Source organism: Brevundimonas sp. ZS04 (assembly GCF_001956865.1).
Taxonomy (GTDB): Bacteria; Pseudomonadota; Alphaproteobacteria; order Caulobacterales; family Caulobacteraceae; genus Brevundimonas; species Brevundimonas diminuta.
On the sequence record NZ_MTHE01000001.1, the window covers coordinates 55,454 to 504,768 of the forward strand.

General features: G+C 66.2%; 436 protein-coding genes, 9 tRNA genes, 1 other RNA gene and 3 pseudogenes (2 of these 449 running past the window's edge). 196 read left to right on the forward strand and 253 right to left on the reverse strand.

Annotated elements, in window-relative coordinates; genetic code table 11:
• Both BJP32_RS00275 and BJP32_RS16960 read left to right on the forward strand, forming a co-directional pair.
• On the forward strand, positions 1-189 hold the 3' end of the coding sequence (locus BJP32_RS00275; RefSeq protein WP_083673829.1) for a site-specific integrase. 1,302 nt of this gene lie to the left of the window's left edge; the window shows 189 of its 1,491 coding nt (coding positions 1,303-1,491); the start codon falls outside the window, past its left edge; it ends in the stop codon at positions 187-189.
• Positions 179-2,488, forward strand: a complete 2,310-nt coding sequence (locus tag BJP32_RS16960; RefSeq protein WP_143255394.1) for a hypothetical protein — start codon at positions 179-181, stop codon at positions 2,486-2,488. The genes BJP32_RS00275 and BJP32_RS16960 overlap by 11 nt, the downstream gene beginning before the upstream one ends.
• Positions 2,489-2,918: 430 nt before the next feature.
• Here BJP32_RS16960 and BJP32_RS00280 read toward each other — a convergent pair whose 3' ends face one another.
• On the reverse strand, positions 2,919-3,170 hold the full coding sequence (locus tag BJP32_RS00280; RefSeq protein WP_076222464.1) for a helix-turn-helix domain-containing protein: 252 nt from the start codon (positions 3,168-3,170) through the stop codon (positions 2,919-2,921).
• Positions 3,171-3,226: 56 nt separating this feature from the next.
• Between BJP32_RS00280 and BJP32_RS16965 the strand changes: the two genes are divergently transcribed.
• The 9 genes from BJP32_RS16965 to BJP32_RS00325 all read left to right on the forward strand — a co-directional run bounded on the left by BJP32_RS16965 (position 3,227) and on the right by BJP32_RS00325 (position 14,815).
• Complete coding sequence (locus tag BJP32_RS16965) at positions 3,227-4,039, forward strand: hypothetical protein (RefSeq protein ID WP_143255395.1); 813 nt, start codon at positions 3,227-3,229, stop codon at positions 4,037-4,039.
• Between the two features lie 603 nt (positions 4,040-4,642).
• Complete coding sequence (locus tag BJP32_RS00285) at positions 4,643-5,419, forward strand: hypothetical protein (protein WP_076222466.1); 777 nt, start codon at positions 4,643-4,645, stop codon at positions 5,417-5,419.
• Entirely contained in the window at positions 5,416-6,003 is a 588-nt protein-coding gene (locus BJP32_RS00290) for a hypothetical protein (RefSeq protein WP_076222468.1), read from the forward strand. The genes BJP32_RS00285 and BJP32_RS00290 overlap by 4 nt, the downstream gene beginning before the upstream one ends.
• A 4-nt stretch (positions 6,004-6,007) precedes the next feature.
• The gene (locus tag BJP32_RS00295) at positions 6,008-9,412 is read left to right on the forward strand and encodes an ATP-dependent helicase (RefSeq protein ID WP_076222469.1); all 3,405 of its coding nucleotides are present in this window, start codon (positions 6,008-6,010) and stop codon (positions 9,410-9,412) included.
• 84 nt (positions 9,413-9,496) lie between these two features.
• Positions 9,497-10,249 carry a multiubiquitin domain-containing protein gene (locus tag BJP32_RS00300; RefSeq protein WP_076222471.1) on the forward strand — a complete coding sequence of 251 codons (753 nt, stop codon included), beginning with the start codon at positions 9,497-9,499 and terminating at the stop codon, positions 10,247-10,249.
• Positions 10,188-11,399 carry a ThiF family adenylyltransferase gene (locus BJP32_RS00305; protein WP_233126685.1) on the forward strand — a complete coding sequence of 404 codons (1,212 nt, stop codon included), beginning with the start codon at positions 10,188-10,190 and terminating at the stop codon, positions 11,397-11,399. The genes BJP32_RS00300 and BJP32_RS00305 overlap by 62 nt, the downstream gene beginning before the upstream one ends.
• A complete protein-coding gene (locus tag BJP32_RS00310; protein WP_076222474.1) occupies positions 11,396-11,863 on the forward strand; it encodes a DUF6527 family protein in 468 nt (155 codons plus the stop codon). The genes BJP32_RS00305 and BJP32_RS00310 overlap by 4 nt, the downstream gene beginning before the upstream one ends.
• A 124-nt stretch (positions 11,864-11,987) precedes the next feature.
• Positions 11,988-13,097: a hypothetical protein gene (locus BJP32_RS00315; protein WP_076222476.1), complete on the forward strand. Its 1,110-nt coding sequence runs from the start codon at positions 11,988-11,990 to the stop codon at positions 13,095-13,097.
• A gap of 554 nt (positions 13,098-13,651) precedes the next feature.
• Positions 13,652-14,815, forward strand: coding sequence for a hypothetical protein (locus tag BJP32_RS00325; protein ID WP_076222479.1), 1,164 nt, complete (start codon positions 13,652-13,654; stop codon positions 14,813-14,815).
• A 274-nt stretch (positions 14,816-15,089) separates the two neighbouring features.
• On the opposite strand, the gene BJP32_RS00330 is transcribed toward BJP32_RS00325, so the two are convergent.
• Positions 15,090-15,332: a hypothetical protein gene (locus BJP32_RS00330; RefSeq protein ID WP_141258330.1), complete on the reverse strand. Its 243-nt coding sequence runs from the start codon at positions 15,330-15,332 to the stop codon at positions 15,090-15,092.
• Between the two features lie 97 nt (positions 15,333-15,429).
• On the opposite strand from BJP32_RS00330, the gene BJP32_RS16845 reads away from it, so the two are divergent.
• The gene (locus BJP32_RS16845; RefSeq protein WP_143255396.1) at positions 15,430-16,722 is read left to right on the forward strand and encodes a phospholipase D family protein; all 1,293 of its coding nucleotides are present in this window, start codon (positions 15,430-15,432) and stop codon (positions 16,720-16,722) included.
• 459 nt (positions 16,723-17,181) lie between these two features.
• Positions 17,182-18,369 (forward strand): hypothetical protein, encoded by a 1,188-nt coding sequence (locus BJP32_RS00340; RefSeq protein WP_083673832.1) that lies wholly within the window; start codon positions 17,182-17,184, stop codon positions 18,367-18,369.
• Between the two features lie 735 nt (positions 18,370-19,104).
• On the opposite strand, the gene BJP32_RS00345 is transcribed toward BJP32_RS00340, so the two are convergent.
• Positions 19,105-20,667 carry an LA2681 family HEPN domain-containing protein gene (locus BJP32_RS00345; protein WP_076222483.1) on the reverse strand — a complete coding sequence of 521 codons (1,563 nt, stop codon included), beginning with the start codon at positions 20,665-20,667 and terminating at the stop codon, positions 19,105-19,107.
• 710 nt (positions 20,668-21,377) lie between these two features.
• Here BJP32_RS00345 and BJP32_RS00350 point away from each other — a divergent pair.
• Positions 21,378-21,833 (forward strand): DsrE family protein, encoded by a 456-nt coding sequence (locus BJP32_RS00350; protein WP_233126643.1) that lies wholly within the window; start codon positions 21,378-21,380, stop codon positions 21,831-21,833.
• Positions 21,834-21,858: 25 nt separating this feature from the next.
• Here the strand turns inward: BJP32_RS00350 and BJP32_RS00355 are convergent, their stop codons facing one another.
• From BJP32_RS00355 to BJP32_RS00375, 5 genes are read right to left on the reverse strand one after another with little or no spacing between them, the layout of a single operon-like run.
• Positions 21,859-22,668, reverse strand: coding sequence for an MBL fold metallo-hydrolase (locus tag BJP32_RS00355; RefSeq protein ID WP_046654020.1), 810 nt, complete (start codon positions 22,666-22,668; stop codon positions 21,859-21,861).
• Positions 22,665-23,450 carry a TatD family hydrolase gene (locus BJP32_RS00360; RefSeq protein WP_003164886.1) on the reverse strand — a complete coding sequence of 262 codons (786 nt, stop codon included), beginning with the start codon at positions 23,448-23,450 and terminating at the stop codon, positions 22,665-22,667. The genes BJP32_RS00355 and BJP32_RS00360 overlap by 4 nt, the downstream gene beginning before the upstream one ends.
• Before the next feature lies 1 nt (position 23,451).
• On the reverse strand, positions 23,452-24,432 hold the full coding sequence (locus BJP32_RS00365) for a DNA polymerase III subunit delta' (RefSeq protein WP_003164887.1): 981 nt from the start codon (positions 24,430-24,432) through the stop codon (positions 23,452-23,454).
• Positions 24,429-25,055, reverse strand: a complete 627-nt coding sequence (gene tmk, locus BJP32_RS00370; protein ID WP_003164888.1) for a dTMP kinase — start codon at positions 25,053-25,055, stop codon at positions 24,429-24,431. Before tmk ends, BJP32_RS00365 begins: the two co-directional genes overlap by 4 nt.
• A 40-nt stretch (positions 25,056-25,095) precedes the next feature.
• Positions 25,096-25,983: a septal ring lytic transglycosylase RlpA family protein gene (locus BJP32_RS00375; protein ID WP_003164889.1), complete on the reverse strand. Its 888-nt coding sequence runs from the start codon at positions 25,981-25,983 to the stop codon at positions 25,096-25,098.
• 133 nt (positions 25,984-26,116) lie between these two features.
• On the opposite strand from BJP32_RS00375, the gene BJP32_RS00380 reads away from it, so the two are divergent.
• Together BJP32_RS00380 and BJP32_RS00385 are read left to right on the forward strand one after the other, a co-directional pair.
• A complete protein-coding gene (locus BJP32_RS00380) occupies positions 26,117-27,055 on the forward strand; it encodes a DMT family transporter (RefSeq protein WP_046654022.1) in 939 nt (312 codons plus the stop codon).
• 65 nt (positions 27,056-27,120) lie between these two features.
• Positions 27,121-27,210, forward strand: a tRNA-Ser gene (locus BJP32_RS00385).
• A 683-nt stretch (positions 27,211-27,893) separates the two neighbouring features.
• Here the strand turns inward: BJP32_RS00385 and BJP32_RS00395 are convergent.
• The 6 genes from BJP32_RS00395 to BJP32_RS00420 form a co-directional block, all read right to left on the reverse strand.
• The gene (locus BJP32_RS00395) at positions 27,894-29,021 is read right to left on the reverse strand and encodes a PepSY domain-containing protein (RefSeq protein WP_076222489.1); all 1,128 of its coding nucleotides are present in this window, start codon (positions 29,019-29,021) and stop codon (positions 27,894-27,896) included.
• Positions 29,021-29,875: a TonB-dependent receptor domain-containing protein gene (locus BJP32_RS00400; RefSeq protein WP_233126644.1), complete on the reverse strand. Its 855-nt coding sequence runs from the start codon at positions 29,873-29,875 to the stop codon at positions 29,021-29,023. Before BJP32_RS00400 ends, BJP32_RS00395 begins: the two co-directional genes overlap by 1 nt.
• Before the next feature lie 392 nt (positions 29,876-30,267).
• Entirely contained in the window at positions 30,268-30,957 is a 690-nt protein-coding gene (locus BJP32_RS00405) for a hypothetical protein (protein WP_233126645.1), read from the reverse strand.
• A gap of 268 nt (positions 30,958-31,225) precedes the next feature.
• On the reverse strand, positions 31,226-31,816 hold the full coding sequence (locus tag BJP32_RS00410) for an SOS response-associated peptidase family protein (RefSeq protein ID WP_076222491.1): 591 nt from the start codon (positions 31,814-31,816) through the stop codon (positions 31,226-31,228).
• Between the two features lie 59 nt (positions 31,817-31,875).
• Positions 31,876-32,190 carry a hypothetical protein gene (locus BJP32_RS00415; RefSeq protein WP_003164928.1) on the reverse strand — a complete coding sequence of 105 codons (315 nt, stop codon included), beginning with the start codon at positions 32,188-32,190 and terminating at the stop codon, positions 31,876-31,878.
• A gap of 6 nt (positions 32,191-32,196) precedes the next feature.
• Positions 32,197-32,445, reverse strand: coding sequence for a hypothetical protein (locus BJP32_RS00420; RefSeq protein ID WP_128116097.1), 249 nt, complete (start codon positions 32,443-32,445; stop codon positions 32,197-32,199).
• A 225-nt stretch (positions 32,446-32,670) separates the two neighbouring features.
• Here BJP32_RS00420 and BJP32_RS00425 point away from each other — a divergent pair, with 225 nt between their 5' ends.
• From BJP32_RS00425 to BJP32_RS00435, 3 genes are all read left to right on the forward strand, one after another.
• Positions 32,671-33,723 carry an extracellular solute-binding protein gene (locus BJP32_RS00425; protein ID WP_233126646.1) on the forward strand — a complete coding sequence of 351 codons (1,053 nt, stop codon included), beginning with the start codon at positions 32,671-32,673 and terminating at the stop codon, positions 33,721-33,723.
• A gap of 71 nt (positions 33,724-33,794) precedes the next feature.
• Positions 33,795-35,336, forward strand: a complete 1,542-nt coding sequence (locus BJP32_RS00430; RefSeq protein WP_046654045.1) for an iron ABC transporter permease — start codon at positions 33,795-33,797, stop codon at positions 35,334-35,336.
• Complete coding sequence (locus BJP32_RS00435; protein ID WP_046654027.1) at positions 35,333-36,370, forward strand: ABC transporter ATP-binding protein; 1,038 nt, start codon at positions 35,333-35,335, stop codon at positions 36,368-36,370. Before BJP32_RS00430 ends, BJP32_RS00435 begins: the two co-directional genes overlap by 4 nt.
• 141 nt (positions 36,371-36,511) lie before the next feature.
• Here the strand turns inward: BJP32_RS00435 and BJP32_RS00440 are convergent, their stop codons facing one another.
• From BJP32_RS00440 to BJP32_RS00475, 8 genes are all read right to left on the reverse strand, one after another.
• Positions 36,512-37,768, reverse strand: a complete 1,257-nt coding sequence (locus BJP32_RS00440; RefSeq protein WP_003164932.1) for a DUF3363 domain-containing protein — start codon at positions 37,766-37,768, stop codon at positions 36,512-36,514.
• Between the two features lie 317 nt (positions 37,769-38,085).
• The gene (locus tag BJP32_RS00445; RefSeq protein WP_076222493.1) at positions 38,086-39,033 is read right to left on the reverse strand and encodes a DUF2493 domain-containing protein; all 948 of its coding nucleotides are present in this window, start codon (positions 39,031-39,033) and stop codon (positions 38,086-38,088) included.
• 309 nt (positions 39,034-39,342) lie between these two features.
• A complete protein-coding gene (locus BJP32_RS00450; protein ID WP_003164934.1) occupies positions 39,343-39,798 on the reverse strand; it encodes a GcrA family cell cycle regulator in 456 nt (151 codons plus the stop codon).
• A gap of 149 nt (positions 39,799-39,947) precedes the next feature.
• Entirely contained in the window at positions 39,948-40,367 is a 420-nt protein-coding gene (locus BJP32_RS00455; protein WP_076222495.1) for a single-stranded DNA-binding protein, read from the reverse strand.
• Between the two features lie 31 nt (positions 40,368-40,398).
• A complete protein-coding gene (locus BJP32_RS00460) occupies positions 40,399-40,749 on the reverse strand; it encodes a hypothetical protein (protein WP_003164936.1) in 351 nt (116 codons plus the stop codon).
• Positions 40,750-40,883: 134 nt separating this feature from the next.
• A complete protein-coding gene (locus BJP32_RS00465) occupies positions 40,884-43,121 on the reverse strand; it encodes a ParB N-terminal domain-containing protein (protein WP_076222497.1) in 2,238 nt (745 codons plus the stop codon).
• 27 nt (positions 43,122-43,148) lie between these two features.
• Positions 43,149-44,084, reverse strand: coding sequence for a toprim domain-containing protein (locus BJP32_RS00470; protein WP_046654030.1), 936 nt, complete (start codon positions 44,082-44,084; stop codon positions 43,149-43,151).
• A 7-nt stretch (positions 44,085-44,091) separates the two neighbouring features.
• On the reverse strand, positions 44,092-44,757 hold the full coding sequence (locus BJP32_RS00475) for a RadC family protein (protein WP_076222499.1): 666 nt from the start codon (positions 44,755-44,757) through the stop codon (positions 44,092-44,094).
• Positions 44,758-44,953: 196 nt separating this feature from the next.
• Here BJP32_RS00475 and BJP32_RS00480 point away from each other — a divergent pair, with 196 nt between their 5' ends.
• Entirely contained in the window at positions 44,954-45,409 is a 456-nt protein-coding gene (locus BJP32_RS00480; protein ID WP_225910420.1) for a thermonuclease family protein, read from the forward strand.
• Positions 45,410-45,957: 548 nt separating this feature from the next.
• Complete coding sequence (locus BJP32_RS00485; protein WP_040345387.1) at positions 45,958-47,235, forward strand: hypothetical protein; 1,278 nt, start codon at positions 45,958-45,960, stop codon at positions 47,233-47,235.
• Between the two features lie 288 nt (positions 47,236-47,523).
• Here the strand turns inward: BJP32_RS00485 and BJP32_RS00490 are convergent, their stop codons facing one another.
• The 4 genes from BJP32_RS00490 to BJP32_RS17870 form a co-directional block, all read right to left on the reverse strand.
• Complete coding sequence (locus BJP32_RS00490; protein ID WP_076222503.1) at positions 47,524-48,024, reverse strand: pyridoxamine 5'-phosphate oxidase family protein; 501 nt, start codon at positions 48,022-48,024, stop codon at positions 47,524-47,526.
• A gap of 82 nt (positions 48,025-48,106) precedes the next feature.
• A complete protein-coding gene (locus tag BJP32_RS00495) occupies positions 48,107-48,562 on the reverse strand; it encodes a DUF305 domain-containing protein (protein WP_198935240.1) in 456 nt (151 codons plus the stop codon).
• A gap of 450 nt (positions 48,563-49,012) precedes the next feature.
• Positions 49,013-49,519, reverse strand: coding sequence for an acetate kinase (locus BJP32_RS16850; protein ID WP_233126647.1), 507 nt, complete (start codon positions 49,517-49,519; stop codon positions 49,013-49,015).
• Complete coding sequence (locus BJP32_RS17870) at positions 49,408-50,172, reverse strand: hypothetical protein (protein WP_143255397.1); 765 nt, start codon at positions 50,170-50,172, stop codon at positions 49,408-49,410. Before BJP32_RS17870 ends, BJP32_RS16850 begins: the two co-directional genes overlap by 112 nt.
• A 155-nt stretch (positions 50,173-50,327) precedes the next feature.
• Between BJP32_RS17870 and BJP32_RS00505 the strand changes: the two genes are divergently transcribed.
• The 4 genes from BJP32_RS00505 to BJP32_RS00520 all read left to right on the forward strand — a co-directional run bounded on the left by BJP32_RS00505 (position 50,328) and on the right by BJP32_RS00520 (position 54,970).
• The gene (locus tag BJP32_RS00505; protein WP_050796666.1) at positions 50,328-50,567 is read left to right on the forward strand and encodes a DUF2933 domain-containing protein; all 240 of its coding nucleotides are present in this window, start codon (positions 50,328-50,330) and stop codon (positions 50,565-50,567) included.
• Positions 50,568-50,569: 2 nt separating this feature from the next.
• On the forward strand, positions 50,570-51,205 hold the full coding sequence (locus tag BJP32_RS00510) for an isoprenylcysteine carboxylmethyltransferase family protein (protein ID WP_076222505.1): 636 nt from the start codon (positions 50,570-50,572) through the stop codon (positions 51,203-51,205).
• Positions 51,206-51,260: 55 nt separating this feature from the next.
• Entirely contained in the window at positions 51,261-53,636 is a 2,376-nt protein-coding gene (locus BJP32_RS00515; RefSeq protein WP_003164947.1) for a cation-translocating P-type ATPase, read from the forward strand.
• A gap of 263 nt (positions 53,637-53,899) precedes the next feature.
• Positions 53,900-54,970: a type II glyceraldehyde-3-phosphate dehydrogenase gene (locus tag BJP32_RS00520; RefSeq protein WP_076222506.1), complete on the forward strand. Its 1,071-nt coding sequence runs from the start codon at positions 53,900-53,902 to the stop codon at positions 54,968-54,970.
• A 148-nt stretch (positions 54,971-55,118) separates the two neighbouring features.
• On the opposite strand, the gene BJP32_RS00525 is transcribed toward BJP32_RS00520, so the two are convergent.
• On the reverse strand, positions 55,119-55,319 hold the full coding sequence (locus BJP32_RS00525) for a metal-sensitive transcriptional regulator (RefSeq protein WP_369822375.1): 201 nt from the start codon (positions 55,317-55,319) through the stop codon (positions 55,119-55,121).
• Between the two features lie 176 nt (positions 55,320-55,495).
• On the opposite strand from BJP32_RS00525, the gene BJP32_RS00530 reads away from it, so the two are divergent.
• The gene (locus BJP32_RS00530) at positions 55,496-57,862 is read left to right on the forward strand and encodes a heavy metal translocating P-type ATPase (RefSeq protein WP_040345397.1); all 2,367 of its coding nucleotides are present in this window, start codon (positions 55,496-55,498) and stop codon (positions 57,860-57,862) included.
• Here BJP32_RS00530 and BJP32_RS00535 read toward each other — a convergent pair.
• The 5 genes from BJP32_RS00535 to ppsA form a co-directional block, all read right to left on the reverse strand.
• Positions 57,859-58,356 (reverse strand): SRPBCC family protein, encoded by a 498-nt coding sequence (locus BJP32_RS00535; RefSeq protein ID WP_003164953.1) that lies wholly within the window; start codon positions 58,354-58,356, stop codon positions 57,859-57,861. The two genes, BJP32_RS00530 and BJP32_RS00535, sit on opposite strands and share 4 nt — an antisense overlap.
• Positions 58,353-59,396 (reverse strand): hydroxyacid dehydrogenase, encoded by a 1,044-nt coding sequence (locus BJP32_RS00540; RefSeq protein WP_076222510.1) that lies wholly within the window; start codon positions 59,394-59,396, stop codon positions 58,353-58,355. The genes BJP32_RS00535 and BJP32_RS00540 overlap by 4 nt, the downstream gene beginning before the upstream one ends.
• An 11-nt stretch (positions 59,397-59,407) precedes the next feature.
• Positions 59,408-60,310, reverse strand: a complete 903-nt coding sequence (locus BJP32_RS00545) for a universal stress protein (RefSeq protein ID WP_076222511.1) — start codon at positions 60,308-60,310, stop codon at positions 59,408-59,410.
• Complete coding sequence (locus BJP32_RS00550) at positions 60,307-63,237, reverse strand: beta-phosphoglucomutase family hydrolase (protein ID WP_076222513.1); 2,931 nt, start codon at positions 63,235-63,237, stop codon at positions 60,307-60,309. Before BJP32_RS00550 ends, BJP32_RS00545 begins: the two co-directional genes overlap by 4 nt.
• Positions 63,238-63,740: 503 nt before the next feature.
• Positions 63,741-66,056, reverse strand: a complete 2,316-nt coding sequence (ppsA, locus tag BJP32_RS00555) for a phosphoenolpyruvate synthase (RefSeq protein WP_233126648.1) — start codon at positions 66,054-66,056, stop codon at positions 63,741-63,743.
• Between the two features lie 417 nt (positions 66,057-66,473).
• Here ppsA and BJP32_RS00560 point away from each other — a divergent pair, with 417 nt between their 5' ends.
• Entirely contained in the window at positions 66,474-67,172 is a 699-nt protein-coding gene (locus BJP32_RS00560; protein ID WP_076222515.1) for an RNA polymerase sigma factor, read from the forward strand.
• Here the strand turns inward: BJP32_RS00560 and BJP32_RS00565 are convergent.
• Genes BJP32_RS00565 through BJP32_RS00575 form a run of 3 tightly spaced genes read right to left on the reverse strand, consistent with a single transcriptional unit; the run spans position 67,130 to position 72,377 of the window.
• Positions 67,130-68,647, reverse strand: coding sequence for a thymidine phosphorylase family protein (locus BJP32_RS00565; RefSeq protein WP_076222777.1), 1,518 nt, complete (start codon positions 68,645-68,647; stop codon positions 67,130-67,132). The genes BJP32_RS00560 and BJP32_RS00565 overlap by 43 nt on opposite strands.
• Before the next feature lie 2 nt (positions 68,648-68,649).
• Positions 68,650-70,008, reverse strand: coding sequence for an MBL fold metallo-hydrolase RNA specificity domain-containing protein (locus tag BJP32_RS00570; RefSeq protein WP_076222516.1), 1,359 nt, complete (start codon positions 70,006-70,008; stop codon positions 68,650-68,652).
• Entirely contained in the window at positions 70,005-72,377 is a 2,373-nt protein-coding gene (locus BJP32_RS00575) for a xylulose 5-phosphate 3-epimerase (protein ID WP_076222518.1), read from the reverse strand. Before BJP32_RS00575 ends, BJP32_RS00570 begins: the two co-directional genes overlap by 4 nt.
• A gap of 158 nt (positions 72,378-72,535) precedes the next feature.
• On the opposite strand from BJP32_RS00575, the gene BJP32_RS00580 reads away from it, so the two are divergent.
• Positions 72,536-73,207, forward strand: coding sequence for a DUF6629 family protein (locus BJP32_RS00580; protein WP_076222520.1), 672 nt, complete (start codon positions 72,536-72,538; stop codon positions 73,205-73,207).
• An 81-nt stretch (positions 73,208-73,288) separates the two neighbouring features.
• Positions 73,289-74,296, forward strand: coding sequence for a ribose-phosphate pyrophosphokinase (locus BJP32_RS00585; RefSeq protein WP_223850722.1), 1,008 nt, complete (start codon positions 73,289-73,291; stop codon positions 74,294-74,296).
• 93 nt (positions 74,297-74,389) lie between these two features.
• Here the strand turns inward: BJP32_RS00585 and BJP32_RS17550 are convergent, their stop codons facing one another.
• From BJP32_RS17550 to BJP32_RS00600, 3 genes are all read right to left on the reverse strand, one after another.
• The gene (locus BJP32_RS17550; RefSeq protein ID WP_233126651.1) at positions 74,390-75,928 is read right to left on the reverse strand and encodes a copper resistance protein B; all 1,539 of its coding nucleotides are present in this window, start codon (positions 75,926-75,928) and stop codon (positions 74,390-74,392) included.
• A complete protein-coding gene (locus BJP32_RS00595; protein ID WP_003164957.1) occupies positions 75,925-77,697 on the reverse strand; it encodes a copper resistance system multicopper oxidase in 1,773 nt (590 codons plus the stop codon). Before BJP32_RS00595 ends, BJP32_RS17550 begins: the two co-directional genes overlap by 4 nt.
• A 253-nt stretch (positions 77,698-77,950) precedes the next feature.
• A complete protein-coding gene (locus BJP32_RS00600) occupies positions 77,951-78,397 on the reverse strand; it encodes a DUF305 domain-containing protein (protein WP_003164958.1) in 447 nt (148 codons plus the stop codon).
• Positions 78,398-78,587: 190 nt separating this feature from the next.
• Here BJP32_RS00600 and BJP32_RS00605 point away from each other — a divergent pair, with 190 nt between their 5' ends.
• The 4 genes from BJP32_RS00605 to BJP32_RS00625 all read left to right on the forward strand — a co-directional run bounded on the left by BJP32_RS00605 (position 78,588) and on the right by BJP32_RS00625 (position 83,909).
• Positions 78,588-78,779, forward strand: a complete 192-nt coding sequence (locus BJP32_RS00605) for a heavy-metal-associated domain-containing protein (protein WP_233126653.1) — start codon at positions 78,588-78,590, stop codon at positions 78,777-78,779.
• Between the two features lie 2 nt (positions 78,780-78,781).
• Positions 78,782-79,267 (forward strand): DUF411 domain-containing protein, encoded by a 486-nt coding sequence (locus BJP32_RS00610; RefSeq protein ID WP_003164960.1) that lies wholly within the window; start codon positions 78,782-78,784, stop codon positions 79,265-79,267.
• 732 nt (positions 79,268-79,999) lie between these two features.
• Positions 80,000-82,987 carry a TonB-dependent receptor domain-containing protein gene (locus BJP32_RS00620; RefSeq protein WP_076222523.1) on the forward strand — a complete coding sequence of 996 codons (2,988 nt, stop codon included), beginning with the start codon at positions 80,000-80,002 and terminating at the stop codon, positions 82,985-82,987.
• Positions 82,988-83,093: 106 nt separating this feature from the next.
• Complete coding sequence (locus BJP32_RS00625) at positions 83,094-83,909, forward strand: DUF4198 domain-containing protein (RefSeq protein ID WP_040345406.1); 816 nt, start codon at positions 83,094-83,096, stop codon at positions 83,907-83,909.
• A 539-nt stretch (positions 83,910-84,448) separates the two neighbouring features.
• On the opposite strand, the gene BJP32_RS00630 is transcribed toward BJP32_RS00625, so the two are convergent.
• The 11 genes from BJP32_RS00630 to BJP32_RS00680 form a co-directional block, all read right to left on the reverse strand.
• A complete protein-coding gene (locus BJP32_RS00630; RefSeq protein WP_046652884.1) occupies positions 84,449-84,823 on the reverse strand; it encodes a copper-binding protein in 375 nt (124 codons plus the stop codon).
• Positions 84,820-87,969 (reverse strand): efflux RND transporter permease subunit, encoded by a 3,150-nt coding sequence (locus BJP32_RS00635; protein WP_076222525.1) that lies wholly within the window; start codon positions 87,967-87,969, stop codon positions 84,820-84,822. The genes BJP32_RS00630 and BJP32_RS00635 overlap by 4 nt, the downstream gene beginning before the upstream one ends.
• Complete coding sequence (locus tag BJP32_RS00640) at positions 87,966-89,252, reverse strand: efflux RND transporter periplasmic adaptor subunit (protein ID WP_003164967.1); 1,287 nt, start codon at positions 89,250-89,252, stop codon at positions 87,966-87,968. The genes BJP32_RS00635 and BJP32_RS00640 overlap by 4 nt, the downstream gene beginning before the upstream one ends.
• Positions 89,249-90,502 (reverse strand): TolC family protein, encoded by a 1,254-nt coding sequence (locus BJP32_RS00645; protein ID WP_076222527.1) that lies wholly within the window; start codon positions 90,500-90,502, stop codon positions 89,249-89,251. Before BJP32_RS00645 ends, BJP32_RS00640 begins: the two co-directional genes overlap by 4 nt.
• A 116-nt stretch (positions 90,503-90,618) precedes the next feature.
• The gene (locus tag BJP32_RS00650) at positions 90,619-90,984 is read right to left on the reverse strand and encodes a hypothetical protein (RefSeq protein ID WP_003164969.1); all 366 of its coding nucleotides are present in this window, start codon (positions 90,982-90,984) and stop codon (positions 90,619-90,621) included.
• A gap of 107 nt (positions 90,985-91,091) precedes the next feature.
• A complete protein-coding gene (locus BJP32_RS00655; RefSeq protein WP_040345414.1) occupies positions 91,092-91,487 on the reverse strand; it encodes a copper resistance CopC family protein in 396 nt (131 codons plus the stop codon).
• Between the two features lie 420 nt (positions 91,488-91,907).
• Positions 91,908-93,308 carry a copper resistance protein B gene (locus BJP32_RS16860; RefSeq protein ID WP_223850724.1) on the reverse strand — a complete coding sequence of 467 codons (1,401 nt, stop codon included), beginning with the start codon at positions 93,306-93,308 and terminating at the stop codon, positions 91,908-91,910.
• Entirely contained in the window at positions 93,305-95,137 is a 1,833-nt protein-coding gene (locus BJP32_RS00665; RefSeq protein ID WP_076222529.1) for a copper resistance system multicopper oxidase, read from the reverse strand. The genes BJP32_RS16860 and BJP32_RS00665 overlap by 4 nt, the downstream gene beginning before the upstream one ends.
• A gap of 137 nt (positions 95,138-95,274) precedes the next feature.
• Complete coding sequence (locus BJP32_RS00670) at positions 95,275-95,784, reverse strand: RNA polymerase sigma factor (RefSeq protein ID WP_233126655.1); 510 nt, start codon at positions 95,782-95,784, stop codon at positions 95,275-95,277.
• Positions 95,785-95,837: 53 nt separating this feature from the next.
• Entirely contained in the window at positions 95,838-96,281 is a 444-nt protein-coding gene (locus tag BJP32_RS00675) for a periplasmic heavy metal sensor (RefSeq protein ID WP_003164973.1), read from the reverse strand.
• Entirely contained in the window at positions 96,281-96,550 is a 270-nt protein-coding gene (locus BJP32_RS00680) for a hypothetical protein (protein WP_003164974.1), read from the reverse strand. The genes BJP32_RS00675 and BJP32_RS00680 overlap by 1 nt, the downstream gene beginning before the upstream one ends.
• Positions 96,551-96,794: 244 nt before the next feature.
• On the opposite strand from BJP32_RS00680, the gene BJP32_RS00685 reads away from it, so the two are divergent.
• The 3 genes from BJP32_RS00685 (at position 96,795) to petA (ending at position 99,156) form a co-directional block, all read left to right on the forward strand.
• A complete protein-coding gene (locus BJP32_RS00685; protein WP_040345415.1) occupies positions 96,795-97,952 on the forward strand; it encodes an acyltransferase in 1,158 nt (385 codons plus the stop codon).
• Entirely contained in the window at positions 97,949-98,428 is a 480-nt protein-coding gene (locus BJP32_RS00690) for a nuclear transport factor 2 family protein (protein ID WP_143255398.1), read from the forward strand. Before BJP32_RS00685 ends, BJP32_RS00690 begins: the two co-directional genes overlap by 4 nt.
• 182 nt (positions 98,429-98,610) lie before the next feature.
• Entirely contained in the window at positions 98,611-99,156 is a 546-nt protein-coding gene (gene petA / locus BJP32_RS00695) for a ubiquinol-cytochrome c reductase iron-sulfur subunit (RefSeq protein WP_076222531.1), read from the forward strand.
• Positions 99,157-99,249: 93 nt separating this feature from the next.
• Here petA and copD (BJP32_RS00700) read toward each other — a convergent pair whose 3' ends face one another.
• The 3 genes from copD (BJP32_RS00700) to BJP32_RS00710 all read right to left on the reverse strand — a co-directional run bounded on the left by copD (BJP32_RS00700) (position 99,250) and on the right by BJP32_RS00710 (position 102,992).
• Positions 99,250-100,176, reverse strand: a complete 927-nt coding sequence (gene copD, locus BJP32_RS00700; protein WP_076222533.1) for a copper homeostasis membrane protein CopD — start codon at positions 100,174-100,176, stop codon at positions 99,250-99,252.
• Positions 100,177-100,179: 3 nt separating this feature from the next.
• Positions 100,180-100,575: a copper homeostasis periplasmic binding protein CopC gene (gene copC, locus BJP32_RS00705; protein ID WP_083673839.1), complete on the reverse strand. Its 396-nt coding sequence runs from the start codon at positions 100,573-100,575 to the stop codon at positions 100,180-100,182.
• Positions 100,576-100,646: 71 nt separating this feature from the next.
• Positions 100,647-102,992: a heavy metal translocating P-type ATPase gene (locus BJP32_RS00710; protein WP_255370620.1), complete on the reverse strand. Its 2,346-nt coding sequence runs from the start codon at positions 102,990-102,992 to the stop codon at positions 100,647-100,649.
• A 206-nt stretch (positions 102,993-103,198) separates the two neighbouring features.
• Here BJP32_RS00710 and BJP32_RS00715 point away from each other — a divergent pair, with 206 nt between their 5' ends.
• The 8 genes from BJP32_RS00715 (at position 103,199) to BJP32_RS00750 (ending at position 112,332) form a co-directional block, all read left to right on the forward strand.
• A complete protein-coding gene (locus tag BJP32_RS00715; RefSeq protein ID WP_003164978.1) occupies positions 103,199-103,474 on the forward strand; it encodes a metal/formaldehyde-sensitive transcriptional repressor in 276 nt (91 codons plus the stop codon).
• A 9-nt stretch (positions 103,475-103,483) separates the two neighbouring features.
• On the forward strand, positions 103,484-104,425 hold the full coding sequence (dmeF, locus tag BJP32_RS00720; protein WP_040345421.1) for a CDF family Co(II)/Ni(II) efflux transporter DmeF: 942 nt from the start codon (positions 103,484-103,486) through the stop codon (positions 104,423-104,425).
• A 235-nt stretch (positions 104,426-104,660) separates the two neighbouring features.
• A complete protein-coding gene (locus BJP32_RS00725; protein WP_076222782.1) occupies positions 104,661-105,023 on the forward strand; it encodes a hypothetical protein in 363 nt (120 codons plus the stop codon).
• 61 nt (positions 105,024-105,084) lie between these two features.
• On the forward strand, positions 105,085-106,383 hold the full coding sequence (locus tag BJP32_RS00730) for a TolC family protein (protein ID WP_076222537.1): 1,299 nt from the start codon (positions 105,085-105,087) through the stop codon (positions 106,381-106,383).
• Positions 106,380-107,642: an efflux RND transporter periplasmic adaptor subunit gene (locus tag BJP32_RS00735; protein WP_046652901.1), complete on the forward strand. Its 1,263-nt coding sequence runs from the start codon at positions 106,380-106,382 to the stop codon at positions 107,640-107,642. Before BJP32_RS00730 ends, BJP32_RS00735 begins: the two co-directional genes overlap by 4 nt.
• Positions 107,643-107,656: 14 nt before the next feature.
• Positions 107,657-110,860, forward strand: coding sequence for an efflux RND transporter permease subunit (locus BJP32_RS00740; protein WP_076222539.1), 3,204 nt, complete (start codon positions 107,657-107,659; stop codon positions 110,858-110,860).
• A 77-nt stretch (positions 110,861-110,937) separates the two neighbouring features.
• Positions 110,938-111,669, forward strand: a complete 732-nt coding sequence (locus BJP32_RS00745) for a HupE/UreJ family protein (RefSeq protein WP_003164980.1) — start codon at positions 110,938-110,940, stop codon at positions 111,667-111,669.
• Positions 111,670-111,684: 15 nt separating this feature from the next.
• Complete coding sequence (locus tag BJP32_RS00750) at positions 111,685-112,332, forward strand: hypothetical protein (protein ID WP_003164981.1); 648 nt, start codon at positions 111,685-111,687, stop codon at positions 112,330-112,332.
• Positions 112,333-112,793: 461 nt separating this feature from the next.
• On the opposite strand, the gene BJP32_RS00760 is transcribed toward BJP32_RS00750, so the two are convergent.
• Complete coding sequence (locus BJP32_RS00760; protein WP_003164983.1) at positions 112,794-113,237, reverse strand: helix-turn-helix domain-containing protein; 444 nt, start codon at positions 113,235-113,237, stop codon at positions 112,794-112,796.
• Between the two features lie 74 nt (positions 113,238-113,311).
• On the opposite strand from BJP32_RS00760, the gene BJP32_RS00765 reads away from it, so the two are divergent.
• The 3 genes from BJP32_RS00765 to merA all read left to right on the forward strand — a co-directional run bounded on the left by BJP32_RS00765 (position 113,312) and on the right by merA (position 115,659).
• The gene (locus BJP32_RS00765; RefSeq protein WP_003164984.1) at positions 113,312-113,722 is read left to right on the forward strand and encodes a mercuric transporter MerT family protein; all 411 of its coding nucleotides are present in this window, start codon (positions 113,312-113,314) and stop codon (positions 113,720-113,722) included.
• Between the two features lie 19 nt (positions 113,723-113,741).
• On the forward strand, positions 113,742-114,044 hold the full coding sequence (locus tag BJP32_RS00770; protein ID WP_223850727.1) for a heavy-metal-associated domain-containing protein: 303 nt from the start codon (positions 113,742-113,744) through the stop codon (positions 114,042-114,044).
• Positions 114,045-114,282: 238 nt separating this feature from the next.
• Positions 114,283-115,659, forward strand: coding sequence for a mercury(II) reductase (merA, locus tag BJP32_RS00775; protein WP_280523757.1), 1,377 nt, complete (start codon positions 114,283-114,285; stop codon positions 115,657-115,659).
• Positions 115,660-115,713: 54 nt separating this feature from the next.
• On the opposite strand, the pseudogene BJP32_RS00780 reads toward merA, so the two are convergent.
• Positions 115,714-116,385 (reverse strand): annotated as a pseudogene (locus tag BJP32_RS00780) (NAD(P)/FAD-dependent oxidoreductase); the annotation flags it as partial.
• Between the two features lie 69 nt (positions 116,386-116,454).
• Between BJP32_RS00780 and BJP32_RS00785 the strand changes: the two are divergent.
• On the forward strand, positions 116,455-116,877 hold the full coding sequence (locus BJP32_RS00785) for a helix-turn-helix domain-containing protein (protein WP_076222541.1): 423 nt from the start codon (positions 116,455-116,457) through the stop codon (positions 116,875-116,877).
• 61 nt (positions 116,878-116,938) lie between these two features.
• Here BJP32_RS00785 and BJP32_RS00790 read toward each other — a convergent pair whose 3' ends face one another.
• On the reverse strand, positions 116,939-117,289 hold the full coding sequence (locus BJP32_RS00790) for a DUF3147 family protein (RefSeq protein WP_076222542.1): 351 nt from the start codon (positions 117,287-117,289) through the stop codon (positions 116,939-116,941).
• A 122-nt stretch (positions 117,290-117,411) separates the two neighbouring features.
• Positions 117,412-118,344 (reverse strand): HEPN domain-containing protein, encoded by a 933-nt coding sequence (locus BJP32_RS00795; protein ID WP_076222544.1) that lies wholly within the window; start codon positions 118,342-118,344, stop codon positions 117,412-117,414.
• Positions 118,345-118,716: 372 nt separating this feature from the next.
• Here BJP32_RS00795 and BJP32_RS17555 point away from each other — a divergent pair, with 372 nt between their 5' ends.
• Both BJP32_RS17555 and BJP32_RS00805 read left to right on the forward strand, forming a co-directional pair.
• Positions 118,717-119,310 carry a helix-turn-helix transcriptional regulator gene (locus BJP32_RS17555; protein WP_225910408.1) on the forward strand — a complete coding sequence of 198 codons (594 nt, stop codon included), beginning with the start codon at positions 118,717-118,719 and terminating at the stop codon, positions 119,308-119,310.
• On the forward strand, positions 119,303-120,622 hold the full coding sequence (locus BJP32_RS00805; RefSeq protein WP_076222546.1) for a HipA domain-containing protein: 1,320 nt from the start codon (positions 119,303-119,305) through the stop codon (positions 120,620-120,622). Before BJP32_RS17555 ends, BJP32_RS00805 begins: the two co-directional genes overlap by 8 nt.
• A 48-nt stretch (positions 120,623-120,670) precedes the next feature.
• On the opposite strand, the gene BJP32_RS17770 is transcribed toward BJP32_RS00805, so the two are convergent.
• From BJP32_RS17770 to BJP32_RS17455, 3 genes are all read right to left on the reverse strand, one after another.
• A complete protein-coding gene (locus BJP32_RS17770; protein ID WP_255370621.1) occupies positions 120,671-120,799 on the reverse strand; it encodes a hypothetical protein in 129 nt (42 codons plus the stop codon).
• Positions 120,800-121,094: 295 nt separating this feature from the next.
• A complete protein-coding gene (locus BJP32_RS00810; protein WP_076222548.1) occupies positions 121,095-121,757 on the reverse strand; it encodes an isoprenylcysteine carboxylmethyltransferase family protein in 663 nt (220 codons plus the stop codon).
• Between the two features lie 176 nt (positions 121,758-121,933).
• On the reverse strand, positions 121,934-122,107 hold the full coding sequence (locus BJP32_RS17455; protein ID WP_198935252.1) for a hypothetical protein: 174 nt from the start codon (positions 122,105-122,107) through the stop codon (positions 121,934-121,936).
• Between BJP32_RS17455 and BJP32_RS00815 the strand changes: the two genes are divergently transcribed.
• Positions 122,106-123,263 carry an MFS transporter gene (locus tag BJP32_RS00815; protein WP_233126657.1) on the forward strand — a complete coding sequence of 386 codons (1,158 nt, stop codon included), beginning with the start codon at positions 122,106-122,108 and terminating at the stop codon, positions 123,261-123,263. The two genes, BJP32_RS17455 and BJP32_RS00815, sit on opposite strands and share 2 nt — an antisense overlap.
• A 47-nt stretch (positions 123,264-123,310) precedes the next feature.
• On the opposite strand, the gene BJP32_RS00820 is transcribed toward BJP32_RS00815, so the two are convergent.
• Positions 123,311-123,745, reverse strand: a complete 435-nt coding sequence (locus BJP32_RS00820; RefSeq protein WP_076222552.1) for a CBS domain-containing protein — start codon at positions 123,743-123,745, stop codon at positions 123,311-123,313.
• Positions 123,746-124,027: 282 nt separating this feature from the next.
• Between BJP32_RS00820 and BJP32_RS00825 the strand changes: the two genes are divergently transcribed.
• From BJP32_RS00825 to arsH, 5 genes are read left to right on the forward strand one after another with little or no spacing between them, the layout of a single operon-like run.
• Positions 124,028-124,363 carry a helix-turn-helix transcriptional regulator gene (locus BJP32_RS00825; protein WP_076222553.1) on the forward strand — a complete coding sequence of 112 codons (336 nt, stop codon included), beginning with the start codon at positions 124,028-124,030 and terminating at the stop codon, positions 124,361-124,363.
• A 7-nt stretch (positions 124,364-124,370) separates the two neighbouring features.
• Positions 124,371-124,793 carry an arsenate reductase (glutaredoxin) gene (arsC, locus tag BJP32_RS00830; RefSeq protein ID WP_076222555.1) on the forward strand — a complete coding sequence of 141 codons (423 nt, stop codon included), beginning with the start codon at positions 124,371-124,373 and terminating at the stop codon, positions 124,791-124,793.
• On the forward strand, positions 124,793-125,878 hold the full coding sequence (gene arsB / locus BJP32_RS00835) for an ACR3 family arsenite efflux transporter (protein ID WP_003164992.1): 1,086 nt from the start codon (positions 124,793-124,795) through the stop codon (positions 125,876-125,878). The genes arsC and arsB overlap by 1 nt, the downstream gene beginning before the upstream one ends.
• Positions 125,878-126,318 carry an arsenic resistance N-acetyltransferase ArsN2 gene (arsN2, locus tag BJP32_RS00840; RefSeq protein WP_003164993.1) on the forward strand — a complete coding sequence of 147 codons (441 nt, stop codon included), beginning with the start codon at positions 125,878-125,880 and terminating at the stop codon, positions 126,316-126,318. The genes arsB and arsN2 overlap by 1 nt, the downstream gene beginning before the upstream one ends.
• Positions 126,315-127,061 (forward strand): arsenical resistance protein ArsH, encoded by a 747-nt coding sequence (gene arsH, locus BJP32_RS00845; RefSeq protein ID WP_040345443.1) that lies wholly within the window; start codon positions 126,315-126,317, stop codon positions 127,059-127,061. Before arsN2 ends, arsH begins: the two co-directional genes overlap by 4 nt.
• A 189-nt stretch (positions 127,062-127,250) precedes the next feature.
• Here the strand turns inward: arsH and BJP32_RS00850 are convergent, their stop codons facing one another.
• The 3 genes from BJP32_RS00850 to BJP32_RS00860 all read right to left on the reverse strand — a co-directional run bounded on the left by BJP32_RS00850 (position 127,251) and on the right by BJP32_RS00860 (position 130,414).
• Positions 127,251-128,300 (reverse strand): macro domain-containing protein, encoded by a 1,050-nt coding sequence (locus BJP32_RS00850; protein ID WP_076222557.1) that lies wholly within the window; start codon positions 128,298-128,300, stop codon positions 127,251-127,253.
• Positions 128,301-128,310: 10 nt separating this feature from the next.
• Positions 128,311-128,913: a DUF4433 domain-containing protein gene (locus BJP32_RS00855; protein ID WP_081461864.1), complete on the reverse strand. Its 603-nt coding sequence runs from the start codon at positions 128,911-128,913 to the stop codon at positions 128,311-128,313.
• Between the two features lie 286 nt (positions 128,914-129,199).
• Positions 129,200-130,414, reverse strand: a complete 1,215-nt coding sequence (locus tag BJP32_RS00860; RefSeq protein ID WP_076222559.1) for a Swt1 family HEPN domain-containing protein — start codon at positions 130,412-130,414, stop codon at positions 129,200-129,202.
• A 450-nt stretch (positions 130,415-130,864) separates the two neighbouring features.
• Between BJP32_RS00860 and BJP32_RS17270 the strand changes: the two genes are divergently transcribed.
• On the forward strand, positions 130,865-131,164 hold the full coding sequence (locus BJP32_RS17270) for a hypothetical protein (protein ID WP_076222561.1): 300 nt from the start codon (positions 130,865-130,867) through the stop codon (positions 131,162-131,164).
• Here BJP32_RS17270 and radC read toward each other — a convergent pair.
• Together radC and BJP32_RS00875 are read right to left on the reverse strand one after the other, a co-directional pair.
• Positions 131,157-131,840, reverse strand: a complete 684-nt coding sequence (radC, locus tag BJP32_RS00870; RefSeq protein WP_076222785.1) for a DNA repair protein RadC — start codon at positions 131,838-131,840, stop codon at positions 131,157-131,159. The two genes, BJP32_RS17270 and radC, sit on opposite strands and share 8 nt — an antisense overlap.
• A gap of 139 nt (positions 131,841-131,979) precedes the next feature.
• Positions 131,980-132,597, reverse strand: coding sequence for a cation transporter (locus BJP32_RS00875; protein WP_003165001.1), 618 nt, complete (start codon positions 132,595-132,597; stop codon positions 131,980-131,982).
• A 399-nt stretch (positions 132,598-132,996) separates the two neighbouring features.
• Between BJP32_RS00875 and lspA the strand changes: the two genes are divergently transcribed.
• The 4 genes from lspA (at position 132,997) to BJP32_RS00895 (ending at position 136,556) form a co-directional block, all read left to right on the forward strand.
• A complete protein-coding gene (lspA, locus tag BJP32_RS00880) occupies positions 132,997-133,524 on the forward strand; it encodes a signal peptidase II (protein ID WP_081461867.1) in 528 nt (175 codons plus the stop codon).
• 53 nt (positions 133,525-133,577) lie between these two features.
• Positions 133,578-134,063, forward strand: coding sequence for an MAPEG family protein (locus BJP32_RS00885; protein WP_003165005.1), 486 nt, complete (start codon positions 133,578-133,580; stop codon positions 134,061-134,063).
• A gap of 66 nt (positions 134,064-134,129) precedes the next feature.
• Positions 134,130-134,564, forward strand: coding sequence for a helix-turn-helix domain-containing protein (locus BJP32_RS00890; protein ID WP_046652906.1), 435 nt, complete (start codon positions 134,130-134,132; stop codon positions 134,562-134,564).
• A 57-nt stretch (positions 134,565-134,621) separates the two neighbouring features.
• Complete coding sequence (locus tag BJP32_RS00895; protein ID WP_076222562.1) at positions 134,622-136,556, forward strand: cytochrome c/FTR1 family iron permease; 1,935 nt, start codon at positions 134,622-134,624, stop codon at positions 136,554-136,556.
• Between the two features lie 478 nt (positions 136,557-137,034).
• On the opposite strand, the gene BJP32_RS00900 is transcribed toward BJP32_RS00895, so the two are convergent.
• The 5 genes from BJP32_RS00900 to BJP32_RS00920 all read right to left on the reverse strand — a co-directional run bounded on the left by BJP32_RS00900 (position 137,035) and on the right by BJP32_RS00920 (position 145,387).
• Positions 137,035-140,256 (reverse strand): efflux RND transporter permease subunit, encoded by a 3,222-nt coding sequence (locus tag BJP32_RS00900; RefSeq protein ID WP_003165009.1) that lies wholly within the window; start codon positions 140,254-140,256, stop codon positions 137,035-137,037.
• A gap of 12 nt (positions 140,257-140,268) precedes the next feature.
• Positions 140,269-141,450 (reverse strand): efflux RND transporter periplasmic adaptor subunit, encoded by a 1,182-nt coding sequence (locus tag BJP32_RS00905; protein WP_003165011.1) that lies wholly within the window; start codon positions 141,448-141,450, stop codon positions 140,269-140,271.
• Complete coding sequence (locus BJP32_RS00910; RefSeq protein ID WP_003165012.1) at positions 141,447-142,700, reverse strand: TolC family protein; 1,254 nt, start codon at positions 142,698-142,700, stop codon at positions 141,447-141,449. Before BJP32_RS00910 ends, BJP32_RS00905 begins: the two co-directional genes overlap by 4 nt.
• Before the next feature lie 53 nt (positions 142,701-142,753).
• Complete coding sequence (locus BJP32_RS16985) at positions 142,754-143,110, reverse strand: hypothetical protein (RefSeq protein ID WP_076222564.1); 357 nt, start codon at positions 143,108-143,110, stop codon at positions 142,754-142,756.
• Positions 143,111-143,245: 135 nt separating this feature from the next.
• On the reverse strand, positions 143,246-145,387 hold the full coding sequence (locus BJP32_RS00920) for a heavy metal translocating P-type ATPase (protein ID WP_076222566.1): 2,142 nt from the start codon (positions 145,385-145,387) through the stop codon (positions 143,246-143,248).
• A gap of 74 nt (positions 145,388-145,461) precedes the next feature.
• Between BJP32_RS00920 and BJP32_RS00925 the strand changes: the two genes are divergently transcribed.
• The gene (locus BJP32_RS00925) at positions 145,462-145,884 is read left to right on the forward strand and encodes a helix-turn-helix domain-containing protein (protein ID WP_003165015.1); all 423 of its coding nucleotides are present in this window, start codon (positions 145,462-145,464) and stop codon (positions 145,882-145,884) included.
• Positions 145,885-146,118: 234 nt separating this feature from the next.
• On the opposite strand, the gene BJP32_RS00930 is transcribed toward BJP32_RS00925, so the two are convergent.
• On the reverse strand, positions 146,119-146,337 hold the full coding sequence (locus BJP32_RS00930; RefSeq protein ID WP_003165016.1) for a GDCCVxC domain-containing (seleno)protein: 219 nt from the start codon (positions 146,335-146,337) through the stop codon (positions 146,119-146,121).
• On the reverse strand, positions 146,334-146,720 hold the full coding sequence (locus BJP32_RS00935; protein ID WP_003165017.1) for a hypothetical protein: 387 nt from the start codon (positions 146,718-146,720) through the stop codon (positions 146,334-146,336). The genes BJP32_RS00930 and BJP32_RS00935 overlap by 4 nt, the downstream gene beginning before the upstream one ends.
• Positions 146,721-146,781: 61 nt before the next feature.
• Between BJP32_RS00935 and BJP32_RS00940 the strand changes: the two genes are divergently transcribed.
• The gene (locus BJP32_RS00940) at positions 146,782-147,186 is read left to right on the forward strand and encodes a helix-turn-helix domain-containing protein (RefSeq protein WP_003165018.1); all 405 of its coding nucleotides are present in this window, start codon (positions 146,782-146,784) and stop codon (positions 147,184-147,186) included.
• Positions 147,187-147,287: 101 nt separating this feature from the next.
• On the opposite strand, the gene BJP32_RS00945 is transcribed toward BJP32_RS00940, so the two are convergent.
• Positions 147,288-148,478: a site-specific integrase gene (locus BJP32_RS00945; RefSeq protein ID WP_076222568.1), complete on the reverse strand. Its 1,191-nt coding sequence runs from the start codon at positions 148,476-148,478 to the stop codon at positions 147,288-147,290.
• Between the two features lie 355 nt (positions 148,479-148,833).
• On the opposite strand from BJP32_RS00945, the gene copC (BJP32_RS00950) reads away from it, so the two are divergent.
• The 8 genes from copC (BJP32_RS00950) (at position 148,834) to BJP32_RS00985 (ending at position 155,201) form a co-directional block, all read left to right on the forward strand.
• The gene (gene copC / locus BJP32_RS00950; RefSeq protein ID WP_046652909.1) at positions 148,834-149,196 is read left to right on the forward strand and encodes a copper homeostasis periplasmic binding protein CopC; all 363 of its coding nucleotides are present in this window, start codon (positions 148,834-148,836) and stop codon (positions 149,194-149,196) included.
• A 1-nt stretch (position 149,197) separates the two neighbouring features.
• Positions 149,198-150,103 (forward strand): copper homeostasis membrane protein CopD, encoded by a 906-nt coding sequence (copD, locus tag BJP32_RS00955; RefSeq protein ID WP_046652910.1) that lies wholly within the window; start codon positions 149,198-149,200, stop codon positions 150,101-150,103.
• Positions 150,104-150,266: 163 nt separating this feature from the next.
• Positions 150,267-150,536 carry a hypothetical protein gene (locus BJP32_RS00960; protein WP_233126659.1) on the forward strand — a complete coding sequence of 90 codons (270 nt, stop codon included), beginning with the start codon at positions 150,267-150,269 and terminating at the stop codon, positions 150,534-150,536.
• Complete coding sequence (locus BJP32_RS00965; protein WP_046652912.1) at positions 150,533-150,973, forward strand: Spy/CpxP family protein refolding chaperone; 441 nt, start codon at positions 150,533-150,535, stop codon at positions 150,971-150,973. The genes BJP32_RS00960 and BJP32_RS00965 overlap by 4 nt, the downstream gene beginning before the upstream one ends.
• A gap of 7 nt (positions 150,974-150,980) precedes the next feature.
• Positions 150,981-151,535, forward strand: coding sequence for an RNA polymerase sigma factor (locus BJP32_RS00970; protein ID WP_046652913.1), 555 nt, complete (start codon positions 150,981-150,983; stop codon positions 151,533-151,535).
• A gap of 128 nt (positions 151,536-151,663) precedes the next feature.
• The gene (locus BJP32_RS00975; protein WP_076222789.1) at positions 151,664-153,448 is read left to right on the forward strand and encodes a copper resistance system multicopper oxidase; all 1,785 of its coding nucleotides are present in this window, start codon (positions 151,664-151,666) and stop codon (positions 153,446-153,448) included.
• Positions 153,445-154,794 (forward strand): copper resistance protein B, encoded by a 1,350-nt coding sequence (locus BJP32_RS17560; protein WP_233126661.1) that lies wholly within the window; start codon positions 153,445-153,447, stop codon positions 154,792-154,794. Before BJP32_RS00975 ends, BJP32_RS17560 begins: the two co-directional genes overlap by 4 nt.
• 20 nt (positions 154,795-154,814) lie before the next feature.
• On the forward strand, positions 154,815-155,201 hold the full coding sequence (locus BJP32_RS00985; protein ID WP_040346721.1) for a copper resistance CopC family protein: 387 nt from the start codon (positions 154,815-154,817) through the stop codon (positions 155,199-155,201).
• Positions 155,202-155,267: 66 nt separating this feature from the next.
• Here BJP32_RS00985 and BJP32_RS00990 read toward each other — a convergent pair whose 3' ends face one another.
• The 7 genes from BJP32_RS00990 to BJP32_RS17275 are packed head-to-tail and all read right to left on the reverse strand — an operon-like array spanning position 155,268 to position 163,911.
• On the reverse strand, positions 155,268-155,954 hold the full coding sequence (locus tag BJP32_RS00990; protein WP_076222569.1) for a winged helix-turn-helix domain-containing protein: 687 nt from the start codon (positions 155,952-155,954) through the stop codon (positions 155,268-155,270).
• A 10-nt stretch (positions 155,955-155,964) separates the two neighbouring features.
• Positions 155,965-158,634, reverse strand: a complete 2,670-nt coding sequence (locus tag BJP32_RS00995; RefSeq protein ID WP_076222571.1) for a sensor histidine kinase KdpD — start codon at positions 158,632-158,634, stop codon at positions 155,965-155,967.
• On the reverse strand, positions 158,631-159,221 hold the full coding sequence (gene kdpC / locus BJP32_RS01000) for a potassium-transporting ATPase subunit KdpC (RefSeq protein WP_076222573.1): 591 nt from the start codon (positions 159,219-159,221) through the stop codon (positions 158,631-158,633). The genes BJP32_RS00995 and kdpC overlap by 4 nt, the downstream gene beginning before the upstream one ends.
• Complete coding sequence (locus BJP32_RS01005; protein ID WP_076222574.1) at positions 159,221-159,979, reverse strand: TorF family putative porin; 759 nt, start codon at positions 159,977-159,979, stop codon at positions 159,221-159,223. The genes kdpC and BJP32_RS01005 overlap by 1 nt, the downstream gene beginning before the upstream one ends.
• 30 nt (positions 159,980-160,009) lie before the next feature.
• On the reverse strand, positions 160,010-162,076 hold the full coding sequence (kdpB, locus tag BJP32_RS01010) for a potassium-transporting ATPase subunit KdpB (protein WP_076222576.1): 2,067 nt from the start codon (positions 162,074-162,076) through the stop codon (positions 160,010-160,012).
• A 13-nt stretch (positions 162,077-162,089) separates the two neighbouring features.
• On the reverse strand, positions 162,090-163,802 hold the full coding sequence (gene kdpA / locus BJP32_RS01015; protein ID WP_076222578.1) for a potassium-transporting ATPase subunit KdpA: 1,713 nt from the start codon (positions 163,800-163,802) through the stop codon (positions 162,090-162,092).
• A 16-nt stretch (positions 163,803-163,818) separates the two neighbouring features.
• Positions 163,819-163,911 carry a potassium-transporting ATPase subunit F gene (locus BJP32_RS17275; protein ID WP_157677928.1) on the reverse strand — a complete coding sequence of 31 codons (93 nt, stop codon included), beginning with the start codon at positions 163,909-163,911 and terminating at the stop codon, positions 163,819-163,821.
• A gap of 309 nt (positions 163,912-164,220) precedes the next feature.
• Here BJP32_RS17275 and BJP32_RS01020 point away from each other — a divergent pair, with 309 nt between their 5' ends.
• The 3 genes from BJP32_RS01020 to BJP32_RS01030 are packed head-to-tail and all read left to right on the forward strand — an operon-like array spanning position 164,221 to position 167,698.
• Positions 164,221-164,694 (forward strand): MaoC/PaaZ C-terminal domain-containing protein, encoded by a 474-nt coding sequence (locus BJP32_RS01020; protein ID WP_076222580.1) that lies wholly within the window; start codon positions 164,221-164,223, stop codon positions 164,692-164,694.
• Positions 164,694-166,328 carry a class I adenylate-forming enzyme family protein gene (locus BJP32_RS01025; RefSeq protein ID WP_076222582.1) on the forward strand — a complete coding sequence of 545 codons (1,635 nt, stop codon included), beginning with the start codon at positions 164,694-164,696 and terminating at the stop codon, positions 166,326-166,328. Before BJP32_RS01020 ends, BJP32_RS01025 begins: the two co-directional genes overlap by 1 nt.
• Positions 166,328-167,698, forward strand: coding sequence for an MFS transporter (locus BJP32_RS01030; RefSeq protein WP_076222584.1), 1,371 nt, complete (start codon positions 166,328-166,330; stop codon positions 167,696-167,698). Before BJP32_RS01025 ends, BJP32_RS01030 begins: the two co-directional genes overlap by 1 nt.
• Here BJP32_RS01030 and BJP32_RS01035 read toward each other — a convergent pair.
• The 4 genes from BJP32_RS01035 to BJP32_RS01050 form a co-directional block, all read right to left on the reverse strand.
• Positions 167,695-168,429: a TetR/AcrR family transcriptional regulator gene (locus tag BJP32_RS01035; RefSeq protein ID WP_076222586.1), complete on the reverse strand. Its 735-nt coding sequence runs from the start codon at positions 168,427-168,429 to the stop codon at positions 167,695-167,697. The two genes, BJP32_RS01030 and BJP32_RS01035, sit on opposite strands and share 4 nt — an antisense overlap.
• A gap of 98 nt (positions 168,430-168,527) precedes the next feature.
• Positions 168,528-170,771 carry a TonB-dependent receptor gene (locus BJP32_RS01040; RefSeq protein WP_076222588.1) on the reverse strand — a complete coding sequence of 748 codons (2,244 nt, stop codon included), beginning with the start codon at positions 170,769-170,771 and terminating at the stop codon, positions 168,528-168,530.
• Between the two features lie 243 nt (positions 170,772-171,014).
• Positions 171,015-172,472 (reverse strand): amidohydrolase family protein, encoded by a 1,458-nt coding sequence (locus BJP32_RS01045; RefSeq protein WP_076222590.1) that lies wholly within the window; start codon positions 172,470-172,472, stop codon positions 171,015-171,017.
• 203 nt (positions 172,473-172,675) lie between these two features.
• Positions 172,676-172,749: transfer RNA gene (locus BJP32_RS01050), tRNA-Gln, on the reverse strand.
• A gap of 219 nt (positions 172,750-172,968) precedes the next feature.
• Here BJP32_RS01050 and BJP32_RS01055 point away from each other — a divergent pair.
• From BJP32_RS01055 to BJP32_RS01080, 6 genes are all read left to right on the forward strand, one after another.
• Positions 172,969-173,045: transfer RNA gene (locus BJP32_RS01055), tRNA-Pro, on the forward strand.
• Positions 173,046-173,118: 73 nt separating this feature from the next.
• Positions 173,119-173,667, forward strand: coding sequence for a DUF924 family protein (locus BJP32_RS01060; protein WP_076222592.1), 549 nt, complete (start codon positions 173,119-173,121; stop codon positions 173,665-173,667).
• Between the two features lie 78 nt (positions 173,668-173,745).
• On the forward strand, positions 173,746-175,053 hold the full coding sequence (locus BJP32_RS01065; RefSeq protein ID WP_076222593.1) for an SH3 domain-containing protein: 1,308 nt from the start codon (positions 173,746-173,748) through the stop codon (positions 175,051-175,053).
• 124 nt (positions 175,054-175,177) lie between these two features.
• On the forward strand, positions 175,178-176,035 hold the full coding sequence (locus BJP32_RS01070) for a thymidylate synthase (protein WP_076222595.1): 858 nt from the start codon (positions 175,178-175,180) through the stop codon (positions 176,033-176,035).
• Positions 176,036-176,051: 16 nt separating this feature from the next.
• A complete protein-coding gene (locus BJP32_RS01075) occupies positions 176,052-176,351 on the forward strand; it encodes a phosphoribosyl-ATP pyrophosphohydrolase (RefSeq protein ID WP_003165109.1) in 300 nt (99 codons plus the stop codon).
• A 91-nt stretch (positions 176,352-176,442) separates the two neighbouring features.
• Positions 176,443-177,114: an aquaporin gene (locus BJP32_RS01080; protein ID WP_076222596.1), complete on the forward strand. Its 672-nt coding sequence runs from the start codon at positions 176,443-176,445 to the stop codon at positions 177,112-177,114.
• Here the strand turns inward: BJP32_RS01080 and BJP32_RS01085 are convergent, their stop codons facing one another.
• Positions 177,115-177,714 carry a hypothetical protein gene (locus tag BJP32_RS01085; RefSeq protein ID WP_076222598.1) on the reverse strand — a complete coding sequence of 200 codons (600 nt, stop codon included), beginning with the start codon at positions 177,712-177,714 and terminating at the stop codon, positions 177,115-177,117.
• A 54-nt stretch (positions 177,715-177,768) separates the two neighbouring features.
• On the opposite strand from BJP32_RS01085, the gene BJP32_RS01090 reads away from it, so the two are divergent.
• Positions 177,769-178,296: a dihydrofolate reductase gene (locus BJP32_RS01090; RefSeq protein WP_076222599.1), complete on the forward strand. Its 528-nt coding sequence runs from the start codon at positions 177,769-177,771 to the stop codon at positions 178,294-178,296.
• 15 nt (positions 178,297-178,311) lie between these two features.
• The gene (locus BJP32_RS01095) at positions 178,312-178,632 is read left to right on the forward strand and encodes a YbjQ family protein (RefSeq protein WP_003165113.1); all 321 of its coding nucleotides are present in this window, start codon (positions 178,312-178,314) and stop codon (positions 178,630-178,632) included.
• A 2-nt stretch (positions 178,633-178,634) separates the two neighbouring features.
• On the opposite strand, the gene BJP32_RS17775 is transcribed toward BJP32_RS01095, so the two are convergent.
• Genes BJP32_RS17775 through BJP32_RS01105 form a run of 3 tightly spaced genes read right to left on the reverse strand, consistent with a single transcriptional unit; the run spans position 178,635 to position 180,129 of the window.
• Positions 178,635-178,883, reverse strand: coding sequence for a universal stress protein (locus BJP32_RS17775; RefSeq protein ID WP_369822376.1), 249 nt, complete (start codon positions 178,881-178,883; stop codon positions 178,635-178,637).
• Positions 178,859-179,050 (reverse strand): universal stress protein, encoded by a 192-nt coding sequence (locus tag BJP32_RS17780; RefSeq protein WP_255370623.1) that lies wholly within the window; start codon positions 179,048-179,050, stop codon positions 178,859-178,861. The genes BJP32_RS17775 and BJP32_RS17780 overlap by 25 nt, the downstream gene beginning before the upstream one ends.
• An 11-nt stretch (positions 179,051-179,061) precedes the next feature.
• Complete coding sequence (locus tag BJP32_RS01105; protein ID WP_046652930.1) at positions 179,062-180,129, reverse strand: Mrp/NBP35 family ATP-binding protein; 1,068 nt, start codon at positions 180,127-180,129, stop codon at positions 179,062-179,064.
• A gap of 86 nt (positions 180,130-180,215) precedes the next feature.
• Between BJP32_RS01105 and miaA the strand changes: the two genes are divergently transcribed.
• The 4 genes from miaA to BJP32_RS01125 all read left to right on the forward strand — a co-directional run bounded on the left by miaA (position 180,216) and on the right by BJP32_RS01125 (position 182,689).
• Entirely contained in the window at positions 180,216-181,097 is an 882-nt protein-coding gene (miaA, locus tag BJP32_RS01110) for a tRNA (adenosine(37)-N6)-dimethylallyltransferase MiaA (RefSeq protein WP_046652931.1), read from the forward strand.
• 13 nt (positions 181,098-181,110) lie between these two features.
• Positions 181,111-181,479, forward strand: a transfer-messenger RNA (tmRNA) gene (ssrA, locus tag BJP32_RS01115).
• A gap of 133 nt (positions 181,480-181,612) precedes the next feature.
• Positions 181,613-182,110, forward strand: a complete 498-nt coding sequence (locus BJP32_RS01120) for an SspB family protein (RefSeq protein WP_046652932.1) — start codon at positions 181,613-181,615, stop codon at positions 182,108-182,110.
• An 87-nt stretch (positions 182,111-182,197) separates the two neighbouring features.
• A complete protein-coding gene (locus BJP32_RS01125; RefSeq protein WP_046652933.1) occupies positions 182,198-182,689 on the forward strand; it encodes a hypothetical protein in 492 nt (163 codons plus the stop codon).
• Positions 182,690-182,750: 61 nt separating this feature from the next.
• On the opposite strand, the gene BJP32_RS01130 is transcribed toward BJP32_RS01125, so the two are convergent.
• Positions 182,751-183,101: a RusA family crossover junction endodeoxyribonuclease gene (locus BJP32_RS01130; protein ID WP_046652934.1), complete on the reverse strand. Its 351-nt coding sequence runs from the start codon at positions 183,099-183,101 to the stop codon at positions 182,751-182,753.
• A gap of 105 nt (positions 183,102-183,206) precedes the next feature.
• Between BJP32_RS01130 and fumC the strand changes: the two genes are divergently transcribed.
• Positions 183,207-184,598 carry a class II fumarate hydratase gene (fumC, locus tag BJP32_RS01135; RefSeq protein ID WP_046652935.1) on the forward strand — a complete coding sequence of 464 codons (1,392 nt, stop codon included), beginning with the start codon at positions 183,207-183,209 and terminating at the stop codon, positions 184,596-184,598.
• A 63-nt stretch (positions 184,599-184,661) separates the two neighbouring features.
• Here fumC and BJP32_RS01140 read toward each other — a convergent pair whose 3' ends face one another.
• Both BJP32_RS01140 and BJP32_RS01145 read right to left on the reverse strand, forming a co-directional pair.
• Positions 184,662-185,057, reverse strand: a complete 396-nt coding sequence (locus BJP32_RS01140) for a YccF domain-containing protein (protein WP_046652936.1) — start codon at positions 185,055-185,057, stop codon at positions 184,662-184,664.
• A 97-nt stretch (positions 185,058-185,154) separates the two neighbouring features.
• Positions 185,155-185,388, reverse strand: coding sequence for a DUF2171 domain-containing protein (locus BJP32_RS01145; protein ID WP_003165122.1), 234 nt, complete (start codon positions 185,386-185,388; stop codon positions 185,155-185,157).
• A gap of 85 nt (positions 185,389-185,473) precedes the next feature.
• On the opposite strand from BJP32_RS01145, the gene BJP32_RS01150 reads away from it, so the two are divergent.
• Both BJP32_RS01150 and BJP32_RS01155 read left to right on the forward strand, forming a co-directional pair.
• A complete protein-coding gene (locus BJP32_RS01150; RefSeq protein WP_052748022.1) occupies positions 185,474-186,067 on the forward strand; it encodes a glutathione S-transferase family protein in 594 nt (197 codons plus the stop codon).
• Complete coding sequence (locus BJP32_RS01155; RefSeq protein ID WP_046652937.1) at positions 186,067-186,255, forward strand: DUF4169 family protein; 189 nt, start codon at positions 186,067-186,069, stop codon at positions 186,253-186,255. The genes BJP32_RS01150 and BJP32_RS01155 overlap by 1 nt, the downstream gene beginning before the upstream one ends.
• Before the next feature lie 4 nt (positions 186,256-186,259).
• On the opposite strand, the gene BJP32_RS01160 is transcribed toward BJP32_RS01155, so the two are convergent.
• A complete protein-coding gene (locus BJP32_RS01160; RefSeq protein ID WP_046652938.1) occupies positions 186,260-187,558 on the reverse strand; it encodes a diguanylate cyclase domain-containing protein in 1,299 nt (432 codons plus the stop codon).
• Positions 187,559-187,786: 228 nt separating this feature from the next.
• On the opposite strand from BJP32_RS01160, the gene BJP32_RS01165 reads away from it, so the two are divergent.
• Entirely contained in the window at positions 187,787-188,665 is an 879-nt protein-coding gene (locus BJP32_RS01165; RefSeq protein ID WP_052748026.1) for a YihY/virulence factor BrkB family protein, read from the forward strand.
• Here BJP32_RS01165 and BJP32_RS01170 read toward each other — a convergent pair.
• Together BJP32_RS01170 and BJP32_RS01175 are read right to left on the reverse strand one after the other, a co-directional pair.
• Positions 188,631-188,876, reverse strand: a complete 246-nt coding sequence (locus BJP32_RS01170) for a sulfurtransferase TusA family protein (protein ID WP_046652940.1) — start codon at positions 188,874-188,876, stop codon at positions 188,631-188,633. The genes BJP32_RS01165 and BJP32_RS01170 overlap by 35 nt on opposite strands.
• On the reverse strand, positions 188,873-189,367 hold the full coding sequence (locus tag BJP32_RS01175; RefSeq protein WP_198935243.1) for a CinA family protein: 495 nt from the start codon (positions 189,365-189,367) through the stop codon (positions 188,873-188,875). Before BJP32_RS01175 ends, BJP32_RS01170 begins: the two co-directional genes overlap by 4 nt.
• 73 nt (positions 189,368-189,440) lie before the next feature.
• Here BJP32_RS01175 and BJP32_RS01180 point away from each other — a divergent pair, with 73 nt between their 5' ends.
• Complete coding sequence (locus BJP32_RS01180) at positions 189,441-191,717, forward strand: spermidine synthase (protein WP_046652942.1); 2,277 nt, start codon at positions 189,441-189,443, stop codon at positions 191,715-191,717.
• A 10-nt stretch (positions 191,718-191,727) separates the two neighbouring features.
• Here BJP32_RS01180 and mfd read toward each other — a convergent pair whose 3' ends face one another.
• Positions 191,728-195,177 carry a transcription-repair coupling factor gene (mfd, locus tag BJP32_RS01185; protein WP_076222601.1) on the reverse strand — a complete coding sequence of 1,150 codons (3,450 nt, stop codon included), beginning with the start codon at positions 195,175-195,177 and terminating at the stop codon, positions 191,728-191,730.
• On the reverse strand, positions 195,177-195,506 hold the full coding sequence (locus BJP32_RS01190; protein ID WP_046652944.1) for a succinate dehydrogenase assembly factor 2: 330 nt from the start codon (positions 195,504-195,506) through the stop codon (positions 195,177-195,179). Before BJP32_RS01190 ends, mfd begins: the two co-directional genes overlap by 1 nt.
• An 87-nt stretch (positions 195,507-195,593) precedes the next feature.
• On the opposite strand from BJP32_RS01190, the gene recG reads away from it, so the two are divergent.
• On the forward strand, positions 195,594-197,684 hold the full coding sequence (gene recG, locus BJP32_RS01195) for an ATP-dependent DNA helicase RecG (protein ID WP_076222793.1): 2,091 nt from the start codon (positions 195,594-195,596) through the stop codon (positions 197,682-197,684).
• A 35-nt stretch (positions 197,685-197,719) separates the two neighbouring features.
• Here recG and BJP32_RS01200 read toward each other — a convergent pair whose 3' ends face one another.
• The 3 genes from BJP32_RS01200 to BJP32_RS01210 form a co-directional block, all read right to left on the reverse strand.
• Positions 197,720-198,292: a DUF2497 domain-containing protein gene (locus BJP32_RS01200; RefSeq protein WP_076222603.1), complete on the reverse strand. Its 573-nt coding sequence runs from the start codon at positions 198,290-198,292 to the stop codon at positions 197,720-197,722.
• A gap of 159 nt (positions 198,293-198,451) precedes the next feature.
• Positions 198,452-200,026, reverse strand: coding sequence for a TolC family outer membrane protein (locus tag BJP32_RS01205; RefSeq protein WP_076222605.1), 1,575 nt, complete (start codon positions 200,024-200,026; stop codon positions 198,452-198,454).
• Positions 200,027-200,163: 137 nt separating this feature from the next.
• Entirely contained in the window at positions 200,164-200,793 is a 630-nt protein-coding gene (locus BJP32_RS01210) for a protein-L-isoaspartate O-methyltransferase (protein ID WP_003165134.1), read from the reverse strand.
• A gap of 131 nt (positions 200,794-200,924) precedes the next feature.
• Here BJP32_RS01210 and BJP32_RS01215 point away from each other — a divergent pair.
• A tRNA-Cys gene (locus BJP32_RS01215) sits at positions 200,925-200,998 on the forward strand.
• A 54-nt stretch (positions 200,999-201,052) separates the two neighbouring features.
• On the opposite strand, the gene BJP32_RS01220 is transcribed toward BJP32_RS01215, so the two are convergent.
• The gene (locus tag BJP32_RS01220) at positions 201,053-201,862 is read right to left on the reverse strand and encodes an RNA methyltransferase (RefSeq protein WP_076222607.1); all 810 of its coding nucleotides are present in this window, start codon (positions 201,860-201,862) and stop codon (positions 201,053-201,055) included.
• Between the two features lie 111 nt (positions 201,863-201,973).
• Here BJP32_RS01220 and BJP32_RS01225 point away from each other — a divergent pair.
• Positions 201,974-202,048 (forward strand) — tRNA-Asn (locus BJP32_RS01225).
• On the opposite strand, the gene BJP32_RS01230 is transcribed toward BJP32_RS01225, so the two are convergent.
• The 27 genes from BJP32_RS01230 to BJP32_RS01350 form a co-directional block, all read right to left on the reverse strand.
• Positions 202,034-203,587: a recombinase family protein gene (locus tag BJP32_RS01230; RefSeq protein ID WP_223850731.1), complete on the reverse strand. Its 1,554-nt coding sequence runs from the start codon at positions 203,585-203,587 to the stop codon at positions 202,034-202,036. The genes BJP32_RS01225 and BJP32_RS01230 overlap by 15 nt on opposite strands.
• Before the next feature lie 211 nt (positions 203,588-203,798).
• On the reverse strand, positions 203,799-204,059 hold the full coding sequence (locus tag BJP32_RS17000) for a hypothetical protein (protein ID WP_128116160.1): 261 nt from the start codon (positions 204,057-204,059) through the stop codon (positions 203,799-203,801).
• Positions 204,049-204,387 carry a DUF736 domain-containing protein gene (locus BJP32_RS01235; protein WP_003165138.1) on the reverse strand — a complete coding sequence of 113 codons (339 nt, stop codon included), beginning with the start codon at positions 204,385-204,387 and terminating at the stop codon, positions 204,049-204,051. Before BJP32_RS01235 ends, BJP32_RS17000 begins: the two co-directional genes overlap by 11 nt.
• Position 204,388: 1 nt before the next feature.
• Positions 204,389-204,604, reverse strand: coding sequence for a DUF2274 domain-containing protein (locus tag BJP32_RS01240; protein ID WP_003165139.1), 216 nt, complete (start codon positions 204,602-204,604; stop codon positions 204,389-204,391).
• A gap of 13 nt (positions 204,605-204,617) precedes the next feature.
• Complete coding sequence (locus BJP32_RS01245) at positions 204,618-205,853, reverse strand: TrbI/VirB10 family protein (protein ID WP_003169328.1); 1,236 nt, start codon at positions 205,851-205,853, stop codon at positions 204,618-204,620.
• Positions 205,850-206,836, reverse strand: coding sequence for a P-type conjugative transfer protein TrbG (trbG, locus tag BJP32_RS01250; RefSeq protein ID WP_003163487.1), 987 nt, complete (start codon positions 206,834-206,836; stop codon positions 205,850-205,852). Before trbG ends, BJP32_RS01245 begins: the two co-directional genes overlap by 4 nt.
• Entirely contained in the window at positions 206,833-207,597 is a 765-nt protein-coding gene (gene trbF, locus BJP32_RS01255) for a conjugal transfer protein TrbF (protein WP_003163488.1), read from the reverse strand. Before trbF ends, trbG begins: the two co-directional genes overlap by 4 nt.
• Before the next feature lies 1 nt (position 207,598).
• Positions 207,599-208,954, reverse strand: a complete 1,356-nt coding sequence (gene trbL, locus BJP32_RS01260; protein WP_076222609.1) for a P-type conjugative transfer protein TrbL — start codon at positions 208,952-208,954, stop codon at positions 207,599-207,601.
• Positions 208,955-208,964: 10 nt separating this feature from the next.
• Positions 208,965-209,693: a P-type conjugative transfer protein TrbJ gene (gene trbJ / locus BJP32_RS01265; protein WP_003165142.1), complete on the reverse strand. Its 729-nt coding sequence runs from the start codon at positions 209,691-209,693 to the stop codon at positions 208,965-208,967.
• Positions 209,694-209,710: 17 nt separating this feature from the next.
• Positions 209,711-212,149 carry a conjugal transfer protein TrbE gene (trbE, locus tag BJP32_RS01270; RefSeq protein WP_003165143.1) on the reverse strand — a complete coding sequence of 813 codons (2,439 nt, stop codon included), beginning with the start codon at positions 212,147-212,149 and terminating at the stop codon, positions 209,711-209,713.
• Positions 212,143-212,400, reverse strand: a complete 258-nt coding sequence (locus tag BJP32_RS01275) for a VirB3 family type IV secretion system protein (protein WP_003165144.1) — start codon at positions 212,398-212,400, stop codon at positions 212,143-212,145. Before BJP32_RS01275 ends, trbE begins: the two co-directional genes overlap by 7 nt.
• Entirely contained in the window at positions 212,397-212,717 is a 321-nt protein-coding gene (locus BJP32_RS01280) for a TrbC/VirB2 family protein (RefSeq protein WP_003168646.1), read from the reverse strand. Before BJP32_RS01280 ends, BJP32_RS01275 begins: the two co-directional genes overlap by 4 nt.
• The gene (gene trbB / locus BJP32_RS01285; protein WP_003165146.1) at positions 212,714-213,679 is read right to left on the reverse strand and encodes a P-type conjugative transfer ATPase TrbB; all 966 of its coding nucleotides are present in this window, start codon (positions 213,677-213,679) and stop codon (positions 212,714-212,716) included. The genes BJP32_RS01280 and trbB overlap by 4 nt, the downstream gene beginning before the upstream one ends.
• A gap of 38 nt (positions 213,680-213,717) precedes the next feature.
• On the reverse strand, positions 213,718-214,119 hold the full coding sequence (locus tag BJP32_RS01290) for a CopG family transcriptional regulator (protein WP_076222610.1): 402 nt from the start codon (positions 214,117-214,119) through the stop codon (positions 213,718-213,720).
• 199 nt (positions 214,120-214,318) lie between these two features.
• Positions 214,319-215,353 carry a serine hydrolase gene (locus BJP32_RS01295; protein ID WP_232623933.1) on the reverse strand — a complete coding sequence of 345 codons (1,035 nt, stop codon included), beginning with the start codon at positions 215,351-215,353 and terminating at the stop codon, positions 214,319-214,321.
• Between the two features lie 158 nt (positions 215,354-215,511).
• Positions 215,512-215,787 carry an HU family DNA-binding protein gene (locus BJP32_RS01300; RefSeq protein WP_003165149.1) on the reverse strand — a complete coding sequence of 92 codons (276 nt, stop codon included), beginning with the start codon at positions 215,785-215,787 and terminating at the stop codon, positions 215,512-215,514.
• Between the two features lie 81 nt (positions 215,788-215,868).
• A complete protein-coding gene (locus tag BJP32_RS01305; protein ID WP_003165150.1) occupies positions 215,869-217,854 on the reverse strand; it encodes a conjugal transfer protein TraG in 1,986 nt (661 codons plus the stop codon).
• 172 nt (positions 217,855-218,026) lie between these two features.
• Positions 218,027-218,458, reverse strand: a complete 432-nt coding sequence (locus BJP32_RS01310; protein ID WP_003168651.1) for a hypothetical protein — start codon at positions 218,456-218,458, stop codon at positions 218,027-218,029.
• An 18-nt stretch (positions 218,459-218,476) separates the two neighbouring features.
• Positions 218,477-220,456 carry a relaxase/mobilization nuclease RlxS gene (gene rlxS / locus BJP32_RS01315; protein ID WP_003168652.1) on the reverse strand — a complete coding sequence of 660 codons (1,980 nt, stop codon included), beginning with the start codon at positions 220,454-220,456 and terminating at the stop codon, positions 218,477-218,479.
• A gap of 129 nt (positions 220,457-220,585) precedes the next feature.
• The gene (locus BJP32_RS01320; RefSeq protein WP_003165154.1) at positions 220,586-221,701 is read right to left on the reverse strand and encodes a TIR domain-containing protein; all 1,116 of its coding nucleotides are present in this window, start codon (positions 221,699-221,701) and stop codon (positions 220,586-220,588) included.
• 344 nt (positions 221,702-222,045) lie between these two features.
• Positions 222,046-222,195, reverse strand: a complete 150-nt coding sequence (locus BJP32_RS17280; protein WP_158043285.1) for a hypothetical protein — start codon at positions 222,193-222,195, stop codon at positions 222,046-222,048.
• An 80-nt stretch (positions 222,196-222,275) separates the two neighbouring features.
• A complete protein-coding gene (locus BJP32_RS17460) occupies positions 222,276-222,431 on the reverse strand; it encodes a hypothetical protein (protein ID WP_003168654.1) in 156 nt (51 codons plus the stop codon).
• Between the two features lie 237 nt (positions 222,432-222,668).
• On the reverse strand, positions 222,669-223,289 hold the full coding sequence (locus tag BJP32_RS01330) for a lytic transglycosylase domain-containing protein (RefSeq protein WP_223850733.1): 621 nt from the start codon (positions 223,287-223,289) through the stop codon (positions 222,669-222,671).
• 29 nt (positions 223,290-223,318) lie between these two features.
• Positions 223,319-223,891, reverse strand: coding sequence for a S26 family signal peptidase (locus BJP32_RS01335; protein WP_076222614.1), 573 nt, complete (start codon positions 223,889-223,891; stop codon positions 223,319-223,321).
• Positions 223,884-224,132: a helix-turn-helix domain-containing protein gene (locus BJP32_RS01340; RefSeq protein ID WP_003169778.1), complete on the reverse strand. Its 249-nt coding sequence runs from the start codon at positions 224,130-224,132 to the stop codon at positions 223,884-223,886. Before BJP32_RS01340 ends, BJP32_RS01335 begins: the two co-directional genes overlap by 8 nt.
• 174 nt (positions 224,133-224,306) lie before the next feature.
• On the reverse strand, positions 224,307-224,636 hold the full coding sequence (locus tag BJP32_RS01345; RefSeq protein WP_076222615.1) for a DUF736 family protein: 330 nt from the start codon (positions 224,634-224,636) through the stop codon (positions 224,307-224,309).
• Between the two features lie 392 nt (positions 224,637-225,028).
• On the reverse strand, positions 225,029-225,538 hold the full coding sequence (locus tag BJP32_RS01350; RefSeq protein ID WP_035285349.1) for a MucR family transcriptional regulator: 510 nt from the start codon (positions 225,536-225,538) through the stop codon (positions 225,029-225,031).
• A 409-nt stretch (positions 225,539-225,947) separates the two neighbouring features.
• Here BJP32_RS01350 and BJP32_RS01355 point away from each other — a divergent pair, with 409 nt between their 5' ends.
• Positions 225,948-226,139: a hypothetical protein gene (locus tag BJP32_RS01355; protein WP_003165159.1), complete on the forward strand. Its 192-nt coding sequence runs from the start codon at positions 225,948-225,950 to the stop codon at positions 226,137-226,139.
• Between the two features lie 102 nt (positions 226,140-226,241).
• Here the strand turns inward: BJP32_RS01355 and BJP32_RS01360 are convergent, their stop codons facing one another.
• From BJP32_RS01360 to BJP32_RS01370, 3 genes are all read right to left on the reverse strand, one after another.
• A complete protein-coding gene (locus BJP32_RS01360; protein ID WP_003165160.1) occupies positions 226,242-228,023 on the reverse strand; it encodes a ParB N-terminal domain-containing protein in 1,782 nt (593 codons plus the stop codon).
• Positions 228,024-228,115: 92 nt separating this feature from the next.
• The gene (locus tag BJP32_RS01365; protein ID WP_003165161.1) at positions 228,116-228,544 is read right to left on the reverse strand and encodes a DUF2958 domain-containing protein; all 429 of its coding nucleotides are present in this window, start codon (positions 228,542-228,544) and stop codon (positions 228,116-228,118) included.
• A complete protein-coding gene (locus BJP32_RS01370) occupies positions 228,541-229,539 on the reverse strand; it encodes an ArdC family protein (protein WP_003165162.1) in 999 nt (332 codons plus the stop codon). The genes BJP32_RS01365 and BJP32_RS01370 overlap by 4 nt, the downstream gene beginning before the upstream one ends.
• 519 nt (positions 229,540-230,058) lie before the next feature.
• On the opposite strand from BJP32_RS01370, the gene BJP32_RS01375 reads away from it, so the two are divergent.
• Positions 230,059-231,855 carry a reverse transcriptase family protein gene (locus BJP32_RS01375; protein ID WP_003165163.1) on the forward strand — a complete coding sequence of 599 codons (1,797 nt, stop codon included), beginning with the start codon at positions 230,059-230,061 and terminating at the stop codon, positions 231,853-231,855.
• Positions 231,856-232,033: 178 nt separating this feature from the next.
• On the opposite strand, the gene BJP32_RS01380 is transcribed toward BJP32_RS01375, so the two are convergent.
• From BJP32_RS01380 to BJP32_RS01405, 6 genes are all read right to left on the reverse strand, one after another.
• On the reverse strand, positions 232,034-232,411 hold the full coding sequence (locus BJP32_RS01380; RefSeq protein ID WP_003169290.1) for a DUF2200 domain-containing protein: 378 nt from the start codon (positions 232,409-232,411) through the stop codon (positions 232,034-232,036).
• Between the two features lie 724 nt (positions 232,412-233,135).
• Entirely contained in the window at positions 233,136-233,957 is an 822-nt protein-coding gene (locus tag BJP32_RS01385) for a hypothetical protein (RefSeq protein WP_003165165.1), read from the reverse strand.
• A 64-nt stretch (positions 233,958-234,021) separates the two neighbouring features.
• Positions 234,022-234,372, reverse strand: a complete 351-nt coding sequence (locus BJP32_RS01390; RefSeq protein WP_223850734.1) for a hypothetical protein — start codon at positions 234,370-234,372, stop codon at positions 234,022-234,024.
• 87 nt (positions 234,373-234,459) lie between these two features.
• The gene (locus BJP32_RS01395) at positions 234,460-235,338 is read right to left on the reverse strand and encodes a hypothetical protein (RefSeq protein WP_112999862.1); all 879 of its coding nucleotides are present in this window, start codon (positions 235,336-235,338) and stop codon (positions 234,460-234,462) included.
• A 5-nt stretch (positions 235,339-235,343) separates the two neighbouring features.
• Complete coding sequence (locus BJP32_RS01400) at positions 235,344-235,661, reverse strand: hypothetical protein (protein ID WP_003165168.1); 318 nt, start codon at positions 235,659-235,661, stop codon at positions 235,344-235,346.
• A 199-nt stretch (positions 235,662-235,860) separates the two neighbouring features.
• On the reverse strand, positions 235,861-236,529 hold the full coding sequence (locus tag BJP32_RS01405) for a DUF2285 domain-containing protein (protein ID WP_003169287.1): 669 nt from the start codon (positions 236,527-236,529) through the stop codon (positions 235,861-235,863).
• 431 nt (positions 236,530-236,960) lie between these two features.
• Between BJP32_RS01405 and BJP32_RS01410 the strand changes: the two genes are divergently transcribed.
• The 6 genes and pseudogenes from BJP32_RS01410 (at position 236,961) to BJP32_RS01430 (ending at position 238,941) form a co-directional block, all read left to right on the forward strand.
• Positions 236,961-237,362 (forward strand): helix-turn-helix domain-containing protein, encoded by a 402-nt coding sequence (locus BJP32_RS01410; RefSeq protein WP_003165170.1) that lies wholly within the window; start codon positions 236,961-236,963, stop codon positions 237,360-237,362.
• Positions 237,355-237,522 (forward strand): annotated as a pseudogene (locus BJP32_RS17875) (helix-turn-helix transcriptional regulator); the annotation flags it as partial. The gene BJP32_RS01410 and the pseudogene BJP32_RS17875, both read left to right, overlap by 8 nt.
• Positions 237,523-237,643: 121 nt before the next feature.
• Positions 237,644-237,883, forward strand: a complete 240-nt coding sequence (locus BJP32_RS01420; protein ID WP_003165171.1) for a hypothetical protein — start codon at positions 237,644-237,646, stop codon at positions 237,881-237,883.
• A gap of 17 nt (positions 237,884-237,900) precedes the next feature.
• On the forward strand, positions 237,901-238,023 hold the full coding sequence (locus tag BJP32_RS17785) for a hypothetical protein (protein ID WP_003165172.1): 123 nt from the start codon (positions 237,901-237,903) through the stop codon (positions 238,021-238,023).
• A 67-nt stretch (positions 238,024-238,090) separates the two neighbouring features.
• Positions 238,091-238,450, forward strand: coding sequence for a hypothetical protein (locus tag BJP32_RS01425; protein ID WP_003165173.1), 360 nt, complete (start codon positions 238,091-238,093; stop codon positions 238,448-238,450).
• A gap of 35 nt (positions 238,451-238,485) precedes the next feature.
• Positions 238,486-238,941, forward strand: coding sequence for a hypothetical protein (locus BJP32_RS01430; RefSeq protein ID WP_003169286.1), 456 nt, complete (start codon positions 238,486-238,488; stop codon positions 238,939-238,941).
• A 21-nt stretch (positions 238,942-238,962) separates the two neighbouring features.
• Here BJP32_RS01430 and BJP32_RS01435 read toward each other — a convergent pair whose 3' ends face one another.
• Both BJP32_RS01435 and BJP32_RS01440 read right to left on the reverse strand, forming a co-directional pair.
• Positions 238,963-240,213: a type II toxin-antitoxin system HipA family toxin gene (locus BJP32_RS01435; RefSeq protein WP_003165175.1), complete on the reverse strand. Its 1,251-nt coding sequence runs from the start codon at positions 240,211-240,213 to the stop codon at positions 238,963-238,965.
• A 2-nt stretch (positions 240,214-240,215) separates the two neighbouring features.
• A complete protein-coding gene (locus BJP32_RS01440; RefSeq protein WP_223850735.1) occupies positions 240,216-240,566 on the reverse strand; it encodes a helix-turn-helix domain-containing protein in 351 nt (116 codons plus the stop codon).
• A gap of 165 nt (positions 240,567-240,731) precedes the next feature.
• Here BJP32_RS01440 and BJP32_RS01445 point away from each other — a divergent pair, with 165 nt between their 5' ends.
• From BJP32_RS01445 to BJP32_RS01470, 6 genes are all read left to right on the forward strand, one after another.
• On the forward strand, positions 240,732-242,483 hold the full coding sequence (locus tag BJP32_RS01445; RefSeq protein ID WP_003165177.1) for an ABC transporter ATP-binding protein: 1,752 nt from the start codon (positions 240,732-240,734) through the stop codon (positions 242,481-242,483).
• 289 nt (positions 242,484-242,772) lie between these two features.
• On the forward strand, positions 242,773-243,186 hold the full coding sequence (locus tag BJP32_RS01450; protein ID WP_128116156.1) for a hypothetical protein: 414 nt from the start codon (positions 242,773-242,775) through the stop codon (positions 243,184-243,186).
• A 167-nt stretch (positions 243,187-243,353) separates the two neighbouring features.
• The gene (locus BJP32_RS01455) at positions 243,354-244,016 is read left to right on the forward strand and encodes a hypothetical protein (protein WP_233126663.1); all 663 of its coding nucleotides are present in this window, start codon (positions 243,354-243,356) and stop codon (positions 244,014-244,016) included.
• Positions 244,013-244,294, forward strand: a complete 282-nt coding sequence (locus BJP32_RS01460; RefSeq protein ID WP_003169279.1) for a hypothetical protein — start codon at positions 244,013-244,015, stop codon at positions 244,292-244,294. The genes BJP32_RS01455 and BJP32_RS01460 overlap by 4 nt, the downstream gene beginning before the upstream one ends.
• Positions 244,295-244,388: 94 nt before the next feature.
• Positions 244,389-246,521: a peptidase domain-containing ABC transporter gene (locus tag BJP32_RS01465; protein WP_003169278.1), complete on the forward strand. Its 2,133-nt coding sequence runs from the start codon at positions 244,389-244,391 to the stop codon at positions 246,519-246,521.
• On the forward strand, positions 246,518-247,762 hold the full coding sequence (locus BJP32_RS01470) for an HlyD family secretion protein (RefSeq protein WP_003165181.1): 1,245 nt from the start codon (positions 246,518-246,520) through the stop codon (positions 247,760-247,762). Before BJP32_RS01465 ends, BJP32_RS01470 begins: the two co-directional genes overlap by 4 nt.
• Positions 247,763-247,793: 31 nt before the next feature.
• Here BJP32_RS01470 and BJP32_RS01475 read toward each other — a convergent pair whose 3' ends face one another.
• Both BJP32_RS01475 and BJP32_RS01480 read right to left on the reverse strand, forming a co-directional pair.
• Complete coding sequence (locus tag BJP32_RS01475) at positions 247,794-248,735, reverse strand: FecR family protein (RefSeq protein ID WP_003165182.1); 942 nt, start codon at positions 248,733-248,735, stop codon at positions 247,794-247,796.
• Positions 248,732-249,304 carry an RNA polymerase sigma factor gene (locus tag BJP32_RS01480; protein ID WP_003165183.1) on the reverse strand — a complete coding sequence of 191 codons (573 nt, stop codon included), beginning with the start codon at positions 249,302-249,304 and terminating at the stop codon, positions 248,732-248,734. The genes BJP32_RS01475 and BJP32_RS01480 overlap by 4 nt, the downstream gene beginning before the upstream one ends.
• A 320-nt stretch (positions 249,305-249,624) precedes the next feature.
• On the opposite strand from BJP32_RS01480, the gene BJP32_RS17005 reads away from it, so the two are divergent.
• Together BJP32_RS17005 and BJP32_RS01485 are read left to right on the forward strand one after the other, a co-directional pair.
• Positions 249,625-249,753, forward strand: coding sequence for a benenodin family lasso peptide (locus tag BJP32_RS17005; RefSeq protein WP_003165184.1), 129 nt, complete (start codon positions 249,625-249,627; stop codon positions 249,751-249,753).
• A 63-nt stretch (positions 249,754-249,816) separates the two neighbouring features.
• Positions 249,817-250,476 carry a lasso peptide biosynthesis B2 protein gene (locus tag BJP32_RS01485; protein WP_040345549.1) on the forward strand — a complete coding sequence of 220 codons (660 nt, stop codon included), beginning with the start codon at positions 249,817-249,819 and terminating at the stop codon, positions 250,474-250,476.
• 248 nt (positions 250,477-250,724) lie between these two features.
• Here BJP32_RS01485 and BJP32_RS01490 read toward each other — a convergent pair whose 3' ends face one another.
• The 6 genes from BJP32_RS01490 to BJP32_RS01515 all read right to left on the reverse strand — a co-directional run bounded on the left by BJP32_RS01490 (position 250,725) and on the right by BJP32_RS01515 (position 257,977).
• Positions 250,725-252,782, reverse strand: a complete 2,058-nt coding sequence (locus BJP32_RS01490; protein ID WP_003165187.1) for an Atxe2 family lasso peptide isopeptidase — start codon at positions 252,780-252,782, stop codon at positions 250,725-250,727.
• A 66-nt stretch (positions 252,783-252,848) separates the two neighbouring features.
• Entirely contained in the window at positions 252,849-255,395 is a 2,547-nt protein-coding gene (locus BJP32_RS01495) for a TonB-dependent receptor (protein WP_003169272.1), read from the reverse strand.
• 208 nt (positions 255,396-255,603) lie between these two features.
• Positions 255,604-256,026, reverse strand: coding sequence for a type II toxin-antitoxin system VapC family toxin (locus BJP32_RS01500; RefSeq protein WP_003165189.1), 423 nt, complete (start codon positions 256,024-256,026; stop codon positions 255,604-255,606).
• Positions 256,023-256,277 (reverse strand): hypothetical protein, encoded by a 255-nt coding sequence (locus tag BJP32_RS01505; protein WP_003165190.1) that lies wholly within the window; start codon positions 256,275-256,277, stop codon positions 256,023-256,025. The genes BJP32_RS01500 and BJP32_RS01505 overlap by 4 nt, the downstream gene beginning before the upstream one ends.
• 189 nt (positions 256,278-256,466) lie before the next feature.
• Complete coding sequence (locus BJP32_RS01510) at positions 256,467-257,417, reverse strand: FecR family protein (RefSeq protein ID WP_040345555.1); 951 nt, start codon at positions 257,415-257,417, stop codon at positions 256,467-256,469.
• A complete protein-coding gene (locus BJP32_RS01515) occupies positions 257,417-257,977 on the reverse strand; it encodes an RNA polymerase sigma factor (protein ID WP_003165192.1) in 561 nt (186 codons plus the stop codon). Before BJP32_RS01515 ends, BJP32_RS01510 begins: the two co-directional genes overlap by 1 nt.
• 436 nt (positions 257,978-258,413) lie before the next feature.
• Here BJP32_RS01515 and BJP32_RS01520 point away from each other — a divergent pair, with 436 nt between their 5' ends.
• The 5 genes from BJP32_RS01520 (at position 258,414) to BJP32_RS01540 (ending at position 263,670) form a co-directional block, all read left to right on the forward strand.
• Entirely contained in the window at positions 258,414-259,346 is a 933-nt protein-coding gene (locus tag BJP32_RS01520; RefSeq protein ID WP_003165193.1) for a helix-turn-helix domain-containing protein, read from the forward strand.
• A 119-nt stretch (positions 259,347-259,465) separates the two neighbouring features.
• On the forward strand, positions 259,466-259,921 hold the full coding sequence (locus BJP32_RS01525) for a response regulator transcription factor (RefSeq protein ID WP_003169270.1): 456 nt from the start codon (positions 259,466-259,468) through the stop codon (positions 259,919-259,921).
• A gap of 44 nt (positions 259,922-259,965) precedes the next feature.
• Positions 259,966-260,610: a nucleotidyl transferase AbiEii/AbiGii toxin family protein gene (locus BJP32_RS01530; RefSeq protein WP_198935244.1), complete on the forward strand. Its 645-nt coding sequence runs from the start codon at positions 259,966-259,968 to the stop codon at positions 260,608-260,610.
• Positions 260,611-261,055: 445 nt separating this feature from the next.
• Positions 261,056-261,805, forward strand: a complete 750-nt coding sequence (locus BJP32_RS01535; RefSeq protein ID WP_076222619.1) for an IclR family transcriptional regulator — start codon at positions 261,056-261,058, stop codon at positions 261,803-261,805.
• Positions 261,806-262,890: 1,085 nt separating this feature from the next.
• Positions 262,891-263,670 (forward strand): acetoin reductase, encoded by a 780-nt coding sequence (locus BJP32_RS01540; protein WP_003165199.1) that lies wholly within the window; start codon positions 262,891-262,893, stop codon positions 263,668-263,670.
• A 440-nt stretch (positions 263,671-264,110) separates the two neighbouring features.
• On the opposite strand, the gene BJP32_RS01545 is transcribed toward BJP32_RS01540, so the two are convergent.
• The gene (locus BJP32_RS01545; protein ID WP_223851008.1) at positions 264,111-264,542 is read right to left on the reverse strand and encodes a hypothetical protein; all 432 of its coding nucleotides are present in this window, start codon (positions 264,540-264,542) and stop codon (positions 264,111-264,113) included.
• 471 nt (positions 264,543-265,013) lie between these two features.
• On the opposite strand from BJP32_RS01545, the gene BJP32_RS01555 reads away from it, so the two are divergent.
• The 10 genes from BJP32_RS01555 (at position 265,014) to BJP32_RS01600 (ending at position 276,405) form a co-directional block, all read left to right on the forward strand.
• Positions 265,014-265,319, forward strand: a complete 306-nt coding sequence (locus BJP32_RS01555) for a hypothetical protein (protein ID WP_233126665.1) — start codon at positions 265,014-265,016, stop codon at positions 265,317-265,319.
• A gap of 55 nt (positions 265,320-265,374) precedes the next feature.
• Positions 265,375-266,628 (forward strand): TolC family protein, encoded by a 1,254-nt coding sequence (locus tag BJP32_RS01560; RefSeq protein WP_035285038.1) that lies wholly within the window; start codon positions 265,375-265,377, stop codon positions 266,626-266,628.
• Positions 266,628-267,839 (forward strand): efflux RND transporter periplasmic adaptor subunit, encoded by a 1,212-nt coding sequence (locus BJP32_RS01565; RefSeq protein WP_003169264.1) that lies wholly within the window; start codon positions 266,628-266,630, stop codon positions 267,837-267,839. Before BJP32_RS01560 ends, BJP32_RS01565 begins: the two co-directional genes overlap by 1 nt.
• Before the next feature lie 11 nt (positions 267,840-267,850).
• Complete coding sequence (locus tag BJP32_RS01570) at positions 267,851-271,072, forward strand: efflux RND transporter permease subunit (RefSeq protein WP_003165203.1); 3,222 nt, start codon at positions 267,851-267,853, stop codon at positions 271,070-271,072.
• Complete coding sequence (locus BJP32_RS01575; RefSeq protein ID WP_003165204.1) at positions 271,072-271,671, forward strand: cation transporter; 600 nt, start codon at positions 271,072-271,074, stop codon at positions 271,669-271,671. Before BJP32_RS01570 ends, BJP32_RS01575 begins: the two co-directional genes overlap by 1 nt.
• Entirely contained in the window at positions 271,668-272,297 is a 630-nt protein-coding gene (locus BJP32_RS01580; protein ID WP_003165205.1) for an isoprenylcysteine carboxylmethyltransferase family protein, read from the forward strand. The genes BJP32_RS01575 and BJP32_RS01580 overlap by 4 nt, the downstream gene beginning before the upstream one ends.
• Before the next feature lie 173 nt (positions 272,298-272,470).
• On the forward strand, positions 272,471-274,981 hold the full coding sequence (locus tag BJP32_RS01585) for a heavy metal translocating P-type ATPase (RefSeq protein ID WP_035285029.1): 2,511 nt from the start codon (positions 272,471-272,473) through the stop codon (positions 274,979-274,981).
• Entirely contained in the window at positions 274,978-275,430 is a 453-nt protein-coding gene (locus tag BJP32_RS01590) for a DUF305 domain-containing protein (RefSeq protein ID WP_003169256.1), read from the forward strand. Before BJP32_RS01585 ends, BJP32_RS01590 begins: the two co-directional genes overlap by 4 nt.
• A 162-nt stretch (positions 275,431-275,592) precedes the next feature.
• Positions 275,593-275,907, forward strand: coding sequence for a hypothetical protein (locus BJP32_RS01595; RefSeq protein ID WP_003165207.1), 315 nt, complete (start codon positions 275,593-275,595; stop codon positions 275,905-275,907).
• Positions 275,908-275,973: 66 nt separating this feature from the next.
• Positions 275,974-276,405 carry a helix-turn-helix domain-containing protein gene (locus tag BJP32_RS01600; RefSeq protein ID WP_003165208.1) on the forward strand — a complete coding sequence of 144 codons (432 nt, stop codon included), beginning with the start codon at positions 275,974-275,976 and terminating at the stop codon, positions 276,403-276,405.
• A 58-nt stretch (positions 276,406-276,463) separates the two neighbouring features.
• Here BJP32_RS01600 and BJP32_RS01605 read toward each other — a convergent pair whose 3' ends face one another.
• The gene (locus BJP32_RS01605; RefSeq protein ID WP_003165209.1) at positions 276,464-277,417 is read right to left on the reverse strand and encodes a LysR family transcriptional regulator; all 954 of its coding nucleotides are present in this window, start codon (positions 277,415-277,417) and stop codon (positions 276,464-276,466) included.
• Between the two features lie 91 nt (positions 277,418-277,508).
• On the opposite strand from BJP32_RS01605, the gene BJP32_RS01610 reads away from it, so the two are divergent.
• The 4 genes from BJP32_RS01610 (at position 277,509) to BJP32_RS01625 (ending at position 282,282) form a co-directional block, all read left to right on the forward strand.
• On the forward strand, positions 277,509-278,843 hold the full coding sequence (locus BJP32_RS01610) for an acyclic terpene utilization AtuA family protein (protein ID WP_003165210.1): 1,335 nt from the start codon (positions 277,509-277,511) through the stop codon (positions 278,841-278,843).
• Positions 278,843-279,154, forward strand: a complete 312-nt coding sequence (locus tag BJP32_RS01615) for a hypothetical protein (RefSeq protein ID WP_003165211.1) — start codon at positions 278,843-278,845, stop codon at positions 279,152-279,154. Before BJP32_RS01610 ends, BJP32_RS01615 begins: the two co-directional genes overlap by 1 nt.
• Positions 279,155-279,254: 100 nt before the next feature.
• Complete coding sequence (locus tag BJP32_RS01620; protein WP_003165212.1) at positions 279,255-280,592, forward strand: CitMHS family transporter; 1,338 nt, start codon at positions 279,255-279,257, stop codon at positions 280,590-280,592.
• A 25-nt stretch (positions 280,593-280,617) separates the two neighbouring features.
• The gene (locus tag BJP32_RS01625; protein WP_081461881.1) at positions 280,618-282,282 is read left to right on the forward strand and encodes a tannase/feruloyl esterase family alpha/beta hydrolase; all 1,665 of its coding nucleotides are present in this window, start codon (positions 280,618-280,620) and stop codon (positions 282,280-282,282) included.
• A 93-nt stretch (positions 282,283-282,375) separates the two neighbouring features.
• On the opposite strand, the gene BJP32_RS01630 is transcribed toward BJP32_RS01625, so the two are convergent.
• Positions 282,376-284,442, reverse strand: a complete 2,067-nt coding sequence (locus BJP32_RS01630) for an alpha/beta hydrolase domain-containing protein (RefSeq protein ID WP_003165214.1) — start codon at positions 284,440-284,442, stop codon at positions 282,376-282,378.
• A gap of 19 nt (positions 284,443-284,461) precedes the next feature.
• A complete protein-coding gene (locus BJP32_RS01635; RefSeq protein ID WP_003165215.1) occupies positions 284,462-287,377 on the reverse strand; it encodes a TonB-dependent receptor domain-containing protein in 2,916 nt (971 codons plus the stop codon).
• 504 nt (positions 287,378-287,881) lie between these two features.
• On the opposite strand from BJP32_RS01635, the gene BJP32_RS01640 reads away from it, so the two are divergent.
• Entirely contained in the window at positions 287,882-288,928 is a 1,047-nt protein-coding gene (locus BJP32_RS01640; protein WP_003165218.1) for a proline racemase family protein, read from the forward strand.
• Positions 288,929-288,977: 49 nt separating this feature from the next.
• Complete coding sequence (locus tag BJP32_RS01645) at positions 288,978-289,589, forward strand: TetR/AcrR family transcriptional regulator (RefSeq protein WP_040345568.1); 612 nt, start codon at positions 288,978-288,980, stop codon at positions 289,587-289,589.
• 317 nt (positions 289,590-289,906) lie between these two features.
• Here BJP32_RS01645 and BJP32_RS17790 read toward each other — a convergent pair whose 3' ends face one another.
• Positions 289,907-290,029 (reverse strand): hypothetical protein, encoded by a 123-nt coding sequence (locus tag BJP32_RS17790; protein ID WP_003165222.1) that lies wholly within the window; start codon positions 290,027-290,029, stop codon positions 289,907-289,909.
• A gap of 360 nt (positions 290,030-290,389) precedes the next feature.
• Between BJP32_RS17790 and BJP32_RS01655 the strand changes: the two genes are divergently transcribed.
• A complete protein-coding gene (locus BJP32_RS01655; protein WP_143255400.1) occupies positions 290,390-290,713 on the forward strand; it encodes a hypothetical protein in 324 nt (107 codons plus the stop codon).
• A 360-nt stretch (positions 290,714-291,073) separates the two neighbouring features.
• Here the strand turns inward: BJP32_RS01655 and BJP32_RS01660 are convergent.
• Positions 291,074-291,700: pseudogene (locus tag BJP32_RS01660) on the reverse strand (IS5 family transposase); the annotation flags it as partial.
• Between the two features lie 16 nt (positions 291,701-291,716).
• On the opposite strand from BJP32_RS01660, the gene BJP32_RS01665 reads away from it, so the two are divergent.
• Positions 291,717-291,911 (forward strand): hypothetical protein, encoded by a 195-nt coding sequence (locus tag BJP32_RS01665; RefSeq protein ID WP_003165225.1) that lies wholly within the window; start codon positions 291,717-291,719, stop codon positions 291,909-291,911.
• Positions 291,912-291,928: 17 nt separating this feature from the next.
• Positions 291,929-292,765 (forward strand): alpha/beta fold hydrolase, encoded by an 837-nt coding sequence (locus tag BJP32_RS01670; protein WP_003165226.1) that lies wholly within the window; start codon positions 291,929-291,931, stop codon positions 292,763-292,765.
• A gap of 567 nt (positions 292,766-293,332) precedes the next feature.
• Here the strand turns inward: BJP32_RS01670 and BJP32_RS01675 are convergent.
• From BJP32_RS01675 to BJP32_RS01685, 3 genes are all read right to left on the reverse strand, one after another.
• Entirely contained in the window at positions 293,333-295,522 is a 2,190-nt protein-coding gene (locus BJP32_RS01675) for a TonB-dependent receptor (protein ID WP_076222620.1), read from the reverse strand.
• 183 nt (positions 295,523-295,705) lie between these two features.
• Entirely contained in the window at positions 295,706-296,182 is a 477-nt protein-coding gene (locus BJP32_RS01680; RefSeq protein WP_003165228.1) for a hypothetical protein, read from the reverse strand.
• A gap of 173 nt (positions 296,183-296,355) precedes the next feature.
• Positions 296,356-299,322 carry a TonB-dependent receptor gene (locus BJP32_RS01685; protein ID WP_003165229.1) on the reverse strand — a complete coding sequence of 989 codons (2,967 nt, stop codon included), beginning with the start codon at positions 299,320-299,322 and terminating at the stop codon, positions 296,356-296,358.
• 311 nt (positions 299,323-299,633) lie between these two features.
• On the opposite strand from BJP32_RS01685, the gene BJP32_RS01690 reads away from it, so the two are divergent.
• Both BJP32_RS01690 and BJP32_RS01695 read left to right on the forward strand, forming a co-directional pair.
• Positions 299,634-301,310, forward strand: coding sequence for an FAD-binding dehydrogenase (locus BJP32_RS01690; RefSeq protein ID WP_046654060.1), 1,677 nt, complete (start codon positions 299,634-299,636; stop codon positions 301,308-301,310).
• A gap of 45 nt (positions 301,311-301,355) precedes the next feature.
• On the forward strand, positions 301,356-302,219 hold the full coding sequence (locus BJP32_RS01695; protein ID WP_046654062.1) for a bile acid:sodium symporter family protein: 864 nt from the start codon (positions 301,356-301,358) through the stop codon (positions 302,217-302,219).
• Here BJP32_RS01695 and BJP32_RS01700 read toward each other — a convergent pair.
• From BJP32_RS01700 to BJP32_RS01725, 6 genes are all read right to left on the reverse strand, one after another.
• A complete protein-coding gene (locus BJP32_RS01700) occupies positions 302,216-303,946 on the reverse strand; it encodes an AMP-binding protein (protein WP_046654064.1) in 1,731 nt (576 codons plus the stop codon). The two genes, BJP32_RS01695 and BJP32_RS01700, sit on opposite strands and share 4 nt — an antisense overlap.
• A complete protein-coding gene (locus BJP32_RS01705; protein WP_046654066.1) occupies positions 303,943-305,229 on the reverse strand; it encodes an acetyl-CoA C-acetyltransferase in 1,287 nt (428 codons plus the stop codon). Before BJP32_RS01705 ends, BJP32_RS01700 begins: the two co-directional genes overlap by 4 nt.
• The gene (locus BJP32_RS01710; protein ID WP_046654067.1) at positions 305,229-306,101 is read right to left on the reverse strand and encodes a MaoC/PaaZ C-terminal domain-containing protein; all 873 of its coding nucleotides are present in this window, start codon (positions 306,099-306,101) and stop codon (positions 305,229-305,231) included. The genes BJP32_RS01705 and BJP32_RS01710 overlap by 1 nt, the downstream gene beginning before the upstream one ends.
• A gap of 20 nt (positions 306,102-306,121) precedes the next feature.
• Positions 306,122-307,432 (reverse strand): 3-oxoacyl-ACP reductase, encoded by a 1,311-nt coding sequence (locus BJP32_RS01715; protein WP_046654069.1) that lies wholly within the window; start codon positions 307,430-307,432, stop codon positions 306,122-306,124.
• Positions 307,432-309,804, reverse strand: a complete 2,373-nt coding sequence (locus BJP32_RS01720) for an acyl-CoA dehydrogenase (protein WP_046654070.1) — start codon at positions 309,802-309,804, stop codon at positions 307,432-307,434. Before BJP32_RS01720 ends, BJP32_RS01715 begins: the two co-directional genes overlap by 1 nt.
• Positions 309,805-309,908: 104 nt before the next feature.
• Positions 309,909-310,694, reverse strand: coding sequence for a Coq4 family protein (locus BJP32_RS01725; RefSeq protein ID WP_052748087.1), 786 nt, complete (start codon positions 310,692-310,694; stop codon positions 309,909-309,911).
• 62 nt (positions 310,695-310,756) lie between these two features.
• Here BJP32_RS01725 and BJP32_RS01730 point away from each other — a divergent pair, with 62 nt between their 5' ends.
• Complete coding sequence (locus BJP32_RS01730; RefSeq protein WP_046654071.1) at positions 310,757-311,377, forward strand: TetR/AcrR family transcriptional regulator; 621 nt, start codon at positions 310,757-310,759, stop codon at positions 311,375-311,377.
• Between the two features lie 136 nt (positions 311,378-311,513).
• Here the strand turns inward: BJP32_RS01730 and BJP32_RS01735 are convergent, their stop codons facing one another.
• Positions 311,514-312,269 (reverse strand): hypothetical protein, encoded by a 756-nt coding sequence (locus tag BJP32_RS01735; RefSeq protein WP_076222797.1) that lies wholly within the window; start codon positions 312,267-312,269, stop codon positions 311,514-311,516.
• Between the two features lie 131 nt (positions 312,270-312,400).
• On the opposite strand from BJP32_RS01735, the gene BJP32_RS01740 reads away from it, so the two are divergent.
• Together BJP32_RS01740 and BJP32_RS01745 are read left to right on the forward strand one after the other, a co-directional pair.
• Positions 312,401-313,006 carry a TIGR00730 family Rossman fold protein gene (locus BJP32_RS01740; RefSeq protein ID WP_076222622.1) on the forward strand — a complete coding sequence of 202 codons (606 nt, stop codon included), beginning with the start codon at positions 312,401-312,403 and terminating at the stop codon, positions 313,004-313,006.
• Between the two features lie 115 nt (positions 313,007-313,121).
• On the forward strand, positions 313,122-313,415 hold the full coding sequence (locus tag BJP32_RS01745; protein ID WP_046654074.1) for a hypothetical protein: 294 nt from the start codon (positions 313,122-313,124) through the stop codon (positions 313,413-313,415).
• Positions 313,416-313,490: 75 nt separating this feature from the next.
• Here BJP32_RS01745 and gltX read toward each other — a convergent pair whose 3' ends face one another.
• The 4 genes from gltX to BJP32_RS01765 all read right to left on the reverse strand — a co-directional run bounded on the left by gltX (position 313,491) and on the right by BJP32_RS01765 (position 316,565).
• A complete protein-coding gene (gene gltX / locus BJP32_RS01750) occupies positions 313,491-314,825 on the reverse strand; it encodes a glutamate--tRNA ligase (protein ID WP_076222799.1) in 1,335 nt (444 codons plus the stop codon).
• A gap of 191 nt (positions 314,826-315,016) precedes the next feature.
• Complete coding sequence (locus BJP32_RS01755) at positions 315,017-315,385, reverse strand: DUF4377 domain-containing protein (protein ID WP_040345582.1); 369 nt, start codon at positions 315,383-315,385, stop codon at positions 315,017-315,019.
• A gap of 130 nt (positions 315,386-315,515) precedes the next feature.
• A complete protein-coding gene (gene dksA / locus BJP32_RS01760; protein WP_076222624.1) occupies positions 315,516-315,950 on the reverse strand; it encodes an RNA polymerase-binding protein DksA in 435 nt (144 codons plus the stop codon).
• 186 nt (positions 315,951-316,136) lie between these two features.
• Positions 316,137-316,565 carry a flagellar assembly protein FliX gene (locus BJP32_RS01765; RefSeq protein ID WP_046654076.1) on the reverse strand — a complete coding sequence of 143 codons (429 nt, stop codon included), beginning with the start codon at positions 316,563-316,565 and terminating at the stop codon, positions 316,137-316,139.
• Between the two features lie 184 nt (positions 316,566-316,749).
• Between BJP32_RS01765 and BJP32_RS01770 the strand changes: the two genes are divergently transcribed.
• The 4 genes from BJP32_RS01770 to BJP32_RS01785 are packed head-to-tail and all read left to right on the forward strand — an operon-like array spanning position 316,750 to position 320,262.
• Positions 316,750-317,868 carry a flagellar basal body P-ring protein FlgI gene (locus tag BJP32_RS01770; protein WP_046654078.1) on the forward strand — a complete coding sequence of 373 codons (1,119 nt, stop codon included), beginning with the start codon at positions 316,750-316,752 and terminating at the stop codon, positions 317,866-317,868.
• Positions 317,868-318,176, forward strand: coding sequence for a rod-binding protein (locus BJP32_RS01775; protein ID WP_046654079.1), 309 nt, complete (start codon positions 317,868-317,870; stop codon positions 318,174-318,176). Before BJP32_RS01770 ends, BJP32_RS01775 begins: the two co-directional genes overlap by 1 nt.
• Positions 318,173-318,613, forward strand: a complete 441-nt coding sequence (locus BJP32_RS01780) for a hypothetical protein (protein WP_046654081.1) — start codon at positions 318,173-318,175, stop codon at positions 318,611-318,613. The genes BJP32_RS01775 and BJP32_RS01780 overlap by 4 nt, the downstream gene beginning before the upstream one ends.
• A gap of 47 nt (positions 318,614-318,660) precedes the next feature.
• Positions 318,661-320,262 (forward strand): EAL domain-containing protein, encoded by a 1,602-nt coding sequence (locus tag BJP32_RS01785; RefSeq protein ID WP_076222625.1) that lies wholly within the window; start codon positions 318,661-318,663, stop codon positions 320,260-320,262.
• Here BJP32_RS01785 and BJP32_RS01790 read toward each other — a convergent pair.
• Both BJP32_RS01790 and BJP32_RS17285 read right to left on the reverse strand, forming a co-directional pair.
• A complete protein-coding gene (locus BJP32_RS01790) occupies positions 320,235-321,836 on the reverse strand; it encodes an ABC-F family ATP-binding cassette domain-containing protein (protein ID WP_076222627.1) in 1,602 nt (533 codons plus the stop codon). The genes BJP32_RS01785 and BJP32_RS01790 overlap by 28 nt on opposite strands.
• Complete coding sequence (locus tag BJP32_RS17285; protein WP_158043286.1) at positions 321,802-321,939, reverse strand: hypothetical protein; 138 nt, start codon at positions 321,937-321,939, stop codon at positions 321,802-321,804. The genes BJP32_RS01790 and BJP32_RS17285 overlap by 35 nt, the downstream gene beginning before the upstream one ends.
• Positions 321,940-322,102: 163 nt before the next feature.
• Here BJP32_RS17285 and BJP32_RS01795 point away from each other — a divergent pair, with 163 nt between their 5' ends.
• Together BJP32_RS01795 and uvrA are read left to right on the forward strand one after the other, a co-directional pair.
• Positions 322,103-322,630, forward strand: coding sequence for a group III truncated hemoglobin (locus tag BJP32_RS01795; protein WP_198935245.1), 528 nt, complete (start codon positions 322,103-322,105; stop codon positions 322,628-322,630).
• 95 nt (positions 322,631-322,725) lie between these two features.
• Complete coding sequence (uvrA, locus tag BJP32_RS01800; protein WP_076222628.1) at positions 322,726-325,665, forward strand: excinuclease ABC subunit UvrA; 2,940 nt, start codon at positions 322,726-322,728, stop codon at positions 325,663-325,665.
• Between the two features lie 65 nt (positions 325,666-325,730).
• On the opposite strand, the gene BJP32_RS01805 is transcribed toward uvrA, so the two are convergent.
• Both BJP32_RS01805 and BJP32_RS01810 read right to left on the reverse strand, forming a co-directional pair.
• Positions 325,731-326,621 carry a hypothetical protein gene (locus BJP32_RS01805; RefSeq protein WP_076222630.1) on the reverse strand — a complete coding sequence of 297 codons (891 nt, stop codon included), beginning with the start codon at positions 326,619-326,621 and terminating at the stop codon, positions 325,731-325,733.
• A gap of 20 nt (positions 326,622-326,641) precedes the next feature.
• Positions 326,642-327,580: a hypothetical protein gene (locus BJP32_RS01810; protein ID WP_046654087.1), complete on the reverse strand. Its 939-nt coding sequence runs from the start codon at positions 327,578-327,580 to the stop codon at positions 326,642-326,644.
• Between the two features lie 112 nt (positions 327,581-327,692).
• Between BJP32_RS01810 and trmFO the strand changes: the two genes are divergently transcribed.
• Entirely contained in the window at positions 327,693-329,099 is a 1,407-nt protein-coding gene (gene trmFO, locus BJP32_RS01815) for a methylenetetrahydrofolate--tRNA-(uracil(54)-C(5))-methyltransferase (FADH(2)-oxidizing) TrmFO (protein WP_046654088.1), read from the forward strand.
• On the opposite strand, the gene BJP32_RS01820 is transcribed toward trmFO, so the two are convergent.
• Complete coding sequence (locus BJP32_RS01820) at positions 329,100-329,384, reverse strand: hypothetical protein (RefSeq protein ID WP_046654090.1); 285 nt, start codon at positions 329,382-329,384, stop codon at positions 329,100-329,102.
• 102 nt (positions 329,385-329,486) lie between these two features.
• Entirely contained in the window at positions 329,487-330,692 is a 1,206-nt protein-coding gene (locus BJP32_RS01825; protein ID WP_052748088.1) for an MFS transporter, read from the reverse strand.
• A gap of 64 nt (positions 330,693-330,756) precedes the next feature.
• Between BJP32_RS01825 and BJP32_RS01830 the strand changes: the two genes are divergently transcribed.
• The gene (locus BJP32_RS01830) at positions 330,757-331,248 is read left to right on the forward strand and encodes a MarR family winged helix-turn-helix transcriptional regulator (protein WP_046654092.1); all 492 of its coding nucleotides are present in this window, start codon (positions 330,757-330,759) and stop codon (positions 331,246-331,248) included.
• Here the strand turns inward: BJP32_RS01830 and BJP32_RS01835 are convergent.
• The 12 genes from BJP32_RS01835 to BJP32_RS01890 all read right to left on the reverse strand — a co-directional run bounded on the left by BJP32_RS01835 (position 331,245) and on the right by BJP32_RS01890 (position 342,153).
• Positions 331,245-331,778, reverse strand: a complete 534-nt coding sequence (locus tag BJP32_RS01835) for a rhodanese family protein (protein WP_046654094.1) — start codon at positions 331,776-331,778, stop codon at positions 331,245-331,247. The genes BJP32_RS01830 and BJP32_RS01835 overlap by 4 nt on opposite strands.
• Positions 331,779-331,806: 28 nt before the next feature.
• Positions 331,807-332,124 carry a helix-turn-helix transcriptional regulator gene (locus BJP32_RS01840; RefSeq protein WP_046654339.1) on the reverse strand — a complete coding sequence of 106 codons (318 nt, stop codon included), beginning with the start codon at positions 332,122-332,124 and terminating at the stop codon, positions 331,807-331,809.
• A 65-nt stretch (positions 332,125-332,189) separates the two neighbouring features.
• Positions 332,190-332,816 carry a squalene/phytoene synthase family protein gene (locus tag BJP32_RS01845; RefSeq protein ID WP_046654341.1) on the reverse strand — a complete coding sequence of 209 codons (627 nt, stop codon included), beginning with the start codon at positions 332,814-332,816 and terminating at the stop codon, positions 332,190-332,192.
• A gap of 106 nt (positions 332,817-332,922) precedes the next feature.
• A complete protein-coding gene (secF, locus tag BJP32_RS01850) occupies positions 332,923-333,915 on the reverse strand; it encodes a protein translocase subunit SecF (protein ID WP_003165257.1) in 993 nt (330 codons plus the stop codon).
• Positions 333,915-335,513, reverse strand: a complete 1,599-nt coding sequence (gene secD / locus BJP32_RS01855; protein ID WP_003165258.1) for a protein translocase subunit SecD — start codon at positions 335,511-335,513, stop codon at positions 333,915-333,917. Before secD ends, secF begins: the two co-directional genes overlap by 1 nt.
• A gap of 48 nt (positions 335,514-335,561) precedes the next feature.
• Entirely contained in the window at positions 335,562-335,876 is a 315-nt protein-coding gene (gene yajC / locus BJP32_RS01860) for a preprotein translocase subunit YajC (RefSeq protein WP_003165259.1), read from the reverse strand.
• A 147-nt stretch (positions 335,877-336,023) separates the two neighbouring features.
• Positions 336,024-337,124 carry a peptidoglycan DD-metalloendopeptidase family protein gene (locus BJP32_RS17795; protein WP_076222631.1) on the reverse strand — a complete coding sequence of 367 codons (1,101 nt, stop codon included), beginning with the start codon at positions 337,122-337,124 and terminating at the stop codon, positions 336,024-336,026.
• Positions 337,125-337,251: 127 nt separating this feature from the next.
• Entirely contained in the window at positions 337,252-337,896 is a 645-nt protein-coding gene (locus tag BJP32_RS01870; protein WP_003165261.1) for a protein-L-isoaspartate(D-aspartate) O-methyltransferase, read from the reverse strand.
• A complete protein-coding gene (gene surE, locus BJP32_RS01875) occupies positions 337,893-338,684 on the reverse strand; it encodes a 5'/3'-nucleotidase SurE (RefSeq protein WP_046654098.1) in 792 nt (263 codons plus the stop codon). The genes BJP32_RS01870 and surE overlap by 4 nt, the downstream gene beginning before the upstream one ends.
• Positions 338,684-339,979 (reverse strand): serine--tRNA ligase, encoded by a 1,296-nt coding sequence (gene serS, locus BJP32_RS01880; RefSeq protein ID WP_076222633.1) that lies wholly within the window; start codon positions 339,977-339,979, stop codon positions 338,684-338,686. Before serS ends, surE begins: the two co-directional genes overlap by 1 nt.
• An 86-nt stretch (positions 339,980-340,065) precedes the next feature.
• Positions 340,066-341,373 carry a YceI family protein gene (locus BJP32_RS01885; protein ID WP_076222634.1) on the reverse strand — a complete coding sequence of 436 codons (1,308 nt, stop codon included), beginning with the start codon at positions 341,371-341,373 and terminating at the stop codon, positions 340,066-340,068.
• Positions 341,374-341,448: 75 nt separating this feature from the next.
• Positions 341,449-342,153: a YceI family protein gene (locus BJP32_RS01890; protein ID WP_046654342.1), complete on the reverse strand. Its 705-nt coding sequence runs from the start codon at positions 342,151-342,153 to the stop codon at positions 341,449-341,451.
• Positions 342,154-342,366: 213 nt separating this feature from the next.
• Between BJP32_RS01890 and mutL the strand changes: the two genes are divergently transcribed.
• The 3 genes from mutL (at position 342,367) to BJP32_RS01905 (ending at position 345,257) form a co-directional block, all read left to right on the forward strand.
• Positions 342,367-344,289: a DNA mismatch repair endonuclease MutL gene (mutL, locus tag BJP32_RS01895; RefSeq protein WP_046654105.1), complete on the forward strand. Its 1,923-nt coding sequence runs from the start codon at positions 342,367-342,369 to the stop codon at positions 344,287-344,289.
• Positions 344,290-344,325: 36 nt separating this feature from the next.
• Positions 344,326-344,796, forward strand: a complete 471-nt coding sequence (locus tag BJP32_RS01900; protein WP_046654106.1) for a low molecular weight protein-tyrosine-phosphatase — start codon at positions 344,326-344,328, stop codon at positions 344,794-344,796.
• A gap of 185 nt (positions 344,797-344,981) precedes the next feature.
• Positions 344,982-345,257: a YjhX family toxin gene (locus BJP32_RS01905; protein WP_003165268.1), complete on the forward strand. Its 276-nt coding sequence runs from the start codon at positions 344,982-344,984 to the stop codon at positions 345,255-345,257.
• Here BJP32_RS01905 and rsmD read toward each other — a convergent pair.
• Complete coding sequence (gene rsmD, locus BJP32_RS01910; RefSeq protein ID WP_076222636.1) at positions 345,240-345,815, reverse strand: 16S rRNA (guanine(966)-N(2))-methyltransferase RsmD; 576 nt, start codon at positions 345,813-345,815, stop codon at positions 345,240-345,242. The genes BJP32_RS01905 and rsmD overlap by 18 nt on opposite strands.
• On the opposite strand from rsmD, the gene BJP32_RS01915 reads away from it, so the two are divergent.
• Positions 345,814-346,809 carry a CPBP family intramembrane glutamic endopeptidase gene (locus BJP32_RS01915; RefSeq protein ID WP_158043287.1) on the forward strand — a complete coding sequence of 332 codons (996 nt, stop codon included), beginning with the start codon at positions 345,814-345,816 and terminating at the stop codon, positions 346,807-346,809. The two genes, rsmD and BJP32_RS01915, sit on opposite strands and share 2 nt — an antisense overlap.
• On the opposite strand, the gene BJP32_RS01920 is transcribed toward BJP32_RS01915, so the two are convergent.
• Both BJP32_RS01920 and BJP32_RS01925 read right to left on the reverse strand, forming a co-directional pair.
• On the reverse strand, positions 346,794-347,210 hold the full coding sequence (locus tag BJP32_RS01920; protein WP_040345598.1) for a GFA family protein: 417 nt from the start codon (positions 347,208-347,210) through the stop codon (positions 346,794-346,796). The genes BJP32_RS01915 and BJP32_RS01920 overlap by 16 nt on opposite strands.
• 22 nt (positions 347,211-347,232) lie before the next feature.
• Positions 347,233-348,735 carry a pseudouridine synthase gene (locus BJP32_RS01925; protein WP_076222639.1) on the reverse strand — a complete coding sequence of 501 codons (1,503 nt, stop codon included), beginning with the start codon at positions 348,733-348,735 and terminating at the stop codon, positions 347,233-347,235.
• Positions 348,736-348,747: 12 nt separating this feature from the next.
• On the opposite strand from BJP32_RS01925, the gene tadA reads away from it, so the two are divergent.
• Together tadA and BJP32_RS01935 are read left to right on the forward strand one after the other, a co-directional pair.
• Complete coding sequence (gene tadA / locus BJP32_RS01930) at positions 348,748-349,218, forward strand: tRNA adenosine(34) deaminase TadA (protein WP_076222803.1); 471 nt, start codon at positions 348,748-348,750, stop codon at positions 349,216-349,218.
• Positions 349,219-349,248: 30 nt separating this feature from the next.
• Entirely contained in the window at positions 349,249-349,662 is a 414-nt protein-coding gene (locus BJP32_RS01935) for an MliC family protein (protein ID WP_076222641.1), read from the forward strand.
• Here the strand turns inward: BJP32_RS01935 and BJP32_RS01940 are convergent.
• Genes BJP32_RS01940 through BJP32_RS01950 form a run of 3 tightly spaced genes read right to left on the reverse strand, consistent with a single transcriptional unit; the run spans position 349,659 to position 351,915 of the window.
• Positions 349,659-350,246 (reverse strand): GNAT family N-acetyltransferase, encoded by a 588-nt coding sequence (locus BJP32_RS01940; RefSeq protein WP_076222643.1) that lies wholly within the window; start codon positions 350,244-350,246, stop codon positions 349,659-349,661. The genes BJP32_RS01935 and BJP32_RS01940 overlap by 4 nt on opposite strands.
• Entirely contained in the window at positions 350,243-351,349 is a 1,107-nt protein-coding gene (gene aroB, locus BJP32_RS01945) for a 3-dehydroquinate synthase (RefSeq protein WP_076222645.1), read from the reverse strand. The genes BJP32_RS01940 and aroB overlap by 4 nt, the downstream gene beginning before the upstream one ends.
• Complete coding sequence (locus BJP32_RS01950) at positions 351,346-351,915, reverse strand: shikimate kinase (RefSeq protein ID WP_076222646.1); 570 nt, start codon at positions 351,913-351,915, stop codon at positions 351,346-351,348. The genes aroB and BJP32_RS01950 overlap by 4 nt, the downstream gene beginning before the upstream one ends.
• A 68-nt stretch (positions 351,916-351,983) precedes the next feature.
• Here BJP32_RS01950 and BJP32_RS01955 point away from each other — a divergent pair, with 68 nt between their 5' ends.
• The 4 genes from BJP32_RS01955 to BJP32_RS01970 all read left to right on the forward strand — a co-directional run bounded on the left by BJP32_RS01955 (position 351,984) and on the right by BJP32_RS01970 (position 355,070).
• Positions 351,984-352,886, forward strand: a complete 903-nt coding sequence (locus BJP32_RS01955) for a site-specific tyrosine recombinase XerD (RefSeq protein ID WP_076222648.1) — start codon at positions 351,984-351,986, stop codon at positions 352,884-352,886.
• Between the two features lie 85 nt (positions 352,887-352,971).
• The gene (locus tag BJP32_RS01960) at positions 352,972-353,922 is read left to right on the forward strand and encodes an acetyl-CoA carboxylase carboxyltransferase subunit alpha (protein WP_003165279.1); all 951 of its coding nucleotides are present in this window, start codon (positions 352,972-352,974) and stop codon (positions 353,920-353,922) included.
• Between the two features lie 96 nt (positions 353,923-354,018).
• Entirely contained in the window at positions 354,019-354,594 is a 576-nt protein-coding gene (locus BJP32_RS01965; protein ID WP_046654117.1) for a response regulator, read from the forward strand.
• A complete protein-coding gene (locus tag BJP32_RS01970; protein ID WP_076222650.1) occupies positions 354,591-355,070 on the forward strand; it encodes a general secretion pathway protein GspK in 480 nt (159 codons plus the stop codon). Before BJP32_RS01965 ends, BJP32_RS01970 begins: the two co-directional genes overlap by 4 nt.
• Here BJP32_RS01970 and BJP32_RS01975 read toward each other — a convergent pair.
• The 6 genes from BJP32_RS01975 to BJP32_RS02000 all read right to left on the reverse strand — a co-directional run bounded on the left by BJP32_RS01975 (position 355,067) and on the right by BJP32_RS02000 (position 363,050).
• Positions 355,067-356,947, reverse strand: coding sequence for an ABC transporter ATP-binding protein/permease (locus BJP32_RS01975; RefSeq protein WP_052748090.1), 1,881 nt, complete (start codon positions 356,945-356,947; stop codon positions 355,067-355,069). The genes BJP32_RS01970 and BJP32_RS01975 overlap by 4 nt on opposite strands.
• A 50-nt stretch (positions 356,948-356,997) precedes the next feature.
• Complete coding sequence (locus BJP32_RS01980) at positions 356,998-358,014, reverse strand: low specificity L-threonine aldolase (RefSeq protein ID WP_046654120.1); 1,017 nt, start codon at positions 358,012-358,014, stop codon at positions 356,998-357,000.
• Between the two features lie 3 nt (positions 358,015-358,017).
• On the reverse strand, positions 358,018-358,992 hold the full coding sequence (locus tag BJP32_RS01985) for a mechanosensitive ion channel family protein (protein WP_076222805.1): 975 nt from the start codon (positions 358,990-358,992) through the stop codon (positions 358,018-358,020).
• Positions 358,993-359,042: 50 nt separating this feature from the next.
• Positions 359,043-360,740, reverse strand: coding sequence for a cisplatin damage response ATP-dependent DNA ligase (locus tag BJP32_RS01990; protein WP_046654122.1), 1,698 nt, complete (start codon positions 360,738-360,740; stop codon positions 359,043-359,045).
• A gap of 76 nt (positions 360,741-360,816) precedes the next feature.
• Positions 360,817-362,634 (reverse strand): response regulator, encoded by a 1,818-nt coding sequence (locus tag BJP32_RS01995; RefSeq protein ID WP_046654124.1) that lies wholly within the window; start codon positions 362,632-362,634, stop codon positions 360,817-360,819.
• Positions 362,635-362,750: 116 nt separating this feature from the next.
• Positions 362,751-363,050 carry a BolA family transcriptional regulator gene (locus tag BJP32_RS02000; RefSeq protein WP_046654126.1) on the reverse strand — a complete coding sequence of 100 codons (300 nt, stop codon included), beginning with the start codon at positions 363,048-363,050 and terminating at the stop codon, positions 362,751-362,753.
• 44 nt (positions 363,051-363,094) lie between these two features.
• On the opposite strand from BJP32_RS02000, the gene BJP32_RS02005 reads away from it, so the two are divergent.
• Entirely contained in the window at positions 363,095-363,769 is a 675-nt protein-coding gene (locus BJP32_RS02005; protein WP_003165289.1) for a J domain-containing protein, read from the forward strand.
• Here the strand turns inward: BJP32_RS02005 and BJP32_RS17015 are convergent.
• Positions 363,729-364,001, reverse strand: a complete 273-nt coding sequence (locus BJP32_RS17015; protein WP_003165290.1) for a hypothetical protein — start codon at positions 363,999-364,001, stop codon at positions 363,729-363,731. The two genes, BJP32_RS02005 and BJP32_RS17015, sit on opposite strands and share 41 nt — an antisense overlap.
• Before the next feature lie 142 nt (positions 364,002-364,143).
• Between BJP32_RS17015 and BJP32_RS02010 the strand changes: the two genes are divergently transcribed.
• Together BJP32_RS02010 and cobS are read left to right on the forward strand one after the other, a co-directional pair.
• Positions 364,144-364,572, forward strand: coding sequence for an organic hydroperoxide resistance protein (locus BJP32_RS02010; protein ID WP_076222651.1), 429 nt, complete (start codon positions 364,144-364,146; stop codon positions 364,570-364,572).
• 75 nt (positions 364,573-364,647) lie between these two features.
• Complete coding sequence (gene cobS, locus BJP32_RS02015; protein ID WP_046654129.1) at positions 364,648-365,658, forward strand: cobaltochelatase subunit CobS; 1,011 nt, start codon at positions 364,648-364,650, stop codon at positions 365,656-365,658.
• A gap of 60 nt (positions 365,659-365,718) precedes the next feature.
• On the opposite strand, the gene BJP32_RS02020 is transcribed toward cobS, so the two are convergent.
• The gene (locus BJP32_RS02020) at positions 365,719-366,774 is read right to left on the reverse strand and encodes a COX15/CtaA family protein (RefSeq protein ID WP_046654131.1); all 1,056 of its coding nucleotides are present in this window, start codon (positions 366,772-366,774) and stop codon (positions 365,719-365,721) included.
• Between the two features lie 141 nt (positions 366,775-366,915).
• On the opposite strand from BJP32_RS02020, the gene BJP32_RS02025 reads away from it, so the two are divergent.
• From BJP32_RS02025 to BJP32_RS02035, 3 genes are read left to right on the forward strand one after another with little or no spacing between them, the layout of a single operon-like run.
• Positions 366,916-367,167 (forward strand): hypothetical protein, encoded by a 252-nt coding sequence (locus BJP32_RS02025; RefSeq protein ID WP_003165294.1) that lies wholly within the window; start codon positions 366,916-366,918, stop codon positions 367,165-367,167.
• On the forward strand, positions 367,167-367,367 hold the full coding sequence (locus BJP32_RS02030) for a DUF2842 domain-containing protein (protein WP_046654132.1): 201 nt from the start codon (positions 367,167-367,169) through the stop codon (positions 367,365-367,367). The genes BJP32_RS02025 and BJP32_RS02030 overlap by 1 nt, the downstream gene beginning before the upstream one ends.
• Before the next feature lie 34 nt (positions 367,368-367,401).
• On the forward strand, positions 367,402-368,091 hold the full coding sequence (locus BJP32_RS02035; RefSeq protein ID WP_003165296.1) for a VIT family protein: 690 nt from the start codon (positions 367,402-367,404) through the stop codon (positions 368,089-368,091).
• A gap of 112 nt (positions 368,092-368,203) precedes the next feature.
• Here BJP32_RS02035 and BJP32_RS02040 read toward each other — a convergent pair whose 3' ends face one another.
• Positions 368,204-368,578, reverse strand: coding sequence for a DUF2834 domain-containing protein (locus BJP32_RS02040; protein WP_003165297.1), 375 nt, complete (start codon positions 368,576-368,578; stop codon positions 368,204-368,206).
• A 361-nt stretch (positions 368,579-368,939) separates the two neighbouring features.
• Between BJP32_RS02040 and BJP32_RS02045 the strand changes: the two genes are divergently transcribed.
• From BJP32_RS02045 to BJP32_RS02075, 7 genes are all read left to right on the forward strand, one after another.
• Positions 368,940-369,968, forward strand: coding sequence for a UDP-glucuronic acid decarboxylase family protein (locus BJP32_RS02045; protein WP_046654134.1), 1,029 nt, complete (start codon positions 368,940-368,942; stop codon positions 369,966-369,968).
• 78 nt (positions 369,969-370,046) lie between these two features.
• Positions 370,047-371,492 carry a glycosyltransferase family 2 protein gene (locus BJP32_RS02050; RefSeq protein WP_046654135.1) on the forward strand — a complete coding sequence of 482 codons (1,446 nt, stop codon included), beginning with the start codon at positions 370,047-370,049 and terminating at the stop codon, positions 371,490-371,492.
• A 10-nt stretch (positions 371,493-371,502) separates the two neighbouring features.
• Entirely contained in the window at positions 371,503-372,639 is a 1,137-nt protein-coding gene (locus BJP32_RS02055) for an NAD-dependent epimerase/dehydratase family protein (RefSeq protein WP_046654137.1), read from the forward strand.
• 92 nt (positions 372,640-372,731) lie between these two features.
• Positions 372,732-373,457 (forward strand): cellulose biosynthesis protein BcsS, encoded by a 726-nt coding sequence (gene bcsS / locus BJP32_RS02060; protein ID WP_081461886.1) that lies wholly within the window; start codon positions 372,732-372,734, stop codon positions 373,455-373,457.
• 158 nt (positions 373,458-373,615) lie between these two features.
• Complete coding sequence (locus BJP32_RS02065; RefSeq protein ID WP_046654139.1) at positions 373,616-374,743, forward strand: endo-1,4-beta-xylanase; 1,128 nt, start codon at positions 373,616-373,618, stop codon at positions 374,741-374,743.
• Positions 374,744-374,837: 94 nt separating this feature from the next.
• Positions 374,838-376,343 carry a sensor histidine kinase gene (locus BJP32_RS02070; RefSeq protein WP_233126668.1) on the forward strand — a complete coding sequence of 502 codons (1,506 nt, stop codon included), beginning with the start codon at positions 374,838-374,840 and terminating at the stop codon, positions 376,341-376,343.
• A complete protein-coding gene (locus tag BJP32_RS02075) occupies positions 376,340-376,717 on the forward strand; it encodes a response regulator (protein WP_040345610.1) in 378 nt (125 codons plus the stop codon). The genes BJP32_RS02070 and BJP32_RS02075 overlap by 4 nt, the downstream gene beginning before the upstream one ends.
• Positions 376,718-376,738: 21 nt before the next feature.
• Here the strand turns inward: BJP32_RS02075 and BJP32_RS02080 are convergent, their stop codons facing one another.
• The 4 genes from BJP32_RS02080 to kdsA are packed head-to-tail and all read right to left on the reverse strand — an operon-like array spanning position 376,739 to position 381,227.
• Positions 376,739-377,848, reverse strand: a complete 1,110-nt coding sequence (locus BJP32_RS02080) for a DUF3089 domain-containing protein (protein ID WP_076222655.1) — start codon at positions 377,846-377,848, stop codon at positions 376,739-376,741.
• Positions 377,848-378,849 (reverse strand): ADP-glyceromanno-heptose 6-epimerase, encoded by a 1,002-nt coding sequence (gene rfaD / locus BJP32_RS02085; RefSeq protein ID WP_076222656.1) that lies wholly within the window; start codon positions 378,847-378,849, stop codon positions 377,848-377,850. The genes BJP32_RS02080 and rfaD overlap by 1 nt, the downstream gene beginning before the upstream one ends.
• The gene (gene rfaE2 / locus BJP32_RS02090) at positions 378,846-380,306 is read right to left on the reverse strand and encodes a D-glycero-beta-D-manno-heptose 1-phosphate adenylyltransferase (protein WP_076222658.1); all 1,461 of its coding nucleotides are present in this window, start codon (positions 380,304-380,306) and stop codon (positions 378,846-378,848) included. The genes rfaD and rfaE2 overlap by 4 nt, the downstream gene beginning before the upstream one ends.
• 18 nt (positions 380,307-380,324) lie before the next feature.
• The gene (kdsA, locus tag BJP32_RS02095) at positions 380,325-381,227 is read right to left on the reverse strand and encodes a 3-deoxy-8-phosphooctulonate synthase (protein WP_369822372.1); all 903 of its coding nucleotides are present in this window, start codon (positions 381,225-381,227) and stop codon (positions 380,325-380,327) included.
• A 124-nt stretch (positions 381,228-381,351) separates the two neighbouring features.
• On the opposite strand from kdsA, the gene sseA reads away from it, so the two are divergent.
• Positions 381,352-382,197, forward strand: coding sequence for a 3-mercaptopyruvate sulfurtransferase (gene sseA / locus BJP32_RS02100; protein ID WP_076222660.1), 846 nt, complete (start codon positions 381,352-381,354; stop codon positions 382,195-382,197).
• Here sseA and BJP32_RS02105 read toward each other — a convergent pair whose 3' ends face one another.
• Entirely contained in the window at positions 382,198-383,142 is a 945-nt protein-coding gene (locus BJP32_RS02105; protein WP_233126670.1) for a DMT family transporter, read from the reverse strand. It abuts the gene before it with no gap.
• A 131-nt stretch (positions 383,143-383,273) separates the two neighbouring features.
• On the opposite strand from BJP32_RS02105, the gene BJP32_RS02110 reads away from it, so the two are divergent.
• Genes BJP32_RS02110 through BJP32_RS02120 form a run of 3 tightly spaced genes read left to right on the forward strand, consistent with a single transcriptional unit; the run spans position 383,274 to position 384,652 of the window.
• On the forward strand, positions 383,274-383,684 hold the full coding sequence (locus BJP32_RS02110; RefSeq protein WP_076222664.1) for a YbaY family lipoprotein: 411 nt from the start codon (positions 383,274-383,276) through the stop codon (positions 383,682-383,684).
• Positions 383,685-383,687: 3 nt separating this feature from the next.
• Entirely contained in the window at positions 383,688-383,927 is a 240-nt protein-coding gene (locus BJP32_RS02115; RefSeq protein WP_076222665.1) for a ribbon-helix-helix domain-containing protein, read from the forward strand.
• Complete coding sequence (locus tag BJP32_RS02120) at positions 383,924-384,652, forward strand: SIMPL domain-containing protein (RefSeq protein WP_076222667.1); 729 nt, start codon at positions 383,924-383,926, stop codon at positions 384,650-384,652. Before BJP32_RS02115 ends, BJP32_RS02120 begins: the two co-directional genes overlap by 4 nt.
• A gap of 24 nt (positions 384,653-384,676) precedes the next feature.
• On the opposite strand, the gene BJP32_RS02125 is transcribed toward BJP32_RS02120, so the two are convergent.
• Genes BJP32_RS02125 through BJP32_RS02135 form a run of 3 tightly spaced genes read right to left on the reverse strand, consistent with a single transcriptional unit; the run spans position 384,677 to position 385,534 of the window.
• Positions 384,677-385,024: a DUF488 domain-containing protein gene (locus BJP32_RS02125; protein ID WP_003165314.1), complete on the reverse strand. Its 348-nt coding sequence runs from the start codon at positions 385,022-385,024 to the stop codon at positions 384,677-384,679.
• A gap of 4 nt (positions 385,025-385,028) precedes the next feature.
• Complete coding sequence (locus BJP32_RS17465; RefSeq protein ID WP_076222669.1) at positions 385,029-385,340, reverse strand: hypothetical protein; 312 nt, start codon at positions 385,338-385,340, stop codon at positions 385,029-385,031.
• Positions 385,337-385,534: a hypothetical protein gene (locus BJP32_RS02135; RefSeq protein ID WP_003165316.1), complete on the reverse strand. Its 198-nt coding sequence runs from the start codon at positions 385,532-385,534 to the stop codon at positions 385,337-385,339. Before BJP32_RS02135 ends, BJP32_RS17465 begins: the two co-directional genes overlap by 4 nt.
• Before the next feature lie 173 nt (positions 385,535-385,707).
• On the opposite strand from BJP32_RS02135, the gene BJP32_RS02140 reads away from it, so the two are divergent.
• The 3 genes from BJP32_RS02140 (at position 385,708) to BJP32_RS02150 (ending at position 391,476) form a co-directional block, all read left to right on the forward strand.
• On the forward strand, positions 385,708-388,044 hold the full coding sequence (locus BJP32_RS02140; RefSeq protein WP_076222670.1) for an ATP-dependent helicase: 2,337 nt from the start codon (positions 385,708-385,710) through the stop codon (positions 388,042-388,044).
• A complete protein-coding gene (locus BJP32_RS02145) occupies positions 388,041-389,288 on the forward strand; it encodes an O-antigen ligase (protein ID WP_046654157.1) in 1,248 nt (415 codons plus the stop codon). The genes BJP32_RS02140 and BJP32_RS02145 overlap by 4 nt, the downstream gene beginning before the upstream one ends.
• An 88-nt stretch (positions 389,289-389,376) precedes the next feature.
• Positions 389,377-391,476, forward strand: coding sequence for a DNA topoisomerase IV subunit B (locus BJP32_RS02150; RefSeq protein WP_076222672.1), 2,100 nt, complete (start codon positions 389,377-389,379; stop codon positions 391,474-391,476).
• 47 nt (positions 391,477-391,523) lie between these two features.
• Here BJP32_RS02150 and BJP32_RS02155 read toward each other — a convergent pair whose 3' ends face one another.
• From BJP32_RS02155 to tig, 4 genes are all read right to left on the reverse strand, one after another.
• A complete protein-coding gene (locus tag BJP32_RS02155) occupies positions 391,524-392,066 on the reverse strand; it encodes a cytochrome b (protein WP_076222674.1) in 543 nt (180 codons plus the stop codon).
• Between the two features lie 106 nt (positions 392,067-392,172).
• Positions 392,173-392,814: an ATP-dependent Clp protease proteolytic subunit gene (locus BJP32_RS02160; protein ID WP_003165321.1), complete on the reverse strand. Its 642-nt coding sequence runs from the start codon at positions 392,812-392,814 to the stop codon at positions 392,173-392,175.
• Between the two features lie 113 nt (positions 392,815-392,927).
• On the reverse strand, positions 392,928-393,866 hold the full coding sequence (locus tag BJP32_RS02165) for a hypothetical protein (protein WP_076222676.1): 939 nt from the start codon (positions 393,864-393,866) through the stop codon (positions 392,928-392,930).
• Between the two features lie 299 nt (positions 393,867-394,165).
• On the reverse strand, positions 394,166-395,509 hold the full coding sequence (gene tig / locus BJP32_RS02170) for a trigger factor (protein WP_003165323.1): 1,344 nt from the start codon (positions 395,507-395,509) through the stop codon (positions 394,166-394,168).
• 172 nt (positions 395,510-395,681) lie between these two features.
• On the opposite strand from tig, the gene BJP32_RS02175 reads away from it, so the two are divergent.
• Entirely contained in the window at positions 395,682-396,383 is a 702-nt protein-coding gene (locus BJP32_RS02175; protein ID WP_076222677.1) for an MBL fold metallo-hydrolase, read from the forward strand.
• Between the two features lies 1 nt (position 396,384).
• On the opposite strand, the gene BJP32_RS02180 is transcribed toward BJP32_RS02175, so the two are convergent.
• On the reverse strand, positions 396,385-396,681 hold the full coding sequence (locus BJP32_RS02180; RefSeq protein ID WP_076222679.1) for a hypothetical protein: 297 nt from the start codon (positions 396,679-396,681) through the stop codon (positions 396,385-396,387).
• A 185-nt stretch (positions 396,682-396,866) separates the two neighbouring features.
• On the opposite strand from BJP32_RS02180, the gene BJP32_RS02185 reads away from it, so the two are divergent.
• The gene (locus BJP32_RS02185) at positions 396,867-397,100 is read left to right on the forward strand and encodes a general stress protein (protein WP_003165326.1); all 234 of its coding nucleotides are present in this window, start codon (positions 396,867-396,869) and stop codon (positions 397,098-397,100) included.
• Between the two features lie 77 nt (positions 397,101-397,177).
• Here BJP32_RS02185 and egtB read toward each other — a convergent pair whose 3' ends face one another.
• Positions 397,178-399,340: an ergothioneine biosynthesis protein EgtB gene (egtB, locus tag BJP32_RS02190; RefSeq protein WP_076222680.1), complete on the reverse strand. Its 2,163-nt coding sequence runs from the start codon at positions 399,338-399,340 to the stop codon at positions 397,178-397,180.
• Between the two features lie 195 nt (positions 399,341-399,535).
• Between egtB and BJP32_RS02195 the strand changes: the two genes are divergently transcribed.
• Together BJP32_RS02195 and BJP32_RS17020 are read left to right on the forward strand one after the other, a co-directional pair.
• The gene (locus BJP32_RS02195; protein WP_233126673.1) at positions 399,536-400,147 is read left to right on the forward strand and encodes a sigma-70 family RNA polymerase sigma factor; all 612 of its coding nucleotides are present in this window, start codon (positions 399,536-399,538) and stop codon (positions 400,145-400,147) included.
• A gap of 59 nt (positions 400,148-400,206) precedes the next feature.
• A complete protein-coding gene (locus BJP32_RS17020) occupies positions 400,207-400,407 on the forward strand; it encodes a hypothetical protein (protein WP_046654165.1) in 201 nt (66 codons plus the stop codon).
• A 13-nt stretch (positions 400,408-400,420) separates the two neighbouring features.
• Here the strand turns inward: BJP32_RS17020 and BJP32_RS02200 are convergent, their stop codons facing one another.
• Positions 400,421-401,623 (reverse strand): acyl-CoA dehydrogenase family protein, encoded by a 1,203-nt coding sequence (locus tag BJP32_RS02200; RefSeq protein WP_046654166.1) that lies wholly within the window; start codon positions 401,621-401,623, stop codon positions 400,421-400,423.
• A 76-nt stretch (positions 401,624-401,699) separates the two neighbouring features.
• Positions 401,700-402,005 carry an SCP2 sterol-binding domain-containing protein gene (locus BJP32_RS02205; protein ID WP_024354161.1) on the reverse strand — a complete coding sequence of 102 codons (306 nt, stop codon included), beginning with the start codon at positions 402,003-402,005 and terminating at the stop codon, positions 401,700-401,702.
• A 198-nt stretch (positions 402,006-402,203) separates the two neighbouring features.
• On the opposite strand from BJP32_RS02205, the gene BJP32_RS02210 reads away from it, so the two are divergent.
• Positions 402,204-402,386 carry a hypothetical protein gene (locus BJP32_RS02210; protein WP_046654169.1) on the forward strand — a complete coding sequence of 61 codons (183 nt, stop codon included), beginning with the start codon at positions 402,204-402,206 and terminating at the stop codon, positions 402,384-402,386.
• A 24-nt stretch (positions 402,387-402,410) separates the two neighbouring features.
• On the opposite strand, the gene BJP32_RS02215 is transcribed toward BJP32_RS02210, so the two are convergent.
• Positions 402,411-402,502 (reverse strand) — tRNA-Ser (locus BJP32_RS02215).
• A 252-nt stretch (positions 402,503-402,754) separates the two neighbouring features.
• Here BJP32_RS02215 and BJP32_RS02220 point away from each other — a divergent pair.
• The 4 genes from BJP32_RS02220 to BJP32_RS02235 are packed head-to-tail and all read left to right on the forward strand — an operon-like array spanning position 402,755 to position 407,518.
• Positions 402,755-404,185, forward strand: coding sequence for an exopolysaccharide biosynthesis polyprenyl glycosylphosphotransferase (locus tag BJP32_RS02220; protein WP_233126675.1), 1,431 nt, complete (start codon positions 402,755-402,757; stop codon positions 404,183-404,185).
• Positions 404,185-405,636 (forward strand): lipopolysaccharide biosynthesis protein, encoded by a 1,452-nt coding sequence (locus tag BJP32_RS02225; protein ID WP_076222684.1) that lies wholly within the window; start codon positions 404,185-404,187, stop codon positions 405,634-405,636. The genes BJP32_RS02220 and BJP32_RS02225 overlap by 1 nt, the downstream gene beginning before the upstream one ends.
• Positions 405,633-406,568, forward strand: a complete 936-nt coding sequence (locus BJP32_RS02230; RefSeq protein WP_046654171.1) for a glycosyltransferase family 2 protein — start codon at positions 405,633-405,635, stop codon at positions 406,566-406,568. The genes BJP32_RS02225 and BJP32_RS02230 overlap by 4 nt, the downstream gene beginning before the upstream one ends.
• On the forward strand, positions 406,565-407,518 hold the full coding sequence (locus BJP32_RS02235) for a glycosyltransferase family 2 protein (RefSeq protein WP_046654172.1): 954 nt from the start codon (positions 406,565-406,567) through the stop codon (positions 407,516-407,518). Before BJP32_RS02230 ends, BJP32_RS02235 begins: the two co-directional genes overlap by 4 nt.
• 6 nt (positions 407,519-407,524) lie before the next feature.
• Here the strand turns inward: BJP32_RS02235 and BJP32_RS02240 are convergent, their stop codons facing one another.
• Both BJP32_RS02240 and BJP32_RS02245 read right to left on the reverse strand, forming a co-directional pair.
• Positions 407,525-408,226, reverse strand: a complete 702-nt coding sequence (locus tag BJP32_RS02240) for a hfsB (RefSeq protein WP_076222686.1) — start codon at positions 408,224-408,226, stop codon at positions 407,525-407,527.
• A gap of 47 nt (positions 408,227-408,273) precedes the next feature.
• A complete protein-coding gene (locus tag BJP32_RS02245; RefSeq protein ID WP_040345626.1) occupies positions 408,274-409,716 on the reverse strand; it encodes a chain-length determining protein in 1,443 nt (480 codons plus the stop codon).
• 126 nt (positions 409,717-409,842) lie between these two features.
• Here BJP32_RS02245 and BJP32_RS02250 point away from each other — a divergent pair, with 126 nt between their 5' ends.
• Positions 409,843-410,565: a polysaccharide biosynthesis/export family protein gene (locus BJP32_RS02250; RefSeq protein ID WP_003165337.1), complete on the forward strand. Its 723-nt coding sequence runs from the start codon at positions 409,843-409,845 to the stop codon at positions 410,563-410,565.
• 323 nt (positions 410,566-410,888) lie between these two features.
• Here the strand turns inward: BJP32_RS02250 and BJP32_RS02260 are convergent.
• The 7 genes from BJP32_RS02260 to BJP32_RS02290 all read right to left on the reverse strand — a co-directional run bounded on the left by BJP32_RS02260 (position 410,889) and on the right by BJP32_RS02290 (position 415,151).
• Positions 410,889-410,965: transfer RNA gene (locus BJP32_RS02260), tRNA-Pro, on the reverse strand.
• A 67-nt stretch (positions 410,966-411,032) separates the two neighbouring features.
• Positions 411,033-411,509 (reverse strand): DUF192 domain-containing protein, encoded by a 477-nt coding sequence (locus tag BJP32_RS02265; protein ID WP_233126677.1) that lies wholly within the window; start codon positions 411,507-411,509, stop codon positions 411,033-411,035.
• 26 nt (positions 411,510-411,535) lie between these two features.
• The gene (locus BJP32_RS02270) at positions 411,536-412,057 is read right to left on the reverse strand and encodes a cold-shock protein (protein WP_003165339.1); all 522 of its coding nucleotides are present in this window, start codon (positions 412,055-412,057) and stop codon (positions 411,536-411,538) included.
• Positions 412,058-412,259: 202 nt separating this feature from the next.
• Positions 412,260-412,334, reverse strand: a tRNA-Glu gene (locus BJP32_RS02275).
• Positions 412,335-412,530: 196 nt separating this feature from the next.
• Positions 412,531-412,605, reverse strand: a tRNA-Glu gene (locus BJP32_RS02280).
• A gap of 116 nt (positions 412,606-412,721) precedes the next feature.
• Positions 412,722-414,524: a single-stranded-DNA-specific exonuclease RecJ gene (gene recJ, locus BJP32_RS02285; protein WP_076222688.1), complete on the reverse strand. Its 1,803-nt coding sequence runs from the start codon at positions 414,522-414,524 to the stop codon at positions 412,722-412,724.
• A 159-nt stretch (positions 414,525-414,683) separates the two neighbouring features.
• A complete protein-coding gene (locus BJP32_RS02290; protein ID WP_046654178.1) occupies positions 414,684-415,151 on the reverse strand; it encodes a hypothetical protein in 468 nt (155 codons plus the stop codon).
• Between the two features lie 64 nt (positions 415,152-415,215).
• Here BJP32_RS02290 and phaC point away from each other — a divergent pair, with 64 nt between their 5' ends.
• Together phaC and BJP32_RS02300 are read left to right on the forward strand one after the other, a co-directional pair.
• Complete coding sequence (gene phaC / locus BJP32_RS02295; RefSeq protein WP_046654179.1) at positions 415,216-417,195, forward strand: class I poly(R)-hydroxyalkanoic acid synthase; 1,980 nt, start codon at positions 415,216-415,218, stop codon at positions 417,193-417,195.
• Positions 417,192-417,569 (forward strand): hypothetical protein, encoded by a 378-nt coding sequence (locus BJP32_RS02300; protein WP_046654180.1) that lies wholly within the window; start codon positions 417,192-417,194, stop codon positions 417,567-417,569. The genes phaC and BJP32_RS02300 overlap by 4 nt, the downstream gene beginning before the upstream one ends.
• Positions 417,570-417,588: 19 nt before the next feature.
• On the opposite strand, the gene argC is transcribed toward BJP32_RS02300, so the two are convergent.
• From argC to BJP32_RS02360, 12 genes are all read right to left on the reverse strand, one after another.
• On the reverse strand, positions 417,589-418,524 hold the full coding sequence (gene argC / locus BJP32_RS02305) for an N-acetyl-gamma-glutamyl-phosphate reductase (RefSeq protein ID WP_095046125.1): 936 nt from the start codon (positions 418,522-418,524) through the stop codon (positions 417,589-417,591).
• A 241-nt stretch (positions 418,525-418,765) separates the two neighbouring features.
• Positions 418,766-419,254 (reverse strand): 30S ribosomal protein S9, encoded by a 489-nt coding sequence (gene rpsI / locus BJP32_RS02310; RefSeq protein WP_003165345.1) that lies wholly within the window; start codon positions 419,252-419,254, stop codon positions 418,766-418,768.
• Positions 419,255-419,256: 2 nt separating this feature from the next.
• The gene (gene rplM / locus BJP32_RS02315) at positions 419,257-419,730 is read right to left on the reverse strand and encodes a 50S ribosomal protein L13 (protein ID WP_181409293.1); all 474 of its coding nucleotides are present in this window, start codon (positions 419,728-419,730) and stop codon (positions 419,257-419,259) included.
• A gap of 205 nt (positions 419,731-419,935) precedes the next feature.
• Positions 419,936-420,367, reverse strand: a complete 432-nt coding sequence (locus tag BJP32_RS02320) for a molecular chaperone DnaJ (protein ID WP_046654183.1) — start codon at positions 420,365-420,367, stop codon at positions 419,936-419,938.
• A gap of 7 nt (positions 420,368-420,374) precedes the next feature.
• A complete protein-coding gene (locus BJP32_RS02325) occupies positions 420,375-421,208 on the reverse strand; it encodes a division plane positioning ATPase MipZ (protein WP_046654184.1) in 834 nt (277 codons plus the stop codon).
• Between the two features lie 120 nt (positions 421,209-421,328).
• On the reverse strand, positions 421,329-421,937 hold the full coding sequence (locus BJP32_RS02330; RefSeq protein ID WP_046654186.1) for an SPOR domain-containing protein: 609 nt from the start codon (positions 421,935-421,937) through the stop codon (positions 421,329-421,331).
• A gap of 83 nt (positions 421,938-422,020) precedes the next feature.
• On the reverse strand, positions 422,021-422,782 hold the full coding sequence (locus BJP32_RS02335) for a chorismate mutase (RefSeq protein WP_046654187.1): 762 nt from the start codon (positions 422,780-422,782) through the stop codon (positions 422,021-422,023).
• Positions 422,783-423,091: 309 nt separating this feature from the next.
• Positions 423,092-423,658 (reverse strand): prephenate dehydratase domain-containing protein, encoded by a 567-nt coding sequence (locus BJP32_RS02340; protein WP_046654189.1) that lies wholly within the window; start codon positions 423,656-423,658, stop codon positions 423,092-423,094.
• A complete protein-coding gene (locus BJP32_RS02345; protein ID WP_076222689.1) occupies positions 423,655-425,025 on the reverse strand; it encodes a class II 3-deoxy-7-phosphoheptulonate synthase in 1,371 nt (456 codons plus the stop codon). The genes BJP32_RS02340 and BJP32_RS02345 overlap by 4 nt, the downstream gene beginning before the upstream one ends.
• 51 nt (positions 425,026-425,076) lie before the next feature.
• On the reverse strand, positions 425,077-426,129 hold the full coding sequence (locus BJP32_RS02350; RefSeq protein WP_046654192.1) for an enoyl-CoA hydratase/isomerase family protein: 1,053 nt from the start codon (positions 426,127-426,129) through the stop codon (positions 425,077-425,079).
• A 34-nt stretch (positions 426,130-426,163) separates the two neighbouring features.
• Entirely contained in the window at positions 426,164-426,745 is a 582-nt protein-coding gene (locus BJP32_RS02355) for a hypothetical protein (RefSeq protein ID WP_046654194.1), read from the reverse strand.
• Positions 426,742-427,881, reverse strand: a complete 1,140-nt coding sequence (locus BJP32_RS02360; protein ID WP_046654195.1) for an acyl-CoA dehydrogenase family protein — start codon at positions 427,879-427,881, stop codon at positions 426,742-426,744. Before BJP32_RS02360 ends, BJP32_RS02355 begins: the two co-directional genes overlap by 4 nt.
• A gap of 154 nt (positions 427,882-428,035) precedes the next feature.
• On the opposite strand from BJP32_RS02360, the gene hemB reads away from it, so the two are divergent.
• The gene (hemB, locus tag BJP32_RS02365) at positions 428,036-429,037 is read left to right on the forward strand and encodes a porphobilinogen synthase (protein ID WP_076222690.1); all 1,002 of its coding nucleotides are present in this window, start codon (positions 428,036-428,038) and stop codon (positions 429,035-429,037) included.
• Positions 429,038-429,067: 30 nt separating this feature from the next.
• Here hemB and BJP32_RS02370 read toward each other — a convergent pair whose 3' ends face one another.
• The gene (locus BJP32_RS02370; protein WP_003165358.1) at positions 429,068-429,574 is read right to left on the reverse strand and encodes a flavin reductase family protein; all 507 of its coding nucleotides are present in this window, start codon (positions 429,572-429,574) and stop codon (positions 429,068-429,070) included.
• A gap of 128 nt (positions 429,575-429,702) precedes the next feature.
• On the opposite strand from BJP32_RS02370, the gene BJP32_RS02375 reads away from it, so the two are divergent.
• Entirely contained in the window at positions 429,703-430,605 is a 903-nt protein-coding gene (locus tag BJP32_RS02375; RefSeq protein ID WP_076222691.1) for a flagellar motor protein MotB, read from the forward strand.
• Positions 430,606-430,716: 111 nt separating this feature from the next.
• Positions 430,717-431,448 carry an arginyltransferase gene (locus tag BJP32_RS02380; protein ID WP_076222693.1) on the forward strand — a complete coding sequence of 244 codons (732 nt, stop codon included), beginning with the start codon at positions 430,717-430,719 and terminating at the stop codon, positions 431,446-431,448.
• Between the two features lie 149 nt (positions 431,449-431,597).
• Here the strand turns inward: BJP32_RS02380 and BJP32_RS02385 are convergent, their stop codons facing one another.
• The 3 genes from BJP32_RS02385 to parC form a co-directional block, all read right to left on the reverse strand.
• Positions 431,598-432,626: a M48 family metallopeptidase gene (locus BJP32_RS02385; protein ID WP_076222695.1), complete on the reverse strand. Its 1,029-nt coding sequence runs from the start codon at positions 432,624-432,626 to the stop codon at positions 431,598-431,600.
• 6 nt (positions 432,627-432,632) lie between these two features.
• Positions 432,633-433,202, reverse strand: a complete 570-nt coding sequence (locus BJP32_RS02390; RefSeq protein WP_076222697.1) for a LemA family protein — start codon at positions 433,200-433,202, stop codon at positions 432,633-432,635.
• A gap of 102 nt (positions 433,203-433,304) precedes the next feature.
• Entirely contained in the window at positions 433,305-435,518 is a 2,214-nt protein-coding gene (parC, locus tag BJP32_RS02395; protein ID WP_076222699.1) for a DNA topoisomerase IV subunit A, read from the reverse strand.
• A 103-nt stretch (positions 435,519-435,621) separates the two neighbouring features.
• Here parC and BJP32_RS02400 point away from each other — a divergent pair, with 103 nt between their 5' ends.
• Entirely contained in the window at positions 435,622-436,689 is a 1,068-nt protein-coding gene (locus tag BJP32_RS02400) for a nitronate monooxygenase family protein (RefSeq protein ID WP_046654203.1), read from the forward strand.
• Positions 436,690-436,720: 31 nt separating this feature from the next.
• On the opposite strand, the gene recO is transcribed toward BJP32_RS02400, so the two are convergent.
• Together recO and BJP32_RS02410 are read right to left on the reverse strand one after the other, a co-directional pair.
• Positions 436,721-437,452 carry a DNA repair protein RecO gene (gene recO, locus BJP32_RS02405; protein WP_046654204.1) on the reverse strand — a complete coding sequence of 244 codons (732 nt, stop codon included), beginning with the start codon at positions 437,450-437,452 and terminating at the stop codon, positions 436,721-436,723.
• Complete coding sequence (locus BJP32_RS02410; RefSeq protein ID WP_046654205.1) at positions 437,452-437,907, reverse strand: nuclear transport factor 2 family protein; 456 nt, start codon at positions 437,905-437,907, stop codon at positions 437,452-437,454. The genes recO and BJP32_RS02410 overlap by 1 nt, the downstream gene beginning before the upstream one ends.
• A 241-nt stretch (positions 437,908-438,148) precedes the next feature.
• On the opposite strand from BJP32_RS02410, the gene BJP32_RS02415 reads away from it, so the two are divergent.
• Positions 438,149-438,589: a VOC family protein gene (locus BJP32_RS02415; RefSeq protein WP_046654207.1), complete on the forward strand. Its 441-nt coding sequence runs from the start codon at positions 438,149-438,151 to the stop codon at positions 438,587-438,589.
• A 114-nt stretch (positions 438,590-438,703) separates the two neighbouring features.
• Positions 438,704-440,212: an acetyl-CoA hydrolase/transferase family protein gene (locus tag BJP32_RS02420; RefSeq protein WP_046654208.1), complete on the forward strand. Its 1,509-nt coding sequence runs from the start codon at positions 438,704-438,706 to the stop codon at positions 440,210-440,212.
• 10 nt (positions 440,213-440,222) lie between these two features.
• On the opposite strand, the gene BJP32_RS02425 is transcribed toward BJP32_RS02420, so the two are convergent.
• Complete coding sequence (locus tag BJP32_RS02425) at positions 440,223-441,095, reverse strand: DMT family transporter (protein WP_046654209.1); 873 nt, start codon at positions 441,093-441,095, stop codon at positions 440,223-440,225.
• A 133-nt stretch (positions 441,096-441,228) separates the two neighbouring features.
• Between BJP32_RS02425 and BJP32_RS02430 the strand changes: the two genes are divergently transcribed.
• Entirely contained in the window at positions 441,229-442,584 is a 1,356-nt protein-coding gene (locus BJP32_RS02430) for a PLP-dependent aminotransferase family protein (protein WP_046654211.1), read from the forward strand.
• Here BJP32_RS02430 and BJP32_RS02435 read toward each other — a convergent pair.
• The 9 genes from BJP32_RS02435 to BJP32_RS02475 all read right to left on the reverse strand — a co-directional run.
• Complete coding sequence (locus BJP32_RS02435) at positions 442,574-443,812, reverse strand: serine hydrolase (RefSeq protein WP_046654213.1); 1,239 nt, start codon at positions 443,810-443,812, stop codon at positions 442,574-442,576. The genes BJP32_RS02430 and BJP32_RS02435 overlap by 11 nt on opposite strands.
• Positions 443,813-443,816: 4 nt before the next feature.
• Positions 443,817-444,782, reverse strand: coding sequence for a GTPase Era (gene era, locus BJP32_RS02440; protein ID WP_046654214.1), 966 nt, complete (start codon positions 444,780-444,782; stop codon positions 443,817-443,819).
• Positions 444,779-445,495 carry a ribonuclease III gene (rnc, locus tag BJP32_RS02445; RefSeq protein ID WP_046654216.1) on the reverse strand — a complete coding sequence of 239 codons (717 nt, stop codon included), beginning with the start codon at positions 445,493-445,495 and terminating at the stop codon, positions 444,779-444,781. Before rnc ends, era begins: the two co-directional genes overlap by 4 nt.
• Complete coding sequence (lepB, locus tag BJP32_RS02450) at positions 445,495-446,421, reverse strand: signal peptidase I (protein ID WP_046654218.1); 927 nt, start codon at positions 446,419-446,421, stop codon at positions 445,495-445,497. The genes rnc and lepB overlap by 1 nt, the downstream gene beginning before the upstream one ends.
• 112 nt (positions 446,422-446,533) lie before the next feature.
• The gene (acpS, locus tag BJP32_RS02455; protein WP_003165381.1) at positions 446,534-446,935 is read right to left on the reverse strand and encodes a holo-ACP synthase; all 402 of its coding nucleotides are present in this window, start codon (positions 446,933-446,935) and stop codon (positions 446,534-446,536) included.
• Positions 446,932-447,678, reverse strand: a complete 747-nt coding sequence (locus BJP32_RS02460) for a pyridoxine 5'-phosphate synthase (protein ID WP_076222703.1) — start codon at positions 447,676-447,678, stop codon at positions 446,932-446,934. Before BJP32_RS02460 ends, acpS begins: the two co-directional genes overlap by 4 nt.
• A 15-nt stretch (positions 447,679-447,693) precedes the next feature.
• Positions 447,694-448,278 carry an orotate phosphoribosyltransferase gene (pyrE, locus tag BJP32_RS02465; protein WP_046654221.1) on the reverse strand — a complete coding sequence of 195 codons (585 nt, stop codon included), beginning with the start codon at positions 448,276-448,278 and terminating at the stop codon, positions 447,694-447,696.
• A gap of 45 nt (positions 448,279-448,323) precedes the next feature.
• A complete protein-coding gene (locus tag BJP32_RS02470) occupies positions 448,324-449,103 on the reverse strand; it encodes a TIGR00730 family Rossman fold protein (RefSeq protein WP_076222809.1) in 780 nt (259 codons plus the stop codon).
• Positions 449,104-449,140: 37 nt separating this feature from the next.
• On the reverse strand, positions 449,141-449,315 hold the 3' end of the coding sequence (locus BJP32_RS02475; protein ID WP_046654223.1) for a bifunctional (p)ppGpp synthetase/guanosine-3',5'-bis(diphosphate) 3'-pyrophosphohydrolase. 2,087 nt of this gene lie beyond the right edge of the window; 175 of the gene's 2,262 nt are visible here — the last part of the coding sequence; the start codon falls outside the window, past its right edge; it ends in the stop codon at positions 449,141-449,143.

Below are 449,315 nucleotides of genomic sequence, written 5' to 3' on the forward strand. Positions count from 1 at the left end.
TTCCTCCCCGTCTCTGAAGAGAGGGTTCATCGATTGCTGCTCGAGGATATGCGGGAGGTAGTGCGCAGGTTCGACCAGCCAGAGCGCATAGCCAGAGTCAGCCCAGCAATGATGCAGCTCCGCTTGACGCTAGAGGCAATTGAAGAGGTCGCCGAAATGGCTCGCGAGGGGGGCGGACATGACGATTGAGTTGGACGCATTTGTTCGAAGAGGACAGCAACTCGCGGCTGCGCATGGTCTCGCTTGGGATTTGCCTTGGGATCCCACTGATGGGGGCGTTCCGCGAGGTCAACGATGGGATCTTGCCGCGATCGCAAAAGATAGCTCGGGCCGCGCTTCCTGGCTCTCAAGCTTTGCCGCTATGGGATCAGCTGCGGAGGCGCTCCAAACACTGACGGGCGCGACAATGCCCGCCGTTATGGGGGTGGGCTGGATCGAGCTTTACAAAGCTATTGCCCTACATGACCTGCTAGTTAAAAATAACAGACCGCAGAATTTTGAAAGTAATGTCGGGCCATCATTTCGAATCTTGGCCGGATGCGCTGGCGATGTTTCGCCGGCCAATCTGGGCGCTGATCAAGTGCAGCTCGCCTTTAATGTAGCGTTGCTAGCTAGCCCCTCCGCAAAGCGCGCGTCGACGCTGAAGGCGCTAATTGCGGTCTGGTTTGACACCTATAACTTCGCCAAACACCGACCATTAGCCCAGTACTGCGAGGCTTATCCTGATGATGCCTCGCTACAAGCGCAGGCCGAACGTCTCGTACAAGTTGCTCGTCGCCAGACCGACAAAAAGCGTCCAGCAGCGCTTCGTTCCAAGCTTAGTGATCGTCATTTTGAAGAGCAGCTCCCCGACGAACGCGCGCTTGCCGAGCTCGTCCGTATCGTCTTTTCAGAGCAACCCAAAACAACCTCAGACTTGGTTCGATTTCATCAGATCCGACTTCTGATTATTACCGGCTTCCGGATCGGAGAGTTGGCATTGCTGCCTAGCTCCACTCTGATTACCCGAAGCGACGCCCTCCCCCACCCCCGTATTTATGGAGCCCCGGAGCCGGCCACGGCATTAGTCCACTTTGCGGAGAAGCAACGCCGGCCGGGAACCAGGCAAGACTTAGTGGAAGAAATCCACCACGTGCCGAGCCTGCTCGCCCCCGCAGTGCGAGACAGCGTCGCGGCGGTTTTACGCGCGACATCGACGCAACGCGCAATGTTGAAACGTCAAAAAGATGAGCAGCGCCTATTCGTGGGACTTGCGGATGAAGACTTGGTTCCTTGGACTGATGCTTACGGCCGCATGTCTGGCATGATGCAGGTGTCGCAAGAACCAGTTCCTGACGCGCTGAAAGAACGTTACCGGGCAGGCTATGATGTCAGCGCGCTGGCTGCGATCCGAGAGCATCAAGATCGTCACGTTATGAAGGTGGGGCCAAACAGGCTGGTCAGGGAGTACTTTTTAAGGGCCGAGCGGGCGCTTGGTCGGCCGCTATTGCGCCGCGCAGATGGGAGCGTGTTCAGCTTCGCGCCTAGGGAGCGAAACGACGATCGTGGTGTCTATGTGCTGGCAAAGGACATGGAAACATATGCAAAGCTTCACTTGAGGACAAAGCTGCCAGACGAACGGATCGCGCGATCCGGCGATCGTGAGCTCGGTAGTCAGGACTTCCTATTCCTTTTCGCGGGACGAGCGCTCGCTGAGGATAAGCACGACGCTGTAATCGATATTGAGCGGTATTTTTCCGTCCAGAGAGCAGATGCCGCTGACTTGGAGCGGCAGTTGGGCGGCAAGAACCCTGGAGTTATTTTCGAGAAATACGGCAGCACCCAAGAGTCCCGCTCATATTCAGTTAACCCACACTCTCTCCGTCACTATCAGACGACTGAGCTATTTAAACTCGGTGTCGCTGATACCATCATAACGAAGCGCTTTAACCGCAATACGACCGCCCAAAGCTATGCCTATGATCATCGTTCCGTATCTGAGCGACTTGAGGAAATGGATCCGGCGCAGGCAAAGCTCGCTGACGAGGTATTGGGACCTCAAGCTCGAAAGGCCTTAGACCTCATTCGAGGCCGAAAAATCCAAGGTCCAATCGTAAAGCGCTTCCTCGAGATACAAAAAGCGCACGACGACAAGAAAGCCTTTGAATATCTCAACGCGGAAGCTAACGCGCTGCACATTACGCCGTACGGGTTCTGCCTGAATAGCTTTGCAGCAAGCCCCTGCCTTAAACATCTTGAGTGCTTCAATGCCTGTTCGCATCTCGTTCGAACCGATTCTCCTGTTGAGCAGGCCAATCTGGATGAGATGAAGGGGCGGTATGAGCTTCACATCCGAAAAATTCGCGCATCACCCAGCGAAGCGCCTGGATACACAGCTCAATTGGGACATGCTGAAGCAAGGCTCGCCGGTATTGAAATGGCATTGGCACAGAAGCCTGGGGCAGTGGTGTTCCCTGACGGCAAAAATCGTTACCTAGCGCCGCAATGAAGCCGAAACCTACCGAGCAAGACTTAGCGATTATCCTCGAAGCGATGCTCGTCGCAGACGAGACCATCACGTTCAACGCAGTCTCGAGAGAGGCCCCAGCCCTATTTCCTCACGCGTCTTCCCTGACCCGTCGTCCGTCCATGGCCGATCAGGTCAAACAGGCGATGACAAGGCAGGAGGCGGTGCGGAACCACGCACTAAAGATTTCCAAATCTGGTCCGGCGACCGTGGCCGCGAGACTTCAGGCCGCAGAGGCTCGCGTTCAAGATCTCGAGGAAAAGAACCGGCTGTTAGTCGCGGGCTTGCGTGCCGCGCTCCTTTCCGTGGGTCGAATTGGAGGCATGGCGGCGTGGAAAGAATACTTCCCTGTCCATAGTGAAGCGTTCCAGCAACTCCAGGCGATGAATGGCATACCCACTGCCGAAATAGTTCAGCTGTCTAGATCGCCTTTGGAAGGCGAAGATACCAAGAGGCACCACGCCTCCACTCCCAGCCCGTCAGCCAATGCGCCGATGCTATCGATAGAAAGATTGCGCTCAGAACGTTCGACCGATCCCACATAGGTTCGATGAAGGTTGGCTGCTGCCGCCAGCGCTTCCTGGCTCATTTTTCTTTGACGTCGGAAGCGGCGCACGTTCACCGCAACAATCGTTCGAAGCTGTTGGCCCCTGCCCTCTGACATGGGCGGGAACGTCGATGGATGATGACTTTACGTCGACAGACGTTAAGTAGCATTTCATGGTTCGACTCGACGCTCTTGAATCCGACGCCTCACCTGTCTGGACAGTTCTGGTAGCCAATTCCGTCCGTGAGGAGTTGTCTGCCTTGGCACACAAAACGGGGATCCCCCTGGCCCAGTACGTGGCGGACGTGGTTGCGATGCGCGCAGCAGTCGAACTGATCGCACCGTCACCAACATGGCTGGCCATTCCGGCAGATGTGTCCGCCATCCGATTGGCACCCTCGCCTGAACTATCCGAACGCGTTGAAGCGCTCTGCCAATTATCGGGCCATCATCATGATGTCGTGGTTAGCAACCTCGCCAGCGGAGGCCCTCCCATGCCGCCGCCCCAACTACCGCTAGGCTATTTACGAACGGATCCAGGACGCGGGCGGATTTTCGGAATGTATTTTGAAATTGCAGGGTTTCAGTACTCCCTGATGCGTCATTTGGCAGGCGACGCGTTTCGTAATAGCCAAGCGCTGGATGCTGCTTTTGTGGCATTGGCGTCCCAGGCTGCGACTACAGGCAAATTCATGAACGAGCCCATCACCGATGCAGCTCGGCAGTTTGCTGCTAAAGTCGTCATGATCGCCAATCGGCGACGCCCAGCGCCTGGAGGGGTAGCTATGAAGGCGCGAAGCGAGACGACGCTCGGCGAGAAGGAAACAATCGCGTCGAAATCACGTAGAAGGCCAACAGACATCCTGGATAGCGCCGCAACGGGAGCTGTTCCGAAATCTGTGAAACAACCGCGCGAAGGAGATCCCTTCGCAACATTCAATGAATGGGACGAGGACATCGACACCAAGGCTTATGGGAAGCTGTAGCGATGCTGGTTCATGACGTCAGCTCTCATATCGCCGCACGCATGAATGCGGCGCTCGCCTCGGATGGTCCGAGTGCCGCTCTCCGATGCTTCAGGGAGGACTTGGAGAAGTTTGATCTGCTGGAGGCTGTAGCAGACACTGCCGGATTGTCGCCGCAGAGGGTTGTGAGCCTTCTCTCCAGCAAGCGAAGCCCACCCTTCGCGACCGTTGTTGCTTTATGGAAGGCAGCTGGACTTCGGCTTACGGTCGTCCCGGCAGGTAAAGATTAACGTGTCCGCCTAGGCGGTTTGAACGAAAAACATTGTTCCCTCAGGATCCGAATCCATGGCATGCGTCTGTCATGGCTGATCTGTTTTCCACTCTTGATGATGCTGTGCCCTCGGTGGCCAACTATGAGCGGGCGCTGAAGTTTATCACATAGCATCTCGACCTCAGGACGCGACCGGCTGACCCATCAATCGCCGCCATCACGGTGTGTGGTGTTGAGATTTGGCCTCCAGTGAGCTCTGCGAATTTTTCTCGATCGCCGGATGCCGGATGCGTCTTATGTGGCGATTACACTATCAGTACGAGTAATTTCGATCGCACACTTGGGAGGGCAGATTGATCGTTCCGCTTACCAAACACCGACAAGACGGGGCGCTGTATGAGCGGTCGAGCCTGGTCGAAACGCTGCTCGTGCAGTTGGCCGAGCTTTCACGTGACGACCTGGTTGCGCGCGCCGCCATCCGCAAGCGCACCGACCCAAGCTATATCCCCAGCGAATGCCTGCTCTACTTCCTCCGCACGAGCCGCCACGACAATTCGGACGCCTGGTTCGAGCGGCTCTACAAGATTCTGCAGGAACGCGTGCTGCGCGCGCTGCCGCGCGCTGGCGGCGGCGGCTCCGTCGCCCTGACCGACGAGCGGATCCGCAACGACGCCTTCGACCGCTTCGTCGAATTGGTCGCCCGCGACCGTCAGCAAGCCGACGACAGGCTGGACTTTTACGAGGTCCGCTTCGACCTTGCGATCAAGCGGCTGCGTCTCGATGCGCAGGATAAGGCCTGGCGCGAGGAGAACCGCACCCGCTCGTCCGACCAGGACGAGAACGAGCTGTCGAGCCTGGATCAGGATGAGACTGACCCTTACACGATCGATGAGGATATTTTTTCCGATCCGCGTTTCCGGGCGCGGATCTATGCGGCGATTGACACCTTGCCACCAGAACAAAGCAGGACCATGCACCTGCTTCTTCTCGGATGGCCGACCCATTCGAGCGATCCTGAAGCGACGACCATCGCCAAGGTGCTGAACTGCTCGGATCGGTCGGTGCGCAATTATCGGGAGCGAGCTATGAAGACGCTCGCGGCCCTGTTCAATCATGGGGAAGACCAATGACCTCCACCAGCCCAGCCATGACGCTCGATGGCGTGCTCGAACAGTTCATGATGGAAGACGCGCATGATGGCACGACCCTGGCGCGCTATGTGCGCGCCTATCCGCTGTTCGCCCTGCAACTCATCGACCTGTCGCGCCTGATCGCCACGCCGGACGCGCAGGATAGTGAAGAGCCTCTATCGGCGCCCGACCAGTCGCGCATCGACGCCGCCTGGATTATCCACAAGACCGCCGCCCCCGCGCCGTCGACGGACGACGACCCCTTCGCGGCGCTGACCGGCGCTCGGGGCAAGGCCGTTGCGGTCAGGTTCGGCGTTCCGCGACAAGTCATCACCGGCTTTCGTGAACATAGAGTCGATCCATCAACCGTGCCGGCCCCGATCGCACGCGTCTTCGCCGACGAGTTCGAGCTACCATTGGCGCATGTCATCGCAGCGATGCAGCGTCCAACCGCGACGCTGGTCGGTCGAAGCTTCAAAGCCGAGAACAAGCCCGGCGCCGCCGGCAAGATCAGCTTCGAGCAGTTGCTGATCGACGCCGGCATGTCCGAGGCCGATCGTGTGCGCCTGCTGGCAAACGGGTGAGCCCATGGACGCGGTCGAGCTCGGTCGCCGCCGCGCCGCCGATCTACACATAGCTGCAGTCGCGCGCGGGCTCGACCCGACCGATCCCTATCGCTTCGCGGTCGGGGAAGCGAAGCATCGCGGGCTGGAGGTTGAGACCGCCAGCCCCGGCTCCGCCCAACTCGATGGCGGCCGAGCAACCCTGATCGCAATCGACGATCTTATCCTCCATGAAAATATTGGCACGCCCTTCGAACAGGCTTTTCTCGTCGCCCATGAGATCGGCCATCACGAGCTCGGCGATGCGAGCGTTCCGTCCACCGCGCTCAGCCCCGACATGGCGCGCGCCTCCGAACCCTCGCCCACCGGCATCGACCGGGTCGTCGACTATGGCCGACGGCAACGACGCGAGGTCCAGATGGATCTGTTCGCGCGCGAATTGCTGCTGCCTCGCTCGCTGCTGCGCAGGCTTCATCTCGAGGACGGGCTCACCGCCTCCGATATCGCCAAGCGCATGCACGCCCCGTTCGACGTGGTGGTCCAGCAGTTGCTCGATGCGCTCCTCCTTCCCGTCATTGAGGCCAAGAACGAGGTACGTGTCGAGAAACCGCTGAACGACGAGCAGGCCGCCGCGGCCGACCATCGCGGCGAGGCCTATCTGCTCGAGGCCGGCCCCGGCACCGGCAAGACCCAGACGCTCACCGCGCGTGTGGTTCAGCTCCTCGATGAAGGCGTTGATCCGCGCCGTATCCTCGTCCTGACCTATTCGAACAAGGCCGCAGGCGAGATGGCCGAACGGATCGCCGCCAAGAAACCCGACCATGCCGCCGCGATGTGGATCGGCACCTTCCATGCGTTCGGGCTCGACCTCATCCGCCGGCTGAGCGACGAGTTCGGCGTTTCCGCCGATCCGCGGCTCATGGACCGGGTCGAAGCGGTCGAACTGCTCGAGAAGGAGTTTCCACGGCTCGCGCTCGATCATTATCGCGATCTCTATGATCCGACCCGGCTCATAGGCGACATCCTCGCGGTCATCTCGCGCGCCAAGGACGAGGTCGTCGGGCCTGATCGCTATGCCGAATGCGCCGAGACGATGCGGCTCGACGCTCAAGGCGTGGAGCCCCGCCATATCCGCTCGCTCCAGGCCGCCGAAATCGCGCGCATCTATTCTCTCTACGAAAAGTTGAAAAAGGAGCGCGACGCGCTCGATTTCGGCGATCTCGTCGCCCGCCCCGTCGAACTGCTCGAGGCTCGACCGGAGATCGCGTTCGCCCTTCAACAGACCTACGACCATGTCCTCGTCGATGAGTATCAGGACGTCAACCGGGCGAGTGTGCGGCTCCTGAAGGCGCTCTGCCCAAGCGGCCGAAACCTATGGGTCGTTGGCGACGCGCGCCAGTCCATCTATCGCTTCCGCGGCGCCTCGCCGGCCAGCACCTCGCGCTTCGCCAGTCATGATTTTCCCGGCGCGCTCTCCAGTCGGCTCAAGATCAACTACCGGTCCGTCGACGAGATCGTCTCGGGCTATTCGGCCTTCGCAGGGCAGATGACGGCGAGCACCAGCGACGCCTCGCTGCACGCCGCCCGCGGCCCCTGCGGCGAACCGATCGAACTACGGCTCCTCACCGGCAAGGACGAGCAGTCGGTCGCGATCGCCGATGCGATCGCCGAGTTGCACGCCGGCGGCATCGCCTATCGCGACCAGGCGGTGCTCTGCACCGGTAATGAACGGCTCGGCCAGATCGCCCGCGAGTTGGAGCGGCTTGACATCCCGGTCTTGTTCCTCGGCAGCCTGTTCGAACGGGGCGAGGTCAAGGATTTGCTGTCGCTGCTCTCGCTGCTCGGCGACCGCCGCGCCATGGGACTCGTCCGGATTGGCTGCATGCCGGACTTCTCGATGCCTCTCGCCGATGTCGCCGCGATCCTCGACCATCTGCGCGACCGCGCCGACGAACCGCTTGCCTGGCTCGCCGATCGCGTCGGTCTGTCGATATCTCCGGACGGTCGAGCCGCGCTCGACCAGCTCGCCAAGGCGCTCGATGGCTATGACGCCGACGCGTCGCCCTGGCGTGTCCTGAGCGAATTGCTGTTCGATCGCACCCGCATCGCCGCCCGGATTGCAGAGGCGACGTCGATCGGCGAGCGCAGCCAGGGCATCGCCATCTGGCAGTTGCTTAACTTTCTTCGCGTCCAGCCTCGCGCGCAGGGCCGCGCGATCCCGCGCCTGCTCGACCGCATCCGGCGTCTCGTCGCAATCGGCGACGATCGCGATCTGCGCCAGTTGCCCGACGCCGCCCAGGGCCTCGACGCCGTGCGCCTGATGACGATCCACGGATCGAAAGGTCTTGAGTTCAAGGGCGTGCATCTCCCTGGTCTCAATCGCGACACCCTGCCCGGCAACGCCAAGGCGCCCGCATGCCTCCCGCCCGAAGGCGTCATCGCAGGCGTGACCGGCGATGTGAAAACGGCATTGCTCGCTGGCGACACCGAGGAGCGCGACTGTCTCTTCTATGTTGCGACCTCCCGCGCCCGCGACCGCCTTATCCTCTATGCGGTGACGGCGAGAACGGACGGCGCCGACCGGCCGCTATCGCCTTTCCTCGATCGGCTCGGCCCCGAGCTTCGCCGTCATCGCCCCACCCTCGTCCGCAGCCTTGGCGCCCCGCCCGAAGACGCCGCTGTCGCACTCGCCATCACCGGCCCCATCTCGCTGCGCGACTCCCAGATCGGCATGCTCGACAAGGGAAAGTGCCGGCGCCGGTTCTTCTATACGCACATCCTGGGCGTCGGCGGCCGGCGTATCGAAAGCGATTTCATGCGCATGCATGAAGCAGCGCGGAGCGTCGTGCAGGCGATCGTGCAAGGCTCCCTCGATCCCGCCGACGCTGGGGCCTTGCGCGGCGCGATCGAGACAGCCTGCGACGATCATGGTCTCGAGACCGGCGGCAGCTTCGCCGCTCTGCGCGCCTATGCGCTTGAGCTGGCGACGGGCTTCGGCAGGACGCGGACCGGATATCGTCCCGAACCCCCTGCAGCGCTTGTCCTGCAGGTCGGCGCCGACGAGATCGCGTTCCGGCCTGACGACGTCCTGATCGCCGCGGACGGACGCCGCGTCTTTCGTCGCGTGCGGACCGGCGTCTACCGCAAGTCCGACACCGAGAATCTCGCGGTCGCGACTACGCTGCTCGCCATCGCCGACAATATGCCCGGCGCCGCCGCCGAGATCGTCCATCTGTCCAGCGACCAGGTCACGCCGCTGACGCTCACCTCGCTGGTGCTCGGCCGACGTCGCACCGCGCTGGAGGAAACCATGGCCGGCATTCGCGCAGGGGCCTTCCCGACCGAACCTACGCAACGCGTATGCCCCGGCTGCCCGGCCTTCTTCATCTGCGGCCCAGCGCCCTCGGGCACCCTCGAAAAAATCTTCTGAAGCGCTTTTCCGGGTCGGGTCGCAGCCTCCGATTGTCCTTTTGAAGCTGGCGCAAACCGGCCACATCAAAAAGGACTATTCCCCATGAACGACCCTGAACTCCCCGATTTCGACGATGTCGGCGAGGCTGTCCGCGACGGCCGCCCGCTGCGTGCGGCCAAGGCCTATCGCATCCGCTTCGCCCAGGACAATCTCGACTTCACCGACCTGGCGGTCGCGGACCCCGTGCCGCTCGGCCGCCAGATCCTCGCCGCCGCCGGCCTCGCGCCTGAACGCGGTTACAGCCTGTTCGCGATCCTCGCTGACGGCGACTTCGAGGACATCCGCCTCGACGAACCCTTCGACCTGCGCGGCAAGGGCGCCGAACGCTTCGTCGCCTTCCAGACCGACCGCGACTTCAAGTTCGAAGTCGAAGGCCGCGAGCTGCGCTGGGGCAAGCCGGCGATCAGCGGCCAGATCCTCGCAGCGCTCGCTGAACCCGGGTCCGACCAGGCGGTGTTCCTGGAGGTCCGGGGCGGCGCGGACCGATTGATCGAGCCCGACATGCTGATCGATCTCAATCAGCCCGGCATCGAGCGTTTCATCGTCGCGGCGCGCCCGCCGGTCGAGATTGAGATCATCGTCAACACCCGCCCGCGCCTGGTGGCCGGCCCGACCGTCAGCTTCGAGCAGATCGTCGAACTCGCCTTTCCCGGCCCGCACGACCCCAATGTCGTGTTCTCGATGACCTACCGCAAAGCGGCCTCGAAGCCGCCTGCGGGCGAGCTCGGTGCCCATGGCGTCGTCACCGTCAAGAAGGGGACCGTCTTCAATGTCACGCGCACTGTTCAGTCGTAATCCCGACCTCGCCAAGCTCCGTGAAGAGGGCTATTTCGTCGAGGTGATCGGTGCCTTCCTCGTGATGCGCGAGGTTCCCTATGTCGATGCGGACCGCAAGGTCCGCAAAGGCACGCTGATCTCGAGCCTAGCGCTCGCCGGCGACACGACCCGTCCGCCCGACACCCATGTCATCCATTTCGATGGCGACTATCCCTGCGACGCGCAAGGTCGGCCGATCATGGCGATCTCCAATCACTCGGCGCAGTTCGACTTCGGCCATGGGTTGACCGCCAAACACGCCTTCTCAAGCAAGCCCGAGGGCGGCTATGGCGACTACCACCACAAGATGACGACCTATGCCTCGATCATCGCGGGGCCGGCGGCGGTGATCGACCCCAAGGCGACGCCCCGTCCCTATCGCGCGCTCGAGGACGAGGAAGAAAGCGACAGCGTCTTCAACTATCTCGAGACGGCCTCGGACCGGGTCGGGATCGGCGCGCTGACCGCGCGCCTCGCCGACCAGCGCATCGCCATCATCGGCCTGGGCGGCTCGGGCGGCTATATCCTCGACTTCGTCGCCAAGACCCCGGTCGCCGAGATCCGGCTGTTAGACGACGACGTGTTCCTCCAGCACAACGCCTTCCGCGCGCCCGGGGCGGCCAGCCTCGAACAGTTGCGAGAGGCACCGCTCAAAGTCGATTACTTCAAGGCGGCCTATGAGCCTATGCACCGCGGCATCGTCGCCGTGCCCAAGGCGATCACGGCGGATAATCTGGACCTCCTCGACGGGATCGACGTCGCTTTCCTCAGCATGGACGCAGGCGAAGCCAAGAAGGCCCTGATCGAGCGACTGCACGAGCGCGGCGCGGTCGTCATCGACATCGGCATGGGCCTTGAGCACGGCGATAACGGGCTGAGCGGCATCCTGCGCGTCACCGCCAGCACGCCGACGGCGCGCGGTTCGGCCGACCGCATCCCGCTCGCCGGGGGCGGCGCCAATGATCTCTACACCTCCAACATCCAGGTCGCCGACCTCAATGCGCTGAACGCGGTGCTGGCGGTAATCAAATGGAAGAAGCTGTGCGGCTTCTACTGCGACCTCGAACGCGAGCATCACTCGACCTACACGCTCGACGGCAACATGCTGCTCAACGAGGATGCTGCATGATCCGGCACAATACGCTTGAACATCGCTTCGTCGACAGCTTCCCGGAACCGCTTGCGCCTGGCGTCCTCTATGTGTCGCTCGAATATGGCAGCGTGGCGCACAGCTGCTGCTGCGGATGCGGCGAGGAGGTGGTGACCCCGCTCACCCCGACTGACTGGAACATCAGTTATGACGGCGAGACGATCACGCTCCACCCCTCGGTCGGCAGTTGGACCCTAGCCTGTCGATCCCACTATGTGATCCGCCGCAACAGGGTGATCGAGGCGCCGTCCTGGAGCGACGCCGAGGTCGCCGCCGAACGCCGCCGCGACCGTCAGGCCAAAGCTCGCCATTTCGGCCTTCCGGTCCCCGACGCCGAAGCCATCGTTCACCCCGTGCCGCAGCTTGAGACCAAGGCGCAATATGCTGCGCCGCAACAAGGCTGGTGGCGGCACCTCGCGAGGTGGTGGCGCGGCGTTAACTAGGACGAGGCGGCGGTGTCTGGCGGGAGGAACATGACCCCGCCGCCTTATCTGATAGTCTATCGAGAATGACGAGAAGAAGGCGAAGGCCCTACCGTTCGCGCCCCTGCCCTTGAGACATGAGCTGATGGAACCCGCCGTCTATTTACGCACCCTAAACACCCAGCTGACCTACCTCTTCGCCTTCGCGGGCCGCATCAACGAGATCGATATCGCGGCGGCAACCTCCGCCGAGTCTCGCGGCGCGCAGAACGCCGGGTGGAACACAGCGGAGACCGCCCATCAGGTTTTCGCTGAACTGAAGACGCTAGGATCGAAGGGCGAACCTCTCAGTCGACCCGAGCTTCGACAGGTGCTCTCCTTATACGCCCAGCTTGCCGAAGCCGGAGGCGTTTACGAGGGCCTGCTGAACACGATGCTGATTGCCCAACTAAAGCCTTGGAACATGTGGCCGTTCCAAGATCTCGTGCGTGTGCGCCAAGCGCCACGGGCGGTCATCGGCCCGAACGCCAACGCCATGTTCCGGCGCCTCGCGGAAGTCGCGACGGCGATTGGGATGCCGGGCTTGGCTCGTGTGCTAGAACTGGCGTTTCGTGACGACATCCGCAACGGCATGGCCCACGCTGACTACATCCTGGCACCCAACGGACTCCGGCTGAGGCGTCGGAACGGCGGCCAGCCCATCGTGCTCAGCCTTGAGCAGGTGACAGCCGCCCTGCAGATCGCGCTCTGGTTCTTCGAACTCCTGCAGGAATTCCAGCATCGGGTGAGAGAAAGCTATCGACCTGCCAAGACAGTCATAGGTCGCTTCAGCGCCAACCCGCCTATGCCGTGGACCATCGAGTTCGCCGAGAACGGCATATTCTCGATCTCCACCGACGCCCCGGGCCCTCAAGTCGACGCCGCCTACGAGCGCCAAGCGATGATCAACGATCGCCTCGGCGGGAAAATGATGGCCGCTTACCTTAAACCCGGATCGGAGATCTCCCCCGCGCTTCAGGCGGCCATTGTCGACGCGGGGTTCGAGCCCCTAGTCGTGGCTTTCCTCGATGGTGAACAGTTCGAGGCGCTGGTCGCCGAAGTCGACGGCAATGGCCTTTGGGCGCCCCTGTCGGGTCCTGAGGCTGCTGAGGACGCGTTCCTTATGGCAACGCCGTTCGGTTTCCGGTGGATCGCGACCGCGGAGGCGTTGTCGGCATGGCTTCCTGCGGTCGACGAGATCGATATCGCGCAATAACTTAGGTTTGCCAGTGCAGGGCGTCGCCCCCATCGAGAAGCGGTTTGGATATGGATCTTGTGGCGGCGCGCCTTCGAGCATCGCGAGCGATAGCGCCGATCAAACCGGCAGACTCAGACACGACCGCACCGCGCGAACTGTTGCTCTCCGCCCAACGACTGGACGCCGGACGCTCCCTGCCGCCCTACCACCAACTCTACATGTTGGTCGTCGATCTGCTGGGGTTCCGTAACTTGGGACAGTGGGAGAAGCTTGCTTGGTCAGTCCCTCTCGACTTTAAGGGCCAAGCTTACCTTCTCGAACATCGCAAGTTCGGCGTGGGTCTCTTTGCGGTCCCCTCCCCGGAGGCCGAGGCTGGCGCCCGCGAGATCGTCCAGCGCCTGGCGAAGGGCGCAACTCTACGAACGCTTCGATTACTTCGCGGCGCAGCATGATCTGAGGTGCTCGAGGAAGGCGGACGGCTTGCCCGGGCGCGTGGCAGCACTGGACATCACCGGCTCTGCTAGGAACGGGGCAGGTTTGATTGCGGACCTGCGCACGAAAGGGCGACTGTAATGTTTGATCTGTTCTCTCCGAGGCTTCCCAAAGAAAGGCTCCACGAACATTTCCAGCTGATTTCAGCGGATCCTGAATATGCAAAGGTCCGGCCGGTCATTCAAGCTTGGGCGGCAGGTCTGCTGGATCGAAGGGGAGAGAGCCAGAAATTCGTCAACGAGTTCCAGACGACGTTCAACTCCTCGATGTGGGAGCTCTATCTGAACAGGGCGCTGAGCGATCTGGGATGCAGTGTCGACTATTCAAAGCCAGCCCCGGATTTCTCCGTCTCAGGGCCTGAAAACTATCAATTCAATATCGAGGCGGTGATCTCCGACCAAGCTCCGAGGGCGAAACCGCACAGAACCCTCGGCGACCCGGATTTCAAGGTCCGTGGTGCGCTGAAGCTTGCCGGGAAGATCAGGGACAAGCTGAACCTCTATCGAGGCACCAGTGGGAAAAAGCACTCATACTCCTCGATGAGCCACGTGCGCGATCGGCCATTTGTCATCGCGATCGCCCCCTTCGACAGCGACCTCTCGCTCACGCAAAACAACGAACTCATCAACATGGTCCTGTATGGCTTGGGGTCGCCCGTGCTGGAAGGACCGGACTTAGGAAGGCAGGACAGGCTAACCTCTCTCCTGAAGCCTTCGGGTGCACGAGTGGAGATGGGGATCTTCACCAATGAGTCCTTCAAGGAGATCAGCGCGGTGTTCTTTTCGACGGTCGGGACCTTCGGAAAGGCAGTCATTGAGAGTAGGATCGACAGGCTTGTCCGCTCTACCCGGTATAGGGTGATAGACAGAGATGGGGTTGAACCCGACTCCGAGCGTTGGCGGATTGGGACGCATCGTTTTCAGCTCGCGGAGCTGAACTACCTGCTCACACTGCGAACAAAAGGCGAGCAACAGATCAGCGGCGCTGACTTCCGCGTTCAGCACTCGTCGTGCCATCAGGAAAGCCATCTGGATGGCCTTCAAGTCTATTTCAATCCGTATGCTGAGGTGCCGTTTGATCCCGACTTCGAATGGCCCTCAGAAATCGCTCTCAACTACTACGACGTCGAAACAGAGGCGCACATCCAAGCGCATCCCGACAATGCACTTGTCTCAAGACAGACGTTTGATACCTCTGAAAAAAATCTCCGATTTCTTCTTGAAAGCTACGGCTTCGCTGTTTGAACCGCGTTGATGACTTGACGCGAGCGATCAGGCAGTTTGTTGCCTCCTCAAAGAGTATCACGGCCCTTCTGGAGCCCCGCCTTGCCTCGGCGGAGCGCTTTTCGATCGGTCTCCCTGCGGATAATCAACGCGTTCGGGATATTCTTAAGAGCCTAGCGGCTTAGTCGGGACGCTTTTCTGGAATGCGCCAACTGCGGACATTGCCCCTGTGTCGGGAACACGACGTTCAGCGATGCTGTCTGCGAAATCCGCTGTCCATCGTCCGCCCCCTCGATCAGCCCTCCCTTACAACAGGCGCGCTTTTGGGTGCGCCCGGCTTCGGAGCCTCGGCGGGCGGAGCGACGACCGGATCCGGCTCAGCGGCGACCGGCGGGGCGGATGGCGCAATGGCGGCCGGTTCATTCAGGGAAACACCGCGCGCATAAGCCTCCTTGAGGGTCACCAGCTTGCGCAGGAACTGCGGATAATCAGCGATAGGATCCAGCGGATCTCCGTCCAGCTCGAAGCGCTTCTTCATAGCGATCATCTCAGCGCGAATGCCCTCCGGGTCGAGGCACCGATCAGGTTCTTGGACATGGATTTGAGACGAGAGCAGGAAGGGCTAAGCTGTCGTCATGCAGCTACTTGACGAGACCAGCGGGCTCGAAGCTCTGAGGGCGATGTTGAGCGAGGCGGACGACGCCCGGCTTGCGGTCGCCTTCTGGGGACGCGGCGCGATCGAGGCCCTCGGACTGGACCGCCCGAACCTGAGATTGAAGCTGATGTGCAACCTGGATTCGGGTGCCTGCAATCCGGACGAACTGAGGCGGTTACTGGCCCTGCCCGCCGTGCATCTGCGGTCGCACCCGGCGCTTCACGCCAAGATCTACTGGACGCCGGACCGGGCCGTGCTGGGGTCGTCCAACGCCTCGGCCAACGGTCTTGCCGTCGAGGGCCAGACGACCGGTTGGCGCGAGGCCAATCTTCTGGTCGAGGATGCGGCCGTCGTGCGCGAGATCGGTCTCCGCTTCGAGGCGCTGTTTTCGGCCGGCTATGATGTCGAGCTCGAACATATCGACCGATGTGCGGCCTTATGGGACGCGCGGGCGCGGCTGAAGCCGACCAGCAAGAGGCTGGCGCGGACGCTGTTCGACGCTTTCGCCGCGTCTCCGGATCATGAGGCCTGGACGAGCGTGAAAGTCGTCTTTTGCCGCGACCCTCTGAACACCAGGGACGAGGATTGGCTGGCGGGCGAGATCAAGGCCGACCGTATTTCCGCAGACATGTCGGCCTATGCGGAATGGAACGACCAGATTCGGCCGGGCGATGTGGTGATCGAGTTCTGGCACGGCGGGCGCGCTGCTACCGCGCAGGGCCTGTGGCTCGCGGAAGCGTCTTACGCCGCGGAAAAAAGGGGTATGCGCCTCGTGCGCGAGGTCGAGGAGTTCCTGTTGCCGGGACTCGGCCTGTTCGCGCCGACCAAGGCCGAGCGCGCGGCGCTGGCCGGTCTTAAGGCGGTCGTCCTGAGGCTCCATTCGACCGACGGCGGTCGCAATGCGATCCTCGACCTCGGCCAGGCGATGGCCCTGCTCAACACCGCGACTTCGCGGCCGGACCCGAAGGCGTTCGACCAGGCGATGCAGCGCATCTATGACGAGGCGACGGCGTTCGGCTACCGGCCGACCTATCTCCTCAAGATGCTGGGCGAGCATGGCGGCGTCGAAGCCGCCAGACTTCTCATTCGCGGCAGCGCGACTTCCGGGTTCGACCGGTTGTGGGAGGAGAAGCGCCTGGATCTGTCGGTGGAGGCCCTGATCCTGCAGCCGGAATGGCAGGACCTGTTCAACGAGGACGACAAGAAGGCGGCGCGCCGCCGACTGCAGCAATATGGCTACCGGGTCAGCAACGCCGACACGGACCTGAGCTAGGCTGGGCGCTCCGTAGGCACCCAGGCCCGGTATGCGCATCTGGCGGATCACCCGGTTAGGGAGGCGGCTACTCGCACCGCTGGGCGGTTGGCAGCAGCATTGGGTTAGGCCTCGAAGGTCGCAGAGGCGCCAGTACCGGACATCGGCACCGCAGCGGAAACCGGACATTCCGGCCAAGACCGCCGACCGAGCTCGACTCGTTGCAGACAAGCAACGCTTCCGCGGGGCCTGAAACCTCTGAATGCAGGGGAAGGGAGGTCATGGTCTGGCTCCAACACCGTCCGCTCGACGGTGCCCTTGCCAGCCCTCCCTCGCCGCGGAGGTCTCGCGAACCTTCATGGGGTCGCAATCCCAAGATGCACAATCGAGCCGTGTAGCTCGCCCAGTGGTTCCGGGGCAGCATCCGGTATGCCTATACTCTCCGGCCGCCGATCGGGCGCCCGAGAAAAGTCGCCCGCCATGTTGACCGAAGACGTAATACAGATTTTGCTCAAGATACCGGGCGCGCGGCGCGCCGCGGTCGGCGTGCTCGTCCCGCTGCCGGAAGGCGGAGCCATGCACATTCAGGACGTTCGCAAGACCATCCCCGGCTTCTCATTCGAGGACCACGAGTTTGAGCGCATATGCTCGGTCAAGGAGGTGATCCGGCTTCGGGACCTGCGCACGCCCCATGACTACCTGTTGCGGCTCCGGGCCAATGCGCTCGTGGAGAAGCCGCGGCTGATCCGCGTCATCGACCGTCACCGCAGGGCAGTGGAAGCCAAGGGCCGTGCATGGTCGCTCAACCAGCACTACGAAAGCCTCGATCGCTCCGCCAAACGCTACATCGCCCGCACTTCCCGACAACATCAGAAGGTGATCCGCCCCGTCCCGGTCGGCCTCGCGCCTATCCAGGCACCAAACGCCCTGTGCATGCGCTCGCTCGCCGGCGACGTCATCGTCGCCTCTGAGAGTCTGCGCTTCTTCTTCTACTTCATGCTTATTGCCACCCAAGGCGGCCGATATGGCTTCAACCGCGCCGACCAGGTCGACGCCGCCCTGATCGCATTGCGGCTCATGACCGGCGCCGAAGCGTTAGACTTCGACCTAGACCCGAGAGCTGTGCTCGACCGAAAGATCGAGGCCGAGTTCCATGGGCAGACGGACTGGTTGATGGAGTTCACCTGGGGCCATGAGTACGGCCATCTCCTACTGAACCATCTGGGCTCTGAAGCGCCTGGACTCGCAGGGGCGGAACTGAAGGCCTTCGCGCATGATCAGGAGTTTGCGGCCGACCTGCATGCAATCCGAGCGGTCCAGGACCGCAATGCCGGTCAGGATCTGGCTGTGGCCGGCTTCAACATCATGCTGTTCCTGCATTTCATCGATCTGGTCGGCGAGGTGCGGTCGGACGCGCCCCGGTTCTCGATTTCCTCGACGCATCCCGGCCCGATCGACCGGCTCAGGGCGCTGCGCGGAGCCCTACCAGACAAGGGGTTGCCGGAACGCAGCGATCTCGGCCGGTGCGTAAGGGAAATGCGCCGCCTTCGCGATGACGTTCTGACCCGCATTGAGGCCAGCCAGAGGGACGACGTCCTGACCTGCTTCGGCTCCATCCATCTGGCGGGGCTGGGCGGCAAGCCGCTACGCGACCGTCTCGATTTCTGACTTACGGTCAAAACACCCCGGTGTTTCGGACGGCCGCGCTGGGACCGGACCGTCTATTGGGGAATCCCAGCGCTCGTGCGCCTTAACGTTCGGTCAGACGTGTTTAGACCGGAGCGGTTGCGCTGGCGTCTTCGGGCGTCGCTTACTGCCGCAGGTTCGCAAGTTCCTGGGTTCAACTGCACCCGCTCCTCTTTTTGTGTCTCCGACGTGCTGTGACCAACAATGTCGTCGGATCTGAACCTTTTCCGATCTCAACGGCTCATGGTCGTGAGTCCTTACCGATCCTGCCGCTGCCCGCCGGGCGGGTGGGCACATTTCTGCCGCGGCGCGCCATCCCGTGGCGGCCTACAGGGCGCGTTGGAGGGGCCTCAAGGGACAGACGCCTCCGAACTCACTGGGCTGTGGGCTGAGAAGCAGCACCACTGGAAGTGCAGGCTAACGACGCTCCAGCTCGCCTCTTAGATCCTCGCCAGCTGACACAACCCGCTTTGCTTCAGCGGGAAGGCCCTCCGCGCTGACGTTTGTGCGGCTCCGTCTCGCTGAAGCGGCGCATGCTGCGGCCGATTCCGGCCGGTTCGGGCCGCCCGGCGAAGGCTCATCCGTCGCGCAGTTCCGCGCGTGGAAACGAAGGAGGTTATGAACTGGACTGAGACGATTTCGATGGTGGGCGCGGTGGCGGGGGTGATCGCAGCGCTGGCGCGGCTTTGGTTGGTGCTACGGCTCTAGCCGCAGACACTACTGCTTCCACTCGTCATCCCAAGTATCGAACCCACCCTGAACGATGATGCCGGCCGACTTGTCCTTCGCTCGCCGTTTCTCCTCGCGGTTCATGCCGAGCGACAGATAGATGAGCGCCGCTCGGGCCAGTTTTATCAGGCGCAGCGTCTTCTCCTCGAAGTCCCCTCGGCCTATCGAATAGGCCAAGGTGTCCGTGAAGGGCCCCATGAAACGCTGGCTCTGGGTCGTTCCGGACAGCAGTATCTCGTGGACCTTGAGGTACTTGTGCTCCAGGTGGTCGCGGATTTCCTTCAAGGCCCGCGCATCGGGATCGCCGACCTCCTGGAATTCTTCCTCGAACAGGTCGAGGCTAAGCCAGTACAGCCCGCGAAATGGCAGGTTTTCGGACTGGTCGAATTCGGAGCGGATCGGTGCCCCGGGGGTGGCGCGCCAGATGCGGCTGAACGAGACGGATTTCGGCTTCATTCCGAGTTGCATGTAACTGTTCAGAAAGAACGCAATCTTGTCGAAAATCGAGTAGGCAGCTCGATAGGCGAGCTTCACCTTCTCCACCGCCAAACCGTAGGATGGGTAGTCGAGCGTGTTGTACAACAGCACGCCGCGGTCGGAGAAATGCGCCTCGTCGCCCCTGCCGGCTTCAAAGTACAGCCAACGCGCTGAAGCGTATTCCTGCTTCAGCTGATTAAAGAACCCGACCAGCATTGGCGGTTCGTCGATGGGCAGCGTGAAGCTTGGCAGCGTCAGCACGTCATGCCCGGCGATGGAATGAGCGCCCAAGTCATTCAAGGGATTCAGAAAGAGGCCGTGGTGGAGGCACCAACGCCGGTAGGACTGTTCGTCGTTCTCGTTGCCCAGCGAGTGACTGTCGAGATCGATGGTTTCCCGGAGCGTCTCGATATCGCGGTAGGCGATCACCTCGTCTTGCCACTCTTGAAACGCGGCTCTGGCGGCCGCGTGCCCCATGTGCTCGTGCTGGTCAGCGTTCGCCGATGCAGTGGCGAGGTCGTCATGCGCGAAGACCAGGAGCATGCCTTGGTGTCCCGGATCGTAGAGCTCTGCACCGTAGCGTAGCAAACCGCGCCCACGATTGCCCTGCGCCATCCAGAACTCCGGCACGAGTTCGATCGCCCGCGACCAGTAAGGGAGCGCCTCGACAAAGCGGCCGGCCGTGTTCAGCTGGTTGCCGAGATTGGTCAGAATTTGACACCGGCGGGCGACGGGAAGGTCCGCAAAGGCGTTGTTCGTCAGCGCGCGGCGCAGGTGGAAGATTTGCTTTCGCTGCTCGGGCTGTTCCCAGGCCCAGGCGACTGCCGGATCAGCATGGCGGGCGCTTTGGAGATCGCCCCAGGCATTGGCCCAGAAATAGTCGAGCTCGGCACGCTCCGATGCGCTGAGCTCGCGGCCATCTAGCGTTTCGCACCATTGCAGCGCGTGTAGTGTGCCCTCGGTTTTGCCGAGCTCATGACCAAGATCAATGAGGGTCCCCAAATGATCGAGCGCTTCCTGAGGAGGAAGATGGTTGAGGTCTGTGAGCGCAATCAGGTCATCGTAGTCGAGCATGGAGGCTTTCGGCGTCGGTGCCCTCACCGGTCGAATGGCTAAACTGCTGGCCATCAACCCGGCTCGCGCACTGCAAGGTGAGCGATTGGCCGCGGCGGTAAACCTGAACCCGGCCGTCAAACAGTAGATGCGTCGTAACAAAGCCTACCTTGGGCCGAAAACTTGGCCCGGTCGAGACGCCTCACTTCGCACTTCGATATGTGTCCAGGGTGTTCCAGACGGTTCGATCAAAAGTCGGCACAAAGGCTGTGGTTTTCATAGAGATTTTTCTCTGTTGAAGCTTTCTAGCAGCGGATTGGGTTCCGGCGCGGGGCCGAAAGCGGACGCTGCGAATGTCCGCTAAGAGTCAGAAACGGACATCCGTCTTCGCTTCTGGCGTTTATCCACAACCTATCGACGCCTAGTGTTTTCGAGCCCATCGCGCCTCTGCAGCCGCCCGAGCGCTTTCGGACTTGCAACAGAAGCGCTGTCGCCGAGTGCAACAGCCACCTCTTTCAAATTGCATTATTTTTGGTTTTAATTCAGTTATTTATGTCTGCAACAATTTCCGAACCTGTGCAGTCTGCGAAATATGCTATTGGACTTTTGATCCATAGCCTGAGCGTTCACGGCGTTGTACGGCTTGGTACGCTATGAAAAACATCTTCCTCGCGTCCGTGATCACCTCATGCGTCCTTCTTGTCTTGGGTGCCCCGGCTCAAGCCCAGGCCGTGATCGGCTATGGAGCCTTTACGCCTCTGCCTCAGGCTGGCGAACAGCCTGACCCCCAGCGCGACTATCGCGTCATCGTCGACCTGACCCAGGGCGGTCCTGACGACAAGCCGTTGAAAGGACTGGAGCGTGTCGCGCGCCTGACCAATATGCTGGCGGCGAACGGCGTCCCTGCCGAGCAGCGAAAGATCGTTGTTGTGATGCATGGCGGTGCATCTCTGGCCTCTCTGTCCGATGCAGCGTGGGCGGCGCGCGGCAAGGGCGAGACAAACCCGAACAGCGCCCTTGTTCGCGCCCTGACGGCCGCCGGGGTCCAGGTGCGGCTTTGCGGTCAGTCCATGGTCGCCAACGGCCTGACGCAAGCCGATCTGGAGCCGGGCGTGCAGGTCGATCTCGCAGCGTTGATGACGGTCATCCACCATCAGCAGGCGGGCTACGCCCTGATCATGAACTGATCGGACGCCCTTCTGAGAAAAGCGTTTAGAGGTCGAAAACGCCTCGCCAACCATCAAACGCCACTTCAACGTTTGAAGGCAAAGAGCGTGACAAGGTACTGTAATCCAAATCTATGTGAAGGTTAGTCAGCACGGCTTTGAAAACCTCTGCGCGCGCGATCCACTCCAAGGCTAGATCGACGTGAGCATGGGTTGGATGCGGCGTGTAGCGCAGCGCGTCGATGATCCACAGCTGAGCGCCGCTCACGGCTTCCAGAGCCGCGTCGTCCAGGTCTGAGACGTCGCTTGAATAGGCGACGGATCCCAAGCGGTATCCGACCGAGCGGATCGGTCCATGCATTTGGTCGAAAGTCATGACGGGGATCGGGCCGCCGGCCCCCTCCACTTCCCATGACTGGCCGTGCGGCGGGAGGTGATGAGCCTCGACGATAGCCGGATAGCCGTGGTGGCTCTCAAAGATGTAGTCGAAGCGCCGCGTCAGGGCGTGGTGAGTGGCCGCATCCATCCAGGCGGGAATGCGTCGACGCGCGTGGGCGGCGAAGACGCGAAGGTCGTCGATGCCATGTGTCTGATCCGCATGGTCGTGGGTGTAGAGAACCGCGTCGACATGGCGGACCTCGGCGGCCAGCATCTGCTGGCGGAAGTCGGGCGAGGTGTCGATCACCACGCTGGTCACGCCATCCGGGCCGTGTCGGCGCGCCAACATGGAGCAACGGGTGCGCCGATTGCGTGGTTCGGACGGGTCGCAGTCGCCCCAGTCGCCGTCGCCGCGAGGCACGCCGCCGGACGAGCCGCAGCCGAGAATGACGATTTCCAACTCGCCCTGCCCGCTCATTCGGCGGGCCTGGGAATGCGATCGAACAGGTTGAAGAAGGCGTCAGTCGTCAGCTCATCGGCTTGTTCAGGCGTCCAACCGCGTATCTCGGCCAGTCTTTCCAGCACCAGACCGACATAGGCGGGTTCATTCCGGCGGCCGCGATGTGGGATGGGCGCCAGATAGGGGCAGTCGGTTTCAACGATGATGCGATCTTCAGGCATCCGACGGATGACCTCCCTCACCTCCTCGGCCGCCTTGAAGGTGGCGATGCCTGAAACCGAGAACCAGGCGCCGAGTTCCATCGCAGTTTCAGCTAGTTCCAGGCCGCTAGTATAGCAGTGCATCAGGAATTTGAACGGCGCGCGGCGGTGTTCTTCCCGCAGGATATCGGCCATGACCTCATCGGCTTCGCGCGTGTGGATCACCAGAGGCAGGCCCGTGCGGCGCGCCGCCTCGATGTGCTGGCGGAAGACCGTCGCCTGAACATCGCGCGGGCTGAGGTCATAGTGGAAGTCCAGGCCGCATTCGCCGATGCCGATGACGCGCGGGCGATCCGCCAGTTCAACCAAACGGTCCACGGTCAGGTCGGCATAGTCCTTGGCCTCGTGCGGATGGACGCCGACCGTGCACCAGATGTCGGCGTTGTTCATCGCCAGGGCGTGCGTCGCCTCGAAGGTCGACAGCTTGTCGGAAATCTCGACCATCAGCCGCACGCCCGCCTGGCGCGCACGGTCGATCACCGCCTCGCGATCCTCGTCGAACTGGGGGGCGTGCAGGTTGACGTGACTGTCGATGAGCATATCAGGCGGCGGCTTTCGTGCGGGCGATGTCGGCCAAGGCTCCGGCCAGGACGTCTCCCTTATCAAGATTCAGCCCGATGGCGCGATCGGGCAGGTCGGACAGCCGCCCCCAAAGCTCGGCCCAGCGTGCGCCTTCGCGGCCGCCAGACTCGACGGCCCGCCGTTTCACCGCTGCGATCAGGCGATCCATCAGGGCCTCGAACCGCGCCTGCCCTTCCGCGCCGCGGAAGCCGTCGGCGATGGCCAGTTGTTCCGCGCGATCAATCTCTGGTCCATCAACCCAGGCGCGAGCGAGACGGTCGACCTCGGTCATGGCGCCCGACGCCAGCTCCAGAGCCGCGCCGGGCGAGCCGCCAGCCATGGCTGCTGCGGCCAAGGCTTCATCTTCGGACACGCCGGTGCGTTGACGCACCAGATCGGCCAGACGCGCCTCAGGCCAAACCGGGAAGGTCAGCCGCCGACAGCGAGAGCGGATGGTGGCCAACAAACGGCCCGGCGCATGGGTGACCAGGAAGAGCACGCCGCTTTCAGGCGGTTCCTCAAGAATTTTAAGCAAGGCGTTGGCGGCGTTGATATTCAGATCGTCCGCCGCATCAATGATGGCGACGCGGTGCCGGGCCTGAGATGGGCTCTTGGCGAAGAATTCCGGCAGGTCGCGAGCCTGATCGACGGAGATGGCGCGCTTCAGCTTGCCGCCCTCGACTGCGCGCTCCAGCACTAGCAGATCCGGGTGAGCCTGGGCGGACACCAGACGACTGACAGGGTCATGCGGCGCGGCGCCCAGCGGCCCGCGCGACGGGTCCGGCGCGGCGCCCAGAAGTCGACGGGCGGCGCGATAGGCGAAGCTGGCCTTGCCTGATCCCTCGACCCCGCACAACAGCCAGGCGTGGTGCAGCCGTCCTCGATTCAGCGCGTCCAGAAAAGCTTCCTCGGCCTGGATGTCGGCGATCAGGTCGAAGCGGTCGCGCGGATGCTCGCTCAAAGCAGCCGCTCCTCCACCACGGCCCACAGCCGGGCCGAGACCTCATCGACCTCGCCCGTCGCATCAAGGACGACGCAGCGTTCAGGGTGACGTTCGGCCACCTTGAGGAAGCCGTCGCGCAGTTTCTGATGGAAGGCCAGGCCCTTGGATTCGAACCGGGTCTCGAACAGGCCGCGCCCGAAGGCCCGATCCAATCCGACCTCGACCGGCAGGTCGAACACCAGGGTCAGGTCCGGCTGGTCGCCGTTGACCACGGCGTCGTCCAGCGCTTCGATCAGGCTTTCCGGCGTCCCCCCGCCAGCGCCTTGGTAGACGCGGCTGGAATCAGCGAAACGGTCACAGACCACCCAGCGCCCGGCCTCAAGCGCGGGCAGAATAGTCCGCTCCAGATGGTCCGACCGCGCCGCATACATCAGCAGGGTCTCGGTGCGCGCCGACCAGCGATCCGCCTCGCCCGACACGGCGATGTTGCGGATCTCCTCAGCCCCCGGCGATCCGCCGGGTTCGCGCGTCTGGAGTACGTCGAGGCCGCGCGCGCGCAAGCGTTCAACCAGCAGGCGCGCCTGGGTCGTCTTGCCGGCGCCCTCGCCGCCTTCGAAAGTGATGAATCTGCCTCGCTGCACCCGCGCACAATGGCGAGCGAGGCGCGGGAAGCAAGCCCGTTCAGCCGCCTATCAACAAGGCATCGTCAAAGCCGCGCGCCATAACGGCCTGACGAGCGCGTTCGGCAGCCCCAGCATTGGGCCACGGACCAACCACGACACGGAACAACGGCCGTCCGTTCCTGTCGATGTTCTGCACCACGGCCTTGTCGCCGAGGCGCCGCGCGACCTGGTCTGCGCCGCGTCGATCAGAATAGGCGCCGGCCTGGACCCAATAGGCGTTCGAGGCAGCCGGTTGCGCTGCTGTGTAGACGGGCTGCGGGGCGGGCTGGGACGGGACCGCTGTGTTCTCGTAATAGGGGCGCGGCCCCTGGGACTGCGTCTGAACCTGAGTTGCTTGGGGCTGGCGCGCGCTGTCGGCTTCTGCTCGGCGGAGGGCCGTTCCCCCGCCCTGTCGCGGCGCAGGGCCGACATAACGGACGCGCACGTCCCCCACGCCTTGCTGCAGGAGGCCCAGTTCCTCGGCGGCTCCGCGCGACAGATCGATGATGCGTCCATCGACAAACGGCCCTCGGTCATTGACGCGCAGTATGACCCGGCGCCCATTGGCGCGGTTCGTCACCTCGACCAGGCTGGGCAAGGGCAAGGTCTTATGAGCGGCGGTCAGGCCGTTCATGTCGAACCGTTCGCCGGTCGAGGTTGAACGCCCGTGATGATAGCTGCCGTACCAGGACGCCTGCCCTACCTCGTCATAGTTGGGCTGTTCCTTCGGATGGTACCAACGACCGCGGATCTGATAGGGGCGCATGGTGCCCGAAACGATCGGAGCCGGATCGGTCACGACGGGCGCGCCGATCGGCGCATCGCCCTTACCGCCCAAGCTGGCGCACGCCGCCAGGGTCGAGAAGGCGGCGGCGATCATCGCGCCCTTCAGCAGTCTCGCCCACATGTTGCTTTTACTCCGGTCGTCTATCGATTTGGCCGAAATTAACGGCGGAGGTTTCCGGTTTGGTTAACGTCCCGTTTGCGCGTATGGCCTTGCGGCAAAGCCCCTCCCCGGCTGAACGTCAGAACCGAGCGCCTTGACCCCCTCCCTGTACAAGACCCGCACTGGGGTCTTCCTTCTCGCCACCCTATGCTGTGCGCTGTGGGGCAGCGCCTTTCCGGCCGTAAAAAGCGGCTACGCTCTGCTGAAGGTCGCGCCGACCGATATCGCCAGCCAGCTGCTGTTTGCAGGGTGGCGCTTCGCCCTGGCCGGGGCGATCCTCCTGATCGTCGCCATGGCGATGAAGAAGCCTGTTCTGGCGATGAGCCGTCGTCAGGCGGGACAGGTCGCCCTGCTTGGGCTGACCCAGACGGCCATCCAATACGTCTTCTTCTATATCGGCCTGGCCCATGCATCAGGCGTCAAATCCTCGATCATGAACGCGACCAGCGTCTTCTTCAGCGTCGTGCTGGCTCATTTCATCTATGCGGACGACCGTCTGAGCGGCCGCAAGGCGCTGGGCTGCCTGATCGGCTTCATGGGCGTGGTCGTGGTCAACCTGGGCGGCGGCGCGCTCGGCTTCGACTTCACTCTGCTGGGCGAAGGCTTCATCGTGATCGCGGCTTTCATCCTGGCGGCGGCCTCCATCTACGGCAAGCGGCTGTCACGCAGCCTCGACCCCATGGTGATGACCGGCTGGCAGTTGTTTGTCGGCGGCCTGATTCTGACAGCCGCAGGCATGGGGATGGACGGAGAACTGCAAGGCTTCGACCTGACGTCCGGAGCCCTGCTGCTTTACCTGGCTCTGCTGTCCTCAGTCGCCTTTGCGGTGTGGAGCCTGCTTTTGAAGCATAACCCCGTGGGAATGATCGCCGCCTTCAACTTCCTGATCCCGGTTTTCGGCGTGTCGCTGTCGGCGCTTTTCCTAGGCGAGTCCATGTTGCGTTGGAGCTATCTGATCGCGCTGGTTTTGGTTTGCGCGGGTATCTGGCTGGTCACACGTTCGGGCGCCGTGTCGAAGGTTAGCGGCGCCTAACGCTTTCCGCTTGGGTCACGCCCGCCTTGCCGCTATGCACAGGCGAACGCGAGCCGACTCGCGTGGGACAGGTGGCCGAGTGGTTTAAGGCAGCGGTCTTGAAAACCGCCGTAGGTGGAAGCCTACCGTGGGTTCGAATCCCACCCTGTCCGCCACCGGCCGTGATTTTATTGAATTTTTCCCCACTTTGGGGCCTCACCCATCAAACCACCCATCAAGAACTTTACGCCTGAATCGCACCTGTTCACGGCTGTTCAGGTGGTCCCATGGTGTTTCAGAGACCGTGCGGCCGCGCCGCTCGCCGCTTGATCATGTCTGAGGGCTTCGCCCCCGCGCCTTCGCCTCGACGAAGCCAGGTCATGTAGAGATTGAACAGGATTCCTCCCTTGGCTACGCCCACGCGACGCGCGCGCCGGCCCTTGCCGCGATAGACTTCGAATCCTGCCAGCCGCCCGGTCCGCTTCACCATCATTCGCCTCCGACTCATTCTCGCACGAGCTTGACCCATTCTCGGGCTTCACTGAACCCACCCCCCCGTGGGGCGCCCTCCCGTCACTGGGACGATATTTGTCCGTGCCCGCCGCGCGCTGTTCCGTCGCGGAGAACGGTGGGTTTGTTCGGAGGCGACCGCGAAGCCTTTGCACGACATCTCTCTGAGATGTGACGCCAGCCGTCGAGGTGCCTCAGCCCCCCACAGCACACGCGAGGGGGTCGGACGTGTCATGTCATCCGGCCTTCAGTTTGCTTCTCATGGCTGAGGACTGCTTGGCTGAACGCCTGGAGGCGTACCTTCACTTCGAGCGAGTGTACCCTCGCCGTAGGATACCCCCCGCCCGGGTCAATCTGGCGAAGCTCTGCCCACTCCAACATCTTTGGCACGCGCACTTGGGCTTGAACGTCGCCGTTGCGGTCGCCCGCCCGGGTTGGACCAAAAAGTCACGACGGCCAGGGAGCCCAAGAGCGTCAGCACCACACCCGCGATCGCAACGACCAGTCTATAGGCCACGCCTCCTATCTTGCCCGCATGGATCGGATACTGGGCGTTGATCACCCGTAGTCCAAGCGGCAGCCCCATGGCGTCGCGCGTCCCGACAATCCGTCCGTCGGCAGGATCGAACCAGACCTGGGTCCGGCCGTTGGGCAGCCATTCCGCCGCCCGCCGCATTCGCAGGCCGATCAGGCCCCCGGGCTTGGTCGGCAGGGCGACGATGCGCGCCTCGGCGTCGGGAAAGCGGGCCTGGGCGGCGGTCATCATGGCCGGCCAGTTCAGATCGGCGGACAAGGCCCCGCCCTCGTATTCGGGTGGAGCCATGACCGCCTTCAGATCCGCTCCCGGCGACAGAGCCTTGGCCAGTCCGTCATACAGGGGCGACAGAGCCACGATCGCCCCGGTCGTCAGAACCACGGCCAGAACCGGCGCACTCCACACACCCATGTCGCGATGGTGCTTGACGATCCCCGGCCGCTTCCACGCCTTCGGCAGGACCGCAAAGACGAAGGTGCGCCGCGTCGGCCACCACAGGATCACCCCTGTGATGACAAAGCCCAGACCAGACAGGCCTGCGATACCGGCGATGGTCTTTCCCACATCGCCGATCAGCAGATAGTGGTGCAGGTCAAACAGCCACAACTCCGGCCGCGCCCACAGACTGTCCCAGCGCGCCACGACCTCGCCCGACTGGGCGGCGTAGGCGCCGCGCGCCTTGTCCTCATAGTTCAGTCGGAGGACGCCCAGACTATCAGAAGCCAGGATGACCGAACGCGGACGGTCCGGCGCCGCAAACGCCTGATCCAGCGCCCCGCCAATGACGCTCGGGTCCGAAACCCGCGCCTCAGCGGCATGGGGCAAGACCAAGCGCAGCCAGTCGTCCTTGAACACCAGGACGGTACCAGTCAGCCCGAGAACGAACAGCAGCAGGCCGATCAGCCCCCCGGTCCAGCGATGCGCCAGTCGGACCAGACGCATCAGAAGCGACGGTCCCACCCGAGGGTGAAGGACCGGCCGCGTCCCGCGAAGTAGCGCAGGTTGTCAGCCGGATTGCTGGTGTCAGAGCTGTAGGTCACATAGTCCTCGTTGAAGAGGTTCTGCACCGCCAGCGACACGCCGCCAAAGGCGAAGTCATAGCGCAGGTAGGCGTCGGCCACCGTGTAGCCTTCGAAGTTGTTGCGCGCATCGCCGCCCTCGAAATCGCGCGCCAGATAGGCCTGAACCTGCAGACGTGCCGACAGCGGGCCGTTGGCGTAGACAGCGGCGGCGTTGATACGGTCCGGCGAGATGTTGGCCCCGTCCAGATCCCGGTCCACCCGGCCGTCGTCATTGGTGTCGGTCTGACCGCGCAGGCGGGCATAGCCGGTCGAAACCGTCAGCCCCTCGATCGGGGTGCGGGCACGCAGGTTCAGCTCCAGCCCCTCGATCTCGACCGCCTGCCGCTGGACGTCATAGACGCCGTCGGCGTTGCGAACGAGGAACTGCCCCAGATCCGATGAGGACCAGAAGTAGGACGCCCCGGCTTCGAACGACCCGCGCTTCACCTCCAGCCCGATCTCCTGATCGTCCGAGACGACCGGACTGATGTCTTGGAAGCCCTCGACCTTCACCCCATCGACGTTGATCGAGCGCAGGATGCGGCCCACATCGGGCACGGTGTAGCCCTCAGCGTAGCTGACGTAGGCGCGCACGCCGTCCAGGGGTTCATAGACCACGCCGCCGTTGACCAGGGTCGCCTCGAACCTGGGCTTGCCGCCCGTCACCCGCCGCGAACCATAGGAGGCCAGGGTGGTGAAGTCGTTGATCGACAGTTCGACATTCTCCTGACGCACGCCGCCAGACGCGCGAAGCTGTGAGCGACTGGTCCGAACTGGCCGCAGCTCACGGCGTGACGAAGACAAACATCAAGTTGATCGGCGAACGCCTGGCCCGTTTCAAGTGAACCATGCGCGATGCCGGCGCGCGCGCCAACGACCGCATCGTCGACACAGAATTTTTAGGTCGGCGGGATCAGAAACCGAAGTCGATCGGCTCCGGCTGAACCGGGACGCACGCCGTGCCCCCCGGTCTCCGATGCGCCGCCGGGCGTCCGGGTCGGCGACAATCGTCGCCTGCTCCGTGATCCGACCCCTAGCGCAGGCTCGGGAAAGGTCGGCGTCCCGGCGTGCGCCCTGGAGTCACCGTGGGAGGCTCAGGCGATCGAACCAGTCTCCATGGAGCATGATCATCCGGCGGCCTGGGATTCAGGCCGGGACGTAGAAGCAGCGCGAACGAACAAGACCCGCTCGGATCTGATTTCAGGCTTCAGGTCGAAACCCGCCTCGGCAAAGGCGCGCATCTGCGGCGATGCTGACGCAGCAGCCTCCGCTCGCCACCAATCCAGATCAGAGGACGCCTTGGGCAAGAAGCCTCCCACTATCCTCTCGATATCACGAAAGGTCAGCGTCACCGCCGTCATAGGCTGCGGCTGGGCGAACGCATTCCCCGGCAACTGATATAGGACCACGCCGTCGCGCAGGATGTCGGTCCAGAAATATTCCCCCCGCGTCAGGGCCTGATTCACCTCGGCCATGGTGTGGACGATGATGTTGACCGTTCGCCCCACAGCGGGATCGCGCAGGATCTTGTCCTCGGCCACGTACCAATAGTCGGCGATGTCGGTCAGCTTCTCATGGCTGACGATCACCAGGAGATCGAAGTCCGACAAATAACCATTGTCGGGTTCGTCGACCCAGTCGGTGCGGGCGTAGGATCCGAACAGGATGATCTTCAGCACGCGGCCGTCGCGCCGCCAGGACTGGGTGCCTCCGCCGCCGCTATGGATCGCCGCGTCGAACTCGGTCAGCAGGGTCGTGCGGACCCGCTCCAGTTCACGCTGCTGCTTGGCCGGCAGGTGGTCGAGATCAGCGCGCATGGAAGCACCCCTGCGAACGTGGCGCCATCGGATCGATCTTCATGCCTGGCAGGTTCGTTCGCATCCGCGCCCCAAATCACTTCTGCAAAAGCCTACATCGCCGCCTTGAGAAGCGCCACAATGAGGGAGGGTGTCCGCCGGGCTGTTGAGAACACGAGAGCTCGCGCGCCGACGCCTTTAGCTTTCGCCTGGACATAGCGGCGGCCATCCGAGCGGACGGACCACAGTCGCCGGTCCGGCGTCATGAAGCAAGTCGAACGCCGAGGGGCTACTGGGTCATGAGGTCGGGGGACGGCCATATCTGAAGCACGGACAGGCCTTCAGCAGCGGTGGCCTTCAGCATCTCGCCCTGCGGCTTGGACATATCTAGCCACGCGATGCCGTCTCCCGGCGCCAGCACAACGACCTGCCGATCATGATAGGGCGCAACATCCACGCCCGGTTCGGTCGTCAGCATCGCGAAGGCGCCGTCGCGAACAACGCCCGCGATCCAGAACCAGGGCTCCCCCGTCATCGTGAACAGCCACTTGGTCTTGCGCTTCTGACCTGGCGGGGCGTCGGTGAACTCATAGAAGCCATCGGCAGGGATCAGGCACCGCTTCGAACCGTCGAACCGTCGCCCATCCGACCGGAAATTGAACACCGGACGGCCGCCGGGTCCCTTCCACGACCAGGTCATCATCGTCAGCTGAAGCGCGTCGTCGTCGAGCATGATGATCGGCGCGCGATCACCGATCCGGATATCATCCGTCGCGGGCAGGTTGGGCTGGCCGTCAGGAAAATGCAGCGGCCTGTCCGCCTGGCGGAAGACATCCCCGATCACGTTCACCGGGACGTGGAGGCGATAGCTGTTGCACATGGAGCCAGCCTCTCATGCGTGCGCGCTCTTGTGGAGTCGTGCAGCCGAGCCCGTGAGCTCTAGCTCGCGCCAAGCAGCACCTTGATGTCGATCGCCCTCAACGGCCAAAACAGCCCATGCTGTTCGCCCGGCGGGGTCCCCATGAAGAACATTCGCCCTGAACAACCCATCCGCCGACAGCGGCAGGTCCGGCCGAACAGCACCAGGTCCGCGCCGTTCAGGCGCGCCATCAGTTCCAGATCGATGCGGAGATCCAGCTGACAGGCTGGACACCTGGCCATCACCACCCAGCCGTCACGCAGCATGACGCTGATCGTCGCCGGCGTGGCCAGGTGATAGGCTAGGCCACGCCGCTCGGGTTTTCTATAGCCCATGGCCGATCACTGCAGAACGACGACGCCGCCCCGGTCTCCAGCGGTCAGCCGCTCGAAAAGCGCCCTGCCCTTTTCCGCTGCGCCCGGCGATACCCGCCGCAACTCCGCAGCGATGCGCGCCTGCATGTTCAGCAAGACAGGATCGTGCCGCGCCGCCTCGCCGTGCTGCCACAAGGCCATCAGCCGTCCGAGCGCGAGATCCTCGCTCGTCGGTTCACTCGCCATCGGTCCGCACCGACCTTCGTTCGTATCCATGGTTTAGCTCCAGGCCAGCTAACCGACCCGATGCCGCTCTACGGCGCCATGCCTGCCAGCCTCAAGCTAAATGTTCTTATTTTGTTCCAACCTTGTGGGCAGGTCGAGGCGCTTCTCGCCGAGCGCGGCCGGAGACTGCGGCCAGAGGTCGCGACTAGCGCCTTAGCTATTGAGAGACGTTCTCAATACAACTACCGCCAATCTGTCTTTAGCTGGAGAGGCGCCATGAACCGTCGCATCGTCACACTTGCCGCCGTCGCCCTGGGCGCCCTGGCGCTCACCGCTTGCGGTCAGAAGGACGCCCCCGTCGACAAGGCCGGCCAGGCCGGGGTGCTGAACCTCTACACCGCGCGCCACTATGACGCCGACCAGAAGCTCTATGATCTGTTCGCCGAGAAGACCGGCATCGAGGTCAAGCGCATCGAGGGCAAGCCCGACGAACTGATCGCCCGCATGAAGGCCGAGGGCGCCAACAGCCCCGCCGACATCTTCATCGCTGCCGACGCGGGCGCCCTGTGGCGCGCCCAGGACGCGGGCCTGTTCCAGACGACGAACTCCGGCACGCTCAATCAGACCATCCCCGCCAACCTGCGCGCGCCGGACGGCCAATGGTTCGGCTTCTCGCGCCGCGCCCGCGTGGTCGCCTATGACCCCGCCAAGGTGAAGCCGGAAGAGATCGACGACTACGCCAAGCTGGCGGGGCCGCGTTTCAAGGGCAAGCTCTGCGTCCGCTCAGGCGATAACGTCTACAACCTGTCGCTGGTCGGCGCCCTGATCGAGGCCTGGGGGCCTGAGCGCGCCAAGCAGTGGGTCGAGGGCGTCGTCGCCAATATGGCCCGCCCGCCCGAAGGCGGCGACCGCGACCAGATCCGCGCCGTGGCGGCCGGGGTCTGCGAAGTCGCCCTGACCAACAGCTACTACTTCATCCGCATGGCGGCCGGCGACGACGCCGGCGACCGTCAGATCGCCGAGAAGCTGACCTTGGGCTTCCCGTCGCTGGACGGCCAGGGCGCGCACGTCAACATCTCGGGCGGCGGCCTGGCGGCCCACGCGCCGAACCGCGCCAATGCGGTGAAGTTCCTGGAGTTCCTGGCCTCGCCCGAAGCCCAGGCCATCGTCACCCAATCGAACTTCGAGTTCCCGGCCGTGGCTGACGCGGCGCCCGCCGAGGCAGTCGCGCCTTACGCCGGCTTTAAGGCCAACCCGATGTCCGTCGCCCGCTATGGCGTGCATCAGGCCCAGGCCCAATCGATGATCAGCGCGGCGGGTTGGCGATAACCACGACCCCAGCCAGCCATGATCGGAAGGCCCGCCGCGCGCGTCGCGGCGGGCCTTCGCCGTTGCGCCTGATGGCCATCGGCGCGGCGGTGGTCGCCCTGGCGCCTCTGGCCGGCGTGGTCTGGGCGGCGATGCAGCCTGGCATGGCCGACATCGCCGCCAAGGACGTGGCGCGCTACGCCGCAACCTCCGGCGTTCTGGCTTTAGGCGTGGCGGCGACTACGGCGGTCGTCGGCTCTCTGGCCGCCTGGCTGACGGCCATGCATCGGTTTCCGGGACGGGACGTCTTCGCCTGGGCCCTGGCCCTGCCGCTGGCGGCGCCCGCCTTCGCCCTGGCCTATGCCTATGCCCAGTTGTTCGACGTGGCGGGGCCGTTGCGGATGTGGATGCGACCGAGCCTGGGCTGGGACCTGCCGATCCAGATGCGGTCGGTTCCGGGGGCGATCTTCGTCCTGACCTGCGCCTTCTATCCCTATGTCTTCCTGGCCATGCGAACCGCCTTCCTGAACCAGTCGGTGCATCCGCTGGAGGCCGCGCGCACCCTGGGCTGTTCGGCCTGGCAGGCCTTCGTCCAGATCGCCTTGCCTCTGGCCCGGCCGGCGCTGGCCGCCGGCATGGCCCTGGCCGTTATGGAGACCCTGGCCGACTATGGCGCGGTGCAGTTCCTCAGCGTCCAGACCCTGACCACCGGCGTGGTGCGCGCCTGGTCGGTCTATGGCTCGCCCGCCTCGGCGGCGCGGTTCGCCCTGCCCCTGCTGGCGACAGCGGCGGTGCTGTTGTGGCTGGAGCGGTGGGGCCGCCAGGGCCGGGGCTATGAGAGCAGCCACGCCCGCTATCGCCCGTTGCAATCCGAGGCCCTGACCGGCTGGCGCGCGGTCGCGGCCACGGGCTTCTGCCTGGCCGTGCTGACCCTGGCCCTGATCCTGCCGGTCGGCTTCCTGCTGGTGCGGTCGCTGGAGATCACCCCGGACTGGGCGCGGCTGCTGGCGGCGGGTGCTCGGACGCTGGGCATGGGCGGGCTGGGCGCCCTGGCGACCGTCTTCTTGGCCACACTTTTGGCGCTGGGCGCCAGCCGCCTGCCGATCACAGCGCGGATCGCCAGCCTGGGCTACGCCACGCCGGGCGCCGTCATGGCCATCGGCCTGCTCGCCCCGGCCGCCGTGTTGTGGCGGCTGTCGCCCGGCGCGACCTCGGGGATCGGCGTGGGTGTGGCGCTGCTGACCTACGCCTATGCCGCGCGCCTGATGGCGGCGGCGCTCGAACCGATCGAGGCCGGCTTCTCCAAGGTCACCCCCGCCATGATCGGCGCCGCCCGCAGCCTGGGCCGCAGCGAGACCGGCGCGGCGCTGGCGGTGCAACTGCCCATCGCGCGCGGCGCCCTGCTGACCGCCGCCCTGATCGTCTTCATCGACGTGCTGAAGGAACTGCCGGCCACCCTGATCCTGCGGCCGTTCGACTTCGACACCCTGGCCGTGCTGGCCTCCAACTACGCCAATGACGAGCGCCTGCCGCAGGCGGGTTGGCCGTCACTGATGATCATCGCCCTAGCCCTGCCCGGCGTGATCTGGCTGACGCGCAAGATCGCCGCCTCCCGCCCCGGAGCCCCGCAATGACCGCCCCAGGAAACGTTTCAGCCCTGACCGTTCGCGGCGCCACCCGCCGTTTCGGCGCTCGCCTCGCCGTCGACGGCGTCGACCTGGACCTGCACGCGGGCCGCATCACCGCCCTGCTCGGCCCGTCGGGCTGCGGCAAGAGCACCCTTTTGCGGATGATCGCCGGGCTGGAGCCGATGGACGACGGGACGATCCACGCCGAAGGCCGGATGCTGGCCGACACCACGCGGTCTACCTCGCCCGAGGCGCGCGGCGTCGGGCTGGTGTTTCAGGACTACGCCCTGTTCCCGCACCTCAACGTCGCCGACAACGTCGCCTTCGGCCTGAAGGACCGGCCGCGCGCCGAGCGCCGCCGCACCGCCCTGGAGTGGCTGGACACGGTGCACCTGGCCGACCGCGCCGACGCCTGGCCTCACATGCTGTCGGGCGGCGAGCAGCAGCGCGTGGCCTTGGTGCGCGCCTTGGCGCGGCGGCCGCACACCGTCCTGCTGGACGAGCCCTTCTCAGGGCTCGACCGTCACCTGAAGTCCGAGGTGCGCCAGACCCTGATGGGCTCCCTGCGCGCGGCAGGCGCGGCCGTTCTCATGGTCACCCACGACGCCGAGGAGGCCCTGCTGATGGCCGACGACCTCGCGCTGATGGACAAGGGCCGCATCCTCCAGACTGGAGCGCCCGACGACGCCTATCTGCAGCCCGTCTCGCCAGCCGCCGCCCGCCTGCTGGGCGAAGCCGAACTGCTCTCGGCCGAGGTTCGGGCCGGCGTGGCGACGACCGCCTTCGGCCCCCTGCCCGCGCCCGACGCGCCCGACGGGCCCGCCTGGGTGATGATCCGCCCGGGCGACGCCATCGTATCGATGGAGGGCGCGGCCGCGACCGTGGTCGCCGTGGCTTTCGGCGGCCCCTTCATCGAGGTGAACGTTCAGGCCGGGGGCCAGACCCTGAGGCTGAGAACGACGGGACCAGCCCCCTCCATCGGCGAGGCGATACGCGTGACGCTCGACGCCGATCGCGCGCGCTTCTACCCCCGCCCCTGAGCCGAGCCGCAAATCCTGGCGCGGGGCCGGTGACCGGCAGTCGGGCCATGTCAGGCCAAACGGCTTGGGTGGCAGACGGAACTCGATAGCGTGGCCATACGTCCCGATCCGGGAACCCGTTTCTCTGGTCTCGGCGAGAGATCACCCAAGTTCGACGCCCCTTCCCCGTCCGGGAATGATCTGCGCCAGGCCTGCAGCCCCGACATCGAGGCTTACGTGCTGCCCCGAAACCAGCGCCCCCGTCCCGACCGAGAGCCGGGCGTACTGCTCCACGCCTTGGCCGTCCCGCACGATGACAAAACGCCTGGCCTCCAGTTCATCGTGCGAGCCCGCCTTGACGACCTCGCCCGCCAGACGACCCGGCCGCGCAATCTGCGCGACGCGTCCGCTTTCCAAGCGCCTCTGGTTGAGAGTCCGGATGATGTCTCGCCGAACCTCGAGCTCCCGGAGCGTGGTCTCCAGATCCGGACTGATGCGAAACCGCCGTCCTTCCCGCGTCGCCAGACCAAGCTCTTCGAGCGTTCTCAGTCGTCCTCGCGTCAGGGCCGACCAGGCGTCGGTCCCGCCCACGCCGTCGTCGATACGTCCGTCTTTATCGGCCGCCGCCAGGAGCCGCCGATCCAGCGCCGTGAACCGATCGGCCTGGGTCTCCTTCCAGACCCTTCGCTCGGCATCCACGCGCGACAGGTCGCCCAATCGTTCCTGCGCCGCCTCCTGGGCGCGGGCGCGTAGGCCGTAGCCGATATAGTCGCGGGGGATGACAAGGTCGCGGCCATCCGACCGCCGCCCCCGCATCAGGACGTGCGCGTGCGGCTGGTCGGTGTCGTAGTGGCAGGTCGCGATCCATGTCAGACCGGGCTGACCCAGGTCCGCCCCGACCCTCCCCATGACGTCGCGCACATAGGTCCGGAGGTCCCGTATCCGCTCCCCGTTCTCCGGAGAGACGATCAGGCGGAAGTGGTGCCGATCACCGCCCCAATTATTGACGGCTGCGCGGGCGTCGAGGTTGTCGATTTCGCGGTCGAAGAACTCGGCTCGGTCGCCTTCGACGCCAGCGCCTTGCCGCCCCAGATAGACGACATGCGCCGCCAAGGCGGCGGCCCTGGCGGCCCCCTTCCCGAGATGGCGCGAGACCATGGCCTTGACGATCACCCGCTGACGAACATCGAGCCGAAAGGCGCGGCCGGACCGATTCTGCGCCGCCCTGAGCGCACCGACGCGGTCCCCCAGAGCGAAGTTTCTCGACGCCGCCAGACGAATGAACATGGCGGTGCGGACATCGCACTGGTCGCGTTTCAGCCTCCCGGGCAGTTGGACCCGCAAGCCGTCGTCGTCGGCCTCCGGCGCCTGCGTCAGAAGCTCCTCAAAGCGGTCACGCACCAACATCGACAGCTCCATCCACTGCCCAAGGCGACGACTGGATTCCGCGACTTGCGGCAAGTCGTGAGAGCCACGCTCCACGCCGTCTAAACCATGGAGAATATAGGCGAAAAAGGGCCTGCCAATCTCCTCCTTTTATCTTGCCCTAAGCCCCATTTCCCAGATTTCCGGACATTGCATTCAACACCGACCACATCCGATCAAACCCCGTCAAACTCGCCGCCACATTTCGCTACGAGGCCGCCGCCGCCCGCCACAGCCCTCCGGACGGCATGACGAAACCCGCCCGGCCGAAGCCGAGCGGGTCAGGTCGAACGCCATGACGTCGATGTCTCTCAGTGTGGTCGCGATCGTACCGCCAGATGCCGAACGCCCTGTTCCATCGCCTTCTGCCCGAGGTTGAGCGCCGGCCCGAACGGACGCCCGTCCGCCGCCCTCGCCTCGTCCAGGGAGCGGGCCAGAGTGAGGCAGCAGGTCGGCTCGAGCGCGATCAGGTCGTCGTTCGCCCTGAAGGGAGCCGCCTTGCCGTGGGCGTCGAAGTCCGCCCGGGCGAGGATCAGCTTCACCCCCTTCTGCTTCGACCACTGGATCGCCAGCTTCTCGGCGCCCTTCGCCCCCGTGGTCGCGAGCGCCATGTCCGGCCACTCCGCCAGGGCCCAGTTCAGGGCGTCGAAGATCCTCGCCGCATCGTCGCGGCTGTCAGCCGTCGGCGCGCCCCTGAAGGCCACCACCGGTCCGCCCGGATGGGTCTCTTCCGCTCGCCGGTTGCGGATCGCCCGGATCGCCTGTTTCGCCTCCAGCTGGGCGGCGGTCAGATGCGTGCCGCGCCGGCTTCCGCGCCAGGCGGTCCAGACCTCGCCGGTGGCGACCGTCCAGGTCTCGGCCGCGGCGTCCCGGATCATTTCGGCCGCCCTGGTCGCCGCGTCGCCGGCCCGGCCCCTGGCCGTCGCTTCCTGAAGTTCGACGTCGGCCGCCTCCGATCCGTCGAAGTCGCGATCCAGCCGGCGCATCGCATCGCGCGCCCGGTCCGCATCGCGCTCGATCCGTCCGGCCGCCGAATGGAAGGCGCCGATCAGGGCTTCTCCAAGGAGGGTCTGGAAGTCCTCCAGCGCCGTGTCGGAGATCAGGTCCAGAAGTTCAGTCATGAGGGCGTGCCCGAGCTGAACCAGGGCCTCCTCGGTCGGATGCGGGCGCATATCGCCGAGCGTGGCGGTCAGGTCGTCGAAGGCGGAGTCGGACTTCTGGGCGAAGGGCGAGGTGAAGGCGGGGTTCGAGCTGTGCATCGGATCATTTCCTGTTCTGAAATGTCGCAGCGCCCCATGCGCAACGACCCCGCTCCTGGCCACGTCGGGGCCCCCGGCGGTCACCGGAGCGGACCGCCTCTCGCGGGCCGTGGAGGGAAACGGCGAAGCCGTTGACGGCCGGGGTGACGTGACAGGATCGGAGGGCGTTGTGTGGGGGCATGTCCTCGTCCCTCTTGGGACGAGGACGCCTTTCGGCGCCGTCGCGCCGATGGGGACGATGGACAACGCACGCCCCCGACCGCGACGACGGCCGGCCGTCGTCGCCTGCACTCGCGTTCGGGATACCCATCAGTCGATGGCGACCGACCTCAGCAGACTGTCGACCGAACAGGATCGACGCTGATAGCCGACGGCGGCGTGCGCGGCGCAGAAGGCGCCGCGCGCGACCGTCCGGCCGCACAGGCCGAACCCGGCTTCGCCCGGATGGCCGTAGGGCCATCGACACTCCCCCCGTCCGACAGTGAGGACGGTGGCGGTGGCGGTCGCGGGCATGTCAGGCCGCGCATCAACGCGAGGCGAACGCAAGGACGTCTTCGGTCGATGGGCGCCCGCTCGCGACCGGACGATGGACAAGGCCGCGACCTGAGGCCCGCGCCCCAGGCCCAGTCGGTGGAGCTTGCCGAGAACGGCGCAGCGGGAGACCTCGCGCCCCAGGTCGCGGGCGATCTGGGCGGCGCTCCACCCCTGGCGCCAGAGGTCGGTCAGGCGAGCAATCCTGTCTTCGGTCCAGATGGAGGCGGTCATGACGAAACCCGTGGTCAGCGAGCCCGATCGGCTCGCCCCAGACCGCCCTTCCTCCGTCCTCCCTTCCTTCGTCCTCCCTGGCCGACACGACAATGGCCCGGCGCAGAGGCGCCGGGCCAGGACGTCAGCCTGAAAGGGCCGGATCTGGATCAGAACGGGATGTCGTCGTTCAGATCGTGAGCGGCCCCGGCCTTCTGAATGCCGCCGTCGGCGGACTGGTCTCCGTCGGTGGCGCTTTCGCGACGGTTCTTCAACCGGATGTCGTCCACGACCAGGCGGAGGTCGTAGTGTTCGACGCCGTCCTTGCCGATCCAGCTGTCATTTTCGACATGGCCCTGGATCACCACCCGGCTGCCTTTCCGGGCGAAGGGCGCAATATAGTTCTCGGTCGTCGCCTCGTTGAAGCAGATGCAGTTGAAGCCGGTCGTGCGCTCGCCCGGCGTGCCGTCCGAACGACGAAACCGCGTCGTCTCCAGCACGCGAAAGCTCGCGCGCTTCCTGCCGGAATCCTTCGCCGCGAGGATGGAAGGAGCGGCGGTGAGATAGCCTTCAAGCGTCAGGGTCTGCATGGTCAGTCTCCTTGAAATGAATGATGAGGGATCAGGCGGCCGCCTGTTCGGGAACGGCGGCCTGGCGATCCTCGGCCCAGTCGAGGACCGTCAGCCGGTTCACCACCAGTTCCTTGGCGGCGCGTTCCGTGCCGTCGCGGGCCGTATAGGCGGTGTCGATGAAGGCGCCGACGACGAGGGCTTCGCAGCCCTGGGCGAGCCCCCGGGCGATGACCTTCTCGTTCAGCCCCTTCGACCAGCTGACGCAGTTGACGCCGACGATACGGTCCTTGCCCGCAAGGTCCACGCCGCGCTTCTCGAGCAGCCGGAACACCGCCTTGGCGAAGTCCGGACTGATCTGGGGGTCGGCCGCCAGCCGGCCGGTGAACACCATGGTCTGCATCTTCAGTCTCCTGTTGATCCGAAGCGTCCAGGGAGCCGTTCTCCCTGTTCCGCCTCGCCCCTGATCCTCCCTTCCTTCGCCCTCCCCCGGACCGATCCCGCCGCGCGCCGCGCGACGGAACCGGCCCTCGACCGTCAGACGGCCTGGTTCCGCAGGACGGCTTCGCCGGCCGGCGTCACCACGAAGACTCCAACTCCATCGAGGCCGCCGTGGTCCGGATCGTCATCGCGCCCGGGTTCGTTCCCCGTCTCGCCCCCGGTCTCGTTCCCGGTATCGTCCCCGATCTCGACGTCGGCCCCGTCGCAGGCCTCGTCGCAGGCCGTCGCCTCGCCCCCTTCCGACCCAGGCTCGGCCTTCGGCCCGTCCGCCTCACCCGACGGTTCGGCGCCCTCGGTCGCGGCGTCGTCTTCCGGCGGCGCCGTCCAGGACAGGCAGGCCGGAGCCCAGTTCCGTTCGGCCGCCTGATCGGCCGTCCAGGCGACCAGTTCGGTCTTCTTCAGCCGCCCGACCTCCTCCGACGACGCGCCCATGGCCGCGAGCATGCCCAGCAACTGGTCTTTGGAGTGCGACTGAAGGAAGGGCGCGTCCGGCGTCCACACGCGCGTGACATCCGCCTCGCACAGGGCGGCCAGTTCGGCGGCCTCGGCCCGGGCCGATCCCCGGACCAGGGTCGTCCTCTCTTCACGCAGATCCAGACTGAGGGCCGTCAGTTCGGCGAGCAGGCCGAGCCGGTCATCGGCCGCCAGGCCGTGCACCCATGCGACCAGGGTCTGGCCGGACGCCTCCCAGGCGCGACGTCGATCGTCCAGACGCTCGCGCACCGCCCCATCCAGGGCCTCGATCACCCGGCCGCCGGTCGGGCTGAAGACAGAGGCGGTCACGGTCAGGGCGGATTCAGAACGGCCTATCGAGGGGCGGACCGCCAGGACGCTAAAGAGACGCGCCGTCAGGGCGGTCAGGGCGACATCGGGCGCGTCGGCCAGGGCGCGGATCAGCCCCCGCGTCGCGACGTCGGTGCGCACCGCATGGAGAGCGTGGGTCACCCCTTCGGTCTCCGGCTCCGGCGCTTCGGCGCGTGGCGGCGCATAGGCGGGCTGCGACCGCCTCCAGATCTCCGGCGCCGCCTCATCGTCGGCCTCGAAGCCGGCGTCGTCGTCGGGCTCCGCCTCGGCTGGTCCGTAGCATTCGACCTCCACCCCGATCCGAAGCGACGGCCGCAGCACCACGACGGTCGCGACACGCTCGCCCGATCCCGCCTGGTCCTGGGCGATGCGTGCGCGGATCAGGGGCTCCAGCCTAGCGACGACATCGTCCCCGACCCCTTCCGCCTCCAGGACGTCGGCGGCCGCCTGGGCGCGCTCACGGGCCTCGCGGTAGAGGGTCGCCGAAGCCTCCGAAAGCGCGCCGCCGTAGGCGTAGCCAAGTCGCTCCAGATCTTCGGCCAGGTCCGGGGACGGACCCGCGCTGAGATGGACCGTCAGGCCTTCGCTCTCCAGAAGGGCTGCGACCTCTCCCGTCCGTTTCATCCAGGCCTGCGTCAGCCGGTCGGGATCGAGCAGGACCGGCGGCCGCTCCCCGAACAGGTCGGTCTCGGTCCGGCCGCCCGCAGCCGCATAGAGGGCGGGCGTCACCAGGCCGCAACGTGGGTCGCGCGTCGTGGTCCGCCCGGCGTCGAGACGCTCCGTGATGCGCCATTCGGGCAGGCCATGGCCGTCGAGCGCGCCCTGGGCCAGTTCGGCCTGTTCGTCCGCGTCCTTGAGCCGGGCCAGGAGTCTGGCCTGGCGTAGGGTGAGCCGACCGGTCTTCAGCGCCTCGAGCGCGACGGCCGGAAGGGCCGAGAGCGCCGCCAGCCGCCGGATTTCCACTTCGCCGTATCCAAGCGCCCGGGCGATCGCGACGACCGTGAGCCGGGACTTGAGCATCCGGCCGATGGCGACCACGACGTCGGCGACATGGACCGGCACGGCCGTATTGGTCAGGACGGTCGCCGCCGCCTGGCGCGCCCGGTCGGTCTCGACGAAGACCTCGACCGGATGATCGTCGCCCAAGACGCCGGCGTCGCGCAGCAGACGCAGAGCCAGCAGCCGGCGGCGGCCGTCCAGCACCATGAAGGCCGCCTCGCGACGGCGTCCGGGTCGGACGGTCGGAAACTGCCGCAGGCCGGCGGCGGCGATGGTGTCGGCGAGTTGCGGAATCTCGTCGTCGGCGGCCTCGCCGTAGCGAAGGTTCTCGGGCGCGATGTCGAGATCGGCGAGATGGACGGTGCGCTGGCTGCGCGTCAGAACCGAGGTCGTCGGTGGCGTGGACTGCGCCTGGGCGACGTCGGATCGAGCCTCGAGGCGGTGGATACGGGTCCGGGCGTGACGGGACATGGATCTTCTCCCGCCGGCCGGCGGAGCCTATCCCCGCCGTACCGGCGCCCCGCCTCGCCCTTCCTCCCCGCCTTTCCGGGGCGCCGCCCCGGCGTCGTTCCAGTCGCCGAAAGGATGCGGCGGCAGGCGCAGGCAGACCTCGACGCCCTGCGACCGAAGTCGGCGCCGGAGGCGCGCGGCGGCCTCTTCACCCGCCGGTCCGCGATCGGCCGCAATGACCACCTTGCGCACCGTCGCCGGGGCCGACCAGCGGGCGAGATTGCCGGCCGACAGGAGCGCCCACCCTGGCAGGCCGAAGCGCGCCGAAGCCGACAGGGTCGTCATCACCCCTTCCCCGACCACCAGGACCGGACCAGGCGGCTCCAGGCACACCGCCGCGCCGGCCGGCACGAGGCCCACCGTCTTGCGCGCCAGCCGCAACCGGCGGGCGCGCTGGCCGTCCGGGTCAAGATAGGTGAGTTCGACGGCCCTCAGCCGTCCGTCCGGGGCCCGGACGGCGGCGACCAGGGCCGGACAGGTCGGCCCCCCGTCGTGAAACACCGACACCGGGGCGGCCGGGTGACGACGGAGGTCGCCCAGGCGGGCTGGCGGCGTTTCGATCCCGCGCCGCCGGAGATGGCGCGCGCACAGGTCGCCCTCGACGATCGGGATCGTCGACGCCCAGAGGCGGCGTGCCACCTCGATCCGGACCCCGGGGTCGGGAAGCGCGGTCGAGGACGCGGCCAGAGACGGGCGTGCGCCGGTCACCCGGCCTTCGACGTCAATCAGGCCGAGAGCGCGGAGGTGGTCGCGTACCGATCGCCAGTCCGCGGCGCCGAAACCATGGATCACCAGACGGTCCCCTTCCAGCAGCAGGGACACCGATCGGTCGGCCTGGCTGTGGCCGGGCGCCGGGACATTGGCGCGACGCCCGCCCTGATAGAGGTCGCCGCCCAGGGCGGCGACGATGGGGTGGAGGCTCATGGCCGGCTCAGATCAGGCCCAGGGCCCGGAAGCTCGCCGTGCCTTCACGGCCGACGATCACATGGTCATGGACCTGCAGGTTGAACAGCCGGGCCGCGTCCACGACCTGGCGCGTCATTGCGATGTCCGCCTGCGAAGGACCGGGATCGCCCGACGGGTGGTTGTGCACCAGGATCAGGGCGCTGGCGGAGAGTTCCAAGGCCCGACGGATCACTTCGCGGGGATAGACGGGGGCATGGTCTACCGTCCCGTCAGCGCGCCCTTCGTCCTTCATCAGGATGTTGCGGCGGTCGAGGTAGAGGACGCGAAACTGCTCGCGAGGCGCATGGGCCATATCTGCGCGGAGATAGGTCGTCAGGGCGGTCCATGACGACAGGACCGGTCGATGGCAGGCCTCCGCCCTCGCCATGGCCACCGCCAGCGCCCGGATCCGTAGGAGATCGGCGACCGCGGCCGTCGCGAGGCCGGCACGAAGCAGGGCGGCTTCATCAGCCGCGGCGACGTCGGCCAGCCCTCCGAAGTCCGCGATCAGATCGGCGGCGGCGGCCCGGCTGGCGGCTGGAGACTGGGTTCGCGAAAGGATCGCCGCCAGAAGGTCAAGGTCGCCGTCCTCCACGGTCGAGGCTGGCGCAGGGGCGAATTCACGGATGTTCGACGCGGGTCGGGACGACATGGCGTCCTCCTGTTTGGCGCTCCCGATCGGAGCGCTCCCAGCCGCCCTTCCTTTTCCTTCACCGGGATACCCGGCTCACGGCCCGTTCACCCATTGGCCCTAGCCTGTCTCGATGAGCTCGAAACCATCCCGTTCAACCGGCTCTCGCAAGCCATACCGGCGCAACAGTCGCTTCCTCTCCATGACGGCGACCCTCATGGCTGTCGCCTTCATCGCCGCCCTGAACTGGCCTGCGGCGGACGCCGTTGGTCACGCGTCGCCGCCCGCCACGGCCGATGCAGACGCGCTTCCATCGTCGCCGTCGGAGACGGGTTTCCGATGCAATGTGGCCTATGTGAACGACGGCGACACCCTGCGCTGCAAGGACGGTACAAAGATCAGACTCCACGCCGTGGCGGCGCGGGAGGCCGACGAAACCTGTTCGCCGGGCCATCCTTGCCCGACCGCCAGCGCCGCTTCCGCTACAGCGGAACTGAACCGGCTTGTCGCGGGCAAGACCCTTCGCTGCGAGCAGACCGGCCGAAGCTACGACCGCATCACCGCCATCTGCTGGTCGCCGTCGGGCGAAGAGATCAATTGCGCCATGATCACGAGCGGCACGACCCTGGTCTGGGAGACATTTGACCGGCGCAAGCCGCTTTGCGGGCGCTGACATTGACGACAGCAGAAGTCACCGGGAAAGCCTTCGCGGAGAAGGTGCTCCAAGTCGACGACGCGACAGCCTGTGCGTGGCCTCACCGCCCACCCGGCCGCCTGGATCGAGGAGCGCCATTCTGATTCCGACCCCGCCGAACTGGACCGTTCCACCGGCCGCGCCGACCCCGACAGCGTGATCCGCCTCATCGCCTGCCGCCGGCTCCACTGCGGCGCAGTCCGGAGCCGAAAGGGCCTGGTCATCATCCATGACCGGGCTATCGCCTCATGCAGGCTCAACGGACGCCGCGCCGGCGCCCTTCTCCACGGCCGGGCGCCGAGAAGGCGGGATTTATCGCCGGAATCTTCGGTCGTCCGGCGGGCCTTCGCCCGCAGCGACGTATCGAACCCGGGACGGCGCGGGGCCGAAACGATCCCGCCGTCGCGCACCGGCGCTCCAGAAGTCGAACGCACGCGGATTGCTTCGCAAGACGAAGCCGTCGCACAATCCGGTACGCGGCCGCTGGGACCTGACACCCTCGATCCCGGCCCGATCAAAGGAACACCATGGCGACAACCGACGATACCCGTGACGGCTCCTTCGACGCGGTGCTTAACAGGGATTGTTTCTGCATCACGCTGGACCGGACCCGTCTGAGCTCGGCGATCCGTCAGCAGGCCGGGGAGCCGGACCTTGTCTCGGCGCTGCTTGCGGATCGACCGAACCTGTTCTCCGGCGGGCCTGTGTTCCTGTCCGCCCAGGACATCGAGGCCATGCTGGTCGTCGTGGCCGCCATCGAGGCTGCGGCCAGGACCCCGGCCTATCAGGAGGCGGTACTGGGTTGGGGCCCGGCCATCGCTCGCCGGGACTTCGGCCCGCGCGGGGTCTTCATGGGCTATGATTTTCATCTGGGCGACGGCGGTCCAAAACTCATCGAGGTGAATACCAACGCCGGAGGAGCATTCCTGAATGCGTTTCTTGCTCACGCCCAGGGCGAATGCTGTCGCGAGGCCCAGGACGCCATGCGCGCGCGGGTGATGGGAGACTTCGAAGCCCTCGTCTGGCGGATGTTCCTGAACGAATGGGCGTTGCAGGGTCGCTCGGGTCAACCGCGGACAATCGCCATCGTCGATGACCGCCCGAAGGATCAGTATCTGTTCCCGGAGTTCCTGTTGGCGCAGCGGTTTTTCGAACAGCGCGGCGTTACGGCGTGGGTCGCCGATCCCTCCGAACTCCATTTCTCCCAGGGGCGACTGGAGCATGAAGGCGAGATTGTGGATCTCGTCTACAATCGCCTCGTCGACTTCTCCCTCGGTGCTGACGGGCACGAAGCCCTGCGTGACGCCTATCAGAACGGAGCCGTCGTTCTGACGCCCAGTCCGCGCAACCACGCTCTGTTCGCCGACAAGCGGAACCTGAGCCTGCTGTCAGACCCGGACATGGTCGCCGGTTGGGGACTTGCTCCGGATCATCAGAGAGGTCTTTCGGCGATCCCGAAAACCACCCTGGTGACTGCCGAGAACGCAGAGAGGCTGTGGACGACGCGCAACCGATATTTCTTCAAGCCGGCCGGCGGCCATGGTGGCAAGGCCGTCTACCGCGGCGACAAGATCACCCGGCGCGTATGGGCGGAAATTCAGCTCGGCGGCTATATCGCCCAGGAATTCGCGAAGCCCAGCGAACGTCGGATCAGGGTCGACGGCGAGATCCGTTCGCTGAAGCTCGATGTCCGTCTCTATGTCTACGACGGCGACCCGCTACTGGCGGCCGCCCGAGTCTATCAGGGCCAGACGACAAACTTCCGAACTCCGGGCGGGGGCTTTGCACCGGTTTTTGTCGTCTAGGCCCGGCGGGCGCGGGATCAGAAATCCCGGTCAATAGGCCTCACGGAGGTTGGTGTGGCGGCCGTCACGCCGAACGACACCAGCCCCGAGACGGCGCCGATCAGAACGCTCCCGGCCGTGTGGCCCGAAGCGTTCTGATCGCGCCATGGATCGGCATCAGGCCAGTCGTGCTCATAGGGGCCCAATCGCCCTGAAGACGCGACGGAGCCACCGCGCCAGCCCGGGCCACTCGATCCGGGCCACGGCAGATCCCATCTCTGGGCGACGGACGACAGTATGATCCCATGCCTATGAGGATGAAGGCGGGTTGTCCTGGCGACTGCGTGGCGCCTGATCGTCACGCAGGTCGATCAGTTCCGTCTGACCGAAGGTTCTGCTGTAGTCCAGGACCGAGACGATGGTCGGGCGCAGGCGAACCACCACCACCCCCTCCAGCACCGCCGCCGGCGCAGGACGCCCTGGTCTCGGAAATTTCCTTAAGACCAGATCAGCCACTCTCAACAGCTCCCCGGGGTCCGTAACACGCTCCGCCCTTGCCGCGAGCGAGATCGCCTGGATGTCTTTAGAAGTCTCGTGATCGGGCGTGACGGTCGCGGACACCCGGGAGTCACGGGCGATGTTTCCAATCTTCTGCGCGTGGGGCGCCGTCCCGAAATAGATGTCGAGCTCATCGTTGACGAAACTCACAACCGTTGCATGCGGCCAACCGTCTTCACGCACCGTCGCCACGGTCAGGGTGTCGGCGCGGCCGAGAATGGAGAGGATCAGCTGCCTCTGCTCAAGTTCCAACCCAAATCCTCCAGCCTGGCAAGGAGCACGGACGGCGACGGACAGAGCATGATCAGGCCCCGCCGTGCCGCCCTCGTTACAATCAGCCGGGATGACGCTCAAGCCAGGATTCGAGCTCTGCGATTTCTCTCGTCTGCGCGTCGATGACCGCCTGAGCCATGCGACGGACCTCAACGTCTGTCGCATCACTTCCAAGCAGAGCCTGCGCCATAGCGACAGCCCCTCTATGGTGGGCGATCATCTTCCTCGCCCAGGTCCGCTGGGTGTTCACATCGGTCGCCATCATCATGGCGCGGTGCATGCTCATCTCGGCCTCAGAAAAGGGTGTCCGAGCCATGTTCATTCCCGGCGGCATCTGCATGCCGCCCATCATGCCGGAGCCCTGGGCCGCATGCGGCGCCTGCATGCCGCCCATAGGTCGATCCGGGGGCGCCGTACCTGAGGCAGGCGCGCTGGCGCACCCGGCGGCGGCGAGCAGGGAAAGTGTTGACAGGGCGATGGCCGTCCGCCTGACGGGCCGTTGGGCGAAGTTGGTCATGGATGTGAATCCTCTGGATCAAGCCATCTGCCAACGGGATGTCCGCGACATGACGGCTGCGGCCGTGCTTGACCCTGATCTGAACGAACGTCGGCATCCTTGGTTCAGTTCACCAGGCGAAGTACGCCCTGACCGGTGCAGCGGCGCTGGTCAGGGATCCGGCGCAAACCGAGGCTGAGCAAGACGCCGATCCCGGTCGCTACGGAAGCTCGTTCCAGACCCGCGCCGCACCGTCTTCCGGCGCCTGCGATGGATCACCTAGCGACGTCACGGGATTCTCCCGGGGTTTCGGTGGACGCAGCGCTTCCGGGTCGCAGTCCCCGGCGACGCGGGCGCCGCCGGCCGCCTCCCGCGGCCCTGGTCGGGTCATCGCCGGCCTCCTTACAAGAGCCCACCGGTCCCCGTCGCAGCGGCCGGTGAACGCCGTCCGCGCCCCCTGCCCCCGGCGCTTCATTCCGCCAGATCAAGCAGCGCCGCCGTCTGGCGCGCGATCACAACCTCCTCGTCTGTCGGTATCATCCAGACCGCCACGGCGCTGTCGGCCGCATTCAGACGGCCGGCGCCGCGCTCGTTCGCGGCGGCGTCGAGCCTGACCCCGAGCCAGCCGAGGCGCGCGCAGATCTCGGCTCGGATCCGCGGCGCGTTCTCGCGGACACCCGCCGTGAAGACCAGGCCGTCCAGCCCTCCGAGGCTGGCCGCCAGCGCCGCCATCTCGCGCGCGGCGCGATGGACGTAAAGATCCAGAGCCTCGCGCGCCGCCGGTTCGCGGCTCTCGAGCAGGTCGCGCATGTCGCCGCTGAGGCCAGAGACGCCGAGCAGTCCCGACTGGCGATAGAGCAGATCGGTCAGGCCGTCGGCGTCCAGTCCCCCCTCGCGCAACAGATAGAGCACCGCGCCCGCGTCCAGACTGCCGCAGCGCGTGGCCATGACCAGACCGTCGAGCGGCGTGGCGCCCATGGTGGTGTCAATGCTGCGCCCGTCGCGGAGGGCGCACAGACTGGCTCCCCGCCGAGGTGGGCCGCGACCACACGGCCGGCGGCCGTGGGAGGGTCGAGCGCCGCCAGACGTCCGGCGAGATACTCATAGGACAGGCCGTGAAACCCGTAGCGGCGAAGACCCCGCGCCTCCCAGACCCTCGGCAGAGCGAAACGGTCAACCACGGGATCATGGCCCGCGTGGAAGGCGGTGTCGAAGCACAGGACCTGCGGCAGCCCCGGCCGCGCGGCGCGAAGGGCGGACGCCCCCGCCAGCGACTGGGACTGGTGCAGGGGGGCGAGCGGCGCGAGCGCCGCCACGGCCGCGAGGACCGCCTCCGTGACAAGCGTCGCCGCGCAGAAACGCGGCCCGCCATGAACCACCCGATGGCCCACGGCGGCGATCGGTCCGGGCAGGCGCATCTCAAGCCACCCGAGGAGGTCCGGCGCCGAAGTCCGAGGCCAGGGCTCGTCTGAAAGAACCGCCCCGGCCGGGTCATAACTCAGCAGTCGGGGCGCCTCGCCGTGCATTTCGATCCGGCCGCGCAGACAGGGCGCCAGTCCGCCCGGCCCCTGATCGAAAACGCCGAACTTGCAGGTCGAGGACCCGCTGTTGAGAGCAAGAATGAACGGCATGCCCGACTGCACTCCCCACCTGACCGCGACCCAGCTGTCCACGTCTGACGCTGACGACGGGCGGCTCTTACGATCGTCGACGCCACGCGTCCGTAATGTTTGGCCGGGTGGGGCGTCAGACGACGGGATGGTGTTCAGCACGGAAGGCGCCTCGCATGACCTCCAAATCCCCGGCCGCCGGCCGGGTCTTCAGGCTTCTGACCCTGGGCGCCTTCGCGGCGGGGCTGGCCTATCTGCTGATCGGCGAGCACCGGGTTCACCTGCTCGGCTGGGCGCCGTTCCTGCTGTTGCTGCTCTGTCCCCTGCTGCACATGACCATGCATGGCGGCCATGGCGGGGGGCACGGCCCCGACCACCCGGGCGACCGCGCCCGTCCCCCAGCTCCGGAGGCCTGATCATGGCGGAACCGCAAACGTACGGGCTCTGGTCGCTGGTGGCCCTCAACTCCATCCTGTTCATCTTTTTCGCCTTCACCTTCTTCAAGCCGAAGACGGCGAGGGACTGGCGCGCCTTCGGCGCCTTCAGCGCCTTCCTGATCGCCTTCTTCACCGAGATGTACGGTTTCCCGCTGACGATCTTTCTGTTGGCCGGTTGGTTACAGAGCCGCTTTCCCGGCGTGGACTGGTGGTCCCATGACGCCGGACACCTGCTTGAGATGATGTTCGGCTGGCGAGCGCACCCGCACTTCGGGCCCTTCCATATTCTCAGCTTGGTTCTCGTTGGCGGCGGGTTCTGGCTCCTCTCCGCGGCATGGCCGGTGCTCTATAGCGCGCAACGAGAAGGCCGGCTGGCGACGACCGGTCCCTACCGGTCAATCCGCCAGCCGCAGTATGCCGGTTTCGTGCTGATCATGATCGGCTTTTTGCTTCAATGGCCGACGCTGCTCACCCTGGCGATGTTCCCGGCGCTGGTCATCCTGTACTGGCGCCTCGCCATGGCGGAGGAGCGAGAGACCGCCGCCCGCTTCGGCCCGGCCTGGAGCGCTTACCGGCAGGCTACGCCCGCGTTCGTTCCCCGCCTACGCCCCCTGTAGGGCGCGGAATCCCACCGACCTCAAGACTGAACTGCTTTCGACTGGAATTTCCTTCATGCATACTACTACCGTCGATGTTTCCGGTTTCAGCACGCCGCTGGATTCACTGGTGATCGAGAAGCACCTGCGGGGCCTGAAGGGCGTGCTGGAAGCCGCCGCCAACTTCGGCTCGGCGACCGCGACGATCCGATATGACGAAGCCCTGGTCAGCCAGGTCGAACTGGAACAGGCGGTGCGGGATTGCGGCTTCCACTGCCGCGGCGAGGTCGTGCCGCGTCACATCTGCGTCCCGCATGAGGAGGTCGTGGACGCCCGGTCGCACCTCCAGCATCCCGCAGCTCCGGCGGCCGCCCATGAGGGCCACGCGCCCTCTGCTCATCCTGCCCAAGCCGGCGCCGACGACATGGCCGAGATGGGGCACGGCCCCGGCATGGACATGCAGGCCATGGCCCGGGACATGCGCAACCGCTTCCTCTTCGCCGTCGCCTTCACCCTCCCGATCTTCCTGCTCGCCCCGATGGGCATGGACTTCATGCGAGTGGAGCCGCCGTTCGGCCTGCCGCTGAAGCCCCTGCTGTTCGTCCTGGCCAGCGCCGCCATCCTCTATCCGGGCTGGCCCTTCTACATCGCCGCCGTCCGGGCCCTGCGACGCGGTGTGCTCAACATGGCGGTGCTGGTCCTGCTCAGCGTCGGCACCGGCTACCTGTTCAGCGTCGGCGCCACCTTCTTCTACGACGCGCCCGACTTCTACGAAGCCTCGGCCCTGCTGCTGGTCTTCATCCTGATGGGCCACTGGCTGGAGATGCGGGCGCGGGCCGGCGCCTCGGACGCCATCCGCAGGCTGATGGACCTGGCGCCGCCCACCGCCCGGGTGCTGCGCGACGGCGTCGAGGTCGAGGTCGCGACCTCCGCCGTGCTGGTGGGCGACCGGGTGGTCGTCCGGCCGGGCGGCCGCATCCCCGTGGACGGCGTGATCGAGGACGGCGGCTCCGAGGTCGACGAATCCATGCTGACCGGAGAATCCCTGCCCGTGACCAAGGGCGCCGGCGATTCCGTGACCGGCGGCGCGATCAACAAGACCGGCGCCTTCCGCTATCGGGCGACGCGGGTAGGCGCCGACACCGCCCTGGCGCAGATCGTCAAGCTGGTGCAGGAGGCGCAGAACTCCAAGGCCCCGGCCCAGTTGCTCGCGGACCGCGCCTCCCAGTGGCTTGTGCTGGCCGCTGTCGTCATCGGCCTGCTCACCTTCGGCGTCTGGTTCTGGGCCCTGGGCCAGACCCTGCTGTTCGCCCTGACCCTGACCATCACCGTCTTCGTCATCGCCTGCCCCGACGCTCTTGGCCTGGCCACGCCCATGGCGATCATGGTGGGCACGGGGCTGGGGGCGCGCCACGGCGTGCTGATCAAGAACGCCGCCGCTCTCGAGCATGCCGTCAAGCTGGACGTCATCGTCTTCGACAAGACCGGCACCCTGACCCTGGGCGCGCCGAAAGTGGTCCAGGTCACCCCCGCCGCCGGAGTGGACGAGACCGACCTGCTGACCACGGCCGCGGCCCTGGAGCGAGGATCCGAACACCACATCGCCAAGGCCGTGCTGGAGCGGACGAAGGACCTCCCCGAACTGGCCGCTGCCGGCTTCGAATCCTTCGGGGGCAAGGGACTTCGGGCGACCGTGGCCGGGCGGACCGTCCTCTCCGGCAACCGCATGCTCATGGCCGACAACGGCGTCGAGCTCGGCGAGCTGGCGACGGAATCCGAACGGCTGCAGGGCGCCGGCCGCACCGTAGTCCATATCGCCCGCGACGGGCGGGTCATCGGTCTGATCGCCGTGGCCGACGCCGTCCGCCCCACCGCGGCGGCGACCATCCGGCGACTGCAGGCCCTGGGCGTCAAGGTGGCCATGATGACCGGCGACAACCTCGGCACCGCACGGCGTATCGCCGGTGAACTGGGGATCGACATCGTGCTGGCGGAGGTCCTGCCCGGCGACAAGGCGCTCAAGGTGAAGGAACTCCAGGCCGCGGGCCACAGGGTCGGCATGGTTGGCGACGGGGTCAACGACGCCCCGGCCCTGACCCAGGCCGACGTCGGCTTCGCCATCGGCGCCGGCACCGACGTCGCCATAGAGAGCGCCGACGTGGTGCTGATGCGCAGCGACCCCGCCGACGTGGTCAAGGCCATCGAGCTGTCGCGCGCCACCCTGCGCAAGATGCATCAGAACCTGTGGTGGGCGGTCGGCTACAATCTCATCGCCTTTCCCCTGGCCGCGGGAGTCCTCTATCCCTTCACCCTCAGCCCCGAGATCGCCGCCCTGTCGATGTCCGGCAGTTCGGTGCTGGTGGCGGTCAACGCCCTGATGCTCAAGCGTCTGCGGCTGGGCGCCGGCATGGACGTCCAGCCGCCGTCGCGGTCAGCCGTAACGCAGGCGTAGCGTCGCCCCCTGCGGCATGGTCCGCCCGGCGCCGCAGGCCTGTCGTTCGCCTATGCAGACGAGGGGTCCTCCGCCGCTCCGGGATACGCAAGCGGTCCGGCGGCGTGCGATAAGGTCGCCGCCTCGCCTGTAATCCCGCGGCGGGGGCTGCGTCCTCATAAGGAGAACACACGCGCGCAGCGAGGGGTCGCCGTCCTCCTGCGCCGATGGGGAAATCACCACGGCTGGCCAGAGCCCATGCCCAACGGACGAGGACAGCGATCATGGTTCACTCGGATATTATCCGCGTCGGGGTCAATGGATACGGCGTGATCGGCAAGCGCGTGGCCGCCGCCGTCAGACAGCAGGACGACATGATCCTCGTGGGCGTCGCCGACGTCAGCGCCGACTGGCGCCTGCGTCTTGCGGCCCGGATGGGTTTCTCCCTCTACGGCGCCGCCCCCGGGGCCGCCCTGACGATGCAACGGGCCGGTCTCCCTGTGGCGGGCGATCTGGACGACCTGATCGCGTCGGTCGATGTCATGGTGGACTGCACGCCCAAGGGGATCGGCGCCGCCAACGCGGAGGTCTACCGGCGCAAGGACAAGCCCTTCATCGTCCAGGGCGGCGAGAAGCACGAAGTCGCCGGTCACTCCTTCGTGGCCGAGTCGAGCTACGCAGGCGCGCTCGGACGGCCGGCGACCAGGGTTGTCTCGTGCAACACCACCTCGATCGTGCGCACTCTCACCGCGCTCAAACAGGCGGGATTGCTGCGCCGGGCGCGGGGGACGCTGCTGCGGCGGGCCACCGATCCCTGGGAGAGCGACCGGGGCGGCATCATGAACACGCTGGCGCCCGAGCCCCAGATTCCGAGCCACCAGGGCCCCGATGCGCAGAGCGTCGATCCCGACCTGGATGTCGTGACCATGGCGGTCAAGGTCCCCGAGACGATCGCTCATCTGCATTACTGGTCGGTGCAGATGACCCGTGCGGCGGACAAGGCGGAGGTGGTCGCGGCCTTCCTCGCCTCCTCGCGCATCGCGGCGCTCCGGATGGATGACGGCTTGACGGCGCTCAACAGCGTCAAGGAACTGATGGCCGACCTCGGCCGCCCGCATGACAATCTCTATGAAGTGGCGCTCTGGACCGACATGCTCCGCGTCCAGGGCGACGAGCTCTTCTACGCCTACATGGTCGACAACCAGGCCATCGTCATTCCCGAGACCATCGACGCCATCCGGGCCCTCTCCGGCCGGATCGCCGCGCCGGCCGTGTCGATCGCCAGGACCGACTCCAGCCTCGGCATCGGCGCTCTCGACCGGTTGGGTCCGCCGGACCAGGTCGGGGACTCATAAGCTCCGAGCCGGCGCAGCGGCCAGGGCGATGAGAATAGAGGAGCGAATATCCGGATCTCCAGATGGAGAAGGTCGCACCAGCAATGACCCGCGCGCCCGCGGACATTACGCACGACACGGCAAGGTCCGGCCCGACGTCTTTCCGCGGCTAGGTCAGGGCCCGATCCAGCACAGCCATGAGTTCGGCGGCCTTGGCCCGCCGCTCCGCCTCGTTCCCATCCACCAGCGCGCCGGTCACACAGTGATCCAGGTGGTCCTTGAGGATTTCGGTTTCCACCCGCCGAAGCGCCGCGCGTACGGCCTGCAGCTGGGTGAGGACGTCGATGCAGTAGCGGTCCTCGTCGACCATGCGGGCGATGCCCCGCACCTGCCCTTCGATGCGGCTGAGGCGGTTGAGCAGCTTCGGCCTGTCGTTATGGTCCAAGAGCGTCCTCCCTTGCCCGCGCGAGCATACCCCCTCGGGGTATTGGAAAATATACCGCGAGGGGTATATCAGATTACCACACGCTGTGGAGTTCTCCGGCCATGTCGAACGCCCCTTCCCACCCCGATCACCACCACGCCCACGCTTCTCACGCGGGCCATGGCGAGCCCCCTCCCGCCGGCAAGGTCCTCGACCCGGTCTGCGGCATGACCGTGGATCCGGAGACGACCGCGCACCGCGCCGAGTTCGACGGCAAGCCCTTCTTCTTCTGCTCGGCCGGCTGCCGGACCAAGTTCGTCGCCGAGCCGGCCCGCTATCTCGACGGCGGCAAGACCGAGGCGCCCGTAGCGCCGGCCGGGACCGTCTACACCTGCCCCATGCACCCGGAGATCCGCCAGGTCGGGCCGGGCTCCTGCCCGATCTGCGGCATGGCGCTCGAACCCGAACTGGTCACCGCCGCCAGCGCCCCGAACCCGGAGCTCACGGACTTCACGCGCCGGTTCTGGATCGGGCTGGCGCTGTCCGTTCCGGTGTTGGCCCTGGAGATGGGCGGCCACCTCACCGGGCTGATGATGAGCATGAGCGGCCAGACCTCGGCCTGGATCCAGTTCGCGCTCGCCACCCCGGTCGTGCTCTGGTCCGGCTGGCCCTTCTTCGAACGCGGCGCCAGGTCGCTGGTCACCCGCCATCTGAACATGTTCACCCTGATCGCCATGGGCGTCGGCGTGGCCTGGATCTACAGCGTCGTGGCGACCGTCGCGCCCCATCTGTTCCCGCCCGCCTTCCGCCGCGCCGACGGCAGCGTGCCGATCTATTTCGAGGCCGCGGCCGTCATCACTGTGCTGGTGCTGCTGGGCCAGGTCCTGGAACTGCGCGCGCGTGAGCAGACGTCCGGGGCCATCAGGGCCCTGCTGGATCTTGCGCCCAAGACCGCGCGTCGGGTCCGCGCCGACCGGACCGACGAGGAGGTCGGGCTCGACCAGATCCTGGTGGGCGACAACCTGCGCGTCCGCCCCGGCGAGAAGGTCCCGGTCGACGGCGAACTCGTCGAGGGCCGGGTGGCGATCGACGAGTCCATGGTCACAGGCGAGTCCATGCCGGTGACCAAGGAGCCCGGCGACAAGGTGATCGGGGGCGCCATCAACAAGACCGGCTCCTTCGTCATGCGGGCCGAGAAGGTCGGCGCCGACACCCTGCTCTCCCAGATCGTGCAGATGGTCGCCCAGGCCCAGCGGAGCCGGGCCCCCATCCAGCGCATGGCCGACCTGGTCTCCGGCTGGTTCGTGCCCGCGGTGATCCTGGTGGCGGCGATCGCGTTTGCGGTCTGGGCGAGCGTCGGACCGGAGCCGCGCTTCGCCTTCGCCCTGGTCGCGGCGGTATCGGTGCTGATCATCGCCTGCCCCTGCGCGCTGGGCCTCGCCACGCCGCTGTCGATCATGGTCGGCGTGGGCCGCGGCGCCCAGGCCGGGGTGCTGATCAAGAACGCCGAGGCGCTGGAGCGTTTCGAGAAGATCGACACCATCGTCATCGACAAGACCGGCACCCTGACCGAGGGCCGTCCGGCCGTGATCGCCATACACCCGGCGGCCGGCTTCAAGGAGGCCGAACTGCTACGGCTGGCCGCCAGCCTGGAGCGCGGCAGCGAGCATCCCCTGGCCGACGCCATCCTGCGCGCCGCGACCGAACGCAAGCTCGCCCTCGTCGAGCCGATGGACTTCGATTCTCCGGTCGGCAAGGGGGTTCTGGGCCGGATTGACGGCCGCCGCGTGAGCCTGGGCTCGGGCAAGTTCATGGCCGAGCAGGGCGTCGACACCTCCACCCTGGACGCGGAGGCCGAGAGCCTTCGCGCCGACGGCGCCACGGCGATCTTCGCGGCGGTCGACGGCGCCCTGGCCGGCGTCTTCGCCATCGCCGATCCGATCAAGGCCACCACGCTTCGGGCCGTTCAGGCCCTGCAGGCCGAAGGCGTGCGGCTGGTGATGATGACCGGAGACAACCGCACCACGGCGCTGGCCGTCGCCCGCCAGCTCGGGATCACCGAGGTCGAGGCCGAGGTGCTGCCGCAGGACAAGGCCGCTGTCGTCCAGCGGCTGCGGGCCGAGGGGCGCAAGGTCGCTATGGCCGGAGACGGGGTGAACGACGCCCCCGCCCTGGCCGCCGCCGAGGTGGGCGTCGCCATGGGCGCCGGATCCGACGTCGCCATCGAAAGCGCCGGGGTCACCCTGCTGAAGGGGGACCTGCAGGGGCTGGTCAAGGCGCGGCGGCTGTCGCACGCGGTGATGAGCAATATCCGCCAGAACCTGTTCTTCGCCTTCGCCTACAACGTGGCGGGCGTGCCGATCGCGGCCGGGTTGCTCTATCCGGTGTTCGGATGGCTGCTGTCGCCCGCCATCGCCGCCGGCGCCATGGCCCTGTCCAGCGTCAGCGTGGTGACCAATGCACTCAGGCTCAGGGGCGTCCGGCTCTAGCCGGCGCTCGCGGACACCGCGCCGAAGGCGCGGCGGGCGTCACCCACCATGCGTTCCACGCACCAACGGGCGTAGGCGTCCGCCAGGCCGGGGACGAGGCGCCCGGGGCCGCGGGGCGCAGGGTCGTAGTCGATCCAGACCCGCAATCCGGCCCCGCCACGGATCGGCGTGGTCTGGAAGCCCATCTCGTAGTCGCCGATGATTATCAGCCGCGGCCGGCCCACGGTGCGCCAGACCTTGCGCCGCGGCGGCGCGCGCTCGGTCACCACCTCGTCGACGAAGAGCCCGAGACCGAACGCCCGGCCGCCCATCCGGATATGCGAGCCGACCGCCTGTCCCCGGCCCGCGTCGAAGTCATAGGTCATCCGCCCCCCGCCCATCATCATCGACGGGCGGGCCATGTGCGCGGCCAGGCGGGTCTGGTCGTCGAGATGGGCGAACAGCCGTTCCGGGGTCGCGGCGACCTGGACGGAGGCCTGCCTGTGGCGAGTCATGGACGGGTCTCCGCGACATCCCCCGCCGCCCCGGACGGGACCACCAGGTTCTGGGGCTCGCCCCGGGCGAAGGCTTCGATGTTGTCGAGCGTCGTGCCGACGATCCGCCCTAGGGCCTCGGCCGTGTCATAGGCGATGTGAGGCGTGACCACGACATTGGGCAGGCGCAGGAGCGTGTTGGCGGCCACCAGGGCGCGCAGGCGTTCGGCCGGCAGCGGCGTGTCCATGCGGAAGATCTCCGCCTCTTCGCGCAGGAGCGGCTCCTCGGAGAGGACGTCCAGCCCCGCCCCGGCCAGACGTCCGCTGCTCAGGGCGCGCACCAGGGCCGCGGCGTTCACCACCCCGCCGCGCGCCGTGTTGATCAGCACGCAGCCCGGCTTCATCACCGCGAACTGGGCGTCCGAGATCAGGTCGCGGGTCTGCGGCCCGCCCGGCGCGTGCAGGCTCACCACGTCGGCCCGGCGCAACAGGTCGTCCAGGGGCACATAGTCGAAGTCCAGCTCGGCGGCCGCGGCGGGATCAGGGTGCGGGTCGGCCGCCAGCGCCGTCATGCCGAAGCCGCGGGCGATGCGGATCACCCGCCGGCCGATGCGTCCGGCCCCCACCACGCCCAGGGTGCGGCCCTCGAGGTCGAACCCCCGCAGCCCCTCGACGTGGAAATCCCCCCGACGCGTCCTGTCGGCGGCCTCGACGACATGCCGCGAGACCGCGAGCAGCAGGGCGAAGGCGTGCTCGGCCACCGTCGGGTCGCCATAGTCCGGCACATTGCAGACCGCCACCCCGCGCGCGCGGCAGGCCTCAAGATCGATATGGTCGAAACCGGTGGAGCGCGTGGCGACCAGCCGCAACCGGGGCAGCGCCGCGATCACCGCCGCCGAGACCTCCGAGCCGACGAAGGGGCTCACCACCTCGGCTTCAACATAGTCCGGCGCGGTCTGCGGCGTCAGGCGCCCCGCGGTGCAGCGCACCCGGTGCCCCGGCTCCAGCCGCAGGCAGGCCTGGTGTTCCCACTCCGCCGCTTCGAATACCGCCACATCCATCCTGCCTGCTCCTATTGCGCCGCCGGCGCGGCGCGTGGCGCGCCGGCCGCCCCAGAGTTCCGGGGGCTGTTTGACCCGCCGCCCGCTCGGACGCGCACGACCATCGCGGGACATGCCGCTTCACGCACGACGGCCTTGAGGGTCTCGGCGCGCTCGGGCGCCCAAATCCCCTTCCAGGTCAGGATGATGAGGTCGACGGATTCTTCACGCGCCACTCGCAGGATTTCTGACGCCGGAGAGCCGCGAGCGAGCAGCAGCCGGACGCGCAGGTCGGAGAGCGGGCAGATGCAGGCGAGCCGCTCCATGAATTCGCCCGCCCACGCCGGCCACTCGTGCTGGGGCTGATCCAGGTAGAAGGGCGACGTCAGCGAGCCCCGCGCCTGGGGACTGGCGGGGCCTGGCGCGGCGACCAGGAGCACCAGGAGGTCGGCGTCCGCGCGGCGCGCGAGCTCTACGCCGGGTTTCACCGCATCGCTGGCGGCCGAGGTCCCCTCGTGCGGGAGCAGAACCTTTCTCAGCCGCCAGTCCTGCAGCGGTTGCGCGGGGTTGACCAGGATCACCGGGCAGGATGCCCCGCGCAGCACGGAAAGAGCAGTCCCGCCGACCTTCCCGGCCGGGCTGCCCGGCGCGGTGTGGGTGCAAAGCACGATAAGACGGGCGAGAAGATCGCCAGCCGCAGCGAGGATCGCGGCGGCGGGTTCGCCGCTGCGAGTCTCGAGACTGGCGCCGCGCAGGTCCTCGGCGGCAAGCCCGAGCCGAGGCGCCAGCTCCTCCGCAGCAGACGCCTGCTCGGCGACATGCAGGATGCGGACGGCCGCGTGCTCAAGACCCGAGAACACCTTGGCCACGGATAGCGCCGGGAGGGCGTCGGCCATCCCGTCCAATGGAACGAGGATCACGGGCTGATCGCTCACGGCGCAACTCCTGGCGCGGCTCCAATGCGCGCGCTGTCGTCCGGCAGCTTGAGCTCGTGATCCTTGCCGCGCCACTTGAAACGCAACGACACTCCTCGCCATTGCGGCGGCAGGTTCGGCTGATGCTCGGGCCCTTCCTCGGTGAACCGCAGGCCGGCGAAGCCGAACACCGCAGCCTGCCAGAGGCCCCCGAGGGCCGCCGCATGCACTCCGGCCGCGGCATTGCCCATGTTGTCCCCCAGGTCGATATCGCTCGCCTGTCGAAAGTAGCGCTCCGCGAGCCTCACGTCCCCGAGCCGCGCCGCGACCGCCGCATGGATCGCCGGACTGAGGGAGCTGCCGTGCGCGCAGCGCGGCTCGTAATAACGGAAGTTGGCCTCCCGGACCTCCGGCGGGAAACGGTCCCACAGCAGATGCAGCAGCATCACGACATCAGGCTGCTTGATCGCCTTCGATTGGCGGATCCGCTCGCGACCGAGCAGCACGTCGATCGGCGCGTTGCGCGGCTCAAAGGCGGCCAGATCGATCTCCTCCAGTCCGAAGTAGCCCTGGAACTGCTCAAAGAGGCCGGTGCGCACGTCGAACCCCGTGTAGAGCTCCCGCGCCGCCGCACTCCAGGCAAGGGGCTCGGCCGCATCCATCGCCAGCGATTCCGAGAGCACCCGCCACCGCTCTGGCCAGCGCTCGACCAGAAGCCGCGCCACGGCGTTCCCGGTCTCCAGATTCCACTGCGCCATGACGTTGGTGTAGGCGTCGTCGTCGACCGTCTCATGATACTCGTCCGGGCCCACCACGCCGCGGATGTGACGTAGGCCATCGCTTTCAAGCTTCGCGCGGCCGGCCCAGAAGCGGGCGGTCTCGAGGAGGATTTCAGCGCCGACGTCGAGCAGAAAACCTTCGTCCCTGGTCGCGCGCCAGTAGGTCCAGACGCCGTAAGCGACGTCGGCGCTGATGTGCTGCTCCTGGTCGGCGAGCAGGATCGGGATGACCTCCCCGTTCGGCGCGACAACGAAGGGCGGCGTCACGTCCTGACCGGTGTCGGCGGATTCCCAGGCATAGAAGGCGCCGCGCTCCCCATGCTGCGCGGCCTTGTCCCGAGCCGCCGGAAGCGTCCGATGGCGGTAGGTCAGAAGGGCCCTGGCCGCTTCCGGCCATGTCAGCACGTAGAACGGCAGCATGAAGATCTCGGTGTCCCAGAACACATGGCCGCCGTAGGCGGCGCCGGTGAGCGCCCGGGCGCCGATCGAGACGCGGTCATCGTCTGGGTCCACGGCGCTGAGCAGGTGATAGACCGCGAAGCGCAGCGCGCGCTGCGCGGCCGGGTCACCGTCGATGGCTATGTCGCTCGCCTCCCACCTGACCCTCCAGGCCTCCCGGTGGGCGGTGATCAGGGCCGACAAGCCTGTGTTGATCGCGCGGCCGGCGCGGCTGCGTGCGGCGGCCTCCGGCTGATCCTGGTCCCTTGAGGTGCAGACGGCGACCACCCTGTCGAGCCGGTAGATCTTCCCGAGTTCGAGCTCCAACACCATCGGCGGCCTGGGCGCGCGCCCAGACGCGGCGCTGCGGTCGCCGATCTCGCCGATCGCGCTTGCGGCGGCGAGCGCAATGACGCCGCCGTCGCCAAGTCGGCGCGTCGCCATCTCATCGAGAGGAACGTCCAGGCTTGCGGTCGCGCTGTAGTTCTCCGGCGCCACCGCAACCGACTGGATCAGGAGGCGCCGGTCGGCCTGGGAGGCAAGACGCAGCCCCCGCATTCGGGTGATCCGACCGGCGGCGTCCTCGTGTCGCCACTCGCGCCAGAGAATCCCCTGCCGCATGTCGAGCATCCGGCGGTGCCTGAGGGTCCTGCCCGTATCCAGTCGGAGAGGCCGGCCCTCGATGGTCATGGAGAGCTTCGCCCAATCCGGCAGGATGGCAAGGCCGGGCGTCGCTCCCGGCTGCGCATCGAAGGCTCCGGCTACGAAAGTGGCGGGCGAGGACATCCCGCTTCCTTCCGCCAGCGACCCCCTGGAACCGAGATGGCCGTTTCCGATCGCGAAGATGGATTCCAGTTCGTGCTCCCGCGTGAGCGTGAAGCCTTCCTCCACGAGCAACCACTCGGGCGCGGCGCTGGGGGCCGCCGGCAGGCCCATGGGTGCGGCCGGCGCCGCCGGGACGATCCGCAGCTCCCCCAGATCCCGCACGACGAGCGAGGCGCCGTGCTGGCGCAGGACGGCGGCCTGCCCGGCTCGATCGACGCCGACGACGAGGCCGTAGCCCGCGGCCCGGATCGCCTCCACGCCGGCGATCGCATCCTCCACCCCGATGGCGCGCTTGGCGTCGACGCCGAGGAGCCGGGCGGCGTACACGAAGGTGTCCGGCGCGGGCTTGCCGTTCAGCCCCTGGCGCTCCGCTTCGACACCGTCGACACATGCGTCGAACAGGTCCGCGAGCCCCGCCGCCTCGATCACGGCCGCGGCGTTCTTGCTGGATGTGACCGCCGCGGTCTTCAGGCCTGCCTCGCGCAGCCTGCGGATGAGTTCGAGGGAGCTTTCGAACACCTCGACGCCGGATCGGCCCAGGGCCTGGCGGAAGAGCTGGTTCTTGCGTGCGCCGAGACCGAATACCGTTTCACGGTCGGCGCGATCATCCGGCTGGCCCTCCGGCAAGGTTACCCCGCGCGACGCCAGAAAGCTGCGAATCCCTTCGTGGCGCGGCTTGCCGTCGACATAGGTGCGGTAGTCGCGCTCCACGTCGAAGGGCCGGAACGCCTCTCCCTTCGTTTCGGCCCGGCGCCGGAGAAAGGCGTCGAACAGCTTGCGCCAGGTGGCCGCGTGAAGTGTGGCGGTCCGGGTGACGACGCCGTCCAGATCGAACATGGCGGCGTCGAACGCGCGCGTGTCGAGGACAAGGCCCTGGTCGACTGTGATACCGTCCGGCTCACTCATGTCGCTGAGTTATCAACCGCAGGACCCGCCCGCGCCGATGGATCAACGTTACGCCGGTCGTGTCGGTTCCCGGTTTCCCTATGCGGGGACCGGCGCCGTTTTCCAGCGGCCTCGCCACTGGCGTCGCAAGAAAAACCAGTCGGCGGTGAACAGGGGTGCGCCATTGACGCCCCCTTGATGGAAGCCTGAAGCTCGCCCCTCGGACCAGGCCAGAAGGTCGATGACGGCCTCGCCGTCGCGGCGCTAAGGCGCTGGCGCGAGCCGCGATGCGCCCCTCCGCGTCCCATGCCTCGACCCCGGGAATCGACAGATCCCTGGCTCAGTCTCGCGCGACGGACGAGCCGAGGATCAGCCGGGGCGAACGTGCTGGGCCATGGACGTACCCGCCCGCCGTCTCAGCCGGTCGTCAAGGTATGCGGCGGGGTGTCCTGTGTGCAGTCTCCTCAGCCGCCGCTACGGCCTCTTTCACGGCCACGAAGCTGTCTGGATTGACCGAGATCGAGTCAATGCCCCGCTGGACGAGGAACTGGGCGAACTCGGGGGTTTTTGCTGGGCGCTTCTCCACAGAGCCCGACCTTCACGCCCGCATCATGCGCGGAGACGATGACCTGATCGATCATCCATTCGACGGCCGGATCCTGCTCGTTGAAGAGCGCCGCGAGTTCACCCGAGTCACGGTCGACGCCCAGCGTCAGCTGGGTGAGATCGTTGCTGCCGATCGAGAAGCCGTCGAACAGTTCGGCGAACTGACGGGCCAGGATCACGTTCGAAGGAATCTCGCACATCACATAGACCTGGAGCCCTTCCTCTCCGCGGACCAAACCGTTCTCGGCCATCACCTCCAGAACCCGACGCGCCTCATCGACCGTCCGGCAGAACGGGATCATCACGATGACGTTGCGCAGGCCCAGGTCCTCGCGCAGGCGGCGGATCGCCCGGCATTCCAGGGCGAAGCCTTCGCGGTAGCGCGGCGAGTAATAACGAGAGGCGCCGCGGAACCCGAGCATGGGGTTCTCCTCCTTCGGCTCGAAGCGGGCGCCGCCGATCAGATTGGCGTATTCGTTGGTCTTGAAGTCGCTCATGCGGATGATGACCGGCTTCGGGTGGAAGGCCGCGGCGATGCGGGAAAGGCCCCGTGAGAGCCGTTCCACGAAATATTCCGTCCGATCGACATAGCCGGCCGTCAGCGCCTCGATAGCGGCCCGCGCCTCCGGATCCTCGACCGCCTCGAAGCGGACGAGCGCCATCGGGTGGATTTTCACATGGTTGCTCACCACGAACTCCATGCGCGCGAGGCCTACCCCATCAGCCGGCAAGCGCCACCAGCGGAAGGCCGCAGCAGGGTTGGCGAGGTTGAGCATGATCTGGGTCGTGGTCTCGGGCGCCGCGCTTGCGTCGAGTTCCCGCGTCTCGAATTGCGCGCGGCCCTCGTAGACGAAGCCCTCGTCGCCCTCAGCACAGGAGACGGTGACCTCCTGCCCCGCCTGGAGCTCCCGAGTGGCCGTCTCCGTCCCGACGATGGCGGGCAGTCCGAGTTCTCGGCTGACGATGGCGGCGTGGGACGTGCGGCCGCCGTGGTCCGTCACGATGGCTGCCGCCCGCTTCATGATCGGCACCCAGTCGGGGTCGGTGGCGGTGGTCACCAGGATCGCCCCGTCAACGAACCGGTCGATGTCGCGGGGGCTGTCGATCCGGCAGACCTGGCCGGCCACCACGGCGTCTCCGATGGCGAGGCCGGTCACCAGCAGGGCGCCCTTGGAGTTGATCCTGAAGCTGCGCAGCGCGCCAGAGCCGAGGCGGGACTGCACGGTTTCGGGCCGCGCCTGGACGATGAAGATCTCGCCGCTCTCGCCGTCCTTCGCCCACTCCATGTCCATCGGGCAGCCGTAGTGGGCCTCGATGGCGACAGCCCAGCGCGACAGCGCGAGCACTTCCGTGTCCGCGAGGACGAAGGCGGAGCGCTCGGCAGGCGTGGTGGGGATATTGCGCGTGGGATGCTCCCCGTCTTGCGCATAGATCATCTTCTGCGCCTTGCCGCCGAGGCGCTTCTCCAGGATCGGAACCGTCCCGGGCTGGTCGAGCAACGGCTTGAAGACCTGGTGTTCGTCGGGGTCGACGGCGCCCTGGACGACGTTCTCGCCCAAGCCCCAGGCGCCGTTGATCAGCACGACCTTGTCGAAGCCAGTCTCCGTGTCGATCGAAAACATCACCCCCGCCCCCGCCAGGTCCGAGCGGACCATCTGCTGAACGCCGATTGAAAGGGCGACCCTCAGATGGTCGAAGCCCTTGGTCTGTCGATAGCTGATGGCGCGATCCGTGAAGAGCGAGGCGTAGCACCGTCGGCACGCCTCCAGCAGCGCGGCCTCGCCGCGGATGTTGAGGAAGCTCTCCTGCTGGCCGGCGAAGCTGGCGTCGGGAAGGTCCTCGGCGGTGGCGCTGGAGCGGACCGCGACATCCGCATCAGGCCTGCCGATGCGAGCGCAAAGATCGCGGTAGGCGGCGCGAATGGCCTCGGCGCTCTCTTCCGGCCACGGCGCCGCCAGGAGGGCCGCGCGGAGCCGCGCGCCAGTGTCGGGAAGCGACGTCTTTCCCATGGTCCAATCGCTGATGGCGGCCGCGATCACGGGGCGCAGGCTGCTCGCGTCGAGGAAGCGCCAATAGGCCTCGGCTGTGGTCGCAAAGCCGGGCGGCACGCGCACGCCCCGGCCACCCAGATTGCGGACCATCTCCCCAAGGGAAGCGTTCTTGCCGCCCACCTGGGCGACCGAGGTTCGATCGACGCTCTCGAACCCCAGGATCAGGGGGGCGGGCTTGCTCATGGTGTCAATCTCGACAAGCGGGGCGGCCGCCGAGCGACGACGACGCCGCCGCGGGCGGGCAAGATGATTCGATTGACGCGGAAGCCTCTCGCTCCTTACGCCAACGCGACGATGGCTTCGGTAATGCCGCCGAAGACGACGCGTCCTTGAAGTCAATCGGAGAGATCGGCGCGAACCTCCTGGTCCCGAGGCGTCGTTCGTAGCGGGCTCCGACGGAGCGACGTTCCACTTTTCTGTCGCACAACTGCTGGACCGCGACTGATCGAGATCTGGCGATGCAGATGTCTATACGCATCGCGGCGCTCCATCCCTCAACAAAACCGGGATGGAGGGGAATCTTTTTAAATACTTGATTCAGCGCAAATCTTGGCGTTGCCTACCGAATGATCCTCGCTGACTTCACGCAGGGGAACGATCATGAGCTCACAGCGCCTCATCGCCGCATCGTGTCCGGGGACACCGGCCTCAGCCCTCCGGCTGGTCGCCGCCGCGCCGCCGGCGGCTGAAACTCGCCGGCTCGTCGAGCGCCGTCTGCGCGACGATCGCCCTGCGCATTTGCGCTACCTCGTCAAACGACTGCGCTCGCCCGACGACGCCGAGGACGTCCTGCAGGAATTCGCACTCAAGGTGACGCTGGCGGCGGGCCGGCTCACCGACCCGGGCAAGGTGGACGCCTGGCTCGGGATCGCGCTTCGCAACGCCCTGTTCGATCGTTACCGCCGCAACGCTGCCCGGGCCCGGTTGACGGACGCCCTGGACGCCGAGCCCCGATACGATGAGGCGGACGGACCGGACGATGACATCCAACGCCCGCTGCACTGTCTCGAGCGGGCCCTCGCCGATCTCCCGCCGCAGACCGCTAGCCTGCTGCGCAAGGCCGAACTGGAAGAGATTCCGTTGGCGACGATCGCCGCCGAGATGCGACTGACCGCCAACAACGTCGGCGTGCGGGTGCACCGGGGCCGCGCCGCGCTGCGGCGGCGGATGCTGGCGAACTGTCAGAGCTGCCCGGAGCCCTGCGCCCTGTCAGCAGCGGCCACCGCCCGCTCGGCTCTGGCGGGGCCTCTGGAGCTTCAGGCTTCAATCTCGATCAGGTCGGCGTGCGACGCCGCATAGTCGAGGGCGTAATCCAGTTCACCCGGGGTTTCCGCGTGGACGGTGGCCAGAGCGTCGCCGGCCGCCACCTCCGCGCCGAGCCGGACGTGCATCTCCAGGCCGGCGGCCTTCTGCTGAGGCGCGCCGGCCAGCTTGGCCAGAGTCGAAATCTGGCGGTTGTTGACCAGAATCACCCGACCTGATCGCGTCGCCCGGATCACGGCGCGCCGCTCGGAAGTCGGAGGAATCCGCATCCCGCCCTGGGCTTCGCATATCCGCTGAAACTTCGCCCAGGCGCGACCATCGGCGATCACCGCCTCGGCGGCGCGCGCCCCCTGACCCGCAGCGGCCTGGCCGGCCAGTTCGAGCGCCGCGCCTGCCAGGAGGCACGCACGGACCCGCAGGTCTCCGGGGGCCCCGGGCCGATTTTGCAGCACGGCCAGGATGTCATGCGCCTCCAGCGCCGGCCCGATGCCGACGCCCACGGGCTGCGCGCCGTCCGTCTGCAGGCATCGGGCGCTGAGCCCGAAATGGCTCGCAACGGTCGTCAGTCGCGTCGCCAGCTTGTCGGCCGCCTCTTGCGATCGCACCTTGGCGGTCGGCCCGACAGGAATATCCAGCACCACATGTGTCGCTCCTGCCGCGATCTTCTTGGACAACACCGATGCGATGAGCTGCCCCTCCGTATCAACGTCGAGAACCCGTTCGACGCGGATGAAGATGTCATCCACCGGACTCAGCCTGACCGCCCCGCCCCAGACGACGCAGCCGCCTTCCGCCTCGACCACCCGCCGCATGGCCGGCACATCGAGGTCGACCGGGGCCAGGGTCTCCATGGTGTCGGCGGTTCCGGCCGGCGAGGTGATGGCGCGCGACGAGGTCTTTGGCATGACCAGGCCGCTGGCGGCGAGGATGGCCACCACGATCGGCGTGGTCCGGTTGCCCGGCAGGCCGCCGATGCAGTGCTTGTCCATGACGACGTCCGACGGCCAGCTCAGGCGGTCGCCGACGTCCACCATGGCGCGGGTGAGCGCCACGACCTCGGCGTCGTCGAGCGGAAGCACCGAGGTGGCGGTCAGAAAGGCCGCGAGATGGATGGGCGTGTAGCGTCCAGCCGCCACATCTTGGATAATCCCCTGGATCGCGCTCTTGTCCAGCCGCGATCCATAGATCCGGCGACGAACGCTGGACATGGACTCGATGGCCGGAGCGTGGCGCACCGCGACGGGATCGCCCGGCGCCACCTCCAGAAGTCGCCAGGCCTCTTCAGAGAGCGCCGCCTCGTCGAGGCCGAGGATGTCCCCGTCCATCTGGTACAGGGTGGCGTAGATTTCCCGGCCTCCGGCCGAGAGCAGCACCTGGGAGCGGGACGACAGGCCCTCCGAGCGGCAGACGGGGCAGTCGCGCCGCATCAGAACGATGGATTCGTGCTGGGCGTGAAGGCCGAAGCGACGCGCCTTCAGGGAGGGAACAGCGGCGTGGGTAGCGTCGGACACGGTCACAGGTCGTGGCGCTCCATCATTTGAGGAATGACGCAGTCCCATCCGAAGCGATCCTGGATGCGAACGCGCAGCGCGTCTGAAGCATGCGGTTCGCCGTGAACGATGAAGGTCTTGCGCGGCGGACGCTTCAGTCCCGACAGCCAGCGCAGGATTTCCTCGGCGTCGGCGTGGGCGGAGAGCATCGGCAGGTTCGCGACCTCGGCATTTATAGGCACCCACTGGCCGTGAATCTTCACCTCCTGGGCCCCCTCGACCATCGAACGCCCGCGGGTTCCCGCCGCCTGGAAACCCGAAAACAGGATGGTGTTGCGCCGGTCCGGGCCGAACGCCTTGATGTGGTGGAGCACCCGCCCCCCGGTGGCCATCCCGCTCGCCGACAGGATCACCTTGGGCATGGGGCTGGCGGTGATCTCCTTGGACGCCTCCACATCGCGCACATAGGTGGCGACGGCGCAGATGGCGTCGCACACCTCCGCCGGCATGCGGTGGTCTTCCAGGTGCGCGTGCAGAAGGTCGGTGGCGTTGATCGCCATCGGACTGTCCAGGTAGATGGGCGTCAGGCCGATCCGCCCGGCCTGCTTCAGTCGCCAGATGTGGTAAAGGAGCGACTGGGCCCGGCCGACGGCGAAGGCGGGGATGACCACGGTCCCGCCGCGCGCGGTGGTTCGTTCTATGACCTCGCCCAGGGCTTCCGTGGGGTCCCGGGAATCATGGCGCCGATCACCATAGGTCGATTCCACGACCACATAGTCGGCCTCCTCCCCCGGCTCGGGATCGACCATGGTGGCGTCGCCATAACGGCCGAGATCACCGGAGAAGAGTATCTTCGTTCCGTTCCAGGTCACCTCGGCGGTCGCCGCCCCGAGGATGTGCCCCGCGCGGCGAAGGGTCAGTCTGGCTCCGCCCGGCAGCTCTACGGACGTATGGAACGGGGTCGAGACGAAGCGCTCCATCGCGCGTCCGGCGTCCTGCACGCCATAGAGCGGCAAGGCCGGCTTGTGCTTGCCGTAGCCGTAGCGGTTCGTCTGCTCGGCGTCCTTCTCCTGGATATGGCCGCTGTCGCGCAGGATGATCTCCGCCACATCCCGGGTGGCGGCGCTGGCCAGGATGGGCCCGCGGAATCCATCCTTGACCAGTTTCGGCAGGTAGCCGGAGTGGTCCAGGTGGGCGTGGGTCAGGATCACCGCGTCAATGCTGGAGGGCTTGACCGGGAGCGGGGCCCAGTTCTGCTCGCGCAGGGTCTTGAGGCCCTGGAACAGGCCGCAGTCGATCAGGATGCGGCGACCGTCGGCCTCGAGCAGGTGTTTTGATCCGGTGACGGCGCCGGCGCCGCCGAGACTGGTGAGACTGATCACAATGGAGATCCTTCCGGGGGTGAGACTTGCAGGATGCGGGGGTGGGCCTCGCCGCGGACGGCGGCCATCTCCCCTGGCGTCAGCACGCCGGCGGCGTCGCCGAGCAGATCCGCGCAGGCGACCGCGGCGTGGGCCCAGGTGCACCGGTTGGCGAACAGCATGCCGGGCGTGTCCAGGGTTCCCCCGCGACTGAGATAGCCCAGCGCCCGGGTCCGGCGGGGGCCGCCGTCGAGGCGCCGCAACAGGCCGAGCATCGGCTCGGGCCGCGTATGGGTGAGGATGAGGCGCGGCAGGCGCTCGGGGAAGATCTCCTCGAGTTCGGCGGTCGACGCCGTATGCCGCGCCTCGATTTCATCGCGCGGCGCCCGGAACCGTCCGGGCTCCAGCAGGGCCGTGACGCAGGTTCTGCGCCCGGTTCGCTCCAGTCGCGCGGCGGCGGCGATGGCCTCACGGGCCTGATAGGCGCCGATAGCCACGATCTGAATATCGGCCGCAGCGAGATCGCCGTGGATGACCGCGGCGCCACGCGCCCACAGGGCTTCGGCGGCGACGGGGTCGACAAGGCCAGGCACGATCCGCTTCGGAACGACAAGACAGGCGACCTCCCCTCGGCCGCCGTAGACGCCCCTGAGCGCCGCCACGGCGGTGTTGGCGTCGATCGGAAACAGAACCCGGGCGGTGTCGGACATCTCCCCTAGCAGGGCTTCGGCCAGGGTGGGGTCCTGGTGGGACTGTTCATTCTTGCCATTCTCCCAGGTATGGGAAGTGGCCAGGAGCGGCACGCTGAGCCATTGCGGCGGCGCGTCGATCTCCCGCTGTCGCCGCGCGAAGATGATCTCCTGGCGCAGGAGACCCAGCATCTTCACGGCGAAGGCCTCATAGCTGACGATCAGACTGAGGCCGCCCTTGTTGCCCAGGGCCGCGCCTGCCACCGCCTCCTCGTTCAGGGCCGTGATGACCGCGCCGTCCACCGCCTCCGGCAGTCCCGGCTCGGGGCGGTTCACCCGGTGACGCAGCCGTTCGAGGGTCCGTCCCATTCCGTTGCTGCGCAGTTCGTCCGGATTGCCGAGCCGGACCCGCAGCCCCGGATTGGCGTCGATGAACGGCACGAACCATTCGTCGATCGCCTGCATCGGCGACTGCGGTCCGGCCGACCAGGACGGGACCGGACGGGTCGGATCCGCCGGAGCTCGCCGGGCGGCCGGATGGCCGCTCTCGAGGGGACGGCGCTGCAGGTCGTGGGTCGCCAGAGCGCCGAGCGCGGCCTCGAGTTCCCCCGGGGGCACGAAGAGGGCGGCCGCCGCCGCATTGAAGGCGGCGCGCGCCGCCTCGTCCGTGCGCGGATTCCCCTCCAGCGGCAGATTGTGCGCCCGGTTGGTCCCGGCCCCGGGAAACCCGAAACCCTTCACGGTGCGGGCGATCACATAGGGCAGGCGTGCGGGATAGAGGCGCTCCCGATCGGCGGTGAAACGCTTCAGTCGCTCCTCCGATTCCAGAATGGCCCAGGCCACGGCGGCCGGGTCGCGGCCGTCGATCGGGATCGGATCGAATCCGTTCAGACGCAGATGGCGATCAAGCCAGCACTCGCCGCCGTCCTGGGCGATCTCGGTGCGTTCCTCGATGCGGCGGCCATTGAGGATCATGATGGGGGTGACGAGGCCGCTGTCCTCCGCTCGCCACCAGCGCGGCGACCAATCAGAGCCCCGCTGTTCCTCGAAGGCGCCGTCGCTCAGAAAGGCGACGAGGCCCTCCCCGCGTAGCGGCATGTGGACATATTCGAGTTCGGCGAAGCCGAGGTAGCCGCCCTCGGAGACCGCACCCGCCGTTTCCGGGCCGGAATGACTGCCGAGGGGAACCCCCGGGCGGCCATCGGGGCCGATGGCGTAGCTGTAGAAGTCGGACGCCAGCTGGGACAGGCTGGCCTCGGACCGATCGTATCGACCCTTCTGTCCCGGCGAAACGTCCCCGGTCAGAGCGTTGACCGCCTCCACGGCCGCGACGCAGTGGCCCTGGCCCATGATCCAGGAACGCGTTCCCCCAGACAGCGCATTGGCGAGCAGATAGCCGACGAAGGCGGGCGCCATGTTCAGCGAGCCGCCGGTGTGCCCCTCCGGAGACGCCTTGAAGGCCTCGGCCGGCAAGGCGGCGCCCGACAGGTCGACCCTACGGGCGTAGGTCATGTGGGCCACCATCCACATGGCGGCGCTGGCCAGCCGATCGGCCGCGGCCAGCATGCGATACACCGACTCCTCGTCGGGCCACGCGCCGCGCCGCACGAGGCGCTCGGTCGCCGCGGCCAGTCGCTCGACGGTCTCCGGGCTTCGCACAAACGCTCCGTAGCCGCCCCGCCATGTTTCCGCCCAGCGCATCGAATCCTCGCCTTCCGCAAACGTTCCGGTCCTGAACCGGTCGCGCGTATGACGCCGCTCGCCTGGAATCCTTACGGCCCGGCCCATCAACGCGCCGGCTTGCCTGCGGTCCGCCGGAGCGACATAGTGAATACTCGCCCAACAAAACGGATAACGATATGTGCCTGTCGGCGCCCGTGAGCTTTGCCGCCGCCGCTTTTCTGATCCCGTCCGGCGGCTTCACCCTGGCCACGACGCTGAAGCGCGACCGGCGCTACGCAATGCTGGCGGCGCTGCCGATCCTTCTGGGCCTCCAGCAGCTGATGGAGGGCTTCATCTGGTTGACCGGCTCGGGCGTCGAGCCTGGAGGCGCGCGCGTCTATTCCCTCGTCTATATGTTCTTCGCCTGGGTGGTCTGGCCGATCTGGCTGCCGGTTTCGGCCTATTTCCTTGAGCCGCACCGCCGGCGCTCTGCCTTTTTGATGTTCGCGCTCGCTGGCGCCGCCCTTGGTTCCGTCCAGTTCATTCCCTACCTGGTCCACGAGGGATGGTTGCAGGTCACCCTGCTTCCTCGGGCCATTCGCTACAGCGACACTGAACTGCTCGACGCGGTTATCGGACGGCCGATGACCTACCTGGCCTATGTCGCCCTCCTCATCGTCCCCCTGTTGCTTTCGACCGATCGCACGGCGAGGCTGTTCGGCGGCCTGGTGGCGCTGGTGTTGGCGATCACCGTTAGCTTCTTCCAATGGGCCTACATTTCCGTATTCTGCTTCGGAGGCGCAGTAGCGTCACTATACCTGATCTGGGCGATCTACCGGAAACCGGCCGCGATGCGGGCGACCTGCTGAGGCAGAGGTCACGGCGTTTCATGCGATCCGCGGGTCCGCTCGGCCGCGCGATGGCCGTCTTCCAGGGGACGAATTTCACAAATGAGCAGCACCCTTCGAACGACAGGGCAACACGGCATGCGACTGATAATTCCGCTTCCCGGCAACGAAATATTCGCGCGCCGGCTAGCCGAAGCCGGCGGGTGGGAGTTGGGCGCGATCGAGACCCGGCGCTTTCCCGATGGCGAGAGCTATGTCCGCATCCTTTCCGACGTCGCGGACAAGATGGTCTACCTCGTCTGCACGCTCGCTCGACCCGATGACGGTTTCCTCCGCCTCGTCTTCGCGGCAGACGCCGCCCGCGCGCTCGGCGCACGCGAGGTGACGCTGATCGCGCCCTACCTCTCCTATATGCGCCAGGACCGACGCTTCCAGCCTGGCGAGGCCATAACCTCCAAGACATTCGCGCGCCTTGTTTCCTCGACCTTCGATCGCCTCGTGACAGTCGATCCGCACCTGCACAGGTATCCAGCGCTCTCCGCGCTCTACACGATCGCCGCCCAGACGCTGCACGCCGCGCCTCTCCTTGCAGACTGGATCGCCGCAGAGGTCGGTGAGCCCTTGATCATCGGGCCGGACGAGGAGAGCGAGCAGTGGGTGTCGGAGATCGCCAGGCGCATCGGTGCGCCTTATGCGGTGCTGCGCAAGGTTCGGCACGGCGACCGCAACGTCGATGTCGAGGTTCCTGACCTCTCGCAATGGAAGGACCGCTATCCGGTCCTCGTCGACGATATCGCCTCGTCAGGGCACACCCTGATTGAAGCCGCTCGAAAACTGCCGCTTCAGGGCTTCCCGCGACCGGTCTGCGCGGTTGTCCACGGCGTGTTCGCGGAGGACTCCCACGAGCGACTGAAGGAGCTCACCGACCGGATCGTCTCAAGCGATTCCATTCCTCACGACAGCAACGCCATCGGGCTTGCGCCGCTGATCGCTGCGGCGATCGCCGCTGAAGGCGCTCAGGAGGGCATCATCCGGCGCCGTCGTCCCCCTAAGCCCCTCGATGAAGTGGAGCGGGCAGGCGTCGATTCATTTCCGGGCGGCGTCGACTGACGGTCGTTCATCGGAGCCGGCGCAATGCAAGGGGATTCCAGAGGCGGTCCGCGCCGACGGCGATCCTGGGGCCGCCGTCGGCTTTCGGTTCGCTCAGAACCAGGCCTTGATCCCGACCACCAGGCGCGTCGCATCCACGTCGTCGCCTCGCGCCCTGGCGTAGTCGGCTGTGTCGCCGAACGAGCGGCTCCATTCGGCCCCGACATAGGGGGCGAACTCCTTGCGGATTTCATAGCGCAGGCGAAGCCCCGCCGTGACCGAGGTCAGACCAGAACCGATCTCCAGTTCTGGAATGTCGCTGGCCGATAGGGCGACCTCGATGGCCGGCTGCAGGATCCACTTCTGGGTGATGCGCTGATCATAATCAGCCTCGGCGCGGGCGGTCAGGTCGCCTTTGGTGGAGAGAAACGCGGCGGCGCTCATCTCGAACCAGTAGGGAGCGACGCCCTGGACGCCGACAGTCAGATGAGTGGTGTCCTCGCCGTCGGGACGGAAGTCCTGGCGCACACCCGCCTGTACGTCCCAAAAGGGGGCGATGGCGCGGCTGTAGAGGGCCTGAACCTCGGCCTCGTGCAGCTTGCCGTCGAACGCCCCCTCCCCCTCGGTCTTCCACCAGAAGCGGTTGATGTCGCCGCCGGTCCAGCCCTGGGCGTTCCAGCTATAGCCCTTCTCCCCATCGCCGAAGCTGGATTCAATCGAGTCGATCAGCACGGCGGTCGAGCGAATGTCGCCGTTCTCGACCAGCAGTTGCTTGCGCGAGGCCGCCATGACGGCGGGGTCGAACAGCAGGTCCGCCGCATGGGCGGGCGCGGCGCGGGCGGCGGCAGGCGGCGGCGTCTCGACCATCCGTCCGCCGACAGCGTCCACGCTGGTCGGGATGTTGGGCGCGCCGCCCGCCATGCCGCTCATGTCGTGGCCAGCGTGGGGATCGGCGACAGGCGCCTGGCCCATGTTGTGCCCTGCATGAGGATCAGCGGCAGGGGCCTGAGCCGGCGCCGCCTGCATCCCGCTCATGTCATGACCGGCGTGCGGATCGGCCGCAGCCGCCGGAACCGCGCCCATGTTGTGACCGGCATGAGGATCAGCGGCAGGCGCCTGGGCTGGAGCCATCTGCATCGCGCTCATGTCGTGCCCGGCATGCGGGTCAACCGCCGCTGGAGCCGGGCTCATGTTGTGACCGGCATGAGGATCGGCGGCAGGCGTCTGGGCCGGAGCCATCTGCATGCCGCTCATGTCATGCCCCGCGTGCGGGTCGGCCGCCGCCGGAGCGGCACCCATGTTGTGACCGGCATGAGGGTCAGCGGCGGGTGGCGTGGACGGAGCCGCCTGCATGCTGCTCATGTCATGCCCCGCGTGCGGGTCGGCCGCAGCCGCCGGGGCCGCAGCCGCCTGCATCCCGCTCATATCGTGGCCAGCGTGCGGATCGGTCGCCACCGGCACCGGAGGCGTGGCGCGCCTAGGCTGAGGGGCGGCGGCACGAGGCTTGGGCTTGGGGGCGGGCGTCGGCCGGGCTTGCGGAGGACGGGCGGGCGCGGCGTGGGCGCCGTGGCCGCCATGGGTCTGGGCGACGGCCGAACCGGCGGCCAGCATCAGGGGCAGGACCGCGACAGCGGCGAACAGGGCGCGGCTCATCGGGCGGCTCCTTCCAGCGGACGAACCGTGACGACGTTGAACATCCCCGCGTGCATGTGCATCAGCAGGTGGCAGTGGAAGGCCCAGTCGCCCGGCGCGTTGGCGGTCAGGTCGAAGGTGACCTTGCCGCCCGGCGCCACATTGACCGTGTGCTTCAGCGGCTGATGCCCGTCGTGGCCGTTGACCAGCTCAAAGAAGTGGCCGTGCAGGTGGATGGGGTGGGCCATCATGGTGTCGTTGACCAGGGTGACGCGGACCCGCTCGTTCAGTTCGAACCGGATCGGCTCGACCAGTTCCGAGAACTTGCGTCCGTCAAAGCCCCACATGAACCGTTCCATATTGCCGGTCAGGTGGATTTCCATGGTGCGGGACGGCGGGCGCGTGTCCTTGTTCGGCTCAAGGGAGCGCAGGTCGGTATAGACCAGGACCCGGTGATCGACGTCCTGCAGCCCTTGCGGACGGTCGCCCAGACGGTTGGCGGGCGCGGGCGCGATGGCGTCTACCCCGACGCCGACCGCCATGTCGGCGGGGGCGTTGTTGGGGTCACGCATGCTCATGGCGCCGTGGTCCATCGGCGCGGCGGCGGCTCCGGCTGTGGCGGCCGCTGCTGCTCCATGGGCCGAGTGGTCCATGCCAGCCATCGAGCCGTGATCCATGCCCCCCATGCCCATGTCGGTCATGGTCAGGTTCGGCACCTTGCGCAGGGGGGGAACCTCGGCGGTCATGCCCATACGCGGGGCCAGGGTGGCGCGCCCCATGCCCGACCGGTCGATGGCCTCCGACACGATGGTGTAGGCGCGGTCCTCGGTGGGACGGACGATGACGTCATAGGTCTCGGCGACCGAAATCTGGAACTCGTCCACCTCGACCGGGCGCACATGCTCGCCATCGGCCTGAACCACGGTCATGGCCAGACCGGGGATGCGGACGTTGAAGATCGACATGGCCGAGGCGTTGATGACGCGCAGGCGCACCCGCTCTCCGGGCCGGAACAGGCCGGTCCAGTTCTCTTCGGGTCCGTGGCCGTTGATCAGATAGGTGTAGGTGGTGCCGTTGACGTCCAGGATGTCGCGCGGATCCATGCGCATCCCGCCCCACATCCGGCGCTCGGCCAGGCTCATCCCGTCCGACCCGTCCAGCAGGCCCGCCAGGGTGGTCTTCTGCATGTTGAAGTAGCCGGGGCTCTTCTTCAGCTTGGCCAGGATTTCGTGCGGATGCATGAAGCTCCAGTCCGACAGGACCAGCACATGCTCGCGGTCATAGCCGACCGGATCGACGCCCGCCGGGTCGATGACGATGGGGCCGTAATGGCCCATGGCCTCCTGCAGGCCCGAATGGCTGTGATACCAGTAGGTGCCCGACTGCTTCAGCGGGAACTCATAGACAAAGGTCTCGCGCGGCTTGATGCCGGGGAAGCTGACGCCCGGCACGCCGTCCATCTGGAACGGCAGCAACAGGCCGTGCCAGTGGATCGAGGTGTCCTCGTCCAGGGTATTGGTCACTGACAGACGCACGTTCTGGCCTTCGCGCATCCGCAGCAGGGGCGCGGGCAGCAGGCCGTTGATCATGAAGGCGTGGCCCGTGCGCCCGCCCACGGTAAAGCTGGCGTCTCCGACGGTCAGGTCGATGTTGGGTCCCGTCAGGGTCGGCAGATCGGCGCGCAGACCAGGGGAACCCGACTGGGCCCAGGCCGGCAGAAGCCCCGAAAGGCCAAGCAGCCCGCCGCCCGCGGCCGCGCCGCGCAACAGGGATCTGCGATCGAGAGCCATGCTCGACATATGATGGATCATCCTTCCTTGAACGCACTTCACGACCGACGACTTCGGCGTGAGCTTCACAGGGTATTACGCACCCGCACGCTCCATCCCTTGCGACAGGTCGCCACACAAGCGCTTGCGAAGTTCGCTTCAGAAGAATTCAAGGGGGTCATATGTGGAGACGCCGGAGCACCCAGGCCCCAAACCCTTGCGGCGGCCCGCGTCAGGAGCGTCGCTGTCCCTTCTCGACGACGAACGCAGCCGCCTAGAGGCGCTTCAGGATCGCCTGCATCTGAGCGATCTCATCGTCCTGGGCCCGGATGATCCGATCGCACAGGGCGATAATCTCCGGATCGCGGATCGAGGCCTGCTCGCACATCAGAATCGCGCCGGAATGATGCGGGATCATGGACCGGAGGAACTCCTTGTCGCCCACCCCCGCCTGGGTCCGCATGCCGACAAAGGCGAGGACGAACACCGCCGCGGCACCGCCGACGATCGCCAGATTCAGCTTTCGCGAGGGGTACATGGACCGCATGAACCAGAGCATGAGGATCGCCATGGGGGTGACCATCATGAGCGTCATGTAGACGTTGTTGAGGTTGAGGTAGAAATGATCCAGCGTGGCGATCATTGTATACATGACGAGATACATGACGATGAAATCGAGAACCAGCTCGATCCCGAACGACCGGTATTGACCCTTGTTCACGTCGCGTCTCCTACGTCCAGATTCGATTTCCCTGCACACGCAGCGCGTCAGGTCCCCCAGCTAACCCATACTAAAAATCATGGTTCCAGCCGTTGACCTTCCCATAAGGGTAAGGATTAGAACCGGCAGGCGTTCATTTTTGAAAGGTTCGCCCATGTCCGCCCATGTTCCCGGGACTTCCGATCTACAGGTGCTCCACATTCCCAGGATACGCTGCGGCGGCTGCGCCGCCGGCGTCGAGAAGGCCATCCACGCCGTGGACGCCTCCGCCGCCGTCAAGGCCGACATCGAGGCCCGCCGCGTCGAGGTGACGACTGCCGCCGACCGTCAAACCCTGCTGACCGCGCTGGACGCCGCCGGCTATCCGGCCGAGGCCGCCTGACCATGAACAAGCTCAAGCTTTCCGCCCTCGCCGCCGGCGTCGTCCTCCTCGGCGGCGCGGGCTTCCTGCTGAACGGCCTGCCGACCGTGGCCCATGCCTCGGACATGACCGTCTACAAGAGCGATTCCTGCGGCTGCTGCGGCGGCTGGGTCGAGCATATGCGCAAGGCCGGCTATACGATCCGCGTCGTCCCCACTGACGACCTGGCGCCGGTGAAAGCCCGCCTGGGCGTGCCGGAAGCCCTCTGGAGCTGCCATACGGCCGTCGTCGACGGCAAGGTGATCGAGGGCCACGTCCCCGCCGCCGCCGTCAACGCCTTCCTGAAATCGCCCGGCGCCTCGCGCGGCATCGGCGTCGGCGGCATGCCGACCGGCTCGCCCGGCATGGAGGCGCCCGGCTACGCCCCCGAACGCTATGACGTCATGCGCTTCGGCGCGGGCCAGCCCGCCCGCTTCATGACCTTCGAAGGCGCGACGCCCGTCCGCTAGCCCCCCTGCTCCGCTATGACAGATGGCCCCGCCGGCTAGCCGGCGGGGCCTTTTCGTATCTCCCATCGCGGACCAGACCATCGCCTGCGGCGCCCTCTCCAGGGGGAGCCTTCAGGGATAGATGCAATTGAGCCATCGACCTCGACCAGGTGAAAGACGCGCTTGATCGCCCGCTCAACCGGAATGTCCGGCCTACTCAGGCCGGATCGCAGTCACTTCGGGTTCGCGACCGCGTACAGTCACATCGAACTGGACGCGCTCGCCTACCTCGCGAATTTCGCCTTCGCCCGGCATCGTTTCGGTTGGTCGCGTCGAGCCAGAACTCGCCGTCGCTAGATCTTCGTGGGCGGCGACGACCAGTAGGTCGAAGCCCGAGAAGTAACGGCCGACCGGGTCGTGGCCCCAGTCGCTTCGCGCATATGACCCGTAAAGAAGGACCTTGAGGATTCTACCCTTCTCCAGGGCTCTGCGCGGCATGTTGAAATCGCATCGTCGAACGTCTCCCGGATCACCTCGACCAGCACCTCCAGCAAGCATTCGGGCCGGAAACCGTCACGCGAAAGGGCGCGGCCACTTGCGTTCCAGCACTCGAGGGAACCACGGCTTTCGCACGGGCAGATCTCGCGCGGCCTGTAAAAAAATCGTGTCGGCGCCGAGGCGGGAGCTCGCCGCGCTGCGTAAGTCGAAATAGGGGGGCCGCATTTCGGCCCAAAAATTAGCGGGAAAAAGCCTTTGGCCAACATCTCTTTCAGAAGCCAGCTCGTCACGTCTTCAGTCCTTTCGGGCCTGGTGATCGCCGCCGCCACATTGCCGGCCTTGCCTGCCGCCGCCCAGATCCAAACTCCGGCCGCTCCTCAATCGTCAGACGCTGCCGTTGAAATAGACACAATCGTCGTCACCGGCTCTCGTATCGCGCGCCAAGACTACAGCGCCAACAGCCCGATCGTGACCATGACCCAGGAAGACTTTAAGGCGACGGGGTCGGTCAATATCGAAAGTCTGATCAACGATCTTCCGCAGTTCACCGCTCTGGGCAACGCCGCGTCGAACAGTCCGAACCTGGCCGGCCAGGCGAACGTCCAGCTCCGCGGACTGGGCTCGACCCGCACCTTGGTGCTGCTGAATGGCCGCCGCATAGTTCCGTCCAACGCTTCGTCCGTCGTCGATCTCAATCTGCTGCCGACGCCGCTCATCTCCAATATCGAGACGATTACTGGCGGCGCCTCTTCGACCTATGGATCGGACGCCGTCGGCGGCGTGCTCAACTTCCTGCTCGATGGAAACTTCGAAGGCCTGCAGTTCGACGCCCAGTATGGATCCTCGGACCGGGGCGACGCCTCGACCGAAGCGGTCAGCCTGACCCTGGGCGGCGACATCGCCGAGGGCCGCGGACATGCGGTGTTGTCGGCCAGCTATTCAAACCGCGCCTCCGTCCTCAACGCCAGTCGCGCCTTTTCGCTGATCGGGGGCTTTGCCGGCACGTCGCCCTTAGGCTCGACCGTGTTCGACGCCACCAACCTGCCGACGGCCGCCGCTGTCAACGCCGCCGTCCCCGGCGCCGCCCGGGGCGACACCTTCGGCTTCAACAACAATGGGACCCTGTTCACCTATCGGGGCGCGCGCGATTACGTCAGCCCCGGCGGCGTCGATTACGAAGGCTTCCGCACGCCCGGTCCGCTCCAGCAGACGGACTTCGCCTACAGCACCGTCGACCGCAATTACATGATCATCCCGCAGAAGCGGTACAATGTGTATGCGGCGGCGGACTACGAGATCAACTCTGCGGTGGAGCTATACGCCGACTTCCTGTTCTCCCAGTACGAAGCCGGCAATCAGTTGGCCTCCAACCCGGCCACCGGACCGACCACCGGGTTCCGCATTCCATCGACCAACCCGTTCATTCCCGCCGAGCTGCGCAGCGTCCTGGACTCCCGCCCGAACCCGGCCGGAAGCTTCCGCCTCGACAAGCGCTTCAACGAACTCGGCCCGCGACGCCAGTCCGAGGACTACAACGTCTATCAGATCAACACGGGCATACGCGGCGACCTCGTCGGCCTCCGCGACTGGACCTACGACGCCTATGTTTCCTATGGCCGAGTGAACAACGGCACCGTCTACACCGGCTACCTCGCCCGCTCGGCGCTGCAGCGGCTCCTGGAAGCCCCCGACGGCGGGGCGTCGATCTGCGCCGGCGGTTTCAATCCCTTCGGCGTCAACCCAATGAGCGCGGCGTGCATCGCCTATGTCGGCCGGGTGGCCAAGAATGTGACCACGAACGACCAGAGCGTCGTTGAACTGAACCTGCAAGGCGGCCTGTTCACCCTGCCCGCCGGCGAGGTCCGCGCGGCCGTCGGCGCAGCCTACCGCGAGCAGAACTACAACTTTTCGCCTGATAACCTGCTGCTCAGCACATTCACCCTCAACGGCGTCACCGGGCCTGAGCTGGCCGGCAACTCCGGCCAGCCGCTATCGGGGTCGGATCAAGTGTCGGAGCTCTACGGCGAGGTCCTGATCCCGTTGCTTAGCAATCTGCCGTTTGTGCGCAGTCTGGAGACAAATCTCGGCTACCGCGTCTCGGACTACGAAACGATCGGAAGGGTCGGATCCTACAAGGCCGATCTCAGCTGGGAAGCGCTCAACGGACTACGCTTCCGCGGCGGCGTTCAGCGCGCGGTCCGCGCGCCCTCTATCGGCGAGCTGTTCGCAGCGCAGAATCTGAGCTTCCCGTCGATCGGGGTGCCGGTTTCCTCGACCGGCGCGCGCCAGTTCTCCGGGGATCCCTGCGATATTCGCGGCGCGTATCGCACGCCGGGCGCGGCAAACGCCAATGCGGTGCGAACCCTGTGCCTGGCGCAGAATGTCCCGTCTCAGGTGATCGATTCCTACACCTTCTCCAACTCTCAGGTCTCTGGGGTCACCGGGGGCAACCCAATGCTGGAGGAGGAGACCGCAGATTCCTTCACCGTGGGAGCCACCTGGCAGTCGCCGTTCGCGGCCCCGTGGCTCAGCCGGGTGTCCGGATCTATCGACTACTACGATATCACGATCGAGAAGGTGGTCGGCACGGTATCGACGACTGAACAACTGCGTCGCTGCTACAATCAGGACGGCGCGTCCAATCCGACCTACGATCCGAACAACATCTTCTGCCGCATGTTCAGCCGAGATCCGAACTCGGGACAGATCACCAACACCTTCGAGACCAACGCCAACCTCGGCACGCTGGAGACCAAGGGCATCGACTTCCAAGTCGATTGGCGAATCGACCTGGTCGATCTCGGCGCGCCGGATTGGGGAAGCCTGGCCCTAAACGTCACCGGTACGAAGCTCCTGAAATGGGAGCGGCAGGACATTCCGGGCGGCGCCTTCACGGATCGCAAAGGCACGATCTCAAACAGCTTCGGCCTGACCCTGCCCAAGTGGAAGGTCCTTTCCACGCTGAACTGGAGCCAGGACCCGTGGAACGTCGGCCTGCGGTGGCGCTACCAAGGATCAGTCGAGAATTTCAACAACCGAAGCCAGGTTGTCGATGCCATCCACTACATCGACCTCAATGCCGGTTTCAAAGTGAACGAGGTCGTCTCGCTGCGGGCTGGCGTCAACAATCTGACAGACGAACAGCCACCGGTCTATGCACCCGCGATCGCCGCCAACACCGATCCCTCCAGCTACGACCTGATCGGTCGCCGGTATTACCTCGGACTGACCGCGCGCTTCTAGGCCCGCTGAAGGCGCCCCCTAGCCGCTGCAAGGCTAAGGGGGCGCCAAGACACTCAAACGATATCGGCCGGCGCAGACACCGGCGAAACAACAGATCAAGAGAAGAATGCACGACATGAGAACGAATTTGATGGTGGCTATGGTCTCGGGCCTGAGCCTGTTCGCCGGGGCGGCCGCCGCCCACGACTTCTTCCTGGCGCCGGAGCGTTTCGTCGGGCCGATGGGCCACCCGCTCATTGTCCACGCAACCTCGTCGTCGGACTTCCCTGCCCTCAACGTGGGTTCGCCCCGCAGCCGCATCGCCGAGGTCCGGGCGGTGGTCGATGGTCGTCCGGCGGCCGTCACCGTCGGGGCCCAAGCCAAGTCCCTGCGCCTGGCGGTGTCCAGTGACACCCAGGGGATGGCGACCGTGACGCTTCTGACGATCTGGGGCGAATCCACCTGGCGGCCTGACCAGGTCGACACCTATCTGGAGGAGCACCCCTTCAAGGCCGAGGATGTAGCGACAGCGCGCCGACTGCTGCCTGAAGGCGCGCCGCTTGAAGTGAGGTCGCGTCGGCTGGCCAAGACGCTCGTCTGCTTCCAGACCTGCACCCCGACGGCGGGGGGGGCGACGGGGTTAGAGGTCGAGTTTCTCCCCGAGTTCGTGGCTGGGCGGAATAGTCCTGCGACCTTCCAACTGGTCAGAAACGGGCATCCAATACCGGGGCAACCCGTCACGATCAGGTTTGGACAGGACGAAAGGCGCGCGGTTCAAACCGACGCGGAGGGCCGGCTACGGATTCCGGACGGCGTAACCGGTCCTGTCATGTTAGTCGCCGCGACGCTGGATGCACCGACGGAGAAGGGTGGACGCTTCGTCACCAACAACGCGTCTTTGACGTTCGAGGCTACAGTGGTTCGTGACGAAAGCGGTCGTTGACCCTGTGCCTTGGAAATGGCCGAGCGCGAGTCACGATGGCGAAAACTGAAACCGTCCAGCGCCAAATATCTCGGCGCGAGCTACCTGCGCGTTTCGAAGCCGTGCGGCTGATAAAGTAGGAGAAGGGGAAAACGACGTGCGATCCTGACGCCACGAGTAAGATCCAGCGTCCTTGCTCCTTGCCTATGTGCTCGATACGTGACGGCGAAACTCAAGCTCCTTTCGCAACTATGTGGTTCCGCGAAAAGGCCGCGCGCCCCCAGAGGGCGCGCGGCGAGTTTTCAGCCTTTTCGGCTCCTATTCGGCGCCTCGCGCGGCATGGAGGCCCCCGGCTACGCTCCTGAACGCTATGACGTCATGCGCTTCGGCGCGGACCAGCCCGCCCCCTTCATGACCTTTGAAGGCGCGAACCCGGTTCGTCGCTAACAAGGCAAAGGCCCCGCCGATTGTACGGCGGGGCCTCTCTTTATGCCTGCTCGGGACCCAGAACGGCGTCGACTTCGGCCTGGGTCGATCCCCGCTTCGCCGGGATGACCGGCCTATTCGGGCCGGATCGCGGTCACTTCGGATTCGCGACCGCGCACGGTCACGTCGAACTGGACGCGCTCGCCGACCTTGGCCTTCTCGACCACGGCGGGAGCCGCCTTGAAGTTCATGGTCATGGCGGGCCAGTCGACGCCCGGGATCGGACCATGATCGATCGTCACGGAGCCTGTCGTCGCATCGACCTTCGTGATCACGCCCGTTCCGACGCCCGACTTGACGGTTTCGGCCGGCGCCATGGGCGTGGCGGCCATGTCGCCGGCAGTCGCCGGAGCGGCGGCCGGCGCTTCGACCGGCGCGGGTTCCGTTTTCTGGTTGCAGGCTGCGAGGCTGATGGCCAGGCCGGCCGAGAGAATGAGGGCGTGTTTCATTTGGGTTCTCCAGGGTTGAACGTGGGGGATGGACGCTTTCGACGGCGAAGCAGGAGGTATCCGGCCGGGATCACCAGCATGGACAGCAGGGGCGCGGTCAGCATGCCGCCGATGACCGGCGCGGCGATGCGGCTCATGATTTCCGATCCGGCGCCGTGGCCGATCAGGATCGGCACCAGGCCGGCGATGATGACGGCGACGGTCATGGCCTTGGGCCTCACCCGAAGAAGCGCCCCTTCACGGACCGCCGCCTCGACCTGACTGCGATCGGGGTTCGGCCCCCGATCCCTCAGCGCGTGCTTGAGGTAGATCAGCATGACTACGCCGAACTCGGCCGAAAGGCCGGCCAGGGCGATGAAGCCGACGCCGGTCGCCACCGACTGGTGATAGCCCAGCAGGTAGAGCATCCAGATTCCGCCGGTCAGGGCGAAGGGCAAGGTGGCCATGATCAGCAAGGCCTCGTCGAAACGACCGAACGTCATATACAGCAGGATGAAGATGATCACGAGCGTGACCGGCGCCACGATCTTGAGCCGGTTCGCCGCCCGCTCCAGATATTCGTACTGCCCCGAATAGGCGATTGTAACGCCCGGGCTCAAAGGCACGTCCCTGGCCACGACCTTTTGCAGGTCGGTGACGACGGACGCCAGATCGCGCCCCCGCACATCGACATAGACCCAGGTCGAAGGGCGGCCGTTCTCGGACTTCAGCATGGGCGGGCCGTCGGCGATCTCCAGCTTCGCGACCGTGCCCAGGGTGATCTGCTGGCCTGACGGGGTCAGGACCGGCAGCGCCCGCAGTTGCTCGAGATCGTCACGCAGTTCGCGCGGATAGCGCACATTGATCGGATAGCGGGCCAGGCCCTCGACCGTCTGGCCGATCGTCTCGCCGCCGATGGCGCCGGATACGATCGACTGGACATCGGCGATGTTCAGCCCGTATCGACCCGCCGCATGCCGGTCGATGTCGATATCGACATAGCGCCCCCCGGTCAGCCGCTCGGCCAGGGCCGAGGTGACGCCCGGCACGGTCTTGGCGACCTTCGCCACCTCGCCGCCGATGCGGTCGATCTCGGCCAGGTCGGCCCCGGAGACCTTGACCCCGATCGGGCTCTTGATCCCGGTCGCCAGCATGTCGATGCGGTTGCGGATCGGGGGCACCCAGAGATTGGCCAGGCCCGGCGCGCGCACGACGCGGTCCAGTTCCTCGACCAGTTTCTCCGGCGTCATGCCGGGCCGCCACTGGTCGCGCGGCTTGAACTGGATCGTGGTCTCGAACATTTCCAGCGGCGCGGCGTCGGTCGCGGTCTCCGCCCGCCCCGCCTTGCCGAACACAGTCGCGACCTCGGGGACAGAAAGAATCATTCGGTCCGTCTGCTGCAAAAGCTCAGCGGCCTTGGCGGCCGACAGTCCTGGCAGGGCCGTGGGCATATAGAGCAGGTCGCCCTCGTCCATCGGCGGCAGGAACTCACCGCCCAGCTGGCTCAAGGGCCAGGCGGTGGTGGCGAATGCGAGGACTGCGATGACCAGGGTGGCCCTTGGCCGCTTCAGCACCCAGTCCAGTGGATGACGATAGAGCCGCGTCAGCCAGCGGTTGATCGGATTGCTCTGCTCGGCGGGAATTCGTCCCCGGATCAGATATCCCATCAATATGGGAACCAGAGTGATGGACAGGATGGCCGCCGCCGCCATGGCGTAGCTCTTGGTGAAGGCGAGCGGCGAGAACATTCTCCCCTCCTGCGCCTGAAGCGAAAAAACCGGCACGAACGACAGGGTGATGATCACGAGGCTGAGGAACAGCGCCGGACCGACCTCAGCCGCCGCCTCGGTGATGACCGTCCAGCGCGCCTCGCCGACCAGTTTCTCGTCGGGATGGTCGTGCTCCCATCGTTCGATACGTTTGTGGGCGTTCTCGATCATGACGATCGCCCCGTCGACCATGGCTCCGATGGCGATGGCGATCCCGCCCAGGGACATGATGTCGGCGTTCACCCCCTGGGCGTGCATCAGCAGAAAGGCCGCCAGCACTCCCAGCGGCAGGGTCAGGATGGCGACGAGCGCTGAACGCGCGTGCCACAGGAACAGGCCGCAGACGAGCGCGACGATGATGAACTCCTCGATCAGCTTGCGGCTGAGGTTGGAGACGGCGCGGTCGATCAGTTGCGAACGGTCGTAGGTCGTGACGACCTCCACGCCCGGCGGCAGGCCCGCCTTCAGGGTCTCGAGCTTGGCGCGTACGGCCTTGATGGTCGCACGCGCGTTCTCGCCCGAGCGCAACACCACCACCCCGCCGGCCACCTCGCCCTCGCCGTTCAGCTCAGCAATGCTGCGTCGCATCTCCGGGCCGATCTGGATGGTGGCTACATCGCCCAGCGTCACGGGCACGCCATCGGCTGCGGTGCGGATCGGTATGGCGCGGAAGTCGTCCAGATCGGTCAGATAGCCGTTGGCCCGGACCATATATTCGGCCTCGGCCAGTTCCAGCACCGAGCCGCCCGCTTCGCTGTTGGCGCGCTGGACGGCCTCGACCGCCTGCTGATGCATGATGCCGTAGGCGGCCAGTTTGATCGGGTCCAGAACGACCTGATACTGCCGCACCATGCCGCCGATGGCCGCGACCTCGGCCACCCCCGGCACGGTCTTGAGCTCATAGCGCAGGAACCAGTCCTGTAGGCTGCGCAACTGCGCCAAATCGTGACGCCCCGTCCGGTCGACCAGGGCGTATTCATAGATCCAGCCGACGCCGGTGGCGTCGGGCCCCAGTGCAGGCCGAGCGCTGTCGGGGAGCCTGGACTGGACCTGGCTGAGGTATTCCAGCACCCGCGAGCGGGCCCAGTAGAGGTCGGTTCCATCCTCGAACAGAACATAGACATAGCTGTCGCCGAAGAAGGAGTAGCCGCGCACGGTCTTGGCGCCCGGCACCGACAGCATGGTGGTCGCCAGGGGATAGGTGACCTGGTTCTCGACGATCTGCGGCGCCTGGCCGGGGTAGCTGGTGCGGATGATGACCTGGACGTCCGACAGGTCCGGCAGGGCGTCAACCGAGGTGTTCCTGACCGCCCAGAGTCCTGCGACCAGCAGGGCCAATGCCGCCATCAGCACGAATACCCGCGCCTTCACGGAGGCTCTGATAACGCCGGCGATCATTGACCGACCTCCTTCTTGGCCGTCACGGCGACCGAAGCCGCCGGGAGCGTGGCGCCGTCGATGGGGCGCGCCTCGACACCCGTCAGGCTGGCCTCGGAATCGATCAGGTACTGGCCGGAGGCGATGATCTTCTCGCCAGCGCGCAGGCCCGCCAGGATCTCCGTCTGGCCGTCGCTCTCGCGTCCGATGCGGACCTGGGCCGGCTGATAGCGGCCGTCCGGCAAGGCCAGCATGACGATGTCGCGCTGCCCGGTGCGGATGACCGCCTCGGACGGCACCAGAAGCGCCGGCGTCGTCGCCCCGCCGAAAACAACCCGGCCGAACATGCCCGGCCGCAGACGTCCGCCCCGGTTCGCCAATTCGATGCGGCCCGTGAAGGTCCGGCTGTCGCCCGAGACCTCCGGCAATAGGGCGCTCAGGCGGCCGGTGAACCGTTCGGACGGAAAGGCCGACAGGGTCGCTTCGACCGACTGTCCGACCCTTAGTTGCCCGGCGAGGGCCTCTGGGATGGCGGCGTTGAGCCAGACGGTCGACAGGCCGCTGATCTCGGCCAGGGTGGCGCCCTGCGTCACGCTCATGCCGGACCGGACCGCCAGGGTGCGGATGGCGCCGGCCGTCGGGCTGGCGATGGTGATCGTGTCGCGTGGCCGCTCGCTGCGTTCGACCGAGGCGATCAGGCTGTCGGACATCCCCATCAACACCAGCCGACGCCGCGCGGCCTGGGTCAGCGCGGCGTCGCCGGTGCGCCGCACCGCCAGATACTCCGTCTGGGCCCCGCCCCAGCTGGGGACCAACAAATCAACCAAGGGCGCGCCGGCAGCGACGACATCGCCGGGCGCGCGTCCATAGACCCGCTGCACGAAGCCGTCGGCCCGTGACTGTACGATCGCCACGTCTCGTTGATTGTAGTCGATCACCGCCGTAGCGTTCAGATCGCCGCCGAGGGTTCCCACACGCGCCGTCGCGAACCGAACCCCAAGGTTCTGGGTCAGGGCCGGGTCGATGCGCACGCCGCTGGACGAGGGGCCAGTATCGCCCTCGTCGGCGTATTTGGCGACCAAGGCCATGTCCATGAAGGGCGACGGTCCCGGCTTGTCGAACTTTTGGTCCGGATACATCGGGTCATAATAGTAGAGGACCTTGCGGTCCCCTGCCCCGTCAGCGGAAGGGACGCCCGCGTCGCCGGATCGCTGACCAATCACCACCCCGGCGCCGACGCCGATTCCTACCAGCACCAGAGCGCCCAGGGCGACGCCGAGACGATTGTAGCTGAACCCGCTCATCGGTCGCTCCCATAGGTCAGAGTGATTTCGGCAGCGTGACGCCTCACCGCCGCCTCCTTGTCCAGCGCGTCCAGCCGGGCGTTGGCCACGGCGGTGAAGGCCTGGACGATTTCAACGATCCCGATCCGACCGGCGGCATAGGCGGCGGTCTCCAGGTCAGACTGCCGCATGACAGCCGGCAGGATGACGTCGCGCGCCCGGGCCCACTGATCGTGATCCATGGCGTGCTGGGCCAGATCCCGCTGCAGGTCCGCCTCCAGCTGACGTCGCACCGCCGCACGCTCGGCTCCCACCCTGCGCGCGTCGGCCGACCGCGCGGCGATCAAAGGCTCCTGGCGCTGCCCCTGAAACAGCGGCAGACGCACGCTGGCGCCCACCGAGACCATGTCGCCGAACGCGGGGTCGCGCCGCTGATAGCTGGCCTCGACCGACCAGTCCGGACGCCGTCCGGCCCTGGCCAGGTCGAGCTCGGCCTGGGCCCGTCGATCTTCGGCCTCGTAGGCCTTGAGCATGGGCAGGACCTCAAGGCCCATGCGCAAGGCCGCCGGATCCGGCGCATCCAATGGCGGCGCGCCGTCCGGGGTCGGCGCCGGGTCACCGGTCCATCGGGTCAACACGGCGCGCGCGGCTTCCCTCTCGGCGAGCAGCCGGCTGCGTCGATCGTCCAGCGCCGCCTTCAACTGAATCGGCGCCAGGGCAATGGCCGGGCGATCCGCGCCCGACGCCACCCCAGAAGGGGCGGCGTCCCAGAGCGGTTGCAGCGCCGCCAGGATCTCGTCCACGGCCGCCAGCTTGCGGTCTGAATAATAGAGATCGATCCAGGCCCGGCCTGTAGCGATCCGCACCTCGCGCAACGTCGAGGCGTCATCGGCGACGGCTACGCCGATGGCGGCCTCAGCCACGCTACGCTCGGCGCGACGGCGCGCCCGGCTGGGCAGCTCCTGCTCGACGCCCACCCGCAGGGCGGTGAAGTCGTCATCGCCGAAACGGCCGGCCATGGGCCCGGTCACGGGAAAGCCGTCCAGTCCGAATTTGAGATTGGGATCGGGCAGGCGCCCGGCAGCGACCACGGCCGCACGGGCCGCATCAACGCCAAGAGCGCTGGCGCGAAGATCGGGCGCATTCTCGGCTGCGCGGGACAGCGCGGCCTCGAACGTCAAGGGCGCGGCCTCAGCCGCGACGCCCGGCAGACCGGCGACCGCGAGCCCGAGCACGGTCGCCCTGGCCGACGATTGGAAACGGGGGAGCATGATTTCTCCTATGAACAGCGCGCATCGGCCATGAACGGCGCGACGCATGGGGCATGACGATCCACCGAAATGACGAGGCCCGCCGCGGGGGCGTCCACGTCAGATCGAGAAGAGGTTCAGGCCAGCTGTTCTGGGGGAGAATAAAGCGGATCGGGTCCAGACCCGTGCCGCGAAACGTTCAAATGAAGAAAGGCGATCGCACCTAGCGTGATGGGCTGAGCGACCAGAACGAGCGGCGGAATCGGCGAGGCGACGGCAGCGCAACCCATCTTGGCCATGCAGTCCGGCGTCATGTCCTTGCAGCAGTCGCCGGGATTTCCGGTCGTGTCGCCGGCCATGTCCATGGTCTCGGCGCAGTCCAACGCCTCCGCCCCGACCCCGGCGTTGTGAAACAGCTGGATCGGCATGGCATGGGCCGTCGACTGGCCGAAAAATCCGGCCAGGGCAAAGATGAGCAGAACTGTGCGGAGAAGGTTCCACATCACACGGTCAGGTTACACGCTTTGAGCATCAACAAGTCAAGATCGCTCTGGAAGCTCCAGTCGGCCGGGCCATGACGGGCCCGAACCGACCGGAGCCAGGGAAGTTTCTAGTGGACCATGAAGCGGGCGACGCCGCTCATGGCGTGGCCGTCGGCGCCCTCGGCCGACCAGGCCAGAACATGATTGCCCTTTCCAAGCGCAGGCAAGGCGACCGTCGTCTTTGTGCCGGCCGCGGCCTGGACGGGAACGGCCGTCGGACGACCGCCGTCTGTCGTCAGCGTCAGGGACTTCAAGGTCATCGCGTGAGGAAAGGTGATGCTGAAGGCGGTCGGCGCACTCGAGGACATCGAGCCGTCAGCCGGCGAGGTCAGCACGCTGGCTGACGAAGGCGCGGCCATAGCCATCCCGCCATGACCCGCGTGGGGGTCAGCAACCTGGGCGGAAGCGGCGCCGGCAGAAGCCAGCATGGCTGCGGCGATCGTGAAGGGGATGAAATAACGCATCTTGGTTGTCTTCCTTGGTTCGGACTTAGTTCGGAGAATGATCCATGCTGGGCAGGTCCCGCATGGTCGACATATCGTGACCAGGCATATCGTGACCCGGCATGGGCGCAGATTGGGGCTTGGGTTGCGATGGGCTCACTTTCGGGGCCAGGGACGGATGTCCTGGCTCGCGCGCAGGCGCAGCCTTTACGGGTTCAGCCGCTTGCTGAACGACGACGCTGGCCGGGCCTGTCGGCTCGAGAGCGGAGGCAGTCTCCGCCGCCGAGGCGGCAGTCGGGGTTGTTGCAGTCGCGGCAGGCTCGACGACGGCGGCCGCCTCCTTGGGCGGTGGCTGTTCGGCCGCCGGCTGGCAAGCCGCCAACAGGCCTGCAGCCGCCAGCGCCGTTGCAATGTAAACCTTCATCAACTTCTCCTTAAAGCCTAGAACCAGGCCCTGACGCCGACCACCACTCGGGTGTCTTCGGCGCTTCGCCCTCGCGCTTCGGCGAAATCGCGCGTGTCGCCAAAGCTCCTGGTCCATTCGACCCCGACATAGGGTGCGAATTCTCGGCGGATCTCATACCGCAGACGGGCGCCGACCTGCAGGGTGGACAGGCCTGACCCGATCCCCAGCTCCGGGATGTCCTCCGCCGACAGGTTCACCTCCGCGCGAGGCTGAAGGATCAGCCTCTGGGTGATCCTCTGATCATATTCGACCTCGGCGCGCGCCGTCAGTTCGCCCTTGTTGGACAAGAAGGCCGCGGCGTCGACTTCAAACCAGTAGGGCGCCAGGCCCTGGACCCCGACGACAAGGTCAGTCCGGTCACCCTCGGGCCGATAGGTCTGCCGCAGGCCGGTCTGGAAGTCGAAATAGGGGGTGAAGGCGCGGCTGTAGAGCGCCTGGAGTTCAGCCTCCTCGAGTTCTCGCCCGAACTCGCCCTCGCCTTCCGACTTCCACCAGAAGCGGTGAATGTCTCCGCCGTACCAGCCCTGGGCGTCCCAGGCGTAGCCCTGCTCGCCGTCGACGGACGTCGCTTCCAGCTGGTCGATCATCACCGCGCCGACACGAATGTCGCCGTTTTCCGCCACCAGCACCCTGCGCGCCGCCCTCATGTCCTCGACGCTGAAGATCTGGTCCGCCACATGGGGAGGACCATACAGCGCGCCGGCCGGCGGCGGCGTCTGGGGCGGGCGTCCCGGATTGTCCGCGCCTGTCGGAACGTCCGGCGGCATGGCCATGCCGGCCATGCCGGACATGTCGTGCCCCGCGTGAGGGTCCCCCTGCCCCGAGGGCGGAGCCCCCATCGGCATCGTGGACATGTCATGCCCCGCTGTCGCCGGCGCGGGCTGGGCCTGCCCCATGGTCGACATGTCATGCCCCGCATGCGGGTCCGCCTGCCCTGCCGGCGCCGCACCCATCGGCATCGTGGACATGTCATGTCCTGCAGTCGCTGGCGCGGGCTGGGCCTGCCCCATGGTCGACATGTCGTGCCCCGCATGCGGGTCCGCCTGCCCTGCCGGCGCCGCACCCATCGGCATCGTGGACATGTCATGCCCCGCCGTCGCCGGCGCAGGCTGGGCCTGCCCCATGGTCGACATGTCGTGGGCGGCGCCCGCGGCTCGGGCGGGCACGGTTCCCGGGGGGCAGGCCGAAGCAGGAGATTGGCTCATTCCCGCGTTTCCCGTCGTCGCCGTCGTTGAACCCGGCGCGACGCATCCTTGCGTCGTCGGCGGCGCCTGGCGCGGCGCCGGCGAGGTCGCGCCGTGTCCGGCATGGGTCTGGGCCAGGGCGGGCGTCGCCGCCAGGATCAGAGGAACCACGGCAACTGAGAACCGGATCATGCCCCCTCTCCTTCCATCGGACGAATGGTGACGACGTTGAACATTCCGGCGTGCATATGCATCAGGAGATGGCAGTGGAAGGCCCAGTCTCCGGGGTTGTCCGCCGTGAGGTCGAAACTGACCTTGCCGCCGGGCGCGACATTGACGGTGTGCTTCAGGGGCTGATGCCCGTCCGGCCCGCCGGTGACGAGCTCGAAGAAGTGCCCGTGGAGATGGATCGGGTGGGCCATCATGGTGTCGTTGACCAGGGTCACCCGCACCCGCTCGTTCCGTTCAAAACGGATGGGTTCGACCAGCTCGCTGAACTTGCGCCCGTCGAAGCCCCACATGAACCGCTCCATATTGCCGGTCAGGTGGATCTCCATCGAACGGCTGGGCGCACGCCTGTCCTTGTTGGGCGTCAGCGAAACGAGGTCCGTATAGACCAGCACCCGGTGATCGACCTTCTCCAGGCCCTGCGGCCTTTCGCCCATCCGGTTCGCCGGCATCGGCGATATGGTCTGGACCCCTACGCCCACGGCCATATTGGGCGGCGCGTTCTGGGGATCGCGCATGTTCATGGCGCCCATGGATCCCTGATCCATGCCGGCCATAGCCTCCCCTGCAGGAGCGGCGGCGGCGGCGCCGTGATCCATCCCTGGCATGGCGCTGTGATCCATTCCGGCCATCGGCGCGGCGCCCATCCCCTCCATCCCTTCCATTCCGCCCATGCCGCCCATGTCCATGCCCATGTCCTTCATGGTCAGGGTCGGCACCTCGCGCAGCGGCGGAACCTCGGCCGTCATGCCCAGACGCGGGGCCAGGGTCGCTCGGCCCATGCCCGAACGGTCGATGGCTTCGGAGACGATGGTGTAGGCCCGGTCCTCGGTCGGACGAACGATGACGTCATAGGTCTCGGCGACCGAGATCTGGAACTCGTCGGTCTCGACCGGGCGCACGTTCTCCCCGTCGGCGTTGACCACGGTCATGGCAAGACCGGGAATGCGGACGTTGAAGATCGACATGGCCGAGGCGTTGATGACGCGTAGGCGCACCCGCTCGCCGGGCCGGAACAGGCCGGTCCAGTTCTCCTGCGGGCCGTGGCCGTTGATCAGATAGGTGTAGGTGGTGCCGTTGACGTCGAGAACGTCGCGGGGATCCATGCGCATGGCTCCCCACATCCGGCGCTCCGCGAGGCTCATGCCGTCCGCGCCAGAGAACAATCCCGCCAGCGTCGTCCGATGGCGATTGAAGTAGCCGGGGCTCTTCTTGAGCTTCGCCAGAATCTCATGCGGATGCATGAAACTCCAGTCTGAAAGCACCAGGACGTGCTCGCGGTCATAGGCGACCGGATCGGCGCCCGCCGGATCGATCACGATCGGTCCATAGTGGCCGAGCGCTTCCTGAAGCCCCGAGTGACTGTGATACCAGAAGGTCCCAGATTGCCGGACCGGGAACTCATAGACGAAGGTCTCGCGCGGCTTGATGCCGGGGAAGCTGATCCCGGGGACGCCGTCCATCTGGAACGGCAACAGGATGCCGTGCCAGTGGATCGACGTCTCTTCGTCCAGTTGGTTCGACACCGCCAGGCGGACGTTTTGGCCTTCGCGAAGGCGCAGAAGCGGCGCCGGAAGCTGGCCATTGATCGTCGTCGCCGTCGCCGTCCTGCCGTTGACGGTGAACGGCGATTGTCCAACCGTCAGATTGATATCAGCGCCCGTCAGCGTGGGATAATCCGCGCGTAGACCGGGAGATCCGGTCTGCGCCCAGGCTGGCAAGAAGCCCTGCAAGCTCAACAAGCCGCCGCCAACAACAGCGCCGCGCAGCAGCCTTCGACGATCCAGCGTCATTGCACAGTCCTCACCGCCTGTCCGTTCGGGAAACGAACCTGGCTCTCCAATAGGATACGCACGCGAGGCCTCCCTCCCCTCGGACGCCTGATACTGCAAATCCGGGACGCCGATTGGGTTCCGAAGGCGCCAGTTGATCAGGCTTCGTCGCGCAGTTGCTGCGCCAGCTTCTGGCGCGCCCGGGCGACCCGCATCTCAACGGCCTTGGCGGAGAGGCCCAGGATTTCCGCGACCTCGGCGTGACTGCGCTCCTCGATGGCGGTCAGCAGCAGCGGCTCCTTCAGCTTCGGCGGCAGTGCGGCAATAAGGGCATGCAGACGTTGCGCCTGTTCGGCGGCGTCGTATCTGTCTTCCGTGCCGGCCTGCTCGTCCGGTACGGCGAGCGCCTCCGACGACTGGAGGTCTGCCACGCCCATGAACAGCCGGCGGATTTTGCGACGACGGCTCCAATCCCGGCATTTGTTGATGGCGATCGTGCGCAGCCAGGCTTCGAACGATCGTTCCGGATCATAGCGGCGGATGGCCAGCCAGGCGGCGGCGTAGGCCTCCTGCACGAGATCATAGGTTTCATCGGCGTCGCCGACATAGCGGCGGACAAACCTGTAGAGACCTGCCTTGGTGTCACGCACGAGCGTTTCAAACGCCACGACGTCGCCGTGGGCCGCTCTCGTCTGCAGGGTTTGGCGCTCCTGCACGGAGGCTACTGAGCGTCGTCAGCCGTGAGCGCCGCGACAACGCTCCGGTCGAAGCGACGCGCCTGGGCTTCGTTCATCACTGTCCGCATCTCGAAGATATGGGCGATCGTCGCCTGCTGCAGCCCCCCCATGGCGTCATGGAAGTGGTCGACGGCCGGCTGAACCGCCCGGCTGTCGCCGTTGCTGACCCTGATGGCCTCGGCAAGCTCGCGATTGGCCGCCTGCACGCGAGATTCCAGCTGGACGCGCTGCCCGGCGAACCGGGTTTCGATGTCCTCGATCTCGGCCAACTGTTCCGACGACAGATCGAGATCCTTGTGGACGATCTCGTGCAAGGAAGGCGGCGCCTGCTTGTTGAGGACCCAGCTGGCGCCCGCCCATGCGGCGACCCCGCTCGCCGCGGCGGCGAGCGCGACCGTCACGGCGATGGACTTCCAGGCGATCGCCATCAGCCTACTTCCAGCCGCACCAGCGGCGATGTCGCCGCCACCGAGAAGATCGCCATCTCCGAAGCGGTCGTCTGCGCGAATGTCGCCCCGAGGCCGCCGTTGGCGATGCCGATCACAAGGGCCATGGCCACGGCGGCCAAACGAATCCGATCGGTGGCCTGCTGCGCCTGGATCGCTTTCACGCGGCTCCAGACATCCTCCTCGAGCCGATCTAGCGACACGCCGTCGCCGGGCGCGGCGCGCGCCAGCCAAATTCCGAGATCATCCATGATCGGTGCCTTTCGACGTTGTTACTGGGGATACGCATTACCCGGCGCTCATCCCTCAAGACGGAGCGGCCCAACTCGCTTTGACGCAAATCGAGGGGGACAAGCCAGACCGTGCGTAAGAGAATTAGAGCGGGTCTTCGCCGGGAGGGGCGAAAGCATGGTCATCGGAAGCCTAGCGCCAGCCGCCCCCGGCGGCGGCCCCTTCGTGAACGCGCGGATCAAATCCTCAGGAAAGGGTTGAATCATGTCGACGCCTGTTTCCCCCTCGGGACGGCATCCGTTTCCGCCTGTCATCGAGCCATTGACGAGCGTTCGCTTTTTCCTGGCGCTCGGGGTGGTGCTGTTCCATTATCAGCTGGCGTGGACCCTGCCGCCCGAGGCCTCGGGCCTGTTGAACCGGGCGCGCCTGGGCGTGGACGTCTTCTTCATCCTCTCGGGTTTCATCCTGACGCACGTCTACCTGCAGGGCGAGGCCGCTCCCCGCTTCGGGCCGTTCATCGTCGCGCGGTTCGCGCGCATCTATCCGGCCCACCTTTTCATCCTGCTGGCGATGCTGGCCATGGTCTTGGCCGCAGATTTCATCGGGATCGCCCTGCAGGGCGGGCGCTTCAACGTTCCCGACTTCCTGATGACGCTCTTCCTGGTCCAGGCCTGGTTTCCCAACCAGGACGCCGAATGGAACGGCCCCTCCTGGTCGCTCTCGGCCGAATGGTTCGCCTATCTGATTTTTCCGGCCTACGCCTGGATCGCGTTGAGGTTGAGACGCCGTCCCTGGCTCATCATCGGCCTCGCCGCTCTCCTGTTCGTGGTGCTCGACGCGGTCTATCGCGAAGTCTTCGGCCCCGTGCTGCCCCGCGCCGAGGGCAGCATGGGCGTCCTGCGCATACTCCCGGAATTCCTCTACGGCATCGGGCTCTATTATCTCGGCCAGGGCATACGCGTTTCACAAAGAGCCGCCCTCGTCCTGGCGGTCGGCTCCACCGGCCTCCTCCTGGTCGCCATGCAATACCCCCTGGACGACCGCCTCATCGTCCTGTTCGCGGGCCCCTTCCTCCTGGCGCTTGCGCTGCTCGCAAAATCCGGCGCCAGGACCTTCCTTTCCGCCCGCCCCTGGCTGTTCGCCGGCGAAGCCTCCTTCGCCCTCTACATGGTCCACATCCCGGTGCTCATGGTCTGGAGAAACGCAGCAGAGAAGCTCCACGGCCTGCCCTCCGACTACAGGATGAGCCCCTGGGAACTCGCCCTGCTCCTGGCCCTCTCGCTCGCCGTGGCCGCCTTCGTCCATGTGGCCGTAGAGCGGCCCGGCCGGCGCATCATTCGTCGGCTTTTCGCCCGAACTAACCCCACGCCCCGGCCCGAACCGGGACGTTTCGTTCACAACGACCAAGGAGAACCCCTTTGACCTATCGTTCCATGATCATCGCCGTCGCCGCCCTCGCCGCCCCCGCGATGATCACGGCGCCCGCGCTGGCCCAATCGAACGCAGAGGCCCAGGTGGTCGCCGTGCTGGATGGCTACCGCGTCGCGCTCGAGACGCTCGATGCGCCTCGCGCCGAAACCTTCTTCTGGCCCGACGCCCAGGTCTTCGAACAGGGCGGCGTCGAGGGAACCATCTCCCAGTATCTGTCCCACCACCTCGCCCCTGAATTCGCGGAATTCTCCAGCTTCGCCTTCCAGGATCATGTGACGAAGGCGACCGTCGTCGGCGACGTCGCCTATGCGACGGAGACCTACCGCTTCCGGATCGCCTTCAAGACGGCCGGCCGCGCCCCGGTTGAACGGCGCGGCGTCGCCACGAGCGTCCTTAGACAGCGCGACGGCGAATGGCGTATCGTCAGCTATCACTCCTCGACCAGAGCGCCGCGACCGGCTTCCTGACACGCGCCGCCGCCCCCTTCGCGGCTCAGACGGTCTCTATTCCCGACCTCTCCCATGCGGTGGAGGTCGGGAACCGGCCCTTCCGGCGCGAGGTTGATCCGGCAGGATCAGTTCCAATGAAAAAATTGCGCCCCTCGTCACGCCGCCTCGGAACCCAGGGTCTCATCTCGAGAGGAACTTGAATGCCGCTTGCGGACAACAAGGCCGCTCTCTCCTCCCCGGCCCCCACGGAACGGCGGGACTTCATCCACGTCGCTGCGGGAGCCATGGCCGTCGGCGCCGTCGGCATGGCGCTCTGGCCGCTGATCAACTCCATGAACCCTGCCGCCGACACCCTGGCCCTCTCCTCGGTCGAGGTCGATTACGGCAAGGTCCAGCTCGGCCAGCAGATCGTGGTCAAATGGCGCGGAAAGCCGGTCTTCATCCGCCACCGAACGCCCAAGGAAATCGCCGAAGCGGTCGCGGACGACAATGCGGCGCTACGTGACCCTGCGACGGACGCCAGTCGTCACAAGCCCGGCAAACCCGAATGGCTGATCCTGATCGGCGTCTGCACCCATCTCGGGTGTATTCCGACCTTCGGGACGGGCGACTACGGCGGCTGGTTCTGCCCGTGCCACGGCTCCCACTACGACACCGCAGGACGTATCCGGAAGGGGCCTGCGCCCAAGAACCTCTACCTTCTGGACTACGCCTTCCTGAACGAGACACGGGTCAGGCTCGGCTAGCGAACGCCCTCCCCTGCGCTGACGACGCAAGGGGAGGACATCATCGCTCCGAGACTCCTGAAGGCGACGCAGACCGTGTCGTGCGCTATGACGTCACATCATCATGGCGGCGGGCGGCGCGAGCGTTCCCATCACGGCGACGAGCCCCAGAAGAATGACCGCCAGGAGCGTCTCCAGCACCAGGCTGCGTCGCAGCGCCCTGATCGCCGAAGACTTCTGGCTCTCATCTTCCAGGGCGCGATGAAGGCACGGCGTCAGGACGAAGCGATTGGACGCCGCCAGGGCCAGCATGCCGACGAAGACCGCAAGTTTCGCAGTCAGCAGAAGGCCGTAGGGCGTCGTCAGAAGCGCGCCCAGCCGGTCAGGACCGACCAGGAACCAGGTGTTCACGAGACCCGTCGCGACCAGAAGGCCGACCGCGAGCGTGCCCATGCCGGCAAAGCCGTGCAGGGCGTCATGGGTCAGTCGGTCCCGCTCCGGATCTCCATGAGGAATAGTCAGGAACAGGCCCAGCGCAGCGAGAGCCCCCAACCACATGGCCGCAGCGGCGGCGTGGATGACATCCGCCCCTAGGTGTATGACGCCCGGAGCGCCCTCGGTGGCGCCGCCGTGGCCGGTCCAGGCCAGACTGGCGCAAACCACCAGGCCCAGGATCGCGAGGCCAATCCAGCTCGCCCGGTTGGGCCGCAGCACAAGAAGCAGGACACCAGCCAGAGCCGAGACCACCGCTCTCACCAGAAAGGCGCGGCCGATCTCCATGTCGAACGCCATATAGGCAAGGGACGCCGGTTTCAGCGCTTCCGCCATCGATCCCGCCATGACGGCGGTTTGCAGGACCAGAGCCGCGAGCGAGGCGATCGCGGTCGCGAACGCCGCAATCAGCAGCGTCTTTCGCGGCCATCTTTCGACGGCCGCGTCCGACGTGGGCATCCTGAAGGCGAAGAACAGGGGCACGCCCAGCAGGAGCATGGCGCCCAGATACTGCGCCAGCCTCAAAAGGACGACCGAGACCTCCAGCATGGCTTAGCGCACGATGAAGGTGGTGGAGCCCGTCATGCGGTGCCCGTCGGGCGAGGCCACGCGCCAGTTGACCGTGTAGGCGCCGGCGGCCAGGGCGGAGCGCGGAGACCCGCTCAGGGTCTTGCCGTCCTTCGAGACCCGGGCCTGAACCGGGATGACGGTTCCCTGGGCGTTGGCGACGTCAAAGCCGGAGAAGGCCGGGGCCATGCGTTCACTGAATGTGAGGCTGATGGTCCGCGGGGCCGCCACCGTGGCGCCGGTCGCCGGCGTGGCGCTGACGAGGCGGGCGTGGGCGTCGGCCTGTCCCGCGAACAGGGAAAGCGCGGCGACCGCGCCGGCCAGGGTTGCGATCTTGAAACGGTTCACGTGTGTCTCCTTGGGGAAGCGCCCCTCTCTCATAGATACGCAAGCCAGCGGCCTTCCCCTCAAGACCGGCGAGCGCCGGGCGAATCCTTCGCCGCCTGGATCGCCTAGAGCCTGACCGCCCGAAGACGCAGCGCATTGGCGATGACGCTGACCGATGACAGCGCCATGGCGAGCGCCGCCAGCGCCGGCGACAGCATCAGGCCGAAGACCGGAAAGAGGACGCCGGCCGCCACGGGGATTCCCAGCGTATTGTAGCCGAAGGCAAACACCAGATTCTGACGGATATTGCCCATGACGGCCTTGGACAGATGTCGCGCCCGGACGATGCCCTGAAGATCGCCGCCCAGCAGGGTGACGCCGGCGCTCTCGATCGCCACGTCTGAACCGGCGCCCATGGCGACGCCGACGTCCGCCGCGGCCAGAGCCGGGGCGTCGTTGACGCCGTCGCCGGCCATGGCCACGACGCGCCCCTCGGCCCGAAGCTGCTCCACAACCGAAGCCTTGTCCTGCGGCAGCACCTCGGCGCGCACGTCGTCGATGCCCAGGCGGCGCGCGACGGCTTCCGCAGTGGTGCGGTTGTCGCCGGTCATCATCACCAGCCGAAGGCCTGCGGCCTTCAGGTCGCGGATGGCGTCGGCGGTGGTGGCCTTCACCGGATCGGCGATGCCGAGGACGCCGGCCACAGCGCCGTCAACCGCGACGAAGATGGCCGTAGCGCCCTCCTCTCGCAGGGCTTCGGCCTCGGCCTCGAGGGGCGCGACATCGACCCCGGCCTCCGTCAGGTAGCGGGCATTGCCCAGTAACAGACGTCGGCCGTCGACCAGGCCAGTGACGCCGCGCCCGACCGGACTGTCGAACTCCGCAGCCTCGGAAAGCGTGAGGTCGCGATCGGCTGCGGCGCGCATGATGGCGTCGGCCAGGGGGTGTTCGCTGCCCCGCTCGAGGCTGGCGGACAGGCGAAGAAGCTCGACGTCGTCAAAACCCTCGACCGGGCGGATCGCCGTCACCGAAGGACGGCCCTCGGTCAGGGTGCCGGTCTTGTCCAGCACCAGGGTGTCCACCTTCTCGAACCGCTCCAGCGCCTCGGCGTTCTTGATCAGGACGCCGGCGCGCGCGCCCCGCCCGACACCGACCATGATCGAAATCGGCGTGGCGAGGCCCAGAGCGCAGGGGCAGGCGATGATGAGCACCGAAACCGCCGCGACCAGGGCATAGGACAGGCGCGGTTCGGGCCCGACCAGGCCCCAGACGACGGCCGCGACCACGGCGATGCCGATGACGGCCGGCACGAACCAGCTGGACACCCGATCCGCCAGGCGCTGGATGGGCGCCCGGCTGCGCTGGGCCTGGGCCACCATCTGGACGATCTGGGCCAGAAGGGTGTCGGCGCCGACCTTGTCCGCCCTCATCACGAAGGAGCCTGTCTTGTTCAGCGAGCCGGCGATGACCCTGGCCCCGGCCTCCTTGGTGACCGGCATGGATTCCCCGGTCACGAGGGATTCGTCGATGGCCACGCGCCCTTCGAGAATCTCGCCGTCGACCGGGATCTTTTCACCCGGGCGGACGCGCAGCCGGTCGCCCACCGCCACGAGGTCGAGCGTCACATCCTCGTCGGCGCCGTCGTCGCGCACCCGGCGGGCTGTCTTGGGCGTCAGGTCGAGCAGGGCCCGGATCGCGCCGGAGGTCTGTTCGCGCGCGCGCAGTTCCAGGACCTGGCCCACCAGGACCAGCACCGTGATCACCGCCGCCGCTTCGAAATAGACGGGCGCGCTCCCGTCCATGCGCAGCATGGCCGCGGGAAACAGCCCCGGCGCCAGCACGGCGACAACGCTGTAGATCCAGGCCGCCCCGACGCCCAGGGCGATCAGGGTGAACATGTTGAGGCTGCGGTTGAGGAGGGACTTCCATCCGCGCACGAAGAAGGGCCAGCCGGCCCACAGGACCACAGGCGTCGCCAGCACGAACTGGATCCAGTTCGACGTCTGCCCGGGAATTCTGTCCATCAGTCCGGTCAGGTGACCGCCCATCTCCAGCGCGGCTACCGGCAGGGTGAGGACGGCGCCGACCCAGAGCCGCCGCGTGAAGTCCTTCAATTCATGATTGGGCAGGGCTTCAGCAGTGACAGTCTCGGGCTCCAGCGCCATGCCGCAGATCGGGCAGGACCCCGGCCCTTCCTGGCGCACCTCCGGATGCATCGGACAGGTGTAGATCGTCCCTGCGGGCGCGGCCTTCGCCTTCAGCTTCTCGCCGAGGTATTGGCCGGGATCCGAAACGAATTTCGTCCGACATCCCGCCGAGCAGAAGACGTAGTCGTGACCTTCGTGCTCTGCGCGATGCTGGGCGGCGGCCCGATCCACGGCCATGCCGCAAACCGGGTCGATCGCCCCTCCGCCTTCATGCGAAGCATCCTTGTGAGCGGGAGTATGGCGAGGATCGTGGACCGTCGGCATGGCGTCACTCCAAATTCAGCGCTCGTCCGGCCTATACCCCTTGGGGGAAGGGCTCAAGGCGAGGCGCGAAGCCTGCGCCCGCCATCATACCGGCGACGATCTGCCGAACCGCCCTCAAATCGGACGGTCGCGTGGCGAGCTGCAGGCTCCCGCGACGTCCGCTCCAGCACTGGTCACGGCGTAAAAATACTATACAGGGGTATCCTATGGCGCACACATCGACCAACAAGAAGAAGCTCGTGGCCCGCGTTCGGCGGATCGCCGGCCAGATCGGCGCGATCGAACGCGCCATCGAAAGCGACACCGACTGCTCGCAAATCCTTCAGCAGGTCGCTGCGGCTCGCGGCGCCATGGGAGGACTGCTGGAAGAGCTGATCGAGGACCACCTTCGCCATCACGTCGCCCATCCCGAACTGAGCGACGCCGATCGTCAGAGCGGCGCCGACGAACTGATCGCCATCATCCGTCGCTATTCCAAGTAATCCACGCCCATGACCCTGTTCGACACCGACCACCTGACCCACGACCACCATTTCCTGAGCCGCGCCCATGACGAGAGCGCGCGCCGGACGCTGTGGGTCGTCGGCCTGACCGCCGTGATGATGGTCGGCGAGATCATCGCCGGGATGATCTACGGTTCGATGGCTTTGCTGGCGGACGGCTTCCACATGGCGACCCACGCGGGCGCTCTGGCTGTCGCGGCAGGCGCCTATGCCTACGCCAAACGCCATTCAGCCAACCGCCGGTTCAGCTTCGGGACCGGCAAGGTCGGCGATCTGTCGGGCTTCGCCTCGGCGCTGGTGCTCGGCATCGTGGCGCTGGGCATCGCCGGCGAGTCCGTCGCCCGGCTGTTCGATCCCCGCTCCGTCGCCTTCGGACAGGCCACGCTGGTCGCCATTCTCGGCCTGGGCGTCAATCTGGTGAGCGCGCTTCTGCTGGCGGGCGGCGGTCATCACCACGGCCATAGCCACAGCCATCACGGCCATGACCACCATCACCATGACGATCACCAGCATCATGGCGAGCCTCGCGACAACAATCTGCGCTCGGCCTATTTTCACGTCCTGGCTGACGCCCTGACCTCGGTTCTGGCCATCGTCGCGCTGATCGCGGGTCGGTACCTGGGTTGGGTCTGGCTCGATCCGGTGATGGGGATCGTGGGCGCGATCGTTATCGCCCGATGGTCTTGGAGCTTGATGCGCGACACCGCCGCCGTACTGCTCGACACGACGGACCAGGCTATCGAGGCGGAGGTGCGTGAATGTGTCGAAGGTCCCGGCGACGCTCGCATCACCGATCTGCATGTCTGGCGCGTGGGTCCCGAGGCCCACGCCGCCATCGTCAGCGTGACGGGCGGCGTCGACAGCGACACGATCCGCACCCGCCTCAAGCCGGTTCATGAACTCGGGCACCTGACAGTGGAATGCCGCTGACCTATCGGCGAGGAACCGACTGAACCACTACGGAATCCACCCGGGTGAGCCCCTGTGGGCCCGGCCTCCGGAAAGAGGAACCAGGGGCTCGACCACGACACATTCGCCTGGACCGGCCAGTGCGACGATCCCTCCATTGCGTTGAAATCGGATTCCCCCTAACGGGAATCGTCAGGGAATTTACTTCTTGCCGCAGCTGTTACGCCTCCTTTGCATCTGCCTCGGCGTGACCATCATGGTCGCGGTGCAGATGCATGGGGTGGTCAACAACCAGCATCGCGTCCAACACAGCGTACAGTTCCCCGGCGTGACCTATGAAGCCATGGCGGAAGTAGCCCACCACCACGATCACGTCCCTGCGAGCGAAGCACCGGACGGCGGCGCGGTCCTCGACGTCGCCGACAATGGCGACGCCCCCTTCAGTCACCATCATCACAGCGGCGGCGACATCCACCTGGCCCTGACCGCGCCCGTCCACCCTGTCGGATCCGGCCTGCTAGCCTCGCTCGACCTTGGGCCTGCGCCGGACGCCCTGCCGCCCGGCCTGACCGGCGATGATCCCTCACATCCTCCAAAACACGCGCGCCTGATCGCCTGATCCTGCGCGGCCGTTCGGCCGCGCGCGCCCCTGTTTTTGGAGACTATCCTTGAGACATCCCATGTCCGGCGCTGCCGGATGGTGGGCGCGTCGTGCGGCCGTTTCGGCCCTCGCGCTCACGCTCGCGGCGGCCTGGCCGCCCGTCGAGGCGTTCGCCCAGGCGACGCCCTCGACCGCGCCTGCCCGGCCCCTTCCTCTGGAAGAGGCTCTCCGTCGCGCCGTCGGCGCCGATCCGGCGCTCGCCGGGACCGCCGCTCGCTCCCAGGCGGCTGAAGCCGGCGTGCGCCAGGCCGACGTCCGCCCCAACCCCACGCTCGGCCTGATGGTCGAGAACCTTCCCACCCTTGGCGGCGGGGACATCCTCGGCCGCACGGAAACCACCCTCTCCTATGAGCAGCGCCTCGAGCGCGGCGGCGACCGCACCGCCCGGGTGACGCTGGCCCGCGGAGAAGGCGCGCTCGTCGCCGCCCAGGCTCGCGTGGCGCAGCTGGACCGGCTCGAACGGGTCCAGCGCACCTGGTCGGAAGTCCTGGCCGCCGAGGGCCAGCTGGAGATCGCGCGTGAGCGTCTCGCCCTGGCCGAGCGTTTCCAGGCGGAGGTGCAACGCCGGGTGAACGCGGCGCGCGACCCGCTGTTCGCCGGGGCCCGCGCCGAAGCCGAGCTGGCCCAGGCCCAGATCGATTTCGACCAGGCCGAGATAGCCGTCCGCATGGCCCGGATCACCCTGGCCAAGTTCTGGGACGGGGGCGCCGACTTCGTCATCGGCGCGACCGCCTTCGAGGACGTCAGCGCCGCCCGCGTCGCGGCGGGCGAGCCGGCCCAGGCCGATCTGGACGTCTTCGCCGCCCAGCGCACGATCGCCGAGGGCCGCGCCCGCGTCGAGGAGGCGCGGGCCGTTCCCGACCCCACCGTCAGCGTCGGCGTACGTCACATCTGGGACAATGAGGTCGCGCTGGTCTTCGGCGGAAGCCTACCGCTTCAGCGCCACGACCGGAACCAGGGCGCCATCGACCGGGCGCGCGCCGAAGGCAATGCCGCCCAGGCGGACATGAACGCCTTGCGCACCGAGCGTGAGCGCGAGATCGCCCGCCTACAGGTCCAGCTCCTGGCCAGGGCGAACGAAGCCCGTCGGATCAGGGAGGAGACCCTGCCCCAGGCCGAACGCGCCGTGACCCTCGTCCGCGAAGGCTTCGCCCGCGGCGGCTTCACCTACAACGACGTCATGAGCGCCCACACGGCCCTGTTGCAGACCCGGGCGCGCCGCGTGACGGCGCTTCAGGCCTTCCATCTTGATCGCGCCCGCCTTGACCGGCTGACCGGCGCCCATGCCGATCTGATCGGCCCGGAGATCCAACCATGATCCGCTCCATCTCCGCCCGCCTTCTCGGCGGGGCGGCCATGGCCGCCTGCGCCCTGGCCCTCTCCAGCTGCGGCGAGCGCGCCAAGCCGGCCGAGGGCGGCGAGGCCGAAGCGGCCGCCGCCGCCGACTATGAACGCGGCCCCCACAACGGCCGCCTGCTGCGCGACGGCGACTTCTCGCTCGAGATCACCATCTATGAGGAAGGTCCCGAGCCCCTGTTCCGCCTCTACCCCTACCTCAAGGACAAGCCCCTCGATCCCGCCCTTGTGTCGGCCGACATCGCGCTCACCCGCCTGGGCCCCAAGGTCGACCGTTTCCAGTTCACCCCGGAAAAGGACTATCTCGCCAGCCCCGGCGTCGTGTTCGAGCCCCACTCCTTCGACGTGGCCGTGAACGCGACCCAGGCCGCCAAGCGCTCGACCTGGACCTATCAGTCCTATGAAGGCCGCACGGTCATCACCCCGACGGCCGCCCAGGCCGGCGGGGTCACGACCCAGACGGCCGGCCCCGCCGTCCTCGGGGAAAGCCTGCCGCTCAGCGGGCGCGTCGAGATCACGCCGGAAGGCCAGAGCGAGGTCCACGCCCGCTACCCCGGTCGGGTCGTGGCCATGAACGTCCAGCTCGGCCAACGCGTCACGCGCGGCCAGGTCCTGGCGCGCGTGGAATCCAGCGAAAGCCTGCAGACCTACGCCGTCACGGCGCCGATCTCCGGCGTCATCCTGGCCAAGAACGCCAACCCCGGCGCCATCACCGGCAACGGCGCGCCCATGCTGGTCATCGGCGATCCGACCCGGCTTCACGCCGAGTTCTTCCTCTATCCGCGCGACGCCGAACGCGTGCGTGTCGGCCAGAGGGTGGAGGTGACGAGCCTGGCCGGCGAACACCGGGCCAGCGGCGTGATCGAAGCCATCCTGCCGTCGGATGACGTCCTGAGCCAGACCCTGGTCGCCCATGTCGAGCTGCCCTATCAGAACGGCGTCTGGCGTCCGGGTCTGGGCGTCCAGGGATCGGTCCAGGTCGGCGAAGGCGAGGCGCCGCTCGCGGTGCGGACCAAAGCCCTCCAGCCCTTCCGTGACTTCACCGTCGTCTACGCCAGGGTCGGAAACACCTATGAGGTGAGGATGCTCGAACTGGGCCGCCGCACCGACGAATGGACCGAGGTCCTCGGCGGCCTGGAGCCCGGGACCGAATATGTCGTCGACGGCGCCTTCCTCATTCGCGCGGACATCGAAAAGTCCGGCGCGAGCCATGACCACTAGGGGGCGCGCGCATCATGCTTGATCGCATCATCGCCCTGTCGATCCGCTTCCGATGGCTCGTCATGGGGCTGGTCCTCACGGCCTGCGTCGTCGGCGTCTGGAGTTTCCAGCGCCTGCCGATCGACGCCACCCCCGACATCACCAACGTCCAGATCCAGATCAATACGGAGGCGCCGGGCTATTCCCCGCTGGAAGCCGAACAACGCATCACCTTCCCCGTCGAGACGGCCGTCGCCGGCGTGCCGGGACTGCAATACACCCGCTCGGTCTCGCGCTACGGCCTGAGCCAGGTGACCGTCATCTTCGACGACGGCACCGACATCTATTTCGCTCGCCAGCTGGTGAACGAACGGCTGCAAGGCGCGCTCGGCCAGCTTCCGCCGGGGATCACACCGGAGCTGGGTCCCATCGCCACGGGGCTGGGCGAGATCTTCATGTATACGGTCGAAGCCGAGCCCGGCGCCCGGAGGCCCGACGGCCAGCCCTATTCGACCGAGGACCTGCGCACCCTGCAGGATTGGGTCATCCGGCCCCAGCTTCGCAACACCCGTGGGGTCACCGAGGTCAACACCATCGGCGGCTATGAGCGGCAGTACCACGTCACCCCGCGACCAGAGCGGTTGTCCGCCTATGGCGTGACCATGGCCGAGATCGTCGAGGCGCTGGAGAAGAACAACGCCAACGTCGGCGCGGGCTATGTCGAACGCTACGGCGAACAGTATCTGATCCGGGTGCCGGGCCAGGCGACCAGCCGCGAGGATCTCGGCGCCGTGGTCATCGCTACGCGCGGCGGCGTGCCGATCCGCGTCGCCGACGTCGCGGACGTCGACATGGGCGAGGAGCTACGGACGGGGGCCGCGACCGAGAACGGCAAGGAGACGGTGCTGGCCACCGTCCTGATGCTGGCGGGCGAGAACAGCCGCGTCGTGGCCCAGGCCGCCGCGGCCAGCCTGGAGGAAGCCGCCAAGGCCCTGCCCAAGGGGGTGAAGGCGTCGCCGGTCTATGACCGGACCGACCTCGTCGAGCGGGCCGTCAAGACGGTCGAGAAGAACCTGGTCGAAGGCGCCCTGCTCGTCATCGTCGTCCTCTTCCTCCTGCTCGGAAACATCCGCGCCGCCCTGATCACGGCGGCGGTCATCCCCATCACCATGCTGATGACGATCACGGGCATGGTGCGCACCGGCACCTCGGGCAATCTGATGAGCCTGGGGGCGCTGGACTTCGGCCTGATCGTCGACGGCGCCGTCATCATCGTCGAGAACTGCCTGCGTCGCTTTGGTGAGGCCCAGCATCGTCTGGGGCGCATCCTGACCCGAGAGGAAAGGTTCGAACTGGCGGGCTCCGCCTCCAGCGAAGTGATCCGCCCCTCCCTGTTCGGGGTGATGATCATCACCCTCGTCTATGTGCCGATCTTCGCCCTGACCGGGGTCGAGGGCAAAACCTTCCATCCGATGGCCATCACCGTGGTCATCGCCCTGACGGCGGCCCTGCTGCTGTCCCTGACCTTTGTTCCCGCCGCCGTCGCCATGTTCGTCACGGGCAAGGTGGAGGAGAAGGACAGCTTCCTCATGCGCTGGGCGCGGATCGGCTATCAGCCCGCGCTCGACTTCGCCGTCAGGAGCCGCAGGCTGATGGTGGGGCTGGCCGTAGTCCTCGTCGTCATCGCCGGCTTCGGCGCTTCAAGAATGGGCTCGGAGTTCGTGCCCAATCTCGACGAAGGCGACATCGCCATGCACGCCCTGCGCATTCCGGGCACCAGCCTGACCCAGGCCGTCCAGATGCAGACCGCGCTGGAGGCCCGTCTGGCGAAATTCCCCGAGGTCGAGCGGGTCGTGGCCAAGATCGGCACCGCCGAAGTCGCCACCGATCCCGTTCCGCCGTCGGTCGCCGACACTTTCATCATGCTGAAGGACCGCAGGGACTGGCCTGATCCCCGCAAGCCGCGCGGGGACCTGGTCGCGGAGATGGAAGCCGCCGTCAGCGAGATCCCCGGCAGCAAATACGAGTTCACCCAGCCCATCCAGATGCGGTTCAACGAACTGCTGTCCGGCGTTCGCGCCGACGTCGCCGTCAAGATCTATGGCGACGATCTGGACGAACTCCTGCGGCTGGGCGCCGAGGTCGAGGCCGTCGTCGCTTCAGTCGAGGGATCGGCCGATCCCCAGACCGAGCAGATCACCGGCCTGCCGGTGCTGCAGATCACGCCTGATCGCACCGCCATGGCGCGCCTGGGCCTGAGCCTCGACGACGTCCAGTCGGTCATCTCGACCTCCATGGGCGGCACGACCGCGGGCCAGATCTTCGAGGGCGACCGTCGCTTCGACGTGGTGGTCCGCCTGCCGGAAGACCTGCGCTCGGACGTCAACGCCATCGGCCGCCTGCAGATTCCCCTGCCGGCCGCCGAGGGCCAGGCGCGCCGGTTCATTCCCCTGAGCGAGGTCGCCGTGATCGAACTCGTCAAGGGGCCGAACCAGATCAGCCGCGAAAACGGCAAGCGCCGCATCGTGGTGACAGCCAATGTCCGCGACCGCGATCTGGGCTCCTTCGTCGGCGAGGTGCAGAAGCGGATCGAAGCCGACGTGGTCGTCCCTGCCGGCTACTGGGTCACCTACGGCGGTACGTTCGAACAGCTGATCTCGGCGGCCAAACGGCTCCAACTGGTGGTGCCGGCGGTGCTGCTGCTGATCTTCGGCCTGCTGTTCGCCCTGTTCCGTTCGGTCAAGGACAGCGCCATCGTCTTCTCCGGCGTGCCCCTGGCGCTCACCGGCGGGGTCGCGGCCCTGATGCTCAGAGGCCTGCCGCTGTCGATCTCCGCCGGCGTCGGCTTCATCGCCCTCTCGGGGGTGGCGGTGCTGAACGGGGTGGTCATGGTCACCTTCATCCGCAGCCTGATCGCCGAGGGCAAACCCCTGGGCGAGGCCCTTCGCGAAGGCGCCCTGACCCGGCTGCGGCCGGTGCTGATGACCGCCCTGGTCGCCAGCCTCGGCTTCGTGCCCATGGCGCTCAACGTCGGGGCCGGCGCCGAGGTCCAGCGCCCGCTGGCCACGGTCGTGATCGGGGGGATCATCTCCTCAACCCTGCTCACCCTGCTCGTGCTGCCAGCCCTCTACAGCCTGGTGCACGGGCGATCGAAGCCTGACGGGACCACGGGCGCTGCACCCGGCGGCCTGGCCCGCTTCGATCCCCGGCGCTTCCTGCCTTTCAGCCGCCGGCCCTGAGGGCGTCCGGGCGGCGCGGCTTCGGCCGCGCCGCCCCCTTCCTCCCGCACACTCGATTTCCGCCCAAGAGGATTCACATGACAATCGCGTCCCGCCACGACCCCTGGTCCTGGCTGAAATCCCCAGCGACGGCGCTTCTGGCCGTCCTCATCTTCTTCATCATCGACGGCGCCGCCGCCCAGGCGCTCGCCCACGGCGTGGCCGAGGGCGACAAGGGCTATATCCAGGAAACCTCCGGGATCGTCTTCTGGCCGTTCGTCTATCTCGGCGCCAAGCACATGGTGACCGGGTACGACCACCTGCTGTTCCTGTTCGGGGTGATCTTCTTCCTCTACCGGCTGAAAGACATCAGCATCTACGTGACCATGTTCGCCATCGGTCACTCCACGACCCTGCTGCTCGGCGTGCTGACCAACATCAGCGTCTCCAGCTACCTGGTGGATGCGATCATCGGCCTGTCGGTCGTCTACAAGGCGCTCGACAACCTGGGCGCCTTCCAGCGCTGGTTCGGCTTCCAGCCCAACACCAAGGTCGCCACCCTGGTGTTCGGCCTGTTCCACGGCTTCGGCCTGGCCACCAAGCTGCAGGACTTCCAGCTGTCCCCCGACGGCCTGTTGGTCAATCTCGTCGCCTTCAACATCGGCGTGGAGATCGGCCAGCTTCTGGCGCTCGGCGCCATCCTCATCGTCATGGGTTTCTGGCGCCGCAGCGAGAGCTTTTTCAAACACGCCTATCTCGCCAACGTCGTCCTCATGACCCTCGGCTTCATTCTGACGGGCTACCAGCTCGTCGGCTATTTCGTCGCCTGACCGGAGACCTGAACCATGTACAACGCTGACAAACCCCGCCTGTCCGACCTGCCCACCACGGGTCAGTTGCTCCGCTCGACCGGCATCGCCGCCGTCGTCGCCGCCGGCCTGCTCGTCACTGTCGTCCTGCCGTCCGAGTACGGCGTCGATCCGACCCGGGTGGGAACGGTCTTCGGCCTGACCGAGATGGGCCGGATCAAGGTCTCCCTGGCTGCGGAAGCCAAGGCGGACGAGGCGATGGACGCCGCTGCAGCCGCGGCTCCGATCGAGGCGAGTCCAGCGCCCGTCGTCGTCGCTGCGGTCGCCCAATCCGCGGCCGCCAGCCCGGCGCCCGACGCCGCCTCCGGCCAGCGCACCGATGAAACCATACTGACCCTGGCGCCCGACCAGGGCGCCGAAATCAAACTGGTCATGACGGAGGGCGCCAAGGCCCGCTTCACCTGGACGAGCAGCGGCGGACGCCTGAACTTCGACACCCACGCGGATCGCCCCGGCGTCTCCTACCACGGCTACGGCAAGGGCTCGTCCCAGAGCGAAACCGGCGAACTGACGGCGGCCTTCACCGGCAGTCACGGCTGGTTCTGGCGCAATCGCACGGGCGCACCCGTGACAGTCACCCTCAAGACCGAAGGTGCCTACACCGAAGTGAAACGCGTCGTCTGATCCACAGGGGGTTCACGCCTTCGTCGTCGGCCGGCGGTTCCGCCGCCGGTCAATGACAGAGACAGGAGAGCGAGCGGCCTCACCGCCTGGACCACGGCCAGCGCCTGTGTCGCTCGTCGATCACATAGGGATCGGCATGCGTAGTCTCATCCGTCCCCTTGTCCTGCACGTGATCCTGCAGGTGCGGATCGCCCCGCCCGCCGCAGCAGCCAGGCTGATCGCCAGCAGTCCGCGCAGACACGGCGCCAGGGCGAAGAGACCAACGCCGTCGGTCAACCGCCGGAGGAAGGGGCGCGCGCGTCTGGCTGAGGGCCGGCAAGGTGGCGCTGACGACAAACAGGCCGATATGACGAAGCCGACCGAGGTCGCCGAGGTTGTTGTAGCTCCTGAAGGCCAGAAGGACGGCCACCACCCACACCCTATGACGGCGTAGAAATCATCGACTTAAATTTCGCAATCCATCAAACGGGGTGCACCGCTTCGGTGTCGAACAGCGCCTCGATGATGGGGCAGTCCGGCGTCGAGCCTTCGGCGCAACGGGCCACCATGTCGGAAAGAACCCGCTCCATCGCCCGCAAGCTGACGATCTTGGAGCGCACATCAGTCAGGTGCACGGCGGCCACTTCGCGGACCTCGGTACAGGGTCGATCCCGCTGTTCCGCCAAGTCCAGCAGGGCTCGAACCTCATTCAGCGTGAAACCGAGATCACGAGCCCGCCGAACGAAGTTTAACCGAAGGAGGTGCCCCCCGCCGTAGAGGCGGTGCCCCCCGTCGCTGCGAGCCGGCGCAGGGATCAAGCCGATCCGCTCATAGTAGCGGACGGTCTCGATGTTGACGCCGGTTCGGCGCGACAGCACGCCGATCGCGAACTGCGGCGTCGTGTCACGCAGGGCGAATTTGTCCATCGAAGATAAAGCCCTTGTATCTGTAGTCGCTACAGACCCTATCTTGCCTTCATCACCAAGAGAAGGAGTGGGCAATGGCCGCCTCGGACGGCATCGAGAACCCCAACGGAAACGCCGCGGCCCCAGCCGACAAGTCGTCCAGCCGTGCGTGGCTGGCGGTTGCAGGCCTTGCTGCCGCGATCGGCGCGTCGTCCTGCTGTGTTCTGCCGCTGGTGTTGTTCGCGCTCGGCGTCAGCGGGGCCTGGATCGGCAACGTCACGGTCCTCGCGCCCTATCAACCCTATTTCATCGTTGCGGCGGTGGCTTTCCTGGGTGTCGGATTCTTCCGCGTCTATCGTCGTCCTCGCACCGCCTGCGCCGAAGGCGAGACCTGCGCTCGACCGGGCTCCACCCGCCTTGTCAAGATCGCGCTTTGGGCGGCGTCCGTGCTCGTCGCCATCGCCGTCGCATTTCCCTATGTTGCGCCGCTGCTACTCGGCGCGTGAGTTCCTGGAGATCAAGGCCATGACCCTTTCCATCCGCGCCGCCCTTGCAGTTGCAGCGGCGCTTTTCACTGCCGAAACGGCGCAGGCGGCCGAACGCACGGTGACGCTGGATGTCACCAATGTGTCCTGTGTGACGTGCGCCCCTATCGTTCGACGCGCTATCTCGCGGGTTCCGGGCGTTACGGCTGTATCCGTGAACCCTGGCGACGCCGGACGGGCCGTGGCGACCGTGACCTACGACGACGTGCGAGTGACGCCGACAGTCCTGGCTCAGGCCTCGACCAACGCCGGCTATCCCGCGCGTGTTCGGGCCAGCCACTAGCGGAACCAGGTTTCGCTAGTGGGCGTCATCGGCACGAACATCGGCGGCGCCATGCAGTTCTACTTCCTGACGAGCCCACCCGTTCCGGCCTTCCCTGTCGTCGCGCCGTAGCGGGCCGCCAGGCCTGTCCGGTTGCAGGCCGCCCGCCCAACGGCGGACACAAGATTTGAAAGCACCGAGCAGTATGAGTGACTGTCGCCCTCTCTCCCGGAACGCCGCAGAGACCTATGATCTGGTCGTGATCGGCGCTGGCTCAGCCGGCTTCTCCGCCGCCATTACGGCAGCCGAAGAGGGAGCGCGGGTAGCGCTCGTCGGCGCCGGAACGATTGGCGGGACCTGCGTGAACATAGGCTGCGTGCCGTCGAAAGCGTTGATCCGCGCGGTGGAGCCCCTGCACCAGGCGCGGGCCGCAAGCCGTTTCGACGGCGTGAGAGCCACTGCTGAAATCAGCGCCTGGTCCGAGGTGATCCGCCAGAAGGACCAACTGGTGAACGCTCTGCGTCAGGCCAAATACGAAGATGTCCTGCAAGGCTACGACGCCATCGCCTACCACGAAGGCGCAGCCAGGCTCGTCTTGGGCGGCGTGGAGGTCGGCGATGTCCGGCTCACCACCGACAAGGTGATCATCGCGACGGGATCGCGACCGGCGATTCCGGCGATCGCTGGGATCGACACTGTCCCCTATCTGACCAGCACGACCGCGCTCGAACTGGAGGCGCTGCCGCAGTCCTTGCTGGTGATCGGTGGTGGATACATAGGCGCGGAATTGGCTCAGATGTTCAGCCGGGCCGGCGTGCAGGTCACGCTCGTGTGCCGGTCACGTCTGTTGCCGGAAGGTGAACCCGAGATCAGCGAGGCGCTGCAACGCTACCTCTCAGACGAGGGCGTCACCGTGGTTGTCGGGGCGACCTACGAGGCTATCGCCCATTCGGAAACGGACGTGTCGCTCACCCTTACGCAGGGCGACAGCCGGAGGGTGCTCACCGCCGAGCGCGTGCTCATGACGACAGGCCGGATCGCCAACTCGGACGGCCTGGGTCTTGCCGAGTCGGGGGTCAGCGTCTCCGAAAACGGAGGAATCGTCGTGGACGACCGGATGCGCACGACCCGCCCCGGCGTCTACGCCGTCGGTGACGTCACCGGGCGTGACCAGTTCGTCTATATGGCGGCCTACGGTGCCAGGCTCGCTGCTCGAAACGCGCTCAACGGCGACAGTCTGTCCTACGACAACAGCGCCATGCCGGCGGTCGTGTTCACCGATCCCCAGGTGGCGACGGTCGGGCTCACGGAAGCCGCCGCACGGGCGGCCGGGCATGATGTCCAAACCTCGATGATCACCCTGGATCACGTCCCGCGCGCGCTCGCGGCCAGAGACACGCGCGGGCTCATCAAGCTGGTGGCGGATCGCGGCACGCGGCGGCTCCTCGGCGCGCACATTCTTGCTCCGGAAGGGGCCGACAGCATCCAGACCGCAGCGGTGGCCATCAAGTGCGGAATGACGGTGGAGCAGTTGGGCGACACGATCTTCCCCTATCTCACGACCGTCGAGGGCCTGAAACTGGCGGCGCTGACGTTCAACAAGGACGTCGCCAAACTCTCTTGCTGCGCCGGTTGAGGGCCAAGACGCGATGCTTCCCGCTGCGACGGCTATCGGCTGCTGCGCGCCGGATCAGACGCTCTTCATCGAAACAGAGGGGTCCGCCAGCAGGACCGGATCCACTGGCGTCGCCTTGCCGATCAGCAGCCGTCCGCCCATGAAATCGGCCGGGGCGTTGACCGCTTCGACGCAAACGATGCGGTCGCCATTCAGGTGGAAGACGGCGAAAGCGCCGCTGGCCGGATCGCCACGCACCACCTGATGGTCGGCGTCAAACGGAAGGCCGGCGATCTGAAGCTTGACGTCATACTGGTCCGACCAGAACCAGGGCACTTCGGCCGCCGGGGGCGCTCGGCCGACGATGGCGGCGGCGGCCTGCTTGGCCTGTTCCAGGGAGTTCGGAACGCTTTCCAGCCGATGCATCCGCCCGCCGTGGACCGGGATGGGCCGATGGGTGACGTCGCCGATGGCGTAGATTGAGGGATCCGCCGTGCGGGCGTTCTCATCCACGACCACGCCGTTCTCACAAGGCAGACCCGCCGTTCGCGCCAGGGCTTCGCGCGCCAGGGCGCCGACGCCGACCAGAACCGCGTCCGCAGCGATCAGGGTTCCGTCCGCCAGCCGGACGCCTTCGGGGCGAACGCCGCCGCCCTCAAAGCCCGACACCTCGGCGCCGGTCAGAATCTCGACGCCGCGCGCCCGGTGATAGTCGGTGAAGAAGGCGGACAGGGTTTCCGCCGCCACGAGCGTGCTCCTTGTTTCAAACTCCAGCCGACGCTACTTCCTCTAGCGACTAGAGGAGCAAGCGGTAAAATGAACCAGGGCGTGACGATCGGCCAGGCGTCGAAGGAATGCGGGATCAAGGCGCCGACGATCCGCTACTATGAACAGATCCAGCTCCTGCCTTCGCCCCCCCGCACGGAAGGCAACCGGCGCCTCTATGACGACGGCGATCTGCGTCGTCTGCGGTTCATTCGACACGCGCGTGAACTCGGTTTCGAGATCGAACCGATCCGCGAGCTTCTGGCGCTGGCCGGTGATCCGAGCCGCCCCTGCCACTCGGCTGACACCATCGCCCGGTCCCACCTCGCCGATATCGACCACAAGATCGCGCGCCTCACCACCTTGAGAGCCGAGGTCGCCCGCATGACGCAATGCGTCCAGGATACATCTTCAAAATGCCGGGTCATCGAGGCCCTCGGCGACCATGGCAACTGCCTGCACGACAGACACTAGGATCCTGAGGACGGGCCTGCTCCCGACCGAGCCGACCTCGAATCCGCCCCTGCCTTTCGCCCTACAACTGAAGCCCGAAGCGCGACGCGACCAAGGTCATCACCACGTAGAGAACGATGGTCAGGGCGCATCCAGCCGCCAACGCGATCCAGAATGACACTCCCTGCCGCAGGAGGGCCGGGATCAGAAGGAACATCGGCAGCGACGGCAGGACATACCAGAAGGTCGCTTCGGCGTGAGCCGCCATGTTCCCGGCGTCCGGTCTGTCCCGCCATAGCCAGATCATGCCTAGAACTGAAACAAGCGGCAGGGAGGCCACCAGGGCGCCGAACCCGGGATAGCGCTTGGCCAGCGTCGAGACAGCGGCGATCAGAAGGCCCGAGATCGTGGCTTTGAGGACGAAATACAACATGAGGCGACCCTGCGCCTCAGCGGCCAAGGTTCGCAATGGGGTCGGTCACCGACGTATCCAGAACTGAGCGCCCGGACAGGCGGAGAAGGTCACCGTCGCCCGCTCGCGCCATGGAGATGAGGTCAGGCCCCGGCCTCCGCGTCCCGCGCGAGCTCCGCGATCCGCTCATTGCTGGCTGCGGCGACCAGGTTTCGGAGCCGGACCACGGATTCGAACTGGAGCGCCAAGTCCTCAGCATTGACGTCGTACTCGTCGGAATAGCGCGCTTCGACATAGGCGCGCTTCAGAAGCTCAAAGCGCCGTCTGTCGGCACGCTCCTCCCTCGGCCAAGCGCCGGTCAGTCGCTTGTCGGTGTCCTCAGCCAACGACCGGAGGAACTTGATGTTGTGGGAGCGCGGAAAGTAGAAGGTGTGAACCAGCAGGAAGCAGACGTAGGCACGTTCAACCGCCTGATGGAGTGAAAATGCAGCATCCCTTCTCCACCCGAGATCGGATTCATTCGCCAGTTGCCCCTTGGCGGTCTCCAGGGACCTGTCGACGCTCCCAATCCACTTTGCGAAATGCCGCTGGGCGGCGTCGCATGCTTCCATGGCCGTCATCGGCTTCGGCTGAGCGAATGGATGTCCCGGCAACTCATACAGCACCACGCCGTCGCGCAGGATGTCGGTCCAGAAATACTCGCCCCGGGTCAGGGCCTGGTTCACCTCGGCCATGGTGTGGACGATGATGTTGACCGTCCGCCCCACGGCGGGGTCGCGCAGGATCTTGTCCTCGGCGACGTACCAATAGTCGGCGATGTCGGTCAGCTTTTCGTGGCTGACGATCACCAGCAGATCGAAGTCGGACAGGTAGCCGTTGTCGGGTTCGTCGACCCAGTCGGTGCGGGCGTAGGAGCCAAACAGGATGATCTTCAGCACCCGGCCGTCGCGCCGCCAAGACTGGGTGCCCCCGCCCCCGCTCTTTATTGCGGCGTCGAACTCGGTCAGCAGGGTCGTACGAACGCGCTCCAGCTCGCGCTGCTGTTTGGCCGGCAGATGGTCGAGATCAGCCCGCATGGAACTGCCCGTCCTGCGATCGGAGCGTCGTCGGATCGATCATGCCTGCCAGGTTCGTTCGCATCCGCGCCTCAAATCACTTCTGCAAAAGCCTACCTCGCCGCCACGCCAAGCGCCACAATGAGGGAGGGTGTCCGCCGGGCTGTTAAGAACACGAGAGCTCGCGCGCCGACGCTTTTAGCTTTCGCCTGGACATAGCGACGGCCATCCGAGCGGACAGGCTACTGTCACCGGAACGGCGTCCCTAGGCAAGCAAAACACTCCCATCAGCTTCGCGTCACACTCAGGAGCAAGATGTGATCCCGATCGGGATCATGCCTTTGCATTCCGACGCCCCACGCTCTATATGTGTTCCCGTACGGGAATTTGACCATGAGCAAGACCAGACCGCCCCAGCTCCCCGTCGGCCTCGCCGCCGCCTCAACGGAGGCGCGCTCGCGAGTGGGCGGCCTGTCCAGCCCCGGAAAATTAGGCAAGACCTCGCGCCTTGTTCGATACCCCACCCAGTCGAACGCGCTCAGAGCCCTGCTGGACGACACCGGCGCCCGCGAGATGAGGATCACCTTCAAAGCTCGGGCGGGGCAAATGCTCAAGCCAGGCGTTTCTCGCGTGGAAAAGCCCTCCCCTTCGGAAAGGTCAAAGCCATCAGCCGGCGCCGTTGCGCTGATCCTGAGCGCCCTGAAGTCGTCCGGACTGGAAAGCCCACCCGCGGGCGGCGCCGCCCGGCCGCTGCCGCCCCGGATCGAACCCATACCGCTGCTTGACGGTGCCGCCCTCGGGAACCTCGTTCGCACAAAGCGCCTGGCGCTCAAGCTCACCCAGCAGCAGTTGGCTGAACACGCTGGCGTCGGTCGCCGGTTCGTCAGCGAACTGGAAGCCGGAAAGCCCACGATCGAACTCGGCAAGGCGCTGGCCGCCTGTCAGGCGCTCGGCCTCACGCTGACAGCGCAGGACTCTCATGGCTGAAGACGTCCTCGCCGTCTGGATGGACGGCTTTCCCACCCCGGCGGGGCGGCTCGCAAGAACCGCACATGGCGACACGGCCTTCCTCTATGACGCCGACTATGTCGCCGCCGGCGGCGCCCCCCTGTCTCTCTCCCTGCCGGTCGAGGACGAAGCATTCGGCGACGTGGAGACACGCGCCTTTTTCGCCAACCTGCTGCCGGAAAATACGCAGCTGCAGCGGATCATGGAGCGCGAAGCGCTGGCCCGCGACGATGTAGTAGGCCTCCTGAAGCATCTGGGCGTGGATTGCGCCGGCAGCGTCTCCTGCCTCCCGCTGGATATGCCGCCGATCAAGAGTCCCGGCGTCCTCGCCGAGGACTATGAACCCCTCGACGACAGCTCCCTGCTGAAGATCGTCAAATCGCTACGCGACGAGCGGCGGCTTCCAACGGAGGTCACAGACCCGTCTCCGGTCGCCGGCGTGCAAAGCAAGGTCGCCGTCACCCTCCTGCCCAATGGCGCCTTCGCCCTGCCCAGATACGGGTCGCGCGTGCCCACGACCCATATCCTGAAGGTGCCGGCGCGCCGCGACGCGCGGGACGCACGTTATGAAGAGGCCGCCGCCATTCTGGCCTCGGCCGCTGGCCTGGATGTCTCCGTGCCTACCGCGATCCGGATCGGCGATGTCGACGCCTTGCTGATCGAGAGGTTCGACCGCCACGTCGCCGACGGGGTCGTCACCCGAATCCATCAGGAGGATTTCGCCCAGGCGCTAGGCCTGCCTTCAGAGCTCAAGTACCAGAGACGGGGTCAACCCGGCCGCTGGTTCGACGTCAGCGCCGCCATCTCGGTCCTGGACCAGACGCGCGACCCCGCCGCCAGCCGCCTCGCCTTCCTCAGAACCACCATCTTCAATCTCTGCATCGGCAATACGGACAATCACGCCAAGAACCACGCCATCCTTTACGATGCGCCTGGCGCCCCTCGCTTCGCCCCCCTCTATGACCTTCTGCCCATTCGGCTAAGCCGGCACTTCACCCATGAGCTGGCTTTCCAGATTGGCGCGGCGAAGCATTTCGACGAGATGACGGGCGAGGACCTGAACGCCTTCTTCGTAGAAATGGGCGTCGAAGAAGCCGATTTCGACCTGCTGCTCGAGGGCGAGATCACCCCCATGATCGTGGCTCTCGAGAAGGCCTCGCCCCGGCTGAAATCGGCGGGACTGAAATCCTTCAACGACCTCCTTGGACGGGAGATGGAAGAACTGACGGAACGATTGGAACTCGCCACCCCTGTCGAGGCCCGAGACTATTTTCCGGCCGAAGGCGTCTGATCGGAACACATTCGCGTCAGGCCATGCGGGGCTCGGCCGCAGCCGAACCTATCTCGATGGCGTCCGCAGGTACTTCACCAGCGCCGCGATCCCCAGCACAGCCAGCACGACGGCGAGGAGCCATTGGACGCCCATCGCCAGCATCATCATGCCGCCCATGCCGCTCATCATGTTCATGCAGTTCATCATTGCTCGCGTCCTGACATTCTGTCGGCGGGGACCAGTCCAACCGGCCGTTTAAATCTAAGCGTCTGATCCCATTCAGGGCGCCCATCGCCCTGGTCGGAATCGGGTTGAGAAGCAGCCGTTCAGTGAGGGCCTATTCTTTGCGTTTCGGGTCGGGGTCGATCTTACGCTTCGGAGCGTCCGTCTTCCCTCGGCGAAGGCTCCTCACGATCATGGGCGCCACGCAGCAGATGAACAGCATCAAGGCTATGATGGTTATAACGAAGTTCTGATCCATGACTGGCTCCTAGGTGGCCTTTCCTCCCGGCCCGGGTGAAGCGATCCATCGAATCAACGAGCGCCATGCGGCGACCCTCGGAATGAACATCGGCGTCTGGCTGCAATATCGCCTGTAGTCATCGCCGTACTGGCTGAGCAGTTGGCGCTCCTCGCTCCTGGCGAGCCATGCGTAGGCGATGACAATCACCGGAAAGGCCGCAAGGGAGAAGACGGTGGGCCAGTGGATCACCCCCTCGCCCAGGATCGCAATGAACAGTCCGGAGTATTGGGGGTGCCGCATATAGGCGTATGCGCCCTGCGTAACGAGCCGACCCTCCCTGACCCCCGCGTGCAGTTGCCGCCAGGCGACAATGATCAGCATGATCCCAAGGGCCGCAACGCCGTATCCCACGATCATCGACACGTACATGATCTCGGGAACGCCGGTCAGGTAAACCCAAAGATTTCCGCGCCAAAGCCCACCTCCCGCCTCGAGACCGAAGACACGGGTGATCACGTACAGGGTGAGCGGAAACCCATACATCTCGGCGTAGAAGGCGATGAGAAAGGCCTGGAGGACACCAGCGCGCGTCCATTCTCTCCACGTGCGGGGCGCGAGGTAGTGGTAAAGAAGCCAGGAGACGACGGCGATCGATATCGCCGCTACTCCCCAATAGGTACGGTCAGGCATCAGGCGCACCTTTCTGCTCGGACCTGCTCAATGATCAGCAATACCTGATCATCAAGGTTTGGTTTCAAGGGAACCCGTCTACGAGGCCATCGTTCCGCTGGCCGCCTCTCGCGGACCCCCGCCTCAAGGGCGGCGACCACACTAAATCCGTCGATCGTCCAGGACAGACTCAGGATTCACATCATACCCAGAGGGCGCGCATTGCCGCACATAAATACCGTAGCCGCCGAATAGGCGACGTTGGTCGGGCTCGAGAGGCCCTTCAGCGCGGGAAGGATGTTGATGATCGGTCGAGGTTTGCGAGCGGTCCCTCGCGGCGTCTGGGCTTTGGGGTTCGTATCCCTGTTCATGGACATCTCCTCGGAGATGATTCACAGCCTGCTGCCCGTCTTCCTCGTCACCACCCTGGGCGCCAGCGTTGCCCTGGTCGGCGTGATCGAAGGCGTGTCCGAAGCCAGCGCATCCATCACCAAGGTCTTCTCCGGCTGGCTCAGCGACCGGTTGGGCAACCGCAAACTGCTGGCGGTTCTCGGCTATGGCCTCGGCGCCGTGTCCAAGCCCTTCTTCCCCCTGGCGGTCACGCCGTTCGAGGTGCTGGGCGCCCGTTTCGCCGATCGGATCGGCAAGGGCGTGAGAGGGGCCCCACGCGATGCGCTCGTGGCTGACATTACGGAGCCCGGGACCCGAGGGGCCGCGTTCGGGCTTCGTCAGTCGCTGGACACGATCGGCGCCTTCATGGGTCCTGTGATCGCCATTCTGCTCATGCTGGCCCTGGCCGGAAACATTCGCGCCGTGTTCGCCTGGGCCGTCGTCCCGGGCGTCATCGCCGTGCTTCTGCTCGTGTTCGGCGTCGAGGAGCCGAAGAAGCATGGCGAGGCCAGGGCTGCTCGCTCGCCCATCCGATGGAGCGAGGTCAGGGCCATGGGGCGACCCTTCTGGTCGGTCGTGGCCGTCGGCGTCGTGTTCACCATGGCTCGGTTCAGTGAAGCCTTCCTGGTTCTGAGGGCTCAGGACGTCGGCCTCACCATGGCCCTGGTTCCCGCCGTGATGATCGTCATGAATGTGGTCTATGCCGCCGTGGCCGCGCCCGTCGGGGCCTTGTCCGACCATCTGGATCGGAGAATGCTGCTGGTCCTGGGCCTGGGCGTTCTGGTGCTGGCCGACCTGGCCCTGGCGTTCGCTACCTCAATTGGAGTCGTCCTGATCGGGGTGCTGCTCTGGGGGCTCCACATGGGCATGACCCAGGGGCTGCTGGCCGCCTTGATCGCCGACACGGCCCCCGCTCGACTGCGGGGAACCGCCTTCGGCGTTTTCAATCTCGCGACCGGCGTCGCCTTGCTGGCGGCGAGCAGCCTGGCAGGCGGCCTTTGGTCCCTGGCAGGGCCGCAGGCGGCCTTCCTGTCCGGCGCCGTCTTCAGTCTTGTCGCCATGATCGGCCTGGCGTCGCTTCATATGCGAGCGAGGCGATCAAAACCTCCTCCCTCCCAACGCCTGCCGGGCGCCTGAGCAAGGGGGAAGGGCGGTGCGTCCGAGAAGCAACGGGACCGGAGCGTTCAATGTTGACTGTGACGCGCACTCGGTTCGGTCACCCCCGCCAGCGCTGCGGCGGCCTGAGAGCCGTTTCCCCCGGCCTGGCTGATGTCGCCCAGGGATATGACCCCCACAAGGCGTTTGCTTCGACTAAGGACAGGGAGCCGGCGGACTTGCTGGGCGCCCATCTGGGAGGCGACGTCGTCGAGGCTCTCGTCGTCAAAACAATAGAGGACCTCGGCGCTCATGATATCCCGTACAGGCGTGTTCGGACCCCGATCTTCCGCAACCCCGCGAACCGCCAGATCCCGATCCGTGATCATCCCTACCAGGCGATCATTCTCACCGACCGGCAGGAAGCCGGCGTCAATCTTCTTCATCATCCGCGCGGCGTCGGCCATGGTGTCGCCTGGCGCGCAGACCTGCACGTCCGTGCTCATGCATTCGTTGACTTTCATCACCCGGCTCCTTGTCGATCGCCTTGCCTCGCTTCGGGAACAGCCCCCGAGCGCAAGGGACGATCAGTGCTTTTTCCCTTGGCGCAGTCTCGACCCACCCACGCCCGGGAGGGCGTCAAATCTGATGGTCGGAACCACAGTCCTCGGAAGGCCTGAGGACCACATTGAAACCGACCAGACCTGCCTCAGGTTCCGGCGCCATGCAGCCTTCCCGCCAATGTCGTGGCCGCAGTACGCTGACGCGGGACTTGCACGCCTCATTAATTCTATTATCTTGGAATTATGGAATCAGAACCCGCCATCCTCGCTCTGGCCGCCCTGGCGCAGCCGACGCGCCTTGAGACCTTCCGCCTGCTGGTCCGGCACGAACCCGAAGGCCTGCCCGCCGGCGAGATCGCGGACGCCCTCGCGGTGCCGGCCAACACCATGTCAGCGCACCTCGGGGTTCTGTCCCGCGCCGGACTGATCAGTTCGGAGCGCCGCAGCCGCTCGATCATCTACCGGGCCGACCTCGATCGCCTTCAGGCGCTGGTCCTGTTTCTGCTGAAGGATTGCTGCCAGGGCCGCGCCGAATTGTGCGAGCCGCTGCTGGCCGAACTCTCACCCTGCCGCGCCTGAGGTCATCATGGACGTCGTCATCTATCACAATCCCGCCTGCGGGACGTCGCGCAACACCCTGGCCCTCATCCGCCACGCCGGGATCGAACCGCACGTCGTCGAGTATCTGAAGACGCCGCCCAGCCGCGCCATGATCCTGGGGCTGGTCGAGCGCATGGGCGTCCCGCTGCGCAGCCTGCTGCGCGAGAAGGGTACGCCCTTCGCTGAACTTGGGTTGGGTGATCCCGCCTTGACGGACGATCAACTGCTGGACGCCATCGAAGCCCATCCGGTTCTGCTGAACCGTCCCATCGTCGTGTCCCCACTGGGCGTGAAGCTGTGTCGACCGTCCGAGGCGGTCCTCGACCTTCTGCCGCCGGAAGGGCTCAAGCCCTTCACCAAGGAGGACGGCGAAGTCGTCATCGACGCCGAGGGCCGGAGGGTCCGCTGATGGTCGAGGCCGTCATCACTGATCAACCGAAGCGCCGCCTGTCCTTCCTCGACCGCTGGCTGACATTGTGGATCTTCGCGGCCATGGCGCTGGGCGTGCTGCTGGGTACGGTCGTGCCGGCGCTGCCCGGCTGGATCGACGGCCTGTCGGTCGGGACGACCAATATCCCGATCGCCGTCGGCCTGATCCTGATGATGTATCCGCCGCTGGCGCGGGTGAAGTACGAGGAACTGCCGCGCGTCTTCGCTGACAGGCGCGTGCTTGCCCTGTCCCTGTTCCAGAACTGGGTGCTGGGGCCGGTGCTGATGTTCGCCCTGGCGGTGATCTTCCTGCGCGATCAACCGGAATACATGACCGGCGTCATCCTGATCGGCCTGGCCCGCTGCATCGCCATGGTGCTGGTCTGGAACCAGTTAGCGCGCGGCGACAACCAGTATGTGGCGGGCCTGGTCGCCTTCAACTCGATCTTCCAGATCGCCTTCTTCAGCCTCTACGCCTGGCTGTTCCTGACCGTGCTGCCCCCCCTGTTCGGGCTGGAGAGCAGCGTGGTCGACGTCAGCGTCTGGACCATCGCCGGCGCCGTCCTGGTCTATCTGGGTCTGCCCTTCCTCGGCGGCTTCCTGACCCGGCGCACCCTGGTCGCGAGGAAGGGAAACGACTGGTACGAGACGCGCTTCCTGCCGCGCATCGCGCCGATCACCCTGATCGCCCTGCTCTTCACCATCGTCGCCATGTTCAGCCTGAAGGGCGGCGACGTGGTCGCCCTGCCGCTGGACGCCCTACGCATCGCCGTCCCGCTGACGATCTACTTCTTCGTCATGTTCGTGGTCAGCTTCCTGATGGGGCGGCTGATCGAGGCGGACTATCCGCGCACCACGGCCCTGGCCTTCACCGCCGCCTCCAATAATTTCGAACTGGCGATCGCCGTCGCCATCGCCGCCTTCGGCCTGGCCTCGCCAGTGGCTTTCGCCGCCGTCATCGGTCCGCTGGTCGAGGTGCCGGTGTTGATCCTGCTGGTGTCGGTCGCCCTGTGGCTGGGCCGCCGCTACTTCCCCGACACCGCCCCGAAGAAGGACGCCTGCTGATGGCCTTCAACGTCGCGGTATTGCCCGAGCCCACGTCCGACCTGATCGCTGCGCTGGAAGCCGTCGGCCTGCCGATGGACGACGTCTACGAACCCGATCGGCGCTTCTACCGTTTCGAGGACGACGCCGGCCTGATCGGCTACGGCGGGCTGGAGCAGGTCGGTCCTGACCTCCTGATCCGCTCCATCGTCGTCGTCGACAGCCGTCACGGCGGAGGCCACGGCTCTGCGATCCTGTCCTGGCTGGAAACCAGGGCGGCCGAACAGAAGGCGACCGCCCTCTACCTGCTCACGACCTCGGCGACCGCCTTCTTCCAGCGGCACGGCTACACCGCCCTTCCCCGTTCGGCGGCGCCGCCCGCCATAGCCGCCTCCCGGCAGTTCAGCACCCTGTGCCCGGCCTCGGCGACTTTCATGTTCAAGGAGTTGCGCCCCCAATGACCCGCCTTCGCGTCCTGCCCGATCCCGACCACATGCCCGCGCTCGACCCGGCCTACCTGTCCAGCCAGCCGGCGCTCGGCCTCGGCCCGAACGACCATCCGCCCCGCATCCTGCTGCTCTACGGCTCACTGCGGGATCGGTCCTTTTCCCGACTGTGCGTTGAGGAGGCCGCGCGCCTGCTGCGCTTCATGGGCTGCGAGACACGCATCTTCGATCCGTCCGACCTGCCGCTGACCGACCAGGTCGACCACGACGACCACCCCGCCGTCCATGAACTGCGCGAACACGCCCTGTGGTCGGAAGGCATGGTCTGGAGCAGCCCGGAGCGCCACGGCCAGATTTCGGGGATCATGAAGCTCCAGATCGACCACCTGCCGTTGAACATGGGCGGCATGCGCCCGACCCAGGGCCGCACCCTGGCCGTCATGCAGGTCTCCGGCGGCTCTCAGAGTTTCAACGCGGTCAACACCCTGCGCCTGCTGGGCCGGTGGATGAGGATGATCACCATCCCCAACCAGTCCAGCGTCGCCAAGGCCTTCATGGAGTTCGACGACAACGGCCGCATGAAGCCCTCCAGCTACTACGACCGCATCGTCGACGTGATGGAGGAGCTGGTGCGCTTCACCGTCCTGACCCGCGTCCACGCCGGTCAGTTGGTCGACCGCTACTCTGAGCGGAAGGCTTCGGGCGTGCCAATCGATGCGGCCAACGACCTGTCCGCGATCGCCATCAGGACCGCTTAGCGCCAGCATACGCGCCCCCGAGGCCGAGGCTTCGCCACGTCGGCAGACCGTCGCCAACTGTGGCGACGAAGACAAAATCCGGCGCCGTCATCGAAGAACTAGGTTCGAGCTAAAGCAGACGACCCGTTGCGCCCGCTATTTGACGAACCGACTCCGATCCGCTGCCACGGATCGGAGTCCCGTCCTGGCTCAGGCGGCGTGCGCCCGGTTCGCCCAACCATTCCGCTGGAGATGATCGAGCGCCGTGCGGATGTGAGGCTCTCGCATCACAGCGGCCTTCCGAGAATTCCAGGCGTGCACAGCCTGAACCACGCGATCCGGGTCGCCGGACGCTTCGGCGTCATGAACCAGGACCCAGTGGACGGTAGACAGGAGTTCGAGACCGTAGGGGGTCTCGAAACCCGCGATGAGCTCGGCCACGCGGTCGAGACGATCCCGGGCGGCTTCATCGCCGGCGAGGTAGGCCTCGGCTTCCCTACGGCCGCCTTCCAGTACAGCGATCTCCGCCGCTTGGCTGCGATCGCCGTACCCTCGAATGAAGTGCCCCTCGATCCGCTGAAGCACGTGATTGAGATTCTCGGCGTAGGGGCCGTACTGGTACTTCTGGAAGCCCAGCTTGAGATCCTCGCCCGCCGCTTGCAGGAAGTAGGTCAGCTTCTGCACCTCAAGGAGGCTATGGCGGTAACCCGCTGCCCCATAGAGCCCCAGAAGCGTCAGCACGAGCGCTCGTCCACGGCTCATGTAGGGGCGGGTCGTACCCACTCTCATCTCATCGACTTTCGGCGCTGCTCCAGGAGCGAAGAGCCGAACATCCACTTCATTGAGGTCGCCCAGGGCGCGGCGGATCACAGGCTCAACCTCAGCCCAGTCCAGACCGCCATTGCCGCATCCGAGCGGCGGCACGGCGATCGAGCGAATTCCATTCTCGAGGATCACTCGCTTCAGATCCTCAAGGCCGGTCTCGATGTCGGACAGGCGGGATTTCGCCTTCCAGTGACCCTTGGTCGGAAAGTTGATGATCCAGCGCGGATTGATCATGCTTCCGGTATCGAAGACGAACATCTCGCCCAGACGTACTTCGCCCGCGTCGCAGGCGCGCCGGTACGCATCATAGTTGCGGGGGAAGGCCTGCTTGAACTGCAGGGCGATACCCTTGCCCATCACCCCGACGCAGTTGACCGTATTAATGACGGCCTCGGCGCCGGACTGGAGCAGGTCGCCTTTCGAGAAGGTGATCATCGTCGGCTCCCTAGTAGTACCAGGCGGATTTTTCCACCACTTTCATCCTAACGCCTCGACGCTCCAGAAGAGCCTCGACCTCGGCCTTGCGAGCCGCGGACTGCACCGCCAAGCCGCTGAGAAGCGTAACTGGGAATGCGTCCCGCACAAGAAACTCGGCCTGCTTGCGGCGTTTGCGGTCGCCGTCTTCCAGCGTATCAGCCCATTGTCGACTGCCGACCACATCCCAGTCGACCTCCCCCAGCCGCCCCAGATCGTCAAAGAAGCTGGAGTAGGTCATGATTCCGTGACCGTCGGTAAACGCGAAGCCCAGGCCGGCTTCCACGACCTTCTGGGCGGTCGACACCAGGTGCACCAGCGCGCCCTGCCCTCCCTCGCACGGCACGTTGCCACGATGGATGGTGTAGAGCATCGGGCTGCGCGTCGTGAAATAGAAGGGCACGTAATCGTGCAGACAGCCGCCAGGACCGCACGGGACCTGCCGCGCTGCACGCTGCGCCTGGATCGAGCTGTAGGCGATATTGTTATACCGCGCGTCAGCAGCCTGCAGGCGTGCGGTAGAACTCAAGGCGCCCTTTGCGAGAATCTCGTCAAGGTTGCCGATGTGAGTCATGTGAATGATCGGCGTCGGCTGAGGAACGTTTCCAGGCATGCTCCTTCAATCGATCAACCGCCCTCCATTGTCCAGCCAAGCTGCAGGACTGCTGCGGCTCAGATCAACCTAGAACCGGAACGGGAACATTTCAAGAACATCGCACCATTTCCCGCAGGTTCGGAAACGACGCTCGATCAGGTTCTACAAACCGCCGCAGCACATCAAGCTGAGCCGCATGACCGACAGCCCACTTCGAACACTGCTTCGTCGCGACGAGTTCCGCCGTTCGGACTGAACCCGCCTGTCACGCCCTACGGATGGCTCGTAGAATCCGACGCGTTTCTACGGTGAGCAACATCTCGTCGTCCTGGGTAATCATTCGCGCATGCATGGTGGCGATTCTCACCGGATAGAGCCGCTGGAAGGACTCCTGAATATCCGTGGACCTGTTGAAGACCGGAGCGAAGACGGTTTTCCAGTTCTGCTTCTTCTCAATGATCGCTCGGTAATCCGTGAAGTCCGCGAACTCGATCAGAGGCTTGATCGCTCCGGTCGCCTTGGCGTCCGTCGCCTGCTTCTGACGCCAATTGTCGCTTGTCCCTTCCGGCGTCTGGGTGATGCACCAGTCGGGACCGAAGGCCTCGGTCATCCGCTCGTCGATGAAACGGCGCAACGCCACCTCAAAGCGTTGCAGCTGGTCGAACGCCGATCGATTTCTTACGAACGAAGCTTCCAACGTTTCGTCCGCGTCGGCCTCATCGTCATCAAGATCTTCGGACGAGTCCAGGTCCAGACCAGCGTGATGCATGCCCTCAACGAAGGCGCCGCGTGGAAAAGCGGTCAGGTCAGGACTGAAGCCGTTCTCATAGTAGAGAGCAGTACGCGCAACGGGATCCGTCAGGATATCCACTGTCGGCATGACGGCGTCACGCCAGTCGCCTAATGCCGGCCTGAGCAGGTCGCCTATGTCCGCGCCGAACGGATCCGAGTGACGCAGCACCGCGCCAATGGTCTGCATCTCCATCATGCCAAGCACGGAGTGATCGAGCATGGGGTCGTTGAGCCAGGGCCTGGTCATGGACGTCATGGCCGCCATGATTTGCCCCGGCTTGTCATGGAACAACATCGATTGGCCCTGCAGGGCGTCGACCTGTTCCTGATAGAGCCGCGCGGTCTCCATTGCCGATGGTAGCCGGAAAGCTTCTTCCCAGCGCTGATGGAGGCTCGCAGCTTCCACGGCGAGCTCACTGATGCTCCTGCCGTGGAGGCCCGCGGCTTCCCGGGCGAGAGCATCGGCTCGCTGCATCTCCTGCATCAAGAGCTCAGAGCCTGTCGGCATCCGCTGGAAAAGGTCGAGAGCGAGGTTGCGGTGCTGGTCGGGAGACAGGAAGCCCGCCGCGCGCGCCTCAATATCCGCCCGATCCCTCATCAGGCTCATCACGTCCAGTTCGGCGGCGGCCCGAACGATTGAACGTTCATAGGCGCCCAGGTTGGCGCCCACTTCAGTTAGCGGATTCATGAGCCGGCTGAGTTCACGCTCTCGCTCAATCAGGTCGCGGAGTTGGGTCGGACATGGCAGCTCCAGATGAGACCTGTTGAGAATGTAGCTCTGACATGGTTCGAGCCGGACGTCGCCACATCGGCGCAGGGCAAGCTGATCCCTAGGGGGTGCAGCGTTCACTGAAGCAGCCCGACTTGATCAGAATCAGATCCCGCCGAGCGACCAGAGCTCTGGCAATCGCTAGTGCAGCTCCGACAGAAAATCGCGGATCGTAGGGGCCAACGCCTCTGCGAACCCTTCGGCCGTCTCTATGTCCTCGGACATCGAGATAGGCGAGAGGCGTCCGTTTGGGACCAAGGCGGCCACACGAGCCGCCAGCTCGGGCGGATGCGGTCCCTTCCGATGGCGGCTGCAGCAGCTACGCTGGCGGCGTTGGAGCGAGGGATAGCGTCTTCCACCATCGCTCGAATGACGGGCGCAAGGGAAGGCAGGATCGCCGCCTCGCAAGCGTGGCTGGACGCCCTGGCTATTCAGACGCCCCCAGGGATCAATGAAGCCGAGCCCCTGCAGATGCTCACGGACCGCACGCCAGTCCGCCGCTCCGAAGCCGTGGATCACGACCCGGTCGCCGTCGAGGAGAAGGGAGACGGACCGGTCGGCGCGGCTGTGGCCCGGGGCCGGCACATTGGCGCTTCGCCCGCCGGAATGGATGTCCCCGCCCAGGGCGGCGACGATGAGCCGGGCGACATGACTCGGGGCCTCAGATGAGACCGAGGGCGCGAAAGCTCTGTTCGCCCTCCCGGCCGACCACGACATGATCATGGACCTGGATGTCGAAAACCCGGGCGGCCTCGATGACCCGGCGGGTCATCTCGATGTCCGCGCGCGAGGGTGTCGGATCGCCCGAGGGATGATTATGGACGAGGATCATGGCCGAGGCGGACAACTCCAGCGCACGCCGCACCACTTCCCGGACGTAGACAGGGGCATGATCCACGGTGCCGTCCGCCCGATGCTCCTCGCGCATCAGGATGTTGCGCTTGTCGAGGTAGAGCACGCGAAACTGCTCCCGGGGCTCGTGGGCCAGCGCCCCCCGGACATAGGCCAGCAAGGCCGTCCAGGACGAGATCGAAGGCCGCGCGCCGACATCGGATCTAATCAAATGAACGCAAACCTGTCGCAGCAGCTTGAGGTCCGCGACGGCGGCGACGTCCAGGCCGGGCGTACGGGCCAGCTCTGACGCGTCCGCTGCGACAACCGCGGCCAGGGCGCCGAAGCGATCCAGGAGATCCCCGGCGAGACGATGAGGGTTGGTCGGAAGCGAAGCCCGCTTGAGCATCAAGGCCAACAAGGTTCGCTCATCCATCAACTCGATGGCCGGGAGGCCGGCGCCTGCAGCAAGGGCGCGGGCGTGTTCAAGGTCGGGTTTGGGGATCGATCGCATCGCGAACTCCTCGGTCGCTATCCGCCTCCTCATGGGAAGTCGACCGAAACCCGCCCTCCCCAATCCTTGAATTGCGCCGCAAATGATGGGCCGGCTGACTGGATCGGCTCACTCTCCGCCCATGGATTGCCTCTTGACGCTAGCCGCCCCGGGACGCTCCGTCAGAGGCCCTTTGTATGTTGATCTTTCGGGCGCCTTCGAGAATCTCGAGACCGCCCTTCGCGGCGATTCCGGCGACGATGACGCCGACCACCAGGTCAGGCCAGGACTGCTTCAACCACAGGACCAGGGCGCCGGCGACGAGGATGCCCCCGTTTGAGGCGAAATCGTTGAAGCTGAAGGTCTCGGCGGCGCGCAGGTTTACATCGTCGCCCTTCAAGCCGCGCAGTAGCTTTAGGCAGATCAGGTTGACCACCGCTGCGACGACGGCCAAACCGATCATGGTCCAGCCAATAGGCTCCGTTCCCAGCCACCATCGGCGGCCGGCGTCGATCAGAACGCCTGCGGCGAAGATCAGCAACAGCACACCCGAGGTTCTCGCGGCGCGCAGCTTCCAGGCGAGAGCGCGGCCAACCGCCAGAAAGCTGATCAAATAGACAAGGCTGTCGGAGGCGTTGTCCAGCGCATTGGCGAGCAAGGCGCTGGAGTTGGCCAGCAATCCGCCGAGCCCGAGCCCGACGAACAACAGACCGTTCAGGATCAGCACGATCATCAGCGTTCGTCTCTGACGGTCATGCTCAGCGTTCGATGTCTTCATGGACGCCCTCCTGTTCCGGGCTCGGCCGCCCACGTTGACTAGTTTCGGAAGACAGCGCGCATTGGCAGGCAGTGGTAAACATTGGAGCCGTCATTGAAACACGGTCTTGCCGGACTGCCCATGCGACGATCTTGAGATCCGACCGGCCGCTCGTCCAGACCGACGAGCCCAAGCGACGAAACCGGCCGCAAGGCCCCACCGGATCCCACGACGCGCAGCCGCCGGCATTGCCTGGGCAGATCCCAACGCCAAAGCCACCACATGTCAGCCGCAAACGCACCTTTCCTTCAGCCAGCCCCGGATTGAGAAAAGCGTTTGCACTGCCCCTGCGGCAGGGGCTTGATCCTCCAGTAGCTAGAGGATGCATAAATCGTCGCATCAACAGGAGAACAAACGATCATGGTGTTCACGGAGCGCCGAGGCGCCAGGGTGCTGAACGTCCGCGCGATGGCTATCGGCCTCGCCGTGACGGTCATTGTTGTGGACCAGGCCACCAAGGCCATGGCCCGCGGGAACCTTGAGGACGTGGTCAATCTGACATCCTTCATCGCGCTTCGCCTCGGGTTCAACCCAGGGGTCACCTTTGGCCTTTTCGCCGGCTCCGGGGACATGGGGCGCTGGGTTTTGAGCATCGTCTCGCTGCTGATCATCGTCGTGCTGTCGATCTGGGCCTGGCGAACACGCAGACCTCTTCTTGCCGCCGGCCTGAGCCTTATGGTCGGCGGCGCGCTCGGGAACCTGCTGGATCGCCTGCGTTTCGGGCACGTGACCGATTTCATAGATCTTCACTGGGGCGATGCGCACTGGCCCACTTTCAACCTTGCCGATGCAGCGATCGTCTGCGGCATCGGCTTGCTTCTGTTGGCTTCGCGAAGCGGGGCCGAACCCGGGACGTCGTCCCCCACGATCGAACCCACCGTTCGATGACGGGGCCCCCCGAAAAAAAGTCCATAGCCGTTCGCTCCGCCCTGGCCATAGGCGTGACCGCAAGCAGCCTGACGGCTACCTGGCTGTGGATTCCTCCCGCGCCATTCGGCGTCGAGACCGACATGGCGACGGCCGATCGCCTGGCCTACGCCCTCAAGTGGGAGTTGCCGGTGCTCGTGTGGCTCGCCGGCTGCCTGCGGCTTGTCGCCAGCATTCGGTATCGGTCGGATGAGGACCGACCAGGAGCCGCCTACGGCCCGCCCAGCGCTCGGCTCGCCGTGCCTGCGGCCGTGTTGCAGAATTCCCTTGAGCAGACCGTCCTGGCCGTCGGCGCACATCTGATTCTCGCCGTTGTTTTGCGAGGCGAGGAGTTGATCCTGATCCCCGCTCTGGTGACGCTTTATCTCCTCGGTCGTGTGATGTTCGCGATCGGCTACGTCAAGGGCGCCGCCGCACGCGCTTTCGGCATGGCGCTTACCGGCGCCTCGACGCTTGCCGCCATGGTTATCGCCATCGTCCTGTTGATTCTCGGCCGGTAGTATCCGAGCGCGCCTCATGCCCGTCTTTCCGCCCCAGTCTCCAGGACTTCGACCCATGTTTGAGCGATGACACGCCCCTCGCCCCCTTCGTCGGGACCTCGCAGCATCGGCAAACTCGCCGCCGCCACCGGCATAAAAATTCCGACGATCAGATTCTACGAGCAGATCGGACTGGTGCCGGCTCCGCCCCGGACCGCCAGCGACCGCCGGATGTACGACGATGATGCCGAACAAAGGCTGACCTTCATCCGGCATGCACGCCAACTTGGCTTCGACCTGGATTCGATCCGGTCCCTGCTGGATCTCTCCGATCATCCCGACCGCGCCTGCGACGAAGCCAACACCATAGCCGAACGTCATCTCGCCGAAGTGACGCAGAAGATCACCCAGTTGCAGGCCCTCCGGCGCGCGCTTTCGCGCATGACCGCTGAATGCGCGGGCGGACGGGTCTCGGCTTGCAAGGTGATTGAGGCCCTGCACGATCATTCGGCTTCACAATAAACCACGACACACGCGCTGTTCGAGTGCTAATGCGAGCGGCTCACAACTAGGTTTCCGATGCGCCCTCTGCTCAGCCTGTTCGTCCTCCTGCTCACCCTTGGCATGACCGCCCCCGCGCTGGCCCAGACGGCTTCGGCCTCGGAGGCCCAGGTCGCGTGGCGGCTGCTCGACTACGTCGGGGTCGACTACGCCGGTGCGGTGGAGAACGGCCAGGTGACCAATCCCGCCGAATATGGAGAGATGGTCGAATTCAGCAGCCAGATTCTGACCCGCCTGGAAGCTCTGCCCTCCACGTCGTCCAAGGCCGATCTGGTTCGGGACGCCGTCGCCCTTCAAGACGCTATCCGGAACAAGAGCGATCCGCGCACCGTCGCCGGCCAGGCCAAAACCCTGGCCGGTGCGGTCCTGGCGGCCTATCCAAGCCCGCTGGCGCCGTCATTTCCGCCCGACCTGGCCAAGGGGGCCGCCCTCTATGACGCGCAATGCGCTGTCTGCCACGGCGCCACAGGGCGCGCCGACGGCGCGGGCGCGCAGGGGCTCGATCCCGCTCCAATTGCATTCGCGGACGTCGAGCGCGCCCGCCAACGCAGCGTCTTCGGCCTATACCAGGTGATCGACCAGGGGCTCGACGGCACGGCGATGGCCAGCTTTTCCCATCTGCCGGCCGAGGACCGCTGGGCCCTGGCCTTCTATGTCGGCCGTTTCGCCTTCACTGACGCCGAAGCGGTCGAAGGCCAGCGTCTTTGGGAGAGCGACCCGGCGATCCGCACCGTTTACCCGGATCTGGCCGCCGTCACACAGGCCTCGCCGGCGGAGTTAGCGGCGCGCATCGGCGAGACGAAGGCGCGGGCGGTGACGGCCTATCTGCGCCGCCACCCGGAGGCGGCGGCTCGCCCCAAGGGAGCCACCCTCACCCTGGCTCGGACGCGTCTGGCGGAGAGTGAAGCCGCCTATCGTCGGGGAGACCGAAAGGCCGCAACCGACCTGGCGCTGTCGGCCTATCTCGACGGTGTCGAGCCGGTCGAGCCGGCGCTCGGCGCGCGAGACACCGCCCTCCTACGTCGCATCGAGACGGCAATGACCGATCTCCGCGTGTCGATCAGCAAGGGCGCGGCAGAGACGAAGGTCGCGGACCGGATCGCTCGTCTGAACGCCCTGTTCGACACCGCCGAGCGGGCCCTGGCGCCTCAGAAGGCGGACAATCTCGCCAGCTTCATCGGCGCCTTCACGATACTGCTTCGCGAAGGACTGGAGGCGCTGCTCATTGTGGTGGCGATGATTGCCTTCCTCAGGAAAGCCGACCGGCCTGAGGTGTTGCGTTACGTCCACGGAGGATGGGTGGCGGCTCTGGTCGCCGGCGGCGCCACCTGGGCGGCTGCGACCTTCTTCATCTCCATCAGCGGGGCCAGCCGAGAGCTCACTGAAGGGTTTGGCTCGCTTCTGGCGGCCGCCGTGCTCGTTTCCGTCGGAATCTGGATGCACGGCAAGTCGCATGCCGACGCCTGGCAGACCTATATTCGCGACAAGCTCTCCAAGGCGCTCTCGAAGCGATCGGCATGGTTCCTCTTCCTGTTGGCCTTCGTCGTGGTCTACCGGGAGGTCTTCGAGACGATCCTGTTCTATGCGGCGATCTGGAGCCAGGGCGGCCATGTCGGCATGCTGGCCGGCGCGCTTACCGCAGTGGCGATCCTGGCGTTCGCTGCCTGGGCGCTGCTCGCCTACAGCAAACATCTGCCGATCGGTCGGTTCTTCTCACTGAGCTCAATCCTCATGGCCGTCCTGTCGGTCGTTCTTGTCGGGAAAGGCGTGGCGGCGCTTCAAGAAGCGGGTTGGCTCGATGTCCACCCGATCACCTGGGCGCCGCGTATCGAGATTTTGGGCATCTACCCCACCGTGGAAGGCGTCGGGGTCCAGCTTCTAACGCTCGTCGTGCTGGTAATCGGGTTTGCGCGTACCTCTGGTTCCAAACGGCAGGGCTCAGCCAAGGCCTAGCAGGTCGTCTCCGATTGTACCGAACCATCCAGGCCGGAGGCTTCACTCTGGGGCGGAATGCGAGCCCCGGACCGGGGCCGAAACCCCATCAAGGCTCAGAGTATCGGTCAGGTCCCTACCGGTCCGCATCGACAAGGACAGTCGCCGAGTTGCCTGGCCCTCATCGGGCAGGCGGGATATCAATGAGGGACAGGCCCGCGGCCGGCTCCAGCCCACCGCCGTCAGCGCCAGTTTCGGCCTGAACGGTAGCGTGGTCGATGTCGTGGACGTCGTTCATCTCCGCCAGAACCGCGACGAAACTGATCAGCGCCCCGACCTCCGGCAATGACCAGATTGACCGCGCCGTTCACATCGTCGCTGCAGACACCCCATAGGGCAAGGTCTCGGGCTCCCGCCATCCCCGGCACAGCCCCAAGCTTCGAAAGGAAAACCGTGAGCGGCGGTGATCGCCGCCCACGGTCCGCTGGCAGGAGTGTGTTCAGTCCTCGATCCCCTCCGATTTGCGATGTTTGACCGCCTTGGCCGCAAAGGTCGGCAAGACCAGCAGCGTCAGGACCGTCGCGGTCAGAAGGCCGCCGATGACCACGGTGGCCAGAGGCTTCTGAACCTCGGCCCCTGCGCCGTGAGCCAGCGCCATAGGGATGAAGCCGACGATGGCGACCAGGGCCGTGGTCAGCACCGCGCGGAGACGACTGGACGCGCCTTCGATGGCCGCCGCTACAGGCTCCAGGCCGGCCTGGAGCCGCTCCCGGATCGCCTGCATCAGCACCAGACCGTTCAGGGTCGCGACGCCGGAGACGGCGATGAAGCCGACCGCCGCCGATACCGAGAACGGCATCCCCCTGAGCAGCAGGGCCAGAGCCCCGCCGACCAGGGCCAGCGGCACGCAGGCGAACACCAGTCCCGCCTCCGCGAATGACCCGAGCGCCATGAACAGCAGGACGCCGATCAGGATGAAGACGATGGGAATGACCAGTCCCAGCCGTTGCTCGGCCCGCTTCAGGTTCTCGAACTGGCCGCCCCAATCCAGCCGGTAGCCGACCGGAAGAGCGACCTCGCTCACCGCCGCCTGTGCGTCGGCCACGAAGCCGCCGAGATCGCGCCCGCGCACATTGGCCTGGACCACCATGCGCCGGCTGCCGTTCTCGCGACTGATCTGGTTCGGTCCTTCGGCCGTCTCGATGCGGGCGACGGAAGACAGAGGCACGATCACCCCCGTGCTCGAGACGATGGGCAGGGCAGCCAGTGTGGATGGATCGTTGCGCGCGTCATCCGGCAGACGCACGACCACGTCGAAGCGGCGGTCGCCCTCGAAGATCCGCCCCGCCTCGGCGCCGCCGATGGCGGTCGAGACCGCTTCCGAGACATCGGCGGCGGACAGGCCGTAGTGGGCCGCCGCGAAGCGATCGACGCTGATGGTCAGGGTGGGCAGGCCCGACGCCTGCTCCACGCGCACGTCGGCAGAGCCCGGCGTGGCCCGCAACTTGGCGGCGACCGCTTCAGCCGTCTTCTGCAGGGTGTCGAAATCGTCGCCATAGACCATGACGGCGAGATCTGACCGCACGCCCGAGATCAGTTCATTGAACCTTAGCTCGATGGGCTGGCTGAACTCGAAGCTGTTGCCGATCTGCTGGCTGGCGACCTCTTCGATCCGCTCGATGAGTTCGTCCTTCGGCAACTTCGGATCGGGCCAGTCCTTGCGGTCCTTGAGGATAACGACGCTGTCCGAGTTGTTCGCCGGCATCGGGTCGATGGCGACTTCGGCCGTCCCGGTGCGCGAGAAGACGGTCTCCACCTCGGGCTGGGCCTTGATGGCGCGTTCCAGCGCCATCTGCATGGACAAGGACTGCTCCAGCGAAGCGGACGGCACGCGCAACACCTGCATGGCGATGTCGCCTTCGTCCAAGGTCGGGATGAATTCCCGCCCGAGGGTCATGAAGGAGACAGTCCCCACGCCAAGCATCGCCAGCGCAGCGATCAGGACCACCTTGGGACGGGCCACCGCCGCGCCGATGGCCGGCTGTATCCAGCGGCGGGCGAAGCGCAGGATGAAGGTCTCATGCTCTTCGGCCTTGCCGTCCGGTCCCAGATGAACTGTCTTGGGATCGCGCACCAGCAGGGCCGTCATCGCCGGCACGAAGGTGAAGGAGAAGATGAAGGCGCCGACCAGGGCCAGCATGACGGTCGCGCCCATCGGCACGAAGGTCTTGCCCTCGACCCCTTCCAGCATCAGCAGCGGCGTGAAGACCAGCAGGATGATCAGTTGGCCAAAGGCGGCTGGCTTGACCATCTGTCGTGCCGATTGCACCGCCACCCCGAGGCGTTCATGCCGGGTCAGCATCCGCCCCAGTTCGCCCCGTCGCTGCGTCAGCATCAGCAGGGTGTTCTCGATCACCACCACGCCGCCATCGACCATCAGGCCGAAGTCGAGCGCGCCGAGACTCATCAGGTTTCCGCTGATGCCGAAGCGGTTCATGCCGATAACGGCGAACAGGAAGGACAGCGGAATCATCAGGGCCGTGATCGCCGCGGCCCGGAAGTTTCCGAGCAGCAGGAAGAGGACGACGATGACGAAGAGCGCCCCCTCGATCAGGTTGCGCGCCACCGTCGAAATGGTCGAGTTGACCAGGTCGCTTCGATTCAGAACCGGCAGGGCCACCACGCTCGGCGGGAGAGATGCGCCGACCAGCTCCAACCGCTCGGCGGCGGCCTGAGCCACCGTGCGGCTGTTTTCCCCAGCCAGCATCAGGGCGGTGCCGAGGACGGCTTCGTGGCCGTCGTGGCTGGCCCCGCCGAGACGTGGCGCCTGGCCGATCTCGACCTTTGCGACATCGGCGACCCGAACAACCAGACCGCCGCGATTGACGACCGGCGCCTGAGCCAGATCCTCAACCGTCGCGGCCAGGGCGTCGGTGCGAACCACCAGGGCCTCGCCTGCCCGCTGGACATAGCCGGCCCCGGCTTGGGTATTGGCCCGCTCCAGCGCCTGGACCAGATCGGTCATGCCTAGGCCGTAGCGTGTCAGGGCGGCGGCGTCTGGTCGGACGGCGTATTCCTTCACATAGCCGCCGTTGACGTCAATCCCGGCCAGGCCGGGGGCTGTGCGCATCTGCGGGGCGATGATCCAGTCCTGGACCGTCCGCAGATAGGTGGCCCGGGCCTGCGGCGTGGTCAGCCGCTCGCCCTCCGGCGTCAGATAGGCGCCGTCGGCCTGCCAGCCAGGCTTGCCGGTGGCGACCGTGGTCTTGGGGCTGAAGGGGACGTAATCAACCGTCCACATCAGCACTTCACCCAGCCCCGTGGTGATGGGCGACAGACTGGGTTCGACGCCTTCGGGCAGACCATCCGACGCCTGCCGCATCCGCTCCGCCACCTGCTGGCGGGCGAAATAGATGTCCGTCTGATCGGTGAAGACGACGGTGATCTGGCTGAAGCCGTTTCGAGACAGGGAGCGTGTGCTTTGAAGTCCCGGAATGCCGGCCATGGCCGTCTCGAGCGGATAGGTGACCTGCCTTTCGATCTGTTCGGGCGCCAAGGCGGGCGCGACTGTGGTGATCTGAACCTGTCGGTTCGTGATGTCGGGAACGGCGTCGATCGGCAGCTTGGTCAGTTCGAACAGGCCGAGCGCAGCGACCAGCGCCACAGCCAGGACGACGAACCAGCGAAAGCGGACGGAGGCCTCAATGAGAGCTTTGAACATGATCTCTCGTCCCTACTCGTCTTCCTCGGCTTCGCTCTTGGAGAGCTCCGCCTTGAGCAGAAAGGCCTTGGCGCCGGCGATACGTTCGGCGCCGGTCAGGCCGCGAAGAATTTCGGTTCGGCCCCCAGCCTGGCGGCCGGTCATGACAGGGACAGCCCGGAAGCCGCCCTGAACCTGGACGAAGACGACGGTCGCCCCCTCCAACGTCTGTACGGCCTCGGAGGGCACGGTCATGCCGTCGGCGTCTCCCCCCGTCACCAGAGCGCCGCTGACAGGCGATCCGGCGGGCGGCAGGGCGCCGCCGGACGGGCGAGCGCGAATGAGGGTCGCACCGCTCTCGCCGGCGCCGCCCACGGCGACGCCCGTAACGACCGCATCGAATTCACCGGTCGGACCTTGCACTCGCAACGACGACCCCGTCCGAACCTGAGCGGCGAGCGCAGGCGGCGCATTGAACACCAGTTCCACGCGCGTCGGATTGGTGACCTCGGCTATCACGCCGCCCTGGGGGGCAAATCCGCCTGGACCGACCTGAACCGACGTCACTACGCCCGAGATCGGGCTGGATACGCTGATACGGCCCGACGCATTGGGGCCGCCAGCCGCCGACGCCCTGGCGCGAGCGGCTCTCGCGGCGGCGTCCGCGCTGAGCGATTGGGCGCGTGAGGTTTCAACCTCCTGACGCGCCACCACCCCCTGGGACGCAAGGCTGTCGTTCCTTTGATAGGCGCTTCGCGCGGCGTCAGCGGCGGCGGCGGCGGCGTCGGCGTCCGCGCGGAAGGTCGCGGCCTCACCACTCACCAGCACCGCCAGAGGCTGGCCGGCGCGCACCGACTGGCCCGGCGCGACCAGGACGCGCTCGACCCGACCGCCGACGGATGCGGCCACGACGGCGCGGGCGTCGATCATGGGCTCCACGCGCCCGGCAAGACGGATCTCCCCGCCCCCGCCGCGTCCGACCGCCATGACCGTGATGCCCGCCGCCTCGATCTGCGCCGGCGTCAGGGCGATGACGCCCTCTTCGACCTTACCCGCAGCCTCCTCCTCAGCGCCCGCTTCAGCCGACGCCTGAACCTGCGCCGATGGCGCGGGTCCGTCGCGGGTCAGGAGGAAGGCTCCGCCGCCGATGGCGACAACCGCCACGGCGGCTCCGGCCATCAGCCAGGTCTTTCTGGTCTTGATCTGGGTTTTCACAGTGCGGCTCCAAACGGGATGCGACTTTGCAGGCGCGCGAGGTCGATTTCCGCCCGGACCCGCGCGAGGCGGGCGTCGACGGCGGCGTTGCGGGCGGAGATCAGGGCGGCGCGGGACGCGCGCAGTTCAAGCTGGGAGATGCGCCCCGCTTCAAAACCCAATCGGGACAAGCGATAGGCTTCCTCAGCCGAGGCCACGCCGGCGTCCGTCGCCGCCACACGGCTGGCGGAAGCGTTTAGACGCGCCTGGGCTGCGCTTCGGTCGGCGGTTTCATCGAGACGGGCGCCGTCCAGGCGGGCGTTCGCCGCCCTGAACTCGGCCTGCGCCGCCTGGATGTTTCCCCGGTTTCGATCGAACAACGGCAAGGGCATGCTCACGCCAAACGTCAAGGCGGTGGCGTCTTCGGCTTCATAACGGGTGACGCCGACAGAGGCGCTGACGTTCGGGCGAGCATTGATCTGCTCCACCCGGATACGCCGCTCGGCTGTGTCGCGCTCCGCTTCCGCCAAGCGCACGACCGGCGAAGCCGCTCCGGACTGATCCGGCGCCGAGGGCGCGCGATCCAGAACGCCCGGGTCGATGGAGGTGACGACCGTCGGCAACATGGCCGTCGCCGTCAACCGGGCGAAGGCGGCCTCGCGTTCGGCTCCCGCCTCATCAAGCGACGCGCGCGCTGACGCCGCCTCAGTTTCAGCCTGGATGCCCCGCAACAGGGGTTCGCGGCCCTCCTCCACGAGCAACAGGGCGGCGCGAGCGTCCGCCAGGGTGATCGTCAAGGCCTCCTTGGCCAGTTGAAAGCGGCGATCGGCCGCCTCGGCTTCGGCGTAGACCAGCGCCAGACGGCCTGCCGCGTCAACGCCGGTGAGATCGCGACGAAGAGCGGCAGTTCCGGCCTCGCCGCGCGCGACATCAACCCTGGCGCCCCTGCGCCCCCAGAGCTCGAGATCCTGGGTCAAGGCCAGACTGGTCTCGGCGTTGCTGTAGCCGTCATAAGGACCGCTCCCCAGGACGCCGTCGGCAGTCAGGCCGAGTTGGGGATTAGGACGCACGCGCGCCTGGCGGACCCGCGCCTCGGCGGCGTCGAGCAACGCGCCGGCCTCGACGTTGACGGGCGTCTGGCCGATGCGCTCAAGCAGGGTTTCATAGCTCGGCGCTGGATCTGCCCAGGCAGGAGCAGCGGCCGCTGTCGCTATCGCGACCACGGCGCAGCCGGCCGTCAGAAGCGACAGCCGACGATGTGAGGAAGACATGGTTCATTTCCCAGATTTCTGACGGATGAGCGCACGAGGGCGCGGCATTGGCGTCAGCTTCTGGGAGGGCGATCCGGGCCGGCAGGCGTCCGGGACGCCATCTGGTTGGTCGTCGGCGCTTTTGGGCCGTCGGCTTTCTTGAGGCTGGCCGGAACAGGTATCGACGCCTGCTGCACGCCCGTTGAGCCGTGGTGACAATGACCATGGGCGCAACCGCTATGGTTCTGGTCGCCGCCCTTGGCTTTACCGTGGTCCTGGTCTGGCGGGCTCGAAAGCGATGAAGCCGCGACAGCAGCCCGCGCTTCTGGCGCACAGGCCGCTGCGTCAACGGCCGGCAGGAAACCAAACACGACGATGACAAGCGCGAAAAGCGCCGCCGTCATGAAGGTTCTGTTCGACCATTCAAACATGGCGCGTTCCCGCCAAGGTTTCAGCGCCCGACAACGCCGCCATGGTCGCAAGCTTGACGAAAACACCGCCTATCGGAGACCGCACGCCCGCCCCGGATTCACAGCCCGACGAAGATGTGGTCAGGACGTCCCGGTTCATTTCGGCCTCCAGCGCAAAAGGCGCATGGCGTTTGCCGTCACCAGCACGGTCGCCCCGGTGTCGGCGAGGATCGCCGGCCATAGGCCGGTGACGCCGATCACCGTCGTGACCAGGAAGACCGCTTTCAAGCCCAGGGCGATGGTGATGTTCTGGCGGATGTTGCCCATCACCCCCCGCGACAGGTCGATCATGTCGGGAACGTCCTGGACGCGGCCATGAAGCACCGCCGCATCAGCCGTCTCCAGGGCCACGTCGGCGCCGCCCCCCATGGCGATGCCGATGTCGGCGGCGGCGAGCGCCGGCGCATCATTGATGCCGTCGCCGACCTTGGCGACGACAAGGCCTTCGGACTGCAGTTCCTTGACGATTCTCTGCTTGTCCTGCGGCAGAAGCTCAGCCCGCACTTCGACGCCGAGACCGTTCGCGACCGCTTCCGCTGTGCGCCGGTTGTCTCCTGTCAGCATAATCGCACGAATCTTCATGGCCTCGAGCCGGGCCAGGCCCGCCGTAGCGTCCGGCCGCGCCTCGTCCCGCATCGCCAGGAAGCCCGCCGATTGGACGTCGATCACGACCACGGAAACGGTTTTGCCCTCGGCGTTGAAGCCCGCGATCGCCGCATCCTGAGACGCCGAAAGCCCGACCCGCCGAGCGACGGCCTGTGGCGACCCCAGGAAAACCTGAGCGCCGCTCACGGTCCCTTCGACGCCCTCCCCCGGGATCGCCCGGGCTGACGACGCCGCCGGGATGGATACGCCGTCAGCCTTCGCACGGTTGAGAATGGCCAGGGCCAGCGGGTGGCTCGATCCGGTTTCGAGAGCCGCCGCCATCGAAAGCACCTCCCCCTCGGTTCGCGCGTCCGCCACGATGTCGGTCACGATCGGCTTGCCGGATGTCAGCGTCCCGGTCTTGTCAAAGGCGACAGCGGTGATCTTGCCCAGGGTTTCGAGCACGGCTCCGCCCTTCATCAACAGGCCTCGCCGCGCGCCGGCGGACAGACCAGCCGCTATGGCTGCCGGCGTCGAGATCACGAGGGCGCAGGGACAGCCGATCAGAAGGACCGCCAGCCCTTTGTAGATCCACTCGCTCCACGCACCGCCGAACATGAGTGGCGGAACGGTCGCGACCAGGGCGCCGAAGACAAGAACCACGGGCGTGTAGATTGTCGAGAAGCGGTCGATGAAACGTTCAGTCGGCGATTTCGATTCCTGCGCCTCCTCCACCAGGCGCACGACCCGCGCTATGGTGTTGTCAGCGGCGGCGGCTGTGACCCGGACCCGCAGGACGCCGCCCACATTGATGGTCCCGGCGAAGACAGGGTCGCCCGCCATTTTCCGCTTGGGGACGCTCTCTCCCGTCACCGGGGCTTCGTCGATCTCGCCCTCGCCTTCAACGACGTCGCCGTCGGCCGGCACACGGTCGCCGGGCCTCACAAGGATGACGGCGCCGAGCGCAAGGCTTTCAGCCGGTACTTCGCTGACCTGGCCATCGATCTCGACCAAGGCGGTCTTGGGCACCAGGTCGGTCAAACCCTGGATGCTCTTGCGGGCCCGCCCCGCAGCGACGCCCTCCAGCATTTCACCAACCAGAAACAGAAGGACGACGGCTGCGGCCTCTTCTGCAGCGCCGATGAAGACGGCTCCGACCGCCGCAATCGTCATCAGCATCTCGATCGAGAACGGCGTCCCGTACCGTGCAGCGGTGATCGCACGCCAGCCAACTGGGGCAAGGCCTACCGCCAGGGCGACCAGGAAGGCTCCACGCTCCATCGCCGGGAACAGGGCGCCGAAAATGTAGGCCGCGACCAGGGCGACGCCGCAAGCCGCTGTAAGCTTGGCCTTGCGGGTCCACCACCATGGACCGCTGGCCGCCCGGTGGTCGTCACCGGGAGGGGCCATCGTCGAACCCGCCGAAGGCTGCAGCGGCGCGAGGACCTCGACGCCGTAGCCCAGGTTGCGAACCTGACGAAGCACGCCCTCCCCCGCAAAATCGGCGCCGTGCTGAACCTTCAGAACACCCGAGGAGACCGCCACAGCGACATCTGTGACGCCTGGCAGCTTCCGCACCGCAGCGTCGACCTTGGAGCCGCAGCTTGCGCAATCCATACCGGTCACGCGATATCGGCTTTCCAGGTTTTCCATTGTGGCGAGGGGCTCCTTGTTACGAATGCCCGGCGACGCTACTTCCTCTAGCGACTAGAGGAGCAAGCGTTAAAATGAGCCAGGGCGTGACAATCGGCCAGGCGTCCAAGGCGAGCGGGATCAAGGCGCCGACGATCCGCTACTATGAGCAGATTCAGCTCCTGCCGTCGCCGCCTCGCTCGGAGGGGAACCGGCGCCTCTACGATGCAGACGATCTGAGACGCCTGCGGTTCATTCGACACGCGCGCGAACTCGGCTTCGAGATCGAACCGATCCGCGAACTTTTGGCGCTGGCTGGAGACCCGAGTCGACCATGTCAATCGGCCGACAGCATTGCCCGCTCCCATCTTGCCGATATCGACCACAAGATCGCGCGCCTCACCGCTTTGCGGGCCGAGGTCGCCCGCATGACGCACTGCATTCAAGAATCGGCTGAAAAATGCCGAGTGATTGAAGTTCTAGGTGACCATAGCGGCTGCTTGCACGACAGACACTAAGCTCTACTTGCTACCGTCCAAGGCAACCGCCTTGACCCGGGCCCATGCCAGTCAAATGGCGGCCCTATATTCCGAGTGAAAGGCGTCGGGCGTGCCGATCGATGCGGCCAACGACCTGTCCGCCATCGCCATCAGGTCGGCCTAGCGCCGGCGGCCATCTTACGATGGACGAAAGATCGACGCCCCGCGTTCACCTGGCCTGGCGACGCGGGGCTTCGGTCAGATGCAATATTCCTAGCCGCAGCAGCCCTTGCCATCCTCCTGGATCGGCGGACAGGGCACATCGGCGTAGGAGCAGAAGACGCAGCAATCGCCGGGCAAGGGCTTCAGCTTCACGCCGCAGCCGAGGCAGTCGTAGAACCAGATGCAGGCGTCGGTGGGCATGGTCTCGGTCGCGACATGACCGCATTGCGGACAGGTCAGCGTGGACTGGAGCAGGACGGGCGCCTTCATTTGACGGCCGCCAGTTGAGGCAGGAGCCAGGGCTCGACATAGGGCTCCCAGGCAAGGGAAAGCACGATCAGCAGCGTGGCGAAGACAAGCAGCCTGAAGGCCAGCGGTGAAGGTCGTCCGCAGGCCGTATCGCGTCGGCACATGCGAGAGCGGCGCCAGTGCAGCAGCCACCCGAGGGCCAGAACCACGGCGGCGATCGGGGTCAGCCAATGGCGCGCCCCGGCGAACACGGCGACGCCCGCGAAGGATACGCCCGCAATCGACAGCACCAACGGCAGGACGCAGCAGGCCGCCCATGCAAGAAGGGAAGCGAACCCGCCGACCACCGCTGAGGCGCTGACGGCGACTTCGGGAATGCGGGCGCGGTTTGGGTCGGTCGCCATGGGCTATCCTGTCTGACTTCTGATACAGCCTACAACCCGTAGCCACTACGGGATCAAGAGCGTGTCGAGACAAGATCTGACCATCGGGCGCCTGGCGCTCAGCGCCGGGGTGAACCTGGAGACCGTGCGCTACTATGAACGTATCGGGCTGATGCCTGCGCCGGCCCGAACCCAGGGCGGACATCGTTGCTACGAGCCTGAACACGCCCAGCGACTGAGATTCATCCGCCGATCGCGCGAACTCGGGTTCGGCATAGACGCCATTCGTCGGCTGATCGCGCTAAGCGAGCCGACGGTCCAATCCTGCAGCGAAGTGCGCGACATGGCTCAGGACCACCTTGTCAGCATCGAAGCGAAGATCGCCGACCTGCAACGCCTTCAAGCCTTGTTGAAACAGACGGTCTCCGACTGCGGCGACGGAAGACGAGTCCGGTGTCCGGTCATCGAAGAGCTCGGCTCAAGCTAGATGCCCCCTCATTCAGCGGCTAGGCAGTTCCGAGGCGACTGCGATTGATATCCGCCCGGAACAGCAACAAGAACAGACAGGCGCGAATGCTAACCACAGGGCTAACCTAGGCAGAACTCCGCCCAGTCCTCCATCAGCCGAAATCGCTTCGCCATCATGTCTCCACGACGATAGGCCGCCTCAACCTTGCTGCTCACAGTGTGAGCCAACGCCATCTCGGCGGCTTCTTGAGGATGCGCGGTCTTCTCCGACACCCAATCCCTGAACGTCGACCGGAAGCCGTGCGGCACGGCTTCGACCTTCATGCGGCGAAGCACGGAAGCAAGAGTCATGTTCGAGAGCGCCTCGCCATCGAGATTGGCGAAGACCAGATCAGTGTCCGGATTCCGCCGCGTCGCAGCGAGAAGCGCGAGCGCGCCTGACGAAAGCGGCACACGATGCGGCCGCCCCGCCTTCATCCGCTCACCCGGCACGACCCACAGGGCGGCCGGAAGATCGATCTCGGACCATCTGGCGCCCCGCACCTCGCCCGAGCGCGCTGCGGTGAGAATGGTGAACTCAAGCGCCCGCGCGCCTGTCCCTTTTTCGTCAGCAAGCCTGGCCATGAAGGCAGGCATTTGGTCGATGCCCAAGGCCTTGTGGTGAACAACCTTCGCGACCCGGGATGGCTTGGCGAGGAGTTTGTCCAGATGCCCCCGCCAACGTGCGGGGTTGGGACCAGATCGGTATTCGCGCGCCGCGGCCCAATCGAGCACCATTTCCACACGCCCGCGAAGGCGGCTCGCGGTCTCGGTCTTGATCGTCCAGATGGGCTCCAGAATTCGCATGACGTGCGGGAGGGCGACTTCCTCCACGCCCAGGTCGCCGATCACCGGATAGACATAGGTTTCAAGCGTGGCTGCCCACTGCGCCCTGTGTTTGGGATTCTTCCAGCTAGCCTCATGCGCCGCCATATAGGCCTCTGCGGCCTTGCGGAACGAGATCGCAACGACGGCGGGCGTTTTTACCGCTTGGCGCGCCTCACGGCCTGCTTCGACCGGATCAATACCGCGCCGAATCTGCTCCCGCGCGTCGCGGGCGGCCTCGCGCGCTCGCGCCAGCGTCACATCGGGATAGCCCCCGAGACCCAGGTCTCTCCTCCGCTTTCCCATGGTCGCGCGCAAGATCCAGCTTCGCCCGCCGCTTGACAGCACTTGCAGGGCTAGCCCTGCTACCCCGCCAACAAAATGCAGGCCAGGTTCGCGTAGCCGCGACACCGCCAATGGTCCTAGTTCATCTGCTTTCCGGGGCATTTCCCACCCATCCAACAACCCATCATAAAACCCATCAACTCACCCATCAAAAAATCTGCGCTTGAGTGCAACAATATGCAACGTCCTGAAGCGACCAAACTCAAGCCACACCTGGGTTCAACCTACCTCTGAACAACGGTGAACAAGGCTGAAAAGGCCCGGAATCCGACACCCTGTCCGCCACGTTCATCGCCCTACATTCTGCGTGCTTTTTGAGCGATGCACGTCAGGCGGCGATGTTTCCCCACAACACGACTGTTGGAGTGTCTTTCCACCGCACCGGACATTTAAGGGCGCCGTCCGTTTCGTCCGTAGTTGTCTTCAGAGCCTCAACGGCCTCCCTCTGGAGACGATCATGTCCACCTTGAATCCCCTTTCCTTCATCGCCGTCTCTGCCGCCGTCCTGTTGTCGGCGGCGCCGGCTGCGGCGCACGCTCGCCTGGTCAGCGCCACGCCGGCGGCTAAGTCGGCCGTCGCATCGCCGCGTGTCGTGACCCTGACCTTCAGCGACCGCGTCGCTCCGGCCTTCTCCAGCTTCGACGTCGTCAACGCCGCCGGCGCCAAGGCGACGGTTCGCACCCAGGTCAGCCAGGACGGCAAGACGATCACGGGAACCCTGGCGCGTCCGCTTGCGGCTGGCGCCTATGTCGTCAACTGGCGCATCGCCTCCACCGACGGGCACCGCATGACCGGCAGCTACGACTTCACCGTGCGCTGATATGGTCGAGATCTGGATCGTCGTCCTGCGCGGGGTGCAATACGCCGTCGGGGCGCTGCTGCTCGGCCTGCCCGCCTTTATGCTCTACAGCGCGCGGGCGGTCGGACCGCTAAACTTGCGTTGGCCGCGTCCGACCATAGCCTGGGCCGCAGCAGTCCTGATCGTGGCCGCGCCCGCCGCCCTGCTGGCTCAAACCGCGATGATGGCGGGCTCCCTAAGCGCGGCGCTCAAGCCGGAAGCCCTGGACTTCATGGTCACGGGCATGGGGCTGGGCAAGGCGTTGGTCGTGCGGATGTTCGCGGCGGCTCTGGCCCTGACGTTGGCGCTGCTGCTGCGTCCCGGTCGGCTGGCGTGGAGCGTGCTGGCGCTGCTGGGTCTCGTCGTCTCGGCCAGTTTCGCCTGGACCGGCCACGGCGCAGCGACGCAAGGGCCGGGACATCTGATCCACCTGGCCTCGGACGTCACCCATGCCGTAGCGGCCTCCATCTGGGTCGGCGCCCTGGCGGCCTTCGCCGTCCTGATCGTGCGGCGACCGTCAGCCGATCCCGCCTGGGACGCCGGCGTGGCGCGCAGCCTGACCGGATTCGCCGGGGTCGGTACGGCGGCGGTCGGCGCCCTGGTCGTGACGGGGCTGATCAACAGCGCCTATCTGGTCGGCGTCTCCAAAGCGCTGAGTTTGACCGCCAGCTCCTATGGCGTCCTGCTGATGATCAAGCTGGCGCTGTTCGGCCTGATGGTCTGTTTGGCGGCCGCCAACCGATTCCGTCTGGCGCCCTTGATGGCTCGTGATGCGGGCCAGGCCATGCCGCATTTGAAAAAGAGCCTGGCGATCGAGTTCACCATGGCGCTGGCGATCCTGGCTGTCGTCGCCGTGATGGGCGTCCAGCCGCCCCCCGCTTCCCTCTAGGCGTCGAGCCTGGGTCGTGACGCGATCTTTCGCCACGCCCCCCACTTGGCGTAGGTTGCCATTATCGGAACCATGCCCGTTCGACGCGCTCCTTTCCAAGGGAAGACGCGTCGCCTCGCGTATGAAGGATCGAGCCCGCGAAAGGCGCAGAATGACAGACGACATGGAACGCATGCTGGCGACGCCGCCTTCAACTGATGAGACCTCACGATTGGCGGGCCTGGAGAACCGGGTCTGGCGCCGGATCGAAGAGCGGCAGGAGCAGCGTCGCATGAGCCAGGTGCGCCTGGCCGTCATGGCTGTCGCCCTGCTGGTCGGCGTAACCAACGGCGGCATGCTGGGCCAGGCATTCAAGCCTGGTCGGTCGGACATCCAGGTTTTCAGCGTCTCCGCTGGTCTGTCGCCGATGACCCGCTTCGAGGTCGGCGGATGAGCGCCAACTGGAAGTCCATCGCCCTGACGGTCGTCTTGGCCGCCCTGGCCAGCGGCGGCGCCGCCTGGCTGGCGGCCGGCTGGATGATGAAGCAGCACGAGATCCCCAGCGTGCACGACATCGTGCACCAGAAACTGGACCTGACCGCCGACCAGGACGCCCGCCTGGACCAGATCGAGGCGAGCTTCGCCGTCCAGCGCGACGCGCTGGAGGCCGATGTCCGCGCCGCCAATCGCGAACTGGCCGACTCCATCGCCGCCAGCAAGGGCGACAGCCCCGAGGTCCGCGCCGCGGTCGACCACTTCCACGACGCCATGGGCGCCTTGCAGAAGGCCACCATCGCCCATGTGTTCGAGATGCGCGCGGTGTTGACGCCGGAACAGGCCCGCACCTTCGACAAGGAAATCGCCGGCGCCCTTACGCAAGAGCCCCGGTAAGGCCGAGGTGGAGGTCGAGGGCGATACAGAAGAGGCGCGCGCGGCGCGTGGCGACCGCACAGCCTTCACCGCCCTCATGGCGGCGACCAGCGGCGACCTTTATCGCTTCGTTCGCCGATATGTCGGCGACACAGACGAGGCGCACGACCTGCTGCAGGAAACCTATGTCTCGGCCTGGCTGGCCATCCGGCGCTATGACCCGACGCGGCCCTTCGCGACCTGGCTGCGCTCCATCGCCATCAACAAGTGCCGCGACTGGGGCCGTAAGCGAACGGTGCGGCGCATCGTGCGCGGCGTCATGGGGCTGGACACGCCCGAAGCCATGGCCGTGGGCGAGGATGCGCCGGAAGCCGAGACCCAGTTGGACGACCGCCGTCGCATGGACGAGATGAATCGCGCCCTGGCCGCCCTGCCCGACAATCTGAAGGCGCCGCTTCTGCTGGCCTCGCTTGAGGGTCGTTCTCACGCCGAGATCGCCGAGGTTCTGGGCGTCACGCCCAAGGCGGTGGAGACCCGCATCGCCCGCGCCAGGCAGAAGTTGAACCAGACCCTGGCGCGCTAAGGCGTCGGCATGCTGCGGCGCCCTGCCGCAACGGTGATGCAAGGGGCGGCCGTTTCGCCTGCGTATCCCGATCAGACCCCTCCCCGCGCGCCCTTACGGGCGAACGGCCTCTTTGAGACTTGGACTTCATGGCGACAACATCACTGGACCGTCGAACCCTGTTGCGAGGCGCCGCCCTGGGCGGCGGCATTCTGGGCCTGCAGGGGCTCCTGCCCGCCTGGGCGCAGACCGGATCGCCGGGCCTGCGGGCCGAACTGCCGACGCTGACCGGACCGAACATCGACCTGAGCGTCGGCGACGCCAGCTTCACCGTCGGCGGCCGCACCGGCCACGCCTTCATGGTCAACGGCCTGCTGCCCGCGCCCCTGCTGCGGATGCGCGAGGGCCAGAACGTACGCCTGTCGGTGACCAACAATCTGGACGAGGACACCTCGATCCACTGGCACGGCCTGCTGCTGCCGTTCCAGATGGACGGCGTGCCCGGCGTCAGCTTCCCCGGCATCAAGCCGCGCGAAACCTTCGTCTATGAGTTCCCGATCAAGCAGTCGGGCACCTATTGGTATCACAGCCACTCGGGCCTTCAGGAGGCCATGGGCCACTACGGCCCCATCGTCATCGACCCGGCGGGGGCCGATCCGGTCGCCTATGACCGCGAACACGTCCTGGTCCTGTCGGACTGGAGCTTCCTGCATCCGCATGAAATCCTCGACAAGCTGAAGAAGAGCCCCGGCTACTTCAACATGCAAAAGACGACCCTGGCCGGCCTGCTGGACGGTTCGGACGGAATGAACGCCGCCGAGCGCCGGATGTGGGGCGGGATGCGGATGGACCCGCGCGACATCCTGGACGTCAACGGCACCACCTACACCTATCTGGTCAACGGCCACGGTCCGGAAGAGAACTGGACTGGCCTGTTCCGACCGGGCGAGCGCGTGCGTCTGCGCATCATCAACGCCTCGGCCATGTCGATCTTCAATTTCCGCATTCCTGGCCTGCCGATGACCGTAGTCCAGGCCGACGGCGAGAATGTCCGCCCGGTCGAGGTCGACGAGTTCCAGATCTCGGTCGCCGAGACCTATGACGTGATCGTCCGCCCGACTGAGAACCGCGCCTATACCATCGTCTCCGAAGCCATCGACCGCTCGGGCATGGGCCGCGCCACCCTAGCGCCGCGCCTGGGCATGACGGCGGAAGTCCCGCCGCTGCGCAAGGTGCCCAACCTGACCATGAAGGATATGGGCATGGGCGGCATGGATCACAGCGCGCACGGCGCAGCCAGCGTCGACCACGCGGCCATGGGCCATGGGGCGGCGGCAGGCGCGGCGGCCGCTGCGCCGATGGACCATTCGGGCATGAGCATGCGCGATCCGAATAACGCCCCGGCCGACATGGCCGTCGGCGTCGGCGTGGACGCTATCGCCCCGGCCCCGTCCAACCGTCTGGCCGACCGGCCGCAGGGCCTCGATGACGTCGATCACCGCGTGCTGGTCTACGCCGACCTGCGCTCGCTGACGCCGAACAAGGACACTCGTGCGCCATCGCGCACCATGGAGATCCACCTGACCGGCAATATGGAGCGGTTCATGTGGGGCTTCGACGGCCGCAAATTCTCGGAGGTGGTCGAACCGATCCGCTTCGAGCTGAACGAGCGCGTGCGCGTGACCCTGGTCAACGACACCATGATGGCCCACCCCATCCACCTGCACGGCCACTTCTTCGAGCTGGTCAACGGCCACGACGGCAATCAGCCGCTCAAGCACACCGTCAACGTCGCGCCCGGCGGCAAGGTCACTTTCGACCTGACCGCCGACGCGCCCGGCGACTGGGCTTTCCACTGCCACCTTCTGATGCACATGCACGCGGGCATGTTCAACGTCGTCACCGTTCGCCCGCTGGCTGGAGCCGCCTCGTGAAGTCTCTTTCCCTCTCCCTGGCCCTCGCGCCCCTGATGCTGGCTGCGGGCGGTCCCGCCCTGGCCCAGAGCCACGCCGGTCATGCGGGTCACGCTCCCGCAGCGGCTCCTGCGCCCGCCGCACAGGCGACGCCCTCGACCGCCAAGCCCGCGCACGACTGCCCCATGATGCGTGAGGGCAAGCCCTGCTCCATGCATGGAGCCGCCTCCGGCGCTCAGGCTGACCCGCACGCTGGTCATGACATGAGCGGTCACGCCGGGCACGGCGCGGCTCCGGCTGATGCCCATGCCGGCCACAACATGGCTCCGGCCCAGGCGGCCCCGGCGGATCCCCACGCGGGTCACGACATGGCCGCGGCCCAAGCCGCCCAAGCTGACCCGCACGCAGATCACAACACCGCGTCGGCCGATCCGCATGCCGGTCACGATATGAGCGGCCACACGGGGCACGGCGCTCCCGCGGCTGATCCCAATGCGGGCCACGCCATGGCTCCAGCCCAGGCGACCCCGGCCGATCCCCACGCCGGTCATGACATGAGCGCCGCGCGCGGCGGGCCGAACATACCGACCAGCGTGGACGCCGTCGGCGGCCGCATGGTCGAGACCCCGCCCCCGGCCGCCGCTCGCTCGGCTCCGGCCCATGCCGCCGACCTGCTGTTCGACCCGGCGGTCATGGCCGCTTCGCGCAAGCAACTTCTGGTCGAGAACGGCGACATCCGCACGACGGCCGTGCTGATCGACTCCATCGAGGCCAGTTTCGGCGACGGCGCTGACGGCTACAGCTGGGGCGCCCAGGGCTGGACCGGCGGCGACATCAACCGCTTCTGGTGGAAGACCGAAGGCGAAGGCGAGATCGACGGCAAGCTGCACGAGGCCGAGGTTCAGGCTCTCTACAGCCGCGCCATCGCGCCCTTCTGGGACGTGCAGGCGGGCGTGCGCCAGGACTTCCGTCCGGACGGCGACGACACCACCCACCTGACCGTCGGCGTTCAGGGCGTGGCTCCCTACTGGTTCGAGATGAGCGCGGCCGCCTTCCTCTCGACCGAGGGCGACCTGACCGCCCGCGCCGAGGCCGAATACGATCAGCGCATCACCCAGAAGTGGATCCTGCAACCGGCGATCGAAGTGGCTCTGTCGGCCAGCGACATCCCCGAGCTCGAGATCGGCTCGGGCCTGACGTCGGTCACCGCCGGTCTTCGCCTGCGCTATGAAATCCGCAAGGAGTTCGCCCCCTACGTCGGCGTCGAGTGGACCCGTTCGCTGGGCGACACCGCCGACTACGCCAAGGCCAGAGGCCAGGATCCCGAAGACACGCGCTTCGTGGTCGGCATCAAGGCCTGGTTCTGAATCTGAAGGGAAGATTGATCATGCTGAAGACACTGGTTCTCACCGCTGCGCTGGCCTCGCTGGCCGGCGCGGCCGCCGCTCAAGACCCGCACGCGGGCCATGCCGGACATGGCGGCTCGCAAGCGAAGGCTTCGGGCATCGTCACCAGCCCGGCCGACGGCGCCATGACGCATGGTTCGCCGGAACGATTCAGCGTGACCTTTCCCCATCCGATGACGCTCAAGACCGTCACCCTGACGACCCAGGGGCGAGCGCCGATCACGGTCACGGCGCCGTCGGCCCCGGCCGCTCGAACCGTCAGCGCGCCTTTGCCTCGCCTCGCCCCAGGCAACTATGCGGCGGCCTGGACAGCCGAAGGGCCTGACGGCCATCGGATGAACGGCTCGACCCGCTTCATGGTCCACTAAAAGGCTTCGACAAGGCCTCTAGGTCGTGGGGCTGACGAAGAACCAGCACCACGACCGAAGCCTACTTCAATCCGTCAACCGATAGCCGACCCCAGGCTCGGTGGCGATCATTCGGGGCTGCCCAGGGTCGATCTCAAGTTTCTGGCGCAGTTGTCCGATAACGACCCGCAGATACTGGGTGTCTTCGGCGTGAGCCTTGCCCCAGACGGCGGTCAGCAGGTCGCGGTGGCCGACGACCTTGCCGACATTGCGCGCCAGATGGGCCAGGACATCATACTCCTTGGGCGTCAGACGAACGGCTTCGCCTGCGCGGGTGATGTTGCGGCGCTCCAGGTCGATGACCACCTCGCCCGCCGTCAGCGGCCCCGCCGCCTCGACGCGCGGCGCCTGACGCAGATTGGCGCGCAGCCGGGCCAGAAGTTCGCCGACGCCGAAGGGCTTCTCGACATAGTCATTGGCGCCCAGATCAAGAGCCGCGATCTTCTCGGCCTCCTTGTCTCGCGCCGACAGGATTATGATGGGGCCAGCGTAGAATTCCCGGGCGCGGGCCAGCACGTCCTTGCCGTCCATATCGGGCAGACCCAGGTCCAGCACCACGGCGTCGGGACTCCACAGGGCGATGCCGCGCAGGCCCTCCTGCCCGCTGTCAGCACGGCGCGGCTCATAACCGGCGGCGTCCAGCGCCGGAGACAGGAAGCGGTGGATCTGGGACTCGTCGTCGATGACGAGAATCTGGGGACGAACGGCGGCCATGCGACAGACCTTAAAGCAGGCTCGGGTGGGTGACGACGGCCTTGGGCAGGCTGATCAGGATGCGGGTGCCTTTTCCGTCCTGGATCGGACTGGCGGCGGCGATGCGTCCGTTCATCGCTTCGACGAAGCCCCTGGCGATAGCCAGGCCTAGCCCCGCCCCTTTGGTGCGGTCCGACGGCTCCTCCATGCGGCGGAACTTGTCGAACACCCGCTCCAGTTCGGCGGTGGGGATGCCCTTGCCTTCGTCCTCGATGGAGATGACCACGGCGCCCCGATCTTCATAGGCGGCCAGTTCGACCGTCGAACCGTCAGGGCTATAGGCGATGGCGTTCTCGAGAATGTTGACCAGCGCCTGTTCCAGCAGCCCCTGATCGACCATGACCAGACTGAGCTGGGCCGGGAAGTCGCGGGCCAGCTTGCGCTCGCCCAGACGTCGCGCCACGCGCTTGCCTGCTGCGTTCAGCACGTCGCGCACGTCGACCCAGTCGGCGCGAATGTTGAGACCGCCGCCCTCCAGCCGGGTCATGTCCAGCAGGTCGCCGACGTAGCGGCTGAGACGCTCGGCCTCCTCGCGGATCGACAGCAGAAGGTCGGCGCGGACGGCGGGCTTCAGCTTGTCGCCGAGGTCGATCAGGGTGGTCGAGGCCCCCAGCACCGTCGACAGCGGCGTTCTCAGATCATGGCTGACCGAGTTCATCAGCGCGCCGCGAAAGCGGTCCGTACGGCGTAGGGTCTCGGTTTCTACCGCCTGACCGGCCAGATCGGCGCGCTCGACCGCCACAGCGCCCTGGTCCAGCAGAGCCAGGGCCAGCTTCTCCTCGTCAGAGCCCGGCGACAGGGCCGCCGCCTCAATCCCCGCCACCCCTGCGCGGTCGCGCACGCCCTGAAGCGGCCGGAAGGTCCACCGCGCTTGAGGCAGGGTGCCGGTGCCGTGGCCGGCGGGTTCGCCCTTTTCCCAGGCCCAGCGCGCGGCGGCCATGGCCTCCGCGTCCAGTTCCGGCTTGCCCGGCGCCCCGGCCGTCAGGGTCAATTCGTTCTCGACAGGCAGCAACACCACAGCCCCGGCGCCGGCGGCGGCCGCCGTCTGTTCAGCCAGGATGCGCGCCGCCTCGCCCCGGTCGCCGATGCCGGTCAGACGCTGGCTGGCGGCGAGCAGGGCGGACACCGCCGAGGCGCGGCGCTGGGCCGCCCTGGCCTGCTCGCGCACCCGGCCCGCCAAGGCGCCCGTCGTCAGGGCGACGCCCCAGAAGACGATCAGGGTCAGCACGTCCGTCGGCGACCCGATGGCGAAGCTGAACTTCGGTTGCAGGAACAGGAAGTTGTAGGTCAGGAAGGCGACAGTCGCCGCCGCCAGCGCGGGCCGCAGTCCATAGAGGGCGCCCGCCGCCAGAACCGCCGTCAGATAGATGACGCCCAGGTCCACACGTTCAAAGGTCCGGTCCAGCAAGAGGGCCAGTCCCGTCGCCGCAATCACGCAGGTGACGCCGACGGCGTAGCCGCGCCACCCTCCGGTCAGGTTCAGGCGCACGTCTTTCGGCGCTTTAGGTTCCGGCTCGACCTCGTCGGTGACGACGTGAACGGCCACGCCTCGCGCCTGACGCAGCAGTTCGGCGGCCAGAGACCGGCCCAGCCACTCCGACAGGCGGCTGTCGCGTCCCTTGGCCAGAACGATCTGGGTGACATGGTTGTTGTGAGCGTGATCCATGATGGCGCGCACCACGTCGTCACCACTGAGAACCACGGTGCGCCCGCCCAGTTGCTCGGCCAGTTTCAACGCATCGGACAACTTGCCCGCCGAGCCGACGCCGTGGCGCGCGCCAGACGGCCGATCGACATGAGCCACGGTCCAGGGCGCGTCCATCATCATGTCGGACATGCGCCGCCCTGTCCGCACCAGAGGGCCGGCCATGGCGTCGCCCGCCACCAGGACCAGGATGCGCTCGCCCGCAGCCCACGGCCCGGCCGCGCCCTGTTCGCGCAGACGGGCGGTCAGCTGATCGTCCACTGTCTGGGCTGCGCGGCGCAGCGCCAGTTCGCGCAGCGCCGTCAGATTCTCGACCTTGAAGAAGTTGTCCGAGGCCAGCCGCGCCGTCTCGGGCACATAGACCTTGCCCTCGGCCAGACGCTTGCGCAGCTCCTCGGGGGTGATGTCCACCAGCTCGATGTCGTCGGCGCGCGACAGGGCGCTGTCGGGCACGCTCTCGCGTTGGCGGACGCCCGTGATGCGCAGCACCACGTCCGACAGGCTTTCCAGATGCTGGACGTTCAATGTGGTCCAGACGTCGATCCCGGCCTCCAGAATCTCCTCCACGTCCTGCCACCGCTTCGGATGGCGCGAACCGGGCGCATTGGAATGGGCGTATTCGTCGACCAGCAGCAGGTCCGGGCGGCGCGCTATGGCCGCGTCAATGTCGAACTCCAGCAGGGTCCGTTCGCGATAGGCGATGGGCCTGCGGGCCATCACTTCCAGCCCGCGCAGCAGGCTCATCGTCTCCTTGCGGCCGTGGGTCTCGACCACGCCAACGACGATGTCCTCGCCCTCGGCCTTTCGTCTCCGGGCGGCGCGCAGCATCTCATAGGTCTTGCCGACGCCTGGCGACATGCCCAGAAAGACCTTCAGCCGCCCACGCTTTCGCGGGGCGGCCGGGGCCTGATCCGTAGAGAGAATCGGCGACGTCATCCGCCCTCGGTCGTCAGTAGGCCGAAGCGAGCGTCCAGCGCCTGATTGGTCAGCAGCACATTGACGCGCGGTTGGCCCAGCACGCCGAACGTGCGGCCCTCGACATGCTGTCGGATCACTTCGCGCACCTGCCCCTCCCCTACGCCGCGCGCCTTGGCGATGCGGGCGGCCTGAAGCTCAGCGTAGGCCGGAGAGATATGCGGGTCGAGACCCGACGCAGAGGCCGTCACGGCGTCGGCGGGGATGGCCTTTGCGCCCGCCTCGCTTTGCAAGGCGTCGGCGTCCGTCTTCACCCGCGCGATCAGATCGGGGTTCAACGGGCCGAGGTTGGAGCCGGACGAGGCGGCGGCGTCATAACCGTCCCCCGCCGCCGACGGCCGGGGGTGCAGATACCCCGGCGCGGCGAACGTCTGGCCGACCAGGGCCGAGCCGACCACCTGCCCTGCTTTGTCGCGAACCAGGCTGCCGTTCGCCTGATCCGAAAAGGCCGCCTGGGCCACCCCCGTCACGGCCAGTGGATAGCCGACGCCCAGAACGCCGGTGAACAGGGCGATCATGACGATCGCCGGGCGAATATGGTTCAGCATCAGAAGTTCGCCTTCAGGCTGGCGACGACGCGGCTGTCATAGGCGGAGCCTAAGCCGTGTTCGTCGGTGTCGAAATAGCGGACGTCCAGGCCCAGCCGCTCCGTCAGTTGATAGGCCGCGCCCAGGTTCCAGGTCGTGTAGTCGAAGTCCGACGACACCCACTGGCGCCCCAACGCCGCCGAGAGCGTCCATTTGTCGGCGGGGCTGATCGCCGCATTGATCTCGGCATAGGTCGCCTCGTCCTCGGACGCGCCGAAGAAGTCTGGCGAATAGTAGATCGCGGCGCCCAGCGTCGCCCGGCCGACCGCGCGCGAAGCAGCGGCCTTTAGCTCGACATAGTCATAATCTGCGCCGTCCGGCTGGCCTGCGTAGACATAGCCGACCACGCCGAAGTCCCAGTCGAAGCCGCCGAATGCGGGCCGGACGCCTGCGTAGAGGTCGATCTCGGCGTCGGTGTCGGCGTCTCCGGCGAAAGATACGTTCCCAGCCCAGGCCCCGGCGTAGAAGAGAGCTTGCGTCACATCCACCCCGGCTGAGATCGCCGGGTCGCCGTCATTCTGGCTGACGCCCCGGAAGACGTAGTCAGATCCAATGGTGGCGTTGAAGGCGATCTCGGGACGGGCGCCCTTCGCAACGTCCTGGGCCTTGGCGTCCGTGGGCGCCGTGCACAGGCCCAGGGTGATGACGGCGATCAGGCAGGCCCCGCCCACCAGAGCGTTGTTGATGTCCGAGCCGTCGAGTTTCTTGCGTTTACGCATAGTGGTTTTCCTTGCGCCTCAGGGCGGGCTTCAGGCCAGGCCGAGGGCGGAGATGACGATGTCGATGAGCTTGATGCCGACGAAGGGCGCGATCAGACCGCCCAGGCCGTAGATCAGCAGGTTGCGGCCCAGCAGCTTGCCCGCCCCCACGGCGCGGTATTTCACCCCGCGCAGCGCCAGCGGGATCAGGGCGACGATGACAAGGGCGTTGAAGATGACCGCCGACAGGATGGCGCTTTCCGGGCTGGACAGCTTCATCACGTTCAGCGCCGCCAGCGACGGCAGGCCGACCACGAACATCGCCGGAATGATGGCGAAATACTTGGCCACGTCGTTGGCGATGGAGAAGGTGGTCAGGGCGCCGCGCGTGATCAGCAGTTGCTTGCCGACCTCGACGATCTCGATGACCTTGGTCGGATCGCTGTCGAGGTCGACCATGTTCCCGGCCTCGCGCGCGGCCTGGGCGCCGGTCTGCATGGCCACGCCGACGTCGGCCTGAGCCAGGGCGGGCGCGTCGTTGGCTCCATCGCCGCACATGGCGACCAGACGCCCCTTTGACTGCTCAGCCTTAATCAGGCGCATCTTGTCCTCGGGCGTGGCCTCGGACAGGAAGTCGTCGACCCCGGCTTCGGAGGCGATGGCGGCCGCCGTCACCGGGTTGTCGCCGGTGATCATGACGGTGCGCAGGCCCATGCGGCGCAGGTCGGCGAAACGCGCCTTGACCCCCGGCTTGACCACGTCTTTCAGATGGATGACGCCGACCAGGGACTCGTTCTCCACCACGGCCAGAGGCGTGCCGCCCGAACGGGCGATGCGGTCCACGGCGGCGCGGAACTCGGCGGGGGCCTCAGCCTCGGCCAGCCCCAGGGCCTTGAGCACGGCGTCCACCGCCCCCTTGCGCCACGAGCGGCCGTCCGCTTCGAGGCCCGACTGGCGGGTCACGGCGGTGAACGGAATGGTCTTGGCCCCGGCGGGCATGTCGCCCGTCACCCCGGCGTTGCGGCCCAGCTCGACGATGGAGCGGCCCTCAGGCGTCTCATCGGCCAATGAGGCCATGACCGCCGCGCGCATAGCCGCTTCGAGACGGACGCCCGGCGCGGGGATGACCTCGGTCGCCATGCGGTTGCCGAAGGTGATGGTGCCGGTCTTGTCGAGCAGCAGGGTGTCGACGTCGCCTGCCGCCTCCACCGCGCGGCCCGAGGTGGCCAGAACATTCACCTTCAGCAACCGGTCCATGCCGGCGATGCCGACGGCGGACAGCAGCCCCCCGATCGTCGTGGGGATCAGGGTGATGAACAGGGCGCCCAGGACGATGGGGTCCAGCTTGATGCCCGAATAGGCGCCCAGACCCAGCAGGGCCGCGACCGCGATCAGGAAGATCAGGCTCAGACCCGCCAGCAGGACCGACAGGGCCAGTTCGTTCGGCGTCTTGCGACGGTCTGCGCCCTCGACCATGGCGATCATGCGGTCGAGGAAGGTCGCGCCGGGGGCCGAGGTGATGCGTACCTTGATCCAGTCCGAGACGACCGTGGTGCCGCCGGTGACGGCCGAGCGGTCGCCGCCGCTTTCGCGGATGACGGGCGCGCTTTCGCCGGTGATGGCGGCCTCGTTGACCGAGGCGACGCCCTCGATGATCTCGCCGTCCGAAGGGATGACGTCCCCGGCCTCGACCAGAACGATCGCGCCGATCTCCAGCTCATGCGCCGGGGTCGGGACGACCGTGCCCGTCGTGGGGTCGACGATCAGCTTGGCCTTGGTGGTGACGCGTGAAGCGCGAAGGCTGTCGGCCGCCGCCTTGCCGCGCCCCTCGGCGATGCTTTCCGCCACGTTGGCGAAGAGCACCGTCGCCCACAACCACAGGGCCAGTTGGACGGCGAAGCCCGCCGCCTGCCCCGTCGCCACGGCGGCGACCGCTGAGACGGTGGCCAGGGCCGCGACGATCCAGGTGGCGAAGATCACCGGGTTGTTGAGAAGCTTGGTCGGGTTCAGCTTGACGACGGCGTCGCCGAGCGCCCGGCCGAGCATGGCCCCGTTCAGCCCGCCCGCGATGGACGCAGCAGATCGGGAGCTCGACGGATCGAGCGTGACTTGGGTCATGACGGATATCCGATCAGAACCGGGCCGTGACCTGGAGCATGTCGAAATGCTCCACGATCGGTCCCAGGGAGAGTGCGGGGAAGAACTGCAGGCCGCCGAGGATCAGGATCACCCCGATCAACAGGCCGATGAACAGCGGACCATGCGTGGGCAGGGTGCCGACCGACGGCGCCAGGCGGGGCTTGGCGACCAGCGCCCCGGCCACGGCCAGAACCGCGACGGCGGGCACGAACCGGCCCAGCAGCATGGCCAGACCCAGGGTGGTGTTCCACCACGGCGTATTGGCGCTCAATCCGCCGAAAGCCGAACCGTTGTTCCCCGTCGCCGAGGTATAGGCGTAGAGGATTTCGGACAGGCCATGCGGTCCCTTGTTCAAAAGGCTGGCCAACGCCTCGGGCAGGACCGCCGCGGCAGCCGAGAAGCCCAGCACCGACAAAGGCACGACCAGCACCACCAGCATGGCGAACTGGATCTCTCGCGCCTCGATCTTCTTGCCCAGGTATTCCGGCGTGCGGCCGACCATCAGGCCCGCCACGAAAACCGCCAGCATGGCCATCAGCACCATGACCGCGACGCCTGAGCCGATCCCGCCGGGCAGGATTTCGCCCAACTGCATCAGGAACATCGTCACCGCTCCGCCCAGCGGCATATAGCTGGCGTGCATGGAGTTTACCGACCCGTTCGAGGCGCCTGTCGTCTGGGCCGCCCAGGCGACGGAGGACGGCACGCCGAAGCGGACCTCCTTGCCTTCCATGTTTCCGGCGGACGTATCGACGCCGGCCGCGACCAGAGCGGGCGCAGGTTGGCTTTCGATGACATAGAGGGCCGAACCCGCCGCCCCCAGCAACAGGATCGCCGCGACCACCAGGGCGCGCACGTCCTTCTTGGCCATGACGCTGCGGCCGAAGGCGAAGAAGGCCGCCCAGCCCAGGACGTTCACGCTGATCGCCGTGATCAGATTGGTCAGCGGGGTCGGGTTCTCCAGCGGGTGCGCCGAGTTGACGCCGAACACGCCGCCGCCGTTGATGCCCAACTGCTTGATGGCCAGTTGGCTGGCGGTCGGGAACAGGCTGATCGTCTGCGATCCGCCCTCCAGCGTCGTCGCCTGGGCCGAGGCCGCCAGCGACTGCACCACGCCCAGACCGGCCAGAGCCACGGCCACGATGAAGGCGATGGGCAGCAGGACATAGAGGCTGGTGCGCGTCAGGTCGGCCCAGAAGTTGCCGACGCCCTCGCCGCGACTGGCGATGAAGGCCCGCGCCAGCGCCGCCGCGATGGTCGCGCCGGTGGCGGCCGAGACGAAGTTCTGCACCGTCAGTCCGACCATCTGGCTGAAGGTTGAGACGGTGGTTTCACCGCTATAGCTCTGCCAGTTGGTGTTGGTGACGAAGCTGACGGCGGTGTTGAAGGCTAGATGCGGGCTGACGCCGTCGAACCCCTGCGGGTTCATCGGCAGGACGCCCTGCAGGCGCAACATGGCGTAAAGCAGCAGGAAGCCCGCTAGATTGAACGCCAGCAAGGCGCCGGCATAGCCCAGCCAGCCCTGACTGCGCGTCGGATCAACCCCGGCGGCGCGATAAAACAGACCCTCTACCGGCTTCAGTACAGGGTCCAGCCAAGTACGCTCGCCGTTCCAGACACGCGACATATAGACCCCGATCGGCCAGCCGAGCATGACGGCGAGGCCGAGGGTCAGGGCGATCTCCGCCCATCCTTGAATGTTCATGAGAAGGCGGCTCCGTTCAGAACCGCTCGGGCCGCAGCAGGGCTGCGACCATATAGCCGGCGATGACCAGGGCGCCGACGCCCCAAAGGACGTTCAGCCACACGGTCACAACCTCCTCAACACAATGGCGAGGGCGGCGAAGGCCACGAAGGCTCCAACGCCGATCGCCACGAAAATCACATCGGCCATGCCGATACCTCCAGCTCAGTTAGGGCCGGAAGAGACGCTTTCAGGGCGTAAGCGGGCCATTCGGAAAGCCGCTCCCCGCATAAGGCGCGCATAAAGCATCAAGGCCGAAGGGGTTTCAGAACAGGCGACTTGCCCTGATCCGCTCCATCATCGGCGGCCGCGACTAAACCCCTTGCACCACCCTCCAAAACTGTGAATATGAGGTCATCTTCAATTTTAGGGTTCAGTGATGGTTCAGGCGGTTGAACACGCTTCGGAGATGGTCTCGGAGTGGGTCGAGGTGACGCAGGCCATGATTGACGATTTCGGTCGCGCCACCCTGGACAGCGATCCCTTTCACAACGATCCCGAATGGGCCAAGAACAACACGCCTTACGGCGGCACGATCGCCTTTGGTTTCCTGACGGTGTCCCTGCTGACCCACCTCGCCGCGAAAGCGATCGAAGGCGCCGGCGGCGACTTCAAGCCTGAAGGCGGCTACTTCCTGAACTATGGATTCGATCGTATGCGTCTGGTCGCGCCGGTGCCGACGGGCAGCCGCGTGCGGGGCCGTTTCGTCAAGGGACCGGAGCATACGGATGAGGCTGGACGAGTGCGCCGCTCCATGGACGCCGTGATCGAGATCGAAGGCGGCGAGCGCCCTGCCCTGGTGGCGACCTGGCTCAGCGTCTGGGTGCCTGACAGCGTCGAAACGAGGGCCTGATGTCCAGCGTTCAGCAGCGGTTGATGCCTTCCCGCACGGCGTCGGCGGTAGGAGATTCGCCGCTGCTGACGCTGATTTCCGACTACGCCGCCTGGTATGGCGAGCAGACGCCTGATGCGCCGGCGGCGACGCTGGACGGTCAGGTTCAGACCTATGCGGAGCTGGCGCACGGCGTGGACGCCCTCGCCCGCGCCATGATCGCCGCCGGCGTCGGCAAGGGCGATCGCGTCGCCATGCTGGCCCCGCCCTCCCCTGACTTTCTGACCGTCTTCCTGGCCACGGCCGCGGTCGGGGCTATCTGGGTCGGATTGAACCCCCGCTACCGCTATGAAGAATTGGCCTATGTCGTCAGCGACTGCGCGCCGCGCCTGATCATCGGGCGTCGCCGTGTGGCTGGACGAGATTACGTCGAGGATCTGGAAGCCCTGGCGGCGGAAGTGTCGGCTGATCTGGTCCTGATCGGCGAAGACGACTTGGACGCCCGCGCCCATCTGCCGTTAAGCGTCTATGTCGCCCAGGGCGAGGCCGTGCCCGACGAAGCCCTGACGGAGCGGAAACGGTCCGTTTCGACGCGCGATCCCTGCCTGATCGTCTACACCTCAGGCAGCACAGGCAAGCCGAAGGGCGCGGTCCTGCATCATGAAGGACTGATCCTTCCCGCCCTGGAGCAGGGCGAACCCTTGCGTGGCGAACCGCTGTGCATGTTGAACTACCTGCCGATCAACCACATCGGCTGCGTCGGCGACATCGCCGCCATGGTTCTGGTCAACGGCGGCAAGCTGGCCTTTCTGGAACAGTTCGACGTCGAAACGGGGCTGAACACGATGGCGTCGGAGGGCGTCACCCTGTGGGGCACGGTTCCGTCCGTGTTCGAGATGACGGTGGCGCATTCCGCCTTCGCCCAGACCAACCTGTCGGCTGTGCGGCGCGTCTTCTGGGGCGGGGCGGCCATGCCTGCGCCGACGATCAAGGCGCTGATCCCCGTCGCGACCTGCATGGGCACCAACTACGGCCTGACGGAGTCCTGCGGCCCCATCGCCGCCACCGGCGACATGATGGTTCGGGATGATGCGGACGTCGCCTTCGCCACGGCCTCGGTCGGACGGCCGACCCGTCATTATGAAGTCCGCCTGCGCGCCGAAGACGGTTCGCTGGTCGAAAACGCCGGCGTCGACGGCGAGATCGAGGCCAAGGGCGCGCCCCTGTTCCTCGGCTACTGGAACCGGCCCGACGCCACGGCCGACGCCTTCACCAAGGACGGGTGGTTCCGTACCGGCGATGTCGGCGCCTGGCTGGACGACGGCCGTCTGCGCATCACCGGGCGGCTGAAGGAAATGTACAAATCCGGCGGTTACAACGTCTATCCACGCGAGATCGAGATCGCGCTGGAAGGCCACCCCGCCATCACCGAGGCCGCTGTCGTGGGAATTCCCGATCCTGTCTGGGGCGAGGTGGGCGTCGCCTTCGTGATCGCCCGCGCCGGCGTCGACGCCGCTCAGCTTCAGGCTCATTGCCGCCAGCGACTGGCCAACTACAAGATTCCCAAGCGTTTCGTGATCGAGCCGGACCTTCCGCGCCTGCCGGTCGGCAAGGTGGACAAGATGGCGCTGCGCCGTCTGGCCGTGGAGGACTAATGGACGCCGCCGTCAAGACGCCAAACGCCCTGGAGCAAGCGACGCCGCTGCGCCCTCGCCTGCTGGCCGGATATGGCCTGGCCAATATCGGCCTGGCCTGCTTCCTGATCACGCCGCAGTTGTTGCTGCTCTACTTCCTGACTGACACCCTGGCGGTGCCGGCGGCGACGGCGGGCGTGGTCCTTCTGCTGCCGAAGATCTGGGAAGTCGTGTTCGACCCTGTCGTGGGCCTGTGGTCGGATCGACTGCGCGGGCGGATGGGGCGACGCTGGCCCTTGATGGCGGCGGGCGCGGCCCTGTTTCCATTAGGTTTCGCGGCCATGTTCGCCCCGCCGACGCACCTGACCGGCTTCGGCGCCGTGATCTGGGTCATGGCGGCCTATATGGCGGCGACGACGGCCTACGCCCTGTTCTCGATCCCCTACGCCGCCATGCCGGGAGAGATTTCGCGACGTCAGCAGGACCGGACCCGCGTCGTGGCCTGGCGCGTCGGCTTCCTGGCGTTCGGCCTGATGGTCGCGGGCGGCATGTCGCCCATGTTGGTCGAAATGGCGGGCGGCGGCCGTCCCGGCTATGCGGTCATGGGTCTGTTGCTGGCGCTGATGGCGGGCGGCGCCCTGCTGGGGTCGTTGCGCGCGGTCTGGAAGTTACAGGACCGCCAACGCGACTTCGGCGCGCCGCTGAAACCGGCCAAGGCGCTGGCGGCCGGGGTGCGCGCCACCCTGGGAAATCCAGCCTATCGCTTCCTGTGGATCGGCTACGCCTTCCAGACGGTCGCCATGGGCGCCCAGTCGGCGATGATGCCCTATGCCGTCACCTATCAGATCCAGGCGTCGTCTGGCGTGCTGGCGCAACTGTTCCTGGCCGGAGCCGTCGTTCAGGTCGCGGCCATGCCCTTGTGGGTCAAGATCGCCGACCGTTGGGGCGCGACACGCGCGGCTATCGGCGCCGCCGCAGCCTATGCCCTGGCCACTTTGGGCTATGTCTGGTGCGGACCGGGCGATGTGGCCCTCGCCACCGCCGTCGCCGCCCTGGCGGGCCTGGGTCAGGCGGGGTGTTATGTCCTGCCGTTCGCCCTGATGCCGAGCGTGGTCGCGGCCCGCGACCAGAAAGAGGCCGAAGCCAACCTCGGCCTGCTGACGGCCGTCTGGGTCTCGGGTGAAAAACTCGGTCTGGCCCTGGGCGGTGCAGCCGCGGGGGTGCTGTTGGGCCTAGCGGGCTATGTCTCAGGGGGGCAGGCGCAGCCGGCTTCGGCTCTAGCCGCCATTCCCCTGCTGTTCGCGACAGGTCCGGCGCTCATGCTGGCGTGCAGCGCGCCGCTGCTGTTCAAGCTGGATCGCCTGCGTCGCCGTCAGGGCCAACCGCTCTAGACGGCGGGCCGCGACCGCGACAGGAAGCCGGCCAGTCTGACGGCCGCTTCCGGCAGGTCGTCGCTGGTCGGAGCGTCGCCATAGGCCAACTGGTGCCAGACCACGCTGACGGCGTCCGACAGGGTGTCGTCCGCGTCGGCTCCCATGCGCGCCAAGACCTCGATGAACGATTCATCCGGCAGAACGATCATCTTGCGAGCGATTTCGTCCGCCATGGCGACCAGCATGTAGCCGGCCAGGCGCACGGCGTCCGGGTCGTCCTCGGCGCGGCGACGCTGGATGCTCTCGGCCACGACCTCGGCCCAGCGGCGGTTGATCTTCTGGCTGATCTGCAGAAATTCGGGAACATAGTCGCCGACCTGGAAGACGCACTTCATGAGGCCGGGATTCGCCCGACAGACCCGGAACCACAGACGGTTAGTCGAACGGATCCGAGCGAATGGCGTATCGCCTGACGCCGGCGTCATCGCCTTGGCGACATAGTCATCGAAGAAGCGGGCCAACGCCTCGACGGAAATCTCGGTCTTGTCCTTGAAGTAGACGTAGAAGGAGCCTTCGGCGACTTCGGCCTGGGCTGTGATGTCGCCGACGCGCATGGCGTGAAAACCACGCTCCTCCAGCACCTGGGCTGCGGCCAGCAAAAGCCGTGCGCGCGTGCGCTGGCCCTTCTGACGCGGCGGATTGTCCCGCAGCTCGGCGGCCAGATAGGAGGAATAGCTCTGCAGTTGCATCAACGCCTCGTCTGCGACGAGGTCGGATCACGCCCCAGCCCGCCGTTTCGATCAAGAACCGGCGGCGTCCGACCAGGCCGAACGCCGCCAAGCGTCCCTTAGTAACGCAAACGCAGATAGACGCCAGCCGAGCGAGGCTCGCCCATCGACACCCGGTCCATGCCCAGGGCCTCCAGGTTGACGATGCCGCGCTGATAGACTTCGTCCGTCAGGTTGCGCGCCCACAGGCCGACCTCGGTCTTGCCGTCCGGCAAAGCCCAGCCCAGTTCGCCGTTGACGGTCCAATATCCGTCCTGGCTGAGCCGCTCGACATTGCCCGAGCTGAAGTAGAACTTCGAACGATACGACCCCGACAGGGTCATCAGCAGATCACCCTTGTCCGCCAGACTGTGCTGATAGGACACAGCCCCGTTGAAGGTGAACTCAGGCGCGGTCGGCAGGCGGTTGCCCGAGAAGTCCTCGCCGACCGAGATATAGTTCTTGTATTCGCTGTCCAGCACCGCAGCGCCCAGCGAGATATCCAGCCCCTTCATCGGCGCGACGGTCAGCTCGATTTCCGCGCCCTTGATGACGGCGTCGGAGGCGTTGTCGAGGATCGGCACGCTGGTCGGGCCGCGCACGACGTAGCTGTAAACCTGCAGATCCTGATAGTCGTAGTAGAAGGCCGCCGCGTTCAGGCGCGCGCGACGTCCGAACAGCTCGCTCTTGAAGCCGACCTCATAGGCGTTCAGCACTTCGTCGTCGTACGGGCCCAGATCCTGAACGTCGGTGATCATGCCGCCCGCGAAACCGCCGCTCTTGTAGCCGCGGTTGTAGCTGACATAGGCGCGCGAGTTGTCGCTGATGTCATAGTTCAGCACGGCGCGGCCCGAGATGCTCTCGAACGATTTGGAACCGTGGAAGTCGGCCAGGGTCACGCCCGCCTCGGTGAAGCGGCTGTTGTAGTCCATGGTCTTGTCGTCACGCGACCAGCGCAGGCCCGCGACCAGCGACAGGCGCTCGGTCAGCTTGTAGTCGACCTCGCCGAAGACGGCGTAGCTCTCGGTCTTCAGGCTGTGCGGATAGGAAACAGTGCCCACGCCCAGGGCGACGCCGTCCATCGGATCCGGCAGCATATTCAGCAGGTCCAGACCGATCTCGAAGGCGCTGTCCGACTTCAGGCTGTCGTTCATGTAGAAGACGCCCGCGACCCAGTCGAAGCGACCGCCGCTATTGGACTGCAGACGGAACTCCTGGGTGAACTGGTCCTGATCGACGCGATAGAAGCCCTTGATCAGATTGTTCGTGCCGGAATCCGTGTTCTCGTCGTCGCGATGGCGAGCGTTGACGAAGCCAGTCACCGACACCAGCGACAGCTCGCCCAGATCGACCGTGGTGGTGACATCGGCGTTGAACAGCTTCAGCCTGTCGCGGCCTTCCATCGAATAGTCGCCGGCGTAGGGATCGCCATCGGTGTCGACATAGCCCAACGCGTCAGTGCAGGCCGAAGTGCCGTAGAAGCTGGGCAGGCACCAGCCGTCAGGCCCTGTGGCGGCTGCAGTGTTGGGGATCAGCCCCCTCGCCTGCCCCTGCAGGGCGCCGTTGCGGCTGTTGCCGCCGCCGATGTGAGCCAGCACTTCGACGCGATCGTTGGGCGTGTAGAGCAAAGACAGACGCGCGGCCCAACGGTCGGTGTCGTTGACGTTGTTCCCGGTCAGGCGGTTCTTCGTATAGCCGTCGTCGCGGACGTAGTTGGCCGCCGCGCGGAACGCCAGGACATCCTCGATCACCGGGCCGCCGACGCCGCCTTCCAGCTCCATCCGCTCGCGTGAGCCGTAACGGGCGGTCAGGTCCGCCGTGTAGTAATCAGTCGGACGACGGCTGGTGATGTTCAGGGCGCCGCCCGTGGTGTTGCGGCCGAACAGCGTGCCCTGCGGTCCGCGCAGCACCTCGACCTGCGACAGGTCGAAGAAGGAATCCAACTGCATGATCGACGAGCCGCGGATCACGCCGTCTACATAGACGGCGGTCGGGCTGGGGTTGGTCGGGTTGAAGTCGTTCGAGCCGACGCCGCGGATATAGACCTTGGGCGCCACCGAGGAGTCCCCGCCGTGCACCTGAAGGCCCGGCGCCAGGCCGCTCAGCTCCAGCACGTTGTTGACATTCATCCGGTCCAGATTTTCGCCCGAATAGGCGGTGATGGAGATCGGCACATCCTGTAGATTCTGGGCGCGGTGACGCGCCGTCACCACGATTTCTTCGACAGTTGCGATGTCCGGAGCAGGTTCCGACTGGGCTTGGGCGTTCGCCGCCACGGCGAGCGCCACAGTGCATACCGCTCCGAATAGATTGCTCTTCTTCACGCTATCTTCCCCTTCGCCTCTATGTGTCGTTGAAATTAAATATGAGGCCATATTCATATACGACGCATTCAATGACCGCTGTCAATGCGTTCACACGCTCCCGAAATAGTCCCATAAACTTGTAGGCAGAGCTTACCGGGTATGGCTGCGGCTTTGACCGCGGGAAAGGAAAAGGGCGCGCACGCCATCCCCCTTCAGTTCGCGAAAGGCGCTGCACGCCCGCCCACTCGATCGGGCGTCGCCTCAAAGCGTGTTCTTGTGAATGCGCCCGGCCTTCATGATCAGCCTCATCGTCCGGTCCGGGTCTGCGATCACCGAGATGTCCGCCAGCGGATCGCCTTCGACCACCAGCAGGTCCGCATAGGCGCCGGCCTCGATGCGTCCCAGCTTCGCCGGATAGGGATTGCGCGGACCTGATAGCTTCAGGATTTCGGCGTTGCCGCCCGTCAGCATTCGCAGCACTTCGGCGGCGCCGTACCAGCGCGCGAACTTGGCCAACTGCTTGCCCTGCGTCGTCGTGCCCTTCGGGCTGAACAGGATATCGGTGCCGAGGGCCATATTCACCTTGTGCTTGCGTCCCCATTCGACCGCGCGAGCCGTGCCTTCGGCGATGATCTGCTGTTGGGCGCGCTGCTCAGGCGAGGGGTAAACATTGGCGTCCTCGTCCGCCAGGAAGGGCTGGATGCTCCACCAGGCGCCGGCGCCCGCCATGCGCCGCACCGTCTCCTCGTCCGCCATCTGTCCATGCTCGATGGACTTCACTCCGCAGGCGACCGCTCGTTGGATGCCTGCCGGCGTATAGGTGTGGGCGCAGACATAGACGCCCCAGTCCGTGGCGGCGGCCACCGCCGCCTTCATCTCGGCTTCAGTATATTGCAGGGCGTCGACCGGATCATAGGTCGAGGCGACGCCGCCGCCTGCGTGGATCTTGATCTGGCTAGCGCCGAGCATCAGCTGTTCGCGCACGCGACGCAGCACCTCGGCCTCGCCGTCGGCGATGGCGGCGATGCCCGCCTGCTCTGCAACGCTGAGCGTGCTTTGGGCCGTTCGGGGCAAGTCAGCCCGCATCCGGAAGTCGCCATGCCCCGAGGTCTGAGAGATCATCGAACCCGACGGATAGATGCGCGGCCCGTCGAAACGGCCTTCATCAATGGCGCGCTTCAACGCGAAGCTGGGGCCGCCCATGTCACGAACGGTCGTAAAGCCCCGCATCACCGTGCGCTCAGCCTCCTGAGCCGCCACGAGATGCAGATAGGGAACATCTGCGGTCATTGCGGCCATCTGAGAAATGCCGGCCAGCATGGCGTGCCAGTGAGCGTCGATCATTCCCGGCATCAAGACGCGCCCGCCGCAATCCACCACATCGGCGTCCGCGACAATCTCGCCCGCCGGAACCAGCGCCTGGATCACGTCGCCGACGATGAGGACGTTGCGGCCCTCGATCAGACGGGCGCTCGCCCCATCAAAGATCCGCACATTGGCGAGCAGGCGCGGCTTGGTCGACGCCTGGGAGAACGCCGGCGAAGCGACGCCAAGCCCGGCTGTGGCGAATCCCGCCGCCGCGCCGGCCAAAATAGAGCGTCGCGACATGCCCGCTTCCATGCGGGCCAGCAGCTTCTGCGCCTGGGGAGAATGACAGGCGCAGATCGCGCCATGTTGCAGAGGCCGTTGCTGTGCGATTCCGCCGAACCAAGTCTTCAAGAGCGCATCCTCACCAATCGAGCGGCCATGGCCGCATGCCAACGCGATAGCAACGGCTACGCTATTTCGATTCCGCAAACGATCGGGGGCATTTCATCGGTCGCGACAATTCGCAGATGAAGGCGTGCGTCCTTCGCGGCGGAGCTTGCGATGGTGATGTTCGGAGGAACGCCCCGAAGGGCGATTTCTTCAGCGAAAACCGATGGCTGGGGAACTAGGACTCGAACCTAGAATGACGGTACCAAAAACCGTAGTGTTACCATTACACCATTCCCCAGCGGTCCGGTGTTTCCCGCCGAGCGCTGTGCGTCGCGGCGAGGGCGGTCATCTACGCCAAGGCTCCGGGGGATGCAACACCTGAAAACGAAAGAATTTTCATCGACCCGAGACTTTTTTCGAGAGCCTCATTTACCTGCTTGCGAGGGCCGGTCGGCATGGCTATAAGCCCCCTCCTCGACGCAGATGGCGGCCCACGGACCGTTTGATTTGCGAAAGTCGGAGTGTGGCTCAGTCTGGTAGAGCACCGCGTTCGGGACGCGGGGGTCGTAGGTTCGAATCCTATCACTCCGACCATCTTTCTTACATCGTTAAGCGAATGACACGGCGTAGGCCGTGCCTTTTCGCGCGTCGCTGCTAGGTTTGCAGCATGACACAACGCCTTACCCCTTCTGAAGTGCTGGATTTCTGGTCTGACGCCGGGCCGGAGAAATGGTTCGCCAAGGATGTCGCCTTTGATCGCGCCTTTTCCGATCGCTGCTACGATACGCACTACGCTGCAGCGCGCCGCGAACTAGATCATTGGATCGAAGCGCCCGACGCCGCCCTGGCTCTGATCATCCTGCTGGATCAGCTGCCGCGAAACGCCTTTCGCGATACAGCCCATATGTTCGCGACCGATCCCTTGGCGCTGAAATTTTCAAAAGATGCGATTGATCGCGGACATGATCGCGAGGTCGCCCCGGAACTACGCTCTTTTATCCTGATGCCGCTGATGCACTCTGAATCATTGGCGGATCAGGAGCGGCTGCTGCGCCTGTTAAGCCCGGAAACAGAAGCCGAGACCTACAAGTTCGCCGTCATCCATCGGGACATCATCGCCCGCTTCGGCCGCTTTCCGCACAGAAACAATTGCCTGGGTCGAGACAGCACGCTCCAGGAGCTGGAATTCTTAAATTCCGGAGGTTTTTCGGGATAACATTCGAAGAGCATTGGTTGATTTACGAGTATGGCGAAGCTAAGGCCCAGACCTCTTCAACAGCCAGCCGCAGACATCATGAATCGCTACGCTCTCGCCCTGACGGCGACATCGGCCCTCATCGCAGCCTTCGCCACACCGGCGGAAGCGCAGATCTTCGGCCGTCGCGGCAATGCGGAAACGACTCAAGTCATCAATGAGACACCGCGCTGCACTCAAAACCTGGGCACGGTGGCGATCGCCGAAACACAAGGCGTTCTGTTTGATCAAATGGGCCTGGGGGCGCCGACCGAACTGCTGCGCACGGTAATTCGTGAATCCGGCTGTTTCACCTTGATCGAGCGCGGGCCGGGCATGGACCTGGTGGAGCGTGAGCGCAGCCTTGGCGGCGGCGCCCGCGTTCGCACCGCCGACTTCGTTCTGGTCGCCGAATTGGCGAATCCGATCGAGCCGACCGATAACGACCGCGGGTCTGGCCTGCTCGGTTCCCTGGCGGCGGTCGGCGGCCGAGCCCTGCTCACCGCCGGCCTCGCTGCGGCGACGGGCGGGGAAATGGGCGGCGGCCTCGGAGGTTTGGGCGGCCTGGGCGCCGGCGCCGGCCTCAACCCCTTGCAGATGCAGGCTCTGAACGCCGCCACGAACATGGCCGGAAATGTCCTCGGCGGCCAAGGCGGGCAAGTCGCTCAGGGACCGGCGCCTTCCCTGAACGCCAATACGGTCGAACGGATTCGCGATCTCAAGAAGGACATCGGGCGCGGCAAGGAAGACGCCCAGGTCGTCTTCTCCCTGGCCAGCGTGCCTCTGGCTGAAACCGTCGGCAACACGCGCGCCGTGGCGAACAAAGGCGACCTGCGCAGCCTGCGTATCCGCGACAATCATTTCGGCGGCCGCGTCGGCGCGGGATATGAAAGTGAAGAAGAAGGCAAGATCATCGCCCTGGCCATGGTGCGCGGGTATGCCGACCTGGTGACCAGCCTGGGCGGCACCGGCTCCCAAATTCCGGAAGTCACCCGCGCCAACCGTGAAGCCATCGCCGCTGAAACCGCCAACCGCGAAGCGGAGACGCGTCGCGTGGCGACTGAAGAACGCCGCGAACAGGAACGGGCCGAGCGCGAGCGCGAAGCCGAGCGTCGCCGCATCCGCGACGAAATCCGCCGCGAGGAAGACGACCGCCGTCGCTATGCCGAGCGTCCGTCGATGTCGAGCCGCAGCCTGGCGCTGCCGACGATCCTGCGCGCCGCACCCGACGGCGAGACAATTCGGCCTCTGGCCGCGCGCGAGGTCGTGTTCCCCACCGGAAAGGAGCGCGGCGGCTGGATCGAGGTGCTGGATAGCGACGACAACATCGGCTGGGTGCAGAACGAGCGTTTGGCGCCCGCACGCTGACCACATCGCTGCCGCCTTTTAGCAAAGCGTCCGCCGGTTTGATCGGCGGACGCTTTCTCTTTTCTGTGAGCAAGCGAATCAGGCGCCTGCCGTCGGCGCCGAATCAGCGGCATCCTCTCTTCCCATGAACGCCGCCGTCGCCCTTGCTGATCTCGAAACTCGTACGGCGGCCGCGCCTGCCGATCATCCTGAGTGGCAGTATCTGAACCTGCTGCGGGACATTCTCGACGACGGCGTACGACGGGACGACCGCACCGGCACCGGCACCCTGGGCGTCTTCGGGCGCCAGATGCGCTTCGACCTGTCCAAGGGCTTCCCCCTGCTGACGACGAAGAAGCTGCACACGCGGTCGATCTTCATCGAACTGCTGTGGTTCCTGCGCGGCGAGACCAACATCGCCTGGCTGAAGGACAACGGCGTCAGCATCTGGGACGAATGGGCCGACGCGAACGGCGACCTAGGCCCCGTCTATGGCAAGCAGTGGCGCTCCTGGGCCGCGCCCAACGGCGCGAGCATCGACCAGATCCAGAAGCTGGTGCACGGCCTCAAGACCAATCCCAACAGCCGCCGCCACATCGTCAGCGCCTGGAACCCGGCCGACGTGGACGACATGGCCCTGCCGCCCTGCCACTGCCTGTTCCAATTCTTCGTCGCTGACGGAAAGCTGAGCTGCCAGCTGTACCAACGGTCGGCCGACGTTTTCCTGGGCGTGCCGTTCAACATCGCCTCCTACGCCCTGTTGACGCACATGCTGGCCAAGGTCGTGGGGCTGGAGCCGGGCGATTTCGTCCACACCTTCGGCGACGCCCACCTGTATCTGAACCACCTGGAACAGGCTGAGCTGCAACTGAGCCGCGCCCCCCTGCCCCTGCCGACCTTGAGCGTGGCGGACAAAGACGACCTCTTCGGCTTCGAGCTGTCGGACTTCGTGCTGAACGATTACCAATCCTGGCCGCACATCAAGGCCCCCGTCGCCGTCTGAGGCGGCCTGATCCCCGATGAAACTCACCGACCTCCAGGCGGATGTCCTGCGCATCTCCGACATCTATGCGCGCGAACATTCCATCGACCGCGATCGCGATTGGGCCCTGCTGAAGCTGCAGGAAGAGCTGGGCGAACTGACCGCCGAGCATCTGCGCCTGACCCAACGAGCGCGCGGGGCCGCTGATGCTCAGGCCCTGGCCGACGAAGCAGCCGACGTTCTGGGCATGCTGCTGATCTATTGCGACCGCGCCGGCGTCGACCTGAACGCCGCCATGCAGCGCAAATGGCTGCGCTGGTTGAAGGCGGATACGTAAACTCACGTAACGGCGACTGGCGAATTCGGCGTTTTAAGCGCACCCTCTTTGCAATCCGCCACCAGGCGGTGACTGGAAACGGGAGGGTTCCATGGTCAAGAAGTTCGCCGCCGAACTGGTCGGCACGCTGGTTCTGGTGCTTTTCGGGTGTGGGGCCGCCGTACTGGGCGGGTTCGATCACGTCGGTCAGCTGGGCATCGCCCTGGCCTTCGGCTTCGCCATCGTGGCCATGGCCTATGGCATCGGGCCGGTGTCGGGCTGCCACGTCAATCCGGCCGTCAGCCTGGGCGCCTTCGTCGCCGGACGGATGAGCGCTAAGGACATGGTCGTCTATTGGATCGCCCAGTTCATCGGCGCCATCATCGGCGCGGCCATCCTTGGCATGATCGCCAAGACGGGCTTCGCCAGCCTGGGCCAGAACGGCTTCGACGCCGGATCGCCGGGCGGGTACGGCCTGCACGCGGCCCTGGTTTTCGAGATGGTGGCGACCGCCATCTTCCTGATCGCCATCCTGGGCGTGACAGGGGCCAAGGGGCACGGCGCTTTCGCCGGGGTCGCCATCGGCATCACCCTGGCCGTCATCCACATCGTCGGCATCCAGGTGACGGGCGTGTCGGTCAACCCGGCCCGCAGCTTCGGCCCGGCCCTGCTGGTCGGGGGCCAGGCGCTAAGCCAGGTCTGGGTCTTCTTCGTCGCCCCGGCGATCGGCGCGGTGATCGGCGGCCTGCTGTTCCGTGCGAAACTGCTAGAGCCGGACGCCTGATCAGGTCAAGGCGGCGCTGTCCGGCGCCGTCATCGGCATGCGCGCCAACCTGGCGCTGAGCGCATCCTTGCCTTCGGGCGCGGGCACCAGCACGACGCTGTTCTTGACCGCGCCCATCGACACCGTGGCCCGATAGGCGAAAGCCTGACCGTCGCGCGCGACGAAACTGACGACCGCAGCGTTGTTCTGAGGACCGGCCAGGCCGCCGAAGCCGGCCGATAGCTCATGCTCGCCCGGATCGACCGCCAGGGCGGTGAACTTGCCGCCCTTGATCTGGGCGAATTCACGACCATCCAGCGCCAGGTTCATGCCCGCAGCCATGGCCACAAAGCCTTCGCGATAGACGATGACCAGGGCTTTGCCGTGAGGCGGCGTCAGGCTGGCCGCCGCCGCGCGATCGGCTTCGGACGCCGCGACGCCGGCTCGGTTTCCCGCCAGATTGGCCATGATGTAGGCGGTGAACGCGCCAGCGAAGAGACCGGCCATCACCGGCAGCACGCCCAGATCCGCCCCGACAGCTCCTCCCAGGAAACCGATACCGAAGGAAACGATCAACAGGACAATGAATCCGACGATCAGCGGCTTGGCGTACTTGTTCACACGAGGCTCCGGGGGCATTTGACAGCAAAATTTCAACCTCAACGGAAAACCAGCTTGGCCGTTCCCTCAATCGCCCTCGTCGTCGCCCGCGCCAGGAACGGCGTCATCGGTCGCGACGGCGATCTGCCCTGGCGGCTGCGCTCGGATCTGCAGCGTTTCAAGGCCGTGACCGTGGGCAAGCCCTGCATCATGGGCCGCAAGACGTGGGAGAGCCTGCCGTTGAAGCCCCTGCCCGGCCGCCTGAACATCGTCCTGACCAAGGATGAATCCTACGCCGAGGCCGGTCTGGCCAAGGGCGCCGTGGTCTGCGCCACCCTGGACGAGGCCCTGTCCATCGCGCGTGAACAGGCGGCGGAAGACGGCGTGGACGAAGTCTGCGTCATCGGCGGCACGGCGATCTTCGCCGCCACCCTGCCTCGCGCCAAGCGCCTTTACATCACCGAGGTCGAGGCCGAGCCTGAAGGCGACGCCGTCTTCCCGTCCTTCGACGAAACCGCCTTCGTCCGCACGGCGTTCGAACCGCACGAAGCGGGCGAGAAGGACGACCACGCCTTCGCCTTCACCGTTCTGGACCGTCGCTGAATCAAGGAGAGCCGAATGATCGTCGCCACCACCAATGACCTGGCCGGTCATCGCGTCGTGCGCCAACTGGGCGTGGTGCGCGGCATCACCGTGCGCTCGCGCAACGTCATCTCCGACGCCATCGGCGGGGTGCAGTCGATGATCGGCGGCAAGGTCGGCGCCTACGTCAAACTGGCCGAGGCGGCGCGACAGGAAGCCTATGACGACCTGATCGCCCACGCGCAGGAGATCGGCGCCAACGCCATCCTGGCCATGCGCTACGACGCCAATGAAATCATGCCCGGCGTGACCGAGGTTCTGGCCTATGGCACCGCCGTGGTGGTCGAGCCCGTCTGAAGCTAGCGGGCGATCGTCACGCTGACCGGCGCGCGGGCGGCCACGGCCTTGGCGGTCGAACCCATCAGCCAGTTGACCAGGCCCTTGCGGTCGCCCGTACCCACGACGATGTGGTCCGCGCCCAGTTGAGCGGCGGCGGCGATCAGGGCGTCAGGGACATCATGCCCCTCGATCGTCACCGCCTCGACCGATTTGCAGTGACGGCGGGCCTCGGCTGTCGAGCGGGCTAGGATGGCCTCCTGCTCATCCAGGCGCGAATGTCAGGGTGGCCGCTGGCCGAACTGAGCGGATTGACCGCCACCAGAGCCAGCTTGCCGCCCTTCGCCTGGGCCAGTTGCGCCGCCACACGCACGGCTGCTTCGGCGTGCGCGCTGCCATCGATGCCGCAGACGACCACGGACGTTGCCTGTTCCGCCATCACCCTCTCCTTCAGAGACCCAGCGCCGCAGCGACCTGCGCGGCGATCTGGTGGAAACGGCCGGACGCCGGATGCTGCGGGTCAGCGGCGACCAATGGCCGCCCCGCATCGCCCGCGCGGCGTATCGCCCCGTCCAGCGGTAGATCGCCTAGATAGGGCGCATTCAGGCGCGCGGCCTCGGCCTCGGCGCCGCCGGTCCCGAATACTTCGCCGCTCATGTTCTCGACCAGACCCAGGGTCGGCACGCCGACCTTTGCAAACAGGGTATGCGCCCGGCGCGCATCGGCCAGGGCCACTTCCTGCGGCGTCGAGACGATCACCGCCCCATCCAGCGGCGTCTTCTGGATCAGGGTCAGCTGTACGTCGCCGGTGCCCGGCGGCAGGTCGATGACCAGGACGTCCAGCGGCTGCTCTTCCGTGCCCCAGCGCGTCTGGGTCAGCATTTGGGTAATGGCCTGGGAAGCCATCGGCCCGCGCCAGATCATGGCGTCCTCGGCCTTGGTCAGCAGGCCGACCGACATGGCTTTCAGGCCGTACGCCGTATGCGGGACCATGGCCCCGTCCTCATAGGCGGGCTGGCCCGACAGGCCCAGCATGGTCGGCAAGGACGGGCCATAGACATCGGCGTCCAACACCCCGGCCGACAGGCCGCGCGCCGCCAACGCCGCCGCCAGATTGACCGCAACCGTCGACTTGCCGACGCCGCCCTTGCCGCTGGCCACGGCCAGGACGCGCTTCACATGGGCGGGTCGATCCGTCGGAACCGGCGCCTTGGGCCGCCCCTGATCGGTCGCGGCCTTCGACAGGCCCGCCGTGCGGCGCGGCGCGGCAGCCACAGCCTCGGCGGTCAGGACGACCGACACGCGCTCCATGCCCGGAATCGCCTTCAGCGCCGTTTCGGCCGCGTCGCGCACGGGGGCGTACAGCGCCGTTTCCTTGGCTGGAACTTCCATGACGAAGCCCGCGCGGCCGTCGGCCACGACCAGCCCCTGCACCAGCCCGGCCGTCGCCAGCCCCTGGCCCGACTTCGGGTCGATCACGGCGTCGAGGGCGGCGAGAACGGCGGCGCGGTCGGTCACGATGGAGACTCCTTGTGGCTCGACGGACTTGCCGGGCCGGTGACGGGCGTTCTATCGCCCTAAGCGTCCGTTCGCGAGTTGATCCTTTGTCCCAGCCCCTCGTCACCCTGATCGCCGGCCCCACCGCCTCAGGCAAGTCGCGCTTGGCGATGGAGCGCGCGCGCGAAACGAATGCCGTCATCATCAACGCCGACAGCCAGCAACTCTACGCCGACCTGCGCGTGCTGAGCGCCCGCCCCTCGGCTGAGGATGAAGCTGCGGTCTCGCATCGCCTCTACGGCGTCGCTGACGCCGCCGACGCCTGGTCGGTCGGTCGATGGAGTCGGGCGGTCATGGACCTGCTGGCCGAACTGGCGGCTGAGGGGCGCCCCGCCTTGATGGTCGGCGGCACCGGCCTCTATTTCAACGCCCTGACCAAGGGGCTGGCCGATATTCCGCCTGTGCCGGTCGAAACCCGTGACGCCGTTCAGGCCGAGTTCGACGCTGAAGGCGAAACCGCCTTCCGTCGCCGCCTGGCCGAAGTCGACCCCGCCGCTGAAGCCGCCGTCTTTCCCGGCGATCGGCAGCGTCTGGTCCGCGCCCTCAGCGTGCATCGCGCCAGCGGCCGCGCGCTCAGCGCCTGGAAGACCGACACCCGACCGCTATTGCCTCCCGACAGCTATGACGCCCTCGTCGTGGAGCCCCCGCGCGAACGCCTCTACGCCTCATGTGACGCGCGGGTGGATCTGATGATGGCGCACGGCGCGCTGAACGAGGTGCGCGCGCTCGTCGCCCGCGATCTGGACCCGGACTTGCCCGCGATGAAGGCGGTCGGCGTGCGCGAACTGGCGGCGCATCTGTCGGGTGAACTGTCGCTGAGCGACGCCGTCGACGCCGTGAAGCAGTCCACCCGCAACTACGCCAAGCGTCAGTTGACCTGGTTCCGCAACCAACAGAGGGATTGGCCCCGCCACTCCGGTTTCGCCTGAACTTCTTAGCCAGCCCCTTGGAAGGCCGCGTCACCCATACTATATTGATCCTGCTCGGGTTCGCCCGAGCTATGGCGATAAACGCGCCTGTAATAAGCGGACCGGACCCGGGTGCGATTCCCGGCGGCTCCACCAACTTCTTCCCCGCGTTATCGGCGGAGGCAGCATGGGGCCGACTAGCATCGACGGACGTGTAAAGAGGATTGCTTTCGCTCGTCCTGGCCCACCGTATCGGGCCTTTATCTAACTGCGAACGATAACTTCGCTGGAGAAGTCCGCCTCGCCGCGTAATGCGGTTCGGTTGATTTCGAACACTTAAGTCCTAGGGGTTCAGATCCTTAGGCGGGGCCCGGGGGGCGCCTGGCAACAGAAGCCCCCCACTTCCTTAGGAGTCTGGCGACAGAATCCCGGCGCTTGTCCCGACATCGAAATTCCTTTGCCGCAGGCGACTCTGCGTCTTCCGTCGCTCGCCTTGGGCGGGTAACAGTCGCGCGTTCCCCTTTCTTGAGGCGCCGATGACGGATCAAACTCCCCCTGTCGACGAGATGCATTATGAGCAACTCGCCCAGGACGCCCTGCGCGGCGTGATCCGCCTGGCGCTTGAGCGCGCGGCTGAGCCCGAGGGCATTCCCGGCGCCCACCACTTCTACATCACCTTCAAGACCCGCGGCGCCGGCGTCAGCGTCCCGCCGGACGTCCTGGCCAAATACCCGGACGAGATGACGGTGGTGCTGCAACACCAATATTGGGATCTGGCGGTAGAGCCTGACCTGTTTTCGGTGATGCTGAAGTTCGGCGGCGCGCCCAAGGTGCTGACCGTGCCCTACAGCGCCGTGGTCCGCTTCTACGACCCCAGCGTGCAGTTCCTGCTGCAGTTCGACGAGCCGGAAATCGTCGAGGCCGAGATCGCGCCCCTGTCGCCGCCGGCGCGCGACCCGGACGCCGCCCCGCCTCCACCCTCGGACGACGACGGCCCGAAGGTCGTTTCGCTGGACCAGTTCCGCAAGAAATAACGTCTTCGCGCCAAAGGGCGCGCAACCTTTGGCTGTAGATAAGCGTTGCCGTAACCTCCCCTTCCTTACCTAAGCGAGGTCGCTTCCATGCGTCTGTCTCTCATGTCCGCCGCCGCCGTTTCCCTGACGCTGGCCGCCTGCAGCCAGCCTGAAGCGACGCCGCCGGCGGAAACCCCGACCGCCTCGACCGAGGCCGCGCCCGCAACCGTTGAAACCGCCGCTGCTGACTGGAACGCCCTGAACACCCAGATCGGCAAGTATCCCAACGAGACCAAGCTTCTGGAAGACAGCGCGATCACGGCTGATCTGAAGACGCTGCTGGGCGACAAGTTCGACGCCCTGACGACCAATATGCAGACCCAAGCGCCGCTGCAGAAAGACGGCGCCGTCCTGTTCACTTCGGGCAACAAGCAGCATGAGGGCGGCGTCAACGCGGCCTATCTGCTGATCGACCCGGCGACCAAGGCGCTGGAAGTCGGCCTGTGGGAAGGCGGCAAGCTGACCACCTACAAGACCGCCGGCTCGAACATCGCCAAGCCGAAAGACGTACAGACGCTGATCTCGAACGCGGCAGGCTGAACCGCTTCTAGACTGACCTTAGATAGGGGTCGCGCCCGGCGCGGCCCCTATTTTCGTGGCTCTATTTGCGGGGAAAGACTCGAATGGTGATGCGCTCGCGCTCGCCTTCGCGGCGCTCGACCAGCAGGCGGGCGACCTGGCTGTCGTCGTGGAACAGATAGCCCTTGATCGCGTCCAGCAGGGCCTTGGCGAGGTTGTCCAGGTCCATCCACGGCGGATCGCCGACGTGCTCCATCACGATCTCGACGACGTAATCGCCCCACGATGGTCGCGACGTCCATTCCTTGCGCATGAACTCATAGACCAGAGGCTTGTAATATTTGGCCTGGGTGGTCAGGCCGTCGATGGTGATCTCGACCGCCTCGCCCTGCTCTCGCGCCTTGACCTTTCCGGTTCCGATCCAGCCGTCCACGCGCCGTCCGCCTTTCGTGAAGTGCGGCTCGCCTTGCCCCGCCGCGCCTGCGTGCTACACCGCCCGGCATCTTCCCGCCACGCCTGAGAGACGAGTCCCGCGCACATGAGCAACGTTCGTATCGAAACCGACACCTTCGGCCCCATCGAGGTCGCCGCCGATCGCTACTGGGGCGCGCAAGCCCAGCGCTCGCTCGGCAACTTCAAGATCGGCTGGGAAAAGCAGCCCCTGCCGGTCGTGCGCGCCCTGGGCATCGTCAAGCGCGCCGCCGCCGAGACCAATCGCGACCTGGGCAAGCTGGACGCCAAGCTGGCTGACGCCATCATCGCCGCCGCCAATGAAGTGATCGAAGGCAAGCTGAACGACCACTTCCCTCTGGTCGTCTGGCAGACGGGTTCGGGCACACAGTCGAACATGAACGCCAATGAGGTGATCTCGAACCGCGCCATCGAGATGCTGGGCGGCGAGATGGGCTCCAAGAAGCCGGTCCACCCCAACGACCACGTCAACATGAGCCAGTCGTCGAACGACACCTATCCGACGGCCATGCACGTGGCCTGCGCCGAGCAGGTGGTCAACGACCTGATCCCCGCCCTGAAGCACCTGCACGCCGCGCTGGACGCCAAGGCCAAGGCCTGGGCCCACATCATCAAGATCGGCCGCACCCACACCCAGGACGCCACGCCGCTGACGCTGGGCCAGGAGTTCGGCGGCTACGCCCATCAGGTCGCCATGGGCATCGAGCGCATCGAACTGACCCTGCCGCGCCTGATGGAGCTGGCCCAGGGCGGCACCGCCGTCGGCACCGGCCTGAACGCGCCGATCGGCTTCGCTGAAAAGGTCGCGGCTCAGATCGCGGGCATCACCGGCCTGCCCTTCACCACGGCGCCGAACAAGTTCGAGGCCCTGGCCGCGCACGACGCCATGGTCTTCACCCACGGCGCGATCAACACGGTCGCCGCCTCCCTGTTCAAGATCGCCAACGACATCCGCTTCCTGGGCTCGGGTCCGCGCGCGGGTCTGGGCGAGCTGTCGCTGCCGGAAAACGAGCCGGGCTCGTCCATCATGCCGGGCAAGGTCAATCCGACCCAGAGCGAAGCCCTGACCCAGGTCTGCGCCCAAGTGTTCGGCAACAACGCCGCAATCTCCTTCGCCGGTTCGCAGGGCCACTTCGAGCTGAACGTCTACAACCCGGTGATGGCCTACAACTTCCTGCAGTCCGTGCGCCTGGTCGCCGACGCGGCCATCAGCTTCACTGACAACTGCGTCGTCGGCATCGAGCCGCGCGAGGACAACATCAAGCACGGCCTGGAAAACAGCCTGATGCTGGTCACCGCCCTGAACGCCAAGCTGGGCTATGACACCTGCGCCAAGATCGCCAAGACGGCGCACAAGAACGGCACCACCCTGCGCCAGGAAGCCGTCGGCGGCGGTTATCTGACAGACGCCGAGTTCGACGAATACGTCCGTCCCGAGAAGATGATCTCGCCGCAGTAAGCCGCGCTTATCGCCAGACATGAAGACGCCGGCCGGGTTCGCTCCGGCCGGCGTTTTTCATGCTCAGTCCTTGTCGCGAATGGTCCGCCCCACGGGCGCCAGCGACAGCTTGGCCAGTTCGACGTTCTTCAGAGCGAAGGGAATGCCGATCAGGCTGACGAACTGCGGCACGGCGATCAGAATATGCGCCAAGGCGATGTACCAGCCCGCCAGCACCAGCCAGATCACATTCAGCCCGACGCCCAGACAGCCTGCGCCCAGATCGGCCGGGTTCGGATCGCGCCAGACGATCTCGCGCCCGAACGGCCAGAAGGAATAGCTGGCGATCCGCCACGCCGAAAACGCCCACGGCAGGCCTACGACCGTCAAGGCCAGCAACAGCCCGCCGAACAGCCAGGCCAGGCCTGAGGCGAACCCGCCCAGGAAGAACCACAGCAGGTTCAGGATCAGTCGGATCAAATCGGTCGCTCCTTAGCGTCAATCAACCCTCTTCATATGGCGAAAGGCCCCGCTGATTGCAGCGGGGCCCGGGATGAAATCGCGGTAAGGCGACGCCTTAGTGTTTCTCGGTCCAGCGCGCCTTGGCTTCGTCCTGGGTCATGTTCAGATGGACGTGCTCGTCCACGTGCGTGACCCAACTGACAGGGATCATATGGTGCTTGAAGCCTGAACCGAGATCCAGCTTCGCCAACTCGATCTGGTCGCCCATCACATGATCGACGCGGCCGACATGGCGGCCGTCCGAACCGACGACTTCCTGATGTTCCTTGATCATCGAGGCGTTTATCATTGACGCTCTCCGTTACTATGGGGACCGCCTCGGAACGGCCTGGCCGCTAGAGGGTTCACCGCAAAGCCAGGCGAGGAAGTTCACAATGTCGATGATCATTCACCACGCGCCGCAGTCCCGCTCGACCCGCCTTCTGTGGCTGCTGGAGGAACTGGGCGCCGATTATCGCATCCACTACGTCGACATTTTGCGGCGTGAGGGCCAGGGCCGAACCGACCCAACCAACCCCCATCCGCTGAAGCAGGCCCCGGCGCTCGAGATCGACGGCCAAGTGCTGATCGAATCGGTGCTGATCTTCCTGTTCCTGACCGATCGCCACCCCGAGGCAGGCCTGGCGCCGGGACCGGCCGATCCACGCCGGGCCGAGTACCTGTCGTGGTTGGGGCTCTACAACAATGTGCTGGAGACGGTGCTGACCTCCGGTCCGCCTGCCGGTTGGAACGAGACTCAGAAGGCCGCCTATGCCGAACTGGACCGGCGTTGGCGCACGGCGATCCAGGGCGGCAACTACATCCTGGGAGAGTTTTCAGCCCTCGACATCCTGTTCGGCAGCCTGCTGCAGTGGTTCCGCGCCGCCATGCCTGCGGGCGAGCCTTATGACGCCTATGTCCAGCGCATCGGCGCTCGCCCGGCGCTGAAACGCGCCTGGGCCAAGGACAGCCCGGACGGTCATGTCTGATGGGTGAGATCGTCAACCTGAACAAGGCGCGAAAGGCCCGCGACAAGGCCGCCGCCAAGCGGACGGCCGAGGCTAACCGCCTGACCTTTGGACGCACCCGCGCCGAACGTGATGCAGCCAAGGCCGAACGCGACCGCGACGCAGCCCGCCTGGACGGTCACAAACTGGACGACGACGCCGACGCCTAGACCGTCACGACACCTGGGCCGAAGCGCGCTCCAGCAAGGCGGCCGGCGCTTCATCCAGTTGCATCTCGGCGGCGCCGACGTCGAGCTCCACCACGAAGGGCGAGCGGTTCGGCCCCGCGTCGAAGGCGGTGCAGGCGATCACCGCCGCGATCCGTTCCGCCGTCAGCCGCGCCGCAGGGTGATCCGTCGCGGGCAAGGCCAGGGCGAAGGTTTCCGGCGACAGACGGGCGGCCGTGTCCTCCACCCGCACCAGGCGCGACACCATGGCGCCGATCTGGGGCATGGCCCGCTCCAGCCAGCCGCCCGCACGGACCGCCGCCATGGTTTCGCTATTCGGCACGCGCAGGACGCACACGGACAGGCGTCGGTTCCGCTCACGCGCGCCCTTGGCGATGCGCGCCAAATGCGCCGCGAACAGGTCGCGGCTGAACAGCCCGGTCTCAGGGTCCATCAGGTCGCAACCGCGTACGGCGTCCAGAGCCCGTCTCAAGCCCTGCCGACGGCGATGATTGCGCGCCAGGGCCAGCACCCGGTCGGCCGCTTCCTCCTCTGAAGTCTCTGCGGCGGCGACGTCTGCGAAGCCTCGTTCAAACAAGGCAGCCAGATCAGGCTCGACCTTCTCGCGCAGATAGAGGGTCAGGGGGATATGATAGAGGCGCGTGTTGCGACGCATGCCCGCCGCGATCGACAAGGCCGGCGCATGGTCCCGATCGCCCCACAGCACGGCGGCGTCGAACGCTCGCTCATGCAGATAGTCGAAGGCCGTGTAGGGAGTCGGCGCCGCCACAGCCTCTGCGCCCGCCGCCGCAAGGGCGTTGGACAGGGCCAGGAAACGGCGGTCGGCCGCACCCGCCGTCAGAACCTGCAACGGCGTGTCGCCCATCGTCGGCTCAGGCAGGTCGACGCCGTGCCCTGCAAACGTCGCACGACGCAGCCTGAATTCTTCCTCGGCCACCGCCGCGCGCGTCAACTGCTCCAACCGGAAGGCCGTCTGCAAAGGATGCGGATGGGTCGACACAACCAGATCGCATCCATCGCCTCCAGGATCTGACGCAGCGCCCAGACCCAGGATCGACAGATAGCGCGGGGCGGCGGCGCTGCGCAGGCGCTCCAGCCCGCCTTCGGCCAGGCTCTTCAACTCGACCACGGCCGCATCCACAGGCAGGTCCGATACCGCCAGAAGCGCTGCATCCAGCGAGCGCGCCGTCACGGTGCGCCATCCTAGTCGGTCCAGTCCTTCGCAAAGCGAGCCAAGCTGATCGTCAGCGTCGGCGACGACCAGAACGCGCGGATCAGATTCCAAACACTGTCTCCTTGGCCTGGGCGGCTCGCCCCCGCGACCGCTCCAGAACCGCCATGATACCGGCGCCGACGAGGCCCGCAATGGGCAAGGCTGATCATCCGATGACGACATTGGGACTTCTCACCTTGCTGCGAATGGGGTTAATCCGCCCCCTTCGTTGACGATCGAGACTGCCGATTGACCTTTTCCAAGCCGATCACGGCCCAACCCCGGCTCTGGCTGCGCCTGATGACTCGGGCTTTCAGCCGCAGTTGGGGTCGCGACGTCATGCTCTATACGGGCGGCGTGTCCTTCTTCGCCCTGCTGGCGTTGTTCCCGGCCATCGCCATCCTGATCGGCTTCTACAAGGCCGTTCTGACCATCGGACAGGTCAGCGAGCAGGCCGCCGCCCTGGCGGACGTCATCCCATCGGCCGCGCGCACCCTGTTTCTGAATGAGATCGATCGCCTGGCAAACGCCTCAGCGCGCACCGTCTCGGCCCAAAGCGCGATCGCCCTGGTGATCGGCGCCTATGCGGCGCACCGTGGGTTCAAGGCCCTGCTGGCCGGGTTGAACCTGATCCACGACGAGACCAACCCGCTCGGCTTCTTCAAGTTCAACATGCTGGCCTTCCTGGTCGCGCTGGCCGCCTTCGTGCTGTTCACCATCGTGTCGGGCGCCGTGGTGACGTCACGCCTGATGGAGCACGCCTATGCCGATCAGCCCGTCGGCTGGCTGGCCCTGCCGCTGGACGGCCTGTGGCCCGCCCTGGGTCTATGGCTGGGGCTGACCATGCTCTACCGCTACGCCATGGCCCACGCCAAGCGCGTCGCCTGGAAGGCGGCGATCATCGGCGGCCTGGTGGCCACGGTCATGTCCACCTTCTTCTCCTGGCTGTGCACCATCTATGTCGAGCAGATCGTCCACCTGGGCGCGACCTACGGCTCGGTCGGCGCCGTGGTGGTGCTGCTGATCTGGCTGTCGTGGAACGTCAACGCCGTCTTCTACGGCGGGGCCTTCGCCACGGAACTGGAGATCGAGTGGGAGACACGAGCGGTTCCATCTGAACCCGCAGCCCTGCCCGACACCGTCGTCAACCTGTCCGAGCGCCGCCAGTCTCGACAGTGATGCTCAGGACGCCGTCCGTCTCGTCGATCTGAACCACGCGGCCGCCCAGTTCCCGCATCAGGAACGGCACGTCGATCCGCGCCATGGCGTCCGTGGCCAGCAAGGTCAGCTGAACGCCCGGCGCCCGTCCCTCCAGCGCCTTGCGCAGACGCAGGCTGGGCACCGGGCATCTATGCCCGCGCGCGTCCACCGTCATCACAGCCTCGCTCATTCCGACACGGCGTCCATCAGCATCGCCAGAGCCGTCCGCACGCTCTCCAACCGGATCGCATCACGTCCGAGGTCGCCGAAGCGCTTTTCCAGATGCACGGTGCGGCCGTTCGGGCCGTGCGCAGCGAAATGCACCAGCCCTACCGGCTTCTGCGGCGAACCGCCCCCAGGGCCCGCGATGCCCGTCACAGACACGGCGATGGAGGCCCGCGAGCGCGCCACGGCGCCTTCAGCCATGGCGCGGGCCGTCGATTCGGACACGGCGCCGAAGCTCGCCAACAGATCGCTGCCCACGCCCAGCATCTCGACCTTGGCCTCGTTGCTGTAGGTGACGAACCCGCGGTCCAGCACGGCGGACGAGCCTGCAATCGCCGTCAGCGCGCCCGACACCAGCCCGCCCGTGCAGCTTTCAGCCGTGGCGATCATCAGGCCCTTCGCCTCCGCCCGACGGATCACAGCCTCGGCGATCGCCTCGATATCCTGCGGCAACATAGGAATTCGCTCCGTCCACGAGTCGTCATAGCCTCACCGGACGGAATCAGCCGCCCGACGTCGAAAGCAGCGAATGACCGATCAAACTCTGACGACGGCGCATCGCAATGTCGATGCGATAACACCTGCGGCCTTCGCCGTCGCCGTCTTCACCTCGGCCAGCCTGGTATTCGTCGTTCAACCGATGACGACCAAGCTGGTGCTGCCGCTGCTGGGCGGGTCGCCGTCGGTGTGGAACACCGCCATGGTCTTCTTCCAGGCGGCCCTGCTGGCGGGCTATCTCTACGCCCACCTGCTGCAACGCATCCCGTCGATACGGGCGCAGGCGGTGATCCACCTGGTGCTGTTGGCGGCCGCAGCCCTCTTCCTGCCCCTCAGCATCACCCAGGCCCTTGGCGATCCTGACCCAGCCGCGCCGATCGGCTGGCTGCTCGGCGCGCTGGCGCTGTCGGTCGGCGCCCCGTTCGCGGTCCTATCGGCCACAGCGCCCCTGTTGCAGGCCTGGTATGCGGGCGTCCGTGCAGGACGCCCCGACGGCGCCAACCCCTATGTCCTGTACGCCGCCTCCAATCTGGGAAGCTTCCTGGCCCTGTTGGCCTATCCCGCCCTGATCGAGCCGCTGGCCTCCCTGTCGGGACAGAGATGGGGCTGGACCGTGGGCTATGGCGTCTTCGCCATCATGCTGGTGGGCCTTGCGATCCTCATGCCGCGCGCGGCGAGCATCACTCAGCCCCAGAAGGCGGCTGAACGCAGCCCGCCCATTCCCTGGCGTCGGAAGGTGGTGCTGGTCCTGCTCGCGGCCGCTCCATCCAGCCTAATGCTGGGCGTCACCGCTCACCTTTCGACGGACGTGGCCTCCGCTCCCTTCCTCTGGGTCGCGCCCCTAGCCCTCTATCTGCTGACCTTCGTCATCGCCTTCCAGGCGAAGCCGTGGATTCCCCTGCACATCACCCTGATGCTGCAGGCCTTCCTCACGGTGCTGATCGCCGCCCTGGTCGGGATGACGACCGGCCAGTGGCTGGCGCTGCTGGGCCTTCACCTTCTGGGCTTCTTCTTCACCGCCCTGATGTGCCACCAACAGATGGCGGCGCGACGGCCAGCGCCGGACCGCTTGACGGAATTCTACCTGTTGCTGTCGCTGGGCGGCGTGTTGGGCGGCGCCTTCACCGCCCTGATCGCGCCGGTCGTGTTCGAGACGGTGCTGGAATATCCGCTGGTCATGGTGTTGGTCTGCCTGGCCCGTCCCTGGCTGGGCGATCGCCCCGCCAAGCATGAAATCTGGCTGATGGCCGCCGGTTTGGCGACCGCCGTCTTCGTCCCCCTGCTGTTCGAGATGCTGCGCTACAACCCGTCTCTGAGAACGGCCTTCAGCGATTTCGGCCTGACCACGACGGCGCAGATCATTCTGGGCGTCGCCGCCATTCTCGCCTTCGTGGTTCGGGATCGAGTGCTCATGTTCACGGCTGTCGTCGCGGCCATGACCCTGTCCGCCCACTACATCGGCCGCGGCTATGACTGGAGCCTGTCCGAGCGCAGTTTCTTCGGCGTCATGCGTGTGGCGGTCACGCCCGACCCTAAGCTGGGCGGCGACATCCATGTGCTGATGCACGGCACCACCTTGCACGGCGCCCAGGCCCGCCACCCGGACTTCGCCTGCGCCCCGACCATGTATTACGCCCGCACCACGCCCCTGGGCCAGGCGGCCGAACTGATCCAGGCCCGCAGCCCGGCCGCCGTCATCGGCGTGGTGGGCCAGGGCTCCGGCGCCATGGCCGCCTACAAGCGCGCCAGGGATCAGATGTCCTTCTTCGAGATCGACCCCATGGTCGACCGCATTTCGCGCGATCCGAACTGGTTCACCTTCATCTCGGACTGCGCCGACGGGCCGATCCGCACAGTGCTGGGCGATGCGCGGCTGACGCTGAACAAGGAGCCTCGCGGCACGTATGACCTCCTGGTCATCGACGCCTTCTCGTCCGACGCCGTGCCGACCCATCTGCTGACCCGCGAAGCGATCGAAGGCTATCTGAAGCTGCTGAAGCCCACAGGCGTCGTTGTGCTGCACCTGTCCAACCGCAATCTGGAGATCACCCTGCCCGCCGTCGCCGCCGCACGCGAACTGGGCGCGGCCGAACTGCATCAAGTCTATATCGAGAACCCAGAGGCCGCCCTGATGGCCGAAGCCTCGACCGAGGCCCTGGTCATCTCGCCGACCGCCGAGGGGCTGGCTGACTTCAAGGCCGACGGCCGCTGGCGCAAGCTGGAGCCGACCAAGGTGCGGCCGTGGACCGACGACTACGTCAACCTGTTCGACGCCCTGATACGCAGCATGAAGGCTCGCGTCGGCTGAGGCGCGGGGGCTATGCCGCCCCCGCCACCCGCGCCAGATCGGCGGTGATGCGCTCGGCGACCTTCAGTCGATCCTCCGGCGTGGGCCAATCGCCCTTCACCACGATCTTCTGATCCGGACGGATCTTCCAGAAGGCGTGGTTCTTCTGGATCAGACCCACCAGCCCCATCGGGTTGGGGAAGGTGTTGTTGCGCAGAGTCAGCACTGCGCCCTTGGGCCCGATGTCGATCTTCTCGATCATGGCCGTGCGGCAGTTGGCCTTGATCCCCACGATCCGCAGAAGCTGCTGCGCCTCGTCCGGCAGCGGGCCGAACCGGTCGATCAGCTCGGCGGCCATGGCCTCCCGGTCCTCCATCTTCTCGGCGTCCGACAGGCGGCGATACAGGCTCAAGCGGACGTTCAGGTCAGGGACGTAATCCTCTGGAATCAATACGGCCGCGCCGACATTGATCGAAGGCGACCAGCCGCGATCCGGCGCCGCTTCGCCCTGTTCACGCAGTTCGGCGACGGCGTCTTCCAGCATCTGCTGATACAGTTCGACGCCGACCTCGCGGATGTGGCCCGACTGTTCGTCGCCCAGCAGGTTGCCGCCGCCGCGCTGGTCCAGATCGTGGCTCGCCAACTGGAAGCCCGCCCCCAGATTGTCCAGCGACTGCAACACCTGCAGACGGCGTTCCGCCGACAGACTCAGCGGCTTGGTCGGGTCGGTCGTCAGATAGGCGAAGGCCCGCGCCTTGGACCGGCCGATCCGGCCCCTGATCTGGTGAAGTTGGGCCAGACCGAACATGTCCGCGCGATGCACGACAAGCGTATTGGCTGTCGGAATGTCGATGCCGCTCTCGACGATGGTGGTCGAGACCAGCACGTCATATTCGCCATCATAGAAGGCGCTCATGACCGCTTCCAGCTGGGTCGGGCTCATCTGGCCGTGGCCGACGACGAACTTCACCTCAGGCACCTGTTCACGCAGGAACCGCTCGATGTCGGGTAGATCCTTCAGGCGCGGCGCGACGTAATAGGCCTGACCGCCGCGATATTTCTCGCGCAGCAGGGCCTCGCGCACCAGCACCGGATCCCACGGCGTGACATAGGTCCGCACCGCCAGACGATCGACCGGCGGCGTAGCGATGATCGACATCTCGCGGATGCCGGACAGCGCCATCTGCAGCGTGCGCGGGATCGGCGTGGCCGTCAGGGTCAGCAGGTGAACATCGGCCCGCAGGGACTTCAGCTTCTCCTTGTGCTTGACGCCGAAGTGCTGCTCCTCGTCGACGATGACGAGGCCCAGATCCTTGAAGCCGACCTGATCGGCCAGAACCGCGTGGGTGCCGACGACGATCTCGAAACTGCCGTCCTTCAGCCCCGCGCGCGTCTCGTTGGCGTCCTTGGCCGTGACCATGCGCGACAGGTGGCGCACCTTGATCGGCCAGCCGGCGAAGCGCTCTGAGAAGGTCTTGAAGTGCTGACGCGCCAGCAGGGTCGTCGGGCAGACAATGGCGACCTGTTGGCCAGTCATCGCCACAACGAAGGCGGCGCGCAGGGCGACCTCCGTCTTGCCAAAGCCGACGTCGCCGCAGATCAGACGATCCATCGGCGTGCCCTTGCCCAGATCTTCCAGCACGTCGCCGATGGCGTTCAACTGGTCGTCCGTCTCCTCATACGGGAAGCGGGCGCAGAACTCGTCGAACAGGCCGGCGGGCGGCGTGATGGCGTCGGACACGCGCAGCGCCCGCTTGGCGGCCAGGGCGATAAGCCCCTCAGCCATGGCGCGCAGGCGCTCTTTGGCCTTGGCCTTGCGCGCCTGCCAGCCCGCGCCGCCCAGACGGTCCAGCTGAACCCCTTCGGCGTCCGTGCCGTAGCGGGTCAGAAGGTCAATGTTTTCAACCGGCAGGTAGAGCTTGCTCTCACCCGCATAGAGGAGTTCGAGGCAGTCGTGCGGCGCCTCCTGGATCTCCAGCGTCCGCAGGCCCTCATAGCGGCCGATGCCGTGATCCAGGTGAACCACCAGATCGCCCGCCGTCAGGGCCGAAGCCTCGGCCAGGAAGTTGGACGCCCGCCGCTTGCGCTTAGGCCGTGCTAGGCGGTCGCCCAGAATGTCGGTCTCGGAGATGACGGCCAGATCGTCAGTGACGAAGCCATGCTCGACCGGCAGCACCGCGCGCAGATAGATGCCGTCCGGCGCGCCCTGCACATCATCCCAGTCGCGCACCGCCACGACGTGCGTCAGGCCGTGATCGCCCAGCATGGCGGTTAGGCGTTCGGCCGAGCCTTCGGACCATGAAGCGAACAGGACGCGCTTGCCCTGCCCCTTCAGCGCCTCGGCGTGCTGAGCGACGGCGGCGAACAGGTTGACGCTATCCTGCGACCGCTCGGCGGCGAAGCTGCGGCCTAGTCGACCGCCTGCGTCTTCGCCGGAACCGGCAACCAGGGGCGACAGGCGGCGCACGGCGCGACCGGCCAGGGCGCTGTTCCAGTCGCCCTCATCCAGATAGAGCCGCGCGGTCGGCAGGGCGCGATAGGCCGCCCCGCCCTTGCCGCGCGCCGCCTCCTTGCGCGCCTCATAGGCGTCGACGGTCAGATTCCAGCGTTCTGCGCGCGCCTGGTCCGTCTGGCTGTCGAGGAAGACCGGCGCCGCATCCGGCAGATAGTCGAACAGCGTATCCAGCCGGTCGTAGAACAGCGGCAGCCAGTGCTCGACGCCCTGACGGCGCGCGCCCTCGCTGACGGCAGCGTACATCGGCTCATCGCCCGGCGCGCCGAACAGGTTCAGATACCCGCTGCGGAAGCGCGAGATCGAATCTGCATCCATCAGCACTTCGGACACGGGCGATAGAGAGACGGCCTTCAACTGGCGCGTCGAACGCTGGGTCTCGGGGTCGAAAGCGCGGATCGATTCCAGCTCAGACCCGAACATGTCGAGGCGCACCGGCTCCTCGAATCCCGGCGGGAAGACATCGATCACACCGCCGCGAATGGCGTATTCGCCGCGCTCCGACACGGTGGAAGCGCGTACATAGCCGTTGGCCGCAACATAGCGCTCGAGGGCGCCGGTATCGAGATCTGCGCCGACCTTGGCCGCGAAACCCGCGCCGGTCACGGCGCTGCGCGGCGGCGTGCGCTGAGCGGCGGCCGCGACCGTGGCGACCACCAGCAGCGGCGTTCGGTCCGCTGGATCGCGCGTCGCCAATCGGGTCAGAGTCGCCATGCGCTGGGCGGCGACCGAGGCCGTCGGGCTCAGCCGGTCGTAAGGCAGGCAATCCCACGAAGGATATTCAAGAACTTCAATATCCTTGGCAAAAAAGCGGAACGCCTGGATGAAATTGCCTGTGCGCTGATAATCGCGCGCGACGAACAGGGCGGTCCCGCCCTGGGCCTTGATCCGCTCGGCGACGATCAGGGCGTCCAGCCCTTCCGGCGCGCCACCCAGTTCTGCGTCAGTCCGCGCTAGCGCCGCGTCCATCAACCGATGCCCTTGGCCACTTCGGCGGCGACATGGGCGCGCATGAAGGCGCGGATGCGGGCCATCATCGGGCCTTCGAACTGGGGCGGGGTCGGTTCGCGCTCGATGATCCAGGCGTAGAGATAATGGTCTTCTTCATCCAGCAGGCGCTCGAACTCGGTCAATTCGTCGTTGTCCAGCGTCGGCGCGACCTGATCGGCGAAGGGCCCCAGCACCATGTCCGCCTCGCGGAAGCCCCGGCGCCAAGCGCGGAAGGCGATGCGGCCCAGGCGCGTCTTGCGGTCGTCAGAGTTCAGGGCGTCCTCGGGACGTGCGTCGATATCGGCCACGCGGTTTCCTTGCCTGTCCGTTCACTTCGGTAAGAGGCCGATCAGATAGCGTTCCAGACGCCGCTTCGCCAGCTATGCTGTCCAATGATGAGGCCCGAGATTCTCTTTCCCCTGTTCGCCGACGTCTCCACGCTGAAAGGCGTGGGGCCGCGCAGCGCGCCTCTGGTGCAGAAGGTGGCGGGTCCGCTCGTGCGCGACGTGCTGTTTCTGTCGCCCAGCGGCGTGATCCAGCGCCGCCGCACCACGGCGATGGAGGCCGTCGACGGCGAGATCGGCGTCTTCGAGGTGACGATCGACCGCCTGATTCCGCCGCACAAGCACGGCGCGCCGATCAAGGTGCGCGCCATCGACGACACCGGCTTCATCCACCTGATCTGGTTCGCCGGATCGCCTCGCCATATCGAGAGCCTCGCCCCGCGCGGGGCGCGGCGGCTGGTGACCGGCAAGGTCGAGCGCTTCAACAGCGAAGTCCAGATCGCCCACCCCGACTACATCATGCCGGTCGAGAAAGCGGATGAGATTCCGCTGTCCGAACCCGTCTATCCGGCGACGCAGGGGCTGACCTCGCGCCAGATCCGCAAGCTGGCGCAGGGCGCGCTGGCGCTCGCCCCCGAACTGCCGGAATGGCAGGAGCCGAACTGGCTGGCGGCGCGGCGCTGGGTCGGCTGGCGCGCGGCGCTGGAGGCCCTGCACGCCCCGACGAACGAGGCCGACCTGATGCCCGACACGCCGGTGCGTCAGCGTCTGGCCTATGACGAACTGTTCGCGCATCAGTTGGCCCTGGCCCGTCGTCGCCGCGCGCGTCAGATCACGCCCGCCGCCCGCATCACGCCGGGCGAGGTGTCCGCCCGGTTGCTGGCCGCCCTACCCTTCACTCTGACCGGCGCGCAGGAGCAGGCCGTCGCGGAAATCCGCGCCGACCTCACTTCCGGCGAGCAGATGGGGCGGCTGCTGCAGGGTGATGTCGGGTCGGGCAAGACCGCCGTCGCGGCCCTGGCCCTCGCCGATGCGGCGTCCAATGGGTTCCAGGCCGCCCTGATGGCGCCGACCGAAATCCTGGCGCGCCAGCATTACGACAAGCTGTCGCCTTTGCTGAACCAGGCCGGCGTCCGCAGCCTGCTTCTGACCGGACGCGATACGACTGCCGAACGGCGCGGCAAGCTGGCGGCCCTCTCGTCCGGCGAGGCTCAGGTCGCCATCGGCACCCACGCCCTGTTCCAGGACGCGGTGCAGTTTCACCGGCTGACGCTGGCCGTCATCGACGAACAGCACCGTTTCGGCGTGCGCGAGCGCCAGCGGTTGCAGGCCAAGGGCGATCCGGCTCTGGGCGGCGTCCACCTGCTGACCATGTCAGCCACGCCGATCCCTCGCACGCTGGAGTTGACCCAATATGGCGAGCTGGAAGTCAGCCGCCTGATGGAGAAACCGCCGGGCCGCACGCCCGTCACCACGGCCGTCCTGCCGCTGGCGCGCATCGGCGAGGTGGCGAAGCGTCTGAAGGCGGCGGTTCAGGCAGGCGCCCAGGCCTATTGGATCTGTCCTCTGGTGGCGGAATCCGAAGCCATCGACCTGGCCGCCGCCGAGGATCGGGCGGAAGACCTGCGTAAACTTCTGGGGACCGAGGTCGGTCTGGCTCACGGCCAGATGCCGGGCGCCGAGCGCGAAGCGGTGATGGCCGAGTTCGCGGACGGCCGCCTGCCTGTCCTGGTCGCAACGACCGTGGTCGAGGTCGGCGTCGACGTGCCCAACGCCTCGATCATGGTGATCGAACACGCCGATCGCTTCGGTCTGGCGCAGCTTCATCAGCTTCGCGGGCGCGTGGGGCGCGGGGCCAAGGCCAGTGCCTGCATCCTGCTGTACGGCGGCGAAGACGGCGCCCTGGGCGAGACGGCGAAGGAGCGGCTGGAGACCCTGCGCCGCACCGAGGACGGCTTCGTCATCGCCGAGGAAGACTTCCGCCTGCGCGGCGGCGGCGACCCGTTGGGCCTGAAACAGAGCGGGTTCCCAGCCTATCGCTTCGCCGATCCGATCCGGCATCGGTCGCTGCTGCTGGCGGCGGCGGACGATGCGCGTCTGCTGCTGGGCCGCGACCCTGATCTGGCCAGCGAGCGCGGGCAGGCCGTGCGTCTGCTGGAGGCCCTGTTCGACTGGAAAAACGAACGCCCCTCAGCGGACTGAGGGGCGTCGTAAAACTCAGCGAGGTTTCGAAGCGATCAGCCTGCGTTGCGGGCGATGCGTTCGACTTCCTTGCGGACCTGAGCCTCGACGATGGCGGGCAGGTTCGCGTCCAGCCAATCCTTCAGCATGGGGCGCAACATCTCGCGGACCATGGCCTCGACCGTATTGCCGCTCATGAAGTTCATGTCGGCGGCTGAAGCGACCGGCGCAGGTTCCGGCTTCTGGAAGCTGGCGGCCAGACCGGCGAAGGCCGAGGCCGCGCTGGCTGCGGCGGTTTCGCCGACCAGGGTTTCGGCCTCCGCCGCGACGGCCGCGGGTTGCGTCGCCGCCGGCGCGGGTTCGGTCGGGAACGGCGCAGCGTCCGCCACGTCCAGATCGCCGATGGCTTCGGTTGCCGGCGCCTCATAGGGCTCGGTCAGTTCCAGCACCTCGTCTTCGATCGGCGCGGGCTCGGGCGCGGCGACGACGGGTTCTGGCTCCGGCGCGGGCTCGGGAGCCGCTTCCGCCACAGGGGCGGTTTCGGCCGGAGCGTCGTCTTCAGAGATGATCCGGCGGATCGACGCCAGAATCTCTTCCATCGTCGGTTCCTGGGCGGCTTGTTCGGTCATGTCGGAACCTCAACCTGGGCGCTCGAACGGGGACACTCGCCAACCGATGCGGACTAGGCAGGCGACGATGGGGACCGAGCCGTCAGACTCGCCTCCCCCTTGAATCCTGTCGTCGCATCAACGCCCGTCGGAATCAACGGACGTTCTGTCGATCAGCCTTCAGCCCTGGGGAGCAGTGCGAACGACTTCGCCCTTCAACTGCCGATCAACGGGCGCATCTTCCACATCGACGGCGGGCGTCGTCGCCGGGGCGGCGACGCGGTCGATGGCCTCGATCACGCCATCCCAAGGCAGGGCGCCGCGATTGCGTACCGCACGATAGTTGTCGGACGGATCATAGGCTTCGATCGTCGGATCCAGGTTGGGACCGCCCAGACGGCCCATGGCCGCCAGAAGCTGGGCCTGGGCGACATACTCATTGCGACGGGCGCTGGTCAGGGCGACTTCCGCGCTGCGCAGTTCTAGCTCCTGGTTCAGCACGTCCAAGGTGGTGCGCAGGCCGACCTGAGCCTCCTGGCGCACGCCCTCGGCGGCGACCGAAGCGGCGCGCACCGCCTGTTCGCCGGCCTGAACGCTGGAACGCGCCGAAGCGCTCTGGGCATAGGCCGAACTGACCGATTGCAGAACCGTACGACGTTCACCCTCGACGTTGATCTGGGCGGCGTTGGCGCGCTCCAGGGCCTGGGCGACGCGCGAACGGTTCAGCCCCCCGGTGAACAAGGGCACGGAGACGGTTGCGCCGGCCGTAAAGCTGGTGCGATCGCCCAGGTCCAAGCCCGACAGATCATTGGCCGTCCCGCCATAGGAGGCGTTCAGGCGCGCCGAAGGCAGATACTCCGCCCGCGCCGCCGCCACATTGGCCTCGGCCGCGCGCTGGGCGTGAACGGCGGCGAGCACGCCGGGGTTTTCGGCCAGGCCGACATCCATTGCTGCGTCGAAATCGGTCGGCAGGCCCGGCAGCGTCGGCAGCGTCTGCAGGTTGGACGGCGCCTGTCCTACGACGGCGGCGTAGGCCGCGCGCGACACCGACAGTTGCGCCTGAGCGCTGGCCAGATCGGATTCCGACTGCGCCAGACGAGCTTCGGACTGCGCGATGTCAGTGCGGGTGATTTCGCCGACCTCGAATCGAGCGTTCGATTCATCCAGTTGGCGACGCAACACCTTCAGGTTCTCCTGGCGGATGCGCAAAATCTCCAGATCGCGGGTGACATCGGCATAGGCCTGAATGACCGTCACCATGACCTGCTGCTCGACCTGACGCAGATTCTCACGGCCGGCCAGGACATTGGCTTCGGCCGCAGAAATGCCGTGCGACACGCGTCCGGCCGTCCAGATGTTCTGCGTCAGACTGACGCTGGCGCTGGCGCCGTCGCTTTCGATCGTCCCGCCGCTGGTGCTGCTGTTGCCCGGCAGCGTGCCGGTGGCGTCAGGCACGCCGTCGCCGTTGGTGTCGATCGGGAAGGTCTGACCAGGGATCGTCGTCGTCACACGATCGGTGCGGGTGCGGCTGTAATCGACACCCGCCGAAGCGTTGATGGTCGGCCGCAGGCCGGCGCGCGCCTGGACGATGCTCTCATCCAGAGCCCGTTGATTCGCCCGCTGCGCCAGCAGGGTCGGGTTGGTGCGATAGGCCAGACCGATGGCCTCCTGCAACGACTCGGCGAAGACCGGCGTCGCCCCCATCGTCAATGCGACCAGTGCGACCGAAGCGAGCGCGCGCGAGCGTTTCAACATGAACCTGTCCCTGCCTGACGCCCCCATCCGGCGCGCCTGTAGTGCCTTGTATCCGCGTAGTTGGAGGCTAGGCCCGCCCGACGCCAGTTAAGTTTTTTTCACGCAGCGCGACGCCCCTTCCGTCGCCACAAATGGCCTTAGAGCGCAAACGCGGGCGCCGGGACCATTTCCGCCAGCAACTCAGGCGCAGCGTCGAACAGCTCGCGCCGCGAAACGCCTTCACGACCGCGCACATAGAGCACAGCCGCGCCGCTGGCGCCGTCGCGCTCCACCACAGCCAGACGACCGCCGGGACGCAGGGCCGCGATCCAGGATTCGGGACGCTCGATCACGGCGCCCTCGCTGACGATCAGGTCATAGCCCTCGCCCTGCGGCTGGCTAAGGGGCGCAACCACGGTCTCGACACCAGCCTCGGCCAGGGCGGCGCCGACCACGTCGAACACGGCCGCATCGGATTCCTGAGCCGTCACCGACAGGCCCATGTGCGCCAGAACGGCGGCGGCGTACGGCGCGGCGATCGCCAGGGCCTTTTCACCGGCGCGGGCGTCCAGGCCCTGCAACAGCTTGGCCACATCGCGCGGCAACATCAGACGACGGTCGCCCGCGATTTCCGGCTCAACGTCGGCATAGGCCGAGAAAGCGCGGTCGGCGGCGCAGAATCGCTCGCGCTCCACAGCGCCGATGGCGGCGTGCAGTTGGCGGTCGGTGACGTCGTTCACGCGGACCTGCGAGTCCAGCATCACCTTGCGGGCGGCAGCGAAATCCATAATCCGAAGTCCTTCAGGTCGGCTCAGGCGAAGAAATGTGACGCGCTTATAGGTCCGTGCGTTGCAGCGGACAATCCGATCTGATAGCTGACGGCCCTCGCGATGGCGGGGCCCCACCGATACGGGGTCACGGCCTGATGGCGGAGTGGTGACGCAGAGGACTGCAAATCCTTGCACCCGGGTTCGATTCCCGGTCAGGCCTCCATCGCGATGAACATCGAGAAAGCCGCCCTTCGGGGCGGCTTTCTTGTTTTCGGACCTAATCCGCTCCCGCAGTCGTCAGATGATGCAGGGCGACAGCGCTGGTCGCAGCCACGTTCAGCGAATCGAATCCCCCCGCCATCCGGATGCCCACCGGACGACAGCGCGCGATGATGTCCCGCGGCAGCCCCGGCCCTTCGCTGCCCAACAGAAGGGCCGTGCGCCTGCCCGGCTTCAGTTCCGCCAGCGTCTGTTCCGCAGAGGGCGCCAGAGCCAGCACCTCGAACCCCTTGCTCTGCAACAGGTCGATCATGGCTTCGGCATCCAGCCCCGTCGCCATCGGCGTCCGCAGCACGGCGCCGACCGAGACCCGGATCGCCTTGCGATAGAAAGGATCGCAGCAGGTCCGATCCAGCAGCACCGCTCCGGCCCCAAAGGCGGCGGCGTTGCGGAACAGCCCGCCCATGTTGTCGTGATTGCCGATTCCACACGCCACGACCGCCACGGCCCGCTCCGGCAGGTTGTCCAGCAGAACGTCCGGTTCGACGGGCTCAGGCTTGCGTCCCAGGGCGAGGACGCCTCGATGCAGATCAAACCCCGCCACGGCGTTCAGGACCGCCTGCGACGCCACATGAACCGGCACGTCGCCCGGCAGACGCTCCAGCACCTCCCGCAGCTTCTCCAGGCGCTTCTCGGCGATCAGAATGGATACGGGCGTGCAGCGCGACGCCTCGGACGCCAGCACGCGCAACACCACCTCGCCCTCAGCGATGAACAGACCGTGCCGCCCGGTCAGATCGCGCTCCTTCACATCGCGAAAGGCGGCGATGCGCGGATCATCAGGGTCGTTCACATGGATCGGAGTCATGCGAAGCCTTGTAGCGCAGGGCTTTGCGAAAAAATTTGGCGATTTCTGTCTTTTACCAGTTGCGTGAATCGAAAAGGCGCTGCTATACGCCGGCCTCCCCCGAGGGGATGTTCCGCGGTAGCTCAGTGGTAGAGCAGCCGACTGTTAATCGGCTGGTCGTAGGTTCGAATCCTACCCGCGGAGCCATTTCTCATTTTCGGGCAAATCGCCCGTTTTCTCCTTCTTTGAGAAGGTAGACTGGGCGATAGTTTCCGACAACAAATCAAATGGTTGGCGGAATTTTGCTGTAAGCTCTCCATGAGCCCACGAGCAGTTCGAAAGTACGAGATTCAGGACCCTTCGCTTCTCTGAAGCGGAGGCCTGCTCGAAGAGATCGTGCGCTTCCCGTCCGAGACGGATCAGCGCAATCCCGTTATCGATATACTCGTCATCAGCGCTATGGTGCCGCTCAATGTCCTTCAGGCAACGATCCCGCTCCTCGCGCCACACGATTTGCATCCGGCGATAGAAGTCGTCGGAGACCACCCCGTCGAGTTTGTCTTCGTACATCCGCTCGATGCGGGCCTGCAGCCGATCGGCCTCGCCGCGGAGCCGCTCGATTGCCGCCCTACGCTCCCGGGTTTCATCCTGAAGACTTTCGCGCAAGGCGCGTTGGATCAGTTCAAAAGCAGCATCATCGAATCGCAATTGCCGCAACAGGCCGGCGAATCGCTGCTCCAGGACCTCCTCGCGGACATACGGCTCGCCGCATTTTCCTTTGAAGCCCGTGCAGTGGTAATAAATGTATCGCTGCTTTTTGATCTCACCGACCATCGCGCAACCACAATGACCGCACGTCATCATGCCGGTGAACGGAAAGTCGTTTACGCTGGCGCGAATGTTGGCCGCCTTGCGCCCATCCAGGACATCCTGGACCGCGCCCCAAAGGTCCTCGGAAACCAACGGCGCGTGGGAGCCCTGATAGACCTTGTCCAGCCATTCGAAGGCGCCGGTATAAATTCGGTTCCGCAGGATCGTATGGACCGTGCTTACGCCTATGGGAGCGCCACTCTTCCGGTAGGTCAAGCCAGCCTGCCGAGCCTTCTTGGAGACCTCCTTTAGCGAGTACTGGCCTGTAGAATACCACTCATATAGGCGCTGAACGAGCGGACCGAGCGCCGGATCGATGGTGATGATCTTCTTACCGTTGGGACCTTCGACGTTCAGGTAGCCGATCGGTGCGACTGTCGGCCACAGGCCCTGTTCGGCCTTCTCCAACATGCCCTTTCGGGTTTCTTCCGACAGATTGTCGATATAGTTTTTCGCCATCAGCACCTTGATGCCGTGCATGAACTTTTCGGAAGAGCGGGAGTCCTGCGAGAGGACGACGCCCTCTTTTACGAAATGAATTTCGATGTCGAGGTCGTCGACCGTCACCCAGTCCTTGAGATTGCGATAGAGTCTGTCGGTCTTTTCGACCAGAAGCGTCCGAACTGTAGGGTGCCGGCGGACGTATTGCAGCATTTCGTTGAAGCTGGTGCGCCCGCTCTTCTTGGCGGTTTCAACGTCGACAAATTCCCGCGCCACCTGAATATCGTTGGCATCGGCGTAGTCTTTCATCAGCTTGGTTTGAGCCGGGATGGAAAATCCTTCCCGATCCTGCTCCTTCGATGAAACACGAGCATACATAACAGCCCGTCTTATCTCGATAACTGGTGCAGAACGCGCGACTTTCCGACTGGCCATATCTGTCTCCCGCTAAGGTCGCCGAGCAAAGGCGATAACGGCGCGGCAACGGCTCAATCCAGAAAAGAGCATCGACAACGCCGGACGCAGAATCCTAGCGAGCCGGGAGAACCAATCAAGCAAATAACTCGCAAAATTGCGAATGTTGCTATATATTTCAATTACATATGGAATTTTATTCCAACGCGACACCAAGGCAAGATCCGCCTCATCACTCCTTCTTGCGTGAATTTGGAATAGACCGTCCAGGCTTTGCTCTACGCTTCGAATCCCATTCGATGAGGATACGAAAGAAGTCCGTCAGATCGGCGAGCATCGCCCGCGCCTCGACTTCAGAAACTTCCCCTATCGACTGCTTCTGGAAGTGCGCTTGCGCGTCACGCGCGAGATCCGCGGAAAAGTGGCCGCCGCGCCGCGACGGACGAACGTCTTTCTCCGGAACGGACGACACAGATCGGCGGTCAGGGTTCATCGCCCCAATCCCGCATCCGATGCTGGCGGCTCCAGGCAAGCTCGGCGGTGGCGCCGTCCGGCGCTGGAAACAGGGTCGCACGCTTCGGCTCCGACCAGGGGTCGTTCAACCGAACGCGGAGATAGTCTCGCGGATTCTCTCCCCGCGACGTCGCCTTCCAGGCCTCGCCGACGCGCGACCAGCCGAGCATGACGACATAGTCCGGCGAGTTGTCGTTTCGGCGGTCGTCGTTTGGAACGAACCGGATTTTCCGGTCGATGAGAAGGGTTTCGATGCGGCCTTCCCAGCCGCCCTGCTTGGTCGGCTTGAACTTTCCTATGACGCCCATCTCAGCCTCCCTTCGCCTTCAGCGCCTTGGCGAACTCCCTGTCGCCGGCGAGGAAGGCCTCGAGCATCGCCGGGACAAGGTCCGCGATCTCGGCTTTATCGTCATAGGCCTCGCGATAGACGGCGGCGTAGTCGGACAGCGACCGATGAAGGTCCGGCGTGACGGTGACGGTGAGCTTGATCGGCGTCCGATCAGGCAGTTTGCCCAGCTTCAGCATGGGGTCTCTCCTCTCAGCGGTCCCACGGACGCAGCACGAGATCCTTGTGGACGATCACGCGCAGCGGAAATCCGGGGCGAATGGTGATGGTGGGTTGGACGTCGAGATTCCGGGTGACGATCTGTTGTCCGGCCTGGCTGCTGGACTGCTGCGTCGACTCGCGGACGGCCCGGACGAGGTCGCTCTCGCCGTCGACGGTCAGCTCCGTTCCGACCCCGAGCAGGGTGGAAAGCGCGACGCCCTTGAGGAGCCGCCATGTGTGGAAATCCACCTTGTCGGCGAGCCCGGCGTAGCCCGCAGCATCCGTCGCAGGGAGGTTGTCGAGTTGGATCGAAGCGCCGTCAGGCAGGATGATGCGCTGCCAGACCAGGAGCGCCCGGCTCTGACCAAAGGCCACGACGCTGTCATAGCTGCCTACCAGCCGCGCGCCTTGCGGGATAAGCAGGATGCGCCCCGTCGCGGAGTCGTAGACGTTCTCCGAGACCTGGGCGGTGACGAAGCCAGGAAGATCGGAGCGCAGACCCGTCATCAGGCTGGCCGCGATGACGCTGCCGGCCATGACCTGATACGGCGAAGCCGGCTCCTGAATGCGATGTGGGTTGATCGTCGAGGACGGCCCTTGCGCCACGAAATCGATCTTGCGCTGCTGGCCGTTCGGATCGCGTTGGGGATCGATGCCAGGCTGTCCCTCCCCTGCCCCGGCGGGCGCGACCGCCGTGGCCGTCCCCGTCTGGGCGACTTCGGCCGTGGCGGGTGCCTGACGCGGGAGCCGCACCATCACGCCGGACTCGCGCGCCTGACCCGCCTGCGTCGCCTGACGCTGGCGTTCCGCCTCAAGCGCCTGTTCCTCCGCTGACGGCGGCGGCGCTCCTGCATCGAGGGAAGCGCCGTCTCCTCCGCGCTCTTCATCCAGGATCGCCCGTCCGAGGTCGCCCGGAAGCGGAGGCCCCAGTTGCGGTACGGAGCCGTAGTCGCCGGGGAGATCCGCGACGGCGTCGGCGGTTGCGTGGCGATCCGTCACGACCGGCTCGTCGGCAGGCTCTGCGACCCGGAGCGTCGCTGGCCCCAGCGCGAGCCAGGCGACGCCGGCGATCGCCGCCGCCCCGGCCGCGGCGCCGCCGATGACGACGCTGCGCTTGAACCGGACGATGCGGCGCGGCGCGGCGCGCAGGGTAAAGGCGTCGGGGGACGACTTGGGAGCACCCTCGCGCGGCGGGGTCTCGCGGGGCGTGTCGGGCTCGTCGATCATTGCGACGCCCTCCGGCCCCGCCGCTGATCGCCATCGGTCCGGGTGATCCGCACGACCCGCTGCGGCGCTTCGCCCATGCGCAGTTCCGCCGCGGCGAACAGCCGGTCGACGATGTAATGGTGTCCGCTGACCCGGTAGTTCACGAGTTGGGCGTCGCCGAGCGGGCCGACGACGAACAACGGCGGCGCCTCCCCCTGATCGAGCCGGGCCGGAAACTCGATATAGACCTTCGCCCCGTCGTCCCAGGCGCGGAGCGGCCGCCACGGCGGCGCATCCCCGGTAATCGCATAGCGGAAGCGCAGGTTCTCGACGGCGACGGCGAGCGCGACGGTCTGCGCCGCCGCCGCTGCGTCATTTCCCCTTTGCAGCGCCAGCAACCGGTCCTGCGGATAGGTCCAGGAGATCGCCGCCATCGCGGTCGCATCGGTGCTTTCGAGCGCGAGGTGATAGGCGCGACGCGTCGTGGTGATGACCATGTTGGTGTGCAGCCCTGCCGCGAACGGCTTGACCAGGACATGCACCCGCCGATGGTCGCCGGCTCCGCTCACCGTATCGCCTATGACCCAACGCACTGTATCGCCGGCCGAGACCGCGATCAGTTCCTCGCCCTGCTGAAGCGCAATGTCGCTGACTCGTTCCGGCGCGGCGTAGAGCCGGTAGAGCGCCCCATCGGTCCAGGGGTAGACCTGCACGGCGTTGACGTAGCCCGAGCGTGACGGCTCCTGCGTCGCGGCGCGGTTTGCGGCCTCGACGCTGGCCGTGGGCGAGCCGGTCTCGCGGCGCGCGGAAGGCGCAGGCTGGAGTTGGCCCGGCAGCGGCAACGGAACCGGGGTTTCTACGATCTCGACCGGGGTCGGCGGTTCCGCCGCGACGACGGCGGGCTGGAAGTCGACGGGGTCGTAGGCGATGGCGGGCGGCGGGGTCTTCCCTGCGCACGCGGCGAGCGCCAGGGCGGAGACCCCGGCAAGCGGTAAACGGATCACGGCGTATCTCCTTCGATGGCGGTGATGGCTGGAACGAGAGGCGGCGCCGCTCCGACCGGCGGCTGCGTCGGCGCGGTCGTGTCGAGTTCGCGGGACCAGTCGATCGCGTTGACGAACAGACCAAGAGGGTTCTTGCGAAGCGCGTCGGCCGTCTTCGGGGTGCGAAAGACCGTCGTCAGGATCGCCGTCCAGCGCTCGGTCCTGGCGAGGCTGCCCCGCTCATAGGTCTGCTCGACCCATTTCACCTGGAACGACGAATCCGATGCGCGCACGACGCTAGTGACCTGCACCGACACGCTGCGCTCGCCGATCATGGCGAACGGGTCGTTGGTGCGGGCGTATTCATTGAGAAACCGCGCTCCACGGTCCGTGGCGAAGTCGTACGCCTCTAACCAGTTCTGTTTGACCAGCACGGGGTCGGTCGAGACGGAACGGACGTTGGCGACGAAGCGCGCGAGGTGCCAGATGATCTGGCCGTCGGTCGGACGATAGTTCTGGATAGCGGGCGCGACCGATCGCGCCTCGCCCAGCCGATCGACCTCGACCACATAGGGCGCCACGCGGCTCTGGGTCGACTGCCAGACATTGCCGGCCGCGAGACCGCCGCTGATCATCATGCAGCCGAAGGCCATCAGCCTCCAGTTGCGGGCCTGAACGCGAGCGGAGCCGATCCGGTCGTCCCACATCTGACCGGCCCGTTGGTAGGGCGTTTCCGGCTGAGGGGTCCGGCCATAGCGTTGGATGGGGCGCTTGAATTTCATGCTAGTCGTCCTTCTGGCTGATGTCGGGATTGGCGGGCGCGCCCGGACGGTCGCCGTCCTTCACGGCCTGCGCGATCATGTGCCTTCGGTGACGGGACGCCTGTTCGCTGCGCATGCGCTGCGCCCAGGCCGGAGCGCTGGAAGCGTCGGCATGAGCGCCGGCGCTCCCGCCTGGGACGGCTGCAGCGGGGGCGGAGCCAGCGGGCCGCGTGCTGTTCATCGCGTTCCACGCCGCGTCCTGTCCCTTCTGAGCGCTCTCGCGAAACGGCTGCGAAAGGCGCGATCCGGCGTTCCGGGCTCCCTTCTTCATCGCTCCCGCCGCGGCGCGAGCGACGCCTGACGCGCCGGCTCCGATGGTGGACTTTCCGGCGGCGTTCTGACCGAGTTGGTAAGAGGCGCGAGCCGCCGAGCCCATCGCCGTTCCCGCGCGCAGGCTCGCCATGCCGCCGGACGCCGCAGCGCCGAGCGCCCGTGCGCCGAGCGCGGCGCCGCCGGCTCCGAGAAGAGCCGCGCCCGCGACCGTGCCGACCGCGGCACCCGCCCCGAGTTGCGGCGCGCCGGACACGAGGCCGGAGGCGACGCCCGGTCCGAAGATGGCGAGACCGAGCAGCGAAAGAGCGGCGAGAACAAGCGTCATCGCCGAAGCCACGTCCGGCTCGCCCATCCCGGCGGAGAGAAACATTTCAAAGAAGCCGCCGCCGATGCCGACGATGACGGCCAGCACCATGACCTTGAGGCCCGACGAGACGACGTTGCCGAGCACCCGCTCGGCGAGAAAACTCGTCTTGTTGAACAGGGCGAACGGCACGAGCACGAAACCCGCCAGCGTCGTCAGCTTGAACTCGATGATCGTGAGGAAGAGCTGGATCGCGAGGATGAAGAAGGCCAGCACCACCACCAGCCAGGCGACGAACAGCACGAGGATTGACAGGGCGTTGCCGAAGAAGGCGGGGAAGCCGAGCATGTCCTTGATAGCCGTCAGCATCGGCTTGGCGGCGTCGAAGCCTACGGAAGCGAGCTTGCCCGGCTTCAGCAGGTCGTCGGGGCCGATCGTGCCCCCGCCCGCGGTGAGGCCGAGGCCGGCGAAACTGCGGAAGACGATCTCGCCGAGCTGTTGGAAGTTGCCGAGAATGAAGGCGAAGATTCCGACATAGAGAATCTTCTTCAGGAACCGGCCCAGGACATCCTTGTCCGCGTCCATCGCCCACCACAGACCGGCCAGCGTGATGTCGAGCCCGATCAGGATAGTGGTGAGAAAGGCGACGTCGCCGCCGAGCAGGCCGAACCCGCTGTCGATGTATTGCGAGAAGGCCGCCAGGAAGCGGTCGATGATGTTGAGGTCCGGGGCCGGGTCCATCGTGCGCGGCCTATTGCGGCGTATAGGCGGGGCGGGTTCCGATGAACCGCCGGGTCCGCTCGTGGGCCGCTTCCATGACCTGTCGCTGGCGCGCCTGTTCGATGGCGTCGGCGCGATACTGCGCCGCCATCATCGACTGAAGCTGAAGCTGCTGACGGGCGACGAGCGCCATCAGTTGATTGCCGGCCTGCTGCGCCTGCAAGCCGCCGGTGGCGACCTGGCTTTGCGCGACGAGATCGGTGAGCAAGGCGCCGTCGGCCCGGACGTTCTCGACGACCTGGGCCTGAACGCGCATCGCCTGACGATAGCCCTGCAAGGACGACTGGAGCCGGGCGCGCGCGCGCTGGACGATCTGGTCGGTGCTGAGGCTTCGATCGAATGTCTGCGGAAACTGTTCGCGCAGCGCCGCATCAGTGGCGGCGACGTCGAAGGCGATGCCTTCGGCGCGAGCCATCAGGCCGTCGATGCGCTCGATGGAGCGCGTGAGCTGGTCCAGCGAGGAGAAGTCCAGACGCTGAAGCTGGCGCGCCTGGTTCTGCAACATGGTCGCTTGGTTCTGGAGCGCCGTGATCTGGTTGTTGATCTGCTGGAGGGTGCGCGCGGCCGTCAGGACGTTCTGGCTGTAGTTGGTGACGTCGAAGACCTTGAGTTGGGCGTGGGCCGGCGAAACGGGCGCGAGCGCGCCGCCGGCGGCGACGGTCGAGGCCAGAACGGCGGCGATGAGGATGCGGGAATTCATGAGGTCGGCTCCTTCTGCTAGTTGAATGGCGCGGCTTCAGCCGCGCCGGGAAAATCGCTGAGGAGGTCGGCGGCCCAGGCAAGGCCGCGCTCGCGCAGGAAGGCCGCGCCGAAAGCGTCGGGCCCCGGTGCTTTCAGGAGGTCGTCGATCAAGGCTTGCGTCGCGGGGTCGGACGCGCCGCAAAGCGCGAGCGCGACCGGGCCGAGTGCAAGTTCGAACAGCCGGTTTCCGCCGCGCGACTGGAGATAGTAGTGCCGCTTGGGCGTCGCCCGGGCGATGAGTTCCACCTGACGCTCGTTCAGGCCGAAACGTTCATAGGCGGCGCGGGACTGCGGCTCGACGGCCCGGTCGTTCGCAAGGAAGATGCGTTGCGGGCAGCTTTCGATGATGGCCGGCGCAATGCTGCTGTCGGCGATGTCCGCCAGCGACTGCGTGGCGAAGACGACGCTGACGTTCTTCTTTCGGAGCGTCTTCAGCCATTCGCGGATGCGTTGGGCGAAAGTCGGATTATCGAGATAGACCCAGGCTTCGTCGAGGATGAGCAGGGTCGGACGACCGTCGAACCGGGCTTCCAGGCGATGGAAGAGATAACTCAGCACGGGCAGGACAAGGCTGGGCGTGTCCATCAGGGTTTCGGTCTCGAAACACAGCACGTCGGTGAGCGTCAGCCGGTTTTCGGCGGCGTCGAGCAGTCGTCCGAACGGACCTTCCAGCGTCCACGGCGCGAGCGCGGATTTCAGCGCCTGGGATTGCAGCAGGACGGACAACCCGGTCAGGGTGCGCTCCTCGGACGGCGCGCTGGAAAGGCTCGTCAACGCCGACCAGAGCATCTCCTTCAGCTCCGGCGTCATGATCAGCTTCTCATGGCTGAGAAGTTCGGCGATCCAGTCGGCGGCCCACGCGCGTTCGGCGTCGTCGTCGATGTCGCGGAGCGGCTGGAACGCCAGCGCGTCCCCCTCCCCGAGCGCGATATGGTCGCCGCCCATCGCCAGCGTCGCCGCCCGCGCCGACAGCCCCTTGTCGAAGATATAGATCTGCGATCCGGCGTAGCGGCGAAACTGTAGGGCGAGCAGCGCCAACAGCACCGACTTGCCCGCGCCGGTCGGTCCGACGATGAGCATGTGGCCGACGTCGCCGACATGGGGCGACAGCCTGAACGGCGTCGCCCCGCTCGTCTCCGCATAGAGAAGCGGCGGGCCGTCGAGATGGACGTTTCGAACGGGACCGGACCAGACCGCCGATAACGGCATGAGGTGGGCGAGGTTCAGCGTGTGGACAAGCGGCTGACGGACGTTGGCGTAGACATGGCCGGGGAGGCTTCCGAGCCAGGCTTCGACGGCATTGACGGACTCGCGGATGCAGGTGAAGCCGAGCCCGTTGACGATCCGCTCGACGACGCGGACCTTTTCTTCGGCGGCACCGCGATCGACGTCGGACACGGTGACCGTCGTGGTCAGATAGCCGAAGGCGACATGGTCGCCGCCGAGCGCCTGCAAGGCGAGGTCCGCATCGACCACCTTGTTGTCGGCGTCGGTGTCGGTCAGCGGGACCGGCTCGTTGGTCATCACCTCGCGCATCAACTGCGCGATCGACTTGCGCTTGTTGAACCATTGGCGCCGGATCTTGGTCAGCGTCTTGTTCGCCTCCGTCTTGTCGAGACAGATGAAGCGGGTCGCCCAGCGATAGGCGAAGTCCTGATGATTGAGCGCGTCGAGCAGACCGGGACGGGTCGCGTTGGGAAAGCCCAGGATCGTGACGGTCCGCAGATGCTCGTCGCCCAGCATCGGCTCGATGCCGCCCGACAGCGGGGTGTCGACGATAAGACCGTCCAGATGCATCGGCGTCGACGGAGCGGCGACCAGATGGCGCCGCGTCGAGATCGTCGCGTGAAGAAATGACAGCGTCTCCGCATCGTCCAGGCCGCGCACCACGGGCATGAAACCGGAGAGAAGGTCTAGGACGCGATCGGTTTCGGCGACGAATGCCCGCAGTTCCTGACGCCAATCGCGACCGACGTCCGGGGTGTCCCGCTCCAGAAGCGCGCGCTCCGCGCGATTGACCTGATCGGCGGGCGGCAAGTAGCAGAGCGTAAGGTGATAGCGGCTCTCGAAATGCTGCCCGCGCCGTCCGTCGAAATGCGCCCGCCGCTCCTCATCCACCAGCCAGGACGCCGCATCGGGAAAGGCGCTGTCAGGATAACCGAGCGCTTCGGCGCGCACCGCATCGAAGAACAGCGCCCAGCCCGAGCCAAGCCGGCGCAAGGCGTTGTTCGCCCGCGCACAGACCGAAACCAGTTCGGCCTCCGTCGCGGATTCGAGATCGGGACCTCGAAAGCGCAAGGTGCGCTGGAACGCCCCATCCTTGTTGAGGACCACGCCGGGCGCGACCAGGGCCGCCCAGGGCAGATGATCGGCGAGAAGGTCGGCGGTGCGACGGTATTCTTTCAGGTTCAGCATGACCACCATCCCTTCTGCCGAAGGTGGCGGACGCCGACGGCGGCGAAGTCCGGGTCCCGCTTGGCGGCGAAGACCGCGAGGCTGTGTCCGACGAGCCAGATGATGAGGCCGGCGACCCACTGTTGGAGACCGAGCCCGATCGCGGCGGCCAGCGTCCCGTTGAGGATCGCCACGCCGCGCGGCGCGCCGCCGAGCAGGATCGGTTCGGTCAGCGCGCGATGCAGCGGAACCTCGAAGCCCTCGACGTTCATGCGATGAGCGCTCCGCCGCCGAAGGAGAAGAAGGACAGGAAGAAGCTCGACGCAGCGAAGGCGATCGACAGGCCGAACACGATCTGGATCAGCTTGCGGAAACCGCCCGAGGTTTCTCCGAACGCCAGGGCGAGCCCGGTCGTGATGATGATCAGAACCGCGACGATCTTGGCGACCGGCCCCTGAACCGACTCCAGCACCTTCTGGAGCGGTTCTTCCCAGGGCATGCCGGAGCCTGCCGCGAGAGCGACGACCGGGATCAGGACCCCGGCCAGGACGACCGAGGCGGACAGGCGCGGATTCACGGTAGGCGTCATGGGAGTTCTCCTCTGAGAAGGGCTTTGAGCTGAGGGGGATTGAGGTCGGTCACGGCGTAGGCGCCGTCGCTGTCGAGGCCCGACACCTCGGCGACGGTCTCGATCCGCCGCCCGACCCCGCGACCGCGGATGAAGACGACGAGATCGATCGCTTCGGCGATCAGGCGGCGCGGCACGGTGACGACGCCTTCGGCGACGAGCTGTTCGAGCCGGTAAAGCGCGGCGTGCGCCGAGTTGGCGTGCAGCGTGGCGATCCCGCCCGGATGGCCGGTATTCCAGGCCTTGAGCATGTCGAGCGCCTCGGCGCCCCGCACCTCCCCGACCACGATCCGGTCGGGCCGAAGGCGAAGGGTCGAGCGCACGAGTTCGGCCATGCCGACCACGCCGGGCCGTGTTCGCAGCGGGACGGTGTCCACCGCCGCGCATTGCAGCTCGCGGGTGTCCTCGATGAGGATGATCCGTTCGTCGAGCCCGGCCATTTCGGCGAGCAGCGCGTTCGCGAATGTCGTCTTTCCGGACGAGGTGCCGCCGGCGATCAGGATGTTCTTGCGATCCACGACCGCACGTCGAAGGACGTCGGCTTGAACCGGCGCGAGCATCCCGTCCGCGATATAGTCGATGAGGCGATGGACCTTCACGGCGGGCTTGCGGATGGCGAAGCAGGGCGCCGTGGCGATCGGAGGGAGAAGGCCTTCGAACCGTTCGCCGCCGCTCCCGTCGGGCGACGTCGGAAGTTCGGCCGAGACGATGGGCGCGTTCGGATGGACCTCCGCCCGGACATGATCGGCGACGAGACGGACAATCCGTTCAACGTCCTGCGGCGTCATTCTCACGCCGGTGTCGGTGCGGCCTTCACCCAGCCGATCCAGCCGCAACGCACCATCCGGATTGACCATGATCTCGATGACCACGGGATCGGCCAGTGCTTCGGCGATCGCCGGCCCCATCGCCGTGCGCAGCATGGCGCGGCGTCGACCGAAGGTGACGGGGTTGGCGCCGGTCACGCCGCGTCCTCCTGGACGGTCAGCATGTCGCTCGTCTCAGTCCCGGCGATCCGCCGTCCGACCTGATCGATGAATTTCTGGAATCGTTCGCGCCCGATCGCGCGGGCGGCCGCATCCGGCTCGGGAATCTGCGCGGTAAGGCTGAACTGGAAGCTGAGGAAGAACGAGACGCTTTCCAGCAGCACGTTCATATCGCGGGCGAGACGCCGCTGATCGGCCGCCATCCGGTCGAGGCGCGGCTTCAGCAGCTCGTCGATCTCGCGCATTCCGCGGCGGCGGAAATGCTCGCGCAGCGCGCCGGCGACGATGGCGGATTTTGACGTCCCCGGTCCACGCGCGAGCCGATCGAGCTCGGCGGTGAGTTCGTCGTCGAGATACACGTGGTGGCGCGGCTTCATGCGCGTTCCACCGGGGCAGGAAGCCGGCTGGCTTGGGCGCCTTTGGCACGATTATTCATGAGCCTCGTCCGTCGGCCGTCGCGACGCGCGACGGGTCGACAGCGAAGATCAGACGAGGCGGCTCAGGCCGTTATCCCCGTTATTCTCACGCAAATGCACGGACGCAGTCGATGACGGCGCTTGTCATCATCCGCATTACTCAACCCTGGCAGCCACCTGCTGCGACTTCTGCGTCAAGGACGGATTTCAGGATCGCCTCCGATCGCCTCTGGCCATAGCCTCGGCCATAGGCGGAGGACGTGACCGCTGTCACGAGACGACAGGACGGGACGACGTAGATCTTGTTGCCCCCGTTCCCTGATGCGAACGAAACGGCAATGTCAGTGTCGGCGATCCGATAGGTTTTGCCGTACCAGAAATAACCATAGCTATCGGCGTAAGGATCGTCCGCCGCGATGTTCACCTTTGGCGCCAACATCTCGGCTATCCATCGCTCGCTTACGACCTGGCTATTTCCTGACCGCCCGCCGTTACGCACCATCTCGCCGATCGACGCCAGACCACGCGTCGTGAGCCAGAGATTGCCCTGCCCTTTCGTGACGCCCGCCGCGTCATCATCCCATCGCCAGCGCGCGACGCCTAACGGCGAAAACAGGTGGAGATCGGCGAACGCGCTCATTTTGGCGCCCATCGCCTCGGTGACGACGACGCCGGCCGTGTAGGCGGTCACGGAATTATAGCGATATCGCGAACCCGGAGGGTCGGCCTGCGGAACAGCTAGGACAAAAGCTAATGGATCGGGCGCGGCATCCATCCGATCCTCATTTCCGGGCGAGGCAGGGTCTTCGTCGAAGGCAGCCAAGCCCGACCGCATCGTCAGCACGTCGGCCAAAGACGCGGCCCCGATGGCGCTCCCCTCAGCGGCAGACCAGTATTGTGACACCGTGTCGTTCACCGAGCGAACCGCCCCGTCATCGATTGCGATGCCGAGGACCAGCGCCGTCACGCTTTTTCCGGCGGAGCGAACATCGTGAAGCTCCTCCGGCGTCGCACCATTGTAATAGCGTTCAGCGACCGACTGCCCGTCGCGCAGCACGACGACGCCTCTAAGGTCGGGATGCTCGTGTCTATCCCATTGCGCGAGGACAGCGGCGAGATCGGCCTTGTCGGCCGAACCCGTGTCCGCCGAAGCGACAAGGGCGGCAGCCATTCCTAAACCTGTCAGTACCTGCATCCACCCCCTCCGAAGGGCTCAGTATGTCCGGCACGATAGGCGGCCCCGGAAGATCGAACAATGAAGCAGCGCACGGGATCAACTCTCGCAAACGGGTTATTCAGCCCACGCAATCATCATTGGCGGAGCGCGCGCACATGGCGCGCGCTCCGTTGAGATCAGCCGTTCAGCTTATCCTTGACCGCTTTCGCGGGGCTGAACGTCAGCTTCTTGGACGCCGCGATCTTGATCGTTTCGCCCGTCGCCGGATTGCGGCCTTCGCGCGCAGGGCTATCCTTCACCTTGAACTTGCCGAAGCCGTTCAGTGCAATCTCGCTGCCGCCAGCGGCCGCATCGGCGATCGCGGCGAAAACCGCGTCGACGATTTTGCGGGCGTCGGCTTTCGAGGTCCCGTGCTCGGCCGCGATCTTGTCGGCCAGGTCGCTGTTGTTCATTGCTGTCTCCTGAGCGTTGTAGAGGCGCATCGCCTAGCGTGACGCACCGCCGCCGTCACCTGGGATCTGAGTACGCCAGGCCTAGAAATCGGGCAGCAGGTCGTCTCCTTTGCCCGTCGCCTCATTCATCGCGTGAGCGCGCGAGACATTCCTCAGCGCCGTCAGCGCGCGCCGGTCCAGCGCCGGATCGCCGTCGTCCTCGCCGGTCGCAGCCGCGTCGTGGACCTCGGGCTCCTGCGTCGCCTCGGCGCCTTCCTCGGCAAGGCCCGGATGCCGTTGCTGCTGGAGACCGCCCTCTTCTGCGATCGCCGCGATCAGTTCGTCCTCGTCCGGAGAGACGAGCGCGACATGCGGTTCGCGCACCTGACCGCCCCAGTCGTCGGAACGCGCAGCGGGGCGGTCGGCATACCCATCGTCTGCGAGTTCCGGAGGCCGCAGAACCCGTGATTTGAAGTTGCGGTCCTCATAGTAGCGCAGCTTCTTCGCCCGGATCGGCGCGAGGCCGGACACCATCACCAGTTCGTCGGCCGGCGGAAGCTGCATGATCTCCCCGGGCGTCAACAGCGGGCGGGCCGTCTCCTGTCGGCTGACCATCACATGGCTGAGCCAGGGGGCGAGGCGGTGGCCGGCGTAGTTGCGCTGGGCGCGCAGCTCGGTGGCGGTGCCGAGCGCGTCGGATATCCGCTTGGCGGTCCGTTCGTCGTTCGAACTGAAGGCGATGCGGACGTGGCAGTTGTCGAGAATGGCGTTGTTTTCGCCATAGGCCTTGGAAATCTGGTTGAGGCTCTGCGCGATCAGATAGGCGCGAATGCCGTAGCCGGCCATGAAGGCGAGCGCGGTCTCGAAGAAGTCCAGTCGCCCTAGGGCGGGAAACTCATCGAGCATCATCAGCAGGTCGTGTCGCCGTCTCTTCTGCGGATCGCCCTCCAGCCGTTCGGTCAGGCGCCGTCCGATCTGGTTGAGGATCAGGCGGACAAGGGGCTTGGTGCGGCTGATGTCCGACGGCGGAATGACGAGGTAGAGCGAGACCGGCGCCGCTGCGTCCACAAGGTCGGCGATGCGCCAATCACAGGCCGAGGTCGTCTCCGCCACAACCGGATCGCGGTAGAGGCCGAGAAACGACATCGCCGTGGACAGAACGCCGGACCGCTCGTTCTCCGACTTGTTCAGCACCTCCCGCGCCGCCGACGCCACGACCGGATGAACCATCGGATTTTCAGGCGCGCCGAGATGGTTGGTCTCCATCATCCGACGCAGGGTATGGGCGAAGCTGCGCTGAGGATCGGACAGGAAACTGGCGACGCGCGCGAGCGTCTTCTCCTCCTCCGCATAGAGGACGTGGAGAATCGCCCCGACCAGCAGGGAGTGGCTGGTTTTCTCCCAGTGGCTGCGCCGTTCGAGCGCCCCTTCCGGATCGACCAGGATGTCGGCGATGTTCTGAACGTCGCGCACCTCGTCCGGACCCTTGCGGACTTCGAGCAACGGATTGTAGCGCGCCGAGCGGGGGTCGGTCGGGTTGAACATCAGGCAATGCGAGAAACGGGCCCGCCACCCCGCGGTGAGCGTCCAGTTCTCGCCCTTGATGTCATGAATGACCGCCGAACCCGTCCACGACAGAAGGGTGGGCACGACCAGGCCGACGCCCTTGCCAGAACGGGTGGGCGCGAAGGCCATCACATGCTCGGGACCATCGTGGCGCAGATAGTCGCCGTCCTTGACGCCGAGGAAGACCCCGGACGGCTGCATCAATCCGGCGCGCGCGATCTCGCTGTGCGTGGCCCAGCGCGAGGAACCGTAAGTCGTCACCTTGCGGTTCTGCCGTGCGCGCCAGAGCGAGCCGGCGATCGCGGCCGCGCAGGCGAGGAAGCCTGACGCCCCCGCCAGCAGCCCCGCCCGGTCGAAGACGTCGGGCGCATAGGCCTCGTAATGGAACCACCAGCCGAACAGCGCCCAGGGACGATAGACCGGGACATCGAACAGGGTGAACATCGGCGGGCCGAGTTGCGGTTGATGGCCGAGCATCGCGGCCGCCCATTGCGTCGCCGCCCAGACGCCGAGGGTCACCATGGCGAAGCAGACGAGGATTTGGCCGACGAGAAGTTTGGTAGGGGTCACGGTGTTTCTCCGCCGCCGGCCAACGCGCGCGCGGGCGGCGAGGCGAGACTCCCGTCATGCGGATCGAATCGTTAGACTGCTTATCCGCATTCAAGCGCACGGACGCGCCAGGCTGCCCATCCGGTCAGGAACCGCGCCTCGCGATTGCGAGGTCGCCGTCTACGATCTCCAAAAGCCCGGCAAGCGCCGCGTGCGCGGCGGCGGGGGCGAAACAGACAGGAGAGCCAAGAAGAGACGGATAGCGCAGTTCCTGCCTGGAGTGGGGAGCGTCGAGCACTTCGATCAAGTGAGCGATGTCCCGTGGTATCGGGGCTGACGCCCCGTTTCGCACGACTGTCGTCATGGCTCTTTCAAGACTATGGCCGACCGACGACATCAGCCACGCCTCCTCGCCGTCGACACGCAGAATCTGGGCCTTGAGCGCCAACTCAAGGGCATGGGCGATCAAGTGCCAGTAGGAGCGCAGATCGGCCCGCTTTCCCAAGACGACGCCTGCCGCCTCGGCATAGTCGCGCGCCAACGCCAGGTAGGCGCCCGCCCTCTTGCAATCACTCATCAGCACATCGCCTCCTGCCTAGGTGATCGACGGCCCGCCCCGCCCACGCCCGATCGTCCAGTTGACGCCGTCACCCTTCATCACGCCCGACACCGTCCGGCCGACATGGCGGTCGAGAACCGGCCGCCAGGGCACGAGGGTAAATTCGCGGGACTTCTCGATCAGCGCGACGCGCCCCGAGGCCAGATCGACCGGCCGACGATAGACGCCCTCGATCCGGTCGCCCGACCGGCTCTCGACATAGCCCAGACCGAGTTCGTCCGAGAGGGTCCCGGCGATGCGGCTCATCTCGCGCCGCCTGAGCTGGGCGAGCATGTCCCGACGATAGACCATCTTGCCCTGATCCTCCTCGGCCAACTGCTGGCCCACGAGCCAACGCATCCGGCGGGCCTTCGTCTCTGCGATCTCCTGCCCGAACCCCGCGTCGCGCGTCGCCTCGGGCGCGGATGCAACCAGTTGGCGGTCGAGCCAGGTCGCACCGTCGAAAGTAGCCTGCCGTTCGAGCGGGATCGTGGAAAGCCTATCGACGGCCACCGGCGCGGCCTTGGCGCGCCCGGCCTCGAACGCCGCCGCCCGCGCGACATGGTCGGGCGCGATCGACCAGCGGCCGTCGGCTTCGCGCTCGACCCCGGCGCCGGCCTTGCGCATGGCCTCGAGCCGGCGAACGTGCGTCTCGGCGAAATCCTGCGTCGCGGACGCGTCGTGACGGAGATGAAGGTCGACGCTGTAGCGGCCTCCGTTCGCCGCCGCGATCTCGGCGACGGTGCGGTCGGCGGCGCGGGCGCCCGTGGGCGTCGCTCGGATGCGCACGACCGCGCCCGTCGGAAGCGTTTCCGTCGCCTCGCCGCGTCCGATGTCGACATAGTGGACGCGGCCGTCGGCGGCGTCGACGATCAGGTAGTGACGATCGTTGAGTTCGTCGGACAGGCCGCGCTCGATCACCCGTCCGACGATCGGCTGCATCGAGGACGGATCGGCGATCACCGCGTCCAGACCCGGACGTTCGACGCCATGGGCTGTGAAGGCGCGCTGCATCGTGCGGATGATGTCGCCGCGTTCGCCCATACGCCGCAAGGTCTCCTCGCAGTCCGGCGCAAGCGCCCAGCGCCCTGCCCCCAGCTCGCGCGCCAGGCCGAGACGGCCGAGCGTCTGCAACCGGCCAGCCCGCAAGGTCTGCTGGAACGGATCGCGCTCGAACGCCACGACGACGCCCCCGGCGTCGAGGTCGCGAAGGAGCCGCCGGTCGAGGCTCGTTAGCCGCTCCTGCGACACCTCCGCACCGAGCCTGTCTGTGATCTCGATGTCGCTGCGCGGACCCAAGTCGAGCGAGACGAGTTCGGCGGCGCGCTCGCGCATCCCGTGCGAGAGATAGTCGCGGGCGATGACGAGGTCCTTCCCGTGATCGTCCTTTCCGCGCACGATGATGTGGGTGTGCGGATGGGCGGTGTTGAAGTGATCGACCGCGACCCAATCGAGCTTCGTCCCGAGATCCTTTTCGACCTGCTCCATCAGGCGGCGCGTCAGGGATTTGAGATCGTCGTAGGATGCGCCGTCCTCGGGCGAGACGATGAAGCGCATGTGGTGCCGGTCGCCGTCCTGACGATCGAGAAAGGCCCGGCGGTCGGCACTGTCCGCATCCGCCGAATAGAGCCGGCCCGGTCCCCCGTCGCGCGTCGTTCCGTCACGCTCGACGTAGCGTAGGTGCGCGCGCGCCGGAGCGAATCCCTTGGGACCGTCGAGGCGCACGATGCGCGACTTGATGATCACCCGGCGCTGACGCAGCGCCGAGAAGCGGTCGCGTGAGGCGAGGACGCGGCCAACGCCTGCGCCGCGTCCGATCCGCGCCCCAGAGAAACCCCGCCTGCCCCATCCAGACGCTGCACCGCCGCGCGCCAGATTCGCCGCCTTCACGACGCGGCCGACATAGCTGCGACCGCGCGCCTTCCCGAGCGAACGGATGCGGCCTAGGCGCGGCTCAAGATCGTCCTCGTCGGACACAGCGTTAAACTCCGGCTAAGTCGAACACTCCCTATCGCCCCCGCCGGGCAAAACCGAAACGACACCTACATGCGTTCGAACGCACGGAAGCGTTTGACCCAGGCGAAATTTGCATCGCCGACTAGGCGCTCACGAAATGAGACCTTCACGCTCAAGCACCTGGCGGACATCCTCGAAGGCGGCCGAGATGCGGCCTTTAGGGTATCGAATCTGGCCCAATCCCTGAATGTTGGAGAATTCCTCGCATCCCTCCTCCAACATGACGATGCCGCGGGTGAATCCGAGACGTCCCTGGAACAGACCGACTTCATGGATGACATTCATCCTCGCCTGCATCGTGCCCTCAGCGGTTTCATCTTCAGCGGTCATGATGATGAAGGCGAAGGCGGCGGCGTCGAGCATTTCGGCGAGCCGGGCGATGTTTGTCACGCCAGCCACGGGCACCCGGTTAAACTCATCCGCAGGCAGATGAAGGCGGTCTTGGATGAAGTCTTTCAGCTCCCGCCATTGGGGCGAACGGCCGTGGCCGAGGAAGATGTTCGTTCCCACCCGGTCCACGCGGCGTGTCTTCCGAGCGTTCCGTTCCATGTGGGAGGCAGCCTGCCGCACGATTTCGGCGGCCTCCCGGCCGGCACGGAACACGGTGGCGATGGCCGTGATCTCTCCGAGCAACGCGATATGCGCCGGCGTCAATACGCCGCCAGCGGCGGCCTCGGAGTCTCGCGTCATATACTGACCGCTCGGCTGCCAGGCTTGAGCGGCTTCATGCGCTGAAAAGACCTTCACCTTTTCGAGGTCGGTCTTGAGCTTGGCGAGATAGGTGTCATCGCGTTCGGAAAGCGCGCTGGAAAGGATGGATATGGCCTGGCTTTTGAGCCGTTCGAAATCTCGCTCGATGATGCTGGCGCGATCGGGCAGTTCACCGAGCGAGTCATATCCGGCTTGCCCGAATATGTACCGACGGACAGCGTCGCGACCATACTGCACCCATCGGCCTGTCGTTCCGCTCAAGCCGCTCCCGCGTACTCCCCACTCGCTGTCGAAGCGTGCTCCGGGCTCAGCCTCAAAGCCTTCCTGGTACGTTCGAGCGTGATAGCCAATCCACGATCCGGAAAAGACTTCATGCACAGCGTTGCACGCGTCGCCGATCGCCTGGATCGATTTCCTTACCTCCGGCTCGTCGCTGACCGCCGCGATCTTCTCCAAAGCATCAACGACGGCAAACAGTTCTTCGACTTCAGACAATGAAAATCCCCCAACACGTCGCAGCCATCCCTACTCACGGCGGAGCTTAGATCAACACCGCCATGAGCTCACCCCGCGCTTAAGAGCCATGGCGCCGTCGGAAACCCAGCAGTTGCGGGCTTGTGGCGCCCTATGGCGCCATCGCGCCGAACATGGCGCCATTTCTCTTCTGAAAAAACGATGTGCAGACAATCACTTGCAGCGCCATCCCGAAGAGATGGCGCTGTTGCTTTATCTTGCCATAGCCTCCCCTTCCTCCTGCGCCCTCCCCAGCAGCCCGCACGGCTCCTTCCCCGTCCGCGGCACCAAGGGAAGCAACGCCGAAGCGCCGCCTCTCCGCTGGATCAGCCTCGCGCTTGTCTCAACCGCGCCTTGATGACCTCGATCTTCCAGTCGAGCGATACCCTCATCAGCATGAGAAGATAGAGATCGTCATTGATGGCGCTTCGGCGCCGAGCGCTGCGCGTCGTCCCGAACTCGGCTTCGAGCGCCATCGCATCGGCCTCCATTTCGGCCCGGCCCTTCAGGAGCCGGGCGAGTTCGCGCCGGTCTTCGGCGCGGTCGCAGGGGCTCATCACCCCTGCTCCAGAAGCTCGAGCGACGCCGTTTCGAGCATCGCCCGCTGGGCTTCAGCGGCTTCCAGTTCGGCCGCGATCTGACGCAGTTCGCGCGGATCAAGGACGCCCCGAAGCTCGGCGCGCAGTTCTTCGATATGCTGTTCCAAGGTCATTTGAACCTCCTGTCGAGTGAAAGACAGGGGTCGTTTCCGGCGCGGGGCGGGCCGGGTCAGGGACCGCGAAGCGGCCGCGCAGCGGCGATGGGGGAAACGATTTTTCCCGGCGCGCCCGGCGTTCGATCGGGAAGGCTGACGTCTGTCCGCCGGGAAAAATGGTGGGGCCCCGTCGTCCTTGAGGCGGTCCGCCCCGCGCCGGATGATGGGCGAGTCTGAGCGGACATCCCCCTCGCCTCACGGACGCTCGTCCAGCGGTCGCCGCACCGCGAACAGACTGTCGGACGCCATCCTGTCCGGCGGGGCGGAGGTCGACGCCGCCGGTCGGGTGAGCGCGAAGAACAGGCTCTCGCCGGACAGGATGGCGGGCGGCATCTCGGGCGTCGCAGGCCCGCGGGCGAGCTGGGCGATATAGGCGCGCGTCTCGCCGGGAAGCGGCCGCCCGGTCGCCAGATGCTCGACGTAGCGGCCAGGACCGGCGTTGTAGGCGGCGAACAGGCCGGGATAGCCGAAGCGGTCATGCATCAGCTTCAGATAGGCCGTCCCCGCCATGATGTTGTCGCGCGGATGGTGCGGATCGGACCCGAGTCCGTACCGCCGCCGTATCGCGGCGTAGGTGCCGGGCATCACCTGCATCAGGCCCATCGCGCCTGCGCGCGAGACGATCGGACGCCCGTCGAGATGGGTCCGGCCGCCGCTTTCGGCGCGCATCACGGCGGCGATCCACGCCTCGGGCACGCCGAACCGGCGCGATGCTTCGCGGATCAGCGGCGTCCATCGCGCGACGGCGGGCGGGATCGCGACGGCAGCGACCGGGGCGGCGGGCGCCGGGTCGGCGACGGCGGGCGCGCCGGTCATTCCGAGCACGAGCGCGAGCGCGACGCGCTTTAGCGCAGCCACAGCGGGGTCGCCTTTCCGATCACGGCGGCGCGCGGGACGGGTCCGAAATAGCGTCCGTCGAAGGAGTCCGGCGCGTCCATCAGCAGGAGGACCGCCCCGTTCTTCAGGCGGCGACATCCGCGCCACCAGGGCAGCGGTCGGCCGAGCCGGTCCGCCTCGCGGCGGGTCGCGACGAGGCGGGCGTTCACGTAGATCCACGGCCCGAGCGCGCAGACGAGGTCGCCGTCGGCGGCGGCCACGCGCTTGAGCAGCGGCACGTTCATGGGCAGGTAGCGGCGCTCGGCGGCGAGGCGGCGAACGCTCGCGGGCGGCGACGCCAGCACCATGTCGCCGACGCGAAAGGGCGCGCGCGGATCGATGCGCCAGAGGCCGACCGGCGCGCTGGCCGAGGCGTTCCAGACGAGGCGCGGCGCGGGCCGGACGCCGAAATCGAGCGCAGCGGACAGGCCGACGAGCGTCGCCCCGGCGGCGGCCGCGCCTAGCCAGCGGCGCGCCCGGCGGTCCGCGGCGCGGCTTCGCGCCAGCCAGCGGACGAACGGGAACGGGGCGCGATCAGACATCGAACCGCCCCCGCACCTTGCTGCGGTTGGTCAGCGACCAGTGGTCGAGATCGTCGATGTGATAGCGGACATAGCGCCCGTGGCGGCGGGCGCGCGGCCCCTCGCCGCGCCCGCGCATATTGTCGAGGGTGCGGCTGTCGAGGCCGAGATACCAGGCGGCCTGCGCGGTCGAGAGAAAGGGGCTTCCCTTGCGGGCGCGCGCGGCGCGCGCCACGGCGTCGTCTTCATCCTTGTCGGTCATGTCGGTCTCCTTTCGCGGGCCGGAGCGCCGAAAGGCGGGTCCGGCTGCGCGCGAAGGAAGACGGGATCGACGCCGTCCGGCAGGCCCGTTCAGGCGCCCCCGGCGAAACGTCCGGGGCGCGGACCGAACGCCGGAAAGGACCCCCGCGCCGGTCGGGCGCGGGGGCTGCGACGTTCAGACGACGCTGTTGGGGATGATGGCGAAGACGTCTTCATCATCCTGCCCGGCGGCCTTGCCGAGGGTGGCGTAGATGGGCTGGTCGCCGATCTGCGGGTGGAAGATGCGGACCGAGACATAGGGGCGCTTCGACTCGCGCCCTTCCCGCACCCACGCCCCGCCGAGTTCGCTGGGGCCGGACCAGATGCGGTAGTCGGGCTGGTTGTCGCGCTTCTTCTCCACATTGGGAACGATGGCGATGGGAAGCGGCTGGCGGCGGCCCAGGAGGGCGAGCCCGCCGGCATAGCTGTTGGTTTCGGGGTTCAAGACGACGGTTCCGAGCGACATGTTGCGGTTCCTTTCCGATCGTGCGTCGGGGCCGATCCCCGACGACAGGCGAACCGTCTCGGACGGGCGGGGCCGCACGAACCCCTTGGGGCCGGAGCGTAGCGGCGGACCGGAGGCGCGGGCCTGTTTTGGAGCGAAGCGGCCGCGAGGAAGCGGCGCAGCCGCCGGGGAAAAGAGGCCCGCGCCCCGGTTTCGGACGGCACGGCGCGGACGTAGGTTCAAGCCCAAGTCGGATGGATCGGCTCGCCCCGCATGGTCGGAGCTACCGCCATCACGCCGGATGACGGCGCATGACATGACCCCGTTGACGCTTCACGGCGCGCGCATCGCTGGTCCGGCGCGCCTCAACTCAATGACAGTCTTCCCCCCCGGGCGACGGCGCGGCGTTCCGGTCAGCCGCTCGTCTTGGCCCCGCGCGGCTTGCGGCCGGGTTTGGCGGGCGCTGGAGCGGCGGCCGCCTTCGCCGGTCGGCCCGCCTGCTTTGGCGTTTCACCGGGCTTGCGGCCGAGGCCGATGGCCTTGGCGGCGGCGCGGCGCTTCTCCGAATAGCCCGGCGCGACCATCGGATAGTCGGCGGCGAGACCATAGCGGGCGCGGTAGTCGTCAGGCGTCAGGTCGTGGGCGCGAAGGTGGCGGATGAGGCTGGCGTAGGGCTTGCCGTCGATCATCGAGAGGATGCGGTCGGGGTTCGCAAGGGACTTGCGAACCGTGACGGCGCGCACCGGCGCGGGTTCGTCGAGGACCGTTTCGGCAGGCGCGGCGGCCCCGGCGAGCGCCTCGTGAACCGAGGCGATCAGGCGCGGCAGTTCGGCGGCGGCGACCGTGTTGTTGGCGACATAGGCGGCGACAACATCGGCCGTCAGGTCGATGAGGCTGGCGGTCGGCGCAGCGTCGTCGGTCATGAACATTCCCCTTCCCAGCATTCGGAAGCGCGGACGCTAGACGAATGACGCGAGGTATCAACTGAAATACCGACGTCGCGGGGTGCATCCCGCCATGATGAGGGAACCCTCCCCCGCGCCCGAACGCTTAGCCGTTGCAGTTCCGCGCTCGGAAATGCGTGCGGCCCGGCGCGCCAGCTCGCCCCCCCTTGCGGCGCACCGGGCCGCTTCCCCATGGACCTTGCGATGATTTTCTCTAGGCTCGACGCGCCGCTGTTCCGGTACCGCGGCCGGCGGCTCGGAGCGTCCCCGCAGGACCCGCACTCCGAGCCGCCACCGGCCCGAGCGAACGCCTCGCGGCGCGCTACACTCCTTTGCAGTCTTCGGGCGCATTCTGACCTAGGGTCATGGCGAGCGGGGAAGCATCGACGTGACGGAAAGCTCGGATTTTGAATCCATCGCAGCGATGTGGCTGGAGCGGTTCGGGACGCCCATGCCGGTCGCAGGCGAGATCGAACTGGCCTGGCGCATCCTAAAAGAGAGCGGCGTCGATCTGCCTGCTCCAGCGCCGCCGCCTCCTCCTCCGACGAGCGATGGAGACGAACCACCTTCGGAGGATTGACCAAAAGAATGCGCCGCCCGGCGCCCCCTGCAGGGGCGCCGGGCGGCGCGCGATTTTTCGGGCCGATGAAACGGGCGGCGGAGGCCGCCGCCCGTCCCGTTGCTATTCCGCCGCGATGGCGTAGGGCGCAGGTTCGAGCGCATGCGGCGGCGGCAGCCGCCGCATGACGGTCTTGACCGCCCCCCACCGATCGACCGGAGCGTAAATCCGGTCGGTGTAGCGAGCGGGAGGAAAGGCCATCCACTTGGGCGTCCAGCCGTCCACCTTGGCGCGTCCGCCCGACCCGGCGAGGAAATCGCGCAGGATGGTCTTCTGCGTCTTCACCTTCTCCGCGACATTGGCGTCCGCGATCCGCTTGCCGCCGACATCGCGCAGCAGGGCGTTGGCGACGGCGCGGTCGCGCAGCAGGCCGAAGAAGGCGTCGTCGGGGGTCCACCACTCGGCCATATCGACCTTGAGGTAGGCCCCGACCGCCTCGACCAACGGGCCGCCGACCGCCAGCGTCTCGCCCATGATGACGGCGGCGACGGCGAACACCTCGTCGTCGGAGAGCTTCACCATCCGCGCGAAGAGTTCGACGACCGGCGTCTCGCGCGCCTGCGCGCGGGCGACGCTTTCGTCCTCGGCGTCGAAGCCGAGCAGGGCGAGGACGGCCCGGCGCTTGGCGTCGAAGACGGTTTCGGCGCTCGCGGTCTCGACGCTGTCGGCCATGGCCTCGTTGCGGACGCGGCGGTCGGCTGTCCGCACGGTCCACAGCGACGATCCGGAGACGGCGTGGGCGACGAGCAGCCGGAAGGCGACGGCGGGATGGTCCGCCAGCACCGTGCGCACGGCGGCGTGGCGGTGCAGGTCGATATAGTCCTGCATGACGCCGGTCGTCTCGGGCTTGCCTGCGCCCGGGGGCAGGCCTTGCGCCTGCGCCTCGGCCTTGGCGGCGGCGGCGCGGGCGCGCCGGGCCTCCTTGCCCGAAAGATAGCCCTCATGGACGGTCACGTCGCCGCGCCCGCTGACCGAAATGACCACCTTGCCGCCCTTGTCCTTGGGCGTCTTCTCATGGTCGTAGCTGTAGAAATGCTCGCCCGTATCCATGATCTCGACGGCGGACCAGCCGTCTTCAAGGTAGCGGTCGCGCAGCGCCGCCACCGCCTCGTTCTGCATCGTCCAAAAGGTGTCGGCGTCCTCGAAATAGCCGTCTTCCCCGAACAGGTCCGCCTTGATCCGGCCCGGATAGGCGTCGAGGTCGAAGATCGCGACCTTGGTCGGGATCGACTGGCCGCCGAACAGCCACGCCTTGAGGGACTGGCCGGTGGGCGCATATTGCTCGGGGTCGTCGTAGAGAGCGAGCCAGTCCTTCTGCTGGCTGCGGCTGGCGAGCGTCAGGTGACGAATGGTGGCCGCGTCGATCTTGTCGGCGGCGTAGAGGGCGCGGATGCCCGGCAGGAGATTGCCGAGCGCGAGGATGCGCCGGACGTAGAGCAGGGTCAGGCCGAAGGTCTGGCCGATCTGTTCGGGGGTGCGTCCCTTTCGGATCAGTCCGGCGAAGGTCTCCCACTGGTTCACCTCGCCGGGGTCGAGGCGGGCGATGTTCTCGATCAGCGAGGCTTCGAGCGCGGCGGCGTCGTCGCCGGGCTCCATGATGGCGCACGGCAGGGGTTCGACCTCCCCGCCTTCCTCGAGGACGGTGCGCGCCGCGAAATAGCGGCGACGGCCCGCGACGATCTCGAAAGTCTCGCCTTCGCCGGAGGGTCGGACGAGAAGCGGCACGAGGACGCCGCGCGCGCGCACGGTGGGCAGGATGTCCGACACGTCGGGCGGGGCCTTGCCGTTGCGCATGTTCAGCTTGGACACGCTGAGCTTGCCAAGGTCGATGTTTGCGAGTTGCATGACAGTCTCTCCTTCGGGAGTGACCGGCCCCGTCCGCTTGATCTCCTCCAGAGTGACGGGCGGGGCCGGGATACGCGGGAAGAGCCGCGCGCTCATCCTTGGCCGGGGTCGGCGCTCGGATCGGGGAACGCGCCGAGCGGGCTGGCCCGGCGCAGAAGGGCTTCGGCGCGGATGATCGACCCGGCGCGGCGCGCCCAGGCGGACCAGACCGACAGCCGGAAATGGGTCGAAAAATGCAGGTCGCGCTCGATGGCGAGCCCGAACGGCAGGCGGACGCTCTCGATCTCGGCAAGGTTGAACGATCCGAGTTCGGGGGTTCCGAAGCCGAGGTCGGCCAACCCGAACAGGGTGTCGCCGTCTTCATCCAGTTCGGTCGCGAGCCATGTCGCCGCGCCGACCGGACTGAAGAATTTGACGACGGGCACAGGGTCGGGCTCGACCGCGCCGGATTGGAGCGCGTGACGATGGGCGGCGGCGTTGGCGAGGAGCGCGGCGCGAAGCTCGGGGGTCAGGAGGATCATGCCGCCGCCCTCCCCATCTCACAGGCGACGCTCGCGGCGGCCTCGTCCGCCTCTGGCGCATAGGCCAAGAGATAGTCGGCGGCCTTGGACGCTTGCCCTGCGGCGCGGAAGATGGCGCGATTGTCGGAGCGCAGGACGGTCAGCCAACTGGCCAGATAGTCGGCGTGCCGCACGGTCGGGGCGACGCCGAGCGCGGCGCACAGGAAGGCGGAGCCGAGTTCGGCGGCCAGTTCCTCGCGGGCGTAGGCCGGGGTTCCGAAGCCGCCCGACTGGTCGCGACGGAGCCGGGTCGGGTGGCCGGTCCAGTGGATCAGTTCGTGCAGCGTCGTGCGGTAGTAGTTGATCTGGTCGAAGAAGGCGGGCTGCGGCGGGATGCGGATATAGTCCTCGCCGGGGTGGTAGTAGGCGCGTTCGCCGCCGATGCGGACATCGGCCCCGGTGGCGGCGATCAGGGCTTCGGCGCGCGGGACGATCTCGCGTTCGGGAAGCGGCGCAGGTTCGGGGACGAGCCGGTCCAGCCCTTCGCACTGGTCGAGGTTGAAGACGGTGAAGCGCTTGAGGAAGGGCACGACGCGGGCGTCCTCGCCGGTTTCGCGGGCGCGCTCCTTCTCGGCCTCGGGGGTGAAGCGGTCGGCGTAGACGACGGTCGTCCCGCGCTCGCCCTTGCGGACGCTCCCGCCCGCCGCGAGGGCCTGACGGAAGGTCAGCCAGTTCTGCGAGGCGTAGCCTTCGGAAAAGCCCGCGCCCCACAGGAGCAGGACGTTGACGCCCGAATAGCGGCGGCCGGTGGCGGCGTTTCTCGGCAGGCCGGGACGTCCCGCCCCGGCGCGGCCCCACGGCCGGACCCATGGAAAGGTCCCGGCTTCGAGTTCCGCGATGATCTTGGCCGTCACCTCGTCATAGAGGTTGGCGCGCGGTTCGGCGGCGGGCGAAGCCCGCCCCTTCCCTTTCCCTTTCCCTTTCGGGCGGCGCTGCGGCTGGCTGTCCTTACGCATGGCGATCCTCCTTCCCCGCCCCAAACCCCACAGCCTCTCCCGGAAGCGGGGGGTGGACGGCGAAGGCGTCCTGCCGGACGCGCCCTGCAAGGCGGGCGTCACCCACGGGGCCGAAGCGAAGCGGAGGAGCGGCCAACGGCCGCTTGGCGCGCGCCGGGGCGCGTCCAGAAGGGCGCGTCGGCCACCCCCCGCTTCAGGGAGAGGCCCAAACAAAGCCGCCGCGCGAACGCGCGGCGACCGTCAATGGGGGGCGTTGCGGGGGGCGAAGCCCCCTGCTCGAAGGGGTAGCGGGAGACCGCGGGCGGGCTCCCGCTCAGGGGAAGGCCTTCCCCTTACGATGACTTGCCTTGCAAAGAGCAGGCAGGCCCGGTCATGTGCTCGCCTTGAACTTCAGGGGTATGGGCCTATAAACGGCCGTGGGGGCGGCATGGCTATAAGGTTCAAGGCGCGAGTCGCGTCTGCTGTATTCAGCACCACTTGCTTCGTATCGCGTGCCGCCCCTCTCGGCGCGCGCCGTCCATGACGTTTCCCGCCGATTTTCGACGCGTCACGACCCGCGAAGCGCTGATCACGGCGATCGGAACCGACGAGGCGACATTCGAGGCCATCCTCGCCTTCGATCCTCCCAGGACCCGTGAAGAGCAGATCGAAGCCCTCCAGCGAGCCGCCGACGCCGCTTCAATCGAGGACATTCCGGTCTTCCTTCGCCACGACATTCCAAAGCGGAATCGCAGGCGCGGCCATCGAACGGTGTGGGAGCCGCTGCTGGGCAAGCCCGGATATCGGACGCTGGCGCGCCGGCTCGAGACCTTCTTCCGCATCGCCCTGCCCGGCTATCCGCACGACGCCGTCTACGGCTATCGCCCCGGCCGCAACATCCGGGAGAACGCTTCGGCTCACGCGGGGCGCTCGGCGCTGCTGAACGCCGACCTGGAGAATTTCTTCCCCTCGATCACGACGGATCGCGTCGCCGCCCTGTTCACCAAGCTGGGTTTAGTTCCCGACGTGGCCGAGCTGCTCGCGCGATTCGTCACGATCGGCGGCGGCCTGCCGCTGGGCCTGCCCACCAGCCCGGTGATCTCGAACGCCGTGGCGCTTCCTCTCGATCTCGCCTGCGCGGCCTTGGCGAGCGGAGCGAACGCGACCTACACGCGGTACGCCGACGATCTCACCTTCTCGGGGGATGACCAGCTCCCCGCCATCGATGCGCTGCGGTCGGTTGTCGAGGCGCAAGGCTTCGTGCTGGCGGAGGACAAGACGCGCCGGTCCAAGATCGGCCAGGCGCACTATGTGACCGGGCTGAGCATCAGCGACCCGGCGCAGCCTCACGTTCCGCGCGAACGAAAGCGCCGGCTGCGGCAGGAACTCTACTACGCCGGGAAATTCGGCATCGCCGACCACTTCCGGCATCGCGGCGTCAACGACGCGCGCGTCATCCAGCAGGAGGTCAACCGCGTCGACGGCCTGGTCCGGTTCGTCGCCCACCACGAGCCCGCGATGGCGCCCCGCCTGAGGACGCAGTGGCGCAAGGCGTTGCAGGATGAAGGCATGAAGCCGAGCTTCGCGCCGCGCGGTCAGCACCGGGCGCCCTTCTTCATCTTCGTGGACGAGGCGGAATTCGACCGCGGCGGACAAAAGGTCCTGGCGATCGGCATGGCGGTGAGCCAGCACGGCCCCCGAATGGCGATCGAGGCCGGCCAGGTTCTCGAAGCCGCGCTGGCGGACATGTATCTGGACGGAGACCCGGCGGCCCTGCGCAAGCGCGGCCTGCATTTCGTCGACGCCACCGAGGACCTTCGCATCGCCTATGTCAGGCGGCTCGAGGGGATGCGGTTCGAGGGCTATGTCGCCTTCGCCGACTGTGACGACCCCAGTCGTTACGAGGAGACCTATCTGCGACTGCTCGGCGCAATCATCGAGCGACGCCTGAAAGCCGCGGAAAGTCAGCTCGCGTCCTTTTACATCGAGCAGAACGAGAAGGTCTCGGCGCACAGGGTCAAAGGGCTGATCCAGGACGCCTTCGACCGTCTCAAGGCGCGCGACGACCGTCGCCCGGTGGACTTCGCCGTCCAGTTCGTCTCGAAGCCGCATCTGGGGATCAGCGCGCCGGATTTTCTGCTCGCCGTTCTCGGTCGATATCTCAAGTCGAAAGCGGCGAAACCGGGCAAGCCGGAGCCGCGCGACCGGCTGATGTTCGAGCGCTTGCGCGACAAATATCGGCTGATCCTCGACGTCACGACGTGGACCGAGTACTCGCGGCGACGTCCTATCCTTCCCTGGTCCGACCAGACCCCGCCGAGCGATGACGGCGCGTAAGCCGCGCGGTCCGTCACGCGCGGCCGAAGCTGGAACATGAACTGAGCGCACTGGTAAGGTGGATCGAGCCCGTGCTGCTGAACATGTCGCGCATAAGGCCCAGCGCACGTCTCTCAATTCGCCTATCTACAGCCGAGCGCTCGATTATCGGCGTGGTCGTCGCCTTAAGAGCGAAGCTTCAGAGCGCAGCCTCGGTCCGCAGGATCTTCTCCATCGCCTTGCCCTTGGCCAGCTCGTCGATCAGCTTGTCGAGGTATCGGATCTCTCGCATCAGCGGCTCGTCGATCGTCTCGACGCGGACGCCGCAGACGGCGCCGGTGATCCGGGAGCGGGCGGGATTGAGCGCAGGCGCCTTGGCGAAAAAGGTCTCGAAATCGGTTTGTGCGGCCAGCTCAGCCTCGAGTTCGACCTCGCTGAAACCGGTCAGCCAGCGAATGATCTGGTCGACCTGCGCCTTCGTCTTACCCTTCTTCTCCGCCTTGGCGACATAGTGCGGATACACGCTGGCGAAGCTCGTGGAGTAGATTCGGTGCTGCGTCACGGTCCTCTTCCTCATTATCGAGCCGTTCTTCGCCGCTCGCCTGTCGAACTACGACCCTGGCCTGATCCAGCATGGCCGCCGCCTCCGGTCATCCTCCTCCTATCAGGCTGTTTCGACAACAGCAGCCTGGGGTTTCTGCGGCGTCAGGCCTGGCGCGCGCCCGCGTTCGTCGCCCCTCTCGAACGGCGCGAAGCGGTGACCTTTCGCCCACGCATCGCCCCGGACTGTCCCACGGCGGCGACGTCGGCCGACGCTGCGAAGGCGCAGCGGCCGCGGCGTGAGCTGGCGCCGCGAGCGCCCGGCCATGAGACTGAGCCTACGGCTTGTCGTAGAGCGCCTGGCGGCTGAAGACCCGCACGGCGTCCGCCGCAGCCGGGTCGCCGGCAGCCGCCCACCCATCGCCAGCCCGCGCGGTCGCGAAACGCCACCCAGTCGCAAGGCGCCGTGCTCGCGGCCGGGGTTTCGCTGGCTTTTTTCTTCGGCGTTTTCGATGACGGGGGCAGTTCCCCGATCCTGTCGGGCAGCCACAGAATGCGGGCGTCGCCGATCGCCAGGACTTCGCACGCGATCACAGGCGCCGCTATCCTCTTGCCGATAAGGCTCCCATTCAGCGCAGCAGGCGTTCACCGCCGCGCGGTCGGCCTTGTTCGGGTCGAGACCCGTCGCCGTGCGGAAACTCGCGCGCGCGGCCTTCGGCTGGCCGGAAGCCGCCTCGGCCTCGAGAATCAGAACCGCGCCGCTATTGCGTCGTCTCCCTGACGACGATGTGCGTATCGGGGAACAGTGAGAACAAGAGCCGCCGATCCTCGTCGGTCGTTGGAAACCAGAAGGATCGAACCCTCACGCGGCCAAGCGCGGCGGCCGTAAAGGTCGGGTCGGCGAGCGCAAATCCCATCGGCCCGTAACCGCCTTCCGGTGTTGGGAATCCGGTGAGCGAGAACCATGCCGATGATACGCCCAAGTCCTCCCCATAGCGGCGGTGAGCGGCCACGATCGTGCGCACAAGGTCGCGCGTGAACACACGGGCCTCGGCGACCGTCGCCTCGTCGACGTCGGGCGCGACGGCTTTTTGCCGGGCGAGAATCTGGTCCACAGCCGCCTCATAGATCAGGTCCTCGTCATCGGCTCCGCCGTGGAGAAGGACCGCAGAGAAGGGCTCGACGGCGACCGCCCGCATCGCCGGAAGGATGTAGTTGGCGCACGCGGAAGCGCAGAGGCCGTGGACCTCCGCCGTCCAGTCCCGGCCTTGCAGCAGATACCCGGCGTCGATCCCCGTCTCGGCGTCGCCGCCCTGCGAGGAAATCGCGAGCGTGACGCCGCGTCGATCGGCGAGACCCGCGAGGCAGTCGGCCAGGCCGGCGTCGATCGGACCGATATAGCGTAGGCGATTGTCGGACTGGACCTCGCAGAGGCGGCGACCGGCGACGACGGCGTCCACGGCAGCCTTGGCGTTTCGCCAACCCGCCCGTTCCGTCTCGCCCGATTGCGCGAGCGCGTTGGCGGGCAGCATCAGGGCGACGGCGATGAGAAGGAAACTTTGGGCGTGGCGGCGTAAAAACATGAGGCGTGTCGTCGTTCCGAACGATGGCGGGTCGGGCGCCTGATCGCCCGCCCCGCCGTTCTGCTCAGTAGAGGCCGGCGAGATCCGCCGCGGGCTGCGTCTGCCGTGCGCCGTCCGACGGCCTGTTAATCTCGACAACAGGCATGTTGACGATGCCCGAGCCGCCGCCCATCGGCGCGCTCCGTCCGCCGCCTCCGCCGCCGGTCGACGGCCCGTCGCCCCAAGCGACCGACACATAAATGCGCCCCCCGGTGATCGAGCCGTCCGAGCCGATCGTCGCGTCAGCGCCGACGGTGACGGTGCGCGAGCTGCCGGTCGTGGTGGTGGTCGTCCCCGGCCCGTTCTGGTTTGCTGTGGTCGTGTTCGACTGGCCGCCGACGACCTGATCGAGTTCGAGATAATCGAGTGCACGCATGTTCATTCTCCTAGGATTAAGAAAGTAAATACAGCGGCTTCAGAACAACAAGCCGCCAAATGTATGCCACTCCATTCTTCGCCCAAATCACCCCGCGGGTTCGTACCCAGCGCGATAAATGATGCGCGTTCCTTCGATGACCTCAGCCAGGGCGTCCCGTTCCGCAGCGGAGGTTGGAAACCAGAAGCGCCCGATTTCGAGGTTGGGTAGACTGGATCGTAGAAAGTCAGGGTCGACGATGGCGAAGGTGCGTCCGCCGAACCCGCCCTCGGGCTGCGGGAAGGCGGAAAGATCGTACCAGCCTGAATCTACGGTCCTCTGACCCGCGAACGCCTTGTGCCGCTCGACGAGAAGACGCGCTTGTTCACGGGTGAAGCGCCGCGCCTGATCGATCATCGCATCGCTGACATTCGGGTTCGCCGCCCGCTGGCGTTCGAGAACGCCCGGAAGGAACCATTGATAGACACCCTCCTCATCGTAGGGCGCTCCGTGCAGCAGAACCGCCGAGTAAGGCTCAACCTCGATGCGCGCGGCGACGGGCAGCAGATAGTTCGCGCAGCTGGAGGAGCACATGCCGCGAACGATCACGGTCCAACCGCGCCCGGTCATGAGTTCGGCTGCCCGGATCGCATCCGCGGCATCGCCGCCCGGTGAACTGAGGATCAGGGTCATCCCGCTTCGCCCGGCGAAACGTTCGACGCAGGCGGTGAGCGACGGCCCGCTTTCCCCGATGAAACGAACGACGGAGTCGCCGGGGTAGCTGCATGTCACCTGGCCCGCCGCGATGGCGGCGACGGCTGAACGGGCCTGAACGAAGTCCGTTTCAGCATTCGCCTGCGCAGCCCAGGCGGGATGCTGGCAGCCTGCCGAAAGCGCGGCGAGCGCCAGTCCGGAAAGAAGGGTTGGTCGCACCATGGCCTGCACTTTGAACGCGCGGCGGCGGATATGGAATCCGCCGCCGCGCACGAGGCTCAATAAAGCCCAGCCAGATCGGCCGCCGGGCCGCGCTCATTGCCGCGAGGGAAGTTCGGAGTCGTGACGACGGTGACCGTCGTTTCCGACCGGCTCCAGCTGTAACTGCCCCCGACCGATCCGGTCACGCCTGTGGGGGTTTGGTTGATGTTGTAGTTCACCTGGCCGCCGCGCGTATTGTTGTGGGTGGTGGTGGTGGTCGTCTGGCCATTGTTATTCGAAGGCGGCGAGCTGGGCGCCGGGGTCTGGCCGCCGGTCTGGCCGCTGGATTGGCCTCCGACGACAAGGTCGAGTTCGCAATAGGACAATGCACGCATCAATCGTAACTCCATGTAAGGGGTGGTTGCGTCGGGCAGCGCTGCCGTTCGAAGCTCAGCAGAGCTCACGTAACGCCGCAATCCAAACGCTGTTCACATTCCTGTAACAACCTTGCGTTGGGGGCCACAACCCGCAGTAGCGGATCGTGCGCGGGGCGCGACACAAAGCCCGGCCGCCCGGCGGCAAGTCCCGTCCGGTTCACGGCGCCGTCCGGCGAAGCAACTCCGGCCCCGCTGCGGCGATCAGCCGCTCCCCGGTGCGGAGCAGGCGGACAATGCGCTTCCTCATGTCGTCGCCCGTCGACCAGTCGGTCGTCACGCGATCAGGACCGAACAGGGCGATGGCGATCTCGCGCTGGCTCGCGCCGTTTCGCCGACCGTCCCAGGCCCGAAGGGCCATCGCCCAACGGTGCGCCCGTGGTTCCCCCCGGAAGAGCGTGGGCAACAAACGGTCGAACCGGTGGAGGGCTTCGAGCTGGCCGAGCACCCGCAGTCCGATATCGAGATCGACGAACCCCGCGAGGTCGTAGGCCAGCCGGACCGGTCCGCTCAGCACGCTCCCTTCCCTCACTTCGATCCGGATGGACCGAACGCCTTCGCCGATGATGATCTGCTCCCGTCCGCCGCCGAAACGGCGGACGATCGCCCGGCACGGCAGTCGGTCCAACCGGAAGGCGTCGCCATCGGCCGCTGCGACGGGAGCGGCGCGCACGGTCAGTACGGCCGGGTCGAGATCGGCGCGCCAGAAGACCGACGCCGGCGACCGGCGGCCGCGGAAATCGCCAACCCCAAATCTCCGGTCCGTCTTCGGCTTGGGTCTCGAATACTCGTAGGGGCGGAGAGCGCCGCACCAGCCGAGTCCCGACAAGCGGAAGGATGCGGCCCGCGTCGTCGGGCCGACGACGCAGCGCCTCCCAAGTCCATCCCGCCAGGTCGAGCTCGAGCATCCGATCGTAGGCGTCGCGCTCTTTCCAAGCGGGAGGACAGCAATCGGTCCGCGCTTCGCGCATGCCCCTCCTTTCGGTCGCCGGTCGACGGCGCGCGGCATGTCGCCGCCGGCCAAGCATAAGCGTCAGCGTATGGAGCGATCTTCACGGATTGACCGGAATTTTCGCCAAATACCTGTCGGCGCATCATTTCTGGCGTCGCAAACTACAAGTTTTCGAACCCCGTGCGTCTCCCTCCAAGGGACATTGCGGGGGTTTGAAGCGCGGGCACGGCGGCGGCCGCAAGCTCGCAGGGTTGCCGCGGCAGGACGATGCGTGGCCAAATGGCCGATCGAGCGTCAGGAGAACCGACGTGCCGGATTCGCAAAGCAAACAGGACTATAATCGCGCGATCGGCGAGCGCGTTCGGCGACGGCGAAAGGAACTCGGCCTGAGCCAGACGGCGCTCGGCGCGAAGATCGGCGTCTCGTGCCAGCAGATCCAGAAGTATGAAAACGGACGCAACAGCGTCGCGGCCTCACGGCTGCACCAGCTCTCGCTCGCGCTGGCGACCACGGCGCCGGCGCTTATCGGCCTCAAGTCCTGGGACGAGGGCGAAGACGGCGGCGAACGCGCGCGGTTGCTCCAGGCCTGGTCGGTCCTGCCGAACCATCAGCGCGAACCCCTGCTCCGCTACGTCGAGGCGCTCGCTCTGTCGGCGGACCCACATGTCACAGGCCGGGCGGATGACGACCCGGGCGGCGGCGATGGTTGACCTCGACCGGCTCACCCCGCGCGAGGAGCAATGCCTTCGCGACGTCGCCGACGGCCTGACCTCCAAACAGATCGGTCGCCGACGGACGATGAGTCCGCGCACGGCCGACACCCACATCTACAATGCGCTGAAGAAGCTCGGCCTGCGCGACCGCGAGGAAGCCGCGGCGCTCTATCGCGCGGCGTTACGTATGGACTACGCAGACCGGTCTCCTAGGGAACCGGAAGCCCTTTCGTCCGGGTCGGGATCGGGTTTCGATCCCTCGGCGAAAGGAGGAGCCCATGCCCCAGCCGGTCATTCCGCTGCCGCGCTACACCTGGGGCGACGTGGAGACGGTGTTCGACGACCTGGCGCTGACACGAGCGCAGAAGGACGCGGTGGAGTATCTGCTGGACGAGACGCGGAGACACAGCCGCAACCTCTCGCCGCTCGATCTGCTTCGCGAGATCATCTGCATCGCATTCGTGCTGGGACCCGACAGCGACCGCCCTCCGAACGCGCCGCGCTTACGCCGGTCCTGAACCGGACGCTCGGCCGGTTGATCGTCACGGCCCTGGGAGCGGTCCTGCTCGGCGTCTGCCTCGTCGGCGCGCTCGCGGTCGCCCTCTCGCTCGGCCACCAGACCCAAGCCATCGACGCCGCCCTGCTGGCCCAGCGCTGACGGGCCCAGCGGCGCCCCATCCCTCTCTGACAAAGGACTTGCGCCGCCAGCGCGAGACGGACGCCCCATGCAACGACGCGACATCGCCCAATCCCTCGCCGACGCCCTGTTCGAGACCGAGGCGGCGCTTGATACGACCCTGGAAAAGGCCGCGCTGCTGATCGCGCAGGCTTCAGCGATCCGGCGCACCCATGGCTTCTCGGCCGTTCTCGGCCATGAGGCGGTCGCAGCCGCGACACGGACCGTCGAGGCCCTGGGCCAGGCCCGCGGCCATGCGATGACGATGCACGCGGCGCTGGCCGACGCCGCGCCGCACATCGGCGTCAGGCCAACGACGCTGCAGGGGACAGGCCTGGAAAAGCCTGACGCCGCCCAGATTCGCCCGACCGCCTCCATCGCACGCCCCCGCCTGGTCGCCGATGCTTGACATCGCGCCGCCGGCGCCGCGTCAATCGGCGTGGGATGGCGCTCGCGGTCGAACAATGGATGGGGGCGGCGGGCTTCTGGCTGACCCTCGCGGTGACGGGATTCGCGCTGTGGAAGGGCGGCCGGCCCGAACAGGCCGCCGTCATCGGCAATCTCCTCGCGGTGCTGATCTCGCCCCGGTTGCAGCCGCCGCCGAACGCCGCGCCGCCCTTCTGGGCCGTGGCCGTGGTCGATACGGCCGTGCTCCTGCTGCTGATCGTGCTGTTGATCCGCACGGGCGGTCGGCGGCGGTGGCTGTTCGCGGCGGGCGGGGTCCAGCTCCTGACCGTGCTGGTGCATGTCGGCGCCGCTCTGGACGTTTCCCTCCTGCCGCGCGGCTACATCGCAGCGCTGGAGACGCCCTATTTCGTGCTGCTCATCGTCTTCACGGCGGGCGTGATCGAGGCCTGGCGAAAAGGCGCGACGCAGCCCCTCTGCTTCAGAGGACCGTAGGATCGAGGCCACCCGCGCCTTTCAGTCGGCGCGGTCCGCGGGATCGGCCAATCCCTCGAGAATCATCGAGGCTCTGCGCCTTATTGCGGTTACGACCTCGTTCAGTCCGGCCCCGCCGGCAGCCATCGCCGTAACGTCCGCTTGAGCGGACGGGAGTTCCGCCAGCACCCGTGTCGCCAAGGCGTTAATGCGCCGCAGCATCGGCGCGGCGCCGAAGCCTGCCGCTTGCAGGAATCGCGTCCAGTGTCGGCGCCTGAGGTGATCGCCTCGGGTCTTACCGTCGATCGATTGCGCCAAATTCGGCGTGATCCCGTCGAATACGGAAGCGCACATGACGTCGTAGATCGGCGCTGATGTCGGACGACCATTCGTCACCATGAGCGAATAGTTCTTGGCGTGTGCGTCAGTATTGCATGCAAGGATGTTGAACACGATGGCGTCAAGGAGCGCGAGCACATCAGGCGCCAATGCATGTTTCCTGACGACCATCAGCATGTCGGCGGCGGAAGGTCCCTTCGGCCCGGTCCGGTTCCGCTCATATTTGGCGCTTGGCGGCAGGCCGAGCGCCTGACAGAAATCTTCCTGGTGGAGGCGCCTCCATTCGTCGCCGATCGCGCGCCTGTCGTAGCGCTCGATCAGGAGATAGGATCGTCCTCCGGCGCGTCCCGTGGTCACGGAAGGAACACGCAATCCGCAACGTCGCGCCAGGGTCAGGCAGAAGGCCTCGTTGGGTACGCTTCCGAGCAAACGATCGCTGTCGGGCTTGAGAATGTGGGTCGAGGGCGCGCCGTCTACCGGAATGTAGAGTCGGCCCTGCTCGTCGCGCCCGACGGCGATCTTGGACTGCACGCCCGCCAACGACATGGAGACCCCGTCGTCTCCTGCTAGAAACGGCTTCCTCGGCAGTTCGTCGATGATCCGCTCGAGGTCCTGATCGCGCGCGATGGGCGCCCAGCCGGACCGGGTGCGGCCGCCGGGCGCACCGAAAGACAAGGCGCCTGCGGTGTCGCGTCCGATTCGTTCCAAAAGACCGATCGTGTCGCCAGGCGACACGCCAAGGCTGCGCCCCACCATGACGAGCTGGTCAGCCTCCGGAAGCAGGTTCGCGGCCCAGGTGAGAAAGACGCTCGGCTCGACCTCCCGCTCGGCCAAGGGCATGGTGACGGACAACGGGAAGGCCCCGCGTCGTCCGCGCCAAGTTTGCGAATAGACAAAGCCGCCGTCGTCCTCGACGTGCCCGACCTCCTCGTTTTCATTATAGATGGTCAGCACGTCTACTGCTCCGGCGCGGGGTCACGGCGACGCGCCTCGTCCTCTTCCAGAAGGTCGATCAGATCGAGGCCGAGCGACGCGGCGACGGCCAGCGACCGCCCGAGCTGGCAACTCGGCTTTCCGGTTTCGAGGTCATGAATGAAGCGCACGCCGACGCCGGCAGCCCCTGCGAGATCTTCCATTCGCAGACCGACAGCCTCGCGGCGCGCTCGGATCAGAGCGCCGAGCCTACGGGCGTAGTCGTGAGCCTGTTCCTCAATCACCGTGAAACTCCTTTCCCGATCGGGAATCTCATAGGCGATTTCTTCATTTACCGCCACCCACATTCCCGATCGGGAAGGCAAACCCGTCAAACCGCCCGGTAGCCTAGCAGAATTCCCGATCGGGAAAGCGAGTATCAATGGAGACCGGAAGAATCGTGAAGCCGGGCAAGCCCCCTGCCCTGTAGCTTGGGCGCGCCGCCGTCGCCGAGTCCGCGTCCAGCGGACCGCAAGGCGAACGCGGCAGGAAAGGACGGCATGTCGACCCTGACGGTGATCCTTGCGCTCACGCGGCTGACGTTCGATCGCCGGCTGGAAGCGCGCGGCGACGCCGTCGCGGGAATAGCGATCGACCTGGCCGGCATCGGTCTGGGCGTCCTCGGTCCCTATCTGCTCAAGCTGCTGGTCGACCGGCTTTCAACCGGCCCCATTGATCCCTGGTCGCTCGCGCCGCTGGTCGCGGCCTTCGTTCTCGCTTGGTCCGGGACCGCGCCGCTGTCCGCGGCCCGCTACATCTTCACGACGCGCCAGCTCGGAGCGCTGTCGCGCCACCTGATCGAGCGCGCGACCGCGCAGCGGCTGCCGCAGATCGCGCGGCGGCGCGACGCCGACAGCGGGGAGATGTTGGGCGCGCTGGAACGCCTGCCGTTCAGCCTACAGATCGTCGTCGACGGGCTGATCAGCCGCGCCGCCTCGCTGATCATCCAGGTGGTCGCCTCGCTCGTCGTGGTCGCGACGCTGGTCCCACCGCTCTATGTCGCCCTGCTGGCGACGGTGCTGCTCGGCTATTTCCTCGCCTCACGCCTGACCGCGAAGCGCTTCCAGGCTCAGGCGCAGGCGACCAATCGATCCGCCGCCTCCGTGTCGCAGTTGCTGGGCGACATCCTCAGAAACGCACGTCGGGTGGTCTTCAACGGCAATCTCGATGGCGAGGTGGAGCGCGTCGCTGTCCTCGGCCGCGCGCGCCAGACCGAGGCTTCGCGCCTGGCGCTTCTGCTGTTCGGAACGGCGCTGGGACAGTATGTGGTGGTCGGGGCGGGCCTGGTGGCGATCCTCGTCCTCGGGGGTATGGATGTCGGACGCGGGCGATTGACGGTCGGCGATTTCGTATTGCTCCAGGCCTACGCCTTCCGACTCGCCCTGCCGCTGGGCGGGCTGGGATTCATCATCCGTCAGGCCGGCGTTGCGATCGAGAATATCGCCGAAGTGCTCGACCTCGCGATGGCGCGCGATCCCGCAGTCGAGAACCGAACAACGGCAATCTCCCCTGCCCCGCGCGCCGCAGCGATCCGGCTCGACGGCCTCTTCTACGCCTATGGCGATACTCCGGTTCTCACCGACGCGAACGCCGCCATTGCTCCGGGGAGTTTCGTGGTGATCGCGGGACCGAACGGCGCGGGCAAGTCGACGCTCGCCCGGCTGATGGCGGGCCTTCTCGATCCGTCGCGGGGCCGCGTTCTGATCGACGGCGCCGACATGGCGGCAGAGCCCATTGATGAGCGGCATCGGCGCGTTCTCTACGTTCCGCAGTTCGTGGGGCTGTTCAACCGGAGCCTGCGCGAAAACGCCCTGTATCCGCCGACCCGGCAGAGCGAGGCGGAACTGGCGGCGCTGCTCGCCGGGTGGGGTTTCTACGAGAGCGGCCGCGCGGTCGACTTCGACCAGGCCGTCGGCGAACAGGGCGAGCGGCTGTCAGGCGGACAGATCCAGAAGCTCGAGCTCGCGCGCCTGCTCGGGGTGTCCGTCCCTGCGGTCATTCTCGACGAGACGACGTCGTCTCTTGACGCCCCAAGCGAGAAGCGCGCCATCAAAGCGCTGCGTGAAAGTCATTGCGGCCGGACAACGCTCATCCTCATCACCCACCGACCCGGTCTCCTCGACGATGCGGACCAGATCCTGTTCCTGCGCCGCGGTCGATTGACCGCAGGAGGGCATGCTCATCTGCTCGCTGCCACGAGCGACTACCGCACCTTCTGGTCCGAGGCCCGCCGTGAAGCAAAAACATCCTGAGCATCGATCAATACGCCCGTTCATGCGGCCGTGGGAGACGTCCTTTCAATCCCGATGTGGCCGCGGCATCCGGGGCTTGGCGCGCATGATTCCGCCGCGCCTCAAAGCGACCGGCTCGCTGCCGGTCAGCCAAGCACCGTCCACGCGCAAGCCTTCTTCAGGCCTCGATAGGGACACAATGTCGCAACCCTAGGTCGTAAAACTCCCTACCCATCCCTTGACAACGTTCGCCGCTGAAAATGAATAATAAGTAGCTCAATAGGCGAGCATAATCATCGGGAGGCTGATAATGCGAACACTGACAATGGATGAATGTGAATACATCCATGGCGGAAGTGGAGGCGAACCGGCAACGCGGGTGGACGATATAGTTGTCACCGCGCAACGCAAAGTAGATGGCGGAAATCAGAACGTCTTTTTCGGTTCTTATACGACCGGCGCCTTTTACGGTGAAGTCGGCGTGGGAGGCCGCGACGTCTATGTCGGCGGCGGCGTCGGGGTCGGGCGCGGCTTGGGCGTGAGCATGGAGCAGCAGGAAGACGTCTCAACAGGCGTAAACGTCACTCCGACCAGCGCTGGCTTCCGGACCGGAATCGGGGAGTCCTACCAATTTCTCCGTGATGGCGCCCGAGACATGCTCAATGACTTCGTAAGGGACAGGGGGCTGGATCAAATCCCGTCCTTGCAGAATATCCAGCGATGAGATTGTCGTTAGGGCTGGATTGGCCAGCGTTCCTATTTGGCCCGTGTCTGGCCCTAGCGATCTCCGCTCTGGCGGGGTGCGCCCGATCGACGGAAGTTGAAGAGCCGCCCCGTTGCGCCCCCGGCGCAAGAAAGATCGACGGCGGGACGATCGAGGTTTGCGGGCAATTGACGCCCGATGTGATCGACGGGGCGATCGCTCTGATCGACGACGACACCAGGTCGATCCGGGTTTCCAGTCCGGGCGGCTCAGGTGTCGATGCGATCCGGCTCTCGGAGCAGATGATCGCCCGCAACCTACGTCTGGACGTCGTCGATATTTGCGCGTCAGCCTGCGCTCACTTTCTCTTTCTTCCCGCGCCTGCCGTATCTGTGGAGGACCAGTCAGTCGTGCTCCTTCACCACACCGACTTCGCTCTCGTGAGCGCGGCTGAAGCGTCAGGACTGAAGGCCGCCGCAGAAACGCAGCGGCGCGCGGAACGGCAACGCGCCTTCTTTGTCGCGCGCGGGCTGCCGATCGCCCTGCTGACCGATGCTTTTGTCCGTACGGAACCGGTTTGCATCGGACAAACGCCCGACCAACGGCTGTTCGCGATGACTCGGTTGCGAACGCATATGCCGACCGTGGACATGGTGAACAACATCCGCGCCGCCGCCGTCGATGGCTACTGGCCCAAAAATGCAGCCGAGGCGGGTCCGATCGTGGAGACGTTCGCTCCCGAAGCCGTGCCTCTCGTTTATGGCGGTGAGGGCCTCATCGGCGTCGAGAGTCTTCCGAGCCTGCCGATATGCGACGAAACACACGGCGCCGGATCGAGGATGGGCGGATGAACGCCCTGAATGTGGTGCGCGAACTATCAGCCATCGTGGTCCTGGGCGTGATCGCCTTCGTCGTCTGGAAGGTGGTGCGGCGAGCGATGGGGACCCGGTTCGGTCATCCGGATGTGCCGACAGGAACCCTGTGGTGGGAATACGAGCGCCGCTTCTTTCCGCGCAAATCCGAGGAGCAAGCGCCGTCGCTCGACATGGACGCAGCCGATCAAATGGATCGAGGCGGCGATCAATGCTCGCGCTCAGAGAGCGGCGAACGGTCACAACAGAAAAAATAACACGGGTCCTCGACAGGACGCGCCGTCGGGCCTTCAATGACCGTCGCAATGGGGCGCAAGCGGTTCTCACCGGTTCAGTGCAGAAGGGACGGCGTTGCAGCATCCGTTCGGTAAAACACTTGTCCTGCAATCCGAGGCGGCCGAATGCGGCCTGGCCTGCCTCGCGATGGTGGCGGCCGCTCATGGTCGCAGGGAAACGCTGCCGGAGCTGCGTCGCCGCTTTCCGATTTCGCTGGGCGGAAGCAGTCTGAAGAGCCTCGTATCGATCGCCGACGCCCTGGGATTTACGGCACGGCCGGTCCGGTGCGAGCTGGACGAGCTTGCATTGCTCGAGACGCCAACCGTCCTGCACTGGAGTCTCGATCATTTCGTCGTTCTGCGCCGGGTCGACAAGCGACATGCCTGGATCGCCGATCCCGCACGCGGAGAACGCAAGCTGCCGCTGGACGAGGTGTCAAAACACTTCACCGGCGTCGCCCTCGAACTGACGCCGTCTCCGGACTTCGAGAAGAAATCGCGCGTCGACAAGGTCCGACTGGGAGATCTGTGGAGCCGCTTGTCCGGCTTCAAGCCGTTCCTGTTGCAGGTCTTCCTCCTGACGCTGCTGCTCCAGGGCATCGGCCTCATATCGCCGCTTGCCAGCCAGCTCGTGATCGACGACGTCATCGGCCGCGCCGACCGCGACCTTCTGGTGGCGATCGTCGTCGGGTTCGGCGCACTGGCCCTGGTCTCGACCGCGGTTGAGACGTTGCGCGGCTTCATTCAACTCCACGCCGGGCAGCGCCTGTCGATCCAGTTGTCCGGCAATTTGCTCAAGCATCTTCTTCGGCTGCCCACGGACTTTTTCGAGCGTCGCCATGTGGGCGACGTCCTCTCCCGGTTCGGATCTCTAGGGCCTGCACAGTCCTTTTTGACCGGCGGCCTGGTCGGCGTGGTGCTGGACGCCGTGATGGTCCTGCCGGTGGCGATCGTCATGGTCCTCTATTCGCCCATCCTCGCCGGTCTCGTTCTGATCAATCTCGTCGTGATCTTCCTGGTCAGGATGGCGGCCTTTCCAACCGTGCGTCGTTTCGCCGACGAGCAGTTGAACCTCTCGGCCAGGACTGACAGCGTCTTTCTGGAGACCGTCCGCGCCGCCCGCGCGATCAAGATCGGCGGTCGCGAGGCCGAGCGGCACGGCCTGTGGCAGAACGCCGTCGCAGAACAACAGAACGTCGCCTTCAGACAAGGCGCCTTCGGTCTCTGGGGTGGGTCAGGTCTCGGCATCTGGCAGACCCTCCACGGTCTCGCCATGCTCTACTTCGGCGCCCTCCAGGTCCTCGACGGTCACATGACCCTGGGCATGTTTTTCGCCTTCCAGAGTTACGCTGGACAGTTTTCCAGCCGGGTCAGCAGCCTGATCGGCGCCTTTTTCACCTTCCGTATGCTGGGGCTTCACCTCGAACGCCTCTCCGATATCGTGCACGCGGAAGCGGAGCGTGGGCTCGACGGTCCTGCACAGCTCTCCAAGCCGCTTTTGGGCGGCCTGGAAGTGCGTGGCCTGCGGTTTCGCTATGGCCAGTACGACCCCTGGGTGCTGGATGGCGCGGCGTTCTCGATACGGCCCGGCGAGGCGGTCGCCTTCGTCGGCCCGTCGGGCGGCGGCAAATCGACCCTTCTCAGGCTGTTGATCGGCATCTACGAACCGACCGAAGGGGACGTGCTGATTGACGGTCACCCCATGCGGGCCTTGGGACTACGCGCTGTTCGAGACCGGCTGGGCGTCGTCATGCAGGACGACCAACTCCTGTCCGGCACCATCGCTGACAATGTCGGCTTCTTCGACGCCCATATCGATATGGACAAGGTCGAACGGGTCTGCCGCCTGGCCCATGTCCATGACGACGTCATGCGGACGCCCATGGGCTATCACAGCCTGATCGGGGACATGGGTTCGATTCTCTCCGGCGGCCAGAAACAGCGCCTCCTGCTGGCGCGCGCGCTCTACAAGGACCCCGCCATACTTTTCATGGACGAGGGCACGGCCAACCTCGATCCCGAGCTTGAACGACAGGTGATGGCCACGCTGGCGGACCTCAAGATCACGCGCATCATGGTGGCGCACCGCGAAGCGGCCATTCTCGGCGCCGATCGCGTCTTTCTGGTCGACAAGGGCGCGATCACGGAGATCACCGACGCGAACCGCGCGCGCGTGCCGGTCGCCGCCAGCCTGATGGCCGACCAATGAGCCTGTTTCGCAACGAAGCGATCGAAGCCAAACGCCTCAGGCTCTGGGGCGAAGTCCGTCTGGCCCAACCCCCGTCCCTCACGATCTGGACGGTCGTCCTGACCCTGCTCTGCGCGGTGCTGGCGACGACCCTCATTTTCGGCCGATACACCCGAAAGGAGACGGTTCCCGGCTTTCTCATCCCCGAGGCCGGCGTCGTGCAGGTACGCACCGTCCAGTCGGGCCGGATCGCTCGCGTGCTGGTCCGCGACGGCCAGGCGGTCGCCGAGGGCGCTCCCCTGATCGAGTTCACCTCGGATATCGCCAGCATCGGCCAGGGCCCCATGCTCGACGTCCAGCTTGCCGAAACCGGACATCAGGAAGCATCGCTGGAAAGTCGCCGCGCGGCTGTCGCCCAGGGATATGCGGACGATCGGCGACGACTCGCCGATCAGGTCGCCGCTCACCGCAGAAGCCGAGCGATCCTGGAAAGCCAGCGCCGCGTCCAGGTTGAAGCGCTCGCGCTGTCCGAAGCCGACGCCGAGCGTCTTTCACAACTCCAGGCGCGCGGCTATGCCCCCCGCGCCCAGGTCGACGCCCGGCGCCGCACCGTTCTGGCGGAACGCCTGGCCGTCGCCGACATCGACAGCCGTTTGTCGGAGCTCGACCGCGCCGCGGCTGATCTTCAAGGTCAGATGGCCGCTATTCCTGCAAGGGAGGCCGAGGACCTCGCCGCGATCGCTCGGGACCGATCCAGCCTGGCGCAACGGCGCGCCGAGCTTGAAGTGGCGCGCGGCCATGTCCTCAGGGCTCCGGTCGCGGGCACGATCTCGGCCGTACAGGCGCGAGTCGGCATGCTGCCGTCCGGCGAGGTTCCCCTCCTCTCCATCGCGCCCGAAGGCTCGCCCCTGGAAGCTCGGTTGCTGGTGCCGACGCGCGCTGCGGGTTTTCTAGAGGTCGGCCAGGTCGCTCGCTTGCAGGTCGAGGCCTTCCCTTTCCAGCGATTTGGATTTGTCGAAGGGCGGATCGTCGAGATCGCCAGAACCGTAACGAGACCGGGCGAGGCGGCGTTCCTGATCGAACAGACCGCTCCCGTCTACGAGGTCCGCGTCTCGCTCGAACGGGACTATGTCACCGCCTATGGCGAGCGCCGCGCGCTCCAGCCGGGAATGGGGCTACGCGCCGACATTCCGATCGACCGCCGTCGCCTCTGGCAGCAATTGTTCGATCCGCTGCTGGCGGCGGCCAAGCGAACGGGATGACGGCGCCGTTGGCGGTTGACGCCGCCCCTCCTCATCGCGCCGTGGGTGCGGTCCACACGAGCCCGGCTGGCCGGAAGATGCGTGGCTGTCCCTCCCCGATGATGCGTCGATCGGAAAAGGCGCGCATGTCGCAATCCGCGACGACGATCTTGCGATCGTTGTAGCGGTTGAAGTCCGCGGCGATGTCGGCCAGCGCCGCACCGTCGAAACTCAACATGCCGTCGCGCCAGGCCAGGGCGCGTTCGACGCGTTCGCCATCGCCGATGCTGACAAGGGTCTCCGTCGGCCGAAGGATCGCCATCTGCCCGGCCCTCAGGACCGGTAGTTCATGGGCCGGTTTCGACGCCTGCGTATCGTCGACCCGCACGCGCCCTTCCAACACCGACACCGACACATCCTGACCGGATCGCTTCACGGAGAAGCTGGTCCCCAAGACCGTCACGCGATAGCGGCCAGCGTGGACGACGAAGGGGTGCGCCGTATCGTGGGCGACCTTGAAGAAGGCCTCGCCCTCGTCGAGCCAGACCTGGCGCGTGTCGTCAGTCGCCGCCGCCCGCACGCGGGTCGCGGTGTTGAGTTCGGCGACGCTGCCGTCCGCCAGCTCGATCGCCTCGTGGCCGCCGACCGGCGTCGCATAGGTCGCTGCCGCCAGGCGCGGCGCAGGATCGTCGTCGTCCGAGCTGAACGAGAGGATTTGCAGACCGATCAGGGCCAGCGCGGTCGCGCTGGCGAAACCCAGCGGCCCCTTTTGTCGCCACCACGGCCGCGCGGCGGATGGCGTGCGTTGCGGCCCCCTCGCCGCCAGCCGATCCGCGATCTCCCAGCTTCGCGACAAACGCCAGTAGACGGCCTTGTGCGCGTAGGATTCCGCAAGCCAGGCCTGAAGCTCTGCCTCGTCGGCAGCGCCCCATTCGGGCTCATCTCTGCGACTGACGAACAGGGCTGCGCGGTTGGCGATCTCTTCGTGGTTCATTGGACCCGCCTCCGCCGAGCATCGCCGCCGTCGCCCTCGCGCCCCTCCCCGACCCGGCCGCCGAAGATGAAGTCGGCCAGCGCGCGCATGCCCTTGCTGGTCTGTTGATTGACCGCGTCGACACCGATGCCGAGTTCGGCCGACACCTCCTTCGAGGACAGGCCGTCAATTTTGCGCATCTCCACGATCTGGCGACAGCGAGGCGGGAGGGCCTCGATACCGGCTTCGACACGGCGAAGTTCCTGGCGCGCCGTCGCGATCCGCTCCGGCGTCAGTTCATCGGCCGCCGGCATGATGTCGTCGAGATCGGCGACCAGGTCGAAGGACACGACCTGCTCGCGCCGGGCGCGGCTGATCAGATGGTTGCGGGCGACCTCATAGACATATCCCGAGACATGGCCGGGCAGTCCCCGCGCCGCGCCCGACAGAACTCGCTCATAAACATCCTGAAGCAAATCCACGACCTCGGCCTCCACCCTCCAGTTCCTGCGGATGAAGGCCGTGAGCGAGCGTTCGAGAGGAAGCACCTCCTTGCAGAACCAGTCCCTCAGCACGCCGTCATCGACCATCAATCAGGGCAGGGCTCCTTTCCGATAATCCGGTCCCAATATAGAAGACGCACGACACCCAAAAACCTGAGCGCCGGTCGTGCGAATATTTTCCAGCGACTCGGACGGGCGCTTTCGCTGTGAAACTCCGCGCTGCTCGGCCGCCCTCTCCCAACAATCGCTACCGATTTGGGAAGGTCTTTCGCAAGCTATTGTTTTTACCCGCGCACATCTAGCGCGCAGAGGTTGCGCGAGGTCTTTGTAACGAGACGCCGTCGCTTGCCTCCAGATAGAATTCAACGCGTCGTCATGCCCTGACGACAGCTTGATGGAGAGAAGAAATGGAACGCATCGAACAGCATGAAGACGTCGTGATCGACTTGGGCGCGGCAAGCCTCGAGACCCAGGGGCAGTTCCTCACCGTCGATGAACCTGACGAGCTGATGGAAATCACCGGCATCTCCGAGTGACCCGGTCGGATGGCGCGCGAGATTGTTTCGCGCGCCATTCAGACGCATGACCGTGGAGGTCCCATGAGCATTGCCCTAGCTGACAACGTCACCTTCTGCAGGTGCAGCGGCCAGACAGTGTTTCTTGACGAGAACCGAGATCGCTACTTCCGGTTGCGACCGCAAGCAGAGTTCGCTTTCTCGGAATGGCTGGCGTCGCCGATGGCGATTTCAAGCGAGCTCGCCAGCTTGGTCGACACGGGAGTTCTTGTCAGAACCAATCAAACGGCGTCCGAAGTACGGCCAGTCATGGTCGAACAACCGTCGCGATCCATCGTCGAACCCCGCACAAGTCGGGGTTTCTTCAATCGCCACGTTCTGGAGGTCGCGGCGACAGTCTGGCATGTATCAAGGCGGATGAAGAGTACATCCTTCCACGACTTGCTCGAAACCTACAGGCGGCGAAGGCAACAAATTTCCGAAACTGCGCCGTCGAGGACGAACATCGTCGAGCTGGCCTCGAATTTCGATCATGCGCTTAGGTTGGTGCCTGTGGAGCCGACGTGCTTGAGGGACTCCCTCGCATTGCTCGATTTTATCCATCGCCGCGGCCTCGGAGCCGATCTGGTCCTTGGCGTGAAGCTGGATCCATTCGCCGCGCACTGCTGGGTGCAATCCGGCGATCTCCTGCTGAACGAAGCCTCGGATCATGCCGCAATGTTCACGCCGATCTGCGTTGTATGACGACATTGCGATACCTTGCCATAGTTCCCGATGGAACGGAGAACGGCAGCAAAGCAGTTGAGCGGCTCGTAACCGCAATGCGCTGAGAGACTATCTACTCAAGGGCAACTTGGCGGGTGCCGGCCTCCTCGCGACAGACGCTGTTCAGGGTTACCTCGATAGTCCCGGCGCGCCCCGGAACAGCGACTTCAACAGGCTCCTGCGCTTGGGGTGTGCGGAGGCGTGGACGCGCAGTTGGGACCGACACCTCACGACAATTCACCAAGCGCGTGACGCCCCGCTCCGGCATGCTGTGGATCTCTGAGCTGCGTCCAGCGCCGATACTGATCATCTTTACGCGGGTCGGGATCTTCATATCCCAAAAGCCAGAAGCGGAACCAATCCAGGTTTCGCTCATAGGCCGCCAGCTTGTGACGCGGCTGGATTTTGACGTGAGGCTCGTGCGGAAAAACGAACATCTCTGCCGGATAGCCAGTCGACACGAGTTGGGAGTAGTATTCCATCGTCTGCAAATACTCCTGCTCCGGCATCTGCATGAGCAGCGGCGCATTAATCCGAGTGGGAACGAACTCCGCCCATCGGTCTGGCGTCTCATAAGGCGCCGCAAGCTGCCATCCCCGCTGAAGATGATCAGAGAAATCCGGCTGAAGGGCATGAAACCAATAGTACGTTGGTGTGACGGCCGTCGATGTCACCGACGCGGCGGTCAGCAGGTTCGTATTCTCGACGATCCAGAGGACGACCTCGCTTCCAAAGCTGAGTCCGCCCATTCCGATGCGCTGGGGATCGACGATGCCCTGCTCATCGAGTTGGCCCACAATTGCGCGGATTCCGGATGCTGCCAGCGCGAAATTGCCGGTTCGCTCGCCAGCAACTGCCGGCCCCTTGTTGACGCACATCGACGCGATGCCGGACGCGGCCAAGGACGCCAGCGGCCATTCGTCCCCGACGCCACCGCGAAGATAGCCTTGGCACACATAGTAGGTGATGAAGATCGGAAGCCGTTCGTCAGATTTGGAGTTCGCCGGCAGAAACAGCTGACCTGTGAACCTGTTGCCTTCGCTGTCTGACCAAGCGAGGGATCGTGTTTCGACGGTATCCACTTCGGCAAGTGAGCGGTTCGGATCGAACAGAACGGTTCGCACGCCGGAATTCAAGTCGATGGCCTCCACTCGCGGCGGCTGCCCCGCCGAGGCAGTTACGCAAGCAGCGAAATGGGAAGAGATTGAACAGGAGGATCGGTTCGGAGTTCGATTGCCGCTCAGTAAGCCGTCGGAAGCTACGATCAGCCTCACGTCATTCTCGACGGGGTTCCAGGCGTAGAGCGACTGGGCATACCCGCTGTCCCGCACGGTGACCGAGAAGACGACCTCGCCGGTGCTTTCGCGCCAAGCTATGCTCTCAATAGTGCCCGAACGGCAGGCATCTACATCACAAGAAATATCACTGGAGCGACCTCGAACGTGCAGCCTTCGTTCCGATCCGGCGCCCGACACATATGCGGTCATTGATCCGGAAAGCGTCGTCGTTGCGAGAAGGCGGTCTGAGCTTGGATCGGCGGTGCCTCGTTCGTCGGCGAAGCTTGCGAGATCGGCGGGTGCGCCGTCATTCACTGTGCCGGAATCGAGTTCGACAACGCGCAAATGACGAGGAGCGCTGTGCAGGAGCCCCGCCCTGGCCATCCAGTTGCCGGTGTACCTCTGCGTTGCAAGCCTGCCATTTACATATGCCGATCGGAAGACATTCTGACCGACTGGCACCGTCCCGTCGATTAGAATGCCAGCGTCGTACTCCTTCTCTTCTGCCGCTGAAATCTCTCGACGAGTCGCGCCGACGGAATACAGGAGCCGTCGCCCGTCTCGGCTGAGTTGGAAAGCATCGACGTCCGCTTCGTCGCTGGTGACCTGCTCCACACGGCTTCCGTCGGCCGCAGCGCGCCAAACCTGAACCTCTCCGTTCAGCAGGGCGCGGTAATAGATCCAGATAGAGTCGGGCGACCATTGGGGCGTGTCGCCGATCGAATAGCCGGACGAGTCGCGTAGCGGCTCCCCTCCGTCACCTACCGATACCGCCCCGGTCTGCGTTCGAAGAGACGCGACATACCAGCCGGAAGTGTATGAATTGCGCTCGATTGAGGCTCGCTCGACCCGAAACGCAACACGCCCACCGTCCGGTGAGATGACCGGATTGCTGATATCCCCGATTTCGACCAGCATCGTTGGGGAAGGAATAGTCTGTGCGTTCGCGTCGCTGGCCACTACCACTGAAGCGGCGGCGAGACAGGCGAACCGATTGAAGCGCGACATTAACACCTCGAAATAGATGGGGCGAGCAGCGATCGTCTCGTGATCACGACTGCCCGCTTCCTTTGCCTAGAAGCGCTTGCGGATATTGAGCGCTACGAACCGACCAACTGCGGATGCGGTTGTGGAATCGAAATAGAGACCCTGCTGTAGACGCGACGGACTGGCGGCGTAGGGGGGGGCTCGATCGAACAGATTTATCGCCGACAAGGCGATCTGAACGCCGGAGAGAGGGCCGTCGCTCTGCTGGAACGTGTACGAGACATTTGCATCGAATGTCGTCCAAGATCCGATCCCCACGGCAGGGACCACCCCCGTATCGGTGCTGTCAGACACATGGTTGATCGTTCCCGTTGCCGAGAGCCCGCCTTTCGACCAGGTCAGTCCCGCGCGGGCTCGGAGATCAGGTACGTTCCCAATTGTGCCCGATTTGGTGGCTTCCGGGGTGCCTGGGATGGTCTGTTGGACCACCTCCGTCCAAGTCATATTCGCGAACGCAGAGACCTCCCCCAAAGGCAGCTCAAACGACTGGCGGTAGGATAGGTCGACCCCGCTAATCTTCTGGGATGTGGCGTTCGCATAATTGTTGAAGAGAATGGCGACGACATTCGACGGGTCGTAAGGAGTGGTCGTCGAGTTCCTGAAGCTTGTGCCCGCCGCGATCACGGCGGCCTGCTCCTCCGGCGTGGGATTTCGTTGGATGAACGGCGCGAATTGCGCGTCGACCAAGGCCCGCGACGATGGCGAGATCGGAACGATCACTCGATCAGTATAGTCGATGTCGAAATAGGTCGCGGAGAATGTGGCGTCGCTTGTCTGCCAGGGTCGATACTCGCCACCGAGCGTCCAGGATGTTGATTCCTCTGGCCGCAGATTGGGATTGCTGCCTGTTACCCAAAGCGCTGTTCCCCCGCCGGTCCACCCAAACGTGCTAGCATTATAGAGTGAGATCGGCTGACCGCTGATCATCTGCGTGAACGATGGCGCCTTGAATGACTTTCCCCACGTCCCTCGCAGCGATAGTTGAGGAATTGGGACATACCGCAAGCCGACTTTCGGGTTCGTTGTCGATCCGAAGTCGCTGTAGTCTTCGACACGGGCCGACATACTGACCGCCAGTTCATTGAGGCCCACGCGAGTCGCGGATGGAGAGATCAGCGGCGCATAAAGTTCGCCGAAGAGGTAGCTCACGTTGCGCGACCCACTGACTACGGTCGCGCTTGTCTCGCTGCCCTGATCGAAGATTTCGTCACGGTATCCGCCCCCTACGGCAACGCGTAGGTCACCTCCTGGCAAACTGAGCGCAACGCCTTCGGCCGTGATCTCGAAATACTGTGTCGAGTTCTCCAGGTGAGTATTGCTTCGGATAGCTGGAGATACCTGCCAAAACTTGCTTTCACTGGAGGAATGAACGCCTGTCGTTGTGAGTTTCCATGTGTCACTGAGCGTAAAATCAACCGACCCGCCGACACTATAAGCCGGCGTCGTCACGTCGACTTGATACTGTGGCGCGGCCAGCGTCGATTGCGAAATGCTCGTCGCCCTCCGTTCGCTCGCGAGCACATCAAGCGTCGCCGAAATGCGGCTTGTTATGTCGGCGCCGAGACTCGAATAAAAGGAGGTGCGCTCCTCCGCCCGCAACAGGTCGACATCGGGTGGCATCTCATCCGTGAAGTCGCGGTCAGACGCCTTGATCGCGTCTTGCTTCGAGTATTCCGCATTCGCCAGCACGTGCCAGCTGTCGCGAGACACGCCGCCAAGCGCGGTATAGGTCTGCTGAAAGCCGCCGCCGTTGGTCGCGCCGCCGAACCGACCGGCGAGTTCCACGCCGTCGAAATCCCGGCGTAAGATAAAATTGACTACGCCAGCAACGGCGTCGGATCCATAAACCGCAGACGACCCGTCGGTCACAACTTCGATCCGGTCGATCGCGGAAAGCGGAATGCCGGAAATGTCAGCACCCTGGTAGAGAAAATCCCCGGACAGGCGGCGTCCGTTCACCAAGACCAGAGTTGCGTCCGTGCCAAGCCCACGCAGGTTCACCGTGGAGGCATTCGATTGGTTAGTGTTGTTGATGTTTCCAGCGGTTGCGCCAAGCACACCGGGGTTCTGGCCGCCTGAGAAGTTCTCTGGCAGGCTTCGGACGATCTCACCGGTTTGCCCAAATCCTGATCGGTCGATCTCCTCTCTGGTAACGAGACGCACTGGAGCCGTCGGAAGGGCTCCCCTTATGCGGCTGCCCGTAACCACGATGTCACCGACCTGGGTCGCGTCGCCGGTCGCGCCCTCCCCGGCCGTGCCGGGCTGGGGGCGAACGATCATCATGGCCCCCGTCGAATCCCGCGCGACGCGAAGACCCGTCCCGGCAAGCAGGCGGTCGAGCGCCTCTTCGGGCGTCAGCGAGCCCGACACCCGCGCGCTGCGACGGCCGCGAACATCGCTGGGCTGGTAGATGAGCTGAGCGCCGGACTGGCGGATATAGGCTTCGAGCGTGACGCTCAGATCGCCAGCCGGCAGATCGAATGGGCGCGGCGCCTGGGCATGCGCGGCCGTCGCCAATGCCAAGGCGCATACGCCGCCCGCCAAGGCCCCGCGCAGAATCGCGAGTCTCTTCATGTCGTCCCCTCCGAGCCGTTATGTCGGCTTCAGGAATTCAGACGATTTGCAGGCAAGAACCTTGCGACGGGTTCGGAGAATTTTTCGGCTCGATCTCTGCGCCTGCCCAGCAAACCGCGAGACTGTTCGTCTCCTGCCAGCGGTCATGGGGAGCCGGAACCGGGCCGCAGGGACGACGTCCCAGCGCGATCCCGGCGACATCGATCGTTCAGTTGGGTGACGCCCAGGGATTCATGACAGGCAGACCCGCGGCGGCGAACGCGCTGACGTCGCGTGTGGCGACAGCAAAACCGTGGGCAGCAGCGATGGCCGCAATATACCCATCTGGCGTCGGAAAGCCCTTGCCCGCCGTGCGCGCCTTGACCGCAAGCGCTGCGTGATGGCGGGCCGCTACGAGGTCAAAGGCAAGGATGCGGTCGCCAAAGAGAGCGACGATCCCGTCGACAGCCGCCGCGAGCCTGTCCTTGCGACGTCCCGCCGGCAGCACACCGATTCCGAACAGCATTTCCGCAACCGTGACGCTGGAAAGGTATAGGGTTTCGGCGGCTTGTTCATCGAGCCATCTGACGACGTCGGGATGGGGTTCCGGCCTCATCGTCTCGGAGATGACGTTGGTGTCGAGCAGGATCATTCGAAGCTCATCGGGGACGCGGGCTTGCGATCGCGATGCTGTTCGAGCGCTTCCACATCAGCGTTGGTGACGCCTGCCTGCCGCCCGGCCGCAGCCATCGCCGACCCCAGACGGACGCGTTTGGCGGGCCGAACAGCCCTCTCAAGAATGTCGCGGATTTCGGCTTCTGCGCTACGGCCATGACTGGCGGCCCGCAGCTTGAGGGCGCGATGGGTCTCCTCCGAGAGATTGCGAATGGTGACAGCAGCCATGATAGCAAAACTCCTATGGACGCCAGCGATGCTATCATTTTAGGCATTGTGATAGCATTCTTCAAGGGTGAAATATGGTCCCGCACGGCGCGCCTTCCGAGAGGCGGGATCGATAAGCCCTTCTTGAGCCGCCAGCAGTCCTGGATGCCGCGGGAACGGGTAGCGCGTCCCCTTGGAACGTCGCTCGTATCAGCGCGAGATCATCATCCGATCTTTGCCGTCGTCGACCTGAAGACCCATGCCCTCTCGCAGAAGACGGCCGAACGCGGCCGTGTTGCGGGCCTCGAACGCGCCCGAAATCCGCAGGTCGGCGGCGTCCGGCGCGACGACGATGGGCTTGGCGTTATAGCGGTTGAACTCGGCGGCGGCTTCGGCGAGCGTCGCCTGGTCGAGCGTGATCAGCCCCGCCCGCCAGCTCAGCGCCTTTTCGACCTTCTCTTCCGACGGCGGTGCGACGAAGATGGACGGACCGTCGGCGACGATCATCTCGCCGCGCGTCAGCAGTGCCGGCGGCGGCGCGGCGCCCGCGCCTTCGGAAGCGACTTTCACCCGCCCGTCGCGCACCGCCACAGTCACCCTGTCGCCGTCGCGGCGCACGCTGAACCGCGTCCCGAGAACGGTGATGGTGCGCGCCCCCGCATGAACGACGAAGGGGCGCCCAGGATCGTGCGCGACCTCGAAATAGGCCTCACCTTGCTCCAGCCATACCTCGCGGGCTTCGCGCGACACGTCAGCGCGCAGTTTCGTCGCGGTATTCAACTCCACGGCGCTGCCGTCCGCGAGCGAGATCAGGCGGCGCTCGCCGCTCGCCGTCTCGACATTCTCGCGATGCTCGAACCGGTGGCCGGACATCTCGCGGGCGCCGACGAAGACGCCGGTTATCAGCAGGGCCGCCAGACCGACGATCCACCACAGGCGGGGCGAGCTAGAGCGCGCGGGACGGGTCCCGGGCTTGCGCAGAGCCTTCAGTCGGTCCACCTCTTCCCAGACCTGCTCAAGCCGCCAATAGGCGAGCTTATGGTCGGGCGACGCCGCAATCCACGCGGCGAAAGCGTCCGCCTCGGCCTCTCGGGTCTCGGCGTCCGCGCGCCGCGCCACCCACAGCGCCGCCTCGTTCTCGATCTCTTCGCGCCGAGTCATCACAGTCGCGCCTCCCGACGGCGATCGCCCGCCCGCGTCGTGCGCGCGCCGCCATTCCATCCGTCGGCCAGCAAGCGAATGGCGCGGGCGAGTTGTTCATTCACCGTCGTCACCGTCACATTCATTCGTTCGGCGGCCTCGCGCGCGCTGAGATCTTCGATACGACGCAGTTTCACAACCTCGCGCAGCCGGGGCGGTAATCGCTCGACCGCGCTCTGCATCCGCCGAAGTTCATCGCGCGCGACGACATCGCGTTCCGGCGTCGGGAGGTCGTCGCTGAGGCCCAGCGCATCAAGGTCCGCCATGAGGTCGAAGGAGACGATGCGCTCCCGCCGTGCGCGATCGGCCAGATGGTTTCGCGCGGTCGCGAACAGGAACGCTCGCGGATGCAGCGGAAGCTCGGCGGCCGCCGCTTCATAGACCTTCATGAATATCTCCTGGCGCAGGTCCTCGGCTTCGCCCCGCTGACGCCAGTGTCGCCGCAAGAAACGCATGAGCGTCGCCTCCAGCGGAAAAATCTGCTGGGCGAACCACGCTTTCAATGTGGGGTCGTCGACCATGCGGGCGGACACCAACGCGCGGACCACCGCGCCTCCTGATCCTACCTCAGACGAACGGCGACCGGAATCCTTGCGGACTTTGTGGTTTGTCGGCTGCGCGGGTCGCGTCGCGCACCGCCTGCGCACCCCGCGCACAACAATCGCGCCCGTTTCGGGAAGCTTGGGCGGGTGATCGCCATGCCAAACGGAGATGATCTTCCCGCTTCGGGATTATCAGCGGTGCTGAGCGCCCTTCCCGATTGCTACCATCGGTATTGAAAATATAGTCCTGTTAGTCGTTAGTTTCAGATGGATAAGCGAGGCTCGCAGGGAGGTCGGCTGGCCCGATGAAGGGATCAATCCGTTTCGCGAATGACGCCCAGCTCGCTGGCAAGGCGATTCCGCCGCCGCGACGCGGCCGCGGTACGCGCGGTCCCGGCTGGGCGGGATAAACGCCATGGTTCCGAGACGACCAGTTCTGATCGATTTCGCGGACGATCCCCCGCCCTTGTTCGAGGTCCGTCAAGGACTGAGCTTCGACGGCTTCCATATCGCCCAGGGCACGCTTGCGCCCAACCCGGGCTGCCAGCTCGGTGCGCCGCAGATGACCGCCGTGATCCACGAAGGCGCTCCCTTCCTGTTCGAATGGCGTCGACCTGACAGCGGCCGTCTCGAGCAAACCGAGGTCCGCGCCGGCGGCATCCATATCAACGCGGGAAATCGGCCCTTCTATCAGCGATGGACGGGCCACCAGCGCATTCTCGTCATGGCGTTCGACCGCGCCCTGGTCGAGCAGGTCGGAAGCGCTTTCGGCGGCAAGACGGACGCCGACATCGAAACCGTCATCGGCGTGCGTGATCTGGAGATCGAAGCCGTCGGCCATCGGCTGCGACGCGAACTCGATCAGTCCTCACCCTCGGGCGGACTCGTCGTCCAGGCGGCCGCGACGCTGCTGCTCGTCCATCTCTTTCGGAACTATAGTCGGCCGCTGGGCGCCGAGCGCCCGGCCAAGGGCGGCCTCGATCCGCGGCGGCTCAGCCGGGTCCTAGACTATATCGATACGAACATTTCCGACGACATCACCCTCGGCAGCCTCGCCAAGGTCGCCGGCCTGAGCGCCAATCATTTCAGCGCGTGCTTCAAAGCCGCCACGGGAATGCCGCCCTATCGGTTTCTCCTTCGGAGGCGACTCGATCGCGCGGTCGAATATCTTGTCACCACCGATCGGACGATTTCAGACATCGCCCACGAGCTGCGCTTCCCGAGCCACGCCCATATGTCGACGCACTTCAAGCGCTTCCTCGGAACCCAGCCTTCGAGCCTGCGGCGGGAATGGCGCGCCAGGACGGAACCGCTCGACACTACGCGCTCCGCGACGGGAGGCTGCTGAAGACCCCGAGAAACGATCTTCAGCAGACCGACGCCAGCACGACACATCCCTTCAGACAATCGCACCCATTCTTGTCGGATATGCTGTTATAATCGCACCTTAAGTCTTATCTCATCTGCATGGGCGTTGAGACTCTGACAGAAAGGGAGCGCGAAATCCTTCGATTGCTTGTCCAGCCGATGCGACCGAAGGACATTGCGAGATCGCTGAACCTCTCCATCTACACCATCCACGATCATCTCAAGAGCGCGCGCGCAAAGCTGGGCGTCTCCGACAGTCTGTCGGCGGCCTATCTGCTTCGGGACCATGAGAACGGCACCCCCCAAAGCGTAGGGACGACGGATTCGGGATGGACCGACGGCGACCGCCCTGACGAGAACGGTCCTCGCGAAGGGTGGAAGGCGATCGTTCCTCCAAGACCCTTCGCCGTCAAAGGCAAGCCATGGAACCGGCTGAGCCTGGGATGGCGGATCGCGTGGCCGGTGCTGTTGTTCGGCGTCGTCGCGCTCGGCGCCGGGCTGCTCATCGGCTCCCTGGCATCGCTGTCTCAGCTCCTCCTTTCCATCAGCCGCTGACGCCACGTCAGAAGAGCCGGGATCGGCTCCGGGAAAGGATGGTCATGAAGATCGCACAGCTTCGTCGCAGCCATAATCGCCGTCATGAACTCGCGCAGGAAGTGGTCGAACATCTCGTGCTTCGCGGCACGGTCTACGCCCCCGTCATCACAGCCGTCGTTCCGATCGTCGAGGATATGTTCGGCTATGCCGAGATGCAGGTCGTATCGTCAGCGGATCTCTATGCCGGCAAGATCGTCGCAGCGCTTGATCGCCAGCACCCTCGCGACCTCTTCGATGTGCGCGATCTCCTGGCCAAGGACGGAATCAGCGACGAGCTGCGCCGGGCCTTTCTGGTCTATGTCGTCAGCCATAATCGGCCCATCGCGGAAATCCTTGTTCCGGGCCGTAAACCGCTGACGGAAGAGTTCGAGCGGGGATTTGTCGGCATGACGACGAAACCGGTCGAACTGACCGATCTGGAAGCCGCCCGCGAAGCGATCATCACGGCAATGGTCGGCGAGATGTCAGAAGAGCACCGGCGTTTTCTCCTGGGCTTCAGGCGCGGAAACCCTGACTGGGATTCCATGGGGATACCCGAGGCCCGGAATCTCCCCGCCGTCCGATGGAAGCAGCAAAATCTGGACAAGCCGGCTCCCGATCGACGAAAAGCACTGATCGATCGCCTAGAATACGTCCTGTCTCCATAACGGCGCCACCACGATTGCCGTTGTGAAAGCCTGCCGAGAAGGAGGAAGCGCGTGAGAGATGGAGAGGAATTCTCAGTGGGCGTCCAGATCGGCAAGTCTGACCTGAATGCCTCCGGATTTTACTATCCGAAGACCGACAAGATCACGCACGTCGAGCCCTGGGGAAAGCGAGAAGTCGCGGAAAAATTCCTGTAATTTGGAGCAGGGTTACGGTCGATCATTCGCCACGTTCTTCACTCGGCAAGGAGCAGGAGCACGCAGACATCGTCGTTGGGTGCGACATGATCATCGTGCGGGTTTTCGCGCCGAATCACTCACCGATATCCCAGCGCCTCATCTGCTCCATGCGCTGCGGGGCCGAGCCTGCCAGCACTGCCGGCACGGCCCCCGATAGAAGACCGGCAATTCTGAACAATCTCGGCCTCAAACGCGCTAAGTATGAGTCATGGAAGTATCCGATGTTACGAGCCTGGCTCCGCCAGCCGAGCTTTCCTCGAACCAGCCGATCGAGCGCGTGGCGGCGATCCTCGATATCATCGCGCGCGAGGGTGGTGCGGCCGCGCTCGACCTCATCGCCATGCGAGCCGGACTGAGCAGGACAACGGCGCACCCCATCCTCAAAACGCTGAACCGGTTAGGTTATGTCAGTCGCCGGATCGGCGACACGCGCTATTACCTGGGCGGCCGCCTCTTGAATCTCGCGCGCCTCGGCGGAGACAATGAGGCGCTGCGAATTCGCATCCGACCGGCCTTGGAGGCGATTGCAAGCAAGACGGGCGAGACGGTCTATCTTGCAGCGCCAAATGGCGACGAAACCTACTATCTCGACGCGATCGAATCCGACCGGACTTTGCGCACCACGTGCCGCGTAGGCGAACGCGAGCGACTTGAAGATTCGGCGATCGGCCTTGTCTTCCTCGCCTTCACGCGCGGGCTCAACAAGCGCGTATCGGTGGTCCGTCCTGACGCCCTCGGCCCGAACCTCCGATCGAGAATCAGCAAGATCGAGCGGATCGGCTTCGCCCTTGATCTCGAAGATCATCAACCGGATCTTCACTGCGTCGCCGTGCCTTGGCGGGAGAACGGCGAGGTCCGCGCCGCCCTGGGCCTCAGCGGCCCGTCTACCCGTCTGCCCTGCGATCAACTCACAGACATCGCCTGGATGATGATGAAGGAGGCGAAAAAGGTGCGGTGACGTAAGCGGCGGCGCCCGAACACCATATTCTGTCGACGCGACCTCTAGCTTCAATATCCCAACCTCCAGCCTTGGGATCGCGGCTCGTGCTCCGCCGACGTAAAGGTCATCGCAAAAGAGCGCAGAGGGCCCACGCTGACCCGCATGCGCTTGCGCGGATAACGAAAAGCGTCGGCGCCCCTCCACTGCGCCTAATGGCGATCCAGTCGATCACAAGTCCCGTGAAGCCGGACGGTACGCCGTGGCGCCATGTAAAAATCGCGGGGCGCCCCGGGACGGCACGGGCGCGACTGATGGCCCGCTGAGATCCCGACCGAACACGCCCCGTGCGAGTATCCGTGTCGAACGGAGCGCGATCCGAAGCGGTTCTTCAAGCCCGGGTCGCAAGGGATTGAGCAAAGCAGGCGGCGCGGCCGCGTCCAGACAAACCAACAGGGTCCGTTCGTCCTCAGTCAGCGCCGAAGCCGCCTGTTCCCCCGCATTGAAGCATTGGCCCGACCAAGCCTCGTACATCGCCATAAGAGCAGCGATGGCGGGAGCCAGAAGCGCCGCTCCGCGTATCTCAAGCCGGGCGTAAAGGGCCGGCATGACAGGGAGACGACGATCGGAAGCATCCCGCCAGCACCGCGCCGCGCCAACGATGAGGGCTTCCGGTGTGAGAGGATCGGCGAAAGCGGCGATACAGGACAAGGCGATTTCCTCTCAGCCCCCACCTCAAGCTGCCCACCCGGCATCTATCGGGACAATATTGCACCAACAAGGCGCCTGAACCGGAAGACCGCTCGGACCTTCCCCGGAGAGCCGCCCTCGCCCATTTTGGATGACCGTTCGGCCTTCGATCACGCTGCAATCGCACCGTGGCGTTTAAAGGGCGTTCTTACCTCAGCCCATGACGGCTAGCCCCCGCTCCGGCGACGGCGCCCCAGCAAATCGCATGTTCTCTCCGGTCAAAGAGCAGCTGCGACATATTGACTGTCGATAGATCTGGATCAAAGCGGAGAACATGCTTCGGTGTCATCGAGCCATCGCAAGCTGAAACTATTCGCCGCACAGACCCTTTGTAACAGATCGAAAGGATAAGGCTCATGACGGTCAAGCAAAAATCCGTTCTGGTCACTGGAGCGAGCCAGGGCATCGGTCGCGGCATCGCGCTGCGTCTGGCGCAGGATGGCGCCAATCTCGCACTCGTCGACATCAAGGCCGACAAGCTGGAACGTGTGGCCAGGGAGATTGAGGCGCTGGGCAGAAAGGCGACGACCTTCGTCGCCGACGTCAGCAACCGCGACGAGGTTTACGCCGCCGTCGACCATGCCGAGAAGGCGCTCGGCGGCTTCGACGTGATGGTCAACAACGCCGGCATCGCCCAGGTGAAACCGTTGACCGATGTGCAACCCGAGGATCTCGACCGCATCTTCCGCATCAATGTGGATGGCGTCGTCTGGGGCATCCAGGCCGCCGCCAAGAAGTTCCAGAGCCGCGGACACAAAGGCAAGATCATCAGCGCGTCCTCGATCGCTGGTCATGACGGCTTCGCCATGCTCGGCGTCTATTCCGCGACCAAGTTCGCAGTCCGCGCGCTGACCCAGGCCGCGGCCAAGGAATACGCCGCTCACGGCATCACGGTGAACGCCTATTGCCCCGGCATTGTCGGCACGGACATGTGGGTTGAGATCGATGAGCGCTTTTCGGATTTAACGGGCGCGCCGAAGGGCGAGACCTACAAGAAATATGTCGAAGGCATCGCGCTGGGCCGCGCGCAGACACCCGAAGACGTCGCCGCGCTTGTCGCCTTCCTCGCCAGCGACGATTCCGACTACATCACCGGCCAGGCCATTCTGACCGATGGCGGTCTCGTCTATCGCTGACCCGGGGAACTGGCGACGGCAGGCATCGCGAAGGAGGCGAGCGGCGCGATGCCTGCGATCCATCCGCGGAGCCGACCATTTCGCCTTAGAGCAAGCCCGGAGCGGCGTGTTCGACCCTGAACGCCAATGGTCGCGATGCAGCGCCCTCGCTCAGGCTGAGATCAACGACATCTTATGGATTCTCAATCCTTCCCTGCGGCCTTTTCATTCGTAGCGGACCGACCGCGCAGGGCATGCCGCTGGAAATCCATTGCTTCTCCACCACATCAGCCTGGACCGACGATGAAGAGATTCAGGCCGACATTATCGAGCATCTGCTGGCGATCCTCCCTGAATTCCACCTGCGCCGCTATCAGGCGCCGGGCGGACGCTGCCTCACGGAGACACAGCTTGAGCCAGCGACCGCGGCGCCTGAAGTCCCGCGGCTTCACACCCGGATTTCACCTGCGGCCCCGAACATAGAAGCGGCCGATCAGGGACAAGCCGAGCGGCAGAATCGCCAGAATGAGCAGGCCGATCAGCCAGACAACGACAACAGCGGCCTTGCCGGCGCCCTTGACCATCCCCAGCAACTGGCCCGCCCAACGGCTGGTGTCCAGCGCCGCCAGAACGTCGCCGGCAGGCGCGCCGCCCAAGGTCCTCGCGGCATCTTGTCCCTGGTTCACAACCAGTTCGAGAGAGGTTGCGAGCCAGGCCAGCACAGGGTCGGTGAAGCTGTAGAGGAGCCAAGCGAGCAGCGACCAGACCAGCATGGCCAGACCGACCAGAATCCAGACGAAAGGACGCAGCCTTCCGCTTCGAACCCTCCCTCTTCCGATGCGCGAAAAAGCCTCGGGCGAATGGCGATTCCTGCGTTTCGGGCCGTGCGACAAGGCGAAATCTCTATCGGTCAACCGGGACGCAAGCCCGCCAAGGAAGCCATCTTCACCCGCACACGACAAAAAGCCACAGAATACTGTCGCTGCAAGGCGTCTGCGACAGCATGGCGCGACATGATCTCGCCGGCTACCGTCGCGCTATGCTTCAAGTCTTCGCGTCTCGGCGCCTCATTTTGCATGATCCGGGCCTGAGATCGCCGCCGCAAGGCAAGCGATGATGACGGGCGACGCTCGCCGCGTGAGGGCGCATCCATCCGTTCGCAACATCCGGTTAGACAACGACTTCTGGGCGCCTCGGAGAGGTCGGAGCTCGCCTCAGGCCCCCCACAATTGTTCCGTCGCCATCGAAATAGCCCGTAACGCTCGTTTTTCGCGGACTTTATAACAGATTGCCATCCCGATCTCAGGCCGTTAGCTAGCCGAACTATGGTCTGGTCGATGGCGACTTTGGCGAGGATTTCGGCGGTGCTGACCTTGGTCATCGCCGCCTTTCTCGTCGCTCCCGTCACCGACGCCGCCGCCTGCGCGCCCGAGCCGCTGGCCGCTCATCAGAGCCTGGATCACGATCCTTCGGCCGGCGACCACAATGGGAGCGGCGGCGACATGGGTCTTTGCTCCCATGGTCATTGTCACCACACCGCCAGCGAGCGACACGTGACAGACGAAATCGACAGCGCTGAGCTGTCCGGTCATACGACACACGCCGCGCCCCTCAATGATGGCGCGGCCTCTTTCCCGAATAACGGACTGAAGCGGCCGCCTCGAGGCTGAGCAAAGGCCAGCGCTTCCGCGCGCCCTTTTCCGTTTCACTTCTGGAAATACCTACATGTCTTCGACACCTCGTCGTCGGCCGCGCCTTGCGGTCGGCTGCGCGCTCGCCGTCTTGGCCTGTGCGCTGGCAGGGCCGGCCTTCGCCGATCCCGCTCCCTCGTACACGGACCTCCTAGCCCGCCTGGACCAGACGCCCGCCGCCGCCGAATCCGGCGCCCTGGTCGATGCGGCCGAGGCGCGCGTGCGCCAGGCCCGCGTGCGGCCCAACCCCACCCTGTCGCTGACCGGAGAAAATCTCGGCGGCTCAGGCCCCTACTCCGGCGTCGACGCGGCCGACCTCAGCCTGTCGTTCAGCCAGGCCCTTGAGTTATGGGGCCGGCGACCGGCGCGTGTGAATGTCGCCCGCGCCGAGGCGGGAACCGCCGCCCTGCGCCGCGACCTGGCCATGATCGACACGGCCGGGCGGCTGGCCCTCACCTACGCCGAAGCCGAAGCCGCGCAGCGGCGCGCGACCTTGGCTGAAGAAGCCCTGTCCCTGGCCTTGGCCGACGCCCGCGCGGCCCTGGCCATGGTCGAGGAAGGGCGCGAGCCCCTGCTGCGCGGCATCCAGGCCGAGAGCGAGGCCGCCGCCGCCCGCGCCAGCTTGGACGAAGCCAGGGCCGAGCAGAACGCCGCCTTCGCGCGCCTCAGCGCCGTCGCCATGCTGCCGACGCCCGCCACCTCGGTCAGCGCCAGCCTGCTGGACGCCTCCGCAACGCTTTCCGCCCCGGAGATCGACGACGCTCCGACCGTGCGCGTCGCCGAGGCCGAGCGCACCGCCGCCGAACGCCGCATCACTGTTGAACGCATCAATGGTCGCCCTGACGTGACCGCCAGCGTCGGCGTGACACGGTTCGGGCTCGAGGAGGAGACCGCCCTCACCGTCGGTCTCAGCCTGCCATTGCCCCTGTTCGACCGCAACCGCGGGAACATCGACGCCGCACGCGCCGAATTTCGGGCCGCCGAGGCGCGGGTGATGCAGGCGCGTCAGGACGCCGGAGCCGACCGGGCCGCCGCCGTCGCTCGCCTGACGGCTTCGGCCAGCCGCGTCTCCGCCGCCGACGCTGGCGTCGCTTCAGCCGATGAGGCCTATCGCCTGTCGCGCATCGGCGCCGAGGCCGGGCGCATCTCCCAGCTTGAGCTGCGCGTGACCCGCACAGGCCTCATCAACGCCCGCGCCGCCGCGGTCGACGCCCGCTTGGCCCGCGTCCGCGCCGAGATCGATCTGGCGCGCCTCGACGGCCGCGCCCCCTTCCAAGGAAATCCCTGATGCGCAAAAGCACTTCCAACAAAACCCTCCTCATCGGCGGCGTCGCCGCACTCGTCCTGCTGGGCGGCGGGGGCCTCTACATGGCCCTGCAGCGCCCCGAAGCAGCCCCTCCCGCTGCCCCCGAAAAGGCTGCACCGGCGGGTGAAGCCGCGCCCGCCGAGGGAGAGGCCGGTCATGCCGAAGACGGCCAGGCCGCCGAGGGCGAGGTCGAACTGACCGTCGAACAACAACAGGCCGCCGGCATCGCGGTCGTCTCCGTCGCACGCGGCGGGGGTGGAGAAACGCGCCTGTCCGGCCGGGTCGAAGCCATGGTGGACGCGCGCGCCGCTGTCGGCGCCGTGGTCGGCGGCACGGTCGAGCGTGTGCTGGTCGCTCCGGGCCAGACGGTCCGCGCGGGCCAGGCTCTCGTCAGCCTGGTCAGCGGCGAAGGCGCCGCGCTCAGGGCCGAGATTGATGCGGCCTCCGCGGCCGCAGCCGTCGCGCGCCAAGCGCATCAACGCAACCAGAACCTGGCCGATCAGGGCGTCGTCGCCCGCCAGGAGGTCGAAACCTCCCAGGCCCAGGAACTGAGCGCCGAGGCGGCGGCCCGCGCCGCGCGGGCCCGGGCGACGGCGGCCGGCTCGCCCAATGCGTCCGGCCGGATGAGCGTGGTCAGCCCCATCTCCGGCGTCGTCACCAATGTTCAGGTCGGTCCCGGCGGCTTCGTCGCCCAGGGCGGCGTCGTGGCCGAAGTGACCAATCCGGCGCGGGTCGAACTCGTCTTCAACGCGCCGCCGCAACTGGCCGCCCAGGTGCGCCCCGGCTCACACGTGCGCGTTACCGGACCGCAGGGCGAGTTCGACGCCCTGGTCACGGGCGTCGCCGCCGACGCCGGGTTGCAGGACAGCGGCGCGACCGTGATCCGCGCCCGGGTCGAAAGCGGCCGCCTGCCGCCCGCTGGCTCGCCCGTCACCGGCGCCGTGGTCACGGAAGGCCAGTCCGGCGGCGCCCTGACCGTGCCGTCCGAGGCGGTGCAGACGGTCGACGGCGCCACGGTGGTCTTCATCAAGACCGATCACGGATTCCGCGCCCAGCCTGTGCTGGCCGGACGTCGAGCCGGCGGCTCCACGGAGATCCTGCGCGGCCTGACCGGGACCGAGCGCGTCGCCTCTACCAACGCCTTCCTCCTCAAGGCCGAACTGGCCAAGGGCGAAGCCGAGCACGGCCACTAAGGGAGGGGATCATGTTCAAAGCCATCATCGAGGCGTCCGTCCGCTTCCGCTGGTTCATCGTCCTGGCCACGACGCTGGTCGCCGCCTGGGGCCTGTTCCAGTTGACGAAGCTGCCGATCGACGCCGTGCCCGACATCACTAACCGCCAGGTGCAGATCAACACCGTGGCCCCCGCCCTGGCCCCCGAACAGATGGAGCGCCAGGTCACCTACCCGCTGGAAACGGCCATGGCCGGGATTCCAGGCCTTCAGAGCACCCGCTCCCTCAGCCGCAACGGTTTCAGCCAGGTGACGGTCATCTTCACCGACGCCACCGACATCTACTTCGCCCGCCAGCAGGTGGCCGAGCGGATGGCCCAGGCGCGCGAAAACCTGCCCGAAGGCGTCGAGCCCGGCCTGGCTCCGATCACCACGGGCCTGGGCGAAGTCCTGATGTGGACCGTCGACTTCAAGCCCTTCGACGCCAAGGCGGCGCGAGCTGGAAAGCCTGGCTGGCAGCCCGATGGCGCCTATCTGACGCCCGAAGGCGATCGGCTGGCGTCTCCCCAGGCGCAGGCGACCTATCTGCGCACTGTGCAGGACTGGATCATCGCGCCCCGGATGCGGACCGCGCGCGGTCTGGCGGGCGTCGACGTGAACGGCGGCTATGTGAAGGAATACGCCGTCCGACCCGACCCGGCTCGCCTGGCGGGCTACGGTCTGGGCCTGGGCGACCTGATGCAGGCGCTGGAGCGCGCCAACACCCAGGCGGGGGCCGGATACGTGCAGCGCGCGGGCGAAGCCCTGACCGTCCGCACCGACGCCTTGGCCCAAACCGTCGAGGATCTGGCTCAGGCGCCCGTGGCTAACCGCAACGGCCTGGTCGTGCGCGTCGCCGATGTGGCGACCGTGGAAATGGGCCAGGCGCCGCGCCTGGGCGGGGCCAGCCGCGACGGCCATGAAGCGGTCATCGGCACCGCCCTGATGCTGGCCGGCGAGAACAGCCGCACCGTGGCCCAGGCCGCCGCCGAACGGCTGGAAGAGATCGGCGCCAGCCTGCCGCCCGACATCGTGGCCGAGCCGGTGCTGAACCGCAGCGCCCTGGTCAACTCGACCATCAAGACGGTGGCCAAGAACCTGACCGAAGGCGCCCTGCTGGTCATCGTCGTGCTGTTCCTGCTGCTGGGGAACATCCGCGCGGCGACGATCACGGCCCTGATGATCCCGATCAGCTTCCTGTTCGCGGTCATCGGCATGAACCGCTTCGGCATCAGCGGAAACCTGATGAGCCTAGGGGCGCTGGACTTCGGCCTGCTGGTCGACGGCGCCGTGGTGGTGGTCGAGAACACCCTGCTGATGCTCAGCCAGCGCCGGGCGGATCTGGGTCGGGCCCTCACCCGACACGAACGCCTGGACGTCGCCGCCGGCGCCGCGCGGCAGATGGTCAAGCCCGCCGCCTTCGGCCAGCTGATCATCCTGCTGGTCTTCACCCCCCTGCTGATGCTGGAAGGGGTCGAGGGCAAGACCTTCATCCCCATGGGCGCCACGGTCATGCTGGCCCTGGTCGGCGCCTTCATCTTCTCCTTCACCTTCGTCCCAGCCATGACGGCCCTGCTGGTGCGAGATCCCAAGACCGTCCACGTCGACGAGAACGGCGAGGCGGAAGAGCATGAGACCTTCCTGCTGCGCCACGCGCGCCGCTGGATCGAACCGGCCATCCGTTCCGCCGTGTCGCACCCCAAGACGGTGCTGGCGGCGGCGCTCGGCGCCCTCGTCGTCGGCGGGTTCGCCTTCACCACCCTGGGCCGAGAGTTCATCCCGACGCTGGACGAGGGCGATATCGCCATGCAGGCCCTGCGCGTGCCCTCGGCCTCGCTGGAGCAGTCCCTCGCCATGCAGATGGCGCTGGAGCGGGCCATCAAGGCCCAGCCCGAGGTGAAGACCATGTTCTCGCGCACCGGCACGGCCGAGGCGGCGGTGGACCCCATGCCGCCGAACATCTCGGACGCCGTCATCGTGCTGAAGAAGCGCAAGGAATGGCCCGATCCGAAGCTGCCGAAGGAGGAGTTGATCGCCCGCATCGAAAAGGCCTCCGCCGCCCAGTTGGGCAACAGCTTCGAGTTCAGCCAGCCGATCGAACTGCGCTTCAACGAGCTGATCTCCGGGGTCCGCACCGATCTGGCGGTCATGGTCTATGGAGACGACTTCACCCAGCTTCAGGCCACGGCGGATCAGGTCGCCAACGCCCTGCGCGACACGCCCGGCTCGGCCGACGTGCGGGTGGAGCAGGCGTCGGGCCTGCCGACCCTGACGGTCAGCGTCGACCGCTTCGCCGCCGCCAACTACGGCCTGTCGGCGGCCGACGTGTCCGAAGCCGTCTCGGCGGCCATCGGCGGCGCCGAGTCTGGGCAAATCTTCGAGGGCGACCGCCGCTTCGACGTCGTGGTCCGTCTCGACGACGCCCAAAGGAACGACCCCGCCGCCCTGGCTGCCCTGCCGGTCACAACCGCGACCGGGGTGACGGTGCCCCTGTCCTCGGTCGCCCGCATCCAAGTGGCGGAAGGTCAGAACCAGATCAGCCGCAACAACGGCAGCCGCCGCATGGTGGTTCAGGCCAATGTGCGCGGCCGCGATCTGGGCGGCTTCGTCGGCGACGCCCAGGCGAGAGTTCAGCAACAGGTTCAAATGCCGGCCGGCTATTCCCTGACCTGGGGCGGCCAGTTCGAGAACCTGAAGCGGGCCGAGCAGCGCTTGGGCCTGGTCATCCCCGTGGTCTTCGTCCTGATCGGCATCCTGCTGTTCATGGCGTTGGGATCGTTCGCGGAGGCCGGGCTGGTGTTCGCCTGCGTGCCGCTGGCCCTCGTCGGCGGGGCGCTGGCCCTGCTGCTGAGGGGGATGCCCTTCTCCGTCTCGGCGGCGGTCGGCTTCATCGCCGTGTCCGGCGTCGCGACCCTGAACGGCCTGGTGTTGATGCAGGCCATCCGCGAGCGGCTGCAGGCAGGCCAGATTCCGCGTGACGCGGCCCTGCTCGGCGCCTTCAGCCGTCTGCGCGCGGTGCTGACCACGGCCATGGTCGCCATCGTCGGCTTCATCCCCATGGCCATCGCCTCGGGCGCCGGCGCCGAGGTGCAAAAGCCCTTGGCCACCGTGGTCATCGGCGGTCTCCTGACCGCCACCGCCCTGACGCTGCTGGTTCTGCCGACCTTCGCGGCCAAGGCGGTCAGGCATCGCAAGGCGGAAGGGATCGAAGACTGATGAGCGGCGGCCTCGGAGCGGAGGCGGTCCAGCGCCGCACCCTGCTGGTGGTGTTGGTCCTCAACGCCGCTCTCTTCGTGGGCCTCGGAGTCGGCGGCTTGCTCGCCGACTCCAGCGCCCTTCTCGCCAACGCCGTCGACAACGGCTCCGATGCAGCCGTCTATCTGATCGGTTTCCTCGCCGTCGGCCGGGCGATGATCTGGAAGACGCGCGCAGCCTGGCTATCGGGGATCATGCTGCTGATCTTCGCGGCCGGGGTGCTTGCAGACGTGGCGCGGCGCTGGATCGTCGGGACCGAACCCGTCGGCTGGACCATGATGGGTCTGGCCGTCGTCGCGGCGGTCGTGAACCTGATCTGCCTGATGCTGATCAGGCGTCAGGACAGCGACGACGTCAACATGCGCGCCGCCGAAACCTTCAGCTTCAATGACTTCGCCTCGAACGGCGGCATCCTCGTCGCCGGAGGCCTGGTCATGGCGCTAAACCAGGCATGGCCCGACCTTCTGGTCGGGCTGATCGTGGCGGCCATCGCCCTCAAAGGCGGTCTCGACATTCTCAAGGACGCCCGGGGCGTCGCCAATAAGGGACAAGCCCAATGAACGCCCCGGGCCGCCGCTCGGCCGCTCCGATCGATCTCCGCTCGGTTCAGCGGTGGCGCAAACTCTTCATTCTCGTGGGCCTCTTCGCCCTTCTGGCCTGGACGCTGATGGTGAAGGCCGAGCCACGGCTCGAACACGCGGTCGAGCATCTCGGTCTGATCGCCATCATGCTCTGCATCATCGGCCGCGCCTGGTGCTCCCTCTATATCGGTGGCCGCAAGAAACAGGAGATCGTGACGAGCGGCCCCTACTCCCTGTGCCGCAACCCCCTCTACGTTTTCAGCTTCATCGGCGCCTTCGGAGCCGGGGCGATGTCCGGCAGCCTGTCGGTCGGGCTGGTGTTCGTCCTTGCCTGCTGGATTGTGTTCCGCACCGTCGTCGGCCGGGAGGAGCGCTACCTGAGCGAGACGTTCGGGGAGACCTACGACGCCTATCGGCGGCGCACCCCGCGCTTCATGCCGAACCCGAGGCTCTGGCGTGATGAGGCCGAGCTTTGCATTCGTCCGACCTTCTTCGTGCGCACGATCCAGGACGGACTGTTCTTCCTTCTCGCCGTTCCGCTGTTCGAATTGCTCGAAGCGGCGCAGCAGTTCGGCTGGTTCGGCGCCGTCCTGCAATTGCCTTGAGCAAAACCTCATGGAACGCGCGCGCCTGGTGACATCCTTGACGGCTATACTAGCCGCAATCGCCTTTCTCGCCGGCGGCGCCGTGCAGGCCGCTTCCCTTGAAGCCGAGGCGAAGCGCGCCGCGCCGCAGATCGGCCCTCCACCCGCCCCCGTCTCACCTCCGGAGTTCAGACATGCCTAACACGGTCAGAATGGACATCCCCGTCCTGCTGCCGGAAGCCCCCGACGCGTCCGACGCCTGCGTCGAACGCCTCGTCAAGCGGCTCAGCAGCGCACCCGGCCTGTTCCAAGTCCATGTCGCCGAAACGAACGGCGCATCTCAACTCTGCCTCCACTACGACCCCGCTGCGCTTTCTCCAGCGGACGTCAGGCGCAAGGCGTTGCAGGCGGGCGCCGAGATCAGCCAGCGATTCGGCCATCTCATCGGTTGGGTGGAGGGCGTACGCCACGCCCGCCATGCCCGCAGGCTCGAAGCCGCCCTGGCCGAAGAACCCGGTGTTCTCGAAGCGGCTCTGGACGTGGCGGGCGCCTTGCGCCTGGAGTTCGATCACACTCGGACTAGCCGGGACGCCCTTCAGCAACGCCTCGCGGACCACAGGCTGAGATTTTCCCATTCTCCCTTCCCGCCCCCGCCCGAACGATTTGAACCCGAGAAAGGCGATCACGACCACGAAGGAACAGGCGAACATGCCGATCACGATCATGCCCATGGCGGGGTTTTCGGCGCCAACACCGAGCTCGTCTTCGCCCTGGGATCCGGCAGCGCGCTCGGCATCGGTTTCGCCCTGGAGAAACTGGTTCCGGGACTTTCCGGATGGGCGCCGCTGACGCTCTTCCTCGTCGCCTATGGGCTCGGAGGCTTCTTCACGGTCCGCGAAGCCATCGAGAACCTGAAACGCGGGCGTTTCGAGATCGACACCCTGATGTTGGTGGCGGCGGCGGGCGCGGCGGCGCTAGGCGCATGGGCGGAAGGAGCTCTACTCCTCTTTCTGTTCAGCCTGGGCCACGCGCTCGAACACTACGCTATGGGCCGCGCCAAACGGGCCATTGAGGCTCTGGCCGAACTGGCCCCGCGCACGGCGAGAGTGCGGCGGGGAGACGACCTCATAGAGACGCCGGTGGAACAGCTCGAGATCGGTGACGTGATCGTGGTGCGACCCAATGAACGCCTGCCCGCTGACGGCTTCGTCCTCTTGGGCACGACCAGCATCAACCAGGCTCCGGTCACAGGCGAAAGCATGCCGGTGGACAAGCAGCCGGTCGCCGATCCCGCAGAGGCGCGATCGGGGCGGTCCTCGATCGCCAATACCTCGGCCGTGTTCGCCGGCACCATCAACGGCGCCGGCGCCATCGAGATCGAGACCACACGCAAATCCAGCGACACCACCCTTGCCAAGGTGGTGCGGATGGTGAGCGAAGCCGAAACTCAGAAGTCGCCCACTCAAAGGTTTACCGACAAATTCGAACGCATCTTCGTGCCCGTGGTGCTCGGGCTCGCCTTCGTCCTGCTGTTCGCCTGGGTCGTGATCGACGAGCCCTTCCGCGACAGCTTCTACCGCGCCATGGCGGTGCTGGTCGCCGCCAGCCCCTGCGCCCTGGCCATCGCCACGCCTAGCGCCGTTCTGTCCGGGGTGGCGCGCGCAGCTCGGGCGGGCGTTCTGATCAAGGGCGGCGCCCCCTTGGAAAACCTCGGTTCACTCAACGCCATCGCCTTTGACAAGACCGGCACCCTGACGGAAGGCCGTCCGCGCATCACCGACATCATTCCCGTCCAAGGAACCCGCGAAGCCGATCTTCTGTCGGCGGCCGTCGCCGTCGAGCGCCTCAGCGACCATCCCCTGGCCGCCGCCATCGCGCGCGATGGCGCAGAACGTCTCGGCCAGTTCACCCCGTCTCCCGCCTCAGACCTCAGAAGCCTGACGGGGAAAGGCGTCACCGCCCGATGGGCGGGCGAGACGATCTGGATCGGCAAGCCCGAAATGTTCGGGGCGGACGGCGTCGCGCCGCTCAGCGACGAGACGACGCTCGCGGTCACCCGGCTGCGGCTCGAAGGGCGCACCCTGATGGTCGTCCGCGCCGGCGCGCGCGATCTCGGCGTGATCGGTCTTCTGGACACGCCCCGGCCGGCGGCCAGAGCGGCCTTGGCCGCGCTGCGCGATCTGGGCGTGCAACGCATGATCATGATCTCCGGCGATCATCAGAAGGCCGCCCAGGCCATCGCGGGACAGGTCGGGCTTACTGAGGCTTGGGGCGATCTCATGCCCGAAGATAAGGTGGACGCCATCAAGCGGCTTCGAGAGGAGACGAAGGTCGCTATGGTCGGCGACGGGGTCAACGACGCTCCCGCCATGGCGACCGCCACCGTCGGGATCGCCATGGGCGCCGCCGGCTCGGATGTCGCGCTGGAGACCGCGGACGTCGCTCTGATGTCCGACGACCTCGCCCAACTGCCCTTCACGGTCGGCCTAAGCCGGCGAACGCGGAGCGTCATCCGGCAAAACCTGGTCGTCAGCCTCGGCGTCGTGGCCTTTCTCGTTCCGGCCACCATCCTCGGGCTGGGCATCGGGCCCGCTGTGGCGGTCCACGAAGGCTCCACGCTGCTGGTCGTGTTTAACGCCCTGCGCCTGCTCGCCTATCAGGATCGACGCGGCACACGGCGCGCGTCGACGGAGACCCGCTCATGAAACGTATCAGCGGCCTCGCCATCATCGTCGTCTTCCTCGCTTTCTCAGCCTTCCTCTTGGGCGTGGTGACAAAGCGGGGGTCAACCGCCATCGATACAGCCGGCTCCGTCGACGCGCGCCCCATCGACGAACATGCCGGCCATGGCGACAGGCCCCAAGACAGCGCGGCGACCCGTTCCTTCAAGGAAGCGAACGAGCGGCTGCATCAGGCCATGAACATCAACTGGAGCGACAAGGCCGATGCGGACTTCATACGCCTCATGATCGCCCACAGCGAAGGCGCCGTCGCCATGGCCCGCATCGAGCTCGAACAGGGATCCGACCCTGAAGCCAAGGCGCTCGCCGAAGATGTGATCCGCAGCCGGGACGCTGAAATCCTCCGCATGCGCATCTGGCTGGCACAGCGCCAAAGGGCGGAAACGCTCGAGGGCGCCAGGCCCGGGAACTGAGGGATGAGGCGCAGGAAGTCTCCCATCCGAGGTCAGACTATCGCCTGGCGGCCTGGACGCTACGGCAAGCGGCTGCGGTCATATCGTATCCGCAGGAACACCAAACCCCGGCCGGTTATGGACAGCGTATACGCGAGCTTCAACGGCCTCGTGGGAGCAGGGGTGGTGCTCTATCTCGGCATCGTCCTGTTCAACGCGACCGGCTTGCCGCTCTACATCACTTACGGCGCAGCTCTCCCCCTGGTCGCGCTCGCCTGCGTGCTGCTGGCGCCCCGCGGCCGGACGATGCTGATCCTGAGCTTGCCATTCGCGGTGCTCTGGATCGCGGGAACCCTGTTTCTCTACGTGACGCGTCACGACATGAACCGGTCGCCTCACAATCACCCTTCCTCCGCTGCATCCGCGCAGCAGGCCGCCGAGCCCGTCGAGCGACGCGTCGCACCTCCCGGACGTTCCGGGCCGGTGTCCGTCAATTAGCGGTCACCGTCAGAGAAGCCCCTAGCGAGATCCAGCGTATCGACGTTCAAGATCAGGAGGACCGACGTGACCGAGCTGCAGGCGAAGCTGGATTACAATCGAGCCATCGGCCGACGCATCCGTGACCGACGAAAGGCGCTGGGCTTCAGCCAGGCCGCGCTCGGCAGCAAGGTCGGCTTGTCATTCCAACAGATCCAGAAGTATGAGAAGGGCCTGAACGGCCTTGCAGCCGTGCGCCTGGGCCAGCTGGCGCTGGCGCTGGCCACAACGGTTCCGCGACTCCTGGGGCTGGGGGAAGAGGACCACCCGGCGTCAGACGAACAGCGTCATCGTCTGCTTCAGGCCTGGGAGAGATTGACGCAAGCGCAGCGCGAGCCCCTGCTGCGGTATGTCGAAGCGCTCGCGCTGTCGCCATCCTCTGCGACGACAGCGGTCGAGACGACGCACATTGGCGCGGAGGCCGACGTCGATCCGACGGCGACGAGCGATAAGAAATAAGGCTTGTTCGGATGACCGGCTTGGAGGTTCCCCCTTGGAGCACCAACCGCTGAAGTTCTCAGCCCGCGTCCCCAGCACCGTCAGCTTGACTCAAATGCGCTTTGCATCTCCCCAAAACCGCATCGGAATGCCTGATGACGGTAGATATGAACGACGCGAGCGTGGGACTGACTGCCTGGTTACGACGCGTAATGATCCCCACCGACCGTTTCAGCGAAGGTTGCGACAACGATCTCCAAACCAGGCCGGACGCGGCGGTCAGTGGCATGGCCAGGCGCGGCAGGGCCGAAACGCCCAAGCCGTTCAGCACCAGGGCCCCGACTGTAGCCATCTGTGAACACTCATAGAGCGGCTTGACCGGTGATCGCACCTGGACGAAAGCGGCGTCCGTCATCAAGCGCACGCTGCTGTTGGACGCCATTGCAATGAAGGGGCGCATCTCGAAATCGCGCCAGGAAACGCGCGGGCCCACGGCCATGGGATCGTCCTCACGACAGACCAGGCCAAAACGGTCCAAGCCAATCTCCTCATAGTTGAAGAGATCATCCTTGATCGGCCGCAATGCCAAACCCAGATCCGCTCTCCCCTGAATGACTGCCTCAGCGATGTCACCCGACAGCGCGTCGATCAGTTCAAACTCGACATCCGGCGCAGTCTCGCGAAAGGCCGAGATGGCGCGAGGCAGCACAGTCGCCGAAAGGGACGGCAAACTGGCCACAACGATACGGCCACGCGCGCCCGAAGCCAACTGATCAAGAGAGTCCAGCCCCGCCTCGACCTCTCGCAGCACCCGCTCGGCGATCGGCAGCAGGTGACGACCATAGCTGCTCAACGCAACAGTTCTCGTGTCCCGATCGAACAATCGAACTCCCAACCGGTCCTCCATCAGCTTGATCGTGCGGCTAAGCGCCGGCTGGGAAATACCACAATGTTCAGCGCAAAGGCTGAAACTGCCGTGTTCTGCGACGCCCCGGAACAGCCGCAACTCCCGCAGTTCGATCTGATGCGACATAGTCCGCGCTCCCTTCGATCTATGCTAACGATGAATAAGTTGATCAGGCAATAGTCATTGTAATTCTATAAGCGACGCGAAACATAGCGTCATGTCCGATGCATACATCCGCGAAAAATCAGCTGTAAGAATCGGATCCGGAGCCGGCTTCTCCGGCGATCGGATCGAGCCGGCGGTCGTTCTGGCCGAATATGGCCGGCTGGACTATCTGGTCTTCGAATGCCTGGCCGAGCGCACGATCGCACGAGCCGTCCGATCACGCATGGCCGATCCCGATGGCGGGTACGACCCTCTGCTGATTGAGCGCATGACGGCTGTCCTGCCCACCTGCGCACGCCAGAATACGCGCATCATCAGCAATATGGGGGCGGCCAATCCCGTGGGCGCGGCCCGCGCGACGGCTGCAACAGCGCGAGGTCTAGGCTTGAGCGGCCTGAAGATCGCAGCCGTGATCGGCGACGACGTTCTGCAGATCGCCACGACACATGGCGCTCTCGACGGGTTGGCGGAGCGGGCGATCTCCGCCAACGCCTACATGGGCGCTGAGCCTGTAGTGGAGGCCCTGGCCGCAGGCGCTGACATTGTTCTGACGGGCCGGATAGCGGATTCCTCGCTGTTCCTGGCTCCGGCAGCGTTCGAGTTTGGCTGGGCTTTCGACGATTGGGAGAAGCTAGGTCGAGGCGCCATCATGGGGCATCTTCTGGAATGCGCCGGACAGGTCACCGGCGGCTATTTCGCGGACCCCGGCTACAAGACCGTGGAGGGCCTGGCCCGGCTCGGCTTCCCGCTCGCGGAGGTTTCGCCCGATGGAAGCCTCATCGTGACCAAAGTCCCAGGTACAGGCGGCGCCGTGACCGTGGCCGGCGTGAAGGAGCAGCTTCTGTATGAACTGCACGATCCTGGCAATTACCTGAGTCCCGACGTGACAGCCGACTTCTCCAGCGTGATCGTGCACCAAGCCGGACCGGACCGTGTTTCGGTCGAGCGCGGCGGCGGCCGCAAGCGCCCTGATCAACTCAAGGTTTCGGTAGGCTATCAGGACGGCTTCGTCGGCGAAGGGCAAATCTCATATGGCGGGCCGGGGGCGCAGATGCGCGGCCGGCTGGCGCTCGACATCATGCGGGAACGTCTGGATATGATGGGTGATGAAATCCTGGAGACGCGGTTTGACCTGATCGGCGTGGATTCGCTCCTGCCAGGTTCGACACGCAGAGACGACGCCGGCGAAGTTCGCGCCCGCATCGCGGCGCGCACACGAACGCTTACCGGCGCCCGCCAAGTGGGCCGAGAGGTAGACGCCCTTTACACAAACGGACCGGCAGGCGGCGGCGGCGTTTTCCAGACCGCCTATCCGGTGATCGCCATGACCTCGACCCTTCTGGATCGAAGCCTGGTCCGTCCGGATATCATCTGGGAGACCACCTGATGCGATTGCGCGAAATCGCTCACTCGAGAACCGGCGACAAGGGCGACATCTCCAATATCTCGGTCATCGCCTATGATCCGGCCGATTATGAACTGCTGGTTCGGGAGGTCACCGTCGAGCGCGTCGGAGCGTGCCTGGGAGGCACGGTGCAGGGTGAAATCGACCGTTTCGAGATCCCCGGCCTGAGCGCTCTCAATTTCGTTCTGCACAAGGCCCTGGGCGGCGGGGTGACCCGGTCCCTCGCGCTCGACGCCCACGGCAAAAGCCTGAGTTCCTATGTGCTCGCGATGGAGATCGACAAGAGCGCATAACATTGAAGTCTTAGACGTCTCCCGGCGAATAACGACGCCCCGACGGCTCAGCAGCCGGCGAGGAAGCGTCGGCGGCCGGTAAGGAACAGGGAGGAGCGGTATGGACCTTGCGCTGCAGGGCTTTTTGACGATCGGCGCCTTTCTGGGGCTGATCCTCTTTGCGCGCGTGCCGGTGACGGTGGCGCTGATCCTAGTTCCCCTGATCAGCGTCTTCATCGGCGGCCAGGCGGAGGACGTCGGCGTCATGGCGGTCGACGGACTGAAGACCGTGGCGCCCGTGGCTGCCATGATGATGTTCGCCATCCTGTATTTCGGCCTGATGATCGATGTCGGCCTGTTTGAACCCTTGGTGAAAGGGCTGTTGCGGCTGGTCCAAGACGATCCCGTCAGGCTGTGCGTTGTCACCGCCATCCTCCCCATGCTGGTGGCGCTGGACGGCGACGGAGCAACGACCTTTCTGATTTCGGTGACCGCCCTTCTGCCGGTCCATCGTCGCCTAGGCGTCAAGCCGCTCGTCCTGCCCACCATCATCGGACTGTCTGCCGGCGTGATGAATCTCCTACCCTGGGGCGGACCGACCGCGCGGGCCATGAGCGCCCTCGAGGCCGGAGTGGACGAGATATTCACGCCTGTCGCCCCGGCCATGCTGGCCGGGATCGCCTGGGTCCTTTTGGCAGCCGGCTTCCTCGGCTGGCGCGAACGCAGGCGGCTGGCCCCGGCGGGGGGGCTTCGAAACAACCGCCCTCCGCCGGAAGTCGGCGCGTCTGAGATCGACGGCTCCGCGCCGGCGGGACGCATGAACGCCCTGTTCTGGATCAATCTCGGCCTGACGGTCCTGCTCGTCGTCCTGCTGTTCCAGGACCTCTACGCCCAATGGGTTCCCCTGCCCAAGATGCCGGCGCCGCTCTTGTTCATGACGGCCTTCGTTATCGCCCTGCCTATCAACCGCCGCACGGCCAAGGCGCAGCAGGAACAATTGGCCGCCCACGCCGGGAATGTGGTGATGGTGATTACCATGATATGCGCCGCTGGCGTCTTCGCCGGAATAATGAACGGGGCCGGATTGATCACCGCCATGGCCCAGGCCGCGGCGACGAATATGCCGGCCTTCGCCGTTCCCTGGTTGAGCGGCATCGTCGCCGTCACCGGCATGCCGATGAGCCTCGTCTTCACGCCCGACGCCTATTATTTCGGCGTCCTGCCCGTTTTCGCGGAAACGGCCGCTGCCGTGGGCCACGACCCGGCTGCGATCGGCCGAGCGGCCATTCTGGGCCAGATGACCACCGGCTTCCCGCTGAGCCCGCTGACCGCCTCGACCTTCATCCTCATCGGTCTGTCCCAGGTCAGCCTGCGCGATCACCAGAAACACATGTTCCTCTGGGCGTTCGGAACAACCCTGGTGATGACCGCCGTCGCCGCCCTGACGGGCGCGCTGTGAAACCTTAAGCCACAAGGAGCCCACCATGCCCGATGACGCCACCTCCCCCGCCCCGCGACTCCACCGACGCATTGGGACCAGGCCGATGCTGGCGGGCGCCTCAGCCATTACCTTTCTGGTCGGAACTGCCGAGGCTTCCGCACCCGACAGCGCTACCCAGTGCCGCGCCATGGCCGAACAGCACCTGCCCGGCGCCCGGGTTATCGAGGCGACCGTGGTCCCCGCTGGCGAGTTGGCCGTTCCCGGACAGGCGGCCGTGGGCGACCTGCCAACATTGTGTCGCATCCAGGGTGTGGCGGAGCCGACGGATCGGTCGCGGATCGGCTTTGAGGTCTGGATGCCGCTCGCCGCCTGGAACGGACGCATCCACATGGTCGGCAACGGCGGCTACAGTTCCTCGATCCGATACAACCTGATGGGCAATCTTGTCCGTCGGGGAGACGTCGCGGTGGCGACCGACACCGGCCATGTGGGCGACGATCTGGAATTCGGCTTCGACAATCGCGAGGCCATCGCCGACTGGGGTCATCGCGCAGTCCATGAATCCATCCGCGCAGGCAAGGCGCTGACCCAGACCTATTACGGCGCCGCGCCGCGCCAGTCCTATTTCTCCGGCTGCTCGACAGGCGGCCATCAGGGGCTGACGGCGGCCCAACGCTATCCTGGTGATTTCGACGGCATCATCGCCGGCGCGCCAGGGGCTAACCGCACCAACTTGAATTTCGGCTTCCTGTGGCAATTTCTTCAGAACCATGCGCCAGGAGACAACCTCAATCCGATCCTCACCCGTGCCGACCTTCAACTGGTCAGCCGGAAGGCGCTTCGCGACTGCGACGGCCTGGACGGCGTCGCCGACGGGATAGTGGTCGACCCGCGCCGATGCACCGTCGATCTGGCGGACCTGCGTTGCCGACCGGGCGAGGAAGCCGCGACCTGCCTGACGGATCGCAAGATCAGCGCCTTGAGCGGCATGCGTCAAGGCGCCCGGCGCGCGGACACGGGCGAGACCATCTACCCCGCCTGGCCGGTCGGCAGCGAATATGTCGAGGGACAGGGTCTGGCCGAGGGCTGGGACGTCTACTGGGCCAACCCGCGCAAGCCGGACGAGCCGCAGCGCATCGACTATTTCCGCCGTTGGTCGCTGAACGACCCGGAATGGAACTGGTGGAGCTTCGACTGGTCGACCGGGGTGGATCGGATTCGCGCCGCCATGGCGCCGCTGACGGACGCGGTGAACCCAGACCTGTCGGCCTTCCGGGCGAGAGGCGGCAAGCTCATCCTGTTCATCGGCTGGCAGGACCCCGTGGTGTCCGCCTATGACACGATCGACTATTTCGACCGGGTGATCGATACGGCCGGCGGCGACGTCTCCGACTTCGCCCAACTGTATCTCGTCCCCGGCATGGGCCACTGCGCCCTGGGCGGCGGCGCCACCAACTTCTCGACCTCGACTCGCAACTCTATGCCGCTGGTCGCCGATGCCGATCACGACATGAGCCTCGCTTTGGAGCGATGGGTCGAGGAGGGCGTCGCTCCCCGGCGCATCGTAGCGGCGCGCTATCGCGGCAGCACGCCGGCCAGCGGGGTGGAACTGACCCGTCCGCTGTGCCCTTATCCGGCGGTCCCCGTCTATGACGGCCGAGGCGACCCCGCCCTCGCATCCAGCCACCAGTGCCGCCCCCCGACCTAAGGCTCCGCAATAGGATACGGAAAAGCCCGAGCCCGCATAGGCGAGCCCGGGCTTCTGCGTCGCCGGAAGTTCGGCGCCGATGGCCTGCAAGGATCAAGGCAGGACGGGATGACGACGCGCGTTCTCAATGTAGCGGTCGGCGTCCTCCTGAAGCATAAAACGCGCCTGGACCAGCCGGCGAGCGGAAGCCTCGACCGCCGCGACATAGCCCGCCTGATCGCCATAGCGTTCCTCCAACGACGGCCGCTCGTCGCCCGCAGACACCCGGGCGGCGCGCGTCTTGTGGAACGGGATGAAGGCGCCGTTCAGATTGTCCAGATCCTCAAAATCCGGGTTGGCGGCATAGTTGAAGCCGAGATTGGTGCCCAGGGGCGCTTCAATTGCGATTCCGCGAACGCCTGCGATATCATGACCGTCGCCGTCGACCTGAGGCACCAGGATCGCATAGTCGCGTCCGAGATTGTGCGGCGGCTGATAATCCATGATCCCGCTCTCGTCCTCGGCGCGATAACGCGGGCCGAAATTCAGAAGCGGACGCTGGACATAGAGGCCTCTATACTCGAAGTCCGGGATGGATCCCTTATGGCCCTCCCCGTCCCAGACCAGACCGCGCATGGCGGGAAAGCGCAGTTGATCAGGCCTGACCAAGGTGCCGTCCTCGATGCGGGGAATGCGGCTGGCCGGCGGCTCGCGTCCGTCGACGACCCATTCCTCCAGCGCCAGGAACAGGGCCCTTTGGTGAGAGTCGATGTATGTCGCCAGCGGCCCGATCGGATAGGCGGCGCGATCCGGGTTGAAGCGCGGCAGCGCGGCGTCCCGGTGCTGGGTGCTGGAGTGGAGATAGATGCGCAGATTGTCGGGCTGTTGCAGGTCCCGGAGGCCATAGGCGTCGGTCAGCCCCGAGGACCCCTGCAGCGCCCAGAGCTCTGAACTGCTCCAGCTCATGAACACCTTGGGACAGGTGTCGGACAGGCTGCAGCGGGCGAAGATTCCTCCCGTCCGGCCCGCGACATTGTCCACATAATCCGGCGCAAAGCCTCGCGGCCCGAGTTGGGCCGGCGCCGAAAAGTCCGTCCGCGCGCCCCCGCCGCCGCCCGGGATGGAGAAGCGGGCGTTCACATTGGTGAGCCGCGCCCCCACCAGGGAGTAAACGCCGTCAAACACGCGGCGCCCCCCAAGGTCCTCATTGAAACCCAGATGGATGAAGGTCTTCATGAAGTTGCCGGTCTGCGATCGGCCGGAGCCGATGGCGTAACGAACCAGGCCGCGTGCGGGATTGGCCAAACCTTCGCGATCCGCATCCTCGTAACGCAGAAACGAGACCAGGTCGCGGATCGCCGCCAACCCCAGTCCCATAACGATGGGATCTCGGGCGGTGTAAATGATCTCGTAGAAGGAATTCGGGTCGACGCCGCCCTTGACGCAGATGCGGGTCGGATCCGGCTTGCCCGGAAAAGGGTGGGAGGCGTCGCAGGCGGCAAAGGCCCAGTCGCTGTTGGCGATCGGAATACGAGCGTCTGAATATTTCACCCGGCGCGACAGGCGGTAATCGGGTCCGCTGTTGTCCATGGAGGCCGGGGCATAGGGTTTCATCGTGCCGTTGAACGGCCCGCCTGGCAGTCGTAGGTCCGTAGCGCCTGTCGTCGGGATCAGATCGGCGCGATAGGGACCCGTTATCGATGAGCCGTCGGGATTGCGCGCCACCGGCGCCGTAAGCGTCATCCGCTCCGGCCCGGTCTTGGGCACGTCGCCCTGCCAACCAGCGTAGAGGATGACCTCACCTCGCCGAAGAAAAAGAGGATCGGGCGGATAGTGGATCAGATTGCCCCGGTTCGGCGTGTTGTACTGAAGGACGCCGTTCGCACGCGATCCGTCCGCCGGCACATAGAGGATGAAGTCGGTAGAATACTCGACGTAGCCGCGCGCGTTGCGTGGGGCGAGGTTTAGGTCCTGAATGATGGCGTTTTGGCCTTCCGCCGGGTCGACCTCGCCGATCACCGCCCCTTTCAACACCTGATACGCGCCGGCTCCATCCTCGCCGGCCAAGGTCTCTCGGCTATCAATTCGGAAGGTGAAGGCGGGTTCCGCCAGAGCCGGCGCGGCCGTCGTCCACAACCCGACGACCATCATAAAAGCGACGGCGGCTGTATCGCATTTCATCAGCTTGCTTCCCTTGGGCTCAAAACGTCTGGCGAAGGGCCACGTAGAATCGACGGCCGATGACGTCGTACAGGGTGGCGTCGGTGCTGCCCGGCGTGCCGTTGATGGTGACCGGCTCGGGGTCGAAGGCGTTTATCACGCCGAAGCGTAAATCGGTCGCCTCGCTCAGCGACCAGCGCGCCTCGAGATCGACATAGCTGGCCGCCTTTGCAGACGGAGTCGTATTGGCTGGATTGGTGATCCGAGCCGTCGCCTTCATCTCGTCGATGAAGCGATGACGCGCCATAAACTGGAAATCACCGACGTCATACCGGGCCGTCGTGACCAGCTTCCACTCGGGCCGCCCTTGGAAGCCGGCGGAGTCGCGGAAGGGGTCGCCTGTGAAACTCTGTGTTTCGTACTTCTGCAGGCGGGTCGCCACCATATTGAGCGAGAGCGAGCCCGCATCCGGAAGGCCCAGATCGACAAGGTCCGCGCGCCAGTCCGCCTGCATGTCAAAGCCCGAGGTGCGGAAGGCGGCCAGATTCAGCATGGGCTGGCGAGACGCCTGAGTGATAACGCCCGTCGCCGGGTCGCGAGCGATCTGCTGACAGTAGATATTGCTGTTCGCAAAAGTCGGATTGTTGTCGAAACACTCCGACAGGCTGCTGCCGATCGTCAACGGTCCGATCGCATCTTCGACGCTGATGTCATAATAGTCGATGGAACCGGATATGTTGCTCAGCCAGGGCGTCTGGAACGGCGAACGGAACACCAGGCCGATCGCATAGGTGTCGGCCGTTTCGGGGATCAGGTTCAGGCCGCTGGTGGTTGTCGCTGTCACCGTGTTGATGTTGTAGACATAGCTGTCGATCAGCCCGACCGGGACGCCCTGCGCCAGACACAGCTCTCGCACCGAAGCCGCGTTTTCGCTTGCACGATAGCGCGATCGAATATCGCAGGGATCGCCTGCGCCCGTGGTGGTGGAGCCGATGGTTGAAGCCGTCTTCACTGACGGCGCAAACAGTTCGCCGGCGCTCGGCGCGCGGATGGCCCGGGCGACCCCGCCCCTGAATTCCAGCAGGTCGTTCACCCGCCAGTTGGCGGTCGCCTTATAGGTCGAGACTGTGTCGACGTCGGCGTAGTCCGACACACGATAGCCCAGGTTAAGCTCCAGGCTCCGGACCAGAGGCAGATTGGCCAGCACGGGGATCAACACCTCCCCATAAACTTCCTTCACCTGAGTCCGTCCTTGCGTCGGCATCGCCTGGTTCGGCGAAATCACGTCGCCGGAGATATGCAGAGAATCCGGGTTGAAGGCGTAGGTGTTGCGCCGGAAGGACAGGCCCGCCGCGAATCGCACCTCGCCTGCCGGCAAGGTGAGCAGACCGCCTTGCAGGTTCAGTTCGGCGTCCGTCTGGCTGTATTCGCTGGTGTCCTTGGGCGAACGCCGCAGGAAGTTCAGGCAGGAAGCAGACAGCGCGGTCATACCAAACGGATCGAACCCTCCGTCGCACAAGGACGCGCCGCCGTCTGGGGCGTTCAACAGCTGCTGGGTTCCCGACAGCGAGGTCCATCCCGTCAACTGACGCGTCTCGTCCGTCCGGCCATATGAGACGTGCCCCTGCCAGGACCAGTCGCGATACGGCAGGGCCCCGGAGAGACCCAACACCACCTGGCCGACGCCATAGCTGAGATCGGTGCGCCGAGGTCCCGCGTATAGCGTCCGTTTTTCAAACGAGAACGCAGCGTTGGGATCTGGTCGTGAAGCCAGAAGAGCGCGCAAGTCCGCCGGAATGAAGGGGTTCGTCACCGGCACGGTGAGACCGGTCGTCGCATCCGCCACCGCCGCCGCCAATTGGGTCGTTGAATCGTAAACGGTATAGTTGAACTGCAGCTGAGCCTTGACCGTGTCGGTGAGGTCGTAGTCGACCGCGCCGAAGATCGATCCGCGCGTCTGCGGCGTCTGCAAGTAGGTGTCGACCCCATTGAAGCCGACCGAAGAACCATTGTTGGTGAAGCCCATCTCGGCGCCCGGGCCGCGATAGTTGACCACGGAACGCCCCGTGGCGAACAAGGTGCCGTCATCATTGAAGCCGAAGGTGCTGGTAGCTTGGACGGTTCCCGGCGCCACTCCGTACTGGGCGAACACCATATCTACGGCAGACTGGCTCGGTCGATTGGCCGACGCCGGCAACAGGCCCTGGGGGATGGTCGCCGAAGCCGTCTGCTGACGCAGATAGAAGTCACGATCCACCGTCAGGATGGTCTCGCGCCGGCCATAGCCCGCCGACAGGACCGCATGGCCGCGACCGTCGGCGAAGGCCCCGCCGGCGGTGACATCCAAACGGAGGGTTTCGTCGTCGCCCTGACCAGACAGGCCATATTGAGCGTCGATCTGAAAGCCCTCGAAACGACGGTTGAGCTTGAAGTTCACCACCCCGGCCACGGCGTCGGATCCATAGGTCGAAGACGCGCCCCCCGTGATCACCTCGACGCCCGAAATGAGCGCGCGAGGGATGGTGGTGATATCCACGACATTGTTCCCCGAGGAGGGTTGCAGACGGCGGCCGTCCAGCAGCACCAGGGTCCGCGAAGCGCCCAAGCCGCGTAGATCCACCGTGCCCTGCGCGCTCCCGCGCAATTGACCGGAGGTCGACGTGTTCCCAGGCGTGAACTGGGGCATCTGCGCCAGCGCGGCCTCGACCGGCGCCCCTCCGGACGCCTCGATGAATTCCTTGCCGACTGTGACGACAGGGCTCTCCGCCTGGTAGTCTCGTCGCGAAATCCGGCTTCCGGTCACTACGATTTCACCGAGCTGGGTGGCTTGGTCAGCCGGCGCGGCGATCTCCGGCGGAGTGCTGTCGGAAGCCGCCTCCTGCCCACAAACTTGAGACGCAAAAAAGACGGTTGCAAAGGCTGCTGTCGACGACAGCAGATTCTGGCGCAGCTTCATGTCATCCTCCCACGGCGCGCTATTGTCGCGCGCTCAGATCAACCGCGTTGTTAAGACGCGGATAGAACTTGTTGGATCGAAGCTTTCGGAGATCTCGCCGCCCGGTCGCTCGACCTTTTATAAGGCCAACACGCGTGTTGCATCAGGACAAATGCTTTTTTGGTATAAGCTTATCGGATCGCCGCACCGAACGCGGACATCACCCGGATAAGGGGCAAAAAGGCGAGCGGGGGCACCTCACGAATCCAGCCAGCGCAGGCGCTCAGGCGCATTCGAACGACTTTGACGATAATCGGCGGACCGCTCGACGAGAGCATCGTAATTCAACTCTCGGTCGTTCTCAGATCGTGGAAGAAAAGTTGCGAGCCCGTGCGCATTCTGCTCCTCATCGACGACAAGCTCCATTTCGGCGCACGCTGAAACGGCGCAATCTGGCCGGCCCCTCCCGATCAAGGCGTGGAGCCGCCGCGATCTAACCAGGGTAAAGGAAGGATTAAGATTGATATGAACGCGCCGACCGAGGCCGTCACGCTCCGCACGCTCGACATGCACACGGCCGGAGAACCTGTCCGCATCGTGGAAGCGGGCTATCCTGAGTTGGTCGGAGCGACCCTTCTCGAAAAGCGACGCGACGCGCATCGGAATCATGACCACCTTCGGCGCGCCTTGATGCTCGAACCGCGCGGCCATGCCGACATGTATGGCGTCATCCCGACCTCAGCCTGTCACCCGGACGCCGATTTCGCCGCGCTGTTCACGCACCAGGAAGGCTACAGCACCATGTGCGGTCATGCCACGCTCGCCCTGGGCCGGTGGGCGGTCGACAGCGGCCGGGTCCGGATCGGGGATGACCGCGCCAGGTTCAAGCTGGAAGCGCCTTGCGGCGTGGTGGACGTGGAAGTCTGGAAAGACGCCGAAGAGGTGCGGGTGGCGTTTGAAAGCGTCGAGGCCTATTGCCCTGAGTTGGATCAGGCGGTCGAAGTGCCCGGGTTCGGATCCGTTCAACTCGACATCGCCTTCGGGGGCGCGTTCTACGCCGTGCTTCCCGCATCGAGGCTCGGCCTGTCCCTCATGGACACGCCCTTGGCCGAACTGGCGGCGGCAGCCGTCGCAATCACCGATGCAGTGCGCGCAACCCTGCCGGTGCGACATCCTTCAGAACCCGATCTCGGCTTCCTCTACGGGACGATCCTCACCGACGACACGCCGCTGGGCGATCACGGCGGGCTGCCGAGCTACAATCTGTGCGTTTTCGCCGAGGGGCAAATCGACCGTTCTCCGACCGGCAGCGGCGTAACGGCGCGCATCGCACTGTGCGCCGCGAGAGGCGAGATGCAGCCAGGCCAATCCTGCGAAATTCGCGGCGTCTCCGGCCAGGGCTTCACCGGGACCCTGGCGCGAGTCTCGGAGGACGAGCGGGGGATCGTCTCACGGGTCAGGGTGGAGGGAACCTCGCATTACATCGGACGCTCGGAGTTTGTCTGCGAACCTTCAGATCCATTCGCCTGGGGCTTTGAATTGCCCGTCAAGCTAAACGCGTTGTCCAGATGATCACGCCCTGCCCCAAACTCGATCCCTAAGCCCTTGCGAGACGCCTCCGATGATCAGAAAGGCGCGGAACCCTTCTCAACCCGGGCGCGCGGAGGGGCGCTGCAGGGATGCGGACGTCACGAGAAAGGCGCTGCTTCGGTCCGCGGCCGAACTGTTCGCCGAACACGGATTCGACAAGGTGCGCGTGCGCGCCATAGGCCACAGGGCGAATGTGGATCCTTCCCTGATCAACCGCTACTTCGGAGGGAAGGAAGATCTTTTCTCGGAGGTCGTGAAGGCTTGTCATTCCGGTTGGCGTGACAGCTGGAGCGAACGGGTCGCCCTCGCCGAAAAACTCGTCGACGAGGCGCTTTTCGGCGACGGAGCCACGCCGCTTCTTCTGGGTGCGCACATCCTGCTCCGTTCAAGCGGCTCTGAGCGTGCGCGTCGTATTATCGACGCTACACTCGGGACTGACGCCTACGCAGAGCTCGAAGCCTGGGTCGGAGGTGAAAACGCCGACATTCGCGCTCGGCTGCTCATGGCGACGATCGGGGGAGTCATGCTGGCGCGAGACTTGGGCGGCGATTTCGATATGTCGCCGGCAAGGCAGGACGCGCTTCGCGCCCAGCTTGTCCTTTCTCTGCAGCTCCTTCTCCACGTCAAACCGCCGAACATCTGAGGGCCGCTCGACGGTATCACGCCCACGAGCATTATGAGCATCCGCGACAAATGGCCGGATATCGTAAAGACGGTCAGCCGCCGCTCGCCCGTGTAGGGCGCCCAGTGCATTGAGCGAAAAGTGCAATCGCCCGATCGCAAACCGCACAATGGCCAGCACAGCAATCCCGCATCAGGAAGGCCAAGAGACCCGACAAGCGCGTGAAAGCCGCGCTGTAAATAATCCAGCGCCCGGCCCGACGGCTCTCGATCAGACCAGCCGCCTCGAGTTGCCCGAGGTGAAAGGACAGGCGCGACACAGGCGCGCCCTCGAGCGCGTCAGCGATAGAGCCCAGCCCGCAGCCCCTCGGCGCCTGCAACAATCAACAAGCGCACGATGCGCAGGCGCGTTTTGTTGGAGATGGCGGCAAGCGCCTTCACCGCTTGATCTTCGTCCACCATCGCCCCATCATTCGCCAATAATTGAAATGCCGCCCCCGCCTCCCCCACCAGTTCAGAGCGTGCGGCTTCCCCTCAACAAAGCCAAGCCGCCGGAACCAGAAGCGGCGGACGCTTCTGTCACTGGATTTAAAGTATGGTGCTACAAGCCCTTCGTGATCGACTCGAGTCCGGGCAGGTCGGCATCTATTTCCTGACCGTGGCGTGCGCAGCCGTGATCGGCTGGGCCGCCCCGGGAACCGAGAGTTGGGAATCTATCATCACTCCAGCCCTGGCGGTGATGCTATTCGCGACATTTCTCCAGGTACCTCTGGGCGACCTCGGAAGGGGATGCCCCCCACCCTTCCTCACATAGCGATCATCTTGAACACCAGTGAGATCGCGACGGCCCTGTTGGTTTCGCTATACAAACTCACCGGAGATAGCCTTGCCGACATCAAAGCTGCGGTGACAGGTCGTCGTCCGGTCGTGCAGGAAGATCTATTCAGCAACGCGTTTTATGATGATGGTATTTCGCGCTTGAGAGCCATCGTCGCGTTATTGCAAAATTCCGGTGTCGAGTTCGACATCTACGAAATCGGCGAGGGCGAGCGTTATGATGACGCGGACCTCGATAGGTGCAGGATCACAAGTGAAACACTGGGAAACATCCTTTCGGGATCACAACGAGAGCCTGAGCAAACATAGACCTTTCAACGCTTGAAATCATAAGTTTTGGCGGCTCGGTACAGGACGAGAACCCGACTTCACGGTTTTGAGCATTAACGGTGCATCAGACCCGAACCATGCCTTCACACTCATTCGGCCAGAGATCGAGCTGACCATAATCGAAAGCGGCATGTCGGCCCAATTCTCGAAGTCTCTCTGGATATGTTATCGCAGAAGAAGCATGATACGATCAGTGGGACGCTCATCCGTACAGCCGTGAAGAATTGGGATGAGGTGAGCGAATCCTACACGTTCGAGATGCACGGTGAGACTTGCAAGGCATCATTGCGCGACACCTTGAGCGACGAAGAAGAATTCTCAGAGTCCGTTTGAGAATGCTCAAGGATGGACGATCCTGCGCAGCATGAGGCTTCCGAGGGCGATGTGGATCATGGCTTCGGAGACGTCGAGGCGCTGTTCGTAGTCTCGGACGAGGCGCTTCCACCGGGTCATCCAGCCGAAGGTTCGCTCGACGACCCATCGCCGGGGGAGGACCTTGAAGCGGGGCTCTTTATCGGTGCGCCGCACGATCTCTAGGACGAAGTCGCGATAGGCGGCGGCGTCCATGAGGCGGGTGCGGTCATAGGCACCGTCGGCGAAAAGGTGCTTGAGCCAGGGCCAACGCTTTCGGATGGCTGCGACGATAGTCTGGGCACCGGCGCTGTCGGAGATGTCTGCGGTGGTGAGATTCACCATCAGCAGCCTGCCATCGGTGTCGACTGCGATATGCCGTTTGCGGCCAACGACTTTCTTGCCCGCATCGAAGCCGCGCTTTTCCGCCGCGGGCGCCTTGATTGACTGGCTGTCGACGACCGCTGCGGTCGGACTTTGCTCCCGGTTCTCGCGCTCGCGGTCAAGCATCAGCGCGACATCGTGGATCGTGCGAAACAGCAGTCGACGTACGAACCGCCGGAACCACCAGTAGACTGTTTGCCAGGGTGGGAAGTCGTTCGGCAGCATCCGCCAGTGGCGTCAGATCTCGGTGCAGTCGAACACCCTGTCCTTCGCTCAGAAGGTCATGCCGTCCGGGATCACGCTGCAGCGACAAGGGGGACTGCTGACGCAACTGCTCGACGGGCTGGGCGCTTCAACCCTGGTCCAGTTGGACGTCGTCAAGGACGCCCAGTTGGTCCTCCACATGCCGACGCCGATCACGGCCGCCGGTTCGTTCCGATAACGACAAGGAGACAGACCATGCCCTATGTGACCACCTCCGACGGCGTCGACATCTTCTACAAGGACTGGGGCCCCAAGGACGCCCAGCCGATGCACTTCCATCATGGCTGGCCCCTATCGGCGGACGACTGGGACAACCAGATGCTGTTCTTCCTGCAGCAGGGCTATCGCGTCGTCGCGCATGACCGGCGCGGGCATGGCCGTTCGGAACAGGTCGGCGACGGCCATGACATGGATCACTACGCCGCGGACGCCTCGGCGGTCGCCGAGCATCTGGATCTCAAGAACGCCATCCACATCGGTCACTCGACCGGCGGCGGACAGGTGGCGCGCTACGTCGCCCGGTTCGGCCAGCCTCAGGGCCGCGTCGCGAAGGCCGTGCTGGTCAGCGCGGTGCCGCCGCTGATGGTCAAGGCCGAAAACAATCCCAACGGCACGCCGATCGAGGTCTTCGACAGCTTCCGCGCCGCTCTGGCCGCCAACCGGGCGCAGTTCTTCATCGACGTGCCCGCCGGCCCCTTCTACGGCTACAACCGCCCCGGCGCCGAAATCTCGCAAGGCGTGATCGACAACTGGTGGCGTCAGGGCATGATGGGCAGCGCCAAGGCGCACTATGAAGGCATCAAGGCCTTCTCGGAAACCGACCAGACCGAGGACCTGAAGGCGATCACCGTACCCACGCTGGTGTTGGCGGGCGACGACGATCAGGTCGTCCCTTACAAGACCGGCGCCCTCATGCAGGACAAGCTGCTGCAGAACAGCAAGCTGATCATCCATCCCGGCTTCTCGCACGGCATGCTGACGGTGAACGCCGACGTGGTGAACGCGGACATCCTGGCTTTCATCAAGGGATGAAGGACGACGTCCACATGATCCCTCCGGACGCGGCGTGGCCGTACTGGACCGGCAAAGGCGCGCCTTCCTTCGGGACGGCGCCCCGCTGCTCCCCTGACCGATTGAAAATGGCCCAAAGACACTGCGCGGACACAGAAACGCAAAAACCCTGCAAGACACTGCTCTTGCAGGGTTTTTGTTGCCTAGATCGGTATAACCAGGGAGGTTGTGGGTGCGGGAGGGCGCTGTCCTTGTTGGTATTGGCCGATGATCCTGCCCGGCGAGAAATGTCGGTGCGTCCTCCTCGGCAAACACGGTCCCGCATGAGGAACACGATTCAAGTTGATGAGAGATCAGGAGCCTCCCGTCGTTCCTCATAGAAGAATCGTACCATCTCAAACAAAGCCCCTACTTCTCGATTTGGCAGAAGGCAGATAGTTCGAAAAGCTTCCGCGAAGCGGAGCCACTCGGGGGATTGAAATCCTTCCCCCATAAAAACTTCGTCGAAAAGCGGCAGATAGCGCCCAGCTTGGGCGATTCGGTTTTTCGTCGTTGACAATGGTGTTGCGGCGAATGCGCTGAAGGTGTTCAGAAGCGCCGCTGCAACGTTAACCGCACTGCGCGACCGATGGGGTCTTGTGCATCCCGGCCATAGCCAGGCGCTGACGCACCATCACCTAGATGTGCTTGAGGCCTTTCATCGAACAGATTTGAAACCTCCAGGCTCACTTGCAGGCCCCCAGCCCTTCGGCGCATCGCTTCAGCATCAACGGCGGATGCCGCGCGAGTAGAGGCCATCTGAAAACTCAGCTTCAAATCCATTGATGCGAATGGCTTCAACAGCAAGTCCGTCGGCCCATCGGCGCCACTCAACCGTCGCGTGCGATAACCGTCTTGCCATCGCGCTGAAGCGTTTAGCGCCCAACGCCCGCGTCGTGCATCGATCAGCAAACGCGCGTCCTGCCTCGACACTCCGCCCCCGTCTCCCTTCAGTCGATTCAGCTCAGGGAGTCCGTTCGCCAGCGACAACGTGTTGCGCAAACGATAGCTATGACTTAGCGACACCCGCAGAATCGTCGCTTCGTCGCCAACAGCCCCAGAGGGGCGCGGCAGATTGAAGTTCAAACTGCTGGTCAGGCCTTCCGTCAGGTTGGCGCCGAAGTTAAGCGGGCGATAATCAACAGAGATCAGCCGCCCATCCAGATCTCGACGGAATCGCTCTGGAAAGGCCGCTTCGACATCCTCTGTCAGGTCTGGCAGGGAGCCGACCCCGTTCGTCGTCCTGTCGCGTTGATAGCCCAGGTTGGCGGATAGACTCCACCGCGTGAACGGTCCCAGCGACGTCGTCAGCGAAAGACGCTCCGAGCGCGGCTGTCGCAAGTCGGGGTTTCCTCCCATGATCGGTACGATCTCCACCGCTTGGCCGTTGCGGAAGTCGAACACTACTCGCGGCGTGTCATGATACAGGGGCTCGGACCTCAGATTGTTCGAAATGCCGTCGTTCGCAGCGGACCAGAGGCCATTAAGGCGCACCTTCTGACGCGGAACCCAGGTCAAGGCCGCGCTCATCTCATCGCCGGATCCTGCGCCCGTGTCCCGAACGCCGCCGCCTACCGTCGCCAGCAGATCGCCTAAGCCCCGCAACACGCCTTCACGCGCGCCCGCCTTGGCCAGCGGAACGGCCAAAGAGCCCCTCGCCTCCCGAGTCTGAAAGCGGCTTGTTGCGCGGCCCTGTTCGCGCTCGACCGTCGAGCGACTATCCATGAAATTGCCGTTGAAATTGGCGACCAGGGGACCGGCGGGCAGTTCCAGCAACGTCCGCCCGACGGATCCGCTCAGGCCCATCATGCGGTTTTCACCACGTGTATCGCCAAAGCCGCTCTCGCGCGCTCGCGACGCCTGGCCAGTCGCATTCACCTGGACCCACCACCCCTTCGCCTCGCCGCTGAGTCCGAAAGCTCCGCCCAGGCTGTTATTTCGCCTCAGACTCGCAACGATCTCGTCGCCGAAGCGAACGCGCGACGAGCTTTCCCTAGCCTGACCGTTCAAACTGACCACAGACGACCATTCGCCGAGCGGGCGCGTCGCAGTCAGGTTCACCGCAGCCAGATCGACGCCGGGGCGCAGGGTGACCACGTCACCCGCAAGCCTCTCGCCTTCCCCTCGATCGCGTTCATCGGCACGCAGAGCAGTGTCGCGCAAAACGCGCGCGCCCATCTGCAAGGTCCGTTCGCCATTAATCGACGAGCGGCGCAGATCAATTGCCAGCGACGACAGTCCGCCCTGTGTCGGCCGCTGTCCGGATACCTGACCGTCATGGCTTCGAAACTGCCGCTGCAAGACCAGGTTCACCACCCTTTGCCCCGGCGCGCCTCCATAAAGGGCCCCCGCCTCGGCAGGCAGCACCTCGGCCCGAATAAGGGCGTCCGGTGGGAAACCGGTGAAGGCGCCGGGATTGGCGACGCGCTTGCCGTTGATGACAACCATAGGCGCTTCGCCGACGCCATATGCTTGACCCAGCCGCTGCAGAACCTCGCTGATGTCCCAAGCGCCCAAGGCGTCGATCTCTACGCCGTCCAGCTCGACCTCGGGCGGGACCAAGGCTGCGCCGCGGCGACCGCGAACTTCCACGTCATCGACCCTGACCGGTTCTTCTAGAGTTTGGCGCGCGGCTTGATCGGCTGCAGCTCTCGCTACGGTGGCGCGGCCCTGCTCCGTCTGCGCGACCTCCGTCTGCCCCACGACGGCTAGACTGACCAAGGGCAGCCACAACAGCATTCAATACTCCGTCGTACGCAGCACCTCGCCTGAAGGCTAATTCATATCAGGCGTCGGGTTCAGATAGATACGTTGTTGCTGAACTATCAGCGTCTAAACAAAAGAAACGCCGGGAGCTCTTGCGAACCCCCGGCGTCGGAAACGATGCAGTCATGGAAAAGACGACCGCACCATCAGGCATGATCAGGAAATTGTCAGGCCCGGCGAGCTCGTCAGCGTGCCCGTGATTTTGCACGGGTTCGGCGAACCAGGAATAGTGGAAGTAGGGAAATACACGCTACTGGTTCCATTGTTCCAGTTCGTCGTGATGACGCCATTGCAGCTGCCCAGGATCGAGCTGGCGCCGATGTTGGTGATGGTGATCGAACCACCTCCGTTGGGCGTGATCGTCCAGGGGAAGCCCGACGGCGAGACCAGCAGGCCGCACTGCCAGTCGCCTGGGCTGAAGCTGCCGCCGGTGATAGTGGCCGAACTACCGTCAGCAGCCACAGTCCCGTTCAGCGACACGTTACAGTTGATGGTCGTCGACTGCTCAAGGGTCAAGGCGCCTGACAAGACAAAAGACGTACCGGCTGGACTGATCGATTGCGCCATGGCCGGAGCGGCGAAGCCCGCGATGGCCAGAACGGCGGCTGAAGCAATAGAAGCAGCTTTAAACATGTCATCTCCTCCCAAATATTTCACCAGTTAATGGTGACGAAGACACAAGACAATTGAAACAGATGTAAGTCAAATTATAAATATGATTAATTTTATATTATTCACTTTAAATTCTATAAATCACAACAACAAGCGCCGCCACCTTATTAAAGATGGCGGCGTAGGATTTAAACTTAGAATCTCTTACTTACGCTTACAGCTATCAATCTAGGATCAAGCGTGAAAACATTCGTCGTCAAACCAGTATCATCACTATTCGTGAAGGCATCCGTGATTGGCGCGTCGTCAAACAGATTCTTGACGTACGCTTGGAAAACCAAGCCGCTCGACATATTTTCCAGCGTAACGTTGACATTAACATTATCCCATGCCTTCAGGCGATCATATTGCGTATTATAGACGCGAGAATAACTGCTTCCCTGATAGTAGTAATCGCCGCGCAGCGTCAGATCCCAATCTCCAAGGAAGAATGTGTACTGGGCGCCGATGTTGGCGGTGATGTTCGGCGCATTGGGCAGCTCATTGCCGCTGAGATCCGCCTCAAAACCACGCCCCCCGTTCGGCGCATCCTTGAATGGATCGTAGGTGATGCCGAACAGACGCCAGAAGGGAACGCTGGAGGTGTAGTTGGGATCAAACGTCCCCGTGCGAAGCGAACCGCCGCACAGCGCCTGAAGCGCGAGCGTCTTCGTAATCTCTGGAAACGCCGTACCTAAGATTTTTTCGACATGCTTGGTCGGCGCGATGCAGTTCGACGGCACCTGCAGCCAGGGCCGCAACACCATCCAGTCAGGATTGCCCTGGGTTCGATTCATAACGTCGATGGAACCTTCACCATCGCCGATCTTGGTGTCCAGATAGCCGATGTTCGCATCCAAGCGCAGGTTAGGCGTCGGCTGGAACACCGTTTCCAGCTCCAATCCCATCATGCGCGCATCAAAGTTCTCGTTCAGCGAGATACGATCGACGATCTGCGACACCTGATAGTCGGTGTAGTCGTAATAGAAGGCGGTCAGATTCAACCGCACTTTTCCATCATGGAAGGAGTTCTTCGTTCCGATCTCAAAAGCGTTGACGTATTCCGGCTCAAACAACTCGGCCAACGGCTGATACTGGATGACCGACGGATTGATGTCGACGCGAGGCGGGTTAGCGCCGCCGCCCTTATAGCCCCGAGCGTAGGAGGCGTAGATCAGGGTGTCGTCCGTAAAGGGCGTCACCGGCTTCCAGTCCAGCACCAGTCGCCCGGTCAGGGCGCCCCACTGCTGCTTGACGTCCGGCAGCGCCGGATAGCCACGGCTGACATAACCGCCCGACGACGGTCCCGGATTGCCGCGATCCGCACCCAGAAGGAGTTGGCTCGGATAGGGCGTGCTGATCTTGCGATCATCGGTGTAACGCAACCCCGCCGTCAGCCGCAGGTCAGACGTCAGATCCCAATACCCCTCGCCGAAGACCGCCCAGGAACGTGTATGAACAACATTCTTGCTACGGAAGTAGTTGTGCCCGTCGCCAGCCAACTGACTGATAGGCGTCGGATCGACATAGACACATTCTTTTGGAGTTTGAGGCGTACAAGGCTGCGTAACACGCCCCTGATTTACAGGAGCACCTACAACATTATTGTAATAATATTCAGCCAAGAAAGTAAAAACGTTATTAAAAACGTAGTAATCATCATTGGATTTAAAATCCAAATAATTAGCACCGATATTAAAATTAAATCTTCCATCAAGATTTGATTGAAGTCTTAGCTCTTGAGTCCATTGACGATTGTCAGACTTACTCAAGTCTGCAGAAATCATCCTATTGGATGTACCTAGTTGTGGATCTGTATAGTAACCACCAGGCAAAGGAGAGTTAACTATAGGCTGCCCATTAATATCAAAAAGATTGTCAGTGCTGTTGAATATAGGATTTGAAACAAATCTATTATAGTCTTGAGTTGAATAGTAACCATCCTTCGAGTACGCGGTTTGAGATATCAGCTTCAGTTTATCGCTGAAGTCATACTCTACATTAAATTGCGAAACATCGTTCTTGACCCGAAAGATTGGGTCATAACTGGTCGCTACTTCTCGCAAGTTCCGTGACTGGGTCAAACCTGCATAAGGGTCCGTTCCAAGCGGCACGCCCACCACCAGCCTTCTCGAAGCATCATAGCCAAATGACGTGGCGGCGAGAAAAATATGGGCGAACGCGCCGCCGTTCGGCGCGCCATAGGCCGCGTCATCATAGAGCGAGCCGGGCAGACATCCCTGGCTCAGACGGTTCCGGATCAGGTCGGAAGTAATATTGACCGCACCCACGCGCGTCGGCCCCGGATCCCGCGTACACAACTGCTTGCCCGTGCGGGAACGCTGATCGTCTTCCTCGAAATGCTCCCAGATAAAGCTGGTGCGGAAGCGGTCCGTCGGTTCCCAAAGGGCTGAAAAGCGCGTCGACCACATGTCGCGGTCGTTCACCTGGGTGTCGTTGAAGCTGTTGTAGTCGAACCCGTCGCGCTTGGTCGCCGATCCGGCTAGACGAACGGCGAAGGTGTCGGTGATCGGTACATTGACCATGGCCGACATGCGCCGGGTGTCATAGTTGCCCGCCTCGCCCTTGACGAAACCCTCGAAGTCAAAGCCCGGCAGGTTTGGGATCATGTTGACCACGCCGCCGGTAGCGTTGCGACCATACAGCGTACCTTGTGGCCCGCGCAGCACCTCGACGCGGTTCACATCCAGATACTCCTGCTCGAACAGACGGTTTCGGATCAACGGCGTGTTGTTGAAACTGACCGCCACGGCCGGGTCGCTACTGGCCGAAATCGCCTTAGTCCCGACCCCGCGGATCGAGAAGTTGTACATGGAGAAGTTGGCCTTGGAGAAACTGACGTTCGGGATCGCCCGCATCAATTCCGACCCGCCCTCGATCTTCATGGCGTCAAGGTTTTCCGCCGACAGAGCCGTCACGGCGATCGGCACGTCCTGAATCGATTGTTCACGCTTCTGGGCCGTAACAATGATGTCGCCGACGGTGGTTGCTTCCTGTGACGGCGCGACGTCCTGAGCCAGAGCGGGGCCGGCCGCTACAGCAAGAACAACGGCAGACGCGGTGACAGCCAGACGCGCGCGATTACAGGCCGCTGAAGCCATGAAACTTATCTCCCCAGACATCGAGCGCCCTTCCCCAGGCGCGCCGACACGTTTCCCCCGTCCCGATTTATCATCTCACGGTTGGACGGTGCGACCGCAGGACTAAGGCCACACGTTCCATCTATTCACTGACCTGTCAATACACTACTTACATCATTGTTCGATGACGTAGCGGAAGCTTTTGCAGCTGCGTCGCTTATCTTGCGCAATGCAGCGCAGACCCAGGCATCACATTGTTCAAACTATTTTCCTTTCGCTGACATTATTGTTAGTAATGATCAGAGCGTATTATCTTTTTGGGGTGCAGGCCGATGAACACGGACATCGTTATAGTCGGCGGAGGATTGGCAGGGCTGGTCGCCGCACACGAGTTGACCCGCTCGGGCAAGTACGTCGCCCTGGTTGATCAAGAGAATGCCGCCAACCTAGGCGGTCAGGCATTCTGGTCCTTCGGCGGCCTGTTCCTGGTGAACTCGCCCGAACAACGGCGGCTGGGCGTGCGTGACAGCCTGGACCTGGCGTGGCGCGACTGGCAGGGCAGCGCCGGCTGGGATCGCCTGGGCGCGCCATTGGCTGAAGATGAGTGGGCGGTGCAATGGGGCCGCGCATACGTGGAATTCGCGGCCGGAGAAAAACGCGACTGGCTCAGCCGACACGACATCAAACTGACGCCCATGGTCGGCTGGGCCGAACGCGGCGCGGGCAAGGCGCTCGGTCACGGCAATTCCGTTCCGCGCTTCCATGTCGCCTGGGGCACGGGAACCGGCGTATCCGAACCGTTCGCCTGTCGTGTGCGAGAGGCGGCCAAGTCTGGTCGACTGATCTTCTATCATCGCCATCGCGTCGATCATTTGCTGGTCGAGGCCGGGCGCGTGAAGGGGGTGTCCGGCGTGACTCTGGCGCCCGACGACGCGCCGCGAGGCGCCCCCTCCAATCGCCAGGTCATCGGCGACTTCACCCTCAAAGCCGACGCCGTGATCCTGGCGACCGGCGGCATCGGCGGCAACCATGAGATGGTCCGGCGCTATTGGCCCGAGCGGCTGGGCGCGCCGCCGGCACGCATGATCACCGGCGTGCCCGCCCATGTGGATGGGCGGATGCTGGACATCGCGGCCAGGGCTGGCGCGCGACTCGTGAACCGGGACCGCATGTGGCACTATGTGGAGGGCGTGCGGAACTGGGCGCCGATCTGGCCCGACCATGCGATCCGCATCCTGCCGGGACCGTCGCCTCTGTGGTTCGACGCCCTGGGGCGGCGCCTGCCCTTCCCGGCCCTGCCCGGCTACGACACCATCGCCACGCTGAAATATCTGCGGACCACTCCTGATCTGGCCGAGCATGACCACTCCTGGTTCATCGTCACCGAGACCATGATGGCCAAGGAGTTCGCCCTGTCGGGCTCGGAGCAGAACCAGGACATCACCAACCGCAACCTTCTGGGCGTCCTGCGTTCACGCCTAGGCAAAGCCGCGCCGCGAGAAGTCGCCGCCTTCCGCGACAAGGGCGCCGACTTCGTGGTCGCAGACGACCTGGATACGCTGGTCGGCAGGATGAACGGCCTGACCGACAGACCGCTGCTGGACGCCGCCCTGATCCGCGCCCAGATCGAGGATCGAGACGCCCAGATGGCCAATCCCTACGCCAAGGACGCGCAAGTTCAGGGCATTCACAACAGCCGGCGGTATCGCGGCGATCGTTGGGCCCGCACGTCTGCGCCGCACAGGGTGCTTGACCCGGCGGCCGGGCCGTTGATCGGCGTCAAGCTGCACGTCCTGACGCGCAAGTCGCTGGGCGGACTGCAGACAGATCTGTCCAGCCGCGTGCTGACGCCGGACGGAACGCCGCTGGAAGGACTCTACGCCGCAGGCGAAGCTGCGGGCTTCGGCGGCGGCGGATTGCATGGTTACAATGCGCTGGAGGGCACCTTCCTGGGCGGCTGCATATTCTCGGGACGGGCGGCGGGGCGCGCGCTGGCGGGCCAGGCCTAAGAGGGACAATCGCGCCGCCATCTGGCGCACGGGGAGAAACGACGCATGGATTCTGCAATGGCCACCATCGGCCTGCCCGTCGCGCTGGGCATCATCATGTTCGGCTTGGGCCTCGGACTGACGCCCGCAGACTTCGCCCGCGTGGCCCGGAGGCCCAAGGCAGCCGGCGTGGCCCTGGCCTGCCAGTTGCTGTTGCTTCCGGTCATTTGCTTCGGGCTGGTGCTGCTGTTCCGCCTGCCGCCCGTCCTGGCGGTCGGCATGATGCTGCTGGCCGCCTCCCCCGGCGGGACGACGGCCAATCTCTACAGCCATTTGTTCCGGGGTGATGTGGCGCTGAACATCAGCCTGACGGCCATCAACTCGGTCATCGCCGTGGTGACCTTGCCGGTCGTGGTCAATCTGGCGATCGCCTTCTTTCAGCCGGGCGACCTGCATGTCGGCCTGCAGTTCAGGAAGACGATCGAGGTCTTCATGATCGTGCTGGCTCCGGTGGCGCTGGGGATGCTGGTGCGCGGATGGCGGCCCGCCTTCGCGGCCGCTATGGACAAGCCGGTGCGCATCGCCTCCATTCTGATCCTCGTGCTGGTGATCCTCGGCGCCGCCGCCTCCAGCTTCCACGTTCTGATGAGCCAGATCGGCGGACTTGCCGGCGTGACCGTGGCCTTCTGCCTGCTCAGCCTGGGCGTCGGCTACGGCGTGCCGCGTCTGCTCAAGATCGAGCGCCCGCAGGCCGTCGCCAGCGCCTTTGAGGTCGGGCTGCACAACGCCACCCTGGCCATCGTCATCGCTCAGTCGGTGTTGAACAGCCCCGAGATGACCCTGCCCGGCGCCGTCTATGGCGTGCTGATGTTCCCGCTGGCGGCGGGCTTCGGTTTCCTGATCACGCGCAGAAAGCCGGGCTTGGCCTAGTCACGCAGGTCGCGGCGCAGCACCTTGCCCACATTGGTCTTGGGCAGGGGCTCTTCGCGGAAGACTATGATGCGCGGCACCTTGTAGGCGGTCAGCCGCTCACGGCAGTGGGCGACGATCATCGCCTCTGTCAGCTCGGACGAGCGCGGCACGATGATCACCTTGATCCGCTCGCCCTGCACCGGGTCGGGGACGCCGACAGCCGCTACCTCGTCCACCAGGGGGTGGGCCGCCACCACATCCTCGATCTCGTTCGGATAGACGTTGAAGCCGGAAACCAGGATCATGTCCTTGATCCGGTCGACCAGACGCACCCGCCCGTCCGCCTGCATCACGCCCACGTCGCCCGTCGCCAACCAGCCGTCCGTCGACAGGACCTTGGCCGTCTCCTCCGGTCGGTTCCAGTAGCCGCGCATGACCTGGGGGCCGCGCACGCACAGTTCGCCCGGCTCGTCGAGCCCGCACCAGCTTCCGTCATCGCGCCGCATCCGCACCTCGGTAGAAGGCACAGGAAGCCCGACCGTGCCGTCGAAGCCCATCGTCTCCGGCCGCTCGATATCCACATAGCCGATGCAGACCACCGGCGAGGTTTCGGTCAGGCCATAGCCTTCGATCAGCGGCGCGCCGGTCACGCTCTGCCAAGCCTCGGCCACCGACGCCTGAGTCGCCATGCCCCCGGCCACGGTCAGGCGCAGATCCGAGAAGTCGCGATCACGGAAGGCCTCATTCTTGAGCAACCCGGCGAACAGGGTGTTGAGGCCGGTAAAGGCCGCGAACCGCTCCTTCCTCAGCACCCACTCTACCCGCTTCGCATCGCGCGGATTAGCGATCAGGATGTTGCGTCCGCCCACGCCCACGAACATCAGCAGGTTCGCCGTTAGGGAGAAGATATGATAGAGCGGCAGCATGGTGACATTGCCCACCACCTGATCCTCAGGGATCTGGGCCATGATCCAGGCGCGCCCCTGCAGAACATTGGCGATGATGTTCCGATGGGTCAGCATGGCTCCTTTGGCCACGCCAGACGTACCCCCCGTATATTGCAGGAAGGCGAGGTCTTCCGCCTTCGTCTTGACCGGCTTCAGCGACAGTCGCCGCGCCCGACGCATCACGGCGGGCCAGCGTTCAGCCTGCGGGACGCACCACTTAGGCACCAGCTTTTCGACATGGCGCAGCAGGGCGGTGATCGCCGTCCCCTTCACCGGCCCCATCATGTCGCCCATGGCCGTGACGACGACATGGCGGATGTCCGTCCCCACGATCGCCTGTTCAAGAGTGGCGGCGAACATTTCCATCACGACGATGGCGACCGCGCCGCTGTCCTTGAGCTGATGCTGCAACTCGCGCGGCGTGTAGAGCGGGTTGACGTTGACCACCACCGCCCCGGCGAACAGCACGCCGAACAGCGCCACCGGATACTGCAGGCAATTCGGCATCATCAACGCCACCCGGTCGCCGGGCCGCACGCCCTTGGCCTGCAACCAAGCCGCAAAAGCTCGCGCTTCCGAAAGCGTCCGCCCATAGGTCACGCCCGAACCCATGCTGACGAAGCCGACGCGGTCCGCATATTTTCGGGCGTCCGCCGCGAACAATTCGCCGACCGAGGACCACTGCGCCAATTCGTCGTCGATCGTCGCCGGCACGTCGGGTCGATAGGCGCGCGTCCAGAATCGCTCAGCCCACAGGCGATCGGCGTCGGTCTGCGTCACATCCAGCGCCACGCTCATTTCTCGATCACGGCGACGACGCCCTGCCCCCCGGCTGCGCAGATTGAAATTAGGCCGCGCCCCTTGCCCGCCCGGTTCAGCATGTGCGCCAGATTGCCCAGGATACGCCCGCCCGTTGCCGCGAACGGATGCCCCGCCGCCAGAGACGAGCCGTGGATGTTCAACCGCTCCCGGTCGATGGGGCCCGGCGCCCGATCCAGCCCCAGCCGGGTGCGCGCATAGTCGTCGCTTTCCCAAGCCTTGAGGGTGCAGAGCACCTGGGCGGCGAAGGCCTCGTGGATTTCATAGAAGTCGAAATCCTGAAGCGTCAGTTCCAGCTTAGCCAGCATTCGCGGCACGGCGTAGGCAGGCGCCATCAGCAGGCCTTCCTCGCCGCTGACGAAATCCACGGCCGCCGTCTCGCCTGCCCTCATCCAGGCCAGCATCGGCAGTCCCCGCGCCTTCGCCCATTCCTCGCTGGCCAACAGCACTGTCGAGGCGCCGTCCGTCAGCGGGGTGGAATTGGCGGCCGTCAGCGTGCCGTTCTCACGATCAAAGACCGGCTTCATCGCCGTGACCTTGGCCGGGTCAATATCAGGCCGCAGATTGTTGTCGCGCTTCAACCCGTTGAAGGGAGAGACCATCTCGTCGAACAGTCCCGCCTCATAGGCCGCCGACATATTGCGATGGCTGCGGATCGCCAGGGCGTCCTGCTCCTCGCGCGGGATGGCCCAGTGCTTGGCCATCAGCTCGCAATGCTCGCCCATCGACAGGCCCGTGCGCGGCTCGGCGTTGCGCGGCGGCTCAGGCCGGAAAGGCGCAGTCAATCCCGTTCGCGACAGGGCCTTGAGCCGTCCCAGCGTCGACTTCTGGCGATTGGCCGCCAACAGGGCGCGGCGAAAGCCTTCATTCAGGGCGATCGGCGCATCCGAAGTGGTGTCCACTCCGCCCGCAATCCCGACCTCGATTTGGCCCAGAGCGATCTTATTGGCGACCAGTATGGCCGCCTCCAGGCCAGTGCCGCAGGCCTGCTGCACGTCATAAGCAGGCGTGTCGTGGCCCAGCGTCGTCCCCAGCACGCTTTCGCGCGTCAGAGCGATGTCCCGCGAGAGCTTAAGCACAGCGCCCGCCGCCACCTCGCCCAGCCGCAGGCCATGAAGGTCATAGCGGTCGATCAGGCCCTGCAGGGCTGCTGTCAACATGTCCTGGTTCGACGCCTCGGCGTAGGCGGTGTTCGACCGGGCGAAGGGAATACGATTGGCGCCGATGATGGCGACTCGGCGCGGCGAGGACAGGGTCAGCATCAGACGATGATCTCCAATGGGGCCAGGGCGCTCAGGCGTCCTCGCATATGAAGGCGCTCGCCCGTCGGATCGCGCACCTCGAAATCGCGTTGGTTCGGCGCCGTGAACAACGCCGCCGCGCCGGGCAGCAGCAGCGGAGTGCGGAAGGAAACCTCGATCTCGGCCGCCTCCAGCCCATCGGGCGGCGTCAGGACGGCCAGCGCCCGCGCCTGGGTCCACATGCCATGGGCGATGGCGCGCGGAAAGCCGAACAGCCGCGCCCCAAGTGCAGAGGTATGAATAGGGTTGGCGTCCCCGGACACCCGCGCATATCGACGCCCCAGATCACCAGGAAGCGACCAAGACTGATGCTGCGTCATTTTGGCCGCCGCTTCCATCTCCGGCGCCGCAGCGCCGCACCCAGCGCCGCCGCGCTTCAAATAAAGGCTCTCGGCCTCCCAGACGACCACGCCGTCCCGCCCCATCGTGGTCAGGATGCTGAACGCCTGCCCGCGCTCATGCGACATCAGGCGACCGAAGCGGACATGCGGACTCAACGCCTCGTCCGGCCTCAGCCTCGCATACTGGCGAATGCGATTATGCAGGTGCACCAAGCCCGCCAAGGGAAACGGAAAGTCGGGGCGCATCATCAGACGCAAATGCATCGGAAAGGCCAGGATATGCGGCCACGTCAGGGGCACGCCCTGAGCCGCCTCAAAACCGCACAGCCGTCCGTAGGCCCCGATCGCATCGGCATCCAGACGCAGCGGCTGCGCCGCCAGTTCCGCCTTCGGTAGGTCGCAACTCCCCGTTTCACCACGCAACATTCCCCGTATCGCGCCGCCCGCCAGTTGCAGCATGGAGACCGGGGCCGCCGCCTCAGCCCCGCTCATCTTTTCGCCCCCTGCATCCGTCAGGCCCCCAGCAGGCTCTGACCGCAGACGCGAACCACGGCGCCGTTCACGCCGCCGTTGTCCGCCTCCGCCAGCCACAAGGCGGTCTCGGCCACGTCGATCGGCTGACCGCCCTGCCCCATGCTGTTCATCCGTCGTCCCGCCTCACGAATGGCAAAGGGGATGGCGGCGGTCATGCGAGTCTCGATGAAGCCTGGCGCAATGGCGTTGACGGTGATCGCGTCGCCCGCCTCGGCCGCCAGCCGCCGCACCGCGCCGATCCACGCCGCCTTGGACAAGGCGTAGTTGGACTGGCCCTTGTTCCCCGCGATGCCGCTGAGCGAGGACACCGTTAAGATCCGCCCGTTAGGTCGGATTAGCCGGGCGTCCAATAAGGCGCGTGTCAGAGTTAGCGGCGCACCCAGGTTGACGGCCATGACGCTATCCCACTCGGTCGCCGACATTCTGGCCAGCGTGCGATCACGCGTAATCCCTGCGTTGTGGATCACCGCGTCATAGCCGTCCGCCGCCCGCGCCGCCTCAACCAGACGTTCCGCCGCATCGGCCGCAGTTATGTCGACGCTTAACGCCTCGGCCCCGATATGCGCGGCTAAAGCACGCAAGTCAGCCTGCGCGCCAGGCGCGTCAAGCGCGGTCACTGCACAGCCTTCGGCTGCGAACAGCCGCGCCATGGCCGCACCGATCCCGCGCGACGCGCCGGTGATCAGGACTCGCCTCCGGTCAGCGGAAATCGACGTAGACGCCGCCGCGCCGATCGTAATCACCTGGCCCGAAACATAGGCCGAGCGCGGCGACAGGAAGAAGCCCAAGCTGGACGCCGCGGCCTCTTCCGCGTCCGACGCGATCCGCAGAAGTTGCGCCGTCCCGCCCTCGCGCGCCTCCTTGGCCAGGGAGCGGACAAAGCCCTCCACTCCCCGCTGAACCGCCTCCCCCTCGGCGTCCGCCATGCTTTCGGGCGGTCGGCCGATCACCACCATGCGACCGCAAGGTCCAAGGCGACGCACCGTCTCATGAAAGAAGCGATAGAGGTCCGTGGCGCCGGACGCCCGGTCGATGTCGGAGGCGTCGAAGATCAACCCGCCATAGCGAGCGCCTTCATCAGGCGTCGTATGAAGATCGACGCCCCACTGGCCCGCCAGTCGATGCAGAAGCGATGACAACCGCCCGCCGCCGCCCCGCAGTAGGGGGCCGACAGGCGACGCTCCGGCCTCAGCCCTGCGGCGCAACGGCAAGGGGCGCGGCAAACCCAGCGCACCGGTCAACCAGCCGCCCATACCGCTGTTGGCGAAGTCCAGATAACGATCCGACATCAGGCGGCCTGCCGCCCCTTGCCCGTCGTCCCGGGACGATCCGACGCCACCTCACGACGGGCCAGCCCCTCCGCCAGGCCGAAGTCCTGCGGAAAGTCGTCGACCATGATCGCCTGGATCGCCACCTCGGCATAGCGCGCGATCAGCACGCTTTCGTCGGCGTCGATCAAGCCTTGCGTCTCGGCCTCTCGCGCCCAGTCCGCCAGTCGTGTGAGATCCTGCGGCGCGCGAGACAAGCGCCCGGTCCTGATCGCCGATTTCAGCCGCGCTTCGACAGCCTCCACCTGCGGATAGAGGTCGAAGGCCACGAGGACGGCGGCGATGGGATCGACCTCCAGGCTGGCGCTCCACGATCCAGCCACCAGCCGATCTCGCGCAGGGCCATGGCGCTGGATCAAACCCGCGACCTCGGCGGCGCACTTGTCGCCGGGCGTCCGCGCCTTCAGGCCGAACGGCGCCCCCGCCAGTTTCAGGAACAGGGCCGCACCCCGGCTCGGGTGATTGGCCAGCAGGTCTCGCCAGGCCGTCGTCGCACGGTTCAATGCGTCCTGCGCCGCCCAATGAATGAAAGGCAGGTCTTCGGCCGGACGCCCCTCGTCCTCGAAACGCTTCAGCGCCGCCGACAAGATGAAAAGCTGTGACAGCATATCGCCCAGTCGCCCCGTCAGAGCGCCCTTACGCTTCAAGGCGCCGCCGACCATCGCCATCGAGACGTCCGAGGCCAACGCCAGCAGGGTCGAAAGCCGCGTCGCCTGTCTGTAATAGCGACGCAATTCAGGTGCGGCGTCGCGCGGCGCCGTGATCAGCGCGCCGCCGGTCAGACTGAACCCGATCGCCCGCACCATATTGCCCCGCACGAAGCCGACATAGCCGAACAGGGCGCGATCAAACGCCTTCAAGTCCTGCACTTCGGCTGTCCGCATCATCGGCAGGACATAGGGATGGCAACGGATCGCGCCTTGGCCGTAGATGATCAAGGTGCGCGTCATGATGTTGGCGCCCTCGACCGTGATGGCGACCGGAATCTGCTGATAGGCGCGGGCTAGGAAGTTGCCGGGGCCCATGCAGACGCCCTTGCCGCCGATCACGTCCATACCGTCGTTGACGATGATGCGAGCGCGTTCGGTCACATGGTATTTGGCGATGGCCGAGACGACCGAAGGATTCTCGCCCTTATCCAGCGCCGCCGCCGCCAACCGCCGCACGGAGTCCGTAGCGTAAAGATGCCCCGCCATCCGAGCCAGGGCCTCCTGCACGCCCTCGAAGGCGCCGATCGGCTGGTTGAACTGGCGACGAATGGCGACATAGGCGCCGACCATGCCCACGGCCAGCTTGGACATCCCCACGTTCGAGGACGGCAGGGAGATGGCCCGGCCCGCCGCCAGACACTCCATCAGCATCCGCCAGCCGGCGCCGACCTGCTCACGCCCGCCGATGACCATCTCCATCGGCACGAAGACATCATCGCCCTCGATCGGACCGTTCTGGAAGACAGCGTTCAGGGGCCAATGGCGCCGCCCGATCCGCACGCCCGGATGCTCGCGCGGGATCAGGACGCAGGTGATCCCCGGCTCCTCGCCCTGATCCAGCAGCCCGTCGGGATCAACCGCACGGAAGGCCAAGCCAATCACCGTCGCGATGGGCGCCAGGGTGATGTAGCGCTTGCGCCAGGTGATGCGGAAGCCCAGCGTCTCCCGCCCCTTCCACATGGCCTTGCAGACCACGCCGGTGTCGGTGATCGAAGCGGCGTCTGAACCCGCGAAGGGGTTGGTCAGGGCAAAGCAGGGAATCTCTTCCCCGCGCGCCAGTCGCGGCAGATAGTGGTTCTTCTGCTCTTCCGTGCCGTAGCGCAGCAGCAGTTCGGCCGGTCCCAGAGAGTTCGGCACCATCACCGACACCGCCGCCGCCGAACAGCGCGTCGACAGCTTCTGAATCACCTGGCTGTGGGCGTAAGCCGAAAAGCCCAGACCGCCGTAGGCCCTTGGGATGATCATGCCCAGGAACCCCTTGTCCCGCGCATAGGCCCACGCCTCAGGCGACAGATCCTGCCAGACGGCGGTGCTGTCCCAGTCGTTGGACAGGTCGCACAGCCGTTCGGTCTCTACGTCGAGAAAGGTCTGCTCTTCATCCGTAAGGCGTGGCGCAGGCGTCGCCAGCAGACGCTTCCAGTCCGGCCGTCCCGAGAACAACTCGGCGTCCCACCAGACGTTGCCGGACTCGATCGCCGCCTGCTCGGTCGCGCTCATACGCGGCATAATGCGACGAAACACGCTCATCACCGGGCGAGACAGCAAGGTGCGGCGTACAGGCCGGATAAGCAGCAACACCAGCAGGGCCGCGACAGCCGCGCCCGACACGATCCAAATCCACATGAACGATCCTTCCGCCCCAGCGACAGGCGAAGTCGCTCAGACTGTCTTCCATTGTCCTGAAAGGAGGAAACGCGGCCGCCCCGCCGCGCTCCCTCGCTCGCGCCTCAGCCCTTGCCGCCCAGGTAGGCGTTTCGAACCGCCGCAGGCACGCGTTCGTAGACGTCCGGCCTGCGAATACGCAGGCGAAGCCGCGCCTGATCCAACGGTTCTGCGAGCAAGGCTTCGTAGTCCTGTCCCGGAAGCCAGGCCGCACGGCGCCCGTCGCGCCAGGCCTGAAACACCGCCCGGGCGCATGGATAGCCGGTGCGCGCTCGCGCGAACTGCACAGCGATCGCCGCCGCGATCAGGCCAAAGCCGGAGCTCCGCGTCTGCGGCAGAGAAAAGGCCACAACGCAGGCTTCGCCCAGAGCGTCGGTGTGATAGCCCGTCAACACGTGCCAGATGTCGTGCACGTCTCGCAGGCGTCGCCCGTACCAGGCGCGCGGATGCGCGGCTTCGATCTCGCTGTCCGTCACCTTGCGGCTTTCTTCAGCGAGGCCATAAGCGGAGAAATCCTGCGAGACGATGAAATCCAGATAGGCCGCCCCGACGCTGCCTGCCGGCATGGTCTTCAACCACTCCCGATCCTGCAGTCGGTCCGCCAATTCCAAACGGCGATACGCCTGAACGCCGCCTTCGGAGGAGTTCAGCAACTTCGCATAGCCCCAGTCCACAGAACGTCCCGCCAAGGCGTTCATGATCTCGAACACCTGTTCGGTGTCATCCTTGTCCGCCACCAGCCGACGTATCGCGCGCGCTGCACGAACGGGCTGAACTCTACGTTTCAGCGTACGAGAGGCTTCGCGAAAGCCCGTTATGGCTCCACTATCATCAAGCGCCGTCGCGACCATGGCTTGCAGTCTCCTTGGACGACTCGTAAGACACGTTACCTACATGGATGTCATTTACATAAATGTCAATTAAAATCGCCGATAAGCCGCGCCGCCGACGGCGCTCGCCCGAGGAAGCCCGCCGCGAAGCCTTGGCGTCAGCGCGCGATCTCCTGCTCTCCGGCGGACCGAACGCTGTAACCCTGGCTGCGGTCGCGGGAGAAATAGGCGTCACCCACGCCAACCTGATCCACCATTTCGGCTCAGCCGCCGGACTGCAGTCGGCGCTCATGGGCTCGATGGTCGCCGATCTCAACGACGCCTTGGACGCCGCAGTCGCCAGGCTTCGGACAGACGAAGGCGCTCCATTGGAGCTCATCAACGCCGTCTTCGACGCCTTTTCGACCGGCGGCGCAGGCCGACTGGCGGCCTGGATCGCATTGTCTGGCGACCTGTCCCATCTCGAACCCGTTCGAGAGGCCGTTCAGAATTTGGTTGTCGCCATCCAGGAAAAGATCGGCCTGGGCGGCGATCGATCAGACGAGATCATCGGCTCGGCCGTTCTCTTCATTGCGCTCAGCGCATTCGGCGAAGCGCTGATCGGCGACCCTTTACGGGAGATGCTGGGTCAATCGGACGATGCCAGCCGCCGCGTCGTGGCCAGCTTGCTGCCTGCCTTCCTCACCATGCATCCACGCACGTGAGATCAAAAGAAAGCCCGACGCAATGAGCATCGGGCCGAAAGTCGTTTGGTGATGGTGGGTGTCCTCGAAGAAAGAAGACTGCTCCTTGATCAACTGGTTTGGTTAACGCCGCATTAACGACGATCAGGCTTGAAATTCATGCGCCTGCATCAGGAAACCAGGTCGTCTGGCGCGCAGCGCCTGACAACTGGCGTGTGACCCGCCACCCTTCTCCTGCTCGCTCAACCCGATCAGGGGCGCCAGGGCCCGGATAGCGGAATATCCGCCCCTCTACCTCGATATCGCTCGCGCGATCTCCCACAGCAGGAACGACAACGCTCCAACGACCATGCGAATCCGCCACGCCCTGGGCCGTTCCTCCTCCGGCTTGGACCGCGACTTTTCGGCCAGGATCAGCGCGGCCCGAGGCAATCAGACCGCGACCGTCGCCGTCCAAAGCGTCCAAGGTCGGTCCTGGCGTCAGGCGCAGACTGGCGCCGCCGTCGGTCAACAAGGCGGCCAGACGCCCGCCTTCCCCGACCACCAGCAGACGTTGCGGTCCCGGCGTCGTCGCCTGCCCGATCTGGATCTCAGGCGTCAGAATCCGCCCGACCGCCGCAGGACCGACATGCAGCTCGAATCGCCCCTGCGCATCCGCGGCGGCGGCCACGGCAGAACCATCAGCGCCGCTGAGGATCACGCGCGCGCCAGGCGCGGCTTCTCCTCGCACCAAGACGCCTCCAGGCGTCTGGGACAACACGCTGGTGATGCGCGGCGTCGCCATCCAGTCGCCATCCTGGACTTCGGCCGTATCGGCTTCCGCATCGCTCTTGGGAGCGCCGCACGCCGAAAGCGCCGTCGCCAATCCCAGCGCCAGGCTCAAACTCAGTCGCAGGCCGATCCTTCGTTCCATCCTGTCCCGCATCGCTATAAGGCTGTGTGTCCAGATAGACGGCTCCGTTCGCTTGGCCCAGCCCCTTCAACCCGGCCCGCTTGGCGCTCCCCGCCTGTCTTCACTTGCCGCCCGAGGTCACCAAAGGTTCCATGTCCCTGCCCTCCGTCAACATCGCCCCGTTCGAGGGCCAATCCGTCTGCCTGTTCTGCGGCTCTTCCGACGGGACCGACCCGCGCTACATCCAGGCGGCCGCGGAGTTCGGCAAGGCTGTAGCCGAGGCGGGTTGGCGCTTCGTCTATGGCGGCGGCGGCGTGGGCCTGATGGGCGCCTCGGCTCGCGCAGCGCATGAAGCCGGCGGCCGCGTCGTCGGCATCATGCCCGCCTTCCTGCGCAGCCGTGAACGCCTGTTCGACGATGTGGAGACGATCGTCGTCACCTCCATGCACGAGCGCAAGCAGCTGATGTACGACGAATCCGACGTCTTCGTCGTCGCGCCCGGCGGCGTCGGCACGCTGGAAGAGGTCGTGGAGCTGCTGTCGTGGAAGCGGCTGGACCTGCACGCCAAACCCGTCATCTTCCTGAATCTGGACGGTTTCTGGGACGGCTTCTTCACCTTGATCGAGCACACGGTCGAAAAGGGCATGACGCCGGCCAGCTTCCTGGAGGCCTATGTCAGCGTCGATTCGGTCGAGGGCGCGATCGAAGCCATGAAATCAGCTCAGGACACGCCCCACTTGCAACATGATCGTCGGTAAGTAAACGTGCGTCAGTAACGCCGGTCCGTCAGGCGAGAAGCTGGATTGACAGTTTTCTTAAAAAACGGCCTATGGCGATGCTGGGCGTGCGCCCCACCCTTATCGGAGACTGTTCATGCGTGCTCTTCTCGCCGCCGTCGCCCTGTTCGCGGCCGCCCCTGCCTTCGCCCAGGCCCCGGCCACCAGCGCCACCCTGGCTGACGCCGCCAAGGCCCCGACCGGCCGTGTGATCGTCGACGGCGCCACCTGGCGCTGCGAAGGCGACGCCTGCACCGCCACCGGCGGTTCCAACCAGCCCGCGACGCGCGCCTGCCGCCGCGTGGTCGCCAAGCTGGGTCCGGTGACCAGCTTCTCTTACAAGGGCCAGGCCCTGAGCGCAGAAGAGATCGCCGCCTGCAACGCGGGCTGATCCAGCTTCAACCCTGAACGAAAAAGGCCGCCTTCACGACGCAGGCGGCCTTTCTTGTATCCGTTGGACGGACCGTCAGGCGGTTTCGCCCTTCAGGCGCTGGATCATGCGTTCGCGCCCGATCAGCGGGATCATGGCCGCCATGTCCGGTCCGTGCGCCTGGCCCGTCAGGATCAGACGGAGCGGCATGAACAGGCCCTTGCCCTTGGCGCCGGTCTTGTCCTTCACAGCCGAGGTCCAGGCCGACCAGGCGTCGGCGTCAATGGTTTCGGGCAGCAGTTCCAGAGCCGCGGCGGCGAAGGCGGCGTCCTCGATCACCGGCGTCACCGGCCCCGTGACGATCTTCGCCATCTCAACAACATCGCCGAACTTGCTGAGGTTGCCCTTCACCGTGTTCCAGAAGGTCTCGCCCAGATCGACGCCCAGGGTTTCCAGGCGCGGCTGGGCGGCGGCGTAGTCGATCCCGTGCACCGCCTGGGCGTTCAGGCGATCCAGATCGGCCGTGTCATAGCGGGCGGGCGAACGGCCCATCTTGGAGAAGGCGAAGGCCTCGCCCAGTTCCTGCAGCGAAGCGGCGACCTCCAGATTGTCCGAGGTGCCGATCTTGCCCAGGTGGCTGGTGATGGCGATCGGCTCATAGCCATCGGCGCGCATGTCCATGATGGCCAGCGAGCCCAGACGCTTGGACAGGGCCGTGCCGTCAGCGCCGACCAGCAGCGGCATGTGAGCGAATCCGGGAACCCTGGCCCCCAGCGCCTCGAAGATCTCGATCTGGGCGCCGGTGTTGGTGACGTGGTCCTCGCCCCGGATGATGTGGGTGATCTCCATGTCGATGTCGTCGACGACCGACGGCAGCGTATAGAGGAACAGGCCGTCCTCGCGGATAAGCACCGGGTCGGACATGGAGGCGGTGTCCACCTCGGCGTGACCACGCGCCAGGTCTTCCCAGGCGACGCGCTTGCCTTCCAGCTTGAAGCGCCAGTGCGGACGGCGGCCCTCGGCCTCCAGCGCGGCCTTTTCAGCATCTGTCAGCGACAAGGCGGCGCGGTCATAGATGGGCGGCAGGCCGCGCGACAGCTGCACCTTGCGGCGGCGGTCCAGCTCATCGGCTGTTTCGTAGCAAGGATAGAGGCGGCCATCGGCCTTTAGGCGGGCGGCGGCCTCTTCATAGCGATCGAACCGCTTGGACTGGTTGTAGCGTTCGTCCCAGGTCAGGCCGAGCCACTTCAGGTCGATCTCGATGTTGTCTTCCGACTCCTGGGTCGAACGGACCAGGTCGGTATCGTCGATGCGCAGCACGAAGGCGCCGCCCTGCCCCTTGGCGAACAGCCAGTTCACCAGAGCCGTGCGGACATTGCCGACGTGCAGCTTACCCGTGGGAGACGGAGCGAAACGAACCTTGACGGACATGAGGATCCTGCGAGCCTGAAAGCGAAGGCGGCCGGGCGGCCCGCCGCGAACCATGATGATCCGGGCAGAGCGTCCAGTCTCTGAAAACGTCGAAAAGGCGTCGCACCTGTGCAGGCGCGACGCCGTTCCGATAAGGGTCTAGGTCGATCACGGCCCCCTCGAAGTCAAGAGAGGCGCGTGCGGAAACCTGATCAGGACTGAGCGGGCTTCTGGTCTAGGATTTCGATCAGCGACCAGCGGATCGAAGACGCGTCGGCCGGGGGATTGGCGACCGGCGTACCGCGAACGCGCAGGCGGTATTCTACGCCCGGCTTATGCTCGAAGCCTTCGTAGCCGAAATAGTGCAGCTCCCAGGGCGCGCTCTCGGTCTCACGCACCTGCAGGCAGGTCGTCCGCGCCACGCCCGCCGTGCATGGGCGCACTTCAGAGGCCACGTAGACAACCTTCTCTACGACGCCGCCCTGGCCCGCAGGACGCGTGGGGTCGACAGCAGATGTCTGGGCGCAGGCCCCAAGCGCCAACAAAGCGACAGCCGAAAGAGAGGCGAACGTACGGGTCATGAAACATCCTTGCATAGATTAAGAGCAACGACGGCAGATCAACGCCGTCGCAGCGCCTATCGCAGCGCAAAATGGCTCAAGCTTGGAGCAAACCCGAACTTTTCGTCATTTGACGAAAGTTTGCATCGCTTCAGTCGTCGCGGTGGACCCGCTCACGACGTTCATGCCGCTCCTGAGCCTCAACTGATAAGGTCGCCGTCGGGCGAGCCTCCAGACGACCCAGCCCGATCGGCTCGCCGGTATCCTCACAGTAGCCGTAGGTGCCGTCCTCGATCCGGCGCAGCGCATCATCGATCTTGGAGATCAGCTTGCGTTGCCGGTCGCGAGTCCGAAGCTCCAGCGCGCGATCGGATTCCGATGAGGCCCGATCCACCAAGTCAGGATGGTTCTCGGTCTCGGCTTTCAGATTGGTGACAGTGCCCTTCGACTCGCGAAGAATGTCGTCTTTCCAGGACAAAAGCTTATTCTTGAAATAGGCGACCTGCCGTTCGTTCATGAACGGTTCGTCGTCGGTCGGCCGATAAACAGCCGTATCCCCGGACACTACAGAGGCCAATGCGGTCATCGCACTCACACTCGTTCTCTATCGCGCCCCCCTGCGGCGCATGGGCCGTATAGGCAAGCGCAAGAGTCGCGGCAATGGCGTTCGCGAGTCCGTGATATGGCTAAGCTGCGCTTCCGTAGGGGCAGTGTGGCGAATTATCCTCACAAAGCCCCGGAAATCGGGGGTTCAGCCGAAGTTTCAACGCCTTCAGGAGCGCGATCGACTCATTTCCGCTTTCGCCAATTCTACCGAAGCGCGCAGATCGATCTGATCCAGCACAGCCTTCAGGCCCGGCTCACCCTCTTCATCGCGCTCTTCGCGCAGGTCGCGGGCCAAACGCCCAAGGGCCGTCGCCCCGTCCTGACCGCCCAACAGCGCCAGCTTCAGTTCGTCCAGTCGATCCAGCAGGCCCGAGCCCCGGCGAATGGCGCGGCGGCGGCGCTCCGTCGGGTCTTCCACGCCCTGCAACGCCATCAGAGCAGCAGCGCTCGCGACGCCTGACGCGGATGAGGTCGCGCCGGCCTGAGCCGCCGAGACCGCGCCTCCGGTCGTCGGCAGGGCGAAACCGCCCGCGCCACGCGCAGCGGGTCGCGCAGCCGGCGTCGAAGCGGCGCCCAAGGGTCCGGTGACCTTCATGCAAGACGTCTCCTTCTACGTTTCGCACCCTGCACTCAGGGGCTGAAGTCTTGGTTAACAGCTCGGCAAAACCTGCCGTCAGGCGCCGGGTCGAAAATCGACCAATGTTGAATTCACTCGCATTTTTCTCCGGCACGATCCTCGCATGGTTAATGATGAACGCTCACGCAGGGACGTCTGTCGTATGCAGAAGTTGCTTACCGCCCTTATCGGCCCGGCCATCGCGGCCCTGGTTCTCGCCGCCCAGCCGGGCGTGGCCGAGGCCCAGTCGCGCATCAAGGACATCGTCTCCATCGAGGGCGTCCGCTCGAACCAGCTGGTCGGCTACGGCTTGGTGGTCGGATTGAACGGCACCGGCGACAGCGTCCGCAACTCGCCCTTCACCCGCCAGTCGCTGGAAGGGATGATGGAGCGCCAGGGCGTCAACATCCGCGGCGCCAACCTGAACACCAAGAACGTGGCCGCCGTCATGGTCACGGCCGAGCTGCCGCCCTTCGCCACGCCCGGCTCACGGCTGGATGTCAGCGTTTCGGCTATGGGCGACGCCAAGAGCCTGCTGGGCGGCACGCTGCTGGTCACGGCTCTGCAGGGCGCTGACGGTGAAATCTACGCCGTGTCTCAAGGCTCGGTGCAGACGGGCGCCGTTTCTGCCTCGGGCGGCTCCGGCTCCTCGATCACCCGCGGCGTTCCCACGGCGGGCCGCATCGCCTCGGGCGGCGTGGTCGAGCGCGAGACCGGCTTCGACCTCGGCTCCATGCCGGTGGTGCGCCTGAACCTGCGCAATCCGGACTTCACCACGGCCCAGCGCATCGCCGCCGCCATCAACCAGACCTACCCCCAGAGCGCCTTCGCCGAAAACGGCACCGTGGTCGCCATCCGCGCGCCCCAGAACTTCGGCATGGCCGGCTTCCTCAGCCGGGTCGAGAACCTGCCGGTCCAGATCGATTCCCCGGCCAAGGTCATTATCGACGAGGTCAACGGCGTCATCGTCATGGGCGAGGCCGTCCGCATCTCGACCGTCGCCGTGGCCCAGGGCAATCTGACCGTCTCGGTGCAGGAGACGCCCTTGGTCAGCCAGCCCGAGCCCTTCAGCCGCGGCGGCCAGACGGTGGTCGTGCCCCAGTCTGACATCAGCATTTCCGAAGAGACCGGCCGTCAGATGCGGATCGTGGGCGGCTCGACCTCCTTGTCCACCCTGGTCAACGGCCTGAACGCCCTGGGCGTCAGCCCGCGCGACATGATCAGCATCCTGCAGGCCATCAAGGCCGCCGGCGCCCTGCAGGCCGAAATCGAGGTGATCTGATGAGCCCCCTCGCCGTCTCCCCCGATCTTCTGCGCGCCAATGCCCCCGCCAGTCCGGCCCCGTCGGAGAACCAGAAGGCCATGCGCCGCACGGCCGAAGCCTTCGAGGCCAGCTTCCTGTCGCAGATGATGAAGCCCATGTTCGAGGGCCTGAGCACCGAGGCGCCCTTCGGCGGCGGCGCGGGCGAAGCCGCCTGGCGCGGCTTTCTGGTCGACGCCATGGCCCAGCAGACGGTGAAGGCCGGCGGCGTCGGCCTGGCCGACAGCGTTCTGGCCCAGATGATCAAGATGCAGGAGCAAGGCGCATGACCGCCGACGTCGAAACCGCCGCCCTACGCGTGCAGCATCTGACGCGCCTGACCCGCGATCTGACCGAGCGACTGTCGTTGGAAATGGAAGCGCTGCGCGCCCACCGCGCTCAGGATCTGAATGAGGGCATGACCCAGACGCAGGAGATGGCCAACCTCTATCGTCGCGAGTCGGCGCAGGTGAAAGCCAATCCCGCCGCCATCGCCATCGCCCCCGAGGCTGACCGCCGCGCCCTGATCGAGGCGACCGAGGCCTTTGAAACGGTGCTGGCTGAACACGCCGTCACCGTGGAAGCGGCGCGCCAGGTTTCCGAAGGTCTGGTCCGCACCATCGCGGCCGAGGTGGCGGGCGCCCGCGCGCAGGGCGTGGGCTACGGCGCTTCGGGCCAGGCCATGCAGGGCGACGGGCGGGCCGTAGCCTTGAATCGCACCGCCTGACCCCAGCCGTCGCTATTCCTTAACAGCCTGCGTCTTATGGCTTCGGCATGAACCTGACCCCGCGCCTCCTGGGCCTGGCCTTCGCCGCTGCCGACGCCCTGATCGAAGTCGATCAGCACGGCGTAGTGCGCTTCGCCCTGGGTTCAGGCGCCGTCGCGGGCCAGCAGACGGCCGCCTGGGTCGGCCATCCCCTCAGCGATCGCCTGTCGATCAACAGCGCAGCCGTTCTTCAGAACCTGCTGGCAGAGCTTCGTCCCGGCCAGCGCAGCCCGGCTGCCGAAGTCCTGGTCGACTGCGGCGACGGCCGCATGCGTCGGGCCACCCTGCGCGCCTTCGCCCTGCCTGACATCGCCCCGGCGCAATCCTGCGCCCTGTCCTATGAAGGCGAGCCCTTCGTCGTCGAGGACGCGCCCCTGCCCGCCGGCGCCCTGACCAGAGACGCCGAGGGTTTCCTCAACCATGCCCGCGCCAGTTTGGCCGGCGGCGAGGCCGGCGCCCTGCAGCGGTTGGCGCTGGCCTTCATCGACGTGAACGGCCTGCAGGGCGTCGATCCCGCCACGCTGGAACGCGTCCACAGCCGCATCGGCGCCTCTCTGAACGCCGCCTCGCACGACGGCGCCAGCGCGGGTCAGCTGACGTCTGACCGCTACGCCCTGATCCGCAGCCTGGACGATACGCGCGACCTTGCGGCGGAAATGCAGAAGGCCGGTCAGGCCGAGGGTCTGGCCCTGTCCGCCGTCGCGACGCAGAGCGCTCTAGGCAGCGACGCGGCCTCGGCCCTGCGCGCCATGCGGTTCGCCATCGAGGGTTGCCTGAAGGACGGCGGGCTGGATCAGCCCGAATTGTCCTTCGCCGATTCCCTGCAACGCACGCTGAAGGACGCCGACCGTTTCCGCAGCATCGTGCGCGACCGCGAGTTCGCCCTCTACTACCAGCCCATCGTCGACCTGAAGACGCGGGCCGTGCACCATTTCGAAGCCCTGGCCCGCTTCGGCAAGGGATCAGGCCCCGCCGCCGCCATCCGCATGGCCGAGGAGTTGGCCCTGATCGAAGGCTTCGACCTGGCCGTGGCGGAGAAGGCGGTGCGCCGCCTGCGCGAGCCGGGCGGCGGCCTGCTGAAGATCGCCGTCAACGTCTCGGGTGCGTCCCTGGCGAACGACGCCTATGTCGCCGCCCTGTTGAAGATGACCGCCTCGGCGCCCGACGACCGACGTCGCCTGATGGTCGAGGTGACGGAGACCGCCGCCCTAGCCGACCTGGCCGCCGCCGACCGGCGCCTGGGCGCCCTGCGCAACGCCGGGATCAAGGTCTGCATCGACGATTTCGGCGCAGGTTCGGCCTCCTTCGACTATCTGCGCGGCCTGTCGGTGGATGCGGTGAAGATCGACGGCGCCCTGGTGCGCGATATCGACATCGACGCCCGCACCCGCACCCTGGTCGCCCATCTGGTCGAGCTGTGCGGCTCGCTGGAGCTGGAGACCATCGCCGAGATGATCGAGACGGATCAGGTCGCCGACGCCCTGCACGATCTGGGCGTCACCCATGGCCAGGGCTGGCTGTTCGGCCGGGCAGAGGCCGAGCCGCGCACCACGCTGAACACCCCGGCGATCCGCGGCCGCCGTCAGGGCGTGATCGAGGGCTGGAGTTGACCGTTCTTCAGCACGATCGTCCGTTTGACGCCCAGATTCTCCAGAAAATCAGCGTCGTGGCTGACCACGACCAAGGCGCCGTCATAGCCTGACAGGGCGGCCTCGACCGCCTCGACGGAATCGATATCCAGGTGGTTGGTGGGTTCGTCCAGCACCAGCAGCTGCGGCGGCTCCGCGCCCGTCATGATACAGGCCAGCGCCGCGCGCAGACGCTCTCCGCCCGACAGTTCGCCCACACGTCGGTCCGCCTGCACATTGCGGAACAGAAAGCGCGCCAGAGCCGCCCGCGCGGCGTTCGGCGAGCCCTGCGGGTTCAACCTCAGCCAGGCGTCCACCAGGGTTTCGTCGGACTTCAGCATGGCCGCCTGTTGATCCAGCAGAGCCGCGCGGACCGGCCGCTCGACCGTCCCCGACGAAGGCTCTGACAAGCCGGCGATCAGTTTCAGGAGCGTCGTCTTGCCCGCCCCGTTGGGCCCGATCACAGCGACACGCTCAGGCCCGGTCAGACGCAGCGAAAGCGGCCCCAGCAAGCGGCGTCCGTCATTGGTCGTCGCGACCGCATCACTCAGGTTCAGCACCGTGCGCCCGCCAGGCAGGCCCGTCGACGGCATGGCCAGGGCCATCTGGCGCACGCGTTCGACACGCTCGCGCGCCTCGGCCAATTCCGCCTCGACCGCCTGACGCTTGCGCTCGGCCAGGCGCTGGCCGCGCGCGCCGCTCTCCTCGGCCCGCTGGGCCTGAGCGTCGAGCAATATCTTCGGATCAGAGCTGTTGGCGCGCGCCGATTTGCCCGCGCGGTCGCGCCGAGCCTGACGCTCCTGCGCCGCCTGATTTTCGCGCTGCACGCGGCCGATGGCGCGCTCGGCCTGCTCCAGATCGCGTTCGGCGGCGGCCCGTTCGGCGTCGCGGCGCTCGACATACAGATCCCACCCGCCGCCATGCACCCGCGCGCCCAGACTGGACAATTCCACGATGCGGTCCACGCGGCGCAGAAGGGCGCGGTCGTGGCTGACCAACACCACCCCGCCCGGCCATCCGGCCACGACATCGGCGATCATGGCGCGGGCCTCGGCGTCCAGATGGTTGGTCGGTTCGTCCAGCACCAGCAGGTCCGGCGCGGCCAGCTTCAGGCCCGCCAGCCGCAGCCGCGTCTGTTCGCCGCCGCTCAAGTCCGCCGTGCGGCGATCCAGCCCCAGATCGGCCAGACCGACCTCAGCCAGAGCCGCCTGCATCCGCTCTTCCAGCGTCCAGTCCGCCTCGGCCATGTCATCCAGCGAGCCATCCCCCGCCAGCACGCGATGCAGGACGGCCAGAAGCTCGGCCACGCCCAGCGTATCCGCCACAGTCTCGTCATCAGCCGGAGTCTGGGCCTGCGCCAGCCAGCCGACCGTTCCAGCGCGCGCGACCGCGCCCTCGGCAGGCTCAGCCAGACCGGCGACAAGGCGCAGCAGCGTGGTCTTGCCCACGCCGTTGCGGCCCACGACGGCCGTGCGTTCGCGCCCGAAGGCGAGCGTCAGATTGTCGAAAAGGCCTCTACCGTCAGGTGCGCGGGCCGCGACGCTGTTGAGCGTCACGAGCGCGGATGCGGATCGGTTTGGGCTTGGGTTGAGCGAGGACATAGGCGAACACGAGCAGCGGCACGGAAAGGGCGAAACCGATTTCCAGGGTGCTGATCATGATCGTCGCGCCTCCTCACTGATGCGTTGGCTGAGTGAAAGATGGGGACGGACGTTTCGTAACGCAACCCCCAATTTGCGGCGCAGCTTTCGCAATGCAGCGACGGGACGCCTTGGACAATCGGCGTCATGGCCTTCGCGACGCCGCTTCCTATCTTGCTGATATGAGCACGCCCGACCGCCCCGTCGCCTTCCGCATCGACCGTCCCGCGCCGGACCGGGCCCAAGCCGCCGCCCGTCGCGAAGCCGCCGTCGCCCGCATCCGCGCCGAAACAGGCATCGACGAGACCATGATCGACGCCTTGGTCGAAGGCTTCTACGCCAAGGTGCGCGAGGATGATTTCATCGGCCCGATCTTCGCCGCCCGCATCGACGACTGGGGTCCGCATCTGGAGCAGATGAAGCTGTTCTGGTCGTCCGTCGCCCTGTCGACCGGCGTCTATCAGGGGCGGCCCATGCCCAAACACCTGCCCCTGCCGATCGACGCGCGTCATTTCGATCACTGGCTAGGCTTGTTCGAGGCGACCGCCCGCGAACTATGCCCGCCCGTCGCCGCCGAACATTTCATCGTCCGCGCCCGCCGCATCGCCGAAAGCCTTGAGCTGGGCGTCGCCAACGCCCACGGCGCCCTGGTCGGCCCCGGCGAACGCTATCGCCGTCCAGAAACGCCGTGGGCGCCTGAAGCAGACTAAAGTTCTCATATTGTTCTTGCTGTTTCCGGCGAATTGATCCCCATATAGCGTCGTCGCCCCGGACCGTTCCGGGGCCTTCCGCGTTCCCGGATTCCATGACCGAAAAGCACAACTTCATCCGCGTTCGCGGCGCCCGCGAGCACAACCTCAAGGGCGTCGATCTCGACATTCCGCGCGAGCAGCTGGTGGTCATGACCGGCCTGTCCGGGTCGGGCAAATCCTCGCTGGCGTTCGACACCATCTACGCCGAGGGCCAGCGCCGCTATGTCGAGAGCCTGTCGGCCTACGCGCGCCAGTTCCTGGAGCTGATGGGCAAGCCGGACGTAGACCTGATCGAGGGCCTGTCCCCGGCCATCTCCATCGAGCAGAAGACCACGTCCAAGAACCCGCGCTCGACCGTCGGCACCGTCACCGAGATTCACGACTACATGCGCCTGCTGTGGGCGCGCGTGGGCGTGCCCTATTCGCCCGCCACCGGCTTGCCGATTGAAAGCCAGACCGTCAGCCAGATGGTCGACAAGCTGACCGCCCTGCCCGACGGCGAGCGTATCCTGCTACTGGCGCCGGTCGTTCGCGGCCGCAAGGGCGAGTACAAGAAGGAAATGGCCGAGTGGCAGCGTCAGGGCTTCCAGCGGCTGAAGATCGACGGCGAATTCTACGCCATCGAGGACGCTCCCGCGCTCGACAAAAAGTTCAAGCACGACATCGATATCGTCGTCGATCGCATTGTAACCAAAGAAAGTCTTGAAGGCCGCTACGCCGACAGCATCCAGACCGCACTCGGTCTGGCTGAGGGCATAGCCACGGCGGAATGGGCTAGCGCGCCTGAAGGCGAAGAGCCGCGCCGGATCGTCTTTTCCGAGAAGTTCGCCTGCCCCGTCTCAGGCTTCACCATCAGCGAGATCGAGCCCAGGCTGTTCTCGTTCAACAACCCCTTCGGCGCCTGTCCGACCTGTGACGGCCTGGGGGTCAAGCTGGCCTTCGACGCCGACCTGGTGATCCCCGACCGCGACAAGACCCTGCACAAGGGCGCGGTGGCGCCGTGGGCGCGCGGCCCGTCGCCCCTCTATACCCAGACGCTGCAGTCGCTGGCGCTGCACTACGGGTTCTCGATGGACAAGACGTGGCGCGACCTGCCGGAAAAGGCGCAATCCGTCATCCTGCGCGGCTCGGGCGGCGAGAAGATCAAGTTCGTCTATGACGACAACGCCCGCAAATACGAGGTCTCCAAGCCGTTCGAGGGCGTGCTGCCGAACCTGGAGCGCCGCTGGCGCGAGACCGACAGCGCCTGGGTGCGCGAGGAACTGGGCCGCTATCAGTCCGAAACCCCGTGCGAGGTCTGCGGCGGCAAGCGCCTGAAACCCGAGGCTCTGGCGGTCAAGGTCGGGGGCGAGGACATCGCCGACATCTCCAACCTGTCCATCTCCAAGGCCTTCCTGTGGTTCTCAACCCTGGAAGACGGCCTGACCGAGAAGCAGATCGAGATCGCCCGACGCATCCTGAAGGAGATCACCGACCGGCTACGTTTCCTGAACAACGTCGGGCTGGACTATCTGAACCTGTCGCGTTCGTCCGGCACCCTGTCGGGCGGCGAGAGCCAGCGCATCCGTCTGGCGTCTCAGATCGGCTCGGGCCTGACCGGCGTCCTCTATGTGTTGGACGAACCGTCCATCGGCCTGCACCAGCGCGACAACACCCGTCTGCTGGACAGCCTGAAGGGGCTGCGCGACCTCGGCAACTCGGTGCTGGTGGTCGAACACGACGAAGAGGCGATCCTGACGGCCGACTACGTCATCGACATGGGCCCGGCCGCCGGCGTCCACGGCGGCACAGTCTGCGCCGAAGGCACGCCCGCACAGGTCATGGCCAACCCCAACTCCCTGACCGGCCAGTACCTGACCGGCGCGCGAGAGATCGAGCTGCCGCCCGAAGGCCGCCGCCCGATCGATCGCAAGCGGATGCTGAAAGTCTCGGGCGCCACGGGCAACAACCTCAAGAAGGTCACGGGCGAGATCCCGGTCGGCGTCTTCACCTGCATCACCGGCGTCTCTGGCGGCGGGAAGTCGACCTTCACCATCGAGACGCTCTACAAGGCCGCCGCACGGCGTCTGAACAATGCGTCCGACGCCCCCGCCCCTTTCGACCGGATCGAGGGGCTGGAGCATTTCGACAAGGTCATCGACATCGACCAGTCGCCGATCGGCCGCACCCCGCGCTCGAACCCCGCCACCTACACCGGCGCCTTCGGCCCGATCCGCGACTGGTATGCGGGCCTGCCCGAGGCCAAGGCGCGCGGCTACGGTCCCGGCCGCTTTAGTTTCAACGTCAAGGGCGGCCGCTGCGAGGCCTGTCAGGGCGACGGCGTCATCAAGATCGAGATGCACTTCCTGCCCGACGTCTACGTCACCTGCGACGTCTGCAAGGGCAAGCGCTACAACCGAGAAACGCTAGAAATCGTCTTCAAGGGCAAGAGCATATCCGACGTTCTGGACATGACGGTTGAAGAGGCGGCGCGCTTCTTCACCGCCGTGCCCTCGATCCGCGACAAGATGCTGACGCTGGAGCGCGTGGGTCTGGGCTACGTCAAGGTCGGCCAGCCTGCCACCACCCTGTCCGGCGGCGAGGCCCAGCGGGTCAAGCTGTCGAAGGAGCTGTCGAAGCGGGCGACCGGCAAGACGCTCTACATCCTCGACGAGCCGACGACCGGCCTGCACTTCGAGGACACGCGCAAGCTGCTGGAGGTGCTGCAGGAACTGGTCGAGAACGGCAACACTATCGTCGTGATCGAGCACAACCTCGACGTCATCAAGGTGGCCGACCACCTGCTGGACTTCGGCCCCGAAGGCGGCGACGGCGGAGGAGAGATCGTCGCCGTCGGCACGCCGGAACAGGTCGCGGCGAACCCTGCCAGTTGGACCGGCCGCTACCTCAAGGAGGTGCTGGACCGGCACGAGGAACGCCGCAAGGGCCGCATCGCCGCCCTGACCGCCGAACCCGCGCCCGCCAAGCGCGCCAAAGCCCGCAAGAGCGCCTGACCCAAAAAGAACGCCGCGCCCCTATCGGAGCGCGGCGTTTTCATTTCCGGCGATGCCGTCTCGGATCAGACGCGCGGCACGCCCTTGATGCCCAGATAGGCGGCCGAGAACGGCGCATAGATGATGGCCGCCTGAGCCGCCGACAGCAGGGCGTTGACCACGCCCCACACCAGCAGGGCCGGCCAGAACTTCACGAGCAGCGTGGCGATATTGGTCGTCTCCGCCCCCGCCAGACTCTCCAGACCGCCGAAGATCAGATTCAGCGGCGCGATGACGATGGAGCCCAACAGTCCCACCAGCATCGACATAACGCCCGCCAGCACCGCCATGCCCAGCAGCGGCCAGAAGCGGCCCTTGGTCATGGCCCAGCTTTCCTTGATGGCGATCTTCTGCTCCGCAAAGGTCATCGGCGCGACCAGGCTGAGGCGCACGGCCAGCCAGACGGCGACCGCCGCACCCCCGAGCCCCACCAGCACCGCCGGCAGGATCAGGAAGGGCGTGCCCATGCTGGCCGCCAGCCCCACGAAGACGCTCACCAGCGCCGTTCCCCCCATCACGACGCCGAACATCAGCAGCGCCACGACCAGGGTGGCCCCCAGGATACGCAACTCATCGCGGCCCAGGCGCAGATAGCCGAACCACTTTTCCTCAGGTCGGATGACGGAACGCGCCACCGCCGCCGTCAGCACGGCGCTGAACAGAAGCGACAGCGGCAGGGCCAGCCCCATCATGGCGCCATAGGCCTGCCCCAGGCTGGTCAGGTCGCTCATCGACGGTTCGGCGCTCTGTTCGATCTGCTCGGCCAGGTTGATGATGTTGATCAGGCTGCCGCCCGCCACCGCGAAGAAGACCGCGAAGAAGACAATATAGGCCGCGGCCCAAGCCAGAAGGGCCATCGGCGCCCGACGGGCCAGACGGAAGCCCTCAAAGGCGGATTCGGTGGCGTTGAAACTCATGCTGGCTCCTCGATTCTCGCTCAGCTTAACGCAGCTGCGCCGGTTTCGTCCTGTTTCTGCGTCGCCAGCATCTGCCGACAGGCCGACACGCCGGGCGCGATCCAGATAGCGACGATGATTCCGTAGTAGATCGCGATCATCACAAAGGCCGCAACGCCCACAGCCACGGCCACGCCGAGGTTGAAGTCAGGAACCCCGCCCTGTGCGCTCTCGACCCATCCCGCCAACTGGGGCCAGAAGGGAATGCTGACGCCCAGCGCGATCAAGCCGGCTACGACCAGAAACAGCACATGGATTACCAGGGTGATGGCGATGGTCGCCGCGAACAGGCCCAGCAGAACGCCGACTCGTCCCTTCGTCATCTTCCACCCCGACACGAAGGCAAAGTCCTGCGAAGCGATGCTCAGCGGCATGATCATGGATGTCCGAAGAGCCGCCCAGACAATGCCCACGATCCCCGCCAGTCCCACCGCCACGCCCATGGTCACGGCCGCCGTTTCAGACACCATCCAGAAGGCCGCCCCAAAGGCGAAAGCCAGCAGAACAACGACCAGCATCACGCCATAGCAGCCCGCCATGACGGCCAGGCCGGCCACGGCCACCCTCGCCTCATCCATGCCGACGCGAAGATCGAAGAAGCGACCCGGCGCGCGATCGGGCCACAACACGGCGCGGCAAATGGCGGCGATGATCAGCACATAGCCGACCAGTTGCACCACATTGATCAGCATGGACCAGGCCTGCATCCGCATCATGGCTGCGAGCGCCTGCGGGCTGGGGTCCGCATCCTCGGCCATCGCTTCGGGACCGATGGTCATGAACAGGTCGATCATGACGATGGCGGACAGCAACAGAGGCAGGGCCAGGATGACGCCCCAGGCCAATACGCTGCCCGGCCGACGCCGGATCAGACGGAAACCATCCGCCAGCGCTTCATCGATCTGGAATCCATGGGTCATGAACAGCCTCCGCCGTTTTCTATACGGGGGAAGGCGCCGCTGCGACACCCCGCGCTGCTTCAGCTTCCACAGCCTGCATGACAGGACCACGGCGGACGGCTATTAGGCCGCCATGTCGAATGCGCCCACCACTCCCCGCCCCGCTCCCGTGCACGTCATCGGCGGAGGTCTCGCCGGATCCGAAGCGGCCTGGCAGATCGCCCAGGCGGGCGTGCCTGTCATTCTGCACGAAATGCGCCGGGACGAGCCGGAGCAGGTGCGGACCGACGCCCACCACACCACGGGCCTGGCCGAGCTGGTCTGCTCCAACTCCTTCCGGTCGGACGATTGGGAGTACAACGCCGTCGGCCTGTTGCATGCCGAGATGCGGGCGCTGGACAGCCTGATCATGGCGTCCGGCGACGCCAATCAGGTGCCCGCGGGCGGCGCCCTGGCGGTCGACCGCATCGGCTTTTCGGATGCTGTCACGGCCAAGCTGAAAACCCATCCCCTCGTGACCATCGTGCGTGAAGAGATCGCGGGCATTCCGCCGGAAGACTGGGACAACGTCATCGTCGCCACCGGCCCGCTGACCTCGCCCGCCCTGGCCGACGCCATCCTGAAGGCGACGGGCGAAGAAAGCCTCAGCTTCTTCGACGCCATCGCGCCGATCCTGCACGCCGACAGCATCGACTTCGACGTCGCCTGGCGCCAGTCGCGCTATGACAAGGAAGGCCCCGGCGGCGACAAGGCGGCCTACGTCAACTGCCCGATGGACAAGGCCCAGTACGAAGCCTTCATCGACGCCCTGCTGGACGGCCCCAAGGCCGACTTCAAGGAGTGGGAAAACGTCCCCTATTTTGACGGCTGCCTGCCGATCGAGGTCATGGCCGAGCGCGGCCGCGAGACCCTGCGCCACGGCCCGATGAAGCCGGTCGGCCTGACCAATCAGCACAACCCGACGGTCAAGCCCTACGCCATCGTCCAACTGCGTCAGGACAATGCGCTGGGCACCCTGTTCAACATGGTCGGCTTCCAGACCAAGCTGAAGTACGGCGCCCAGACCGACGTCTTCCGCATGATCCCTGGTCTGGAGAACGCCCAGTTCGCGCGTCTGGGGGGCCTGCACCGCAACACCTTCCTGAACAGCCCTAAGCTGCTGGACAAGCAGATGCGGCTGAAGGCCATTCCGCGCCTGCGCTTCGCCGGCCAGGTGACCGGGGTCGAGGGCTATGTCGAGAGCGCGGCCATGGGCCTGCTGACCGGCCGTCTGGCCGCCGCCCAGGCGCTGGGCCGCGATCTGACGCCGCCGCCGCCGGAAACCGCCATGGGCGCCCTGGTCGAACACATCACCGGCGGGCATCTGGAAGGCTCCAAATTCCAGCCGATGAACATCAACTACGGCCTGCTTCCGCCGCTGGAGGCGCCCAAGGTCGATGAGGACGGCAAGCGCATCCATCCCAAGGAGCGCGGTCGCGCCAAGAAGCGCCTGCAGAGCATCCGCGCGCTGAACGCCCTGAAAGCCTGGCGGACGCTGTGATCAGCTAAGTAACGTGATGAACGCGGAGATGATCGCCAGCAGCAGAGGCGGGCTGGCGATCATCATGGCGGTGCGATAACGCCCGATGGCGAACGCCGCCCACCCGATCAGCGGGCAGGTCAGGAGCGATCCGTAGAAAATTATGAAGCCAAGGGCCTCTCTGCGGCCCGCCCCGAAGTCGCTCACCGCGAAAAGGATAGCCAGCGACGCCACCCATGTTCCAAAAAGCCCGAAAAGAGACGCAATAGTCAGAACCAAGAGAGCCGGTCCGCGCCACTCACTCATGGGATCTCGCGTCATTCCAGCTCACGTTCGAGATCGACCGATCTACAACCCATGTCATCTTCCGCCTTCTGTGCACACACCGCAAGCTAGCTTGGCGCCGGCTCAGCGAAGCTTGGGCAGACCCAGCCGAAACTGCAACGTCATCACGCCCAGCACCACCACACCGACCCCCATCAGAACCCAAGCCCCCGTTAGATCGGCCATGTGATCGCGCAACAGGCCCGCGACCAGGGGCGACAAGCTGGCGATGATGTAGCCGCCGCCCTGGACGAAAGCCAGAAGGTCGCCTGAGCGCACCGGATCGTCAATCTGGTCCATGGCCAGGATCAGGGTCAGTGGAAACACCGCCCCGATACCCAACCCCAGCAGCAGCATGATCGGAACCGCCAGGCTGACCGGCGTCAGCACCAGTCCGGCCAGCCCAACCAGCGCCAGAGCCACCGCCGTCAGCATCGGTCCGCGCCGGTCGGGAAAACGCGCGATGAACAGGGACACCAGCACGCCCGCCAACACCTCAGCGCCCGTCATGCCGCTGAGCAGAAAGCCCGCCGTCGCGCGCGTCTGCCCCATGTCGACGTAGTAGGGCGGCAACCAAGCCAGCACGAGCGTATAGGCCGAGGTGCCCAGCCCCAGGATCGGGACCAACGCCCAGGCCCTGGGCTGCTTCCAGAACGGAAGCTCGGGGTGGGTTCCTTCGGCTATGGCCGCGCGGTTCGGTTCTTCAGCCGCCGGGGCGCGCGAGGCGACGATCCAGACGACCGCCGCCAAAAAGGCCGGGACCGCCCACAACGCTAGGGCTCCAGCCCAGCCGACCGCCTCGGCCAGTCCCGCCGCCGTCGCCGCCGCCACGGCGGCGCCGCCCATGATGCCAGTCGTATAGACGCCCATGACCGTGCCGAAACGCGTCGGAAAGGCCCGTTTGACGACCACGGGCGCCAGGGCCTGAATCAGGGCCACCCCGACGCCGACCGCCACGGCGCTGGCGATCAGACCAGCTGTCCCGTCAAAGGCCGCACGCGCCAGACAGGCCAAGCCGATCAGGACGGCGCCCAGCAGGACGCCCTTGCGCTCGCCCAGCCGTCGCCGCAGCGGACGGATCGACAAGGCGCCGACGCCGATCATCGCCACCGGCAAGGTGGTCAGCAAACTGGCCGTGGTCGAACCCATGCCGGTCGCCGCTTCGATTAGATCCAGCAGAGGCCCGACCGCCGCCATCGCCGGGCGCAGGTTCAGCGCCAGGGCGAAGATGGCCGCGATCAACAGCAGACTCGCGCCGCGCGAAGGTTGCGGGGCGTTCGACTGATCCATCCGAGGTGACTCCGGCTGCGGAAGACGATAATGTCTCGCCATCAAGTATCTTGATGTCAAGACAATGACCGATCGCGCTTCCCGCGCCGCCGCCCAATGGGCGGTCGCGCGCCCCGACCTCGACCTGCTGGCCATGGAGACGCTGGGGCGTCTGCACGAGGCCTCCATTCTGGTGACGCGTGAGCGGCAGGCGCCGCTCTACGCTCGCCACGGGCTTCAGCATGGCGAATTCGATGTTCTGGCCACCCTGCGGCGCGCGCCCTCGCCGGACGGCCTGACGCCGACGGCGCTTTATGAGGCGACGATGATGTCGTCGGGCGGCATGACGGCGCGGCTGGACCGGCTGCAGAAGTCAGGCCTGATCGAGCGCACGCCCCACCCCAGCGACCGCCGCGCCTCTCTGGTCAGGCTGACGGCCAAGGGGTTCGACCTGATCGACACGCTGATGCCGCTGCACATGGCCGAAAGCCAGGCCATGCTGGCCGACCTGTCGCGAGACGAGCAGGCCGCGTTGAGCGCCCTGCTCGCCCGGTTGATCGGCGCGCTGGAGCCTTAGGCTCGCTTCATCCGGCGGTTCCAGGGCATCACCGCCAGCAAGCGCGCCATGCCGCAGAAGCCGGTCGCGCCCGCCACGAACAGGCCCGCGCCGACGAAGGCGCTGATCCCCCAGAAACCGGGGTGGACCATAACGCCCAGCGCCCCGCCCAACAGGATCAGGCCGCCCGCCGCCATCTGCACCTGACGCATCAGCTCCAGCGGCTGCTTGCGGTCGGCGACGACTGGCAGGCCCGCCTTCTTCCATCCATCCAGGCCGCCTGCCAGCACGTGGGCCGGACCATCGATCCGAGCGGCCAGCCGGTCGCAGTTCCCGGCCGTGCGGTTGCCGCTGCGGCACATGAAGATCACGTCGCCGCCGGGCTTGAGGCCCAGATCGGCGCTCTCAAAAGCCGACAGGGGCGCGGCGACGGCGCCGGCAATATGTTCGCGCGCGTGCTCGTCCGGCTCACGAACATCGATCAGAACGGCCTGACCGGCCTTCAGACGGGCGGCGACATCAGCGGGCGTCAGAGAGATCAGCTTATTCATCGTTTTTTCCTTAGGAGGGAGGCGGCGCTCAACGCGCCTCGGGCGGGCAGAAAATCTCGGCCAACACCCCGATCACCTTCAGGGCGGCGGGATCGGCTATGCGGTAGAAGACGGCGGTGCCGCTCTTGCGCGCGCTGACCAGACCATCTTCGCGCAGACGCGCCAGATGCTGCGACAGAGCCGATTGCGACAGACCGACCTGTAGATCGGACACCTGGCGTTCGCCCTCGCCGATCTGGCACAGGATCATCAGCCGATGTTCGTTTGACAGGGCCTTCAGCAGGCGGGACGCATCGCCCGCGCTGGCTTGAAAGCGCTCCAGTCCCATACGTTCGAGATCAACCATGGCGCCGATATATGCCATGCATCTAAATTAGCAATAGCTAATATATTGAGATCTAGCGCAATGCGTCAGACACGCCCGCGCAAGACGGCCCAGAACAGGCGCAATCGCTTGAAGGGTTCGGGTTCATCCGCGCGCACCAACGCTGCGGCGGCCACGGCAGGGAAAGCCGCGGCGGGCAACGCCCTGAGCATTTGGTTGGCCTCAGCACGCGCGGCTTGGGCCTCATCCGTTCGTCCGGTCTGGGCCAGGCCCCGCAGTCGTCCGGCGACAGTTGCCGACGCCTCATGCCCCTCGCCTGCCAGAATACGCACCGCTGCCTGCATGGGACCGACATAGAAGGCGTCTAGATCATGTGGTTCGCCATGCACGCGGCCGATATGCGCCTCGATCAGAGCGTCGAACGGCGCCCGCTCCAGGCCATGACGCGTCACCGCCGCCGTCAGGGCCTCCAGCACCGGATGGCCTACGCGGGGCGTGTCGGTGAAGACGCCCTCCATCTGCTCGCCCCACCAAGCGTAGCGCATCTCGGCCAGCAGCGGCTGGGTCACGCGCGTCGGAATGGCCAACAGTTCCGCCTCGAAGGCGTAGAGGGCGATCAGATCGGCGCGCGCCTGTTCATCCGCGACGAAGCGGCTGGCCAGCCAGCGGTCGAAGTCGGCGGCGCGAACCTGAGCATCAAGATCAACAGTCATGGCGACAGGCCCTTCGACCATTGACGCGCCCGCATCAAGCCCCAGAACGCACACGGCCCGCCTCCCTTGCGGAAGACGGGCCGTGGTTCAGTTTCCGGCGACGCCCTTACGGACGGCTGGCCATGCCCAGCTTGACCGGAGTCGTATCGGCCTTGCCGCCCCCGCTGCGATCCACGCCCCACAGCAGGATGATCGGCGCGCCCACATAGATGGACGAGAAGGTGCCGATCACGACGCCGAAGGCCAGGGTGATCGAGAAGCCGCGCAGGGCCTCTCCGCCGAAGACGGCCAGGACAATCAGCACAATCACGGTCGTCAGGCCGGTGATGATGGTTCGCGACAGGGTCTCGTTGATCGACAGGTCGATCACCTCACGCAGAGGCATGACCTTGTACTTGCGCAGGTTCTCCCGCAGGCGGTCGAACACGACGACGGTGTCGTTCATCGAATAGCCGATGACCGTCAGCAGGGCCGCGACCAGGTTCAGGCTGAACTCCATCCGCAAGGCGACGATCAGGCCGAAGGTCAAGGCCACGTCGTGCAGCAGCCCCGCCACGGCGCCGATGCCGAACTGCCAGGGGAAGCGGAAGGCGATGTAGAGGAACATCAGCACCACAGCCACCAGCAGGGCCATCACGCCGTTGGTCAGCAGTTCGCCCGAAACCTTGGAGCCCACGACGCTGACGCCCGAATAGGCCACGTCGCCGACAGCGGCGCTGATCGCGCCCTCGACCTTCTGAACGACGGCCGTCTGGTCTTCGTTATCGGGCACCTGGAAGCGGACGATAGCGGTCGAACCATCGTCCAGGTTGTTGTCGCGTCGCGCAATGCCCTGCACCTGGACATCGCCCAGATCCAGGCCGCTGACGGCGCCGCGCAACTTGTCCAGCTCCAGCGTCTGACCTGCGGGCTTGGCGACTTCCATCGAGGCGCCGCCCCGGAAGTCGATGCCCAGGTTCAGGCCGGGATAGAAACAGCCGATGATCGCCGCCACCGTCAGGATCGCCGACAGCACGGCGAAGCCCTTGGCGTATTTGACGAACTGGAAGTTCGTCTTATGCGGCAGCAGTTTGATAAGAGGCCAACCCTTCATCGACATCACTCCGCGATCGGCAGTTTCTTCGGCTTGGCGATCTTGAGCCAATAGCCGAGCAGGACTTGGGCCGTCAGCACCGAAGAGAAGACGGAGGTGAAGACGCCGATGGTCAGGGTCCAGGCGAAGCCGCGCACGGGACCGGCGCCGAACATGAACATGATCAACGCGGCCACCAGGGTGGTCAGGTTGGCGTCGATGATGGTGCCCATGGCGCGGTTGAAGCCCGCGTCCATCGACGCCACCACGGAACGTCCCTGACGCGCCTCGTCGCGCATCCGCTCATAGATCAGCACGTTGGCGTCAACGGCCACGGCGAAGGTCAGGATCAGACCGGCGATCCCCGGCAGCGTCAGCGTGGCCTGGGTCAGCGACATGGCCGCGACGATCAGGATGCCGTTCAGGATCAGGCCGATCACCGAAATGCCGCCGAACAGGAAGCCGTAGGCCAGGATCATGAAGATCACGATGACCGCGAAGCCCAGGGCGGTCGACAAGGCGCCCGCAGCCACGGCGTCGGCGCCCAGCTCGGCGGTGACGACGCGGCGTTCCTCGACCTTCAGCGGCGCCGGAAGGGCGCCGCCGTTCAGCAGATTCACCAGCTCAGACGCCGAAGCGATGGTGAAGTTGCCGGTGATCTGACCTCGCCCCCCGGTGATGGCCGACTGGATGGTCGGGGCCGAAATGACCTTGCCGTCCAGGATGATGGCGAAGGGCTTGCCGAGGTTCTGGGCCGTCGCCTCGCCGAAACGACGCGAGCCCTGGCTGTCGAACTGGAAGTCGATGGCCGGGCGGTTGTTCTGATCGGCGCCGACGCCGGCGCGGGTCAGGTTCTCGCCCGAGACCAGGATGCGGCGCTTGACCAGATAGGGAGTGCCAAGATCGTCGACCAACAATTCTGCGTCGGGCGGCACGCGACCGGCCAGGGCGTCGTTCAGCCCCGTCGGCGAGGTGTCGACCATCTGGAAGGTCAGTTGAGCCGTACGACCCACCAGACGCTCCAGCTCCGCCGGATCGCTCTGGCCCGGCGCCTGGATGACGATGCGGTCCGCACCCTGGCGGGTGATGGCGATTTCCTTGGTGCCCGAGCTGTCCAGACGACGGCGCACGACTTCAATCGATTGATCGACGGCGGTCGCGCCCATGCTGGCCAGAGCCGCGTCGGTGAAGGCGTAGCGGATACGGCCGCCGCCCAGCTTGGTCGCCACGCGGTCCGGCTGACCGGTCGGGCCGACGCCCTGCTGGGCCATGGTGCGCAGGGTGTTGAAGGCCGTGTCATAGGCCGCGCCCTCGGCGACGGTCACGACGACGCCGCCTGCTTCGCGCTGCATGCCCATGATGTTGACCTGGTCTTCCCGCAGGGAAACCCGAACGTCTTCCATCAGGTTGGAGATGCGCTTGGTGCGCATCTCGGGCACATCGACCTCGAGCAGGAGGTAGGAGCCCCCCTGAAGGTCCAGGCCCAAGTTCAAGCCATTGCTGGGCAGCCAGCTCGGCAGAGCTTCGCGCTGCGCCGGCGACAGCACGCTCGGATAGGCCAGGAACAACCCGAGGACGAGCGACAGCGCGACCAGGGTGATTTTCCAGCGTGAAAGCTGAATCATGTCTCGGTTCTCTTCAGGGCCGGCGCGCGCCGCGCCGAGGCGAGGCTATCAGCCCTTGTCGTTGGCCGCGATGGCGGTGCGGTTGCGGACTTCGGCGATCATCGCCTTGACCACGCGGACGTTCACGCCCTGCGAGATCTCGACCATGGCCTCGGCGTCCTCGACGCGGGTGACCTTGCCGACCATGCCGTTGGACAGGACGACTTCGTCGCCGCGCTTGACGCCGGCGATCAGGGCCTGATGCGCCTTCATCCGCTTTTGCTGCGGGCGGATCATCAGGAAGTAGAACAGGATGAAGATCGCGACGATCGGCGCGATCTGGATGACAAGGGCCATCAGGCCGCCGTCTTGGGTTGCAGTCATTGGAAACTCCCCGACGCGGGCCGCGCCTTCATCGGGGGCCCTTCGAAAAACAAGGCGCGGAACCTAGGGCGCGCCGGGCCGATTTGCAACGCGACGCAATGACAAGAGCATCCGGGCGTCGCCGCCCGGACACGTCTTTTCACGCAATCAGCGCGGAAGAACCGTCAGCGGGTCCAGAGCGACCGGATCATCGCCGCGCATCTGACGCACTTCATAATGGATCGAGGGACGGCCATCGCCCGCCGTCAGACCCACCGTGCCGATGGCTTGACCGGCCCGAACCTGCGCCCCGTCGCGCACCGTGGCCGAGCCCAGATGCCCGTAAACCGTACGCCATCCGTCGCGGTGGACGATCAGGACCGTCAGCCCCTGCCCCACGATATCGTCGCCGACGTAGGCCACCGTGCCGTCGGCCGAGGCCTTGACCTCGGTTCCTGCCGAAGCGCCGATGTTGATGCCGTTGTTACGCTCGCCCATGCCCACCGGGCCGAAACGGCGCAGAATATCCCCCCGCACCGGCCATTGCAGGGCCAGCGGTTGACCGACCGCCGTCGACGGCGGGCGCGACGGCGCAGCCGCGACAGGCGGCGCGGCGGGCGTGCGCGACGGCGGCGGCAGGGGCGCATTGCCGCTGGGCGGCGGCGGCGGCGGCGGCGCGACGCCGTTGTTCGGCGTCCTCACCCCGACGGGCGACGGCCCCGTAGCGTAAGGATCGGCGCCCGCGTCCACCGCGCTGTCCGGCAGAATGATGCGTTGTCCCGCAGAGATCGCGCCCCGCGGCCCCAGGCCGTTCAGGTCGATCAAAATCTGCACCGGCGTACGGAAACGACGCCCCACGCCCGAAATGGTGTCGCCCGGTTGAATCACATAGGTCGCGCCCGGCATCGCCGGATTGCCCGCAGCGGGCGGCGGCGTCACCGTGCTCGGCGTTCCGGTCGAGGGATAGGCAGGACCGCCCGCAGGGGGCAGGCCGCCGCCTTCGATATTGCCGGCCGGCGCGCGCGGTCCTTCCTGGATCGGCGGTTGAGCTGGCTGCTGCGGCTGCGTCGCCGGCCCTTGGTAATAGGGATTGTTCGGATAGGCGCCGGGCTGCTGGCCCTGGGGTTGCCCCGGCTGTTGCGGATAACCGCCCGCCCCCATCGGCCGGGTCGAGTAGCGCGGCTCGTTCGGATAGGTCGAACACGCCGTCACCGCCAGCGCCCCGCCGACGACCGCCGCCGCCCTGATCCAGCCTGTGAAGCCGCTCATGCGTCTCTCCGTATTAACCTTGTTCAGCATTCAGAAGCCGGTTTGCCCCGACCCGTGGCCGAATCCAACCCGGCAACCCGCGCGAAAGTGGGGCGGAAAGGTTAATGGAGCGGTGAGATTTCGCCCCTCACCCTTCTTTCGCCGTCCCTTCGACCAGGGGAACGAAGCGGACCTCGCACAGGCTTTCCCGCTGGAAACTGCCGTCGGGCTGGCCGGTGTAGCGGTTCAGCATCTGCACCGAGGTGCGTCCCACCGGCGCGACCAGGACGCCGCCCGGCTTCAGTTGCTTCAGCAGTTCCGTCGGCTCATGCGGCGAGGCCGCCGTGACCATGATCCGGTCGAACGGCGCCTGCTCCGGCCAACCCTGTCCGCCGTCGCCGTGGCGAGTGAAGACATTATCGATCCCAAGGATTTTCAATCGGTTCTCAGCCTCATTTAAGAGACTCTTGTAACGCTCGACCGAATAGACGAAGCGCGCCATGCGGCTAAGAACCGCGCACTGATAGCCGCTGCCGGTGCCGATCTCGAGCACGCGATGGCGCGGCTGGACGTCCAGCGCCTGGGTCATCAGGCCGACGATGAAGGGCTGGCTGATCGTCTGGGCGCAGTCGATCGGCAGGGCCTGATCCTCCCACGCCTGATCGAGGAATTTCTCATGGACGAAGACGGCGCGGTCGATGGACTCCATCGCCTTCAGAACCCGCGCGTCCGTCACCCCCTGACGCCGCAGCGACAGGATCAATCGGCCCGCGCGGTCGTCCTTGAGACTCATTTTTCCTGCGGCCCCTTGGGCGGGGCGCCGCCCAGCACCTTCTTCAGATCGTTGACCGACTGCATGTGCGTCAGGTCGATGTGCAGCGGCGTGACCGAGATGCGCCCCTCGTCCATCGCGCGCAGGTCGGTGCCGTCAGCGTGCTCCTGCGGCGCGCCGCGGAAGGCCATCCAGTAGTAGTCGCGGCCGCGCAGGTCCGTGCGGCGGATGGCGTGCATCTCGCCGATGTCGCGGAAGCCCTGGCGCGTGACCTCGACCGTCTTGACCAGTTCCGGCGGCAGGCGCGGGAAGTTGACGTTCATGACCACGCCCTCCCCCCATTTCTGCTCCAGCAAGCGGGCGACGATGCCGGGACCGAAGGCTTCGGCCGTTTCCCAGTGGGCGATCGCCTCGTCGTGGAAACGCTCCAACGACTGCGACAGGGCGATGGAGCGGATGCCGAAGGCCATGCCCTGAAGAGCGCCCGCCACCGTGCCGGAATAGCTGACATCCTCGCCCACGTTGTGGCCGCGATTGACGCCCGACAGCACCAGATCAGGCTTCTCGGGCATGATGTCGTTGACGGCCAGGATGACGCAGTCCGTCGGCGTGCCGGTCACGGCGAACCGCTTGTCGCCCAGCGGATTGACGCGCAGCGGCTCGGTCAGGGTGATGCCCCGCCCCTTGGCCGACTGCTCGGTCTGAGGCGCGACGACCCAGACGTCGTCCGACAGGGCGCGGGCGATCTTTTCCAGGCAGGCCAGGCCCTCGGCCTCGATGCCGTCGTCGTTGGTCAGAAGGATACGCATCAGTTGGACGCCACGCCTACAGTCTTGAGTCCGCCCATATAGGGCTGCAGGGCGGCCGGAACCGCGATGGTCCCGTCCTCCTGCTGATAGTTTTCCATCACCGCGACCAGGGTGCGGCCGACCGCCAGACCCGAACCGTTCAGAGTGTGCAGGAACTCGGTCTTCTTCTCGCCCGCGCGCTTGAACCGGGCGTCCATGCGCCGGGCCTGGAAGTCGCCGCAGTTCGAGCAGGAGCTGATCTCGCGATAGGTGTTCTGCGACGGCAGCCAGACCTCGAGGTCATAGGTCTTCTGCGCCGAGAAGCCCATGTCGCCCTTGCACAGCAGCACCTTGCGATAGGGCAGCTCCAGCGCCTGAAGCACCGCCTCGGCGCAGCCGGTCATGCGTTCATGCTCGGCCTCGGAATCCTCGGGACGGCAGATGGAGACCATCTCGACCTTGGAGAACTGATGCTGGCGGATCAGGCCGCGCGTATCGCGCCCCGCCGAACCAGCCTCGGCTCGGAAACAGGGCGTCAGGGCGGTCAAGCGCATGGGCTCCGCCACCTCGTCCTCGGACAGGATCTGCTCGCGCACGAGGTTGGTCAGGGAGACTTCGGCGGTGGGGATGAGCAGATGCTCGCCCGCGCGGAATAGGTCTTCCTCAAACTTCGGCAACTGGCCGGTGCCGAACATGGCGTCGTCCTTGACCATGTAGGGCGGCGCGACTTCCTGATACCCGTGCTTGTCCGTCTGCAGGTCCAGCATGAACTGACCGATGGCGCGTTCCAGACGCGCCAGATGGCCCTTCAGCACGGCGAAGCGCGAACCGGACATCTTGGCGGCAGCCTCGAAGTCCAGCAGGCCCAGCGCCTCGCCCAGATCGGCGTGGCCCTTGGCCGGCCCCGTCGTGCGCGGCACGCCCCACTTCACGACTTCGACGTTGTCGTTTTCGTCCTCGCCGTCCGGCACATTGGCAGCGGCTAGGTTCTTCAATCCGGCCAGCAGGTCGCGCAGTTCGGCGCCTTTAGCGGTCTCGGCGTCGCCCGCATCGGCGATTTCGCCCTTGAGGGCCTCGACCTCGGCCTTCAGGCGGTCGGCCTCGGCCATGTCCTTCTTGCCCATGGCGGCGCCGATAGCCTTGGAGGCGGCGTTGCGCTTGGCCAGGGCGTCCTGACCGCGCGTCTGGGCAGCGCGCAGGTCGACATCCAGCGCCAGAATGCGCGCGACCACATCGGCGGCGTCATCCACGCCGCGCGACGACCAGCCTGCGACGAAGGCTTCGGGATTGTCGCGAATGGCTCGGATATCGTGCATGGCGTCGCTCTTTCGGCGCTCAAGGAAGGGAGAGCCGAAGGCTGTAGCGCCCCGCGCGGAGTCGGGCAAACCCCGCGCCCGATTTCTTAACCCTGACGCGCCGCCTTGACCTTGATCTCGACGCCGATGGCCTTGGACACCCAGTCACCGCCCGCGTCGGACATCATGCCCATGTTCAGGGCCGTGCGGTCCAGCTCCAGCTTGCCTGCGACCGTGGCCGTGCCGCTCGCCTCGTCGAAGGTGAAGGGCAGGACGACCGGGACCGTCGTCGCCTTGATCCGCAGGGTTCCCGTCGCCTCATAGCGGTTCCCGCCCAGCGCCTTGAACGCCGTCGCCTCGAAGCGGGCGGTCGGATAGGTCGCCGTGTCGAACCATTCGGCGCCCGGCAGGCTGCCTTCCTGGGTGGCGTCGCCGGTCTTGGCCGTGCCGGTCTGGACCGTCACCACGGCTTTCGAGCCCGCCAGATCGGCCGGATCGAACCAGACTTGCGCGTCCCACTGCTCGAACCGGCCGGTGAAGGCCTTGCCGGTGTGGGTTCCGGTGAACTGGATGGTAGAGGCGGCCTTGTCCACGGTCCAGGCGGCGGCCGCGCCCGGCGTCACAGCGGCGTCACCCGCAGGCGCGGCGGCGGGCGCCGAGGCGACCGCCTGCCCTTCCGTCTTGGGCGCAGGCCTGGCCGCCAGGCCGAAGGCGGCGCCGATCACGACCACGAAGGCCACGCCCGCCAGCCGCTCGGCCCAGCGCACGGCCGGCGTCGGCTCGGGCGCGACGCCATGGGCGTCATCGCCGTGCGGCAGGACCGGGATCATGTGCGACAGCACGCCGTCGCGATCCAGGAACTGGTGTTTCAGCGCCGCGGCGACGTGCAGGACGACCAGGACGATCACGCCCCAGGCCAGCTTGCTGTGCGCGCCCATGGCCATCCACGCCGTCGTGCGGCGAACGGCTTCGGAAGCGTGTTCGATGAAGGGCAGATGCGGAATGGTGAACAGGCCGAACCAGCTGGTCGCCACGGCCAGCGGCGTGTCCGTGACCACGGCCCATCCGGTCGAGACATAGGCCCACCCTGTCAGCGGCAGGGCCAGCATCAGGGCGTAGAAGGCGGCGTGCGTCGCCCGCGCGGCGAACTGCTCCCACCCCTTCATGGCGCCGGGCAGAGCCGGAACCGGGTGCGTCAGCCGCCACACGATCCGCAGCGCCGTCAGCGCCAGGATCAGGAAGCCGATCGACTTGTGAAGCTGGAAGACGCGATAGGCCAGCGCCTGGCTGTCCGGCTCGACAATGGCGTCGCTCATCCACCAGCCCATCGGGATCATCGACAGAATGGCGATGGCGATCAGCCAGTGCAGGGCGATGGCGACGGCGCTGTAGCGGCTGGGGCGGCGGCGGGTCATGAGAGCTCTCGCGTCAGTCTGAATATGAAGAGGGCGGGACCGAACGGCCCCGCCCCTTCGTCGTGTCGCAGCCTATCAGACGGCGGGAGCCGCCGGGGCGACTTCTTTGATGAACTCGGCGTCGAAGCGGATCGTCACTTCATCCCCGACCGGGCCCAGCGCCATGCCGAAGTCGGTGCGCTTGAACCTGCCCTCAGCCGAGAAGCCGATGGCCGGCGCCGGCACGAACGGGTGCTTCTCCAGGTCGCCGTTGAAGGTGGCGTCCAGGGTCACCGGCTTGGTCACGCCCAGGAAGGTCAGATCGCCCGTCACCTTGGCCGTGCGCGTGCCGGTCAGCTCGACCTTGGTCGACTTGAAGGTGATCTGCGGGAAGGCGGTCGCGTTCAGGAAGTTCTTGTTCTTGGCGATGTCCTCGCTCCAGCTCTTGAAGCCGGTGGCGGCGTGGGTGCCGACGTAGTCGCCCTGATAGTTGGCGTCGACCGAAGCCGGGTCGATGGTCGCCTCGACCGTGCTGTTGGCCAGGTTGGCGGTGTCCAGCGTGATCTTGGCGTCGAACTTGTTGAAGCGCGCCGTGTAGTTCGAGATCGAGTTGTGCGGCAGCGACCACTGCAGCGAGGCGTGGGTCGGGTCCATCACATAGACGCCCGAGGTGGCCTTCAGCGCGACCGGAGCGGTCGAGGCGGCGTCGGTCGTCGGGGCGCCGGCGGTGTCAGCGGGCTGGCTGCAGGCGGCCAGCAGGGCGGCGGCCGAAACGGCGATCAGGGCGGCTTTGATCTTCATGGGAGAGGAAACCTCAATCAGGCGGTTGAAACGAAAACTGGACAGACAGTCCGGAAACAGGTCGAGTGTCCGTCCGGCCTCGCCGTCGGACTGCAACAGTATAAGTTGCCATTCACATGCTTCAAGCCCCCCGATCACGAAAACCGCCTTCGACCTCACGAAAAAAGGATTGAGGTGCGTCTGCGGGCGACGGCGCCTATCCTCGCGACTCACATGACCATCCGTCGCCTCCCCCCCGAAACCGTCAACCGCATCGCCGCCGGCGAAGTGGTCGAACGCCCGGCCAGCGCCATCAAGGAACTGGTTGAGAACGCCATCGACGCCGACGCCCGCAGCATCGAGATTCAGGCGGACGGCGGCGGTCTGACCCGCATCCTGATCGCCGACGACGGCAAGGGCATCCCGCGCGACGAATTGCCCGTCGCCATCGAGCGCCACGCCACGTCGAAGCTGGAGCCGGACGATGCGGGCGACGTGGACCTGCTGCGCATCTTCACCCTGGGCTTCCGAGGCGAGGCCCTGCCTTCCATCGGCTCGGTCGCTCGCCTGAACATCACGACCCGTGCGCGCGCCGAAACCGGCCAGCCTCAGAACGACGCCTGGGCCATCTCCGTCGAGGGCGGCGCCCAGCGGCCCCTGTCGCCCGCCGCCTTCCCCGGCCCGCACGGGGCGCGGGTCGAGGTGCGCGACCTCTTCTACGCCACCCCTGCCCGGCTGAAGTTCATGAAGTCCGAGCGGGCCGAGGCCATGGCCATCTCCGAGGAGATCAAGCGACAAGCCATGGCGCACGAAGCCGTGGCCTTCACCCTCAGCCTGGACGGCAAGACGACGCTGCGCCTGCCCGCCGAACATCCCGGCGACGAGGGGCGGCTGAAACGTCTGGGCGCCTTGCTGGGCCGCGACTTCGAGGCCAACGCCCTGCTGATCGATCAGGAGCGCGACGGCGTGCGCCTGTCCGGCTATGCGGGCCTGCCGACCTATTCGCGCGGCAATGCAGCGCACCAGTTCCTGTTCGTCAACGGCCGTCCGGTGCGCGACCGCCTGTTGCAGGGCGCCCTACGCGGGGCCTACGCCGACTTCCTGGCGCGCGACCGGCACCCGGCGGCGGCCCTCTTCATCGACATCGACCCGCTCTATGTCGACGTGAACGTCCACCCGGCCAAGGCGGAGGTGCGCTTCCGTGATCCGGCGCTGGTGCGCGGCCTGATCGTCGGTGCCCTGCGCCACGCCCTGCACGCGGCGGGACACCGCGCCTCGACCACGGTCGCAGCCGACGCACTTTCCGGGTTCCGGCCGCATACGGGCGAGGCGCTCTACAACCCGGCCGCGCCACAGACGCTCAGCAACGCCGCGCCGGGCTGGAGCGGCTGGCAAGGTTGGTCGCAACCGGCCGCCGCCGCCCAGAACCTGCCGGGCCTCAACGAACGCTCCGCCCGCGTCGAACACACATGGAGCGGTGAAGCGGCCACCCCAAGCTTCCGCACCCTGAGCGAGATCCAGGCCGAACACGCGGGCCAGATCGCGCCCGGCGCTTCGGCCCCAGTCGATCTGATCGACTACCCGCTGGGCGCCGCGCGGGCGCAGCTGCACGCCAACTACATCGTGGCCCAGACCCGCGACGGCCTGGTCATCGTCGATCAGCACGCCGCCCACGAACGGCTGGTCTATGAGCGGATGAAGGCCCAGATGGCCGACGGCGCCGTCACTCGTCAGGCCCTGCTGACGCCCGAAGTCGTCGAACTGGATCCCGCCGAGGCCGAGCGCGTCGCCGCCAAGGCCGAGGAACTGGCCGAGATGGGTCTGATCGTCGAAGCGTTCGGCGCGGGCGCGGTGCTGGTGCGCGAAACCCCAGCCCTGCTGGGCGACACCGACGTTCAGGGCCTGATCCGCGACATCGTCGACGACCTGTCCGAACACGGCTCCGCTCTGTCGCTGAAGGAGCGCATGGCCGAGGTCTGCGGCACCATGGCCTGCCACGGCTCGGTCCGTTCGGGCCGCGTCCTTTCGGCGCCCGAGATGAACGCCTTGCTGCGCCAGATGGAGGCCACGCCCCACTCCGGCCAGTGCAACCACGGCCGCCCGACCTATGTGGAGCTGAAGCTGCACGACCTGGAAAAGCTGTTCGGGCGGCGATGATCTTTTCGTCACCCTACCGCTTCGCGACTTGAGGGGATGGCTCCTTCCGTCCTCTTCGTCTGCCTCGGCAACATCTGTCGCTCGCCGCTGGCCGAAGCGGCCTTTCGCGAAGAAGCGCGTCGCCTGAATCTGGACGTGGTCGCCGATTCCGCAGGCACGGGCGGCTGGCACATAGACTCCGCGCCTGACCCGCGCGCCCAGGCGGTCGCCCTGAAGAACGGCGTCGACATCTCGGCCTTGCGCGGCCGTCAGGTGAAGCCTGCCGACTTCCGCCGCTTCACCCATCTGGTGGCGATGGATCACGACAATCTGGCCAACCTGCGCCGCCTCGCCCCGCCTGACGCCACGGCCGAACTGTCCCTGTTGCTGGATCACGTCGAGGGCCGCGCCGGTCAGGCCGTGGCTGATCCCTATTTCGGCGAAGACGACGGTTTCGACGTCACCTGGGCCGACGTCACGGCCGGCGCCCGCGCCCTGGCCTCCGAGCTTCAGCGCCGCAGAGGTTGAAGCGCCTAGCCGCCGACCGCCCCTCGCGCTATAAGCCGCGCCTTCCCCCAATGGGATCGGAACCATGTTTGAGATTGTAGCCACGGCATAGGCCCGGACGCTGATCGTCCCGAGGCCTCCTGAGCCCGCCCCGCGCCCCGTTGCGCCGGGCGCGTGTCTTCTCATGCCTTGGAAATCTCAATCCCATGAACCTGTCACGTGCGGAGCAACGCACGCTCCACGCCCTCGCCCAGGGCGGTCGCATCCTGCTGGAACGCGACGAACAGGGCCGTATCCTGGCCGCCCGCTGCTTCACCCGCGAAGGCTGGGTGCTGGACGGCTGCAACCTGGATCAATGGCGCAGCCTGAAGCGCAAGGGCGTCATCAAGTCCCGAAACGGCGGCCCCTACGTCGTCAACCGCGACGGCCTCAGCCGCCTGCGCAGCCGGGCCGACAACCGGACCTCAGGCCGAAGCTTCTGACGCCCTGAGGAACAGGACGCGCGCGGCGCCGTAGTCGCGCGCGTCCAACCGCTCATAGCCGGGGGGGTCGATCTCGGGCTCGTCCGAGCCGCGCTCGAAGACCACGATAGCGCCCGGCGCCAACCAGCCGCCCTCCAGCAGCCGCGCCAGCGTCTGCTCGCCCAGCCCCTTGGCGTAGGGCGGATCCAGAAACGCCAGGGTGAAGGCCTCGCCCGCAGAGCCGGGGCGCGGCCCCAGATCGGTCGCGCTGCGCCGATGCACCCGGCACCGGCCGAACAGGCCATAGGCGTCCATGTTCTCGCGGATGGCGCCGCGCGCGCCGTCGTCCGTATCCACGAACAGGCAGAAGGCCGCCCCGCGCGACAACGCCTCGAACCCCAGCGCGCCCGAACCAGCGTAGAGGTCGATCACCCGCGCCTCATGCAGACCTTCAGCCCACGGCGCATGCTCCAGCACGTTGAAGATCGCCTGACGCGCTCGATCCGACGTCGGCCGCGTGTTCTGTCCCTCGGGCGTGACGATGGCCCGACCGCGATATTGTCCAGCGACGATTCTCATGGTCCCGCCTCTGGACCGGCCACGCGCGCAATGCAACGTTCAGCCCATGTCTCGCGTTGAATTCCCCGGCTTTATTCAGTTTGCATTTCGCGCCGCCGTCGAACAGGCGCGCAACAGTCCCCTGATCGCCGAGGTTCGACCCGCTGCGCCCTGGAAGCGCCTGATCGCCTTCATCGCACTGTCCGCACTTCTCATGGCCACGGCCATGGTGGCCGCCATCCTGCTGACTCTTCCTTTTGAGTCGGCGGGCCTGCTCCCCACTGACCTTTTCGCCGTCGCACCTGAAGGCCCAGGCCGTCTGTGGGACGAAAACGTCTCGGTTCTAGCGCTAGGCTTGATGCTGGGATTCATGGGCGGAGCCATCCTGCTCGCCGCGAAGATTGTTTATCGAGCACCGGTCGCCGCCTTCCTCTGGCCCGGCCGCCGTCTCTCCTGGCGACAACTGGGAATTGGTTTCGCCGTCATGAGCGTCGTCGGCGGCGTCAGCGTCCTAGTCTACAATCTGATCGATCCGATCGGCCCTCCGCCGATCTTCAATCTCGCCTATTCGATCGAAAGCCGCCTGACCTACATCCTTGCGGCGAGCGTCGGCCTGTTGATCGCGGCCGCGGCTGAAGAAGTCGCCTTTCGAGGCGTTCTTCTCAGGGTCACTGGAGGGCTCACCCGCAGCCTGATCCTGTTGTGCCTGATCAATGCGTTGATCTTCTCCGTCGTCCACCTGGATCCCGATCCAGTGGCGTTCATCGCCCGCGCTCTGTCGGGCCTGGTCTGGACCTGGGCCGCGCTGAGACTAGGCGGCATTGAATTCGCCATCGGCGCCCACTGGGCCAACAACCTCGCCATAGCCCTGCTGGGCGAACCGCTGTCGGGCGCCGGGCTGTCCGCCGAAGCGATCCCTGTGTCCGCCTTGGCGCTGGAGTTAGTCAGCCTCGTCGTCGTCCTTGCGGCCGCAGAACGCCTAGCCCGCAACCGCCAGGCTCAGCCCCCGGCGTAGAGAGCCTCGACCTCGGCGCCGGTCATACGGGCGCGGTCGCCGGCGAAGGCGTAGTTGGCGGGCTTGGCGTCGATATAGATCTCGCTGTCGAAGGCGAAGGCCGAAGGGTCGTCGAACGCCTGGACCGAGACCATGACCATGCCGCCCGCCTTCAACCGCCAGAACAGGTTGGAGCCGCAGGCCGGGCAGAACTGCCGCTCGGCCCAATCCGACGAATCATAGGTCGCCAGCGGTCCCTCGACTTCAACGGTGTCGCCGCAGTCGACGCTGAGCGACACCCCGCCCGAGGTCCGGCGGCAACGTTCGCAATGGCAGGCGTGCATTTCGCCCTTAGGCGTAGCGGTAAAGCGCACCGCCCCGCACAGACAGCGGCCGTTCAACAGGGTTTCTACGTCCGCCATGCCTTGCGTCTCTGCTCAATAGTCAGCCGCGTCCGCGCGGGCCGCCACGACCGCCTGCACCGCCCGAAGGCTTGCCGCCGAAAGGTTTGCCTCCGAACGGCTTGCCGCCGCCGCGAGGACCGCCTGGTCGGTCGCCCGAACGAGAGTCCGAACGCGCATCAAGACGCCCACCGGCTCCACCGGGACGACCGAACGGCTTGCCGCCGGGCTTTCCGCCGGGACGGCCGCCCTTGGGCGGACCGCGACGGTCGTCGATGAACTGGTCGGCGCGCGGTTCGCGCGGCGTGAACGGACGGCGCGGACGATCACCGCCTTCCGTCCCTTCGTCATCACCCGGACGGGCGCGCGGCTTGAAGGTCTTCTTGTGCTCGAACTTCGGTTTGGCCTTGGCCCAGCCTTCCTTGCGAGCCGGCTTGCCGAACTCGGCGCCGTCTTCAGCCGCCGTCTCGGCGGCGCGCACGCGGCTGGGCTTGCGCGACGGATCCGACATGGCCGAGCCGGATTTGCCGCGCACGATCGGCGTGCCGGTGCGACGCCCTGGAATCGGCGTCGGCGTCGCCACCGTATTGCCGGTCGGCAGGTTCTCGGGACGGATATGCTCGGCCAGCATTTCGCGGATCACGCGCGGGCCGACTTCCTCGACCGATCCGACCGGCAGGGTGCCGAGTTGGAACGGACCATAGGCCAGGCGGATCAGGCGGTTGACCGTCAGGCCGATGCTCTCCAGCACCTTGCGGACTTCGCGGTTCTTGCCCTCGGTGATCGAGACGCTGAGCCACAGGTTGGCCGACGACTTTTCACCCTCAGTCTTTTCCTTGGCCTTGTCGATGGTGGCTTCCACGGGGCCGTAGCGCACGCCGTCGACGACCACGCCGTCCTTCAGCTTGTCCAACTGCTCCTGGGTGATGCGGCCGCGCGCACGGGCGCGATACTGGCGCACCAGGGCCGTTTCCGGCAGTTCCAGCGCCCGGCTGAGTTCGCCGTCGTTGGTCAGCAGCAGCAGGCCTTCAGTCGCCAGATCGAGGCGGCCGACCGAAATCACGCGCGGAAGGCCGCTGGGCAGGGCGTCGAACACGGTCGGGCGGCCAGCCGGATCGTTGTGGCTGGTGATCAGGCCCGCAGGCTTGTGATAGCGCCAGACGCGCGTCGCCTGGGCCGCGCCGATCGGCTTGCCGTCGACGGTGATCTTGTCGTCGCGCGTCACCAGTACGGCGGGCGTGGCCAGGATGCGGCCGTTCACCGCCACCTTGCCCAGTCCGATCAGCCGTTCGACCTCGCGGCGCGAGGCGATGCCCGCGCGGGCCATGGCCTTGGCGATTCGTTCGGTGCGCTCCGGGCCCTTGGCCTCGGACGCAGACTTGTCGCCCGGCTTGCCCCCGACGCGGTCGCGAGGCTTGCCGCCCGGCTTTCCGTCCTTGTCGAAGGGCTTTCGCGGGCCTTTATCGGCGAAATTGCGGGGACCGCGCGCGCCGTCGTCTTGACGGGAGCGGGGCTTCTTGTCGTTGTCTTTGGGATGGCGATCCATGATGAGCGGTTCATGAGCATGGCGCTCGATCTGGCGCAAGCGGCGGCTGAAGCCGGCGAGGTGCCGGTCGGGGCCGTGATCGTGGACGAAAACACCGGCGAAGTGCTTGGGCGCGGGCAAAACGGGCCCATCACGGCCCATGATCCGACCGCCCATGCCGAGATCGTCGCCCTGCGCGATGCCGCGGCGAAGTTGCAGAATTATCGCCTTACGGACCTGACTCTCTATGTCACGCTCGAGCCGTGCGCTATGTGCGCGGGCGCCATCAGCCACGCCCGCATCGGCCGCGTGGTCTGGGGGGCGGATGACCCCAAGGGGGGCGCCGTGCTGCATGGCGGGCGTTTCTTCGACCAGCCGACCTGTCACTGGCGGCCCCAAACCGAGAGCGGCGTCATGGCTGATCCGGCCGCTGAAATGCTGCGCAGCTTCTTCCGTTCACGCCGGAAATCACGATCAGGAACGTCGAGCGACGCCGGGCGTTGAGCTTCCAAGCTTGACCTTGAGAGGCTCCTCTTGCCGACCCGTATCCTCTGGCCGACCATCGTCTCCGTCCTGGTGCTGTTGTCCGCCTGCGGTCAGGAGCCGCGTGAGGCCCCGACTGACGGCGACGCCGTGCGCGAACGCGCCGTCGAAGCCCAGACCGCGCGCCGCCGCACCGGAGCCGAGCTTCAGGACCGCGCCCTGAACCGCGTCATCCACGCCGTCTATCTGTGCAACAACTCCGAACGCCTGTCGGTCGACTTCGACAACCCGCGCCAGATGGCGACCGTGCGCAACTCCAGCGGCGAGGCGGTGGATCTGTTTCAGGAACGCGCCGCCGACGGCATCTGGTATCGCGCCTCGGGCTATGAGCTGCGCGGCAAGGGCGTCATGGCGACATGGACCGCCGCCGACCGCGAACCCACCGAATGCCGGGCCGTCGACTAGGCGAAGGCCGCCAACCGTTCGTCCAGCCGTCGCCGCACGTCGGGCCAGTCCTCGTCCAGAATGGCGAACTGCGCCGTATCCCGCGCCCGGCCGGTCCAGGTCGTCTTGTGCTTGCGCAGCACGCCTTCAAAGGTCGCGCCCAGCTTGCGGATGGCCGCCTGGCTGGCGGCGTTCAGGGCGTCGGTGATGATCTCGACCCGGATCGCCCCGTTCGAGAAGGCGTAGTCCAGCAACAGACGCTTGCACGCCGGGTTGATCGGCCCGCCCCGCGCCTCGGGTCGATAGAAGGTCGAACCGATCTCGCAGCGCCGATGCTCGGGCTTGATCTCATAGAGGCTGGTCGTGCCGACGACCGTGTTGTCGTTGCGACGCCGCACGGCATAGGCGATGCGAGGCCCCGCCGCCATCGCCTTCAGCGCCGCATCCCACCAGCCGTCGAAATGCGCGCCATAGGCGGCGGCGACCATGCCGTTCCAGGCGTCCGGGTCGCAGTCCAGCGCCGCCCGAACCTCATCCTTCAGCGCCTCGGTGAACGGCTCCAGCCGGACGAAGGCGTCTTCAAGGACGACGGGCGACAGTTTCACGCCGCGCCTTCCTCGATCAGGAAGGCGCGCACCGCCTCGGCGTCCACGTCCTTGTCGGTGAAGGCGTCGCCGACGGCCCGCGCGAGGATCAGGGTCAGGCGTCCGCCCTCGGCCTTCTTGTCCCCCGCCATGCGTGCGATCAGGGCGTCGGCCGCAAAGGCGTGGGCCACATCCGAAAGTCGCGTCGGCAGGCCCGCCGCGCGGATGCCCGCCTCGGCCCGCTCGGCCTCGACCGCTGGGCAAAGCCCCTGCCGCGTCGAATAACGGAAGGCCATGGCGCAGCCCAACGCCACCGCCTCGCCGTGGGTCAGGGTCTCGTCGAACGCCAGCTCTGCCTCCAGGGCGTGACCGAAGGTGTGGCCCAGGTTCAGCAGGGCGCGACGGCCCGCCTCCTTCTCATCCTCGCCGACGATCTGGGCCTTGATCTCGACCGAGCGGATCACCGCCCGCTCCAGCGCGTCAGGGTCGCCCTTGGCGCCCGCTGCCCCCTCGCCGCCCAGCCAGTCAAAGAAGGCCGCGTCGCAGATCAGCCCGTGCTTCAGCACCTCGGCCCAGCCCGAGCGCACCTGGCGCACCGGCAGGGTGGCCAGGGCTTCGATGTCCGCCAGCACCCGACGCGGCTGATGGAAGGCGCCGATCAGGTTCTTGCCGCGCGAGGTGTCGATGGCTGTCTTGCCGCCGACCGAAGAATCCACCTGAGCCAGCAGGGTGGTCGGAATTTGTACGAAGTCGATCCCGCGCATGAATAGCGCCGCCGCCAGCCCGGCCAAGTCGCCCACCACGCCGCCGCCCAGGGCGACGACCAGGCTCTTGCGATCCAGTCCTTCGGCCAGCAATCGGTCCAGCACCGCCTCAAGCTGTTCAAACGACTTGGACGCCTCGCCTGCAGGCACGGCGACGACCCCGGTCGCCAGCCCCGCGCCTTCCAGCGACGAGCGCACCGTCTCGCCGTGAATGGCCACCACCGTCTCGTCGCTGACGATGAAGGCGCGCGTGGGCTTCAACGCGGCGACCTCGGCTCCCGCCGTCTTCAACAGACCCCGCCCGACGACGACCTCATAGGGGGCGAAGGCGCCGCCTGCGACCGGGATCGTCGTGGTCATGACTGGGTCTCCTGCCGTCCGAAGCGGCGCAATTGTTTCAAGATGGCCTCAACGGCCTGGGCGTGCGATCCGCCGCCCACATCGACCGTCAGATCGGCCTCGCCGTAGATCGGATAGCGCGCCTTGGCCAAATCGTTCAGGGCTGTCAGAGGATCGCGATTGCGCAACAGCGGCCGGGTGTCGCGTCGCCCTACCCGCTCGGCGATGACCTTCAGGTCCGCACGCATCCAGACGCTGACGGCATGCTGCTTCATCAGGGCGCGGGTGTCGGGGTTGAGCACCGCCCCGCCCCCGGTCGCCAGCACGATCGGCGGCCCTTCCAGCAAGCGCTTCATGACCCGCGCTTCGCCCGCCCGGAACTCGACCTCGCCGCGCGTGGCGAACATCTCGCTGACGGTCATGCCCGCCGCTTCCTCGATCACATGATCGCCGTCGGCGAACGGCAGGCCCAGCCGCGCCGCCAGGCGCCGCCCCACGGTCGATTTCCCGACGCCCATCAGCCCCACCAGGGCTATGGTGCGGACCGAAGACAGCGGGAAGGAATCAGGCGAGGCGTCAGAAGGCATGGTCCGTACACCCTCTACACCAGACGCCGCCCCGCTCCACACCCAGAAGCGATGACCAGACGCGCCGCATGACCCCGCAGATCGAAGCCTTTCTGGAGATGATGGCGGTGGAGCGCGACGCCTCGCCCCACACTCTCGCCGCCTATGGCCGCGATCTGGCGGATGCGCAGACATGGCTGAACGACGTCGGCGGTCTGATGGGCGCGCCGCAGGAGACGCTGGAGGCCTGGTTCGCCGACCTGTCGCGACGCGGTCTGTCCGCCGCCACAGCCGCCCGCCGTCGCGCCTCCGTGCGCCAGTTCTATCGCTTCGCCCTGGGCGAGGGCTGGCGAACCGACGATCCTTCGCGCCGACTGGACGCGCCCAAGCAGGGCCGGAGCCTGCCCAAGACCCTCAGCCGCGACGAGATCGAGGCCCTGCTGACCGCCGCCGGCGGCGCCGACAGCACGGCGGGTCTGCGCCTGATCGTCCTGGTCGAGATGGCCTACGCCTCGGGCCTGCGCGTGTCCGAGCTGCTGGCGCTCAAGGTCGAGGCCGTTCGCCGCGACCCCGCCTATCTGATCGTGCGCGGCAAGGGCGGCAAGGAGCGGCTGGCCCCGCTGAACATGCCCGCACGCGAGGCGATCAAGGCCTGGCTGAACGCCCGCGACGCCGCCCGAAAGCCGAACACGCCCGACAGCGCCTGGCTGTTCCCCTCGCACGGCAAGAGCGGCCATCTGACGCCGCGCCGCTTCGCCCAGCTTCTGGATCAGGCGGCGATCACGGCCGGTATCGACCCGGCCCGCGTCAGCCCCCACGTCCTGCGCCACGCCTTCGCCACCCACCTGCTGGAAGGCGGCGCCGACCTGCGCGTGGTGCAGACCCTGCTGGGCCATGCCGACATCTCGACCACCCAGATCTACACCCACGTCGCTGTCGACCGTCTTTCCCAGGTGGTCCACGCCAACCACCCCTTGGCGAAGGACGACTGAACCCGCGCTTGCTCCGAGGCGTTCCGCGCTCTAGGTTCCGCCGCCTTCCGTAGCGCCAAGCGCGCTTCTTCCTCACGGACGCCTTATGGCCACGCACTATCTCGAATTCGAAAAGCCGATCGCCGAACTGGACGCCAAGATCGCCGAGCTGTCGCTTCTGGCGCCGACCAGCGGGTCGTTCGAGACCGAGATCGCCGCCCTGCGCAAGAAGGCCGACGCCATGCGCACCAAGGCCTACGCCAACCTCGATCCGTGGATGCGCACCCAGGTCGCGCGCCACCCCCAGCGTCCGCACTTCGTCGATTACGTCGACGGCCTGTTCACCGACTTCGTTGAGCTGCACGGCGACCGTCAGTTCGGCGACGACCAGGCCATCCTGGGCGGCCTGGCCCGATTCCGCGGCCAGCCGGTCGTGATCATGGGTCACGAAAAGGGTCACGACACCCAGACCCGCATCACCCACAACTTCGGCATGGCCCGCCCCGAGGGCTATCGCAAGGCCGTCCGCCTGATGGACATGGCCGAGCAGTTCGGCCTGCCGGTCCTGACCTTCGTCGACACCGCCGGCGCCTATCCGGGTCTGGGCGCTGAAGAGCGCGGACAGGCCGAGGCCATCGCCCGCTCGACCGAGCGCGGCCTGACCCTAGGCGTGCCCTCCATCGCCACGGTGACGGGCGAAGGCGGCTCGGGCGGCGCCATCGCCATCGCCGCCGCCAGCCGCGTGCTGATGCTGGAGCACTCGATCTATTCGGTCATCTCGCCGGAAGGCGCGGCGGGCATCCTTTGGCGCGACGGCGCGCGGGCCAAGGACGCGGCCAACGCCATGAAGATCACTGCGCCCGACCTGATTGAGCTGAAGATCGTCGATCGCGTGATCCCCGAGCCCCTGGGCGGCGCCCACGCCGACCGTGAAAAAGCGATCCGCAATGTCGGCCAGGTTCTGGAAGAAGAGCTGAAGGCCATGTCCGGCCTGTCCGCTGAGCAGCTCAAGAAACAGCGCGCCGACCGCTTCTACGCCATCGGCCGTCTGGGTTGATCAAGGGCTGATCGCGATTGCGCGGCGTCGCAACGCCGCCGAAGCTGACATCATGCGATTCGTTCTGTTTTCCTCCGCTCGCATCGGCAGGCTCCCATGCGCGGCATGAACGGGGTCGGCGAATCCCTGCGCGAAAGCGCGGTGTTCAACTTCGACGGCGCGGTGACGATGGTCATCGACGATTCTCCCTTTTCACTGGAGCTGACCGCCCAGGCCCTGCTCGGTTTCGGCATGAAGGTGCGTCACGCCTGCGAGAGCGCGGCCGAGGCCATCTCCATCCTACAGACTCATCCAGTCGATCTGATCCTGGTCGACTGCGAAATGCCGGGCATGAGCGGATACGAATTCGTGCGCTGGCTGCGCCGTTCCGGTCTGGAGCCGAACGCCTATACGCCCGTCATCATGACCGCCGCCCACGTGCGCCGCTCCAAGGTGTCGGATGCGCGCGATTGCGGCGCCAATTTCCTGATCACCAAGCCGTTCAGCGCGGGCGTCCTGCTGGAGCGCATCGTCTGGGTGTCGCGGGATAACCGCCCCTTCCTGGAGGTCGGCGACTATTTCGGCCCCGACCGCCGCTTCCGCAGCGAGCCCTGGCCCGGCCCTGAGCGCCGCGCCGAAGAGCGCCGCAAGACAGCCTTTGAAAAAGAACGCAGGGCGGCGGTGGAGCTATGACAGTCATCACGCACAATCGCCGCCGCAGCCGCCTATCGACCCTGGTCGACCAGCCCGGCGGCGTCAGCGTCGGCGTCGCCCTGAACCAGGCCCGCGCCAATCTGGCCGGGCTGGAGGCCCGCAGCCGAGAGATCATTCAGGAACAGGTTACGGCCCTGGCGGCCCTGCCCGCTCCCGTCGGCATCGACGAAACCGCCCTGGATCAAGCCTACAGCCACGCCAGCGCCGTGATCGACGCGGCCGGGCCGTTTGAGCTGAACGACCTGTGCGCAGCCGCGGCCAATCTGTGCGATCTGATCGACGCTGCGCCCGAGGGCCGTCCGTTCGACTGGCGCGTCGTCACGGTCCACGCTCAAGCCCTGCGCCTGCTGCTGACGCTGCCTTCCGAAGCCGCCGACGCCCGCGCCAAGGTGCTGGACAGCCTCAAGGACGTGCTCAAGGCCAAGGTGCCCGGCGCCGGAGAGCCCGAAGCCTAGCCGGCCTGGGCCTTCGCGCCGCGCGTCTGCTTGCGCCACAGGGCCGCATACTCTCCGCCCTGACGCGCCACCAGCTCGTGATGGGCGCCGCGTTCGACGATGCGGCCCGCCTTCAACACTAGAATCTGATCGGCGTCGGCCACGGTCGACAGGCGGTGCGCCACGACCAGGGTCGTGCGGCCGGTCCGCGCCTTGCGCAGCGTCTTCTGGATCGCCGCCTCGGTCCGGCTGTCCAGCGCGCTGGTCGCCTCGTCCAGGATCAGGATGCAGGGATCGGCCAGCAGGGCGCGGGCGATGCCGACCCGCTGACGCTCGCCGCCCGACAACTTCAGGCCCCGCTCGCCGACGCGCGTGTCCATACCTTCGGGCAGGTTGCGGATGAAGTCCGCCAGTTCCGCCGCCTCGGCCGCCGCCCAGATCGCCGCCTCGTCCGCGTCGGGCCGGGCGAAGGCGATGTTGGCGGCGATGGTGTCGTTGAACAGGGCCACGTCCTGCGGCACCAGGGCCACGGCCGCCCGCAACGACGCCTGGGTCACGCTGCGCGCGTCCCGGCCGTCGATGAGCACCGCCCCTTCCTGCGGATCGAGCAGCCGCAGGGCCAGCTTGACGATGGTGGACTTGCCCGCCCCCGACGGCCCGACCAGGGCGGTCGTGGTGCCCGCGGGCGTGACGAAGCTGACGTCGTCCAGCCCCGCCGCCCGCGCGTCATGCCGGAAGCCGACATGGTCGAACACGATTTCAGCGCCCCGCCCGCTTTCAGGACGCGGCAGATCGATGGCGTCGGGCGCGTCCGCCACCTGCGGCGCCTGACGCGTCACCTTAAGCATCTCCTCCATGTCGATGAAGGATTGGCGGATTTCTCGATACGCAAAGCCCAGAATGTTCAGCGGCGCATAGAGGGAGATCATGATCAGCACCGCCGCCGTCACATCCCCCGGCCCCATGCGCCCGGCCGCGGCCTCGAACCCGGCCATGACCGCCATGACGCCAAGGCCGACGTTCATGATCAACCCCTGGATCAGGTTCAGGGTCGCCAGCGAAGTGTTCGCCTTCAGCGACGCCTTCGCATAGGTCGCGAGGGACGCATCATAGGCCTGCGCCGCCCGGCCCTCGGCGCCGAACGACTTGACGGTTTCGTAGTTCAGCAGGGCGTCGACCGACAGGCCCGCCGCCTCGCTGTCGGCCGCGTTCATGGCGCGCCGGTGCTCCAGCCGCCAGTTGGCCATGGAGAAGGTCGCGACCGCATAGACCAGCACCACGGCCACCGCCACGGCGCCGAAGCGCCAGTCGTATTTGCCGCCCAGAACCGCCGCCGCCAGCACCAACTCCAGCACCGTCGGGCCCAGGTTGAACATCAGGATCCGCAGCAGGAAATCGACCGCGCGCGAGCCCCGGTCCATCACCCGCGACAGAGCGCCAGACCGCTTGGTCTGGTGGAAGTCCAGCGACAGGCTGAGGGCGTGGGCGAAGGTTTCGGCCGCCGTCTTGCGCTGCGCCGCCGCACGCACCGGCGCGAACACTACGTCTGACAACTGCGGCGTCGCCGCCGACAAAAAGCGCACCAGGGCCCAGCCCACGGCGAAGGCGGCGAAGCCCAGCCCCACTGACGCCGCCGGCCCCTGATCCGCTGCAAGATGATTGACCGCCGCGCCCAGGACCAACGGCGCCAGCACGCCCAGCCCCTTGCCCGCCAGGGTCAGCATGATAGCCCCCGTCACGCGCCACGGCAGTTGCGGCGCGCCCGAACGGGCCACCACGCCGATCAAATTCTTCAGCGCCTCCAGCGTAGGCGGCGCCTCCTGTTGCGCAGGATCCGTCCCGGCGTTCACGGCCTTGCTTGCGAGGTCGCCGCGCCGTCGTGAGCGTTCACCGCGCATCGTCACGTCCCGCCGCCATCATGCCTCCGAGGCGGAACGCGCCCGCCACGTCAATCCAGGCTCGCCACGACGGCGATCAACTCATCCACCGACGCTTCATCCGTCGCCCAGGAGCAGACGAACCGCACAGAACCATCGTCGAATTGATAGCAGGCCCAACCCGCAGCGTTCAGCGCCTGATGCGCCTCGTCCGGCATCCGCACGAAGACGGTGTTCGATTCCACCGGGTGGGCCAGTACGAAGGGCGTCCGCCCCTCGATGCCGTCGGCCAGGCGCTGCGCCATCAGATTGGCGTGGGCGGCCCCCGTCAGCCAATCGCCGGATTCCAGAAGTCCCAGCATCGGCGCAGTCAGCAACCGCCCCTTGGACGCCGTCTGCCCCGCCTGCTTCAGCCGGTTGTCGATCCGGCGCGTCAACGTCTTGTCGAAGATCACCAGGGCCTCGACGCAGTGCGCGCCCGCCTTGGCCCCGCCGAACGACAGCACATCGACGCCCAGGCGCGGAATGTCCTTGGGATCGAAGCCCGCCGCCACAGCGTTAGCCAGCCGCGCGCCATCCATGTGCACGCCCAGGCCCGCCCGCTTTGACGGTTCGATCAAGTGGCGAAGTTCTTCTTCGGAATAAACGGCGCCGTATTCGGTCGTTTGCGTCACACTGAGCGCCGCCGGCGGTTGACGATGCCCGACCACCGGCTCTTCCAGCGCGGCGTAGAGCGCGGCGAGGTCGATCTTGCCCGAATAGCCCGGCAGGCCGATCAAGCCGACGCCCTGGCCGAAGAATCCAGGCGCCCCCGTCTCGTCTGTACAGACGTGGGCCGCATGATGCGCCAGCACCGCCTCGTAGGGTCGCGCCAACATCGACAGGCCGATGGCGTTGGCCGCAGTGCCGCTGAAGACGAAACGCACCTCGGCGTCGGCGTCCAACGTCTGGCGGATCAAATCGGCGGCGCGCGCCGAGGTTTCGTCCGCGCCATAAGCCCGCGCAAACCCGGCGTTGGCGGCGACCAAGGCCTGAAGCGCCGAGGGCGCCATGCCCGTCGTATTGTCGGAACCGAAATCAAAACGCACGGCTCATTCTCTCCCTTGGTCCGAGGCCTCGCCCTGGACCGCACTGTCCTGGATCGGGGCCATGACGACCCGCGCGAACTTGGCGTCCTTCGCCGGCACCTCGACTTGGTGCGGGAAGGGAATCTCGATGCCGGCTTCGTCCAGGGCTTCCTTGCCCGACTGCATCAGATCGGCCTGGGTCTGCCACCAGTCGCTAGTGTTCACCCAGGCGTGCAGAGTGATCTCAACCGCGCTGTCCAGCAGGGCCGTCACCCCGGTCCAGGGCGCAGGATCCTTCAGCACCTTGTCGTGAATCCGCGCGACCGCCGCCAGCACGTCGCGCGCTTCCTTCAGATTCTCGCCATAGCCGACGGTGAACTTGATCTCGATCCGGCGCGTCCGCTGGCCCGTCAGGTTGATGATGACGTCGCTCAGCACCTTGGAGTTCGGAATGACGATCTTGTGGTTGTTGGCGTTCGTCAGTTGGGTGGTGAACAGGTCCAGCTTCTGCACCGTTCCCGAGGCGCCGCCCACGTCGATGACCTCGCCGACGCGATAGGGGCGCAGGACCAGCAGCATCACCCCCGCCGCCACGTTCGACAGCGTGCCCTGCAACGCCAGGCCGACCGCCAGGGAGGCGGCGCCCAGAACGGCGATGATGGAGGTCGTCTGCACGCCCAGCCGCTGCAGCACGGCGATCATGCCGATGATGATGACCACCACCCGCACGATCTGAACCATGAAGGCCAGCACCGTCGGATCGCGCCTAACGGCCTTGGTGCGGCCCAGCAGCTTGCGCGCCGCCCCCGACGCCCAGCGCGCCGCCACCAAGGTCAGGGCGAAGATGATCGCCGCCACCGTCAGGTTGATGGCGAAATCGCCCAGCATATCCATGGCCTTGGCCAGGATGGTCGCGTCGACGGTCAACCTCTGCTCGCCAGCGGCCACCACCTGGGCCAGGGGCTCGGCGAGGACGGCAGGGGTATGCAGGAAATTCATGAGCATGAGCCGGGTCTAACGCCTATGCAGCCGATTGGAAGCCCCGCCGGTCAAGCTTTTTCACCGGCGTTGACCCGCCCGCCGCCGCGTTCGATGGCGTCCAGCAGGTCCAGAACGGAGTGCAGGGCGTCGGCATCGCGCGCTGGCTTGTCCCAGCGGATGCGGCTGACGCGCGGAAAGCGCATAGCCACCCCCGACTTGTGCCGCGTCGAGCGCTGCAATCCCTCGAAGGCGATCTCCAGCACCAGGCCGAAATCACGCTCGGCGCGGACGGCGCGAACAGGGCCGAAGCGATCCGTCGTGTGATCGCGGACGAACTTGTCGATCTGCTTCAACTCTTCGTCGGTAAAGCCGAAATAGGCCTTACCGACGGGCGTCAGCGTCCCCTCCTCCGTCCAGACCCCGAAGGTGTAGTCAGAGTAGTAGCCGGAGCGTTTGCCATGCCCGCGCTGGGCGTACATCAACACGGCGTCAATGACGTGCGGATCGCGCTTCCACTTGAACCACGGCCCCTTGGGGCGACCCGCCACATAAAGGCTGTCACGACGCTTCAGCATCAACCCTTCGGCGGCGGCGCCCACAGGCGGATCGGCGCGCAAGGCCGCCAGATCGTCCCAATCCGTGAATTCCAGCAGAGGCGACAGGCCCAACCGCTCTCCGTCATGCTCGGCCGCCAGTCGCTCCAACCGCTCCCGCCGCTCGGTCAGGGGCAGTTGGCGCAGATCGGTCGCCCCTTCGGCCAACAAATCATAAGCCAAGATGCCCGCCGGATAGTCCTGAATCAGTCGGGCGCTCGCCGTCTTGCGGTTCAGCCGCTGTTGCAGGTCGCCGAAGGGCGCCACCACTCCGTCGCGGATCACCAGCAGCTCGCCGTCCACCGCTCCCTCAAAGCGCAACCCCGCCGCCACATCGGGAAAGGCGGCTGAAATCTCGTCGCCCGTGCGGGAATAGAGGCGCGTCTGACCGCCCTCGCGCACCGCCTGGACGCGAATGCCGTCCCACTTCCATTCAGCGAAGAAATCAGCGGGGTCCAGGCGCGGCAGGTCCAGCCCTTCGTCCAGAGCCGTCGCCAGCTGGACCGGGCGAAACCGGCCGGGCGCATCCGCGCTGGGCTGCTCCGCCAGCCCCTCCACCCAGGCGAACAGATCCTCATAGGGCGGCCTCAGAGCGTGCCAGATTTCCTCAATATCGCCGACGGTGATGGGCGGCAGGCTTTCCGTCGCCTCACGGCCATCCGGGCTGGGCGGGTCGATCACGGTCGCCGGACGCATCATGGCCACGGCCGTACGCGCCAGCCGCGCCGACAGACCGACCCGCAGCCCGCCCGTCACCAATTTCAGCAAGGCCCAACGCCCCTTGGGCTCAAGCGCGTCCAGCCAACCTTCAATCAGAGACGGCGCTTCCGCGCGATCAGCCCGCATAAGGGCGTCCACGACCTCGCCCAATTCCGGCTCGCGATTGGCGCGGTGCATCGGATCGCGCGGCCAGATCAGCGCCGTCGTCTCCGCCAAGTCGCCGACATAGTCATAGGACCAGCCGAACAAGACCGGGTCCACCCGCGCCTCGACCGCCTTGCGGATCATGGCGGGCTTGGCCGTGGCGAAGCTCAGATCGCCGGTCAACGCCGCCAAGGCCCAGCCACGATCGGGATCGGACGTCGCCTTCAGATAATCGCGTAGCAAAATCAGCTTCGCATTGCGCGAAGTCGTCAGCGACAGGCGATCCAACAGTTCAGCGAAGGGACGCAATCGGGCTCCAGCTCTTCAGGCGCCCCCGCACAACGGCCTAGAAGCCATAGGTTTCCCTAGACTTCCGCTTGCCGGATCAAGCGGCCGCCGCCTCGTTGCCCTGCTCCGCAAGGCGACGCAACGCGGCTCGCCCGCCTTGAGCGTGAACCATCAGGGCCGAAAGACTTCGGAAATCGATCGGCTTGTTCAGATAGGCGTCAGCACCCGCCGCCAGACCCGCCTCATGGTCTTCGTTCCGCGCAGAGGCCGACAGGAAGATGATGGGCGTCTCAGCGTTGACGCCCCCGTCTTCGCGGATCAGGCGCGTCGCAGCCAGTCCATCCATAACCGGCATGTTGACGTCCATGATGATCAGATCGAACCGCTGGTCGCGGGCGGCGTCCACCGCTTCCCGCCCATTCTCGGCCATGCTGGTGCGCCGTCCCGTGGACGCCATCCAAGCCTCAAGGATCATACGGTTGACGGGGTGATCCTCGACCACCAGCACTTCCATGCCGTCGCCGGCAACGACGTCGCCTTCTGCGACGGCCGCGGCCTCGGCGGCGCGCCAGGCCACCACTTCGCCTTCGACGACAAAGGTGAAGGTCGACCCTTCGCCCAGACTCGAGGTCACGGAAATCTCTCCGCCCATGATGTTGGCCAGGCGACGCGAAATCGTCAGCCCCAGACCCGTTCCGCCGAACCGTCGCGTCGAGGACGCGTCCACCTGAGTAAAGGGCTGGAACAGTTGATCCATATCGTCGTCGGAAATACCCGAACCGCTGTCGATCACGACGAACTCAAAGGCCGCCCGACGTTCCGAGACACGACGCCCGCGTGTCACGAACCGCACCGTCCCCTGATCCGTGAACTTGACGGCGTTGGACAGAAGGTTCTGCACGACCTGACAGACGCGCAAAGGATCCCCCCGCACCACGGCAGGCACATCGCCCTCGAATTCCACGACGAAATTCAGGCCCTTCGCTTCAGCCTGGGCTTCGAACGGGCCGACGATGCGACGATGCAAATCCTCCAGATTCACGTCCACCGCTTCGAAATTCATGCGCCCCGCCTCGATCTTCGTCATGTCGAGGATGTCGTTCAGCAGGCTCAGCAGATTGTCGCCGGAGTTACGGATAATGGCCAGATACTCACGCTGCGCCCCTTCCAGCCGAGTGGCGCTAAGCAATTGCGCCGCGCCCAACACGCCGTTCATCGGCGTGCGCAACTCGTGGGAGATGACGCCCAGGAAGTTGGATTTCGCCTCATTGGCCGCGTCAGCCTTGTCGCGAGCGGCTTCCAGTTCCTCGATCAGATGAGCCTGATGTTCTTGGAAGGCGCGGATGCGCTCCTCGCGCAGCATGGTCATCGTCACCAGAACGAACAGGCTGGCCGCAGTGAACGGCGCCAAGGCCACAAAGGGCCAGAAGACCGGATCGCCCAGCAGATTGACGGCGATGATCGCCGCCGCCGCGCCATAGGGGGAGGAGATCAAAATAGCCTGTCGCGGCGAATTCCGCAGTTGGGCGAAGACCAGCACATAGCCCGACATCAAAAAGGCGATAGCCAGTTCACGCCCGAACATCGACGACGAGAACCAGGCCAGCAGCGGCGCCACGGCCCAGACCGCCGTGGTGGCTGTGGCCACAGCCGGGAACACCAGGCCCCAGCCGCTGCCTGCTCTCTGGCTGACTCGCTTTTCGACTTCCCCGCGCAGGGCGCCCGCCGCCAGGGTGGCCACGAACCAGACCAGACCGTGCGCCAGGCCGACCGTCGCGATCAAGCCCAGCGCCCAGCTGACGATGATGAGATAGCGCAGATAGTGAGTCTGCAGGATGGCGGTCAGAGCCTGGGCCGCTTCGCCCGGCGCTTGCGCCCCTTCCATCCCCTTTGTGAACCCGTCAGATCCAACCATCGCGACGCCCCCGCCCGCTGCAAAATGCTTCGGGTGCGGACGCTAAGGGGAAAGGTTCTAAGACGATATGAATGCGGATAACTACGTAATCCGAATTTCTTGCACGTCTGTGGGTATCAAGATTGAGCTTCCTGCGGCGTCTGCGCCCGGATCGAAAGCGCGTGAACAGGCCCGGCCAGTTCCGCCTTCAACACCGCATTGACCGCCCGTTGGCGCTGCACGCGATTTTGCCCCGAGAAGGCCTCTGAAACGATAGTCAGCTGAAAATGGCTCTCGCCGTTGTCACGGCCGTCGATTCCGCCCTCATGGTGATGACCGGCGTGTTTCCAGCTGTCGTCTTCCAGATCCAGGCGCACCGGGGCGAAGGCCGCAGTCAGTTTTTCGCGCATAACCGTCGCGATCGGGCCGTCAGACATGGGAACTCCTTGAAGCTGTCCAATTCGGCCTTACACTTCGGGCGATGTCTGCGTCTTTTCAATACAAGCCTCGCTTCACCGACATTCGGGTGAAGCCGCCGCGTCCCGACGAGGAACAGGAAGCGGCGGAGGATGTCCTGCGTCTCAAGCCGGGCGAGAAACCCTGCGACTGGGCCGACTGCACGCGTCCGGCCACGGCGCGCGCGCCGAAGTCGCGTGAGCAACTCAACGAGTTCTACAACTTCTGCCAGGTGCACGCAGGCCAATACAACAAGAGCTGGAACTTCTACGCCGGTATGAACGAGGGCCAGATTCGCGCCGCTCAGGAAAACGAGGCCATGACCGGCGGCCGCCCCACCTGGCAGATGAAAGCGGGCCCGCAGACGCGCGAGGCCGCCGCCTTCGCTGCGAAGTTCGGCACGGCCAATAACTCAGGCGCCGGTTCGTGGCGCGACAGCTTCGGCCTGTTCGGTCGCAGGGTGAACGGCGACGCCCCCGTCCAGAACGATCCCCATCATGGAATGGGACGCCTTGAACGCACCGCCCTGGCCGACCTTGGCCTTGAGCCCGGCGCCGACAAGGCGGCCATCAAGGCTCGCTATCACGAGATGCTCAAGCGCTTTCACCCCGACACCAACGGCGGCGACCGTGGCGCGGAAGCCAAGCTTCAGAGCGTCATCAAGGCCTGGAAAACCTTGAAAAAGGCCGGGCACGCCTGAGCGATCGTAACAGACCGCCTTCACCCGGCAAGGCGTCAACGCGGATCATGGCCTGACCGACGGCCGAGGAATCCCAGATTTCCGCAAAGACCTCTGCCCCGGATTCGTCCAGCATCATGCGCTGTGTTTCCTGAATCGCCTCGGTGAAGCTGTCGGCCTCCAAGGGGAACATCTGAGGCGTCCTTCCGGGCGCATCATAAACATAGCAAAAATATTGCGTGTGCGTTTCCATGTCCTCTCCCCCGACGGGAGCGATGCCTAATTATTAACACCCTCTTGCCGATTTCCCGAATCACAGAACCGTTGTTTCTGACGGGCGTTGCCTCCGTGTCATCCCCCATTTGATCCCCAGGCTGGGGATAAGGAGTCCACAGATGGAAGTCTTGTACCGCGCCCACGCCACAGCATCCGGCGGAGGTCGCGACGGAGGCCGATCGGCCGCTGACGACGGCAAGATCGACGTGCGCCTGTCCGTTCCCACCGAAATGGGCGGCAAGGGCGGCGATGGGACCAATCCAGAGCAGCTTTTCGCCACGGGTTACGCCGCTTGCTACCTCGGCGCCCTGAGGCTGGTTTCAGGCAAGGCGGGCACGCCGGTCGGCCCCGACACCAAGGTCGCGGCGGGGATCGGTTTCGGCAAGAACACGCGCGGCGAAGGCTTCAATCTCGACGTGACCCTGCGTGTGTCGGACCACGGCCTGGATCGCGCGGTGATCGACGACCTGATCCAGAAGGCGCATCAGGTCTGCCCCTATTCCAACGCCACGCGCGGCAATGTCGACGTGGACCTGTCGGCGGAATAGAGCAACTGGCCCAGGGCGAATAATCCATCCGGCCCCTCGCGCGTGTTGAGCCGCGCGCGCGAGGGCGCTAGGTGGATGGCCATGACCTCTCCGCTCGACGCCTCCCCCGACCCGCTCGTCACCCTGGAACCGCACCGCAAGGTCACGCTGAAGGAAGCGTTCGGCATCGACTCCGACATGGTCGTGCCCGCCTTCGAAACGCGCGACAGCCACGTGCCCGAGATCGACGAATCCTATCGCTTCGATCCCCAGACGACGCTCGCCATCTGCGCGGGCTTCGCCTACGACCGCCGCGTGATGGTTCAGGGCTATCACGGCACCGGCAAGTCGACCCACATCGAGCAGGTCGCCGCCCGCCTGAACTGGCCCATGGTTCGCGTCAACCTGGACGCCCACGTCAGCCGCATCGACCTGATCGGCAAGGACGCCATCGTCCTGAAGGAAGGCAAGCAGATCACCGAATTCCGCGAGGGCATCCTGCCGTGGTCGCTGCAGCGCCCGGTCGCCCTGGTGTTCGACGAATATGACGCGGGCCGTCCAGACGTCATGTTCGTGATCCAGCGTGTACTGGAGGCTCAAGGCCGCCTGACCCTGCTGGACCAGAACCGCGTCATTCGTCCGAACAAGTGGTTCCGCCTGTTCGCCACCTCGAACACGGTCGGCCTGGGCGACACCACGGGCCTGTACCACGGCGCCCAGCAGATCAACCAGGCGCAGCTGGACCGCTGGAACATCGTCACCACGCTCAACTATCTCGACCACGACGTCGAGGCTGAGATCGTCGCCGCCAAGGTGCCGGAGTGGAACGACGCCGAGGGCAAGCGCCGCATCGCCGCCATGGTCCGCGTCGCCGACATGACCCGCAACGCTTTCATGAACGGCGACATCTCTACCGTCATGTCGCCCCGCACGGTCATCACCTGGGCCCAGAACGCCATCATCTTCGGCGGCGACGTGGCCCTGAGCTTCCGCCTGACCTTCCTGAACAAGTGCGACGAACTGGAACGGCCGACCATCGCTGAGTTCTATCAGCGCGCCTTCGGCGAAGACCTGCCGGAATCCGCCACTCGGGTGAAGATCGGCTAGAGAGCTTCCCTTGCACAATTGAAAAGGCCGCCTTCCTGATCGAGGAAGGCGGCCTTTTTCTTAGCGCAGCCCCGAGACGAACATCCTCGGACGTGAACGCCGCACCAGCCACAGGTTCACCGTGGCCGCCGCCAGCACCAGCGCCGCCACAGCCTGGTGCAGCACGCCGAGCGTCACCGGCACGGCATGGATAAGCGTCAGGACGCCCAGTCCCGCCTGCAGCCACAGCGCGCCCGCCAAAACGAGGGCCGAAGCGCCTAGCCCCTCGCCTAGACGCCCGCGCAGAGCCTGGACCGCATAGAAGGTACCCGCGAACAGCAGCAGATAGGCACCGATCCGGTGGTTCAACTGCACCAGCCCTTGATCGTGCAGGAAGGCCAGCGCCCCCTGCCCCCACTCGACCGGCGGGAACAGGGCGCCGTTCATCATCGGCCAATCGGTGTAGATCATGCCCGCCTTGGCCCCGGCCACCAGACCGCCGAGCAGGCACTGGAAGAAGACGCCGCCCAGCAGCAGGCCAGCGCCCCAGCTCCAGCCGCGCGGCGCGCGCGTGAAATCAGAACCGGACCAAGCCTCAAGCCCCGTCCAGATCAGTCCGGCGAAGATCAGAAAGGCCAGGCCCAGGTGGGTCGTCAGCCGTTCCGGCGCCACGTCGATGCGCTCAGCCAGGCCGCTGGACACCATCCACCAGCCGATCAGCCCCTGCAGGCCGCCCAGAGCCAACAGGATCGCACAGCGCCCGATCAGGCGTCGCGGGATGGCGCGGAAGACCAAGAACAGGACGAAGGGCACGGCGAAGACCACGCCGATCAGACGGCCCAGCAAACGGTGCGCCCATTCCCACCAGAAGATGTACTGGAACTCCGCCATGCTCATGCCGGCGTTGACCTCGACGTACTGAGGAATGGCCTTGTACTTGTCGAAGGCTTCGACCCAGTCGGCGTGGTTCATCGGCGGCAGGGCGCCGATGATGGGCTTCCATTCCGTGATCGACAGACCCGAGCCGGTCAGGCGCGTCGCGCCCCCGACCACCACCATGGCGAACACCAAGGTCGCGCAGAAAAACAGCCACAGCGCCACCGCGCGGCTGTGGTCCAATTCACCAAAACGCTTCATTCGACGCCTGCCGTTCGCCCCGATATGCTTGCCGCCTCTTTCACAGGCGGCGGAACCGAGGGATATGCCCCTCCCGCGAGGCAAGATCGAGTCGGTTTCTACGCCAAAGCGTCGCACAACATTCAAGGGGAGCGCCAAGCGGTGCAATATGTCGAGATCGCCATCGCCTTGGCCGGGGCCCTGGGCCTAGCCTGGATCGCCGACCTGCTGACCGGGCGACGCGGCCTGGGCGGGACCATTCTGGTCGCCCTGGTCAGCGGCGCCTGCGGCGCCTTCCTGGCCGTGCGGGTGTTCGCCGTGGCCACTCTGTCCGACTGGGAATGGCTGCCCTGGGCCTTTGCCGCCGTTGTCTTGGGCCTGGTCGCCTTCTTCCTGTTCCGGAGCAAGCGTTGATGCCGCCTCGCGCCCGCCGCTTCTTCGCCACCCTGGCCGTCGTCTTCTTCCTGGCTTTCTGGGTGTGGGGCGCCGTGACCCTGCATGACCATCTGCCGGACTCCTGGTGGATCGACCTGATCTTCTTCGCCGTGGCGGGGATCGGCTGGGGCGTGCCGCTCATTCCCCTGCTGCGCTGGGCCGAGCGCGAGCCTAAATAGGTTTTGGCTTCAGCGGTCATCGGGAGAAGAGAGCATGCCTCACAGGGAAACCCACCGGGTCGAGCGCATAGGCTGGCTCAGGGCGGCGGTGCTCGGCGCCAATGACGGCTTGGTCTCGACCGCGAGCCTGATCGTAGGGGTCGCGGCCGCGGCGTCCAGCCAAGGCGCAGTTCTGATCGCGGGGGTCGCGGGTCTGGCCGCCGGCGCCATGTCCATGGCCGCAGGCGAATACGTCTCAGTCAGTTCCCAGTCCGACACTGAAAAGGCCGATCTCGCACGCGAAACTTCCGAACTAGCCAGGGATCACGAGGCCGAGGTGCGGGAATTGGCCGGGATCTACGCCGCTCGCGGCGTCACGCCCGATCTGGCGACAGAGGTCGCGAAGCAGATGATGGCGCACGACGCTCTCGGCGCCCACGCCCGCGATGAGCTGGGCATATCCGAGATCACCACCGCCCGTCCTATCCAGGCGGCAATCACTTCGGCCGTGACCTTCTCGGCCGGAGCCGCCCTGCCCCTGGTCGTGGCCGCCTTGGCGCCCTTGGCCGGTCTGGCTCTATGGGTCGCAGGATCGGCGTTGCTAGGCCTGGCTCTGCTAGGAGCCTTGGGCGCAAAGGCCGGAGGCGCGCCCATCGGCCGCTCAGTCGCGCGCGTGGTCTTCTGGGGCGCGCTCGCCATGGGCATAACGGCAGGCGTCGGTCGCCTGTTCGGCGTCGTCGCCTAAAGCCACACCACAGTTCTCGAACGGCGCCGCACCCTCTACTTGCTTAAGCCTGCAAGGCGGCCCTTCAGCGGCGATGGGCGCCTTGGCAGCCGATCCGTTCGCATGAACCCGTTCAAGGTCGCTCGCGCAGATAGAGATACAGCGGCAGGGAAAGCGAGAGCCCGACCAGGCAGCTCGCTGGGAGCACAAGCCACCAGCGGCTGACATGGTTTCTGGACGCATCCCGCCAGGACCACACCAGGAAGACCGCTATCGAGATCAGGACGTCCGCGGAAAAGCCGCCGGCGGCGCCGTTCGCGAACAGGGACTTCAAGAACAACGGAACATCCGGCCCGTTCTCGAAAAAGAACGAGCCGAAGAACAGCCAAGGGACGATGGCGCCGATCACAGCCATAGCCAGATAGAAGCGTCTGACGATCACATCGCTCTCCCTTGCAATCAGAAGCGTCACCTTAGGCGTCAAACGGCCCTTCAAACCAGTCAGCATGTACGGGAACGCAATGCGGGAGAGGCCTAGTATTTCCGCCAAGATGACGCCGCGCCGCGTGAGATGATTACATGACGGCGCCTCAAGACGAGAGGCGAAGCGCCAGGCCCGGCGATCCCAACCGCTGCACAGCGTTCGGCGGGCCTGCCATCCCCGCGCCACGCCGTTTTTGGCGCGTGAACCGATAGATTCGGGCAGAAATTTGGCGCCTATGCAGTGCCGAAATGGAACCCAATTCTTAACAAACGGTTAACGCCAATGCCGACGGACTCGGGGATCATGAAATCTCCCCTGTCACGCGAATACAGTATGCAGGTAGCGTTGTTCAAGCAATTGTAAACAACCATCAAGGCTGAAGGCGATGACAGACGATCGCTTTTCTTATGCGCCGCAGAACGACGCCAAAACCACCAAGCGGATCGCCGTATCAGGCGGCGCCGGTTTTCTGGGATCGCATCTATGCGGGCGACTGGTTGACGCCGGCCATCATGTGACCTGCATTGATAATTTTCATACGGGTCGGCACGCGAACGTCGCTCATCTGATGAGTTCGGATCGCTTCCACCTGGTGGCGCAGGACATCAATGAGCCGCTGGACGACGCGCTGGGCCGCTTCGATCAGATCTACAATCTGGCCTGCCCCGCCTCCCCGGTTCACTACCAATATGATCGGGTGAAGACGGCCATGACCTGCTCGATCGGCACGCTGAACCTGCTGAAGCGGGCGGCGGCGGACGGCGCACGCTTCTTTCAAGCCTCGACCTCGGAAATCTATGGCGACCCGGAAATCCACCCGCAAGTGGAGAGCTATCGCGGCAACGTCAACACGGTGGGCCCTCGCTCCTGCTACGACGAGGGCAAGCGGTTCGCCGAGACCCTGGTGACGGACTTCGGCCAGCAGCACGGCCTGACCACGCGGATCGTCCGCATCTTCAACACCTATGGACCGCGAATGCACCCCGACGACGGGCGGGTGGTGTCGAACTTCATCGTCCAGGCTCTGGTCGGCAACGACATCACCATCTATGGCACGGGCGAGCAGACGCGCTCCTTCTGCTTCGTTGACGACCTGATCGAAGGGTTCGTCCGTCTGATGGACACGGACGAGGATATCGACGGACCGGTCAACATCGGCAATCCGAGCGAGATCACGGTCAATGAGTTGGCTCATCAGGTCATCGCCCTGGCGGGGTCGCGCTCGCGATTGGTCTATCACCCGCTGCCGATCGACGATCCGCGCCGTCGCAAGCCCGACATCTCCAGGGCGCTGACCCACCTGCACTGGTCGCCCCAGGTGCCGCTGCAGGACGGGCTCAAACAGACCATCGCCTATTTCACCGCCGAGCTTCAGGGCGAGAGGGTCGCCCAGCGCGGCGCCGCCGCGTCGTGAGACGGCGGACCGACGAAACACCACGGGACAGAGCAACCACCACCGACTTATTGGGCAAATAACTGGGCGAGCGGCGTGATGAACACTCAAGATCCGAACTGGGCGACCCTGCTGGTCTGGTTGTTCGCTCTTTCCCAGATCCTCTATCTCGGCAGCTTCCTGCTGGAGATGTACTTCCGCTCGCTGCGCGTCGAGCGCGTGGACATGAGCGAGCCCCTGCCGGCCAGCGAGGCGGACTATCCCTTCATCGTGCTGCTGTATCCTGTGCTGCGGGAGCTGGAGAGCACCATGGAGACGACGTTCACGTCTCTGGCCAAGCTGGACTACCCCGCCGACCGCTATCGCGTCCTGGCCATCCCCAACAGCAACGACGCCGAAACCATCGCCAGCCTGCAGCGGCTGAGCCGGGCCTATCCCTTCGTCGAGATCCTGGCGGTGCCGCCGACCAGCGACGCCAGCTGGGACATGGTGTGGAACGCCTGGGACCGGAATCCGAAGGCCTATTGGTGGCACAGCGGCAAGCGCGCCGGGGTCAAGGATCTGCCGCCCAAGAAGACGCGCCAGCTGATCTACGCCACCTATCATGTAGCCGAGACCTATAAGGACAAGAGCGGGCTGACGATCGACTACATCGACGCCGACAGCTGCCCGCCGGCCGACCACTTCAAGGCGGCGGCCATCGGCCTGCGCCGGTTCGACGTGCTGCAGGCGCGCAATGTGGCGGGCAATCTGAACGCCAGCCTGGCCGCCGCCTTCCACGCCTTCGACCACATGACGTGGGACGGCGCCAAATACGGCCACCTGTCCGATCCGAAGCAACCCTACTGGGTGCTGGGCAAGGGTCTGTTCTTCAAGGTCGACGACCTGATCGAACTGGGAAGCTTCCACCCCTGGATCGCCATCGAAGACCCCGAGGTCGGCCAGCGCTTCTGGAAGAACGGCCGGACGCTGGGCATCATCGAAGGTTCGCTGATCGAAGAGGTGCCCGAGACCTTCCGCGAGGGCGTCACCCAGAGGAAACGCTGGGTCGCCGGATTCTTCCAGAGCCTGACGACGCCGCTGAAGGAGATGGACTTCAGCTTCGGCGAGCGGGTCCGCGTGTGGATGAACTTCCTGCCCTGCATGTCCATGTGGGTGAACACCCTGGGCATTCCCCTGGGCGTCTGGGCGGCCTGGCGGTTCTTTCAGGGCGACGACTTCCTGCCGCTGTGGCTGGTGATCCTGTCGATCTTCAACATCGTCGCCTTCTCGATCCTGATGATCGGCCTCTACATCAAGACGTGGCGGCGGACCGACCTGGTGCTGGACGGCGCGGGCGCGCGCATCGGCTACATGCTGATGGTCAATCCGATCTTCATCATGGTCTGGTGGTGCGTCTGGATCATCCCGCTGACGCTGGGCTTCGTCATGTATGTGCGGGACAGCGGCCTGGCCTGGCAGCGAACCGAGAAGATCGACGCCAACAACACCCTCGTCCGCACCAAGCTGGATGAGTTCGGCGCCCTTCGTCATCACCAGCACTAAGCAGACGGTCATGGACAAGCACATTCTCATCACCGGCGGGGCGGGCTTCATCGGCTCGCACCTGGTCGACGCCATGCTGGCGCGCGGCTATCGCGTGACGGTCCTGGACAGTCTGTCGCCCCAGGTTCACGGCGACGCCGAAATGGATGCGGACGGGTGGCCCGTCTACCTCGACGCACGGGCGCGCCGCATCAAGGGCGACCTGTTGGAAGACGGGGTGTTCGAGGCGGCGCTGAACGGCGTGACCCACTTGGCCCATCTCGCCGCCTCGGTCGGCGTGGGTCAGAGCATGACCAACATCGTCGACTACACCCGCAACAACGTCATGGCCGCAGCCGTCATGCTGGAGACCCTGTCCCAGCGCCCGCACACGGTCGAGCGGATCGCCGTCGCCTCGTCCATGTCGATCTATGGCGAGGGGGACTACGTCCGCCCCTCGACCGGCGCCCATGTGACCACCGACATCCGCCCGCACGCCCAGCTGGAGGCGCGTCATTGGGATCTGATGGTCGACGGCGAACCGCTGGAGCCCCGCCCCACGCCGGAAGAGAAGCTGCTGCAGCCCAACTCCATCTATGCGGTGAACAAGCGCGACCATGAGGAGATGTTTCTGTCGGTCGGCCGGGCCCTGCGCATCCCCACCGTGGCCCTGCGGCTGTTCAACGCCTATGGCTCTCGCCAGGCCCTGAGCAATCCCTATACGGGCGTGGCGGCCATCTTCATCTCGCGGTTGATGAACGACCAGCCGCCGCTGGTGTTCGAGGACGGGCGGCAGATGCGCGACTTCGTCCATGTGCAGGACGTGGCCGAGGCCTTCGCCACCGTGCTGGATGACGACCGCGAGATCTGGGACGTGTTCAACGTCGGCAGCGGCGCGCCTGTCTCCATCAACGAGATCGCAGGCGTCCTGGCCCGGCTGCTGGGCAAGAACATCGCACCGGAAGTGCTGAACCGTTATCGGGTCGGGGATATCCGTCACTGCTTCGGCGACATCTCCAAGATCGAGCGCACCTTCGGCTTCACGCCTCGGCGGTCGATGGACGAGGGCATGGAGGAGTTGATTTCCTGGGTGTCGCACACCCGCGCCCCCATTGACCGAAGCGCAGAAAGTCTGGAACAACTGTCCAGGGGAAGGTTGGTCGTCTGACAGAATTCCCGCCTGTTCTGTATGCGTTTTGTAGTGTCTCCGCCGGCGTCGCCAGCATCTGGCGCGTTCGATACTTCGCAAGGAACTGACCCATGCCTCACCGTCGACGCCCGATGACTTCCCTGGCCGCGCCAGCGGCGGCGGCCCTCGTCTGCGCGGGCGTCGCCTGGGTCGGGCCGGCCTCGGCGCAAAGCGATGTGACCGTGTTCGCGGGCGGCCAGTTGGACGTCGCCGACAGCGCCTATGCCGGAGCGACGATCGGCCTGCCCGGCTCGGTCGATTCGAAGGGTTTTGCGGTGCGCGGCTCGGTCTACACCGGCAGCTACGACTACAACTCGGGTCCGAATGAGATCGCCGCCGACTTCACCGGCGCCCAGGCGGAACTGATCTATCGTTTCGGCAACGGCCCGACCTGGGGCAGCGTCGGCATCGGCTATCGCTATGTCGACACCGACCTCAGCCCCGCCGATCCCGGCAATCGGCGCGACGGGGGCCAGGGCGGGGTCATCGTCTCCCTGGACGGCGGCCATGTCTCCGGCCCCTGGAGGGTCGACTGGTACGGCTCCTACGGTTTCGAACTGGACGATTACAACGCCCTGGCCAGCCTGACCCATCAGGTCGGCTCATCCGGCCGCGTGCGCCTGGGCATGGAGGTGGCGGCCGAAGGCGACACCAACTACAACGCCTATCACATCGGCCCCGTGGCCGGGTTCAAGCTGAACGACAAGTCAGAAATCCAAGTTTCTGTCGGCCTGAGCGACGGCGATCAACGCAGTTCGCAGGCCTATGTTCGGCTCGGTTTCTATCGAAGCTTCTAGAACGAAGAGCCGAAAGGGCGAACGATTACCGGCTCAGCTCATGGAAACACCGTTTTCGCGCCCAACTTCCCGTCCCTGACGCCTCTTAAGATTGCGCCTTAACGAGAAGTTAGGCGTAGTAAGGCAGCCTTCTCGCGTTCCTGAGGAGGTGCAGCCGAATGCTGCCGCGACCCACCAGACGAGCCTTCATCGGCGCCGCCGCGCTTGCGCCCGCCCTTGGACTGGCGGCGTGGCGTCCTGTGCGCGAAGGCCTTCCGCTGGATCCTCCGCCTGTGAAGACCGCCACCCTCGCCGACGCCGCCAGCGCGCAGGGCCGATATTTCGGCGCCGCCGTCCGGGCCGAACAACTGCGTCAGAACGCCGAACTGCGCGGCGCGGTCCTGCGCGACTGTCAGGTGCTGACGCCTGAAATCCATCTGAAGTGGAACTCCCTGGAATGGCGCAAGGGCGAGTTCAACTTCGCCCCGGTCGACGATCTGCTCGACTTCTCGCAAAGCCACGGCATGCAGGTGCGCGGCCACACCCTGCTGTGGGATCAGGGCACGCCCGACTGGGCCAGGCAAGAGATGCTGCGGCGTCGAGACTGGTCGCTGATGTCCGGGCACCTGGAGCGCGTGCTCAAGCGATACGGCGACCGCATCGCCGACTGGGACGTCATCAACGAGCCGATCGACACCCAGGGCGGGACGGGCGGCCTGAGACGCAACGTCTTCCACCGCGCCTTCGGCCCGACCTATATCGAGCGCGTGCTGGAAGAGGCGCGCGCGCTCGCGCCCAAGGCTCATCTGGTCGTCAACGACTACGGCTTTGAATACGACAATCCCGTGGACCAGGCCCGGCGCAAGGCCATCGTCGCCCTGGCGCGACGGCTGCGCGCCTCGGGCACGCCGCTGGACGGCATCGGCGTTCAGGCGCACCTGGACCTGTCCAAGGGACCGCTGGCGGCCGACGGCCTGCGCGACATGACGCAGCAGCTGGTCGATCTGGGGCTGGAGATCACGATCACCGAACTGGACGTGAAGGAATCCAGCTTCCACGGCACGGCGGCCGCGCGCGATCAGAAGGTCGCCGATGAGACGCGCCGCTATCTGGAGACCATGCTGGCCTTCACCCAGGTCCGCGGCGTCGTCACCTGGGGCCTGAGCGATCGCCACTCCTGGCTGTCTGAGCCCCCGCAACGTCAGTATGCGGACGCTCCGCCGAACCGCGGCCTGCCTTATGACGTCGATTACCGGCCCAAACCGATGTACCACGCCCTATCTGAGGCGTTGCGCCTGAGCGCCTAGCTCCCAACCTTTACTTTTGCTGCATTTTCAGGCCAGGAAACGGGCACCCTTTCCGCTTATCCCGCGTTAGGGACGCAGTGATAGGGGGTTGGATTTGCGGAAGCTCGCCAAAACAATCGATCTGGTGGCGGCGTTCGACTCCTCTCCCAACCCCTATATGCTGCTGGATCGCGACTTGCGTTTCGCCGGCATGAACCAGGCTTATCTGGACGTCACTCAACGCCGGCGCGACGACCTGATCGGCCATCACGTCATGGAAATGTTCGCGCCGGGCGACGCTCCCGACAGCGAAGAGGAAAGCCGCCGGCTGCGCGCCTCCTTCGACAAGGTGTTGGCCACGGGCGAGCCGGATCATCTGGCGGTCCTGCACTATCCCGTTCTGACGCCCGGCCCCGACGGAGAGCCGGTCTTCGATGATCGGTTCTGGAGCTGCACCCATACGCCGATCAAAAATGAAGACGGTCAGGTCACGCACATCCTGCAGCACACCAGCGATGTGACCGAGCTTCTACGTCTGCGCCAAAAGACGGGCGACGGGGCGGGCCAGTCATCCGCTCTGGACGCCATGGTGGGCGATGAGGTGTTCCGACGGGCCGTGAAGATCGAAGCCAACAACCAGCGCCTCGAAGCCGAACGTAAGCAGCTCACCGACATGCTGATGAATGCGCCGGGCTTCGTGGCGGTGCTGAACGGCCCCGACCACATGATCCAGTTCTGCAATGAAGCCTGCTATCGACTGGTCAGCCATCGCGACATTCTGGGCCAGCCGGTGCGCGACGCCCTGCCCGAACTGAGCGACCAGGGCCATTTGGATTTTCTCAACGACGTCTATGAGACGGGCGAGCCGGTTTATGGCCGCCAGCGCGCCTTCGCCCTGCGGCACGCGCAGGACGGTCCGCTGGACCACCGCTACATCGACTTCGCCTATCAGCCCATTCGCGGCGACGAGGGAAAGATCGTCGGCATCTTCGTTCAGGGGCATGATGTGACCGACGTGGTGCTGGCCGCCGAACGCCAGAAGCTGATGATCGACGAGTTGAACCACCGGGTGAAGAACACCCTGGCTACGGTCCAGTCCATCGCCATGCAGACCGCGCGCACGCACCAGGATCCCGGCTCCTTCGCCGCCGCCTTCCAGTCGCGCATCCTGGCCCTGTCGCACACCCACGACCTGCTGACCCGCAGCCATTGGGAAGGCGCCGACCTGCGCGCCGTGCTGGAGCACGAGACCCAGGCCCACGGCATCGGGCGACTGACCATGAACGGGCCGCACGTCGCCCTGTCGCCGGCGCGCGCGGTGTCGCTGGGCATGATCTTGCACGAGCTGGCCACCAACGCCGCCAAATACGGCGCCCTGGCCTGCGGCGACGGCCGCGTCATGGTCGACTGGGCCATCAGCGACCAGAAGTCGCCGCGCCTGCACATCACCTGGCGCGAAGCCGGCGGCGAACCCATCCCCGAGCCGGAACGGCGCGGCTTCGGCACCCGCCTGATCGAGCGCAACGTGCGCCATGACCTGCATGGGACGGTGCAGCTCTCCTATCCGCCCGAAGGCTTCTGCGCCGAGATCAGCCTGCCCCTAGAAACGGAAACCCTATGACCGACGTGCTTTCAGGCCGCCGCGTGCTGATCGTCGAGGACGAGTCCCTGGTCGCCATGCTGCTGGAGACCATTCTCAGCGACATGGGATGCACCGTCATCGGCCCGGAATCGAATGTCGGCGACGGGTTGCGCGTCGTGACCGGCGAGACCGATCTCGACGCCGCCCTGCTGGACGTCAATGTGGCGGGCCAGGAGGTGTTTCCCATCGCCGAGGCGCTCAAGGCGCGGGGCGTCCCCTTCGTCTTCTCGACCGGCTATGGCGAAAGCGGCCTGCCCGAGCACTGGCGCGGCAATCCCACGGTGCAGAAGCCCTTCACCGACGCCGCCATCCGCGACGCCCTGATGGCCGCCCTGAACATGAGCATGGCCTGACGACGGCCGCCCAAAGCTCCTTCAGGCGGCCGCGGCAGCGTGAGCGTCTTCCCAGGCCTTGAGGCGACGCAGCACGTCCGCCTCGATGTCGGCGTAGAACAGGTTGTAGGCCGGGATCCGGCGCTGATCGGCCCAGGACACCGGCGTGCGGAAGGATTCGGAGCTCAGGCGCGAGCGCCACAGGATGCCCTCCCGGCACTCGGCCGCGACCAGGCGGCGCTGAAATGCGGGCCGCGCGCCCCATTCCAGATTGGTGGCGTTGGTGGCGCCTCGGCTCTCACGCGCTTCGGACACGGGCGCATCGACCGATCCCGTCACCGGGTTGACGCAGGCGATGGGCGCGTCCGCGGCCTCGACCAGGGCGCCGCGATCGTTCCAGGTCAGGGCGCGGCGAATGACCCGCTTGGCCTCGCCCTCGCCGTTCTCCTCGACCGCGCGCCAGGACAGGGCGCAGCCGGTTTCATCCTCTGTGCGGCACAAAGGCGTGTGGGTGAAGCGGCTGACCGGCGTCACCCCCTCGACCAGATAGGCGGCGACCAGACGCGCCTTGAGCGAAGCGTCCCTGGCCACCCGATCATGCAGCAGACGGTCGACCAGATCGGCGCCCTGCTCCACCCCGACCAGAACGATCGGACCGTCCGGCCGCAACGCCAGCCAGCGGTCGAAGGCGGCCTCGATATCGCCATAGGCGAAAGCCCGCGCTTCGCGCGCGTCCTCGCGCAGCGTCAGGCGGCTGTAGAGGCTGGCCTGGCGATACAGGGGAGCGCTGACGTCGCCCGCCGAGGCGAACGGCCCGGCGTAGTTGGGCAGGACGATGGTCCGCAGCTTGGTCAGGGCGCGGCGGTCGTCGATGGCCCCGTTCCAGTCGCTGCCGCCGTCGTAGGTGGTGGAGTGGACGAAGAAGACATGGGCCGCCCCCGCGCCCGGGGCACGGGCGTTCAGCAGCGCCCAGGCGCTCTTATCGTCATAGTCGGGCGCGGCCGGGGGCTCATAGGTCTGGAACGGAATCTGAGGGTCTAACCCCGCGCGCAAAATGTCGCCGCGCCACACGGCCACCGCCGCCGTCAGCAACAGGACGAGCGCGAAGCCCGTGTAGCCGACCCACTGTCGAAAGGTCAGCTTGGAGCGCATCAGCGGTACGGGTCCGGCTGGGCCAGGAAGTCCTGGACGTAACGGCGCACGCCTTCCTCCAGCGGCGTCGACTGGCCGCCGTAGCCGAGGGCGCGGATGCGATCCATGCTGGCCTCGGTGAAGTACTGATAGCGATCGCGGATCGCCTCGGGCATGTCGATATAGGCGATGGACGGCTCCTTGCCCGCCGCCGCGAAAGTGGCCCGCGCCAGATCGGCGAAGGAGCGCGCCTGCCCCGATCCGGCGTTGAACACGCCCGAGACAGCCTCGTTCTCCAGCAGCCACAGGATGATGCCGACCACGTCGTCGACGAAGACGAAGTCGCGCAGCTGGCCGCCGTCGGGATAGTTCGGGTTGTGCGAGCGGAACAGGCTGACCGTCTCGCCCGCCTGCACCTTGGGCCAGATCTGGGCGACGACCGACTTCATCCCGCCCTTGTGGCCCTCGTTCGGGCCATAGACGTTGAAGAACTTCAAGCCGGCCCACTGAGGCGGCGCCTCATCGCGATCAGCCTGACGCACGGCATACTGGTCGAACAGATATTTCGAATAGCCATAGGCGTTTAGAGGGCGAAGCGCATTCAGGCTCTCAGGATCGTCGCGATCCTCGAACCCGCTCTCGCCGTCGCCGTAGGTGGCGGCCGAGGAGGCGTAGATCATCCGCACGCCGCGCACCGCGCACCAATCCCAGATGTCGCGCGACAGGGTGAAGTTGGTGCGCAGGATCAGATCGGCGTCCGGCTCAGTAGTCGAAGAGATGGCGCCCATGTGAATCACAGCCTCGATGCGCTCGGCGTGACGCTCCAACTGGTCGAAAAGCTCTTCGGGCGCCCACAGATCGGCGATGGGGTGTTTGGCGATGTTCTTCCACTTGGCGAGGTCGGCCGTCTCCAGCCGGTCGCAGACGACCACATCCCAAGCGCCGCTCTCACACAGGCGGGCGACGATGTTGGAGCCGATGAAGCCCGCGCCGCCCGTGACGACGATCATTCGCGGGGTCATGCTTTCTCTCCAGTCATCTTCTCGATGGTCTTCGTCGTGGAATAGCCGTCAGCGAAGTCGGCCAGACGGACCTCGCCGCCCCAGCTTTCGACCTCGGCGGCGCCGACGACCTTGTCCCTGGTGTAGTCCGAGCCCTTGATCAACACATCGGGTTTCAGCCGCTCGATCAGGGTGATGGGCGTCGGGTCGTCGAAGGCGGTAACGCGGTCGACGCTGGCCAGACCGCCGATGACGGCGGCGCGGCTGTCCAGATCATTGACGGGGCGTCCCTCCCCCTTCAGGCGCCGCACCGAGGCGTCAGTGTTCAGCGCCACGACCAGCCGGTCGCACCAGCCGCGCGCCTGGCTCAGATAGGCGACGTGGCCGCGGTGCAGGATGTCGAAGCAGCCGTTGGTGAAGCCGACCTTCAGGCCCTGACGCTTCCACGCCTCGACCTGATCGGCCAGTTCGTCCAGCGGAGTGACCTTGGACTGGGCGAGAGCCGCGTGCTGGCTCATCTCGGCCTCGATCAGTTCGGCGGGCGTGACGACGGCGGTGCCGCTCTTGCCCACGACGACGCCCGAGGCGAGGATGGCGAACTGCACCGCCTGCTCCAGCGTCGCGCCGGCGCCCAGCGCGAGGCCTAGCGCGGCGAGGCAGGTGTCGCCCGCGCCGGACACGTCGAACACTTCACGCGCCCGGCCGGGGAAGTGGGTGACGCCGCCACCACGCCGCGCTAGCGTCATGCCCTTGCCCGCGCGGGTGACGATGACGGCCTTGGCCGTGGTGGCGTCCAGCAGGGCGGCCAGCGCCGCCTCGACCTGTTCGTCCGTCTCGGCCGGCAGGCCGGTGGCGCCCGCCAATTCGCTGGCGTTCGGCTTGATGACGTCGACCGCGCCATAGCGGGCGAAGTCGCGGCCCTTGGGATCGACGATGACCGGCGCGCCGTATTCGGCCCCGGCCCACAGCGCCGCCTGGATGGCGCCGTCGTCCACCACGCCCTTGGCGTAGTCGGACAGCAGGATGGCGCCCGCGCCCTGGAACACCGCCTTGTCGGCATAGCCGGAATGTAGCGCGGCCTCGTCGTCTAGACGCAGTAGTTGCTGGCCGGCGGCGACGAAGCGCGTCTTGACGATGGTGGCGGCGCCTTCGGGGCAGATCAGGGCGTCCTCGATCCGGTCCTCGGCGGCGATCAGATCGGCGAGTTCGGCGCCCGCCGCGTCATCGCCCGCGACGGCGCCCAGACGGGCCTGACCGCCCAGAGCCGCAACGTTGCGGGCGACGTTGCCCACGCCGCCGGGCATGGCCACGGTGCGGCGCGCGCGCAGGACGGGGATCGGCGCCTCGGGCGAGATGCGGCTGACCTCGCCATAGACATAGCGATCCAGCATCAGATCGCCGACGCAGGCGACCTTCAGGTCGCGCACGCGCTCCAGCAAGGACTGCAGGGCGCCGAGATCAAGAGAACGTTCAGCCATGACGCCGAACTAGCGGATTCACGCCGTCTTCGCCATCGGCCCCTTGTGACCCAGCTTGATGGCCAGGTCGTCAAAGGCGATCAGTTCGGCGGCCAGAGCCTCGAACTGGCTGAGCGGCACCATGTTCGGGCCGTCCGACGGGGCGTTGTCCGGGTCTTCGTGCGTCTCCATGAAGACGGCGTCGACGCCAACCGAGACGGCGGCGCGGGCCAGCACCGGCACGAACTCGCGCTGGCCGCCCGAGGACGTGCCCTGCCCGCCCGGCTGCTGGACGCTGTGGGTGGCGTCGAACACGACCGGGCAGCCGATCTCGCGCAGGATCGGCAGGGCGCGCATGTCGCTGACCAGGGTGTTGTAGCCGAAGCTGGCGCCGCGCTCGCAGGCCATGACGTTCGGATTGCCAGCGCCCGTGACCTTGGCGATGACGTTCTTCATGTCCCAGGGGGCCAGGAACTGACCCTTCTTGATGTTGATCGCCTTGCCCGTGGCGGCGGCGGCCAGCAGCAGGTCGGTCTGGCGCGACAGGAAGGCCGGGATCTGCAGCACGTCGACGTACTCGCCCACCGGGCCGCACTGAGCCTCGGAGTGGACGTCGGTCAGGGTCGGCAGGCCGGTGACTTCACGGATTTCGGCGAAGATCGGCATCGCGTCCTTCAAGCCGATGCCGCGCGCGGCGCTGGCGCTGGTGCGGTTCGCCTTGTCGAAGCTGGTCTTGTAGATGATGCCGAGGTTCAGGCGCTCGCCGATCTCCTTCAACGCATGGGCGGTTTCCAGCGCGTGCTGGCGGCTCTGCATCTGGCACGGGCCGGCGATGAAGACGATGCGGGCGCCGCCGCCGATGACGACGGGGGTCTTGAGACCTTCGGACAGGGTGATGACGGCGTTCGGAGAGGTCACGGCGGCGCTTTCGACTGGTTTCAACGGCGGTTCGCGGGCCTATGCCGCGGCTTTCAGGCGGACAGGTGGCGTCGCGGATGCGTTTTCGCAACTTATCCGGCGACTCAGGCCCTGACCACCGGCCGCGCGATCATGATAGTCTGACGAAATGACCCACACCGACACGCCCCTGATCTCAACCGCAGCCCTGGCGTCGCGGCTGGGCGCGCCGGACCTGAGAATCATCGACGCCAGCTGGTGGCTGGACGGGCGCGATGCGCGGGCGGATTTCGAGCGCGAGCGGCTGCCGGGCGCCGTCTTCTTCGATCTGGACGCCGTGTCGAATCGGGAAAGCCCCTATCCGCACATGCTGCCGTCGCCGGACATCTTCGCCGATACGATGGGCGCGCTGGGCGTCGCGGAGAGCGACGACATCGTGGTCTATGACGCGCAAGGGCTGTTCTCGGCGGCGCGGGTCTGGTGGACGCTGCGGACGATGGGGGCCAGGCGCGTGCGCGTGCTGGACGGCGGCCTGCCCAAATGGAGAGCCGAGGGGCGGCCTCTGCAAGGCGGCGCGGCCAAGGCTCCCGTCCCTGCGAAATTCGAGGCGCGGTTCGACGCCGACGCCGTGACGGACTTTGATCAGGTGAGCGCCGCGCTGGCGGACGGTCTTCAGGTGGTCGATGCACGCGGGGCTGCGCGTTTCCGAGGGGAAGCCGCCGAGCCGCGCCCCGGCGTGCGAGCCGGCCATATGCCGGGGGCGCTGAACCTGCCCTTCTCCAGCCTGCTGAATGTGGACGGGACGCTGAAGCAGGCTCAGGCGCTGGACGACGCCTTCCGCGCCGCGGGCGTCGATCTGGAGCGGCCCGTCATCACCAGTTGCGGCTCCGGAGTGACAGCGGCGGTCCTGACGCTGGGGCTGGCCGTGCTGGGGCGGCCGTCGCGCCTCTATGACGGATCGTGGGCGGAATGGGGAGCGCGTCCCGACGCGCCGGTCGTAACGGGCGAGGCCTGATCAGGCCGCCGAGCGTTTGGGCGCGCGGATCAGAAACACCTGCCCGGCCAGAACCAGAGCCAGTCCGACGAAGGCCAGCACGCCGAAGCGCGCCCCTTCGAACATCACCGACACCAGCATGGCGATCGGCGGCGTCAGGGCGGAGATATAGCTGGCCGTCGCATACCCCCTCGCCCGCGCGATGGTGAAATAAAGACCGAAGGCGATGACCGAGCCGAACACCGCCAGGTACAGCAGCGAGATCACATAGGCCGGGCTCCACGCCACCGACCAGGAGACGCCCGTGACCAGGGCGTAGAGCGCCAGCGTCCCCGTGCCGTAGGCCATGGCCCAGGCCGTGGACGGCAGCACCTGCGAACCCGCCTGCTGCCCCTTCCAGGCGAACCAGTTGCCGAAGGCCGAGGCGACGACGGCGATCACGGCGAAGCTGACGCCCGCGACCGCGTGGACGCCCAGACCTGCGCCCATCACCTCGCCCGCCGACAGGACGCCGACGCCGACCACGCCCAGCCCCGCGCCCAGCCAGGCGGCGGCGGCGGCCTTCTGGCCCGAGGCGACGCGGAACAGGATCAGGTTCAGGAAGGCCAGGGCGGCGAAGATCACCGCCACCACGGCCGAGGCGATCTTCTCCTCCGAGGCGTAGACGAAGGCATAGCTGATGGCGAAGGAGAACAGCCCCTGCCCCAGCGCCGCCAGATGCTGGCCGCTCGTCAGAGCCAGCCGACCTCCCGTCGCCTTGACGATCAGGGCCAGCAAGGCCGAAGCGATGCCGAAGCGCAGCACCACCGAAATCACCGGATCGACGGCGCCCAACTGGAAGGTGATGGCGTACCAGGTCGTGCCCCAGATCAGGGCGCAGACCCCGACGCCGCCGATGGCCAACACAGCGGGTGAAGACAGGCGCGACGACGCGGTTTCGGATTGGGGAGCTTCAGACTGTGACACGCCGGCGACTCGGTCGAAACGAAACGGGAACTTCCGATAGCACCGCTTTGTCCCCGCCGTCTCTCTACTGTTGCAGCCTTATGTGACGCTGGCGCGTTCTGCTAAGCTAGCCGCGCACAAAGGAGACGCCGATGCGCTCATTCCTCGCCCCCCTCGTCCTGGCCCCGGTCCTCTTGGCCGCCGCCTGCTCCTCCATGCCCGAAGCCTCCATGACTGAAGTCCAGGTCACCGCCACCTATCGCGAACGCATCATGCTGCCGCCCGGCCATGTCCTGACGGTCAAGGTCGAGGACGTCAGCCTGATGGACGCGCCGTCCCGCACCATGGCCGAGGTGCGCCAGCCCCTGAACGGTCGCGCCCCGCCCTACGCCGTCACCCTTTCGGTGCCCAGCGACAAGATCGACGCCCGCCACCGCTATGCCGCACGTGCTGAAATCCGCGACGCCTCCGGCGCCCTGCGCTTCACCACCGACACCAACTACGCTGTGCTGACCAACGGCGCTTCGACCAGCGCCGACATCGTCATGGTGGGCGTGCGCTAAGCTTTGAGCGGCCTCGCCAAACGATCGGTGCTGCTGTCCGGCCACGCCACCTCGGTGGCGCTGGAGCCTGAGTTCTGGGCCGTGCTGGACGCCATCGCGGCCGAACTGACGTTAAGCCGGTCCGGCCTGCTGATCCGCATCGACGCCTGGCGGGGCCGCCGCCCCCTGGCCTCCGCCTGCCGCATCCTGGCCCTGCAATGGGTCGGCGGCGACCGCAGCTTCGCAGAAGAGAAGACCTCATGAGCGCTGACATCGACAGGAACCGCCTCATCCCCGCCGCCGTCTTCGGCGGACTGGTGGCCGTGGGCCTGATCGGCGGCGGCGCCCTGATCGGTCAGGGCGTGGTCAACGCCCGCGCAGGCGACCGTTCCGTCACGGTACGCGGCCTGGCGGAAAAGGACGTGAAGGCCGATCTGGCCGTCCTGCCGATCCGTTTCACAACCTCGGGCGACGTACTGTCCGAGGTGCAGGCGCGCATCGACGGCGATCTGGCCATCGTGCGCCAGTTTCTGAAGGCGCAGGGCTATCCCGACGACGCCGTGGACCTGGGTCAGCTGGGCGTGGCCGACACCCGATCGCGCGAATACGCCAGCCAGACCGGCGGGCCGCGCTTCATCCTGACCCAGACCGTGATCGTGCGCACCACGGACGTCGACCGGGTGCAGACCACCACCCGCAACCTGAACGATCTGGTGCGCCAGGGCGTGGTGTTGCAGGACTTCAACGGCCCCTCCTACATCTTCACCAAGCTGAACGACGTGCGCCCGGCCATGATCGCCGAGGCCACCGCCGCCGCCCGCAGCGGCGCCGAACAGTTCGCCAAGGATTCCGGCGCGCCGCTGGGGCCGATCAAGACGGCGGGACAGGGCTCGTTCGAGATCCTGTCGCGCGACGGCACGGGCGACGAAGCCAGCACGCCGAACAAGAAGGTCCGGGTCGTCACGACGATCAGCTATCGACTGAAATAGGCCCGCGCCAATGCGCCCGCCGGGTCAGGGGTCCGTCAGATAGGCCGCCAGCACGACGGCGTCGTTGTGCTCTTCGTCCCTGGCCCCATAGACCAGGGTCGCCGGGCCATCGGCGAGCGCGGCCTTCAGTTCGGATACGACATCGCCGTTGGCTTCCAGCTCCGCGCGATAGCGGTGCTGGAACTCCGTCCATTTCGCCGGATCATGGCCGAACCACTGCCGCAGCTCCGTCGTCGGCGCGATCTGCTTGAGCCATAGGTCCACGCGGGCCTTGTCCTTGCTGAGACCACGCGGCCAGAGGCGGTCGACCAGGATGCGCGTCCCATCCGCATCGGACGGCGGTTCATAGACGCGCTTCAAGGCGACCTTCACGACCTCATCCGCCCTGCGGTTCGGGCGCGGCCACCTGGGGCGGCTCAGAGGGGCGCGGCAAGTCAGGCGGAGCCGGGCGGTCTGGAACCTCAGGCAGGCGCGGCGTCGGCACATTGATGTCGACGTTCAATTCGGGCGTTGACGGCGCCGGCGCCCTTCCTCCGGCGAAGACGAACCAGGCTATCACCGCCACGGCGACGAGAAGGCCCCCGACGATGAAGGCCAAACCCGCCCCGCCGCCCTTTCGCGGCGCCGGGGCGTTGTTGACGGTAGTCTGATGGACGACGCGTTCAGGCGGGATATCGGGATCGGTCATGACGCGGCCTCAGGACCGCTCGGCGCAGCCGGCGCCGAGACTTCAGGCAGCTTGACCTCAACATCGACATTCTTGGTGTCCGACGCCCCGCCTCGGCCCAGAAGGAACCAGGCCAGGACAGCCACAACCACGACCAAACCGCCGACGATGAAGGCGAGACCGGCGTTGCCGCCGCCGCTTGAGTTTTCCGCCATAGGCATCCCTTCCCTTTGCTGACCCTGTCGTGTGCGAGAACGACGCTCTGACTGCGCGGTTCCGGAAGCGCCGTGTGCGAATAGGCCTGACTTTGGTCGCTGTGCTGCTTATGTTCTCCCATTTAGATTCCGGCGGCTCGCCCGCCTGTCCCGCCGCCTGAGTATCCGCCCCTGTGACCGACCTGCCCGCTCCCCGCATTTCCGACCTCGCCCGCGCCCAGACTCCGCAAGGGCCGGCGGCCGACTATCTGGCGGGCCTGAACCCCGAACAGCGCGAGGCGGTGGAGACGACCGAAGGGCCGGTGCTGGTTTTGGCGGGCGCCGGCACGGGCAAGACGCGCGTCCTGACCACGCGACTGGCGCATATTCTGGCGACCGGCCGGGCCAAGCCGTGGGAGCTGCTGGTCGTCACCTTCACCAACAAGGCCGCGCGCGAGATGCGCGAGCGGATCGGCCATCTGATCGGCCCGTCGTCCGAGGGTCTGCGCTGGCTGGGCACCTTCCACTCGGTCGCGGCGCAGATCCTGCGTCGCCATGCGGAACTGGTCGGGCTGAAATCCAGCTTCACCATCCTGGATACGGACGATCAGGAGCGGCTGCTGAAGCAGCTTCTGGAAGCGGCCAACATCGACACCAAGCGGTTCACGCCCAAGTCGCTGGCCCATATGATCGACCACTGGAAGAACCGCGGCTGGACGCCCGACAAGCTGCCGCCGGGCGAGGACTTCGCCAACGGCAAAGGCCCGGCGCTGTACGCCGCCTATCAGGCGCGGCTGGCGACGCTGAACGCCTGCGACTTCGGCGACCTGTTGCTGCACAACATCACCATCCTGTCGAAACAGGCTGATCTGGCGGAGGAATATCGCCGCCGGTTCCGCTACATCCTGGTGGACGAATATCAGGACACCAACGTCGCCCAGTATCTGTGGCTGCGGCTGCTGACCTCCTCGACCGGCAATGTCTGCTGCGTCGGCGACGACGATCAGTCGATCTATGGCTGGCGCGGGGCCGAGGTGGATAACATCCTGCGGTTCGAGCGCGACTTCCCCGGCGCCAAGGTCATACGGCTGGAGCGCAACTACCGCTCGACCAAGCATATCCTCGGCGCGGCCTCGGCCCTGATCGCGGCCAATCAGGACCGGCTGGGCAAGACCCTGTGGACCGAGGACGACAGCGGCGACAAGGTGCGCGTGCGCGGCGTCTGGGACGGCGAGGCCGAGGCCCGGCTAATCGCCGACGAGATCGAAACCGCGCGCAAGCAGGGCATGAATTACAAGGACATGGCCGTTCTTGTTCGCGCGTCATTTCAGATGCGGGCGTTTGAAGAACGCTTCCTGATGCTGGCCATTCCCTATGTCGTCATTGGCGGGCCGCGCTTCTTCGAGCGGGCGGAAATCCGCGACGCCCACGCCTATCTGCGGCTGATCCAGTCTGAGGACGACGATCTGGCGTTCGAGCGCATCGTCAACGTCCCCAAGCGCGGCATCGGCGACACCAGCGTCCAGAAGATCCTGCACATCGCGCGCGAGAACGGCGTCTCGGCCATGCGGGCGGTGCGCCACCTGATTACGACGGACGAGCTTCAGGCGCGCACCCGCACGCCGCTGGCCAACTTCGTGCGCGACCTGGACCGCTGGCGCGACCTGATGGCCATGGGCACGCCCCACTGGCAGGTGACGGAGACCCTGCTGGACGAGAGCGGATACACCGCCATGCAGAAGGCCGACCGCACCAGCGGCCAGACGCGCTTGGACAACCTGAAGGAACTGACCCAGTCGATGCAGTCGTTCGAGACGCTGCAGGCCTATCTGGAGCATGTTTCGCTGGTCATGGATCTGGAGCGCCGCGACGAGAACGCCGACGGATCCGGCTCGGTGCAGATCATGACGCTGCACGGCGCCAAGGGGCTGGAATTCCCGCTGGTCTTCCTGCCGGGCTGGGAGGAAGGCGTCTTCCCCAGCCAGCGCAGCATCGACGAGAAGGGCGTGAAGGGCCTCGAGGAGGAACGCCGTCTGGCCTACGTCGGCGTCACCCGCGCCAAGCAGGACGCGCGCATCAGCTTCGCCGCCAACCGCATGGTCTATGGCCGCTGGACCTCTCAGTTGCCCAGTCGCTTCGTCGATGAACTGCCGATCGCCCACGTCGAGCCCCAGTCGGACACCGGCTACTACGGCGCCTCGACCGGCATGAAGGAGGCCAAGAGCCGCTGGGACGACGCCCCCTCCTTCGGCGGCAGCTATTCCAGCCCCGGCTGGAAACGCGCCCAGACCTATACCGCCGCCCAGACTCCCAAGCCCGCCTATGCCCGCCGCGCCGTGATCGAGGGCGAAGGCCGCCTGATCGCCACCGCCGATCCCAAGGCGGCGTCCGGCTGGTCGCGCGGCGACCGCGTCTTCCACCAGAAGTTCGGCTATGGTCAGGTCCGCGCGGTGGAGGGCAACAAGCTGGTGGTCAGTTTCGACAAGGCGGGCGAGAAGAAGGTCATCGACACCTTCGTGGAGAAGGCGTGAGGGGGGCGATCGCTCCTTCACGTCATGATCCCGACGCTCCCACCCTGTGGGAACAGGCGGCCGCAGGCCTGATCCTGGCCCTGTTGTCCGGCGCCCTGCTCGGCCCGATCTTCGCGCCGAACCAGGAAGAGACCCCAGTGCTGCGGCTGGTCTGGCCGCCGATCTATCTGGTGATCCTAGGGCTGGTCGGGTTTCGCGCGCGGCGAATGGCGGCGGCCTGGCCCGCCTTCATCCCCCTATTGCTGATGGTCGTCTTGGCGCTGGCGTCCAGCCTGTGGTCCCAAGCGCCGGATGTGACCGAGCGGCGGGTGTTGGCCCTCGGGCTGACCGGGATCTTCGCCGTCTATCTGGGCGCGGCCTTTCGCGGGATCGCTCTGCCCCGGATGCTGACCGCGACGTTTCTGGCGTTGGGGCTATGCAGCCTGATCGCCGTCTTCGTCTTTCCAGGGTTCGGCGTCCACCATGCGGCCAACGCCGGCCTGTGGCGGGGCGTCTGGTACGAGAAGAACCAACTGGGCATGGTCATGACGCTCGGCCTGATCGCCGCTTCGGCCCTGCTGGCCGCGCAGACGGACCAGCGTGACCGCCGTCTGGCGCTGGCCGCCCTGGCGGTCTGCACCCTGGCCCTGCTGGGGTCGCAATCCAAGACCGCCCTGATCATGGCCATGCTGGGCGGCGGCCTTGTTCTGCTGTGTCGGCTGATCCGACGCATGGGGCCGGTGTTCGGCGTCGTCGCCGTATGGTGCATGGGCGCGGCCCTGGTCGGCGGCCTGTGGGCATGGAGCGAGTTCTCCGTCGAAATCCTGGCCCTGTTCGGCAAGGATCCCAGCCTGACCGGCCGCACCGAAATCTGGGACGCCATCGCCCGCATGACCGAGCGCAGGCCCTGGCTGGGCTATGGCTACAGCGCCTTCTGGCTGCCGGACTCGGAGCCGATGGAGTGGATCCGGCATGAGACAGGCTGGCGCGTGCCGTCGGCCCACCAAGGCTGGCTGGACCTGCGCGCTGAGTTGGGCTGGGCGGGCGTCGGCCTGGTCGGCGCCGTCGTCGCCGTGACCTCGGCGGCCGTTCTGATCCGCCTGACCGGCCTGGGACGGCGCGAGGGATACTGGAGCCTGGCCTGGCTGGCGGCCTTCCTGCTGCTGAGCCTGTCGGAAAGCGTGCTGATGAGGCACCAGGATTTGCCGTGGACCCTGTTCATGGCGCTGATGGCGCGTAATCTGATCCCGGACCGAGCGCCCTGATCCCTGATCCGCCGAACTGACGCGGGCCTTGCCCCCGCCCTCTTCGAAGCCTACCAGACCCTGCCCCGAATCGCCGCAAAATGCCCTGATGGACGACCTGTTTTCCAATCTCGACGACGCCGAACCGGCCAAGCCCGCCGCCCCTGCGCCCGCACCCGCTGCGGCGACGCCTCCGGTCGCGCCCCAGCCGGCGCCGGCCCCCGTGCATCAGCCCAAGGTCGAGCTGACGTCCCACGCCAGCGCCGCGACGGCGGCCGCCACCGGCTATTCCGCGTCCTCGATCGAGGTGCTGGAGGGACTTGAGCCCGTTCGCAAACGCCCCGGCATGTACATTGGCGGCACGGACGAGCGCGCCCTGCACCACCTGTTCGCCGAAGTGCTGGACAACGCGATGGACGAAGCCGTCGCCAAGCACGCCAAGCTGATCACCGTCGATCTGGACGCCGAGGGGTATCTGTCGGTACGCGACGACGGGCGCGGCATTCCGGTCGACCCCCACCCCAAGCACCCCGGCAAGTCGGCGCTGGAAGTCGTCATGACCGTGCTGCACTCGGGCGGCAAATTCTCGGGCAAGGCCTATGAGACCTCGGGCGGCCTGCACGGCGTCGGCGTTTCGGTCGTCAACGCCCTGTCGGAAAGCCTGGACGTCACCGTCTGGCGCGACGGCTTCGAGTGGCGCCAGTCCTTCAGCCGCGGCCATGTGCAGGCGCCGATCCAGCAGGTCGGTCCCTCGAAGAAGAAGGGCACCCTGATCCGGTTCAAGCCGGACGAGCAGATTTTCGGCGTCGGCGCGACCTTCAAGCCCGCGCGCCTGTTCCGCATGACGCGGGCCAAGGCCTATCTGTTCCGCGGCGTCGAGATCCGCTGGACCTGCGCGCCGGAGCGCATCACCGACCAGACGCCCGCCCAGGCGACGCTGCACTTCCCCGGCGGCCTGGCCGACGCCCTGGCCGAGCGCGTGGGCGAACTGGAGACCGTCACCCCCGTCTTCGCCGGACGTGTAGAGCGCAAGGGCGAAGCCGGCGCGCTGGAATGGGCCGTCACCTGGTCGCCGATCGGCTTCGGCGACGCCGACAGCTTCATCGCCTCCTACTGCAACACCGTCTCGACCCCCGACGGCGGCACGCACGAAGCGGGTTTCCGCGCCGCCCTGGTCAAGGGGCTGAAGGCCTATGGCGAGCTGATCAACGAGAAGCGCGCCGCCCAGATCACGGCCGAAGACGTCATCGCCAATGCGGGCGCCCTGATCTCGGTCTTCATTCGCAACCCGGAATTCCAGGGCCAGACCAAGGACCGCCTGTCCTCGCCCGAGGGACAGCGCCTGACGGAACAGTTGCTGCGCGACCCCTTCGACCACTGGCTGACCGAAAGCCCGAAACAGGCCAACGCCCTGCTCGGCTTCGTCATCGACCGCGCCGAGGACCGCCTGCGTCGCCGCAAGGACAAGGAAGTCCAGCGCGCCGCCGCCACCCGCAAGCTGCGTCTGCCCGGCAAGCTGTCGGACTGCTCACGGCAAGCCGCCGAGGGCACCGAACTGTTCATCGTCGAAGGCGACTCGGCCGGCGGCTCGGCCAAGCAGGCGCGCGACCGCACGACCCAGGCCATCCTGCCCCTGCGCGGCAAGATCCTGAACGTCGCCTCGGCCACGGCGGACAAGTTGCGCGCCAACGTCGAACTGACCGATCTGATGCTGGCGCTGGGCGTGCAGGCGGGCAGCCGCTTCAGCGTCGACGACCTGCGCTATGAGCGCGTGGTCATCATGACCGACGCCGACGTCGACGGCGCCCACATCGCAGCCCTGCTGATCACCTTCTTCTATCGCTCCATGCCGGACCTGATCCGTCAGGGGCGGCTGTATATGGCCCTGCCGCCGCTCTACCGGATTTCGGCGGGTCCGCTGTCGGAATACGCCCGCGACGACGCGCACCGCGACGAGCTGCTGGCCACGACCTTCAAGGGCAAGAAGACCGAGATCGGCCGGTTCAAGGGTCTAGGCGAAATGATGGCCTCTCAGCTGAAAGAGACCACCATGGACCCGAAAAAGCGGACTCTGGCCCGCATCGCCCTGCCCGACAGCGAGGAAGAGATCGAGGATCTGGTCGAACGCCTGATGGGCCGCAAGGCTGAGGCCCGCTACAACTTCATCCAGGAAAACGCCCGCTTCGCCCAGGCCGACCTGGACGTCTGATGACGTCTTCCGCCGTCGCCCTCTCGGCGACGGCGGACTGAACCACCCTAGCCGACCATCCGGCCGACGGTGTCGTCCTTCCAGATGAAGCGGTGGACCAGCACCATCAGGATATGGCCCGCGATGGCGGCCAGCAGCACCCAGGCCAGCAGGCCGTGGGCGGCGTTAGCGGGCGCGGTCATCCACGGCACCTCGGCCCAGCCGCCCTCGATCAGGCGCACGCCGAACACGTCCAGCGGCTTGCCCGATCCATACTGCCGCAGCAGAGCCAACGCCGGAACGATCAACATCAAGGCGTAGAGCGCCAGATGTCCGAGCTTGGCGGCCAGGCCCCAGAAGCCGCCGCCGTGCGCCGGGCGCGTCTTCATGTTGTACAGGCCCCACAGGGCGCGCGCCACGATCAGGGTCAGCAGGATGACGCCGATCCCCTTGTGAGTCCCGACCCAGAAGGCGGTGATCGGCGCCTTGCCGACGATCTCCTTCACGGCCATGCCCGCGAACTGCCACGCCAGCAGCAGGGCCATGACCCAGTGCAACCCGCGCGTGACGGCGCCATACCGGAAGCCGTCGTCTCTCCACTGCGTCGCCATGAAGCGCCCCCCCCCTCGCTGGAAACGAATCTCAAACACGATTCGAGGCGGAATCCGTCGCCGAATCCCGCCTCGTAAATTGTCGCAGTCGAAGCGCGTTTTAGGCTTAGGGAGCCTTAACGCCGTCGTCGTCGGCCTGGGTGCGCTTGTCATAGACGTGATCGACGATGCCCCAGGCCTTGGCTTCCTCGGCGGTCATGAAGTGGTCGCGGTCCAGGGTGCGCTCAACCTCTTCATAGGTGCGGCCGGTGTGCTGGACGTAGATTTCGTTCAGGCGGCGTTTGGTGGCGATGATGTCCTCGGCGTGACGCTCGATGTCCGAGGCCGTGCCGCGGAAGCCGCCCGAGGGCTGGTGCACCATGACCCGCGCGTTCGGCAGGGCGATGCGCTGGCCCGCTTCACCGGCCGTCAGGATCAGCGAACCAGCCGAAGCGGCCATGCCCATGACCACGGTCGAGACCGGCGACTTGATGTATTGCATGGTGTCGTAGATCGCGAGCGCCGAGGTCACCTGACCGCCGGGGCTGTTGATGTACATGCTGATCTCCTTCTTCGGGTTCTCCGATTCCAGGAACAGCAGCTGGGCGCAGATCAGCGAGGCCATGCCGTCCTCGAACGGACCGGTCAGGAAGATGATCCGCTCGCGCAGCAGGCGCGAAAAGATGTCGAACGACCGTTCGCCGCGGCTGGATTGCTCCACCACCATCGGCACCAGGTTGTTGGAGATGTAGTCGATCGGATCGCGCATGAAGGCCTTCTCGAGTGATGCGGGCGCGATTCAAGTCGCCCCCTTCATTTCAACATATCGCGTCCGCAAGCCCCCGACGCAAGGCGAAGCGATCGATCAGCAGCTCACCACCGTTATTCGCCAGCCGGCGCAGGGCCTGTGTCCTGTTGCTTTCGACGTTGCTGAACTAGGACACGTGTCACCGCCGCCTCCTGGCTTCTCGGATCAGCGCGATCAGGAGGGGCAAGATAGAGGGCCGCCAGGTAGTCCTTATCCCAAGACGTCAACCCAGGCATGCTCGCTCGAGAGCGAAACAGATTCATGATGGTCTGTTGGCCGCTCAGATCAGAAGAAGGGTCGATCTGAGCTAAGGACACCATGGAGACATAGTCCGCCAACACGCCCAGCGGTACGCCGTCGGTTCGACTCATGTCGATGATGATGACGGTCCAGGCCATATCATGACGGACATTGGAACGGAGGCGCGACCCATCCCTTACCCTGACCGTATTGGGTTCGTCCCCTCCATTTGGAAAGAGCATGTCCCCGTACATTCTCGTGGCGATTTCTCCTGACGAAATTTCCACTGGAATGGCGACATTCCACCAGCGAACCGGCTCTTCGGAATTCTGGAACTCCCTCAGCGCCGCACGGGATGGGTTGGTGCCCTGGGGGGCGGGGCGAAAACGTGATTCAAACTCGCTGACCAGTTTCTGGGCCAACGCGGCACCGTCCGAAGTGGCGAAAACGATGACATTGGGCTTGCACCCCGGACCCGCCACATCAGCGCCCGCTTCAAGAGCGTTGCGAGCGATCCGATCAATCACAAACTGGGCAAGCTGCGGCCGCATATTGCTTACGCTGACGCAGAGAGGCTTGCTCCAGCGCGCCAACCGCGCGCCGCTCGGCGGATCCGATAGCTGTCGCACATAGGACCGCGCGATCTCTTCCAGTCTTCGCGCATCCACAACAACGTCTTCAACCGCCGTCACGTCACCGGCATCCGCTTGCGGCGCCACCTGTGGGGCCTCCGAGAACAATGCAATGGAAGCCAAGATAGCTGCGAAGTTCATCGACCTACCCTCTTATCAAAGCACCGAAAACGGACCGCTCCGCCAGGCCATCCACCGTACTCACTACCACCCAGAATAAAATAGCGACGTTTCGCCACTACAGGTCAACGCATCTGGATTTGTCTTCATCATCCCACGCGTACGCGCCCGGCATGCGGCATCGCCATCTGGTCAGGGCCAGCATTCGCCCAAAGCACCTTTGGCCAAGCTCAGAATAAAAAAGGCCCGCCGAAGCGGACCCTTTTCATTTGTCTGAATGGCTGACGAACCGACTGTCGCCGATCCGTAAGACGACGGGATCAGCCTTCGTCTTCTTCCTTCAGCAGCTCTTCCTTCGAGATGGCTTCGTCCTTCACCTCGGCGACCGAGACGATCAGGTCGACGACCTTCTCTTCATAGATCGGCGCGCGCAGCTGGGCGGCGGCGTTCGGGTTCTGGCGGTAGAAGTCCAGCACCATGCGCTCCTGGCCCGGGTAGTTGCGGGCTTCGGCCATGATGGCGTTCGACAGTTCCTGATCCGAGACGCCGACGTTGTTGGCGCGGCCGATCTCGGCCAGGACCAGACCCAGGCGCACGCGGCGCTCGGCGATCTTCTTGTACTCGGCCTTCAGTTCGTCTTCCGACTTCTTGGCGTCGTCTTCCGGCAGCTGGCCGGCGTCCTTGTCGGCCGAAACCTGGGCCCAGATGCCTTCGAACTCGGCGTCGACCATCTTCGGCGGCAGCGGGAAGTCGTGGCCTTCGTCCAGCACGTCCAGCAGGGCGCGCTTCAGCTTGAAGCGGGTGGCGCCGGCGTATTGCTGGTTCAGGTTGGACTTCAGCAGTTCCTTCAGCTGGTCCAGCGACTCCAGGCCGATGCGCTTGGCGAACTCGTCGTCGATCTTGGATTCGACCTCGGCCTTGATGGCCTTGACGGTGACGTCGAAGGTCGCGGCCTTACCGGCCAGGTGCTTGGCCTGGTACTCTTCCGGGAAGGTCACTTCGATGGTCTTCTCTTCACCGACCTTGGCGCCCTTCAGCTGCTCTTCGAAGCCCGGGATGAAGCGGCCCGAGCCGATCACCAGGTCCGCGTCGGTGGCGGCGCCGCCGTCGAAGGCCTCGCCGTCGATCTTGCCCAGGAAATCGATGGTCAGCTGGTCGCCGTCGGCGGCCTTGACCGTCTTGCCCTTCTTGTCCTCGTAGGACTTGGCTTGCGACGCCAGTTCCTTCAGCGCCTCGTCCAGATCCTCGTCCGAGGCCTCATAGGTCGGGCGGGTCAGCTTCAGGGTCTTGGGGTCGACCGGGGTGAATTCCGGCATGACTTCCAGCGACATTTCATAGGCCAGGTCTTCCTGACCGGCGATGACCTTGTCCATATCCGAGGTCAGCTTCATCTCGGCCGGCGCGGCCGGGCGGATCTTCAGCTCTTCCAAAGCGCCCTGGCTGGTTTCGTTCAGCGAGGCGTTGATGATTTCGCCCATGAAGTCACGGCCGAAGGTCTTCTTGACGTGCGAGGCCGGCACCTTGCCCGGACGGAAGCCCTTCAGCTTCATCTGGGGAGCCATTTCCTTAATGCGGGCTTCGAGCTTCTCATTCAGCTCGGCGGCGGGAATGGTCACCGCGATCACGCGGCTGAGGCCTTCGTTCGACTTTTCGACGACTTGCATGGTCGGGTATCTGACGCTCTGTGGCGACGCCACGAAGGCGCGCGGTGGATAAAGCAACAGGGCCGCCCCTTTCGGGAGCGGCGCCTCGGAGCCCGCCCTTATGTCGAGAAGGGGCCGAAACGTCAACGCAACGCGGTTCCTTTGTGGGCATCGGCCCGCTATCTGATGGCCCATGAGCCAGCCTTCAGCCCCCATCGGCGTCTTCGTCACGCCCGTTACGCCGCTTCAGCAGAACTGCACGACGGTCTGGTGCACGCAGACGAAGAAGGCCGCCGTCATCGATCCCGGCGGTTCGGTCGACGCCATTCTGGGTGAGGTCGCGCGGCGCGGTCTGACGCTGAACGCCATCTGGATCACGCACGGCCATCTGGACCATGCCGGCGCCGCCGCCGAGATGCAGGAAAAGACCGGCCTCGACATCGTGGGGCCGCACCCTGAGGACCAGTTCTGGATCGATCTGATTCCCACGCAGGGTCAGAAATACGGCCTGCCCGAGGCCCGCAGCTTCACCCCCACGCGGTGGCTGGACGACGGCGACGTGCTGACGCTGGGCAAGACGAGGTGGGAGGTCTTCCACTGCCCCGGCCACACGCCGGGCCATGTGATCTTCTTCAACCGCGAGGCCCGCTTCGCCCAGGTCGGCGACGTGCTGTTTCAAGGCTCGGTCGGGCGCACCGACTTCCCGCGCAGCGATCATCAGGCCCTGCTGACGGCGATCACCACCAAGCTGTGGCCGCTGGGCGATGACGTCACCTTCGTCCCGGGACACGGGCCGCACTCGACCTTCGGGGCCGAGCGAAGGACCAATCCGTTCGTCTCGGATCAGGCGATGAAGGCGGCGCCCATCGCGCGGCCCGCCTCCGGGCCAGCCTAGTTCAGCGCGCGGCCAGAAGGCCGATCAGGACGCCGATCCCCAGGGCATAGAGCGTCATGCGGATCGGCTCGTCGCGAATCGCCTCGCAGGCTTCCGAGCCGTGACGGCGCGCCCAGTCGCGCACCTCGGCCGCATCCTCGCGCACCGCCTGACGCAGGGGGCGCGGCCGGGCGCCCGCCGCCAGAATCTCATCGGCGGCCCCTTCAAGGCGGTCGCTGCGCGTCGAGCGGCCCTCGGTGATGTCCTCAGGCGAAGGCGCGTTGTCGGCGCGGGCGATTTGGTCGTTGGAAACCGGCATGAGCTGAACTCCTGAATTCTGCACTCAGAGCCTCGATGAACCCGCCGGAATCGTCGCGGTTCCGCAGCCGGACGACGCCCGCAGCCCCCATTTGTCGAACAGGGTTTTAATCCTTTCTCGGAACCTCCGCGCCGGCGCCGGGTTCTCTTGCGCAAGCGCCACCGTCTACGAAAGGAACATCTGAAATGGCCGAAGGTCAGCCCACCCGCGGCTCCGGTGTTTCCAAGCGAGGCTTCGCCTCGATGGACCCGGAACGTCAGCGCGAAATCGCCCGCAAGGGCGGCGCCAGCGTCCCCAGCGAGAAGCGCAGCTTCTCTCAGGATCGCTCCCTCGCGGCCCAGGCCGGACGCAAGGGCGGCGAAGCGTCCCACGGCGCACGGAACAAGTCCGGGCAGGATACGGCGCCGCCGAAACGCTGATCCTCGCGATCGACTTCAGAACTCTTCGACGGCGTGGGAAACCTCGCCGTTTTTCTTTGTCTGATAGAAGGTTGCGGTCAGCAGGCCAGAAGGGCCAAGGCCACGCGCGGAGCGTCGCTGACCTCGAAGGCTTCGACGCGCCAGCCGGCGGCCTCGGCCAGGGCGCGCACGCGAGCCTCGTCATATTTACGCGAGTTCTCCGTGTGGATCGTCTCGCCCTGCGCCAAACGGAAGACCAGCTTGCCCAGCCGCACCGTCATGGGGCGAAGGGCCTCCAGATGCATCTCCATCCGCGCTTCAGCCTCATTCCAGACGGCGCGATGAGCAAAGGCGTCCAGGTCGAAGTCCGCGCCCAGGTCGCGATTGGCGCGCGTCAGAACATTCAGATTGAAACGGGCCGTCACCCCCTCGGCGTCGTCATAGGCCGCGATCAAGGTCGAGGGCTCCTTGATCAGATCGACGCCCAGAATGAACAGGGCATCCGGTCCCAGCATGTCGCGCATGTCGCGCAACAGGGCCTCCGCCGTCTCCGGCGCCAGATTGCCGATGGTCGAGCCGGGGAAGAAGCCGACGCGCCGCCCCTGCCCTGCCTCGGACGGCAGCACGCCCAGATGCTCGAAGTCGCCGACGATCGGCAGCACCTTCAGAGCCGGATAGGCCTGCCTTAGGCGGACCGCCGCTTCTTCCAGCGCCGTGGGACTGATGTCGATGGGGACGTAGGCCGCCAGATCGGGAGCGGCGTCCAACACGATGCGCGTCTTCTCGCTGGCGCCGGAGCCGAGCTCGACCAGCACGGCGTCGGCGCCGAAACGTTCGGCCCAGTACGGGGCGGCCCGGCGCAACAGGGCCGCTTCCTGCCGGGTCGGATAGTATTCCGGCAGGCGGGTGATGGCCTCAAACAACTCGGACCCGCGCGCGTCGTAGAACCATTTGGGCGGCAGACTCTTCGGCGATGACGCCAGGCCTGCGATCAGGTCGCGGCGGAAGCCCTCGTGTTCGTCAGTCTCGTCGTACCTGGCGCACTCGCCAGCGTCGGCGGCGAGACGGACGCCTACGAAGGCCCATCGTTGGTCCGGGTAGAAGAAGTTACGATAGGTCGGCCGCGCATGTCCCGGCGCCGTGGCGAAGGCGCCGCCGCGCAGCACCATCTGATTGGCCATGAACTTGCCGTTGTACTCGGCCGCCGCGCCCTCGGTCGGACGAAAGCCGGGGTAAGGGCCATAGGCGCTGGCGGTCCACTGCCACGCCTCATTGTCCAGGTTGGAGAAGGCGTCGGGACGGCTGCGGGCGGCGTGCTCCCATTCCGCCTCGGTGGGCAGGCGCCGGCCCGACCACCGTGCGAAGGCGTCGGCCTCGTAGAAGCTGACATGGCGCACCGGCGCGGCCGGGTCGACCGGCCGTCGCCCCGTCAGGGTCATGACCGTCCAGCCCTGCCCTTCCGCTCGACGCCAGTAGAGGGGCGCCGTCCACCCACGCGCCTGGACCGTGGCCCAGCCGTCGCTCAGCCACAGGTCAGGCCGCGCGTAGCCGCCGTCATCCATGAAGGCCAGCCAGTCGCCGTTGGTCGTCAGATCGGCGGCCAGGGCGAACGGCTCCAGCCAGACGCGATGCGCGGGCCGTTCATTGTCGAAGGCGAACCCTTCGGCCGAGACCCCCGTCTCGATCAGACCGCCCTCGAACGCCTGCCAGCCGCCGCGCGCTGGTTGCAAGGGCGCCGCGCGCGGCTCGACATCATAGGCCGCCGGGTCCAGCGGCGAGCGGGACATCAGATGCAGCAGGTCCATCAGGAACAGTTCCTGATGTTGCTGTTCGTGGTTGAGACCCAGCTCGAACAGATAGCGCTCCAACCCTTCCATCGGCGCTGAAACGTCGGCCAGGCGCGCCTCCATCCGCCGGTCGACCTCGGCGCGATAGGCCATGACCTCGGCCAACGAGGGGCGCGTCATCAGACCTCGCTCGTCTCGACCGATACGCTCGCCGAGCGCCTCATAATAGGAGTTGAAGACCTCCTTCAGCCGAGGATCGAATGGCTCATAGCCCGGCCTGTCCAACAGCATGGTCTCGAAGAACCAACTGACATGACCGAGATGCCACTTGCCTGGACTGGCGTGGGCCATCGACTGGGCCTGCAGGTCTTCGGCTGACAGCGCGGCGGCCAGAGCAGGCATCACCGCGCGCACGCGGCGATAGCGCTCCAGATCCCCGGCGACGCGCGCCGGTCTGCGCTGCGTTCCGGCCATGTTTCCGCCTGCCCCTGGGTGAGTGTTCACTGTGGTCACCCCGTAGGAATGCGGCCTGAGACGAGGCGGTTCCGCATGGCCAGAACCCATCTATGCGCGCCTTCACAGTCCCGTTCCACAGGAACAGTCGCAGCCAGGCGGCGTTCTGATTCGGTCCAACCGCCGACACGGCGCAGTTTTTCAGGATCCCGACGCATGCCCCAGCTCCGCATGCCCGAGGGGCCGAACGCCATCGACCCCCCGCCATCATCGCCCCCGATCGATCGGGCGCCGGACCTGGCTGATCCGGCCAATTGGCGCGCCATGCTGGCCTGCCAGATACCGGCGCTGCGGGCCTTCGGCTTTTCACTGGCGCGCAACCGCGCGGACGCCGATGATCTGGTTCAGGAGACCCTGGTCAAGGCCTGGGCCCACCGGGCGCGGTTCGAGACGGGGACCAATCTGCGAGCCTGGCTGTTCACCATTCTGAGGAACAGCTGGTACACCGGCGCCGCCCGCCGCCGACGTGAAGTCGCCGACGAGGAAGGCCGCCACGCCGCCAGCCTGACCTCAGAAGCCAACCAGGAATGGACCGCCGAGTTGACGGCGCTGCAACAGGCGCTGAACACCCTGCCGCCCGAACACCGCGAGGCCATCATCATGGTCGGTGCGGCGGGGCTCTCCTATCAGGAGGCGGCCGACATCGCCGGCTGCGCCGTGGGCACGGTGAAGAGCCGGGTCAACCGAGCCCGCCGTCGCCTGGCCCTGCTTCTGGCGCACGAACTCCCGCTCGACGGCGCAGAAAATAATGAGGGCGACGACAGCTAGGCGGGTGGAACGGAGGAACCCGCGAAGGGGTTCAATTCCCGATCTCAGGAGAGTCCGTCATGATGACTCCGCGACGCCCCCCCGCCCCCGAACCCACGCGCACAGACAAGCGCGGCCTCATGGATTGGCTGTTCGGCCGCACCCCGCCGCCGCCCAGCAAGGCCAGCTCCAACCTCTATCTGGGCGACATCGTAGACGGCGACTTCAGTTCGCCCTCAGTCCACCATCACCACAAGCGTCCGCCCAGCGACGAGTTATGAGTCGAGCGACAGCCTAGCGTCCTGCCCGCGCGGCGTACTCCAGCCGGGCGATGGTGCGGTTGTGCACCTCGTCTGGGCCGTCGGCGATGCGCAGGGTCCGCACCATGGCGTAAAGCTCGGCCAGCGGCGTGTCGCCCGACACCCCCGCCCCGCCGAACGCCTGAATGGCGTCGTCGATGACCTTCAGGGCCATGCGCGGCGCGGCGACCTTGATCTGGGCGATTTCGGACTTGGCGCCCTTGGCCCCGACCTCGTCCATCATCCAGGCGGCCTTCAGAACCAGCAGGCGGCACATCTCGATATTGGTGCGCGCCTCGGCCACCCGCTGCTCCCACACCGAATGCTCGGCGATGGTCTTGCGGAAGGCGGTCCGACTGAGCAGGCGGTCGACCATCAGCTCCAGCGCCTTTTCGGCCGCGCCGATGGTCCGCATGCAGTGGTGGATGCGGCCCGGCCCCAGGCGGCCCTGGGCGATCTCGAAGCCGCGCCCCTCGCCCGCGATCAGGTTGGAGGCGGGAACGCGGACGTTCTCCAGCACCACCTCGGCGTGGCCGATCGGCGCCTCGTCATAGCCGAAAACCGACAGCATCCGCTCGACGCGAAAGCCGGGCGTGTCGACCGGGACGATGATCTGGCTCTGCTGCTGGTGAACGGCGGCGTCGGGATCGGTCTTGCCCATGACGATGGTCATGGCGACGTTCGGGTGCGCCATATTGGTCGACCACCATTTGCGGCCGTTGACGACATAGTGGTCGCCGTCGCGCTCGATCCGGGTCTGGATGTTGGTGGCGTCGGACGAGGCGACCTCGGGCTCGGTCATCAGGAAGGCCGAACGGATTTCGCCGGCCATCAGGGGCTTGAGCCACCGCTCCTGCTGGGCGGCGTCGCCGTACATATGCAGGACTTCCATATTGCCCGTGTCGGGCGCGTTGCAGTTGAACGCCTCGGCCGACCACAGCGCCCGGCCCATCAGCTCGGCGATGGGGGCGTATTCCAGGTTCGACAGCCCCGCCCCATGCTCGCCCGGCAGGAACATGTTCCACAGGCCCTCGGCCCTGGCCCTGACCTTCAGCGTCTCCATCACCGGCGGCTGGCGCTTGGGATCGGCGCGGACCTGGGCGCGATACTCCGCCTCGCGCGGCAGAACCTCCGCCTCCATGAAACGGCGCACCCGTTCGCGCCAGTGTTCGCCCCGCTCGCTCAGCCGGAAATCCATCTTACGCCTCTCCCGAAATGAAAACGGCGCGGCCCCGTCGGAGCCGCGCCGTCGAACATCAAGCCTCAGCCCGCGCTCAGCCCTTGAGCAGCGGCGCCAGCTTCTGGGCGATCATCATGTCGCCCGCGATCTTCAGCTTGCCCTGCATGAAGGCCATCATCGGGTCCAGACGGCCCTCGGCCAGGGCGACGAAGTCGTCCCACTTGATCGAGACGGTGGCGTCAGCCGGCTTGTCGTCGTTGCTGACGGTGTTCGGAGCCGAGGCGCCGTCGATGAAGATCTTGCCGTCATCGCCGAAGTCCAGCTTCACGGTCTTGCCCAGACCCGAGTTTTCGCCGACGGCGGCGCGGATCTTGTCGGTGGCGAGGGCCAGATCGGCCATGTGCGTCTCTCCCGTTGAGAAGTTGAACCACACGCCTAACCCGCGCGCCGGGCGGCGCCAAGATCACGCAAGGGAAGGTCAGGCCAGGAAGCCCCTGCCGCGCCGGTTCCATCACCTGTGGTCCAGCTTACATGAGTTTGCGTTCAGCCCTGTCGAGATGGCCTAGAAGTTGCGCGTTTGCGTAACAAGGACTCGCCAATGACCCGCCTGCTCACCCCGGAGGAAGTTCGCCTGGACCAGTTGTGGCGCGAGCACTTCGGCCAGCCCCTGCCCATGATCGGCGCCCCCGAGGTCGCCCGGCGCATCCTGCGACAGCACGGCGTCGCCGTGCGCCGCCCCAGCGACGCCAAGACCGCCGCCCCTTCGGAGGGCCGCGACTGACGTCTGAGTTTTCGGAAAGAAATCTGGCGGAGACGGAGGGATTCGAACCCTCGGTACCCCTTACAGGGTACGACGATTTAGCAAACCGTTGCCTTCAGCCACTCGGCCACGTCTCCGGCAGGCCGCGTGGATAGCGAGTCGCGCGACGCTTCGCAATGCGGAACTGACGCCCTTTGTGTTAACCCGGCATAAGAGTGGCATGTGACACGGGGTTCGCACCCTATTTTGCTCGATATCGGGAAAAAGACTTGGCCATCACCCCTGCTGACACTCTGGGCTCTGCGACAGAAGGCGCACGCGCGAATCGCGCAGCGCTGGTCGAATCGCGCGCCCCGGCGGGGCGTGCGGGTCGGGCTCGACGCGGCCCCTTGCGGCCGGACGTCTGGCTGAACACCCGACAGCGCGCGGCCGCGCGGCGGCGCGTCTTCTACTTCCGCGGCGTCGACATCGTCGCGTCGAGCTTCCTCTGCCTTGTGGCGATCGGCCGCATGAACGCCGGCGGCCTGGCGCAGGTCACCCTGTTCGAAGCCGCGCCCATTCTGATCGGCGCGCTGATGACCCTGGGGCTGATGCGGTCGCTGGGCCTGTATCGTTTTGACAATAGCCGGGCGCCCGCGCGCCATCTGGCCGGGGTCGCCGCCGTGGCGGGCGTGGGCGGCGCGGTCGCCTGCCTGCTGGGTCTGGCCTTGCCCAATAACGAAACTCCGCTGGCGGAATACGGCTGGTGGGCGATCGCCTCCGCAGTGCTGCTGACCGGCCTGCACACGATCTGGCGGATGCTAGTGGCCCAATGGCGCAGCCGGGGCGATCTGACGCCCAACGTCGTCGTGGTCGGCGCCACCCGCCATGCCGAATCCCTGATCCGCGAGGCGCTGGACCGGCGCGACCTGAATATCCTTGGCGTGTTCGACGATCGGCTGGCCCGCACGCCCGACGCCCTGGCCGGGGTGCCGGTTCTGGGCGGGACGGACGCCCTGCTGGAGCATCGGCTGACGCCCTATATCGACCGCGTCATCCTGGCCATCGACCCCAAGGCCGAGGCGCGCGTCCGCGCCCTGACGCATCGGCTGGAAGTCCTGCCCATCCCCCTGACCCTGCTGGTCGATCCCAAGGGCGCGGCCCAGCGGAACGAGGCGCTGGAAAAGCTGGCCTCGGCGTCCCTGCCCCTGCTGGGCGGCGCGGTGGACGGAGAGCGCCGCGCCTTCAACAAGCGCATTCTCGACATCATCCTGTCCGCGCTGGCCCTGGTCGTGCTCAGCCCTGTGCTGTTCCTGATCGGACTGGCCGTGCGGATGGACAGCAAGGGGCCGGCCCTGTTCCGCCAGCGCCGCCACGGCTTCAATCAGGAGGAGATCGTGGTGTGGAAGTTCCGCACCATGCGTCAGGAAGCCTCCGACGCCACCGCCAGCCGTCAGGTGACCGCCGGCGACGACCGAGTGACGCGCCTGGGCAAATTCCTGCGCGCCACCAGCCTGGACGAACTGCCGCAGCTGGTGAATGTTCTGCGCGGCGAGATGTCGCTGGTCGGGCCGCGCCCGCACGCCATCGGCATGAAGACCGGCGACGCCGAGTCGGCGCGTCTGGTCGCCGAGTACGCCCATCGCCACCGCATCAAGCCCGGCATGACCGGCTGGGCCGCCATCAAGGGTTCGCGCGGGCCGCTGCATACGGCGGATGAAGTGCGCGACCGGGTTCAGCTCGACATCGAATACATCGAGCGTCAGTCCTTCTGGCTGGATCTATGGATCATCGCGGTGACCGTTCCCGTGCTTCTGGGCGACCGGATGGCCGTGCGCTGATGTTCTGGAGGGGGGTGTTCGGCTACCTGCCGGCCAATATCGTGCAGGGCGTGGTCGGGTTTCTGACCATCATCATCTTTACGCGCCTGTTGTCGCCCGAGGATTTCGGCCGCTACGCGCTGGCCTATTCGGTGCTGACGCTGGCCCATGTGGCGACGTTCAGCTGGCTGGAAGCCTCCATGGCCCGCTTCTGGGCGGCCCAGTCCGACGAAACGCAGATGGCCGGGCATTTCGCCAGCCTGTATCGCGCCGCCTTCCTGATCACCGCCGTCTTCGTGCCTGTAGCCGGGTTGTTGGTGTGGCTGTGGCCCATGCCGGACAGCTTCCGCCTGCCGCTGGCCGTGGCGCTGGCGGGGATTCCCGTGCGCTGCTTCCTGAAGCTGGCGCAGGAACGGTTCCGCGCAGCGGGCGAGGTCGGTCCCGCCGCCGCCATCGACATCTGGAGCGCGGTCGCAGGCCTGGCCTTCGGCGTCGGCTTGGCCCGGCTGGGGATGGGGGCCGAGGCGCCGCTGGCGGGGATGTTGCTGGCGCCGTTGGCCGCCCTGCCCTTCGTCCTGCCCGCCGAACTGCGCGAGGCGAAGCGGGGACGGCTGGATCGCCAGCGACTGAAGGCCTACGCCGTCTACGGCTATCCGATCGCCGTCGGTCTGGGGCTGACCGTGGTGCTGGCCTCGACCGACCGCTTCCTGCTGGCCCTGTTCATGAACGAGGCGGCGGTCGGCGCCTATCACGCGGCCTACAGCATCGCCAACCGGACGCTGGACGTCATGTTCGTCTGGCTGGGCGCGGCGGGCGCTCCGGCTCTGGTCATGGCGCTGGAGCGCGGCGGGCACGAGGATCTTCAGGCAGCCGCGCGCGAGCAGGCCTCGACCCTGGTGCTGATCGGCCTGCCCGCCGCCGTGGGCGTGGCGCTGGTGGCGCGGCCGCTGGCCGAGTTCATGATCGGCGAAGACCTGCGCACCGTCGCCGCCTCGGTCACGCCGTGGGTGGCGCTGGGCGCCTTCCTGTCGGGGATGACGACCTATTATTTCGGACAGGCCTTCACCCTGGGCCGCCGCACCGGCTGGCTGCTGCTGGCCATGAGCATTCCGGCGGGCAGCAACATCATCCTGAACGTCCTGCTAATCCCGCGCTTCGGCGTCATGGGGGCGGCGTGGGCGACGGCGATCAGCTTTGCGCTGGGTCTGGCCGCCTCCATGACCATCGGGCGACGCATCCTGCCCCTGCCCGTGCCGTGGAACGCCCTGGCGCGATGCGGTCTGGCCGCCGCCGCCATGGCGGGCGTCGTGATAATGCTGCCGCCGATTGGAGGCTTCCTTGAGCTGATGCTGGACGCAGGCGTCGGCATGATCGTCTACGGCGTCGTCGCCTACGCCCTGAACGCGGCCGGGGTGCGCGACCTGAGCGTGCGGCTGAAAGCCTTCCTGCGCGCACGGAGGCAGACAGCATGAGTCTCGCGATTCATCACGACAGCTCAGCGTGGGCCGAGGCGCAACCGATCCTGTCGGTGCTGATCCCCTTCCTGCGCGACGATCCGACCGACCTGTTGCAGCGTCTGGACGCCGAGGCGCAGGCGCTGGCCGGACAGGCCGAACTGATCGTTCTGGACGACGGCACCAAGGACGCTGAACTGACAGCGCGCCTGAGCGCCCTGATCGACGGCATGGCCCTGCCCGTGCGCCTGATCTCGCTCGACGCCAATCAGGGCCGTTCGGAAGGCCGCAACCGCCTGGCCCAGGCCGCGCGCGGTCAGACCTTCCTGTTCCTCGATAGCGACATGCGGCCCGACCATCCGGGCTTCCTGAAGACGTGGGTCGATCTGGCCCGCGACGCGCGCCCGGCGGTGGCCTTCGGCGGCTTCTCCCTGTTGCAGGCGCCGCAGGACGCACGCTTCGCCGTCCATCGCCACATGGCGGCGCGGTCCGACTGCATCCCCGCGGCCCAGCGCGCCGAACAGCCCGAAAAATACGTCTTCACCTCAAACCTGCTGGTCCGCCGCGACGTCTTCGATACGGAGACCTTCGACTCCGGTTTCAGCGGCTGGGGCTGGGAAGACGTCGAGTGGGCCATGCGCGTCTCGCGCAGGTTCGAGGTCGTCCATCTGGACAATCCCGCCACCCACATGGGTCTGGACACGGTCGAGGCCCTGGCCGCCAAATACGAACAGTCGGCGCCGAACTTCGCCCGCGTCGCAGCGCGCCACCCCGACTTCGTGTCGGCCTACCCCAGCTATCGCGTCGCCAAGGCGTTGAAGGCCGTGCCGGGACTGAAGGCGCTGCGCCCCCTGATCAAGGGCGCCGCCCGCGCGCCTGTCCTGCCGACCGGCCTGCGGGCCTTCGCCCTGCGCCTGTATCGCGCGGCCCTCTATGCGGAGGCGATATGAGCGCGCCCGACGTCGCCGTCGTCATCCCCACCATGCGCCGCCTGGACAGCCTGACGCGCGCCCTGCGCTCGGTGTTTGCTCAGAAAGACGTGGCAGGTCGGCTGCGTGAGATCGTCGTCGTCGACAACGACCCCGAGGTCAGTTCGCGCGAAACGGTCGAGGCCCTGCGGCCTGAATCGCCCGTCCCGCTCATATGGACCCATGCGCCGCGCCCCGGCGTCGCCACCGCGCGCAACACGGGACTGGCCGCCACCTCAGCGCCCCTGATCGCCTTCCTCGATGATGACGAGGCCGCCTCGACCGACTGGCTCGCCGCCCTGTTGAGCGCCCAGGCGGCCACCGGCGCCGACGCCGTCTTCGGCCCCATCCGCGGACGCGTGCCCGAGGGCACAGGCTGGACCACGCCCTATCTGGAGCGTTTCTTCGGCCGTCACGGACCGGACCGGGACGGCGTGCTGGATCACGCCCACGGTTGCGGCAACTCCCTGCTGGTTCGGGCCACGGCCCTGCCCGGCGACCAGCCTTTCCATGTCGGGTCGGATCAGATCGGCGGCGAGGACGACGTCCTGTTCGCCGCCCTGCAGGCGCGCGGAGGACGTTTCGCCTGGGCCTCCGACGCCTGGGTGGATGAGTTCGCCCCGCCCCATCGCGCCACCCTGCGCTACGCCCTGACGCGCGCCTTCGCCTATGGCCAGGGGCCCAGCCAGACCGCCGCAGAGGCGAAGAACTGGCCCGGCGTCGCGCGCTGGATGGCGGTGGGCGCGGCGCAGACGGCGGTCTGGGGCGCGGCGACGCTGGCGCTCAGCCTGACCCGTCACGCCAGGCGCGCCGACATGGCCGACCGTACGGCGCGGGGACTGGGCAAGATTCTCTGGATGAAGGGCTTCGAGCCGCAGTTCTACGGCCAACGCGAGTTGGACCGACTGAAACGCGCGGCCGAGCAGGGCTAGTTCGGCTTAGCCGATGAACCGCTTGAGCAAGGCGGGCGGCTTCCACCTGGCCCGGTTCATCACCACCCCGGCGATGCGGCCGCCCTGGGCGTCGATCTCGTCACGCAGGGCGACGGGCCCAGCCGCGTCGGTCGTCTCGGCCGCGACCACCAGGACAGTGGCGTCGGCCAGCGGCGCCAGGGTCAGGATCATGTCGCTGCGATCCGCCGCAGGGGCGTCGATGACCACGGTGTCGGCGTGTGCGCGCAAGCGGGTCCAGTAGCGGGCGTCGTTGATCGCCTCGGCGCGTTGACCGGCGCGCAGGATTTCGTTGTGGAACCGCGTGACGTAAAGGCGGCCGCCCAAGCAGGTCTTGGCCGTCATCAGCCGCCCCGGCGCCACAGGCCGTCCTTCGCGATCCCGCATCGGCGGCGTCACCGCATAGAAGGCCGATCCGTCCGGCGAGGCCTGAACCGCCGGCCCCAACCGCCCGAAGCGGTCCGGCTGCGCCGCCACCTGCTCCATCTGCGCCTGCTGCGTCAGATCGCCGTCGAGCAGCCACGCCGGGCGACGGCCCCGCACGGCGGCCATGCGGGCGAACTCGCGCGCCACGGTCGAAACGCCCTCGCCCGTCTGGGCGGCGGCGAACAGGATCACGCGGCCGCGATGCGCCGGCGCTGGTCCCAGCGCCGCCCACAGTCCCGCCATTTCCGTCGTCAGATCGACCATGCGAATCGTTACGTGCGCCCTTTGACCCAGCCTAGCACGCGCAGGGCTCAGGCGCTCTTGGCGGGGGCCACGGCCAGGACCGGCGCCTGCAGCGTGCGGCTGAGGGTCGCCGGCATGACGAAGCCGCGCTGCAGGAAGACCCGCAGCAGGCCGACGCACAGGGCCGTGAACCCGGCGAAGGCCAGGACGGCGATCATAAGCGGGAAGCGCAGGCTCTTGCCCTTCGACGGCGGTTGGGCGCGTTCGATGACGGTGACGTTGTCGGCGCCCGCCTTGACCAGTTCGTTGTCGGCGCGGCTCTGCGTCTCGCGCTGCTGGAACTCACGGATCGAGGCCGTCAGCACTTCACGGTTGCCGGCCAGGGTCGAGTTGCGCGACTCCAGCTCGGTCAGACGCGCCTGACGCGCGCGCAGGTCGCCCAGTTGGCGATCCAGCACCGCCAGGCGGGCGCCCAGGGCGTCCCGCTCGGCCTGGGCGTTGATGCGGGTGGTCTCCAGCTCGACCCAGACGGGGTTCGGCCCCGTGCGGACTTCCTTGGCGCCGACGGCCGTGCCCGAGCCGACATAGGCCTGAAGCTGGGCGATCTTGGAATCGATCTCGCGCACCGGCTGGGCGTCGGGCTGGTAGCGAGCCAGCAGGCTCTCACGCTCGGTGCGCAGTTGCAGGATCAGGTCTTGAGCCGAGACGTTCAGATCCTGATACAGGGCCACCTCGGCCGGGGTGCGCGCCAGTTGCGCCACCAGGGTCGCCAGCCGCTGCGAGGCCTGCTGCAACTGGGCCTGGACGCCCATACGCTCGGTGAAGACGGACTGATAGCTGTTGGCGACCGTGGACTTGGCCGTGGTGAAGTCGCCGATGGCGTTGGTGCGCAGGAACTCCTCATAGGCGCGATCGGCGTCGGCCAACTCCTGCTCGAAGGTCTGACGCTGGGTGCGGATGGCCGAGGTCGCGCGGTCCTGGAAGACCTCGCGGCGATAGGTCAGATACTGGTCGATCACCGTGTTCAGCACGCGCGCCGACAGAGCCGGATCGCCGCTCTTGTAGCTCAGACCCACGACGGGGCTGAGCGGCGTGACCTCGACGCCCAGACCCGACGCCACCGAACGGATCGCCGCCGCTTCCTGACGCGCCGGGCTTTCGGTCGAGGCCACGCCGCCCTGGAAGCTCTCGACGCCCAGGGCTCGCACCACGCGGCGCTTGACCTCAAGGCTGTTCAGGATGGCGGCCTCGGACTGAGCCACCTCGCTGGCCGAGGGCGGCATGGCGCGTTCGCCCATGCCCACGCGCGGCTGATAGACGTATTCCTGACCCACGCCGACAAACAGGCTAGCGCCCGCCGTGTAGGTCTTCTTCATAGTCATGACGACGGCCGCGCCGATGGCGGCGATCACCAGAAAGATCACGATCATCAGCACTAACTCGCGGAACAGCAGGGCCACGACGTCGACGACGCCGTAACGGGGACGAGCTGCTGCGAGGGAGGAACGCATGAAGATCGATTTTCTCGGTCAATGACTGTTGTGCGCCACACTGAGGGCCACGCGTTAACCACGCGTTACCTATAAGCCGTCAGCTTTGCCGAAGACGAAAATTCTCCGCCTGGACCGTCCCCGACCATGGATCTTGATCGCCGCCTCATCCTCATGGCGCTGGCCGCCGGACTGGCCGGATGCGCCGGCGGCGCCCCTGCGGGCGGCGCCCGACCGCGTCCTACCGTGGTCGACGACTTCCCGCCCAACCTGCCCTTCGCCGACTGGACCGAGGTGGAGCCTGAATACCGGCTCTATCCCGGCGACGATATCGAGGTAGCCTTGCCGACCGCGTCGGAACTGACGCGCCAGTTGAAGATCGCGCCCGACGGCCGGGTCTCCCTCCCTCTGCTCGGACACGTCATGGCGGCGGATCGCAGCCTGTCCGAGCTGGAGGCCGACATCTCCTACGGCTACGCCCCCCACCTGCTGCGGCCCGAGGTCGAGGTGACGCTGCGCCAGGCCGGCCCGATGAAGGTCTGGGTCGACGGCGAGGTGCGCAATCCCGGTATGTTCGACATGCCCGGCGACATCGACGCCTATCAAGCCATCATCATGGCCGGCGGCGTGCTGCCGTCCGCCAGATCCTCGCGCTGCGCCCTGATACGACGCGGCCCCGGCGACGTCCGCATGATGAAGGTGATCGACCTGAGCGCCCCTCGCGCCGAGATCACGCCGATGCGGCGCGGCGACATCATCTTCGTGCCGCGCTCGACCCTGGGCGAACTGGCGGCCTTCTTCACCCAGTTCCGCGCCGCCCTGCCGATCGGCTTCTCCTACGCCATCAACGGCGGCTACGCCTCGACCTGACGGTCGTCGCTGAACCAAGTAGGCACAGCCTTTACGTCAAGCTTGAAGGCCAATGTTCGCTCCAAACCAGACGTGGCGCGCTATTCACCTGCGAGAAGCACGGTCGGCAATGCCGCCTGGCGCTCGCCCCTTTGGTTCCGCAGCCTGTACTTGCTTTGATACGAACGGCGCTGCTTCGCGACCTCGTACAGGACGATACCCGAGCTCGTCCCGAGATTTAAACTCTCAATCATGCCGAACATCGGCACGCTGACGCATGGCGCCAGCGACAGTCGCACATCGGCTGTCAAATGGAAGACCTCCGCCTGAAGGAGGCTAAACCGTGGTCGGGGCGAGAGGATTCGAACCTCCGACCCTCTGGTCCCAAACCAGATGCGCTACCAGGCTGCGCTACACCCCGGACCGACGGAGCGCTCTCATGGCACGAGCAGGCGGCCTCCGCAACGGATGAGGCGTCCTATTGTGGCTCAGGGACGAAAGAAGGGGTGCTTAACCTGATCGCCGGGCTTGGCGCCGATCTCATCCGTGCGGCCGGCCCGCAGTTCGAGCACGCCATTGGCCGCGCCGTTCGAGGGAAGCGGGGCATCGGAGTTGGGCGTGGCGTGTTTGGTGATCGAAACGATTCGCCCGCGCGGGTCGATGTAGATGATGTCCAGCGAGCTGGGCGTGTTGCGCATCCAGAAGCTCTGCTCGCCCGCCGCGGGGAACTGGAACAGCATCCCCCGGTCGTCAGGAAGCGGCGGACGGAACATCAGGCCTCGCTGCCGCGCCTCATCGTCGTCGGCGATCTCCACCATGAACTTGTGCTCGCCAGAGGCCGTGACGATCGCCAGCGGCTCCAGCGGGCGGCCGTTCTCATCCAGCGGCCCCTTCTTCGCGCAGGCCGTCGTCGCGGCTGCGGCCGAAAGCGCCAGGATCAGCATGAGACGCCGGCTGTGGTTCATGTCTTCGTCCCCCTAGCGGACGAGTCTCACCCGCCCGGTCTGATATCGGCCACGACCAGCCCCTTGGGGCCTTCCGCGAAACGCACGTTCACCGGATCGCCCGGCAACAGGTCGTCCAGACCGCAGCGGCGCAGCGTCTCGACGTGGACGAAGATATCGCCCGCCTGACCGTCGCGCACGACGAATCCATAACCCTTGGTGCGATTGAACCATTTGACGACGGCGGCTTCCAGCGGCCCGTCAGGCAGGCCTTCGGGTCGGGCGTGGGCCGAACTGCGCGTCAGCTCCCGCCGAGCCGGCGCGGCGCTGGCTTCCAACTCCACGATATTAATCACCTGCCAGCCCTTGGCCCGCTTGGCGCATTCGCAGACGATGGCCGCGCCCTCGCCCGCCATCTCATGGCCCGCGTCGCGCAGGCTGGTGACGTGCAGCAGCACGTCGCGTTCCTCGGTCAAATCCGGCTGGTCCGGCACGATGAAGCCGTACCCCTTGCCGGCGTCGAACCATTTGACCCTTCCGACGACCTTTACGGTCTCAATCGGCTCCATCACGTCAATACTCGCCACCTTGAACCCCCGCCCGCGACAACGCGGGTCAGCTACACTAACACGGTTCTTTCAACTCGGACAGACAAGTTGCCCTTTTTGCGCCATATTGTCGACAAGCAAATGTCGCGCACGCGAAAAGGCCGCGCGAAGGGGCTCGGTGAAAGAGATAACGATGACGGGAGAAGGAGTTATTCGCTCCGCGTGGCAGTCCCTAGGGGAATCGAACCCCTCTTTTCAGGTTGAAAACCTGACGTCCTAACCGATAGACGAAGGGACCGCTGCGCGGAGGAGCGGCCTGATAGCCGTCCCTTTTCGGCGACGCAAGAGGGCGTCGCGCGCTTTTTCAAAAAAACGACAGAGCCGCCGTTTCAGCGCCCGATCACGGCATCGCCCAACATCCAGACGGCGGCATCCAGGCGCGCGAAATCACCGCTGGAAACGTTTTCGATTGTCGGGGGAAGGATAACTCCGCGTGGCAGTCCCTAGGGGAATCGAACCCCTCTTTTCAGGTTGAAAACCTGACGTCCTAACCGATAGACGAAGGGACCGCTGCGCGGAGGACCGTGTAGATAGCCGCCGATTCCGCTTATGGCAAGCTCGGCGAAGCGGATTTGTGCGACTTTTTCAAAGACCTGCGTCGTTTCACGGCCAAGGCTGACTGTCCTCAGGCCATGCGCGGGTCGGCGACGTCCTCGATCTCGAACTGCACGCCGCGACGGCCGTTCCAGTCATCCGCCCGAAGCCGCCCGACCACGTTCAATCCCCCCTGCCCCGCCAGCAGCGCCTTGCCCGTCGGCAGGTCGGCGCAGCGCCAGGCGATGGCCCGCACCGAGGCGCCGTCAGGGCCGACCAGGCGGCACCGCACATGGCCGCCGTTCATGGCGACCGGCTCGCGCGCCTGAACCCCTTCCAGCGCGAACAGAGGCTCCGGGTTGGCGGGGCCGTAGGGGGCCAGTTGCTCGAACGCCTCGAACAGATCGCGGGTGGCGGCGCGCGGGTCGATCAGGGCGTCGACCTCGACCCAATCCTGGGCCACGGCCTCGACGCGCTCGGCCGACAGGCGCTCGTTGAGGAAGGCGCGCAGTTCATCGATGCGATCCGCCGCCACAGTCAACCCCGCAGCCATGGCGTGTCCGCCGCCCGCGATCAACAGGCCCTCATTCCACGCCGCCTGCACGGCCCGGCCCAGATTCATGCCGGGCTGCGAACGGCCTGAGCCCTTACCGACGCCGTTGACGGCGTCGACGCCGATGACGATGACGGGTTTTCTCCAGCGTTCGCGCAGGCGTCCGGCGACGATGCCGACCACGCCGGGGTGCCAGTCCTCGCCGCTGACGACCACGGCGGCGCTGTCGTCGGCGTGGGCGCCGGTCGCCTCGACGCGACGGACGGCCTGTTCGGTGACTTCGGCCTCGACCTTGCGCCGGGCGACATTCAGGGCGTCCAGTTCCTGGGCCAGCATCCGCGCCTCATCGGGATCGTCGGTGGACAGCAGGCGCGCGCCCAGATCCGACTTGCCGATGCGGCCGCCCGCATTGATGCGCGGGCCGAGGATGAAGCCCGCGTGGTTGGTCTTGGCCGGTCCCGGCTCGGCGCCCGCCGCCGCCAGCAGGGCGCGCAACCCCGGATTGCGCCAGTGCGACATGACCCCCAGCCCCAGACTGGTCAGGGCGCGGTTGAAGCCGGTCAGGCCCGTCACGTCGCAGATGGCGCCCATGGCGGCCAGATCCAGCCACTGGCGAATGTCCGGCTCGGCCTTGCCCTCGAACAGGCCGCGCCCGCGGGCCTCGCGGTTCAGGGCGGCCAGCAGGACGAAGACCACCCCCGCCGCCGCCAGATTGCCCTGCCCCGAACCGCATCCCGGCCGGTTCGGATTGACCACGGCTAGGCAGGCGGGCGGCTCTTCGCGCATCATGTGGTGGTCGATGACCACGACCTTCAGGCCGATGGCCGCCGCATGGGCCACCGCCTCATTGGCCGCCGCGCCGCAGTCGACGGTGATGACCAGATCGGCGCCGCGCGCCTTCAGCGTATCGAAGGCCCGCGCGCTGGGGCCGTAGCCCTCGGTCAGGCGGTCGGGGACATAGATGGGCAGGTCCGCGCCCAGGGTACGGAACCAGCGCACCAGCAGGGCCGCGCTGGACGCCCCGTCCACGTCGTAGTCGGCGAAGACGTGGATGCTGGCCTGCGCCTGAAGCGCGTCGACGATGGCGGCGGCGGCGGCGTCCATGTCCATGAAGCTGGACGGATTGGGGAACAGCGCCTTGAGCGTCGGTTTCAGGAAGTCGGCGCCCTGTTCCGCCGCCACCCCGCGCGACGCCAGCGCCCGCGCCAGCGGCTCGTCCAGACCCAGCGCCTGGATATGCGCCCGCGTCACGCCCGCCTCGGCCGGGCGCAGCCGCCAGGCTCGGCCCGACAGGGATCGGGATACGTCGAGGAAGGCGGGCGAGACGGCGCCGTCAGCCATCAGCGCACGCCGCCGAGACGGCAAAAGGGTTCAGACGGGACATGGGCCATGACGGCTCCTCGCACTCAGGTCGGCGAAACGCGGCCGGAGCGGCAGGATCGCCGGATTCGCCAAGACGGGCGACGAAAGCCAAACGGCGACCTTGGGCCGCCGCCACGACTATTGCGGACGCGGCCGGTCGATGGGAGGCGGCGCCTTGGCGCGCTGACGCAACGCCTCGGCGTAGGCCTCGACCTCTTCCGCCGTGCGCGCCGTTTCAGGCGACATCTGGCTGGCGTCAATGCGGCGGTTGATCGATTCGGCGAAGACGGCCGGGTCTTCGTTCAACGTCCACTCGATGCGCGCGACCTCGGCGCCCAGAGCGGCGCTGCGCCCCTGCAGGGTGGCGACGCGGCCGGCGATCTGTTCCGGCCCCGGCAAGGGCTGGCTGGAGCGCGGAAAGTCCGCCCAGCGCGGATACTGGCGGTTCTCGTCCACCAGTTGCTGCACGCGCGGCGCCAGGGGCGAGGTCGGGTCGGTTTGAGGCGCGAAGGCGCTGACGCAGCCGCTCAGCAGAGCGGCTCCACCCAGCATTGCCGCCAGACCTGTCTTTTTCAGCATCAGCACGTTCATTTCCTGCAACGACATATGCCATCATCGCGCCGGGAGGAAGGCGTGCGCGTCGCGCGCCCCCATCGGAGGTTCCGCGCCCATGGCCAAGCGCCCGACCAAGACCCCGTCCGCCACGCCGGATGCGCCCGCCGCGCCGCGCAAGTCCGGACGTCCCACCTCGGCCAAGCCGCGCGCCGCCAAGAAGCCCGCCCCTGTGGAAGAAATGAAGGCCGCCGCGCCTGAAAAACCCGCCGCAGAAGCCCCTGCCCCGCCGCCCGAAACGCCGAACACCGCGCCCGACTTCATGGCCTTCAGCGCCGAACAGCGCCAGCAACTCGAGACCCTGTCGCTGAACCTGGCCAAGGCGGCGATGATGGCCCAGACGGCGGTGGCCGAGGCGGCCCTGTCGCAGGCCGACCGCCCCGCCGCCCTGTCGCCGGATCCGTTCAACGTGGCCCCGGCCATGTCTTCCGTCATGACCAGCCTGGCCGCCCGCCCCGAAAAGCTGTTCCAGGCCCAGGCCGACCTGTTCGGCCGCTACATGGAGCTGTGGTCGACCACGACCCGCCGGGCGATGGGCGAGACAGTCGACAGCGCCGCCCCGTCCGACAAGCGGTTCCGCGATCCGGCCTGGTCCGAGAACCCCATGTTCGACATGATGCGCCAGTCCTATCTGGCCACCTCGGACTGGATGAACAGTCTGGTCTCCAGCGTCGAGGACGTCGATCCGCGCGTGAAGCGTCGGGCCGAGTTCTTCACCCGCCTGCTGACCGACGCCTTCTCGCCCGCCAACTTCCTGGCGTCGAACCCCGTGGCGCTGAAGGCGCTGGCCGAGACCAGCGGCGAATCCCTGGTGCGCGGGATGCAGAACTTCGCCGCCGATCTGGAGCGCGGCGCCGGGTCGCTGAAGATCAGCCAGGCCGACTATGGCCGCTTTGTTCTGGGCGAGAACGTCGCCACGGCGCCGGGTCAGGTGGTCTGGCGCGACGAGTTGTTCGAGCTGATCCAGTATGACGCCGCGACGGAGCAGCAGCATGCCGTCCCGCTGCTGATCTTCCCGCCGTGGATCAACAAATTCTACATCATGGACCTGCAGCCGGCGAACTCCCTGATCCGCTGGCTGAGCGCGCAGGGCTTCACCGTCTTCGTCTGCTCATGGGTCAACCCGGACCGCGACAAGGCGGAGTTCGGCCTCGACGATTACATGAAGAAGGGCGTCTATCGCGCCGTCGAAAAGACGTTGGAGCAGACCGGCCAGACGCATGTAAACACCGTCGGCTACTGCATCGGCGGCACCATGCTGGGCGCCAGCCTGGCGCATATGGCGGCCAAGGGCGATGATCGCGTCGCCTCCGCCACCTTCTTCGCCGCCCAGCACGACTTCGCCGAGGCGGGCGATCTGTTGCTGTTCACCGACGAGCACTGGCTGGCCGAGATCGAGCGGCTGATGGACGAAGCGGGCGGCGTCCTGCCCGGCACGGCGATGGCCGACACCTTCAACGCCCTGCGCGCCAATGACCTGATCTGGTCCTTCTTCGTGTCCAACTATCTGATGGGCAAGGCGCCGCCCGCCTTCGACCTGTTGGCGTGGAACGCCGACCAGACGCGGATGCCCAAGCGGCTGCACCTGCAATACCTGCGCCTGATGTACGGCCAGAACGCCCTGGCCAAGGGCGAGCTGGAGATCGACGGCGAGCGCATCGACCTGTCCAAGGTCCGCATCCCGCTCTATTTCCAGGCCAGCCGCGAGGACCACATCGCGCCGATGAACTCGGTCTATCGCTCGGCGCGGCTGTTCGGCGGACCGGTGACCTATACGCTGGCCGGATCGGGCCACATCGCCGGGGTCATCAACCCGCCGTCAGCCCAGAAATATCAGCACTGGGTCAACGCCGCCCTTCCCGAAACGCTTCAGGAATGGCAAGCGAAAGCGGAACAGCATCCGGGCAGCTGGTGGGCGCACTGGGCCGATTGGCTGGGCGCGAAGTCCGGCGAGAAGATCGCCGCGCGCGATCCCAAGGCCGGGCCGCTGAAACCCATCGAACCGGCGCCCGGCGCCTATGTGAAAGTGAAGTCTTGAAGCGTATCGAGCCCAACCTGCTGCTGGCGATCACCACGGCCTTTCCCCTGGTCCTGCTGATCGCCACCGCGACCCTGTTCGGCGCGCCGGGACAGTTGGTGAAGTACCTGGTGATCGCAGTGCTCGTGCCGGCCGCCTTCGTGCCGCTTAACAGCATGATGGCCAAGCGAATGGGCTCTCAACGCTCGCCGATGATCCACCCAGAGGCCGCCTCGACCGCCGTCTGGGCCAGCCTGTTTCCGGCGCTGATCATTCTGGCGGCGGGCGTGCCGGTGGTTTTTCCCGGCCACGACTACGGCCTGCTGATCATCATCGCCGCCATCTTCTTCGGCGGAACAGTAGAGTCAGCGATCAAGGCGGCGCGGGCGCGCTGATCGCGCGCCCGGACCGGCTTCACTTGAGGCCGGTCGCCTCATCCAGGCCCAGCATGATGTTGAGGTTCTGGACCGCCGCGCCCGAGGCGCCCTTGCCCAGGTTGTCCAGCAGGGCGACCAGACGCGCCTGCTCTCCTCCGCGATCACCGAAGACGTGCAGGCGCATACGGTTGGTGCCGTTCAGGCCCTCGGGCTCGATTCCGGTCATGGCCTCGGTCTCGTCAATCTCGGCCACCTCGACGAAATGCTGGCCCTCATAGGCCTCGACCAGGGCGCCATGCAGCCGCTCGACCGAAGGCGTCTCCGGCAGGGCCGACAGGTGCAGCGGAACCTCGACCAGCATCCCCTGACGATAGTTCCCCACGGCGGGCGAGAACAGCACCGGGCGCGACAGCCCCGCGTGCTTCGTCATTTCCGGCACATGCTTGTGCTTCAGCGTCAGACCATAGGCGCGGAAGGCGGTCGACGCCCCCTCGGCCTCGAACTCGGCGATCATGGCCTTGCCGCCGCCGGAATAGCCGGACACCGCATTGATGGTAACGGGCCAGTCAGCCGGCACCAGCCCCGCCTTCACCAGCGGCCGCATCAGGCCGATGAAGCCGGTCGGATAGCAGCCAGGGTTTGACACCCGCGTCGAGGCGGCGATGGCCGCGCGCTGAGCCGCATCCATCTCGGCGAAGCCATAGGTCCAGCAGTCCGCCACGCGATAGGCGGTCGAGGCGTCGATGACCCGCACCGACGGAGTCTCGATCATCGACACGGCCTCGCGGGCCGCATCGTCAGGCAGGCACAGGATGACCGCATCGGCGCTGTTCAACGCCTCGCGCCGCGCTTCGACATCACGACGACGGTCGCCGAGCAGCATCAGCTCCAGATCGCCGCGCGCCTCCAGACGCTCGCGAATTTCCAGCCCCGTGGTTCCGGCCTCGCCGTCGATGAAGATAGTGTGGGTCATTCGCATCTCCTGCCCTTCTCCCCTTGTGGGAGAAGGTGGCCCGCGCAGCGGGTCGGATGAGGGGTCGCACTGACGCGACATTCTGGCGATCTTCAGGCAACGACTTTGACGATTGAGAAACCCCTCATCCGTCGGCCTTCGGCCGCCACCTTCTCCCACAAGGGGAGAAGGACAAAAGAAAAGGCGCCTCGGGTTTCCCCGAAGCGCCCTTTGTACTCCCAGTCGCGGGTTCGCGACCGACTTAGCGCTTCGAGAACTGGAAGCTGCGGCGAGCCTTGGCGCGGCCGTACTTCTTACGCTCGACGACGCGGCTGTCGCGGGTCAGGAAGCCGTGCGGCTTCAGAACCTTGCGCAGTTCCGGCTCGTAGTGGGTCAGGGCGTGCGACAGGCCGTGGCGGATGGCGCCGGCCTGGCCCGACAGGCCCGAACCTTCAACGGTGCAGATCACGTCGTATTGCGTGGCGCGGTCCGAGACGGTCAGCGGCTGGGCGACCATCATCTGCAGCACCGGACGGGCGAAGTAAGCCGCCACGTCCTTGCCGTTGACGGTGATCTTGCCGGTGCCGCGCTTCACCCACACGCGAGCGATGGCGTTCTTGCGCTTGCCGGTCGAGTACGAACGGCCCAGGGCGTCGATCTTCGGCTCGCGGACGATTTCCTCGGCAGCAGCGGTGCCCAGGCCCTTCAGGGCGTCAAAGCCGGCGGCGGTGTCTTGAGTCACGTCGGTCATGCTCAGGCGCTCCGGGTGTTCTTGGACGACATCGACTTGAAGTCGATGGTCGTGGGCTGTTGGGCTTCGTGTTCGTGAGCCGCGCCGGCGAACAGGCGCAGGTGGGTCATCTGCTTGCGAGCCAGCGGCGACTCCTTGGGCAGCATGCGCTCAACGGCCTTCTCGAGCACGCGCTCGGGGAAACGTCCGCCCAGAACCTTCTCCGGGGTGGTTTCCTTGATGCCGCCCGGGTGGCCGGTGTGGCGATAGTAGACCTTGTCGGTGTTCTTCTTGCCGGTGAACACCACCTTGTCGACGTTGGTGACGACGACGTAGTCGCCGCAGTCAACGTGCGGGGTGTAGGTCGGCAGGTGCTTGCCGCGCAGGCGGTTGGCGATGAAGGTCGCGAGGCGGCCCACCACGACGCCTTCGGCGTCGATGTGGATCCACTTCTTCTCGACCTCGGCCGGCTTCAGCGAAGCCGTGGTGCTCTTCAGCATGATGAGGGTCCTGGAAGACGAAAAACGCGGCCCGAACCAGATGGATCGGGCGGAGGCCGGGGTGATAGAGGGTCGCGCGCCGAAGGTCAATGTCGGTTGCGATGGCGATTTCGGCACATTAGATTGATTTTATTGAATATTTTAAATGCGGTATTAAAATACCCAATCCACTTCCTTCTCCCAGAAGGGGAAGAAGAGAGCCCTAACCTTTCAGCAGCCGATCCCGCGCGGCGTTGACGCGGGCGGCCAGCCCCTCGGTTCCGCCCTGATCCGGGTGCGCGCGGGCCATCAGCCTGCGCCAGGCGGCGTGGATCATCTGGGCGTCCGCATCAGCCCCAACGCCCAGAATGGAGCGCGCCTCGGCCTTGCTCATGGGTTCGGCGGGTTGAGCCGCCCTGCCCGCCACAGGCCGAATGCGCGACTGCACGGCCAGCCAGACGCCCGCCGAGGCCATGCCGCCCGCGATCAGCCATGCACCACGCGCGGCGGCGAACACCGCCCCGGCCAGCAGGGCGGCGCTCAATATAGTGGCGGAGATGCGCCAGTGGCCGCGCCGGGCGCGCTCGGTCTGGCGGCCCAGACGCACCATGGCCCACAGGGCCACGGCGGCCAGACCCAGCCAGATCAGCCCCATGCGTCGATCAGGCCGCCGCGTCCATGGCCGCGATGGCGTCGTCCAGACCCAGGGCCTGCATCAGGTTGCGCATCTCCTGACGCGCGGCGACGTGGGCCAGGGACACCGACACCGGGCGGATGTCGTTCGACAGGTCCGCCACCGTCAGGCCGAAGGGGAAGAGTTCGCGATAGATGACCCGGTCGCGCAGGCCCGGCCCGACGCGGAAACCGACCCGCTTGGCCAGCTTGGCCATGCGCGAGGCCAGACGACGACGGTTGCGCGCCTCGGCGACGGCCAGACGGTTGGTGACGACGATCCAGTCGATCGTCACCTGACGGCCCTCGGTGATGGCGCGATGCTTGCGCGCCTCCCAGACGCTTTCGGAATAGATGGACGGCTTGACCAGATCCAAGGTCACAGGGTCGACCTCGCCCAGCAGGTCGAAGTCGACGAAGCTGTCGTTCATCGGCGTGACGATCTGATCGGCGCGGCCGTGCGCGGCGCGCGACAGGGCCGTGTCACCGCCCGGGGTGTCGATGACGATGACGTCGGCGACGCCTTTCGCCTCGGCGTAGGCGGCCTCGAAACGGGCCAACTGCTCCGTCTCATCGGCCTTATGAAGAGCCTTGCCATCGCCCATGTCCGGCACGATCGGCTGGGGCAAGTCATGGCCGTTGGCCTTGGTCCAGGCGGCGCGGTTGGCGAAGAACCGCTCCATCGACCGCTGGCGCAGGTCCAGATCGATAATGGCGACCTTGCGTCCGGCGTGCAGAAGGCCGGTGACGATGTGAATGGCCAGGGTGGACTTGCCCGCCCCGCCCTTTTCATTGCCGATGACGATGACCTGAGGCTGCGCCATGTGAAATCCCACTGTGATCAGCAGGCGCGACTCATCTTCGTCCGCCGCCCGCCCATGAGCCGCAAGATCAGCCTCCGAGGGCCAATCGTCAACGAAACCTTAAGCTGAGCCTGTGGACGATCAGGCCGCAGCGGCGCCGGATCGGGCGCACCACGGGTCCGAAGCCGCCAGGTCGCGGCACAGGGCCTGAGCCTGTCCGGCGGAGGCGGCGACCTTCAACCGCACCAGGCGACGCCCGCCGACCTCGACCGCCTCATAGACGGGCTGAAGTCCCGACAGCACCGCCCCGCCCGGCCCGCCGTTCAGTCGCCTCCAGGCCGCCCGAGCGCCGCCCTCGCTGGAATAGGCGCCCAGTTGCACATGATGTGCAGCGACCCCGGCGGGCTTGGACGCCGTCACGGTCTGCGGCGGAGCCTCGGGATCGGGATAGGCCGTCGGCGCCGGTGCAGACGCCGAAGCCAGGCGGACCCTGGCGGTCAGGCCCTCGCGCGCATCCCACAGCTCATGCGGCGTCATCAGCTCGACCTTCAGCGGCGCGGCCCGCTCGCGCGGACGATCCGGCGCAGCGACCGGCGCCCCGCCCGCATCCTCGGCGGACAAGGGAATGGCCGCGATCCGTTCGGCCGCGCTCTCGAACCGGCTGGGGTCGCTTTCCACCACGCCGCAGCCGACCAGCAGCCCGGCAAGGACGCAGATCGGCGCAAGACGCAGGAGGACGGAAGCGTTCATGCCCCTACATTGAACGACGGATTTTGAGACAGGGTTGAGGAACAGGCTTAACGTCGATTCACCCTGTTCCTCAGCCGAACCTGTCAGCCGATGGCGCCGACGCCGCCCTCGACGTCGCCCGGCGCCACGTCGGCGTCGGTCAGGGCCAGGGTCCAACCGTGGTGGGTGTTCAGGCCCCAGCGCCGCGCGCCCGAGCCGTCGCCCGCATCGCCGCCCGCCGTCACCACGACGCGGCGGCCGGTCGGCAGGGCCGGCGGATCGATCTTGCCCACGGCCAGAGACGTCGGCGTCTCGCCGCCGTAGCCGTCGAATACGCTGAGCATCGACCATTCGCGGCGCAGGCCGATCCACCAGGGATCGTCGCCGCTGATCGACAGGACGGCCACGCCCTTGCCCTCGGCCGCGTGGGCCAGGGCCGCCTGCGGGTCGAGGACCAGCTTGATGTCGGCGGCGGCGCCGAAACGCAGGCGGGCGCCGTCCACGGCCTTGGCCGGGTCGATGGGGGCCCAGACCTGGACCTGCAGACGCCCCTGGCGCGCCAGGCCCCAGCCGACGATCTCGCGCCACAGATGCTCGACCGCCTCGCGGTTCTCAGGGTCGCACTGCTTCAGCAGGCGTGCCTGGACGGCCTGTTCGCGGTCGGGGCGCAGCTTGGTGTGGGGGCCGGTGGGGGCGTCCTTGGCCTTGCCCACCTGGGCGGCGACGGCCAGGCGGCGCTCGAACAGTTCGAGGATCTGATCGTCCAGGCTGTCGATTTCGGCGCGCAGGGCGGCCAGCGCCTTCTGTTCGGCGCTCAATTCAACGGTTTCAGCGGGCCAGACTTGCTGGATGGCGGATTGCGACATGGGAGATGGCTTTCGGCATGGAATTTTCGATAGGGAAGCCGCGTCCGCCGATGAAGATCAGGCAGAGACGCGCGGTATGGCCGCTTGGGGAGAAGCGGTCGCCAGTGAGACAGTCAGGGTTGGTTAGAAGCCCGACGCCTCAGCCGGCGTATCGAAAGCCGTAATAGCCATAGCCAAAATAGAAGCCGGCCACCGCGCGCGAGGTGGTTTCAAAGGTCATTTGTGCGCGCAGCGAGGACATGAATCCGGTCCGGTTTCTGGATCAGGGTCGATCCGACCGGACCTTAAAGCCGCAAACTTTATGCGCGGTCAAGCCTGAGGGGCCGTGAACAGGACAAAACGGGTCCGGTTGTCGCTGAAATCCTGCAAATCGTTGCGCAGAACCACCAACCCATAGACCTCGGCCGCGCGGGCCGGCGCCACGGCGGCGCGGGTCACGTCGTCCGCCTCGGCCACGGCGGCGGCGGCGCCCCCGGTGTCGAACGCCTCGACCGCCGCGATCTTCATCTCGTTCAGGGCCTTGGAGCACTGCTGCAGGGCGACAGGATGGCTCTCGGCCGTCTTCACGTCCGACAGGCGCGCTTCGGGCACGCCCAGCAGGGCCAGACGGATCGGCCGCCAGGCGTCGCTGACCGCGACCAGTCCCGCCTGCCGCACCAGGGTGGCGGCAGGCTCGACTACGCCCACGGTCGAGTTCTCGACCGGGATCAGAGCGCAATGGCAGTCGCCGCTCAGGACAGCGTCAATGGCGCCTTGAAAGGTCTCGAAGCCAACGGCCTCGTCCCACGGGCGCAGGTCCAGGCAGGCTTCATGGCTGAAGGCGCCCGGCGCGCCCTGATAGGCGACGCGGCCGGGCGTTTCGTCTTCTGCCGTCATGCGGCCTCGGACCGGGCCTGCCGCCCGGCCTTGAGGCGCTCGGCGACCAGGAAGGCCAGCTCCAGCGCCTGATCCGCGTTGAGGCGCGGGTCGCAGTGGGTGTGGTAACGGCTCGACAGGTCGTCTTCCGTGACCGCCTGGGCGCCGCCGATGCATTCGGTGACGTTCTGGCCGGTCATCTCCAGGTGGACGCCGCCGGGGTGGACGCCCTCGGCCTCGGCCACGTCGATGAAGGTGCGGACCTCGCCCATGACGCGATCGAAGGGCCGGGTCTTGTAGCCGTTGCCGGCTTTCAGCGTATTGCCGTGCATCGGGTCGATCGACCAGATGACGCGCTTGCCCGCCGCCTTCACCGCCCGCATCAGACCCGGCAGGCGGTCGCCCACCTTGTCGTGGCCGAAGCGGCCGATCAGCGTCAGGCGGCCCGGAATATTGTTCGGGTTCAGGGCGTCGATCAGCGGCAGCAGGTCGTCCGCCGTCATGGTCGGCCCGCACTTGACCCCGATAGGGTTGGAGATGCCGCGCATGAACTCGATGTGGGCGCCGTCCAGCTGGCGGGTGCGCTCGCCGATCCACAGCATGTGGGCCGAGGTGTCGAACCATTCGCCGGTCGAGCCGTCCAGGCGCGTCAGGGCGCTCTCGACGTTCAGCAGCAGGGCTTCGTGGCTGGTGAAGACCTCGACGCGCGACAGGTCGGGGTGCGTCTCGGGCGTGACGCCGACCGCCTCCATGAAGGCCAGGGCCTCGGTGATCTTGTCGGCCAGCTCGCGATAGGCCGCGCCCGCGCCGTCATCGGCGAAGCCCAGCGTCCAGCGGTGGATATTGTACAGGTCGGCGTATCCCCCGCCCGCAAAGGCGCGCAGCAGGTTCAGCGTCGAGGCCGACTGGTTATAGGCGCGGATCAGGCGCTGCGGATCGGGCGTGCGCTCTTCCGGCGTGAAGCCCATGCCGTTGATGATGTCGCCGCGATAGGACGGCAGCTCGACCCCGCCGATCTCCTCGACCGGGGACGAGCGCGGCTTGGCGAACTGACCGGCGATGCGGCCGACCTTCACCACCGGCTTGCGGCCGGCGAAGGTCAGCACCACCGCCATCTGCAGGATCAGGCGGAAGGTGTCGCGGATGTTGTCGGTCGAGAACTCCTTGAAGCTCTCGGCGCAGTCGCCGCCTTGCAGCAGGAAGGCGTTGCCCGCCTCGACCTGGGCAAGGTGATCGGTAAGCTTGCGCGCCTCGCCCGCAAAGACGAGGGGCGGCATCGCGCGCAGCTCGTCTTCGACGCGCGCCAATTCGGCGGCGTCCGGATAGTCCGTCGGCATGTGCAGGACGGGCTTGTTTCTCCAGGATTCGGGGGTCCAGCGCTTACTCATGCCGGCAAGATAGGCTTTTCCCCCGTCCGGAACAATGAAGCTTGCGCGAAATCAGCCGGTCAGCGGTTTCCATGCCTCATCGGCGGGTAAGGGTGCGAACAGGGCCTCGATCTGGGCGCCCGAAACCGAAGAAAGCTCGGCAGGCGACCACTGAGGGGCGTTGTCCTTGTCGATGATGACGGCGCGTACGCCTTCCTGGAAGTCATGCGTCTGAACCACTCGCCCGCCCAGGGCGTATTCCATCGCCATGTTGTCGGCGAAGTCGGTCAGCGTCGCCCCGGTGCGGATCTGGCGCAACGACACCTTCAGCGACTGCGGCGACTTGGTCTTCAGGATGTCGAGCTGCTTCTGCGCCCAGTCCGAACCGTCGGCCTGAAGGGCGGCGACGATCTCTTCCACCGTATCGAAGGCGAACAGGCGGTCGATGGCCTCACGGTGCGGCGCCAGCGGCGACGGTCCGGCGTCCCCGGCGGCGCGATCGGCGACCGCCTTCGGATCGGCGGACGCGGCCAGCAGTTCAGTCTTCAGGCTCTCAACAGCCTCGGACGCGACGAAATGGGTATGAATGCCCAGCGCCACCGTATCCGCCGCCTTCAGCCGCGCGCCGGTCAGGGCGAGCCAGACGCCCGTCTGCCCCGGCAGGCGCGGCAGGAACCAGCCGCCGCCCACATCGGGGAACAGGCCGATGCCCGTCTCCGGCATGGCGTAGGTGGTGCGCTCGGTGGCGATGCGGACGTCGGCGGGCTCGCTGATGCCCACGCCGCCGCCCATGACGATGCCGTCGACCACCGCCGTGATCGGCTTGGGATAGACGAACATTAGATGGTTCAGCTGATACTCGGTCTTGAAGAAGGCCTTGGCCTCGGAGGCGTCCCCTGCCCCGCTCTCGGCGATCATGCGGATGTCGCCGCCCGCGCAGAAGCCGCGCTCGCCCGCATGGTCGATCAGCACCGACTGAACCGCGTCGTCCCCGCGCCAGGCCAGCAGGGCCTCGATCATCGCCTCGCACATGGGCCGGTTCAGAGCGTGGATCGCCTTGGGCCGGTTCAGGGTGATGCGGCCGACACCATTTTCGATGCGGGTGATGACTTCAGATTCAGACAAGACTTCCTCCAGGGCGGAGCGCCGCGACAAGCGACTATTCAGCGGTTGAATGATCCGGGACGGCGAGGGCCTGTCCGCGTTCGATCAACTCCAGCTCGATCAGGGCCGCCACCTGCCCCGCCCGCCAGTTGATCGTATAATAGCCAAGCAGGCTGGCCGACACGCCGACGATGATCAAGGCAAAGCCGACCCCGCCCCCGACCATGATCATGCGCGTGAACTCTGGCGCGACCTGGAAACCAGCCAAGATCGCCGTCACCGGACCCGAGACATAGAACAGCGCCGCCATCTTCCACAGGGCGTCATTCCGCGCCGCATTGATCCGAGCGATCCCCGCCAGAGCCGTCAGCTGGGACGCATCCAGATCAGCCAGTATCGCTCCCGCGCTGACGCCCATCGGCGTGGCCTTCAGCGTCGAGACGACATCTACCTCATACAGACCCCAGCCCGACCGGGAGCCGACGAGATGGCGGACCAGACGCACGAAGCGGAACTCCGTCGTTAAACGCCGCCAGACGGCCCATAGCGCCTCGCGATCGCGGCCAGCCGCCGCTGCATTGGTCGGAGCCACCGCCATGGCGGGCTCTGCGAACGCCTCGACGTGCTCGACCGTCATCCCCGCGCCAGCTCGCGCGCTACGATCACGCGCATGATCTCATTGGTGCCTTCCAGGATGCGGTGAACGCGCAGGTCGCGCACGATCCGCTCCAGCGGATAGTCCTTCAGATAGCCGTAGCCGCCGTGCAGTTGCAGCGCCTGATCGGCGATCTGGAAGCAGGCGTCGGTCGTCAGGCGCTTGGCCATGGCGCACCACTTGGTCTTTTCCGCGTGGCCGGTGTCGATGGCCCAGGCGCCGCGCAGCACCATCAGGCGGGCGGCCTCAAGGTCCGTGGCCATGTCCGCCAGCTCGAACTGGGTGTTCTGGAACTGGCCGATGGCCTGGCCGAACTGCTTGCGGCCGGCGACGTATTCCTGGGCCGTCTCCAGCGCCAGACGCGCCCCGCCCAGCGAGCAGGCGGCGATGTTCAGGCGCCCGCCGTCCAGACCGGCCATGGCGTATTTGAAGCCCGCGCCTTCCTCGCCCACCAGATTGGCGACCGGCACCCGGCAGTCGTCGAAGCTGACCACGGCGGTCGGCTGGGCGTTCCAGCCCATCTTCTTCTCATTGGCGCCGAACGACAGGCCGGGCGTCCCCGCCTCGACCACGATCGTCGAGATGCCTTTCGGCCCTTCCCCGCCCGTGCGGACCATGACGACATAGACGTCCGACGTTCCGGCGCCGGAAATGAAGGCCTTGGCCCCGTTCAGCACATAGTGGTCGCCGTCGCGCACCGCCGTCGTCCGCAGCGCCGCCGCGTCCGAGCCCGAGCCCGGCTCGGTCAGGCAATAGCTGGCGATCTTCTCCATCCCGACCAGCGACGGCACGAAGCGCGCCCGCAGCTCGGCCGAGCCGAAGCTGTCGATCATCCACGTCGCCATGTTGTGGATCGAGATGAAGGCCGCCGTCGCCACGTCCCCGCGCGACAGCTCCTCAAAGATCACCGCCGCCTCGACCCGGCCCAGACCCATGCCGCCGTGTTCCTCGCCCGTATAGATGCCGGCGAAGCCCATCTCAGCGGCGGCCTTCAGCACGTCGACCGGGAAATGCTTGTCTTCGTCCCAGCGGGCCGAGTGCGGAGCCAGTTCGGCCTCGGCGAAGGCGCGGGCCGCGTCCTGAATGGCGCGTTGATCGTCGGTGAGGGCGAAGTCCATGAAAGCTCCCGCATTGCAGCCTGCCCTCTGACGGGGCGTTCGGGGCGCTTCTAACGGGTGGCGGCGCGCGCGTCACCCCGTCCCCGCCGAGGGATCAGCATAGGTGGACAGTTCGCCTTTTGCCTCTCCCCGCGCTTTGTTTTAAGCCGCGCGCATGACCATGCCCTTCCAGCCCGCCGCCTTTCCCTACGCCCGCCCGCGTCGCCTGCGTTCGCAGCCGTGGGTGCGCCGTCTGGTCGCCGAGACGACCCTGACGCCGGCCGACCTGATCTGGCCGTTGATCGTCCATGACGGCGCCGAGGACCGCCAGCCGGTCGCCTCCATGCCGGGCGTCTTTCGCCTGTCGCCCAAGGAGGCCGCCAAGGCCGCCGTCGAGGCGCGCGATCTGGGCATTCCGATGGTCGCCTTGTTCCCGAACGTGAACGATGGGCTGAAGGACAATGTGGCCACCGCCGCCACCGACCCGGACGGCCTGATCCCCGACTGCATCCGCGCCATCAAGGACGCCGCGCCCGAGATCGGCGTCATGACCGACGTGGCGCTGGATTGCTACACCGACCACGGCCACGACGGCGTTCTGGAAGACGGCCGCATCGTCAACGATTCGACGCTGGAGCGGCTGACGGAACAGGCCTTCATCCACGCCCACGCGGGCGCCGACGCCGTGGCCCCGTCCGACATGATGGACGGCCGCGTCCAGGCCATCCGCGAGGCGCTGGAGGCCAACGGCCTGAGCGACACGCTGATCATCAGCTATGCGGCCAAATACGCCTCGGCCTTCTACGGCCCGTATCGCGACGCGGTCGGCTCGTCCAAGTCGCTGACCGGCGACAAGAAGACCTATCAGATGGATTTCGCCAACGCCGAAGAGGCCCTGCGCGAGGTGGCGATGGACCTGTCGGAAGGCGCCGACGCCCTGATCGTCAAGCCGGGCCTGCCCTATCTGGATATCGTCCGGCTGGTGTCGCAGACGTTCAAGGTTCCGACCTTCGCCTATCAGGTGTCTGGCGAGTACGCGATGATGCAGGCCGCCTTCGCCAACGGCTGGCTGGATCCGGACCGCGCCATCCTGGAAAGCCTGCACGCCTTCAAGCGCGCGGGGGCGTCCGGCGTCATCAGCTACTTCGCGCCGCAAGCCGCGCGGATGATGGGCTGATCTTGCCCTTCTCCCCTTGTGGGAGAAGGATCAGGCCGTTGGATCGGCGGCCTTGCCGTACTTCCCCCGGAAATAGGTCAGCGCATCGCCCGGCCGGGTGTCGAACGCCTCGACCCGGCCCACGATGACCAGGTGATCGCCCATGACGATGCGGTCGTGCGTCCGGCAGGTCAGGCGCGTCACCGCGTTCAGCAGACGCGGCGGCTCGGGGTCGTCCACCGCGAACTCGTCGTCCGACAGGCGGCAAACGCCCCAGGCGAAGCGGTCGGACATGGCCTGGTCCTCGACCGGCAGCATATGGACGGCGAAGCGATCCGCCCCGGCGAAGGCGTCATGGCGGTCGGACTTGACGTCCATGCACCACAGCACCAGCGGCGGGTCCAGCGAGACGGAGGTGAAGCTGTTCACCGTGATCCCCAGAGGCCCATCGACGGTATGGGCCGTGACCACGCATACCCCGGTCGCAAACCCGCCCAGCGCCCGGCGATAGGCGCGAGGGTCGAAATCGGCGGCAGGGGAAGCGGACGCGTCGGACATGGCCCTCAGCTAGGCCGTGAAGCCCGCATCGGCAAGGGCGCGGCGCGCCGTCGCATCTCACTGCAACCGCTTCTTAAGCCCCGCATGGGATTTAGGGCGAACGAACACGGTTAAGACGGACCCGCCCCATGGCGCTGAATGATCGCCCGATCCTGATCAAGAAGGTGAAGAAGGTGTCCGGCCACGGCCACCACGGCGGCGCGTGGAAGGTGGCCTACGCCGACTTCGTCACGGCCATGATGGCCTTCTTCCTGCTGATGTGGCTGATCAACACGACCGATCCGGAGCAGAAGCGCGGCATCGCCGAATATTTCGCCCCGGCCAACGTCTCGGCCTCGACCTCGGGCTCCGGCGGCATCCTGGGCGGCACGTCGCTGGGCGATTCCGAAGGCGCCAAGGGCGCGGGCTCCAACGCCGTCATCGAACAACTGGCCCCCGAGGCCCCCGACGCCCCGCAGGAAGCGGGTCAGAACTCCAACCTGGCCTCGGCCAGCGAAGCCGCCCTGCGCGCCGAGATCGCCCGTCGTGAAGCCGCCGACTTCGCCAGCGCCGCCGAATCCCTGCGCCAGGCCATGCAGTCCATGCCGGAACTGGCCGAACTGTCGAAGCAGCTGATCATCGACCAGACGCCCGAAGGCCTGCGCATCCAGTTGGTCGACCAGGAAGGCCGCTCGATGTTCGAGAACGGCTCCTCGCGTCCCAACCCGCGGGCCCAACTGCTGCTGCGCGCCGTGGCCAAGGTGATCAACCAACTGCCCAACCGCATCACCATCACCGGACACACCAGCGCCGTCGCCGGTTCCAGCCGCGCCAGCAGCCCCGGCGACTGGCCCCTGTCGTCAGCGCGCGCCGACGCCTCGCGCCTGACGTTGCAAAGCGCGGGCGTGAGCAGCGACCGGGTCTATTCCGTCGCGGGCAAGGCGGGGTCCGACCCACTGTATCCCGACGACCCGTCGCTGGCCGGAAACCGCCGCATCGCCATCGTCTTGCTGCGCGAAGCGCCGGTCCTGCCCACGGACACCAGCTTGTAGGACGCGAAGAAGACTTGCGAAAACGGCCGGTTGCGCGCCAAATCAGGACATGAGCCGCGTCTATTCATCCGGCCCCTGTGCGGGCGCTGACGCCGTTACGGAGCGACAGCCGTGACCCAGCACTTCTTCTCGCGCCAGCTCCGCTTCTTCATGACCGCCAGCGCGCCCTGCCCCTATCTGCCAGGTCAGTTCGAGCGCAAGGTCTTCGCCAACCTGCCGTTCAGCGACGGCGCCGACGTCAACGACGCCCTGACCCAGGCCGGGTTCCGCCGCAGCCAGAACATCGCCTATCGTCCGGCGTGCGAGGCCTGCATCGCCTGCGTCTCGGTGCGGATTCCGGTGGCGGATTTCGAACTCTCGCGCTCGCGCCGCCGCATCCTGGCGCGCAACGCCGATCTGTCGCGCGATCTGGTCGAGGCCGAGGCGACGATGGAGCAGTTCGACCTGCTGCGCCGCTATTTGACCGCCCGCCATCCCGGCGGCGGCATGACCGACATGGGCTGGCTGGACTATGTGTCGATGGTCGAGGACACGGCCGTCCGCACCCATCTGATCGAATACCGCCTGCCCAGCGAGGACGACGGCCCCGGCCGTCTGGTCGGCGTCTGCCTGACCGACCTGCTGCATGACGGCCTGTCGATGGTCTACAGCTTCTTCGACCCGGATATGGCGCGTCGCAGCTTGGGCCGGTTCGCCATTCTGGACCACCTGCATCAGGCCGAGACGGTGGGCCTGCCCTATGTCTACCTCGGCTACTGGGTCCAGGGCTCGCCCAAGATGGATTACAAGGCCGAGTTCCGCCCGCTAGAGGCATTGCGGCCCTGGGGCTGGGAGCGGCTGTAAAGCCCTTCTCCCCTTGAGGGAGAAGGTGGCAGGCGAAGCCTGACGGATGAGGGGTTGCTGGACATTGGCCAGACCTGCCTCTTTTCAGATTTCGGATAGACCCCTCATCCGGCCCTGACGGCCACCTTCTCCCACAAGGGGAGAAAAACCTACGTCGTCGGCACCGCCGTACCTGAAGCTTGAGGCGCTCCGCCCCACGGCCCGTCGTCCCGACCGCCGGCGAACTGCACCAACGCCGCGATGCGTTTCGCGATCGGCGGGTGCGTCGCGAACAGGCCCGAGAACCCCGTCTTCTCCGCCGTATTGTCCAGGAACATGCCGCGCAGTTCGTCCGGCGCCTCAAGCTTCGACTGGCCCGACACCTTGCGCAGGGCCGAGATCATGGCGTCGGGGTTCTTGGTCAGCTCCACCGCCCCCGCGTCGGCCACATATTCCCGCGTCCGCGACAGGGTCATGCGGATGACGGCGGCCAGGCCGAAGCCGATGACGCCGATGGCCAGGCCGATCAGGATCAAGGGCATGGCGTTCTTGTTGTCCCGCCCTCGCCCGCCGCGCATATAGAACAGGCTGCGGAACACCAGTTCGGCCACCACGCTGATGATCCCCGCGAAAATCGAGGCGATCACCATGGTCCGCACGTCCTTGTTGATGACGTGGGTCAGCTCATGGGCCAGGACGCACTCCATCTCGTCCCGGTTCAGGGTCTGCATCAGACCGCGCGTGACGGTGACGCTGTAGTTCCCCTCGTGCAGGCCGGACGCATAGGCGTTCAGCGACGGGCTTTCGATGATGCGCAAGGCTGGCGTCTTCATCCCGCGCGAGATCGCCAGGTTCTCCAGCAGATTGTAGAGGTCCGGCTCGACCCGGCGCTCGACCTTTCGCGCGCCGGTCATGACGTCGATCATCATCTGATTGCCGAAATAGGCGATGACGAACCAGATCGCTGCCGCGATAGCGGCGAAGGGCACGGTCCAGCCCAGCATGGACGCCGCCAGCGCCAGATCCTGCCCCAGGTCGCCGCCTGAGTTGGGCAGCAGGCCGAAACCCATCATCAGCACCTGGACGCCGAACAATATGCCGACCAGCAGCACCGGGAACCCGGCCAGCAGGATCGCCGACCGGGTGTTGTTCCGCCAGATGTGGGTCTTGAGGCCGACGACCTGACCAAAAACCGCCATTGGGGCTTAGAACTTCACCGTCGGCGGGGCGGCGTTCAGGGCGGCGCGTTCGCCCTCGCCCACGTCGAAGAAGGGCTTGTCGGCGCCGAAGCCAAACATCCCGGCGAACAGAACGGTCGGAAACTGGCGGCGCACGGCGTTGAACTCGCTGACCGCATTGTTGAAGAAGCGGCGCGCGGCGGCCAGCTTATTCTCGATGTCCGACAGGTCCATCTGCAACTGCTGGAAGTTGGCGTTGGCCTTCAGGTCCGGATAGGCCTCGGACAAGGCGAAAAGGCGGCCCAGGGTCGCGGTCAGCATGTTCTCGGCCTGCACCTTCTCATCAATGGTGCGAGCGCCCGCAGCGGCGGCGCGCGCCTGGGTCACAGCGTCCAGGGTGCCGCGCTCATGCGTGGCGTAGCCCTTCACCGTCTCGACCAGATTGGGGATCAGATCCTGGCGCTGCTTCAGCTGCACGTCGATGTCCGCGAACGACTGGTTCGCCGTCTGATCCAGCTTCACCAGCCTGTTGTACGCGCCGACCACGACGAACAGCAGAATGACGACGATGACGCCGATGATGATCCAGGTGATCATTGAGCCTCCTCCAGCATTTCAGGCGGAATATGGGGGGCGGAAGGCCCGGCAACCAGTGAATTCGGCGTCACCCTTCCCTCTCCCGCCGGGAGAGGGTTGAACTCAGCGGAACTTGCGCAGACCGCGCGGGCCTTGGCGACCGGCCCCGGCGCGCTTGCCCAGCCAGTCCTTCCAATCGGGCCAGTTGCGGCGACGACCGCCGCCGTCGGCCCATTCCGGCCCCGCCTCAGCGTTGAACACCGTCACATCGGCCAGATCGCCCTGCTTGTAGTTCTGCAGCTTCACGCCCTTGCCCCGGCCCATTTCGGGCAACTCGGCCAGGGGGAAGATCAGCGTCTTGATGTTCTCGCCGATGACGGCGACGTGGTCGGCCTGCGGCTGGCTAGGGATGCGCAACATGGCCAGCATCTCGCCGTTCAACACCTGCTTGCCGCCGCGCTTCTGGGCCAGAAGGTCGTTCTCGGGCGCGACGAAGCCGTAACCGGCCTTGGACGCGATCAGCAGCTTCGCATCGGGTTCATGCGCCACGACATTGATGATCTCAGCCTTCTCGTCCAGATCGATCATCAGGCGCAACGGTTCGCCGTGGCCGCGCCCGGAGGCCAGCTTGTCGGCGCCGATGGTGAAGATGCGCCCGTCCGACGCCCCGACCAGCAGCTTGTCCGTCGTATAGGCGGGGACCAGGAAGCCCAGCTTGTCGCCTTCTTTGAACTTCAGCTCGGAGGGGTCGTCGACCTTGCCCTTGGCGGCGCGGATCCAGCCGCGATCCGACAGGATGACGGTGATCGCTTCGCGCGGAATGAAGGCTTCCGGCGCCACGAAGGCCGAGGCGTCGACCGCGTCGCCGATCACGGTCCGGCGCGGCGAGACCAGGGCCTTGCGCACGGCCTCCAGTTCCTTGCCGATGGCCTTCCACTGTTTGGTCTCCGAAGACGTCAGCGCCTGCAACGCCGCAAGTTCTTCCGACAGCTCCTTGAATTCCTTCTCGATCGTCATCTCTTCGAGACGGGCCAGCTGACGCAGACGGGTGTCGAGAATGAAGTCGGCCTGAAGCTCGCTCAGTCCGAAGGTCGCGATCAGCGCCGCCTTGGGCTGTTCTTCCTCGCGGACGATGCGGATGACCTCGTCCAGATTCAGGAAGACGATGCGCAGGCCTTCCAACAGGTGCAGGCGCTTTTCGACGCGGGCGATGCGCCACTGGCTGCGGCGGTTCAGCACCACGCGGCGGTGATCCAGGAAGGCCCGCAGACAGTCCTTCAGGCCCATGACGCGCGGCGTGCCGGTGGCGTCCAGCACGTTCATGTTGATGGGGAAGCGCGTCTCCAGATCGGAAAGCTTGAACAGGCTTTCCATAAGGACTTCAGGTTCTACCGTCCGGGACTTGGGCTCCAGGATCAGGCGGATGTCCTCGGCCGACTCATCGCGGACGTCGGCCAGCAGCGGCGCCTTCTTGTTCTCGATCAGGTCGGCCAGCTGTTCGATCAGCTTGGACTTCTGCACCTGATAGGGAATCTCGGTGACGACGATGCGCCAGACGCCACGGCCCAGATCCTCGGTGTCCCAGGCGGCGCGCAGGCGCACCCCGCCCCGGCCCGTCTCATAGGCATCCAGCATGGACGCATGGCCCTCGACCGAGACGCCGCCCGTGGGGAAGTCCGGCCCCGGCACGATCTTGACCAGGTCTTCGGTCGTGGCGTCCGGCTGCTCCAGCAGCAGGTGACAGGCGTCGATCAATTCACCGACGTTGTGCGGCGGGATCGAGGTCGCCATGCCCACGGCGATGCCCGATGACCCGTTGGCCAGAAGATTGGGGAAGCCCGCCGGCAGGACCACCGGCTCTTCGTCCTGATCGTCGTAGGTGGGACGGAAGTCGACCGCATCCTGATCGATGCCGTCCAGCAGCAGGACGGCGGCGGGTGTCAGCTTGCACTCCGTATAGCGCATGGCGGCCGCGCTATCGCCGTCGATATTGCCGAAGTTCCCCTGACCGTCGACCAGCGGATAGCGCTGGGCGAAGTCCTGCGCCAGACGGACCAGCGCCTCATAAATCGAGGCGTCGCCGTGCGGGTGATAGCCGCCCATGACCTCGCCGACGACCTTGGCGCATTTGCGCGCCGCCGCCTGCGGGTTCAGCCGCATCTGGTGCATGGCGTACATGATGCGCCGGTGCACCGGCTTGAAGCCGTCACGCACGTCGGGCAGCGCCCGGTTGGTGATGGTCGACAGGGCGTAGGCCAGATAGCGGCGCGACAGCGCATCGCCCATCGGTTCTTCGACGATGCGGCCGCCTTCGGGCGTCGGGGTGTGGATGGTCATACGGCTTCGAATCAATGATCGGACGAGGAAAGTCTAGCGCAGCCGGGGCCTGACGCCGGGATTGTCAGCGCCTATCTGTGCAGAAACGCGCGAAGGAGCTCCGATGAAGACCGCCCTGACCGATCGCCTCGGCCTGTCCTTCCCCCTGATCCAGGCGCCGATGGCCGGAACCTCGACCGCCGAACTGGCCGCCGCCGTGTCGAACACGGGGGCGCTGGGCTCCATCGCCCTGGGCGCCATCGACGCCGAGGCGAGCCGCAAGGCTATCCGCGCGGTGAAGGCGCTGACCGACCGGCCGTTCAACGTCAATCTGTTCTGCCATGCGCCGGTTGCGGCTGATCCGGCGCGCGATGCGGCATGGATCGACAGCCTGCGCCCGATCTTCAGCGAGTTCGACGCCGCGCCTCCCGAACGCCTCAACGACATCTATCAGAGCTTCCTGACCGATGACGCCAAGCTGGCGGTGCTAGTCGAGGAGAAGCCCGCCGTGGTCAGCGTCCATTTCGGCCTGCCGCGCGCCGATCAGATCGCAACGCTGAAGGCGGCGGGCTGCGTCCTGATCGCCAGCGCCACCACGCCCGAGGAAGGCCGCGCCGCCGTCGCCGCCGGGTTCGACATGGTGATCGCCCAAGGGGTCGAGGCGGGCGGCCATCGCGGCGTCTTCGACCCGGCCGATGATCCGCGCTTCGCCACCCTGCCGCTGACGCGCCTGCTGGCGCGCGACCTGCCGGTTCCGGTCATCGCGGCGGGCGGGATCATGGACGGCGCCGGAATCACGGCGGTGCTGGCGCTGGGCGCGGCCGGGGCGCAGATGGGCACGGCCTTCGCCTCGTGCCCGGAGTCGGCGGCGGATGCGGCCTATCGGGCAGTTCTGTCTGGTGTTGAGGCCGGGCGCACGCGGGTCAGCGCCGCCATCTCCGGCCGCCCGGCGCGCGGGGTGGAGAACGCCTTCATGCGCCGCGCCGATGAGACGAAGATCGCCGCCTATCCGTATGCCTACGACCTCGGCAAGGCGCTGAACGCGGCGGCAAGGGCCAAGGGCGACAACGGCTATGCGCCGCACTGGGCCGGACAAGGCGCGCCGCTGGGCCGCGCCCTGCCTGCCGCTGAACTGGTCGCGGTGTTGGAAAGGGAAACACGCAAGGCGATTGCGGGGCTGTCCCGCCTCTAGCCCATCGCCGGGATGAGCGGGCGTGAGGCAGCTACAGCCGCCCCGCCTCGCCCAGCTTGTCGATCATCCAGACGCGCGCAGGCGGCAGGGGCCGATTCAGGGCGTGGAAGACGAACTGCTCAAGGAAGTGGCCTGTCAGCTCCAGCCCCGCCTTCACGTCGCCCTCGCCCAGCCCGGCCTGCGCGCCCAGCATGAAGGGCGGCAGGGCCAGCAGCTTGTCGGCATAGGGCGCGCCCGCCTCGCGGCTGACGGCGCGGCCGGTGCGGGGGCTGACCCAGACCAGATCGTCCATCGACCCTGTTGAGGCGCAGCGCGACAGGTCGAGACCGAAGCCCAAGTCCTCCAACAACCCGGCCTCGAACCGCACGAAAATGGCGGGCCAGACCTCGGGCACGGCGAACGCGCCCATCAGCGCCTCGAAGGCGTAGAAGGCGCCGGGATGCGGCTCCCGCTCCGGCAGGGAGCCCTGCGCCACCGCCGCGGCGGCGCTCAACCCGGTCAGGGCTAACGGGTCGTCGAACAGGGCGGCCGGGCCTTCGCCCACCGGCTCCAGCCGCGCCGAGCCCAGCTGATCCGACGTCCGCGACCGCAGGTCGGCGACGACCCGCGCGCCCGGCTGCAGGAAGGGCCGCATCCGCCGCGACGCCCCGCCCGCGACATAGGCGGCGCGGCGACCGTGCCGCTCGGTCAGCAGATCGACCACCGCCCCCGTATCGCCATGCGCCCGCGCCGACAGCACGAAGGCGTCGTCCTGAACCTCCATCAGTCGGCCTTGATGGCGTCGACGACAGCGCGCGCTTTGTCGTTCGGTACGGCGAAGCTGAGGACGTATTGCTCGATCTTCCAGCCGTCCTCGGTCAAGCGCAGCACGCCCGAGCCTCGCGTGGTCCCATAGGCGTCGTTATCCAGCACCTCGTCGAACCAGGCGACGCAGCGGCACTCGATCGGGGCGAGGGTCACGGTCCGCGCCGTCGGGCGATAGGTCCAGCCCTTGCCTTGCGAGAAGTAGGGCATGGCGTAGGCGCGGAACTCCGGCAGGCTCCACCGCTCGCCCGCATCGGTGCCGATGAAGCGGGCGTCCGGCGTGAAGGTCGCGAAATAGGCCTCCCCGTCTGCGACCGAGGCGGCGGCGTGCATGGCGTCCAGCGTGCGCTCAATCGGCGCGGTCTCTGCGGGCGCGGCGGACAGTTGAAGCATCATCAGGGCGGCGGTGATCATGAAGATGTTCTAGTCCTGTTCCCGCGCAGACGAAAGCGCTGTCCTTCTCCCCTTGCGGGAGAAGGTGGCAGGCGAAGCCTGACGGATGAGGGGGCGCGCAACGGCAAAATAACTCATCAAACTCCAGGCGCGGCGAGACCCCTCATCCGGCCCTGCCGGGCCACCTTCTCCCGCAAGGGGAGAAGGGCTTGGAGCCGTTCGTCCGCCTGGCGCGTTTCGCCTCCATCCGAAGGAGGATCCCATGAAGATCGTCACCAGCCTCAGCTTTCAGGGCCAGTGCCGCGAGGCGCTGGAGTTCTACGCCCGCGTGCTGGGCGGCAAGGTCACGGCCGCCTTTCCGTACGGCGACGGCCCGCCCGACATGCCGGTCGATCCCAAATACAAGGACTGGCTGATGCACGGCTGGCTGGAGGTCGGGGATCAGGCGATCATGGGGGCCGACATGCCGCCCGAGTTCGCGCCGAACATCGACAAGCCCAAGAACGGCTTCGACGTGTCGTATCACACCGACGATCTCGCCAAGGCGCGACAGGTCTTCGACGCCCTGTCCGAGGGCGGCAAGGTGTCGATGCCCTTCGCCGAAACCTTCTGGTCTCCCGGTTTCGGCAGCTTCACCGACAGGTTCAGCATCCCCTGGATGGTCAACACCAACCCTACGGCGGGCTGGAAACCCGGCGGTTGACGCCATTGTGATCACGAACTGTTACGACCAAAGCCGTATTGGAATCAGGGTGATGCGGCGCCTATGTCCGCGTCGTTTCATGAGCCCTCCCCGGCTCCAGTCGTCAGGTTTGCGATGTCCCGCGTCCGTAACGCCGCCCTCAAGTCGAAGATCATGTCCGCCCAGGACGCCGCCGCCCTGATCCCGGCCAACTCGACCGTAGGCATGAGCGGCTTCACCGGCTCGGGCTATCCCAAGGTCGTGCCCATGGCCCTGGCCGAGCGGATCGAGGCCGAGCACGCGGCGGGCAATCCGTTCAAGCTGAAGGTCTGGACCGGCGCCTCGACCGGGCCCGAGTTGGACGGCGCCCTGGCCAAGGCGGACGGCATCGAGTTCCGCCTGCCCTACAACTCCGACCCCATCGCCCGCGAGAAGATCAACAAGGGCGAGATGGAATATCTGGACATGCATCTGTCGCAGGTGGCGCCGGTCGCCTGGCAGGGCTTCCTCGGCCCGCTGGAGACGGCGGTGGTCGAGGTCTCGGGCATCCGTGAGGACGGGGCGCTGATCCCCTCGTCCTCCATCGGCAACAACAAGACCTGGCTGGACCGCGCCGACCGGATCATCCTTGAGGTCAACAGTTGGCAAAACGCGGCGCTGGAGGGGATGCACGACATCTACTACGGCACCGCCCTGCCGCCCGCGCGCGTGCCGATCCCGCTGACCAAGCCGACCGACCTGATCGGCGAGACGGTCTTCCGCGTCGATCCGTCCAAGATCGCCGCCATCGTCGAGACCGACAGCCCCGACCGCAACCTGCCCTTCGCCGCGCCGGACGCCAGCGCCACGGCCATCGCCGGGCATCTGATCGAGTTCCTGCAACATGAGGTGAAGCTGGGCCGCCTACCCGCCCATCTGCTGCCGCTGCAATCGGGCGTGGGCAATGTCGCCAACGCCGTGCTGGCGGGTCTGGCCGACAGCCCGTTCGAGAATCTGACCGCCTATACCGAAGTGCTGCAGGACGGGATGCTGGACCTGCTGGACTCAGGGAAACTGACCGTCGCCTCGGCCACCGCCTTCTCGCTCAGCCCCGAGGCCGCCGCCGATCTGAACAGCCGGATGGAGCAGTTCCGCGGCAAGATCATCCTGCGCCCGCAGGAAATCTCGAACCACCCGGAGATCATCCGCCGCCTCGGCTGCATCGCCATGAACGGCCTGATCGAGGCGGACATCTACGGCAACGTCAACTCGACCCACGTCATGGGCTCGCGCATCCAGAACGGCATCGGCGGTTCGGGCGACTTTGCGCGCAACGCCTATATTTCCTGCTTCGTCACGCCGTCGACGGCCAAGGGCGGCAAGATCTCGGCCATCGTCCCTATGGCCAGCCACGTCGACCACATCACCCAGGACGTGCAGGTCATCGTCACCGAACAGGGCCTGGCCGACCTGCGCGGCCTGTCGCCCAAGCAGCGCGCCCGGTTCATTATCGCCAACTGCGCCCACCCCGACTATCGTGACGCGCTGAAGGACTATTACGACCGCGCGCTGAAAGGCTCCTACGGCCTGCAATCGCCCCACCTGCTAACCGAGGCGCTGTCGTGGCACCAACGCTTCATCGAAACGGGGTCGATGAAGGCCTGACCCGCCCGTCTCAGGCATAGCGGCGGGCCACGGCGACGCTGGCCACGGTCAGGGCGGCCGCCGCGACCATGGTCCACGGCACGGCCTCGTGCAGCACCAGACCCGCCAGCGCCAGGGCGAAGAAGGGCTGGAGCAGTTGAAGCTGCCCCACGCTGGCGATGCCGCCCATCGCCAGGCCGCGATACCAGAAGATGAAGCCGACCAGCATCGAGAAGACCGAGACATAGGCCAGACCGGTCCACGCAGGCGCCCCGATGGCGCTCCAGTCGGCGGGCAGGTCCAACGCCGCCACCACCAGCATGATCGGCGCCGACAGCACCAGCGCCCAGCAGATGACCTGCCAGCCGCCCAAACGCCGCGCCAGTATGCCGCCCTCGGCATAGCCCAGGCCGCATATGATGATGGAGGCCAGCATCAGCAGGTCGCTGGTCCATGATCCGTCGCCGTGGCTGCTGAAGGCGAAGCCGATCACTGTGGCGCTGCCCAGACCCGAGAACAGCCAGAACAGCGGGCGCGGCCGCTCCCCGCCTCTCATGACGCCGAAAATGGCCGTGGACAGCGGCAACAGGCCGATGAAGACGATCGACCGGGCCGAGGTCATGTGCTGCAGCGCCAGAGCCGACAGCAGGGGAAAACCGACCACCACCCCGACCGCGATCACCGCCAGCGACATCAGATCGCGTCGATCCGGCCGCGCCTGCCGCGTGGCCAACAGCACCAGCCCCGCCAACGCCGCCGCGATGACCGCCCGCGCGCCCGTCAGGAACAGCGGCGACAGGTCGGCTACCGCCACCCGCGTCGCGGGCAGCGAACCGCTGAAGATCACGACCCCCAGAAGCCCGCAGATCAGGCCGTCGATGCGCTTCTGTTTCGCCGTGTCCATTCCGTCTTCCTCTTCGCCGCCTGATTGGACTCCCGGCGCTGGCGAAGGCAGCCACAGATCGATACGCTTCTGCCAAACTGTATGGGTTATGGAGCCGACACGGTTGTCACGCAGCACACGCACCACAAAGGTCATGGAGGCCATTCGCGCGCGTATCGCCGGGCGCAGCCTGGCCCCCGGCGACCGCCTGCCGTCGATCCGGCGTTTCGCCGAGACCATGGCGGTTTCCCCTTCGACCGTCGTCGAGGCCTATGACCGGCTGGCGGCCGAGGGGTTGATCCGCGCCCGGCCGGGATCAGGCTTCTATGTCTCGGGCGCCGCCCTGCCCCCGCTCAGTTTTGCGGTCGATCCCGGCCTGCACGACCGCGCCGTCGACCCCTTCTGGGTGTCGCGCCAGTCGCTGGAGGCGCCGCCGGAGGCCCTCAAGCCCGGCTGCGGCTGGCTGCCTGCGGACTGGATGCCGACCGAGGCGCTGCGCAAGGCCCTGCGCGCCGTGGCTCGGGCGGACGACGCCCTTCTGACCGACTATGGCGGCGTGCTCGGCTCGAGGGCGCTGCGCCGCATCCTTCTGGGCCGGCTGGCGACCGAGGGGCTGCAACTCGGCCAGGATCAGGTGCTGCTGACCGCCTCCGGCACCCATGCCGTCGATCTGACGTGCCGCTATCTGCTGCGGCCCGGCGATACAGTGGTGGTGGACGATCCCTGCTACTTCAACTTTCGCGCCCTGCTGCGCGCGCATCAGGTCCAGGTCGTCGGCGTCCCCTACACGCCCACGGGCCCTGACGTCGAACGGTTCGAGGCCGTACTGAAACAGGCGTCGCCCCGGCTCTATCTGACCAACGCCGGGCTTCAGAACCCGACCGGCGCCGGCATCGCGCCCCAGACGGCGCACCGCCTGCTGAATCTGGCCGCCGCGCATGACCTCACCATCATCGAGGACGATCTTTTCGCCGATCTGGAGCCCGAGCCCACCACCCGTCTGGCGGCGCTGGACGGGCTGAACCGGGTCATCCGCATCGGCAGCTTCTCCAAGACGCTGTCGGCCTCCCTGCGCTGCGGCTACATCGCGGCGCGCGTCGACCGGATTTCGGACTTGGCCGATCTTCAGGTGGCGACGGGTTTTGTCGGCGCCAGTCCCGTGGCGGCCGAAGCCATCGCCCACGTCCTGGCCGGGGGCGGCTATCGCAAGCATCTGGACGAGGTTCATCGACGCCTGGCGCGCAAGCGTCGCGAGGTGATCGCCCGCCTGAGATCCATCGGCGTCGAACCCTGGATCGAGCCGCGCGGCGGCTTCAATCTTTGGTGCCGACTGCCAGGCGAGATCGATTCCGCAGAATTGGCGCGCGCCGCGCTGAAAGAGGGCGTCGTCCTGGCGCCCGGCGACGTGTTCAGTCCCTCACAGACGGCCAGCCGCTTCATGCGGGTCAACGTAACTCACTGCGACGACCCGCGCCTGATGAGCTTCCTGCGCCTAAGCCTCAGCGGCTGAGCGCGGCGGGGAACGGACGGCCGAGAGCCTCGGCCATGGCCTGCTGGTTGATGAGCAGCACCAGGTCGCGCAGGTGATAGTTGTTCGACAGCACCACCACCGTCACGTCCTGATCGGGCTGATAGGACACCAGGTTGCGGAAACCCGCCCAGCTGCCGGTGTGGTAAATCTGGCGGTCGCTGAACGGCGAAGAGGTCCGCTCGCCCAAGGCGCTGACGTAGATGCCGTAGCCATAGGCCCGATGCGGCCCGCGTCGCTCCGGCATATCGTCCGGCGCATGGTCGGCGATCATGTCAGCATAGGCCTTGTCGCTCAGGACGTGGCCCTGATGCAGAGACCGGTTCCAGGCCAGCATATCGTCCAGCGTCGAATACAGCGCCCCGGCGCCCGCCACGACGCTGACATTGGCGATGGGCTGCGGCGTCAAGCCGGCTGGAAACAGGCCGTAGCCCATGGCCAGCCCCTGGGCGTCGTCATTCACGTCCGAGCCGGTGTCCTTCATGCCCAGGGGCTTGAGGATCGCCTGCTCCATATAGGTCTCGAACGGCTGGCCGCTGGCCTTTGACACGATCTCGGCCGCCAGGTTGAAGGCGGCGTTGTTGTAGCGGACCTTCGTCCCCGGCTCGAACTGCAGGCCATAGCGGGCCGAAGTCTCGGTCAGTTCCTGCGATGTGCGGTGGGTGACGCGGATACGGCCCCACTCGGCCTGGGCCATCACGTCCGGAATGCCCGAGGTGTGCGACAGCAGGTGATGGATACGCAGCGGTCGCCAGGCGTCGGGGCACGGTTCGATCCATTTGCAGACGGGATCGTCGACCGACAGCTTGCCCTCGTCCTGAAGCTTCAGAACGGCGACGGCGGTGAACTGCTTGGACACCGAGGCCAGGCGGAAACGAGTGTCTAGGGCGAAGGGCGTATCCTGCTCATAGTTCGCCTTGCCATAAACCTGGCGGAACAGAACCTGATCGCCCCGGGCCACCAGGACGGCGCCGGTGAACTGCTTGCTGGCCGCCAGCTGGTCCAGACGTTCCTTCAACTGCGGCAGGGCCTCGACCACCTCGACCGGCGGACGCTTGGGCAGGTCTGTCCGATAGACGGCGGCCGCCTGGGTTTCCGGCGCGACAGCCTTCACGAACCACGCGCCCGCCCCGGCCGAGATCAGGCCGGCGGCGACGAGGGAACCGAGGAACCAGGGCCTTCCGCCCGCGGTCTTGGGAACGATGAACACGAGACTAGACGTCAAACTCCAGGCCGAACTGGGCGTACAATGCCTTTGAGTCTTGCCATTTGGGATCGACTTTGACGGTCAAAAACAGGTGAACGGGCCGATCCAGGATCTCGATCAGCTCCTCGCGCGCCTTCTGGCCGATCCATTTCAGGGTCTGGCCGCCCTTGCCCAGAACGATCGGCCGCTGGCTTTCACGCTCGACATAGATGGTCTGTTCGATGCGGGCCGAACCATCCGGTCTGTCCTCGAACGAGGTCGTCTCGACCGCCGCCGAATAGGGCAGTTCCTCGTGCACGCGCAGATAGACCTTCTCGCGCGTGATCTCAGCGGCCAGGACGCGCAGCGGCACGTCCGCCGACTGGTCCTCGGGGTAGAGCCACGGCCCCTCGGGCATGGCCAGGGCCAGGCGCGTCTTCAGATCGTCCACGCCGTCGCCGCTGAGCGCCGAGATCATGAAGACCTCGGAATAGACGCCCGTCTCGAACAGGCGCTGCGACAGGGCCAACAGGGTGTCGCGGCGCATGCCGTCGATCTTGTTCAGCGCCAGGATGACCTTGGTGTCGGTCGCCTTCAGATTGGCGATGATGGTCTCGGTGTCCTCGGCCGAGCGGCGGTCGGCGGCGGTGCCTTCGCGACCTTCAGCGTCAATATGCGACTGGGCGTCGATCAGATGGACGACCACGTCCGCGTCCTGCGCCCCGCCCCAGGCCGATGCGACCATGGCGCGATCCAGACGGCGGCGCGGCGTGAAGATGCCGGGCGTGTCCACCAGCACGATCTGGGCGTCGCCCTTGATGGCGATGCCGCGCACGGGGAAGCGCGTGGTCTGGACCTTCTGGGTGACGATGGAGACCTTGGAGCCGGTCAACCGGTTCACCAGAGTCGATTTGCCCGCATTGGGCGCGCCGATGATGGCGGCGAAGCCCGCACGCTGGCCGGTGATCTCGGTGGTCTCGGTGGTCTCGGTCAAATTACGTCTTCTCGTTTCAATAGGGCGATGGCGGCGGCCTTTTCCGCCTCCTGTCGCGAACGTCCCTGGGCGCGGGCCGGTTCATAGCCCGTCACCGTCGCCTCGACCGTGAAGGTCGGCGCGTGATCCGAGCCAGTGCGCTGGACCACTTCATAGGTCGGCAGCGGTCGGCCCTGGCCTTGCGCCCATTCCTGCAGGGCGGACTTGGGGTTGGTCACCGCCGCACTCGGAGGCGCGGCCAATTCTTCGGCCCAGGCGCGTTCGAACACGGTCTGAGCGGCGATCAGACCGCCATCGCGATAGACGGCCGCCAGGATCGCTTCCACAGCATCGGCGATGACTCCGGCCTTTCTGCGGCCGCCCGTCTTGGTCTCGCCGGGCGACAGGCGAAGCGCGTCGCCCACGCCCAGCCGTTCGCCCACGCGGGCGCAGGCGCTCTTGTCCACCAAGGCGTGCAGGCGGGCGGACAGCTGCCCCTCGTCCGCTGACGGATAGTCGCGCACCAGTCGATCCGCGACCAGCAGGCCCAGCACCCGGTCGCCCAGGAACTCCAGCCGCTCATTGTCGGCAGGCGTCTGCGGCCCCGCCCCCTCGCCCACGCTGGAGTGCGTCAGGGCGCGCTCCAGCAGGGAGGCGTCCTCAAAGTCATGCCCCAGGCGCTGGCGCAGGGCCGCCACGGCCTCGGCGCGCACATTCGTGCGTCCGCCGGCCATCAGTCGAGGATCTTGAAGAACCGGCTGAAGCGCACATTGGCGAACCAGCTGACCGGGTTGAACAGCGAGGCGCCCGGCGTCCACGAGAACATGATGATCTCGGCCTTGCCGACCAGGTTCTCGGCCGGGACCATGCCCACGCCGGCCGACATCTCGACGCGGCTGTCGATCGAGTTGTCGCGGTTGTCGCCCATCATGAAGTAGTGGCCGGCCGGAACCTCATACAGCGGGGTGTCGTCCAGATCGCCGCCGGGGCCGAAGTCCTGCGTCATGAAGGTGCGGCCGCCCGGCAGGGTCTCGCGCAGCTGGGTCACGGCGCGCGGGCCGAACATGTCGGCCATCTGGGCGCGGCTGACCACCACGTCCTGAACCGGCGCGCCGTTGATGTAGAGTTTGTTGGCGATCATCTGCACCTTGTCGCCCGGCAGGCCGATCACGCGCTTGATGTAGTCCGTCTTGTTGTCGCGCGGCAGCTTGAACACGGCGATGTCGCCGCGCTCCGGCGCCTTGCCCAGGATGCGGCCGTTGAACACCGGCGGGCTGAACGGGATCGAGTGCTTGGAATAGCCGTACGACCACTTCGACACGACGATGTAGTCGCCTTCGTACAGGTTCGGCTCCATCGAGGCCGACGGGATGGTGAAGGGCTGGAACAGCAGCACCCGCAGCACCAGCGCGATCAGCAGGGCGAAAACGACGGTCTTGATGATCTCGACCGTTTCGTTGCTCGCGGACTTTTCTTTCTTCACTCGCTTGGCCTTCCTGGCGCGCCGGGGCGCATAGATCGGGGTCTCGCTGTCGAGGGCTTCGGGGTCGTCCCCCATGTCGAAGGGCGCGTCGCCGTCGTCGCTCCAGATCGGCCGTTGGTCAGCCGGATCGAGGGCTGGGTCGGCTGCTCCGCCGTTCGCCTTGGGGTCGTCGCTCATCGTCTGCTCGAATCCCCCGCCGAACGCGGGGTTTGAAGGTCGAGGCGTAGTCGCTGAACCCGCCGCGAGCAAGACTCTGGATGATGAAGGAACCGCAACCTTCGCGGCGGCGTCAGGCCTTGGGCAGGGCCTCGATCACCACGAAGGCCAGGGCGTAGGGGTGTTCGTCGCTGAGGGTCAGGTGGATGCGCGCCTCATGGCCCGGCGGGGTCAGGCGAGCCAGATGCTCGGCCGCGTGGCCGGTCAGGGCCAGCGTCGGTTGACCAGACGGCAGATTCACCACCCCCATGTCGCGCCAGTAGACGTCGGACCGCATGCCGGTGCCCAGGGCCTTGGCGCAGGCCTCTTTCGCCGCAAACCGCTTGGCGTAGCTCCACGCCGGGTCAGCCTTGCGGTCCGAGCGGGTGCGCTCCAGCTCGGTGAAGACGCGCTGTTTGAAACGGTCGCCGAAACGGTCCAGCGACGCCTGGATGCGGCGGATGTCCGAGAGGTCGGCGCCGACGCCGATAATCACGAAACAGCCTCGTCCATCGCCGCGCGCATCCGGCGGATAGCGGCGTCCAGGCCGACGAAGACCGCCTCGCCGATCAGGAAGTGGCCGATGTTCAGCTCGACGATCTCGCGAATGGCCAGCACATCGCCTGCCGTGGCGTAGTCGAGACCGTGGCCCGCATGAACCTCCAGCCCCAGAATGTCGGCCTGGGCGGCGGCGGCGGCCAGACGGTCGAACTCGACCGCGCGCTGAGCCGGGTCGGTCAGGTGGCAATAGCGGCCGGTGTGAAACTCGACCACCTGGGCGCCGACCGCGGCGGCGGCCTCGACCTGGTCCTCGGACGGTTCGATGAACAGGCTGACGCGGATACCGGCATCCGACAGGGTCTTCACCACCGGGGCGATGCGGGCCTCATGACCGGCGACGGCCAGACCGCCCTCGGTCGTCACTTCCTCGCGCCGCTCGGGCACCAGGCAGGCGGCGTGCGGCCGGTGGCGCAGGGCGATGGCCAGCATCTCCTCCGTCACCGCCATCTCGAAGTTCAGCGGCTTGTCCGCGCGGCGGCACAGGGCCGTCAGCACGTCGATGTCGGCGTCGGTGATGTGACGGCGATCTTCGCGCAGGTGGGCGGTGATGCCGTCAGCCCCCGCCGCCAGCGCCGCCTCGGCCGCGCGAGCCGGATCGGGATGAGCGCCGCCGCGCGCGTTACGGACCGTGGCGACGTGGTCGATATTGACGCCCAGACGAACCCGCTGACGCTTCATCCCGTTCTCTCTTCTCTACTTCGACAGGCGACGGCTGCCCGGATCCTCGACCGGCAGGGCGGCCAGTTCCGGCGGCAGGGCGTCGGCCGGATAGGCGGGCACCTCCATTGAGGCCAGGGCGATCAGGGGCACGCCCACATCGACCTTTCCGCCCGAACGGTCGACGATGCAGGCGGCGGCGACGACTTCGCCGCCCGCCTTCTGGATCGCGGCGATGCATTCGCGCGACGACAGACCCGTGGTGACGATGTCTTCGACCATGACGATCTTCTCGCCCGGCTCGACCGAGAAGCCGCGACGCAGTTTGAACTCGCCGCCCTCGCGCTCGACGTACATGGAACGGACGTTCAGGTGCTTGGCCGTCTCATAGCCGGGGATGATGCCGCCGACGGCGGGCGAGATCGCCGCATCGACAGGCCCGACCGTCGCGACGATCTTTTCCGCCAACGCCTTGCACAGGCGCTCGCAGCGGGCGCCGTCCATGAAGACCAGGTTCTTCTGCAGGAAGACCGGGCTGTGCAGGCCGGACGAGAGGACGAAATGGCCTTCGCGCAGGGCGCCGGCGTCGCGGAATTCGTTGAGGACGTCTTCAGTGTTCATGAAGGCCGTCCTTAGACCCTGCAGCGGCCGCCCTCAACCCGCGCCCTATTTGATGTCGCAGTTGGGCTTCAGGCCGCCTTCCAGCAGCTTGGTCCACACCGTCTCGGCGTCATCGGCGAAGGCGAACAGCTTCATGTCCGACGCCTTGACCATGCCGTGCTCGATCAGGGTGTCGAAGTTGATGACCGAACGCCAATAGGCCTCGTCGAACAGGACGATGGGGATGGGCGGGGCCTTGTCCGTCTGGCGCAGGGTCAGGATCTCGAACAATTCGTCCAGAGTGCCGAAACCGCCGGGGAAGACCACCAGGGCGTTGGCCCGCATGGCCAGGTGCATCTTGCGCATGGCGAAGTAGTGGAACTGGAACGTCAGTTCAGGCGTCGACCAGGGGTTCGGGAACTGCTCGTGCGGCAGGGTGACATTGAAGCCGATCGAGGGCGCCCCGGCCTCGTGCGCGCCCTGGTTGGCGGCCTGCATGATGCCCGGCCCGCCGCCCGTGGCGATGACGTTGTCGCGCACCTCGCCCGGCTCGCCGCGGAAGGCGCCGCCGCGTTCGGAGGCGATGCGGCCGAACTGACGCGCCTGCTCGTACCAGTAGGCGTGGCGGCCGTCGCCGTTCACGCCGACGCGGGCGCTGCCGAAGACCACGATGGTCGAGCGCACGCCCCAGGCCTTCAGCGCCTGCTCGGCCTTTTCATACTCCATCAGGAAGCGCACGCCGCGCATCGACTCGCCCAGCAGGAAGTCCTGATCCAGGGCGGCCAGACGATAGGAGGGCGAGGCCATCTGGGCCTCGTTGGCGAGCTTCTGTTGTTCGGGGGACATTTCGACCTTTGAGAAAACTGATGGCGTCAGCGTCGGCTCAGCCGCGCGCGCGATCAACCGTATCGACGTAGGGATTGGCCCTCAGCGCCGCAATGATCATGGTGGCGTGGCGGGCGTCCTCGACCTCCACGTCGATGTCGACGTCGTAGAAGTCGTGCTGACGGTGCGCCATCGACAGGTTCAGGATGTTGCCGCCCGCCTCGCCGATGATG

Excerpts from the sequence above, each read along its gene's own strand:
- BJP32_RS02415 (WP_046654207.1), top strand. The coding sequence starts at position 438,149 with ATGAAGATCGTCACCAGCCTCAGCTTTCAGGGCCAGTGCCGCGAGGCG.
- BJP32_RS01345 (WP_076222615.1), bottom strand. The coding sequence starts at position 224,636 with ATGTCGCTCGGAACCGTCGTCTTGAACCCCGAAACCAACAGCTATGCC.
- BJP32_RS01565 (WP_003169264.1), top strand. The coding sequence starts at position 266,628 with ATGCGCAAAAGCACTTCCAACAAAACCCTCCTCATCGGCGGCGTCGCC.
- BJP32_RS01885 (WP_076222634.1), bottom strand. The coding sequence starts at position 341,373 with ATGACCCGCCGCCGCCCCAGCCGCTACAGCGCCGTCGCCATCGCCCTG.
- BJP32_RS02345 (WP_076222689.1), bottom strand. The coding sequence starts at position 425,025 with ATGAGTAAGCGCTGGACCCCCGAATCCTGGAGAAACAAGCCCGTCCTG.
- BJP32_RS00510 (WP_076222505.1), top strand. The coding sequence starts at position 50,570 with ATGGCGGAACCGCAAACGTACGGGCTCTGGTCGCTGGTGGCCCTCAAC.
- BJP32_RS00535 (WP_003164953.1), bottom strand. The coding sequence starts at position 58,356 with ATGACTCGCCACAGGCAGGCCTCCGTCCAGGTCGCCGCGACCCCGGAA.
- BJP32_RS02150 (WP_076222672.1), top strand. The coding sequence starts at position 389,377 with ATGGACGACCTGTTTTCCAATCTCGACGACGCCGAACCGGCCAAGCCC.
- BJP32_RS01125 (WP_046652933.1), top strand. The coding sequence starts at position 182,198 with ATGCGTCTGTCTCTCATGTCCGCCGCCGCCGTTTCCCTGACGCTGGCC.
- BJP32_RS01030 (WP_076222584.1), top strand. The coding sequence starts at position 166,328 with ATGGACGCCGCCGTCAAGACGCCAAACGCCCTGGAGCAAGCGACGCCG.
- BJP32_RS00630 (WP_046652884.1), bottom strand. The coding sequence starts at position 84,823 with ATGAAACACGCCCTCATTCTCTCGGCCGGCCTGGCCATCAGCCTCGCA.
- BJP32_RS01775 (WP_046654079.1), top strand. The coding sequence starts at position 317,868 with ATGAGCCCCCTCGCCGTCTCCCCCGATCTTCTGCGCGCCAATGCCCCC.
- BJP32_RS01580 (WP_003165205.1), top strand. The coding sequence starts at position 271,668 with ATGAACGCCCCGGGCCGCCGCTCGGCCGCTCCGATCGATCTCCGCTCG.
- BJP32_RS00515 (WP_003164947.1), top strand. The coding sequence starts at position 51,261 with ATGCATACTACTACCGTCGATGTTTCCGGTTTCAGCACGCCGCTGGAT.
- BJP32_RS17460 (WP_003168654.1), bottom strand. The coding sequence starts at position 222,431 with ATGACCTTGGAACAGCATATCGAAGAACTGCGCGCCGAGCTTCGGGGC.
- BJP32_RS02040 (WP_003165297.1), bottom strand. The coding sequence starts at position 368,578 with ATGCTGACTGGTTTGAAGGGCCGTTTGACGCCTAAGGTGACGCTTCTG.
- BJP32_RS01340 (WP_003169778.1), bottom strand. The coding sequence starts at position 224,132 with ATGACCGACAAGGATGAAGACGACGCCGTGGCGCGCGCCGCGCGCGCC.
- bcsS (WP_081461886.1), top strand. The coding sequence starts at position 372,732 with ATGCCTCACCGTCGACGCCCGATGACTTCCCTGGCCGCGCCAGCGGCG.
- sseA (WP_076222660.1), top strand. The coding sequence starts at position 381,352 with ATGACCCACACCGACACGCCCCTGATCTCAACCGCAGCCCTGGCGTCG.
- BJP32_RS00805 (WP_076222546.1), top strand. The coding sequence starts at position 119,303 with ATGGCTGAAGACGTCCTCGCCGTCTGGATGGACGGCTTTCCCACCCCG.
- BJP32_RS00945 (WP_076222568.1), bottom strand. The coding sequence starts at position 148,478 with ATGCCCCGGAAAGCAGATGAACTAGGACCATTGGCGGTGTCGCGGCTA.
- BJP32_RS16850 (WP_233126647.1), bottom strand. The coding sequence starts at position 49,519 with ATGGGCGCCACGCCGCTCGACGGTCTGGTCATGGCCACGCGCTGCGGC.
- BJP32_RS01785 (WP_076222625.1), top strand. The coding sequence starts at position 318,661 with ATGAACCTGACCCCGCGCCTCCTGGGCCTGGCCTTCGCCGCTGCCGAC.
- BJP32_RS01685 (WP_003165229.1), bottom strand. The coding sequence starts at position 299,322 with ATGGCTTCAGCGGCCTGTAATCGCGCGCGTCTGGCTGTCACCGCGTCT.
- BJP32_RS00420 (WP_128116097.1), bottom strand. The coding sequence starts at position 32,445 with ATGGATACGAACGAAGGTCGGTGCGGACCGATGGCGAGTGAACCGACG.
- BJP32_RS00920 (WP_076222566.1), bottom strand. The coding sequence starts at position 145,387 with ATGGAAAACCTGGAAAGCCGATATCGCGTGACCGGTATGGATTGCGCA.
- BJP32_RS01060 (WP_076222592.1), top strand. The coding sequence starts at position 173,119 with ATGACACAACGCCTTACCCCTTCTGAAGTGCTGGATTTCTGGTCTGAC.
- BJP32_RS02425 (WP_046654209.1), bottom strand. The coding sequence starts at position 441,095 with ATGGACACGGCGAAACAGAAGCGCATCGACGGCCTGATCTGCGGGCTT.
- BJP32_RS00710 (WP_255370620.1), bottom strand. The coding sequence starts at position 102,992 with ATGCCGACGGTCCACGATCCTCGCCATACTCCCGCTCACAAGGATGCT.
- kdpC (WP_076222573.1), bottom strand. The coding sequence starts at position 159,221 with ATGCTGAACCATATTCGCCCGGCGATCGTCATGATCGCCCTGTTCACC.
- BJP32_RS00680 (WP_003164974.1), bottom strand. The coding sequence starts at position 96,550 with ATGGATGATCTCGGAATTTGGCTGGCGCGCGCCGCGCCCGGCGACGGC.
- BJP32_RS00330 (WP_141258330.1), bottom strand. The coding sequence starts at position 15,332 with ATGAAGAAGCGCTTCGAGCTGGACGGAGATCCGCTGGATCCTATCGCT.
- BJP32_RS00445 (WP_076222493.1), bottom strand. The coding sequence starts at position 39,033 with ATGCACAGCTCGAACCCCGCCTTCACCTCGCCCTTCGCCCAGAAGTCC.
- BJP32_RS02225 (WP_076222684.1), top strand. The coding sequence starts at position 404,185 with ATGTTCTGGAGGGGGGTGTTCGGCTACCTGCCGGCCAATATCGTGCAG.
- BJP32_RS01725 (WP_052748087.1), bottom strand. The coding sequence starts at position 310,694 with ATGGTCGCGACGGCGCTTGATGATAGTGGAGCCATAACGGGCTTTCGC.
- BJP32_RS17285 (WP_158043286.1), bottom strand. The coding sequence starts at position 321,939 with ATGATCAGCACCCTGGAAATCGGTTTCGCCCTTTCCGTGCCGCTGCTC.
- BJP32_RS02180 (WP_076222679.1), bottom strand. The coding sequence starts at position 396,681 with ATGCCGGTTTCCAACGACCAAATCGCCCGCGCCGACAACGCGCCTTCG.
- BJP32_RS01845 (WP_046654341.1), bottom strand. The coding sequence starts at position 332,816 with ATGACTGTTGATCTTGATGCTCAGGTTCGCGCCGCCGACTTCGACCGC.
- BJP32_RS01180 (WP_046652942.1), top strand. The coding sequence starts at position 189,441 with ATGACCGATCAAACTCTGACGACGGCGCATCGCAATGTCGATGCGATA.
- BJP32_RS01020 (WP_076222580.1), top strand. The coding sequence starts at position 164,221 with ATGGTTCAGGCGGTTGAACACGCTTCGGAGATGGTCTCGGAGTGGGTC.
- BJP32_RS02235 (WP_046654172.1), top strand. The coding sequence starts at position 406,565 with ATGAGCGCGCCCGACGTCGCCGTCGTCATCCCCACCATGCGCCGCCTG.
- BJP32_RS01385 (WP_003165165.1), bottom strand. The coding sequence starts at position 233,957 with ATGTTTTTACGCCGCCACGCCCAAAGTTTCCTTCTCATCGCCGTCGCC.
- BJP32_RS02030 (WP_046654132.1), top strand. The coding sequence starts at position 367,167 with ATGCCGCCTCGCGCCCGCCGCTTCTTCGCCACCCTGGCCGTCGTCTTC.
- BJP32_RS02355 (WP_046654194.1), bottom strand. The coding sequence starts at position 426,745 with ATGACGGTCGAGCACGTCGAGGCGTTCGCAGAGCCCGCCATGGCGGTG.
- BJP32_RS01920 (WP_040345598.1), bottom strand. The coding sequence starts at position 347,210 with ATGGCGGACGTAGAAACCCTGTTGAACGGCCGCTGTCTGTGCGGGGCG.
- BJP32_RS00525 (WP_369822375.1), bottom strand. The coding sequence starts at position 55,319 with ATGGTCGACGAGGACCGCTACTGCATCGACGTCCTCACCCAGCTGCAG.
- BJP32_RS01840 (WP_046654339.1), bottom strand. The coding sequence starts at position 332,124 with ATGGTTGATCTCGAACGTATGGGACTGGAGCGCTTTCAAGCCAGCGCG.
- BJP32_RS01575 (WP_003165204.1), top strand. The coding sequence starts at position 271,072 with ATGAGCGGCGGCCTCGGAGCGGAGGCGGTCCAGCGCCGCACCCTGCTG.
- BJP32_RS01680 (WP_003165228.1), bottom strand. The coding sequence starts at position 296,182 with ATGTTTAAAGCTGCTTCTATTGCTTCAGCCGCCGTTCTGGCCATCGCG.
- serS (WP_076222633.1), bottom strand. The coding sequence starts at position 339,979 with ATGCACGATATCCGAGCCATTCGCGACAATCCCGAAGCCTTCGTCGCA.
- BJP32_RS02245 (WP_040345626.1), bottom strand. The coding sequence starts at position 409,716 with ATGCGTTCCTCCCTCGCAGCAGCTCGTCCCCGTTACGGCGTCGTCGAC.
- BJP32_RS01165 (WP_052748026.1), top strand. The coding sequence starts at position 187,787 with ATGACTCGGGCTTTCAGCCGCAGTTGGGGTCGCGACGTCATGCTCTAT.
- BJP32_RS00295 (WP_076222469.1), top strand. The coding sequence starts at position 6,008 with ATGGACGCGGTCGAGCTCGGTCGCCGCCGCGCCGCCGATCTACACATA.
- BJP32_RS01080 (WP_076222596.1), top strand. The coding sequence starts at position 176,443 with ATGGTCAAGAAGTTCGCCGCCGAACTGGTCGGCACGCTGGTTCTGGTG.
- BJP32_RS01470 (WP_003165181.1), top strand. The coding sequence starts at position 246,518 with ATGAGCCTGTTTCGCAACGAAGCGATCGAAGCCAAACGCCTCAGGCTC.
- BJP32_RS01590 (WP_003169256.1), top strand. The coding sequence starts at position 274,978 with ATGAAACGTATCAGCGGCCTCGCCATCATCGTCGTCTTCCTCGCTTTC.
- BJP32_RS00455 (WP_076222495.1), bottom strand. The coding sequence starts at position 40,367 with ATGCAGACCCTGACGCTTGAAGGCTATCTCACCGCCGCTCCTTCCATC.
- petA (WP_076222531.1), top strand. The coding sequence starts at position 98,611 with ATGCCGCTTGCGGACAACAAGGCCGCTCTCTCCTCCCCGGCCCCCACG.
- secF (WP_003165257.1), bottom strand. The coding sequence starts at position 333,915 with ATGTCGATGAAGGGTTGGCCTCTTATCAAACTGCTGCCGCATAAGACG.
- BJP32_RS01365 (WP_003165161.1), bottom strand. The coding sequence starts at position 228,544 with ATGATCCTCCTGACCCCCGAGCTTCGCGCCGCGCTCCTCGCCAACGCC.
- BJP32_RS00470 (WP_046654030.1), bottom strand. The coding sequence starts at position 44,084 with ATGAGCCTCCACCCCATCGTCGCCGCCCTGGGCGGCGACCTCTATCAG.
- mfd (WP_076222601.1), bottom strand. The coding sequence starts at position 195,177 with ATGGACGCGGCGCTAGCGCGGACTGACGCAGAACTGGGTGGCGCGCCG.
- argC (WP_095046125.1), bottom strand. The coding sequence starts at position 418,524 with ATGACCCACACTATCTTCATCGACGGCGAGGCCGGAACCACGGGGCTG.
- gltX (WP_076222799.1), bottom strand. The coding sequence starts at position 314,825 with ATGTCCGTCAAGGTTCGTTTCGCTCCGTCTCCCACGGGTAAGCTGCAC.
- BJP32_RS00975 (WP_076222789.1), top strand. The coding sequence starts at position 151,664 with ATGGCGACAACATCACTGGACCGTCGAACCCTGTTGCGAGGCGCCGCC.
- BJP32_RS01145 (WP_003165122.1), bottom strand. The coding sequence starts at position 185,388 with ATGATAAACGCCTCGATGATCAAGGAACATCAGGAAGTCGTCGGTTCG.
- BJP32_RS01970 (WP_076222650.1), top strand. The coding sequence starts at position 354,591 with ATGACAGTCATCACGCACAATCGCCGCCGCAGCCGCCTATCGACCCTG.
- BJP32_RS01200 (WP_076222603.1), bottom strand. The coding sequence starts at position 198,292 with ATGACCGAACAAGCCGCCCAGGAACCGACGATGGAAGAGATTCTGGCG.
- BJP32_RS00925 (WP_003165015.1), top strand. The coding sequence starts at position 145,462 with ATGAGCCAGGGCGTGACAATCGGCCAGGCGTCCAAGGCGAGCGGGATC.
- BJP32_RS02270 (WP_003165339.1), bottom strand. The coding sequence starts at position 412,057 with ATGGAGCCGATTGAGACCGTAAAGGTCGTCGGAAGGGTCAAATGGTTC.
- BJP32_RS02370 (WP_003165358.1), bottom strand. The coding sequence starts at position 429,574 with ATGTCCGACGCGTCCGCTTCCCCTGCCGCCGATTTCGACCCTCGCGCC.
- BJP32_RS02325 (WP_046654184.1), bottom strand. The coding sequence starts at position 421,208 with ATGGCGCAGCCTCAGGTCATCGTCATCGGCAATGAAAAGGGCGGGGCG.
- BJP32_RS00735 (WP_046652901.1), top strand. The coding sequence starts at position 106,380 with ATGATCCGCTCCATCTCCGCCCGCCTTCTCGGCGGGGCGGCCATGGCC.
- BJP32_RS00315 (WP_076222476.1), top strand. The coding sequence starts at position 11,988 with ATGGAACCCGCCGTCTATTTACGCACCCTAAACACCCAGCTGACCTAC.
- BJP32_RS01370 (WP_003165162.1), bottom strand. The coding sequence starts at position 229,539 with ATGCGTAAGGACAGCCAGCCGCAGCGCCGCCCGAAAGGGAAAGGGAAA.
- BJP32_RS00325 (WP_076222479.1), top strand. The coding sequence starts at position 13,652 with ATGTTTGATCTGTTCTCTCCGAGGCTTCCCAAAGAAAGGCTCCACGAA.
- BJP32_RS02035 (WP_003165296.1), top strand. The coding sequence starts at position 367,402 with ATGCCTCACAGGGAAACCCACCGGGTCGAGCGCATAGGCTGGCTCAGG.
- BJP32_RS16845 (WP_143255396.1), top strand. The coding sequence starts at position 15,430 with ATGCAGCTACTTGACGAGACCAGCGGGCTCGAAGCTCTGAGGGCGATG.
- BJP32_RS02005 (WP_003165289.1), top strand. The coding sequence starts at position 363,095 with ATGTCTGCGTCTTTTCAATACAAGCCTCGCTTCACCGACATTCGGGTG.
- BJP32_RS01585 (WP_035285029.1), top strand. The coding sequence starts at position 272,471 with ATGCCTAACACGGTCAGAATGGACATCCCCGTCCTGCTGCCGGAAGCC.
- BJP32_RS00750 (WP_003164981.1), top strand. The coding sequence starts at position 111,685 with ATGTACAACGCTGACAAACCCCGCCTGTCCGACCTGCCCACCACGGGT.
- rsmD (WP_076222636.1), bottom strand. The coding sequence starts at position 345,815 with ATGAGAATCGTCGCTGGACAATATCGCGGTCGGGCCATCGTCACGCCC.
- rnc (WP_046654216.1), bottom strand. The coding sequence starts at position 445,495 with ATGGCCGGCGGACGCACGAATGTGCGCGCCGAGGCCGTGGCGGCCCTG.
- BJP32_RS01070 (WP_076222595.1), top strand. The coding sequence starts at position 175,178 with ATGAACGCCGCCGTCGCCCTTGCTGATCTCGAAACTCGTACGGCGGCC.
- BJP32_RS17555 (WP_225910408.1), top strand. The coding sequence starts at position 118,717 with ATGAGCAAGACCAGACCGCCCCAGCTCCCCGTCGGCCTCGCCGCCGCC.
- BJP32_RS16960 (WP_143255394.1), top strand. The coding sequence starts at position 179 with ATGACGATTGAGTTGGACGCATTTGTTCGAAGAGGACAGCAACTCGCG.
- kdpB (WP_076222576.1), bottom strand. The coding sequence starts at position 162,076 with ATGACCCAAGTCACGCTCGATCCGTCGAGCTCCCGATCTGCTGCGTCC.
- BJP32_RS16985 (WP_076222564.1), bottom strand. The coding sequence starts at position 143,110 with ATGTTTGAATGGTCGAACAGAACCTTCATGACGGCGGCGCTTTTCGCG.
- mutL (WP_046654105.1), top strand. The coding sequence starts at position 342,367 with ATGACCATCCGTCGCCTCCCCCCCGAAACCGTCAACCGCATCGCCGCC.
- BJP32_RS00530 (WP_040345397.1), top strand. The coding sequence starts at position 55,496 with ATGTCGAACGCCCCTTCCCACCCCGATCACCACCACGCCCACGCTTCT.
- BJP32_RS00675 (WP_003164973.1), bottom strand. The coding sequence starts at position 96,281 with ATGGCGATCGCCTGGAAGTCCATCGCCGTGACGGTCGCGCTCGCCGCC.
- BJP32_RS01835 (WP_046654094.1), bottom strand. The coding sequence starts at position 331,778 with ATGAATAAGCTGATCTCTCTGACGCCCGCTGATGTCGCCGCCCGTCTG.
- BJP32_RS00290 (WP_076222468.1), top strand. The coding sequence starts at position 5,416 with ATGACCTCCACCAGCCCAGCCATGACGCTCGATGGCGTGCTCGAACAG.
- BJP32_RS00395 (WP_076222489.1), bottom strand. The coding sequence starts at position 29,021 with ATGCGTCTGGTCCGACTGGCGCATCGCTGGACCGGGGGGCTGATCGGC.
- trbJ (WP_003165142.1), bottom strand. The coding sequence starts at position 209,693 with ATGAATTCCCGCATCCTCATCGCCGCCGTTCTGGCCTCGACCGTCGCC.
- BJP32_RS01635 (WP_003165215.1), bottom strand. The coding sequence starts at position 287,377 with ATGAAGCTGCGCCAGAATCTGCTGTCGTCGACAGCAGCCTTTGCAACC.
- BJP32_RS01290 (WP_076222610.1), bottom strand. The coding sequence starts at position 214,119 with ATGAAGCCGCGCCACCACGTGTATCTCGACGACGAACTCACCGCCGAG.
- BJP32_RS02165 (WP_076222676.1), bottom strand. The coding sequence starts at position 393,866 with ATGAACTTCGCAGCTATCTTGGCTTCCATTGCATTGTTCTCGGAGGCC.
- copC (WP_083673839.1), bottom strand. The coding sequence starts at position 100,575 with ATGAGAGAGGGGCGCTTCCCCAAGGAGACACACGTGAACCGTTTCAAG.
- BJP32_RS01705 (WP_046654066.1), bottom strand. The coding sequence starts at position 305,229 with ATGCTGACCCTGTCCTCGCCGCGCCGAGTCGCCATCATCGGCGCCAAT.
- secD (WP_003165258.1), bottom strand. The coding sequence starts at position 335,513 with ATGATTCAGCTTTCACGCTGGAAAATCACCCTGGTCGCGCTGTCGCTC.
- BJP32_RS00990 (WP_076222569.1), bottom strand. The coding sequence starts at position 155,954 with ATGGCCGCCGTTCGTCCCCAGATTCTCGTCATCGACGACGAGTCCCAG.
- BJP32_RS01330 (WP_223850733.1), bottom strand. The coding sequence starts at position 223,289 with ATGACCGGCGCGCCCGCCGTCGCCGACCCGGCGCCCGCCGCCCCGGTC.
- BJP32_RS17870 (WP_143255397.1), bottom strand. The coding sequence starts at position 50,172 with ATGCCGTTCATTCTTGCTCTCAACAGCGGGTCCTCGACCTGCAAGTTC.
- BJP32_RS01630 (WP_003165214.1), bottom strand. The coding sequence starts at position 284,442 with ATGAAATGCGATACAGCCGCCGTCGCTTTTATGATGGTCGTCGGGTTG.
- BJP32_RS00465 (WP_076222497.1), bottom strand. The coding sequence starts at position 43,121 with ATGTCCCGTCACGCCCGGACCCGTATCCACCGCCTCGAGGCTCGATCC.
- BJP32_RS01995 (WP_046654124.1), bottom strand. The coding sequence starts at position 362,634 with ATGGTTGGATCTGACGGGTTCACAAAGGGGATGGAAGGGGCGCAAGCG.
- BJP32_RS00785 (WP_076222541.1), top strand. The coding sequence starts at position 116,455 with ATGAACCAGGGCGTGACGATCGGCCAGGCGTCGAAGGAATGCGGGATC.
- BJP32_RS01400 (WP_003165168.1), bottom strand. The coding sequence starts at position 235,661 with ATGCGTGCATTGTCCTATTGCGAACTCGACCTTGTCGTCGGAGGCCAA.
- BJP32_RS00305 (WP_233126685.1), top strand. The coding sequence starts at position 10,188 with ATGGCGTCGTCACCGTCAAGAAGGGGACCGTCTTCAATGTCACGCGCA.
- BJP32_RS02360 (WP_046654195.1), bottom strand. The coding sequence starts at position 427,881 with ATGGACTTCGCCCTCACCGACGATCAACGCGCCATTCAGGACGCGGCC.
- BJP32_RS00640 (WP_003164967.1), bottom strand. The coding sequence starts at position 89,252 with ATGAGCGGGTTCAGCTACAATCGTCTCGGCGTCGCCCTGGGCGCTCTG.
- BJP32_RS02135 (WP_003165316.1), bottom strand. The coding sequence starts at position 385,534 with ATGGCGGAAAACTCAAGCGGCGGCGGCAACGCCGGTCTCGCCTTCATC.
- BJP32_RS17280 (WP_158043285.1), bottom strand. The coding sequence starts at position 222,195 with ATGGCGCTCGAAGCCGAGTTCGGGACGACGCGCAGCGCTCGGCGCCGA.
- BJP32_RS02320 (WP_046654183.1), bottom strand. The coding sequence starts at position 420,367 with ATGGGGCTGATCTGGCTGGGTCTGGCCGCCGTGGCCCTGTGGGCCATG.
- BJP32_RS01695 (WP_046654062.1), top strand. The coding sequence starts at position 301,356 with ATGGATTCTGCAATGGCCACCATCGGCCTGCCCGTCGCGCTGGGCATC.
- BJP32_RS00415 (WP_003164928.1), bottom strand. The coding sequence starts at position 32,190 with ATGGGCTATAGAAAACCCGAGCGGCGTGGCCTAGCCTATCACCTGGCC.
- arsN2 (WP_003164993.1), top strand. The coding sequence starts at position 125,878 with ATGGCCTTCAACGTCGCGGTATTGCCCGAGCCCACGTCCGACCTGATC.
- BJP32_RS00765 (WP_003164984.1), top strand. The coding sequence starts at position 113,312 with ATGGCCGCCTCGGACGGCATCGAGAACCCCAACGGAAACGCCGCGGCC.
- BJP32_RS00655 (WP_040345414.1), bottom strand. The coding sequence starts at position 91,487 with ATGCGTTATTTCATCCCCTTCACGATCGCCGCAGCCATGCTGGCTTCT.
- BJP32_RS01150 (WP_052748022.1), top strand. The coding sequence starts at position 185,474 with ATGTCGATGATCATTCACCACGCGCCGCAGTCCCGCTCGACCCGCCTT.
- BJP32_RS00595 (WP_003164957.1), bottom strand. The coding sequence starts at position 77,697 with ATGGCTCTCGATCGCAGATCCCTGTTGCGCGGCGCGGCCGCGGGCGGC.
- BJP32_RS02205 (WP_024354161.1), bottom strand. The coding sequence starts at position 402,005 with ATGGCCGATCTGGCCCTCGCCACCGACAAGATCCGCGCCGCCGTCGGC.
- BJP32_RS17020 (WP_046654165.1), top strand. The coding sequence starts at position 400,207 with ATGATGACTCCGCGACGCCCCCCCGCCCCCGAACCCACGCGCACAGAC.
- BJP32_RS01445 (WP_003165177.1), top strand. The coding sequence starts at position 240,732 with ATGTCGACCCTGACGGTGATCCTTGCGCTCACGCGGCTGACGTTCGAT.
- BJP32_RS01925 (WP_076222639.1), bottom strand. The coding sequence starts at position 348,735 with ATGGATCGCCATCCCAAAGACAACGACAAGAAGCCCCGCTCCCGTCAA.
- BJP32_RS00280 (WP_076222464.1), bottom strand. The coding sequence starts at position 3,170 with ATGTCAGAGGGCAGGGGCCAACAGCTTCGAACGATTGTTGCGGTGAAC.
- BJP32_RS17455 (WP_198935252.1), bottom strand. The coding sequence starts at position 122,107 with ATGAACAGGGATACGAACCCCAAAGCCCAGACGCCGCGAGGGACCGCT.
- trbF (WP_003163488.1), bottom strand. The coding sequence starts at position 207,597 with ATGAAATTCAAGCGCCCCATCCAACGCTATGGCCGGACCCCTCAGCCG.
- BJP32_RS17000 (WP_128116160.1), bottom strand. The coding sequence starts at position 204,059 with ATGAACCCTGACCGCCGATCTGTGTCGTCCGTTCCGGAGAAAGACGTT.
- BJP32_RS01065 (WP_076222593.1), top strand. The coding sequence starts at position 173,746 with ATGAATCGCTACGCTCTCGCCCTGACGGCGACATCGGCCCTCATCGCA.
- BJP32_RS00440 (WP_003164932.1), bottom strand. The coding sequence starts at position 37,768 with ATGGAGCTGTCGATGTTGGTGCGTGACCGCTTTGAGGAGCTTCTGACG.
- BJP32_RS00875 (WP_003165001.1), bottom strand. The coding sequence starts at position 132,597 with ATGAAGACATCGAACGCTGAGCATGACCGTCAGAGACGAACGCTGATG.
- BJP32_RS00310 (WP_076222474.1), top strand. The coding sequence starts at position 11,396 with ATGATCCGGCACAATACGCTTGAACATCGCTTCGTCGACAGCTTCCCG.
- BJP32_RS00740 (WP_076222539.1), top strand. The coding sequence starts at position 107,657 with ATGCTTGATCGCATCATCGCCCTGTCGATCCGCTTCCGATGGCTCGTC.
- aroB (WP_076222645.1), bottom strand. The coding sequence starts at position 351,349 with ATGACCACGACGATCCCGGTCGCAGGCGGCGCCTTCGCCCCCTATGAG.
- BJP32_RS01830 (WP_046654092.1), top strand. The coding sequence starts at position 330,757 with ATGACCGATCGCGCTTCCCGCGCCGCCGCCCAATGGGCGGTCGCGCGC.
- BJP32_RS01450 (WP_128116156.1), top strand. The coding sequence starts at position 242,773 with ATGCGAACACTGACAATGGATGAATGTGAATACATCCATGGCGGAAGT.
- BJP32_RS01490 (WP_003165187.1), bottom strand. The coding sequence starts at position 252,782 with ATGTCGCGCTTCAATCGGTTCGCCTGTCTCGCCGCCGCTTCAGTGGTA.
- copD (WP_046652910.1), top strand. The coding sequence starts at position 149,198 with ATGGTCGAGATCTGGATCGTCGTCCTGCGCGGGGTGCAATACGCCGTC.
- BJP32_RS01950 (WP_076222646.1), bottom strand. The coding sequence starts at position 351,915 with ATGCCTTCTGACGCCTCGCCTGATTCCTTCCCGCTGTCTTCGGTCCGC.
- BJP32_RS00930 (WP_003165016.1), bottom strand. The coding sequence starts at position 146,337 with ATGAAGGCGCCCGTCCTGCTCCAGTCCACGCTGACCTGTCCGCAATGC.
- ppsA (WP_233126648.1), bottom strand. The coding sequence starts at position 66,056 with ATGAGCAAGCCCGCCCCCCTGATCCTGGGGTTCGAGAGCGTCGATCGA.
- BJP32_RS00585 (WP_223850722.1), top strand. The coding sequence starts at position 73,289 with ATGAGCAGCACCCTTCGAACGACAGGGCAACACGGCATGCGACTGATA.
- BJP32_RS01170 (WP_046652940.1), bottom strand. The coding sequence starts at position 188,876 with ATGAGCGAGGCTGTGATGACGGTGGACGCGCGCGGGCATAGATGCCCG.
- BJP32_RS01300 (WP_003165149.1), bottom strand. The coding sequence starts at position 215,787 with ATGAACAACAGCGACCTGGCCGACAAGATCGCGGCCGAGCACGGGACC.
- BJP32_RS01740 (WP_076222622.1), top strand. The coding sequence starts at position 312,401 with ATGTCCCTGCCCTCCGTCAACATCGCCCCGTTCGAGGGCCAATCCGTC.
- BJP32_RS01610 (WP_003165210.1), top strand. The coding sequence starts at position 277,509 with ATGTCCGATGCATACATCCGCGAAAAATCAGCTGTAAGAATCGGATCC.
- BJP32_RS00965 (WP_046652912.1), top strand. The coding sequence starts at position 150,533 with ATGAGCGCCAACTGGAAGTCCATCGCCCTGACGGTCGTCTTGGCCGCC.
- BJP32_RS02000 (WP_046654126.1), bottom strand. The coding sequence starts at position 363,050 with ATGTCTGACGGCCCGATCGCGACGGTTATGCGCGAAAAACTGACTGCG.
- arsB (WP_003164992.1), top strand. The coding sequence starts at position 124,793 with ATGGTCGAGGCCGTCATCACTGATCAACCGAAGCGCCGCCTGTCCTTC.
- BJP32_RS00745 (WP_003164980.1), top strand. The coding sequence starts at position 110,938 with ATGACAATCGCGTCCCGCCACGACCCCTGGTCCTGGCTGAAATCCCCA.
- BJP32_RS01425 (WP_003165173.1), top strand. The coding sequence starts at position 238,091 with ATGCAACGACGCGACATCGCCCAATCCCTCGCCGACGCCCTGTTCGAG.
- BJP32_RS01805 (WP_076222630.1), bottom strand. The coding sequence starts at position 326,621 with ATGAGTTTCAACGCCACCGAATCCGCCTTTGAGGGCTTCCGTCTGGCC.
- BJP32_RS00430 (WP_046654045.1), top strand. The coding sequence starts at position 33,795 with ATGGCCATCGGCGCGGCGGTGGTCGCCCTGGCGCCTCTGGCCGGCGTG.
- BJP32_RS02375 (WP_076222691.1), top strand. The coding sequence starts at position 429,703 with ATGGCGCTGAATGATCGCCCGATCCTGATCAAGAAGGTGAAGAAGGTG.
- BJP32_RS01770 (WP_046654078.1), top strand. The coding sequence starts at position 316,750 with ATGCAGAAGTTGCTTACCGCCCTTATCGGCCCGGCCATCGCGGCCCTG.
- radC (WP_076222785.1), bottom strand. The coding sequence starts at position 131,840 with ATGCGATCGATCCCCAAACCCGACCTTGAACACGCCCGCGCCCTTGCT.
- uvrA (WP_076222628.1), top strand. The coding sequence starts at position 322,726 with ATGACCGAAAAGCACAACTTCATCCGCGTTCGCGGCGCCCGCGAGCAC.
- BJP32_RS01220 (WP_076222607.1), bottom strand. The coding sequence starts at position 201,862 with ATGACTCCGATCCATGTGAACGACCCTGATGATCCGCGCATCGCCGCC.
- BJP32_RS02020 (WP_046654131.1), bottom strand. The coding sequence starts at position 366,774 with ATGAAGCGTTTTGGTGAATTGGACCACAGCCGCGCGGTGGCGCTGTGG.
- BJP32_RS01460 (WP_003169279.1), top strand. The coding sequence starts at position 244,013 with ATGAACGCCCTGAATGTGGTGCGCGAACTATCAGCCATCGTGGTCCTG.
- BJP32_RS00425 (WP_233126646.1), top strand. The coding sequence starts at position 32,671 with ATGAACCGTCGCATCGTCACACTTGCCGCCGTCGCCCTGGGCGCCCTG.
- rfaD (WP_076222656.1), bottom strand. The coding sequence starts at position 378,849 with ATGACCCCGCGAATGATCGTCGTCACGGGCGGCGCGGGCTTCATCGGC.
- BJP32_RS01700 (WP_046654064.1), bottom strand. The coding sequence starts at position 303,946 with ATGAGCGTGGCGCTGGATGTGACGCAGACCGACGCCGATCGCCTGTGG.
- BJP32_RS17550 (WP_233126651.1), bottom strand. The coding sequence starts at position 75,928 with ATGAGCCGCGCCCTGTTCGCCGCTGTCGCGGTCCTGCCCCTGATGCTG.
- BJP32_RS17270 (WP_076222561.1), top strand. The coding sequence starts at position 130,865 with ATGACGGGCGCAAGGGAAGGCAGGATCGCCGCCTCGCAAGCGTGGCTG.
- BJP32_RS01230 (WP_223850731.1), bottom strand. The coding sequence starts at position 203,587 with ATGGCCAGTCGGAAAGTCGCGCGTTCTGCACCAGTTATCGAGATAAGA.
- BJP32_RS01235 (WP_003165138.1), bottom strand. The coding sequence starts at position 204,387 with ATGGGCGTCATAGGAAAGTTCAAGCCGACCAAGCAGGGCGGCTGGGAA.
- BJP32_RS01515 (WP_003165192.1), bottom strand. The coding sequence starts at position 257,977 with ATGGTCGACGACCCCACATTGAAAGCGTGGTTCGCCCAGCAGATTTTT.
- BJP32_RS01075 (WP_003165109.1), top strand. The coding sequence starts at position 176,052 with ATGAAACTCACCGACCTCCAGGCGGATGTCCTGCGCATCTCCGACATC.
- BJP32_RS00995 (WP_076222571.1), bottom strand. The coding sequence starts at position 158,634 with ATGACGTCGCCGATTCTCTCTACGGATCAGGCCCCGGCCGCCCCGCGA.
- BJP32_RS00405 (WP_233126645.1), bottom strand. The coding sequence starts at position 30,957 with ATGCGCGCTGATCTCGACCACCTGCCGGCCAAGCAGCAGCGTGAACTG.
- BJP32_RS01205 (WP_076222605.1), bottom strand. The coding sequence starts at position 200,026 with ATGTTGAAACGCTCGCGCGCGCTCGCTTCGGTCGCACTGGTCGCATTG.
- BJP32_RS17780 (WP_255370623.1), bottom strand. The coding sequence starts at position 179,050 with ATGGCGGAACAGGCAACGTCCGTGGTCGTCTGCGGCATCGATGGCAGC.
- BJP32_RS01540 (WP_003165199.1), top strand. The coding sequence starts at position 262,891 with ATGACGGTCAAGCAAAAATCCGTTCTGGTCACTGGAGCGAGCCAGGGC.
- parC (WP_076222699.1), bottom strand. The coding sequence starts at position 435,518 with ATGACCATCCACACCCCGACGCCCGAAGGCGGCCGCATCGTCGAAGAA.
- BJP32_RS01905 (WP_003165268.1), top strand. The coding sequence starts at position 344,982 with ATGAACCTGTCACGTGCGGAGCAACGCACGCTCCACGCCCTCGCCCAG.
- BJP32_RS00635 (WP_076222525.1), bottom strand. The coding sequence starts at position 87,969 with ATGATCGCCGGCGTTATCAGAGCCTCCGTGAAGGCGCGGGTATTCGTG.
- BJP32_RS00960 (WP_233126659.1), top strand. The coding sequence starts at position 150,267 with ATGGAACGCATGCTGGCGACGCCGCCTTCAACTGATGAGACCTCACGA.
- BJP32_RS02155 (WP_076222674.1), bottom strand. The coding sequence starts at position 392,066 with ATGGCGACGCAGTGGAGAGACGACGGCTTCCGGTATGGCGCCGTCACG.
- BJP32_RS01240 (WP_003165139.1), bottom strand. The coding sequence starts at position 204,604 with ATGCTGAAGCTGGGCAAACTGCCTGATCGGACGCCGATCAAGCTCACC.
- BJP32_RS01645 (WP_040345568.1), top strand. The coding sequence starts at position 288,978 with ATGATCAGAAAGGCGCGGAACCCTTCTCAACCCGGGCGCGCGGAGGGG.
- BJP32_RS01120 (WP_046652932.1), top strand. The coding sequence starts at position 181,613 with ATGACGGATCAAACTCCCCCTGTCGACGAGATGCATTATGAGCAACTC.
- BJP32_RS01625 (WP_081461881.1), top strand. The coding sequence starts at position 280,618 with ATGCCCGATGACGCCACCTCCCCCGCCCCGCGACTCCACCGACGCATT.
- trbL (WP_076222609.1), bottom strand. The coding sequence starts at position 208,954 with ATGGACCCGGCCCCGGACCTCAACATCATCGACCGCTTCCTGGCGGCC.
- BJP32_RS01295 (WP_232623933.1), bottom strand. The coding sequence starts at position 215,353 with ATGCAGGTACTGACAGGTTTAGGAATGGCTGCCGCCCTTGTCGCTTCG.
- BJP32_RS01640 (WP_003165218.1), top strand. The coding sequence starts at position 287,882 with ATGAACGCGCCGACCGAGGCCGTCACGCTCCGCACGCTCGACATGCAC.
- BJP32_RS01510 (WP_040345555.1), bottom strand. The coding sequence starts at position 257,417 with ATGACTCGGCGCGAAGAGATCGAGAACGAGGCGGCGCTGTGGGTGGCG.
- lspA (WP_081461867.1), top strand. The coding sequence starts at position 132,997 with ATGGTGTTCACGGAGCGCCGAGGCGCCAGGGTGCTGAACGTCCGCGCG.
- BJP32_RS00485 (WP_040345387.1), top strand. The coding sequence starts at position 45,958 with ATGGCGACAACCGACGATACCCGTGACGGCTCCTTCGACGCGGTGCTT.
- BJP32_RS00300 (WP_076222471.1), top strand. The coding sequence starts at position 9,497 with ATGAACGACCCTGAACTCCCCGATTTCGACGATGTCGGCGAGGCTGTC.
- BJP32_RS02265 (WP_233126677.1), bottom strand. The coding sequence starts at position 411,509 with ATGAACCACAGCCGGCGTCTCATGCTGATCCTGGCGCTTTCGGCCGCA.
- BJP32_RS00355 (WP_046654020.1), bottom strand. The coding sequence starts at position 22,668 with ATGAGCGGGCAGGGCGAGTTGGAAATCGTCATTCTCGGCTGCGGCTCG.
- BJP32_RS16860 (WP_223850724.1), bottom strand. The coding sequence starts at position 93,308 with ATGATCCGGTTCTCAGTTGCCGTGGTTCCTCTGATCCTGGCGGCGACG.
- BJP32_RS00895 (WP_076222562.1), top strand. The coding sequence starts at position 134,622 with ATGCGCCCTCTGCTCAGCCTGTTCGTCCTCCTGCTCACCCTTGGCATG.
- BJP32_RS01780 (WP_046654081.1), top strand. The coding sequence starts at position 318,173 with ATGACCGCCGACGTCGAAACCGCCGCCCTACGCGTGCAGCATCTGACG.
- copD (WP_076222533.1), bottom strand. The coding sequence starts at position 100,176 with ATGCTGGAGGTCTCGGTCGTCCTTTTGAGGCTGGCGCAGTATCTGGGC.
- BJP32_RS17005 (WP_003165184.1), top strand. The coding sequence starts at position 249,625 with ATGGAACGCATCGAACAGCATGAAGACGTCGTGATCGACTTGGGCGCG.
- BJP32_RS00820 (WP_076222552.1), bottom strand. The coding sequence starts at position 123,745 with ATGAAAGTCAACGAATGCATGAGCACGGACGTGCAGGTCTGCGCGCCA.
- BJP32_RS01520 (WP_003165193.1), top strand. The coding sequence starts at position 258,414 with ATGGTTCCGAGACGACCAGTTCTGATCGATTTCGCGGACGATCCCCCG.
- BJP32_RS00360 (WP_003164886.1), bottom strand. The coding sequence starts at position 23,450 with ATGCTCATCGACAGTCACGTCAACCTGCACGCCCCCCAGTTCGACGAG.
- BJP32_RS02185 (WP_003165326.1), top strand. The coding sequence starts at position 396,867 with ATGGCCGAAGGTCAGCCCACCCGCGGCTCCGGTGTTTCCAAGCGAGGC.
- BJP32_RS00810 (WP_076222548.1), bottom strand. The coding sequence starts at position 121,757 with ATGCCTGACCGTACCTATTGGGGAGTAGCGGCGATATCGATCGCCGTC.
- BJP32_RS02200 (WP_046654166.1), bottom strand. The coding sequence starts at position 401,623 with ATGGATTTCCGGCTGAGCGAGCGGGGCGAACACTGGCGCGAACGGGTG.
- BJP32_RS02160 (WP_003165321.1), bottom strand. The coding sequence starts at position 392,814 with ATGCGCGATCCGATCGACTACATCTCCAACAACCTGGTGCCGATGGTG.
- phaC (WP_046654179.1), top strand. The coding sequence starts at position 415,216 with ATGGCCAAGCGCCCGACCAAGACCCCGTCCGCCACGCCGGATGCGCCC.
- BJP32_RS01420 (WP_003165171.1), top strand. The coding sequence starts at position 237,644 with ATGCCCCAGCCGGTCATTCCGCTGCCGCGCTACACCTGGGGCGACGTG.
- BJP32_RS00725 (WP_076222782.1), top strand. The coding sequence starts at position 104,661 with ATGGTCGCGGTGCAGATGCATGGGGTGGTCAACAACCAGCATCGCGTC.
- BJP32_RS02050 (WP_046654135.1), top strand. The coding sequence starts at position 370,047 with ATGAACACTCAAGATCCGAACTGGGCGACCCTGCTGGTCTGGTTGTTC.
- trbB (WP_003165146.1), bottom strand. The coding sequence starts at position 213,679 with ATGCTGCGCACGGCGATGGGGCCGGCGATCGCCGAAGCACTGGCCGAT.
- BJP32_RS00460 (WP_003164936.1), bottom strand. The coding sequence starts at position 40,749 with ATGCAGACCATGGTGTTCACCGGCCGGCTGGCGGCCGACCCCCAGATC.
- dksA (WP_076222624.1), bottom strand. The coding sequence starts at position 315,950 with ATGACCGCATTGGCCTCTGTAGTGTCCGGGGATACGGCTGTTTATCGG.
- BJP32_RS00340 (WP_083673832.1), top strand. The coding sequence starts at position 17,182 with ATGTTGACCGAAGACGTAATACAGATTTTGCTCAAGATACCGGGCGCG.
- rpsI (WP_003165345.1), bottom strand. The coding sequence starts at position 419,254 with ATGACCGACGTGACTCAAGACACCGCCGCCGGCTTTGACGCCCTGAAG.
- BJP32_RS02430 (WP_046654211.1), top strand. The coding sequence starts at position 441,229 with ATGGAGGCCATTCGCGCGCGTATCGCCGGGCGCAGCCTGGCCCCCGGC.
- BJP32_RS01735 (WP_076222797.1), bottom strand. The coding sequence starts at position 312,269 with ATGGAACGAAGGATCGGCCTGCGACTGAGTTTGAGCCTGGCGCTGGGA.
- BJP32_RS01560 (WP_035285038.1), top strand. The coding sequence starts at position 265,375 with ATGTCTTCGACACCTCGTCGTCGGCCGCGCCTTGCGGTCGGCTGCGCG.
- BJP32_RS01675 (WP_076222620.1), bottom strand. The coding sequence starts at position 295,522 with ATGCTGTTGTGGCTGCCCTTGGTCAGTCTAGCCGTCGTGGGGCAGACG.
- BJP32_RS01360 (WP_003165160.1), bottom strand. The coding sequence starts at position 228,023 with ATGCAACTCGCAAACATCGACCTTGGCAAGCTCAGCGTGTCCAAGCTG.
- trbE (WP_003165143.1), bottom strand. The coding sequence starts at position 212,149 with ATGCTGAACCTGAAAGAATACCGTCGCACCGCCGACCTTCTCGCCGAT.
- pyrE (WP_046654221.1), bottom strand. The coding sequence starts at position 448,278 with ATGAACACTGAAGACGTCCTCAACGAATTCCGCGACGCCGGCGCCCTG.
- BJP32_RS01505 (WP_003165190.1), bottom strand. The coding sequence starts at position 256,277 with ATGGCTGCTGTCACCATTCGCAATCTCTCGGAGGAGACCCATCGCGCC.
- BJP32_RS01820 (WP_046654090.1), bottom strand. The coding sequence starts at position 329,384 with ATGAGTGAGTGGCGCGGACCGGCTCTCTTGGTTCTGACTATTGCGTCT.
- BJP32_RS02330 (WP_046654186.1), bottom strand. The coding sequence starts at position 421,937 with ATGAACGCTTCCGTCCTCCTGCGTCTTGCGCCGATCTGCGTCCTTGCC.
- BJP32_RS00985 (WP_040346721.1), top strand. The coding sequence starts at position 154,815 with ATGCTGAAGACACTGGTTCTCACCGCTGCGCTGGCCTCGCTGGCCGGC.
- arsC (WP_076222555.1), top strand. The coding sequence starts at position 124,371 with ATGGACGTCGTCATCTATCACAATCCCGCCTGCGGGACGTCGCGCAAC.
- BJP32_RS01670 (WP_003165226.1), top strand. The coding sequence starts at position 291,929 with ATGCCCTATGTGACCACCTCCGACGGCGTCGACATCTTCTACAAGGAC.
- BJP32_RS02290 (WP_046654178.1), bottom strand. The coding sequence starts at position 415,151 with ATGTCGTTGCAGGAAATGAACGTGCTGATGCTGAAAAAGACAGGTCTG.
- BJP32_RS02410 (WP_046654205.1), bottom strand. The coding sequence starts at position 437,907 with ATGATCACCGCCGCCCTGATGATGCTTCAACTGTCCGCCGCGCCCGCA.
- BJP32_RS01430 (WP_003169286.1), top strand. The coding sequence starts at position 238,486 with ATGGCGCTCGCGGTCGAACAATGGATGGGGGCGGCGGGCTTCTGGCTG.
- BJP32_RS02460 (WP_076222703.1), bottom strand. The coding sequence starts at position 447,678 with ATGAAGCGTCAGCGGGTTCGTCTGGGCGTCAATATCGACCACGTCGCC.
- recJ (WP_076222688.1), bottom strand. The coding sequence starts at position 414,524 with ATGGCTGACGGCGCCGTCTCGCCCGCCTTCCTCGACGTATCCCGATCC.
- BJP32_RS00730 (WP_076222537.1), top strand. The coding sequence starts at position 105,085 with ATGTCCGGCGCTGCCGGATGGTGGGCGCGTCGTGCGGCCGTTTCGGCC.
- BJP32_RS00495 (WP_198935240.1), bottom strand. The coding sequence starts at position 48,562 with ATGACCAACTTCGCCCAACGGCCCGTCAGGCGGACGGCCATCGCCCTG.
- BJP32_RS01960 (WP_003165279.1), top strand. The coding sequence starts at position 352,972 with ATGGCCACGCACTATCTCGAATTCGAAAAGCCGATCGCCGAACTGGAC.
- BJP32_RS01690 (WP_046654060.1), top strand. The coding sequence starts at position 299,634 with ATGAACACGGACATCGTTATAGTCGGCGGAGGATTGGCAGGGCTGGTC.
- recO (WP_046654204.1), bottom strand. The coding sequence starts at position 437,452 with ATGGAGGTTCAGGACGACGCCTTCGTGCTGTCGGCGCGGGCGCATGGC.
- tadA (WP_076222803.1), top strand. The coding sequence starts at position 348,748 with ATGAGCATGGCGCTCGATCTGGCGCAAGCGGCGGCTGAAGCCGGCGAG.
- BJP32_RS02055 (WP_046654137.1), top strand. The coding sequence starts at position 371,503 with ATGGACAAGCACATTCTCATCACCGGCGGGGCGGGCTTCATCGGCTCG.
- BJP32_RS02080 (WP_076222655.1), bottom strand. The coding sequence starts at position 377,848 with ATGCGCTCCAAGCTGACCTTTCGACAGTGGGTCGGCTACACGGGCTTC.
- BJP32_RS01730 (WP_046654071.1), top strand. The coding sequence starts at position 310,757 with ATGTCAATTAAAATCGCCGATAAGCCGCGCCGCCGACGGCGCTCGCCC.
- BJP32_RS00815 (WP_233126657.1), top strand. The coding sequence starts at position 122,106 with ATGGACATCTCCTCGGAGATGATTCACAGCCTGCTGCCCGTCTTCCTC.
- BJP32_RS00935 (WP_003165017.1), bottom strand. The coding sequence starts at position 146,720 with ATGGCGACCGACCCAAACCGCGCCCGCATTCCCGAAGTCGCCGTCAGC.
- BJP32_RS00375 (WP_003164889.1), bottom strand. The coding sequence starts at position 25,983 with ATGTGGGCGAGACTGCTGAAGGGCGCGATGATCGCCGCCGCCTTCTCG.
- BJP32_RS02195 (WP_233126673.1), top strand. The coding sequence starts at position 399,536 with ATGCCCCAGCTCCGCATGCCCGAGGGGCCGAACGCCATCGACCCCCCG.
- BJP32_RS02250 (WP_003165337.1), top strand. The coding sequence starts at position 409,843 with ATGGATCTTGATCGCCGCCTCATCCTCATGGCGCTGGCCGCCGGACTG.
- BJP32_RS02175 (WP_076222677.1), top strand. The coding sequence starts at position 395,682 with ATGAGCCAGCCTTCAGCCCCCATCGGCGTCTTCGTCACGCCCGTTACG.
- BJP32_RS01275 (WP_003165144.1), bottom strand. The coding sequence starts at position 212,400 with ATGAACGTCGAGGGCTTCGAGGTTCCGCTGCATCGCGCGCTGACCGAA.
- BJP32_RS00625 (WP_040345406.1), top strand. The coding sequence starts at position 83,094 with ATGCACGACATGAGAACGAATTTGATGGTGGCTATGGTCTCGGGCCTG.
- BJP32_RS01495 (WP_003169272.1), bottom strand. The coding sequence starts at position 255,395 with ATGAAGAGACTCGCGATTCTGCGCGGGGCCTTGGCGGGCGGCGTATGC.
- BJP32_RS01605 (WP_003165209.1), bottom strand. The coding sequence starts at position 277,417 with ATGTCGCATCAGATCGAACTGCGGGAGTTGCGGCTGTTCCGGGGCGTC.
- BJP32_RS01525 (WP_003169270.1), top strand. The coding sequence starts at position 259,466 with ATGGGCGTTGAGACTCTGACAGAAAGGGAGCGCGAAATCCTTCGATTG.
- BJP32_RS01310 (WP_003168651.1), bottom strand. The coding sequence starts at position 218,458 with ATGAGTGATTGCAAGAGGGCGGGCGCCTACCTGGCGTTGGCGCGCGAC.
- BJP32_RS17790 (WP_003165222.1), bottom strand. The coding sequence starts at position 290,029 with ATGGTGGACGAAGATCAAGCGGTGAAGGCGCTTGCCGCCATCTCCAAC.
- hemB (WP_076222690.1), top strand. The coding sequence starts at position 428,036 with ATGACCATGCCCTTCCAGCCCGCCGCCTTTCCCTACGCCCGCCCGCGT.
- yajC (WP_003165259.1), bottom strand. The coding sequence starts at position 335,876 with ATGACTGCAACCCAAGACGGCGGCCTGATGGCCCTTGTCATCCAGATC.
- BJP32_RS01745 (WP_046654074.1), top strand. The coding sequence starts at position 313,122 with ATGCGTGCTCTTCTCGCCGCCGTCGCCCTGTTCGCGGCCGCCCCTGCC.
- BJP32_RS00435 (WP_046654027.1), top strand. The coding sequence starts at position 35,333 with ATGACCGCCCCAGGAAACGTTTCAGCCCTGACCGTTCGCGGCGCCACC.
- BJP32_RS02390 (WP_076222697.1), bottom strand. The coding sequence starts at position 433,202 with ATGATCACCTGGATCATCATCGGCGTCATCGTCGTCATTCTGCTGTTC.
- BJP32_RS01155 (WP_046652937.1), top strand. The coding sequence starts at position 186,067 with ATGGGTGAGATCGTCAACCTGAACAAGGCGCGAAAGGCCCGCGACAAG.
- BJP32_RS01570 (WP_003165203.1), top strand. The coding sequence starts at position 267,851 with ATGTTCAAAGCCATCATCGAGGCGTCCGTCCGCTTCCGCTGGTTCATC.
- BJP32_RS02385 (WP_076222695.1), bottom strand. The coding sequence starts at position 432,626 with ATGGCGGTTTTTGGTCAGGTCGTCGGCCTCAAGACCCACATCTGGCGG.
- BJP32_RS01480 (WP_003165183.1), bottom strand. The coding sequence starts at position 249,304 with ATGGTCGATGACGGCGTGCTGAGGGACTGGTTCTGCAAGGAGGTGCTT.
- BJP32_RS00475 (WP_076222499.1), bottom strand. The coding sequence starts at position 44,757 with ATGTCGTCCCGACCCGCGTCGAACATCCGTGAATTCGCCCCTGCGCCA.
- cobS (WP_046654129.1), top strand. The coding sequence starts at position 364,648 with ATGGCCATGACCTCTCCGCTCGACGCCTCCCCCGACCCGCTCGTCACC.
- BJP32_RS01390 (WP_223850734.1), bottom strand. The coding sequence starts at position 234,372 with ATGCGTGCACTCGATTATCTCGAACTCGATCAGGTCGTCGGCGGCCAG.
- BJP32_RS01005 (WP_076222574.1), bottom strand. The coding sequence starts at position 159,979 with ATGCGTAAACGCAAGAAACTCGACGGCTCGGACATCAACAACGCTCTG.
- BJP32_RS02340 (WP_046654189.1), bottom strand. The coding sequence starts at position 423,658 with ATGACGGCAGAAGACGAAACGCCCGGCCGCGTCGCCTATCAGGGCGCG.
- BJP32_RS01245 (WP_003169328.1), bottom strand. The coding sequence starts at position 205,853 with ATGATCGACGAGCCCGACACGCCCCGCGAGACCCCGCCGCGCGAGGGT.
- BJP32_RS01985 (WP_076222805.1), bottom strand. The coding sequence starts at position 358,992 with ATGAATTTCCTGCATACCCCTGCCGTCCTCGCCGAGCCCCTGGCCCAG.
- BJP32_RS01095 (WP_003165113.1), top strand. The coding sequence starts at position 178,312 with ATGATCGTCGCCACCACCAATGACCTGGCCGGTCATCGCGTCGTGCGC.
- BJP32_RS01375 (WP_003165163.1), top strand. The coding sequence starts at position 230,059 with ATGACGTTTCCCGCCGATTTTCGACGCGTCACGACCCGCGAAGCGCTG.
- BJP32_RS00410 (WP_076222491.1), bottom strand. The coding sequence starts at position 31,816 with ATGTGCAACAGCTATCGCCTCCACGTCCCGGTGAACGTGATCGGGGAT.
- lepB (WP_046654218.1), bottom strand. The coding sequence starts at position 446,421 with ATGAGCGACGACCCCAAGGCGAACGGCGGAGCAGCCGACCCAGCCCTC.
- BJP32_RS02335 (WP_046654187.1), bottom strand. The coding sequence starts at position 422,782 with ATGTCGCAATCCGCCATCCAGCAAGTCTGGCCCGCTGAAACCGTTGAA.
- BJP32_RS02470 (WP_076222809.1), bottom strand. The coding sequence starts at position 449,103 with ATGTCCCCCGAACAACAGAAGCTCGCCAACGAGGCCCAGATGGCCTCG.
- BJP32_RS02230 (WP_046654171.1), top strand. The coding sequence starts at position 405,633 with ATGAGTCTCGCGATTCATCACGACAGCTCAGCGTGGGCCGAGGCGCAA.
- BJP32_RS00520 (WP_076222506.1), top strand. The coding sequence starts at position 53,900 with ATGGTTCACTCGGATATTATCCGCGTCGGGGTCAATGGATACGGCGTG.
- tig (WP_003165323.1), bottom strand. The coding sequence starts at position 395,509 with ATGCAAGTCGTCGAAAAGTCGAACGAAGGCCTCAGCCGCGTGATCGCG.
- BJP32_RS01765 (WP_046654076.1), bottom strand. The coding sequence starts at position 316,565 with ATGAAGGTCACCGGACCCTTGGGCGCCGCTTCGACGCCGGCTGCGCGA.
- copC (WP_046652909.1), top strand. The coding sequence starts at position 148,834 with ATGTCCACCTTGAATCCCCTTTCCTTCATCGCCGTCTCTGCCGCCGTC.
- BJP32_RS01755 (WP_040345582.1), bottom strand. The coding sequence starts at position 315,385 with ATGACCCGTACGTTCGCCTCTCTTTCGGCTGTCGCTTTGTTGGCGCTT.
- BJP32_RS02010 (WP_076222651.1), top strand. The coding sequence starts at position 364,144 with ATGGAAGTCTTGTACCGCGCCCACGCCACAGCATCCGGCGGAGGTCGC.
- kdpA (WP_076222578.1), bottom strand. The coding sequence starts at position 163,802 with ATGAACATTCAAGGATGGGCGGAGATCGCCCTGACCCTCGGCCTCGCC.
- BJP32_RS02075 (WP_040345610.1), top strand. The coding sequence starts at position 376,340 with ATGACCGACGTGCTTTCAGGCCGCCGCGTGCTGATCGTCGAGGACGAG.
- BJP32_RS00860 (WP_076222559.1), bottom strand. The coding sequence starts at position 130,414 with ATGAATCCGCTAACTGAAGTGGGCGCCAACCTGGGCGCCTATGAACGT.
- BJP32_RS01530 (WP_198935244.1), top strand. The coding sequence starts at position 259,966 with ATGAAGATCGCACAGCTTCGTCGCAGCCATAATCGCCGTCATGAACTC.
- BJP32_RS17770 (WP_255370621.1), bottom strand. The coding sequence starts at position 120,799 with ATGAACATGATGAGCGGCATGGGCGGCATGATGATGCTGGCGATGGGC.
- BJP32_RS01305 (WP_003165150.1), bottom strand. The coding sequence starts at position 217,854 with ATGGTGACCCTCGGCGTCTGGGCGGCGACGCAATGGGCGGCCGCGATG.
- trmFO (WP_046654088.1), top strand. The coding sequence starts at position 327,693 with ATGTCGAATGCGCCCACCACTCCCCGCCCCGCTCCCGTGCACGTCATC.
- rfaE2 (WP_076222658.1), bottom strand. The coding sequence starts at position 380,306 with ATGGCTGAACGTTCTCTTGATCTCGGCGCCCTGCAGTCCTTGCTGGAG.
- BJP32_RS01035 (WP_076222586.1), bottom strand. The coding sequence starts at position 168,429 with ATGCAACTGCAGAGCTATTCCTCCTATCTGGCCGCCGAGCTGCGGGAC.
- BJP32_RS00345 (WP_076222483.1), bottom strand. The coding sequence starts at position 20,667 with ATGCTCGACTACGATGACCTGATTGCGCTCACAGACCTCAACCATCTT.
- BJP32_RS01620 (WP_003165212.1), top strand. The coding sequence starts at position 279,255 with ATGGACCTTGCGCTGCAGGGCTTTTTGACGATCGGCGCCTTTCTGGGG.
- BJP32_RS01485 (WP_040345549.1), top strand. The coding sequence starts at position 249,817 with ATGAGCATTGCCCTAGCTGACAACGTCACCTTCTGCAGGTGCAGCGGC.
- BJP32_RS01210 (WP_003165134.1), bottom strand. The coding sequence starts at position 200,793 with ATGGATTTCGCTGCCGCCCGCAAGGTGATGCTGGACTCGCAGGTCCGC.
- egtB (WP_076222680.1), bottom strand. The coding sequence starts at position 399,340 with ATGGCCGGAACGCAGCGCAGACCGGCGCGCGTCGCCGGGGATCTGGAG.
- BJP32_RS02120 (WP_076222667.1), top strand. The coding sequence starts at position 383,924 with ATGAGCGCTGACATCGACAGGAACCGCCTCATCCCCGCCGCCGTCTTC.
- BJP32_RS01720 (WP_046654070.1), bottom strand. The coding sequence starts at position 309,804 with ATGTGGATTTGGATCGTGTCGGGCGCGGCTGTCGCGGCCCTGCTGGTG.
- dmeF (WP_040345421.1), top strand. The coding sequence starts at position 103,484 with ATGACCCTGTTCGACACCGACCACCTGACCCACGACCACCATTTCCTG.
- BJP32_RS00760 (WP_003164983.1), bottom strand. The coding sequence starts at position 113,237 with ATGGACAAATTCGCCCTGCGTGACACGACGCCGCAGTTCGCGATCGGC.
- BJP32_RS02210 (WP_046654169.1), top strand. The coding sequence starts at position 402,204 with ATGACCCGCCTGCTCACCCCGGAGGAAGTTCGCCTGGACCAGTTGTGG.
- BJP32_RS00890 (WP_046652906.1), top strand. The coding sequence starts at position 134,130 with ATGACACGCCCCTCGCCCCCTTCGTCGGGACCTCGCAGCATCGGCAAA.
- BJP32_RS01870 (WP_003165261.1), bottom strand. The coding sequence starts at position 337,896 with ATGAGTCTCAAGGACGACCGCGCGGGCCGATTGATCCTGTCGCTGCGG.
- BJP32_RS00580 (WP_076222520.1), top strand. The coding sequence starts at position 72,536 with ATGTGCCTGTCGGCGCCCGTGAGCTTTGCCGCCGCCGCTTTTCTGATC.
- BJP32_RS02240 (WP_076222686.1), bottom strand. The coding sequence starts at position 408,226 with ATGGTCGATCTGACGACGGAAATGGCGGGACTGTGGGCGGCGCTGGGA.
- BJP32_RS00685 (WP_040345415.1), top strand. The coding sequence starts at position 96,795 with ATGTCGACGCCTGTTTCCCCCTCGGGACGGCATCCGTTTCCGCCTGTC.
- BJP32_RS01475 (WP_003165182.1), bottom strand. The coding sequence starts at position 248,735 with ATGAACCACGAAGAGATCGCCAACCGCGCAGCCCTGTTCGTCAGTCGC.
- BJP32_RS01975 (WP_052748090.1), bottom strand. The coding sequence starts at position 356,947 with ATGCGCGGTGAACGCTCACGACGGCGCGGCGACCTCGCAAGCAAGGCC.
- BJP32_RS01715 (WP_046654069.1), bottom strand. The coding sequence starts at position 307,432 with ATGTCGGATCGTTATCTGGACTTCGCCAACAGCGGTATGGGCGGCTGG.
- BJP32_RS01335 (WP_076222614.1), bottom strand. The coding sequence starts at position 223,891 with ATGTCTGATCGCGCCCCGTTCCCGTTCGTCCGCTGGCTGGCGCGAAGC.
- recG (WP_076222793.1), top strand. The coding sequence starts at position 195,594 with ATGAGGCCCGAGATTCTCTTTCCCCTGTTCGCCGACGTCTCCACGCTG.
- BJP32_RS01535 (WP_076222619.1), top strand. The coding sequence starts at position 261,056 with ATGGAAGTATCCGATGTTACGAGCCTGGCTCCGCCAGCCGAGCTTTCC.
- BJP32_RS00910 (WP_003165012.1), bottom strand. The coding sequence starts at position 142,700 with ATGTCTTCCTCACATCGTCGGCTGTCGCTTCTGACGGCCGGCTGCGCC.
- BJP32_RS00560 (WP_076222515.1), top strand. The coding sequence starts at position 66,474 with ATGAGCTCACAGCGCCTCATCGCCGCATCGTGTCCGGGGACACCGGCC.
- BJP32_RS00665 (WP_076222529.1), bottom strand. The coding sequence starts at position 95,137 with ATGACGCTGGATCGTCGAAGGCTGCTGCGCGGCGCTGTTGTTGGCGGC.
- arsH (WP_040345443.1), top strand. The coding sequence starts at position 126,315 with ATGACCCGCCTTCGCGTCCTGCCCGATCCCGACCACATGCCCGCGCTC.
- BJP32_RS01175 (WP_198935243.1), bottom strand. The coding sequence starts at position 189,367 with ATGTTGCCGCAGGATATCGAGGCGATCGCCGAGGCTGTGATCCGTCGG.
- BJP32_RS00575 (WP_076222518.1), bottom strand. The coding sequence starts at position 72,377 with ATGCGCTGGGCGGAAACATGGCGGGGCGGCTACGGAGCGTTTGTGCGA.
- BJP32_RS01900 (WP_046654106.1), top strand. The coding sequence starts at position 344,326 with ATGGCTCCTTCCGTCCTCTTCGTCTGCCTCGGCAACATCTGTCGCTCG.
- BJP32_RS00540 (WP_076222510.1), bottom strand. The coding sequence starts at position 59,396 with ATGGATGTGGCGGTATTCGAAGCGGCGGAGTGGGAACACCAGGCCTGC.
- BJP32_RS02045 (WP_046654134.1), top strand. The coding sequence starts at position 368,940 with ATGACAGACGATCGCTTTTCTTATGCGCCGCAGAACGACGCCAAAACC.
- BJP32_RS01810 (WP_046654087.1), bottom strand. The coding sequence starts at position 327,580 with ATGACCCATGGATTCCAGATCGATGAAGCGCTGGCGGATGGTTTCCGT.
- BJP32_RS00610 (WP_003164960.1), top strand. The coding sequence starts at position 78,782 with ATGAACAAGCTCAAGCTTTCCGCCCTCGCCGCCGGCGTCGTCCTCCTC.
- BJP32_RS00505 (WP_050796666.1), top strand. The coding sequence starts at position 50,328 with ATGACCTCCAAATCCCCGGCCGCCGGCCGGGTCTTCAGGCTTCTGACC.
- BJP32_RS02065 (WP_046654139.1), top strand. The coding sequence starts at position 373,616 with ATGCTGCCGCGACCCACCAGACGAGCCTTCATCGGCGCCGCCGCGCTT.
- BJP32_RS17795 (WP_076222631.1), bottom strand. The coding sequence starts at position 337,124 with ATGAGCGGCTTCACAGGCTGGATCAGGGCGGCGGCGGTCGTCGGCGGG.
- BJP32_RS16965 (WP_143255395.1), top strand. The coding sequence starts at position 3,227 with ATGGTTCGACTCGACGCTCTTGAATCCGACGCCTCACCTGTCTGGACA.
- BJP32_RS01500 (WP_003165189.1), bottom strand. The coding sequence starts at position 256,026 with ATGATCCTGCTCGACACCAACGTCATCTCCGAGACGATGAGGCCGGAA.
- BJP32_RS00550 (WP_076222513.1), bottom strand. The coding sequence starts at position 63,237 with ATGAGTGAGCCGGACGGTATCACAGTCGACCAGGGCCTTGTCCTCGAC.
- BJP32_RS01965 (WP_046654117.1), top strand. The coding sequence starts at position 354,019 with ATGCGCGGCATGAACGGGGTCGGCGAATCCCTGCGCGAAAGCGCGGTG.
- BJP32_RS01955 (WP_076222648.1), top strand. The coding sequence starts at position 351,984 with ATGACCCCGCAGATCGAAGCCTTTCTGGAGATGATGGCGGTGGAGCGC.
- BJP32_RS00825 (WP_076222553.1), top strand. The coding sequence starts at position 124,028 with ATGGAATCAGAACCCGCCATCCTCGCTCTGGCCGCCCTGGCGCAGCCG.
- BJP32_RS00795 (WP_076222544.1), bottom strand. The coding sequence starts at position 118,344 with ATGCGGGCTGATCTCGACCATCTGCCGGCCAAACAGCAGCGCGAGCTG.
- BJP32_RS00855 (WP_081461864.1), bottom strand. The coding sequence starts at position 128,913 with ATGACTCACATCGGCAACCTTGACGAGATTCTCGCAAAGGGCGCCTTG.
- BJP32_RS02400 (WP_046654203.1), top strand. The coding sequence starts at position 435,622 with ATGAAGACCGCCCTGACCGATCGCCTCGGCCTGTCCTTCCCCCTGATC.
- BJP32_RS01795 (WP_198935245.1), top strand. The coding sequence starts at position 322,103 with ATGAGCACGCCCGACCGCCCCGTCGCCTTCCGCATCGACCGTCCCGCG.
- BJP32_RS00480 (WP_225910420.1), top strand. The coding sequence starts at position 44,954 with ATGGCTGTCGCCTTCATCGCCGCCCTGAACTGGCCTGCGGCGGACGCC.
- BJP32_RS02420 (WP_046654208.1), top strand. The coding sequence starts at position 438,704 with ATGTCCCGCGTCCGTAACGCCGCCCTCAAGTCGAAGATCATGTCCGCC.
- BJP32_RS00650 (WP_003164969.1), bottom strand. The coding sequence starts at position 90,984 with ATGTGGAACCTTCTCCGCACAGTTCTGCTCATCTTTGCCCTGGCCGGA.
- BJP32_RS00790 (WP_076222542.1), bottom strand. The coding sequence starts at position 117,289 with ATGTTGTATTTCGTCCTCAAAGCCACGATCTCGGGCCTTCTGATCGCC.
- BJP32_RS17015 (WP_003165290.1), bottom strand. The coding sequence starts at position 364,001 with ATGGAAACGCACACGCAATATTTTTGCTATGTTTATGATGCGCCCGGA.
- BJP32_RS01615 (WP_003165211.1), top strand. The coding sequence starts at position 278,843 with ATGCGATTGCGCGAAATCGCTCACTCGAGAACCGGCGACAAGGGCGAC.
- BJP32_RS01350 (WP_035285349.1), bottom strand. The coding sequence starts at position 225,538 with ATGACCGACGACGCTGCGCCGACCGCCAGCCTCATCGACCTGACGGCC.
- BJP32_RS00770 (WP_223850727.1), top strand. The coding sequence starts at position 113,742 with ATGACCCTTTCCATCCGCGCCGCCCTTGCAGTTGCAGCGGCGCTTTTC.
- BJP32_RS01825 (WP_052748088.1), bottom strand. The coding sequence starts at position 330,692 with ATGGATCAGTCGAACGCCCCGCAACCTTCGCGCGGCGCGAGTCTGCTG.
- BJP32_RS17465 (WP_076222669.1), bottom strand. The coding sequence starts at position 385,340 with ATGACCGATCCCGATATCCCGCCTGAACGCGTCGTCCATCAGACTACC.
- BJP32_RS02110 (WP_076222664.1), top strand. The coding sequence starts at position 383,274 with ATGCGCTCATTCCTCGCCCCCCTCGTCCTGGCCCCGGTCCTCTTGGCC.
- BJP32_RS01710 (WP_046654067.1), bottom strand. The coding sequence starts at position 306,101 with ATGAGCGGGGCTGAGGCGGCGGCCCCGGTCTCCATGCTGCAACTGGCG.
- BJP32_RS01915 (WP_158043287.1), top strand. The coding sequence starts at position 345,814 with ATGGTCCCGCCTCTGGACCGGCCACGCGCGCAATGCAACGTTCAGCCC.
- fumC (WP_046652935.1), top strand. The coding sequence starts at position 183,207 with ATGAGCAACGTTCGTATCGAAACCGACACCTTCGGCCCCATCGAGGTC.
- BJP32_RS01890 (WP_046654342.1), bottom strand. The coding sequence starts at position 342,153 with ATGAAGATCAAAGCCGCCCTGATCGCCGTTTCGGCCGCCGCCCTGCTG.
- BJP32_RS01380 (WP_003169290.1), bottom strand. The coding sequence starts at position 232,411 with ATGAGGAAGAGGACCGTGACGCAGCACCGAATCTACTCCACGAGCTTC.
- BJP32_RS00645 (WP_076222527.1), bottom strand. The coding sequence starts at position 90,502 with ATGCTCCCCCGTTTCCAATCGTCGGCCAGGGCGACCGTGCTCGGGCTC.
- BJP32_RS01280 (WP_003168646.1), bottom strand. The coding sequence starts at position 212,717 with ATGACGCCTACCGTGAATCCGCGCCTGTCCGCCTCGGTCGTCCTGGCC.
- BJP32_RS00850 (WP_076222557.1), bottom strand. The coding sequence starts at position 128,300 with ATGATCACCTTCTCGAAAGGCGACCTGCTCCAGTCCGGCGCCGAGGCC.
- BJP32_RS00900 (WP_003165009.1), bottom strand. The coding sequence starts at position 140,256 with ATGTTCAAAGCTCTCATTGAGGCCTCCGTCCGCTTTCGCTGGTTCGTC.
- BJP32_RS01025 (WP_076222582.1), top strand. The coding sequence starts at position 164,694 with ATGTCCAGCGTTCAGCAGCGGTTGATGCCTTCCCGCACGGCGTCGGCG.
- BJP32_RS00450 (WP_003164934.1), bottom strand. The coding sequence starts at position 39,798 with ATGACCGCCTCCATCTGGACCGAAGACAGGATTGCTCGCCTGACCGAC.
- BJP32_RS00715 (WP_003164978.1), top strand. The coding sequence starts at position 103,199 with ATGGCGCACACATCGACCAACAAGAAGAAGCTCGTGGCCCGCGTTCGG.
- surE (WP_046654098.1), bottom strand. The coding sequence starts at position 338,684 with ATGCGTATCCTTCTGACCAACGACGACGGCATCGAGGCCGAGGGCCTG.